This is a genomic window from Chryseobacterium camelliae, assembly GCF_002770595.1.
In the GTDB taxonomy this organism is placed as follows: Bacteria; Bacteroidota; Bacteroidia; order Flavobacteriales; family Weeksellaceae; genus Chryseobacterium; species Chryseobacterium camelliae.
Genome location: NZ_CP022986.1, coordinates 2,018,501 through 2,479,873 on the forward strand (window position 1 = coordinate 2,018,501; position 461,373 = coordinate 2,479,873).

At 40.6% G+C, this 461,373-nt stretch carries 420 protein-coding genes, 12 tRNA genes, 3 rRNA genes, 1 other RNA gene and 1 pseudogene (1 of these 437 running past the window's edge); 215 read left to right on the forward strand and 222 right to left on the reverse strand.

Going from position 1 to position 461,373, the window contains the following annotated elements:
• Positions 1–64 precede the first annotated feature (64 nt).
• Positions 65–1,066: a recombinase RecA gene (gene recA / locus CGB83_RS09180; protein WP_100075530.1), complete on the forward strand. Its 1,002-nt coding sequence runs from the start codon at positions 65–67 to the stop codon at positions 1,064–1,066.
• A 95-nt stretch (positions 1,067–1,161) separates the two neighbouring features.
• On the opposite strand, the gene CGB83_RS20305 is transcribed toward recA, so the two are convergent.
• Entirely contained in the window at positions 1,162–1,308 is a 147-nt protein-coding gene (locus CGB83_RS20305) for a hypothetical protein (RefSeq protein ID WP_172954696.1), read from the reverse strand.
• 104 nt (positions 1,309–1,412) lie between these two features.
• Here CGB83_RS20305 and CGB83_RS09185 point away from each other — a divergent pair, with 104 nt between their 5' ends.
• The gene (locus tag CGB83_RS09185) at positions 1,413–1,709 is read left to right on the forward strand and encodes an MGMT family protein (RefSeq protein WP_100075531.1); all 297 of its coding nucleotides are present in this window, start codon (positions 1,413–1,415) and stop codon (positions 1,707–1,709) included.
• Between the two features lie 3 nt (positions 1,710–1,712).
• Here CGB83_RS09185 and CGB83_RS09190 read toward each other — a convergent pair whose 3' ends face one another.
• Positions 1,713–2,090, reverse strand: a complete 378-nt coding sequence (locus tag CGB83_RS09190; protein ID WP_100075532.1) for a helix-turn-helix domain-containing protein — start codon at positions 2,088–2,090, stop codon at positions 1,713–1,715.
• A 278-nt stretch (positions 2,091–2,368) separates the two neighbouring features.
• Between CGB83_RS09190 and CGB83_RS09195 the strand changes: the two genes are divergently transcribed.
• Entirely contained in the window at positions 2,369–3,154 is a 786-nt protein-coding gene (locus tag CGB83_RS09195; RefSeq protein ID WP_100075533.1) for a GLPGLI family protein, read from the forward strand.
• Between the two features lie 154 nt (positions 3,155–3,308).
• Positions 3,309–3,482 (forward strand): hypothetical protein, encoded by a 174-nt coding sequence (locus CGB83_RS20150; protein ID WP_157761382.1) that lies wholly within the window; start codon positions 3,309–3,311, stop codon positions 3,480–3,482.
• A gap of 213 nt (positions 3,483–3,695) precedes the next feature.
• On the opposite strand, the gene htpG is transcribed toward CGB83_RS20150, so the two are convergent.
• The 5 genes from htpG to CGB83_RS09220 all read right to left on the reverse strand — a co-directional run bounded on the left by htpG (position 3,696) and on the right by CGB83_RS09220 (position 8,976).
• A complete protein-coding gene (htpG, locus tag CGB83_RS09200; RefSeq protein WP_100075534.1) occupies positions 3,696–5,588 on the reverse strand; it encodes a molecular chaperone HtpG in 1,893 nt (630 codons plus the stop codon).
• Between the two features lie 238 nt (positions 5,589–5,826).
• Complete coding sequence (locus CGB83_RS09205; protein ID WP_100075535.1) at positions 5,827–6,798, reverse strand: deoxyhypusine synthase family protein; 972 nt, start codon at positions 6,796–6,798, stop codon at positions 5,827–5,829.
• Positions 6,799–6,824: 26 nt separating this feature from the next.
• Positions 6,825–7,496, reverse strand: a complete 672-nt coding sequence (locus CGB83_RS09210) for an autotransporter domain-containing protein (RefSeq protein WP_100075536.1) — start codon at positions 7,494–7,496, stop codon at positions 6,825–6,827.
• 40 nt (positions 7,497–7,536) lie between these two features.
• On the reverse strand, positions 7,537–7,929 hold the full coding sequence (arfB, locus tag CGB83_RS09215) for an alternative ribosome rescue aminoacyl-tRNA hydrolase ArfB (protein ID WP_100075537.1): 393 nt from the start codon (positions 7,927–7,929) through the stop codon (positions 7,537–7,539).
• Positions 7,930–7,950: 21 nt separating this feature from the next.
• A complete protein-coding gene (locus CGB83_RS09220) occupies positions 7,951–8,976 on the reverse strand; it encodes an AMP-binding protein (protein WP_100075538.1) in 1,026 nt (341 codons plus the stop codon).
• 104 nt (positions 8,977–9,080) lie between these two features.
• Here CGB83_RS09220 and CGB83_RS09225 point away from each other — a divergent pair.
• A tRNA-Gln gene (locus CGB83_RS09225) sits at positions 9,081–9,151 on the forward strand.
• Positions 9,152–9,243: 92 nt separating this feature from the next.
• Here the strand turns inward: CGB83_RS09225 and CGB83_RS09230 are convergent.
• From CGB83_RS09230 to CGB83_RS09265, 9 genes and pseudogenes are all read right to left on the reverse strand, one after another.
• The gene (locus CGB83_RS09230) at positions 9,244–10,050 is read right to left on the reverse strand and encodes an ISAon1 family transposase (protein WP_172954665.1); all 807 of its coding nucleotides are present in this window, start codon (positions 10,048–10,050) and stop codon (positions 9,244–9,246) included.
• Complete coding sequence (locus CGB83_RS20740; RefSeq protein WP_418219570.1) at positions 9,947–10,567, reverse strand: ISAon1 family transposase N-terminal region protein; 621 nt, start codon at positions 10,565–10,567, stop codon at positions 9,947–9,949. The genes CGB83_RS09230 and CGB83_RS20740 overlap by 104 nt, the downstream gene beginning before the upstream one ends.
• A gap of 347 nt (positions 10,568–10,914) precedes the next feature.
• Positions 10,915–11,745: a hypothetical protein gene (locus CGB83_RS09240; RefSeq protein WP_100075540.1), complete on the reverse strand. Its 831-nt coding sequence runs from the start codon at positions 11,743–11,745 to the stop codon at positions 10,915–10,917.
• 181 nt (positions 11,746–11,926) lie between these two features.
• Positions 11,927–12,217, reverse strand: coding sequence for a hypothetical protein (locus CGB83_RS09245; RefSeq protein ID WP_100075541.1), 291 nt, complete (start codon positions 12,215–12,217; stop codon positions 11,927–11,929).
• A 38-nt stretch (positions 12,218–12,255) separates the two neighbouring features.
• On the reverse strand, positions 12,256–12,489 hold the full coding sequence (locus CGB83_RS09250; RefSeq protein ID WP_100075542.1) for a hypothetical protein: 234 nt from the start codon (positions 12,487–12,489) through the stop codon (positions 12,256–12,258).
• Between the two features lie 52 nt (positions 12,490–12,541).
• Complete coding sequence (locus CGB83_RS20520; protein ID WP_335621881.1) at positions 12,542–12,826, reverse strand: recombinase family protein; 285 nt, start codon at positions 12,824–12,826, stop codon at positions 12,542–12,544.
• A gap of 58 nt (positions 12,827–12,884) precedes the next feature.
• Positions 12,885–13,079, reverse strand: a pseudogene (locus CGB83_RS20750) (recombinase family protein); the annotation flags it as partial.
• Positions 13,080–13,251: 172 nt separating this feature from the next.
• Entirely contained in the window at positions 13,252–13,719 is a 468-nt protein-coding gene (locus tag CGB83_RS09260; RefSeq protein WP_157761383.1) for a hypothetical protein, read from the reverse strand.
• Between the two features lie 483 nt (positions 13,720–14,202).
• Positions 14,203–14,685 (reverse strand): hypothetical protein, encoded by a 483-nt coding sequence (locus tag CGB83_RS09265; RefSeq protein WP_100075544.1) that lies wholly within the window; start codon positions 14,683–14,685, stop codon positions 14,203–14,205.
• A gap of 448 nt (positions 14,686–15,133) precedes the next feature.
• Between CGB83_RS09265 and CGB83_RS09270 the strand changes: the two genes are divergently transcribed.
• Positions 15,134–16,336: a GAF domain-containing sensor histidine kinase gene (locus CGB83_RS09270; RefSeq protein WP_100075545.1), complete on the forward strand. Its 1,203-nt coding sequence runs from the start codon at positions 15,134–15,136 to the stop codon at positions 16,334–16,336.
• 24 nt (positions 16,337–16,360) lie between these two features.
• On the opposite strand, the gene CGB83_RS09275 is transcribed toward CGB83_RS09270, so the two are convergent.
• Complete coding sequence (locus CGB83_RS09275; protein WP_100075546.1) at positions 16,361–16,657, reverse strand: helix-turn-helix domain-containing protein; 297 nt, start codon at positions 16,655–16,657, stop codon at positions 16,361–16,363.
• Positions 16,658–16,836: 179 nt separating this feature from the next.
• Between CGB83_RS09275 and ccoN the strand changes: the two genes are divergently transcribed.
• From ccoN to CGB83_RS09300, 5 genes are all read left to right on the forward strand, one after another.
• Complete coding sequence (gene ccoN / locus CGB83_RS09280) at positions 16,837–19,116, forward strand: cytochrome-c oxidase, cbb3-type subunit I (RefSeq protein ID WP_100075547.1); 2,280 nt, start codon at positions 16,837–16,839, stop codon at positions 19,114–19,116.
• Positions 19,117–19,136: 20 nt separating this feature from the next.
• Complete coding sequence (locus tag CGB83_RS09285; RefSeq protein WP_100075548.1) at positions 19,137–20,024, forward strand: cbb3-type cytochrome c oxidase N-terminal domain-containing protein; 888 nt, start codon at positions 19,137–19,139, stop codon at positions 20,022–20,024.
• Between the two features lie 287 nt (positions 20,025–20,311).
• The gene (locus CGB83_RS09290; RefSeq protein ID WP_100075549.1) at positions 20,312–25,342 is read left to right on the forward strand and encodes a translocation/assembly module TamB domain-containing protein; all 5,031 of its coding nucleotides are present in this window, start codon (positions 20,312–20,314) and stop codon (positions 25,340–25,342) included.
• Positions 25,343–27,670: a translocation and assembly module lipoprotein TamL gene (gene tamL, locus CGB83_RS09295; RefSeq protein ID WP_100075550.1), complete on the forward strand. Its 2,328-nt coding sequence runs from the start codon at positions 25,343–25,345 to the stop codon at positions 27,668–27,670. It abuts the gene before it with no gap.
• A 1-nt stretch (position 27,671) separates the two neighbouring features.
• Positions 27,672–28,601, forward strand: coding sequence for a YihY/virulence factor BrkB family protein (locus CGB83_RS09300; protein ID WP_100075551.1), 930 nt, complete (start codon positions 27,672–27,674; stop codon positions 28,599–28,601).
• Positions 28,602–28,638: 37 nt separating this feature from the next.
• Here the strand turns inward: CGB83_RS09300 and argS are convergent, their stop codons facing one another.
• From argS to CGB83_RS09315, 3 genes are all read right to left on the reverse strand, one after another.
• Positions 28,639–30,408, reverse strand: coding sequence for an arginine--tRNA ligase (gene argS, locus CGB83_RS09305; protein WP_100075552.1), 1,770 nt, complete (start codon positions 30,406–30,408; stop codon positions 28,639–28,641).
• Positions 30,409–30,529: 121 nt separating this feature from the next.
• Positions 30,530–31,984 carry a SusD/RagB family nutrient-binding outer membrane lipoprotein gene (locus tag CGB83_RS09310; RefSeq protein WP_100075553.1) on the reverse strand — a complete coding sequence of 485 codons (1,455 nt, stop codon included), beginning with the start codon at positions 31,982–31,984 and terminating at the stop codon, positions 30,530–30,532.
• A 10-nt stretch (positions 31,985–31,994) separates the two neighbouring features.
• Entirely contained in the window at positions 31,995–35,030 is a 3,036-nt protein-coding gene (locus tag CGB83_RS09315; protein WP_100075554.1) for a SusC/RagA family TonB-linked outer membrane protein, read from the reverse strand.
• Between the two features lie 124 nt (positions 35,031–35,154).
• Between CGB83_RS09315 and CGB83_RS09320 the strand changes: the two genes are divergently transcribed.
• Complete coding sequence (locus tag CGB83_RS09320; RefSeq protein WP_100075555.1) at positions 35,155–35,739, forward strand: ribonuclease HII; 585 nt, start codon at positions 35,155–35,157, stop codon at positions 35,737–35,739.
• A gap of 115 nt (positions 35,740–35,854) precedes the next feature.
• On the opposite strand, the gene yidC is transcribed toward CGB83_RS09320, so the two are convergent.
• Both yidC and CGB83_RS09330 read right to left on the reverse strand, forming a co-directional pair.
• A complete protein-coding gene (gene yidC / locus CGB83_RS09325) occupies positions 35,855–37,654 on the reverse strand; it encodes a membrane protein insertase YidC (protein ID WP_100075556.1) in 1,800 nt (599 codons plus the stop codon).
• Positions 37,655–37,926: 272 nt separating this feature from the next.
• Positions 37,927–39,540 carry a CTP synthase gene (locus CGB83_RS09330; RefSeq protein ID WP_100075557.1) on the reverse strand — a complete coding sequence of 538 codons (1,614 nt, stop codon included), beginning with the start codon at positions 39,538–39,540 and terminating at the stop codon, positions 37,927–37,929.
• Between the two features lie 362 nt (positions 39,541–39,902).
• Here CGB83_RS09330 and CGB83_RS09335 point away from each other — a divergent pair, with 362 nt between their 5' ends.
• A complete protein-coding gene (locus CGB83_RS09335) occupies positions 39,903–40,808 on the forward strand; it encodes a phosphatase PAP2 family protein (protein WP_157761384.1) in 906 nt (301 codons plus the stop codon).
• Between the two features lie 53 nt (positions 40,809–40,861).
• On the opposite strand, the gene CGB83_RS09340 is transcribed toward CGB83_RS09335, so the two are convergent.
• Complete coding sequence (locus tag CGB83_RS09340; RefSeq protein WP_100075559.1) at positions 40,862–41,431, reverse strand: YceI family protein; 570 nt, start codon at positions 41,429–41,431, stop codon at positions 40,862–40,864.
• Between the two features lie 194 nt (positions 41,432–41,625).
• Here CGB83_RS09340 and radA point away from each other — a divergent pair, with 194 nt between their 5' ends.
• From radA to CGB83_RS09360, 4 genes are read left to right on the forward strand one after another with little or no spacing between them, the layout of a single operon-like run.
• On the forward strand, positions 41,626–42,975 hold the full coding sequence (gene radA / locus CGB83_RS09345) for a DNA repair protein RadA (RefSeq protein WP_100075560.1): 1,350 nt from the start codon (positions 41,626–41,628) through the stop codon (positions 42,973–42,975).
• Positions 42,976–42,995: 20 nt separating this feature from the next.
• Complete coding sequence (locus tag CGB83_RS09350; protein ID WP_100075561.1) at positions 42,996–43,664, forward strand: class I SAM-dependent methyltransferase; 669 nt, start codon at positions 42,996–42,998, stop codon at positions 43,662–43,664.
• A complete protein-coding gene (locus tag CGB83_RS09355) occupies positions 43,661–44,368 on the forward strand; it encodes a VanW family protein (RefSeq protein WP_100075562.1) in 708 nt (235 codons plus the stop codon). Before CGB83_RS09350 ends, CGB83_RS09355 begins: the two co-directional genes overlap by 4 nt.
• Positions 44,365–44,958 (forward strand): acyl carrier protein phosphodiesterase, encoded by a 594-nt coding sequence (locus CGB83_RS09360; protein WP_100075563.1) that lies wholly within the window; start codon positions 44,365–44,367, stop codon positions 44,956–44,958. The genes CGB83_RS09355 and CGB83_RS09360 overlap by 4 nt, the downstream gene beginning before the upstream one ends.
• Position 44,959: 1 nt before the next feature.
• Here the strand turns inward: CGB83_RS09360 and CGB83_RS09365 are convergent, their stop codons facing one another.
• The 3 genes from CGB83_RS09365 to CGB83_RS09375 are packed head-to-tail and all read right to left on the reverse strand — an operon-like array spanning position 44,960 to position 45,986.
• Complete coding sequence (locus tag CGB83_RS09365; protein WP_100075564.1) at positions 44,960–45,460, reverse strand: DUF6702 family protein; 501 nt, start codon at positions 45,458–45,460, stop codon at positions 44,960–44,962.
• Complete coding sequence (locus CGB83_RS09370) at positions 45,457–45,759, reverse strand: hypothetical protein (RefSeq protein ID WP_100075565.1); 303 nt, start codon at positions 45,757–45,759, stop codon at positions 45,457–45,459. The genes CGB83_RS09365 and CGB83_RS09370 overlap by 4 nt, the downstream gene beginning before the upstream one ends.
• Positions 45,735–45,986, reverse strand: coding sequence for a hypothetical protein (locus CGB83_RS09375; protein WP_100075566.1), 252 nt, complete (start codon positions 45,984–45,986; stop codon positions 45,735–45,737). Before CGB83_RS09375 ends, CGB83_RS09370 begins: the two co-directional genes overlap by 25 nt.
• 67 nt (positions 45,987–46,053) lie before the next feature.
• On the opposite strand from CGB83_RS09375, the gene CGB83_RS09380 reads away from it, so the two are divergent.
• Together CGB83_RS09380 and CGB83_RS09385 are read left to right on the forward strand one after the other, a co-directional pair.
• Positions 46,054–46,632: a HupE/UreJ family protein gene (locus CGB83_RS09380; RefSeq protein WP_100075567.1), complete on the forward strand. Its 579-nt coding sequence runs from the start codon at positions 46,054–46,056 to the stop codon at positions 46,630–46,632.
• A 67-nt stretch (positions 46,633–46,699) separates the two neighbouring features.
• A complete protein-coding gene (locus CGB83_RS09385; protein WP_100075568.1) occupies positions 46,700–49,084 on the forward strand; it encodes a M1 family metallopeptidase in 2,385 nt (794 codons plus the stop codon).
• A gap of 36 nt (positions 49,085–49,120) precedes the next feature.
• On the opposite strand, the gene CGB83_RS09390 is transcribed toward CGB83_RS09385, so the two are convergent.
• Positions 49,121–49,675 (reverse strand): hypothetical protein, encoded by a 555-nt coding sequence (locus CGB83_RS09390; RefSeq protein WP_100075569.1) that lies wholly within the window; start codon positions 49,673–49,675, stop codon positions 49,121–49,123.
• 211 nt (positions 49,676–49,886) lie between these two features.
• On the opposite strand from CGB83_RS09390, the gene groES reads away from it, so the two are divergent.
• The 11 genes from groES to CGB83_RS20755 all read left to right on the forward strand — a co-directional run bounded on the left by groES (position 49,887) and on the right by CGB83_RS20755 (position 57,549).
• Positions 49,887–50,165, forward strand: coding sequence for a co-chaperone GroES (groES, locus tag CGB83_RS09395; RefSeq protein ID WP_100075570.1), 279 nt, complete (start codon positions 49,887–49,889; stop codon positions 50,163–50,165).
• Positions 50,166–50,267: 102 nt separating this feature from the next.
• The gene (gene groL / locus CGB83_RS09400) at positions 50,268–51,893 is read left to right on the forward strand and encodes a chaperonin GroEL (protein ID WP_100075571.1); all 1,626 of its coding nucleotides are present in this window, start codon (positions 50,268–50,270) and stop codon (positions 51,891–51,893) included.
• A gap of 107 nt (positions 51,894–52,000) precedes the next feature.
• Positions 52,001–52,312 (forward strand): putative quinol monooxygenase, encoded by a 312-nt coding sequence (locus CGB83_RS09405; RefSeq protein WP_100075572.1) that lies wholly within the window; start codon positions 52,001–52,003, stop codon positions 52,310–52,312.
• A 311-nt stretch (positions 52,313–52,623) separates the two neighbouring features.
• Complete coding sequence (locus CGB83_RS09410; protein WP_100075573.1) at positions 52,624–53,256, forward strand: DUF6610 family protein; 633 nt, start codon at positions 52,624–52,626, stop codon at positions 53,254–53,256.
• Positions 53,246–53,863: a hypothetical protein gene (locus CGB83_RS09415; protein ID WP_157761385.1), complete on the forward strand. Its 618-nt coding sequence runs from the start codon at positions 53,246–53,248 to the stop codon at positions 53,861–53,863. The genes CGB83_RS09410 and CGB83_RS09415 overlap by 11 nt, the downstream gene beginning before the upstream one ends.
• Positions 53,864–54,184: 321 nt before the next feature.
• On the forward strand, positions 54,185–54,865 hold the full coding sequence (locus tag CGB83_RS09420) for a hypothetical protein (protein ID WP_100075575.1): 681 nt from the start codon (positions 54,185–54,187) through the stop codon (positions 54,863–54,865).
• A gap of 291 nt (positions 54,866–55,156) precedes the next feature.
• A complete protein-coding gene (locus tag CGB83_RS09425; protein WP_100075576.1) occupies positions 55,157–55,555 on the forward strand; it encodes a helix-turn-helix domain-containing protein in 399 nt (132 codons plus the stop codon).
• 143 nt (positions 55,556–55,698) lie between these two features.
• Positions 55,699–56,310, forward strand: a complete 612-nt coding sequence (locus CGB83_RS09430; protein WP_100075577.1) for a hypothetical protein — start codon at positions 55,699–55,701, stop codon at positions 56,308–56,310.
• A gap of 238 nt (positions 56,311–56,548) precedes the next feature.
• Positions 56,549–56,758: a hypothetical protein gene (locus CGB83_RS09435; protein ID WP_100075578.1), complete on the forward strand. Its 210-nt coding sequence runs from the start codon at positions 56,549–56,551 to the stop codon at positions 56,756–56,758.
• A 172-nt stretch (positions 56,759–56,930) separates the two neighbouring features.
• Positions 56,931–57,092 (forward strand): hypothetical protein, encoded by a 162-nt coding sequence (locus CGB83_RS20155; protein ID WP_157761386.1) that lies wholly within the window; start codon positions 56,931–56,933, stop codon positions 57,090–57,092.
• A gap of 67 nt (positions 57,093–57,159) precedes the next feature.
• A complete protein-coding gene (locus tag CGB83_RS20755) occupies positions 57,160–57,549 on the forward strand; it encodes a DUF4411 family protein (RefSeq protein ID WP_100077556.1) in 390 nt (129 codons plus the stop codon).
• A gap of 578 nt (positions 57,550–58,127) precedes the next feature.
• Here the strand turns inward: CGB83_RS20755 and CGB83_RS09455 are convergent.
• The 3 genes from CGB83_RS09455 to CGB83_RS09465 form a co-directional block, all read right to left on the reverse strand.
• Positions 58,128–58,490 (reverse strand): DUF1905 domain-containing protein, encoded by a 363-nt coding sequence (locus CGB83_RS09455; RefSeq protein WP_228420149.1) that lies wholly within the window; start codon positions 58,488–58,490, stop codon positions 58,128–58,130.
• A 68-nt stretch (positions 58,491–58,558) separates the two neighbouring features.
• A complete protein-coding gene (locus tag CGB83_RS09460; RefSeq protein ID WP_100075580.1) occupies positions 58,559–59,188 on the reverse strand; it encodes a hypothetical protein in 630 nt (209 codons plus the stop codon).
• Positions 59,189–59,257: 69 nt separating this feature from the next.
• Positions 59,258–59,962, reverse strand: a complete 705-nt coding sequence (locus tag CGB83_RS09465) for a helix-turn-helix transcriptional regulator (protein ID WP_100075581.1) — start codon at positions 59,960–59,962, stop codon at positions 59,258–59,260.
• A 769-nt stretch (positions 59,963–60,731) separates the two neighbouring features.
• Here CGB83_RS09465 and CGB83_RS09470 point away from each other — a divergent pair.
• Together CGB83_RS09470 and CGB83_RS09475 are read left to right on the forward strand one after the other, a co-directional pair.
• Positions 60,732–61,121, forward strand: a complete 390-nt coding sequence (locus CGB83_RS09470) for a hypothetical protein (RefSeq protein WP_228420151.1) — start codon at positions 60,732–60,734, stop codon at positions 61,119–61,121.
• Between the two features lie 30 nt (positions 61,122–61,151).
• Positions 61,152–61,811 (forward strand): DUF2461 domain-containing protein, encoded by a 660-nt coding sequence (locus tag CGB83_RS09475; RefSeq protein WP_100075583.1) that lies wholly within the window; start codon positions 61,152–61,154, stop codon positions 61,809–61,811.
• Between the two features lie 314 nt (positions 61,812–62,125).
• Here the strand turns inward: CGB83_RS09475 and CGB83_RS09480 are convergent, their stop codons facing one another.
• Complete coding sequence (locus CGB83_RS09480) at positions 62,126–63,148, reverse strand: NAD-dependent epimerase/dehydratase family protein (RefSeq protein ID WP_100077557.1); 1,023 nt, start codon at positions 63,146–63,148, stop codon at positions 62,126–62,128.
• Positions 63,149–63,207: 59 nt separating this feature from the next.
• Positions 63,208–63,789, reverse strand: coding sequence for a Crp/Fnr family transcriptional regulator (locus CGB83_RS09485; protein ID WP_228420153.1), 582 nt, complete (start codon positions 63,787–63,789; stop codon positions 63,208–63,210).
• A gap of 301 nt (positions 63,790–64,090) precedes the next feature.
• Here CGB83_RS09485 and CGB83_RS09490 point away from each other — a divergent pair, with 301 nt between their 5' ends.
• The 4 genes from CGB83_RS09490 (at position 64,091) to CGB83_RS09505 (ending at position 66,568) form a co-directional block, all read left to right on the forward strand.
• Complete coding sequence (locus CGB83_RS09490) at positions 64,091–64,819, forward strand: enolase (protein ID WP_100075584.1); 729 nt, start codon at positions 64,091–64,093, stop codon at positions 64,817–64,819.
• A 108-nt stretch (positions 64,820–64,927) separates the two neighbouring features.
• Positions 64,928–65,485, forward strand: a complete 558-nt coding sequence (locus CGB83_RS09495; RefSeq protein WP_100075585.1) for a cysteine hydrolase family protein — start codon at positions 64,928–64,930, stop codon at positions 65,483–65,485.
• 120 nt (positions 65,486–65,605) lie between these two features.
• Entirely contained in the window at positions 65,606–65,968 is a 363-nt protein-coding gene (locus CGB83_RS09500) for a DUF4180 domain-containing protein (protein WP_100075586.1), read from the forward strand.
• Between the two features lie 123 nt (positions 65,969–66,091).
• Positions 66,092–66,568, forward strand: coding sequence for a GNAT family N-acetyltransferase (locus tag CGB83_RS09505; RefSeq protein ID WP_100075587.1), 477 nt, complete (start codon positions 66,092–66,094; stop codon positions 66,566–66,568).
• Between the two features lie 159 nt (positions 66,569–66,727).
• Here the strand turns inward: CGB83_RS09505 and CGB83_RS09510 are convergent, their stop codons facing one another.
• Positions 66,728–67,021, reverse strand: a complete 294-nt coding sequence (locus tag CGB83_RS09510) for a transcriptional regulator (protein WP_335621875.1) — start codon at positions 67,019–67,021, stop codon at positions 66,728–66,730.
• 119 nt (positions 67,022–67,140) lie between these two features.
• On the opposite strand from CGB83_RS09510, the gene CGB83_RS20160 reads away from it, so the two are divergent.
• From CGB83_RS20160 to CGB83_RS09600, 19 genes are all read left to right on the forward strand, one after another.
• Positions 67,141–67,293 carry a hypothetical protein gene (locus CGB83_RS20160; RefSeq protein WP_157761387.1) on the forward strand — a complete coding sequence of 51 codons (153 nt, stop codon included), beginning with the start codon at positions 67,141–67,143 and terminating at the stop codon, positions 67,291–67,293.
• A gap of 167 nt (positions 67,294–67,460) precedes the next feature.
• Positions 67,461–67,874: a DUF6157 family protein gene (locus tag CGB83_RS09515; protein WP_100075588.1), complete on the forward strand. Its 414-nt coding sequence runs from the start codon at positions 67,461–67,463 to the stop codon at positions 67,872–67,874.
• A gap of 241 nt (positions 67,875–68,115) precedes the next feature.
• Entirely contained in the window at positions 68,116–68,664 is a 549-nt protein-coding gene (locus tag CGB83_RS09520; protein WP_100075589.1) for a hypothetical protein, read from the forward strand.
• A 57-nt stretch (positions 68,665–68,721) separates the two neighbouring features.
• Positions 68,722–69,309, forward strand: a complete 588-nt coding sequence (locus tag CGB83_RS09525) for a hypothetical protein (protein WP_100075590.1) — start codon at positions 68,722–68,724, stop codon at positions 69,307–69,309.
• A 176-nt stretch (positions 69,310–69,485) separates the two neighbouring features.
• Positions 69,486–70,106 (forward strand): hypothetical protein, encoded by a 621-nt coding sequence (locus CGB83_RS09530; RefSeq protein ID WP_157761388.1) that lies wholly within the window; start codon positions 69,486–69,488, stop codon positions 70,104–70,106.
• A 195-nt stretch (positions 70,107–70,301) separates the two neighbouring features.
• Positions 70,302–71,570, forward strand: coding sequence for a hypothetical protein (locus CGB83_RS09535; protein WP_100075592.1), 1,269 nt, complete (start codon positions 70,302–70,304; stop codon positions 71,568–71,570).
• A 114-nt stretch (positions 71,571–71,684) separates the two neighbouring features.
• Positions 71,685–72,392, forward strand: coding sequence for a hypothetical protein (locus tag CGB83_RS09540; RefSeq protein WP_100075593.1), 708 nt, complete (start codon positions 71,685–71,687; stop codon positions 72,390–72,392).
• 74 nt (positions 72,393–72,466) lie between these two features.
• Positions 72,467–72,928, forward strand: coding sequence for a pyridoxamine 5'-phosphate oxidase family protein (locus CGB83_RS09545; protein ID WP_100077559.1), 462 nt, complete (start codon positions 72,467–72,469; stop codon positions 72,926–72,928).
• Between the two features lie 271 nt (positions 72,929–73,199).
• Positions 73,200–73,721, forward strand: coding sequence for a hypothetical protein (locus CGB83_RS09550; protein WP_100075594.1), 522 nt, complete (start codon positions 73,200–73,202; stop codon positions 73,719–73,721).
• Positions 73,722–73,993: 272 nt separating this feature from the next.
• The gene (locus tag CGB83_RS20165) at positions 73,994–74,839 is read left to right on the forward strand and encodes a protein kinase family protein (RefSeq protein ID WP_157761389.1); all 846 of its coding nucleotides are present in this window, start codon (positions 73,994–73,996) and stop codon (positions 74,837–74,839) included.
• 11 nt (positions 74,840–74,850) lie between these two features.
• Positions 74,851–75,423 carry a hypothetical protein gene (locus CGB83_RS09560; protein ID WP_157761390.1) on the forward strand — a complete coding sequence of 191 codons (573 nt, stop codon included), beginning with the start codon at positions 74,851–74,853 and terminating at the stop codon, positions 75,421–75,423.
• 227 nt (positions 75,424–75,650) lie between these two features.
• Positions 75,651–76,304 (forward strand): suppressor of fused domain protein, encoded by a 654-nt coding sequence (locus CGB83_RS09565; protein WP_100075596.1) that lies wholly within the window; start codon positions 75,651–75,653, stop codon positions 76,302–76,304.
• A 194-nt stretch (positions 76,305–76,498) separates the two neighbouring features.
• Positions 76,499–77,185 carry an aspartate/glutamate racemase family protein gene (locus CGB83_RS09570; protein WP_100075597.1) on the forward strand — a complete coding sequence of 229 codons (687 nt, stop codon included), beginning with the start codon at positions 76,499–76,501 and terminating at the stop codon, positions 77,183–77,185.
• A gap of 35 nt (positions 77,186–77,220) precedes the next feature.
• Positions 77,221–77,541: a DUF2834 domain-containing protein gene (locus CGB83_RS09575; RefSeq protein WP_100075598.1), complete on the forward strand. Its 321-nt coding sequence runs from the start codon at positions 77,221–77,223 to the stop codon at positions 77,539–77,541.
• A 69-nt stretch (positions 77,542–77,610) separates the two neighbouring features.
• Positions 77,611–78,246 carry a LysE family translocator gene (locus tag CGB83_RS09580; protein ID WP_100075599.1) on the forward strand — a complete coding sequence of 212 codons (636 nt, stop codon included), beginning with the start codon at positions 77,611–77,613 and terminating at the stop codon, positions 78,244–78,246.
• A gap of 187 nt (positions 78,247–78,433) precedes the next feature.
• On the forward strand, positions 78,434–78,835 hold the full coding sequence (locus CGB83_RS09585) for a DUF1761 domain-containing protein (RefSeq protein WP_100075600.1): 402 nt from the start codon (positions 78,434–78,436) through the stop codon (positions 78,833–78,835).
• A 334-nt stretch (positions 78,836–79,169) separates the two neighbouring features.
• A complete protein-coding gene (locus CGB83_RS09590) occupies positions 79,170–79,520 on the forward strand; it encodes a TfoX/Sxy family protein (protein WP_100075601.1) in 351 nt (116 codons plus the stop codon).
• Positions 79,521–79,559: 39 nt separating this feature from the next.
• A complete protein-coding gene (locus tag CGB83_RS09595) occupies positions 79,560–80,165 on the forward strand; it encodes an SMI1/KNR4 family protein (RefSeq protein ID WP_100075602.1) in 606 nt (201 codons plus the stop codon).
• Between the two features lie 133 nt (positions 80,166–80,298).
• Complete coding sequence (locus tag CGB83_RS09600) at positions 80,299–80,658, forward strand: hypothetical protein (protein WP_100075603.1); 360 nt, start codon at positions 80,299–80,301, stop codon at positions 80,656–80,658.
• An 18-nt stretch (positions 80,659–80,676) separates the two neighbouring features.
• Here the strand turns inward: CGB83_RS09600 and CGB83_RS09605 are convergent, their stop codons facing one another.
• On the reverse strand, positions 80,677–81,426 hold the full coding sequence (locus CGB83_RS09605) for an NUDIX hydrolase (RefSeq protein WP_100075604.1): 750 nt from the start codon (positions 81,424–81,426) through the stop codon (positions 80,677–80,679).
• A gap of 546 nt (positions 81,427–81,972) precedes the next feature.
• Between CGB83_RS09605 and CGB83_RS09610 the strand changes: the two genes are divergently transcribed.
• The 7 genes from CGB83_RS09610 (at position 81,973) to CGB83_RS09640 (ending at position 93,175) form a co-directional block, all read left to right on the forward strand.
• Complete coding sequence (locus CGB83_RS09610; RefSeq protein WP_100077560.1) at positions 81,973–84,237, forward strand: TonB-dependent receptor; 2,265 nt, start codon at positions 81,973–81,975, stop codon at positions 84,235–84,237.
• Between the two features lie 11 nt (positions 84,238–84,248).
• Positions 84,249–86,549 (forward strand): glycoside hydrolase family 3 protein, encoded by a 2,301-nt coding sequence (locus tag CGB83_RS09615; RefSeq protein ID WP_100075605.1) that lies wholly within the window; start codon positions 84,249–84,251, stop codon positions 86,547–86,549.
• Between the two features lie 82 nt (positions 86,550–86,631).
• The gene (locus CGB83_RS09620) at positions 86,632–87,510 is read left to right on the forward strand and encodes an alpha/beta hydrolase (protein ID WP_100075606.1); all 879 of its coding nucleotides are present in this window, start codon (positions 86,632–86,634) and stop codon (positions 87,508–87,510) included.
• A 21-nt stretch (positions 87,511–87,531) separates the two neighbouring features.
• A complete protein-coding gene (locus CGB83_RS09625; protein WP_100075607.1) occupies positions 87,532–89,988 on the forward strand; it encodes a glycoside hydrolase family 3 C-terminal domain-containing protein in 2,457 nt (818 codons plus the stop codon).
• 175 nt (positions 89,989–90,163) lie between these two features.
• Positions 90,164–90,763, forward strand: a complete 600-nt coding sequence (locus CGB83_RS09630) for a hypothetical protein (protein ID WP_100075608.1) — start codon at positions 90,164–90,166, stop codon at positions 90,761–90,763.
• Positions 90,764–90,867: 104 nt separating this feature from the next.
• Positions 90,868–91,992, forward strand: a complete 1,125-nt coding sequence (locus CGB83_RS09635) for a TlpA disulfide reductase family protein (RefSeq protein WP_100075609.1) — start codon at positions 90,868–90,870, stop codon at positions 91,990–91,992.
• A 433-nt stretch (positions 91,993–92,425) separates the two neighbouring features.
• Positions 92,426–93,175, forward strand: coding sequence for a DUF3575 domain-containing protein (locus CGB83_RS09640; RefSeq protein ID WP_100075610.1), 750 nt, complete (start codon positions 92,426–92,428; stop codon positions 93,173–93,175).
• Between the two features lie 59 nt (positions 93,176–93,234).
• Here the strand turns inward: CGB83_RS09640 and CGB83_RS09645 are convergent, their stop codons facing one another.
• Positions 93,235–93,447 (reverse strand): hypothetical protein, encoded by a 213-nt coding sequence (locus CGB83_RS09645; RefSeq protein WP_100075611.1) that lies wholly within the window; start codon positions 93,445–93,447, stop codon positions 93,235–93,237.
• A 256-nt stretch (positions 93,448–93,703) separates the two neighbouring features.
• Here CGB83_RS09645 and CGB83_RS09650 point away from each other — a divergent pair, with 256 nt between their 5' ends.
• A complete protein-coding gene (locus CGB83_RS09650; protein WP_100075612.1) occupies positions 93,704–94,051 on the forward strand; it encodes an FEKKY domain-containing protein in 348 nt (115 codons plus the stop codon).
• Here the strand turns inward: CGB83_RS09650 and CGB83_RS09655 are convergent.
• Complete coding sequence (locus CGB83_RS09655; RefSeq protein ID WP_100075613.1) at positions 94,046–95,806, reverse strand: ABC transporter ATP-binding protein; 1,761 nt, start codon at positions 95,804–95,806, stop codon at positions 94,046–94,048. The genes CGB83_RS09650 and CGB83_RS09655 overlap by 6 nt on opposite strands.
• Positions 95,807–96,047: 241 nt before the next feature.
• Between CGB83_RS09655 and CGB83_RS09660 the strand changes: the two genes are divergently transcribed.
• The 6 genes from CGB83_RS09660 (at position 96,048) to CGB83_RS09685 (ending at position 100,284) form a co-directional block, all read left to right on the forward strand.
• A complete protein-coding gene (locus CGB83_RS09660) occupies positions 96,048–97,334 on the forward strand; it encodes a hypothetical protein (RefSeq protein ID WP_157761391.1) in 1,287 nt (428 codons plus the stop codon).
• 23 nt (positions 97,335–97,357) lie between these two features.
• Positions 97,358–97,930, forward strand: a complete 573-nt coding sequence (locus CGB83_RS09665) for a hypothetical protein (protein WP_100075615.1) — start codon at positions 97,358–97,360, stop codon at positions 97,928–97,930.
• A complete protein-coding gene (locus tag CGB83_RS09670; RefSeq protein WP_100075616.1) occupies positions 97,927–98,499 on the forward strand; it encodes a hypothetical protein in 573 nt (190 codons plus the stop codon). The genes CGB83_RS09665 and CGB83_RS09670 overlap by 4 nt, the downstream gene beginning before the upstream one ends.
• Positions 98,500–98,621: 122 nt before the next feature.
• The gene (locus tag CGB83_RS09675) at positions 98,622–99,065 is read left to right on the forward strand and encodes a hypothetical protein (RefSeq protein ID WP_157761392.1); all 444 of its coding nucleotides are present in this window, start codon (positions 98,622–98,624) and stop codon (positions 99,063–99,065) included.
• A 26-nt stretch (positions 99,066–99,091) separates the two neighbouring features.
• Positions 99,092–99,673: a DUF6705 family protein gene (locus CGB83_RS09680; protein WP_157761393.1), complete on the forward strand. Its 582-nt coding sequence runs from the start codon at positions 99,092–99,094 to the stop codon at positions 99,671–99,673.
• Positions 99,670–100,284, forward strand: a complete 615-nt coding sequence (locus CGB83_RS09685) for a DUF6705 family protein (RefSeq protein ID WP_100075619.1) — start codon at positions 99,670–99,672, stop codon at positions 100,282–100,284. The genes CGB83_RS09680 and CGB83_RS09685 overlap by 4 nt, the downstream gene beginning before the upstream one ends.
• Before the next feature lie 124 nt (positions 100,285–100,408).
• Here CGB83_RS09685 and CGB83_RS09690 read toward each other — a convergent pair whose 3' ends face one another.
• Together CGB83_RS09690 and truA are read right to left on the reverse strand one after the other, a co-directional pair.
• Positions 100,409–100,747, reverse strand: coding sequence for a hypothetical protein (locus tag CGB83_RS09690; protein ID WP_100075620.1), 339 nt, complete (start codon positions 100,745–100,747; stop codon positions 100,409–100,411).
• A gap of 46 nt (positions 100,748–100,793) precedes the next feature.
• Positions 100,794–101,564: a tRNA pseudouridine(38-40) synthase TruA gene (truA, locus tag CGB83_RS09695; protein WP_100075621.1), complete on the reverse strand. Its 771-nt coding sequence runs from the start codon at positions 101,562–101,564 to the stop codon at positions 100,794–100,796.
• Positions 101,565–101,632: 68 nt separating this feature from the next.
• Here truA and lpxK point away from each other — a divergent pair, with 68 nt between their 5' ends.
• From lpxK to CGB83_RS09725, 6 genes are all read left to right on the forward strand, one after another.
• A complete protein-coding gene (gene lpxK, locus CGB83_RS09700; protein WP_100075622.1) occupies positions 101,633–102,658 on the forward strand; it encodes a tetraacyldisaccharide 4'-kinase in 1,026 nt (341 codons plus the stop codon).
• Positions 102,642–103,457 (forward strand): purine-nucleoside phosphorylase, encoded by an 816-nt coding sequence (locus CGB83_RS09705; protein ID WP_100075623.1) that lies wholly within the window; start codon positions 102,642–102,644, stop codon positions 103,455–103,457. Before lpxK ends, CGB83_RS09705 begins: the two co-directional genes overlap by 17 nt.
• Before the next feature lie 90 nt (positions 103,458–103,547).
• The gene (locus CGB83_RS09710; RefSeq protein ID WP_100075624.1) at positions 103,548–104,063 is read left to right on the forward strand and encodes a TlpA family protein disulfide reductase; all 516 of its coding nucleotides are present in this window, start codon (positions 103,548–103,550) and stop codon (positions 104,061–104,063) included.
• A gap of 77 nt (positions 104,064–104,140) precedes the next feature.
• On the forward strand, positions 104,141–104,596 hold the full coding sequence (locus CGB83_RS09715) for a GNAT family N-acetyltransferase (RefSeq protein WP_100075625.1): 456 nt from the start codon (positions 104,141–104,143) through the stop codon (positions 104,594–104,596).
• A gap of 75 nt (positions 104,597–104,671) precedes the next feature.
• The gene (dinB, locus tag CGB83_RS09720; protein WP_100075626.1) at positions 104,672–105,769 is read left to right on the forward strand and encodes a DNA polymerase IV; all 1,098 of its coding nucleotides are present in this window, start codon (positions 104,672–104,674) and stop codon (positions 105,767–105,769) included.
• 44 nt (positions 105,770–105,813) lie between these two features.
• The gene (locus CGB83_RS09725) at positions 105,814–107,286 is read left to right on the forward strand and encodes an alpha-amylase (protein ID WP_100077561.1); all 1,473 of its coding nucleotides are present in this window, start codon (positions 105,814–105,816) and stop codon (positions 107,284–107,286) included.
• Positions 107,287–107,414: 128 nt separating this feature from the next.
• Here the strand turns inward: CGB83_RS09725 and CGB83_RS09730 are convergent, their stop codons facing one another.
• Positions 107,415–108,752, reverse strand: a complete 1,338-nt coding sequence (locus CGB83_RS09730; RefSeq protein ID WP_100075627.1) for a carboxylesterase family protein — start codon at positions 108,750–108,752, stop codon at positions 107,415–107,417.
• 48 nt (positions 108,753–108,800) lie between these two features.
• The gene (locus tag CGB83_RS09735; protein ID WP_100075628.1) at positions 108,801–109,709 is read right to left on the reverse strand and encodes a helix-turn-helix domain-containing protein; all 909 of its coding nucleotides are present in this window, start codon (positions 109,707–109,709) and stop codon (positions 108,801–108,803) included.
• Positions 109,710–109,995: 286 nt separating this feature from the next.
• Here CGB83_RS09735 and CGB83_RS09740 point away from each other — a divergent pair, with 286 nt between their 5' ends.
• Positions 109,996–111,057 carry an NAD(P)-dependent alcohol dehydrogenase gene (locus CGB83_RS09740; protein ID WP_100075629.1) on the forward strand — a complete coding sequence of 354 codons (1,062 nt, stop codon included), beginning with the start codon at positions 109,996–109,998 and terminating at the stop codon, positions 111,055–111,057.
• Between the two features lie 36 nt (positions 111,058–111,093).
• On the opposite strand, the gene CGB83_RS09745 is transcribed toward CGB83_RS09740, so the two are convergent.
• A complete protein-coding gene (locus tag CGB83_RS09745) occupies positions 111,094–111,453 on the reverse strand; it encodes a winged helix-turn-helix transcriptional regulator (RefSeq protein ID WP_100077562.1) in 360 nt (119 codons plus the stop codon).
• An 81-nt stretch (positions 111,454–111,534) separates the two neighbouring features.
• Between CGB83_RS09745 and CGB83_RS09750 the strand changes: the two genes are divergently transcribed.
• Positions 111,535–112,416 carry an NAD(P)H-binding protein gene (locus tag CGB83_RS09750; RefSeq protein ID WP_100075630.1) on the forward strand — a complete coding sequence of 294 codons (882 nt, stop codon included), beginning with the start codon at positions 111,535–111,537 and terminating at the stop codon, positions 112,414–112,416.
• A gap of 101 nt (positions 112,417–112,517) precedes the next feature.
• On the opposite strand, the gene CGB83_RS09755 is transcribed toward CGB83_RS09750, so the two are convergent.
• From CGB83_RS09755 to tuf, 23 genes are all read right to left on the reverse strand, one after another.
• Positions 112,518–113,792 (reverse strand): alkaline phosphatase family protein, encoded by a 1,275-nt coding sequence (locus CGB83_RS09755; RefSeq protein ID WP_100075631.1) that lies wholly within the window; start codon positions 113,790–113,792, stop codon positions 112,518–112,520.
• Positions 113,793–113,952: 160 nt separating this feature from the next.
• A complete protein-coding gene (locus CGB83_RS09760) occupies positions 113,953–114,726 on the reverse strand; it encodes a T9SS type A sorting domain-containing protein (RefSeq protein ID WP_100075632.1) in 774 nt (257 codons plus the stop codon).
• A 3-nt stretch (positions 114,727–114,729) separates the two neighbouring features.
• Positions 114,730–115,251 carry an ankyrin repeat domain-containing protein gene (locus CGB83_RS09765; RefSeq protein WP_100075633.1) on the reverse strand — a complete coding sequence of 174 codons (522 nt, stop codon included), beginning with the start codon at positions 115,249–115,251 and terminating at the stop codon, positions 114,730–114,732.
• A complete protein-coding gene (locus CGB83_RS09770; protein ID WP_100075634.1) occupies positions 115,248–115,793 on the reverse strand; it encodes a YceI family protein in 546 nt (181 codons plus the stop codon). The genes CGB83_RS09765 and CGB83_RS09770 overlap by 4 nt, the downstream gene beginning before the upstream one ends.
• A gap of 11 nt (positions 115,794–115,804) precedes the next feature.
• Entirely contained in the window at positions 115,805–116,146 is a 342-nt protein-coding gene (locus CGB83_RS09775; protein WP_100075635.1) for a hypothetical protein, read from the reverse strand.
• A gap of 1 nt (position 116,147) precedes the next feature.
• The gene (locus CGB83_RS09780; RefSeq protein ID WP_100075636.1) at positions 116,148–116,990 is read right to left on the reverse strand and encodes a DUF5777 family beta-barrel protein; all 843 of its coding nucleotides are present in this window, start codon (positions 116,988–116,990) and stop codon (positions 116,148–116,150) included.
• Positions 116,991–117,104: 114 nt separating this feature from the next.
• Entirely contained in the window at positions 117,105–117,758 is a 654-nt protein-coding gene (locus CGB83_RS09785) for a Crp/Fnr family transcriptional regulator (protein ID WP_100075637.1), read from the reverse strand.
• Between the two features lie 211 nt (positions 117,759–117,969).
• Entirely contained in the window at positions 117,970–118,278 is a 309-nt protein-coding gene (locus CGB83_RS09790) for a DUF3467 domain-containing protein (RefSeq protein ID WP_034685220.1), read from the reverse strand.
• A gap of 106 nt (positions 118,279–118,384) precedes the next feature.
• Complete coding sequence (rpoC, locus tag CGB83_RS09795) at positions 118,385–122,650, reverse strand: DNA-directed RNA polymerase subunit beta' (RefSeq protein ID WP_100075638.1); 4,266 nt, start codon at positions 122,648–122,650, stop codon at positions 118,385–118,387.
• A gap of 84 nt (positions 122,651–122,734) precedes the next feature.
• On the reverse strand, positions 122,735–126,556 hold the full coding sequence (rpoB, locus tag CGB83_RS09800; RefSeq protein WP_100075639.1) for a DNA-directed RNA polymerase subunit beta: 3,822 nt from the start codon (positions 126,554–126,556) through the stop codon (positions 122,735–122,737).
• Positions 126,557–127,015: 459 nt separating this feature from the next.
• Positions 127,016–128,605 (reverse strand): T9SS type A sorting domain-containing protein, encoded by a 1,590-nt coding sequence (locus tag CGB83_RS09805; protein WP_157761394.1) that lies wholly within the window; start codon positions 128,603–128,605, stop codon positions 127,016–127,018.
• A 42-nt stretch (positions 128,606–128,647) separates the two neighbouring features.
• Entirely contained in the window at positions 128,648–129,610 is a 963-nt protein-coding gene (locus CGB83_RS09810) for a hypothetical protein (protein WP_157761395.1), read from the reverse strand.
• A 33-nt stretch (positions 129,611–129,643) separates the two neighbouring features.
• Positions 129,644–130,804 carry a hypothetical protein gene (locus CGB83_RS09815; RefSeq protein WP_157761396.1) on the reverse strand — a complete coding sequence of 387 codons (1,161 nt, stop codon included), beginning with the start codon at positions 130,802–130,804 and terminating at the stop codon, positions 129,644–129,646.
• A 901-nt stretch (positions 130,805–131,705) separates the two neighbouring features.
• Positions 131,706–132,347 carry a hypothetical protein gene (locus tag CGB83_RS09825; RefSeq protein ID WP_157761397.1) on the reverse strand — a complete coding sequence of 214 codons (642 nt, stop codon included), beginning with the start codon at positions 132,345–132,347 and terminating at the stop codon, positions 131,706–131,708.
• Between the two features lie 145 nt (positions 132,348–132,492).
• On the reverse strand, positions 132,493–132,861 hold the full coding sequence (rplL, locus tag CGB83_RS09830) for a 50S ribosomal protein L7/L12 (protein ID WP_100075645.1): 369 nt from the start codon (positions 132,859–132,861) through the stop codon (positions 132,493–132,495).
• A gap of 47 nt (positions 132,862–132,908) precedes the next feature.
• Positions 132,909–133,493, reverse strand: a complete 585-nt coding sequence (rplJ, locus tag CGB83_RS09835; protein WP_100075646.1) for a 50S ribosomal protein L10 — start codon at positions 133,491–133,493, stop codon at positions 132,909–132,911.
• An 18-nt stretch (positions 133,494–133,511) separates the two neighbouring features.
• Entirely contained in the window at positions 133,512–134,204 is a 693-nt protein-coding gene (gene rplA / locus CGB83_RS09840) for a 50S ribosomal protein L1 (RefSeq protein WP_100075647.1), read from the reverse strand.
• 11 nt (positions 134,205–134,215) lie between these two features.
• A complete protein-coding gene (gene rplK, locus CGB83_RS09845) occupies positions 134,216–134,662 on the reverse strand; it encodes a 50S ribosomal protein L11 (RefSeq protein ID WP_100075648.1) in 447 nt (148 codons plus the stop codon).
• Between the two features lie 128 nt (positions 134,663–134,790).
• The gene (locus tag CGB83_RS09850; RefSeq protein WP_100075649.1) at positions 134,791–136,032 is read right to left on the reverse strand and encodes a glycosyltransferase family 39 protein; all 1,242 of its coding nucleotides are present in this window, start codon (positions 136,030–136,032) and stop codon (positions 134,791–134,793) included.
• Positions 136,033–136,110: 78 nt separating this feature from the next.
• Positions 136,111–136,653, reverse strand: a complete 543-nt coding sequence (gene nusG / locus CGB83_RS09855; protein WP_100075650.1) for a transcription termination/antitermination protein NusG — start codon at positions 136,651–136,653, stop codon at positions 136,111–136,113.
• 22 nt (positions 136,654–136,675) lie between these two features.
• The gene (gene secE / locus CGB83_RS09860; protein WP_002976410.1) at positions 136,676–136,882 is read right to left on the reverse strand and encodes a preprotein translocase subunit SecE; all 207 of its coding nucleotides are present in this window, start codon (positions 136,880–136,882) and stop codon (positions 136,676–136,678) included.
• 12 nt (positions 136,883–136,894) lie between these two features.
• A tRNA-Trp gene (locus CGB83_RS09865) sits at positions 136,895–136,965 on the reverse strand.
• 52 nt (positions 136,966–137,017) lie between these two features.
• Complete coding sequence (gene tuf, locus CGB83_RS09870) at positions 137,018–138,205, reverse strand: elongation factor Tu (RefSeq protein WP_027380911.1); 1,188 nt, start codon at positions 138,203–138,205, stop codon at positions 137,018–137,020.
• 229 nt (positions 138,206–138,434) lie between these two features.
• On the opposite strand from tuf, the gene CGB83_RS09875 reads away from it, so the two are divergent.
• Positions 138,435–139,946, forward strand: coding sequence for a DUF4394 domain-containing protein (locus CGB83_RS09875; RefSeq protein ID WP_100075651.1), 1,512 nt, complete (start codon positions 138,435–138,437; stop codon positions 139,944–139,946).
• An 84-nt stretch (positions 139,947–140,030) separates the two neighbouring features.
• On the opposite strand, the gene CGB83_RS09880 is transcribed toward CGB83_RS09875, so the two are convergent.
• The 5 genes from CGB83_RS09880 to CGB83_RS09900 form a co-directional block, all read right to left on the reverse strand.
• Entirely contained in the window at positions 140,031–143,129 is a 3,099-nt protein-coding gene (locus CGB83_RS09880) for an efflux RND transporter permease subunit (protein ID WP_100075652.1), read from the reverse strand.
• A gap of 45 nt (positions 143,130–143,174) precedes the next feature.
• On the reverse strand, positions 143,175–144,260 hold the full coding sequence (locus tag CGB83_RS09885; RefSeq protein WP_100075653.1) for an efflux RND transporter periplasmic adaptor subunit: 1,086 nt from the start codon (positions 144,258–144,260) through the stop codon (positions 143,175–143,177).
• 1 nt (position 144,261) lies between these two features.
• A complete protein-coding gene (locus CGB83_RS09890; protein ID WP_100075654.1) occupies positions 144,262–145,503 on the reverse strand; it encodes a TolC family protein in 1,242 nt (413 codons plus the stop codon).
• A 253-nt stretch (positions 145,504–145,756) separates the two neighbouring features.
• Positions 145,757–147,121, reverse strand: a complete 1,365-nt coding sequence (locus CGB83_RS09895) for a HAMP domain-containing sensor histidine kinase (RefSeq protein WP_100075655.1) — start codon at positions 147,119–147,121, stop codon at positions 145,757–145,759.
• Positions 147,122–147,802, reverse strand: coding sequence for a response regulator transcription factor (locus CGB83_RS09900; RefSeq protein ID WP_100075656.1), 681 nt, complete (start codon positions 147,800–147,802; stop codon positions 147,122–147,124). It abuts the gene before it with no gap.
• Between the two features lie 427 nt (positions 147,803–148,229).
• Here CGB83_RS09900 and CGB83_RS09905 point away from each other — a divergent pair, with 427 nt between their 5' ends.
• Both CGB83_RS09905 and CGB83_RS09910 read left to right on the forward strand, forming a co-directional pair.
• Entirely contained in the window at positions 148,230–148,715 is a 486-nt protein-coding gene (locus CGB83_RS09905) for an OsmC family protein (protein ID WP_100077563.1), read from the forward strand.
• Positions 148,716–148,735: 20 nt separating this feature from the next.
• On the forward strand, positions 148,736–149,521 hold the full coding sequence (locus CGB83_RS09910; RefSeq protein WP_100075657.1) for a GLPGLI family protein: 786 nt from the start codon (positions 148,736–148,738) through the stop codon (positions 149,519–149,521).
• A 56-nt stretch (positions 149,522–149,577) separates the two neighbouring features.
• Here CGB83_RS09910 and CGB83_RS09915 read toward each other — a convergent pair.
• The 10 genes from CGB83_RS09915 to rpsU form a co-directional block, all read right to left on the reverse strand.
• Positions 149,578–149,649, reverse strand: a tRNA-Thr gene (locus CGB83_RS09915).
• Between the two features lie 41 nt (positions 149,650–149,690).
• A tRNA-Gly gene (locus CGB83_RS09920) sits at positions 149,691–149,763 on the reverse strand.
• Positions 149,764–149,849: 86 nt separating this feature from the next.
• A tRNA-Tyr gene (locus CGB83_RS09925) sits at positions 149,850–149,930 on the reverse strand.
• Positions 149,931–149,948: 18 nt separating this feature from the next.
• Positions 149,949–150,022, reverse strand: a tRNA-Thr gene (locus CGB83_RS09930).
• An 85-nt stretch (positions 150,023–150,107) separates the two neighbouring features.
• A tRNA-Gly gene (locus CGB83_RS09935) sits at positions 150,108–150,180 on the reverse strand.
• An 86-nt stretch (positions 150,181–150,266) separates the two neighbouring features.
• Positions 150,267–150,347: transfer RNA gene (locus CGB83_RS09940), tRNA-Tyr, on the reverse strand.
• A gap of 18 nt (positions 150,348–150,365) precedes the next feature.
• A tRNA-Thr gene (locus CGB83_RS09945) sits at positions 150,366–150,439 on the reverse strand.
• Positions 150,440–150,545: 106 nt separating this feature from the next.
• On the reverse strand, positions 150,546–150,836 hold the full coding sequence (locus tag CGB83_RS09950; RefSeq protein ID WP_100075658.1) for an HPF/RaiA family ribosome-associated protein: 291 nt from the start codon (positions 150,834–150,836) through the stop codon (positions 150,546–150,548).
• Complete coding sequence (locus CGB83_RS09955; protein ID WP_100077564.1) at positions 150,833–151,720, reverse strand: tyrosine-type recombinase/integrase; 888 nt, start codon at positions 151,718–151,720, stop codon at positions 150,833–150,835. Before CGB83_RS09955 ends, CGB83_RS09950 begins: the two co-directional genes overlap by 4 nt.
• A gap of 82 nt (positions 151,721–151,802) precedes the next feature.
• Entirely contained in the window at positions 151,803–152,000 is a 198-nt protein-coding gene (gene rpsU / locus CGB83_RS09960; RefSeq protein WP_100075659.1) for a 30S ribosomal protein S21, read from the reverse strand.
• A 283-nt stretch (positions 152,001–152,283) separates the two neighbouring features.
• Here rpsU and ssrA point away from each other — a divergent pair.
• The 8 genes from ssrA (at position 152,284) to CGB83_RS10000 (ending at position 160,602) form a co-directional block, all read left to right on the forward strand.
• Positions 152,284–152,685: a transfer-messenger RNA gene (gene ssrA, locus CGB83_RS09965) on the forward strand.
• Between the two features lie 233 nt (positions 152,686–152,918).
• Complete coding sequence (locus CGB83_RS09970; RefSeq protein ID WP_100075660.1) at positions 152,919–153,731, forward strand: AraC family transcriptional regulator; 813 nt, start codon at positions 152,919–152,921, stop codon at positions 153,729–153,731.
• 70 nt (positions 153,732–153,801) lie between these two features.
• On the forward strand, positions 153,802–154,671 hold the full coding sequence (locus tag CGB83_RS09975) for an SDR family oxidoreductase (RefSeq protein WP_100075661.1): 870 nt from the start codon (positions 153,802–153,804) through the stop codon (positions 154,669–154,671).
• A 266-nt stretch (positions 154,672–154,937) separates the two neighbouring features.
• The gene (locus tag CGB83_RS09980) at positions 154,938–156,974 is read left to right on the forward strand and encodes a hypothetical protein (RefSeq protein WP_100075662.1); all 2,037 of its coding nucleotides are present in this window, start codon (positions 154,938–154,940) and stop codon (positions 156,972–156,974) included.
• 14 nt (positions 156,975–156,988) lie between these two features.
• The gene (locus CGB83_RS09985; RefSeq protein WP_100075663.1) at positions 156,989–157,456 is read left to right on the forward strand and encodes a hypothetical protein; all 468 of its coding nucleotides are present in this window, start codon (positions 156,989–156,991) and stop codon (positions 157,454–157,456) included.
• Between the two features lie 423 nt (positions 157,457–157,879).
• A complete protein-coding gene (locus CGB83_RS09990; RefSeq protein WP_100075664.1) occupies positions 157,880–158,701 on the forward strand; it encodes a GLPGLI family protein in 822 nt (273 codons plus the stop codon).
• Positions 158,702–159,130: 429 nt separating this feature from the next.
• The gene (locus CGB83_RS09995; protein ID WP_100075665.1) at positions 159,131–159,682 is read left to right on the forward strand and encodes a DUF6932 family protein; all 552 of its coding nucleotides are present in this window, start codon (positions 159,131–159,133) and stop codon (positions 159,680–159,682) included.
• Positions 159,682–160,602 carry a hypothetical protein gene (locus CGB83_RS10000; RefSeq protein ID WP_100075666.1) on the forward strand — a complete coding sequence of 307 codons (921 nt, stop codon included), beginning with the start codon at positions 159,682–159,684 and terminating at the stop codon, positions 160,600–160,602. The genes CGB83_RS09995 and CGB83_RS10000 overlap by 1 nt, the downstream gene beginning before the upstream one ends.
• A 121-nt stretch (positions 160,603–160,723) precedes the next feature.
• Here CGB83_RS10000 and CGB83_RS10005 read toward each other — a convergent pair whose 3' ends face one another.
• Both CGB83_RS10005 and CGB83_RS10010 read right to left on the reverse strand, forming a co-directional pair.
• Entirely contained in the window at positions 160,724–161,476 is a 753-nt protein-coding gene (locus CGB83_RS10005) for an NYN domain-containing protein (RefSeq protein WP_100075667.1), read from the reverse strand.
• A 472-nt stretch (positions 161,477–161,948) separates the two neighbouring features.
• Positions 161,949–162,335: a hypothetical protein gene (locus tag CGB83_RS10010; protein WP_100075668.1), complete on the reverse strand. Its 387-nt coding sequence runs from the start codon at positions 162,333–162,335 to the stop codon at positions 161,949–161,951.
• Between the two features lie 666 nt (positions 162,336–163,001).
• Between CGB83_RS10010 and CGB83_RS10020 the strand changes: the two genes are divergently transcribed.
• Positions 163,002–165,884: a KAP family P-loop NTPase fold protein gene (locus CGB83_RS10020; RefSeq protein ID WP_100075670.1), complete on the forward strand. Its 2,883-nt coding sequence runs from the start codon at positions 163,002–163,004 to the stop codon at positions 165,882–165,884.
• Positions 165,885–165,907: 23 nt separating this feature from the next.
• Here the strand turns inward: CGB83_RS10020 and CGB83_RS10025 are convergent, their stop codons facing one another.
• Together CGB83_RS10025 and CGB83_RS10030 are read right to left on the reverse strand one after the other, a co-directional pair.
• A complete protein-coding gene (locus CGB83_RS10025) occupies positions 165,908–166,339 on the reverse strand; it encodes a hypothetical protein (RefSeq protein WP_100075671.1) in 432 nt (143 codons plus the stop codon).
• 176 nt (positions 166,340–166,515) lie between these two features.
• Entirely contained in the window at positions 166,516–166,929 is a 414-nt protein-coding gene (locus CGB83_RS10030) for a helix-turn-helix domain-containing protein (protein ID WP_100075672.1), read from the reverse strand.
• Between the two features lie 137 nt (positions 166,930–167,066).
• Between CGB83_RS10030 and CGB83_RS10035 the strand changes: the two genes are divergently transcribed.
• Positions 167,067–168,650 carry a hypothetical protein gene (locus CGB83_RS10035; protein WP_100075673.1) on the forward strand — a complete coding sequence of 528 codons (1,584 nt, stop codon included), beginning with the start codon at positions 167,067–167,069 and terminating at the stop codon, positions 168,648–168,650.
• 66 nt (positions 168,651–168,716) lie between these two features.
• Here the strand turns inward: CGB83_RS10035 and CGB83_RS10040 are convergent, their stop codons facing one another.
• From CGB83_RS10040 to CGB83_RS10055, 4 genes are all read right to left on the reverse strand, one after another.
• The gene (locus CGB83_RS10040; RefSeq protein ID WP_100075674.1) at positions 168,717–169,484 is read right to left on the reverse strand and encodes a LytR/AlgR family response regulator transcription factor; all 768 of its coding nucleotides are present in this window, start codon (positions 169,482–169,484) and stop codon (positions 168,717–168,719) included.
• Complete coding sequence (locus tag CGB83_RS10045; protein WP_100075675.1) at positions 169,481–170,512, reverse strand: sensor histidine kinase; 1,032 nt, start codon at positions 170,510–170,512, stop codon at positions 169,481–169,483. Before CGB83_RS10045 ends, CGB83_RS10040 begins: the two co-directional genes overlap by 4 nt.
• A 63-nt stretch (positions 170,513–170,575) precedes the next feature.
• The gene (locus CGB83_RS10050) at positions 170,576–171,319 is read right to left on the reverse strand and encodes a hypothetical protein (protein WP_100075676.1); all 744 of its coding nucleotides are present in this window, start codon (positions 171,317–171,319) and stop codon (positions 170,576–170,578) included.
• 158 nt (positions 171,320–171,477) lie between these two features.
• Entirely contained in the window at positions 171,478–171,978 is a 501-nt protein-coding gene (locus CGB83_RS10055; protein ID WP_100075677.1) for a thermonuclease family protein, read from the reverse strand.
• Between the two features lie 367 nt (positions 171,979–172,345).
• Between CGB83_RS10055 and CGB83_RS10060 the strand changes: the two genes are divergently transcribed.
• From CGB83_RS10060 to pyk, 5 genes are read left to right on the forward strand one after another with little or no spacing between them, the layout of a single operon-like run.
• Entirely contained in the window at positions 172,346–172,585 is a 240-nt protein-coding gene (locus CGB83_RS10060) for an acyl carrier protein (protein WP_100075678.1), read from the forward strand.
• A gap of 33 nt (positions 172,586–172,618) precedes the next feature.
• Complete coding sequence (gene fabF, locus CGB83_RS10065; protein WP_100075679.1) at positions 172,619–173,863, forward strand: beta-ketoacyl-ACP synthase II; 1,245 nt, start codon at positions 172,619–172,621, stop codon at positions 173,861–173,863.
• Between the two features lie 9 nt (positions 173,864–173,872).
• Positions 173,873–174,637: a ribonuclease III gene (gene rnc, locus CGB83_RS10070; protein ID WP_100075680.1), complete on the forward strand. Its 765-nt coding sequence runs from the start codon at positions 173,873–173,875 to the stop codon at positions 174,635–174,637.
• Entirely contained in the window at positions 174,615–175,088 is a 474-nt protein-coding gene (locus tag CGB83_RS10075) for an IPExxxVDY family protein (protein WP_100075681.1), read from the forward strand. The genes rnc and CGB83_RS10075 overlap by 23 nt, the downstream gene beginning before the upstream one ends.
• On the forward strand, positions 175,081–176,526 hold the full coding sequence (gene pyk, locus CGB83_RS10080) for a pyruvate kinase (protein WP_100075682.1): 1,446 nt from the start codon (positions 175,081–175,083) through the stop codon (positions 176,524–176,526). Before CGB83_RS10075 ends, pyk begins: the two co-directional genes overlap by 8 nt.
• 77 nt (positions 176,527–176,603) lie before the next feature.
• Here the strand turns inward: pyk and CGB83_RS10085 are convergent, their stop codons facing one another.
• The 3 genes from CGB83_RS10085 to hutI all read right to left on the reverse strand — a co-directional run bounded on the left by CGB83_RS10085 (position 176,604) and on the right by hutI (position 180,284).
• Positions 176,604–177,896 carry an aldehyde dehydrogenase family protein gene (locus CGB83_RS10085; protein ID WP_100077565.1) on the reverse strand — a complete coding sequence of 431 codons (1,293 nt, stop codon included), beginning with the start codon at positions 177,894–177,896 and terminating at the stop codon, positions 176,604–176,606.
• A gap of 72 nt (positions 177,897–177,968) precedes the next feature.
• Positions 177,969–178,883: a formimidoylglutamase gene (gene hutG / locus CGB83_RS10090; protein ID WP_100075683.1), complete on the reverse strand. Its 915-nt coding sequence runs from the start codon at positions 178,881–178,883 to the stop codon at positions 177,969–177,971.
• 171 nt (positions 178,884–179,054) lie between these two features.
• Entirely contained in the window at positions 179,055–180,284 is a 1,230-nt protein-coding gene (gene hutI, locus CGB83_RS10095; RefSeq protein WP_100075684.1) for an imidazolonepropionase, read from the reverse strand.
• A 219-nt stretch (positions 180,285–180,503) separates the two neighbouring features.
• Between hutI and ruvB the strand changes: the two genes are divergently transcribed.
• From ruvB to coaE, 4 genes are read left to right on the forward strand one after another with little or no spacing between them, the layout of a single operon-like run.
• Complete coding sequence (gene ruvB, locus CGB83_RS10100) at positions 180,504–181,526, forward strand: Holliday junction branch migration DNA helicase RuvB (protein ID WP_100075685.1); 1,023 nt, start codon at positions 180,504–180,506, stop codon at positions 181,524–181,526.
• Positions 181,527–181,564: 38 nt separating this feature from the next.
• The gene (locus CGB83_RS10105) at positions 181,565–182,176 is read left to right on the forward strand and encodes an FMN-binding negative transcriptional regulator (RefSeq protein WP_100075686.1); all 612 of its coding nucleotides are present in this window, start codon (positions 181,565–181,567) and stop codon (positions 182,174–182,176) included.
• A 19-nt stretch (positions 182,177–182,195) separates the two neighbouring features.
• Complete coding sequence (locus CGB83_RS10110) at positions 182,196–183,062, forward strand: MBL fold metallo-hydrolase (RefSeq protein ID WP_100075687.1); 867 nt, start codon at positions 182,196–182,198, stop codon at positions 183,060–183,062.
• A gap of 8 nt (positions 183,063–183,070) precedes the next feature.
• Positions 183,071–183,700, forward strand: a complete 630-nt coding sequence (gene coaE / locus CGB83_RS10115; protein WP_100075688.1) for a dephospho-CoA kinase — start codon at positions 183,071–183,073, stop codon at positions 183,698–183,700.
• A gap of 89 nt (positions 183,701–183,789) precedes the next feature.
• On the opposite strand, the gene CGB83_RS10120 is transcribed toward coaE, so the two are convergent.
• From CGB83_RS10120 to CGB83_RS10170, 11 genes are all read right to left on the reverse strand, one after another.
• Positions 183,790–190,239: a GEVED domain-containing protein gene (locus CGB83_RS10120; protein ID WP_100075689.1), complete on the reverse strand. Its 6,450-nt coding sequence runs from the start codon at positions 190,237–190,239 to the stop codon at positions 183,790–183,792.
• A 162-nt stretch (positions 190,240–190,401) separates the two neighbouring features.
• Entirely contained in the window at positions 190,402–193,380 is a 2,979-nt protein-coding gene (locus CGB83_RS10125) for a reprolysin-like metallopeptidase (protein ID WP_100075690.1), read from the reverse strand.
• A 296-nt stretch (positions 193,381–193,676) separates the two neighbouring features.
• Entirely contained in the window at positions 193,677–194,348 is a 672-nt protein-coding gene (locus CGB83_RS10130; protein ID WP_100075691.1) for a DUF6048 family protein, read from the reverse strand.
• On the reverse strand, positions 194,314–194,790 hold the full coding sequence (locus CGB83_RS10135) for a DUF6452 family protein (protein ID WP_100075692.1): 477 nt from the start codon (positions 194,788–194,790) through the stop codon (positions 194,314–194,316). The genes CGB83_RS10130 and CGB83_RS10135 overlap by 35 nt, the downstream gene beginning before the upstream one ends.
• Positions 194,791–194,820: 30 nt before the next feature.
• On the reverse strand, positions 194,821–196,233 hold the full coding sequence (rlmD, locus tag CGB83_RS10140; protein WP_100077566.1) for a 23S rRNA (uracil(1939)-C(5))-methyltransferase RlmD: 1,413 nt from the start codon (positions 196,231–196,233) through the stop codon (positions 194,821–194,823).
• A 101-nt stretch (positions 196,234–196,334) separates the two neighbouring features.
• Complete coding sequence (locus tag CGB83_RS10145; protein ID WP_172954697.1) at positions 196,335–197,870, reverse strand: TlpA family protein disulfide reductase; 1,536 nt, start codon at positions 197,868–197,870, stop codon at positions 196,335–196,337.
• A gap of 136 nt (positions 197,871–198,006) precedes the next feature.
• The gene (locus tag CGB83_RS10150; protein ID WP_100075693.1) at positions 198,007–198,774 is read right to left on the reverse strand and encodes a succinate dehydrogenase/fumarate reductase iron-sulfur subunit; all 768 of its coding nucleotides are present in this window, start codon (positions 198,772–198,774) and stop codon (positions 198,007–198,009) included.
• A 24-nt stretch (positions 198,775–198,798) separates the two neighbouring features.
• A complete protein-coding gene (locus CGB83_RS10155) occupies positions 198,799–200,811 on the reverse strand; it encodes a fumarate reductase/succinate dehydrogenase flavoprotein subunit (protein WP_100075694.1) in 2,013 nt (670 codons plus the stop codon).
• A 15-nt stretch (positions 200,812–200,826) separates the two neighbouring features.
• Positions 200,827–201,489 carry a succinate dehydrogenase cytochrome b subunit gene (locus CGB83_RS10160; RefSeq protein WP_100075695.1) on the reverse strand — a complete coding sequence of 221 codons (663 nt, stop codon included), beginning with the start codon at positions 201,487–201,489 and terminating at the stop codon, positions 200,827–200,829.
• Between the two features lie 143 nt (positions 201,490–201,632).
• Positions 201,633–203,351: a ComEC/Rec2 family competence protein gene (locus CGB83_RS10165; protein ID WP_228419898.1), complete on the reverse strand. Its 1,719-nt coding sequence runs from the start codon at positions 203,349–203,351 to the stop codon at positions 201,633–201,635.
• On the reverse strand, positions 203,308–203,733 hold the full coding sequence (locus tag CGB83_RS10170) for a helix-turn-helix domain-containing protein (protein ID WP_100075697.1): 426 nt from the start codon (positions 203,731–203,733) through the stop codon (positions 203,308–203,310). The genes CGB83_RS10165 and CGB83_RS10170 overlap by 44 nt, the downstream gene beginning before the upstream one ends.
• A gap of 280 nt (positions 203,734–204,013) precedes the next feature.
• Between CGB83_RS10170 and CGB83_RS10175 the strand changes: the two genes are divergently transcribed.
• From CGB83_RS10175 to CGB83_RS10200, 6 genes are all read left to right on the forward strand, one after another.
• Entirely contained in the window at positions 204,014–205,264 is a 1,251-nt protein-coding gene (locus CGB83_RS10175) for a site-specific integrase (RefSeq protein ID WP_066436467.1), read from the forward strand.
• Between the two features lie 577 nt (positions 205,265–205,841).
• On the forward strand, positions 205,842–206,915 hold the full coding sequence (locus tag CGB83_RS10180; protein WP_066436458.1) for a DUF932 domain-containing protein: 1,074 nt from the start codon (positions 205,842–205,844) through the stop codon (positions 206,913–206,915).
• A gap of 51 nt (positions 206,916–206,966) precedes the next feature.
• A complete protein-coding gene (locus CGB83_RS10185) occupies positions 206,967–207,374 on the forward strand; it encodes a hypothetical protein (RefSeq protein ID WP_066436456.1) in 408 nt (135 codons plus the stop codon).
• A 2-nt stretch (positions 207,375–207,376) separates the two neighbouring features.
• Positions 207,377–207,871, forward strand: a complete 495-nt coding sequence (locus CGB83_RS10190) for a DUF1281 family ferredoxin-like fold protein (protein ID WP_066436455.1) — start codon at positions 207,377–207,379, stop codon at positions 207,869–207,871.
• A 4-nt stretch (positions 207,872–207,875) separates the two neighbouring features.
• Positions 207,876–208,307: a hypothetical protein gene (locus tag CGB83_RS10195; RefSeq protein WP_066436453.1), complete on the forward strand. Its 432-nt coding sequence runs from the start codon at positions 207,876–207,878 to the stop codon at positions 208,305–208,307.
• 23 nt (positions 208,308–208,330) lie between these two features.
• Positions 208,331–208,663: a penicillin-binding protein gene (locus CGB83_RS10200; RefSeq protein ID WP_066436448.1), complete on the forward strand. Its 333-nt coding sequence runs from the start codon at positions 208,331–208,333 to the stop codon at positions 208,661–208,663.
• 240 nt (positions 208,664–208,903) lie between these two features.
• Here the strand turns inward: CGB83_RS10200 and CGB83_RS10205 are convergent, their stop codons facing one another.
• The 20 genes from CGB83_RS10205 to CGB83_RS10300 form a co-directional block, all read right to left on the reverse strand.
• Positions 208,904–209,353, reverse strand: a complete 450-nt coding sequence (locus CGB83_RS10205; RefSeq protein ID WP_066436445.1) for a response regulator — start codon at positions 209,351–209,353, stop codon at positions 208,904–208,906.
• Positions 209,335–209,622 carry a hypothetical protein gene (locus CGB83_RS10210; RefSeq protein ID WP_091520313.1) on the reverse strand — a complete coding sequence of 96 codons (288 nt, stop codon included), beginning with the start codon at positions 209,620–209,622 and terminating at the stop codon, positions 209,335–209,337. The genes CGB83_RS10205 and CGB83_RS10210 overlap by 19 nt, the downstream gene beginning before the upstream one ends.
• Positions 209,623–209,900: 278 nt before the next feature.
• Positions 209,901–210,146, reverse strand: coding sequence for a helix-turn-helix domain-containing protein (locus CGB83_RS10215; protein ID WP_430807834.1), 246 nt, complete (start codon positions 210,144–210,146; stop codon positions 209,901–209,903).
• Between the two features lie 22 nt (positions 210,147–210,168).
• Positions 210,169–210,480: a helix-turn-helix domain-containing protein gene (locus CGB83_RS10220; protein ID WP_066436440.1), complete on the reverse strand. Its 312-nt coding sequence runs from the start codon at positions 210,478–210,480 to the stop codon at positions 210,169–210,171.
• A gap of 158 nt (positions 210,481–210,638) precedes the next feature.
• Complete coding sequence (locus CGB83_RS10225; protein WP_013632606.1) at positions 210,639–211,433, reverse strand: cation efflux transmembrane domain-containing protein; 795 nt, start codon at positions 211,431–211,433, stop codon at positions 210,639–210,641.
• A gap of 4 nt (positions 211,434–211,437) precedes the next feature.
• Entirely contained in the window at positions 211,438–213,609 is a 2,172-nt protein-coding gene (locus CGB83_RS10230; RefSeq protein ID WP_100075698.1) for a TonB-dependent receptor, read from the reverse strand.
• 88 nt (positions 213,610–213,697) lie between these two features.
• Positions 213,698–214,012, reverse strand: a complete 315-nt coding sequence (locus tag CGB83_RS10235; protein ID WP_013632608.1) for a hypothetical protein — start codon at positions 214,010–214,012, stop codon at positions 213,698–213,700.
• 70 nt (positions 214,013–214,082) lie between these two features.
• The gene (locus CGB83_RS10240; protein WP_066436434.1) at positions 214,083–214,355 is read right to left on the reverse strand and encodes a molybdenum ABC transporter permease; all 273 of its coding nucleotides are present in this window, start codon (positions 214,353–214,355) and stop codon (positions 214,083–214,085) included.
• Positions 214,356–214,614: 259 nt separating this feature from the next.
• Positions 214,615–215,064 carry a DUF3872 domain-containing protein gene (locus tag CGB83_RS10245; protein WP_013632610.1) on the reverse strand — a complete coding sequence of 150 codons (450 nt, stop codon included), beginning with the start codon at positions 215,062–215,064 and terminating at the stop codon, positions 214,615–214,617.
• Positions 215,065–215,076: 12 nt separating this feature from the next.
• Entirely contained in the window at positions 215,077–215,637 is a 561-nt protein-coding gene (locus CGB83_RS10250; RefSeq protein WP_013632611.1) for a conjugal transfer protein TraO, read from the reverse strand.
• A 20-nt stretch (positions 215,638–215,657) separates the two neighbouring features.
• Positions 215,658–216,551, reverse strand: a complete 894-nt coding sequence (traN, locus tag CGB83_RS10255; protein ID WP_066436433.1) for a conjugative transposon protein TraN — start codon at positions 216,549–216,551, stop codon at positions 215,658–215,660.
• Between the two features lie 24 nt (positions 216,552–216,575).
• Positions 216,576–217,916, reverse strand: coding sequence for a conjugative transposon protein TraM (traM, locus tag CGB83_RS10260; RefSeq protein ID WP_013632613.1), 1,341 nt, complete (start codon positions 217,914–217,916; stop codon positions 216,576–216,578).
• The gene (locus CGB83_RS10265; RefSeq protein ID WP_013632614.1) at positions 217,903–218,187 is read right to left on the reverse strand and encodes a hypothetical protein; all 285 of its coding nucleotides are present in this window, start codon (positions 218,185–218,187) and stop codon (positions 217,903–217,905) included. Before CGB83_RS10265 ends, traM begins: the two co-directional genes overlap by 14 nt.
• Before the next feature lie 18 nt (positions 218,188–218,205).
• A complete protein-coding gene (locus CGB83_RS10270; protein WP_013632615.1) occupies positions 218,206–218,634 on the reverse strand; it encodes a hypothetical protein in 429 nt (142 codons plus the stop codon).
• Between the two features lie 12 nt (positions 218,635–218,646).
• Positions 218,647–219,270, reverse strand: a complete 624-nt coding sequence (traK, locus tag CGB83_RS10275) for a conjugative transposon protein TraK (RefSeq protein WP_013632616.1) — start codon at positions 219,268–219,270, stop codon at positions 218,647–218,649.
• Between the two features lie 19 nt (positions 219,271–219,289).
• A complete protein-coding gene (traJ, locus tag CGB83_RS10280) occupies positions 219,290–220,285 on the reverse strand; it encodes a conjugative transposon protein TraJ (RefSeq protein WP_100075699.1) in 996 nt (331 codons plus the stop codon).
• Positions 220,286–220,288: 3 nt separating this feature from the next.
• Positions 220,289–220,921, reverse strand: a complete 633-nt coding sequence (locus CGB83_RS10285) for a DUF4141 domain-containing protein (protein ID WP_047098910.1) — start codon at positions 220,919–220,921, stop codon at positions 220,289–220,291.
• Between the two features lie 28 nt (positions 220,922–220,949).
• Complete coding sequence (locus CGB83_RS10290; protein ID WP_100075700.1) at positions 220,950–223,454, reverse strand: TraG family conjugative transposon ATPase; 2,505 nt, start codon at positions 223,452–223,454, stop codon at positions 220,950–220,952.
• Complete coding sequence (locus tag CGB83_RS10295) at positions 223,451–223,783, reverse strand: DUF4133 domain-containing protein (RefSeq protein WP_100075701.1); 333 nt, start codon at positions 223,781–223,783, stop codon at positions 223,451–223,453. Before CGB83_RS10295 ends, CGB83_RS10290 begins: the two co-directional genes overlap by 4 nt.
• Positions 223,784–223,794: 11 nt before the next feature.
• Positions 223,795–224,100, reverse strand: a complete 306-nt coding sequence (locus CGB83_RS10300) for a DUF4134 domain-containing protein (RefSeq protein ID WP_089874082.1) — start codon at positions 224,098–224,100, stop codon at positions 223,795–223,797.
• A gap of 205 nt (positions 224,101–224,305) precedes the next feature.
• Between CGB83_RS10300 and CGB83_RS10305 the strand changes: the two genes are divergently transcribed.
• The 3 genes from CGB83_RS10305 to CGB83_RS10315 are packed head-to-tail and all read left to right on the forward strand — an operon-like array spanning position 224,306 to position 228,619.
• Positions 224,306–224,590, forward strand: coding sequence for a helix-turn-helix domain-containing protein (locus CGB83_RS10305; protein ID WP_066437859.1), 285 nt, complete (start codon positions 224,306–224,308; stop codon positions 224,588–224,590).
• Positions 224,591–224,624: 34 nt separating this feature from the next.
• A complete protein-coding gene (locus CGB83_RS10310; RefSeq protein ID WP_100075702.1) occupies positions 224,625–226,706 on the forward strand; it encodes an ATP-dependent endonuclease in 2,082 nt (693 codons plus the stop codon).
• Positions 226,688–228,619, forward strand: a complete 1,932-nt coding sequence (locus CGB83_RS10315) for a UvrD-helicase domain-containing protein (RefSeq protein WP_100075703.1) — start codon at positions 226,688–226,690, stop codon at positions 228,617–228,619. Before CGB83_RS10310 ends, CGB83_RS10315 begins: the two co-directional genes overlap by 19 nt.
• Positions 228,620–228,644: 25 nt before the next feature.
• Here the strand turns inward: CGB83_RS10315 and CGB83_RS10320 are convergent, their stop codons facing one another.
• From CGB83_RS10320 to CGB83_RS10335, 4 genes are read right to left on the reverse strand one after another with little or no spacing between them, the layout of a single operon-like run.
• Positions 228,645–229,280, reverse strand: coding sequence for a conjugal transfer protein TraD (locus CGB83_RS10320; RefSeq protein WP_100075704.1), 636 nt, complete (start codon positions 229,278–229,280; stop codon positions 228,645–228,647).
• Between the two features lie 11 nt (positions 229,281–229,291).
• Positions 229,292–229,741, reverse strand: a complete 450-nt coding sequence (locus CGB83_RS10325; protein WP_100075705.1) for a DUF3408 domain-containing protein — start codon at positions 229,739–229,741, stop codon at positions 229,292–229,294.
• 4 nt (positions 229,742–229,745) lie between these two features.
• A complete protein-coding gene (locus tag CGB83_RS10330; protein ID WP_100075706.1) occupies positions 229,746–230,513 on the reverse strand; it encodes a ParA family protein in 768 nt (255 codons plus the stop codon).
• A 4-nt stretch (positions 230,514–230,517) separates the two neighbouring features.
• Entirely contained in the window at positions 230,518–230,799 is a 282-nt protein-coding gene (locus tag CGB83_RS10335) for a hypothetical protein (protein WP_100075707.1), read from the reverse strand.
• Between the two features lie 478 nt (positions 230,800–231,277).
• Between CGB83_RS10335 and mobA the strand changes: the two genes are divergently transcribed.
• From mobA to CGB83_RS10405, 14 genes are all read left to right on the forward strand, one after another.
• On the forward strand, positions 231,278–231,709 hold the full coding sequence (gene mobA, locus CGB83_RS10340; protein ID WP_002978470.1) for a conjugal transfer protein MobA: 432 nt from the start codon (positions 231,278–231,280) through the stop codon (positions 231,707–231,709).
• Between the two features lie 8 nt (positions 231,710–231,717).
• Positions 231,718–233,076, forward strand: coding sequence for a conjugal transfer protein MobB (gene mobB, locus CGB83_RS10345; protein ID WP_228419901.1), 1,359 nt, complete (start codon positions 231,718–231,720; stop codon positions 233,074–233,076).
• A 49-nt stretch (positions 233,077–233,125) separates the two neighbouring features.
• Positions 233,126–233,500, forward strand: coding sequence for an ArsR/SmtB family transcription factor (locus CGB83_RS10350; protein WP_002978466.1), 375 nt, complete (start codon positions 233,126–233,128; stop codon positions 233,498–233,500).
• On the forward strand, positions 233,497–234,090 hold the full coding sequence (merTP, locus tag CGB83_RS10355; protein ID WP_002978464.1) for a mercuric transport protein MerTP: 594 nt from the start codon (positions 233,497–233,499) through the stop codon (positions 234,088–234,090). The genes CGB83_RS10350 and merTP overlap by 4 nt, the downstream gene beginning before the upstream one ends.
• Before the next feature lie 6 nt (positions 234,091–234,096).
• Positions 234,097–234,303 carry a GDCCVxC domain-containing (seleno)protein gene (locus CGB83_RS20450; RefSeq protein ID WP_002996045.1) on the forward strand — a complete coding sequence of 69 codons (207 nt, stop codon included), beginning with the start codon at positions 234,097–234,099 and terminating at the stop codon, positions 234,301–234,303.
• Between the two features lie 197 nt (positions 234,304–234,500).
• Positions 234,501–236,501: a conjugal transfer protein MobC gene (mobC, locus tag CGB83_RS10365; protein WP_002978460.1), complete on the forward strand. Its 2,001-nt coding sequence runs from the start codon at positions 234,501–234,503 to the stop codon at positions 236,499–236,501.
• Positions 236,502–236,700: 199 nt separating this feature from the next.
• On the forward strand, positions 236,701–237,333 hold the full coding sequence (locus CGB83_RS10370) for a TetR/AcrR family transcriptional regulator (RefSeq protein ID WP_100075708.1): 633 nt from the start codon (positions 236,701–236,703) through the stop codon (positions 237,331–237,333).
• 51 nt (positions 237,334–237,384) lie between these two features.
• Positions 237,385–238,668, forward strand: a complete 1,284-nt coding sequence (locus CGB83_RS10375) for a TolC family protein (RefSeq protein WP_002978454.1) — start codon at positions 237,385–237,387, stop codon at positions 238,666–238,668.
• Positions 238,669–238,690: 22 nt separating this feature from the next.
• Complete coding sequence (locus CGB83_RS10380) at positions 238,691–239,593, forward strand: HlyD family secretion protein (RefSeq protein ID WP_002978452.1); 903 nt, start codon at positions 238,691–238,693, stop codon at positions 239,591–239,593.
• Positions 239,594–239,595: 2 nt separating this feature from the next.
• Positions 239,596–240,510 (forward strand): ABC transporter ATP-binding protein, encoded by a 915-nt coding sequence (locus CGB83_RS10385; RefSeq protein ID WP_002978450.1) that lies wholly within the window; start codon positions 239,596–239,598, stop codon positions 240,508–240,510.
• Position 240,511: 1 nt separating this feature from the next.
• Positions 240,512–241,258 (forward strand): ABC transporter ATP-binding protein, encoded by a 747-nt coding sequence (locus tag CGB83_RS10390; RefSeq protein ID WP_002978447.1) that lies wholly within the window; start codon positions 240,512–240,514, stop codon positions 241,256–241,258.
• A 2-nt stretch (positions 241,259–241,260) separates the two neighbouring features.
• Positions 241,261–242,367, forward strand: a complete 1,107-nt coding sequence (locus CGB83_RS10395) for an ABC transporter permease (RefSeq protein ID WP_002978445.1) — start codon at positions 241,261–241,263, stop codon at positions 242,365–242,367.
• Positions 242,364–243,485, forward strand: a complete 1,122-nt coding sequence (locus CGB83_RS10400; protein ID WP_002978443.1) for an ABC transporter permease — start codon at positions 242,364–242,366, stop codon at positions 243,483–243,485. The genes CGB83_RS10395 and CGB83_RS10400 overlap by 4 nt, the downstream gene beginning before the upstream one ends.
• A 99-nt stretch (positions 243,486–243,584) precedes the next feature.
• On the forward strand, positions 243,585–244,406 hold the full coding sequence (locus tag CGB83_RS10405; RefSeq protein ID WP_002978441.1) for an RteC domain-containing protein: 822 nt from the start codon (positions 243,585–243,587) through the stop codon (positions 244,404–244,406).
• Positions 244,407–244,413: 7 nt separating this feature from the next.
• On the opposite strand, the gene CGB83_RS10410 is transcribed toward CGB83_RS10405, so the two are convergent.
• Positions 244,414–249,855 (reverse strand): N-6 DNA methylase, encoded by a 5,442-nt coding sequence (locus CGB83_RS10410; protein WP_100075709.1) that lies wholly within the window; start codon positions 249,853–249,855, stop codon positions 244,414–244,416.
• Positions 249,842–250,279, reverse strand: a complete 438-nt coding sequence (locus tag CGB83_RS10415; protein WP_002978435.1) for a DUF1896 domain-containing protein — start codon at positions 250,277–250,279, stop codon at positions 249,842–249,844. Before CGB83_RS10415 ends, CGB83_RS10410 begins: the two co-directional genes overlap by 14 nt.
• Positions 250,280–250,441: 162 nt before the next feature.
• Here CGB83_RS10415 and CGB83_RS10420 point away from each other — a divergent pair, with 162 nt between their 5' ends.
• The 9 genes from CGB83_RS10420 to CGB83_RS10460 all read left to right on the forward strand — a co-directional run bounded on the left by CGB83_RS10420 (position 250,442) and on the right by CGB83_RS10460 (position 259,351).
• Positions 250,442–251,005: a helix-turn-helix domain-containing protein gene (locus CGB83_RS10420; RefSeq protein ID WP_002978432.1), complete on the forward strand. Its 564-nt coding sequence runs from the start codon at positions 250,442–250,444 to the stop codon at positions 251,003–251,005.
• An 84-nt stretch (positions 251,006–251,089) separates the two neighbouring features.
• Positions 251,090–253,504 carry a heavy metal translocating P-type ATPase gene (locus tag CGB83_RS10425; RefSeq protein WP_100075710.1) on the forward strand — a complete coding sequence of 805 codons (2,415 nt, stop codon included), beginning with the start codon at positions 251,090–251,092 and terminating at the stop codon, positions 253,502–253,504.
• Between the two features lie 100 nt (positions 253,505–253,604).
• Positions 253,605–253,826 carry a heavy-metal-associated domain-containing protein gene (locus tag CGB83_RS10430; RefSeq protein WP_100075711.1) on the forward strand — a complete coding sequence of 74 codons (222 nt, stop codon included), beginning with the start codon at positions 253,605–253,607 and terminating at the stop codon, positions 253,824–253,826.
• 257 nt (positions 253,827–254,083) lie between these two features.
• The gene (locus CGB83_RS10435; protein ID WP_100075712.1) at positions 254,084–254,266 is read left to right on the forward strand and encodes a hypothetical protein; all 183 of its coding nucleotides are present in this window, start codon (positions 254,084–254,086) and stop codon (positions 254,264–254,266) included.
• A gap of 225 nt (positions 254,267–254,491) precedes the next feature.
• Positions 254,492–255,376 carry a DUF3347 domain-containing protein gene (locus CGB83_RS10440; RefSeq protein ID WP_100077568.1) on the forward strand — a complete coding sequence of 295 codons (885 nt, stop codon included), beginning with the start codon at positions 254,492–254,494 and terminating at the stop codon, positions 255,374–255,376.
• Between the two features lie 8 nt (positions 255,377–255,384).
• The gene (locus tag CGB83_RS10445; RefSeq protein ID WP_100075713.1) at positions 255,385–255,906 is read left to right on the forward strand and encodes a DUF305 domain-containing protein; all 522 of its coding nucleotides are present in this window, start codon (positions 255,385–255,387) and stop codon (positions 255,904–255,906) included.
• A gap of 39 nt (positions 255,907–255,945) precedes the next feature.
• Positions 255,946–256,608: a DUF3347 domain-containing protein gene (locus CGB83_RS10450; RefSeq protein WP_100075714.1), complete on the forward strand. Its 663-nt coding sequence runs from the start codon at positions 255,946–255,948 to the stop codon at positions 256,606–256,608.
• A 1-nt stretch (position 256,609) separates the two neighbouring features.
• Positions 256,610–257,059, forward strand: a complete 450-nt coding sequence (locus CGB83_RS10455) for a heme-binding domain-containing protein (protein ID WP_013632651.1) — start codon at positions 256,610–256,612, stop codon at positions 257,057–257,059.
• A 21-nt stretch (positions 257,060–257,080) separates the two neighbouring features.
• Entirely contained in the window at positions 257,081–259,351 is a 2,271-nt protein-coding gene (locus CGB83_RS10460; protein ID WP_013632652.1) for a multicopper oxidase family protein, read from the forward strand.
• Between the two features lie 43 nt (positions 259,352–259,394).
• On the opposite strand, the gene CGB83_RS10465 is transcribed toward CGB83_RS10460, so the two are convergent.
• From CGB83_RS10465 to CGB83_RS10490, 6 genes are all read right to left on the reverse strand, one after another.
• Positions 259,395–260,273: an ORF6N domain-containing protein gene (locus CGB83_RS10465; protein ID WP_100075715.1), complete on the reverse strand. Its 879-nt coding sequence runs from the start codon at positions 260,271–260,273 to the stop codon at positions 259,395–259,397.
• Positions 260,263–262,356, reverse strand: coding sequence for a type IA DNA topoisomerase (locus CGB83_RS10470; RefSeq protein ID WP_013632654.1), 2,094 nt, complete (start codon positions 262,354–262,356; stop codon positions 260,263–260,265). The genes CGB83_RS10465 and CGB83_RS10470 overlap by 11 nt, the downstream gene beginning before the upstream one ends.
• Positions 262,357–262,362: 6 nt before the next feature.
• A complete protein-coding gene (locus CGB83_RS10475; protein ID WP_013632655.1) occupies positions 262,363–263,823 on the reverse strand; it encodes a DUF3945 domain-containing protein in 1,461 nt (486 codons plus the stop codon).
• A gap of 85 nt (positions 263,824–263,908) precedes the next feature.
• On the reverse strand, positions 263,909–264,217 hold the full coding sequence (locus tag CGB83_RS10480) for a helix-turn-helix domain-containing protein (RefSeq protein ID WP_002978404.1): 309 nt from the start codon (positions 264,215–264,217) through the stop codon (positions 263,909–263,911).
• 12 nt (positions 264,218–264,229) lie between these two features.
• Positions 264,230–264,583 (reverse strand): helix-turn-helix domain-containing protein, encoded by a 354-nt coding sequence (locus tag CGB83_RS10485; protein WP_013632656.1) that lies wholly within the window; start codon positions 264,581–264,583, stop codon positions 264,230–264,232.
• A gap of 250 nt (positions 264,584–264,833) precedes the next feature.
• Entirely contained in the window at positions 264,834–265,679 is an 846-nt protein-coding gene (locus CGB83_RS10490; RefSeq protein WP_066434899.1) for an RteC domain-containing protein, read from the reverse strand.
• A 449-nt stretch (positions 265,680–266,128) separates the two neighbouring features.
• Here CGB83_RS10490 and CGB83_RS10495 point away from each other — a divergent pair, with 449 nt between their 5' ends.
• The 5 genes from CGB83_RS10495 to CGB83_RS10515 are packed head-to-tail and all read left to right on the forward strand — an operon-like array spanning position 266,129 to position 269,755.
• Complete coding sequence (locus CGB83_RS10495; RefSeq protein ID WP_157761398.1) at positions 266,129–267,430, forward strand: hypothetical protein; 1,302 nt, start codon at positions 266,129–266,131, stop codon at positions 267,428–267,430.
• 18 nt (positions 267,431–267,448) lie between these two features.
• Complete coding sequence (locus CGB83_RS10500; protein WP_100075717.1) at positions 267,449–267,997, forward strand: DUF6705 family protein; 549 nt, start codon at positions 267,449–267,451, stop codon at positions 267,995–267,997.
• A 33-nt stretch (positions 267,998–268,030) separates the two neighbouring features.
• A complete protein-coding gene (locus CGB83_RS10505) occupies positions 268,031–268,579 on the forward strand; it encodes a DUF6705 family protein (RefSeq protein ID WP_335621882.1) in 549 nt (182 codons plus the stop codon).
• Positions 268,580–268,612: 33 nt separating this feature from the next.
• Positions 268,613–269,161 (forward strand): DUF6705 family protein, encoded by a 549-nt coding sequence (locus CGB83_RS10510; RefSeq protein ID WP_157761400.1) that lies wholly within the window; start codon positions 268,613–268,615, stop codon positions 269,159–269,161.
• Positions 269,162–269,191: 30 nt separating this feature from the next.
• On the forward strand, positions 269,192–269,755 hold the full coding sequence (locus tag CGB83_RS10515; RefSeq protein ID WP_157761401.1) for a DUF6705 family protein: 564 nt from the start codon (positions 269,192–269,194) through the stop codon (positions 269,753–269,755).
• 37 nt (positions 269,756–269,792) lie between these two features.
• Here CGB83_RS10515 and lpxB read toward each other — a convergent pair whose 3' ends face one another.
• Complete coding sequence (gene lpxB, locus CGB83_RS10520) at positions 269,793–270,899, reverse strand: lipid-A-disaccharide synthase (protein ID WP_100075721.1); 1,107 nt, start codon at positions 270,897–270,899, stop codon at positions 269,793–269,795.
• 77 nt (positions 270,900–270,976) lie between these two features.
• Here lpxB and CGB83_RS10525 point away from each other — a divergent pair, with 77 nt between their 5' ends.
• Both CGB83_RS10525 and CGB83_RS10530 read left to right on the forward strand, forming a co-directional pair.
• Complete coding sequence (locus tag CGB83_RS10525; RefSeq protein ID WP_100075722.1) at positions 270,977–271,486, forward strand: DUF2480 family protein; 510 nt, start codon at positions 270,977–270,979, stop codon at positions 271,484–271,486.
• 88 nt (positions 271,487–271,574) lie between these two features.
• A complete protein-coding gene (locus CGB83_RS10530; protein WP_100075723.1) occupies positions 271,575–272,237 on the forward strand; it encodes a DUF937 domain-containing protein in 663 nt (220 codons plus the stop codon).
• Positions 272,238–272,294: 57 nt separating this feature from the next.
• On the opposite strand, the gene CGB83_RS10535 is transcribed toward CGB83_RS10530, so the two are convergent.
• On the reverse strand, positions 272,295–272,414 hold the full coding sequence (locus tag CGB83_RS10535; RefSeq protein WP_100075724.1) for a 30S ribosomal protein THX: 120 nt from the start codon (positions 272,412–272,414) through the stop codon (positions 272,295–272,297).
• Between the two features lie 288 nt (positions 272,415–272,702).
• Here CGB83_RS10535 and aspS point away from each other — a divergent pair, with 288 nt between their 5' ends.
• From aspS to ligD, 5 genes are all read left to right on the forward strand, one after another.
• Positions 272,703–274,457 carry an aspartate--tRNA ligase gene (aspS, locus tag CGB83_RS10540; protein WP_100075725.1) on the forward strand — a complete coding sequence of 585 codons (1,755 nt, stop codon included), beginning with the start codon at positions 272,703–272,705 and terminating at the stop codon, positions 274,455–274,457.
• A 91-nt stretch (positions 274,458–274,548) separates the two neighbouring features.
• The gene (locus CGB83_RS10545; RefSeq protein WP_100075726.1) at positions 274,549–275,091 is read left to right on the forward strand and encodes a hypothetical protein; all 543 of its coding nucleotides are present in this window, start codon (positions 274,549–274,551) and stop codon (positions 275,089–275,091) included.
• 72 nt (positions 275,092–275,163) lie between these two features.
• The gene (gene ku, locus CGB83_RS10550) at positions 275,164–275,949 is read left to right on the forward strand and encodes a non-homologous end joining protein Ku (protein WP_100075727.1); all 786 of its coding nucleotides are present in this window, start codon (positions 275,164–275,166) and stop codon (positions 275,947–275,949) included.
• Positions 275,949–276,551 (forward strand): DNA polymerase ligase N-terminal domain-containing protein, encoded by a 603-nt coding sequence (locus CGB83_RS10555; protein ID WP_100075728.1) that lies wholly within the window; start codon positions 275,949–275,951, stop codon positions 276,549–276,551. Before ku ends, CGB83_RS10555 begins: the two co-directional genes overlap by 1 nt.
• 71 nt (positions 276,552–276,622) lie before the next feature.
• On the forward strand, positions 276,623–278,497 hold the full coding sequence (gene ligD / locus CGB83_RS10560; RefSeq protein WP_100075729.1) for a DNA ligase D: 1,875 nt from the start codon (positions 276,623–276,625) through the stop codon (positions 278,495–278,497).
• A 54-nt stretch (positions 278,498–278,551) separates the two neighbouring features.
• On the opposite strand, the gene CGB83_RS10565 is transcribed toward ligD, so the two are convergent.
• The 5 genes from CGB83_RS10565 to CGB83_RS10585 form a co-directional block, all read right to left on the reverse strand.
• Positions 278,552–279,415 carry a DUF6236 family protein gene (locus tag CGB83_RS10565; protein WP_100075730.1) on the reverse strand — a complete coding sequence of 288 codons (864 nt, stop codon included), beginning with the start codon at positions 279,413–279,415 and terminating at the stop codon, positions 278,552–278,554.
• Between the two features lie 62 nt (positions 279,416–279,477).
• A complete protein-coding gene (locus CGB83_RS10570; RefSeq protein ID WP_100075731.1) occupies positions 279,478–280,209 on the reverse strand; it encodes an SDR family NAD(P)-dependent oxidoreductase in 732 nt (243 codons plus the stop codon).
• A 185-nt stretch (positions 280,210–280,394) separates the two neighbouring features.
• Positions 280,395–280,766 carry a preprotein translocase subunit YajC gene (gene yajC, locus CGB83_RS10575; RefSeq protein ID WP_100075732.1) on the reverse strand — a complete coding sequence of 124 codons (372 nt, stop codon included), beginning with the start codon at positions 280,764–280,766 and terminating at the stop codon, positions 280,395–280,397.
• 4 nt (positions 280,767–280,770) lie between these two features.
• Positions 280,771–281,292: a DUF1573 domain-containing protein gene (locus CGB83_RS10580; RefSeq protein ID WP_100075733.1), complete on the reverse strand. Its 522-nt coding sequence runs from the start codon at positions 281,290–281,292 to the stop codon at positions 280,771–280,773.
• Positions 281,293–281,301: 9 nt separating this feature from the next.
• A complete protein-coding gene (locus tag CGB83_RS10585) occupies positions 281,302–282,207 on the reverse strand; it encodes a transcription antitermination protein NusB (RefSeq protein ID WP_100075734.1) in 906 nt (301 codons plus the stop codon).
• A 90-nt stretch (positions 282,208–282,297) separates the two neighbouring features.
• Here CGB83_RS10585 and CGB83_RS10590 point away from each other — a divergent pair, with 90 nt between their 5' ends.
• Positions 282,298–283,959 (forward strand): ABC transporter ATP-binding protein, encoded by a 1,662-nt coding sequence (locus tag CGB83_RS10590; RefSeq protein WP_100075735.1) that lies wholly within the window; start codon positions 282,298–282,300, stop codon positions 283,957–283,959.
• A gap of 99 nt (positions 283,960–284,058) precedes the next feature.
• Complete coding sequence (locus tag CGB83_RS10595) at positions 284,059–284,394, forward strand: DUF3276 family protein (RefSeq protein ID WP_100075736.1); 336 nt, start codon at positions 284,059–284,061, stop codon at positions 284,392–284,394.
• A 71-nt stretch (positions 284,395–284,465) separates the two neighbouring features.
• On the opposite strand, the gene CGB83_RS10600 is transcribed toward CGB83_RS10595, so the two are convergent.
• The 13 genes from CGB83_RS10600 to CGB83_RS10660 all read right to left on the reverse strand — a co-directional run bounded on the left by CGB83_RS10600 (position 284,466) and on the right by CGB83_RS10660 (position 297,176).
• Positions 284,466–285,533, reverse strand: a complete 1,068-nt coding sequence (locus CGB83_RS10600; protein ID WP_100075737.1) for an Rpo12/RPC10 RNA polymerase subunit family protein — start codon at positions 285,531–285,533, stop codon at positions 284,466–284,468.
• A gap of 5 nt (positions 285,534–285,538) precedes the next feature.
• On the reverse strand, positions 285,539–286,525 hold the full coding sequence (locus tag CGB83_RS10605; protein WP_100075738.1) for an SPFH domain-containing protein: 987 nt from the start codon (positions 286,523–286,525) through the stop codon (positions 285,539–285,541).
• Positions 286,526–286,696: 171 nt separating this feature from the next.
• Positions 286,697–286,772, reverse strand: a tRNA-His gene (locus CGB83_RS10610).
• Between the two features lie 35 nt (positions 286,773–286,807).
• Entirely contained in the window at positions 286,808–287,527 is a 720-nt protein-coding gene (bshB1, locus tag CGB83_RS10615; RefSeq protein WP_100075739.1) for a bacillithiol biosynthesis deacetylase BshB1, read from the reverse strand.
• A 75-nt stretch (positions 287,528–287,602) separates the two neighbouring features.
• Complete coding sequence (locus CGB83_RS10620; protein WP_100075740.1) at positions 287,603–289,258, reverse strand: tetratricopeptide repeat protein; 1,656 nt, start codon at positions 289,256–289,258, stop codon at positions 287,603–287,605.
• An 87-nt stretch (positions 289,259–289,345) separates the two neighbouring features.
• The gene (locus CGB83_RS10625; RefSeq protein WP_100075741.1) at positions 289,346–290,218 is read right to left on the reverse strand and encodes a PstS family phosphate ABC transporter substrate-binding protein; all 873 of its coding nucleotides are present in this window, start codon (positions 290,216–290,218) and stop codon (positions 289,346–289,348) included.
• On the reverse strand, positions 290,208–290,402 hold the full coding sequence (locus CGB83_RS10630) for a DUF308 domain-containing protein (RefSeq protein ID WP_100077569.1): 195 nt from the start codon (positions 290,400–290,402) through the stop codon (positions 290,208–290,210). Before CGB83_RS10630 ends, CGB83_RS10625 begins: the two co-directional genes overlap by 11 nt.
• Before the next feature lie 84 nt (positions 290,403–290,486).
• Complete coding sequence (locus CGB83_RS10635) at positions 290,487–291,329, reverse strand: energy transducer TonB (protein ID WP_100075742.1); 843 nt, start codon at positions 291,327–291,329, stop codon at positions 290,487–290,489.
• A 24-nt stretch (positions 291,330–291,353) separates the two neighbouring features.
• Positions 291,354–291,923 (reverse strand): ExbD/TolR family protein, encoded by a 570-nt coding sequence (locus CGB83_RS10640; RefSeq protein WP_100075743.1) that lies wholly within the window; start codon positions 291,921–291,923, stop codon positions 291,354–291,356.
• 12 nt (positions 291,924–291,935) lie between these two features.
• The gene (locus CGB83_RS10645) at positions 291,936–292,544 is read right to left on the reverse strand and encodes an ExbD/TolR family protein (RefSeq protein ID WP_100075744.1); all 609 of its coding nucleotides are present in this window, start codon (positions 292,542–292,544) and stop codon (positions 291,936–291,938) included.
• 67 nt (positions 292,545–292,611) lie between these two features.
• Positions 292,612–293,475 (reverse strand): MotA/TolQ/ExbB proton channel family protein, encoded by an 864-nt coding sequence (locus tag CGB83_RS10650; RefSeq protein WP_100075745.1) that lies wholly within the window; start codon positions 293,473–293,475, stop codon positions 292,612–292,614.
• Between the two features lie 240 nt (positions 293,476–293,715).
• Entirely contained in the window at positions 293,716–296,529 is a 2,814-nt protein-coding gene (leuS, locus tag CGB83_RS10655; protein ID WP_100075746.1) for a leucine--tRNA ligase, read from the reverse strand.
• A gap of 173 nt (positions 296,530–296,702) precedes the next feature.
• Positions 296,703–297,176, reverse strand: a complete 474-nt coding sequence (locus CGB83_RS10660; protein WP_100075747.1) for a lipocalin family protein — start codon at positions 297,174–297,176, stop codon at positions 296,703–296,705.
• 200 nt (positions 297,177–297,376) lie between these two features.
• On the opposite strand from CGB83_RS10660, the gene CGB83_RS10665 reads away from it, so the two are divergent.
• From CGB83_RS10665 to CGB83_RS10675, 3 genes are read left to right on the forward strand one after another with little or no spacing between them, the layout of a single operon-like run.
• A complete protein-coding gene (locus tag CGB83_RS10665; RefSeq protein ID WP_100075748.1) occupies positions 297,377–298,354 on the forward strand; it encodes an acyltransferase family protein in 978 nt (325 codons plus the stop codon).
• 40 nt (positions 298,355–298,394) lie between these two features.
• The gene (locus CGB83_RS10670) at positions 298,395–299,150 is read left to right on the forward strand and encodes a glycosyltransferase family 2 protein (protein ID WP_100075749.1); all 756 of its coding nucleotides are present in this window, start codon (positions 298,395–298,397) and stop codon (positions 299,148–299,150) included.
• A complete protein-coding gene (locus tag CGB83_RS10675; protein WP_100075750.1) occupies positions 299,150–299,776 on the forward strand; it encodes a deoxyuridine 5'-triphosphate nucleotidohydrolase in 627 nt (208 codons plus the stop codon). The genes CGB83_RS10670 and CGB83_RS10675 overlap by 1 nt, the downstream gene beginning before the upstream one ends.
• Here CGB83_RS10675 and CGB83_RS10680 read toward each other — a convergent pair.
• The 5 genes from CGB83_RS10680 to CGB83_RS10700 all read right to left on the reverse strand — a co-directional run bounded on the left by CGB83_RS10680 (position 299,768) and on the right by CGB83_RS10700 (position 304,269).
• Positions 299,768–301,000, reverse strand: a complete 1,233-nt coding sequence (locus tag CGB83_RS10680; RefSeq protein ID WP_100075751.1) for a 3-deoxy-D-manno-octulosonic acid transferase — start codon at positions 300,998–301,000, stop codon at positions 299,768–299,770. The genes CGB83_RS10675 and CGB83_RS10680 overlap by 9 nt on opposite strands.
• A 112-nt stretch (positions 301,001–301,112) precedes the next feature.
• A complete protein-coding gene (locus CGB83_RS10685; protein ID WP_100075752.1) occupies positions 301,113–301,571 on the reverse strand; it encodes a DUF1648 domain-containing protein in 459 nt (152 codons plus the stop codon).
• Positions 301,572–301,574: 3 nt separating this feature from the next.
• Entirely contained in the window at positions 301,575–302,291 is a 717-nt protein-coding gene (locus CGB83_RS10690) for a C40 family peptidase (protein WP_100075753.1), read from the reverse strand.
• A 91-nt stretch (positions 302,292–302,382) separates the two neighbouring features.
• Positions 302,383–303,030, reverse strand: a complete 648-nt coding sequence (locus tag CGB83_RS10695) for an O-methyltransferase (RefSeq protein WP_100075754.1) — start codon at positions 303,028–303,030, stop codon at positions 302,383–302,385.
• 405 nt (positions 303,031–303,435) lie between these two features.
• Complete coding sequence (locus CGB83_RS10700; protein ID WP_100075755.1) at positions 303,436–304,269, reverse strand: OmpA family protein; 834 nt, start codon at positions 304,267–304,269, stop codon at positions 303,436–303,438.
• A gap of 60 nt (positions 304,270–304,329) precedes the next feature.
• Between CGB83_RS10700 and tilS the strand changes: the two genes are divergently transcribed.
• The 6 genes from tilS to CGB83_RS10730 all read left to right on the forward strand — a co-directional run bounded on the left by tilS (position 304,330) and on the right by CGB83_RS10730 (position 310,627).
• Positions 304,330–305,685, forward strand: a complete 1,356-nt coding sequence (gene tilS / locus CGB83_RS10705) for a tRNA lysidine(34) synthetase TilS (RefSeq protein WP_228419903.1) — start codon at positions 304,330–304,332, stop codon at positions 305,683–305,685.
• Entirely contained in the window at positions 305,675–307,744 is a 2,070-nt protein-coding gene (locus CGB83_RS10710; protein WP_100075756.1) for a protein-disulfide reductase DsbD family protein, read from the forward strand. Before tilS ends, CGB83_RS10710 begins: the two co-directional genes overlap by 11 nt.
• Positions 307,745–307,942: 198 nt before the next feature.
• Complete coding sequence (locus tag CGB83_RS10715) at positions 307,943–308,467, forward strand: biopolymer transporter ExbD (RefSeq protein ID WP_100075757.1); 525 nt, start codon at positions 307,943–307,945, stop codon at positions 308,465–308,467.
• A 63-nt stretch (positions 308,468–308,530) separates the two neighbouring features.
• Positions 308,531–309,034: a hypothetical protein gene (locus CGB83_RS10720; protein WP_100075758.1), complete on the forward strand. Its 504-nt coding sequence runs from the start codon at positions 308,531–308,533 to the stop codon at positions 309,032–309,034.
• Positions 309,035–309,043: 9 nt separating this feature from the next.
• Positions 309,044–309,826, forward strand: a complete 783-nt coding sequence (locus CGB83_RS10725) for an alpha/beta fold hydrolase (protein WP_100075759.1) — start codon at positions 309,044–309,046, stop codon at positions 309,824–309,826.
• Between the two features lie 9 nt (positions 309,827–309,835).
• Positions 309,836–310,627 carry a patatin-like phospholipase family protein gene (locus CGB83_RS10730; RefSeq protein ID WP_100075760.1) on the forward strand — a complete coding sequence of 264 codons (792 nt, stop codon included), beginning with the start codon at positions 309,836–309,838 and terminating at the stop codon, positions 310,625–310,627.
• Between the two features lie 160 nt (positions 310,628–310,787).
• On the opposite strand, the gene CGB83_RS10735 is transcribed toward CGB83_RS10730, so the two are convergent.
• The gene (locus CGB83_RS10735; protein WP_100075761.1) at positions 310,788–311,792 is read right to left on the reverse strand and encodes a DHH family phosphoesterase; all 1,005 of its coding nucleotides are present in this window, start codon (positions 311,790–311,792) and stop codon (positions 310,788–310,790) included.
• A 233-nt stretch (positions 311,793–312,025) separates the two neighbouring features.
• On the opposite strand from CGB83_RS10735, the gene rpmH reads away from it, so the two are divergent.
• Positions 312,026–312,184, forward strand: coding sequence for a 50S ribosomal protein L34 (gene rpmH, locus CGB83_RS10740; protein ID WP_002976260.1), 159 nt, complete (start codon positions 312,026–312,028; stop codon positions 312,182–312,184).
• Positions 312,185–312,334: 150 nt separating this feature from the next.
• On the forward strand, positions 312,335–313,045 hold the full coding sequence (locus CGB83_RS10745) for a cell division ATP-binding protein FtsE (RefSeq protein ID WP_100075762.1): 711 nt from the start codon (positions 312,335–312,337) through the stop codon (positions 313,043–313,045).
• 52 nt (positions 313,046–313,097) lie between these two features.
• Here CGB83_RS10745 and CGB83_RS10750 read toward each other — a convergent pair whose 3' ends face one another.
• The 3 genes from CGB83_RS10750 to CGB83_RS10760 are packed head-to-tail and all read right to left on the reverse strand — an operon-like array spanning position 313,098 to position 315,835.
• The gene (locus CGB83_RS10750) at positions 313,098–313,796 is read right to left on the reverse strand and encodes a tRNA1(Val) (adenine(37)-N6)-methyltransferase (protein WP_100075763.1); all 699 of its coding nucleotides are present in this window, start codon (positions 313,794–313,796) and stop codon (positions 313,098–313,100) included.
• Position 313,797: 1 nt separating this feature from the next.
• Positions 313,798–315,252, reverse strand: a complete 1,455-nt coding sequence (locus CGB83_RS10755) for a sensor histidine kinase (protein ID WP_100075764.1) — start codon at positions 315,250–315,252, stop codon at positions 313,798–313,800.
• Entirely contained in the window at positions 315,239–315,835 is a 597-nt protein-coding gene (locus CGB83_RS10760) for a riboflavin synthase (RefSeq protein ID WP_100075765.1), read from the reverse strand. Before CGB83_RS10760 ends, CGB83_RS10755 begins: the two co-directional genes overlap by 14 nt.
• A 46-nt stretch (positions 315,836–315,881) precedes the next feature.
• Here CGB83_RS10760 and pdxA point away from each other — a divergent pair, with 46 nt between their 5' ends.
• The 14 genes from pdxA (at position 315,882) to CGB83_RS10830 (ending at position 328,616) form a co-directional block, all read left to right on the forward strand.
• Positions 315,882–316,973: a 4-hydroxythreonine-4-phosphate dehydrogenase PdxA gene (gene pdxA / locus CGB83_RS10765; RefSeq protein ID WP_100075766.1), complete on the forward strand. Its 1,092-nt coding sequence runs from the start codon at positions 315,882–315,884 to the stop codon at positions 316,971–316,973.
• A gap of 86 nt (positions 316,974–317,059) precedes the next feature.
• Positions 317,060–317,590: a YceD family protein gene (locus tag CGB83_RS10770; RefSeq protein WP_100075767.1), complete on the forward strand. Its 531-nt coding sequence runs from the start codon at positions 317,060–317,062 to the stop codon at positions 317,588–317,590.
• 64 nt (positions 317,591–317,654) lie between these two features.
• On the forward strand, positions 317,655–317,858 hold the full coding sequence (rpmF, locus tag CGB83_RS10775) for a 50S ribosomal protein L32 (protein WP_100075768.1): 204 nt from the start codon (positions 317,655–317,657) through the stop codon (positions 317,856–317,858).
• Between the two features lie 126 nt (positions 317,859–317,984).
• Complete coding sequence (accB, locus tag CGB83_RS10780) at positions 317,985–318,464, forward strand: acetyl-CoA carboxylase biotin carboxyl carrier protein (protein WP_100075769.1); 480 nt, start codon at positions 317,985–317,987, stop codon at positions 318,462–318,464.
• Positions 318,465–318,555: 91 nt separating this feature from the next.
• Positions 318,556–319,911 (forward strand): acetyl-CoA carboxylase biotin carboxylase subunit, encoded by a 1,356-nt coding sequence (gene accC / locus CGB83_RS10785; protein WP_100075770.1) that lies wholly within the window; start codon positions 318,556–318,558, stop codon positions 319,909–319,911.
• A gap of 233 nt (positions 319,912–320,144) precedes the next feature.
• Positions 320,145–321,050: an MAC/perforin domain-containing protein gene (locus tag CGB83_RS10790; RefSeq protein WP_157761402.1), complete on the forward strand. Its 906-nt coding sequence runs from the start codon at positions 320,145–320,147 to the stop codon at positions 321,048–321,050.
• A gap of 257 nt (positions 321,051–321,307) precedes the next feature.
• On the forward strand, positions 321,308–322,558 hold the full coding sequence (gene rocD / locus CGB83_RS10795) for an ornithine--oxo-acid transaminase (RefSeq protein ID WP_100075772.1): 1,251 nt from the start codon (positions 321,308–321,310) through the stop codon (positions 322,556–322,558).
• Complete coding sequence (locus CGB83_RS10800; RefSeq protein WP_100075773.1) at positions 322,558–323,337, forward strand: glycosyltransferase family 2 protein; 780 nt, start codon at positions 322,558–322,560, stop codon at positions 323,335–323,337. The genes rocD and CGB83_RS10800 overlap by 1 nt, the downstream gene beginning before the upstream one ends.
• Positions 323,334–324,098 (forward strand): polysaccharide deacetylase family protein, encoded by a 765-nt coding sequence (locus CGB83_RS10805; RefSeq protein ID WP_100075774.1) that lies wholly within the window; start codon positions 323,334–323,336, stop codon positions 324,096–324,098. Before CGB83_RS10800 ends, CGB83_RS10805 begins: the two co-directional genes overlap by 4 nt.
• 40 nt (positions 324,099–324,138) lie before the next feature.
• Entirely contained in the window at positions 324,139–324,891 is a 753-nt protein-coding gene (locus CGB83_RS10810; protein ID WP_100075775.1) for a glycosyltransferase family 2 protein, read from the forward strand.
• The gene (locus CGB83_RS10815) at positions 324,891–325,874 is read left to right on the forward strand and encodes a WaaS/CpsH family glycosyltransferase (RefSeq protein WP_100075776.1); all 984 of its coding nucleotides are present in this window, start codon (positions 324,891–324,893) and stop codon (positions 325,872–325,874) included. The genes CGB83_RS10810 and CGB83_RS10815 overlap by 1 nt, the downstream gene beginning before the upstream one ends.
• On the forward strand, positions 325,871–326,803 hold the full coding sequence (locus tag CGB83_RS10820) for a glycosyltransferase family 2 protein (protein WP_100075777.1): 933 nt from the start codon (positions 325,871–325,873) through the stop codon (positions 326,801–326,803). The genes CGB83_RS10815 and CGB83_RS10820 overlap by 4 nt, the downstream gene beginning before the upstream one ends.
• Entirely contained in the window at positions 326,800–327,783 is a 984-nt protein-coding gene (locus CGB83_RS10825) for a WaaS/CpsH family glycosyltransferase (protein WP_100075778.1), read from the forward strand. Before CGB83_RS10820 ends, CGB83_RS10825 begins: the two co-directional genes overlap by 4 nt.
• Positions 327,780–328,616: a glycosyltransferase family 2 protein gene (locus CGB83_RS10830; RefSeq protein WP_100075779.1), complete on the forward strand. Its 837-nt coding sequence runs from the start codon at positions 327,780–327,782 to the stop codon at positions 328,614–328,616. The genes CGB83_RS10825 and CGB83_RS10830 overlap by 4 nt, the downstream gene beginning before the upstream one ends.
• On the opposite strand, the gene CGB83_RS10835 is transcribed toward CGB83_RS10830, so the two are convergent.
• Entirely contained in the window at positions 328,604–330,688 is a 2,085-nt protein-coding gene (locus CGB83_RS10835) for a glycosyltransferase (protein ID WP_100075780.1), read from the reverse strand. The two genes, CGB83_RS10830 and CGB83_RS10835, sit on opposite strands and share 13 nt — an antisense overlap.
• A gap of 63 nt (positions 330,689–330,751) precedes the next feature.
• On the opposite strand from CGB83_RS10835, the gene CGB83_RS10840 reads away from it, so the two are divergent.
• On the forward strand, positions 330,752–331,645 hold the full coding sequence (locus CGB83_RS10840; RefSeq protein ID WP_100075781.1) for a hypothetical protein: 894 nt from the start codon (positions 330,752–330,754) through the stop codon (positions 331,643–331,645).
• A gap of 144 nt (positions 331,646–331,789) precedes the next feature.
• Here CGB83_RS10840 and CGB83_RS10845 read toward each other — a convergent pair whose 3' ends face one another.
• Genes CGB83_RS10845 through CGB83_RS10855 form a run of 3 tightly spaced genes read right to left on the reverse strand, consistent with a single transcriptional unit; the run spans position 331,790 to position 332,958 of the window.
• A complete protein-coding gene (locus tag CGB83_RS10845; protein ID WP_100075782.1) occupies positions 331,790–332,227 on the reverse strand; it encodes a hypothetical protein in 438 nt (145 codons plus the stop codon).
• A complete protein-coding gene (locus CGB83_RS10850; RefSeq protein ID WP_100075783.1) occupies positions 332,224–332,601 on the reverse strand; it encodes a hypothetical protein in 378 nt (125 codons plus the stop codon). The genes CGB83_RS10845 and CGB83_RS10850 overlap by 4 nt, the downstream gene beginning before the upstream one ends.
• Before the next feature lie 15 nt (positions 332,602–332,616).
• Positions 332,617–332,958 (reverse strand): phosphomannose isomerase type II C-terminal cupin domain, encoded by a 342-nt coding sequence (locus CGB83_RS10855; RefSeq protein ID WP_172954736.1) that lies wholly within the window; start codon positions 332,956–332,958, stop codon positions 332,617–332,619.
• A 226-nt stretch (positions 332,959–333,184) separates the two neighbouring features.
• On the opposite strand from CGB83_RS10855, the gene CGB83_RS10860 reads away from it, so the two are divergent.
• From CGB83_RS10860 to CGB83_RS10870, 3 genes are all read left to right on the forward strand, one after another.
• Entirely contained in the window at positions 333,185–333,787 is a 603-nt protein-coding gene (locus CGB83_RS10860) for a hypothetical protein (protein ID WP_100075785.1), read from the forward strand.
• Positions 333,788–333,901: 114 nt separating this feature from the next.
• Positions 333,902–335,410, forward strand: coding sequence for a glutamate--tRNA ligase (gene gltX / locus CGB83_RS10865; protein WP_100075786.1), 1,509 nt, complete (start codon positions 333,902–333,904; stop codon positions 335,408–335,410).
• A gap of 142 nt (positions 335,411–335,552) precedes the next feature.
• On the forward strand, positions 335,553–336,509 hold the full coding sequence (locus CGB83_RS10870) for an acetyl-CoA carboxylase carboxyltransferase subunit alpha (RefSeq protein WP_100075787.1): 957 nt from the start codon (positions 335,553–335,555) through the stop codon (positions 336,507–336,509).
• Positions 336,510–336,584: 75 nt separating this feature from the next.
• Here the strand turns inward: CGB83_RS10870 and CGB83_RS10875 are convergent, their stop codons facing one another.
• Positions 336,585–337,295 (reverse strand): DUF6759 domain-containing protein, encoded by a 711-nt coding sequence (locus tag CGB83_RS10875; RefSeq protein ID WP_100075788.1) that lies wholly within the window; start codon positions 337,293–337,295, stop codon positions 336,585–336,587.
• A gap of 144 nt (positions 337,296–337,439) precedes the next feature.
• On the opposite strand from CGB83_RS10875, the gene tsf reads away from it, so the two are divergent.
• The 9 genes from tsf (at position 337,440) to CGB83_RS10920 (ending at position 352,471) form a co-directional block, all read left to right on the forward strand.
• Positions 337,440–338,267 carry a translation elongation factor Ts gene (tsf, locus tag CGB83_RS10880; RefSeq protein WP_100075789.1) on the forward strand — a complete coding sequence of 276 codons (828 nt, stop codon included), beginning with the start codon at positions 337,440–337,442 and terminating at the stop codon, positions 338,265–338,267.
• A 186-nt stretch (positions 338,268–338,453) separates the two neighbouring features.
• Positions 338,454–341,798: a T9SS type B sorting domain-containing protein gene (locus CGB83_RS10885; RefSeq protein ID WP_100075790.1), complete on the forward strand. Its 3,345-nt coding sequence runs from the start codon at positions 338,454–338,456 to the stop codon at positions 341,796–341,798.
• A 77-nt stretch (positions 341,799–341,875) separates the two neighbouring features.
• Entirely contained in the window at positions 341,876–344,950 is a 3,075-nt protein-coding gene (locus CGB83_RS10890; protein WP_100075791.1) for a T9SS type B sorting domain-containing protein, read from the forward strand.
• 312 nt (positions 344,951–345,262) lie between these two features.
• Entirely contained in the window at positions 345,263–348,661 is a 3,399-nt protein-coding gene (locus CGB83_RS10895; protein ID WP_100075792.1) for a T9SS type B sorting domain-containing protein, read from the forward strand.
• A 156-nt stretch (positions 348,662–348,817) separates the two neighbouring features.
• Positions 348,818–349,612 carry a hypothetical protein gene (locus CGB83_RS10900; protein WP_100075793.1) on the forward strand — a complete coding sequence of 265 codons (795 nt, stop codon included), beginning with the start codon at positions 348,818–348,820 and terminating at the stop codon, positions 349,610–349,612.
• A 180-nt stretch (positions 349,613–349,792) separates the two neighbouring features.
• Positions 349,793–350,572 (forward strand): DUF6759 domain-containing protein, encoded by a 780-nt coding sequence (locus CGB83_RS10905; protein WP_100075794.1) that lies wholly within the window; start codon positions 349,793–349,795, stop codon positions 350,570–350,572.
• 67 nt (positions 350,573–350,639) lie between these two features.
• The gene (trmB, locus tag CGB83_RS10910; RefSeq protein WP_100075795.1) at positions 350,640–351,317 is read left to right on the forward strand and encodes a tRNA (guanosine(46)-N7)-methyltransferase TrmB; all 678 of its coding nucleotides are present in this window, start codon (positions 350,640–350,642) and stop codon (positions 351,315–351,317) included.
• A gap of 14 nt (positions 351,318–351,331) precedes the next feature.
• On the forward strand, positions 351,332–351,976 hold the full coding sequence (locus CGB83_RS10915; protein WP_100075796.1) for a DUF6759 domain-containing protein: 645 nt from the start codon (positions 351,332–351,334) through the stop codon (positions 351,974–351,976).
• Between the two features lie 30 nt (positions 351,977–352,006).
• A complete protein-coding gene (locus CGB83_RS10920) occupies positions 352,007–352,471 on the forward strand; it encodes a DUF6759 domain-containing protein (protein ID WP_100075797.1) in 465 nt (154 codons plus the stop codon).
• A gap of 133 nt (positions 352,472–352,604) precedes the next feature.
• On the opposite strand, the gene rpsB is transcribed toward CGB83_RS10920, so the two are convergent.
• The 4 genes from rpsB to CGB83_RS10940 all read right to left on the reverse strand — a co-directional run bounded on the left by rpsB (position 352,605) and on the right by CGB83_RS10940 (position 354,973).
• The gene (rpsB, locus tag CGB83_RS10925; RefSeq protein WP_100075798.1) at positions 352,605–353,366 is read right to left on the reverse strand and encodes a 30S ribosomal protein S2; all 762 of its coding nucleotides are present in this window, start codon (positions 353,364–353,366) and stop codon (positions 352,605–352,607) included.
• A 202-nt stretch (positions 353,367–353,568) separates the two neighbouring features.
• Positions 353,569–353,955, reverse strand: a complete 387-nt coding sequence (gene rpsI / locus CGB83_RS10930) for a 30S ribosomal protein S9 (protein ID WP_072883409.1) — start codon at positions 353,953–353,955, stop codon at positions 353,569–353,571.
• A gap of 5 nt (positions 353,956–353,960) precedes the next feature.
• Entirely contained in the window at positions 353,961–354,416 is a 456-nt protein-coding gene (gene rplM, locus CGB83_RS10935; protein ID WP_100075799.1) for a 50S ribosomal protein L13, read from the reverse strand.
• A 224-nt stretch (positions 354,417–354,640) separates the two neighbouring features.
• Positions 354,641–354,973 carry a hypothetical protein gene (locus CGB83_RS10940; RefSeq protein WP_100075800.1) on the reverse strand — a complete coding sequence of 111 codons (333 nt, stop codon included), beginning with the start codon at positions 354,971–354,973 and terminating at the stop codon, positions 354,641–354,643.
• Between the two features lie 252 nt (positions 354,974–355,225).
• On the opposite strand from CGB83_RS10940, the gene CGB83_RS10945 reads away from it, so the two are divergent.
• From CGB83_RS10945 to ruvC, 5 genes are all read left to right on the forward strand, one after another.
• Complete coding sequence (locus CGB83_RS10945) at positions 355,226–358,573, forward strand: methylmalonyl-CoA mutase family protein (protein ID WP_100075801.1); 3,348 nt, start codon at positions 355,226–355,228, stop codon at positions 358,571–358,573.
• Positions 358,574–358,728: 155 nt separating this feature from the next.
• Positions 358,729–359,784, forward strand: a complete 1,056-nt coding sequence (locus tag CGB83_RS10950; protein WP_100075802.1) for a hypothetical protein — start codon at positions 358,729–358,731, stop codon at positions 359,782–359,784.
• 17 nt (positions 359,785–359,801) lie between these two features.
• Positions 359,802–360,545: a Dph6-related ATP pyrophosphatase gene (locus tag CGB83_RS10955; protein WP_100075803.1), complete on the forward strand. Its 744-nt coding sequence runs from the start codon at positions 359,802–359,804 to the stop codon at positions 360,543–360,545.
• Positions 360,546–360,632: 87 nt separating this feature from the next.
• A complete protein-coding gene (locus CGB83_RS10960; protein WP_100075804.1) occupies positions 360,633–361,778 on the forward strand; it encodes a serine hydrolase domain-containing protein in 1,146 nt (381 codons plus the stop codon).
• A 97-nt stretch (positions 361,779–361,875) separates the two neighbouring features.
• Positions 361,876–362,430 (forward strand): crossover junction endodeoxyribonuclease RuvC, encoded by a 555-nt coding sequence (gene ruvC, locus CGB83_RS10965; RefSeq protein ID WP_100075805.1) that lies wholly within the window; start codon positions 361,876–361,878, stop codon positions 362,428–362,430.
• Positions 362,431–362,447: 17 nt separating this feature from the next.
• Here the strand turns inward: ruvC and CGB83_RS10970 are convergent, their stop codons facing one another.
• From CGB83_RS10970 to CGB83_RS11025, 13 genes are all read right to left on the reverse strand, one after another.
• Positions 362,448–362,861 carry a hypothetical protein gene (locus CGB83_RS10970; RefSeq protein ID WP_100075806.1) on the reverse strand — a complete coding sequence of 138 codons (414 nt, stop codon included), beginning with the start codon at positions 362,859–362,861 and terminating at the stop codon, positions 362,448–362,450.
• 74 nt (positions 362,862–362,935) lie between these two features.
• Positions 362,936–363,271, reverse strand: a complete 336-nt coding sequence (locus tag CGB83_RS10975; protein WP_100075807.1) for a hypothetical protein — start codon at positions 363,269–363,271, stop codon at positions 362,936–362,938.
• Between the two features lie 183 nt (positions 363,272–363,454).
• Positions 363,455–363,835: a hypothetical protein gene (locus tag CGB83_RS10980; protein ID WP_100075808.1), complete on the reverse strand. Its 381-nt coding sequence runs from the start codon at positions 363,833–363,835 to the stop codon at positions 363,455–363,457.
• A complete protein-coding gene (locus CGB83_RS10985; RefSeq protein WP_157761404.1) occupies positions 363,792–364,502 on the reverse strand; it encodes a DUF2931 family protein in 711 nt (236 codons plus the stop codon). Before CGB83_RS10985 ends, CGB83_RS10980 begins: the two co-directional genes overlap by 44 nt.
• Before the next feature lie 13 nt (positions 364,503–364,515).
• Positions 364,516–364,764, reverse strand: a complete 249-nt coding sequence (locus CGB83_RS20170; protein ID WP_157761405.1) for a hypothetical protein — start codon at positions 364,762–364,764, stop codon at positions 364,516–364,518.
• A 122-nt stretch (positions 364,765–364,886) separates the two neighbouring features.
• The gene (locus tag CGB83_RS10990; protein WP_100075810.1) at positions 364,887–365,570 is read right to left on the reverse strand and encodes a hypothetical protein; all 684 of its coding nucleotides are present in this window, start codon (positions 365,568–365,570) and stop codon (positions 364,887–364,889) included.
• Between the two features lie 61 nt (positions 365,571–365,631).
• Positions 365,632–365,826 carry a hypothetical protein gene (locus tag CGB83_RS20315; protein WP_100075811.1) on the reverse strand — a complete coding sequence of 65 codons (195 nt, stop codon included), beginning with the start codon at positions 365,824–365,826 and terminating at the stop codon, positions 365,632–365,634.
• Positions 365,827–366,018: 192 nt separating this feature from the next.
• Entirely contained in the window at positions 366,019–366,963 is a 945-nt protein-coding gene (locus tag CGB83_RS11000) for a DUF2931 family protein (protein ID WP_100075812.1), read from the reverse strand.
• 158 nt (positions 366,964–367,121) lie between these two features.
• The gene (locus CGB83_RS11005) at positions 367,122–367,532 is read right to left on the reverse strand and encodes a hypothetical protein (RefSeq protein WP_100075813.1); all 411 of its coding nucleotides are present in this window, start codon (positions 367,530–367,532) and stop codon (positions 367,122–367,124) included.
• A 78-nt stretch (positions 367,533–367,610) separates the two neighbouring features.
• The gene (locus tag CGB83_RS11010; RefSeq protein ID WP_100075814.1) at positions 367,611–368,675 is read right to left on the reverse strand and encodes a DUF2931 family protein; all 1,065 of its coding nucleotides are present in this window, start codon (positions 368,673–368,675) and stop codon (positions 367,611–367,613) included.
• A gap of 291 nt (positions 368,676–368,966) precedes the next feature.
• Positions 368,967–369,599 carry a hypothetical protein gene (locus CGB83_RS11015; protein WP_100075815.1) on the reverse strand — a complete coding sequence of 211 codons (633 nt, stop codon included), beginning with the start codon at positions 369,597–369,599 and terminating at the stop codon, positions 368,967–368,969.
• A 24-nt stretch (positions 369,600–369,623) separates the two neighbouring features.
• On the reverse strand, positions 369,624–371,306 hold the full coding sequence (locus CGB83_RS11020) for a hypothetical protein (protein ID WP_100075816.1): 1,683 nt from the start codon (positions 371,304–371,306) through the stop codon (positions 369,624–369,626).
• A gap of 69 nt (positions 371,307–371,375) precedes the next feature.
• Positions 371,376–375,122 carry a hypothetical protein gene (locus CGB83_RS11025; protein ID WP_157761406.1) on the reverse strand — a complete coding sequence of 1,249 codons (3,747 nt, stop codon included), beginning with the start codon at positions 375,120–375,122 and terminating at the stop codon, positions 371,376–371,378.
• 449 nt (positions 375,123–375,571) lie between these two features.
• On the opposite strand from CGB83_RS11025, the gene CGB83_RS11030 reads away from it, so the two are divergent.
• On the forward strand, positions 375,572–376,642 hold the full coding sequence (locus tag CGB83_RS11030) for a DUF4407 domain-containing protein (protein ID WP_100075818.1): 1,071 nt from the start codon (positions 375,572–375,574) through the stop codon (positions 376,640–376,642).
• A 95-nt stretch (positions 376,643–376,737) separates the two neighbouring features.
• On the opposite strand, the gene CGB83_RS11035 is transcribed toward CGB83_RS11030, so the two are convergent.
• From CGB83_RS11035 to CGB83_RS11070, 8 genes are all read right to left on the reverse strand, one after another.
• Complete coding sequence (locus CGB83_RS11035) at positions 376,738–378,612, reverse strand: zinc-dependent metalloprotease (RefSeq protein WP_100075819.1); 1,875 nt, start codon at positions 378,610–378,612, stop codon at positions 376,738–376,740.
• 251 nt (positions 378,613–378,863) lie between these two features.
• Positions 378,864–380,744, reverse strand: coding sequence for a zinc-dependent metalloprotease (locus CGB83_RS11040; RefSeq protein ID WP_100075820.1), 1,881 nt, complete (start codon positions 380,742–380,744; stop codon positions 378,864–378,866).
• Positions 380,745–381,096: 352 nt separating this feature from the next.
• The gene (gene guaB / locus CGB83_RS11045; protein WP_100075821.1) at positions 381,097–382,557 is read right to left on the reverse strand and encodes an IMP dehydrogenase; all 1,461 of its coding nucleotides are present in this window, start codon (positions 382,555–382,557) and stop codon (positions 381,097–381,099) included.
• Between the two features lie 156 nt (positions 382,558–382,713).
• The gene (locus tag CGB83_RS11050; protein ID WP_100075822.1) at positions 382,714–383,424 is read right to left on the reverse strand and encodes a hypothetical protein; all 711 of its coding nucleotides are present in this window, start codon (positions 383,422–383,424) and stop codon (positions 382,714–382,716) included.
• Positions 383,425–383,453: 29 nt separating this feature from the next.
• Positions 383,454–383,954 (reverse strand): DUF4252 domain-containing protein, encoded by a 501-nt coding sequence (locus CGB83_RS11055; RefSeq protein WP_100075823.1) that lies wholly within the window; start codon positions 383,952–383,954, stop codon positions 383,454–383,456.
• Between the two features lie 10 nt (positions 383,955–383,964).
• Positions 383,965–385,236, reverse strand: coding sequence for a DUF4252 domain-containing protein (locus CGB83_RS11060; protein WP_100075824.1), 1,272 nt, complete (start codon positions 385,234–385,236; stop codon positions 383,965–383,967).
• 64 nt (positions 385,237–385,300) lie between these two features.
• Positions 385,301–385,972, reverse strand: a complete 672-nt coding sequence (locus tag CGB83_RS11065) for a hypothetical protein (RefSeq protein ID WP_100075825.1) — start codon at positions 385,970–385,972, stop codon at positions 385,301–385,303.
• The gene (locus CGB83_RS11070) at positions 385,947–386,456 is read right to left on the reverse strand and encodes an RNA polymerase sigma factor (RefSeq protein WP_100075826.1); all 510 of its coding nucleotides are present in this window, start codon (positions 386,454–386,456) and stop codon (positions 385,947–385,949) included. Before CGB83_RS11070 ends, CGB83_RS11065 begins: the two co-directional genes overlap by 26 nt.
• A 429-nt stretch (positions 386,457–386,885) precedes the next feature.
• Between CGB83_RS11070 and CGB83_RS11075 the strand changes: the two genes are divergently transcribed.
• From CGB83_RS11075 to CGB83_RS11105, 7 genes are all read left to right on the forward strand, one after another.
• Positions 386,886–388,811: a type VI secretion system Vgr family protein gene (locus tag CGB83_RS11075; protein WP_100075827.1), complete on the forward strand. Its 1,926-nt coding sequence runs from the start codon at positions 386,886–386,888 to the stop codon at positions 388,809–388,811.
• Between the two features lie 51 nt (positions 388,812–388,862).
• Positions 388,863–389,792: a DUF3289 family protein gene (locus tag CGB83_RS11080; protein WP_100075828.1), complete on the forward strand. Its 930-nt coding sequence runs from the start codon at positions 388,863–388,865 to the stop codon at positions 389,790–389,792.
• Positions 389,793–389,795: 3 nt separating this feature from the next.
• Positions 389,796–390,242, forward strand: a complete 447-nt coding sequence (locus CGB83_RS11085) for a hypothetical protein (RefSeq protein WP_100075829.1) — start codon at positions 389,796–389,798, stop codon at positions 390,240–390,242.
• Between the two features lie 12 nt (positions 390,243–390,254).
• Entirely contained in the window at positions 390,255–391,430 is a 1,176-nt protein-coding gene (locus CGB83_RS11090; RefSeq protein ID WP_100075830.1) for a hypothetical protein, read from the forward strand.
• Between the two features lie 251 nt (positions 391,431–391,681).
• Complete coding sequence (locus tag CGB83_RS11095; protein ID WP_100075831.1) at positions 391,682–392,485, forward strand: hypothetical protein; 804 nt, start codon at positions 391,682–391,684, stop codon at positions 392,483–392,485.
• A gap of 4 nt (positions 392,486–392,489) precedes the next feature.
• Positions 392,490–396,713, forward strand: a complete 4,224-nt coding sequence (locus tag CGB83_RS11100) for a glycoside hydrolase family protein (protein WP_100075832.1) — start codon at positions 392,490–392,492, stop codon at positions 396,711–396,713.
• Positions 396,697–397,665 (forward strand): hypothetical protein, encoded by a 969-nt coding sequence (locus CGB83_RS11105; RefSeq protein WP_157761407.1) that lies wholly within the window; start codon positions 396,697–396,699, stop codon positions 397,663–397,665. The genes CGB83_RS11100 and CGB83_RS11105 overlap by 17 nt, the downstream gene beginning before the upstream one ends.
• Positions 397,666–397,822: 157 nt before the next feature.
• Here the strand turns inward: CGB83_RS11105 and CGB83_RS11110 are convergent, their stop codons facing one another.
• A complete protein-coding gene (locus CGB83_RS11110; protein ID WP_228419905.1) occupies positions 397,823–398,194 on the reverse strand; it encodes a helix-turn-helix domain-containing protein in 372 nt (123 codons plus the stop codon).
• Positions 398,195–398,328: 134 nt separating this feature from the next.
• Here CGB83_RS11110 and CGB83_RS11115 point away from each other — a divergent pair, with 134 nt between their 5' ends.
• The 6 genes from CGB83_RS11115 (at position 398,329) to CGB83_RS11140 (ending at position 403,869) form a co-directional block, all read left to right on the forward strand.
• On the forward strand, positions 398,329–399,660 hold the full coding sequence (locus tag CGB83_RS11115) for a hypothetical protein (RefSeq protein ID WP_157761408.1): 1,332 nt from the start codon (positions 398,329–398,331) through the stop codon (positions 399,658–399,660).
• 9 nt (positions 399,661–399,669) lie between these two features.
• Positions 399,670–400,290: a DUF6705 family protein gene (locus CGB83_RS11120; protein ID WP_100075836.1), complete on the forward strand. Its 621-nt coding sequence runs from the start codon at positions 399,670–399,672 to the stop codon at positions 400,288–400,290.
• A 350-nt stretch (positions 400,291–400,640) separates the two neighbouring features.
• On the forward strand, positions 400,641–401,762 hold the full coding sequence (locus CGB83_RS11125; RefSeq protein WP_100075837.1) for a hypothetical protein: 1,122 nt from the start codon (positions 400,641–400,643) through the stop codon (positions 401,760–401,762).
• Between the two features lie 53 nt (positions 401,763–401,815).
• A complete protein-coding gene (locus CGB83_RS11130; protein WP_100075838.1) occupies positions 401,816–402,073 on the forward strand; it encodes a hypothetical protein in 258 nt (85 codons plus the stop codon).
• 210 nt (positions 402,074–402,283) lie between these two features.
• Positions 402,284–402,646 (forward strand): hypothetical protein, encoded by a 363-nt coding sequence (locus CGB83_RS11135; RefSeq protein ID WP_157761409.1) that lies wholly within the window; start codon positions 402,284–402,286, stop codon positions 402,644–402,646.
• 551 nt (positions 402,647–403,197) lie between these two features.
• Positions 403,198–403,869, forward strand: a complete 672-nt coding sequence (locus CGB83_RS11140) for a hypothetical protein (RefSeq protein WP_100075840.1) — start codon at positions 403,198–403,200, stop codon at positions 403,867–403,869.
• A gap of 45 nt (positions 403,870–403,914) precedes the next feature.
• Here CGB83_RS11140 and CGB83_RS11145 read toward each other — a convergent pair whose 3' ends face one another.
• Positions 403,915–405,075, reverse strand: coding sequence for a GlmU family protein (locus tag CGB83_RS11145; RefSeq protein WP_100075841.1), 1,161 nt, complete (start codon positions 405,073–405,075; stop codon positions 403,915–403,917).
• A gap of 209 nt (positions 405,076–405,284) precedes the next feature.
• Positions 405,285–405,536 (reverse strand): type B 50S ribosomal protein L31, encoded by a 252-nt coding sequence (locus CGB83_RS11150; protein ID WP_002976190.1) that lies wholly within the window; start codon positions 405,534–405,536, stop codon positions 405,285–405,287.
• A 192-nt stretch (positions 405,537–405,728) separates the two neighbouring features.
• Between CGB83_RS11150 and CGB83_RS11155 the strand changes: the two genes are divergently transcribed.
• The 3 genes from CGB83_RS11155 (at position 405,729) to CGB83_RS11165 (ending at position 408,801) form a co-directional block, all read left to right on the forward strand.
• Complete coding sequence (locus CGB83_RS11155; RefSeq protein WP_100075842.1) at positions 405,729–407,138, forward strand: hypothetical protein; 1,410 nt, start codon at positions 405,729–405,731, stop codon at positions 407,136–407,138.
• Positions 407,138–407,464, forward strand: coding sequence for a nucleotide pyrophosphohydrolase (locus CGB83_RS11160; protein WP_100075843.1), 327 nt, complete (start codon positions 407,138–407,140; stop codon positions 407,462–407,464). Before CGB83_RS11155 ends, CGB83_RS11160 begins: the two co-directional genes overlap by 1 nt.
• Positions 407,465–407,580: 116 nt before the next feature.
• Positions 407,581–408,801, forward strand: a complete 1,221-nt coding sequence (locus CGB83_RS11165; RefSeq protein ID WP_100075844.1) for a 3-phosphoshikimate 1-carboxyvinyltransferase — start codon at positions 407,581–407,583, stop codon at positions 408,799–408,801.
• 80 nt (positions 408,802–408,881) lie between these two features.
• Here the strand turns inward: CGB83_RS11165 and CGB83_RS11170 are convergent, their stop codons facing one another.
• The 3 genes from CGB83_RS11170 to CGB83_RS11180 all read right to left on the reverse strand — a co-directional run bounded on the left by CGB83_RS11170 (position 408,882) and on the right by CGB83_RS11180 (position 415,198).
• A complete protein-coding gene (locus CGB83_RS11170; protein WP_100075845.1) occupies positions 408,882–410,711 on the reverse strand; it encodes an alkaline phosphatase in 1,830 nt (609 codons plus the stop codon).
• A 64-nt stretch (positions 410,712–410,775) separates the two neighbouring features.
• Positions 410,776–412,284 carry a RagB/SusD family nutrient uptake outer membrane protein gene (locus CGB83_RS11175; protein ID WP_100075846.1) on the reverse strand — a complete coding sequence of 503 codons (1,509 nt, stop codon included), beginning with the start codon at positions 412,282–412,284 and terminating at the stop codon, positions 410,776–410,778.
• Positions 412,285–412,309: 25 nt separating this feature from the next.
• A complete protein-coding gene (locus tag CGB83_RS11180; protein WP_100075847.1) occupies positions 412,310–415,198 on the reverse strand; it encodes a SusC/RagA family TonB-linked outer membrane protein in 2,889 nt (962 codons plus the stop codon).
• Between the two features lie 389 nt (positions 415,199–415,587).
• On the opposite strand from CGB83_RS11180, the gene CGB83_RS11185 reads away from it, so the two are divergent.
• From CGB83_RS11185 to CGB83_RS11195, 3 genes are all read left to right on the forward strand, one after another.
• Positions 415,588–416,376 (forward strand): SDR family oxidoreductase, encoded by a 789-nt coding sequence (locus tag CGB83_RS11185; RefSeq protein ID WP_100075848.1) that lies wholly within the window; start codon positions 415,588–415,590, stop codon positions 416,374–416,376.
• Between the two features lie 122 nt (positions 416,377–416,498).
• The gene (locus CGB83_RS11190; protein WP_228419907.1) at positions 416,499–418,082 is read left to right on the forward strand and encodes a BamA/TamA family outer membrane protein; all 1,584 of its coding nucleotides are present in this window, start codon (positions 416,499–416,501) and stop codon (positions 418,080–418,082) included.
• A gap of 142 nt (positions 418,083–418,224) precedes the next feature.
• Positions 418,225–420,570, forward strand: a complete 2,346-nt coding sequence (locus CGB83_RS11195; RefSeq protein ID WP_100075850.1) for a phosphocholine-specific phospholipase C — start codon at positions 418,225–418,227, stop codon at positions 420,568–420,570.
• A 1,011-nt stretch (positions 420,571–421,581) separates the two neighbouring features.
• Here CGB83_RS11195 and rrf read toward each other — a convergent pair.
• From rrf to CGB83_RS11315, 24 genes are all read right to left on the reverse strand, one after another.
• Positions 421,582–421,690 (reverse strand): 5S ribosomal RNA (gene rrf / locus CGB83_RS11200).
• 188 nt (positions 421,691–421,878) lie between these two features.
• Positions 421,879–424,634, reverse strand: a 23S ribosomal RNA gene (locus CGB83_RS11205).
• Positions 424,635–424,840: 206 nt separating this feature from the next.
• A tRNA-Ala gene (locus tag CGB83_RS11210) sits at positions 424,841–424,914 on the reverse strand.
• Positions 424,915–425,017: 103 nt separating this feature from the next.
• Positions 425,018–425,091, reverse strand: a tRNA-Ile gene (locus tag CGB83_RS11215).
• Positions 425,092–425,307: 216 nt separating this feature from the next.
• Positions 425,308–426,824: ribosomal RNA gene (locus CGB83_RS11220) — 16S ribosomal RNA — on the reverse strand.
• Together the 16S, 23S and 5S rRNA genes with 2 tRNA genes alongside form the textbook arrangement of a ribosomal RNA operon.
• Before the next feature lie 1,068 nt (positions 426,825–427,892).
• Positions 427,893–428,576, reverse strand: a complete 684-nt coding sequence (locus CGB83_RS11225; protein ID WP_100075851.1) for a hypothetical protein — start codon at positions 428,574–428,576, stop codon at positions 427,893–427,895.
• The gene (gene rfbD / locus CGB83_RS11230) at positions 428,573–429,448 is read right to left on the reverse strand and encodes a dTDP-4-dehydrorhamnose reductase (protein WP_100075852.1); all 876 of its coding nucleotides are present in this window, start codon (positions 429,446–429,448) and stop codon (positions 428,573–428,575) included. The genes CGB83_RS11225 and rfbD overlap by 4 nt, the downstream gene beginning before the upstream one ends.
• The gene (locus CGB83_RS11235; RefSeq protein WP_100075853.1) at positions 429,445–429,930 is read right to left on the reverse strand and encodes an acyl-CoA thioesterase; all 486 of its coding nucleotides are present in this window, start codon (positions 429,928–429,930) and stop codon (positions 429,445–429,447) included. Before CGB83_RS11235 ends, rfbD begins: the two co-directional genes overlap by 4 nt.
• A 70-nt stretch (positions 429,931–430,000) precedes the next feature.
• The gene (locus CGB83_RS11240; RefSeq protein WP_100075854.1) at positions 430,001–430,504 is read right to left on the reverse strand and encodes an OmpH/Skp family outer membrane protein; all 504 of its coding nucleotides are present in this window, start codon (positions 430,502–430,504) and stop codon (positions 430,001–430,003) included.
• A 67-nt stretch (positions 430,505–430,571) separates the two neighbouring features.
• On the reverse strand, positions 430,572–431,120 hold the full coding sequence (locus tag CGB83_RS11245; protein ID WP_100077571.1) for an OmpH/Skp family outer membrane protein: 549 nt from the start codon (positions 431,118–431,120) through the stop codon (positions 430,572–430,574).
• A 5-nt stretch (positions 431,121–431,125) separates the two neighbouring features.
• Positions 431,126–433,666, reverse strand: a complete 2,541-nt coding sequence (gene bamA, locus CGB83_RS11250; protein ID WP_100075855.1) for an outer membrane protein assembly factor BamA — start codon at positions 433,664–433,666, stop codon at positions 431,126–431,128.
• 27 nt (positions 433,667–433,693) lie between these two features.
• Positions 433,694–434,443, reverse strand: a complete 750-nt coding sequence (gene uppS / locus CGB83_RS11255) for a polyprenyl diphosphate synthase (protein ID WP_100075856.1) — start codon at positions 434,441–434,443, stop codon at positions 433,694–433,696.
• Positions 434,444–434,447: 4 nt separating this feature from the next.
• Positions 434,448–435,344: a type IX secretion system protein PorG gene (gene porG / locus CGB83_RS11260; RefSeq protein WP_100075857.1), complete on the reverse strand. Its 897-nt coding sequence runs from the start codon at positions 435,342–435,344 to the stop codon at positions 434,448–434,450.
• A 213-nt stretch (positions 435,345–435,557) separates the two neighbouring features.
• Complete coding sequence (locus tag CGB83_RS11265; protein WP_100075858.1) at positions 435,558–438,050, reverse strand: exopolysaccharide transport family protein; 2,493 nt, start codon at positions 438,048–438,050, stop codon at positions 435,558–435,560.
• 2 nt (positions 438,051–438,052) lie between these two features.
• On the reverse strand, positions 438,053–438,913 hold the full coding sequence (locus tag CGB83_RS11270; RefSeq protein WP_100075859.1) for a polysaccharide biosynthesis/export family protein: 861 nt from the start codon (positions 438,911–438,913) through the stop codon (positions 438,053–438,055).
• 33 nt (positions 438,914–438,946) lie between these two features.
• Entirely contained in the window at positions 438,947–440,071 is a 1,125-nt protein-coding gene (locus CGB83_RS11275) for a glycosyltransferase family 4 protein (RefSeq protein WP_100075860.1), read from the reverse strand.
• A gap of 63 nt (positions 440,072–440,134) precedes the next feature.
• A complete protein-coding gene (locus CGB83_RS11280) occupies positions 440,135–441,133 on the reverse strand; it encodes a glycosyltransferase family 2 protein (protein WP_100075861.1) in 999 nt (332 codons plus the stop codon).
• A 2-nt stretch (positions 441,134–441,135) separates the two neighbouring features.
• A complete protein-coding gene (locus CGB83_RS11285) occupies positions 441,136–442,206 on the reverse strand; it encodes a formimidoylglutamase (RefSeq protein ID WP_100075862.1) in 1,071 nt (356 codons plus the stop codon).
• A gap of 122 nt (positions 442,207–442,328) precedes the next feature.
• Complete coding sequence (topA, locus tag CGB83_RS11290) at positions 442,329–444,890, reverse strand: type I DNA topoisomerase (RefSeq protein WP_100075863.1); 2,562 nt, start codon at positions 444,888–444,890, stop codon at positions 442,329–442,331.
• Positions 444,891–444,940: 50 nt separating this feature from the next.
• Entirely contained in the window at positions 444,941–446,089 is a 1,149-nt protein-coding gene (locus CGB83_RS11295) for a hypothetical protein (RefSeq protein ID WP_100075864.1), read from the reverse strand.
• Between the two features lie 149 nt (positions 446,090–446,238).
• Positions 446,239–449,754 carry a T9SS type A sorting domain-containing protein gene (locus tag CGB83_RS11300; protein WP_100075865.1) on the reverse strand — a complete coding sequence of 1,172 codons (3,516 nt, stop codon included), beginning with the start codon at positions 449,752–449,754 and terminating at the stop codon, positions 446,239–446,241.
• A gap of 433 nt (positions 449,755–450,187) precedes the next feature.
• Positions 450,188–451,234 (reverse strand): acyltransferase family protein, encoded by a 1,047-nt coding sequence (locus tag CGB83_RS11305; RefSeq protein ID WP_100075866.1) that lies wholly within the window; start codon positions 451,232–451,234, stop codon positions 450,188–450,190.
• Between the two features lie 11 nt (positions 451,235–451,245).
• Positions 451,246–452,385: an EpsG family protein gene (locus CGB83_RS11310; protein ID WP_100075867.1), complete on the reverse strand. Its 1,140-nt coding sequence runs from the start codon at positions 452,383–452,385 to the stop codon at positions 451,246–451,248.
• The gene (locus CGB83_RS11315; protein WP_100075868.1) at positions 452,382–453,383 is read right to left on the reverse strand and encodes a hypothetical protein; all 1,002 of its coding nucleotides are present in this window, start codon (positions 453,381–453,383) and stop codon (positions 452,382–452,384) included. Before CGB83_RS11315 ends, CGB83_RS11310 begins: the two co-directional genes overlap by 4 nt.
• 169 nt (positions 453,384–453,552) lie before the next feature.
• Here CGB83_RS11315 and CGB83_RS11320 point away from each other — a divergent pair, with 169 nt between their 5' ends.
• From CGB83_RS11320 to darH, 7 genes are all read left to right on the forward strand, one after another.
• Positions 453,553–457,227 (forward strand): MMPL family transporter, encoded by a 3,675-nt coding sequence (locus CGB83_RS11320; RefSeq protein ID WP_228419909.1) that lies wholly within the window; start codon positions 453,553–453,555, stop codon positions 457,225–457,227.
• Between the two features lie 43 nt (positions 457,228–457,270).
• On the forward strand, positions 457,271–458,182 hold the full coding sequence (locus tag CGB83_RS11325) for a hypothetical protein (RefSeq protein ID WP_100075870.1): 912 nt from the start codon (positions 457,271–457,273) through the stop codon (positions 458,180–458,182).
• 1 nt (position 458,183) lies between these two features.
• Complete coding sequence (gene darB / locus CGB83_RS11330) at positions 458,184–459,323, forward strand: dialkylresorcinol biosynthesis protein DarB (RefSeq protein ID WP_100075871.1); 1,140 nt, start codon at positions 458,184–458,186, stop codon at positions 459,321–459,323.
• A complete protein-coding gene (locus CGB83_RS11335; RefSeq protein ID WP_100075872.1) occupies positions 459,323–459,754 on the forward strand; it encodes a hotdog family protein in 432 nt (143 codons plus the stop codon). Before darB ends, CGB83_RS11335 begins: the two co-directional genes overlap by 1 nt.
• Positions 459,755–459,762: 8 nt before the next feature.
• A complete protein-coding gene (locus CGB83_RS11340) occupies positions 459,763–460,203 on the forward strand; it encodes a hotdog family protein (protein WP_100075873.1) in 441 nt (146 codons plus the stop codon).
• 8 nt (positions 460,204–460,211) lie between these two features.
• Complete coding sequence (gene DarG / locus CGB83_RS11345; RefSeq protein ID WP_100075874.1) at positions 460,212–460,616, forward strand: flexirubin biosynthesis protein DarG; 405 nt, start codon at positions 460,212–460,214, stop codon at positions 460,614–460,616.
• Positions 460,617–460,697: 81 nt separating this feature from the next.
• Positions 460,698–461,373, forward strand: the 5' portion of a protein-coding gene (gene darH, locus CGB83_RS11350) for a BtrH-related acyltransferase DarH (protein ID WP_100075875.1). It continues 320 nt past the right edge of the window; 676 of the gene's 996 nt are visible here — the first part of the coding sequence; the start codon lies at positions 460,698–460,700; its stop codon lies beyond the right edge, outside the window.

Consider the following 461,373-nt stretch of genomic DNA (forward strand, 5'->3'; position numbering starts at 1 on the left):
AGTAAATATTACTAGTTTTTGACGCTAAATTTTCGTAAATTTGATACAGTATTTAAGATAACAAATGAGCAATATAGACGATAAGAAAAAAGCACTTGCGCTAGTGCTTGACAAACTTGACAAAACGTACGGAAAGGGGACTGTAATGACCCTGGGAGACGACGCTGTGGATACTACCATTGAAGTTATCCCTTCCGGATCTTTAGGATTAGACATCGCTTTAGGCGTTGGCGGATACCCCAGAGGAAGAATCATTGAAATTTACGGACCCGAATCTTCCGGTAAAACAACTCTGACGCTGCACGCCATTGCTGAAGCACAGAAGGCAGGCGGAATTGCAGCTTTTATTGATGCTGAGCACGCTTTCGACAGAGGGTATGCAGGGAAGCTGGGGATTGACCTTGAAAACCTGATTATTTCACAGCCGGACAACGGTGAGCAGGCGCTGGAAATTGCGGATAACCTGATCCGTTCCGGTGCTATTGACATCGTGGTTATCGACTCGGTAGCCGCTCTTACGCCAAAAGCTGAGATTGAAGGTGAAATGGGTGACTCCAAAATGGGTCTTCATGCAAGGCTGATGTCTCAGGCATTGAGAAAACTGACGGCAACCATTTCAAAAACAAAATGTACCGTTATCTTCATCAACCAGCTGAGAGAGAAAATCGGGGTGATGTTCGGGAATCCTGAAACCACTACCGGGGGTAATGCTTTGAAATTCTATGCTTCTGTAAGGGTAGACATCAGAAAAGCCAGTGCCCCGATTAAAAACGGTGATGAGGCTATAGGAAGCCGGGTGAAGGTTAAAATTGTTAAAAACAAGGTGGCTCCTCCTTTCAAACAGGCTGAATTCGACATTATGTACGGAGAAGGTGTTTCAAAAACCGGAGAAATCCTTGATCAGGCAGTAGAACAGGGAATCGTGAAGAAAAGCGGTTCATGGTTCAGCTATGAAGAAACTAAATTAGGCCAGGGGCGTGATGCCGTAAAAGATGTGTTGAAAGACAATCCGGAACTTTCGGAAGAACTGGAAAATAAAATCAAAGAAGAACTGAAAAACAAGTAACTGTTTTCAGGATCAGATAGAGAGACAGCTTCAGGGCTGTCTTTTTGTTTTTGATATGGTGGTTATCCGGCTCTTCCTGCTTTTATAGCCGTTAGTTAATCCATAGAATTAACCAGTACAAAATACCGGTAAGCCAGAATAGCTTTCTGTGCTTTGGTTAAAGTATTAGGGTCTTTGCCGCTTAGTTTGGGCAATACCGCTTTATTTACTTTATTCAGGAATTTAAAAAATGATTTTTTCATAACTTTATCTTTTGGTAAGGCATCCTAGTTTACGAAATACTGTCTTACACAGAGTTCAAAAATAATGCAAACCGATTAGAATAACAGCTTAAAACACCGTACCTATGGATGATATTTTCAAAAAGCAGGTCTATGAACTGGTCAGGATGATCCCGAAAGGCCGCGTTTCTACCTATGGAGCCATAGCTAAAGCCGTAGGATATCCCAACCATTCCAGGCATGTGGGAAAAGCAATGGGCGGCTGCCCTAAAGATGTACCCGCACACAGAGTCATTTCCGCTTCAGGCGTCCTGTCTGTGCCGGAATTTCAGTCCAGGCTTGAAGCAGAGGGAATTACCGTGCAGAATTTAAGAATTAAAAATTTTAAAACCCTGTTCTGGGATCCTCTGAAGGAACTTTAAGGGCTATTTCTTTTTCAGTTCCTGCACCTCTTCATTAAGCCGGTCTATCTCTTTTTTCAACAGTCCAATGTACTCCTGAAGATTCTGAATAACGGATGTGGAAATGCTGTTGAACTGCGTCATCACTCCTGTAGAAACAGCATTGTCATTGAATACGGGATGTTCGTTATTAACGATGACTTTAGGTTCATCCTCCTCGTAAATCTCATCTACCGATACATTGAGAAATTTTGCAATTTTCTCCCATTCATCCTTAATGATTCTCACATCTCCGCTCTCCTTTCTGCTGTAATTGGATACATCAGTGGCAATGGCATCTGCAACATCCTTTTGCGTGTATCCCTTTCTTTTCCTTAATAAACGTAGCTTTTCCTTTTGCATGATAAAGTTTTTAAAAACAATAAAAGTACAATTTGTACATCTATTGCACAACAAATTTACAACAAATCTGCAATCAATATTCTTGTCTCAAGCTGTTCATATTGATAAGTTTGTTCTATTAACCATTTAATGATTCAGATGATGAGAAAATTATTTTCAGCAGCTTCCCGGAGCGGCAGGATCCACAAGAACATTTCATTTCACAACTTCATCCGGAAAAGTTATGTCCCGGATGATCCGCACTTTCAATCATACGCTTTTCATTTCTTCTTACCAGAATGAAACAATGCCTCCTTCTTTCAGCATCGGTGATTATTACATCCTTTATGAAATCCCAGGGATTCAATGTGCTGTACGAAGCAGATTATAAGATGGTTTACAAAGATCAGAAAGCAAACCCGACATCCCAGGAAGATACATTTGCCTTACTGATCAATATCAAAGCGTCTTATTATAAAAACATGAAGAAATATGTGGAGGACTCATTGAAGTATGAGGAGAAGATCCATGAGAAGACGGACTTCAGGGAAGGGCTACGGTTCATCACCGATTTCCCGGAATATATCGGCACCACATCAGGCAAGCTTTATGTAACACTGCCTATAGGCAATAAACCGTTTGCCTATGAAGAAACCAACAGCCTTAAATGGCAAATCGTTAATGAGCATCAATCTTTAAACGGATACCGCTGCCAAAAAGCGGTTACAAAAAAATACGTCAGAACCTGGATTGCCTGGTTTACCAGAGATATTCCCTTTCCGTTCGGGCCGTATAAATTCAATAAGCTTCCGGGCCTGATCGTAGAAGTATATGACGAAAATAAAGACTATATATTTTCCCTGTATAACTTCAGGAAGAGGACATACTTCTGTAAATCGGCAAATATGTCACCTCATGCATCAGCTGTGTATAAAAATAAGGTGTTCGATTATCAAAGAAAAGAAATTGCAGATCCGAATAATTACAATAAGCTGATTACGGATCCTGAAACGTTAAGTTATGTTTTGAAAAAAGCCCGGGAAAGAGCCCAAAATTATAATCCTATAGAATTAAGCATAGATTAATCAGTCACTTGGAATTTTTTATATTGATGAAATAATGTAAAAACGATGAAATATTTTTTTATTATTATCCTGTTGTTCTCCCTTCTGCAACTGCAGTAAAAAATCCTCACAACCCGTTGTCGATTACAGTACGGATTATGAACAAAACCGCTGTATGCTTGATCTTGACCATGCTGCAAGGAAACAGCAGACCTTAGTTGTACTGGACGGAAAGGTTTCTGATTTGGTGGACCTGGAACGCCTGACAGCTCAGAATAAGATCAAGAGTTTTAAAGTGATTAAAGACAGTACGGAAATAAAAAAGTTAAACTATTTTACGCCAAGGTAAAAACAGTCATTATTGCCGTTAAAAAGTGACAGAGAGGCTGTCCATCAGCCTCTTTTTATATTTTTTAGATTGATATTCAGCTGACGTTATATAATATCAAAGAAGCTGGAATCATCAGCATAATTAAAAAGTAAGTGTGGAGGTTTGTTTAACCATGAAGGGGAATTGATGTGTTAAAAGTTTCGGCGAGGCCTGTGGCCTCGCCGAAACGCTTTATTGGGTGATCTGCTGATAACTTCTCTGGATGAAGTCGGTCAGATCTTTTCCTTTCAGTAAGTTCTGTGAAAGTTTGGCCAGATCAAGCGCATGGCGGATCAGGCTTTCTTTAGCTTCTCCTGATTCAGCCTTCAAAATCTGACCGGCAAAATCGCTGTTGGCATTCACCACCAGGTTATACATCTCCGGGAATCCTCCCATACCGAACATTCCGCCTCCGCCGGTGGCCTGCATATCTTTCATTCTTCTCATGAATTCAGGCTGGGTAATGGTAAACGGAGCGTCTGTGCTGTCAAGATCTTCAAGCTGGACCGTGAACTTCGCATCTTTAATCGCCTCTTCCACTTCCTTCTTCAGGGATTCCTTTTCCGTATTGTTAAGCTTGGCAATTACAGGTTCATCTTTCTTAATAAGGTTATTGATATGATCGGCATCTACCCGTGCAAAAGAAACATTTTCCTTTGATCCTTCAAGCTTCTGGATCACATGGGGAACAATTGGAGAATCCAGAAGGAGGACTTCATATCCTTTATCTCTGGCAGACTGGATGTAGCTGTGCTGTTCATCGGCATTCGTAGCATAGAGGATAACCAGTTTTCCGTCTTTATCGGTCTGTAAAGGCTTGATCTTCTCTTCCAGTTCATTCCAGAGGAAATACTTGCCATCGGTTGTAGGGTATAAAGTAAATTTATCTGCTTTCTCAGCAAACTTTTCCTCTGTTACGATCCCATATTCGATAACCACTTTGATATCATTCCATTTTTTCTCGTAATCTTCACGGTTTTCATTGATCAGGGAGGCCATTTTATCCCCTACTTTTTTTGTGATATAGGAAGAGATTTTCTTCACGGCCCCATCAGCCTGTAAATAAGAACGGGAAACGTTCAACGGAATATCCGGAGAGTCTATAACCCCGCGCAGGAGCATCAGGAAGTCAGGGACAATTCCTTTTACCTCATCGGTAACGAACACCTGGTTCTGGTACAGCTGGATCTTATCCTTTTCAATATTTAAATTGTTGTTCAGTTTAGGGAAAAACAGGATCCCGGTAAGGTTGAAAGGGTAATCAACATTTAAGTGGATGTGGAAGAGAGGCTCTTCAAACTGCATCGGATACAGTTCGTGGTAGAACTTCATGTAATCCTCATTCATAAGTTCGCTTGGGGCAATCGTCCAGGCCGGAGTGGGATTATTGATGATGTTATCCACTTCTTCGGTTTCTGCTACGGCATCTTCAGGAGCATCTTCCGGTAAAGGCAATGTATGGGTTTTGGTTCCGAACTTAATCGGAACAGGCATGAACTTGTTGTATTTCAACAGCAGTTCACGGATTTTGTTCTCCTCCAGGAATTCTGTGGAATCTTCAGCAATATGAAGGATAATTTCTGTTCCCCGGTCTGTTTTTTCTGTGGTTTCTTCAAGGGTGAATTCCGGGCTTCCGTCACAGATCCATCGTACTGCCGGTTCGTCCTTGTATGATTTCGTTAAGATCTCAACCTTCTCAGCCACCATGAAAGCAGAATAGAATCCAAGACCGAAGTGGCCGATAATTCCTGAATCTTTAGCCGTATCCTTATATTTTTCGAGGAATTCTTCTGCTCCGGAAAAAGCTACCTGATTGATGTATTTTTCAACTTCTTCACCGGTCATCCCGATTCCCTGGTCGATGATCCGAAGGGTCTTCTGTTCTTTATCAACTTTTACTTCGATCTTCGGGTTTCCATATTCTACCTTCGCTTCACCGATACCGGTTAAGTGTTTCAGTTTTAAAGTAGCATCTGTAGCATTCGAAATAAGTTCTCTCAGGAAAATCTCATGATCACTGTACAGAAACTTTTTGATTAGTGGAAAAATGTTTTCCACCGACACATTAATATTTCCCTTAGTCATAATAATTTTTGTTTTTAATTTTCTATATGGTCACAAAAAAAATACCGATCCGGATAAAGTGACATATTGACATTACTGCCTGTATAATATAAAAAATAAGATGTAAAATGTATGGTGATTGTTTGCCAATATGAGCAGTGTATCACCACGAATTAACCGGTCTGCCCTCAAATAATCAGAAGTAAAAAAAACGCTTCAAAAAAAATTGAAGCGTCTTATATTACATCGAATGATCGATTTAGTTTTCCAGGATATACGAGAACATCAGCGGTGCACAGATGGTGGCATCACTTTCAACGATAAATTTCGGTGTGGTGATATCCAGTTTACCCCAGGTAATTTTCTCATTAGGAACAGCTCCGGAATATGATCCGTAAGATGTCGTAGAATCTGAGATCTGGCAGAAATAAGACCAGAACGGAATGTCATGCATCTCCATATCCTGATACAGCATCGGTACCACACAGATTGGGAAATCCCCTGCAATACCTCCTCCGATCTGGAAGAAACCTACTCCTTTTCCTGCTGAATTCTTAGTATACCAATCGGCCAGGTAGGTCATGTATTCGATTCCTGATTTCATCGTTGACGGTTGAAGCTCACCTTTGATGCAGTATGAAGCGAAGATATTCCCCATCGTGGAATCCTCCCATCCAGGAACTACAATCGGAAGGTTTTTCTCAGCTGCAGCAATCATCCAGGAGTTTTCTCTCGGGATTTCATAATACTGCTCCAAAACTCCCGAAAGGATCATTTTGTACATGTATTCATGCGGGAAATAGCGTTCTCCTTTGGTCTCAGCATCTTTCCAGATTTCCACGATATGTTTCTGCAGCCTTCTGAATGCCTCTTCTTCAGGAATACAGGTATCGGTAACCCTGTTCAGGCCTCTTTCCAGAAGATCCCATTCTTCCTGCGGCGTCAGGTCCCGGTAATGAGGTACTCTTTCATAGTGGGAATGCGCCACCAGGTTCATCAGGTCTTCTTCCAGGTTGGCTCCTGTACAGGAAATGAAATCCACTTTTCCCTGACGGATCATCTCTGCGAATATTTTCCCCAATTCTGCTGTAGACATGGCTCCGGCAAGGGTAACCATCATTTTCCCCCCGTCTTTAAGGTGGGCAACATAGCCTTTGGAAGCATCCACCAATGCTGCTGCATTGAAGTGCAGGTAATATTTTTCTATAAATTCGGTAATCGGTTTGCTCATTGTTTTGATTTTTGCAAAGATAAAACTTAAAAACGGAATGTAGCCGCTGCACTCAGAGAAACTCGGTGTAAACCTTCCCTTTCTTTCTCCCCGAATTCATAAGAGACCCCGTTAACAGTCATCTTCTTCAGGGTTCCTGCTGTTAACCCGAGTTTAGGGCCGATCAGGAAGTTTTTGTGGATCATATACTGGTATCCTATCCCGGCATCCACTCCGAGATTATTCCCTTTTCCTTTGGCATTGACCGGCGTATTATTAGCGGTAGTTTTCGTGGTGTAGGTAATGACACCCAACGCCAGGTCAACAAACAATTTATGCCTAGAAGGCTCATTATAATTGGAAACAAAAATAGACGGTCCGAAGAAGGTAATCTTATCCTTGGTAGTAACAGGAATAGAATACAGGGTTCCGTTATTATCAGAAGCTGTCATAAACCCGCTGCTGGAAGCACTGAAATCGGAATACTTTACCCCTATAGCAATATTGGCACTTCCCTTAGGATGATAATATGCTGCAACATCAAAATTGACTCCATGTTTCAGGCCTTTTACATATTCTTTTTCATCCCTGGTCAATCCGGAAGCCGTTTCCGCAGTTCTCCAGGCATATCCTACCGAAGGGATAATGGAAAATTTCTGTTGTGCAAAGGCAAGGAAGGAAAGGGAAAAAATCCCTAATGTTATCAGTTTTTTTATCATGCTCAAATTTTCCGGCAAAAATAACTTTTTTACAGGAATATCAAAATTTAAAACGCCGGTTTTCTTTCTTGTCAGAGAGCTTCTTTTTGGTATCCAGTCTCTTTTGCTTCTGGCCTTTGGACGGTTTTGTAGCCCATCTTTTCTTAGGAATAACAAGCGCTTTGTCCACTAACTCTATGATTTTTTCTATCGCTTTATTTTTATTCATCAGCTGGGTCCTGCTTTCAGATACGGTAAGGAACAGCATTCCTTCTGCATTGATCCGGTTTTTGAGCTTATCCGAAATCAAAGCTTTTTGAGCATCATTGAAAAACAGGGATCCGGAAACATTCCACAATACGGTAACGGAAGTTTCCACCTTATTGACATTCTGGCCACCGGCACCACTGCTGCGTGACGTTTTAAACTGAAGCTCCCGTGAAAAATCTCTCATACCATTCATATAATTTGAAATCTATTGATGTTTCTTTTCCTGACTGATTTTCTCTTTGAGTTGTATCCGGCTGACTTTCCCGTTTGGAGTACGTGGAATCTCACTGACGAATAGTACTTCTTTAGGATGGTGGAAGTTTTTTTTAAAAGGAATGCTTTTAATCCTTTCCCGGATTTCATCCGAATCATCACTTTCTATCACCAGTATCAATTTCTGACCCAAACGTTCATCTTCCAGCCCTAAGAATACCGCTTCAGCAGGAATTTCTTTTTTCACCAAAGCTTCCAGCTGTTCAGGAAATATTTTCGCACCACCTGAATTAATCACATGATCAGCCCTTCCCAGGAACCTGAATTGCTTTGCGTTGATAATTTCCACGAGATCGTTGGTCTGCAAAACCTCTTCATTCAGCTCCGGAGCATAGATCTTAAGGCATCCCCTGCTATCTGTAGAAATGGAAATATGATCAAAAGCCGTAAAATAATCCTCGCTTACCGGAGCAAGCTGCTTTAAGGCAATATGAGAAAGGGTTTCGGACATGCCATAGGTTTCATAGATACGGTTTTCAGAACCGGCTATTTTCTGCTTCAGGCTTTCTGAAACTGCTGCTCCGCCTATAATGAGATTCCTGATCAACGGCAGCTTATCCAAAGAATGCTCCACCTGTAAAGTTGTCATGGCACAGAAGTCAATTGTATAGTTCAGGTTTTCCAGAGGCTTTACCGACGGTTCGGAAATGAAAAGCTCAAGATGCCTTATTATGGACCTTACCAGCATCATTTTTCCGGAAATATATTCTACCGGAAGGCATAGCAAAGCCATGTCTCCTTCTTTCAGTCCCAGAAAATCACAGGTCATCTGTGCAGAATTCATCATCCGTTTTTTTTCAATCCCGAAAATTTTGGGCGTGCCGGTTGATCCTGAAGTCTGCACCTCTACTGTACCCGAATCCGAAAACCAATCTTCTAAAAATTTTTCGATTTTTTTTTCAAATTCAGCTCCTGCACCTAAATTATTAATTCTGAGATTATTGAATTTACTTACCATATTCTTCCGTCATAAAAAGTGAAGTAAATTTAAAAAAAAGTTTGCGAACCCCTTGCATGTAAAGAAAAAAGCTGTAAATTTGCACCACTGAAACAAACAAACACAGACCCATGGTGTAGCGGTAACACTACTGATTTTGGTTCAGTCATCTGGGGTTCGAATCCCTGTGGGTCTACCGAGAGGCAAATCTTTGAGATTTGTCTCTTTTTTTGTTTTTGGGGGTCAATACTTTGGGACAATTAGGGGATCAAGTACAAAAGTTGGGGACTATGCAAAAAGTTTAGTCAATCTGAATAAGAAGAAAGTTCGGTCTTTCACTCCACGGAGCTGCAATCTGAAGTTTTTGATTTTGGCATTAAAAGATTCTGCCGAGGCGTTAGTACTTCTTCTGTCGAAAAAATTTAAGATATCGCTGTAATGATTCATTATTGTTTTCCTTAAAACTGAGAATGATTTAAAACCTGATGTTTCAACATCCCTGAACCAATGCGCTAACTTTGTCATCGCAATAGATTTAGGAATATTCTGATTATAAATCTTTCGTAGTCCATCCGACAGCCTATAAGCCTTCTTTAAATCGGGATATTCGGTAAATAAAATTTCAGCCCTCTGAATTTGAGAAGGCGTCCACTTTTCTCTGCTTTTGTAGAGTAAATACCGGCTTCCTGCCAGAAGCTGTTTGCGGGTATCCCCGTTTTCAAACGTTTCTATCTCAATAGGCTCCTTTTTTTTCTTTGCTTCATCGAGCAGTCTATTTTCCAGCTCTATAGCTTCCCAACGATAGTTGATCCTTAATTCCTGAAGGGCTTCAGTGGCGAGCTTCTGAACATGGAACCGGTCTATGACTTTAATAGCATCAGGAAAACAGCGTTTGGCAATGAGTTTCATAGACCCGGCCATATCAAGGGTAATTTCCTTTACATTTTTGCGAAGCTTCCTGCCTATTTTCAGAAGCTGCTCAATGACCGTCTCACTCTGTGTACCTTTGATAATGGCAATGATACTGCCTTTCCTGCCTTTTGCTGTTTTGGAAGTAAGAACGGTGTAATTCTCCCTGGGAAAGAGCAACTTCATCCAGAGATAGAGAACAGGAGCAGTTTTCAGGATAAAGAATCCAATCTTCTGCGTGTGGTTTTTGAGGCCAGTTTTTAAAACCGCCTAATGATTTTTTGTATTGTCTGCGGAATGTTTTTCCTGGTACACCATACAACTCACCGGTGGTTTCTAAGGGAAGGGCTTTAGTATCGGCTGATATTTTTAAGAACTCCGCAAAGTCATTTGTCATGCGGGTTCCAACGGCAATGAGATTCCAGTCTCTCTGTAGGATCCTGCCAGATTTTGTATCGGTCCATCTTCTGCGCCTGATTTGAAGTTTTACAGGTTTTCCACGAAGTGGAAAGTCATTAACCATGATTTCTTCATGAAAACCTTTGGATTGCAGATGTAGAGAGGAAAACTCTTTGGGAACAGTATTTTTTTCCTCAAAATAAAGATGAAGCAATCCTTCTTTTTCTTCAAAATGCGTAATATCAAAGTATTCAACCAGGTATTCCGGTAAAAGTAATTTTAATAGTTCTTTCTCAGATGACATTTTGTAAAATTACAATTATTAATTTTTCTCCCCAACTTTTGAAACTGATCCGTGATTTTTCCAGACCATTAAAATACATAACTATTAAGCCGATAAGTGGGAGAGAGCTGTCACGATATTCCTCCGCCTTTTCCTCGTCATCTATTTCATGATACAGATGTTGTTCAAATATTTTCTTTTTTAGCTTCATAGTATTTATAGATATTCAACAAATATAAATTCTTGCTACGCAATCTATTAGCGCATCTTATCTTTTTTTGAGATTTTAGCGTCAATTATTTTTTTTATTTTTTTATACTATCCTTAAACCCTGCATTTTGCCAAACCGATGTTAGCCGTAGCTACTATTAATCTTCATCAAATTCCTCTCGTTCCATTCTCAAATATCTTTGTCCAGCTAAAAACGCTTGTTCAGCAGCAACTTTTTCGAGTAATGAATCTTTGCTTTTAAATTTAAATAATTCAGTAACTATTCCCTTATTATTGTATTTGATTGGAATCTTATCAAATATCAATTGTAAAAACACTTCTTTATTTCTAGTTATTGTAAACAAATAATCATCATTACTAACCGTCCTTGATGTATCGTATTCATTTACTGAATTATTGTTTGCATGAATTAGCTTTTCAAGTTTATCTAGTAGGAAGTTATCTATAAACAAATTATTTCCTGATATCCCAGCTTTAGAGCCAGAAGATTCCATTATGTAAGCTTTTGAAAACGCAGTATTCATCTGAAACTCTGCTGGATGGTACGATATGGTGAAATTAGTTGCAACATCTACTGTTGAACCTATGAATTCGTAATTATATCTTTGACCATAGGTAATAATTCCTCTAGCTCCTGGAAACCCTATTCTTACATCTCTTATATTAATTCCTTCAAATTCACTAATTAAATCATCTAATGATATAACTAATTTATCAATAAAATTATTTTTTTGCGTATTAATATCGTGATTATATATAACTCCATCATTTAGAGTAAAGGTCACAGTACTATGGGATCCTGCAAATTTATTGACAAGAGTTAAATCTAGTAGTTTGACTCTTTCTAACTGCTTTTTGCAATTATCATTATCTAAATTCCAGTTGCTTTCTACAAAAGGTTGTCCATAGCCTAAAAGATCGTACCAAGCACAAATACAATCTTTAATGTCAAAGTCTTTATCCTGCATCGTGTTCTAATAATTACCGCTAACTTGTAGATACCTGCTATATAAGGGCATCTCTTCACCCAAATTCGACTGGATATATTATAAAAGATAAGCGTTTGTCTTTTTTATTGAATAATACCTAACATAGATAATTAATCTAATCGTTTTTAAGATTAAAAATTTAAGTTCTTAACTACAATTATTATCTAGCTATACTCATATTACCAATTTCTTTTAATTTTACTTTAATTTCTTCAATACCTGCCTTAAATTTTGATTCTATAAACTTTTCCCGATTAATTACTCTATCTAAAATAACTTCATATTGCTCTTGTTGATAATAAGATAGGTTGTCAATTTCATCAAAGTCAATTTTATTGGGATTTATATAACAGGTTAAAGTTTCATCTTTGCATTGAATATTCATAACACTTCCCAAAACAATTTTTATTTGATCAATTGGTTGAAAATTTGTAAAATCAGGATTTTTCATTATAACTATATTTTATTGATATCATTTGTAAGATTAGCTTATAGTGTTGATTGTTCAAAATCAAGTTTGAATTCTATCTTACTTTCTTTATTTTTGCCGAACACAGCTTCGCAAATTAATTCTGGAAAATCGGAAGTCCAAAATCCAAAAGTGATTTTTTCTCCTTCTGCAATATCAAGTGTTTTGACAATTTTTTCAGCCTCTTTTTGACTTAAGATTTGAAGGTCTTCGAAAGAGTCAGTAGTTTTTCCGATTGAAATATTATTACTCATTATAATTTTGTTTTAGTGTTTTATGTTATTAGAATTTTTAATGCTTTTTAGATTATTTACTTCTTACAATTTTATAAAATGTCGATTTACTGCCAATATTGAAAGCTTTCATAATTTCCTCTACCGGAACTTCTTTAGTATTATATGAAGCTTTAACCAAAGGTGCAATTTTTTGAAACTTTTCTGTTAACCCTTGTTTTCTTCCTCCGACTTTTCCTCTTGCTCGTGCAGATTTCAAACCGGCATTTGTTCGCTCTATCAAAACATTTCTTTCGTGTTCTGCTAAAACACAAAATATTTGAAAAATGAGCTTACCACTTGCAGAACTGGTATCAATATTTCAGACAAAGATTTGAAATGGATTCCTTTTTCGCTCAATTCGTTTAGAAGTTGAATTAACCAATTGTACTTCTTCCAAGCCTATCCAATCTCCAAACAACCAAAGTATCATCTTTTCGAATAAATTCTAAAAGTTTAGTAAGATTCGGCTTTTCTGATTTTACACCGCTAATTTTATCTTCAAATATTTTTGAAATTCCTACTTTCTTTAAAGCTTCAATTTGTAACTCTAAATTTTGTTCATTGGTGCTTACTCTTGCATATCATACTTCCATAATTACACTTTACTCATCCATCACAAATGTAGTGTAATTTGTTTTCGTGTACAATGTAATGTACTAAAATGAAAAAGAAAAAGTCTTGATTATTAAAACCAAGACCTGTACATTAATTTGAACGTTTAAATAAAAATGTAATTATTTTTTATGAATAAATAAAATCTTCTCCCGATTGTGTTAGTCTTAAATCAGAATTACCTTCAACAGTTAAATAGCCATCTGTTTGAAGTGAATTTATTGCATCAACAAGCCTTACATTTTCAATAGGATTAAGATTCATGAAATTGTTAAAAGCTCTCATTAAAACATGTCCTGTTCTAGAATTTCTAATATAGAATAGATCCAAAACTTTTCTTTTTAGTTGATCGATTGTTAAACTATCTGCGTACAATGAATTAAATCCTCTATCCGTTAATCTTAAACAAGCAATACCAGTAGTACCATCTTCATAAGTAATAAATCCACTGTCAATAAGGTTTTTAAGAGAATCATTAAATTCTTCAAGTTGAATATGATTAAACTTTAAAGTATACTGACGAATAACATTCATAGGAACAATTTCACCTTGTTTAAGATTTTTTTGTTCAAATAAATTCATAATTTTTTCTTGCATAATTTTTATTTTTAAAATTAGATTTATAAAATCAATTAATTGACCAAAAGAAAAATAAGACATATTGGCAGTGAATATACATATCATTAACTTACCGAATTATTTGTGCAATATTAAAACGTGAAATAATCTTTAATATAGGCTTATTAGTAGTAGGAAAAATTTATTTACATTACGAATTTAATTGTACCAACATTTTCAAATCAGCAATTAATTGTTTCGACATTCGTTCTCTATTGACTACCGAGAGGCAAATCTTTTAGATTTGTCTCTTTTTTGTTTTGGAGGTACCAATGCTTTAGGGCAATTAGGATAAAAAATTTAAAGCCGACTCCACAAATGCTGAACCCGGAATCAGGCAGGATAAAATAAGGATCTGTTTATCGGCAGTCAAATAGGTATGTCAAAATCCATTTATTTAAAAACAAAATGGAGAACAATAATGTCCTCCATTTCAAATCCGATATAATAGTCATTAGTGCTTTAAAAATCATAATCTTTTGTAAAATCAGCCCCATTCCCGGATAAGGTTTTATTAGTCTCATTCACTACCACCTCACCGTTCACTTCTGCTTTGAAACTGAACTTTAAATCTGAGTTGAAATTGATCACCTGGATTCCGGAGGTGGCCATCTTAAATGGCGTTACCGATTCTATCACATACGTTGTTGTTCCGCCGGTAAAATCATTGTCGCCAAGAGAAACTCCGGCTTCATTGTTTTTTGTTACCCCGTTTACCTTCCAGAATGTTTTCTGATTGGTGTCATAGCTCGCACCTACAATGACGAAAGAAATATAGTCCGCATCATCGATGGCAGAATTGACGCTGATGGTGAACTTGTAGTTTTTGTTCCCATCCGCCGGTGTTGCCTGGTCATCATCACTGCTGCATGAACTGATGGAAATGCATCCAAAGATCAGCAGTAAAATGATGGTGAAGTTTTTAATACTTAGGTAATTTTTCATGTGAATTTATTTTAGTGTTGTTGTAATTTCCCTGATCGAATTTCTTCTTTTACTAAAAAACAATTTCAGTTACTCTGAAAATTTGTAGTGAAGCTGCTGAATTCTTGCTTACTCTTCTCCTTGTAACAGGAAAAAAGATGCTGTACGAATGGTTTCTGTAAGCAGCAAAATTTTCAAGCAAGCTATTCACAGGCTAACATCCAACAAAATTATCCTGAAAATAATTGCCGGTCAATCCACAAAAAACAGTGTTTTTTTCTACTGGGAAATGGGTAGATTGTGGTATGGCTTACAATATTCCTCAGCTGAAATTACCTGGTTACAGAATGCTTGAAATAAATAAAATTTAAAGTAATTATTTCACAAACTATTCTCTCAACTCCATTTCCCATTTAAGATTAAATTATATATCTTTGGGTAAGCAATACAAATGATACACTAAAGGACCATGAACAGATATTCCTTTCCTGATAACCTCATCCCTGCCAACGACGGATCAAGGCTGTCTAAATTAAAGCAATATGATGTTGTTGATACGCTTTCGGAGCCGGAATTCGATACGATTTCCAGCATGGCTGCGGAAATTTTTCAGGCTCCCGGTGCTTTTGTGAATTTTGTGGATGCGGAAAAGGTTTTTTTCAAGTCTAATCTGAGTACATTTCCTACCAATCAGGTGCATAGAAACGACAGCCTGTGTTCACTTACCATTCTCGAAGATGATATTACGGTATTTTATGATACGCATGCGTTCAATGAACTCAGTCAAAATCCTTATGTTCATACAGAGGGCGGCATCCGCTTCTATGCCGGGGCTCCTATAAAAACACCGGAAGGACATAATATAGGTACGGTCTGTGTAATCGACGATCAGCCCAGGAATGCCATCACTGAAATTCAGGCCTCCCTGCTCAAGAAGCTGGCTTCCCTGGCTCTGGAAAAGCTTGAATCCAGGCGGATGAAAAGACAGATGTCTCAGATTGTTGATGACCACCTGCACCAGGTCACCCATGACCTGCTGAATCCTCTTACATCGATCATGATCTCTGCCCAGCTAATCCAGAAAAAAGCAGGTGATAATGAGATGCTTCAAAAAGTTGGTAACAGCATTCTGGAAAGGGCCGATTTTATACAGAAAAGCATCAGCAACCTCCTGAGTGATGCTTCCCTGAATGAAGGAGAAGAGCAGCTGGCCAAAGAATCAGTTAAAATTAAGGACCTGACAGACCATCTCTACCGCGACTTTAAAATGATCCTGGAACACAAGCAGCAGGTTCTACATATAAATGGAGTGACAGATGCGCTACTGCATATCGACCGCAAACGGATCCATAATGTTCTGGCTAATCTTGTGAGCAACGCATCCAAGTATTCACCTTTGGGATCTGTTATTCATCTCCGTTATTCGGAATTGGAAAAAACAGCGCTTTTCGAAATCTGTGATGAAGGAGCAGGGATTGCCCCGGAAGAATTTGACAAGCTGTTCAGGAAATTCTCCCGCCTGTCTTCCAGGCCTACCGGAAACGAACGCTCCCACGGATTCGGTCTGTACACCGTAAAAGTACTTACAGAAATGCATGGCGGAAAAGTATGGGCGGAAAGTGAAGGTGTAGGAAAGGGAACTGTCTTTTTTGTAGAGTTGCCCAAATACTGATTATCAGCAATTTTACAATATCATTTATTCCAGGTATTCTTTTGGAACCGGAATATTATTCTGTTTCATATAGTCAATCAGATCATTGTATTTATCCTCATAATCGCCTACTCCGCACTGATCTGAAATGCTGCAGATATCAGACGGCCTGATCTCAAGTATTTTTGAGATTTTTGTCAGGATCTCCAGGTTGATCTTTACCTTTCCATTTTCTATATCTGAGTAGGCCTTCTGGGAAATCCCCATTTCAAAAGCCATGTATTCCTGCGTAAAATCCTTACTCCGGCGTACTTTCCTGATATTTTGACTGCATATTTTCATCGCAACTGTTTTAGTAGTTTTCAGTATAGTTTAGAAGAATACCTACTAGACTCCGACAAAGTTATTAAATACCTTTGGCAAAACATTATACACCTACATGATATTTAAATTTCTTTCTCATTTACGGGTTTACAATTGAATCGGAAAGGAATATGATCTCAGTCAACACATTTGCAATTATGGATACGCAAAAATTTAATTATGACAATGCTATTGTCAGGGCATTCCTGTATGCCACTATTGTATTCGGTCTCATAGGCTTCTTACTGGGACTTACAGCTGCTTTAATGCTGTTTTACCCTGAATTACCTGAGTTTTTATTCGGAACCGATGATGTTACCATCCAAAGCCTGAGGAGCGGCAACATCCAGGGACTGATCAATACACAGGGCGCTATGGGATTCGGAAGGATCAGGATGCTGCATACCAGTGCCGTTATCTTCGCTTTTGTGTGCAACTCATTCTTCTGCGGAGCCTATTACAGCCTCCAGAGATTGCTGAAAACCAGAATGTACAGCGATACATTGTCCTGGCTGCATTTCTGGTCATGGCAGATCATGATCATCTCCGTGGTGATTACTTTCCTGATGGGAATCAACACCTCAAAAGAATATGCCGAACATGAGTGGCCGATTGATATTTTAATTGCATTCTCATGGATCATTTTCGGGATCAATATGTTCGGGACCATTGCCAAAAGAAGGGTACGACATCTTTATGTAGCCATCTGGTTCTTTATTGCCACATGGATTGCGGTAGCTATGCTGCATATCTTCAATAACCTGGAGGTTCCGCTTTCTTTTACCAGCTGGAAATCCTATTCGGCTTACGCCGGAGTAAAAGATGCGCTGGTACAGTGGTGGTATGGCCATAATGCGGTGGCTTTCGTACTGACAACCCCTGTTTTAGGCCTGATGTATTACTTCCTTCCTAAAGCAGCGAACCGTCCGGTGTTTTCCTATAAACTCTCCATCATCCACTTCTGGTCCCTTATTTTTGTGTACCTGTGGGCCGGTCCGCACCATCTTCAGTATACTGCGCTTCCGGGATGGGCACAGGCACTGGGAACAGGATTCTCTATTATGCTGATCGCTCCGTCATGGGGAGGAATGCTGAACGGCCTCCTAACTTTAAGAGGAGCATGGGACAAAGTGAGGGAAAATCCAATCCTTAAATTTTTTGTAGTGGCAGTAACCTGCTATGGAATGGCCACCTTCGAAGGGCCGCTCCTCGCAACAAAATCACTGAATAAAATCGGGCATTATACCGACTGGGTGATCGGTCACGTACACGTAGGTGCCCTCGGCTGGAACGGTTTTATGGCCTTCGGGATTGTATATTATCTTGTACCGATCCTGTGGAGAACACCTCTCTGGTCCAAAAAACTGGCTAACTGGCATTTCTGGCTGGGAACCTTAGGAATTATTTTCTACGCCGTACCAATGTACATTTCAGGATTCACCCAGGGATTGATGTGGAAACAGTTCAATCCGGACGGAACCTTAGTCTGGAAAAACTGGCTGGATACAGTAACAGCAATCATTCCTTATTTCAAGATGAGGTTTGCAGGCGGAATTTTCTATCTGACAGGTGCCGTACTGATGACCGTTAATGTATTCAAAACCGTAAGCGCCGGATCATTCCAGAAAAACGTCCCTGCTGAAGCACCAGCATTAGCCAGGGTGGGAAGTGGAAGAAAAGAGGGCGAAGGCACACATCTCTGGCTTGAAAGAACGCCTACCCTGCTTTCCGTTCTGGCATTTGCCGTCATTGCCATCGGAGGTCTGGTGGAAATTGTACCCACACTGACCGTGAAAAGCAATCTCCCTACTATTTCAGCAGTAAAACCTTATTCACCGCTGGAGCTGGAAGGAAGAGACCTGTATGTCCGAGAAGGATGTAATTCATGCCACTCACAGATGATCCGGCCATTCCGGGATGAAGTGCTGCGCTTCAACGGTAAAAACGGGCAGTATTCCAAAGCGGGAGAATTTATCTACGACAGGCCGTTCCTCTGGGGATCCAAAAGAACCGGGCCCGACCTTCAGAGAGAAGGCGGCAGAAATCCTGACTCATGGCACTTCAAGCATATGTACAACCCAAGGATTACCTCAGCAGGGTCTATTATGCCACGTTTCCCCTGGTTGATCAGCAATGAGCTGGACCGCTCACAGATGACTGATAAGATGAAGCTCATGAAAAATGCTTTCGATGTGCCTTATACCAAGGCCCAGATCGATTCATCCAATCAGTGGGCAGACCATCAGGCTCAGGCTATCGTCAAGAGAATTTATGCCGAAGCGAATGATGTGAAAACGCAGATGGAAAAAGAAAAGATCACCAGAGGAACCGCATTTGTACCTCTTGAAAAAAGGGAAATTACCGCAATGATCGCTTACCTGCAACGATTGGGTACCGATATCAAAACCACAGACATCAAAACTGCAAGCATCGAGTAATTAATAAAACCTGAATGACAATGAAACCAAGAACACCCATTTCTGTATATATTGCCGTAACGATCGTACTCAGCATCATGGTCTTCGGTATGTTCAGTCCGGACGGAAGCTATCTGACCTCTGCATTTTTCTGGGGCCTGCTGCTGATCGCCACTATTCTGCTGCTCATCATGAATTCGATAGGTGACCTGATTGAGAACGAAAATTTCAGCAGGCTTTCCGAAGAAGAAAAGCAGGCTTATCTTGAGCAGAAGAAAATCCCTTATTACCAGAAGTTGTTGAACTCAGCATTCAAAAAGCAATCCCAGTCTGAAGAAAAGGATATTCTCATCGATCATGGATTCGACGGGATTACGGAGCTTGACAATTCGCTTCCAAAGTGGTGGACAGGCTTATTCTGGTTCGGTTGTGTATTCTGTGTAGTCTACATGGCAGCATATATCTTTACAGATTATGCCCATCAGGAAAAGGAATATGATCAGGAAGCCAAAACCATGCTTGCTTCCATTGCAGAATTTGAAAAAACAGCTCCGCCGGTGAATCTGGAAACCGCTAAATACAGCGCTGATAACATTGCAGAAGGTGAACAGCTTTTTAAAACCAATTGTGCAACCTGCCACGGAGAAGGAGGAATCGGAGGGATCGGTCCTAATCTTACAGATACCCACTGGATTAATGTTAAGCAAAAAAGCCTGTTTAAAAATGTCATCTGGATGCTGGAAAACGGCTCCCCTAATAATCCCGCGATGAGGCCTTTTGTTAAAGAGGGAACCATTACCGGCCGGGATGGTGAAAAAATTGCCGCTTACGTTTACCACATCAACCAGGAAAAATCCCCGGTTACTCAAGCTCAGGGTGGCGCTGCCCCTCAGGGTGAAACGGTAGAATGGGAAAACGGCAACGAATAATATTTAAAACTAATAACCAACCGTATAAATCATGCCATGCCCCCTTTTGCTATAACTAACATTTGAATTTTCATTTTTGCTAACCTTTTCACTTGACATGCCTGAAAGGGGGCTATTATTAACTTAAACCCAGTGCCTTGATTGTCTTCATCAACTATTCACTTGACAGCAACTCAACTAAAAATTCCATAACGGACCGTCAAGGCAGGGTTTTTGTATTCCAAACGGGTGCCACAACAGATAATTTTCTTCATCAGGATGATTATCTTTGTTAAAACCCAATCACTTTGAAACTGAAAATTAACAAGAGAAAAATTCTTAAGGGTATTGCGATATTCTTTATCTCATTATTGGTGATCATTACCCTGCTGGTTTTGAGCCTCCGGCTTCCTGCTGTCCAGAACTACGTGAAAGATAAGCTTGTGGTTTATCTTGAAAAGAAAATCAAAACCAAAGTAAGCCTGAAAAGGGTCTACATAGGCTTTCCCAACAGCCTGATCATGGAAGACCTCTATCTTAAAGGCCAGGAAATCGACACCCTGCTGGCTGTAAAAAAGCTCGACGTAGGGCTCCACATGCTTAAACTGATCGATTCCAAAGCAGATATTACTTCAGTGGATATGGAAGGCGTCCGCGCCAATGTGGTGAGGAAACCGGACGGAAAGTTCAATTTCGATTATATCATCAATGCATTTGCTACCAGCGATAAACAGGAAAGCTCTTCCAAACCTTTTATTATTTCCCTGGATAAAATCAGGCTGAAAGATATCGGCATTACTTTTAATGACCAGCAATCCAGGAATGACATCCAAGTATATTTCAATTCTTTCGACACCCAGGTGAGGACTTTTGACCTGAGTAAAAATAATTATGCTGTTAATGATATCAATTTAGACGGATTAAAGCTTAAGCTGAAACAGGACCTGATAGAAGAGGTTTCCAAAAAAGTGGAGAAAAAAGTAGATTCCCTGGAGCAGAAAAGCCCGATGAAAATTGGCTTAAGAGGAATCAAACTGACTAATTTCAATATTGATTACGGCGATGACAATACCAAGACTTTTGCCAAGGTTATTTTTAAGGAATTAAGTACACGCATCAACAGCCTTGACCTGGAAAATAATGCTTACAACATAGGCAACCTGTTTTTATCCGGTGCTGACATCAATGCCAATCTTTATCTCCCGGCTCAGGATGCCAATCCGAAGGATACCAAGAAACAGGATAAAAATTCAGCTCCCGCACAGAAAGCCATGCAGCTCCTTCTAGGAAAACTGGTGCTGAATGATGTAAAAGTAGCTTACCATAATACGGCAATAGCTCCTACAAGGCAGGGAATGGACTTTAACCACCTTAATTTCTCCAGAATGAACGTGGAAGTCCGCAATTTCAAAATGCAGGACAATACTTTTGCCGGATCGGTAAACTCGGCGGAAATACAGGAAGCAAGAGGACTTAACATCCAGAAATTCAATACCGATTTTGTTTATGGCGAAAAGCAGGCGTACCTGAAGGACCTTTATCTCCAGACGCCTAAAACGCTGTTAAGGGATGAGGTAGTCCTGAACTACAACTCTATCCAGCAGCTCAGCTCCAATCCGGGAGCAGTGCAGGTCAATGCCAACATCAGGGATTCAAAAATCGGTTTTTCGGATATCCTGAACCTGGTTCCTACGCTCAGGAATACCGCTCCTTTTAACAAATATCCTAATGCTGTTCTTAATGTTAACGTCAATGCCAAAGGCAGTGTGAATGACCTGGCCATTCAGGACCTGAAACTTTCAGGGCTGGATCAGCTGAGGGTGGCAGCTTCAGGAAGGATCAGGAATGCCATGAATCCTGAAAACCTGTATTATGACCTTAAAATCGGTGAACTCTCAACCACCGGCAGGACCGTTTTTAACCTGGTGCCTAAAGGAACGATTCCTTCCAATATCTCTCTTCCGTCCCATTTCAGTATTAAAGGAAATGCAAAAGGAACGACCAAGATGGTGAACACGAACCTGAACTTATATTCTACCCTCGGTAATGCTTCCGTTACGGCTGATGTTGACATGAGAAGGAAAAACAGGGAATTATATAACGTAAAGGCTAATTTACAGGGCCTTCAGATCGGAAAAATCATTCAGAATAAAGATATCGGAGCCATCAGTGCTCAGATTTATGCGAAAGGCGAAAGCTTTGACTTTAAAAATGCAAGGGCTGATCTTAAGGGCCATGTGGCTTCTGCCGTTTATAAAGGATACCGTTACCAGAATATGGATCTGACCGGAAAAATCAACCGGGGGAATTATAACATCATCCTTAATTCCAAGGATCCGAATGCCAATATGCAGTTAACAGCCAGCGGATTGTATAATGATAAAAACCAGACGGTAAAAGTAAACGGGAACATCAACAAACTGGATATCAATAAGCTGGGTTTTTATGCTCAACCGATGATCCTGGCCGGGAAAATAGACGGTGACTTTACAGATCTTAATCCTGACCGTCTTAACGGGGTTTTAAATCTGAAAGATTTTGCATTTTCAGACACCAAAGAAGTATATCCTATTCAGGAGGTCAATCTTAGAGCGAAATCTACCACGGATTCCACCCAAATCCTGTTCAACTCGCAGGTTGCAGACGTGGAACTCACCGGAAAGTATAAGCTGACACAGATTTTCGGAGCATTAAGCCAGACGATCAATCAGTATTATCAGTTCCAGAAGCCCGGTAAAACCCAGAAGATCGATGGCGGACAGTTTTTTACGTTCAATGCTAAAATCAAAAATGATGACTTGATCCGCAAGTTTGTCCCGGACCTGAAAAACTTTGAAACCATTGTACTGACCGGAAATTACAATGCAGATTCACAAAAAATTGAAGTGGATGGGAAGATTCCGCAGTTGCTGTATGGGGAGAATGCTATTACAGATGCATCATTAAGAGTAACCAATGAAAACCAGGCATTGCAGTATATGATGAATGTCGGCAGTCTGAAAAGCTCAAGCTTTGCCCTGAATAAGGTGAACATCAATGGCGATGTAGCCAATAATACCATCAATTACAATATCACCACTAAGGATGCTAAAGATGTTACCCAGTTCCTGATTGCAGGTAATGCCAGATCGTTGAATGATGTCACTGAGATCTCCCTTAACCCTGATGGTCTGAAATTGAATTATACGGACTGGACCGTAGCAGAAAATAATAGGATACAGATCAGCAATAAAGGGATACTGGCAGATAATTTCAGGCTTTCCAATGCGGGAAGCGAAATCCTTCTGCAGTCTGAAAACAGCTCACCGGGAAGCCCGCTGAATGTTTCCTTAAAAGATTTTAAAATCGAAACGATCACAGAACTCATTAAGAAAGATACACTTTTAGCACGTGGAAATATTAATGGTACTGCCCAGCTAAGGAACCTTACGAAGGATATGACATTCACTTCAGACCTTAATATTTCAGACCTGATCGTGTATGAAAATCCTGTCGGGAACCTTGCCGTAAAGGTCAACAGCACTTCGGCCAAACTGCTGAATGCCGATATTGCCCTTAGTGGCAATAACAATGATGTAAGGATTACGGGAGATTATAATACCGCTGCAAGCTCTTTTGACCTGAATATGGCTATTAACCAGCTTCAGATGCGAAGTGTCCAGGGCTTCTCCATGAACGCGATTACGAATACGGAAGGATACCTGTCAGGAAACCTTAAAATCACGGGCAGCACAAGCCAGCCGAAGATTTTAGGTACCGTAAAGATGAACAATGTCGGCCTTGAAATTGCCAAAACCGGCAGTGATTTCAGAAACATCAGCGACGAAATCAATTTTACAAACCGGGGCATTGAACTGAATGATTTTAAAATCAATGATAAAGATGGTAACTCACTGGTTATCGATGGACAGGTACTTACCCAGACTTACAGGGATTTTGCCTTCAATCTGGATGTAAATGCCAAAGACTTTAAAGTGGTGAATTCAGAAAAATCCAATGATGCGATGATGTACGGAATCCTGGCGATTGATGCCGGCCTCCATGTACGGGGAAATCTGGACCTGCCAAAAGTAGATGGAAGGCTTGCCGTTGCAGACAATACGGATTTCACCTTTGTTCTTCCGCAGTCTACTCCTTCTCTACAGGAAAGAGACGGTATTGTGGAATTCATTGACCAGGATCAGGTAGTCCTTAACAAAACCATTAAAGCGGATTCTATTGATACCCAAAGCAGGATCAAAGGAATGGATGTCAATGTAAATATTGAAGTCAGCAAAGAAGCCAAGGTATCGCTTATTATCGATAAGGCCAATGGTGACTTCGTGAAGCTCCAGGGAGAGGCTGAACTGACCGGAGGGGTTGATCCTTCAGGTAAAACTACCCTGGTCGGTGTCTATGAAGTGGAAAAAGGAAGCTATGAGCTTTCGGTAAGTTTACTAAAACGTAAATTCGACATCCAGAAAGGAAGTACCATTACCTGGACGGGGGAACCTACGGCAGCTAATCTTGATATTACCGCAGTCTATAAAACCGAGACCGCACCGCTTGATCTAGTCGAGCAGCAGATCAGCGGACTGGCTCCGGGAGAAATCAATCAGTACAAGCAGAGGATTCCTTTCAACACACTTCTTCAGATGAAAGGCGAACTTCTGAAACCTGTGATTACATTTGACATTACTACCGATGATAAAAACAATGCTGTCGCTTCCTCTGTGGTGGAAACCGTAGAAGCAAAACTGGCTCAGCTGAGAACGGAAGAATCCGAAATGAACAAACAGGTATTTGCTTTATTACTCCTGAACCGTTTCATCGGAGAAAACCCGTTTGAGAACAGTGCCGGCCTCAGTACAGAAGCTATGGCAAGGCAGAGTGTGAGCAAAATCCTTTCTCAGCAGCTGAATAATTTAGCTTCCGGACTCATCAAAGGTGTAGACCTGAACTTTGACCTGGAGTCTTCTGAAGATTATACCACCGGCCAAAAGAATACCCGTACCGACCTAAATGTAGGCATCAGCAAAAGGTTGCTGAATGACCGCCTTAAAGTTTCGGTAGGAAGTAATTTCGGAGTGGAAGGCGAAGCACGACAGAATGAAAGCACCACCAATATCGCCGGAGACGTAACAGTGGATTACAGCCTCTCAAGAGATGGCAGGTATATGCTGAGAGCCTACCGTAAAAATGAATACCAGGTAGCGCTCCAGGGTCAGATCATAGAAACGGGTGTAGGATTTGTGATCACCCTGGATTATGACCAGTTCAAGGATATTTTTAAAAAGTCCAGGAACAGAAAGGAAAAAGTAAAAGAGAATAAAAACAACCAAGCCGTAGAATTTAAATAAATGAAAAACAGATTCAATAGATATCTTACCTATGCTTTAGCCTCAGGAATTACTTCTGCTGCAGTCTCCTGCAGCAACACCAAGTACCTCAAAGAGGGACAGATGCTGTATACAGGAGCTGAAGTTAAAATAGAAAACGATACGCTTCCGAAAAAAGAAAAGAATGCCCTGAAATCTGAGCTGGAAAGCAACCTGACGCCCAAGCCCAATTCATCTTTCCTGGGATTGCGTCCGAGACTGTTTTTTTATAATATTACCAAAGAACCGAAAAAGGAAAAAGGCTTGCGGTACTGGCTGAAATACAAGGTTGGTGAAAAACCGGTTCTCCTCAGCGATGTAGACCGCGAATTCAACCGGGACATCATTGAAAACTATTCAGAAAACCAGGGATACTTTAATGCTGCGGCTACTTATGATACAGTCTCCAAGAACAGGAAGGCAGAGGTAATTTACACGCTGAGACCGGGAGCAAGGTACCTGATCAGCAATGTCAAATTCCAGCAGGATTCTACAGTGATCAACCAGGAAATCCAAAAGCTGACGGGCAGGACGTTGTTGAAAACCGGCAATCCGTTTGACCTGGATGTCATCAAATCTGAGCGCCAGAGAATAGACGATGGCTTAAAAGAAAGAGGGTTTTATTATTTCCATCCGGATAATATTATTGTTCAGGCAGACAGTACCGTGAGCAAAAACCATAAAGTGGAACTGAATGTGAAGCTCAAGGATAACACCCCGGATCTGGCTACACAACAGTTCAGCATTGATAAGGTAATCGTATTCCCTAACTACAATATCCTCGATGTAAAAAACGGGAAATATTCTATTCCGGTGGATAAAGATTCTCTTTCCAAATATGCCTATGAAGATATTTACGTGATTGATCCGCAGCATAAGTTCAAACCGAAAATTTTTGACCGGGCTTTATATTTCAAAACCGGGGACTTATACAACCGGACAGATCACAATCTTACGCTTAACAGGCTGATCAGTCTGGGGGTATTCAAATTTGTGAAAAATGAATTTGTGGTTTCAGATTCACTCCGGCATCGTTTCGATGCTTACTACCTTCTGACGCCACGCGAACTCCAGTCGCTGCGCCTGGAAGCTCTCGGAAGAACGAATTCGGCCAACTATGCAGGAAGCGAACTGAACCTCAACTGGACGCACCGTAATTTTTTCCGTGGGGCGGAACAGTTTAAAGCAGCTGTTTACGGAGCTTTTGACGTACAGGTGGGCGGACCGAAAGATGCGAACAATATTTTCCGTGCCGGTGCGAATGCACAGCTTTCAATTCCTAGGATCGTGGCACCGTTCCGATTCAATTCTTCCAGTGCCTTCGTGCCGAGAACCAATATTACGTTAGGATATGAATTCCAGAACCGGACACAATTGTATACCCTGAATACATTCAATGCATCTTTTGGCTATGTCTGGAAGGAAAATGCGCGAAAGGAACATGACCTGAAGATCATTGATGTCACCTATGTTTCTCCGGCCAATATTACCCCAAAATTCCAGGAGCAGGCCAGCCAGAATCCCTATCTGCAAAGGGTAGTTGATAAGCAGCTGATCTTCGGGCCTACTTATAGCTATACGTATACCAATACGATGCTGCCGAAAACCAATACCATTTATTATAAAGGAATGGTAGATTTAGCAGGAAACCTTACCGGACTATTGAGCGGAGCCAATGCCAAGGAGGGGAAGCAGAAAACAATTTTTGATGTTCCTTTCAGCCAGTATGCGAAAATGGAACATGATTTCAGGTTTTACCATAAGTTTGCAGAGAAAACGTCTTTCGCATCGAGGATTATAGCAGGTATTGCCTATCCTTACGGGAACTCTGTGCAGATTCCGTATTCAAGGCAGTTTTTTGTGGGAGGAAGCAACAGTATCCGGGCATTCCGTGCTAGAACACTCGGGCCGGGAAGTTATGATCCGAGGACACAGAAGGATACATTTTTCTTTGATCAGTCGGGTGATATTAAACTGGAAATGAATGCGGAATACAGGGCTAACCTTTACAAGTTTTTAAATGTAGCGGTCTTTGCCGATGCCGGAAACATCTGGCTGGTTAATGCTGACGAACAAAGACCGGGAGGCCAGTTTTCCAAAGAATTCCTGAGCGAAGTGGCTGTAGGTGCCGGGGTAGGTCTCCGACTGGACTTCTCTATTTTAGTCCTGAGGCTTGATCTTGCCATGCCGTTAAGGGTGCCTTATTATGAAAAAGGTGATCGCTGGACTTTCAACAGGATCGACTTCGGAAATTCTGACTGGAGAAAAGATAACTTAATTTTAAACATTGCTATCGGATATCCGTTCTAATATGAAAAACAACCTTACATTTTTCTGGGATGTATTAAAAGAGACCTTTAAGGAATGGAATAAGTCCTCGGCATCCAAAGATTCGGCAAGCCTTGCTTACTACGCCATTTTTTCTATTCCGGGCCTTCTGATCATCATCATCTGGATTGCCGGAAACTTTTTTGGTGAAGAAGCGATACGCGGCGAAATCAGCAGCCAGATCAGCGGGATTATGGGCGCCGATGTAGCCACGAGCATTCAGGATATGATTGCCGGGGCGCTGATTGACAAAGAAAATATTTTTATGAAAATTGTAGGAATCGGCTCGTTGGTATTCGGTTCCACTACCCTATTCTTCCAGCTGCAGCATTCCCTGAATACCCTTTGGGATGTAGAATCTGCGCCTAAAAAAGCGTTCGTGAAATTCCTTATCGACCGTGCAAACTCATTAGGAATGATCCTGGTTTTAGGGTTCCTCCTGATGACTACCATGATCTTATCTTCACTGATCAGCCTTTTGAATAACTGGATTACCAGCTATTTCGGATACGAAACATATATGTTGGTAGAGGTGATTAATTTCGCGGTTGGCCTTGCGGTGGTCATGTTGCTGTTTGCGCTCATGTTCAAAGTGCTTCCTGATGTCAGGATCCGCTGGAGATCGGTATGGAAAGGGGCATTTCTGACTGCAGTCCTGTTTACCTTGGGAAAATTCCTGCTGAGCCTGTATTTCGGGCAGTTTAAACCGACTTCAGCATTTGGTGCCGCCGGTACGATCATCCTGATTATGATGTGGATCAATTATTCCTGTATGCTGATCTTTTTTGGGGCAGAGTTTACCAAGATCTATACCCTGAAAAAAGGCTATCCGATCATTCCGTCCAAACATGCGAAGTGGAGTGAAGCGAAGCTGTATGAAGAAAGCATGAAAGATAAGACCGCTCAAGAATAAAAGCAAAGCCTCCTGAATTCCAGGAAGCTTTGATAATTTACATTCTGTTTACGGTTTCAATTCCCAGCAGTCGAAGTGCTTTTTTGATCACCTTAGCGGTAAGGTCAGATAGGCTTAACCTGAAGTTTTTCAGCTGCTCATCTTCAAGCTTCAGGATGATATTGCTCTGGTAGAATGAATTGTATGCTTTCACCAGTTCATATACATAATTAGCGATCTGAGCCGGGCTTAATGATTCGGCAGCTTTTTCCACGACAGGCTTGTAGTTAGCCAGAAGCATGATCAGTTCTTTTTCAGACTCATTCAATTCAACATGAGTATAATCCTTTACTTCTGCATAACCCGCATCTGCTTTGGCCAGCAGGGACTGAATACGTGCATACGTATACTGGATGAAAGGACCTGTATTTCCGTTAAATTCAATACTTTCTTCAGGATTGAAAAGCATTTTTTTCTTAGGGTCTACTTTCAGCATAAAATATTTTAATGCTCCTATACCTACTGTTTCATAAGAAGCTTCACGAGCTTCTTCCGAAAGGCCTTCCAGCTTTCCTAATTCAATAGCTTTTGCCTTGGCAGTTTCATACATTTCCTGCATCAAATCATCGGCATCCACTACAGTACCTTCACGGGATTTCATTTTACCGTTCGGGAGCTCCACCATTCCATAAGAAAGGTGATACAGATGATCTGCCCATTCATATCCCAGCTTTTTCAAGATTTTAAATAAAACCTGGAAATGGTAATCCTGCTCGTTTCCTACGGTATAGATCAGTTTCTGGATATTGTTCTGCTTGAAACGCTCTACAGCGGTACCAAGATCCTGCGTCATATAAACTGAGGTTCCGTCTGAACGCAGCAGGAGTTTCTGGTCCAGTCCTTCGTCGGTCAGGTCACACCATACCGAACCGTCTTCTTTCCGGTACAGCACGCCTTTATCAAGTCCCTGCTGAATAAGGTCTTTTCCAAGAATATAGGTATTGCTTTCGTACTGAACCTGGTCAAATTCAACACCGAGTCTTTTGTAGGTTTCATTGAATCCTGCATAGACCCATGCATTCATTTCTTTCCATAGGTTCCTTACGTTTTCGTCTCCGTTTTCCCAATCCAGCAACATGGCCTGAGCTTCTTTAATAAGCGGTGCTTCCTTTTTTGCCTGCTCTTCCGTCATTCCATCCTGCATCAATCCGGAAATCTGCTGCTTATATTGCTTGTCGAACTCTACATAATAGTTCCCGACAAATTTATCCCCTTTCGTATGGGTAGCTTCAGGAGTAGATCCGTTTCCGAATTTTTCCCAGGCCAGCATCGATTTACAGATATGGATCCCCCGGTCATTAATGATCTGGGTCCTGATCACATCATATCCGGCTTCCCTAAGGATCTGAGATACGGAGAAGCCTAAAAGATTATTCCGGATATGCCCTAAGTGAAGCGGTTTATTGGTATTCGGAGATGAATATTCGATCATTACCGTCGCATTTTTCGGCTCTACAGCATCGATACCTTCCGATACTGACTTTAGATTACCAAGGAAGAACTGGTTCCTGATCTTGATATTTAAAAATCCTTTAACCACATTAAAGTTTTCCAAAAGATCAGTCTGAGTAGTCAGGGCCTCCCCAAGTTCCACCGCAATACTTTCCGGATTTTTTTTCAGCTGCTTTACCAGCGGAAAGGTCACAATTGTAAAATCGCCTTCAAATTCGGTCTTATTTTCCTGAACTTCCAGGTTGATGTCCTTCAACTGATACATATTGAGGATCACCTCTGAAAGCTTTTCGCCTACGATATTTTTGATGTTCATTATTGATATGCATTTTTATTCAGGCAGATCCTCCTGAATAGGTATAAAATCAGGTACAAATATACGGAAATAAAAAAACCGCCCGGAGGCGGTATTTAATATAAATGTTAAAAGAGTGTTACTAAAGTTTGTCCCAAAAGATCTTAGTTGTGAGCAGGTCTCCACCTATTGCTGAAGCAGCTGCATTAACATTTGCCCCGTTAGTCTGATATTCACTTGCAGGATAGGTCATACGTACGGGAACACTGGATATTGTTGCAGCACTTGCCGGTTGAAGAGCCGGGTAATCTAGCCTTCGCCAGAAATTCCATGAGGTAAGAGGTTGATTATACATGGCTACCCATGCCTGCTGACCAACAGACTGCTTCCAGTTTGAAGCATTATAAGGATGAGTTACAATATATGCCGCCGCATCTGCAGTTGCGCCCCAGTCTGTAAAAGATGAAGTAATGGCATTAGCGTAATTTACAGCTGCACTTCCTCCTATGCCCCATCGTGCACTTGCTTCTGTAAGATAAAATGCAACTTCAGTATAATTCATAATGATTCCTGGGGTAGTAGCTGTATATGCGAAATTACCCGGTGCAGAAAAGTTGGCAAAAGATGCAGGTTGGCCGATTGCCTGACCAATATAGTTCCCTGTATTACCAACAGGTTTAAAATACCGTGATATTCTAGCATCATTATTCGCATTCATATAATCCACTAATGTTTTTCCTCCTACAAAATCATTTCTATTACTCGCTTTTACGTTTTCATAAATTGGATTCCAGTTGGGTGAGCCTGATAAATATTGAATTTTACAATCATTTGCGGAGGAAGTCATTACTCCATTACTGATAGCAGTAGCGGAAGTTTGCTGTGCTAATGACGGATTAGAATCCGCAAGTGCAATTCCTAACTTTAGAAGAAGAGAATTACCGAATGTTTTCCATCCTGATAAACTTCCTGAATAAAATTTGTCCGCAGAAGAGAAATCATCTGAAGCAGAGTTCAATCCTCCGTTCAGATCAATATTTGCTATATCCTGTTGTAACCTTGTTATCAAATTAGCATAAACCCCTGCTCCGTCATCATAGGCCGGCGCAACATTGTTTCCAAGCTGATTAGCCTGCGAATATGGGATATTGCCGAAAGTATCTACTAAAATCTGATAAGTATACACCTGCATAATGTCGATTATCGCTAATTGATTCTGTTTAATTTTAGGCCAGGTATTTACTTCAGAAGGCACTGGTTGATAAGCATTTATCAATTCCTTGGCTTTTACTAAACTGTTTAAAACATTAACGTAATTATCTACATATATCTGATTCGATACGTTTCTGTTAGTAAAATTATAATTACTTTCTTCAACATAGGTTGTTTCCTGCCAATATTGCATGGTCAATCGAAAATTATTTTCATTAACACTGCATGTATTTACATAATCACTTAATTCTTTTTGAGCATTGGTTACTAATGTGGAAGGAATAGTTGTATAGGCCGAGTGTGGATCCAGATTGATATCATCCGATGCACAACTGGTAAATAATGTCAACGTCCCTAACAATATCGGTATTATGATTTTTTTCATTTCTTACTGTTTAAAAATTAACTTTTACATTAAATGAGAAGTTCCTTGTTGTAGGCATAACCCCTGACTGATATCCTTGTAAATTTCCCGACGATAATCCTGCTTCAGGATCAGCATACGGCAAGTTTTTATGGATAATCCAAAGATTACTTCCTATCAGACTAAATGACATTCCCTGAATAAATTTAGAACCCAAAGCTTCTTTTGATAAGTTATAGGTAATAGAAGCTTCTCTCAGCTTAATATAACTTGCATCATAGACAAATGCAGCTGCCGGAGGGTCTGTATTTAATACCTGGCTGGACCATGATTTATCTAACCGAACATTATTGGTTATATATTGTCCGGGATTGTTAGGATCCGGGATAACTCCCTGCTGAATAATCCCGCCACCGTTTGCCAAAGTATTTCTGATTGGATTACCTAAATCATTCAAGCCCACTGAATCAGCATATATACCCGTTCCGTAGCCATAAGATTGATCTAAAGAAAACACTTTCCCTCCTTTCTTCATATCAATTAAGAAACTCAGAGAGAGATTTTTATACGTCACTGTATTTCTTAATCCTCCGAACCACTGAGCCTGATAACTGCCCAGATTGTTATTCGTTGTTGTTGTTTTCATGTAAGCACCCGTATTCGGATCAATTACTTTTTGTCCATCCGGAGCATAAATAAAATCAGAGCCATAAATTGTTCCGTACAATCCGCCTAAAGGAGCATTCAATGTAACACCTCCTTGAGAAGTATTGGTTTGTAAGGCTAAATTATCTACTCCATTTTTAAGTGCTGTAATAGTAGTCTTAGGATTTGACCAGTTGGCTACTAAATTCCAAGAAAAACTTTGAGATTTAATAGGAGTCAATCGTAATGACAGTTCAAATGCCTCAGTTCTCAAGTTACCAATATTCTGTTTCTGTAATGTAGTACCGGAAGCATAAGACACAAGTACATTTGAAATCAGATTTTCTGAATCATTTTTATACCATGTAGCATCAAAACCAATCCTGTTTTTTAAAAATGAAGTTTCGATACCAAATTCCATACTTTTCAATTTCTCAGCTACCAGATCTGGATTTTTTAAAACTCCGTTAAATTGATACACAGGTTGCGACCCAAACGGAGAGCCCGCCAAATAAGTATCTATTAGCTGATTAGCATCCGTATCATTTCCTACAACAGCGTAATTGGCACGAGCTTTGGCAAAACTTAACCATGGCGCCTTGATTAAATTTGAGAATACAACACTACCGGAAACGGACGGGTACCAATACACATTATTGCCCTTTGACAAAGCTGTACTTTGATCCCTTCTTATTGTTCCTTCCAGGTAATAGGTATTTTTATACCCTAGGCTAGCCTGGGCAAATAGTCCGATAATCTGTTTACTTACATCAGTAGTTTGATTAAGCGGTCTTTCTTTAGAGTTTGATATGTCAAAATAATTGGGAACACTTAGCCCACCTACTGTAGAATGAATATCCGAGTATGCAGTATTATAACGGATATTGGTACCAAGTACACCATTCAAGTTTAAATCCTCAGTAAGATCCTTTTTGTACGTTCCAATAAAATCATAATTCCTTTCAGACAATCTGTAATTACCGATCTGATAGCCTGAAGGCTGAGGTGTATTTGGATTAAGACCAAAGATATTAGGAACAGAACCATTAGCCTTTCTTTCCTCGGTAGTCATACTATAGCTATCATTACTTAACCGGAGTAAGAAATTCAATTCTTTTGAAACATCATAGCTTAAAGAAACGTTCCCACTGAATCTATCTCTGCTATCATTTTGATAATTTTGATAGCGCTGGAAATAAATATTATCCCAGTATTGCGGTGCAAGATCTGTAGGACTGGTGATATTCCATGTATAATTCTGGTGGGAGATATTATAAAACTCTTCTTGTTGCTTAACATCTACATTTGTAGGCCACCATTGTCTGAAACCGGTGAGTATATTACCATTATATCCGGTATCATTCCGACCCTTGGTTTTCTGAGTAATATAGTTGGCATACAAGGATGCTGTTAGCTTTTCTGTTATTTTATAAGATGCATTACCCCCAAAATTATTTTTCACCAATGAGCTATTCGGCATTATATCCGTGGCATCCTGATTCGTGTAATTAATTCTATAAGTAGCTGTATTATCTCCTCCACTCAGGGATACACTATTCGTAAAGTTGGAACCGTTTTTGAAAAATGAAATAGGCCCGTTCTTAGCCATGGTCCAAGGAGTTGCTTTACCAAAGTTCGGAGAACCTGGTATAAATGCATCATATTGATACACCAATAAGTTTGGATCATATTTTGGTCCGTAAGAAGCATCGCTTCCAAAGCCTGCTGCCAGGTCACCATTATAACTTCCCCACTCATCTTCTCCTACATATCCCTGACCATATTCTGTCTGATATTTTGGAAATGTTGTCCTGTCAATAGAAGAAATCGTAACTGAACTTGAATATTCAACCCCTATTCCTTTTTGGTTCTTTTTGCCTTTTTTAGTAGTAATGATAATCGCACCATTGGCAGCACGGGAACCATACAAAGCAGCTGCCGCAGCCCCTTTGAGCACATTTATGGTCTCTATATCATTTGGATTAATGTCAGATGCCGCGTTACCATAATCGATTCCGTAACGACCGGTAGCCTGACTTGATGTATTGATATTATTATTAATGATAGGAACACCATCAACAACAAACAAAGGCTGATTGCTTCCTGAAAAAGATTTAAACCCTCTCAGCACGACATTAATAGAACCTCCGAAATTCGTACTTTGCTTAACATCCAGACCAGCAACCTGTCCGGATAAATTGTTTAGAAAATTTGGTGTCGGATTTTTGTTGACATCCTCTCCTTTTACTTCTTGGGTAGCATACCCCAATGATTTCTTTTCTCTTTTAATACCCAATGCGGTAACTACAACCCCTTCGATCTCCTGAGTTCTCACTGTATCAGATCTCTTTTCCTGAGCATTGGATACAGCTAGGGATGAAGATAGTACTAGAGTAAGTATACCTACAGTTATTTTCTTCATATCAGATTAAATTTTGTTAACACAAATTTGTAAAACTTTTCTTAATAAATCACAACAAAAAGCTATTCCTTTCATAGTATTTCAAATATTCATAAATTTGTACTCGGAAATCAGGAACAAAATTATGGAATTGTTAAAAAAATGGACGGATTGTTATATTGAAGCGGGTTGCGATGAGGTGGGAAGAGGTTGTCTGAGTGGTCCTGTGGTTGCAGCGGCCGTCATTATAGATGATACCTTCGAACAAAATCTCATTAATGATTCTAAAAAATTAAATTTTAAAACCCGGCAGGAGCTTGATATGTATATCAAGGAAAATGTGAAATGCTATGCCATTGCAGAATTACCTCCCGAATTCATAGATCAGCATAATATATTGAATGCCAGTATACATGCAATGCATAATGCTTTAGATAAGCTGACTATTAAACCTGAATTTATTCTGGTTGACGGAAACCGTTTCCATCCTTATAATTATATTCCCCATCTGTGCATTGTACAGGGAGACTCAAAGATGCTGTCTATTGCCGCCGCTTCTATCCTGGCTAAAAATTACAGGGATAAATTAATGATCAATCTGCATGAAGAGCATCCCGAGTACGGATGGGATACAAATTTCGGATATGCAACCAAAAAACATCAGGAAGCCCTGATCAAGCATGGTCCCACGAAGTACCACAGACAATCTTTCCGATTGAAGTACGATTAATGATCAGGCAGAGGTAAGCTATACGATTTCAAATATTGCCTGTTGAAATTTAGACTGATTCTAAATAAAAAAGAGAAGTAATAATTTACTTCTCTTTTTTTATTTTATAGTGTTTTTATCTCTTCTTTCCTCTTTGCTGTTCAGCAGTTTTCTGTTGCTCCTGAGCCTTTTCCATCATCTCTCTCATCCTTCGCTGGAACTTACCTTCAGTCTTAGGCTTCTCTTTGTTGGCCTGAATTTGTGCATGAATTTTCTTTTCATCAAGAATCCAGTATTTGATCACCAGGATAATCAGGATGTTAATCGCGTTGGATACGAAATAATACCATGAAAGACCTGATGCCGATGTATTCAGGAAAAACAGGAATGTTACCGGGAAAATATACATCAGCACTTTCATATTCGGCATACCCTCCTGCTGAGGCTGCTGTATATTACCGGAGGTCATGATTGTGTAAATCAGAATCACGATGGTACAGGCAATAGCAAAAATGCTCAGGTGATCTCCCAGGAACGGAACTTTAAACGGCAACTTAATCAGGTCATCATAAGCCGTAAGATCTTTGGCGAACCAGAATCCTTTCCCTCTCAGGTCGATAAAATTCGGGAAGAATCGGAAGAGTGCGTAGAAGATCGGGATCTGTACCAGCGCCGGAAGACATCCCGCCATCTGGTTCACTCCTGCCTTACGGTACACTTCCATAGTAGCCTGTTGCTTCTTCATCGGGTCTGCATCCTTCAGTTTAGCATTTACCTCATCAATTTCCGGACGGATCACACGCATCATGGCACTTAGTTTATGCTGCTTGTACATGATGGGTGAAAGGATCAGCTTCACTAAAATAGTCAGAACAAAGATCGCCCATCCCGCAGTTAAGCCCCATGATGAGATAAAATTATAGATCGGGATAAAGAATCCTCTGTTCATCCATCCGATGAAGGACCATCCTAACGGTAAGATCTCATCAAAGTTTTTATCGTATGATTTCAGTAAAGGCAAATCCAGCGGCATGAAATACCAGGTAAAATCCTGGTTCAGCTCACTGCCGGTCATCTGAACAAAACCTTCATAATTCAGTTTTTTCAGATATTCGCCTTCTTCAATGTTTTCCTGATTCCCTTTGCTTTGAGTAAATCCGTTTTTAGCTTCAATCACAGAAGCAAAGAACTGTTGCTTCACTCCGATCCAGTTCAGTGTTTCTTTTTCTTCATCCATCGTAGTCCTTCCGTCATAATCATAATCCTTATAATTGTTGAAGGCATACGAGAATTCTGAATGCGACTGTTCCTGGGCCCGTCCTTTTTCAAGGTTCCTTACGCTGTAATCCCAGATAAAATCTGCTTTATTGTCTGAAGTGACTTTAGCCAGCCCCTGGGTCCTTACTTTAAAATCAAGCGTATACTTTTCAAGCAGGGTATAAACAAACTGGATCACTGCACCATTGTAGTTGGCAGTCATCGTTACGGCATTTCCATTTACAGAAGGAGTAAAAACCAGGTCTTTGGTATTGATTACCTTTCCTGTCTTATCCTTGAACTGAAAGCCGTAATTGGAGTTATTCTTTGTGATCAGATACAGCGGAAGGTCTGCATTATCTGTTTTATGATCATAGGCTTTGTACTTGGCCAGTTCTACTTTAGACACCTGCCCGCCCAGACTTGAAAATTCAATTTTCAGTTCATTATTACCAAGGCTGGCAGTCTGGATCGCACCCGGCGTTACATTAGGGTTGATGTTACTGGCCTGAGTAGGTTTTACAGCATTTTTTACCTGCTCGGTTTTCTGTTGCTGAGCCTTTGCCTGTTCTTCCTTAGACTGTTTATTCTGAAAATAAAACATAAATCCGAAGAGTACGACACATAACACCGCAAAACTGATCATTTGACTTTTATCAAGTCCGTTGTTCTGTTGCATTTTATTTTAATTAAAATTTTTAAATGTATTCCTTTTATTTAACCACTCATCCACGACACTTAAAGATGTAAAGCTTTTCAGGTTCAATGCGTTCGTTTCTTTTGCGGTTGTAATCTTTCAATTTAAAATGTACATCAAAAGATATACGATTTAGAGTCGACAAAAATACAGTTTTTTTATCAAAACTCTATGCTATAATGCATTACTATATAATAAACTCAGGCTGACAATAATCAGTCTGAGTTTATGGTATGACGTATTGCAGTCTGCAATTACTTTACTTCTTTTCCGCAGGCCTTGATGAAGGCTCTGAACAGAGGATGCGGTGTGGCCACCGTACTCTTGTATTCCGGATGGTATTGTACTCCGATGTAGAAAGGATGCTCTGACATTTCCAGCGCTTCCACCAGTCCGGTTTCAGGATTGGTTCCCGTTGCATGGAATCCGTTCATCTCAAACTCACCGATATAATCACTGTTGAATTCGTATCTGTGACGGTGTCTTTCCGTAATATTCTTGCTTCCGTACACATCATGCAATGCAGAACCGTTTTTCAAAGCACATTTCCACGCCCCCAGACGCATGGTCCCACCTTTATCGACTACATTTTTCTGTTCTTCCATTAATGAAATCACAGGATGCTCGGTAGACGTATCGAACTCCATAGAGTTAGCCTTGGAATATCCCAACACATTTCTGGCGAACTCAATCGTCATAATCTGCATCCCCAGACAGATTCCCAACATAGGAACTTTATGTTCACGGGCGTACTGTGCGGTAAGCACTTTTCCTTCAATACCGCGGTCTCCGAATCCGGGTGCAATCAGGATCCCGTTAACCCCGGCTAATGTATTTTTAATATTTTCTTCGGTAATATCCCCACTGTATACCCATCGGATCTTTACTTCGGTTTCCAGATCAGCTCCGGCATGCTTGAATGCTTCAGCAATGGAAATATAAGAATCCTGAAGGGAAACATATTTTCCTACAAGGGCAATTTCAATTGATTTTTTAGGATTCTGGAATTTTTTAAGGAAGCTTTTCCAGTCTTTAAGATCGGCCTCTTTATCGCTTTTCAGGTCCAGCTCTTTTAAAACCACATCATCAAAGTTCTGCTTCTGCAGGTACATCGGCACTTCATAAATGGTTTCAAGATCCTTGCATTCTATTACATTATCGAGTGAAACATTACAGAACTGTGCCAGTTTGGCTCTCTGGTCTTTCGGGATCTTATGTTCTGTTCTGCATACCAGGACATCGGCCATAATTCCGCTTTCCATCAGCTGGCGTACAGAGTGCTGTGAAGGTTTTGTCTTCAGCTCACCGCTTGATGCCAGGTAAGGCAACAGGGTAAGGTGGATCACCATGGAGTTCTTTTCTCCCAGTTCCCACTTCAGCTGGCGTACCGTTTCAATATATGGCAGAGATTCAATATCGCCTACCGTACCACCGATTTCGGTAATGATGATATCGTAGTTTTGTTTGGAAAGGATTTTAATCCTGCGCTTAATTTCGTTGGTGATATGAGGAATTACCTGTACCGTTTTTCCCAGGAAGTCTCCTTTTCTTTCCTTTTCAATAACAGTCTGGTAAATTTTCCCTGTGGTAACGTTGTTGTTTTGAGAAGTAGGAGCGTCCAGGTAACGCTCATAATGACCTAAATCCAGATCCGTTTCCGCACCATCTTCGGTTACATAGCATTCTCCGTGTTCATAAGGATTGAGGGTTCCCGGGTCGATATTGATATAAGGATCAAGCTTTTGAATCGTTACGTTGAAACCGCGTGATTTTAGCAGAAGCCCCAGAGAAGCAGAGACGATTCCTTTCCCCAAAGATGAAGTTACACCTCCTGTCACAAAGATGTACTTTGTATTCTTTTTACTCATTAGATTAGGTTTGTGCAAAGTTATGGGAAAAAGAAATACAAAGCAATTTTTTAGATTTATCAATTTAAGAAATAGCAGACTATTTCTGGGATTTAACGATTTTTTTTATCTATATTTGATCTTACCGAAACGCAAAAAACCCAGCAGGAATAATGATTTCTGTATGTACCACAAGCCAAAATCACAACAAGTGTCCAGCCTTGTACCGGTACTTGAGTACAGAAAATAAATTCATGGCCCGTCTATTTACAGTCTGCCCTATTCCATCTGCTGAGTCCTGAAGCCTTTTGAAATTTTACACATATGCTCCTTTAGTATAGTAAACAAAAAATCATTTTAACTGACATAAAATCATTTCCAAGGTGATTGAAGAACAAAAAACAACTATTTCCCCTTCAAAGATAAAACGCATGGTGAAATCAGGATCAGGTATTTCCTGTTCGTTGTTAGATATCCTGACGTTAAAAAAGAGAATGACTGAAAAACAGTTGAAGATACGGCAGCAGGCATATGCATTAACGCTCTGTACGGTTGTATTCATGGTGGTTTACAATTTTTGCACCTGGTATGCTTCTTCTTTGGATCACATACCATCATTCACCTTTGATTTCGAAAAGTCAATTCCATTTGTGCCCTGGTCTATTATTCCTTATATGGCAGGCGGTCTTTTTTTCTGCCTGGTATTCTTTTCATGTAAGGATAAATATCAATTAAAGATATTAACATGGAGAATGCTTTTTGTCATTATTACGGCAGGAATATTTTTCATCACGATTCCTTTACGGTTCTCATTTCCTAAGCCTGAAGTTTCCCATGCGCTTTTAAGGATGCCTTTTTCATTTTTAAAAACATTTGATTCGCCTTTTAACCAATCGCCGTCGCTCCACATTGCCTTTGCCTTTATATTCTGGTCGGTATTTAAAGACCTGTCCAAATGGCGGATTTTCCTGATGATCTGGCTGATCCTTCTGGGAATTTCAACACTTACCACTTATCAGCATCATATGATGGATATTTTAACCGGAGCCATTCTTGCACACCTCAGCTTTATTATCATTCCTTACCGCAGGCATGATCCCACGTACCGGAACCTCCGGACCGCCAATGCTTATTTTCTGGCTGGGCTGATCTTTACCTTGGCGGCGTTGCTGTGTCATAAATATGTTGGAACTGAAGGACTAATCCTTCTCTTACCTGCATTGGTGATGATAATTGCGGGTTACTGTTACCAGAAAAAAATGAATCAGGAAACCCCGGTAGCATCATAAAAAAGGCTTTCAAAAATGAAAACCTTTCCCTAAACTAAATTGTTTTATGAAAACTATTGTCTGATTAATTCAAAATAAAGATTGACATCAACATCTTTGGCTACGCCCGCTCCGGTAGGATCATATTTGATATTATAATCCAGACGGTTTACTTTAAATGCAGCCTGGAAGCCCATCACCTCTTTTCCCTGCTGGTTTTTGGTGATCCCTCCGAATGTTACCGGAACACTGACTTCCTTCACAACATCTTTAATCTTCAGTTTCCCTTTTAACACATAAGAATTATTTTTTCCTTTGGTAAGAGAAGTAGATTCAAAAGTCATCTGCGGATATTTTTCAGCATCAAAGAAATCGGCGCTTTTCAGATGCTTATCCCTCATTTCAACATTGGTGTTGATTGAATTCACATCTACCATGAAAGACATGGAAGCACCGTCAAGACCGTTTGCTTTAGCCGTAACCTTCCCGTCGAACTTATCAAATCTCCCCTGCACAAAGCTGATGCCCATATGCTTGATATTGAAATTTACTGAAGAATGCATCGGATCTACCTGCCATACAGTCTGGGCAAAGCTTACCACGCTTAAAAAGGCAAATACAAAAGTTAAAAATACTTTTTTCATTGTACTATTTTTTAAAATTAATTTTAAAGCAAAAGTAATCCCGTTAATACAAAAGGATATTGATCTATGATATGATTTTATTTTTATTGCATTTAAAGAACTGTTGCATCACACCAACCATCATAAAACAATAATGTCTGAAAATTAACTAAAATCCGAAACAAAAATTCAAAAAAAATTTTGAACTTCGCAGTATGGCAAAATTAAGAACAGCATATTTCTGTCAGAACTGTGGTGCACAGTACTCTCAGTGGATGGGACAGTGTAAAAGCTGCGGAGAATGGAATACTTTGGTGGAAGAAGTTGTTGAGAAACCGTCTAACAGGAACCTTCCTTCTGCCAGATCCAAACAACACGTCATCAATATCATTGAGGTAGAAACCAGCGAAGAACCCCGTATTAAAACGCCTTCCGAGGAACTCAACAGGGTTTTGGGCGGAGGAATTGTCCTTGGATCGGTGACCCTCATAGGCGGTGAGCCGGGAATCGGAAAGTCTACCCTGCTGCTGCAGCTGGCCCTGAAGATGAAGAAAAAAATCTTCTATGTTTCCGGTGAGGAAAGCGCTTCACAGATTAAGATGAGAGCCGACAGGTTAACGGAAATCCAGAATCCGAACTGTTTCCTGTTTACAGAAACCTCACTGGAAAAAATACTTCAGGAAGCAAAAAAGCTGGATCCTGACTTTATCATCATTGATTCCATACAGACTTTGCAGTCACAGCTGATCGAAAGTTCACCCGGTACCGTATCGCAGATCAGGGAGTGCTCCAATGAGATTATTAAATATGCCAAAGAAAACAATACGCCGGTATTCCTGGTGGGGCATATCACCAAAGACGGACAGATTGCAGGACCGAAAGTACTGGAACATATGGTAGACGTCGTATTGAATTTCGATGGCGACCGTAACCACCTTTTCAGGTTGTTAAGGGCTAATAAAAACCGTTTCGGTTCTACAGCCGAGATCGGGATCTACGAAATGGTTTCCCAGGGACTGAAAGAAATCAAAAATCCGTCTGAGATCCTGATCACCAAAAAATCCGAGGAACTTTCCGGAAATTCGGTGGCGGTAACTTTGGAGGGAAACCGGCCGATGCTGCTGGAAATCCAGGCCTTGGTCAGTACTGCTGTCTATGGAACACCTCAACGGAGCTCTACCGGCTTCGATTCAAAAAGGCTGAACATGCTTCTCGCTGTCCTGGAAAAAAGAGCAGGTTTCCAGCTGGGAGCCAAGGATGTCTTCCTGAATATTACCGGAGGCATAAAGACGGATGATCCGGCACTGGATCTGGCAGTTGTTGCCTCTATCCTGTCTTCCAATGAGGACATTGCAGTATCTGAGCATTACTGTTTTGCCGGAGAAATTGGGCTGAGTGGGGAAATCCGGCCTATTGCACAGGCCGAACAGAGGATTACCGAAGCCGAAAAATTAGGCTATGAGAAAATTTTTATTTCCAATTTAAATAAACTGCCAAAGAAGAAATTCGGGATTAAAATTGAAGAAGTGAGCAAGATTGAAGATTTTCATGAAAGATTATTTTAACGAAAACACAAGATTCAACGATGAGAACAGATATTCTCAAATATTACAACAATCTCGCTGTAACCTATGACAAAAACCGTTTCGGAAATTCCTATGGAAAATATATTGATCAGCAGGAAAAGTCTTTTCTGAACTATTTTTTTTATGATAAAAACTATTCAACAGTTTTAGATTTAGGCTGCGGGACCGGAAGATTATTGAATTTTGCGACTCACGGTACAGATTTCAGTGAAGAAATGTTGCATATTGCACGGCAGAAGTATCCTCATAAAAAATTGGAAAAAGGAGAAATTTCAAAAATTCCTTTTATTGATGAATTTGACTGTATTTTCTGCTTTCACGTCATTATGCACCAAAACAAAAAGGAAACAGAAGCTTTTTTAGATGAATGCTATTCGAAATTAAATAAAAAAGGAACTCTAATTTTCGACTATCCGACGAAAAGACGGCGAAAAGTTGTTTCTCCACAGGAAGATTGGCATGCTGGAAACCGTTTTACACCAAAAGAAATTTCTAAATTATCTGAAAAAGGATGGAAAATAAAAAACACGATTGGAATTTTACTGTTTCCAATTCACAGAATTCCTAAAGGTTTAAGAAAACATTTTCTGCCTCTGGATATTTTATTGTGTAAAACGTTCCTGAAAAACTGGGCTTCTTACCAAATTGTTATTCTGGAAAAGATATGAGACAGCAATTAAGAAAATGGCTCCCCCATCATTGGAAAATGCAGTTGAAATTATTGCAAAGACATTTTGATGAAAGCAAAACCCAATATTCTTATTCTAAAAATTACAGCCCGGATAAAATTGGAAAATATGAAATTCAACTTCACCAAATCATTCAAAAAAGTGAATTTCATGAAAATAAAGTTCATAACTTAAAAATTGTTGGAGAAAAAATTAACAATCTGATTATTAATTCTAATGAAGTTTTTTCTTTCTGGAAGTTGGTTGGAAAACCCAATAAAAAGAATGGATTTAAAGAAGGAAGAAATTTAATTAAAACTCAAATTTCGAGTGATTTCGGTGGTGGGATCTGCCAGTTTTCCTCGATTTTATATTTTATGGCCCTGCAATCCGGTCTGAGAATTCTTGAAAGATTTCCGCATTCAATGGACATTTATAAAGAACATGAACGTTTTACACCATTAGGTTCAGATTGCACTGTTGTTTATGGCTATAAAGATCTGCAGATTCAAAATCCGTATTCGTTTCCCGTTCAGCTGAAGTGTTCCGTAGGTGATGAAAGACTTTCCCTTAATCTTATTTCTCCAAATGAACTTGAGTTAAACACCATCGATTTCAGAAAGTCCGAAACCGAAAAAGGAGTTTGGGTAGAGACATTCAGCAATAATAAATTTTTGTTTAAAAATTTTTATATTCGTTTATGAATTACCTGGCTCATTCCTTTCTCACATTTACCGACGGACAGATCGTCGGGCAATTCCTGGCTGACTTCATCCGGAACCGGGACCGGTTTTCTTTTCCGAAAGGAATCCAGGACGGGATCACTTTACACCGCGCCATCGATACGTTTACAGACTCCCATCCCGCTGTTCACGAAGCGAAAAAAGTCTTTGCGCCTTTGGTAAGATTGTATGCCGGAGCTTTTGTGGATGTTTCGATGGATTATTTTGTGGCGAATGATTTAAATTTAAATTCTTTAGAAGGCTGGAAAAAGCATTCGGTAAAAGTGTATTGTGTTCTGAATGAACATCATGAATACCTTCCGGAAAATTTCACGAGAATGCTGGAAAAAATGGAAGAAGGCGACTGGCTGTACAACTACCGCTATGAAAAAAATATCGGCTACAGCATGCGGAATGTTCTTAATAAAGCTAAATATTTACATACGGATATTCCTGTTCATGAAGCTTTTCTGAAAAATAAGAATTTACTTCAGGAATGTTATGACGATTTTTTTCCTGATCTTATGGAGCACGCCAAAGGAATCAATGCCCTGCTGCAGCTGGAAAACTGATTCAGAATTGCTGAAAAAGATACCGGTTCGGATAGGTCAGCTTTTCGCTTTTCCGCTCTCCGTTCACGATGATATGGACAATATTGATCTGGTCATCAAATAAATTATACAGGAAACTTACCGCCGCTTCTACTTTTTTGGGAGCCTCGATTTTTTGGGATTCAAGATAGATGTTGACCGACTCATGATCTTCCTCGTAACCAACATAGTTCACGTTCAGTAATTTATTATTGGCTTTCAGTTTAAAATATTCGGAAGCGTAATTTTTCAGGGCTTCATTCAGCCTGGCTTTATAAGCCGGATCATTAAAATGAAGCGCATTACCGTATTTTTTATTCAGACCGTTTTCCAGGTCATCCAGGAAAAAACGGCCGGTTACTTCAAAAGTCTTTGATTTCTGATTGTAATTGATTTCTACCGAACCGACATGATAAGGGTGCTTGCTTCCGGTAAAAGAGAAAAATACCAATAAAACAGAAAAAAATAAAAGGGCTTTTTTCATGCTAATAAATCAATAATTTTTTGCGGGTCCTGCCTCATGTCGAAAAAGAGAAGGACTCTAATAGTATGAGGATTTTCCATTCTGAAAAACATCCGCACATGCTTTTTACCGATGAGTGCGGAACGGATATCTCTGGAATATATTGGATAACGTTTGAAGTGCCCTTCTTTTAAAACAGCTGAAACACGCTTTATATCATGGAGAAATGCTACAATTTCTTTATTACTCCAAGTCGTTTCAAGAAATTCGATTTCTTCACGTAAAGTTTGTTTAGCTATTTTTGAGAGTTCAACCTGCATATCTGATCATCTACATATTTGAAAAACTCTTCTTCAGAAATCATGTCCTTTTCTTCCAGGCGGTCTGCATAATCAGCCAGCCGTTCAATAAACCATTTCGGCGTACCGTCTTCATAAAACTCTTCATCCTCTTGTACGGAAACAGATTTCACGCCCTTCAGTTTTTCCAGAAGCTCTTTGATGAATGGGAAATCTTCTGCATTTTCAAGTTCTATATTCACTGTCATGACGATGTATTTTCAACAAAGTTAAAATAAATTTTGTATCATCGCATTTCCAAAAAATCATTTAACAATGCAGGACTTTTTATTTTACCTGAACCTGGGCTGGGAACATATCATTTCACTGGACGCCCTTGATCATCAGCTTTTTGTACTGGCCTTAATTGCCGTGTATTCCTTCAATGACCTGAAAAAAATCCTGATCCTAGTAACGGCGTTTACCATTGGGCATTCCATTACCCTGGCATTGAGCACATTTGATATCGTACGGATCAACTCAGCCTGGGTAGAATTTTTAATTCCTTTGACGATTGTCATCACTTCCCTGGACAACATCCTGATGAAGAATAAAAAACAGACGCTGATGAAGGCTAATTACTATCTGGCGCTGATCTTCGGCCTAATTCACGGGATGGGCTTTGCCAATACAGCGCGAGTGATGATCGCTAAAAGCCAGAGCATTGCCGTTCCGTTGTTAGGATTCAATATAGGGCTTGAACTGGGGCAGATCGCTATTGTTTTCGGCATTCTGATTCTGCTGTTCATCCTGATTAAAATATTTAAGGTCAACCAGAAAGACTGGGTACTTTTTGTTTCTTCAGGAGTATTTGCCTTATCGCTGAAGATGGCATTGGAAAGAATTCCATTCTAACGCTGAAACATTTCCGATTTTTCAATTACTTATTATTATATTTGACAATCCTTAAACAATTTTGGTCATGAAGTTAACGATTACCGTACTTTCCGTACTGGTCGGTGCCGGTGTAACCGCTCAGAATATTCAGAATAATCCCGGCAGCAACCATGGAAATAAATTCGAGCAGCTGGGAACCATCCTCCCTACGCCGAATATGTACCGTACGGCATCCGGGGCACCGGGACACGGCTACTGGCAGAACAGGGCCGACTATGATATCTCAGCCTATCTGGACGAAGACAAGAGGAATTTAAAGGGATCTGAAACGATTACCTACTACAATAATTCTCCGGACGACCTGGATTATATCTGGCTTCAGCTGGATGAAAACCAGCAGTCAACCGTAAAAAAAGCAGATTTCCCCTACCCTTCTACCCTGCCGAAGGCGGCCAATGACCAGCAGCTCAGAGCAACGGAACTTCCGGTAAAAGATAACGGCTACGGCGTGAACCTTGAAAAAGTGACCGATGCATCCGGTAACCCGCTGAAATACACGGTCAACCAGACCATGATGCGCATAGACCTGCCGAAAGTCCTTAAAAAAGGAGAAAAGCTGGTTTTTAAAATCGACTGGAACTATAACATCCCCAACAGAATAAAAATGGGCGGCCGCGGAGGCTATGAAAATTTTGCCGAAGACGGGAACGACCTGTATACCATGACACAATGGTATCCGAGGATGTGTGTCTACAGTGATTTCCACGGATGGCAGAACCACCAGTTTACCGGAAGAGGCGAATTTGCCCTGGTTTTCGGGAACTTTAAAGTTTCCATGAATGTTCCGGCAGACCACGTGGTAGGCGGTACCGGGGAATGTAAAAACTACAGCCAGGTCTTAACGGCCGATCAGCTGGCCAGGTATAATAAATCGAAGACTTCTAACGAGCCTGTGGAGATTGTAACGCTGGATGAAGCGAAAAAGGCGGAGAAAAACCATTCCAGGCAGAGAAAAACCTGGAGCTTTGAAGCCAATGACGTAAGGGATTTCGCCTGGACATCTTCAAGGAAATTCGTTTGGGACGGAATGGGTGTTACCATTCCTGAAAATAACAATAAAGTAATGGCAATGAGCTTCTATCCTAAGGAAGCGTATGCATTGTACAGGAAATTTTCCACCAAGGCAGTAGCCCATACCATCAAAACCTATTCAGAATTTACGATTCCGTATCCTTATCCGGTAGCCCAGTCGGTGGAAGCCGCCAACGGAATGGAGTACCCGATGATCTGCTTCAACTACGGAAGGACAGAAAAAGACGGTACCTATTCGGAAGGGATCAAAAACGGAATGCTGGGTGTAGTGATCCATGAAGTAGGACACAATTTCTTCCCGATGATCATCAACTCAGACGAAAGGCAGTGGTCGTGGATGGATGAAGGACTGAATACTTTTGTGGAGTACCTTACCGAAGAACGCTGGGACAACAAATTCCCGTCCAAAAGAGGACCGGCATGGACCATTGTGGATTATATGAAGCTTCCTAAAGATCAACTGGAGCCGATCATGAGCAATTCTGAAAACATCATCCAGTTCGGGCCGAATGCCTATTCAAAACCTGCCACGGGACTGAATATTCTCCGTGAAACCATTATGGGAAGGGAGCTGTTTGATAAAGCATTTAAAACCTATTCCAAAAGATGGGCGTTCAGGCATCCTGAACCCGCAGACTTTTTCAGGACCATGGAAGATGCGAGCGGCGAAGACCTCGACTGGTTCTGGAGGGGCTGGTTCTACGGCACGGATCCTGTAGACATCGCCATTGACAAAGTGACGGTTGCCACTCCGGACTTCGATACACCTCCAAAGGAAAGCAAAGAAGTAAAATATAAAACCGATAAGCCGTTGCAGAATGATTTTGAGGACATCTCAAAGATCAGGAACAAACAGGATAAGAACATCACGTTCTATGCAGATACGGATAAGCAGGTACAGGATTTCTACTACCGCTATGACAGAGGACAGGAGAAAGTAGACGCCAATAAAGAATATGCCCTTAAAATGGATGGCAGCAAAGCCCTGGACAGCAAGGACAAAGAAAAATTCAAAAATATGACGGCGTATCAGATTGATTTCGTCAACAAAGGCGGGCTTGTGATGCCGATTATCCTTGAATTTACTTTTGAAGACGGGACGAAGCTGTATGACAAATCTTCCGCACAGATCTGGAGGCTGAATGAGCAGAAAACTTCCAAGACCTACTATTTCGAGAAAAAACTGAAATCCATCCAGCTGGACCCGATGAGGGAGACAGCAGATATCGATACTTCCAACAACTTCTGGAGCAATGACGGCACCTCCGGTGAAACCACCAAATTCCAACTGTTCAAGCAGAAGCAGGAAGGCGGATCTGCCAGGGGCGCTTCCAGCGGGAAAGTAAACCCGATGCAGGCGGCAGGAAAGAAAAACTAAAAAAAAACGGCTAATATCAATTAGCCGTTTTTTGTTTTATAAGATCGAGAATGTAGCAATGATGGTACTTTTCTCATCCAGTGAATTAGGGTTGGTTACCGTAATCCCGTATTCACCCGGAGGCTTATCCTTTAACGTGATCAGATAGGAATTCTGCCCATATTTCTTCCCGCTGAAGTTAAGGTAATGCAGCTTGTTCGTTTTCATGGTTCCGAAGGTATTGACAGAAGCCATTTCCGCCCTTCTGAATTTTTTGTTGGAATCGAATTCAAAGATTTTGATGATAGCCATCGGATCGGTGTTGTTGTCTACTGCACGTACGATGAACTGGATGTCATCACCCGGCCTTACTTTGGTAGAAGAACAGCATCCGTCAATCTGAAGCTTGGATTTGACACTCCCGAAACCGGTGATCACCATTCCTGCATTCATGGCAGAACGCGTCTGCGTAGTATGCTTTTCAAGCAATATGGTAGACTGATCAGGTTTCAGCAATAAACATTCACCAATAAATTCCGGTTCCTGTGCCGTCTGCGAATACATGCTGATGCTGCACAGACTCATTGCAGCCAATAATAGAGTTTTTCTCATTTAATTCAGTTTTTTATAATGATTCTGCAAAAATATAATTTAATCCGAAATACAAACCATATTTTAATATAATTATTTTAATCTGAACCATAAAAATTAGTCTGCCAAATTTTCACACCGGCAATGAAAATCCTGCCAAATTTTTCTTTTGGGGAGCTTGGCATATATTTAGAGAAGTACAGGATAGAATAATTAAAAAATTAAATATATTATGTCAGTAAACTTCAAACCATTAGCAGACAGAGTTCTTGTAGAGCCTATCGCTGCAGAAACAAAGACCGCTTCAGGGATTATTATTCCGGACACCGCAAAAGAAAAACCACAAGAGGGTACTGTAGTGGCAGTAGGCCCGGGTAAGAAAGATGAGCCAACAACGGTTCAGGTAGGTGACAAAGTACTTTACGGAAAATATTCCGGTTCTGAATTGAAACTGGACGGGAAGGATTATTTAATTGTAAAGGAATCGGATCTGTTAGGAGTAATCGGATAATTTGTAAAAAGTAAAATGTATTCATGTAAAATGATTTCATGAGTACAGGGTACAAAGTACATGAATACAAATAAAATTAAAGTACATTAATACAATACTAAAATGGCAAAAGAAATAAAATTCGATATCGAGTCGAGAGACGCTTTAAAAAGAGGGGTTGATGCATTGGCTAATGCAGTGAAAGTAACCTTAGGTCCAAAAGGAAGAAATGTAGTGATCGAAAAATCTTTCGGGGCACCACACGTAACCAAAGACGGTGTTTCTGTAGCGAAAGAGATCGAACTGGAAGATAAAGTAGAAAACATGGGTGCTCAGATGGTGAAGGAAGTAGCTTCCAAAACCAATGACATCGCAGGAGACGGTACCACTACCGCTACGGTTCTGGCACAGGCAATCGTAAGAGAAGGCCTTAAGAACGTTGCTGCCGGTGCTAACCCGATGGATCTTAAGAGAGGGATCGACAAAGCGGTAACCGCTGTTGTGGCTAACCTGAAAGAGCAGTCTAAAGAAGTTGGAGATTCTACGGAGATGGTGAAGCAGGTAGCTTCCGTTTCTGCCAACAACGACGAAACCATCGGTTCCCTGATCGCTGAAGCATTCGGGAAAGTAGGTAAAGAAGGGGTTATCACGGTAGAAGAAGCCAAAGGGATCGATACAACGGTAGACGTTGTGGAAGGAATGCAGTTTGACAGAGGATACCAGTCTCCGTATTTCGTAACCAACCCTGAGAAAATGGTGGCCGAACTGGAAAACCCATACATCCTTTTGGTGGAGAAGAAAATCTCTTCCATGAAAGAATTGCTTCCTGTACTTGAGCCGATCGCTCAGGGAGGTAAATCTTTACTGATCATCTCTGAAGAGGTTGAAGGTGAAGCTTTAGCTACTTTAGTGGTGAACAAATTAAGAGGTTCCCTTAAAATTGCTGCGGTAAAAGCACCTGGATTCGGGGACAGAAGAAAAGCGATGCTGGAAGATATCGCAATCCTAACCGGCGGACAGGTAATTTCCGAAGAGCAGGGCTTCACGATGGAGAACATCTCCCTGGATATGCTGGGAACTGCTGAGAAAGTAACCATTGATAAAGACAATACAACCGTAGTGAACGGTGGCGGTGAAGAGAGCAAGATCAAAGGAAGAGTAAACCAGATCAAAGCGCAGATGGAAACCACCACTTCAGACTACGACAGAGAAAAGCTTCAGGAAAGACTGGCTAAATTAGCCGGAGGTGTTGCCGTTCTTTACGTAGGAGCTGCTTCCGAAGTGGAAATGAAAGAGAAAAAAGACCGTGTAGATGATGCCCTGAACGCGACAAGAGCTGCCGTTGAAGAAGGTATCGTAGCCGGAGGAGGTGTTGCTTTGGTAAGAGCTATCAACGCTTTAAGTGATCTTCAAGGCATCAATGCAGATGAAACTACCGGTATTAAAATCGTAAAAAGAGCGATCGAAGAGCCGTTAAGACAAATCGTTGCCAACGCCGGAGGTGAAGGTTCCGTAATCGTTGCGAAAGTAGCAGAAGGACAAGGTGACTTCGGGTACAACGCCAAAACTGACGAGTATGTCAACATGCTTGAAGCAGGAATCATCGACCCTACGAAAGTAACGAGAGTAGCCCTTGAAAATGCTGCTTCCGTATCTGGTATGTTGTTGACCACTGAATGTGTAATCACTGAAGTGAAAAAAGACGAACCAGCTATGCCAATGGGTGGCGGAATGCCAGGAATGATGTAGCCTTAACCGATACAGATAAATCAAAACCGCTCTATTTATAGGGCGGTTTTTTGTTTCTTAATAATATCCTATAAATAGATATATTTGTAAAAACGATTACAGCAACTATGGAAAACAAATATTTACTTCATGGGAAACTCACTGCAAAAGCAGGGCACCAAAAGGAACTTGCTGACATTTTAAGACAGGCATCCCAACTGGTATCAACAGCTAAAGGCTGTACACTGTATGCCGTTAGCCATGATCAAGAGGATGAAAATGCTGTTTATGTGACAGAAATCTGGGACAGTAAAGATGACCATGACAACTCCCTGAAAGTTGAAGGCGTCAGAGAACTTATTATGAAAGCCATGCCGATATTGGATGGACCACCAACGAAAGGACAGGAACTGGAGATTTTAGGAGGTGTGGGGATGTAAGACATTCAGTGACCGAGACAGTTTAATATACTGACCACTATGCTTTGTATGTCGGTTTTTATTTTGTATTATTTTTTTTATATTTGATAAAACTAAATAAACCATGAAAAATATCAATTAACTTCTTTTTATCGCTAATTCTTAAGCTTAAATCCAAAGATCTAACAAATAGATGAATTGTATTTTCTTTTTTTAAAGTAATTATTTTATTTCTATGGCTATTTGCATCTAGTTAAAATTGTATTTTAAATTATAATAACTGTATAAAGCCGTAAAGAGTTAATTGCATTTTTATTCACTATAATTAATATATGGTAGATAAAATTACTACACACAGTAAAACAGTATTGGATATTGCGCTTATTCACGATTGGCTCATTGGTGCTAAGTATACAAATTTACGAAATGTTGCAACTTTTGAAAAAGTTCATTTTATAGATATTGACTGGAAAAATTACAATTTCGAGAAACATTTAAATGCTGTAAAAAAATTAAGACCTAAATATACCGTTGCGAAAGATTGGGAGATAGCCGGAGATTTAGAAAACCTGTTAAAACAAGCTAATATACTTTCAAAGTATTCTGATAATGTGATTATTGTTCCGAAAGTAGATTCACTAAAAGAAAAAATGTTTAATTTAATACCCGAAGAATTTATGCTCGGTTACAGTGTCCCAACAAAATATGGAGGTACAACGATTGAACCAGAATATTTTAATGGACGGCGAGTTCATTTATTAGGAGGGCGACCAGAAAAACAGCGTGAATTGGCAAAAGTTTTAAACGTCAAAAGTATAGATGGTAATAGATTTACCCTAGATGCTGGTTTTGGAGATTATTTTGATGGAATTAAATTTAAGCCACATCCAATTGGAGGATATAAATTATGCTTAGAAGACTCAATTAAAAATATTAATGAAATTTGGGAATGTTATGGACGATAGAAAAGAATTTTTGACTAAGATATATGATCAAATGTTTAATGACATTGATAGACATCATAAAATAGTTTGGCAAACAATTGGGGTATTAGTAGGTGCTTTTGCAGTATTAGCATTAATTGAAAAACATGTAATTTCAATTGATATTGCTACTGGATTAATAATTTTATTAGCTTGTTGGGTGATCGGACATGTATATGATTCTAATTATTGGTACAATCGAAATCTTGTGATAATTGCGAATATTGAAAGGCAGTTTTTGCTTGCCAGCGACTTAAAAGAAATTCATTATTATTTTGGAAAACATAGAAACAAAAACTCTATACAAACGTCACTCAAAATACAAATGTATTTTTGCTTGTCGGTAATTTCGATATTTATTGTATATCACTTCTCTGAAAGCATTTATCCTGGATTTGAACTAGAACTTAATAAAGATAATTTTTGTCCTCAAAAAATAATTCCTTACTTCGCATTAATAATTGGTATAATATTTATCATTTGGATTAGATATAAAAGAATTAAAAATTATGATGAATTTTTAAAAAATTCACCTGGAATTACTGTTGATACTACTGGAATAACATTCGGTAATGGACATCCTATTTAATATATAGCTACAATAAATATTAGTCAGTAAAAAAATTATCTCATCTATTTCTGAGATAGAAATTGCTAAGTTCAACTCTCTATCTTTATAAATGTTCTAGCTATTTTAAAATTAAATAATTATTGTGGATGAATTTTTAAACTATTAGTTAATTCTCCATGCTCGCCCCCCGCTGGCGCGAGCGTCACGCTCGTGCCTCCATACTTGCATGAGTCTTTCACCATAACAGAAAAACTATTCGTGGAAAGCACGAGCGAGACGCTCGCACTAGCAAAGGGGTCAGTTTTCTATAATGGTAACTTCAAATTAAATATATATAATATGAACTACAAAATTATTTGGATTATAGTTGGGATTGTATCAATCCTTTTACTAATAATACTGGGTTTTTACATTGGAAATTTCCACAAAAGAAATTTATCTGATAGCCCTGAAGAATGGGGACAATTTGGCGATTATTTAGGAGGTACGCTTAATACTACAATTTCCATTTTGAATTTATTTTTATTGGCTTATCTAACAATAAAAATTGCAAAAATAGAAGAAGACAGAACGAGCAATACCTCAAAAGATTCTGTAAAGCCTCTAGGTCTTTTTTCTTTTAATATATCAAATGATTTTTTTAAAATTGAATTACATAATGTTGGTTTAGGACCATTAATACTAAAAGAGTTCAAAATCTTTGACAAAGAAAAACATTATAAAGATTTTAAAGAATTACTTGATAGTATACCTTTACAACATTATAGACCAAAATATTCTTTTACTAAAAGTACAAGCAATGGAACAATTATAAGAAAAGACGATTTTTTAAATATCATAGATATGCAGCTAGATAATGATGAAGCAGGAGTAGAGTATTCAAAAAAAGTTGAAAGTTTAAAAATAATTAAGAGTAAACTTGCTTCATGTGAAATAAAAATAATTTATGCAGATTTATTTGGAAATATTATAAATGAGGAAATAGAAAAGCTAGATTTTATTAATATAGATTGTAACTAAATTATAAATAATCTGACACCGCTGACGAAAGCATTCCCTCGCTGGCGCGAGCGTCACGCTCGTGCCTCCATACGCATGAGTCTTCCCCCCCCGCTGGCGCGAGCTTCCAAGCTCGTGTCCTCATATTGGCACTAAAATTTTACGCGTAAAGCACGAGCGAGACGCTCGCGCTAGCAAAAGGATGAAGATGTTAATAAAAATAACCAAACCTTCCAGAATAATTTACCCACCCGCTCCGCTTCCAATCCGCAAAACTTTTACCTATATTTGTTTTTGTTAAAACACACAAATATGCAGGACAAGAAAATACATCAGGGCAGGAACATCAAGCGGTTCCGGGAAATGCTGGGCATCAAGCAGGAAGCACTGGCTTTAGATCTCAATTGCAGCCAGCAAAAGATATCCATTCTTGAGCAAAAAGAGACTGTCGAAAAGGATATGCTGGAAAAAATCGCCGGCCTTCTGAATGTTCCGGTAGAAGCCATTGAAAATATGGAGGAAGAGCAAGCCATCAGTATTATTTCCAGTACATTTAACAACAGTTCCCTTACAGGTGTTGTAAATAACACAACCCATCCGGTTGATGCACTTCTTCAGTTACATGAAGAGAAAATTGCCCTGTACGAAAGAATGCTGAAAGAGAAAGACGAAATGATGGCGAAGCTGGAGCAATACTTGCAGAAACCGTGATCCGGATTTTCCTGGCGGTGCTTTCGGGTATTCTTCTGTTCAGCTGTTCTAAAACTAATACGTTGACGCGAGCGTTACACCCCCTTATTTTCGACAGAATATTTTTTACAGTATTATTGAAAAGTTAGCTAAAATCAATACCTATGATCGATCTGGATCGTGTTCAGCAAATCATCGAAAAAGAAATAAGTCCGGATTTTAAAATCTCCAGATATTTTGACACCGAAGATATGGTAATTTATTTTTGGAAGCACAAAGAATATACTCCTGATGATGAAAGAGGACGAATTATTGGGTCCGGACCTGTAGTTTATGATAAGAAGACAAAAGAGTATCGGGTAATGGGTTCCAGGGAATGGTTCAGTGAAGAAATCCGTAGGCTTTTCGAAACTGAGGAAGGAAAAGAACGTATGCATGAACTTGACTATCTGATGAGCCTGTTCGAAAACGGTGAAGAAAATCCGGATTATACCCATTCACTGATCGAAAAAATCAAAGCTAGAATCCTTCGCAGACAATATGTAAATTCTGAAGACGTAGATTTTCTGTCTATCCTTACCGGAGCCAGAAGAATAGATAAGGAATTTAATTTAATTGGCAAACCGCAATGGAAATTTGAAGAACATATTGTCGTGGTCTCAGATAATCCTGTTGCGCAGAAAAAATTAATGAAGATCTGGAAAGAAATTGATTTTGAATATAAATTATTGTCTGAAAATGAATTGCTGTTATTTCGGAAAAAATCAATCTCATAATCAGTTTTGAGAAAGAATTCCCCCGCTAGCGCGAGCTTCCAGCTCGTGCTCACACAAAACTTCCAATTACTCATAAAGAGAAAACCTTTTCAACACTTTAAGTTATAAAAGAAAGTATTATGATTTTTTGATAATCAAGAGCTGGAAGCTCGCTGCATTGTAGGGGAATTATAAAAGCATAAATTCATTCCGAAAAACATACTATACAAAAGGCAACTCTGCTAAACAAAAAAGACAAATGAAAACCCCAACTATATTTTTTTTCATTTTTATCACGTGTGTTTTAAACGCTCAAAGTCTGAAAATTAAAAATCTAAAAATTGTTGATTATGAAATTCAGCAAAATGGAACTGTTGAAATTTCAACTCATACAATAATTGATGAAAAAGGGGACTTAATTGTTTATTCAGATAGTTGGGATGGAAAAATTTCTTTCATTATAAATTAACGCAAGAAGAAGTTGAAAAATTAAACGTACTTGCGGAAAAAGATTTAGAGTCTTTTGTAAAACAAAAAAAATTAAACAAGAATCAGGGTTTTGCAGGCAACAGAAAGTTTATCACTTTTAATTACAAAGGAAAAAAGAAAAGTCTGTGCTTTATAGAACCTTTTATGAGTTTATGAGTGTTTTAAAAGTATTGAATAAAAAAATTTATCAACATGATTCCAGTGCAAAAATCACATCGCTTTCAACTGATTTCGGGAAAACTGAAAAGGAAATAATTGAAAGGGACAAAATCGACAATTATTTACCAGAAAAAGCAGTAATAAGAGCCTATTAAACAAATTTCTCCCCGCTGGCGTGATCGTCACGATCGTGTCACTTATTAGTATAAGTCTTTTGTCACAATAGAAAAACTATGGGTAAAGCACGAGCGAGACGCTCGTGCTAACAAAGGGGAACTTTGTGAAACAAATAATCCCGACCAGCTATCTGTTTGGTGTGAAAATGAATTAGATGATCATTTCTTCGCAGGCTCTACCTCTTGTGTAGATATTTATGCAAAAATCGCAATTTGGATACATTTAAGTACTTACTTTCTACAATCAGCCAAAGATGAATTTTTAACTACCGATTTAGCTGACCCCTGGTTAATCGCGTATGCTAAAAAACATGATTTAACAATAGTTACTCATGAAATTAGTCAACCACAAAGGAAAAATAGAATAAAAATACCTGAGCCTCGTATTCATTTTGGAGTAAGATACTTATCCCTATTGAAATGTTTAGAGAAATAGGGGAAAGCTTCTAAAATAATACTACTGCTATTTCGGCAATACTTTCAACCTATTCTATTATCTGATAGAAATGATATTATTGAAATGTAAGTTAGTACTTCTGCACTATCTCCGTCGTAATATTTTTTCCATGAACGGTAAAATCAGGTTTTTAGGTCTCATTTTGAGTTCAGTACTCTATATGTCCATATTTCTAACCAAGTATTTTCAATGGGCTTCCGGCATTTTTCCTTTGGAAAGGATTTTACGATAGGTCGTGGTTTCAATGGAAATACCAACCATATCTTCCGGAATTTCTTCCAATGAATTTCAATAATAGTGGTATATGTTCCAGTGAAATTAGTTTCTAAATCGGTGTAAAACGCATAAATTTCATCACTGGTTTTATTTGGGATTTACTCTGAATTTCGTCTTCCCAGAATTTTTGCCATCATGTTTCAATATCCTTGGCAGATTGCCCGTTCGTATTGATTGTTCTTATTGAAATTCCAATGATGTGTGTTGTATTGATGATTATATTCTTCATATATTATTATTTATCTTTTTGACTAATTTTTTTATTGTTTTTACAATTCTACCTATTTTGATTTTATCGGTTGTAGCCGTATAAATCCATCTATAATGTTCTTTTTCTCTCCGTCAGAATAAGATAAAAAAGTTTCATAGGCATTAGGCACATCCAATAGACAGAGCTTTAATTCTTCGGGTATATCCGTTGGAAAATTGTCCTCATACAATGTGATATGAACAGAATTTCCAACTTCTTTTTTTATTTTCTTTCGTATTTCTGCCTTTATTGGAAGAAAAAGAAGACCACTTCCCATTGATTGCAAATTATAGGCTTTGATTTCAAATCCATCAATGATTCCACTAATGCGAACCCAGCCAAAAGGCGTATGCTTACTTTGTTTAATCTCGGGGGGATTCGGATAAAAGTCCAACCACCCTTACCTTTAAATTTTTCCAGAATACAACATTTATCAATTAGGGCTGTTTGATCTTCCCTTTTTTAAGCGATTATATACCAAAAGTCAAGATTCATCGTATCCTTTTTTGCTAAATTCATTAGTTTCATGCAAAAAGCATTATTAAAATATCCCATACAAATTTGCTTGGTCTGTGCCAGTGTTCTGCCAAATGTTATTTCCGAAAAAACATTAGACTCCACTTGCCCGATGAAATGAGCTCTTGTATTGTCAGATTGTTTTAGATAATTGTGTTCAATATCTTCCGAAATATTTAGTAATTTTTTCTCGTCATTGATGTCAATGAGTGAGAATGTTCCTTTCTCAATACACGAAAAATCACTTGGGATTACAAATTTCTCTTTCTGAATAGTATGATATTCAATGCTTACAGAAGGCATCTCTATCAGTTCAAAGAAGTTTTGTACATCTGGATGTTGACCAAAATGATTTGCTAGTTCTTTTAGATCCAGCATCGTTTCGCTAAACAATACATTAGCGTATTCATTATCATAATTACGAACCAGACAATGAAAAATCAATCCATTTTTGGATGCTATAGCTTTCTCAAATTTAAGTGCAGCATACAACAGTTCGTCATCTGTAACACTTTCCTTTTTTCTAAATCGTGTAAACTCCATTGCCTTTGCCTCTTTACTGCTTATTCTAATCATTTTTTACTTATTAAATTAATACTGGAGCAAATGTACAATGGAGTTGTGACAGCTGTATGGCAAGGGTAGTTAACATTTTTTTTGAGCCATTTCGATATACTCTTCAAAGGTAATTTTATGGGGCACAAAAGTTTCATTTTGAACAAAAAGGCTCTCAATACGCTCCAGTCTAAAAGCCCTGTAATCATTTCTCAATCTGCACAATGCAATCAGCAGCCAGTTTTCTTGTGTTGTATAAATAGCAAAAGGCTCAATTATTCTTTCTGTTGTCTGATTATTATCTGGCGCGTAATATCTTATTTTAACAAGTTTAAAATTTGTTAATGCCAATTGTAGAACTGATAAGTTGTTACTTGTTCGATTACTTTCCCAATTTTGTCCCGACAGAATTCTTTCAGAAAGCAAATTCGCCTTTTCTTTAGTGTTGTTCCGTAAAACAGATTTTATTTTATTTACTGCATCGGTATAATCCTTTACAAAAGAGGCATCTTTATTTTTTAAAATCAATTGTTCGGCAGTAATAAGTGCATTGGCTTCATTTTCAGAAAACATTACTGGGGGAATTCGATAACCATCCATTAGTGTATATCCTTTTCCTTCTTCGGTTAAGATGGGTACACCGGCTTGCTCTAACGCTTTAATATCCCTATAGATTGTTCGTTTACTGATTGAAAATTTTTGAGCCAATTCATTAGCAGTCAAAAGTCGTTTTGTCTGTAATTGAGTCAATATTGCAGTTAATCGGGAAAGTCGCTTTATATCATTTTCATTCATTAGAAACTATTTATTAACCTTTGTTAACTTCTTTATACGAGATGTTGTGCTTCGTGAAAAAGTAATTTTGGTTATTACTAAATTTTATATAAGAAGATTAATATAGCCAAAAGTGGCTAGTAAAAAATTGTTTAGAAGAAACGAGAGTGGTGCAGTAAGGATTTTGTAATGTCGTTTACTGCACTTGCTTTCACCTCATTATCTTATAACGCATTACTTCAAATTTAGTAAAAAATGAGTTAAGTAGTAAGACACTTATAATTTTACAAATATGTTATAGCAAATAAAAATTGAAAAGATACCATTCTTACTTAAGGTAATTCTTATCCTATAAAGAAGAAATTTAGTCTATCCTATTAAATATCTCAATTCTGGGTCATTCTCAATTCGGCAAATTTCGCTTGAAATAATCATGGAACATCAAGTTTGATTTACCGATAATTTTCATCAATCTCTTTACTCATTGTGTCATCCCCGCTAGCGCAAGCTTCCAGCTCGTGCTCACACAAAACTTCCACTTAATCATCAAGAGAAAACAGTTTCAACACTTTAAGTAAGGAAAGTACTGTAATCTTTTACTCGCTACGAGCCGGAAACTCGAGGTTAGCGTAGGGAGCATTTCTCCCTAACCGATTGCAGATTTATCATTTGCAAAATCCTCATTATATTATTAATATTGTAAAAATGAAATGAACTATTGATGATTAAACTATATCCTTTAGTAGTTACAATCTTATTATTTTTCCTTGGTTGCACAAAAAAAGATGATATGAAATACAATGTAGGCCAGGAATGGAAATATAAAACCAGACAGGGAGAAGAAAACTCGACCCTGAAAATTTTGAAGATTGAAGAATATCCAACCATCGGAAAAGTGGTTCATATTTCGTTGAGCGGATTAAAGATGAAAAATCCTCAGCACCCAACAGGTATTGCCGATAAAATAAGCCATCTTCCGATTACTGAAGAAGCGTTGGATAAAAGTATCATCAGCATTAAAAATGACACCCGCCAAATGCCCGACTCCACTGAAATGGATGGTTATTCTTACTGGAAAAAAGAGTTTGATAAAGGAAATGCCGGCGTGTTTTCCATTTCCGTTTCCGAAATTGTAAACTCAATAGAAAAATCAATTGTTTCAGGAGACTATACCAAGTAGATTAATCCTAAATTTGCTAAAAACCCTAAGATGAAAAAAGCCTTTGAATTCCTGAAGCAGCTTGAGAAAAACAACACCCGCGAATGGTTTGCCGCCCACAAAGCGGAATATGAGGCGATAGTAAAAGAAAACAAAGCCCTTTTCAATCAGATCCATGCCGGACTTCAGCAATATGACCAGGTACCGGGAATCCATATGTACAGGATTTACCGGGATGTCCGTTTTTCAAAGGATCAGACGCCGTACAAAACGCATTTCGGAGTTGGGTATTCCCGCTTAAAACCGATGCTGAGAGGTGGTTATTACATTCATCTTGAGTCTGGAAACAGTTTCGTGGGTGGCGGATTCTGGGGACCGGATGCCAAAGACCTGCTCCGCATCCGCAAAGAATTTGAAATCAGCACCGCTGAAATTGAAAAGATCACTTCGGATCAAACCTTCATCAATTATTTTAAAGAAATTAAAGGCGATGCAGTGAAAACCGCCCCGAGAGGTTTCGATAAAAACCATCCGGCCATCGACCTGATCAGGAAAAAGCAGTATGTCATTATGCGGCTATTGACCGATCAGGAAGTTTTTTCTGCCGGTTTCCCGAAAGAAGCAGTGCTCACCTTACTGGCCATGCGCCCTTTTTTCGATTATATGAGCGAAGTGCTTACGACGGATCTGAATGGGGCGTCTTTGATTTAAATACAAATGGTGAATTTGGCAAGCGTACCTGCTCTTCCCCCGCCAGCGCGAGTTTCCAGCTCGTGTCCACACAAAACTTTCCCTTAGCGTGCGAGAGAGAGAGAAAACAGTTTCAACACTTTAAGTCGTAAAGGAGGCATTATATTTTAATAGCTACGAGCGTGACGCTCGCGGCAGCGTGGGCTAATTTTCTTGGAACTTTTTTCCTTAAATAAGTTTAAAATAACTTCTATCATAACAAAGGGCAGCATCAAATCAATACAGCCCTTATTTTGAATAACTTAACATACAATATGGATAATCATAAATTTATTTCAAAGCTCTTTTACCAATAATGCTTTATTTTTCATCAAATAATCTAAAGCTTCTTTTACTGCCTTTTCAGGACTTTTAGGATTAAAGCCCAGTTCATTCCTAGATTTAGAAATATCAAAATCCTGCTGCAATCCGGAAAACATAGCAATATCCTTTCTTGTTAATACAGGAGCTTTTCCACGTGCTTTCGCTGAAAACTCCATAATTCCTGCAATAAGATTCAGTATAAATTTCGGAACAGAATTGGGAATTTTCAGATTCAGTTCAGGATATAATTTTTTTGCCAAAATCGTTGTATCAGTTATGGTCATACATTTTTCATTCGCCAAAATATACCTTTCTCCAGAACAGCCTTTCTGAGCTGCGAGATAACAACCTTCCGCGACATCTTTTACATCAATCCAGTTGAGTGTAATTTTTGTATCAACAGGAATCTCTTTATTCAAAATTAATTTTAAAACTCCGTAAGATACGTTCAGCGGAAGAGAAGCTCTACTCCCTATCATCGCAGATGGCATAACGGAAACAAGCTCTATTCCGAGTTTTTGGGCTAATTCAAAAGCTAATTTCTCACCATCGTTTTTAGAATTATAGTACATATTGCGGCGATCCGGATTGTATCCGTAACTTTCTTTTGTCGGAAGCTTTGTATAATCCAAAGCAGCAATCGAACTCACATACACGATTCGCTTCACTCCTGCTTCAGCAGCTGCTTCAATCGTATTTCGGGTTCCTTCTAAATTGACCTCATAAATTTCTTTTTCAGGATCTTTTGCCCACAGTTTGAAAGATGCTCCGACGGCATAAAAAGTTTCAACACCTTGTAAAGCTTTTACAAAAGAAGCTTTGTCCGTAATATCTGCCTGGACAACTTCACAATCCAATCCTTCGAAAGGCTTTTTGTTATTGACATTTCTTACTGTTGCTCTTACAGGAATCCCTTTTTGCAGTAAAAACCTCACCAAATTATTTCCTAAATGTCCGTTCGCGCCCGAAACTAGACTTAATTTTTCTTGTATCATTTTCATTACATTTATGATACAAAGTTCAATTTCCTGATTCCTGAATCACTTGACTTTTGTTAGTTAATCAATTTCCTACGGATTCGGCTGAGACTTTCAGGCTTCATTCCAAGGAAAGAAGCAATATATTGAATGGGTACATTCTGAATAATTCCGGGGTAATTCTTTATTAGTTTCAAATAACGCTGTTCCGCATTTAACGTTGATAATTCTTTTGAACGATTTTCGTTATAATTGATCGATTGATGAAAAACAGAGATACTGAAATCTTTCATTGAAGGACTTTCCTCAGTCAGTTTATTCAAATTTTCTTTGGTAATTCTCAACAGTTCACAATCCGTAATACATTCAACATTTTCATCAGATTTAGTCTGATTGATAAAATTAAAATAAGAAGTAAAAAATCCAGGGGGGCAATTAATATGAGTTGTCACTTCATTTCCGTTTTCATCAAAATGAAACAATCTTAAATATCCCGAAATAATATAATACAAATACCTTGGAACATTTCCTTCCTCTTCAATCACTGTATTTTTTGAATATTCAACAGGTTCAAAATATTCTTTGATCAATTCAATTTCGGCAGAATTAAAATGGTAAGAAGCCTGAATATATTGTAAAAGTTTGTCGTGCATCTGCATAGACCTTCATATATTTATACAAATTTACCTCAAAATAATAAAATTCAAGAAGAAAACAATATTGTAAATTTTTACAATCAGTCAATGTCAAAAGCTTCTATAAACTAAGAAAATGCAAAAATTCCAGATATAGGAATATTGTAATCTTTCCTGAAAACCGGAACATTTAAGCGTGGAGAGAATTTGGCAAGCGTACCCACTCTTGCCGCCACTGAAAAGGAAGATAAAAGCATTCAAAATACCATCATTTCCTTATCTTTACTTTCATTCAAACGCAAATCATCGTATAAAAACCGTATCTATGGAAAACAATCAGAACAACTTTTACGAAGAAGACATCAGGGAATTAAAGGAGGGATTAACGCCTTTTCCTGAAAATATATTTGTAGCAGACCAAGCCTGGCTAAACAATTATGTATTGCCTTTAATATCGGTTGATTTGGGCATACTATGGCCGGATTTAAAAGGAACCGTCCTACACCTGCTCAACCCTACTGAACCTTACGAGGGAGTGATGGGTGAGAACACCGCAGATTTCCATACGGAATTCTGTACGGAAAACTGGATGGCCTTCCGTCTTACGGAGGATAACAGGTATGATTTCTTAGGGAAGGAAGAATATTTCCTGTCTGCTCCGAAACATCAGGATGACATTGATCCTGACTTTACAGAACACATCAATACGATCCGGGACAATTACCAGAGGACAAAGGCCAGATTTAAAATGAAGGGCCAGCTGTTACCGTGGCAGGAGGACAATCCGCAAAGCTTTCTAGACAGGTTAGGCGGAGAATTATGGGAAGGCAACTGGACATTCATGGCGCCTGTTCCGCCCGCCTTTGAAATGAATGTGGATGACTCTGGTGAAGACCTGCCCAATGATGGGATTTCAATGACCTATCAGGGTAAAGAATTCCGGTATGTGGGTGAAGTATCCGGATACAACTACTGCGGAAAAGGAGCCGATGCTATCCTGCTGTTCTATGAACCGGAAAGCCGTATGGTGTTATTTACCTACGACTGGACGTAAAAATTAATACCATCCGAATGTTATTGGAAGAGTCAGTATCAGGTAGATTCGCTATAAAACCCATAACCAAATCAAGCAGGAATTAAATTAATAATAAACGACAATAAAATGGACACCGCTTTAATCATCATTGATATCCAAAACGATTATTTTCAGAACGGGAAAGCAGAACTGGTACATCCTGAAAAAGCCAGCGCTAATGCTAAATTGCTGCTGGAACAGTTCAGAAAGAAAAATTTGCCTGTCGTCCATATTCAGCATATTGCCAGCCGGCCCGATGCAACATTCTTTATTTCCGGTACAAAAGGGGCAGAAATCCACCATGATGTACAGCCCACAGATCAGGAAAAAATTATCATCAAAAATTATCCGAACAGTTTCAGGGATACCCATCTTCTGGAATACCTGAACTCAAAAAACATCACCGATTTGGTTATCTGCGGCATGCAGACCCATATGTGTGTAGATGCAACAACAAGAGCGGCAAAAGATTTTGGATTTAACTGTACTGTTATCGGCGATGCCTGTGCAACAAAAGACCTTGCTGTAAACGGAGCTACCGTACAGGCAGATGATGTGCAGACCGCATTTTTATCGGCCCTGAGTTATTTTTATTCAACCGTAATGAATGCAGAGGAATATTTCAAACAAGAAATGGCTGTTTAATCAAATACAGGTTACAGGAAACTCAGATATTTGTCCTGCTTATGCCACAATACTATGGTGCTGTATTTTATTATTTAATAATATAACAAACGAGCAAGATATAAGAATAAAATAATCAAAATGAAAATCGAAACCTACCCTATCAATAACCTTAAGATTGCTGAAATTGTAACGAACAAGGTTGTTTTGAGTACTCCCGAAGAAGGATTGGACCTGTTAGGAAACCTTTATTATCAGGGCTTTGATGGCATAATGATCTGTGAACAGAATATCACCCCCGCTTTTTTTGATCTGAAGACTACCATAGCAGGAGAAATCCTTCAGAAATTCGCACAATACCGGATGCCGCTGATCATTATCGGTGATTTTTCTGCATTCAGCAGCAAGAGCTTACAGGACTTCATATACGAAAGCAATACAGGCAGGCAGGTTAACTTCCTTTCCTCCCGATCGGAAGCCATACAAGCCTTTTCGCGGCTATGAAGGCGAAGAATTCGAGTTGATCACGTGTCACTAAAACGATCCAATACCAACCGTCCTGTTTACAGGCCGGTTTTTTGTTATCTTTATATTTGAATGATATCAACCACACTAAAAATATAATCAATGAAAATAACAGATAACAGCTTTATATTTAAACAGCTGGGCAAGAAAGATGAATTGCCTTATGAACTGCTGCTTCTTGCAGACCCGTCAAAGAAGATGATTGATCAGTACATCCGGAAATCGGATGTGTTTACCGCCCTGTACCAGGAAGAAACCATAGGGGTTGTCGCATTGTTCCCGCTCACGAAAAATACGGGAGAAATTAAAAATGTTGCGGTAAAAACTGAATTTCAAAGACACGGAATCGGGACTTTCCTCATTGAAAATGCGATCCAGGCCGCCCAAAGCAACGGGATGAAGAGTGTGATCATCGGGACAGCCAATTCCAGCATCGGCCAGCTACTCCTCTACCAGAAATTAGGTTTTGAAATGACGGAGGTGAAAAAGAATTTCTTCCTGGAAAATTATGCCGAAACTATTTTCGAGAACGGCCTTCAGGCGAAGCATATGGTGGTGATGGAGAGGTTGCTGAAGTGAAAGATGGTCTGCTGAGCCAAACGATAGGATTAAACAGGTATGTGAATAGAAGCAGCAATAATATTAACTGTTATCATCTTAACCATAAAAAACAGAGCTTCCAAACCGGAAACTCTGTTTTTATATAACGATTAAAAATTACCTTAAAAGTATCTCCTGCTATCCTTTTCCGGATTCTTTCTTCAAAGCCTCATTCTGCTCTTTCAGCAAAGCGATGTAATCATTTAGATTGGCTAAAACATGTTCCGGGATATTGCAGTAGTAATTGTAATTACCGGATTGGTTATATGAACCATCATTAAAAGTAAGATTATCATTATTTTGAACGGCGTTGGTACGTCTTTCCTCTTTGATATCTTCTACGGAAACATCCAGCGCCTTGGCCAGTTTTTCCCATTCGTCGTCAAAGATCCGTACATCACCGCTTTCTTTTACGGCTGTAGTTGGAGACATCGGTAGCGATGATCTTAGACATATAATCCTGAGTGTAGCCTCTTTGTTTTCTTAGATTTCTTAGCTTTTCCATAACGTTGCTGCTGTGTTTTACTACAAATATAAGAAAATGAAGGAATATGCAGCACGCTTCCGCAGTCGTCCGAATATCTCCTGCAAACGGCGTGAAATCTCCGGAGGGCAACGCTGATTTCAAACAGACTGCAGGAATCCTCAGCAGGCCTTATTTGGTTTCAGACCAACCGGTTAAGATCATCGGAGGCTTCCGTTGATGATAAACAATGGTGTTTGCAGTCTTCGCAGCCCTTCTTCAACCGATCCATCCGGATTTAATACTGGTTTTTCAAAAATAAAGTATATTTACTCCTGCATTGTATTAGTCTGACCGATTCCCAATGGAAGCAAAATGTCAACTATACAACCCTAAAAACGATATAACATGAAAAAAATCCATTCAACAAATTATTTCGACACTTTTATTGAAGTGGCAGAAGATACCCAACGGGACAGCGGTACAAAGCCACCGGCAAAAGACAGGAAGACCATCGCCGAAATGCAGTACGATTATATTGCCGCACATCCTTACCTATATACCTCAGACGATGTTTTATTCCGCGTCTTTGCAGACAGGCAAAACCTGACCAAAGCAGAGCAGGAAGAAGCCAGGAAAGAGTTCTTTTCCAAAGGCCAGCCCTGCTTCAGGGTTTCCCCACTCACCAAAATGTATGGTTTCGGGATCCACTGCAACAGCGAAGGTAAAATTGCCCTGTACGGAATGGAAACGGAAGACTACCAGAAATTTGTGGCCGATCCAAAAGTTAAAAAGGTTAAGGCTATGAAATCTGGGAAATAATTACATACGACTAATAGTAATATTATAATTGACAATAATAGAATGACAATTGGGTCATAAAAGCTGAAATAAAGAAAAATAGCTTATAGCCTATTATACTGCTTAATTAACACTAAAAATCAATAATCTATAACATATTAACTATAATTCATCACAAAAATAATTAATAAATTATATCACTAAGTGTTGTATTTTTAATTTTATATATATAAATTGCAAGTTCAATTCTAATATTATAACAATGAAAAACAAATTTCTACATGCTTCAATGGCATTGTGCTTAGCCTTTTTAACAAGTTGTTCTGGTGCGGCAGATACAGAAGACTTATCTGCTTCAACTAGTATTGCTTCAGTAAAAAATTCCACAAACAGCAAGATTGCTGAAGATATTGAAGAATACGGTGGTATTGGCAGTGGGTCCGTAACTACAGTATGGACTATCGGACGTAAATCTAGAGAATGCGGCGGTATAGGTATCTGCAAACTAACAAAGGTAAAAGTAAAGATTGAATCAATAGAGGCAACAGTTTACGGCAACAGGATGTTTGCTGCAGGTGTTAAGGTAGTAGATCCCAATCGTTTCATTTTACAGGTAGATGAAGAAAATATGCTGGATATCGTTAAGGAATTTGGTGGCAAACATCTGACACTAGAAGAAGATCTAACAATTAGTGCAGAAAGCGCAGAAGAACTAGGTTTATCCGAAAACTTTATCATTAAAAAAGGAATATATGATTTCTTACAGAATGAATCCAATGGATTTTATGAAGTTAAGATTGTAAATAACTAAAAAAAACATTCAATCTTTATAGGTAAATTGCTTACCTATAAAGATTGATTATATATTATGAAGTTCTATATACACCTGCTATTTTTTTTACTATTCAGCTTTTGGGGGTCTGCCCAGAAAAAAATACAGATTAATTTTGCTTTGCAGGATGAGGCTTCACTCAAAACATACCTGTCGTCTAAAAAAACAGATTTCAGTGATGCAGACCTGTATATCCTCAAAGATTTTAAAAGCTTTGCGTATTTCAACAACAACGATAAACTTCAAGTTCCGGAGATCCTGTTCTTTAATAATCAAGGGTATCTGGTAAAAAACAGGTTTAATAATAATGAATGTACGGAAGTAATTTCGGACATAGAAAAAGTCAACCGATATAAATCAGACAAAAAAGTAACCCTGCAAGACTGGTTGCAATTTATAAGCCCGTTAAAAAATCCACAGCCTGGCATAGACCATAATAAAATTACCGTAGTGATCAACTGGGCTATTTTTACTGACCAGTATAACGAACAATCTTTTGAATGGTATAAAAAAATCAGGGCATTATCCTTATCCACAAAAATCAATTGCATCCTTCTAAATCTGGATGTGCAGCAAAAATGGAACCTGACAGAAAAACAAAAAGCAGCGCTTCATATTGAATAATTTTACTATCTCGTCTGTAGGCTAAAGAATTTACTTTCGTAAGATGCTCCTGGCATCAGTAAACTTTCACATTTTGTGTATTGTATTTTTTTATCTCCAGATTACTTCTATGATTTGTCTCCGTGAGAGATCAGCCAACATCTTGTTGAGCCATAATCCTCTCCACACTGATTCCTATGAAAACTCTCATTCTTGTATTATTCCCATTGCTCTTGTCCGCACAGGAAAAAAACGAATGGTCAACGACCATGAGGGCCGCTATGAGCGATATTAAAGAGCATAATTTCGAAGGTGCGATAAAAAACTTAGACCTGTCTCTGGAAATGGTTCCCAATAATTGGAGCGCATTGTATTTTAAAGGCTACTCCGAGATCATTTTAGGCAGAACGGAGGAAGGATGCAGTACCCTGATTAATGCCATTTATTACGGCGGAAACAATGAAACAAAAAAGGTTTACGCTGAAAAATGTATTGAATATGATCCTCAATTGAATCCGGAACAATTTAAATCCGGGAAATTTACGCTTCAGGTGTTAGGAAGCCCATCTGTATACCATTTTGAAAGGAAAAATGGGATGCAATATGAAAGTGAGGCTGGCAAGGTATATAGTGGAGCGATCAAATGGTTCGCAAACGGCGATTACACCATCATTCCTACAGAAGAAACCAAAAAGCTGATGACCGAAAATCCCAAGTTCCTGACCCGCATCCTGAAAATTTCCGGAAACGAATATTTATATGAAAAAATAGAAGAAGAAAAACAGGTTCAGTTCGGAATCATAAAAAAGATTGACTAGATAAAGCTTCCGGCACGCATGAGCGTTCTGCTCATACTGCGGGTAAAGACATGATCCGCATGAAATCACATTCAGGATACTATTTCAGACCTGAGGATGTTGCGTTTATCCAGGAACGGTAATTACACAAAAGTGGTATTGAATTAAAACAGCAGATTACTCAATTTTGAAGTAATCAATTTTAAAACAAACGCCATGAAAACATTTTTACTGATCCTTATCTTCGGACTGATCTCCCAAACCTCCCGCGCCCAGGTCACCGCAGCTGCAGCACTGATTGCATTAAACGAGATTGATGCAAAAGTCACCGGTCAGTTACAGACCATTGATAACCTGGCCACCAATGCCATCGGCAATACCGGCAACATGGTTTTATCCGTTTCGGCAAGGCTGAGAAAAGACATTAATGAAACGATCGGCAATACCGACCAGGTATTGAGGGAAAACCAGCTCCTGCTCTATAACCAGCTCCTCAATATGTCCTCCGATTTCAGCAAAGTGGTGGAAGGGAGGATGAGAGAAGCAGACATGATAACCACAAAGCTTACTGAAACCATTGATAATTTTATCGTGGTAAAAAAGGAGCCACGGATCTACCGGTATGACACCCAGACTTTCATTAAGCAGTATACCGGTTCTTACCTGTTTAAGATAAAAGGCAAAAACTTTGACCAGTCAGACCAGGTTTTCATCACCATTAACAACAAGCAGATCAAACCTGTACAATCTGCCTATGACGAAGTGGTTTTCAGAATCGATTCCTCAGACATTGCGCTGACCTCACCCCAGGACCATTATGCAGACGCACGGATTAATTTCCTGTGGAAGAAAGGGCTGTTTCGAAAGCAGATGCACACAAAGATCCCTTTCCTCATTCCGGTCATTCCGCTGAACATAGGAAAAGTTACCGTATTCTATGACCAGGCGCTTCCGGAAAGAAAATATGCTGAACCCATTTCATACAGCTGCAGTTGCAGGACGGGCGGTCCGGGATGGTCAGGAGGAAGGAGGCGCAGTACTACGGCATTCAATATCATTCCTACCGGCGGGCGTTTGTTTGACCCTAACAGCATTGAGGTGGTCTCATGGACCCAAAGGCATGGAGGCGGGTATAATTTCGACCACAAAACGGAACAGCAGATCAGAGGCTATATCAACTGCAGTTCAGAATCCAGGCCTTTTGGAGCCGGCGGTTCATCATCGCTTACATTCAGGTATAAGGAATATGAAACTATTTATCCGGTCCATAAAAAACAGACGGATGTTAAAGCAATCACTTCCATCAACCCGATTATTTTCGATCTTCCGGAATCCGTTGATAACAAAAGGCCGAGTATAAGCTATGCCGTTGTAAAAACCTATGATCAAAAAGAATTCATCCTTACGCCTTCAAATCCCAATAAATTCTTTGAGTTAAGAATGAACCCTGTTACTGACGATGTCATCATCAACTGGAAAAATTAACTTCCGTAACCTCAACTGATAAACGCCCTGTCTCGCAGGGCATTTTTCATGCATGAATTTTACTTATATTTGTTTTGTAATCAGCACTACTGTGCAAGGTAAAACATCCGCACAATGATGATGCCCAATGATAAAACGTATATCCAGGCCAGGCAGATCATGCTGGAAAAAGAGAATATAAAACCTGAATTTGCTCCGCTTGCGCAGTGGATAGACCAAACTTATGGTGTAAAAACCGTTGATATTTTCTACGAACTTCCGGATAGCGGAAAACCGAGAATCCAGGTGTGCCTGGAATTGGAGGAAGACATGGAAAAATTCCTTACCCACAGCATATCCTATTTTGATACTTCAAAGCAGGAAGCGATTGCACAAAAATTCAAGGCTGTCATAGAGCAGCAGGGACTTTCTGAGAAAACCGGCTTCTTTTCAGGATTATGGGGCAAGCCTAAGAGCAATACCTATAGTACAGATCATGTCTTTGTCACATATAATGCTTTTGAACCTGCGGCAAAATATGAAGCAGCCTCTAAAATCTCCCGGCAGCAGATAGAGGAATTCATGGCATCCCTTCATCATAAAGACCTCTGGACGATATCCATAGAATTTTTTGTACCGGTATTTTTTGTATTCACTTACAGCCAGGCAGAAGAATATAACCGGTCAGAAACCAAATCCATATGGGAAGAAGAATTCTTTAATTTTATCCACCCGTTTGATGAATTCGGTTACTTTACAAAAGAAAACACCCGGATTATCATTGACAGCAAAGAGGATTTTGATAATAATTACAGCAGTAACTGGTATTATTACTATAAATAGAAACCGGCAATTAAATGGTTGTATGTAAACAGTTGCGGGCCCGCTTCAGATTAAACAAAAATAAGAAATACACAATGATTACAGAAGAAATTAAAGATTACATCCGCCGGAGCGTGTTATGCTGGCTTGCCACCTCTAATGAAAACAATGAGCCCAATGTGTCACCAAAAGAAATGTTCACCTACTATGGCGACACCACTCTATTGGTTGCCCATATTGCATCTCCCAATACTGTTGAGAATATTAAGGTCAATCCCAATGTCTGTATAAGCTTCATCGATGTATTTGTACAGAAAGGATATAAAATAAAAGGGATTGCGAGAATAATTGAGAAAACCGACAGCACTTATCAGGAAAAACTCAAAGTACTGACTGATCTGTTTTCCGACCGGTTCCCGATCCGATCCATCATCGAAATTGAGATCAAAAAGATTGATACCATTGCTGCGCCCAGCTATTACCTGCATCCGGAAACCACAGAAGAAAGCCAGGTGGAAAGTGCTATGAAAACATACCAGGTAAAGGCGATCGGTTAAAGTTATCATGTATGCACTTACATCTTTAGTACTGGATCGGAATTAAAACCTTAACAATATTTTCTTTTTTAAAGCTGTTTAATATTACAAAAGCATTAAAAATCAAAACCTAGATCAAAAATTAATTTTAAAGGAAATCTATAAAAAATATGTATGTGAGATTCCTTTACAATATCAGGAAGAAATAAAGAAAATAATTAATGAGTAACGCTAATCATAAGATTAATGTAACATCAGAATCATCTGATTATCCTAATAGAATTACATTACTATGCAGGAAATAAAAATCACCAATCAGAACCTCAATCGGGAAGCCCTTTTCTATGCACTCGAATCAGCCGGCATCCAAACCAATGCTTATGCTGATCTTATTTTTAATCATCCTAGCTATACTTATACTGATGCTGAAAAGGAGATATCGATCGTTGAATTAACATTACATGATCTGGGCCTGAAAAACGGAGGAAATTTTAAACAGACTGAAGAAGCCATACAATTAAGCGGTTACAACTGTTGTCCTCTGGAAATCGCTCCGTATATCAGGATGCATTACCGTTCACAAAAACCGGCAAGACCCAAAACGGAAAACGGGCACCCGCCGGATTCCATCCTCATTTTCTCAAAACCGCTGGCTGACAGCAGTGAATTCCCGAAAGGATTTTACCTGCGTAACATAGAGGGCATACTCTGGCTAAGGGCTTATATTGCCTCAGATGACTATTTATGGGAACCTGATACGCAGCTGATTGTCAGAAAAACTGTAATAGAAAAAAATATTCCAGTATTACGATAGTAATATTAAGCCTTTTCAGAAAGTTCCTTTAATTTTCCGCTTTCTTATTTACATTTTCCGGCTGTTGAAAATTATTCCAGGCATTAGAGCTGGGTCTTTAAAAGAAACCATTCAGGCATCAATCCTGTTTCCTTGAATGATGACAACATATTTGCCCCAAAAATATTAAACATTCACATATTTACTATTTTTTTATTGAATTCGTGAAAAATACACTTGTTTATATGAAAAATATTATTTACTTTTAGGTACTAACTTTTTAAAACAACACCATGAAAACAATGTTAAAATCGATTTTAACTGTGGCTTTACTATGGAGCGCAGTAAGCTGCAACACCAATGAAATGAGCGACATCAATTCATCGGCTCAAACCCAAACTTCAAACTCCGGGAATTTTGCTGCCAAAGCTTCAGATAATCCGGAAAACCCACTGAATAACTGGGAGGAATGCGGCAAGAAACACAATGTCATTTTAACCTACGTCATCACCTACCAGAAAACCTTAGACAATTCCGGATTGACCAATTCAGAAATTGCTGATAAGTGCATCATGGCCAGCAATAATTATTTTAATCAGAAATACGCCCAGGATTACAATAATACCCAATCCCCGTTCACCGTGGCTAAAATCCGAAGCATCCTGAATGACGGAGACAATAAATTCAGCAATGTTATCCAGGGTATGAATGCTTCCGATAAAGTGAAAGCGAAAACATCTGAACTGGTCAATATGATGTATAACTTGGCATCTACCGATAAAAACACGGAATATGCAGAAGTAAAAGCCAGGATCGTGGATTTTGAAGCCGGCATCATGAACGATGCCAGCCTGAGCCAGGCGGAAAAAGACCAGCTGCTGCAAACTACTTCTATAGCACGCTATTCTTCTTACTTATGGTCCAATACCATAGATCATTCAGACTCTGTATCTTCTGTTACCGGCAAAAAGAAATGGTGGAAATGGGTGGTTGTGGCTGTTTGTGATTTCGCCGGTGGTGCCGCAGGTACAGCAGCAGGCGGCGGAGTCCTCTCTGTAGCAGGAGCAATTGCCGGTGCGGCAGGAGCAAGTTCAGGAGGAGCAGCCCTGGTAGACTGGATCAGCCCGGATGCCCCATAAAAATTTGTCTTATGAAAATCCTAACCTTAAGTTTACTTTTTCTAATGAACCTGGCCGCGGCACAGAAAGGAGCACAGGCCCTGTTATACAGGAATCTTGCAGGAGCAGGGGCACACGCCACTACGATCAGGAATGCAAGGATGAATATTTCCTTTAACGAACCATTTACCGGTTTTGTGAAGTATAACGATTCAGATATCACCTCCGGTCTTATCCGCATCAGTAATTCCTATATTACTGCGGATAACATGAGGATTGACCTGTATGACAAAAAACTTACGGAAGTCAACCTGAAAAACGGAAATCAAACCGTACGCTGGGAACGGGTGGATTATGACCATACCCTGAAAAAATTGGTGCTTGACAGCTTAGGATTGAAACTGTATAATGAGGATCTTACTAATGAAGACAAAAGAAAATCCAGCCATTACCTGATGTCCTATAACGGAAAGTACCAAAAGCTGAAAATCAGGGAGAACAGCAGTCCGGAAAGCATAGGACAGGCCATGTCTCAACTGGGAATAAATGATAAAGGATATATCAATTTTGTTACTTCTTTTATCCTCAACAGGAAAGAATTATAGATTGCTTTATAATATCAATGGTATTTTAGTCATAGAATACCGCAAAAAGGGAGGCTATAACAAGCCTCCTTTTTGTTTGGTTTATTTTCGGGAACTGAATCCTATCAATCCATTAGGGTGATACTCAAAATCTGTTATTCAAAAACAGATCTGTTCCGATTTCTTAATTCGCTTTTGTCCCCGGATATTGGAATTTTCGTAACTTGAATTCACCAAATCCAAAAGAGATGAATACAGAAGAATATAAGGAACGCTTTAACGAAGAAGATGCCGTAGGCTGGGAATGCATTGACCGGGAACTGCTTAAAATTTATCCCGATCAGCAGCCGCTTCATTTTGTTCCGGAACTCCATTATATCGCGGGCGGAAATGACCCGCTTGACGGCATCAGTGTTTATAAAAGCCGGAAACAGGCCGATCATTTCCATTTTGTGACGTATGGATTTTCCGAGTTGTATTATCATGAAAAAGCCGCAGGAGGAGCATTCAGCAAATTCGGTTTCGAGCTGACCTTCAGGCTTGCCATGGAACATAAAGACGACAATATAGCCTGGGCCTGCAACCTCCTGCAGAATCTCGCGCGCTATGTTTTCAAATCAGGGAAATGGTTTGAAGAGTACCATCTCATTCCGGCTAACGGCCCGATCCGGATCGGTTATGATACCGATATCACGGCACTTTCGTTTGTCCTTGATCCTGAACTGGGAAAGATTGATACTCCGCATGGGGAAGTTTCTTTTCTCCAGATTTTTGGGCTTACCACCAGCGAATACCACCAGCTGGAACAGGATCCCAGGCCATCAGAAACAGAAAAATTACTGGATACCCTCAGGCAGACCAATCCACTGATGATTACTGATCTTAAACGACGGTCAGATTAAAAAATATTGTATTTATTAGCAAATGTTATCCACAATCCAACCATGTTAAAGAAATGATAAAGAAAGGTAACGCCTAACTTTTTTTTGTACTTTTGGATATCTGTTAGATGTTTTGATAACGGCCAGGCAATAGTCACCTTTCTGCTCTGAACCTGTTAAAAAATCATCGGAAAACATTAAAAACACAAGAGACTATGAAAAAAGTAGGTCTGATCGGCGGGTTAAGCTGGGTCTCTACCTTAGATTACTACACATTCATCAATAAAGGCGTTAATGCTCAACTCGGAGGACTGAACTTTGCTGAAATCCTTATCTATTCCCTGAACTTCGGAGAAATCCAGTCTGCCACCTGGCCCCAATCCTTCCATCTTTTGCTTGGGGCTTGCGAAAGCATGAAAAAAGCAGGTGCCGAAGCCATTGCATTATGTGCCAATACGGCCCATCTCTTTGCTGACCGCCTGGAAGATGAAGTCGGGCTGCCGGTTATCCACATCGTGTCGGAAACGGCAAAGGCCATTCAGAAAACAGGACTTAAGAAAGTAGGGCTTCTGGGTACTAAATTCGTGATGGAAATGGATTTTTATAAACACAAGCTTGAAGAATACGGTCTTGAAGTACTGGTGCCTGAAGATCAGGAAACGAGGGATTATATCCAGTACACGGTAAAAGAAGAATTAGGAGCCGGCCTTGTGAAACCCGAAACCAAACAGGAATATCTTAACATTGTTGCAGACCTGGAAAAGAAAGGAGCAGAATGCCTGATTCTGGGATGCACGGAAATCCCGATGCTCTTAGGCCAGGAAGATTTTGAACTGCCGGTTTTCGACAGCACGAAAATTCATTCGGAAGCAATTGTAGATTATATCCTGTCATCTAAATAACAGAGACCTGAATTAATCATATACCATGTAGCACCATGAAATACTTGTATTTACTGCTTTTTATGTTAGGAACTGTGTTGCCGCTGTCCCAGTTTTTCCCGTTTGTAATACAATACGGACTCAATATTAATCTTTTTTTCAGCCAGCTGTTCGCCAACAGAATATCATCATTTTTTGCCATGGATGTGTTGGTTTCAGCGGTGGTAATGATTATTTTCATAGCTTATGAGTCCAAGAGGCTGAATATTAAAAACACCTGGATCTGTTATGCAGGGCTTCTGATTGCCGGTGTATCCTGCGCTTTACCGCTATTTCTCTATATGAGAGAAAAAAGAATTTACGATTCCAGGACCTGATCCCTGTAAAATAGCATACGATACCCGGAAGAATGATTGAAACCGAATTTAAAACATAAATAAAACACTATGATCCCATTTCACGAACTTTTGTTTTTTGCTTTGGCAGCTCTGGTCCTGGTCATCAGTCCCGGACCTAACATGATTTACCTGATTTCCCGTACCATCACTCAGGGAAGAAGAGCAGGCTTAACCTCACTGGCAGGTGTAATCTGCGGGTTTATGTTCCATATTGTCATGGTCTCTTTTGGCCTTACAGCGGTATTGTTTGCAATCCCGTATGCTTATTTGGTACTGAAGACCTTAGGAACATGCTACCTGCTTTATCTGGCCTATCAGGCTGTAAAGCCCAACAGCAAAAATATTTTCGATGTAGATAAAAACATGAAGATTGACGGGCCTAAAAAACTATTTTCTGTAGGGTTTCTGACTAATGTACTCAATCCTAAAGTAGCTGTATTCTACCTTTCATTCTTCCCGCAATTCATCAAACCTGAATACGGCTCCGTCTTTACTCAGAGCCTCGAACTTGGCATTACGCAGGTCTTTGTAAGCTTCAGTATTAATTTCATCATTGTGCTTACTGCCGCAAAAGCGGCATTGTTCTTTGCTAAAAATCCACTCTGGATCCGTATTCAGAAATGGTTCATGGCCAGTGTCCTGACTTTTTTAGCCCTCAAAATGGCCATTTCAAAGGCAAAATAAAAGAGAAACCTGTACATACAGATGTATCAGCAAAGAAACGAATACATTTATTTTATACTATCAAACTTTATTATACGACGAATTATCTTTTAAAAATAATCTGTCAATGTAAAACAACTTTAGTATATTTGCATCTTAATTATATCTCACTGATATAAAATCATTTAACACAATAAACACAAATACAATGGAAATTTATTTTAACTGGCTGGCAGTTCTGGCAGCAACACTCGCAGGCACGGCTGTTGCAGCCCTATGGTACACCAAACTGGTAGGCAGAGCCTGGAGTATCATAACCGGGATTACTACCCAGAGCAACAACAAAACATTTATCCTGTTATTGATCTCTAATTTCATTACCGCTGCCGGACTGAATTTTATCGTCGGCATCAGCAAAACCTATTATCACGGAAACACGGTCCAGGCCTGTTTAACAGCCGGATTCATCACATGGGTCGCCTTTTCTGCAGCCACTCTGGTACAGCATAATGCTTTTGAACAGAAGCCTTCGGAATTAACACTTATCAATACGCTTTATCAACTCGCACTGTATATGATCATGGCCATGGTCATTGGTATCATAGCTTAAAAAATCGGGATTCTGTTGATGTAAGGATTCGCATCCGTAAAAACGGTCTTCACAGTGGCAGATATGGAGCGGTGACCAGAAGCCTTACCGTCTGTGCGTGGACCTGACCGGGTGTTATTGAAAAACAATCGCGGGAGAAACCTTTAGGATATGCTTCCAGACCATCTGACAGCAGTAGATAAAACTGAGAAATAATGATAAAATTTGTTAAAGTTCCGGGATGACGGATGACATTTATTTATCTGTAATTATAGGTTTTGTACCTTAGTTCTGAACAGAGGATATCAAAACAGTCAAAAAACAACTGTTCATTACAACCATAAAACATAATTGTATGGCCTTTGATGAATCACTTGCCGACAGGATCAGGGAAGCCTTGGTCAACCAAAAAAACGTCACCGAAAAAAGCATGTTTCAGGGGTTATGTTTTATGGTTGATGATAAAATGTGTGTGTGCATAAGGGATCTTGAACTGATGTGCCGCATCGCTCCCGAACAGGCTGAAGCTGAACTTGAAAAAAGAAACTGCCGGCCGATGATCCATAACGGGAAAACCATCAAAGGATATATTTTCGTTGACGAAGAAGGGTATAAAAATCCTAAAGACTTTAAACGGCTGATTGACCTCTGCCTGGATTTTAACAAAGTTGCCAAAGCGTCAAAGAAGAAGAAAAAGAAAGGTTGACGTTACTGAAATCATTCATTTAAATTTAAAAACACACCTATGAACCCTGTAGCAGAGCACTACATCGCAGGCCTTAAACGGGCTTATTTTGATTACCAACAAGGGGAATCCTGGGAACATTTTGAAAAGATCAGACAGAGCCTTTCAGATACTAATACTCAGGAGCTCAAAAGAATATATCCCGGTATCCCTGATGCACTGATCAGCCTTCTGGAGTATGTTGATGGCACGTACCGGAGGGAATATGCCGGTGAGAGAATATCATTTTATTTCCTGGGTTCAGACGTTGAGGAATATCCTTATTACCTGTTGCCTTCAGATAAAATTATTGAAAGCCGTAACCTGGCAGTTAAGTTCTATGCCGGTTATATCAACCGGGAATATGATGAAGTTGAAATAGACAACAGGATCACTGACCGCGCAGATGCACTCAACTGGCTGCATTTTTCAGACTGCATGAATGGCGGCGGGAGCTCACAGCTGTTCATCGATTTCAGCCCATCTGAAAAAGGGACTTATGGCCAGATCGTACGGTTCCTGCATGATCCGGATGAGTTCAGCGTGATAGCAGACAGTTTTGAAGCATATCTGAAAATGCTGATGGATAAAGGTTACGATTTCATCCATGACTATGACTTTGAATAACAGCAGCATTAGATATCTTTGTTGTACACCTTCATAAACCTCTTATATCTGCGAAAAAACAATAATAGATCATCATTCCGGAAAGGCTTTAACTGATTTGCAATGGATTTGGTGAATAAATAATTTTGTCCTTATGAAAAACATTCGTCCTATTATTCCTGACAAATACCGGGATCCTGTTTATAAGTCTGTAGGAAATGATATTTTTGAAAATACTGAAGAACATATTTTTGCCTGTACCTTACATTTCGATCTGGAAGAAGGGGAAGATTCCCAGTACCCGCTGGAAGATGTGCTGGAAGAATTTTGCCTCTATATTTCCGATTTTTTCAATAAGGACTTTTTAAATCATTCCGGCAGTATGGTTGTTGAGCTGGCCGGTGAGCATCATGACCTGCTGAAAGCAGTACAGACCATCACCGGAAAAAGGGTTTACAATACTGAATACCAAGGTAAGGACGGAAGGATCTATGTAAAACTGGTCATAGAATGATGATGATGCAGAATATGATTACCAGTTGTTCAGTCCGTTTTCCAGGGCTTTCAGATAGTTTTCTTCATTGAAAGAATACAGATCCGGGGCTTTGTGGGCCCCCCCTCTCCTGCTTTCATCCAGTTTTGTCAGGATCCCCATATTTTTTATTTTCCTGTAGAAATTCCCTCTGTTCAGTGTCCTGCCCAGAATGACTTCGTACAGCTTCTGAAGCTCGGAAAGGGTAAATTTCTCTGGCAGCAGATTATAGCCTATCGGCTTGTAAGAAATTTTTTCACGGAGTGTTAACAGGGCTTTATCTATAATGTCACGATGGTCCATAGCCAGTTCAATATCGGGAAGCTGGCTCAGGTATACCCACTCACAGGTTTCGCTCAATTCATCGGCGACCAAATTGAAACGGTCCGGATTATATAATGCATAATACCCGATCGTTACAAATCTCTGCTTATTAAAAAGGGTTTCATCAAAATCCTCAAAATAAAATTCACTCCTGTTTTTCTTGCCGAAAACACCGAACTGCTCCAGGTATACATCGGTAACCCCTACCCTGTTTTTAAGGATTCTCGCAACAGCATCCTCCAGGTCTTCATCTTTCTGCACGTATCCTCCGGGTAAAAACCACTGCTTCCGATAATTCATTTTCAGCAACAGTACCTTCAGTTCATTCTGATCAAAACCGAAAATGACCGGGTCGGCAGACAAATGGGGAAGAAATTTCTGTTTTGCTTCTTCGGATCGTTGTAAAATCAGGTCTCTTGAATCCATTCTCTATTGATGCTATTATGAATGACAAATTTAACAATAATATAGTTGCGTTGTTCAAAGTATGCGCCATGATATCTATTTCGGGAATTTTTTTCAGTCTACAATATGATTGTTTCCATAAGAAACAATGGAAAAAGAATGTAAATTAATCATTTTAATACACTGACAAGCAATATTTTACGCCAAATATTAAATTTTATTAACATTTTTTTTGGTAATCCCGGTGAAAGAATGTAGTATTGTAATGTTTCATAGTGAAGCAATGATAAAATGATTTTGATCCTTAAAAAAGTTCAAGATTTCTGTTAAAAAAGCAAGAATAAGTTAATGATCCTTTCATTTAACTGATGAATATAAAATTGTACACAGAAGCTCTTAAAAAAAAGCTCTTGTATGCCACCGGTATCGTGCTGATGAAGAAACTGCTTTGGAAATAACCTGACTGGTGCTGAATAATAATACTTAATGCTCATCCCGTATGTATTGGATGCAGGTAAAGTCATGTCAAAAAAAGAAATTAAAAATGAAAATACACAAGTCAAACCCATGAAAAAACTGAGCGTACAATTTTCAGTACTGGCACTGATGCTTTCATTCGGAACCGTATCTGGACAGCAGACCGACAGCCTGGCAATAAAAAAAGCAGTAAAGGCGGCTACAAAAAATGAAGAAGGGATCAAAACGGTTACCTCATCATCCAAAGAAGACAACAACAGGAATGTGATGCTGAATGCAGCCAATAATACAAGTCCGAGAGATGTGAATATCGGCCTTCCCTCTACCGTAGGAGGAATTACCATTCTGGAGAATGACCTTCCCGTAGTCTATTTCTTCTGGCCGGAACTGCCTAATAAAACCTGGCGCCAAAGCGTAGGCCTTGAAAAGACAGGCCTTTTAAAAATGGACCAGCTGGCCAATACCATGGGCGACCTTGGTTTTGCCGTGAACTCCTACTCCCAAACAGGCACTAAAGACCTTAAAATAAAAGGTAAACTTACGACCAGTACTTTCGGATGGCTTCAGGGTGATGCCAATGTTTCAGGGCCAATATCAAAAGATAAAAGCTGGACCTATACTGCTGGAGCCCTGGTTAATTATGATCCCAGCACCTTTAAGCTCGGATTTGCAAGAAATGTGGATGAAACTAAAATTTTCAGGGTCGGAGTTACCAAATACTTTAAAGAAGACAAAGGTAAAATTTCATTATTGTATAAATATTCCGATTCCTACAGTGTAGGCAATTATGCAGTTTTCCAATATGGTGAAAACGGAAAAGTAACGGAGCTTGACAACTTCAGGATCGGCAGGGATTCCTATGTCGTTCGAGACGGCAGGATCAAGATGAAAGACATCCTTTCCGGACAAAACTACTGGGCATCCATGAGCGGTGATGATAACAGGTCACAGGCCCATACCTTCAATATATTCGGAAATTACAAGCTTAACAATGGCTGGGATTTCAAATTTTCTACCCTGGCCCACTTTGGAAAGGTGAAAATGTCCACGATCATCCCTATAAGCATATTCAACGCAGATGCATCTGCAGGCTACAGGCTGGCCTCCAACGGGCAGCCGTATTCAGGAGCTGTAGGAACTCAATTGGCTATGCACACCCCGGAAACCCCTACCACCAATATTGCAGGACGGTTTTCTGTAGACAAGCAAATCGGTAACCACCACGTAACCATCGGATTATTAGAACAGTACTACCACGTAAATAAATATACTTCCAACCGGTCTTTCTTTTTCCAGACCGTGGAAGCGCAGCCGCAAAGGCTGATCGGGACGTCCACGGACGCAGACGGATTCTATAATTACAATATCGGAGGTGAATACCACAGCGGAACGGAGAATAAGCTTTCATTATACGCTACCGATGAATGGAAAGTTACCGATAACCTTAACCTTAGCTACGGGCTCCACCTGAGAAACCATCTGATTGACGGCGAATTTTCCATGACGCCAAGGACGCCTGGCTTTGTATTTGGGGCCAATGATTTCCAGAGCATCAAAACCAACTGGCTGCAGGTGGCAGGAAGCTTAAATGCAACCTACAACATCAGCAAGAATTTCGGTGTCCTGGCCAACTTCCTGTATACAGAAGAAAACAGGAGGCTGGAAAGCTATTCCCAGGCATTCAACCCCAATACCAATAAAATCAAAAGCCCGCTGGGTGCTGTCGGGGTATTCTGGAATACAGATTATATCCAGCTGATTTCCCAGGCCACCATCCTGAAAAGGAACAACAACCTCAACCGGTACAACCTGGTCAATCCTGCCAATACCACCCAATCGCAGAACGTAACGGTGTATTATGACATCCAGACCATAGGCTGGACTACGGATTTCGTGCTGAAGCCATTCAAAGGATTCAACCTGCATTACCTGATCACGTTCCAGAATCCGGTATACAAAAACTTTACTTTCAATGCTTTTGGCAAAGATTATAATTATAATGATAACAATGTATTAGGGGTAGCTAAAGTCCTTATGGAAATAGATCCAAGCTACACCGTGGATAAGTGGAGGTTCTGGGCCAGCTTCAGGTATTTTTCAAAACAGTATGCCAACCTGACCAATGCGCTGTATTTTGCGCCAAGATGGGAAACTTTCGGAGGCGTAAGCTACACTGTTAATAAAAACATCAACATAGGTGCTACCGTTATCAACTTCCTGAACCAGAGAGGAGCCAGCGGAACCATCAACGGTGCTGAGCTGATCACTGATGCAAGTCCGTACTATGGGAAGCTGCTCACCGGAACCTATATCATGCCTCTCACAGGCCAACTGTCTGTAAGCTTTAATTTCTAGCCTTTAATCCAATGAAAAAATCAGTTTTAAAAATATCTGCATTATTCCTGGGGGTCACCGTTTTTGCCCAGAATATCCAGAATGTATCCAATTCTGATGGCCCTGTTTTGGGCTATTCAGCAGAATCCGGACTTAAAATCCTCACGGTAAACGGAAAAAAATTCAAAGATTTAAATAAAAACGGAAAGCTGGACCGGTACGAAGACTGGCGCCTGACTGCTGAAGAAAGGGCCAAAGACCTTGCTTCTAAAATGTCGGTTGAACAGATTGCAGGATTGATGCTGTACAGCGGGCATCAATCGGTTCCGGCTCCGGCGGATGGGTTCCGGGCGGGAAAATATAATGGGAAGCTGTATAAAGAGAGCGGTGCAAATGCATGGGACCTTACCGACCAGCAGAAAAACTTCCTTAAGGAAGACCATCTTCGCCATGTGCTCGTGACTACCGTAGAATCTCCTGAAGTAGCCGCGCGCTGGAGCAATACTTTACAGGCTTACGTGGAAGGACTGGGGTTAGGAATCCCTGCCAATAACAGTACTGATCCCAGGCATTCGGCTACCGTTACGGCAGAGTTCAACGAAGGTGCCGGCGGACAGATTTCCCTATGGCCGGACGGACTGGCCATGGGAGCCACATTTGATCCTGAGCTGGTCAGGAAATTCGGGAGTATTGCCGCCCAGGAATACAGGGCATTAGGAATTTCAACCGCCCTTTCTCCACAGGTTGACCTGGGTACGGAACCCCGATGGTACAGGATCGCCTATGTGTTCAGCGAAAGCCCTGAACTGACTACAGATATGGCGCGGGCGTATATAGACGGATTCCAGACTACGCCGGGAAAAGGGAATTCCAAAAACGGGTGGGGAAATAAAAGCGTCAACGCCATGGTAAAACACTGGCCCGGAGGAGGACCGGAAGAAGGCGGCCGCGATGCCCACTGGGCCATGGGCAAATATGCCGTGTATCCAGGAAATAATTTCCAGGCCCATCTTAAACCATTCACAGAAGGTGCATTTAAGCTGAACGGAGGAACCGGCGAAGCATCGGCAGTGATGCCTTATTATACGATCAGCTATAATCAGGACCAGAAAAACAAGGAAAATGTAGGCAACGGATTCAGCAAATACATCATCATCGACCTGCTCCGCGGGAAATACGGTTATGACGGTGTGGTATGTACAGACTGGCTGATTACAGCCGACGAGCCTAAAACTCCGGGCCTGTTTGCCGGGAAACCCTGGGGTGTTGAAAAAATGTCTGTGGCCGAGCGGCATTACAAAGTCCTGGAAGCCGGTGTAGACCAGTTCGGGGGGAATAATGACAAAGGTCCTGTTCTGGAAGCGTATCGGATGGGTGTAAAAGAGCACGGCGAGAAATATATGCGCAGCCGTTTTGAACAGTCGGCAGTCCGCCTTTTGAAAAATTTCTTCAGGACCGGTTTGTTTGAAAATCCTTACGTAAACGTAGAAGAAACCAAAAAGACCGTTGGGAACCCAGAATTTATGAAAGCAGGTTACGAGGCACAGGTGAAATCCATTGTCATGCTGAAAAACAAAGGCAGCATCCTTCCTGTAAGGGAAAGAAAAACCGTTTACGTTCCTAAAAGATATTCTCCTGCCACATTCAACTGGTGGGGAATATATACGGCTCCATCCCTGGATTATCCGGTAGACATAGAAAAGATAAAAACACATTTCAATATAACAGATGATCCTGCCAAAGCCGACTTCGCATTGGTCTTTGTGAAAAGCCCGCACAGCGAGGAAGGCGGTTACAGCGACATCGATGCAGCAGAAGGCGGGAACGGGTATCTCCCGATCTCGCTGCAGTATCAGACTTACCAGGCAGTAGAAGCACGTACCAAAAGTATGGCCGCCGGGGATCCGGTGGTAGCTCCTGCTGTGAAGGACCGGACATTTAAAAACAAAACATCTACGGCAGCCAATTTCACAGACCTGCAGACCATTGAAAATACCTACAGGGCTATGAATGGCAAGCCTGTAGTGGTTTCGGTAACGGCATCAAAGCCTATGGCTTTCAACGAATTTGAAAAACATGCCGATGCTATTCTGGTAAACTTCAATGTTTCCAACCAGGCAGTGGTAGACATCGTGTCAGGAAAATATGAACCTTCCGGCCTGCTTCCGCTCCAGATGCCTGCTGACATGAAAACAGTTGAACAACAGAAAGAAGACGTACCGTATGATATGGAAACCCATCTGGATTCAGAAGGTCACCATTATGATTTCGGATATGGGATGAACTGGTCCGGTGTCATCCGGGATGCCCGAACGGCAAAATACAGAAAATAAAAATGAACGATACTATACCACTATTAAGTATTGAATATTGATCAATAACCATTAATAATTAACATTGTTAATATGTAATCACATGAGAAAATTAATCATAACAGGCTTATTCCTGATGGCAGCCGGCAGTATTGATGCCCAGAAAACCATTCCACTTTACCAGGGCAAAGCTCCCGGCACCGAAAGCTGGACCCAAAAAGAAGCCCAGCAGTTTTCGGACCTCTTCAAAACAGAAGTGGTGTACAATGTCGCACAACCCTCCATGCTCGTTTTTGAAGCAGATAAGGCGAAGGCGAACGGAACCGTGATTATTATTGCTCCCGGAGGCGGATTTCAGAGCCTTTCCATCAACCGTGAAGGGGTCGACCTGGCTAAAAAGCTGGCTGCAAAAGGCATTACTGCAATTGTTTTAAAATACAGGCTCCTGGAAACCAAATCCAATGACCCTGCCCGCGAAATGATGGACAACCTCAAAAGCAGGACTTCATTCGATGAGCGGACAGCACCCATTAAAATGATGGCCGGAGAAGATATCAGGACTGCTATTGCGTATGTCCGGACGCATGCAAAAGAAATGAACATCAAACCGGACCGTCTAGGCGTCATCGGTTTTTCTGCCGGTTCAACCGTCATTCTGGAAAGCGTGCTCCACAGCAAAGATGCATCTACGGTACCGAATTTTGCAGCCTCCATTTACGGAGGTCCTTCAGAAGATCTGCTCAAAGCTGAAATTCCTAAATCTCCGCTCCCCCTATTCATCTGTGCAGCCAGTGACGACCAGCTGAAGCTGGCTCCCAAATCTATCCTGCTGTATAACAAATGGACCGAAGCAGGACAGCCGGCCGAACTTCATCTCTATGAAAAAGGCGGCCATGGATTCGGTATGGGAAAACAGAACCTGCCGGTAGACCACTGGTCTGACGTTTACATGGAATGGCTTGCATTCCACCAGTATTTATAAAACCAATACAAAATAATACCTATGGACAAGAATACATTGACGCTGACCGGTATTTCCCGGAAAGCAAAATATTCGGGATTGTTCCTTGCTCTGCTGGCTGCTTCAACTTATGCAAAAGCACAAAACACCTATCCGATAATAAAAGCAGGCGGTAAAAGCTTTAAGGATTTTAATAAAAACGGGAAGCTTGACACCTGGGAGGACACACGGCTCCCCAAAGACCAGAGAATCAATGCCATCATACAACAGATGACCAATGCTGAAAAAGCGGATTTGCTGATCGGCACAGGCATGCCCGGAATCGAAGTGCTTACCGGGCCTGTAGGCGACTCTAAACAGGGGGCGGTTCCCGGCGCAGCCGGTGGAACCGCTTCCCTGGACCGTTTCGGAATTCCTCCGACAGTGGTCGCAGACGGACCTGCCGGACTGAGAATATCCCCTACCCGTAAAGACGATTCAAAAACCTATTATGCAACCGCATTTCCTGTAGGTACGGCTCTAGCTTCCACCTGGAACACAGCTTTGCTGGAAGAGGTGGGAAAAGCAATGGGTAATGAAGTGAAGGAATACGGAGTAGACGTACTTTTGGCTCCTGCCCTCAACATCCACAGAAACCCGCTCAACGGACGGAATTTTGAATATTACTCAGAAGACCCCCTTATTTCAGGTAAAACAGCAGCGGCTATCGTGAATGGCATCCAGTCACAGGGTGTCGGGACTTCTATCAAGCATTTTGCTGCTAACAATGAAGAAACCAACCGTCTGAAGATCAACGTACATGTTTCCGAACGCGCCATGCGTGAACTGTACCTGAAGGGCTTTGAAATTGCGGTCAAAGAATCCCAGCCGTGGACGGTAATGTCATCCTATAATAAAGTAAACGGGGTTTATACTTCAGACAGCAAAGACCTGCTTACCCAGGTACTGAGGAAAGAATGGGGATTCAAAGGCATTGTGATGACGGACTGGTTCGGAGGGTTTCCCGGATTTGAGTCTATCCGGAGCGGCGGAATCTCCGATGTCATTGCCCAGATGAATGCCGGCAACGACCTGCTGATGCCAGGGATTCCGGCTCAGAAAAAGGCATTGCTTTCCGCCCTGGATTCCGGAAAGGTGTCTCAGGAAACGGCCAACATCAATGTAAAAAGAATCCTGGAATATATATTCCACACCCCTACTTTTACCGGTTACCGGTACAGCAACCAGCCGGATCTGGATCGGCATGCTGAAGTAACGAGGAATGCCGCATCAGAAGGCATGGTCCTGCTTAAAAATGAAAGCAATACCCTTCCTTTCAGCGATAAGCAGAAAGAAGTTTCCCTGTTCGGGGTAACTTCATACGCATGGATTACAGGAGGAACCGGAAGCGGAAGCGTTAACAACAAGCATACAGTTTCCCTGCTGGAAGGGCTGAAAGCAGCAGGCTACCGGCTAGATAAGGAACTGGCAGACCTTTACACGCCCCATGCTGATCGGGAAGTAGCAGCAGAAAAGGACCGGAGGAAAGCCAAAGGAATCCTGGCCCTGCCGGAAAGGCTTCCCGAAATGAAGATGGATGATGCCTTTATCGCTAAAAAAGCGGAAACATCAGCAATAGCTTTCGTTACCCTGGGAAGAAATTCGGGCGAAGGCGGTGACCGTAAAGTGGATAATGATTTCAATCTTGCCTCTGAAGAGCTTGAAATGCTGGACAAAATCTCAAAAGTATTTCATGCGAGAGGCAAAAAGGTAGTGGTCATCCTGAACACCGGCGGTGTTATTGAAACCGCTTCCTGGAAAGACAAAGCCGATGCCATCCTGCTGGCATGGCAGCCGGGACAGGAAGGCGGGCATTCTGTAGCAGACGTCCTTTCCGGAAAAGTCAACCCATCCGGAAAACTGACCATGACATTCCCGGTAAACTATACGGATACGCCTTCGGCCAAGAATTTCCCGGGCATCCCTGCAGACAATCCTAAAGAGGTTACGTACGAAGAAGGCATCTATGTAGGATACCGTTATTTTAATACGTTTCACGTAAAGCCATCATATGAATTCGGATACGGAAAATCCTATACGGATTTCGACTATCAAAATATTAAAGTCAGTCCAATATCCGGCTCATCTTTTACAGTAAGCCTCGACGTAAAGAATACGGGAACAACCAGCGGAAAGGAAGTGGTCCAGCTGTATGTATCAGCGCCGCACCATCTGGCGGACAAACCGAAATCTGAACTGAAAGCCTATGCCAAAACAAAGCTGCTGAAACCCGGAGAAACCGAGACGGTTACCCTGACGCTTTCCCCGAAAGACCTTGCTTCATTCATTACCGCAAAAAGTGCATGGATCGCTGAAGCAGGACCCTATACCGTATCAGCCGGCGCCTCATCACTGGATATCAGACAGTCTGCAAATTTCCAGCTCCCTGAGGAAATTACCGTTGAAAAAGTGCAGCATGTGCTTCCGGAAGACCAGCCGTTCAAAGAGCTGAAACCATAAACATCCGGACTTAACACACACCATATCTTCTCTACATATACGCAGTTATCTTTTTTATGTAGTTTGATCCCGTCCTGTTTTCAGGGGCGGGATTTTTCAGCAAAATCAGATCTTAATGATTTATAAAAAACTGTAAATTAGCTTAATGCATTTATAATAAATAACAATAATTAACATGAAATTTTTAAAGTATACAGCACTTTTTGTACTTCTTACAGGGTCAGCCTATAGCTTATATTTTTATATTACGGTTTACTCGAAGCTTACCCCCGCTGATATTGACCCTGATATAAAAAATGAAAAGATATTTAAGATCATGGATTTCCAGAAGGAGCTTATAAACGGAACAGAGAAGTACGATTCTGTTGCCCGGAAAAAAAGTTCTTCAGTTTTGTTCTATGCAGGTAAAAAGCCTACAACCAAGGATGAACTTTTCATAGCTGGCTTTAATAACTGCAGAGCCATATCACTAAAAGGAAAAATTAACATCTCCATAGGTTACAATTCAGGATACAGCGGTGGAGGATATAAAATTGATTATTTATATGGCAGATATGAGATACAGCCTTATTCATTTACAGATGTTGTCCCTGACAACAGAAAAGAATCTGATTATAAGATTTTAAGGCAGAACCTTACCTTGGATAAAAGATATTATCGTGTAGGAGACAGCCTGTATGGGAAAATTGACTTTGCTATGCAATTTAATAATGCCGGAGAAAAACCAACCGTATACGGAAACGGATATTTCAGGACCAGGGTTGATGCTTATTAGCAGCCAATGCTTTGCACATGGCAAAAGTTATCTTTCACAGATAGAATCAAAAATCAAAGCTGTATAGAGTATATTGTCTATATTTGTTAATATATAACAATCCAGTGAAAAATACAGCCCTATTTTTGATCATCATGCTCAGCCATGGCATTTTTGCTCAGAACAGCCAGTTTAAAATTGAACTATATGCCCCGGGATATGAAAAAGATTCTCTTTTTATCAGCCCTCCCATGAGCGGTGGCAATACGCAAAAAATCTATGGCTTCACCGCAGATAGCGGGCCATCTATTACGGTTATGAAAGATTTTAATACCATCATCGTAAAGAAAAACCGCAACTTTACAATATCCGGTGAAATTCCTTATCCGCAGCCGATTGCCATTTCATATTATGATGCTAAAATAAATGGCGGCTATTCCACCCAGCCTCTTTTTCTGGAAAAAGGAACCATCAATGTTGAAGTAAAAAGAGCTGCAGATAATAATATGGATTATATCCTGCATTCCGGGAGCCCTGCAAATACAGAATATAAAGCCATGAAAGCGCAGCTGAAAACCTATGATGACAAGCTGAAACCCTTCCAGGAGAATGATCCAAAAGATATTGAAGCCAAACAGGCATTCCTCCAGAAATACATCAGCAAAAATCCGGGTTCGTATGTCGCTTTCTGGGAGATTGTCAGTGATTTCTCACAATACAGCTTCAATACATCTTATTTAAAAAGCCTTGCCCTGTTTTCACCTGAAGTACAAAAAACATTCAGCTATAAGGAATTTAAAAAGATGATGAATACGGAAAACTCTACCAACGTAGGAGGAAAATTCCCTGAAATCATCTTTAATGAGAAAGAAAAACTTTCCGCCAGGGATTTCTCCGGATCTTCATTGACACTTATTGATTACTGGTCCACTACCTGTAAGCCATGCATCCAGGATCTTCCCAAGCTCGTTACCCTGTATACTAAATACAAATCGCAAGGGGTTAACTTTATCAGTGTAACCGATGAAAAGGATCCGAAAAGGATTGAAACAGCCAATCATATTTTGGAAAAGAACCAGGTCACCTGGAAGAATTATTTTGATATCCTGAAAGAGTTTCCGAAAAAGTTGAATGCAGCAGGCTACCCTTTGCAGATCCTGGTAGACAGCAACGGAACTATCATCGCCCGGGAAATGGGTGCTTTGGATACCATAGAAACTAAAATGCAAAATTATCTTAGCAAACAGTAGAGCAATTTTCAGAAATAAAATACAGGTTGAAAAAAAGAATTCAAACTCAGAACCTGGGCAAATAATATACCCTGATCCTTCCCGCAATATAGTTGAGATCACAGGGAATACCAGACTCTATTATTTACGGCCAGAACGGAAAAATCCTGGGAACATCAACAGTATATCCGGGGAGAATTGATGTTTCAGAACATTTTTTCTGCCAATTATTGTATTGAGCTTAGCACGAAATATTGAAAGAATTGTATAAGTTGATTAAATAATAAGCTTGTTTATATACATGACATCCGTTCAGAAAACTGAACGGATTTTTTATTTTTAAATGCATATTAACTATTTTTAATGTAATCATTACATTTATAATGTTAAAAATTAATAATATTGCCCACTTTTTGTATTCAGGTAAATATCTTAAACCACTAAATCCGTAATCATGAAAAAATACTTGATTTTTTTACCATTTTTATTTTCAACAGCCTCAGCACAGGAAACCGGTACAGATGCTCCTGAAAAGATGAATATCGTTAAGACGAACCTCACCGGTTATGTATTCCGGAATATTAACCTGACATACGAAAGATCATTCAAACGCTGGTTTTCCGTGAATATGGGATTCGGGGCTGTACCTGAAGGAAAAGTACCCTTTATCAATTCTTTCCTGAGTGATGAGGATGAAAAAAGATTCCAGAACCTTGAAATAAAATCATTCAATTTCACCATAGAACCTCGTTTCTATCTCGGCCACGGCTATGGCAAAGGCTTTTATGCCGCTCCCTATTACCGTTACTCAAAAGTAACATCCAATACATTTGATTTTTACTATGATTATAACGGGCCGAATGGTATTTCTTACCAGATTCCGCTTAAGGGCTTTGGAAGTGTGAACGGAAACAGCGGCGGGGTGATGGTCGGTGTACAATTCCTGCTGACCAGGAAACAGAACCTGGTTCTGGACCTGTGGATTGCAGGCGCACACTACGGTGCGGGAAAAGGAGATTTTACAATGACCAGCGATTATATCCTGACTCCTGAAATGCAGGCACAGCTGAAACGCGAGATTGAAGACCTGGATATTCCATATGTCAATTATTCTGTGGAAACGAATGAGCGTGGAGCAAGGGTTATTGTGGATGGTCCATGGATCGGATTCAGGAGTGGCCTTTCACTGGGATATAGATTTTAGAATGTAAAAATTCATAACGGATCATAGTTTCGGCGCAGGTTCCCTGCGCCGAAACTATTTTACCGGTAAGCCAACCTGAACTTTTCGAGGATATGATCAAGATTATGACGTTGAACATAGACGCTCTTTACGTCTTCGTAACGGGGAGATTTATAAAAGACTTCATAAAAATCCATGCTGCCGTTGCCTACTTTTTTTATGTTTTGGACTTCAATATTGAGTTTTTTCAGTTCTGCTTTAAAATCCTGGAATTCGTCATGTATATTATTCATCGATGTGGTTTTATTTAGGGTTATCACTGTATAAGTAAGAAAATCACAAATATTAAATAAATGTAGTGATTTTTTGATTATTACTGATATAATTAACCTAACATATCGTCAAAATATTTTGAGCGCTATCCGTAATCTATCTAGCCTATGCCACAGGTTAAAAATTTTCACTCAATGATGCATGCGGACAGCACATTTTCACTGTTGTAAGATTTAACCTCAGCCCGTATTACCCATCATAAGAATAAATAAACGTATGAAAATAAAACAAACGGCATTGGTCACTCTGCTAGTAGTATCCGGTACGATCGCTGCCCAGCAGAATGACACAAAAATCATCATTAAAGATAAGAAAGGACGAACCGTTGAAACCACAGCCCGTCAGCAGAATATGCCACACTTCATCCAGTTCGGCATTATGTCGCACTCCCATGATCAGTTCAGGGAAAAATATAAGGTGGACGTAGCCTATGAAAACTGTGTCATCAGTCCTTTACGATCACAGCAGGCCAAGGAAAACAATGAGGCCGTAGCCGCATTGCTTACAAAACAGTATGGTGAAAGCTGGAAAAAAGACCTGGGGATTATTCCATATGGATTATAATGTATCCTGGTCTGCTTCTGCCTCTACCTCATGCCTGAGCTGAGCTTTGTATAAGGTGGCGTAATACCCGTTTTTATCCAGGAGTTCCAGATGTTTCCCCTCCTCTACAATCTTACCGTGCTCCATAACGATGATCTTATCCGCTTTCTCAATGGTGGAAAGCCTGTGTGCGATGATAATGGAAGTCCGGTCTTTGGTCAGCTTTTCCGTCGCGCGCTGGATCAGCTTTTCGCTTTCATGGTCGATGGAGGAAGTGGCCTCATCCAGGATAAGGATTTTAGGATCGGAAAGATAAGCTCTCAGGAATGACAATAACTGGCGCTGGCCTAATGATATGGAAGATCCCCTTTCGCTTACGACATAATCGTATCCTCCGGGAAGCTGTTCGATAAACTGGTCTACCTCAATCTGCCTGGCGCCGGCTTTGATCTTTTCCAGGGTAATCGTATCATCACCGAAGGCAAGGTTCTCAAAAATACTGCCGTGGAACAGGAAAACATCCTGTAAAACCACTCCGATATGGCTCCTGAGATTATACAGCTCATAATCTTTCAGGTTGACGTCATCAATAAGGATATTCCCGGAATTGATATCATATAACCGGGTAATCAGGCTGATGATGGTAGATTTCCCGGCGCCGGTAGCTCCTACAATGGCTACTGTTTCTCCCGGATTCACTTTAAAATCTATGCCTTTCAGCACTTCCTGCTTTTCATCATAAGCAAAATGGACGTTGCTGAATTCTATTTTACCTTCAAAATGATCCTTAACCACGGTTCCGGTATTCGGCATCGAGTTGTCTTCATCCATTAATCCCAATACCCGTTCGGCGCCCACGATGCCACGCTGGATATTGTTGAAACGGTCGGCAATCTGTCGTAAGGGACGGATCAGCATCGAAATATACTGGATAAAGGCAATAACAACACCGGCACTGATGGTAATATATCCCCCATAAAATAGGATGAACCCTATAAAAAGCGAAGAAATCAACTCTACTACCGGAAAGAACAGAGAGAAAATAAATACGGTTCTCAGCAATGCTGCTTTCAGCGTAATATTGATCTCGTCAAATTTTTTGAATTCAGCTTCCTGCCTGTTGAATACCTGGATGATCGGCATTCCGGCCAGCCTTTCCTGTACAAAAGAATTCTGGGTAGCCGTCCATGTCCTCTCATCCCCGAAAGCTTTCTTCAGCCTTTTCTGGAAAAACCTGGTGATGACAACCATCAAAGGCAGGATGGCTAAAGTAATATAGCTCAGGTGCACATTGGTGCTGAACATCATGACGAGTACAAACACAATCCTCAGGATATCCCCGAATACCATCAGGAATCCGTCCGTATATACGGTGGCAATGGTTTCCACATCACCTACCGCCCGGGTTACCAGCTGTCCGATAGGGGTTTTATCAAAAAAGGAAGTCCTGAAATAGATCAGTTTGGCGTACAGCCGTTCCCGGATGTCCCGGATAACGTTCTGGGAGATGAAATTGGAAAAATACACCAGGAAAAAGTTCAGGATCGTTTCCGCAAACACCAATCCTACCAGAATGTAGATGTGCTGCATCATCAGTCCTTTATCTCTGAGCCTGGTAATGTCATTGTCCACCACTTCCATCGTAAGGTACGGCCGGTAAGTGGAAACCACAGACAATATGATCGAAATAATGAGGGTAAGGATGAACCACGAACGGAACTTCATTCCGATAAAGAAGAGCCTCCTGATGATTCCTCCGGTATCTTGTTTTTTCATTGTACGAATTGAAGAAAGAATTACATAAAATCCTATGCAAAAATAAGACTTTAAAAATTGACAGGCTTTACAACCTGGTGAATTCGTAATGAAAATTTATGATCACTGTTATTTACCATATCTTTTGATAGCCGGCTTTTATTTAATCAGGAACTATTTCTACAGTTTTCCGAAAAAAATATTAAACATGTTTTTATATGACAAAAATTATTACATTTAATAAATTAAAAAACTAATGCTTATGATGAGAAAATTAATTTCTTGGCTGGCCTTTACGATGGTCTTCTGCCTCCTGCCGCTTTCCTGTGTCCATGATGAGATCTATACTCCTTCCGATCCGGCGTCTAAGGAATACCATTCCAAAAGCCTCTGGAAAGAAGATGAGAAGTATATTAAAAATGTCATGAAAATCTACTCAGAACACCATGAAGAAATAAAGAAGGGAGCCGGTGAACCGATGTGGGATTATGCAATGACCATGGACCGCTTTGATGAAAGCTTCCTGATGGTTCCGGTAGCGGAGTATGGAAAAGTTGTTGCGGTACTGAATGTGCCAAGGAAAGGACAGAGGGTTTATTTTACCTATACCCAGGTACAGAATGATATTGAATTCTTTCAGAACCTGATGTCCTCCAGGCTCAAAAGGGCAGAGACGACTCTTGTGGATAATACAGCGGGAAAGTTAGTCTGTACAACCAAGACCATTTCAATGTTTTACCCGGATAATGAAAGTGATCCTGATGGTCCCGGGCACTGGGAATCGCATCATGTGACAGAATGCAAGAGCCAGCAGCTGGAGAGCTGTGTCGGTGAAGTGCTTCCTGACGGGACATGCCTTGGAGGAGGCGGGAATGATCCGGGCTATCCCTACCCCGGAGGAGGAGGCGAAGATCCGCAGCCGGAACCGGAAGATCCTTGCCAGAAGACAAAAAGCATATTAACCAATCCACAGGTCAAGGCGAGCATTGATGACCTGAAAACGAAATCTACCGGGACCCTGGAAAATGCTTATAAATTTAAAGCTGACGGAACCCCATCGAATCTGATCGTCGGTAATGCCCATACCGTGAATTTCGGGGATAAAACAGGATATCAGGGCGGTTACCATAACCATACGACAGGAATTCCGATGCTTGCCCCTGCCGATATTGAACAGCTGTTACAGTTTGCCCTGGCACAAGGCAATTATGGAAACTCTTCCGCAGCTTATGTGGGGATGGTTGCTCCTAATGATGTCCATTATATCATTCAGTTCAATGGAAATTATGATGATGCTCTGGTGACTTTTTCACAACAGGATTTAGATGAGTTTAAAATTAAATATCAAGAAATTAATGAAATTATGCTGTTGGATTCCCAATACTCTATAGATCATATAAAATTAAATACTAATGGAATTGAAATCTTATTTTTTGATATTTTGAAAAAAATGGGACTATATGGAAAAGTTAATCTGCAAAGAATTGATAAAAGTGGAGTTATAAAAAACATTAATTTAGATCAAAATAATCAATCTAATTTCAACTGATTGTTAATTTAACTTATAATAAAATGAAAAATATACTAACATTAATTTCAGTAATATTTTTAGTATCATGTAATGCTCAGGAATATCCTTTAACAACGGATTTTAGAAATATTCCAAATTATTCCTATTTAAAGGATATGAATAATGAATTAGGAGATTATAGTGGAAATTATCAAGGGCAATATAATGGAAATCAAATTAGTTTATTTATAACAAAAGAACAGCATAAATTGATAGACAGAGGAGATCAAAAATTTTATAGAGATGTAGTATCTATAAGATTTATTATCAGGAACCCTTCTCAAATTATTTTGCAAGACACACAACATATGAACTTTCAATCTAATCAAATACAGCATACGATATACAGCACTTTTGTTAATCCATATCATAACTTGCTTATGTTATCTTATGGAGGAACTAACTGCGGCGTGGGTTGGGGAAGTATACGTTTGAAAAAAATTAATAACACACAACTATCCTGGGAATATATTCCAAACAGCACAATTATTGACAGCAGCAAATGTCCGCCAGGGACTGATACTACGATCTATCTTCCTGAAACGAAAGATTTAATTTTCACAAAACAACAATGAAAAGTTTAATACTATTTCTGATTACATGTACTGCGTTTATTTGCAAAGCCCAGCAAGTATATCCGTTAAATACAGACTTTACAACGATTCCGAATTATTCTTATTTAAAGGATATCAATAATGAGCTTGACCAACTGGTCGGAAATTATAAAGCTGATTTTGAAGGCAGGCAAATCAGTTTATTTATAACTAAACAGCCTAAGAAGTTCATACACTTGGGAAATAGAAAATTTTATCAGGATATCCTTTCAATAAGATATCAAATAACGAATTCCTCAGGAGCAATATTGCAGGATACACAGAATATGAATTTTCAATCCGATCAACATGAACATACAATTTATAGCACAATCACCAGACCAACGTTAAATATTATTTCATTTATCTATGGAGGTACCAACTGCGGTGTTGGCTGGGGAGATATTTATTTAAAAAAACTTAATTCCACACAGATCTCCTGGGAATATATTCCTGACAGTACCATCATCGACAGCAGCAAATGTCCGCCAGGAACTGACACTACGATTTATCTTCCGGAAACGAAAGATTTGATTTTTACAAAGCAATAATGATCAGTTTACAGAAAATATTGTTATCCGGTTGTATAATAAGCTTAATTACTTGTAAAGCCCAAGAGTATCCTCTTAATACAGATTTCAGAAACATTCCGAATTATTCCTATTTAAAGGATATGAATAATGAATTGGATGCTTATACAGGCACATATAATACCTTTTTCAATGGAAACATAATAACTCTTTTTATTACAAAAGAAGCACATAAATTAATTGAATACACAAATCAAAAATTTTACAGAGATGTAGTATCAATAAAATTTATTGTGAAAGATTCTAATGGAATAGTTCTACAAAATAGCCAATCGGAAGACAGTCAAAAAAATGCTATTTATAGCATGAGAATAAATCCTTATTATAACATATTGACTATAAATTACAAAGGCACTAATTGTGGCGTAGGAAATGGTTTTATTTATTTAAAAAAGCTTAATTCCACACAGATCTCTTGGGAATATATTCCCGACAGTACCATCATCGACAGCAGCAAATGTCCGCCAGGGACTGATACGACGATCTATCTTCCGGAAACGAAAGATTTAATTTTCACAAAACAATGATCAGATGTCTGATGCAATATTTTAAAATGGTGAAGCTAAAAATAATGGACTTAAAAATGATATTACTTTTACATGTGTTTTTAACAGCATGTTCATGTAGATCACAAGTACTGCCAATAAACACATCTTTGAAAGATATTCCAGCAAATGCCTATGTTAAGGATCTCAATAATGAATTCGCATCTTATGTTGGAATGTATACGACCACCTATCAAGGCAATAATATCACCTTATATATTACTAAGGTTGAAAATAAATTAGAAAAAAGTTCACAAAAGAATTATTATCTGGATGTGTTGGATATTAAATACATTGTTAAAAATGCATCCGGAAATATTCTTCAAGATACTCAAAATAACAATCTTCCCAAAATACATCTATACAGCATAGGTATAAGGCCGTATGAAAATTCTATTCATTTTTTTTATAGCGGTACGAATTGCAGAGCCGGCTGGGGAAAGGTTATTTTAAAAAAAATTAATGCGACAGAAATTTCTTGGGAATATATTCCAAACAGCACCATTATTGACAGTGCTCAATGTCCGCCAGCAACAGATACTACGATTTATCTTCCGGAAACGAAAGATCTGATCTTCACAAAGCAATGAATAAGCCTGATGTAATATTAAAAAAATTGATGGATATAAAAATAACAACATTAAAGAAAACATCACTTCTGATCTATATGGTCTGCATCTCGTCCTGCCAGGCACAAAATCTGCCTTTGTCTACGGCTTTATCAAATATTCCTAAAAATGCTCATGTAAAAGATTTAAACAATGAGCTGACACCATACATTGGTACTTATAAGGCAACTTTCAATGGGAATGAAATAATTTTATTTATTTCTAAAGAAGATGACAAACATATGCATTATGGAAACCAAGAGTTCTATCGAGATGCTTTAGTAATGAAATATATAGTTACAAACTCTACTGGAACTATTTTGCAGGATACAAAAAATAGTAATTCTTCTATTAATTTAGTCAGCACAAAGATTAAATCAGACGAAAATTCTGTAATATTTATTTACAGTGGTACCAAATGCGGTGTTGGCTGGGGAGATATTTATTTAAAAAAACTTAATTCCACACAGATCTCCTGGGAATATATTCCTGACAGTACCATTATTGACAGCGCTAAATGTCCGCCAGGAACTGATATTACAATCTATCTTCCGGAAACGAAAGATCTGATTTTCACAAAGCAACAGAACTAAGATATGGTGTAAAACACTTTAATGATTACCTGGAAATGAGCAATATTTTGGTTGTAAATTTAACTTCATTGGAGACCATTCACTGGTACAAACAGATAAGGTCCCAAGCCACTTCTGCATCCCATCATTCCTTCTTCCCTATTTCCTTTATCTCCAGGGCAGGCTTCTTCAGGTTTTCTTTTGTAAACCGGTCTTCCAGAATTTTGTAGAAACCCCAGACTGCAATAACAGACAGAATCCAGCTGACCAGATTGATCCCTGAAAAGCCCATATAGTTATTGTCATCAAGGGCTTCAGGATCTGTAATGCCTTTGTACATCCCGTAAGAAAATCCGAAAACCAGCTGTGTTCCCAGGTACACGCCTAAAGCCAGAAGGCCGTAATGCCATTTTGTTTTCCCGAATCGTTCAGCAAGGCCCGCATAGTACCGGTAAGCGGCAATCAGAATAAATAATCCTATCATCGTATTAGTTTTTGTATTCAATAAAATTTTATCATGTCATGTTTAATCAAAACTCATATCCGACATCCACCAGGTACAAGCCATGGCCGGGAGCCGAAGTTCCGGCTGCATTCCGGTTTTTATCTTCGATGATCCTGCGAAGATCATCAGATGGAATCTTTCCTGCGCCTATTTCCGCCATGGTTCCTACGATCGCCCGCACCATATTGCGCAGGAAACGGTTGGCAGAGACGGTAAATTTCAGTTCACTGCCGTTCTGCTCCCATTCGGCCTTGTAAATTTTGCAGATGTTGGTTTTATTATCCGTCTTCAGCTTGGCAAAGCTGGTGAAATCTTCGTATTCAAACAGGATCTTGCAGGCTTCATTCATGGGAATGATGTCCAGCGGCCTTTTCCAGTGCTGCCAGGCGGATTCCTGGGTGAAAGGGTTTTTCTCCAGGGAGATATAATATTCATATGTGCGGTAAGTAGCGTCAAAGCGTGCGTGGAAATCATCCTTTACCGGAAAAATCCTGTGTACGGCTATATCGGGCGGAAGAAAGCTGTTCAGCCGGTGCGGGAGATTCGCGTCAATTTCTTTTTGGGTATCGAAATGGGCAAATATCTTTCTGGCGTGGACACCGGTATCCGTACGTCCGGCTCCGGTGGTTTTAATGTCTTCCCTGATAATGGTGGACAGTGCTTTTTCCATCTCTTCCTGCACGGAAACAGCGTCCGGCTGGATCTGATAACCGAAATAATTTTTGCCGTTGTATGAAAATTCTATGAAGTACCTCAATGTCGTCTGAATAAGTGGACAAAAATACTTTAATTTCATGAATTATTACAGAAAACTACACGCAATAGTGAAGCAGATCCTGTTAAAATCATTATTTTTGTAAGCGTATGAAAAGATGGTATCTGTATCCTTTTTCCCTTGGTTATCATTTCGTAACCGGTTTCCGGAACACCCTGTATGACCTTGGGCTTTTTAAGTCGACAAAGTTCAAAACACCGATCATTAATGTCGGTAACCTTTCTGTGGGTGGCAGCGGAAAATCCCCTATGGTGATGTACCTTGCGCAGTACCTGTCTAAGCACTACCGCACAGGGGTCCTTTCCCGCGGCTACGGAAGACTGTCGAAAGGATATGGCGTGACCAATTATGAAAGCAACTACAAAACCGTGGGCGATGAAGCCATGCAGTTGTTTGAACGCTTTAAAAACCGTTTTGTGATTGCCGTTTGTGAGGACCGGGTTCCCGGAGCCCAGAAAGTGATTTCAGATATGGACCTGGACGTGCTTATTCTTGATGATGCCCTCCAGCACAGGGCAATAAAGCCCGGCTTTACCATACTGATGACAGATTTCAATGATCCGTATTTCAGGGACCACCTGCTTCCTGCCGGTGACCTCAGGGAATCCAGGAAAGGGGCTAAAAGAGCGGATATTATTATGGTCAGCAAATGTCCAGACGAGCTTACTGAGGAAACGAAACAGTATTATGTTTCACGGATCAGGCCGGAGCGCAGCCAGAAAGTCTTCTTTTCTTCCATCGGATATGATGAGAATGTCTACGGAAAAGAAAAAATGCTTCCGGATAACAACCTCAATTACTATGATATCCTGCTGATTACAGGAATTGCCAATCCAAAGCCTTTGCTGCAGCACCTTGCCAAATTCTCACAGCGGGTCAAGCATCTGAAATTCCGTGACCATCATAATTTTTCTGATGACGACATCAAAAAAATCATTGCCGAATATAAGAAACTAGGAGAATATAAACTGATCCTGACAACGGAAAAAGATTATGTACGCCTGAAAACATTCGATTACTTAAGGGATCTCGTATATTACTGGCCCATCAATGTCATTATCGACCGTAAAGAAGAGTTCAACCAAATGATCCTTGATTATGTTAGAAAAAATTAAGAAAACATCTGAATTCATCAGGAATATCATTCAGGAAACCCCTGATTTTGCCATTGTCCTGGGTTCCGGACTGGGAAAACTACAGGATGAAATAGAGCCGATCCATACTCTTGAATACCAGGATATCCCGGATTTCCCACAGACTACGGTTGCCGGGCACAGCGGAAAACTGATCTATGGAATGCTTGAAGGCAAAAAGGTACTGATGATGAGCGGACGTTTCCACTATTATGAAGGGCACTCCATGGAAACAGTGGTATTCCCGATCAGGGTATTCCATTTGCTGGGTATTAAAAAACTGATCCTTTCCAATGCATCAGGCGGCGTGAATAAGGATTATCAGATCGGTGATATTGCCATTGTAAAGGACCACATCAATATGATGCCTGAGCATCCGCTCCGCGGCAGCAACATCGATGCTTTCGGACCGCGGTTTGTCGATATGAGCGAACCGTACAGCAGAAGCATGATTGCGGCAGCTGAACAGGTAGCCCGGGAACATAATATCCATATCCACCAAGGGGTATACGTTGCCCTGCAGGGACCTACTTTTGAGACACCGGCAGAGTACGGGATGATTAAAGCCATCGGAGGCGATATGGTAGGAATGAGCACTGTACCTGAAGTGATCGTTGCCCGCCACATGAATATGGAAGTATTCTGTATTTCCGTGATTACAGACCTGGGAGGACCGGATATTGCCTATGCAGTATCGCATGAAGAAGTCCTTAATGCCGCTAACAAAGCTATGCCGGATGTTATTTCCCTGGTCAAAGGACTGCTGAAGAGCATCAGCTGATCATTTATAGAAATTTTCAATCTTTTAAATTTTCCCTGAACACTTTTAAATTGCTATTCATTATTTAGATTTGTACAAAATTTTAGTGAAATGAAAAAGCTGTTGCTGTTATTAATGATGGGTATATTTGGATTGGGCTGTTCACAACAGGCTCCGAAAGTTCTTAAAACGGGATTTTCAAAGGAGGCTTTACAGCAGAAACTGCAAGATGAGGATGGAAAAATCATTACGGTCCAGCAAATCCTGGATCAGCATAAAGGAAAGGTTGTCGTGCTTGATTTCTGGGCCGGATGGTGCAGGGATTGTCTGAAAGCCTTGCCTAAAGCCGAGGAACTGGAAAAAAACAACCCTGATGTTGATTTTGTATTCCTTTCTCTTGAACGCTCTAAAGAAGGTTTTGATAAAAACCTGGAACGATTCCATATGAAGGACAAGGCCAATTACTGGTTTGCTTCCGGATGGAAAAATGACTTCAATAATTATGTAGACCTGAACTGGATCCCAAGGTATATGGTGATTGACCAAAAATCCGGTATCGCCAAATATTATGCGATATCCCCTGAAGATCCGGACATCCAGTCAACCATAGACAGGCTGTCAAAATAAGGAATTGATATCTCAGACAGTCACTTTATAAATTATTGCACTTATTGTATATCTGATAACTTTTAATCTATTATCTTATGATCACCAGAGAAGCTACCTTAAAGGACTTAGATATTCTCCTTGAATTCGAACAGGGTATAATTGCCGCAGAAAGGCCTTTTGACAGTACGTTAAAAGAAGGCGAGATTCATTATTATGACCTGAGAAGCCTTATCCAGTCTCCTAACGCTGCCGTAATAGTAGTGGAAGATCAGGGCCAGGTAATCGGCTCCGGATATGCCCTGATCAGAAAGGCGGAGAAAGATTATAATCAGTTCACAGAATATGTATACCTGGGATTTATGTATGTACAACCGGACTCCAGAGGAAAAGGAATCAATAAAATGATTACCGATGCCCTGATTTCATGGTCAGAATCTAAAAACATTCCAGAAATCCGGCTGGATGTATATGCTCAGAATGAGCCTGCGCTGAAAGCATATGAAAAGGCAGGATTCGAACCCTTACTGGTCACCATGCGTTTAAAACCTTGAAACGAATCATCTTTTGGCTGGGCAATACTTTGCCCATCACCATCTGAAGTAATAAATGATCCATATCTTTGTGATATGGATTTTCCTTTTCAGATACGCAAAATCATTCATGTGGATATGGATGCGTTCTATGCATCCGTAGAACAGCATGATGACCCATCGCTGAAAGGGAAAGCCATTGCCGTTGGCGGACAGCACCGCGGTGTAGTGGCTGCAGCCAGTTATGAGGCCAGGAAATACGGCGTCCGCTCTGCCATGCCCAGCAAAACCGCGATGGAAAAATGTCCGCATCTCATCTTTGTCCCTCCCCGCTTTCCGCGTTACAAAGAAATTTCGGCCAAGATCAGGGAGATATTTCACGAATATACGGACCTTGTGGAGCCGCTATCCCTGGACGAAGCGTACCTGGATGTCACTGAAAATAAAAAGGGAATGGAATCGGCCAACGAAATTGCCCGGGATATCCGCCGCAGGATTTTCGAGGAAACCGGCCTTACCGCTTCTGCCGGGGTATCCGTCAATAAATTCCTGGCGAAAGTTGCCTCAGACATCAACAAACCCAACGGGCAGAAAACGATTCACCCGGACCGTATTGAAAGCTTCCTGGAAGAGCTTCCGGTAGAAAAATTCTACGGTGTAGGGAAAGTTACCGCCAATAAAATGTTCACCATGGGCATCTTCAAAGGCAAAGACCTGAAGAAAAAAACACTGGAGGAGCTCACCCGGCTCTTCGGAAAGTCCGGATCGTATTATTACCATGTGGTACGCGGAATCCATAACTCTGAAGTAAAGCCCCACCGCATCCAGAAAAGTGTGGCTGTGGAGCGTACCTTTTCAGAAGACCTGATGGATGACCAGCAGATCAATGAAAAACTGGAAAGCCTGAGCCAGGAACTCCACCAGAGGCTTCAGAAAAACAATATTCTTGGACGCTCCCTCACCCTGAAGATCAAGTACAAGGATTTTTCATTGTTTACCCGCAGCATCACCCAGGAAGAATACTTCAGTTCACCGTCACAATATCTTGAAACCGGAAAAAAACTCTGGGAGCTACGCCCGTTTGACAAACCTGTACGGCTATTAGGCCTTTCAGTTTCTCAGCTGAATACCGAAGAGAAGAAACAGGTTTCGGTTCAACTAAAACTCCCGTTTAAGGAATTCGAAAAGGATTAATGGAATTTTTTCACTATCTTGTAGTAACCAAATTTCAAGAATTTATGAATCAAACGATGATCCAATATTTCCACTGGTATACAGAACAGGGTGGAAAACTGTGGAAACAGGCACAAGAAGAAGCACAACATTTAGCAGAACTGGGAATTACCTCCGTGTGGTTTCCACCGGCATACAAAGGCGCAAGCGGCGGGTACTCTATCGGATACGATACGTATGACCTCTTTGATCTGGGAGAATTTGACCAGAAAGATACCGTGCCTACCAAATACGGAACCAAGGATGAATACCTGGCCGCCATTAAAACACTGAAGGAACACAATATCCAGATCATTGTGGATATCGTGCTCAACCATAAAGGGGGCGGAGACGAACTGGAAACTTTTCCTGTCGTTAAGGTCGATGAGAATGACCGGGATAAAATTATCTCGGATGAATTTGAAATACAATCGTATACAAAATTTACCTTTCCGGGAAGAAATAAAAAATACTCTGATTTTGAATGGAACTTTACCTGTTTTAGCGGTGTAGACTATGCAGAAGGCATGGAGTCGCATATTTATAAGATCAAATCCGAATACGGGGACACCTGGGAAGAAATGATCGGAGATGAAAAAGGAAATTACGACTACCTCATGTTCAATGATATTGAGCACAGGAATCCCCACGTACGCGAAGAGCTTAATTATTGGGCAAAATGGTATTTTGAGCAGACTGATTTTGACGGGGTCCGTCTGGATGCCGTAAAACATATCTCCTATGATTTTTATAAGGAATGGCTGACTTTACTGCGGTCCAATTCCGGCAAAAATATTTTTGCAGTAGGTGAATACTGGGCTCCCGGGCGCCTGCCGCTGCTCCGCAAATACATTGAGGCCACCGAAGGATGCATGAGCCTCTTCGACAGCTCGCTGCACCATAATCTACATAATGCCTCCGTTGAAGGCAATACCTATGACCTCAGGCGGATTTTTGATGAAACGCTGACCAAAGAAGATCCCCTGCACTCCGTTACCCTGGTAGACAACCATGATACGCAGCCGTTACAGGACCTGGAAGCTCCGGTGGAAGAATGGTTCAAGCCTCTGGCCTACGCACTGATCTTGCTGAGGCAGGACGGATACCCATGCGTTTTCTATCCTGATCTTTATGGTGCCCATTATGTAGATAAAGACAAAGAAGGCAACGACCAGGAAATATTCCTGAATAAAGTGGATGGTATTGAGGAAATGCTTAAAGTACGGAAAGACAATGCCTATGGTGAACAAAGGGATTATTTTGAAGATGCCAACTGCTTAGGCTGGGTACGAGAAGGCGATGATGAACATTCTGGCTGTGCCGTAGTGCTGAGCAATAAAGACGCCTATGAAAAACCTATGGAAATGGGTGAACGGTATATCGGGCAGACTTTTTATGATGTCTTGGGAAGGACGGAAGATAAAGTAACGATTGATGAAAACGGCTGGGGAACATTTCCTGTTCCGGCAGGAAACGTCAGCGTCTGGATTGCTGAATAAATAAAATTACATATTCATTCATACGGTTACTCCGCAGAAGTCTGATGTTGCTGTGCTTTAACAGGTTCAACTATAAAAGATTTCTACGGAGTGATTTTTTTATTCTTACCTGTAATTTCCGGATAACCTCAGGCTCCGGGCGGAACTTTGTGTAGTTCCAGGATTTCAGGCCGCTCAGAGTCATTGCTGATACGTCCGGTGCGGGCAAATTCAGCCCACAAGGCCCGGAGTTTCCTTCCATTCTCCCGGATGTGTTCCCAGGGAATATCTTTCAGTAATTCAGAATGCTTCCAAGCCTCCCGGTTTTCAAAAATCAGCGGCAGGTCAACACAGTGCGATGCTCCGACTGGATTATTTTTAATTTTTGAATGAATCCTGAACGTATATATATTTCCTCCGCCCTGTGCATAATTTTCTGCGAATATACGGGCAGGCTTTTCATAAATGGATACTGTAGTGCTCCGGACAATCCTGTCGAGGATGCGCTCCGGAAGATAAGTATAGATTCCTTTTTCAGCGGTTTTAACATAGAATGATGTTTCATCATGATTGGAACCGATCAGTACATCATATTGACGGGCATTTTTTCTCCACATGGCAAGGCTGTCTTTTTCTGCGCATAGAGGAGCATAGCCGTATTGCAGGCAGAACGGCATGGCGGATTTAAGTCCGTACCGTAATGTAGAAGGCAGGAATTTCGTGTATTGCTCCGTCATTTTCAGTACTTCTTTTTCGTCCTTAAGAAATGCGGTATTTCTGAAAAATTCAGCAGACATCTTTTGCCTTTTGTGCCTGAACCCTAAAGGGGCACTGTGAATAATCACCCTCCTGAAAAGATTTTCAGTACCTTCGGAAATCATCAGGTGCGCGACCGCATCACCGCCTGAAGACTGTCCGAAAAGACTGATGTTTCCCGGATCACCACCAAAAAAAGATATATACTTCCTGATCCATTTCAGAGCTTCAATCATATCAAACAGGCCTAAGTTCGCCGGACGGCTTTCATCACCGCCAAGAAACCCGAACAGGCCCAAACGGTAAGAAACGGAGACGACGATGACGTCCTGCTCTTTCACCCAGGCAGCAGGATCGGAAGTAGGCAGATCTCCGCATCCTATTTCATAGGAACCTCCGTGAATCCATACGATTACCGGTAGACTCTCATTTCCTGAAAAGGCTTCAGGACGGGTAACCGTCAAAAACTGGGGTGATTCATCAACCTCAAACTTTTCCGGATCTGTGCTGCCGATCAGCCTTTCCAGCAGCGGGCTGATGTTTTGGGGACAGACAGGCGTTTTATCCGGAACTGATTCTGTTTCTGTATACTGTAACGGAACAGGCATTTTAAACCGTTCTGAACGGGCATACCGGATGCTTGCCGCTCTGATAATCCCGTTTTCCTTCAGGGCAGGTATCTTTCCGAATGGCGTATCGAATGTATGGAGGCTGACTGTCTGATTCTTCACTGTATTCTGCTCTTCCTATAAAGATAGGATAATTATGGAAATCAGGTTTTATAGATGGTGCAAAACTTTATACTGGCTGGGTGAAATACCGACTTTACTTTTGAACAGCCTTGTAAAATGCTGCGGATACCTGAAACCGAGGCCGTAAGAAATTTCGCTGATCGGCTTTTGCGTATCTGCCATCTGTTCCTGGGCAATACTGATCAGTGTATTATGGATGTATTCCTGGGCTGAAATTCCGAGTTCCTTTTTGATAAGGTCTCCGAAATAGTTGGCAGACAGGTGAAGCTTCCCGGCAAAATAGCTTACCATAGGAAATCCGATGCTTTTGGGTTTATCCGATTTCAGGTAATCCACCAGAAGGGTTTCGAATTTTCCTATAACTCCCTGGTTGACATGGTCGCGGGTGGCAAACTGCCGGTCGTAAAAGCGCATGCAGTAGTTAAGGAAAAGTTCGATATTGCTCACTATTAAAGCCTTGCTGTGCTTGTCAATGGACTGTTCCAGCTCAAGTTTGATATTCCTGAAGCATTCGAGTACCACCTGCCGTTCTTTTTCCGAGAGGTGAAGGGCTTCATGGACATCATAAGAGAAAAAATTATATTCGCCGATGTTTTTCCCAAGATGCGTACCTTTGATCAGGTCAGGATGAAAGATCAGCGCATAACCGGCCGGCTGAATCGGGCTTCCGTCATTAACAAGCCCATAGACCTGCCCGGGCGCTATAAATACCAATGTCCCTTCCTGATAATCATAGCTGTGTTTTCCGTAATGCAGATCCCCACAAACGACATCTTTAAGAAATACCGTGTAAAACCCATAGGTTCTCCTGTACTGGCTTACCGGACCACATTTTGAAAAATCGACGATACTTACCAGCGGATGAAGCGTTTCATGCCGCATCAGTGCATTGTACTCCGAAACACTGCTGATCACCTCAACTTCCTGACTGTTCATATGCTTTGCTTTATTGCTGATCAAAAATACGATTTCATTTGCAGACAGGATACCAACGGTAAAACTGGTACATTATTCTGTAATCTGTATAAGTCATTTTCACTGAAAAGTATTGATTTTTGTAAGTATCTAAAAGTATTAAAATTTTACTTAAAGAAAATCATTTAACAGCAGAAGTTTCTTTTAATGAATCGGTTAGGTATATATTTTGAATACTCATGATCTTAACCTTAAATCATCAGATTTCTCTGAATAGTGTACAACATAACTAAATATAAAAAATTACATGGATACATTTACTGTAAAAGCGTATGGTGCAGAATCCACCACTGCAGACCTGAAGGAAATGAACATTGACAGAAGAACGGTGACGGCCAGCGATATCGAAATTGAAATCCTGTACTGCGGGGTTTGCCATTCGGATCTCCATACTGTGCGGAATGACTGGGGAGGCTCACAATATCCGGTAGTTCCCGGCCATGAAATCGTAGGAAGGGTAACTGCAGTAGGCAGCGAAGTGTCCAAGCTCAAAGTAGGCGATCTTGCAGCAGTAGGATGCATGGTAGATTCATGCAGAACCTGCGACAGCTGTAAGCAGGACCTGGAGCAATATTGCATCAACGGTTTTACCGGAACGTATAACGGAAAGGACAAACATCTTGGCGGACATACATTTGGGGGATATTCTCAAAAAGTGGTGGTAGACGAGCATTTCGTACTGAAAGTTCCTGAAAACCTGGATCTTGCCGCGGTAGCACCACTGCTTTGCGCAGGAATCACCACATGGTCACCGTTAAGGCACTGGAATGCAGGTCCGGATTCGAAGGTTGCTGTAGTAGGATTAGGCGGACTGGGACATATGGCGATCAAATTAGCAAAAGGGCTGGGTGCGGAAGTGACTCTTTTTTCAAGGACACTGGGAAAGTCTGAGGATGCCAAAAGGCTTGGCGCAGACCATATCGTGATTTCCACCCATGAGGAAGACATGAAATCCGTAGCCGGAAAATTTGACCTGATCATTGATACGGTTCCTTATGAACATGATGTCAACCCTTATATGCAGACGCTGACCCTGAACGGTACTTTAGTCCTGGTGGGCTTTGTAGGACAGTTTGAGGAGGTCAAGCCGAGCTCTGTACCCATGATCTTCCAGCGTCGTTCCATTGCAGGATCACTGATCGGCGGCATTGCGGAAACTCAGGAATTGCTTGATTTCTGTGGTGAGCACAATATTGTTTCCGATATTGAAATCATCAAAATGCAGGATATTAATACCGCTTACGAAAGAATGCTGAAAAGCGACGTCAAATACCGTTTTGTCATTGACATGCAGTCCCTTCAGAATTAATACAGAATGCTCTTCACCCGAAGGGCATTTTTTATTTTACTGAAGATTTTTCATGTCCTCATAAGCCCAGTCGACCATCGCATCGATAACGGGAGACAGCTTTTTGCCGGCTTCACTCAGTTCACAGGTTACATGGGGCGGCACCACAGGCCTTGCCGTCCTGATAATCAGCCCATCAGCTTCTAACTGCTTCAGGTGCTGGATCAGCATTTTTTCGGTGACCTTAGGAATGGCTTTTTTAAGTTCACTATACCTCTTCTCCCCTGTGGAAAGCTGGAACAGAATAATCGGCTTCCAGAATCCGGATATCTTTTCCATGACATACATCACCGGGCATTGGTCAAGCATATCTTTCCTGTTTTCCTGAATGGTGGAATTTTCTTTAATGGCTGTCATATCATACATACTTTAGGGTAAGTACTTGTAAAAAAGTAAGTACAAATATACCTTTGTTTTCAGAAACAAAACCTATTTATTATGAAAATTATTGTTACAGGTTCTTTAGGCAATGTAGCCAGGCCGTTAGTACAGCAACTGGTATCGGAAGGTCATGAACTTACCGTGATCAGCAGCCATGCAGACAGAAAACCTGAAATAGAAAACCTGGGAGCCAGGGCCGCCATAGGATCTATCTCAGATGTACCCTTTCTTACAGAAACGTTTAGAGGAGCAGACTCTGCCTTCCTGATGACCCCGCCTATGCTGGGCACGCAAAACATTATTGAAAACACCATTAACACAGGAAAAAGCTACGCGGAAGCGATTTCAGCGGCTCATGTTCCGCGTATCGTCATGCTCAGCAGTGTAGGTGCGGATTCACCGGTAGAGAATGGTCCTATTGCCGGTCTTCACCATATCGAAAATACCTACCGGGAGCTGAATGCATCGGCTGCTTTTCTACGGGCCGGTTACTTTTACATCAATTTGTTCAATGATATTCCCATGATTAAAAATGCCGGAATTATAGGCGGAAATTATCCTGCGGACGTTAAGATTCCGTTGGTACACCCCACTGATATTGCTAAAGCTGCGGCTGAAGAACTGGTGCGGAATTCACCGGATAAAGCGGTTCGGTATATAGTCAGCGATTACCGTGAAGCCGGCGATTTTGCTACGGTACTGGGATCATCAATCGGCACTCCTTCACTGCCCTGGATTGAATTTACGGACAAAGAAGCTTTTGACGGAATGCTCCAGGCAGGACTTCCGGAGGAAATGGCCAAGCTGTATGAAGAAATGGGAAGAGGGATCAGAAACGGTGTGGTACAGAAGGATTTTATTCAATATGGTGCGCCAGTAAGCGGTGGAATCAGGCTGGAAGATTTTGCACGGGAATTTGCAGAAAGGTTTAATAAATAATAAAGGAAGAGTTTCGGCGCGCCTCTGGCGCGCCGAAACTCTATTATCCATCCTGCTTAAATTAGCAATCAATACTATCACTAATTGAAATGACACAAGAATTATTTCAGTGTTTTCCGCAACACCTTAATGTTCCCGTCAACCGGCTGGCTGATGTTCAGGTTTAAAAGTTCCGCTACCAGCGGATAGACATTCACATTGCTGAATTCCTTTACTGTCATTCCCTGTTTAAATTCCGGTCCCCATGCGAAAAATGTCGCTTTCATTTCAGGGGTTGTCTTCGGATCATACCCGTGTTTTCCCACTGTTGTTGTCCTGCCTTTTTCCAGGAAGATCTCAGGAGATTTAGGAAGGAGCAGGATCTGCCCGATCCGGTGATAGCGGTCATCTCTTTCAGCAAAATGGAGGTACCGAGGAAGTTTTTTATCCAGGTAGACTTCGTAATTATCTGTTTTTGCAGCTTTCAGAGCCTTGTAAACGGATTTCACCTCTGCCGGATTTTTGACGTGTACGCTCAGCAGGACTTCTGAGTTATAGTAATCAAACCTTGCCTTATCCATCAGCATCCCCGGGATTTCCAGCGGGTGTTCTGCATTGACTCCAATCATACCGTGGTCTGAGACAAAGACGAAATTGACATTCTTCAATCCGGTCTCCCGTACTTTTTGCACCAGGCTTCCAACTGCCTTATCAACCAGTTGCACCGCATCTTCCGTTTGCTTTGAATCCGGACCGTAATGGTGGCCTGCTGCATCCACCTCAGGAAAATACAGGGAAATAAAATGCGGCCTCCGGTCATCCGGCAGTTTTAGCCAGCTGATCACTTTATCCACTTTTTCCTGTGGACTGAACTTTTCGTGGTAAGGATAATAGTACGTCGGCCTTGTCCCGCCTGCGTCACTTGCAGAACCTACCCACATCATGGAAGCTGACAGCACTCCCTGCTTCTCAGCCAGGCCCCATAAAGGAATCCCGCCGTACCAGCTGCCGTCTTCAGCATTTTTCCTGTTGCTCTTGGCATAAGGCTCTCTTCTGGTATAATCATAGAAATAATTATCGATCAATCCGTGGTGGGCAGGGTAAAGCCCTGTCATCAGGCTCCAGTGATTGGGAAAGGTAATGCTGGGATATCCCGGGATCATTGCCTCTGCCTTAATCCCCTGTGAGGAAAGCTTCAGAAGGTTTTCTGCCTGGTATTTCCGGGCATAATCATACCGGAAACCGTCTGCGGAGATCATGATTACATAAGGCTTTGCCTCTGCCACAGCAGTATTGTGCCTGCCGGCAACTACGATCTGGGCTGTATCCACTTCCCCTTTCTGTGCCCATAGGCTTACAGACAGCATCAGCATAAAAAGCAGCATTCCTTTCTTCATACTATAAATTTATGCAAAGGTAAAGACTGTGCGCTGCAAACCGAAACAGCCGGGATTAAAAAAACATTAAATGCCTGATTATCTTCATATAAAAAAGCTGATTCAGCTATGAATCAGCTTTGATATAAAAGTACGCTGCAAAAAACAGCTTCTCGTACTGTTATTCTTTGATTAATTTCTCATAAGCTTTGGTTCCGTCTTTCAGCTGTAATTCCAGGTAATAAGTCCCTGCACTCAGATCCGCAATAGTAAGCTCGCTGGACTTCAGTTCAACGGATTTCAATTTTCTTCCCGTTGTTTCATAAATATCCACAGATTTTATTTTATCTGCATTTTTAAAGTTCACTGTTTCTCTGGCAGGATTCGGATATAATGCAATCGCTTTGTTTTCCGTTGCGATATCATTGGTTCCAAGAACGGAATTCCTCGTTAAAACAGCATAGCCTCTGGATGAATGGTAATTATTCTGCAGCGTTAGGCTTGGTCCTACGGCATAAAAGATATTGATGGAACTGTTGGAATTGGTAAAAGCCGTATCACCGGAACCCCCGGCCAGGGATCTTGTGGCCACAATAGTTCTCACCCCGCCGGTAGTGGTATTGGATGTGATTGTCCAGTCCTGGGATGGATCTGCATTAGGCGTTGCCCCTATACCTGCGAAGGTGTAATCCAGGTTGGAATTTGTGGTGGAATTTGAGTTATAGATAAATCCGTCAACTCCTGAAACCATTCCTCCACTGTTTCCTGTACCTCCGAAACCAAGTCCCAGATACCCTGTTGCAGTTCCGGTAAGGGTTAAGGTAACGTTGGTGGAAGAAGTAACCATCTTCACGGTCATACCGGAAGACCCGAGCGTTACGGTTCCGGTAGAAAAAGATTGCGCACTTAACGATGTAGCCGCAGCAATCGATAAAGCCAGTAAAAGTTTTTTCATAATTTAATTTTTTAAAAGATTAATAATGTCCTGATTGTTGGTCTGGAGCGCATACTCAAAAGGCGTCATTCCCATTTCATCTTTGATGGTTTTATCCGCCTTATGCTGAAGTAGCAGCTCCACGAGTTCTTTATTGCCGAATTTTACCGCCCAAAATAGCGGCGTGGCCCCTGTGGCATCAGCAATATTAGGGTCTGCATTTTTATTGAGGATATACTGTACCAGTTCTTTGTTGTATTTTACCGACATCCCTGATAGGGCTGTCCCCTCTTTGCTTTTATAATTAACGTCTTTCACGTTGTCAATCAAAAAATTAGCCACATCAACATTGCCCCTGTAACAGGCCAGGATCAAGGGCGAAAAGCCGCTTTCATTAGGCTGGTTAATGATGTCAGGATTTTTTTTCATCAGTGCTTTCACCTCAGCCACGGTACCGCTCCTGGCCACATCATAAACAGACTTTTCCTGGGCAGAAACAAACGTAAGCGTGATCAAAACAAAAAATGCCGCTAGTATCTTTTTCATTGTTTTACCAGGGTATAATTATACTGCACATTTACATTTTCAGCAATCTTCTTGGTGACCATCTTCGGGATGGTTACATTATAATCCGCAGGCCTGGCAACAAATCCGCCCTGGACAAAGATCTTACCGTCTTTGGCGGATACAGTTGCCGTAGAAGTTACCGGGCGTTCAACCCCGTGAAAATTCATTTTACCCTGAATGGTATATTTCTGAGGGGAAGCAGTCAGCCTTGACTTATCAAAATTCATGATCTTTCCGGTAAAGACGGATTTAGGATACTTCCCGGTTTCAGCATAGTTTTCATTGAAATGCTCTTCCATCAGTTTCGTTTTGAAGTGGAAGTTTTTCACCATGGACACGGAAGCGATATCCCCTGTATCCGCATTGAGGATGACCACATTGGTATTATCCTGTGCGAAGATGTCTTCAAACATCGGTACTGAGGCTTCAAAGGTTACCTTTCCTGATTTAGAGCTGTATTTCTGTGCTGATACAACACCCGAGAACAGTACCACACTGCCTATTAAAATTAGCTTTTTCATATTTTATTCTGTTAGTTTTCTAAAAGTCCGTCCGCCTTCCATTTCATGAACATATTGATCTGTGCGGCAGACAGGGAACCTCCCTGAGGCATTTTCAGCGGATCGCCGGTCGGTCGCTGGATGCGGTTCAGGATCACTTCAATATTATTTTTTGCCTGTGCATAGGTAGCCAGCGGAAATGAGCTGGCCGCCGAATGGCAGGATATGCAGTTGCTCTCTATGATCGGCTTGATATCGGCATTATACCGGATTACAGCAGTAATAGGGGTATTGTCCGAAATTTCTTCATAAGTCCTGCTTTCACATGAAGTAAGAAAGGCCAGAACCGGCAGTATATATATAAACTTTTTCATGCTAAAAAACTCTGTAAAGGTTAAACCCGAAAAAAATATGCCCTTTCCCCCAGTTGCCGGTGGCATTGGACAGGTATCCTATATCGGAATTGAGCTGTGAATTGGTCAGCAGCAGCTGGAAAACGTGTCCTCCGGTTTCAATATCCATTCCCAGGGATAAGGGATTCTTGTAAAAACTGTGTGAGTCGAAATTCACGAAGTATTCCGCATTGATAGATACCCTTTTGGAAATTTTATACCGTCCGCCAAGACCTGTAAGGAACTGGTTGTTGTTTTCTATGGACGGATCGTAAAGGTTTTTGTGAACATAGGAAGGGCTGAGCTGCAGAGAGAAGTTATCATTGAACCTTCTTGAAATCAAAGCCTGGGTAAGATAGGAAGAACGGTCGCTGAAACGGAGGTGAGGATACCTGTCCTTATTCATGTCCGTATTGACGGCCCATACGTTATACCCTACAACATCCACAGGAAAATGTTCGTTTTGTCTGGCCACCTGGTATTTTACCGCTCCTTCAAATGTTTTCATATTGGTCTCGCGTGACAGGCTGACAGAAATACGGTCTGTAATCCCATAGATGGCTCCTAATTTCGTAGAAGCATCATCAAGGCCGAAAAAGTTTTTAAACCCGGTACTCAGGTCTCCGAAACGGTGGGCTACTACAATATACCATTCATTTTTAGCCGTAAGTTTTGTAGATTGTCCCGTGACGATCTGCAACCCTTTGAATGCGGGCTGTGATGTATCCTGACGGGTAGCAGCGGTGTCGATATCCTTAAGCAAATCTTCCTGTGAAAAGGCAAATGTTGAAGCGAATACCGACAAAAATAAGAACACTTTTGTCATACAAATCAAATAAATTTTGTAGGACAAACTTAGAAAGATAAAGGTTCAGAATTGTGTGATAAAAGTCACCGGGCAAATAGTTTTTATCAATAAACGCTATATACAGGAGAGTTTCTACTGGATCAGGCTTATTCCGTCATTCACCGGTACCTTGATGCCTGCTTTGGTCTGAAGAATTTCACCTTCATTTTCAATTTTCTTCAGCACCCTGCTCACCACTTCCCTCGAAGTTCCAAGGTTACTGGCAATTTCGCGGTGAGTCAATTTTACGGGGTTATTTCCGGTGAGCGAAATCTGCTGGCGGATATAATTGAGCACTCGTTTATCCAGCCTGTGGAATACGGCATCATTGACCATGTTCATCACGTCGGAAAACCTTTTGTCATATTCATGGTAGAATACACGGTTGATTTCAGGAAAACGGATCAGCCATTCGTGGATAACGGAAACGGGGATGAGCATAATCTCAGAATCTTCTTCGGCTACAGCATATACGCGGCTGACGTAGTCCGTAAAGATGGATGTGAAAGTCATCATACAGCTGTCACTGTTCCTGATATAATAATAGACCAGTTCCCGGCCGTCATTAAGAGTGAAAACCCTCACTGAGCCTTTAATGAGAAAAGGAATGAATTTATTCTTCTGCCCTTCTCTTACTATTTCTGTTTTCGCTTTAACATTAACGATTACAGCATGCTGATCAATCTCCTTTAAGAATTCAGCACCCATAAAGCCGAATTTATTAAGAATAAATTTATTATTCATCATATCCTTTATCAATCTACCGGCAAAGATATGGAATTGTATAATCGATAGGCTATTTTTTTAATCTATTAAAATTATTCATCTTTAAAAAAATAAAGATTAAAGTTTTTCATATTATTTTTTGACATTTGAAACTGCTCAGTATCATAGTCATTCATCCTAAAATAAAATACCCCGGCAAAACCAGGGTATTCCTATGTATGTATGGGAAATCTTAAGCTTGTACGTTGTTACCTCCCAATACGAAAGGCTCAACTTCTTTGATTTCTCCGAATTGCTGCTCGTAGTTAGCGATGTTCTGCTGAAGAGCGCTTAATACTCTTTTAGCGTGAAGCGGAGCAAGGATCACTCTTGATCTTACTTTCGCCTGCTGAACCCCCGGCATTAACTGGATGAAGTCTACAACGAATTCAGACGGAGAGTGGTTTACCAATGCTAAGTTAGCATAGATTCCAGCTGCTACCATTTCGTTCAGTTCAATGTTAATGTTCCCGTCCTGTGGGTTTTGATTTTGATTGTCCATGTCTTTTTTAAATTTTTTTAGATGTTAGATTTTAGAAGTCAGATTAAAAACTTCGATTGCAAATGTACAATTCTAATTTTTAAGTCTGACTTCCAATTTCTATATTTTAGTTAATATCTTCGAATTCTTTTCTGGAGCCTACGATGACGTTCTGGTATTCCTTAAGACCTGTACCTGCAGGGATTCTGTGCCCTACAATTACATTTTCCTTAAGACCGTTCAGTTCATCTACCTTACCGGCAACCGCTGCTTCGTTAAGCACTTTTGTGGTTTCCTGGAAGGATGCTGCAGACATGAAAGACTTCGTCTGAAGTGCTGCTCTCGTGATCCCCTGTAATACAGGTGTCGCCGTAGCAGGCAAAGCTTCTCTTACTTCAACCAAAGCCTGGTCTTCACGCTTCAGTTTCGAGTTTTCGTCTCTCAGTTCTCTTGCCGTGATCATCTGACCCGGCTTGAATACTTTGGAGTCTCCTGCCTCTACTACGACCTTCAGTCCGAATACCCTGTTATTTTCTTCCAGGAAGTCGTATTTATGCTCAAGGGCTCCTTCAAGGAACTGGGTGTCTCCACCGTCAACGATCGATACTTTGGTCATCATCTGTCTTACGATGATTTCAAAGTGCTTGTCGTCAATTTTTACCCCCTGAAGACGGTATACTTCCTGAATTTCATTCACCAGGTATTCCTGAACCGCTGTAGGGCCTTTGATTCTTAAGATATCATCCGGAGTAATGGATCCGTCAGAAAGTGGTGAACCAGCTCTCACGAAGTCATTCTCCTGAACCAGGATCTGGTTGGAAAGTTTTACCAGGTAAATCTTTCTTTCCCCTGTTTTGGCCTCAACGATCAATTCACGGTTACCTCTCTTGATTTTACCGTACGATACTACCCCGTCGATTTCAGTAACCACTGCCGGATTGGAAGGGTTTCTTGCTTCGAACAATTCGGTAACTCTTGGAAGACCCCCTGTAATATCCCCTGCTTTTGCAGATTTTCTAGGGATCTTGATCAGGATTTTTCCTGCTTTGATCTTCTCACCGTCATTAACCATCAAGTGGGCACCTACCGGTAAGTTGTATGATTTCTGCTCCACTCCTTTAGAATCTACTACTCTTAAGGTAGGAACGGCTTTCTTATTTCTGGATTCAGAAATAACTTTCTCTTCGAAACCGGTTTGTTCATCGATTTCCAGCTGGAAGGAAATACCCTGGATGATGTCCTCGTATTCTACCTTACCGGATGTCTCTGCAATGATTACCGCGTTATACGGATCCCACTTACAGATTACATCTCCCTTCTTCACTTTATCACCCGGCTTCACTGCCAATACGGAACCGTAAGGAACGTTGGCTACCATTAATGGAGTTCTTGCTTCGTTATCCGCAACCAACCTGAATTCTGTTGAACGCGATACCACTACCTCAGCAGTGTTTCCGTTTTCATCTTCAGAAGTAATGGTCCTTACTTCATCCATTTCAACGATACCGTCTCTTCTGGCTATGATGGATGGGTTCTCAGATACGTTTCCTGCAGTACCCCCCTGGTGGAAGGTTCTCAGCGTAAGCTGTGTACCCGGTTCCCCGATGGATTGTGCAGCAATTACTCCTACCGCTTCACCCATATGGATCATTTTACCTGTGGCCAGGTTTCTACCGTAACATTTTGCACAGATTCCTTTTTTCGCTTCACAGGTTAATGGAGAACGTACTTCAACGGCTTCCAGACCTGCTTCCTCGATTCTTTTCGCAACCGCTTCAATGATTACCTGATCTGCTTCAGCAATCAGCTCGTCAGTTTCAGGGTCATAGATGTTGTGAAGGGATACCCTACCTAAAATTCTTTCAGAGATTTTCTCAACGATCTCGTCATTCTTTTTAAGAGCGGTAACTTCTGTTCCTCTTAGCGTACCACAGTCGTTATCGGTAACGATAACATCCTGTGCAACATCTACCAGCCTTCTCGTCAGGTAACCGGCATCCGCCGTCTTAAGAGCGGTATCCGCAAGACCTTTACGAGCACCGTGGGTGGAGATGAAGTACTCAAGGATCGAAAGACCTTCTTTAAAGTTTGCTACAATCGGGTTCTCGATGATCTCTGCTCCGGTAGATCCGGCTTTCTGCGGTTTTGCCATCAATCCCCTCATTCCGGATAACTGACGGATCTGTTCTTTTGAACCCCTCGCCCCGGAATCAAGCATCATATACACTGAGTTGAATCCACCCTGATCGGATTTCATCCTGCTCATGATCATTTCAGTCAATCCGGCGTTGGTGTTCGTCCAAACGTCGATTACCTGGTTGTAACGTTCCGTATCGGTGATAAGACCCATGTTATAGTTGGCTCTGATCTCATCCACATTCTCTACCGCCTGGGCAATCATCTGCTTTTTCTCTACCGGTACCACAATATCACCCAGTGAGAAGGAAAGACCTCCTTTGAATGCATTGGAATACCCAAGGTTCTTCATATCATCCAGGAACTTCACTGTAGTAGGGAAGTCTGTATCTGCAAGGATTTTACCGATAACGTTTCTTAATGACTTCTTGGTAAGAAGCTCATTGATATAGCCTACTTTCTTAGGTACAATCTGGTTGAACAGGATTCTACCAACAGAAGTTTCAATTAATCTTGTTACGAGTTCTCCGTCTTCTTTAACCGGCAGTCGGCATCTTACCTTAGCATTTAAAGATACTCTTCCTTCTGCATAAGCGATTTCCGCTTCTTCCGGAGAATAGAATGCAAGGCCTTCACCTTTTACTTTGTAATCATCCGTAGAGCTGGCTTCTTTGGTCATGAAATAAAGACCAAGAACCATGTCCTGAGAAGGTACCGTAATTGGGGAACCGTTCGCCGGGTTAAGGATGTTCTGAGAACCTAACATCAGTAACTGTGCTTCAAGGATCGCTTCAGGGCCCAGTGGTAAGTGTACCGCCATCTGGTCACCATCGAAATCCGCGTTGAATGCCGTGGTTACCAACGGGTGAAGCTGGATCGCTTTCCCTTCGATCATTTTAGGCTGGAATGCCTGGATCCCCAGTCTGTGAAGTGTAGGTGCCCTGTTCAGAAGAACCGGGTGGCCTTTCATCACATTTTCAAGGATATCATATACTACAGGCTCTTTCCTGTCGATGATTCTCTTAGCTGATTTTACGGTTTTTACAATTCCTCTTTCAATCAGTTTTCTGATGATGAACGGTTTGTACAGTTCCGCTGCCATGTCTTTAGGGATACCGCATTCGTGCAGCTGTAAGTTTGGACCTACAACAATTACCGAACGCGCAGAGTAGTCTACCCTTTTTCCTAACAAGTTCTGACGGAAACGTCCCTGCTTACCTTTTAATGAATCCGAAAGGGATTTCAGCGGTCTGTTGGATTCAGATTTTACAGCAGAAGATTTTCTGGTGTTATCGAATAATGAATCTACAGATTCCTGAAGCATACGCTTCTCGTTTCTCAGGATTACTTCCGGAGCTTTGATCTCTAACAGTCTCTTAAGACGGTTATTCCTGATAATCACCCTTCTGTAAAGGTCATTAAGGTCAGAAGTTGCGAAACGTCCTCCATCCAAAGGAACCAATGGTCTCAGTTCCGGCGGGATTACAGGAAGCACACGCATGATCATCCACTCAGGCTTATTGATCATTCTTGTATTGGCACCTCTCAATGCTTCTACAACGTTCAGTCTTTTTAATGCTTCAGTCCTTCTTTGTTTTGAACCTTCGTTGTGTGCTTTGTGCCTTAAATCGAAAGACAGGGCATCAAGATCGATTCTTTTCAAAAGGTCTTCCACAGCTTCAGCACCCATTCTGGCGATGAATTTGTTCGGATCTGAATCATCAAGATACTGGTTTTCTACCGGAAGGGTTTCCATGATATCCAGGTACTCTTCTTCAGTAAGGAATTCCATGTCCTCAAAATCAGAACCGTCCAGTTTTTTAGCAATACCCTGCTGGATCACCACATATCTTTCGTAGTAGATGATCATATCCAGCTTTTTGGAAGGCAATCCTAAAAGGTACCCGATCTTGTTCGGTAAAGAACGGAAATACCAGATGTGTGCGATAGGAACGACAAGGTTGATGTGCCCGATCCTTTCTCTTCTTACCTTTTTCTCAGTAACTTCCACTCCACAACGGTCACAAACGATCCCTTTGTAACGGATCCTCTTGTATTTACCACAGGCACACTCATAATCCTTTACAGGACCGAAGATTTTTTCACAGAATAACCCGTCTCTTTCAGGCTTGTGCGTTCTGTAGTTTATGGTTTCAGGTTTTAAAACCTCCCCTCTCGATTCCTGAAGAATGGATTCGGGTGAGGCCAAACCGATTGAAATTTTATTAAATCTACTTGATTTATTTTTATTTGACATTTGTTAGATTTTAAATTTTAGATTTTAGATTTTAGATTAGTTTCCGAATGTTTCCATTCAGCATTTATAATTTAAAATTTAAAATTATTCCTCTAGTCTTACGTCTAATCCAAGACCTTGTAACTCGTGGAGCAATACGTTGAAGGATTCCGGAATACCTGGTTCAGGCATTGCTTCCCCTTTTGCGATCGCTTCGTAAGTTTTGGCTCTTCCAATTACGTCATCCGACTTCACGGTAAGGATTTCCCTAAGGATGTTGGACGCACCGAATGCTTCAAGGGCCCAAACCTCCATCTCTCCGAATCTCTGACCTCCGAACTGTGCCTTACCTCCTAACGGCTGCTGCGTAATCAATGAATACGGACCGATAGAACGTGCGTGCATCTTATCATCAACCATGTGACCCAGCTTCAGCATATAGATAATCCCTACGGTAGCTGCCTGAGTAAACCTCTCTCCGGTACCTCCGTCATACAGATACGTATGTCCGAACTGAGGAAGACCTGCCTTTTCAGTATATTCAGTAATCTGATCAAGCGTTGCCCCGTCAAAGATCGGCGTTGCAAACTTCATTCCCAGCTTCTGACCTGCCCATCCTAAAACGGTTTCGTAGATCTGTCCGATGTTCATACGGGAAGGTACCCCAAGCGGGTTCAGTACGATGTCTACCGGTGTTCCGTCTTCCAGGAACGGCATATCTTCTTCACGAACGATTCTTGAAACGATACCTTTGTTACCGTGACGTCCTGCCATTTTATCCCCAACATTCAGTTTACGTTTCTTAGCGATGTAAACTTTAGCCAGCTTCATGATTCCTGCAGGTAACTCATCCCCGATGGAAATCGCGAACTTCTCACGGTTTTTAACTCCCTGAATGTCGTTAAACTTAATTTTATAGTTGTGGATCAGCTGTTTGATCAATTCGTTTTTATCCGCATCAACCGTCCAGTCTGAACCGCTTACATTGACGTAATCTTCAACTGAAGTCAGTAACTTGTGTGTGAATTTCACTCCTTTACCGATGATCTCCTCATCAAGGTCATTTTTCACACCCTGAGAAGTTTTACCGCTTACCAGCGTATTTAATTTTTCAATTAACGTGTTTCTCAGATCATCAAACTTAGCTTTGTAGGTATTTTCAATTTCTTCAAGCTTCAGTTTTTCTTCAGTTCTCTTCTTTTTATCTTTGATATTTCTGGAGAACAGCTTTTTATTGATCACCACCCCTCTCAGTGAAGAGTCAGCTTTCAATGAAGCATCTTTCACGTCACCGGCTTTGTCACCGAAGATCGCTCTAAGAAGTTTTTCTTCAGGAGTCGGGTCAGATTCCCCTTTCGGAGTGATCTTACCGATCATGATGTCTCCAGGCTTCACTTCAGCACCGATTCTGATCATACCGTTCTCATCAAGATCTTTGGTTGCTTCTTCGGAAACGTTAGGAATATCCGCAGTCAGTTCTTCCATACCTAATTTGGTATCACGAACCTCAAGAGAATATTCATCTACGTGGATGGAAGTAAACCAGTCTTCACGAACAACTTTTTCGTTGATTACGATCGCATCCTCGAAGTTGTATCCTTTCCAAGGCATGAACGCAACCACAAGGTTTCTACCCAGGGCCAGCTCTCCTTTTTCAGTAGCATACCCGTCGCAAAGCACCTGTCCTTTTTCTACCACATCACCTACTCTAACGTTTGGTCTCAGGGTAATGGTAGTACTCTGGTTGGTTTTTCTGAACTTGGTCAGGTTATATGTTTTGGTAGCAGATTCGAACTGTACTAAATCCTCATCTTCGCTTCTTTCATATTTAATCGTGATCTTATCGGCATCCACATACTCTACGGTACCGGTACCTTCAGCATTGATCAGGATTCTTGAATCCCTTGCCACCTGCTGCTCAAGCCCTGTACCTACGATCGGAGCCTGTGGCTTCAATAACGGAACGGCCTGACGCATCATGTTGGATCCCATCAATGCACGGTTCGCATCATCATGTTCCAGGAACGGAATCAATGAAGCGGAAATACCGGAGATCTGGTTCGGTGCTACGTCGATAAGGTCAACCTGGCTAGGCTCTACTACCGGATAGTCACCATCCAGCCTTGCAATGATCCTGTCTGTTTCGAATTCACCGTTATCGCTCAGCTCAACGTTTGCCTGAGCAATTACTTTCTCTTCTTCGTCCTCTGCATTCAGATAGATTGGATCAGAATTAAGATCGATTTTGCTGTTTTCTACTTTCCTGTATGGAGTTTCGATGAAACCAAGTCTGTTGATTTTTGCATAAATCCCTAATGAAGAGATCAAACCGATGTTTGGTCCTTCCGGAGTTTCAATCGGACAAATTCTTCCATAGTGGGTATGGTGAACGTCACGTACCTCGAAACCTGCTCTTTCTCTTGATAAACCACCAGGTCCCAGTGCAGAAAGTCTACGCTTGTGCGTGATTTCTGAAAGCGGATTGGTTTGGTCCATGAACTGAGAAAGCTGGTTGGTCCCAAAGAACGAGTTGATCACCGATGTTAATGTCTTCGCATTAACAAGATCCAGCGGAGTAAAGATTTCGTTATCTCTAACGTTCATTCTTTCCTTGATGGTTCTTGCAATTCTTGAAAGACCTACACCAAACTGTCCTGCCAATTGCTCACCTACAGTCTTAATTCTCCTGTTGGATAAGTGGTCAATATCATCAACGTCAGTTTTTGAATTTACCAGCTCGATCAGGTGTCTTACAATTGCGATGATATCTTCTTTGGTAAGAACTTCAGTCGTTGTAGGAATGTTCAGACTTAATTTTTTATTCAGTCGGTAACGTCCTACTTCCCCTAATGAGTATCTCTGCTCGGAGAAGAATAATTTCTCAATGATTCCTCTTGCCGTTTCCTCATCTGGCGGATCTGCATTTCTTAACTGACGGTAGATATATTCTACCGCTTCTTTTTCAGAGTTGGTAGGGTCTTTCTGTAATGTATTCTGGATAATAGAGAATTCATTGCTGTTTTCTTTGTGAATCAGGATTGACTTCACACCGGCATCCAGGATCAGGTCAAGATGTTCTTTTTCAAGAATAGTTTCCCTGTCTAAGATGATTTCGTTTCTTTCGATAGAAACCACCTCCCCTGTATCTTCGTCTACAAAGTCTTCGAACCATGTGTTCAGTACTCTCGCAGCCAATGTTCTTCCTTCTACTTTTTTCAGGGCAGCTTTAGAAACTTTCACTTCTTCAGCAAGGTCGAAGATCTGAAGGATATCCTTATCAGATTCATAACCGATCGCTCTTAGTAAAGTAGTTAAAGGTAATTTTTTCTTACGGTCGATATACGCGTACATTACGCTGTTGATATCGGTAGTGAATTCCATCCAAGATCCTTTAAAAGGAATGATTCTTGAATAGTATAATTTGGTTCCGTTAGCGTGGTAGGTCTGTCCGAAGAATACACCAGGTGAACGGTGTAACTGCGTAACGATAACCCTCTCAGCACCATTGATGATGAAAGAACCACTAGGCGTCATGTAAGGAACCGGTCCTAAATATACATCCTGCACCACGGTCTGAAAATCTTCGTGCTCAGGGTCTGTACAATATAATTTAAGTCTTGCTTTCAAAGGCACTGAATATGTCAGTCCTCTTTCCACACATTCGTCGATGGAATATCGTGGTGAATCTACCAGGTAATCCAGGAACTCCAGTACAAACTGGTTTCTGGAATCTGTAATAGGGAAGTTTTCCTGAAAAGTCTTGTAAAGACCTTCACTTCTCCTGTCTTCAGGAAGGGTATCCAGCTGGAAAAACTCTTTAAAAGACTCGATCTGGATGTCCAGGAAGTCCGGAGTGATAATTTTTCCTTTCGCTGATGAGAAATTGATTCTCGGATTTCCCTGAGTTGTTGTTTTTGTTTTACTCATAAAACTTTTAAGAAAGGGTTAAAAAATATTTTGATTCATTAAAAAATATCAGAAAAGAACGGAAAGCAAGGTTCAAGCAATTAAGGCAAAAGTGTTTTTGGCGCTCACAGAAAACCTTAGGCTGTTTACTTTGCATCGGTTCTTTCTAACTGCAACACTGGTATATCTTTTCACAGCGTAATGCAAAATATTTTTATTACTTTTGAAGCTGTAATATCCTGCAACCATAAATACGAAAGCCCTTCCATCTTAATGAAAGAGTCTGGGTGTTAGTATTTTAAAGGTTTACAATCAATTATTCGCGCCAAAAGAGTTAGCAAAGATACAAAATATTTTCAGGATACACAAACAAAGTACTTCAATATAAAGAAGTTAAAGTTAGTTAATGACCAAATACGACAAAAGCCATCCTTTCCGGATGGCTTTTGCATATCAATTATACATACTGAATATATGGTCTTATTTCACCAGCACTTTATAGGATTTTACGGCTGATCGGGTTTCTACCTTAATGATATAAAGTCCCGCAGGCAAAGCATTGGCAATTTCCACATTGCCTTTGAACTGGCCGCTCTTAATCAGCTGCCCCTGAGCGGAGAACACACTATATGTTCCTTGCTGCTGAGATCTTATGGTAAGGCTTTCACCGGATCTTACCGGGTTAGGGTAAATCTTAATATCATCAGCTGCTGCAGTGACACCTGCATCCAGAGCTTTGGATGTCTTCATCTGGGCATTTTTAGCCTGTACTGCATAAGGAGACAGCGGAGAATCCGGTGCACCTCTCTGTACAAGATCTGTATCTACCACAGCCTGGATGCCATCTTTATCCTGATCATTGATCCTGGAAATAAATCCGCCGCCAAGATCATCGAGATCACTCTTACCGATTGCATACAGATCATAATCTGAACCGTTGGAAGTAAGATCCAGGAAGTCCGGCTTATCGTCTCCATCTGTATTTTTAATCGGATACTTCATTATGCCTGAATCCGGAGATGTTTCCAGGATATCAGCAATACCGTTTTGACCTACGGCTACATTAGCATCAATAACACCATTACGGTCTGCATCGATCTGATCGATAACCGAAACAGGAATGCCTGCTTCAAACAGATCCAGTATACCGTCATTATCGGAATCCAGGTCACGGTAGTTCGGAACGGAATCGCCAAGCACAGGAACCAGCAAAATATCTCCTTCCGCATCATCATCTTCATATTTTCCATTTGCGTCCGCATCCTCTATTGAATCCGGAATACCATCGTTATCGGAATCCAGGTCGCAGGCATCTACAATTCCGTCTCCATCGGTATCCAGAACCGGAGACTTGTCACTGACCACTGTACAGCCTTCAGCACAATCCGGGATACCATTTCCGTTGTTATCAATGCTGTCATTGCCGTTCGGGCACTGATCAAAGCAGTTCGGAACACCGTCATTGTCATCATCCCGGCTCGCAAAAGCATTGTAGATATTGTAACTCTGAGGAATACGCAGTGCACTTCCACTCTTAAACGTAATCTTCATCCTGTTAAAAGGCTTGGTTGACTTCCCGCCTACATAAAACTTATTGGAATCTACAGTAAAGAAGTTTCCGCTGAAAAGGCTTCCGGCACCGGTAAAGGTTTCCGTCACGGTATTGCCGTTGTAAAAAGTCACCGTAATATTTTCTAAAACACTGATCCCGATCAGGTTCCCTGCTTTTTCAAGCGTGAATCCGGCATACGTATTGGCAGGCAGCATGGTGCTGGTACTCACGGTAGCATATGCGGAGAAAATACTGAACAGGGAGGCTGCCGGCACAGTAGCCGTTGCATAATTGGACGGGTTATTGTCCACAATAGCTTCCGGGTTGGTCAGTTTCGCTACGATAATTCCTAAAAAGCCAGGTCCTGATGTCCAGTTGTTCCCGGTCACAATATTTCCTGTAATAGCGGAACCACTGGTCTGGATCTTATCATTACATTCGCAGGTTACAGGCTCTTCAAAGGCATAATATACTTTCAGCGCCCCAAAATTGACACCGGCCGTCTGGGTTATTTTCAAACGCACTTCATTAAACGGCTTGGTCGTGGTAACCGTCACTTTCTACTTACCTGTACCGAAACCAAGAACTTTGATATTAATCAGTCCTCCGCCATCTAACAGGGTTTTTGAATCCTGAAGCTGGCCGTACAGATAGGTTTCAATGGTAATATTTTTCAGGAACTCGGCGCTGACCAATTTTCCTTCATCATCAGGTGAGATTACAAATCCTGCCCTGTTCCCGGCAGGATACACCTGATTTTTATCCAGCACCCCAATAGAATACGATCCCAATACTCCTGCAGGAAGCACAATAGATCCATAAGAATTCTTGTCACCGTCACCAATTCTTTCCCTGTTCTGCACGGATGAAAGCGGAGCAATAAAACTGCTGCTTGCGGAAATGTTTCCGTCTACCCCGCTACCGGCAATGATATCATCACAGATCCCGTTATTATCCACAGGAACCTTGGCAGGATCAAATGCAAAGGCATAATACACGTTGAGCGCACTGAACAGTGACAGCACATTGGTCTGATACAGCCTTACTTCATTGAAGTCTTTCGTTGTCTTAAAATGCAGGAAAACCCGGTTTTTACTTCCGCCGAAAGCAGGTACGGAAAGCAGGGTACCGCTGGTAGTGCTTTCCTGGACGACTCCGTTTTTATACGTGCTAATCCTTAAGGAACTCAAAAGGTCAAGCGTGAAAAAACTGGTTCCCAGATCCACATTGAAGCCGGTAATATATCCCGCAGGATAAACTGTATTGTTATTTTTAACGGAAATCCCGTTTCCGCTGACAACGGATATAAAGTTTCCTAAGTTAACATTGTTATTAAGGTCTGCATCAACGACTGCGTTCATGTTCCCGTTATAACATGCTAAACAAATCCCTGAGTTATTGACAGGTTTTGCTTCTACTCCCAATCCACGGATGGGCTCATACCCTTGCTGTGAAAATACTGTTGCCGACATCAGGAATGCCATGAGCATTGCCGAGAGTCTCTCAAATAATTTTTTTGTCATTGTGTTGTATTTTTATTTAAAATTGTGTTTGAATTAAAGCGTCTGCCAGGCGAAAGCACCGGCTCCGGTCTGTTTGCAGCCTACGAAACTTCCCGTATTTCCTGACAGTTCATAAATAATGGTTCCTGCATTGGATGCATCACAGGTTGGTCTTGTACTGGCTTTGATAAGGATGGCTTTGCTCACTTCAAGATCAGCAAAATTATTTGCGCTGGGAACCATATTCACCCCTACATCGGTAATGAAACTCCCTACAGCACCCTGGCCGGAAAAAACATGTGCTGTATTTCCATATACGGACTGGCTTGCAGATGCCTGTGCAGAAAACCCTAATGCCAGTGCATAACTGCCGCTGGCTGTAGCATTGGCCCCAAACGCTACTGTATTGGTGGTTGCGGTATTTCCGCTCCCCACAATAATCCCGCCGCTGTTGGTATTTGCATTTCCGAACGTGATCCCCGATGAATTGACAAGATCATTCCCGTTTCCGAAGATCAGGGTAGTGGCACCGGTAGCAGTATTGCTGTTCCCGATTACTTTGGCACCGTTGGCTACCGTATTTTTCATGCCGATGGCTACTCCAGGAAAATTAGCTGCCTGTGCAGACACGGTATTATCCCTTCCTAAAGCAATATTGGAAGAAGTGGTATTCCCAAGAACGTTATTGGATCCCCAGGTAAAAGAGGCATACGGTCCGGAGGTATTCGCATTCCCCCCCTGGAAATTCCCGTTGGAATCCAGGATCCCTTTCACATTTTTTTTGGTAGCGAGAATGAGTTTCTGGTCATCTGCCGTACCCAGGTAATTCCCGGATGTAATGTCTGTTCCCAGTGTAGCTGCGGCAGGAGAAGTCCCTGTATTTCCAGTGGTATGCCAGTCTGCCCCGAACTGCGACCACTTGGAACCGTCAAAATAGTAGTAGCCTGCGGATAAAACACCGGCAGTCTGGCCGCCGGGATTGCTGTCTGCTGCCGTTACATATACGATAGCCCCGGTCTGCGAACCGGTATAGGTTTTCTGCCTCAGTTGGTCACCTGAAAGCCTCGGGGCAATAACCCCATCTAACTTTGTTGTTACGGACGGAAAGCCTACCACATCAAGGGTAGCCTGAGGATCCGATGTATTGATGCCCACTTGTGCGCACGCCCAGATACTCAAAGACAATGCAGCAATTGTAAATAATTTGTTTTTCATTTCTAATGATATTTGTTGTTTTTATATTCATTCCAAGCCACGCATTGAACCTGTTCTTCCTTTTTTGGGAAAAACAGTAGTAAGACGTTAATGTTAGGTGGTAGAAATAAAGGTGGTATTACCTGGGACCAGTGAGGGGCCGGTTCCGGGTTTCAGGTATTGCAATTATACCCAAACAGGCAAAGCTGAAAGCTGTGGCAATGGCAACTTCAGAAAAGCCCTGTGATTAAAATATCCGGTTGTTTCAGATGGACATTCAGCATACAAAGGCATTGCAGAAGATTCCGGACCATGATCAGAGGAAAATTCCAGATGCATGTTTATACCTGAATGATCAGCATTGCTGTAAAAAAAAGGATATGACAGTTCCTGGTTAACATGGTTCCGGATATCAGTAAAGACATACCGTGATACTGAAAACAGGCTGTACGTGTTCCGGCTTTTTGGGTGCGAAATGCCAGGCCGTACAGAACAGGAAAATAATGGATTAACCCATTGAAACAATGGTAAGGGATTCAGACGTGTACTTCCTGTATTCAGCGCAGTAAGCATTCCTATTGGACAGAACGCAATATGGCTGTAGGAAAGAAAATAGTTTCTTTTCAATGTGTGTGTTTTTGTAATGACAAATATAGTAAATTTTCAATAAAAAAAATATTTTAACAATATTTTTTTACAAAATCATTTATTAAAAAATAAAATAATCAATAAACAATAGCTAAAAATATCAACTCAATAAAAATAATAAATTATTAATTATTATTTCGTATAGATATTTATTTATACTTATTTATAAAAATTAAGATTATTATTTTACCTACCACAAAAAAGAAGTATTATTCTTTTATTCAGTACTTTATGCCATGCCGATATCAGTAGTCATATAACAAATTTTAATGTTTCACTGACAATCGGGCTTTTTTTCATTGTAGAAGAACCGGACCTGATCCGTAGGTGAGTCCCAGTCTGGAATATGATGCCGGAAACTGTCACGAAAGGATTGATCAACTGAATTGTTAGCGGAAGCCTGGATAAGGATCGGACCATTTTCCTGCAGGGCTCCGGCGGACCTGTCGGAAGGCATAACCAATGCAATATGCCCGGGCTTGTGCCTGTCCGGGTTCTGGGCACAGGCCACGACGATATATCCCTGATCAGCCATCTTCTGAGCTTCATACAGTACGTTATGTTCTATGAGATGCCATCCGGCACTTCCTGCATCCTTTGAATTCAGCCAGCTGTACTGTGCATTGGCCAGCAGTTCCTGGCGGTGTTCAGGCGGCCTGAGAATGTAAATTCCCAGCCGTTCACAGGCTGCCGCTACAAATGCGCTACAGTGGGTCCGGATTCCTGAAACAGCATCCGGATCATCCGGTACGCCGGTCTGCCAGTCGATATGCTGTCCGGACAGCCATTTATGAAGGACATCCATGTTCAGATAAAAAGACTTCAGCTTTTGTCCGCAGGAAGATACATGCAAACTATCCTGTGCGTACAGCAGTCCTGCAATAAGGAACATCGTTAGTAACAAACTTTTTCTCATGAATGGTATGAATACTGGTAAGATGGGAGATCCGTACATAAGTTAAGCGTCAAATCGCTTTCATTGCATATTTACCTGCTTACGGTTCTATACAAAAAGAGCTGCCCTGAATCAGGGCAGCTCTTATATGTATCAAGTGAATGAATTATTTCAATTCTACTTCAGCACCAGCTTCTTCAAGTTGCTTCTTAAGAGCTTCAGCTTCGTCTTTAGAGATTCCTTGCTTGATAGCAGCAGGAGCTCCGTCTACGATATCTTTAGCTTCTTTAAGACCAGCACCAGTTAAATCTTTTACCAATTTAACGATAGCTAATTTAGAAGCACCTGCAGACTTAAGAATTACGTCGAATTCAGTCTTTTCTTCAGCAGCTTCACCAGCACCAGGACCAGCCATTACTACTGCAGCAGCAGCAGGCTCAATTCCGTACTCATCCTTAAGGATAGCAGCTAATTCGTTTACGTCTTTTACAGTTAGGTTTACTAGCGTTTCAGCTAAATTTTTTAAATCTGACATTGTTGTAATGTTTGTTGTTGATTATTTATTTAATTTCTTGAGTGTCATTATTCAGCAGCAGGAGTTTCTCCTTCTGCAGCAGCTTCCGGAGCTTCGGTAGCTGGGGCTTCTTCCTGAGCAGGAGCCGCTTCTTCAGCGTTTGCTTCTGCAGATTCAGATTTGTTTTGAAGAGCAGAAACCACTCTCTGGATTGGAGACTGAAGTAATCCGATGATTTCACCGATCATTTCTTCTCTTGACTTGATGTTGGCAAGTGCCGTTAGGTTTTCGTCACCAACATAGAAAGTTTCCTGAAGGTAAGCAGCCTTAAGAGCTGGCTTTTCTTCTTTCTTTCTGAATCCCTGGATTAGTTTTGCAGGAGCGTTTGCCGTCTCGGAAATCATCAAAGCTGAGTTTCCTTTGAAAGCTTCAAACATTTCAGAGTAATCTACTCCTTCCATTTGCTCCATAGCCTTCTGTAAAAGGGTATTTTTAACCACTTTTACTTTGATATTCTGCTTGAAAGCCTGTCTTCTGAAGTCTGATGCCTTAGCAGCATTCAATCCTTCAAGGTCTGCAACATATACTACTTTAGCATCCTGAAGCAAATCTTTGATCTCTTGTATCGCTACAACTTTTTGGTCTTTTGTCATTGTCTTAAGGATTTAGTATTAGTTAACAGATTTAGTATCGATTGCAATACCAGGACTCATGGTAGAAGACAAATAGATGCTCTTTACATAAGTACCTTTAGCGGCAGTCGGCTTCATTTTGATCAGTGTAGAGATTAATTCCTGAGCATTTTCCTTGATTTTGGCAGCATCGAAAGATACTTTACCGATACCAGCGTGGATAATACCGTATTTGTCTACTTTAAAATCAATTTTACCAGCTTTAACTTCCGTTACTGCTTTACCGATTTCCATGGTAACGGTACCCGATTTAGGGTTCGGCATAAGACCTCTTGGTCCTAATACTCTACCTAATGGTCCCAGTTTACCCATTACAGCCGGCATAGTAACGATAACGTCAACATCTGTCCAGCCTTCTTTTATTTTCTGTAAGTATTCGTCTAAACCTACGTAATCTGCCCCTGCTTCTTTCGCTTCAGCTTCTTTATCCGGAGTTACCAATGCCAATACTTTAACATCTTTACCGGTACCGTGAGGAAGGGATACTACACCTCTTACCATCTGGTTAGCTTTTCTCGGGTCTACCCCAAGTCGTACCGCGATATCTACAGAAGCATCAAACTTTGCCGTGTTCACCTCTTTTACAAGAGCAGAACCTTCTTCAAGGTTATAGATTCTTCCTTTTTCTACTTTGCTTAAAGCTTCCTTTTGTTTTTTAGTCAATTTTGCCATTTCTCTAAGTTTTAAGCGTTAAAAGTTGGTTTAGTTCCTGTTACTCTTAATCCCATCGATCTGGCAGTACCTGCAACCATAGAAACGGCAGAATCCATTGTGAAGCAGTTAAGGTCAGTCATTTTATCTTCAGCGATTTTCTTCACCTGTTCCCAAGATACAGAACCTACTTTGTTTCTGTTCGGTTCACCGGATCCTCCTTTGATCTTAGCTGCATCCATTAACTGAATTGCTGCAGGTGGGGTTTTAATTACGAATTCAAAAGATTTGTCCTCGTATACTGTAATTACTACAGGTAAAACCTGACCTGGCTTGTCCTGGGTTCTTCCGTTAAATTGCTTACAAAACTCCATGATGTTCACACCTGCAGAACCCAATGCTGGACCTACTGGTGGAGAAGGGTTAGCTGCGCCACCTTTCACCTGAAGCTTTACCATTTTAAAGACTTTTTTAGCCATTGTTTGTTTTTTAAATTTGAATAATGAATGAATTTGGAAGCATTATTATTCAGCAGGTTATCCATTCTCACATTAGATAAGCCTGCTTTTCGGATTGCAAAAGTATAAAATATTTTTCAATTAGCAAATTAATCAGCTGATTTTATTTGTGTTGACTTTAAAAAATACGAACCCATCCATAAAGCAATGACAGAAGTCTGGACCCATTCAAAGTCCAGCTTGAACCTGATGTTTGCCGCATGGCCGATGAGATACGGAAAGGTAAACCCGGCAAAGACCAGTATAAGCAGAAAAAAAAGCATTCTGTTTCTACGGAAGAAATATACCAGGCTGATCAGCAATGCGATATTGAGGATCATGACATACAGTTTCCTGCCTATCACAACGGACAGGCTGTTATCGTCAAAGTATTTTTTAGGGACAAACCACAGGCTGATGATATTATTTACTGCTTTTTTAACCGGTGCCCAATGATCTTTCCGGATAATCTTTTCTACCTCACTCCTGTAAATACCTTCATCTTCAAACTCATTGTGCTGACTGATCCGGGCAAAAGTTTCTTTTTTATGCTGTTCCGAAACGAAGCTGTAGTCTAATATCTGGTAATCCGGAATATAGCCAAGGTACATGTTCTGCCATACCGGTGATTTGCTGAGTATCACTGTATCAAAAGTGATGTAATTCCGGATGACCCAGGGAGCATAACACAGCGCTGACAGTGAAACCACAACCATAATCTTCGGAAGGGATATTTTACGGCTGACTAAAAGAACCACCCCCAGCAATGCCATAACAGGAACAGCTACAACCTGGGTTAATGCTACGATGGCGGTCAGCATTGAAAATATAATAAGGCCTCTGTTGGAAACACCTTTTCTCCAGATGACAGAATATATATATATCCAACCGATGAAAAGCGGCAGGAAGATATTGGTCGCTTCCATGATATTGGAATAGTAGAAATATGACGGTGAAAAAATAAAAAAATAAGCAGCCATAAATCCCGCTTCTTTTGATCTGAAATTCTGAAAGATCCCGATGAGCAGCACAGGAATCAGGAAATAAAAAAGATGTTGCGTGATGATGATCCAGACTGTTGCGGGACCTGTCCCGAAGACCTTTATATAAGCGCTCAGGAAAAGAGGATATACGGGAAGCTTGTAGGCAGAACTGCCAAACCTCATATCCATGGCATACTTTCCATAAGCAGCGATGTTTTCAGCGATGGACCAGTCTTCAAAATGCTCCGCCTTAAAACCGGACTTTGCTGAGAAGACAACCTTCAGGATAAAAATCATCACATTACAGACAAGGAAAAATTTCCATTCCAGGATTTTTTTTATGAATGGTCTTACTGAAGTGCTTTTCATAGGCAAATGTGCATGGGTGGATACAAAAATAAAAAAAGGCAGACAAAAGTCTACCTTACTATATGGAGTGTTTTTTTACTATACTTTTTCTACCTGCATGTAGCTGAGTTCCATTGGTGTTTTTCTTCCGAAAATCAATACTGAAACTTCAATTTTCTTTTTGTCTTCAAGAATTTTCTCAACCGTACCGTTGAATCCGTTGAACGGACCGTCGATTACTTTTACATTCTCTCCGACTACGTAAGGAATTTCCACATCGCTGGCAAATTCGGAAAGTTCGTCCATTCTTCCCAGCATCCTGTTCACTTCAGATTTTCTCATCGGAACCGGATCCCCTCCTTTGGTTAAACTTAAGAAAGAAATAACACCCGGAATATTTTTAATGATGTGAGGAATCTCTCCCATAAGGTCAGCTTCCACCATGAGGTATCCAGGATAATAAGGTCTCTCTTTAGGAACTTTTTTACCGTTTCTTAACTGAATTACCTTTTCCATAGGAATAACCACCTGAGTAACGTACTGCTCAAAGCCTAAACGCTTGATTTCCGCCTCAATGTAGTTTTTCACTTTATTTTCCTGTCCGCTGATGGCTTTCAGCACATACCATTTCAATTCGCTCATTATGGGAAAATACTTTTGTTTTTTAGTTGAACAAGTTAATTAGCATTCCTATGATGTTGCTGATTGCTTTAGAAAACAATTCATCAACTCCAAAGGTAAACAATGCCAGAATAACGGTTGCAATAGTCACTACAATAGTAGAAGACTGCAGGTCAGCCCATTTTGGCCATTCAACTTTATGTCTGAATTCGTTATAAGAACCTTTTAAAAAATCGACAAATGAACTCATAATTATTATTTGCACGGGCACAAGGATTCGAACCCTGATCAACGGTTTTGGAGACCGGTATCCTACCATTGGACGATGCCCGTAGATATAAAGCTTCCGCAATTCCTTACGAAAGCTTTATTATTTTTAAGATGATTAATCTAAGATTTCAGTAACCTGACCAGCACCTACTGTTCTACCACCTTCTCTGATCGCGAATCTAAGACCGTCGTTAAGAGCGATTGGTTGTAACAATTCTACAGTGATTGTTAAGTTATCACCAGGCATTACCATTTCTACACCTTCTGGTAAGAAGATCTCACCTGTAACGTCAGTAGTTCTTACGTAGAACTGAGGACGGTATTTGTTGTGGAATGGAGTGTGACGTCCACCTTCTTCTTTAGAAAGGATATAAACCTCAGCTTTGAATTTTTTGTGTGGCTTCACAGAATCTTTCTTAGCGATAACCATACCTCTCTTGATGTCAGTTTTTTCAATACCTCTCAACAATAGACCTACGTTGTCACCAGCTTCACCTCTGTCTAGGATTTTTCTGAACATCTCAACCCCTGTAATTGTAGAAGTTAATTTCTCATCACCCATACCAACGATATCTACCGGATCACCAGTGTTGATAACACCAGCCTCGATTCTACCTGTTGCTACAGTACCTCTACCTGTAATAGAGAATACGTCTTCAATTGGCATCAAGAATGGCTTATCCTGATCTCTTACAGGCTGCTCGATCCAAGTATCAACTGCATCCATCAATTCTTCAACAGTCTTAACCCACTTCTCATCTCCGTTAAGAGCACCAAGAGCAGATCCCTGGATTACTGGAGAGTTATCTCCGTCATATTCGTAAGTAGATAATAAATCTCTAAGTTCTAATTCAACAAGCTCTAAAAGCTCAGCATCATCCACCATATCCACTTTGTTCATGAAAACAACGATTCTTGGTACGTTTACCTGACGGCAAAGAAGGATGTGCTCTCTTGTTTGAGGCATTGGTCCATCAGTTGCAGCACATACTAGGATAGCTCCATCCATCTGAGCAGCACCAGTAACCATGTTTTTTACATAGTCGGCGTGACCTGGACAGTCAACGTGAGCATAGTGTCTGTTTTCAGTTTCGTATTCGATGTGAGCTGTATTAATTGTGATACCTCTTTCTTTTTCTTCTGGAGCAGAGTCAATAGCGGAGAAGTCTTTTTTCTCAGCAAGACCTTTGTTTGCTAATACACTACTGATTGCAGCAGTAAGAGTAGTTTTACCATGGTCAACGTGACCAATAGTACCAATGTTCAAGTGTGGTTTGTTACGATTAAACGTTTCCTTTGCCATGATTTAAAATTATTTATTTATTGTTTATTCAAATTTTCGGTGTGCAAATATAATGAATTTTTAAATACCAAAACCTTTTTAGTGAAAAAATGTTTCAATATTCAAATCCAAAGAAGCACAAACCTGATATTTCAATGTATTGAAGTGCAAATTTACACAATTTTCCCAATTGAAAAAATCTGACCCGTGTTTTTTCTCGTATATCCTTTAAACCCATTAATATAATCGTATGAAAAAACTATCCTACTTCGGTACCATGCTTCTGGCCTCTTTGACTCTGCTATCCTGTAATGATAATGAAGAGGGTACCAATTCACCGGCCTCAAATCCGGGACCTGATCTTATGGTATACGGGATTACCGCCAATAATGAACTGGTTTCCTTCAATGCATCAAACCCGTCCAGCTTTTCTTCCAAAAATACCATTACCGGGATCGGGTCCGGAGAGAAACTGATGAGTGTGGATTTCAGGCCTGCTACAGGAGAACTGTATGCGGTTTCCAATGCGAGTAAGATCTATATCATCAATACCGCTTCGTTTTCGGCAAGAGCCGTGAGCAGTACGGCTTTCAGCCCGGCTGTTTCAGGAAGCATTGTCTCTATTGATTTCAACCCGACGGTTGACCGTATCCGCCTGGTGAGCAATACAGGACAAAACCTTCGGATTAACCCTGAAACCGGTGTTACGGCTGCCACAGACAGCAATATTAACGGATCAGGAATGCCTTCCGTTACCGGTATTGCCTATACCAACAGCAAATCCGGGGCTTCTTCAACAATTTTATATGATATTGATGCGGCATCAGGAAAACTGTTCAAACAGGATCCGCCCAATAACGGAACCTTAGTGGAAGTAGGCAGCCTTGGCTTCACATTCTCAGGACAGGCCGCTTTTGATATCAACCCCGGCAATACCGCTGCTCTGATGGCAGTACAGGCCGGTAATCAGAATATACTGTATACGCTCGACCTTACTTCCGGAAAAGCCTCGAATATCGGGACGCTGCCACAAACGGTCATAGACCTGGCGATCCCTACAGATCCGGTAGCGTATGCCGTAGACAATTCCAACAACCTCCAGATATTTAACCCTAACAATCCTATGCCGGTATCCAAATCCATGACAGGAATGCAGAGCGGCGAAAGTATCGTAGGCATCGATTTCAGGCCTGCGAACGGACAGTTGTATGCGATGGGCAGCTCAAGCAGGATGTATACGGTTAATCTGGGTACGGGAACACTGACTGCCGTAGGATCTTCTGCATTCAGCACGCAGCTTTCCGGAACGGATTTCGGATTTGATTTTAACCCTACCGTAGACAGGATCCGTGTGGTGAGCAACACCGGACAGAATTTAAGGCTGAACCCCAATGACGGAACCATTTCAGCGGTCGACCTGACCATCAATCCGGGAACGCCGGCAGTAAGCGCTGCTGCCTATACCAATAATATAGCAGGGGCTACCGCCACTACCCTCTTCGTGATTGATCACAATACCGATAAACTGTACCAGCAGACTCCTCCCAACAATGGTGTCCTGGTAGAAACCGGTCCACTGGGCATCAATATCAGCAGTGCCAACGGTTTTGATATCGGAAGCATGAGCCAGAAAGCCTACCTGATGGCCACGGTAAACGGTGCCACAAAAATTTACACGGTGAATACGACTACAGGTGCTGCTACAGCAGTATCCGATTACCCTAATTCCGTAAAAGCATTTACCATAGGGCTCGGATTTTAAAGATAAATTTATGTTTTTCTCCTCTAACGAAGAATCCCGGGAACATTACGTTTCCGGGATTCTGTTTATAAAATGAAAGAATAATCAGAGTTGTTGGGATTTTTTGGTCCTGTTAAAGATCCAGAAAATAATCGGGAAGATGAGCAAAGTAAGCACTGTTGCCGTAATCAGCCCTCCGATGATCACAATGGCCAGCGGTTTCTGGGATTCTGAACCGATTCCCGTAGACAATGCTGCCGGCATCAGTCCTATGGAAGCCATCAGGGCGGTCATGATCACAGGTCTGGTCCTGGATTTCACCCCGTTCAGGATGGCCTGGTCCAGATGCAGTCCGTTCTTGACATTCTGATGGAATTCCGTAATCAGGATAACGCCGTTCTGGATACAGATTCCCAGTAAGGCAATCATTCCTACCCCGGCAGAAATCCCGAAGTTGATTCCGGTTACATGCAGGGCAATGATTCCCCCGATCAGCGCAAACGGAACATTCGCCAGCACCAGAAGGGAGTCTTTCATGTTCCCGAACAGGATGAACAGCAGGAAGAAGATTCCCAGGATACTGATGGGCACTACCTGGGTCAGTCTTTTTGAGGCTCTCTGCTGATTTTCAAACTGGCCGGTCCAGCCGACAGAATACCCATCCGGAAGCTCAATTTTTGAGACCGCTTTCTGTGCATCGGCAATAGTGCTTCCCAGATCACGGTCACGGATGGAAAACTTGATCCCGATATACCGTTTGATATCATCCCGGTAAATGAAAGCGGCCCCGTTGTCCTTAACAATCGTGCTGATCTCTTTCAAAGGAATTTTAGACCCGTCCTGTGTAGGAACCATTAATGCCGCGATATCGTTTTCATCTTTCCTGTATTCCTTTTCATACCGGAGGCGGATCGGGAATTTTCTTTCCCCGTCAAACATTTCTGATGCTGTTTTCCCTCCGAATGCCATTTCAAGAACCGACTGTGCATCATCCGGCATGACTCCGTAAGCCGCCATCTTATCCCTGTCCAGCACCACACTTACTTCAGGCTGCCCGATATTTTTGATGATCCCGGCATCCTTCACCCCGTTGATATCTTTTATCTGCTTCAGAACCTCTTCCGCCAGGCGGTCCAGAGTCTGAAGGTTGTCTCCGTAGATCTTGATCCCGTTTTCTGCCTTGAAACCGGCTACGGCTTCAGCCACGTTATCGGAAATCGGCTGGGAATAATTGAACGTGATTCCCTGATAGGACCTCAGCTTTTTATCAATTTCTTCAATCAGCTGCTCATAAGTAATGTGGCGTTTCCATTCTTCCTTAGGTTTAAGGTTGACCGCGAACTGTACAAACCCGAATCCATTGGGGTCGGTACCGTCATTACTTCTTCCCGTCTGTGCCAGTACATCCGTCACTTCAGGGAAACTCCTGATATCCTTTTTCAGGAGGTCGGCAGTTTTCAGGGACTCTTTCAGCGAGGAGCTCATCGGCATTTCTGCGGTGATCCAGAGTGAACCTTCATTCAGCTGCGGTAAGAACTCAGTCCCCAAGAATTTCCCGGAAAATAAGGTTACCGCCAGGAATGACAGGGCAACGATAAGGCTTAATTTTTTATGCTTAAAAGTATAGTTGAATCCTTTGAGCACGATCCTGTCCCAGAAATTTACAAACGGATTGTTCTTTTCCCGTACGTTTTTGTTTAAAAGGATATGTGAAAGGACCGGCACTAGCGTAAGGGTAAAGATCAGGGCTCCCGTTAAAGCAAACCCTAAAGTAAACGCCAATGGTGAGAACATCTTGCCTTCTACTTTCTGGAATGAGAAAATCGGGATCAGGGATGTAATGATGATCAGCTTTGAAAAGAAAATGGCTTTTCCCAATCCGGTCCCGGTCTGTTTGATCCATCCGGCTTTTGCCATCTTATTGAATTTTTCATTTCCGTATTTGTGGGCTTTGTGGTCGAGCATCACAAAAAGCCCTTCCACCATGACGACGGCACCATCGATGATAATTCCGAAATCCACCGCACCTAAAGAAAGCAGATTGGCGCTCATCCCAGCCATCTTCAGGCAGAGGAATGCAAAGAGCAGCGACAACGGAATGATGATGGAAACAATAAGCGTCGTCCTCCAATCGGCCATAAAGATCAGCACGATAACCGTTACCAGCACGATGCCTTCAATCAGGTTGTGCATGACGGTATGGGTTGTGAAGTCCATCAGGTTATCGCGGTCATAGAACGTGACCATCTTCACATCTTTCGGCAGGATTTTTTCGTTGAGTTCCTTGATCTTCGCTTTTACTCCAACCAGTACTTCACGGGGGTTTTCTCCCTTTCTCATCACAACGATCCCTTCTACGGTATCTTCCTGATTGTTCAGTCCGGCCTGCCCTACCCGTGGCATGGAGCTTTCGTGAACATCAGCAACATTTTTCACCAGGACCGGGTTCCCGCTGTCATTCTGTATGGTGATATTGCCGATATCGGCTACGGATTTCACCAGTCCGATTCCACGCACCACATAAGCCTGGCCGTTTTTCTCAATCACATCGCCACCCACATTCAGATTGCTTTTCGTAACGGCATCGTATACCTGTAATGGGGTCAGGTTATATTTATCCAGCGCTCTCGGATCGATGCTCAGCTCAAAGACTTTATCCTGTCCTCCGAAAACATTGATATCGGCTACGCCCGGAACGCCCCTCAGGGCTCGGTCGATCACCCAGTTCTGCAAAGTCAGCAGTTCGCGGGAATCTTTGGTTTTGCTCTGCAGGGTATAACGGAAGATCTCACCGGTCGGTCCGTAAGGCGGCTGAACTTCGGGGTCTACTTCATCGGGAAGGTTAACAGTCCTCAGCTGATTATTCACCTGGTTCCTGGCAAAGGTATCATCCACACCGTCATCAAACAGGATTTTGACAATGGATAAACCGAACATGGTGGTACTCCTTACGCTGGTTTTCTTCTGGACCGGGCTCATGGCAAGCTCAATGGGCGTGGTTACGAAACGTTCCACCTCTTCTGCGCTTCTCCCGTTCCATTGGGTAATGATCACGATCTGGGTATTGGTAACATCCGGGAAAGCTTCAATAGGCATATTTTTAAAGCTGATAAAGCCTGAAACCGCTAAGATGGCCACCCAGATGAATGTGAATGCTTTATTCTTCAGTGAAAAAGCAATGATATTTTTGATGAATTTATTCATGACGGATTGAATTTACGACTCCGGAAAATCTTGATAACATTTGATTTAGCTGTTCAGCGAACGATAGATCAGAAGCTGGTTGTCGGTAACTACCTGTTCTCCTTCAGACAGGCCGTCTGAAACATAGGTGACGTCGCCTACCTGTTTCAGCACCTTTATTTCCTTTACTTTCACTTCTGTCCTGGATTTAAAGGTGACAACGAAATTCCTGTTATCATCAAAGATGACCGCTTTGGAAGGAATGGCCAGTGCCATATTGTTTTCCGAGGTGGATACCTTGATGGTCGCCTTGCTTTCCGGGATCAGCAACCCGTTGGCATTGTCGAGCACAACCCTTGCCTGCATGGCATTGGTCTGAGGATCGATGATCTTAAAGATTTTATCTATTTTGCCATAGAATATTTTATCGGGATACGAAAGTGTGGAAACCTCCGCTTTCATTCCGAGGCTTATTTTGTCAATATCAGATTCATTCACATTCATGATCGCCCAAACATTCGTGGTATTGGCCACATCAAAAATATTATCGCTGCGATCGCTTCTCAGCTGCATATCTTTGTTGATGTTCTTCTGGACGATGTATCCGCTGATGGGCGCCACCACACTGTAGATATTTCCTTTTTTCACATTGTAGACCGTACTTACCGCAGCTGCTCTCTGCAGCTGGTCCTGGGCTTTCTGCAACTGGCTTTTAGCTTCAAGGACATCCCGTTCCGTATTCAGCTTGCCTTCGTACATTTCCTTGGCTACCCTGAGATTGTTCTGGGCTACTACCAGGTCGGTTTTGGCATCGCTCACATCTTTCTGCACCTCAGCCAGCTCCGTACTTCTGATGGTAGCCAGTACCTGCCCTTTCCGTACATAATCCCCCAGCTCCACATTCACGCTCAGCACATTACCGCCTACCAGAGGATAAACATCGATATAGCTGTTTTTATCTGCCGATATTTTTCCGTAAAAGTTGTAGTCGTCTTCTATGTATTTTTTCTCTGCCTTTGCCAGGGCAATGGATTTCAGCATGGTATTGCTCAGCTCAAAGCCTTTTTTAGCATGAGGCTTCTGCTCTGCCTCCTTTTTTGAGCATGAGGCCAGTGACAGGGCAATCCATAAAAGGGTAATATATGTTTTCATGTTAATAGAAGATTTTCGTTTGTACTAATTCATTAAGTTTTTCGGCAGACTGTATCAGATTATTTTTCATATCGTACACCTGAAGCACGGCATCCCTGTAGCTGTCCATAAAATCGGTAAATTCAATTAGGCTTACATTGCCGCTCCTGAAATTTTTAAGCATGCCCTGGTACACTAATTCAAGATTATCAAGGTCTGTAGACTGGATTCCCGTGAGTTGCTCATACTGGTTTTTCCATATCTGATAGGCCGACTGTACTTTTGTTTCAAGGCTCAGCTTCTGGAAATCCGCATTCTTCTGATTCTGCTGAATGGCATAACCGGCTTTTTCCACATTGCCACGGTTGCTTTTCCACAGCGGAAGCGGGATGCCGATCAGCAGGTTGACCTCATTTTTGAAGGTTTCTCCGTTCTGGTCCCATCCTGCCCCTACATTAACATCGGGAACATTCAGGGATTTTTGCCACTGGGAGTACAATTTGCTGTTATCAATCAGTTTCAGGTAATACTGGTAATCGGCATTGTTTTCCAGCGCTTTTTTCTTCAGTTCTTCCGTATCGCCGAAAGGCTGGGCAGAAAGCAGGTCTTTGGCCTCAGTCTCAGAAAGGCTGGGATCAATATCATCGGTAATCCCGGTTAATATTTTCAGGTCTTCCTCAAATTCAAGGATATTTTTATTGATCTCCACTTTGTCACTGTTCAGCTGGATGACAATGCTCTGAAGGCGGACCTGATCTTTCAGCGAAACATTTCCCTTAGCGGTCTGAACCCTGTAGGCACTCAGCAGGTCGTTCATATATCCGAGCTGCTTATTGACATTGTCCAGTTTCAGTTTTTCGTAGTAGAGGTTGAAGTAGGTGGTTCTGAGCTGGGTCCTGAGATCTACCATTAGCTGGGTAAACTGGAGCTGGGCCAGTTCTTTGTTGGATTTGGCAAAAGCGATTTCATTTTTTTTCTTGCCGCCCATATAAATCAGCTGGGTTACCTGGGCTCCTTTCGCATGACCGGCATCAAAAAGTTTTTTGCCTTGCGGATTGTAGGCATTGATCTGTCCGCTGAGCTGAGGAAGATCCCAGATTTTAGCCTGCAAGATATCTGCATCCGCCATATTGATGTTGTACTGCTCGGCAAGAAGCTGAAGGTTATTTTTCTGGAAAGCTTCTTCACAGTCTGCCAGAGACATCTGCTGTTGGGCCGCCATCAGCGAGGAGACGATAAGCAACAGCCCTGCTATTCTGTTCATTCTTTCAATTTTATATTACAAAAATGGTTTTACGCTCTTAAAAACAACTTAAATCATCATTAAAAAAAAATTAAATCTCATGGATATATCTGCTTTTAAAGCGCATTCACAGAGATTATATTTGCTTTTAACTTATAATCAAAAACTCAGAATTTTGTTATTGCAGTTGGGAAGACAGGACTTCTTCTATAGCCGGCAGCATGATACTGTAATCACAGCAATACACCCGGAAGCATGTTTCAGCAACCGGGACTCATATATTGAATGTGATCCGGAATGTATTGGTATGTTCATCCGGGGCCAGGTAGCCGATATGGGCACCGTGGTATTCAATAATCCTTTTTACAATGCGCAGTCCCAGGCCGGAGCCGGAAGTATTCTGGGCATTGTTACCTCTGGTAAAGGCTTCAAAAAGCTTCTGCTGTTCTGTTTCCGGAATGGTGGTTCCATGGGATATCACATCTATGGTGATGGAAGATTCCGTTTCAGTCAGCATCACATTCACCTCCATATGATCGGAATAGATCGCCGCATTTTTAAACAGGTTGATGAACACAATATCCAGCAGCGACTGTATACCGCTTACGGTAAACTGGGCTTGTTCGGAAGTGTCCTCAGAAATGAGGAAATCCATTTTCAGGTCAGGATAGCTTTTCTCTATGGTTTCGAAAGATTCGAAGATCACCTCGTCAATCCGCACCTCTTCATACAGACTCTGGATATTTTCCTTGTCAAATTTTGTCAGCAGCAAAAGAGAATTGGTAAGGTCGGACAGCTGGTAGACATCCTGCTGGATCTGTTTCAGCGAAGAAATGGTTTCAGGGCTGTGATTTCCAAGCTTGATCATATTTTCAAGCTGAAAAGCCATCCTCGTAATGGGCGTCCGGATCTCGTGGGAAGCACTGGCCGTAAAATCTCTCTGCGACTGGAACACATCATTCAGCCGGGCAATCATGGTATTGAAAGAATTGGCCAGGACACTGATCTCATCATTGGATTCTTTTACCGGGATCTGGGTGGTCAGTTTGTGGGCAGTAACCTCAGAAATTTCCTGGTTCAGTTCTTCCAGGGGCCTGAGGAACTGCTCCAAAAGATAATAGCTGAAAAGGCCGATAAGCAGTGTGCTCATAACATAGGCTGTAATAAGCAGGTATTTCAGATACAGGAGCTTTGAATTGCCATTGGAGTCATAGGCACTCGTAAGGATGTAATAATTTTCTCCTTTGATGTTCCGCAGGGCTGCATAAATTTCCGGCACCGAATTTTCGTCATAGACGATTTTCTTTTCATCCAGCTGCTGGAGCAGCCCGTCGTCCCAGGATACATTCTGGTCCTTAATGGTACTGTAGATCAGCTCTTTTTTGCTGTTGAATATGAGGATGGTTTCATTAAGGAGGATATTATCGGAATTTTCATTAAAGAAAAGCGGCGCTTCCTCCTCAAAATCTTTGGACCTGGAAATGAAATGGGAGGTAAATTCGAGGCGCTGCCTGAACCGCTCCTTGAATTCTTCCTTCCTGAAGTCGTTAAAAGACATATAGATCACTACCATCACGATACCGAAGAGCAGTGAAAAGGCGATGCTGAGGTTGAGGGCCAGTTTTCGTTTTAAAGACATCTATAAAGGGCTTAGGTAATACCCGAAACCCGAACGGGTATGGATCAGTTTTACTTTAAAGTCCTTGTCAATCTTTTTCCGCAGGAAGTTGATGTATACCTCTACCGTATTGGTGTTGGTATTGAAATTATGTTCCCATACATGCTCGGTGATCTGCTGCTTGGAAACAGTTCTTCCCTGGGCTTCCGCAAGATAGACGAGCAGCTGGAATTCTTTCAGGGTGAGGTTGATCTCGTGGCCGCTGCGGTATACTTTCTGTTCGGTCTTATTGATGATCAGGTCATCGATCCGGATGATTTCCTGGTCCGAATTTTCAGAAGGTGCCTTACGTCTCAGCAGGGAGTTGATCCGCAACAGCAGTTCTTCAAACTGGAAAGGTTTTACGAGGTAATCATCGGCAAGCCTGTTGAAGGCATCTTTTTTATCGGAAATATCCCCGTAGGCCGAAATAATCAGGATGGGTGTATTCTTATCGAAAGAACGGATGGTCTGGCATACTTCCAGGCCGTTGATCTTGGGAACGTTGATATCCAGCAGGTACAGGTCATAACTGCTGTCTTTGATCTGATTCAGAAACGTTTCACCGTCATAGACTCTATGACAGCTGAAATGATTGGATTCTAAAAATTTACACAATTCCGCAGAGAGGATCAGGTCATCTTCCAGTAAAAGAATGTTCATCAAATTTTATTTTCCACTAAATTAAATAAAATTTCGTGATATCTACCACACCGGGGAAATATGAGGACGAATATAATTTTATTTTAAGGTGGTCCGGGATGAAGCTGGTCCCAAAACCATTCAGTGAGCCTTGACCTGTTATTTTTGCTCATATTGTGCCGGTTTAAGGAATGCTATAACATACTCAGGACTGATTATTTTAATTCTTCCAAAGAATTTTCCTGAAACCCTGTCCTTATATCAATCATTATCATGAATACTTTTAAGCATGATTAGAAAGTTTCGGCAAATACGGTTATCCATCACCTGGCTTGTCCTTTTTTTTGTAACATTGTTTAAGGATGAAACCTGCTTGCTAAAAAGTCGATTCTAAATCCGGAAATGGGAAGTAAGACTGATGATCACTACAATTAAAAGCATATACGAAATGAAAAAAACACATCATTACAGGAACAAAATCATATGGACCGGAAATACCAGGTCATCCACTAAAAATTACCGTTCATATGAAAGGACCTACACCATCTCTGTTGAAGGTAAAGCTGACCTTAACGGGTCTTCAGATCCTGCATTTTTAGGAAACCCCAAGCTCCACAATCCAGAAGATCTTTTATTAGCCTCCGTTTCTTCATGCCATCTCTTATGGTACCTGCACCTGTGTTCCGTTCATCATATATTGGTAGAGGAATATACTGATTATGCGGAAGGGGTCATGGAAGAGCAGGAAAATGGCAGTGGCCGTTTTACGGATATTATATTGAAACCTAAAATCAGAGTGGCACAGCAGGATATGGTAGAAAAAGCCCTGGAACTTCATCATATGGCGGGTGAATACTGTTTTATTGCCAATTCCCTTAACTTCAAAGTACGGCATGAGCCTGAGATTACCTTTGGAACTGCCAGCGATCTTTAAGATGATAAAAAATTATTGATATGAAAAAAATAATCTCAGCCCTGCTTTTATCAGCCTTCTGCTATGCATCAGCTCAATCTAAGCAGATCCATATACAGTATACCTTTGTCAGGTCACCTGTTGCGGTACTGAATGAAAACCTGTACATCAAAAACAATGAAGTAATTTCGATACAGGACTCCGTATTCACCAAACCTGTGCAGGAAAACTCAGAATGGATATCTGAAGTCCAGGTCAAGGCTCCCGGTTCAGGAAAGCCTCAGAAACGCTATTATATTTCAGACCTGAAGGAGGGTGGAACAAAACATTTCTTTTTCACTTCTTCCCCTTATTCATTGAAAGACCAAACCAATTATTTCATTCATGACGAAGTCCCCAAACCCGTATGGAATATTGATGAGAAAACTACCAGGAAGATATTGGGTTATACATGCATCAAAGCAACCACTGTATTCAGAGGGGCTAACATTACGGCATACTTTACCCGGGAACTTTCTTATCCGGCCGGTCCTTTCAAATTTTTCGGGTTACCGGGATTAATTTTAGATGTCAGGGAAGATGGGCTCCCGTATATGATATGGAAGGCAACGGCTGTTGATCCGGATGATACAACAAACATTAACTTCAAACCGGAATTCAGGGATGATCCTAAAATCACCATGCAAGAATTTGTCCGTAAGAATGATGAGCTTTCAAGCCAATTCAAGAGTGAGATCCTGAAAAACCTTCCGGCAGGCGCAAAGATGGAAAGCAGTAAGAAAAGGGTTCAGCTGGAGAAGGTCTTTGAATGGGAAAATCCAAAATAACAGATGACAGGCAGGGTTGCATAAAAAAATCCCGGGAAAATCCGGGATTTTTTTTGAGCCAACTACGGGACTTGAACCCGTGACCTCTTCCTTACCAAGGAAGCACTCTACCGCTGAGCTAAGTCGGCCTGAACCAAAAAAATCACACTGTGAGCGTGATTTTTATGTGAGCGGAAGACGGGGGTCGAACCCGCGACATTCAGCTTGGAAGGCTGACGCTCTACCAACTGAGCTACTTCCGCAATTCTGTTTCCAAAATTATTGGTAACGCTGTGCAAACTTAGGAAAATCCTGTGAAATCTGCAACACTTTTTTCTAATATAAAATGTGGGGAGAGCAGGATTCGAACCTACGAAGCCGAAGCAACTGAGTTACAGTCAGTCCCATTTAGCCACTCTGGAATCTCCCCAGATATTTTATATTAATGAGCCTCCAGAGGGATTCGAACCCACGACCCCGAGATTACAAATCACGTGCTCTGGCCAACTGAGCTATGGAGGCAAATTAAAAGACTGAAGCTTGTGGGAAATGCTACCCGAAGCGGATCAGTAGTTAAAAAAAAATCACGCCCTCTGGTGTGATTTTGAGCGGAAGACGGGGGTCGAACCCGCGACATTCAGCTTGGAAGGCTGACGCTCTACCAACTGAGCTACTTCCGCAATTCTGTTTCCAAAATTATTGGTAACGCTGTGCAAACTTAGGAAAATCCTGTGAAATCTGCAACATTTTTTTCTAATATAAAATGTGGGGAGAGCAGGATTCGAACCTACGAAGCCGAAGCAACTGAGTTACAGTCAGTCCCATTTAGCCACTCTGGAATCTCCCCAGATATTTTATATTAATGAGCCTCCAGAGGGATTCGAACCCACGACCCCGAGATTACAAATCACGTGCTCTGGCCAACTGAGCTATGGAGGCAAATTAAAAAGAATTCAAAAGATCGCTGTTCCTTTTTGCGAGTGCAAATATAGAACGGATTTTTTGAATTCTCAAATTTTTCAGGGCTTTTTTTTGAGTTTTTTATCTAAGCCATTTCTTTTTTCTTGATTAGTAGCTTTTTAGCAGCATCTACACAAAGATCCAGGCTTTCTTCAAATGTGGTGCTGGTCTTTTTTACCACGATATCCTCTCCCGGAACCGCCAGGATCACTTCGGCAGTTTTGTTGGCCCTGTCCGAGGTATTTTCTACTTTAAGAAACACTTTGCATTCATGGATCTTGTCATAGAATGTTTCCAGTTTCGTTACTTTTTTGTCGATGTGCGTTTCCAGTGGTTCGTGAGGAGTTAAACCAATTGATTGTACGGTGATCTTCATAATTCATCTTTTTTAGACGCTCTTGGATGAGCCTTATTAAACACTTTTTTCAATTGTTCGATATTGGCATTCGTATAGACCTGCGTGCTTGCAAGGCTGGAATGTCCCAATATGTTCTTTACTTTAGAAATTTCCGCCCCGTTGTCTAGCACATGGGTTGCAAAACTGTGCCTGAGGATATGAGGGCTTTTTTTCTGCTTGGATGTTATCAGACTAAGGTACTTATTAACCACCAGATAAACAAATTTTTCGGTGAGTTTTTTCCCCTTGCCGTTGACGAAGAAACAGGAAGCATACTCTTCCTGCGGCTGCCGTACCAAGAGATATTTTCTAAGCAGGGAGGCAAGCGATTCAGATATGGGAACCATCCTTTGTTTATTTCCTTTTCCCAGGATCTTCATCATGCATCCATCCAGGTCAACATGCTCAAATATCAGGCCACAAAGCTCGGCTTTCCGCATACCGGTCTGGTATAAGACTTCGATGATGCATTGGTCTAGTATATCGTATCCGCCTTCTGAAATCCGGTTTCCGAGCGTAACCATCTCTTCTTCAGAAATGGGGATCTGCTTTTCAGGGTAAAACTTAAGGGAAGCAATGCCTTCAGCCGGCGAAACGGTGATCTCCCCTATTTTGAGGAGGAAAAGATAGAAACTCCGCAAAGAGGAAAGTTTCCTGTTGATGCTTCTTTTGGAAATGTCTTTTTCGCTGAGCTCAACGATGAAGTTCCGGATGACTTTCTTGTTGACGGCTTTAAGGTCTTCCGAAGACTCGGTTTCCAGGCAGAAACGGGAAAAGTCTTCCAGGTCTTTTTTATAGCTTGTAATCGTATGGGGAGAATACCTTTTTTCCAACTGCAGGTATTCTAAAAATTTATCCAGCATCATCATGATATCAAAACAAAAAATTCACTCCTCAAATATAGTATTTAAGAAGTGAATTGATATGTGTTTAAGAAAATTTTTCTTAAGCCTGCTCCTCTTTGCTAAGCTCTCTTTGTTTGTGAGCCGCCTTTAATCTGGCTTGTCTCAAAGTTACAGAAGGTTTAACAAATTGCTGTCTTGCTCTTAGCTGACGAACAGTTCCGGTTTTGTCAAATTTTCTTTTATATTTCTTTAATGCTCTATCGATGGATTCACCATCTTTTACAGGAATTATTAACATAGTTTACATCTCATTTTGGACTGCAAAAATAATGCTTTTTTATATCATGGCCAAATTATGTGAAAGAAAAAACACATTCTGTTGTAGGCAACTTAATGCATATAAGGTAAAAAAACCTTTTGATAAAGCTATTTCAGAACAATATATCCTTTATAAAAATGTTGAATATAAGTTTTACATTATCACACCTATTTAAATGCTTCCGATCGTCTATTCTAAAAGCCATCATCCATATGAACGCTATTTAAACAAAATTCCGTATCTTTGTAATCACTTTATTCATGGGGTTGACTGGTTTCGACAGCAAGGTCAATGGGTAAGTAAGCATGCAGAGAACCGTAGCGCGATCTCTATAATCCCTTGCTACAAAATTTTAACTGGCAACGAAGAGTTCGCTCTTGCAGCTTAATATCGAAGTATAGTAGATCAAGCGTTTTCCCGAAGATTTCAGTAGGGAAGCAAGATGTCCCACAAAAGCCCTGTTCTGCGGCGTTTGATTCTGGGATATAGGAATGCAGGAATAAGGCTTTAGATGCTTCGGCTAAAGCTCGAAAACCTTAGAAGATAAGCTGGAAGTTGGGTGTCTGCTCTCTGCCTCCAGTCGAAAACCAATAGCAGAATAAGCATGTAGAAATCTTATGTATTGCTTGTTTGGACGAGGGTTCGAATCCCTCCAACTCCACTAAAAAAAAGAGAAAATGTAATTTGCATTTTCTCTTTTTGTTTCTGAGATTACTCTCTTACCGCGAGCATCTCGCTCGTAACCAAATCAAGAAACTACTGCGGTATTAACCTTCCGGATACTTACTAAAAAACAACACACATCACACCCTCAAAATCACTACTTTTACATTTTAATCAAACTTAAATTCCCGCTAAATCAGGATTTTGTACACACCTGAAATAAAACCCCGTAAAATGCTTAACCCAAGGGATCAACATATACAACCGATAGCAGGGCTTCAGCCTTACATCCGTCATTTCGGAATGCTGGAGGATGATATTCCGTGCGGTGAAACAAAGGCTTTTAAAATAATTGCTGACGGTTGTCCGGGACTAATTTTCCAGGAAAATACCAATAGTTTTTTAGATAACAACGGAAATAAGCTGCCACAGCTTTTTATACACGGTTTAACATCATCCAACTCGCAAAAAACAGCCACAGGAAAATACCGTAATATAGGTGTTTACTTCCAGCCGACTGCCATAAAAGCCATTTTCGGCATTGATGCCCATGAACTGACAGATCGTTATCTTGATTTAAATGAGGTTATTAAAAATGACCTGGCGGACCAGCTTTTAAATGAGGATGAAACGGATAAGAGAATTGCCATCCTGTCTGACTTTCTTTTCCGTCAAATTGAAAAGAATAAATATCCTGAAAACAGGAAGTCTTCGTATGCCGTTGCCAAAATAAATACGGATAACGATGATGGACTAGCTGCAATCCAGTCAGATTTAAACCTGTCGGAACGTTCTTTGGAAAGGATTTTTAAAACGGATATCGGTATTTCACCCAAATTATTTTTCCGGATCTGCCGCTTTCAGGCTGCTCTTGACGGTGTTCGTAGCCGGACATTCAATTCTTTGACGGAAATTGCTTACCAGCATTCCTACGCAGACCAGTCTCATTTCATTCGTGAGTTCAGGGAATTTACAGGTGCTACGCCAAAACAGTTTTTAGCCTGCGCAAATGAGCAGGAACTCAATTTCCCGGAATGGAAACTTTAGCCTGTCGGTTTTGTTCTATTTTCCGTTTTTCCAGCCCGATACCTTTGGCCCTGTCATTAAAGATTAAAAAATGCAGAACAAGAAAATTACCGTATTCGGTGCCACAGGAAAAATAGGTTCGGAACTGATGGCCCTTTTATCAGCGGCAGGCATTGAAACCATTGCCGTAAGCCGTAACCCCGACAAAGCCATCCGGCTGCCTTGTGTACAATGGGTACAGGCAGATATGTCTTCCCGGGAAAGCCTGCACAAAACCATGGAAAATACCGACTCCGTCTTCCTTTTGTCGGGTCACAGTCCGGGTTTTTTGGAAGAACAATCCAACGTCATTTCCGTGGCCCGGGAGCTGGGCGTAAAGCATATCATAAAGCTGTCGTCAGCAGCGGCAGACAAAGATTCTCCCTTTTTAATTGCAAGGGTACACGGCGAAGTAGAAGAAATACTCAGGAATGTGGGTATTGCCCATACACTTCTCCGCCCAACAGGGATGATGCAGAACTGGCTGGGAGAACTGGCACATTCCGTGAAAACGGAAGGTAAAATCTATGACGCTACCGGCGAGGGTAAGCGTGCGTATGTGGATATCCGGGATATTGCGGAAGTAGCGTTCCGTATACTCTTGCAGCCGGAGCCGCATGCCGGCCATTCCTATTTTTTAACAGGTGGAACAGCGGTTAATTACGGTGAAGTAGCAGAAACCATCAGCCGCATAACCAACCAAAACGTTTCCTTTGTTTCCCTGAGCATAGAAGAGCTCCGGCAGCGGATGCAGCAACAAGGCAAACCTGAGTGGATCATCAATACCTTGCTGGCTTATACCCAATTGCAACGGGACGGCAAAACGGCAGCAGTAAGCACAGATGTGGAAACCGTGTTGCATCAACCCGCCCGGACCATAAACGACTTTTTCAGGGATTATAAAAATGCCTTTCTGAAATAAATGGCATTGTTCAGGCGAGGGTTTGAATCCCACTACTCCACTGAACAAAAAGAGAAAATGCAGTTTGCATTTTCTCTTTTTGTTTTCTCTGTTATGACTTAGCATATTTATTATAGAATGTATTGATATGCAATGATTAATTATTGATTATATGAGTTATCAAATTAATTTAAAATAAAATTATAATACGTCAACCTTTGACGTTACTGGAATTTAGTTTTGTTTTTAGGAATATTTAAAAAGAATATTAATAATAAATAAAACTTATGAAACAATTTGATGATGAATGGAGCGATGGCCTCTCGGAGTTCAAAGTCGTTTCCATAGATGATTTAAACAATGGAATATTAGGGAAAGGAATAGACCCTTTTGAAGGGATAAGAACCAATAAAACATTTGATGAAATCTCCAATGAATATGCATTAAGTACACCTTTTGGAAAAAAGAGCACCTTTTATAAACCTACTCCGGAAGACTATGATGCATTATCTAAAGATTTTTATATCGGCGGGATCAACTATGAACTTCTTGCAAAAGATTTAAAAGAAAAGTTAGGACTAATAAATAACTTCTTGTTTGAGCCAGAAAAGTATTTATTGGAAGATAAAACCATTTATGCTGGCTCATCTTCATTTGGCACTCCTGTATTCAGTAGGATTAAAAATAACAAACCCTTTGTATATAAAAAGAATGATACAGAAATACAGGCTATTTTCGATTTATCCAAACTGAATACCAGAAAGAATGTATTGAGTAACTTTTACAATTTTGGGATTTATTTTGACAACTACAAAGTAATATATAATCTTAACTTTATCTATAAAGACGGAGAAGATAAAAAATTTCAAGATACAGAAACTAAACAAACATCTAATCCTGCCGACTTTAAGTTAAATGATGAATATATAGCTATTAAATTATTTACATCAAACGTTGACACATTTGTAGAGTTTTTAAGAATTGTTAAAGGAAATTCTAATGCAGAGTCAGTAAAAAAATCGATAATTAGATATTATCAATATTTCTTTGCAACCGCCAAAGGCAATCCTGATATTATTGACGGTTTATATGAAAATATTCCTGATTTTGTTTTAGAAACTCTTACCGATGAAATGCTTTGGAAAGATTTTGTTTCTCTTTCTGAAAAAGCTATTGATACATCTGATACTAATGAAAACCGTTCAGTCATTAATCTGCTGAAAGGTGTAAAAAATGCAAATTGGTGGTTCAATCAAATTAACCATAATCCTAACTCTGTCCGCAAAGTTTTTGAAAAAGTCAGCAATAGATATATTGAAGAATTAATAGTAGCTTTTTCAAGAATTGGTTTAAAAAACTGGACGAATAAAGAACTTGAGCAGGCTTGGAAATTTGATCTTGACTATGAAAAATATAAACCTTCTGATGGAGTTAATGATCCATATATAAGATATACTGGTTTTGCTTATTATTTAGAAAAAGAGAGAAAATATAAAATAGGTACTGCTCTATTTGGATATGATGATGCTTCTATCATAATGCCATATAATGAGAAAGAAATTGGCCCACATGAGCTACAATTGCCATTTGTTCCAATGAAACTAGTTTTAAATGAAGGAGAGGTTACCTATATCCCATGCTTTGTTGCCGAATATTTTACTAATAACAAAATAGACGAAGAATTTTGGATAATTCTTAATAACATTGCTTCAGGGCTGCTACCAGAAGTAGGAGCTGGAATTGCAAGAGGTACAGCTATTTTATCAAGGATTTTAAGTGGTAGAAAAATAAAAACTGTAGAAGAACTCATAGAATTCTTAGGAAAAGTAGATCAGAATGTAATGGCAGAAGATTTGGAGAAAGTAGGAATACAAGCACTTTTCAGAGGAACAACAAGAAGTGTAAATGGAGAACTCTTTACAGGAAATATTAATTCAATAGAATATGGAGCTTCAACTTCTACAGACCCGATTAGAGCAGTGATCTTCGGGATAGAATCCTCATCTAAGCCAGGAACAAAAGGAGTTTTGCAGGTGTATGTACCAAACGATTTAAAAGGTTTAAATTTACAATCAGCAAATCAGTACAGATTTGATTTAGAATTGGAAGTCATTGTCAACACTTCACCAGAAAACTTATCTAATTTTGCTATTAAAGAAGTTGCTATTGAAAATGCAAGGAAATTATTAAATGAATTGTATGGATTAGATATTCCTGCTAAAATCACCAAAGATGGATTTCCAAATAGTTTATTTTTGTTAGAAAACACAAAAAAATTAACCCCAAAAGAAGCATTAGAATTTTATAAAAAAGCGATTAAATAAAAACTTAAATTAATATGGCAGCAATTACAAATAATTTATACGACAATATTCGTGAAGATTTTATTAATAAATATCCATTCCTTGCATTTCATAGAATGTATTCTAACAATGATATTTCTAAATATGAATTAAATCCTATAGATAGAAATTCTTCTATATATGTGGAGAATTACAGCAATGATAATGATATAATTTTAGGAACAAAATACAATGTTATTTATAACAGAAAAGAACCTAAAAATTATCAAAAAATAGATTGTGAAATAGATTTTGTCTCATTAAAAAAGAATGATAATATAGGAATTATCCCAAAAGGTTATGGAGGATGTATTCGTTTGAAATTTAAGGATCAAGTTCCAGATATGACAAAATTGTTAGTTCAAGATAAAAATGAGAATTACAATGATACTAATAATGATATTTTATACTTAACCACTCAAGAAGTAATGAATAAAATATTAGAAGAATTGCAAAAAGTATAAATTACTCAAATATAAAAAAGGCTGTCTTAAAGACAGTCTATTTTTATTTCTTAAAGCAGCAGTTAACATCCTATTTAATTTTGAGATATAACAAGTATTAGGTTAATATTGTTTTTCTGTTTTTAAGGCTAGGTCATTTACACTAATAGGTTTCCCCTGCTGGCGCGAGCATCTCGCTAGTGCCAAAATAAAAGCTAACGCTTTTGAGCATCTTTCATTGATTTGGATACCTACTATTATATCTAATAAATATGAGCGTGACGTGCCCTCAGCGAAGGAGGCACAATACAATAATCTACAAGACAATAGAAGATTGAACACCCAAAATAGAATCTATAAAAATGCAGCTAAACTCTAACTGAACTTTTTATCTGTATTGTGAATAAAATTAATTAAGTTTATCATCAATATATACATTCAAAGATGATTAGAAATATAAAAAACCATTTGCTTTTATTTGTGATGATATCGTGCCATCTTTTAGGGCAAAAATCAAGCTTTATATATGAGTTAAAATACAAGCCCCATACTGACAGCATAAGACTTGATACCATTACGTATTATCTGGATAGAGATAAAGACGTATCATTGTTTCGTTCTGCAATGTTCCGGAAATCAGATTCATTAGCGGTTAAAAGAGGATACCCTAATGGGTTTGATACTGAATTTAATAATAAGCAACTGTATGTGAAAAAGGACGCCAAAGAAAATACTGTTTTAAAGTATGTTTTCATTCCTATAGCCTATTCAACCTTTGCTATAAAAATAAATGAAAAGCTTGAATGGAAAATATTACCGGAAAAACAAACAATTGGAAAATATCTTTGTCAAAAGGCAGAAGGATCTTATGGCGGAAGGATCTGGAATGCATGGTTCACCTCCGAAGTTCCAATTTCCGATGGGCCATATATTTTTAATGGCTTACCTGGATTAATCATAAAAATAACAGATGATCAGGGAGATTATGATTTTGAATTGGTACAAATCAAAGATTTCAAATGGAAAGAATTATATCCGGCAAAATATCAGAAGTTGATTTCTTGGGAGGATTTCCAGAAAATACAGACCGATTTTTATAACAATCCTTTATCTACGCTTAAAAAAGGAGATATTTTAAATGAGGATGCTTCCGGAAATCTTTCCGAAGCAAACCACAGAGATGTAAAAGAGTCTATCAGAAAAAATATTAGGAGTAAAAATAATCCCATAGAGTTAAATTATAAAGTAGATTTTAAAACCAATTAATAATATAATCTGTAATCTATTTTTATTGATTTTGAAATCCCCCTGCTGGCGCGAGCATCATGCTCGTGCCAAAAATAAAGGCTAACGCTTTTGAGCATCTTTCATTTATTTGGACACCTATTATTAGATCAGATAAATATGAGCGTAAAATAATGTGCACGAGCGTGACGCTCGCGCCAGCGAGGGTTGGACAAGGGTTCAAACCTCCAACTCCACTTTAATGAAATTTTTTAAAATCTAAAATTCTTTATATCAAAATATAGAAGGTTTTTTAATGGTTAATTTCATTGTAACATCTCATTAAATATCATGTTGTGATAACAACCAGATATTATATTTTGTCATAAATACTTTGGTCATAATTATTCATTATGTAATTATAAGGATTATCTCTATATTTGATAAAAACAAATAACCTTAAAATCAGTTATGCCAATTCCTAATTTTGATCATAATAATGTAATACCACCACATTTGGGAGATCCGTCAAACAGAAGCGATGTTTCTCCTTTTGAGTGTACAACACTTGAATTATGTCAAAAATTCAGTACTTCAAGAAAAAGAATTGAGATTTTACAAAAATTTTTAGACTTTCGAAATAGGACCATTAATAGTGGTGTTAAGGTTGGCTTTCAATGGTTAGATGGAAGTTTTTTAGAAAACATTGAAGAATCTGAAGGTCGAAATCCAAATGATTTAGACGTAATTACCTTTTATGGTGGACTAACACTGACTGATCAATTTATGGCAAAGAAGTATTTTCCAGAATTCTTCAGCCCTAAGATGGCAAGAGATAAATTCTTAGTTGATCATTATGCCATCGACTTTAGTTTTGATCCTGACGTTACTATAGAACAGACAAGATACTGGTTACAGTTGTTTACTCACAAGAGGAATGGAATTTGGAAGGGAATGTTAAAAGTCCCTTTAAATAGTTTGAAAGATGATGAAAATGCATTAAACTACTTAAAGTCACTCTGATGAGCTTACATAATAGAATTCAATTTTTAAAGACGCAGATAATCGACTTAAACCGATTATTAGAAAAAGTTGGTGATCATCCATTGATGTCTGAAGGGCTAAGAGAAAGAATAGAAATGATAGAGGAAGAACTAAAATTGATTCCATTAGAATCATTTGAACCATCTCTCCAATTTCTCTTTAGTGGTGATGCCGTTTTAGGATCACAAGGTATTAAATCTACTTTTTTAAGTAAGATAATGCCACCACTCGAAGGTTTGGTAAAGACTCAGTTAGCATATAATAAATATGGAAAAGTTGGAAGACGTGGAAGAGCAAGGAAAAGTTCTAATGCCGAATTATTCTTAACTGCTTTACCAAAAGGGTCTTTTGGGATTGAACTATCAAGATTAGATTTTGATGAGGAAGACTTGTATGATATGGTAGATACTTCTGAAGCTATGAAAGATGTAATAATTTTGATTGCAAATACTACCGAGAGTGACCAATTGTTTGAAAATACAATCGAAACAACTCCAAAAAGGAATCTCAATAATCTTAAAAGATTTTTACAAGAAGTTTCAAATGAAAGATCTATTCTAAAGATGGATAGTGGAAATTTACATATTGAATTATCAAAGGAAAAAATCGATAAGGCAGCAAGTAGAGTATCTTTTGCACTTAAAGAAGATAATGAAATTTTTATTACCGGTACTTTTCGTGGTGTACTTTTAGATTCGAATAGATTCGATATTCTTGATGATGAGGGACAACAAATTTCAGGATCAATAAGTCATGACCTAGATGAAGAACAATTGATTGAATATGATACAAAATTTTTAAATAAATATTGTACAATTCATTTGCGAGTTTATAAGACGAAATTCAAAACATTTAGCGAAAGAATCGATTATGAATTGTTAGAGATTACGGCGATTTAAATTAGCAGAACCTTTAATTTCTTTTATTCTATATTTAGTTTAGGTTAATACTTAATCTGACAGTTATGAATAAATTAAATAACTGTCAGATTAAGTATTAACTAATTCAAATAAATAGTTTTTATTTTAAAGGTCTATATGCAATTATTTGGACGGTTCCTTTGCCTGGATATTTTTTCATTTCAAAAGTTTTATTCATTCTTTCCAGAATCTCAGGTAGCTTAGTTGCATTATAAGTTCTTGGGTCGAAATCAGGTTTTAACCTTTTAATATAAGTTCCTGTTGAGGAAATATTAGCCCACCCATCATCATCTTTGTACAAATCCCAAGCTGTAGTAAGTAGGTCTTTTAATTCCTCGCTATCATCTACTTTTATTTTCGTTTTATGTGCTTCTTTGGGAACTACAGCAATTGTTTCCTCTAATTTTTGTATGCCAATATTTTCAACGAAAATAAAATCATCACAAGCATTCCTGAATGAAATTGGTGTTTTCTTTTCTCCTACACCAATAACAAATATTTCTGATTCACGTAAACGGGATGCTAATTTGGTGAAATCACTATCACTTGAAACAAGAACAAAAGCATCATACTTATTCGTATATAGTAGATCCATAGTATCAATAATCATTGATGCATCTGTTGAATTTTTTCCTACGGTATAAGCAAATTGCTGCATAGGTTGAATCGCGAGTTCATTAAGTATTGTTTTCCAGTTTTTTAGAGTTTCGTGAGACCAATCACCATATGCACGCTTAACAACAATATGTCCGTGAGCTGAAATTTCTGAGATTATATCGCTTAATTTTGAATATTGAGCATTATCTGCATCTATCATTATAGCAATTTTTTTTAAGTTGTCTAAATCTTTCATTTTGTACTTCTTTCAATTCGTAGTATAGTTATTTTTCAGTAGACATCTAAATTACGATTAGATTCTTTATCCACACCTTTGGCGTATATCCATCATCTTTAACATGTCATATTTAAGTATGATAATTTTACAATACTACACAAAAAATCACTATTCTGATTAAGTATTTATACCTATTAAGTTGATTTTGACAATTATATTATTTAGAGATTATGTATATAATAATCCATACTCATACAATCTCTTGCTGAAAAGCAATAGAAACATTCTAGGAATTACATTGTTTCATATATGTGAAAATATTATAATAAAGATGTAAAGAAGAGTTTGTTGAATTAGCAATAAATAGTCCTAAAAAATCGATACAGATTTATTAAAAAAAAAATAATTAATTAGATACTTGCAAAAATGTTTTTGCAGGTGTTGCAGATTAAATATTAATTCACTTTTTCAAATGGAACTATTGATTAAATTAAGATTTAGCGATAATACTTATATGCTCATTTGAGTAGGTAAGATTGACTAATGTTAGATTATCCTCAACAAATTTTATTCCTTTATCAGTTAATTTTCCAGATCTAATAGGGGCTTTCAACCACTCAGCTTCTTTTTTAAAAGAATAATCTGAAATTAGATAAGAAGGTTTATTTACTATTGCAAAATCCCTCCCAAAGCTATCTTTAATAAAAAAGTGATTATCTTCCATTTTAATATTTCCAGCTATATTCTCCTTGCTAATAATACAAGCTTTAAAAGTTTCAGGTTCATCAATCCATTCTAAGAATATAATGGGATGCTGGTTTTTTTTGGCATTCCAGAAAATATCACCCTTTGTAAATTTTAGTTTTTGTATTTGCATGATTATTTAATTTATAAGTTGAATATAATACAAATTTAGATATCGATCTAATTATAGTTAAAAAATCAATAAAGAACCGGATATTACTGTTTACTAATTAATTATATTGCATATATATTCAAACTAATTATACAATGAATAAAATGAAAAAAATAGCTTATATTTAATTGATTATGATAAAACGGAGAAGTTTACCTAAACAGAGAAGTTCCCCCGTCTGCTGGCGCGAGCGTCTCGCTCGTGCCAAAATAAAAGCTAACGCCTTTGAGCATCTTTCATTGATTTGGATACCTATTATTATATCTAATAAATATAAGCGTGAAATAATGTGCACGAGCGTGACGCTCGCACCAGCGAGGGGGATTATTCTGATTATGAAATTCTATCAAAAGAAATTGAAAATCATATTAAAACTCTATAATAAAAACTGACAGGCAATATTTAAATTTAAAAAAAGAAAAAAAATTAGTGGCAGAGACCTGCTTATATATAGTGAATGCATTTTTCAACAAATTCAATCTAATGTCATAAAAAGTGCATTTATTGAAGGAACTATAAATGTAGAACCTGAGATAAAAAGTTTGTGCTTAATGCTTCAAGGTTTTGCCAATAGGTAAAGCATCACAAAGTTTTCTAAGAATTGTTTAATATAGAAAAGATAAAAAAATGACTAATAATCCTAAGTTACAAGATAGAGCTATACAGTGTTATAATAGAGTAGAAAAAAAAATTGAATTTCTTTTTGAAGGATTTACTAACCTGATTAAGCTTTGCAGTAACAATGTGATAAATTGGTTTAAATCAAATTCAAAACTATTATTTTTATGGTTTATTCTAATTATTGCGGGATTAATTTTTCAGGATAAAATAACTAATCTCATTTTTAAATATTCATTTTTAGGGGAAAAAGAAGTTGGCAATATTTGGTTTAATCCTATTTTTTATATTCTAACTATTTTTATAATATTAAGATTCTTCTGGTTGATAATCATCAATTATAGACTGTCAAAATATTTTTATTTTTGGGTTTTAGGTATTGCTGTAGTTTATTTTATTGCGTTTAGAAATGACTTCCTTTTAATAAATTATAATGATAGCATATTTTATGTTGATATAATTTTACTAACATTTTTCTTAACATTTCTCTTATTTATAAGAAATTTCTTTGGCGATTTTCAGTTCTATTATAGAACAAAAAATAAGATTAATCAATGGTTAAATGTAACTAAAATTATTTCGGATAACATATTTTTAGAAGATACTCCAAAAGATGGGAAAGAAAATAATGAACTTGATTCAGTTGCTAATGAATTAATTAGTACTATAAAGGACTTCAAGCCAAATCAAGCATTTATAATTGCAATCAATGCTAAATGGGGATATGGAAAAACAAGTTTTCTTAAAAGATTAGAATATAAGCTAGGCTATGAAAATAAACAGATAATTCCGCCAATTATTTTTTGGTTTAATACTTGGCAACATCAAGATGAAAAAACAATAATAAATAATTTTTTTGGACAATTAAAAAAAGAATTATCAGCATTTGATGGAAATGCAGAACTTGTTATTAATAAATACGTAGGGAAATTATTTACTATATTATATCAAAAGCAAGTAAGATTATTAAAAACATTCACAGATGATTTAATAGGAGACAATGCAAGTATTGAAGATTATTATAATAAGATTGAAAATATCTTATCAAAATTAAATCGCCAAATCGTCGTATTTGTAGATGATTTGGATAGGCTTAATAAATCAGAAATTCTTGAAACTATTAGAATTTTGAGAAATGTTGCCAATTTCAAAAATATAATTTTTATATGTGGTGTAGATAAGCAATATATTATTCAGAAGGGAGAATTAGAAAGTAATTATTTAGATAAAATTTTTAACATTGAAATTAGTTTACCTAAAATAAATGAAACAGGTTTGTTCATTTATTTTAAAGATTTAATTAGAAATACTGATTTAGTTAAATTAAATACTTCACCTCAATTACCTCAAAATATAAGTATTAATGAAAGAGTAATAGAAGCATTAGAAACGATCCTCTATTCTGACGATGGTAATATTTTAAATACTTCTGAATTCTGGTTTCAAAACGAAATTAACCTGACAGATAAAGCCACAGAAGATTCTCTACCAGTTCAAATACCTTTATTAACATCAATATTTTTTAATTCTCGCAGAGATGTAAAACGGTTTTTTAATTATTTAGTAGCTAATTTTAGAATTTTAAGAAATGTTGAAAATATTGAATTGTATGATTATATTCTTTTCCATTTGTTGTTATTTAAATATGATTGGATGAGAATTAATTTTGAAGATAGAAATATAAATTATTGGCTAGATGGGAACGTAGTGCTAAAGTTTAAGGAGAAATCTTTAGAAAAATTAAATAACTTAAATAATACCACTGATAAAATAGATGAAAATACTATTTATACTATCCTATTAAAATTGTTCCCAGATAGTAAAGACAATTATCTAGTTAGTGGGAAAGGAATAAGGCAAAAGCGTTATTTTCCAATTTATATAAATAACAATATATTTAATGATTCTTTTTCATATTCTGACTTGTTAAAAGCCCATAAAGACAATAAACTTAAAAACTTGATAGAAGAAAAAATCAAAAATACTCCAGAGGAAACTTATTTACTGAATGATGTCAAAGCATTTATCTTAAAAGAAGAGAATTTACAATCAGAGCAAGAATATATACAAGCAATCAGATTAATAAATACAGATTATTTTCAAGACATTTCTGAAATGGAAATGTTAGCTTTCGTAAATTATGGAGAAGATAAGTTTAATGATAAATTTGAAGAAATTGCTAATAAAGAAATATTTATAGATATAAAAAATAATTTTGGAGAATTATTACTCAAATTAAACTTTCATTATTCTACAGAGCCTAAAGAATATCATATAGCCCATTTAGGTGGAATTGACAATTTTAATGAGTTTTTTAGAAATAGAATCAAAGAAAATAAAGATAATAAAGATAATAATACTAAAAAAGCAAATGAGTTAAAATTCATTGACCATAATTACACTAAGGATAAATTGATAGAACTTATAGGCGAGTATCTTAAAGAAAAAGTTTCGTTAACTGATGTAAATGGCAAGATTGTATGGTGTGTAGAGAAGTATTTTACCTATTTTCATTTTAGGTATTATTATAATGAAATTACAGAAAAATTAATTAATTATTTAAAAATAAATTTTAAGACTATTTTTTTAACTGGCGAGCCACAATACCTTGTTTCTATTATTGATCTTAGGTATTTTGCATCAATTTTTATAGATTCTGATGAGGAAAAAAGAAAAGTAGATAATCAAGTTGAAGAAATAATGAAAAAAGGAAGTTTCAGTGCTGATGATTTAAAAATCAATGATTTTATAAAAGTTGGATTAAATAATTTTTTAAAGTTTTTTGAATCTATTGATAATATTGATTCAGAAAGCAATTTTTCAGAAGATGAATTACGAAAATATATTGAATTCACGGATTTATTAAGAAAACGTATCGAGCCTTTCACGTAGCTGTAATAGTCACAATCCATTTTCTAATTATTCAATTTTCTATAACAATTTTCCCCTTCATAATACCCGAAACAAAGAAAAATATCATTTCCATTTCGCTCAAAGCTGCTTGTATATGTCATATCAATATCTTCAACATCTTCAGGAAACATCTTTAAATCTTTATCAAGGTTCAGATAAAAATCATCAAATTTTATTGAATTAGCATTGAGCTTATATTTTGATTCATAGTCGAGTAATTTTTTACCTGTTTTGTCATAAATAACTCTTTTATAAGAACCGTTTGTTTCTATTGTAATCGTATCGTATGTGTTTTTATATGAATCAGGTACATATTTTCCATAAACCTTTTCAGGATCGATCTGGCATGAAAAGTTTAGATACAGCAATATCAGGTAATAAAATAACCTTAAACTACGGAGTTGTATTTTTGGCTTTCTGCCTTTTTTTGTCATTTTTATGGTGTATTTTAGGATCAGATTGGTCAGAACCCTTATTTTAACCTCAGAACCTATTCTGTAAAGAAGCAGCTCTTAAGATTCAAGATCAGTCATTAAGAAAAATATCAATCACCATCTAATCAAAATAAAAGCTGCCCAAAAAGACAGCCTTCAATTATAAAATTTCACTTTCAATCTTTAATCACCTTCCTCACCAGCTCCTCAATCACCCTACTCTTCTCCTTCTCCGTTTCCAGCAGCCGCTCATACAGCTTCTTATTTTCTTCATAAACATCTATCAACTTATCAATAGGATTTATCGAACATTGGTAATTGTTATTGTTTGAGCTGTGTTCATTAAAAGTATTGGAAATGATATTGAAAACGGCATCATCCGAAAAATTCTTCAGCGCTTCCAACGGGATTTCCAGGGCTTTGGCGATGGGTTCCAGTTTGTGGTCTTCCAGTTCTTCGGCATTTTCCAGCAGGGATACTTTCTGCTGGCTGACGCCCAAAATTTCGGCCAGGGTTTCCTGCTTCATGCCGCGCATTTCCCGGATTCTTGCGATGTTTCTCCCGATATGTTTCTTTGCTGTAGCTGTCATAGGTTGAGATTTGAAATCAAAGATATACATTATACGAGATTCTGCCAAGACTATATTTTACATTCTGTTATAGTTCGGTACATCAAACCTTGGTTGGCTACGTTGATTTTTCGGCTCAATTTGCAGTAAAAATCAAGATGATGAACACACAGATCCTTATTCCAGAACGCCATCCGCATTCTGAAAAGCTGTCGGAACTCCTGGCTTCTTTTGCCGGCAGAACCGCCGTGCAGCATGTATTCCTGAGCTATTCGCAGACCGCTCAGAAGCACCTTCTGATCATCCACCTCAGCAGCTCTCACCTTCCGGACGGAGTGTACCGGGGCAAATGGATCCGCAAAGCACTGCACCAATGCAAAACCCACGTCATCCTGCTGGCAGGACTGGATGTCAGAAAGCACCTCAGGCTCGGAAGCCTGTTTACCCTCCGGCATTGCAATGCCTCCACCCTGATCCATACTGCGGAAGGCCATGAATTCTCAGCGCCGGAACCTGGCAGGCAATTGAAAAAGTTCAGGCAGTTCAGGGAAGCGTATTACCACACCCACGACCTGCTCAGCACAGAAATCAGTAAAGCAGACAACAGCCATTCCTTGGCGATGGCTTATCATCTGTATACCAGCCTTTTCCAGCATCACCTGTTCTACCTGGAATTCCTCCATCTGGGCACGTATTTCTATCAGGACAGCCTGGATCAGCGGTTCCTCAGGCTGGAGCCACTCCTCCCACAGATCAGGAGTCTGATGCTGAAAAAGACCGGCACCACATATTTTATTACCGATGCGCTCCTCAGCGTTGCCAAAGCAGACCGGCAGCAGGATCCTATGTGCCTGAAAGACGAATTCAAGGAAGCTATTGCCGAAACAGAGCGCCAACTCTACAGCCTGGTTACAACAACATTCCGGGAAATGAAAAAGGCATTCAAGCATCGGTCCATAACACCGCAGATCCTGACTGAGAACAAAGCTGTTTCGCCTTACGAACCGGTGATCAGTATCCTGACCCGCCATTTCTGCATCGAAGAAATTTTCCTGTTCCATAAGGAAGAAGTTCATGCTGCCGGACAAAAGACCCAAGTGCTATACCTGCTGCTGATCAGCAAAAAGATCAGCAACCAGGACCTGTTTGAGATCATGCAGATTGTTGCTCAGAAGACCGGCGGAACCTATGCGGTTGTTCCCATTGCTCATTCAGCAGCGTGGATCCAGGACTCCCTTTGGGAATGCCAGTCGTTTTTCCGCACCATCATGATTCCGGAAAAGGCAATCTATACCGCAGAAATCCCTTCCGTTATCCACTGGCATACCGGAGAACAGGACGCAGGTTTGGATATCGACCTTGACTACCATCATTTTTGCGGGCTCCATAAAAAATACCGTTTGGTGCGTTCTGTGGAAAGACCGGATTCTCATCAAGGAACCGGACTGATCTTAAGCGGCATTTTCTACCGCGCCTGTTCGGTATTCATTTATGCCACGCTCCATTACCGACCGAACAGGGTCAACATCCGCATCCTCTGGAAACTCTGCGAATACACCGAACCCAAAATAAAAACCTTGGGTTACCTCATCGAAAAGCTGCCGTTCGATTTCTTTAGCTTCCTCAATCCCTCCGAAAACCTACACAGAGATGCCTATCTCCTGAATGAGGACATCCTTGAGATCATAGATGAGCTGGTGCAGGCCTTTGCGGAACTGCTGGAGGAACGTTGTAAAAAGTAAAGCCTTTCTGGTTCCGGAGAACAGATTTTATACCTGGAGATTTTGTTGATGAAAGAACCTTAGGTTTCACTGCTCCACCCATTCCCGGAATGCAGCCGTTGTGTTCTGGCTGGTTTTAAGATGGTTTTCAGATCCTGTCAGCTGTAGGGCCAGGATATTTTTATTGTAGCGCTGTATTTTTTCCACATAGATTTTATGAACGATTTCACTCCGGTTGATCCGGAAAAAATCTGCCGGGTTCAGCTGTTCTTCGATCTCCTTTAAGGTGGAGGCGGACAGCAGGTGCTTCTTACCTGTTTTATCATGGGCAAAAACAATTCCCTCATCAGCTTCAAAGTAGGTAACCTGCCCGGTTTCCAGGAAATACGTCCCCTGAGTACTGCTGATCGCGAAACGCTTTTTATACTGCTGCCCGGATAAATTCTGCCTGATCAGGTGGGCCAGGTCATCTATGGCTGTTTTTTGTTTTGGCGGTGATTGCGTCAGCAGAATATATTTATCCCAGGCTTTCCGGAAACGTTCCTGGGAAAACGGTTTCAGGAGATAGGCAATCCCGTTGCTGTCGAAGGCCTCCATCCAGAAATGGTCATACGCCGTGGTGAAGATAACAGGACAGGACACAGGAACTTCGGCATAGATTTCAAAAGCATTCCCGTCCAGCAGTTCGATGTCTGAAAAGATAAGGTCAGGCTGGTGGTTGTCCAGGAATGCAATGGCAGATTGCACCGTATCGAGCTCTGCGATCACTTCAGTAGCGAGGCCTAATCCGTCAATAAATCGTTTCAGCTTTTTCCTGGCCGGTATTTCGTCTTCTATGATGAGTATCTTGATCATGGCTTTTGTGAATGGATAATAGGAATATGTATAGAAAATAGGTTATCTGAACTGTTGATTTCAACAGGTTTCTGAATCAAAATCCGGTACTGTTCGTCCAGGTTTTTAAGCGCCAGTCCGGATACGGCTTTGGCATTCCTTTTCAGGTTTATATTGTTTGAAACTAAAATATACTCGTTAATCTCTATGGCAATCACCACAGGATTTTCTTCCGTTCCCAGGTTATGCTGGACGGCATTTTCGATCAGGAGCTGCAACGTCAAAGGAACTATATACCCATTGCTGTTATCCATGTTAAAAGTAAGCTGATAGGCATCTCCGTAACGGTACCGGATCAGGCTGAAATACTGACGGGCAAAATCAGCTTCTTCATCAATGGTGACCAGTTCCTTTTCCGAAACCTTCAGGACATACCGATACATATCGGCAAATTCATTCAGGAAACCGGAGGCAAGTTCTTTATCTTCTTCAATCAGCTGGTCCAGGACGTTGAGGTTGTTGAACAGGAAATGCGGGTTGAGCTGGTTTTTGAGCTGGCTGATTTTGCTTTTCGCCAGTACTTCATTGTAGATGAGCAGTTTCCGGTATTGTTCCTTATTATGCCGGTAGTAATAATAGGCCAGGAAAAATCCGCCGTAGATGATCCCGTCCAGGAAATCGGAAAACAGCGCGTAGGTAAATGCCTGCCGGTTGAAATTGCGTTCCACCGTATCGAAGGCAAAGGCAATCACCAATCCTATCACCTTCATGGATACCATATATGTTACTAATGATGTCCCGAATATTTTCAGCAGAACTTTTCTGCCCAGCACACCGGAACCGTTCCATTTCCCGATGAAATACAGCATGACCCAGAACAGGAGGCCTGCATTCAGCAGTGTCATAAGCGCCGCTTCGGGTGTAAAAATATAGGCGTTGATTTCCTGCCAGACCATCATGCGCGTATAGATGGACTGTACATAAGCAAAGGTCAGGATAAACAACAGGAAGTACCTGTTCCGATACGCTTTTTGTATGATACTTTTCATCGGTTTTCAGGATCATAAGGTACAAAATAGCCTGTGGATTCACAGGCCTGTTGTTGATGTTTTTTATTTCTTTTCAGGAAACGATGCCATGACTTTCCCGTTGTCATCGTAAAAATCCAGTTTTGCCTGGTTGTTTTTATCCACGTAGAACATAGCTTTCGGTAATCCTTTGTCATCAAAGAGGAACAGTCCGTTATTCAGGCTTCTCGTTTTTCCCAGCACTACGCGGGGAACGCCGCCCATCATGCCCTTTGCTTCATATTCCTTAAACTTCCGTTTTGCCGCTTCAGGATCTTTTTTACCGATCTCCTTCAGTTCATTAATGATTTCCGAAGTTTTTTCCTGTGATTCCTTAGCCGGACGGTCATTGAAAGCCAGCGTAGAGCCGACAAACCTCTGGTCTCCTTTACCGACATCCTGCGTCAGCAGCTGCATCACCTGGTCGCCATCGTACTGATCATACGTCAGCGAAAGCCCGGATTCGTGGCCGTTCTTATTCTTTTTCCCATCGTAAATAAAACCTCCGCATTCTATGCCATCTTCATTAAAGAACAGCATGCCCGAACGTTTTTTCCGGTCTTCATTAACGGCGAGCCCGTTGATTTTATTCTTTCCATTCGGAAAGCGGCCTACGTTGGTCAGGATCATTTTTACGGTACCATCATTTTCTACGATATTGATCCGTTCCACGTCAATTTCACCGAATTTCTGATTCCCGCTTGTTTTAAATGCCGATGCGAAAATAAAGATCATCCCGCAGGCACTAGCCGCTGCAAAAGTCCTTAAGAATACCAATTCTCTGTTCATTTCTCTTGATTTAAAAGATTAATGAAGCAAAAGTATGATCCTGCTTATCATTAAAGAACAGCAAAACATTCAGCTCAGGAATAAAACCGGTGAACGCAGGAAAAATGAAATTAAAAAACATCATAATCCGTACTCAATTCCTCAACTTACAGTCTTATTTATTTCTTGGCCTTATCCGCTGCATTTGATTTCTTCGTTTTCTTTGCCTTCCTGAACTCCCATGGCGACACCGCATTCTTATCAGCCCAAAGGCCCAGCTTTTTCTGCTTTGCCTCATCCTGGAGCTTCTGGAGTTCCGTATTTTTGGAAGCCTTGAAATACCACCAGCCGAACCCAGCCCTGACAATTTCCCGGGACAGGTATTTATCCTGGTCATAAAAAATACCCGCGACTCCTCTTCCGTACCGGTCATTCCCTACTTTGTAAAAGGTAACCGTTTTCCCGAAAACCTGGCCGGCCGTAAACTGCCTGGCCGCTTTCCCAAAGGCCTGGCTGTCTTCGGGACAATCCACCTCGGCCAGTCGCAACGTCTGCTGGGTATTGTCGGAGAGCAGGACGACCACGGTATCCCCGTCCTTGATTTTTATTACTTTTCCACGGGCCTGGGAGCATACCAGAACGGATATCAAAAGGGCAACGGCAGAGAGCATTGTTTTCATCAGCATCAATTATACATTCAGGATTATTTTAGCCTACACAATCCGGAAGCCAGGAATGCCGGTAAAGGCGCCGTGACTCCGGGATTTTGAGCCTGCAAAGATACAGTATTTGGGTTGGCGGCATCACTTCAGCCTGTAAAATTATGCACAAACACAGCCCGATATATCCATCTGGTAAACTTATTGCTTTGGTAAGAGAACATTAAACAACATTTCAGGTGCCGAAATATAAACCTCTGAAAACGAAAAAACTAAATCCAATCTCTACGAAAGTACCATACTAACACCACAAAAAAGAGCAAAAAAATGTTTTATCGTAAAGAATTTTATATATTTGCACCATCTAACAATTAAAAAAATATTTACTATGTCAGACATTGCATCAAGAGTAAAAGCTATCATCGCTGATAAGCTTGACGTTGAAGAAAAAGAAGTAACTCCTGAAGCTAGCTTCACCAATGATTTAGGAGCTGATTCATTAGATACAGTTGAATTGATCATGGAATTCGAAAAAGAATTCAACATCCAAATCCCTGATGATCAGGCTGAAAAAATTACTACTGTAGGACATGCTATTGCTTACATTGAGGAAGTAGTAAATAAATAATATTCTTCAACAAGAACATTTTAAAAAAAGTTTATGGAATTAAAAAGAGTAGTTGTAACCGGTTTTGGCGCACTAACACCGATTGGAAATAATGCGAAGGATTACTGGGAAAATCTTGTGAAAGGTGAGAGCGGTGCAGCTCCGATTACTCTTTTTGATGCCACAAACTTTAAAACGAAATTTGCCTGCGAGGTAAAAGGTTTCGATCCTCTGAACTATTTCGACAAGAAAGAAGCGAAGAAGATGGACCGTAACACGCAGTTCGGAATGGTAGCCGCCAGGGAAGCCGTAAAGCATTCAAGGATTATTGAAGACCAGGTAGACAAGAACAGGGTCGGCGTAATCTGGGGTTCAGGAATCGGCGGACTGGAAACATTTGAAAATGAAGTATTAGGCTGGGCGAATACGGACATCCCGAGATTCAACCCGTTCTTCATCCCTAAAATGATTGCGGACATTACTCCCGGACACATCTCCATTGAATACGGATTTCACGGGCCCAACTACACAACAGTTTCTGCCTGTGCATCATCAGCCAACGCCTTAATCGATTCCAAGATGCTTATCCAGCTGGGTAAAGCAGATGTTATTGTATGCGGAGGCTCCGAAGCTGCCGTTACGGCGAGCGGTGTAGGCGGTTTCAATGCAATGATGGCACTATCTACAAGAAATGACGATCCTACAACAGCTTCAAGGCCTTTCGACAAAGACAGAGACGGATTTGTATTAGGAGAAGGAGCAGGATGCATCATCCTTGAAGAGTATGAGCACGCCGTAAAACGCGGTGCTACGATTTATGCGGAATTGACCGGCGGAGGTATGAGTGCAGATGCACACCACATGACCGCACCGCATCCTGAAGGATTAGGCGCTTACCTGGTGATGAAAAACTGTCTGGAAGACGCGGGATTAACTACTGATGAAGTAGACCATATCAACATGCATGGTACCTCTACTCCATTAGGAGACATCGCAGAATCCAGTGCTATTTCAAGACTTTTGGGAGAGCATGCCTATGATATTCAGATCAATTCCACCAAGTCCATGACCGGGCACTTATTGGGTGCTGCAGGCGTGATTGAGGCTATTGCTGCGTTAGGAACTATTATTCATGGTGTTGTTCCTCCTACCATCAATCATTTCACTGATGATGAAAATATTGACAGCAGGCTGAACTTTACTTTCAACCACGCTGTACAGAAGGATGTAAAAGTAGCCATGAGCAATACATTCGGATTCGGCGGGCACAATGCCTGCGTTCTGTTTAAGAAAATCTAAATCTACTGAATGGAGTTACAGAAATACTTTTCTAAATTCCTTCTCAAACAAAGAAAAAAGCAATTAACGGAGAGAGATTATTTCCTCAGTACCGAACTTACAAAAATGTTGGGGGCCGAGGTACAGAATATCGCGCTCTACCGGGAAGCCTTTTCTTTGAAAAGCTCGTCTAAAAACCAGGACGGCAGCAATTATGAGCGCCTTGAATTCCTGGGCGACTCGGTTTTGGGGGCTGTGATCTCATGCCACCTGTTTCATACGTATCCTCAGGCTAATGAAGGATACCTTACCCAGATGAAGTCCAAGATTGTCAACAGGAAAAACCTGAACAAGCTCGGAGAAGACCTGAAACTTACAGACTTTTTGCAGAAGCAGAACTCTGTAGCGTTAGGGGAAAATATCTGCGGGAACCTTTTTGAAGCACTGGTAGGAGCAGTCTACCTGGACTTCCAGTACGAAACCTGTAAAAAGATTATCCTCGAAAGGCTCCTCACGCCTTCCGAAATCAACAAGCTGGAAAATAAAATCGTCAGCTACAAAGGTTTGCTGCTGGAATGGAGCCAGAAGAAAAAGCTGAATATAAAATATGAAACCTGCGAAGAAATACAGGTAAACAAAGCGACGGTGTTTCGCTGCCACGTCTGGCTCGGGGATGAGAAAATTGCCAATGCAACGGAAACATCCAAAAAGAAGGCGGAGGAGAAAGCAGCACAGAGGGCATTTTATATTTTAAACAAAAAAGAAAATATACTTGGAAATTCAAAAACTATATGATGTAGACGATACGGAATTTGAAAATATTGCCATAGGATTGGTAAGATTAGTCAAACATATCCCTGATCATGAGTTTTTTTATAAGGTAAACCTGAACAACGACCTCGTTTTTTCCAGAAAGCAAGACATCCTATTCCACGGTACACACTATGATTATTTTTTTCCAAGGTTCCAGGCCTATCACAAGCACAGCCGCACCTGCTTTACTTTTATTTCCAACCGGTCTTCAGAAAGCAGACAGAAAAAACTACAGACCGAGCTCTTTTCAGACGAAGACAACATTAAATTTTTATTAAATAATCAGGTCGATGTGGAATATATTCTGCATAGTTCGGAACAATTTCCTGATTTTTCCTTAATTTTGCTCCCTGAAAATCTTGTGTTTCCGATTCAAGATTATACATTAGGTTCCAGTGAGGAACTGTATCAAATTATCCAGTATTATGAATAAGTATTTAAAGAAAACAAAAATTATTGCGACACTTGGGCCGGCTTCATCATCAAGAGAAGTCATGTTAGGATTAATGAAGGCAGGTGTTGATATTTTCAGAATAAATTTTTCACATGCAGATTACGACCTGGTTCGAAGCAATATAGACATCATCAGAGATCTTAACAGAGAGTACGGATTTTCTGTAGGGATCCTGGGAGACCTTCAGGGTCCTAAACTGAGAGTAGGTGTAGTAAAGGAAGGTTCATACCTGAACCCGGGAGATATCCTTACCTTCACCAATGAGAAAATAGAAGGGGACTCTACCAAAGTGTATATGACATACCAACAATTCCCTCAGGACGTACAGGTAGGTGAAAGAATCCTTATCGACGACGGGAAACTGGTACTGGAAGTAACCGAAACCAACATGATTGATACGGTAAAGGCCAAGACCATCCAGGGAGGACCGTTAAGCTCTAAAAAAGGGGTTAACCTTCCGAACACTAATGTTTCGCTTCCTGCACTGACAGACAAAGACATTCAGGATGCCAACTTCATGCTGGATATGGAAGTAGATTGGATCGCTCTTTCTTTCGTGCGTCATGCCCAGGATATCATCGACCTTAAAGAACTGATCTCCAAGCACCCGAACGGAATATTCAAGACTCCGATCATTGCCAAAATTGAAAAGCCGGAAGGCGTAAAAAATATCGACGAAATCTTACTGGAGTGCGACGGACTGATGGTTGCCCGTGGAGATTTAGGAGTGGAGGTTCCGATGGAAGAAGTTCCTGCCATCCAGAAAACACTGGTGGAAAAAGCAAGGTTTTATTCCAAGCCGGTGATCATTGCCACCCAGATGATGGAAACCATGATCAACAGCTTAACGCCTACCAGAGCGGAAGTAAATGACGTAGCCAACTCCGTACTGGATGGTGCCGATGCGGTAATGCTTTCCGGTGAGACTTCTGTAGGAAGATATCCGGTACAGGTTGTGGAAAACATGGCAAAAATCGTTAAGAACATTGAAATGACGCATTTTTACCAGCATAAGAATGAACCGATTGAAAAGGACTTCAACTGCATCGACGAAAGGTTCATTACGAACAGGGTATGCCTTGCTGCGGTAAGAATTGCCAAGACGACGAATGTTTCTGCCATCGTTACCTTAACGAGTTCAGGATATACGGCATTCCAGCTTTCAGCACACCGGCCGAATTCCCATATCATCGTATACAGCGGTAACAAAAAGGTCATCACCATGCTGAACCTTCTTTGGGGCGTTCACGCCTATTATTACGACATGAAGAAATCTACCGATGAAACCATTATCCAGGTGAATATGCTGACGCATAATTACGGATATATCGAAAGTGGTGACTTCGTGATCAACATCAATGCTACGCCATCGTATGAAGGAGGTAAAACCAATACCCTTCGTTTAACGACAGTATAGTATCGGGCTAAAAAGTAAAAGCTTTATCAATAGAAAACTCCGGAAATTTCCGGAGTTTTGTTGTTTTATGGTATCGATCAGTTGCCTACTATGGTCCTTGGCGTGACAAACTCACGTAAAGCCAGCAAAGAAAGCTCCGTTCCGTATCCGGAGGACTTGGTGCCGCCGAAAGGGAAACGCGGGTCGGAGCTGGTCATTCTGTTGATATTAACGGTACCGGCTTCCAGGTTCTCAATGAATAATCTCTGGCGTTCCTGGTCTTTTGTCCATACCGAATTGGAAAGCCCGAAAGGAATGTCATTGGCAATCTTAACTGCTTCTTCGTCATTCCGGGCGGTCAGTACCATACCTAAAGGCCCGAAAAGCTCCTCTTTCAAAATAGGATTTCCCGGATTGACCCGGATCAGTCCCGGGTTAAAGGCATTCTCGGATACCCTTTCCAGAGGCAGGATGATTTCCGCTCCGTTTTCCAGGGCTTTGTTGAATTGCTTTTCCAGATCATCCGCAAGGTCTGCCCTCGCCATACCGGAAATTTTAGTTTCCTTATCCATGGGGTCTCCCGGAACAAACTTCTTATACTCCTCAATAAACTTCGGCAGGAATTCTTCCTCGATTTTTTCCTCGATGATAAAACGTTTGGCAGCCACACATGTCTGTCCGCAGTTCTGTAACCTGGCCTGTGCGCCTACTTTAGCTGCTTCGTCAAGATCAGCATCGCTCAATACGATAAAGGCATCGCTTCCGCCCAGCTCCAGCAAAGATTTTTTAATGTTCTGCCCTGCAATGGAAGCAACCTCCCCACCCGCTTTTTCACTTCCGGTAAGGCTGACTCCATGGATGGCTTTATGTTCGAGAATTTCTTTGACTTCCCCGTGCCCTACCTCAAGGTTCTGGAAAATCCCTTCGGGAAAACCTGCTTCCAGGAATACCTGCTCAATGGCATTGCCACTGCCAAAGCAGATCGATGCATGTTTCAGCACTACGGTATTGCCGGCAAGAATGGCGGGAACCGCAAACCTGAGTACCTGCCAGAAAGGAAAATTCCACGGCATTACACCCAAGATCACCCCTTTAGGCACATACTGAATCTCGGAATAGTGGAATTCGGAATCTACTTTCTCAGGTTTCAGGATGTTTTCAGCTTCGGCATAATAGTTCATCATCAGAACACATTTCTCTACTTCTGCTACCGACTGTGCAATCGGTTTATTCATTTCAGTAGTAATGATTTTCCCGAACTTTTCAGCATCGGCGAACAGCAAGGCTGCTGCCTTAGCGATCAGTTTCTGTCTTTCTTCAAAAGGCACTCTTTTCCATTCGTTGAAGGCCAGATCCGCTTTGAGGATTTTATTTTCAATCAATTGATCCATAATATACATTTTGTTTCAGAATGAAACAGGTTAATCTTTAATTTAAATTCCCATCTATATTCCGGGGAATTGTTATACCATCAGCCATTCGTTTACCAGTGAGGCTGCCAGGCGGGCTGTCCGGTCCTGGATATCATACAGAGGATTTACTTCTGCTACGTCCAGTGCCACAAGTTTTTCCTGCTTCAGGATATGCCTGTAAAAATGCATGAAGGCAGCATCCGTAAAAATGCCATTATAAGCAGAGGCCGAAACCCCGGGAGCAATAGAAGCATTGAAAACATCCATGCAAATGGTAAGATAGACCACATCCACAGATTCAAACAGGTCATTGATGCGCTGGTATACCGATGGAAGGTTTTCAAAAAACAGTTCGTCAGCCAGGATATACTTCATACCGTACTGATGTGCGGTATCAAACAATTTCAAAGTATTGGAATTCCGCTGGATGCCAATATGCAGTGAATGAATGTTGCCTTCCTGTGCTACCTGCCAGAATCCGGTACCGGAACTCGCTCCTGTACCCTGTTCAGGCATACGGTTGTCAAAATGGGCATCGATGTTGATGATTCCCACTTTCTGTTCGGGAAAAGCCGTTTTAACACCCAGATAATGACCATACATCACTTCATGACCACCTCCCAGAACAAGGGAACGGGCACCTTTAAGCAGTACTTTGGATACTTTTTTAGCCAGATCAGCCTGAGCCTGTTCCAGGTTTCCGCCTTCACAGCTCATATTGCCGAAATCCAGCAGGGAGAAATCCGGAAGGATTACCGGGAAGTTGGACATATTTTTTCTGATGATGTCTGGAGCATCCTTAGCTCCTACTCTGCCTTTATTGCGTTGGACACCTTCGTCAACGGCAAAGCCATGCAATACGAAGTCGCCTTTTGAGACTGCATCATAATCAGTTTCCTGCCTTACCCTTTGAAATATCCTGTGATGAAGAAGCTCTTCACCGTCTAATCTGCCTTGCCAAATCATTGTCTTTTATTTTGATCAGTAATCCATACTTTGGAGACCTTCTGTTGCCGGCCCGTCTTGGTATTGTTTTATTTTGATATGATTGAAGCGAATATAATTCCAAACCTCTTTTAAAAGTTTAAAAAATCCGATGAAATGAAAGTAAGCCCCGACCGGCTACTGTTTTATCGGCTATCTTTTCGATTCATTTCCGCTGATGTATACTTTTTCAGGCTTTAAACTCCCCTGGTAGTACAGGACATTCTGAAAATTACCGGTAGCAAAAGTGATAAAATCCGCCTTCATGCCTTCTACCAGTCTTCCTCTGTCTTTCAGTCCCAGTGCATATGCTGACCTAAAGGTTATTCCGGCAAGCACTTCTGCGGTAGTAAGCTTTTCATACGTTGCCAGGATCGATGCCTGTGCGATCAGGTTGCCCATAGGAGCAGACCCCGGGTTCCAGTCGCTGGCAATCGCCAGGATGGCACCAGCATCGAGCAGCTTCCGGGCCGGAGTGAACTTTTCACCAAGGCCGAGGCTTGCGCCAGGCAATGCTGTAGCGACCGTATCTGACTGTGCGAGATACGCAATGTCCTCCTCAATCGTTGCTTCCAGGTGGTCTGCTGATTTTGCACCAACTTCCACGGCTATCCTTGAACTTCCGGGAGTAAACTGATCGGCATGAACGGTGATTTCAAAACCTAATGCTTTAGTTTTGAGCAGGAACTCCCTGCTTTCCTCAGGCTGGAATGCTGATTTTTCAATGAAAATATCCACACGATCGGCCAGGTTTTCCTTTTTTACCTCAGGGAGGATTTCCGTGAGGATATAATTCAGATATTCTTCATTGCTGCCGTTGTAATCCCTCGGTTTCAGATGGGCGGAAAGACAGGTCGGTACCAGAGTAGCTTCGGTTTTCTGCTGTGCTTTTTTAATGATCCGCAACATCTTCAGCTCATTGTCTTTATCAAGGCCGTAACCGCTTTTAATTTCGATGGTGGTAATGCCCAATGATACCAGGAATTCTATTCTTTGCATCAGGGTATCCATAAGCATATCTTCGGATGCTTCCCTGGTATGCTGCACGGAACTCCAGATTCCCCCGCCGATTTCAGCGATTTCAAGATAGCTTTTCCCGGCATTCCGCATCGCAAAATCATTTGCCCGGTTACCCCCGAAACAGATATGGGTATGGGAATCCGTGAAGGCAGGTAAAGCTACTTGTTCTCCTTCGATTTTTTCGGTTTCAATATCAGGATTTTCTGATTGCAGCGCATCGAATTTTCCGGTTTTCAGAATTTTGCCGTTCTCGACCAGAATGCCTCCATCGGTAATGATATCAAGCTGCTCATCGGACAGGTTCCCTCTCAGGGGCAGGTTCGCCAGGGTCAGTATCTGTTTAAAAGGTCCTATTAATTTCATAGAATACATTATACTAAGCTAAAGCAGGTATGAGAAACCCGGGTTTAGGATTTCATCATCATGCTTCGCCATTTCACTCTCAAAAATACTCAAAATAATCGGAACAACTGAATGAATGGCTGACATGGCGCTAATCCCTGAAAGTCAGCCGAAGTGTGCAGGAAGTTTTGCTGAAGCTCGCCTAAATTTCCTATCTTTGAAGTAAATGAAAATGAATTAATGCCAGATTTTTTACATCCGGATAAAGATAATTTTTCCCGCGAAGAACTTTTGCAGGAAGAGCAGATCCGTCCCCAGAGTTTCAAAGATTTTGCAGGGCAGCGGAAAACTTTGGAGAACCTTGAAGTATTTGTTACCGCTGCCAAGAAAAGAGGTGGTGCGCTGGACCATGTGCTATTGCACGGCCCTCCCGGACTGGGAAAAACCACTCTGGCAAACATTATTGCCAATGAGCTTGGCGTTAACTGTAAAATTACCTCAGGGCCTGTGCTGGATAAACCCGGCAGCCTTGCAGGACTGCTGACGAACCTGGAAGAAAACGACGTCCTGTTTATCGATGAGATCCACCGGCTCTCACCGGTTGTAGAGGAATACCTGTATTCCGCGATGGAAGATTATAAGATCGACATCATGCTGGAAACCGGTCCTAATGCCAGAAGTGTCCAGATCGGCCTGAACCCTTTTACCCTGGTAGGTGCAACCACCAGAAGCGGCATGCTGACGAAGCCTATGCTGGCAAGATTCGGCATCCAGAGCAGGCTGGAATATTACAGCATTGAGCTTTTATCCATGATTATCCAACGGAGCTCAAGGGTATTGGGTGTAAAGATTTATGAAGATGCTGCGATTGAAATTGCCCGCAGGAGCCGCGGGACACCAAGGATTGCGAATGCGCTGTTAAGAAGGGTACGCGACTTTGCCGAAATCAAAGGCAATGGGGAAATTGAAATCAACATCACCAAATATGCGTTGAATTCCCTGAATGTGGATGAATTTGGCCTTGATGAAATGGATAATAAAATCATGCGGGTGATGATTGAAAACTTTAAAGGAAAACCGGTAGGGATTTCTGCCCTAGCGACCTCCATTGGTGAAAACCCTGAAACGCTTGAGGAAGTCTATGAGCCGTTCCTGATCCAGGAAGGATTCATCATTCGGACTCCTAGAGGAAGAGAAGTAACCGAAAAGGCCTACCATCATCTGAACATTTCAAAGCCCAGAAATCCGGGAGAATTGTTTTAACACGGAAGACGACAGAATCCTGAAGATTACCATAGCCTATGTTTATCCCTAAATTATATAAGAGCGAAGACCAGCAGCTGATGAAAGAGATCATCAGCGAAAATGCCTTTGCCCTGCTCATTTCATCCGCAGACAAGATCCGGGCGACCCATTCTATGATGATCCTGAATGAAGATGATCCTGAAAATCTGTACATAGAAACCCACATCTCTAAAGCAAATCCACAGGCCAAGGTACTCAACAATGGTTCAGAAGTCCTGTGTGACTTCTTAGGAACCCACACCTATATTTCCAGCAGCTGGTATGACCATATGAATGTTTCCACCTGGAATTATGAGGCGGTTCAGATTTACGGAACCATTGAGCTGATGACACAGGAAGAGCTGTACAGCCATCTGGAAAAGCTTACCTTTAAATATGAAAAAGCCCAAAAGTGCCCGGTACTGGTAAACGATATGGGAAAAGATTTTGTGGAGAAGGAAATGAAGGGAGCATTCGGCATCAAAATAATCCCAACGGAAATATTCATCAAACAGAAACTCTCACAGAACAGAAAGGAAAATGACTATCTGAATATCATCCGTGAGCTTGAAAAAGGTGACAGCAACGCAAAGGCTATTGCGGAAAAGATGCAACAACTGAATACATGAACCTAAATATAAATATGATATGAAACTATATCCGATACAATGCGGAAAATTTAAGCTGGATGGCGGTGCCATGTTTGGGGTCGTCCCCAAGAGCTTATGGGAGAAAACAAATCCGGCAGACGAAAGGAACCTTATTGAACTCGGTACCCGGTCCCTGCTCATCGAGGACGGTAAAAAACTGATCCTGGTAGACTGCGGACTGGGAGATAAGCAGGATGAAAAGTTCTTCAGCCACTACTCATTATGGGGCGATGATAAACTCGACAAGAATCTTAAAAAGTATGGCTTCGTGCGTGAGGATATCACCGATGTTTTCCTTACCCACCTGCACTTCGACCACTGTGGCGGAGCAATTGAATGGAACGATGACAGAACGGGTTACCGGCCTGCTTTCAAGAATGCCCATTTCTGGACCAACGAAAACCACTGGCAATGGGCAACCGAGCCTAACGCAAGGGAAATGGCAAGCTTCCTGAAAGAGAACATCATCCCGATACAGGAAAGCGGACAGCTGAATTTCCTGCCGCTTCCTAAAAATGGAAACTTCGGATTTGCACCGGACCTTAAAATGGATGTTATCTTTGTTGACGGGCATACGGAAAAGCAGATGCTTCCGGTACTCCAGTACCAGGAAAAAACTATTGTTTTTGCCGCAGACCTTATTCCTACCGCCGGCCATATCAACCAGGTATATGTAATGGGCTATGATACCAGGCCGCTTTTAACTTTAGAAGAGAAAGGCAAATTCCTGAAACAGTGCATCGATAATGAATACCTGCTGTTTTTCGAGCATGATGCCCATCATGAACTGGCCAGCCTTACCATGACCGAAAAGGGTGTAAGGCTTCATGAAACCTACAGCTTTAACGAAGTATTCGGATATTAATTTTAATTATGGAAGAATTACAATCAGAAACCCAGCAGGCAGAGCCGGAACCGTCGCGAAAGATTATCGGACTTACCGGAGGTATCGGTTCAGGTAAGACCACCGTTGCCCGCTTCATCGAAGAATTCGGATTTCCGGTCTATTATTCGGATGACAGGGCCAAGTCTATCGTGAATGACAATGAAGCTTTAAAATCTGAGATCCGGGCCCTTCTCGGTGACCATGCTTACGACAGCAACGGACAGTACGACAGGAAATTTGTTGCTGAAAAAGTGTTCAGCAATGCAGAACTCCTCCATCGGCTGAATGAGATCATCCATCCTGCCGTAAGACTGGATTTTGAAGACTGGATTAAAAGACAATCGAAATACCTCATCTTTAAAGAAACGGCCTTACTGTTTGAGCTGAAGCTGAACCAGCAGTGCGACCGTTCCTTACTGGTGACCGCAGAGGACAATATCAGGATTAAACGGGTGATGGACCGGGATGGAAAGACCTACCGGGAAATCCAGGCCATTATGGAGAAGCAGATGCCCGAAAAAGAGAAGATCAAGCTGGCTGACTGTATCATTTATAATAACTCAGATTTAGAGGACCTGAAGGAACAGACGGAACGCATCGTTTTCGATATTGAATAAAAAACAAAGCCTCGTCAGAAAATGTCTGACGAGGCTTTTTTATGCAAAAAAATAAGCTCTCATTTCTGAGAGCTTATCTTATTTTGAAATTATTCTTTGATGAATTTTTTCTGTGCGGTAGTACCGTTATCATCGATGTCGATGACGTATACCCCGTTGATCAGTTTACTTACATCAATCTTGTTGTTCAGAATGATTCCGTTGGAGATCAGCTGTCCGGCAGCGCTATAAATCTTATAATTCGCCTTTTTGCTGATGTTCTTCACATTCAGGATTGAGCTTACCGGGTTAGGGTAAATCATAATCTGAGTCTGATCCAGCGGATTCGGTACAGGAAGCTTGGAAATCCTTACAGTATAATCTTCTACTTCTCCTGTAGCAAAGCTGGTACAGTTTACCGGGATTCCGTCTTTCTGCATCGCCACTCTCATTACTACATATTTGTAATCTGTAAGACTGATGAATGCATCTGCAGGCACGGTAAAGGTTCCGCTTACCGTAGCATCGGCATTAGGACCTGAAACAAGGATTCTTTCATTGATATCGAAATATCCGTTCCTGTTGAAATCGATCCATACTGCCACCCCTGCTTTAGCACCTCCTGCAAGGTTCTTATCAATTGAAATCTGGTTGTTTGCAGAACCCTGGATCAATTCTATGAACTTGGTCGGCACTCCTGTATAATCGGTATAATTGGATGCTGCTGATGCATTTTCCATCTGGTTTTTACCGTTAGGAGTTACGGTAACTTTGGAGATGTAGGCTCCGGTAGAACCTGAAGACGACATCTGGCAATAGATCACCGTAGGTGTGGTAAAGAAGTATGGAGGTGTGTAGGTTCCAGGAGTTCCTGAACATACATTGGCCACCTGCATTTCATATTGTGTCAATTCCGTTAATCCCTGGATGGTATAGGTATTGGTAACTACCGGTACGGTAGTCCAGCTCGGGATACCCACTTTTCTATATCTCAGGATATACGTTGCTCCCGGGAACGGATCCCAAACCACTGTAGCCGTTGTAGGCGTAAGGTTCGTGATAGTTAATCCCGGAGGCGGTAATTCACAGGTTCTTTCGGTAGTGAATACTTTAGGATTCGAATATGGGTTTACAGTAGTTTCTCCGTTACATTTGTTGGCCACCTGAACTTCATAAGTAGTATATGGCGACAGGTTAGTCAGTGTATATGTGTTACCCGGTGTTGTAGGAATGGTGGTTACATCAATCCACTGGGTACTTCCCACTACTCTGTATCTCAATACATAGCTTGAGCTTGCTGCGACCGGCGCCCATGTCACTACTGCTGTAGTTGCCGTAACGTTACTGATGGTAACATTCGGAGGTGTAGGGTCGCAACGTGTGGTAAACGTCTTGATTGCTGTAGGTGTCCCTGCTGTATTGCTGCATACTGCAGAGATCTGTACATCATATGTTGTCGCCGGAGTAAGTCCTGTAATGTTTAACGGGATATTTCCGATCAGCGTAGATGCATATACGTTAGTCCAAGCTGTTGTTCCGGACACCCTGTACTGAACCAGGTAAGTTATATTATTGGTTGCTCCCGTCCATGTAACCGTAGCGGTATTGTGGGTAACCGTAAAGGTTGGTGCTCCAGGTGTTGCAGTACTACAAGGCCTTAATCTAACCGTGTAATCCTCAACTTCACCATTGGTGGCCACCTGACACATTACCGGTGCACTTGAACGCTTAAGCACCACTCTCATGGTAGTCGTAAGCGGACCGTTGTATGCGGTTGCCGGTACATTGAACAATGCCGTTACCGGAGTTGTCGTACTGGATGCAGATGCCATAATTTGCTCTGAAGCTTCAAAAATACCGTTTCTGTTGAAATCGATCCATGCAGAAACTGCATCACTCTGTGTAGCACCGGACCATCCTTTAGCTACAGAAAGTTTGTTCCCTGTGGAACCGATATCCAGTGTTACCAGTGTACTTGGTGTAGTATAACTGATATAGTTGGTCTGTACTGATGTATTCGTCATTGCCGGGATACCCAGGTTGACAGGAGTAACCGTTACGTTGGAAATGAAATCCGTAGTTCCGGTACCGGTCATATTACAATACGTGATCGGTGTTGTCGTGAATGGCAGAGATGATGACCATGTTCCCTGAGTACCGCCGCAGATCGTAGCTACCTGTACCTCATAAGCAGTCTGCTCATTAAGGCCTGTAATGTTGTAGCTGTTACCGTTGATTGGTGCCGGAGAGACATTCCATGCTCCTACCGGGTTGGTCGTTCTCCATCTTACCAGGTACGTAGCACCGGTAGAGGAAATCCATGATACGGTAGCTGTAGTCGCTGCAATATTACTCATCACGATTCCTGTTGGAGGAGCCGTAGTACAAGGCTGGATATCCACAAACTTCACCTGATAGTCTTCAACCTCACCATTGCTGGTAAGCGGTGAACAGGCATCAGTAGGCGTCAGGTAATATACGATAACGCGCATCTTCACTTTGTTACCTCCTGTATAAGCATTGGCAGGCACATTGAATGTAGCTGTAACCGGTGTTGTAGAAGAATAACCGAGGTTCATGATTCTTTCACCGCCAGCAGTGGTTGATGGATTATTATTGAATACTCCGTCACCGTTAAAGTCTATCCATGCATACGTAGAATACGTACCGGACAGGATGGTTCTTCCTACAGATAAAGTATTGTTGGTAGAGTTACGTGCTAATGTAATGGTTTTCGTTACATCATTGGAATAATCCGTATAAGTACTTGGCCCGGAATTATTGGACATTGCCGGAGTATTGGTTCCTGATACGGTTATATTATTGATATAAGCATCGGTAACTGTTGCTGTACCGGAATTACAATAGGTAGAGGCCGGTGTAGTAAAGTTTACTGAAGTTGACCAGGCTCCCGTCGTACCGCTACAAATAGTTGCCACCTGTACTTCATACGTGGTCTGGGCATTCAGGTTAACGATTGTATAAGGATTGGTGGCAGGACTGATCGTTGTCCATGCTCCTGTTCCTGTTCTGTATCTTAAAGTATACGTTGCTCCTGTTGCACTTAACCAAGAAACATTTGCTGATGCAGCTGTAACGTTAGATACTGTAATTGGCGATGGCGCCGCAGAAGTACAAGGCTGCAGATCGACGATCTTAACAGCGTAGTCCTCTATTTCACCATTGGTAATATTTACACAAGGATCATTGATGGTGCTGGTTGAAACAATCACTCTCATTCTCAGGGTTAGCGGACCATTATAAGAGGTTGCCGGAACTGTGAATGTATTGGTAATCGGTGTGGTTGTATTCGCCGTAGACGAAAGCACTCTTTCCGATGTCTCGAAAATACCGTTTCTGTTAAAGTCAATCCACGCTCCTACAGCTAATGAAGATGTGGTAGTGGTTAACCATGATTTGCTTACTGAAATGGTATTGTTTGTTGAGCTGCGTACCAGGGTAACCAGGTTATTGGCATTCGCAGAATAGTTCGTGTAAGAGTTTGCCCCTGTCGTATTACTCATAACATATGAGTTGGTTGGGGTTATCATTACATTGGAAATATATCCGTTGCTGTTATTGCCTGATGTGATGGTACAGTAATTTACTGCCGGAGTGGTAAACTGCGTTGGTGTAGTATAGGTTCCGGTAGTACCTGAACATATATAAGCTACTCTAACTTCATACTGAGTCTGCTCAGTAAGGTTATTAATGGTATAAGAGTTTACTGTCAAAGGAACATTGGTCCATGCAGTAGCGCCTACTTGTCTGTACTGTAATATATAAGTTGCATTGGCAGCAGGATCCCACATTACATACGCTGATGTAGAGGTAATATTAGTTACCGTAAGATTTAATGGGGCGTTTGTTGAACATGCAATCGGTTGTACCAGCTTCACGGCATAGTCCTCAACTTCTCCGTATGTAAAGCTTGTACACATTACAGGCGAGTCGCTGAACTGCAGTACCACTCTCATTTTTGTCGTAGCAGGCCCGTTATACGCACCGGCAGGGACTGAGAATGTTGCGGTAACTGGTGTTGTTGTACTGGCAGCAGAGTTCATCACCTGCTCTGAAGCTTCAAAAGTACCATTTCTGTTAAAGTCAATCCACACACCTACTGCTTCACTATAATTTGTTCCTGTCCAGAATTTGGAAACGGAAACCGTATTGTTAGCAGAACCGATCACAAGATTAACCAATGCACTCGGCGTGTTTGAATAATCTGTATAAGTACTTCCCTGAGAAGTGTTGCTCATTACTGCAGCACCGTTTGGAGTCACTGTTACATTGGAAATATACTCATCGGTAAAATTGCTGGACTGCATTGTACAGTACGTTAAACCTAATGTAGTAAATGTAGTGGAGGCAGAGAAGTTCCCTGTAGTTCCTGAACATACATTAGCAACCTGTACTTCGTATTGAACTCCGTCTGTAAGGCTGGTCAGTATAACAGAGTTTGTCGTTGCCGTTACCTGAGTCCATGTCGTACTTCCTGTCGGACGGTAACGTATGATGTAAGTAGCTCCGGCAGCAGCAGACCATGTCACTGTTGCCTGGGTCTGGGTAATTGCAGATACTGTAACTCCTGTAGGTGCAGCACTTGTACAGACAGCTAAAGCGGCTACTGTTGCATTACCTATGGCATAGAATACATTATTGATTGCACTTACTCTGATCTTAACGGTTGCTCCTACTGTAAGGGCACCAAATGTTAAGGTTTCATTTCCGTCATTGGCTGTGGAAGCTGACAGAACATTCCAGGTAAGTCCGTTATCAGTGGTGTAATCTATTTTAACGTTAGCAGCATTATAAGGTGCTGCGCTGGTATTCACAATATCCCAGGTTACATTGGTTGCGCCGTTATTGTATACGGTAGCAGTAGTAACTTTAAAAGGACCGTCATTGCCTACCACAATCTGCTGATTGGCAAACTGCGTCTGCTGCTGGCTAGCAATCGGGCTGTTATCACGCACCGTTATTCTGAAGTTCGTGGTTCTTGCTACGGTAGAAACAGATTCCCATCCGTTGTTAGAATTGTTTAAAACTCCGGCCAGTACAGAAGATAACTTAGGGAAATATCTTGTAGGACTTGTTGAAGGGGCAATGGATCTGAAAGTTGCACCGGTAGCAGTCGTTCCAAGGTTATTCTTATTAATGGTTACACTTGCATTATCCATTTCTTCCCACGTATACGTCATAGGATCATTTTCCGCATCGGTTGCCGAGGCGGTTAATACAAATGCAGTTCCTTTAGGAATAGTATAGGTAGGTAAAGCAGCAATTACCGGAGGGTTGTTGTTAACTGCCGTTTCAACATCACACGTTTTACTGTTGAGGTTGGTCTGAACCTGAGCGATACTGGCTGCATGGAAATAAGGATCTGAGTGAGGCTGAACATCTGTGTTCGGACCGGTAATCCCCGCATATCCCATGATCGTTGAGCCGGATCCCGGTTCAACATTTACCCCTGTACCTTCAAGGTTATTGGAGAACGTATGGTTAGCTCCCAGCTGGTGGCCCATTTCATGAGCTACATAATCAATATCAAAATTATCACCCTGCGGAATTCCATCGGCAGGAGAAGTGTATCCCGAACCCTTTTGTGTAGCCGTACTACTGGCAGGGTCTATACATACACATCCGATACATCCTGCATTACCCCCTCCTCCGGAAGCACCGAATAAATGCCCGATATCATAATTGGCATTTCCGACATTTGCGGTAAGGGTCTGCTGAAGCTGTACATTCCAGTTGTTCATCTGAGCAGCTGGAGAATACGGATCGGAATTCGGGTCTGTATAAATAACACCCGGGAAGTTTTGTAAATTCAGGTGTAAAGCGAAATCTTTTTCGAAAACACCATTACATCTGGTAAGGGTAGCATTGATTGCCGTTAATGCTCCTGCAACCGTTCCGCCGAAATACTGGGTATATTCACCGGTTACCGACATCGCAAGACGCATGGTCCTGTATTTTTTATCGGACGATTTTGCAAAATCAGTAGTCTGGTTTGCAAATGACTTTCCATTCTGATACAGCTTAGCTATTTCTTTTTTGGAAAGCGCATTTTCATTCATAGAACAAAGGAAGCCTTCTTTGCTTTTATCAGTTTTCGGATGCACACCGTAAACTGTTTTGTCTTTGTCTACCGGCTCGATAAATTCATATCTCCCGTCCTTAATAATCATCGCCTGGAAGTCATTCGGAGCGAGACTGAATCTCAGGTATTTGCTTGGATCATCAATCCCGGCACCTACGTAGGACCCCAATTGATACTGGTCTGCCAGTTCCTTTACGACAACCGGAAAGCTGTACACGGCAAACTTTTCTATTTTCCCATCTAAAGTTGGCAACGATATCGTCACCGCCTTAGCATTTCTGCCGGTCAGCTGTGCGTTTGCCAATTGAGATTTTAATAAGGAAATGTCCAAAGAGTAATAGCCCCTGATGTCGGAGTTCCCTCTTATTTTTTCTCCCCTGAATGTCGTCGGACTCCATTGTGCACTGGTAATCGCAAACAGAAAGAGGAAAAAGAAAGAAGTAAAAATTTTCTTCATAACTTTCTCAATATTATATTAATCGTACAAATCTAATCATTTTTTATTAATATCACATGAGTTCAAGTATTTTTTTTATATAAAACTAATGATAACGTATTTTCCATTCAAAATAAAAAATCCCCGGTTGAAAGCCGGGGATCAGTTACCTTGATGAAGGATTTATTTTTTAATGAACTTAGATTTGAAAAGATCCTTGTCCTTATCTTGAATTGAAATTATGTATCCGCCTTTAATCAGCTCAGCAACATTAATTTTTCCTCCATTAATGGTTCCTTGTTGGATGAGTTGTCCTGTAGCACTATATATTTTAAAGGTAGCCTTATCTGAAACCTTAGTAACATTGAGTACATCAGAAGCAGGGTTAGGATAAATGTTGATTCCATTATTTACACTTACTTCAGATGTTGCAAGCGTACTGGCTATAACTACATTATAATCTTCAGCCTCACCATAACCGATTGCACCACAACCTGCATATGTTGCACCTAGAGATCCGCCAACCTGAGACAACCCTCCATAGAATAAGATAACCCTCATTCTTAAAGGCTGATTGGTAATAGTTGTAGAAGGTATCGTAAATGTCCCAGTAATTGGTCCTGTAGGAAGATTTACCGGATAATTAAATATTCTTTCTGAAGCCTCAAATACACCGTTTTTATTGTAATCAATGAAAACAGCAGCAGTATCATAGTCAGCATTTGTTATAGTCATTGAGAATGTATACGTGCTATTTGCAGTAAGATTTGGTTGAAGTGCAGTATTGCCTGTATAATCCGAATAGGCAGATGGCCCGGATGAATTGGTCATCAACACTGTTCCAGTATTGCTGGTCAAAGTTACATTAGAGATATATTCATATTGTGGTGCACTGTTGGTAACAGCAACTGTACAATATGTAGGGTTAAGCGTTGAGAAAATAGTACTTGCTGAAAAAGATCCCTGAGTTCCACAAACCGAAGCTACCTGTACTTCATATGATGCATTAGAAATAATATTGGTGAGATTTACAGTTGTGGCAGTTGAGGTGGTTTGCTGCCATGTGGTATCCGAAGTTCTCTTATATCGGATAACATAAGAAGTTGCTCCGCTCACAGGCGCCCAGTTTACAGTTCCTCCGGTGTTGGTTATATTATCAACATACACTCCGGTAACTGCATTTCCGCAACCTACCTGAGTGGTTACCATTACTTTTTTTACCGCATAAAATACATTTCCGATGGAGGAAACTCTTACTACTACAAATTGTCCGTTTAACGAAGCCGGCATGTTAATGCTTTCTGTTCCGTCGTTGGCAGTAGTGGCAGTAATGGTCGTCCAGTTCACGCCATTATCTGTTGAATAATCAAGTTTAACATTAGCGGAATTGTAAGGTGCGGCACTGGTATTGGCTACATCCCATGTTAAGGTACTGCTTGCGTTCGAATATAAATAGTTACCTGAGCTTATTCTGAACGGCCCATCCCCGCCAACGGTAATATTCTGCTCTGCAAACTGAGTCTGCTGCTGTGTGGATGTAGCATTGTTATCTCTTACAGTAACAGCAAACTTCATATTTCTAGCGACCTGAGGAACAGACTCCCAGGTATTCAGGGAATTATTCAAAACACCTGCTATAACAGAAGATAATTTAGGAAAATACCTCATTGGGCTGGTTGTTGGCGCTATAGACCTGAATGCAGCTCCATATGTTGTGGTCCCAATATTATTTTTATTGATGGTCTGTGCAGCGGTAAGGCCACTGTCCACTTGTTCCCATGTATAGGTAAGCGGGTCATTCTCGGCATCTGTGGCAGAAGCCGTTAATACAAATGCGGTTCCTTTGGGAATTGTATATGATGGCAATGCTGCAATTACAGGAGGATTATTTGTTATAGTTGTTTCAACATCACAGCTCTTAACATTCAGGTTATTCTGAACCTGGCTGATGCTTGCCTTATGAAAATAGGCATCAGAATTTGCCTGGACATCTGTATTCGCTCCGGTAATACCAGCATACCCCATAATGGTAGATCCTGAGCCTGGTTCAACATTAACCCCAGACCCTTCAATTGCATGAGAAAATGTGTGATTTGCTCCTAACTGATGGCCCAGTTCATGGGCAACATAATCAATATCAAAGGTATCTCCCTGAGGGATTGCATTTGCAGGAGAAGTATAGCCTGATCCTTTACCCTTGGGTACTGCTGTAGAAGGGTTTATACAAACACATCCAATGCATCCTGCATTTCCTCCGCCTCCGGAAGCGCCAAATAAATGTCCAATGTCATAGTTGGCATTTCCAACCAAACTTGTCAGTGTATTCTGCAATTCCAGGTTCCACGCTCCTGCAGCTCCTGTATCTGCATCAGAATATGGGTCTGAAGCAGCGTCCGTAAATATGATATTAGCATAATTCTGCAAATTCAGGTGCAGTGCAAAATCTTTCTCGAAAACACCATTTACTCTTGTCATTGTGGCGTTAATCGCTGCTAAAGCACCTGCAACGGTACCTCCGTGAAAAGTCGTATATTCTCCGGTAACAGACATAACCAGGCGCATGGTCCTGTACTTCTTATCAGACATCTTGGAAAAGTCGGTCGGCTGGTTACTGAAAGACTGGCCCTTTTGAAGAAGCTCTTCTATCTGTTCTTTGGCAGCAGGACTTTCATCTGTACTACAGATAAAGCTTTTTCCACCGGTAGGTTTTGATTTAGCATGAACTTCGTAAATTGTTTTGTCAGCATTAGACGGTTCAATAAATTCATATTCACCTCCCCTGATGATCATAGACTGAAGATTATTTGGCGATACTGAAAATCGCAAAAACTTTGCAGGGTCATCGATACCGACTCCTACATAAGATCCCAGGTGATATTGATCTGCCAGTTCTTTAACTACAACAGGAAAACTGTAGACTGCAAAACGCTCCATTTTCCCTCGCATCGTTGGCAACGAGATTTCAACAGCTTTTGCATTGGGCCCGGTTTCCTGAGCACGCTCAAGTTGCGACCTAATCATATTCAGATCCAACTTGTAATAAACATTGTTTGCAAGAGAAACCTCTGAGGTGTTCCTCTTAGCCGCAGCTGCAGGCGTCCACTGAGCAAGCGCACTACTGCCTATGAGGCTACACAATAAACCAGTAATAAGTTTTTTCATTTAAATTTTTATGAATTATTTATGAATTGTTTTATAACTTCAAATATAAATATTTATGATTTGTTATCAAGAATAAAATCAGACATATTATGTTAAACTTTAAATTATGTTTAAGATTATAACAAATATATTTGATCCGCATCAAACAATTATAATAAATAATAGCTAAAAATCATTACGTTTCATGAAGTGATAAAAAAAGGATTTTCCTCAGAAAACCAGAATGTGTTAATATGAAAAAAGCTTATTAAACCGGAAAACGGATATCAGATTTGATCTACAGTTAAGATTAATCTTTAAAACTTATACGCAATATTCCAGGCAAACCCCATGGTAAATTTGGAGGAGCTTTTCCCGAAACCCGGGACAATCATCGGCTGGATATCATCCTGTTTGGTCGTATAGGCCAGGTATTTAGGCTGAAGGTTTACGTCAATATAAAAATTGGATTCAAAAAGCTGTACGCGGCCGCCTAAAACGCCTTCCAGCCAAAATGAGGACTGGGTTGAAGAAGGGAAAGCTACAGAAGAATTACTCCCTCCAAATCCTCTTACCGGTACGGCCATATATTCCTGGGTATAGAAAGACCCGGCGAGTTTTCCTCCGGCATAAAATCCGTTGAAGGGATTCTCACTATCCTTGGCCAGCATGTAAAATGCACCCAACTTAACGAACGGTCCACTGGCTTTACCGTCATAGCTGTTTTTATTATAGACATTGGATTCAAACCCGGCTTCAGCAACGGCATGGATGTCTCCCTTCACTCGTGATGAAATAAATCCCTGATATACTTTCCGGTCTGAAAAGAAAGAAACGCCGGCATTCAGAAGATCAAAGCCCACCATGAAATTCGGTTCATACTTCCATTTTGCCTTTTCTGTTTTCACAGTATCGGTCTGTTTATTTTGCGACAGGCAAAATAAACTCAGGGTACTAAAAAAGAAGGTAAAGATTAGTTTTGTCTTCATTCTCTATAAAATTTTGACCGGCTTCAAGCTTCACTACCGGATTGGTATTGGTTAATTGTGCGTCCAGGTTTTCGTAGTTCTTTTTGATTCCGCAGCCGGGCGATACATAAGTGGATTTGGTCGTATAACTCACCCTTACTTTGGATTCTGCCCCTTTATCCGATAACCTGAAATAGACATCTGTATACGGAGCATCATCAACCCTCAGAGGAATCAGCCGGGAATTGATATTAGTCTGTTTTCCCAGCTGTACTTTACCCGATCCGTAATCAACTGCCACATACAGCGAATCCAGTGTTCTTGGCAGACCTGTACTTTCTCTTTTAAAGGATACTTTCATTCTTGGGGTACCCTCCCCGCTTTCACAGATATCATCATCCCCTCCACAGGAAAAAACCAGGCCGAGGATAAGGGTCAACAGAAAAATTTTAAGGTATTTCATAGGTATAGGATGGGTTCAAATTTACATCTGTTATTTTTTGATCAGCAAAGCAATATTCTCCACATGATGGGTTTGCGGGAACATGTCTACCGGTAAAATCTTTACTACGGTATATTGTTCTTTCATCAGGGCAAGATCCCTTGCCTGCGTTGCGGAATTACAGCTTACATAAACCACTTTATCCGGCGAAAGCTTTAATATCTGCTCTACCACCTTCTGATGCATACCGTCTCTCGGCGGATCGGTAATCAGGACATCTGCTTTCGGGTGGGTAGCAAGGAATTCATCATTGAAAACATCCTTCATATCTCCGCAATAGAATGTACAGTTGGTAAGGCCATTCAGTTCTGCATGCTCAACGGCTGCATCAATCGCTTCCTGCACGGATTCTATTCCGATCACCTGCTTGGCTTTTCTGGCAACATACTGGGCAATGGTTCCGGTACCGGTGTAAAGGTCATAGACCACTTCATCACCTTTCAGGTCTGCAAACTCCAATGTTTTACGGTAGAGTTCCAGAGCCTGTTTGTAATTGGTCTGAAAGAAAGATTTCGGGCCAATCTTAAACCTGAGACCATCCATCTCTTCCATTAAGAAACCTTCTCCGTGATAGATATGGATATCAAGATCGTAAATGGAATCATTCGGTTTTGGATTGATGGCATACACTAATGTTTTGATCTGAGGGAAAGTTTCCAGCAGGAATTCAAAAAGCTTTTCCCTGTTTTCCTTTTCTTCCCTGTACAGTTGGAAAAGCACCATCCATTCCCCGGCAGAGCTCTGCCTCATCATCAGGGTGCGCAGAAAGCCTTCATGGTTCCTTACATCGAAGAAATCCAGTCCGTTATTGCTGGCATATTCCCTTACAGCCAATCGGATCGTATTGGAAGGATCTTCCTGAAGAAAACACTCTTTCAGGTCCAGGATTTTGCTCCACATCCCGGGGATATGAAAACCAAGCGCATCCCTGCTGCCGAAATTCTCTTCAGAACTGATCTCATACTGGGTAAGCCATCTCGCATTGGAAAAGGAGAATTCCATTTTATTCCTGTAGTAATATTCTTCTGCAGAACCGAGAATAGGAACGGTTTCAAAATCATCGATCCCCCCGATTCTCTTGATATTGTTATATACTTCCTCCTGCTTGAAGTCCAGCTGCTTTTCATAGCTCATGTTCTGCCATTTGCAGCCTCCGCAAACGCCAAAGTGAATGCATTTGGGATCTACCCTGTAAGGCGATTTTTCCAGGATATCCACAGCTTCAGCTTCATAATATTTGGACTTTGATTTTTTCACCCTTGCATTAACCACATCTCCCGGGATTGCGCCGGATACCAATACGGTTTTCCCGTCCTCCGTCTTTCCGATGGCTACTCCTTTTGCTCCTGCATTTAAAAGCTTTATATTTTCGAGGATAATATTCCTGTTTTTCTTCTTTTTCATTCTGATATTTATAACGATGAAACCTCCCGGCTTCGCATTGCAAAAATACAATAAAAAAAACCTTATCCGTAGACAAGGTTTTTAATCTGTTTCTAAATTGATTATTTTGTCTGGGCAGGCTGAGGATTGGCCTGTTGCGGAGCTGCCTGCTGAACTGCGCCGTTATTTCCTACCTGCAGCTGTACTCTCGGGTCTACCCTCGGCGCACTCAGTCCGGTAAGTTTATCCAATAGGGTTACCAGCTCCTGCTCACCTAAGTTTACATAAGGTTTGCTGGCAATCTTACCGTCTTTGTCTACAATAACAAATGATGGCAACCTGAATCCGTAAATACCGTATTTTTTAGCGATGTCTGAATTCAGTCCGCCTTCAGCATAGACATTGACACCATTGATCCCTTTCAACAGAGCATTGCTGGTCTTTACAAACTGGTCTTTGCTGTCATCCATATTCACGAATACGAAATTCATTTTAGATTTGTAAAAATTAACAACCTCTTTCAGTACAGGTACTGTCCCTTCCGCAATATACGGGTTCCATGAAGCATAGAACATCATTAGGTACGGCTTTCCTTTGTTTTCAGAAAGGCTGTATGTTTTTCCGTCCTGTTTTACCAGTGAAGCATCAGGAGCAGCCTCTCCAACCTTAAGCCCCTTCATCGCTAACTGAAGTCTGCTCAGGTCCTGCTTAAGTCCTGAATCTTTAATCTCTTCATCAATGATCTTTCTTACTTTGGCCAGTGACTTATCGGTAAGCATCGGATTCTGAAGATCCGACTGTGTCATCACGAAGGCAAGAAGGTAATCTTTGGTTGCCTGTGGAATATCTTTTTTGTCCTTCAAAAACTGGCTGAACAGTTCAGAAGTCGTAACATCCGTTTTACCTTTGGCTTTAGCTTCAGCATATTTCTGGAAGTCCGGGCTCATTTTAGTCAGGAGATAGCTTCTGTATGCCGGGCTTTCCTTAATCATGTCGTCTTTGTTGGCCTGAAGTTTATCTTCATAATCCGTGAATGCCTTGGTCACTTTGAAAGAAGGATTACCCATCTGCTTATGGCTCATTTCATATTGTGTCATAATGGTAAGCAAAGTACTGGCAATATCATTTTTCTTCCATTCAACCACGCCGTTATCAGGATTGAATTTCTTCACATTCTCATCAATATTTTTATTGATATCTGATTCCACCTTCTGGATGCCTTTCAGGAAGGTTTTCTCATCCTTCATCATCAGGTCATTCATATTGATGGTCTGGGCATAGGTTCCCAGGTATTTCTGGGTCGCGGTAAAAAAATCATTATTTTTTTTAGCATCCCCTGTCACTACAAATTCGGTAGGGAAAGTCATTCCGTTACCTGAAATATCAAGTGTTTCTCCTCCTTTGAGGTAAATTACATTTTGCTTGCCTCCGTAGGAAATTACATACATTCCGCTTTTAGGCGCTTCAAAACTTCCCGAGAAGTTCCCGCTCTTATCCACTCCCATATTTACTGCAGGCAGCATGGAAATATTGGTAGGATCTATGAATTCAATTCTCTCCAATGGAGATCCGCCGGTAATCTTTCCTTTTACTTCAACTTTTTTAGAGCAAGACATCACAAACACTGCGATGATAAACAATAAAAGATATTTTTTCATTTCAATTTTATAATTACGCAAAAATAAGTTTTTCAATATACTCAATACAACTAAAAAATGCTTTTATGAAAGATTTAACTAAAAAAATCGCCATCCTTTAAGGAGACGATTTTCTGTTGTATTGAAAAGATTAATACTATCCTTTATCAATGAAGGCAGCCATATACTCCCGGTTCATTCTGGCGATGTTATCCAGGGAAATTCCTTTAGGACATTCAACCTCGCAGGCTCCGGTATTGGAACAGTTTCCGAATCCTTCCTCATCCATGGCTTTCACCATGTTAAGAACCCTTCTCTTGGCTTCTACCCTACCCTGAGGAAGCAGTGCCAGATGGGAAACCTTAGCACCCACAAATAACATTGCAGATCCGTTTTTACAAGACGCCACACAGGCTCCGCATGAAATACACGCCGCAGCATCCATTGCTTTGTCCGCATCATCTTTAGGAACCGGAATAGCATTCGCATCCAGCGTATTTCCTGAGGTATTCACGGAAACGAAACCTCCTGCAGCCATCACCCGGTCAAAGGCGCTTCTGTCTACAATAAGGTCTTTGATTACCGGGAAAGCAGCGCTTCTCCATGGCTCAATAACGATGGTTTCACCGTCTTTGAACATTCTCATGTGAAGCTGGCAGGTAGTAATTCCCGTATCCGGGCCATGCGCTCTACCATTGATGTACAGGGAGCACATTCCGCAGATCCCCTCACGGCAGTCGTGGTCAAAAGCTACCGGCTCTTTTCCTTCGTTAATTAAATTTTCGTTCAGGATGTCCAGCATTTCCAGAAAAGAGGAATCTGTGGAAACATCCGATATTTTGTAGGTCTCAAACTGACCTTTAGATTTATTATTTTTTTGTCTCCAAATTTTCAGCGTAAGATGTAAGCCTTTTTTTGAACTCATAATGATATATTTATAGGTTGGAGATTATTTGTAACTTCTTGTTTTAACCTCGATGTTTTCGTAGATCAGCTCCTCTTTGTGCATTACTTCCTGGTTGATGTCTTTCCCCTGATATTCCCAGGCTGCAACATACTTGTAATTCACATCGTCTCTTTCTGCTTCTCCGTCCGGTGTGGAATGGTCCTCACGGAAGTGACCTCCGCAGGATTCATTCCTCTTCAGTGCATCGATAGCCATTAACTGGCCCAGCTCCAGGAAGTCGGCTACTCTGAACGCTTTCTCCAGCTCAGTATTCATACCTTCTTTATCTCCCGTAACTCTTACGTTCTTCCAGAAGTCGTTTCTTACTTCTTCAATTTCCCTGATGGCTTCTTGAAGCCCTTCAGGAGTTCTTCCCATTCCAACTTTGTTCCACATGATATGTCCCAGTCTCTTATGGAAATGGTCTACTGAATGCGTTCCTTTATTATCGATAAAGAAATCCACTTTCTCTTTTATTTCTTTTTCAGCCTGCTCAAAAGGCGCGCTGTTGGTAGGAATAGCTCCTGTTCTGATATCCGCAGACAGATAATCTGCAATAGTATACGGAAGAACGAAATATCCGTCTGCCAGTCCCTGCATCAGTGCAGATGCTCCCAGCCTGTTGGCTCCGTGATCCGAGAAATTGGCTTCACCGATAACGAAACATCCCGGGATGGTAGACTGAAGGTTGTAATCCACCCAAACTCCTCCCATGGTATAGTGAACCGCAGGATAAATCTTCATTGGGGTTTTGTACGGATCATCGGCTGTGATTTTCTCATACATCTGGAACAGGTTTCCGTATTTTTCTTCTACCCATGCCTTACCAAGATCATAGATCTGCTGGTCTGCAGGATTATGGATATGTTTTTCAATGGCAGCCTCCTTACCTTTCTTCATGATCTCTGTAGAGAAATCCAGGTATACCCCTTCTTTGGTATCATTGTTTTCAATTCCGAAGCCGGCATCACATCTTTCCTTGGCTGCTCTTGAAGCTACGTCCCTAGGAACCAGGTTACCGAAAGCAGGATATCTTCTTTCCAGATAGTAATCCCTGTCATCTTCTTTGATGTTTTCCGCTCTTAATTTGCCTTCTCTGATGGCAATGGCATCTTCCAGCTTCTTAGGCACCCAGATCCTTCCGGAGTTCCTCAATGACTCGGACATCAGGGTCAGCTTGGATTGCTGAGTACCGTGTACCGGAATACAGGTAGGGTGAATCTGTACATAACAAGGGTTCGCAAAATAAGCGCCCTTCTTATGGATTTTCCAGGCTGCGGAAACGTTGGATCCCATGGCATTCGTAGAAAGGAAATATACGTTACCGTATCCTCCTGAAGCAATCACCACAGCGTGGGCAGAATGTCTCTCAAGTTCTCCGGTTACCAGGTTTCTTGCAATAATCCCCCTGGCCTTACCGTCTACGATAACAAGTTCCATCATTTCATGACGGTTGTACATTTTGATCCTTCCTTTACCGATCTGGCGGCTCATGGCGGAATAAGCTCCCAACAAAAGCTGCTGTCCGGTCTGTCCTTTCGCATAGAAAGTTCTTTTTACCTGAACCCCACCAAATGAACGGTTATCGAGCTGACCTCCGTATTCTCTTCCGAAAGGAACACCCTGTGCCACGCACTGGTCGATAATATTTGCAGAAACCTCAGCAAGCCTGTAAACATTCGCTTCCCTGGCCCTGTAGTCACCACCTTTAATGGTATCGTAAAATAACCGGTAGGTAGAGTCACCGTCACCCTGATAGTTTTTGGCAGCATTGATACCTCCCTGAGCAGCAATAGAGTGCGCTCTTCTAGGAGAGTCCTGATAGCAGAATGCTTTCACATTATAGCCCTGCTCAGCCAGTGTAGCTGCTGCAGAACCTCCTGCCAGACCTGTACCCACAACAATAATATCAATTTTGTCTCTGTTGTTTGGGGCAACAAGGTTCATATGGTCTTTATGATTTTTCCATTTATCCTTTAAAGGACCTGCTGGAATTTTTGAATCTAACTTACTCATATTAGTATATTGATATTATTGAGTTATAAAATGATAAATTGCGATAAAAATAAATCCTAACGGAATAAGGATAGAATACCAGATGCTTACCCTTCTCAGCATCGGCATGTACTTCGGATGTCTCGCTCCAAGGGACTGGAAAGAAGACTGGAACCCGTGAGACAAGTGAAGCCCTAAAAGCACAAATGAAATCACATATAAAACTACTCTCCACACATCCGCAAATTTTGCATGAAGATCTCCCCAGAATCTGGACTCCTCAATCGGAAGACCGTTCACATACTTGTAATTCATTTCGTGAAACCAGAAATCATACATGTGCAGTACCAGGAATGCAAGGATAACCGCTCCGGAAAGGATCATGTTACGGGAAGACCATGATGAGTTATCAGATCCCCTGTTCATTGCATAATTGATAGGACGTGCTTTTTTATTTTTGATTTCCAGAACAAATCCCATTACAAAATGGTAAATCACAGCAAAGATCAGTACCGGCTGCATTATAAACTGGATAAGAGGATTATATCCCATGAACTGCGAAGCATTGTTGTAAGCCGTTTCACCGAAAACCGATAAAAGGTTGACTGCAAGGTGCATTACCAAAAAGATCAGCAAAAAAATAGCTGACAATGCCATAGCATACTTTCTACCTATTGTAGAACTCGTTAAACCTGCCATATAAGTTTAAATTTGAATTTCCACAAAATTAAGAAATGTTAATAACATCAAGAAGTGAGAAATCTCACAATTACCCAGTTTGTAATCTTTCTAAATAAGACCTAAAGTCTTCTGAATAAAGGGAAAACAAAAAAAATAAAATCCTAATTCAGAGGATAGATTTTACCTTTATAAGTGACTTGCTCTGCATCGGCAGGAAAAACTTTCACCACCACTTCATCGAGCCTTCTTGATGCGGTATAAGGATGGATGATATATCTCATGATATGTTCCTTATCTGATCCTTCTTTGATCCAGAAACAGGCTTTCGCTCCGTGCTTTACAGAAAATACTGTATTCTTATACAATCTGTGGACAAGAACCTCCTTACGCCGGTTCTCTGCAATGTTAAAAACAGTTCTGATCATCAGAAAAATAATGATTACGGTAATCATTCTGGCAGCATTCCTGTAATCAGGCTTAAGTACTGCATATCTCAACTGATACACTATAATGAAAAGCAGCAGCATTTCGATCAGGTTTAATGGAATGTCCTCAAGGAAAACATCTTTAAAGCCGGCAAACCAGTGAATGGTCCGGAGCAGCCAGCGGATTACAGTATCATAAATAACATTTAGAAAAGTAAAATCAAAACCCAGTGCTATGATTCCCGTCATGACAAATGAGAAAATAATAATTACCTCTGAAAACGGGACGATGACAAAATTAGCAATGATGGAGATGAAAGAAAACTGGTGAAAATAATAGAGCACAAGCGGCAGTGTGGCCAGCTGGGCGGCAATGGAAATAGAAACCGTATTGAATATAATCTTCTTGATGAAATGATCCTGCTTCGGGAAATACTGCAAGATCGGCCTGTTCAGCCAGAAAATCCCCAGAACCGCGGCAAAAGTAAGCTGAAAACCTACATCAAAAAGCTGTTGGGTATCTGTTATCAGGATGATAAAGGCAGATAAGGAAAGGGAATGCAGCAGATCCGGCTTCCGCTGCAACAGGACGTATATATAGTAGATGCTCAGCATAATGCAGGAGCGTACCACAGAATTCCCGAATCCTATAAAGGCAGCAAATATCCATATGAACACCAGGCTCAGCACAATCGCGTACTTCCTGAAAGAAGCCGGCACATAACGTGTCAGGATAATGTACACCACACCGAAAATGACGACGATATGAGTTCCTGAAATAGCGAGGAAATGCATCAGGCCGGACCGGTTGAAATCCTGAGCGGTAACGGCATCCGTTTCCGTACGGTCTGCCAGGATAATCCCTTTTAAAAATTCCCGGGTTGTTTTCGACAATCCTGCACGGTCGATCTTTTGCAGGACCTCAAGCCTTTTCTGTTGGATGGATTCTGTAAGACTTATATCTTTGCGCACCGCAGAAGATATCTCATCACGGATATAACATTGATACCTGATATTTTTCCGATTCAGGTAGCGGGCGTAATCAAACTGGAAATCTGATTTTGGCGATTCAGGCCTGCTGATGTATCCGCGGGCCTGGTAATAGTGGTTAAAGTCCAGCTCTTCATGATTTTTAGGAATATACAGCACGGCATTGAAAACTTTTGTTCCGGATTGCCCCTCAATCTCATACTTTCTATTTTTCCCGGTTGAATTAAGCTTTTTCGTAATCCTGAACACCACATTCGAGTGAGCGTTCAACCGGAAATCACCTTCAGAAAAAGCATGGATAAAATGTGCCGTAATCCCCGCTCCGAAGAATAACATACCCAATACATACGGCCTTAGCTTATGCAATACGTACAATGTTAAAAACTGAGCTGTAAATGCCAGAATACATACGCCTGCAATACTATAGACTACAGCATCTGATAAGGAGAATCTGTCCTGGAACAAGATGCCCAGGATGAAGCAGGTTCTCAATAAGCCTCGTCTGGGCTTCCATCAATTTTGTAAGCTGCTCCTGATTTTTCAAAATACTCTCTGTGATTTCTTTCGATTGAATATTAAAGATGGGATTATACTGATTTACAGCAGCAACGGCATGATCGCTAAATTCATTATTAGTCATGATATTATTTGAAGCATCATTCAACAAATCATTGATATCCACTTCAAGCTCTTTAGCCATCTTATTTAAAAGCATGGAATTTGGAATGGTCTTGTCCGATTCGATATTTGAGATCGTCCCCTGGGTCACGTCCAGGCGCAGCGCGAGGTCATCCTGCGACCAGTGTTTGGCTTCCCTGTATTTCCTCACTTTCGTCCCTAAACTCATGATATTAAAATTTTAATCAAAAAAGATTAGTAAAAAGCAAAAATAAGCAAAACGGTTAAAACCATTGCTATACAAGGCTTTATAAAAATAGTAGTCTTAGTTCGGAAGTCGGTGTCTGATAGGTTTTGGGCTTAAAATGACAAGGTTAGGTTACTAATTCGTTACCGATTGATAAAGGTAACTATATAGCTTAACCGATTATATTTCAGTCTTTTGCACCTCTTTTTACATTCCCTTGTAACTCAATGTAATTTAATTTTAAACGTTAAACATTTGAGTTATGGAACAGACAAAAAAATCGACGTTCAAACTGCTTTTCTACCTAAAAAAGAACGAATTGAAAAAGAACGGTAATGCTCCGATTATGGCACGTATTACCATTGACGGAACCCCTAAAACTTTCGGAACAAAGTTAGAAATTGACCCCAATAATTGGGATTTAAAACACGGAAGAGTTCAGGGCAAGAGTGCGCAGGCATTAAGTATCAATAAAAAACTGGATAATATACGTGGGCGTATCGACAAGATTTATGAAGATATGTTGAAGCACGAGGGCTTTGCAACCGCCCAAAAAGTAAAGCTATCGTTTTTGGGTGTTGGCGTAATGGATGATGCAATACTTAAAGTCTTCAACGACCAAAATGAGGATTTTAAAAAATTGGTCGAAAAGGAAGAACGCTCACAAAGCACCTACAACAAGTATATCACAGTTTACAATCATCTTACCACGTTTATAAAGGAACGCTATCATCGTGACGATATGGCTTTTCGGGAATTGACTTCCGATTTTATCCGGGAGTTTGATTTTTACCTCCGGTATGATTTGCAGTCCTCCCACAATACAGTTTGGGTGTACACGATGCCTGTATTAGCCCTTGTGGAACTGGCTATTAAAAAAGGCTTGATACGTGATAATCCTTTTCAGGATTACGAAATCAATATGGAAGAAACCGACCGGGGCTATATCCTTAAAGAAGATGTTGAAAAGCTGATGATGTGCGTACCATCGCACCAACGGTATGAACTTGTAAAAGACCTGTTTATTTTCAGTTGCTTTACAGGACTTGCTTATGCGGATATTAAGAAACTGACAAGGAACAACATTCAATCATTCTTTGACGGTCATCAGTGGATTATCAGCAGGAGAAAGAAATCAGATATTGCTTCAAATGTTCGGTTAATGGAAATCCCTAAACGTATCATTGAGAAATATCAGGGTACGACAAGGAATGAATTTATCTTTCCGGTTCCGACCAATGCAACCTGCAATACTCACATAGGCAAACTGGTTGAAAAGGCAGAAATCATTACGGAGCAAAAAGTAACTTTTCACACGGCAAGGCATACTTTCGGAACAATGTTTTTGACCGAGGGCGTACCGCTTGAAAGTCTTAGCAAAATGATGGGGCATAAAAATATTTCCACCACACAGATTTACGCTAAAATCACAAGCCAAAAAATCAGTAAGGATATGGATTTAGTTACCCCTAAATTCAAGGCAATGGAAGAAGCGTTTATGATGGCAATCTAATCAGCTTTTATCTAATCTCAATGAGCAGAACTTAACGGTTCTGCTTTTTTTATGCCTATCTTTTTGTGTAGGTAAAGCACATTTATTTTCCTCTACGCAATCCAACGCTGTAAAAGAGCTTATTACCTACTTCAGAAATAGAAAATTGAAAAACGAAACCCTTATCTAACGCTCCCTGCTATTCCATTTTTCAAATCCCTATTACAGGCTATCATAGCCTGGTCATTAATGCCATAAAAATTTAGAACAGAAAATTTCCACAATCAACCGGTAAAAAGGCAGCTAAGTTATAGCGGGCAGCCACCTCACACGCCCAACCAAAAGACTACGGCATAATGGCAAGGCAAAATGCTGGCTTCGCCGAATTGCTGTGTGTTGCCTTGCCACCCTCCGGGACTTATTCCGTTTCCTTTCGGTTTTACGCTGTTGCCCGCTTGGATTATCTGCTTTCTTTTTTCCGGTTTTTCTTTTGGAAAAATTTATGCGAAGCGAAGCGGAGCAAACCACAACGGGAAGCGGGAAACGAGAAAAGCGAGTGAGTAAATAACATTTTTTCAAACATCAAAATTTTAGCATTATGGCACACAACATCAATTTCAACGAGCAAACAGGACGTCATTCATTCTTTAGCGTTCAACAAAAAGCGTGGCACGGTTTGGGGCAAATCGTAGAGCAATACCCAACAAGCGAGGAAGCAATAGTACACGCAGGTTTAGATTACGAGGTTATCAAATCCCCACTGTTTACACAGGGCAGAACAATGAGCATAGGCGAAAACGGAGAACTGATTGAAGCCAATGACATCTTAGTACCTAACAGTTTCGCCACCCTCCGCACCGACACCAATACACCGTTGGGTGTAGTAGGCAAAGACTACCATATTGTACAAAACCGTGAGGCGTTCAATTTCTTTGATGCTATTGTAGGCGGAGGCGAGGGAATATTGTACGAAACCGCAGGAGCATTGGGTAACGGGGAGCGTATTTTTATTACTGCCAAGCTGCCCGACTATATCCGTGTAGGTAACGGCGACGATGTTACAGAAAAGTACATCTTCTTAACCACAAGCCACGACGGTAGTGGAAGTATTACCGCAGCGTTTACACCTATCCGTATCGTATGTCAAAACACCCTGAACGCATCATTGCGGAGTATGACCAATGTAGTGCGTATCAAACACACGTCAGGAGCAAAACAACGCCTCGAAAATGCTCACAAGGTTATGGGGCTTGCCAACACACTAAGCACGCAGTTAGAGAACATCTTTAACGATTGGGCTAAAGTAAGGGTAACAGACCGAGAAGTAAGAAAGCTAATCCAGTTGGCACTTTGCCCGAACAAAGAAACGCTTAACCTGCTCAAAAAAGGTGCGGAAGATGAAGTTTCCACCGTGTTTAAAAACACCGTAGATGATGCCTTTGAATACGCTATGATAAGCGACACCCAACAAATGGCAACTACCAAAGGCACATTATTCGGGGCTTACAATGCTGTTACAGGTTACTTTCAGAATGTACGCAATTACAGGGATGGCGAAGCCAAACTACAATCTATTGTAATGGGCGGTACAGCACAGCTAAAGACACAAAAAGCCTTTGAACTGTGTACAGACTTTGCCTATTCAGGAGCAGAGATTTTCAACTTCAATTAATCATCAAAGGCGACTGCCTGCAAAGGTGGTCGCCTACTAAAAACAAAAGATATGAAAGCATTAGATAAAATGGACAACCTCGATAAAGCGGGCTTGTTGTGCAAATTGTTTCCCGCAGAACTGGAGAACCTGCAAAACGCTATAAAAACGCAATGCGACTACTTCCTGCAAAATGAAACCGCCTTTCGTGAGGGTTGGTATCAAAAGGGATTTTTTACCGCTGAATTTTGGTACAGGCTTGTGCAGAATGCACAAAAAGGCATAGACAAGAATGAACCACTTTGGAAACGCCCGAACTGGTTTACAGACCATTTTTTTGACGGACACAATTCAATTTTCGCTATCCACTGCCTGATTGAATATACAGAGGATGCACAATGCGACCCGCAATTAAAACAGGCGATACACCTGCTTTTCGGGAACGACAAATTTTTACAGATAACCTTAAACGATAAATAATTATGGCTAATTGGTGCAACAACTGGGTTGTTTTTGAGGGAACAGCCGAAGCAATAGAGCAGATAACACAGCTATTCAAATCAATGGCTGAACAGGAACAGAAAGACAACTGCGGGCATTTACCCCATTTCGTACAGGACACGCACGGAGATTATTTCTACAATATCAGTCAGGACAATGAAAGTGCGGGTGTATTCCAGTATGAAACAAAATGGTCGCCAAATACGGATGCCGTTAAGCAGATAGCCGAACATTTCAAAGTGAATTTCACACAGGACTATGAGGAATTAGGATGCTTAGTATATGGTCAGGCAATATTTGAAGAAGGAATACTAACGGATACCTGTTTAGATAGCCAGGACTTTGACAGCTATGAATTAGACGAGGAAACGGACACCTACCATTTTGAGGGAACAGAGTACGACAGCGAATGGGAAATACTCGACACTTTGTTAGAGCGTAAAAGCGAAAATCAATTAAACACCATTAAAATTTAGAACGATGAAACTATCAGATAAAGCGACAGCACATATTTTGGTTAAAGCCAACAGCGAATGGGATAATTGCGAGTTTGCAATTATCCACCTATCCGAAGAATGGAAAACAGAACAGGCAAAACGGCTTGCATTAGTTAAGCCGTTAGAGGGCAATCACTATTTCTGCTCAATGAATTACTATGATACAGCAGTAGATTTTTATAGGACAGGCGAAAACGACAACCCGAATATTGAAGAATTGCTAAACGGTAATGAATGGATATTTGTGGAGCTTGACGAGCAAGAGCAGGAAACGTTTACCGTACCTGAAAACCGACTGGACTGTTACAGGCTTGTATTAAGGGCAAACGGTACAGGCTACTATACAGCATACGGGAAGCATACGAGCGAAGAATTTTGGACGGAAGAATTTTTATTAACCCAATTAATTGCTTAATCAGAAAAATCAAATTTCAAATTATGACACGTTCAAATCTTCACATCAAATTGAGTAACGGTAAATCCCTTGTATGCGTTGCCGACAGCAGCAGCGCACCCGAACAGGGCTATATCGTTGAAAGGCTTTTTTTGCCCTTGTTATCCCTTGATAACAGCGAGCAAGAACTCTTAATGCTTAAAGAGTATTGCACGATGGATGAAAGGCGGATAAACGCATATTACCGCTATTTAATAGACCTTACCACTAAAGAAGTTAAGTTTTTTGAAGAGCATTACAGTTATACCAATGACACTTTCAGGAAAGGAAAGGATATAACGGAAAGATACTACGAGTATTTAAAAACGATTAACTAATACAAGCCGCCTGACCCGAAAAGTCGGGCGGCAAAAAGACAGATCCTCCCGATGGTCGGGCAGTCTTTTTGCTTTAAATTGGTGCAATCCCCTTTAGCAAAATGCACCCTTACAAATCCTTTTCATTTTACCAAACAGGTTGCAGCGTTATTGCGTGGGATATTCGTTATCCCATAATTAGATTAGAGTGATTACTTTCTTTCGTGAGTTCAGCGGAAAAGAAAGTAACAAAGAAACCTGCTATTGCGGAAACTGTTTGTAATATTCTTTTGCTACTTCAGCTACACCTGCACTGAAATAACGCCCTCCGTCGTTTAGTACCGTGATGGCTTTTTTGAGTTCTTCGGGGTCTGCGCCTTTCAGGATATACCCTTTTGCCCCGCTATTAAGCATTTTAACCACATCCTGCACATCATCGTTAATACTAAAAGCCAAGATTTTGGTTTGCGGATATTTTTCAAGCAATGCTTTAGCAGTTTCAAAACCATTCATTACAGGCATATTTATATCAACAACCATTATATCGGGAATAACTTCAATTTGCTCCATTTTTTTCAGTGCTAATTTGCCGTTTTCCGCTTCAAATACGATTTCAAAATTATCGTCGTCCCGTATAAAATCGCAGATACCTTTCCTAAGTAAGTCGTGGTCGTCTATCATTCCTATCTTAATTATTTTTTCTTTACCCATTTTCTTCTTTTGATAAAATTGAAAAATCCGTATTTAGACTTAGATAAATCAGATGTTCTGTCAACGTGAGGTAAGCCATTATTAACCGTAATGTCCCTGACCTTAAAATGATTAAGCCATTCTTTAAAGTGTGCTATTTCGTGAGGCTTGAAACGAACAATTTCCCCGTTTTTAAGAGATACGATAAAAACATCAATGCAGAGAGTGAATGCAGATAGATGGGATGCAGGATAGTCAAATTCGGGGTAAAAAATATGCTCATTCTCCATAGCCTTAATGTTTTAGGTTGTGGATGCCTGGCACAAAAAAAGAGCGCAGGCAACTACACTTACCGCACATTGAGGCACTGGTATGCCCGACAACGAATAAGCGAGCGCCCACGCCTTTTGACGTGAGCGTTCTTACTTATCTGTCCCGTTGTCTAAAAATTACCAGTTTTCAATGTGGGACTTAAAGCAAAAACACTTTAAGTATTTTCTATATTTTCGACAACAAAGATACTAAACTCGTGCCTTTTTGACTGCATATAGTACAAAAAAGATTACAGTCAAACTGTTTTTTGTGAAATATAATTCTGTTCAAGTATTGTCAGAATATCGCTTTCCTTATAAATAATCTTACCGCCTATCTGTATATACGGCAGGATATTGTCATCACGGTATTGCTGTAAAGTTCGTTTGCTGATATGGAGCAGCTTACACACATCTTCGCCCGACAGGTATATTTCCCCGTTCATTACAGGACGGTAATTTTTCAATATACTTTCGATACGGGTTCTTAGCAGCGTTATCATTTCCTGATGGGCAATGATTTCGTCATTCTCGAATAAATCCATTTTCAACGGTATTGTACGGCTGTCCGGCTTCGAGCAAAGCCTGTACATCCGAGCGTTTATAATAATTCTTACGGTTCAGTCGGGAATAGGGCAATAGTCCTTTGTCCTTATACGTCTGCAAAGTCCGCTTGGTAATGTTCATCATCAGACACACTTCCTGGTTATCGAGCCATTTTTCTTCTTTGAAAATTGGCGTGTATTTTTTCGTAGCATTTTCGGTCAGTTCCAAAAGTGCTTTCAGCTCATTTTTCATTCCCTCCAGTACGGACTTTTGTATTGTGATTACTTCCATAGTTTGCTCAATTTTGCTGTGGAAGTCGAATTTATAAAGGCTTATTGCAGCGTTGGAGAATGTTGCAGGATTTGGCTTTGAAAGGCAGCGTTTGGCGTTAGTAGTAAGATTTGGTACAAAAAAAGCCCCGAATTTCGGGGCTATGATTTGCTGCTATTTTATTTTGCCAACTTCAGTATTCTATATGCACCTCTTGCCACAATCACGAATACAATTGCCCCAATAATCAAATCCGGATAACTCGAATTGAGCCAATTGACCAATAATCCCGCAATGATAACACCCGAATTGATTATAACATCGTTGGAAGTGAAAATCATCGAAGCCTGCATATGGGCTTCTTTGCTTTTGTTCTTTTGTAATAGATAAAGACAAAGTACGTTTGCAATCAACGCCAAAACAGAAACAACAATCATTGTTTTGAAATCAGGCATCGCTTCTATTCCGATAAAACGTCTGATAACTTCAACAAAACCGATAACGGCTAACAGAATTTGAAAGTAACCTGCAAATTTGGCGATATTGTTTTTTCTTGCAATCGTACCCCCAACAGCAAACAATGCCAAAGCGTAAACAATACTGTCTGCAAGCATATCCAAGCTGTCTGCTATCAATCCCATTGAATTGGAAAAAATACCGAACAACATTTCCAATCCAAAGAAAACGAAATTGATAATCAGTACAGTCCAAAGTAGTTTCCGTTGGTCATTGCTTGTATCTGTTTCAAGAACTGCATTGCTTTCTTCAGTTGAAATCAATGACGTATTCAGGTTTAATGTTTCCAAAGCCGAAAAAATCGGCTCTGGTTTTCCACTATGGTAAACATTTAGTTTTCTACTGGGAATATCAAATTCCAATGACTTTACCATATCGAAATCCTGCAATTTCATACGGATTAATTGCTCCTCACTTGGGCAATCCATTTTAGTTATATTGAATATGGTTTTATTCATCTTCTTAAAGTCTAAATTTTATTCCGCCATTAATGACAAATCCGTCCAATGGTGCATAAATGTCTTTAAATATAGGATTACTAATTGTACCTGTATAAATGTTGCCAAAACGTGTCTGCCTTGTATCAAGGAAATTTTCAAAATTGACATATAACGAAAACCTTTCCCAAATCTTTTCAGCCATAAATCCACAAGTCCAATAGTCTTTTCCTGTTGTTCCATCGTTCAGCTTTTGCGGGCTGAAATAGTAGGCTTCTAAACCAACTTTCCATTTGTCTTCGATTTCATACATTAAAACCGAGTTAATACGGTGTTTTGGGGTTAACGGGCTTTCGGTAGTTGTTGCATTTTGGTGTAACTGTGCATCTGTATAAGTGTACCCTAAAAATAATTTCACATCATCGTAACCGATTTTGATATTGGTTTCTGTTCCTTTTGTATGGATGTAACCAGTAGAGTTTACAAATTGATAGAGATTAGCTGATGGATTTTCAAGTAATAGAGGATTATTCAAATAGGTATAAAAGAATAATTGATTGATACTGAATGACCAACCATCGCCAATATTAGTGCGGTAATTTATATCTGCATTTCCACCATAACTTTTTTCCAGTTTATTGGTTTTATTGTTAATTGGCATTACGTTTTGATATTGTAAGCGTTCGCTTTCTTCGGTAAAGATAGTGGGTGTTTTATATCCAAATCCGCCGCCAATCCTTGATGTTAATCCGTTTGCAATATGGAATAGCGCCGATACTCTTGGCAAGAATACAGCCCCATAATCTATAACATAATCCGTTCTTAAACCTGCTTCCAATTGAAGCCAATCCGTAGCTTTAAAATTATTTTGGACGAAAGCCCCAAATGTGGTTTGGCTATAATCTCTTAACGGAAATACTGTAATCTGCTTTTCTTTAAAATTGTCCGTCCAAATATTAACGCCTGTTACCCATTCTGACTTTTCTTTGCTGTAAGTATAATTAGCTTCCGTAAAAGTGGCTGTTTGCGTTCCCTCAAACTCGTAAGTGGGAATAGCCGTATTGCGTTTAAAATAACTTACACTGTTTTTGATTTGAAAAGAACTGTTTTCATTAATTAAATGGTCAAAAACAAATTGTGTGGAATAGCGTTGTGTTTTGTTTTCTTCAAAATATTGATGCGTATTATCCCCTTTGCCCTTGATGTAAAGTATATCGCCGCCCAAACGGTTCTCTATGGTTGTATTGATGCCAAAATTCAGTTTCGTTTTATCATTGAAGTAAACAAATAATTTAGGGTTCAATACGAAGCGTTCAAACTTTGGAATGGCGGAAAAACCAATTTTTGCAGGGTCATAAGCTCCGTTTCTGTTGTGCGAAGCGAAAATAGTTGTTCCAATTTTATTGAATTTTTGCCCATAAAAACCATTAATGTCTAAACCTCTCCCTGATGTTCCGTTGATATGAAAGCGTAAATCTCTTTCATCAGTTGGCGTTTTGGAAATCAAGTTGACTAATCCTGCTATTGCTCCACCTCCGTAAAGTGTAGAAGTTGAGCCTTTGATAACTTCAACCTGCTTTAAATCAAGTGGCGGAATTTGTAATAAGCCCAAACCACTTGAAGCTCCCGAATAAATCGGAAAACCGTCTTTAAGGATTTGTGTATATCGTCCGTCAAGTCCCTGAATACGGATACTCGCATTGGCACTTGTGGGCGACGTAGTTTGTACGTGAATACCTGTACTTTCTGCCAAAAGCATACGAATATCTCCCGGTTTCATATTCCCTTTTTCTCCCAACTCCTCACTTCCAATAAACTCAATACGTGTAGGAATATTTTGTATGCTTCTTGTACTTCGGGTAGATGTAATTACAACACCCTCTAATTCCTCTGAATTTTCTTTGAGCAGAATTTCAATAACATTGGTATCCTTTAGTGGAAATTCTATTTTTTCAATAAACTCTTCAAAGCCTACGTAGTTAAAATGTATCTCCTGTATTCCATCAGGAATATTCGATAATATAATCTGTCCTTTTTCGTTCGAGGTTCCTCCAATTGAGGTGCCTTTTATAGATGTTGTTACACCAATCAAGGGTTCTTTTGTTTCACTGTTTTTTACAACAATGTTTAATGTATTTTGTGCATATACACAAAGGTTGAGTGCCATAAAAAATGACACAATGAGTATTTTTTTCATTGTAAAAATGATACTTAATGTATATAAATAAGCTATGACGATGCAAAGACATCGCTTTTTAATTAATTTGTGCTGAAAGCATTATACATTAAGCAAGTTGCGGGGGACGCCAAATGGAAAATGGAAAATCAGAAACAGGTGGGGTCAGCATATTTCCTAACTTCCGTTGCGGTTCTTTTACTGAATGGACAATAGAGAAATGAAAAGTAGTTAAAACAAATCCTGTACAGGTGTTGCAACTAAAAAAAGGCGAGCAACATCCCTTATTACAATCTTGGTCATCCTGTCCGTTTTGTCCTTGTTCGGTAGTATGCTTCTGCATACATTTATCCTCAATAAAAGTCGGTACTGCTGATAAAAGCAATACATAGGCGGCTAATATTAAAGATATAAACTTCACCATACAAAGTTAAATAAAAATTAATTGCGTTAGCTCACAAATCTTGTGGAGGTAGTTAAAGCGAATAGTTTTTTTATCGAGATTGTTCGGTTTTTACTTCAGGCTGCTGTTTTTCCTTTTTCTCACGGGAATAAACCCACAGTGACAACAGACCGAAAATAATCAGTGCGTAAGCTATCCATTTACCAACCCTTTCAATCAATTTAATGAAAACCGAACTTTCATAAGATGAGAAACCCTCTGCTCCCATAGGGCTGCGCCTGTAAAACTTCCTGCGGTTAATCCAGTAACGAAGTCCCAAGCCTGCAACCAAAAATATGATACCTATAACCAATGATGCGACCATAACAAAAACACTTTATTTCCACTGTTTGAATTTACGAAAAATATTTGTTTCAGCCTGTAAACGATGTGAATTAAATGCGAAAGAGGCTTACCCCAAAAGGCAAGCCTCTTTCATTGTTTATGGAAATAAAACCTTACTCAACACTGAAATAGATTACAAGGATAAGAAATTATTTCTTTTGAAATACACTGCCCGGCTGAAAATTAAAAACGGCTTACCAATCAGATAAGCCGTTTTTTTTTGAATTGAAATACTGCTCTTAATCGCTGCTGTTAAACTGAAAAGTTATCTGCTTTTCATTCCCGAAGCTGTCCGAAATCCAAACGTCAAAAGACTGTGAAACGGCAGACGTTGAAGTGTAGTACAGCCTGAACTGCTCCGTTGGTAATTGGTACAGGTCATTGGGCTGATACGGCGGTTCGTTGTAGTATTGCAATGTTCCCTGCCCGTCAAATTGAAAGTAACGGAGGAAATACTGCGTATTGCTGTAATTGCCTGTACGCTGTATGGTAATGCGTATTTCTACGGTCTGCCCGTTTGCAACATCTTTAGGCACTGGCATTACATTGACCTCGAAAGGAAAATTGTTCTGTATTTCGAGGTCATCATCTTTGCTGCAAGATACCAACGTAACCGAAGCTGTGAGGATTGTCAGGAATACATATAGTGGCAGTAGCCCCGTTCTGAATTTATTGAATATTGCTATCATCGTTTTTACGTTTTAAAAGTTAAACCTTAATCCCACACCTGCTGACGGTCGGAACTGTTGTAAATCCGTACCCCAAAGGATTTTTGTACGCCCTTGCAGGACTAATACAAAACGGTCTGACAGGTACGTTTCAAAAGTGAGGCGACCGCCTGCACCGTAGATAAAATTATCTTCGCTCAATATCTTCGCACCGTCGTACAACATTGTTTCGCCCCGGTTGATGGTTTCGTAACCGACCACACCTGTTACGGCGAAATTCAGCGTGATGTTCTTACGGGCATCGCCCAACAAAAAGAAGCTGTAACCGCCCTCTGCGGAATAGGTTTCCTGCGGTATGCGGAGGTCTTTATACCCGTGGTACTGGTGGGTATATTCCAACGCCCAAAGCTGATAGTTACCATTCTTACCGTTTACCGTCATTGCTGCGCTGATGTAGTAATCATTGCCAATCTTATCATCGGACAATACACCTGCACTTATTTCCAATCCTTTCTGCTTCGGCAGCATTCTTTGCGCCTGTGCAGCCGTGATGCCTATCAGGACAAACAGCACGGTATAGATATACTTTTTCATATTCTTGCTTTAAAGGGTTATTAAAATTTCAGGTGCATATCGTCAATCAAACGGGCTTTGATTAAATCGGAATTTTCGACGTGCAATGTTTGATGCCTGCCACCGTTTTTCTCGAAAATCTCAATCAGCAGTACCTTATCATCGGCAATGGTAAACTGGTCTAACAGGAACACATTTTGTTCGGTCGATTTTCCGGAAATACCGTCCAATGGCTTGTAAGTTCTCAAAGGAGTTAAAGGGCGTTCCTGGACTACGGTGCGTTTAGCTACCTTTTTATCCACTACTTTGAAATTGATGAAATCAATCTCGAAAGGAACATTGGCACGGTTTCTCAATTCAGTATGGAAATAGTATTTGCCGTTATGTATGTAAATCCCTTTTAGGATAAACTGAATGCCGAAACTCTTAGCACCGATATGCTTTACAATGCGTTTGTCTTTCTTGTAAATGGTTTCCAAAAGCAAGCCTGCCAGTGACGGCGAATTGTTGCCCAGTTCTTCAAAAAGCACATCGTTACCTTTGGCTTTATCCACCGCTTTTTGCATCGTGAGCAGGTCATAGCTCATTGCCTCCGGGTAGGAACTGTAATACACGTTGAAACTATAAAAACGTCCGTCATTCGTAATAACGGAAAAATTCGTTTCCGGCTCAAAGTCCCTTACAGATGCTTTTACACGCAACACGTTTTCCGCATCTTCGGCTTTCCCTGCAATAAGGTATTCGCTGCCCAAATCCACGTAACGAATGGCAGTCGGGAAAATCAGGTGCGAGGTTTTATCGTAGGTAACTTCCATACGGTACGGCTCTATCTTGCCCAATGCAAGTGGTGTTCTGATGCTGTCCTGTGCATTAGATTGTGCAGCAAAGCCGAGTATAAGGGCAATAGCCCAAAAGGTTTTTAAATGATTTTTCATTGTTTTATTTATTTGAGTTCAACATTATTTTTTAGATACAAGAAAGACCTGATAGCCTGCTTTGAGTGCAACCTTTGGCGTTCTTACTTTCTTAGCGAAATAGCCCGAAATACCTTGCACTGCACTTTTACTTAGGTCAGAAGTAATTTGCTGTCCAGGAGTAGAACTCATACTGAAGCTCGAACCTGTGGCATTGCCCATATTGGCTACAATGTCCGTAACCGCATTTCTTTCAGGCGAATACGGAACATATAAACCTTGCTGTCCGTCCAAATCATAAATAGTAATATCTACCGGGATGATATTGCCCTCCAGTTCTACCGAAGTAACTTTTAATTGTAACCTGCCATTCTGAAATTTGGCATTAGCCGTTACAATTGTTCCTTTGGGGATGGTACGTTGCGGGGTTTTGGCAGGCTCTAACAGGCGTAAACGCACACCCGTTTCGCCAACTACCGTTTGGGCTTCGTGTACACAGGCTTTGATACTGTTTTTAGGCTGTACCACCTCTTCAGTAGAACCTGCGGTATAGAACCCCCTGTTTTTTGTTTGGCTCCAATCGGCTGCAAAGGCACTGTCCGACGGTTCACGGTACAAGGCTGATACAATGTTCTTTCTTGTTGGTGTGAACGATACAAATTGCTCTTTTTGGTTAGCACCCGCAGCAGCAGGAGTTGCACCGATGGCAGGAGCAGCGTTTCCGGTATTGGCATTTTGGGGAAGATACTTTGCTGCCATTTCATAGGATTTCTCCATTAATTTGAGTTGGTCGTCAACGGTGGCCACAGGTGGCACATCTTTTTCCGACAACTTTGCTTTCAGTTCGTCCACTTGCTTACGGAGTTCCATTGTTTCAGCATTGTCATTATTATAAAATGAACCCAGTGTGCTTTGTGCATTACGGTAGCTGTTCAATGCAGAATTTCCGTTTCGTCCCGAATTTCTGCCACCACCGCCAAAGCCGTTGCTTTCTTCATCTTCTTCAGGTAAGTTTTCTTCATTGTCAGCAGATGCACTGTCTTCAGTATTCCAATAATCAGAAAGCGTGGTTAGCGCATTCCGCTTTTCCTGCTCTTTGCGTTCGAGCATTTCCTGCTCATACGCCTTGCTTTTATCATCGGGCATCCCTGCTCCGGTAGCCTGCGGTACAGCATCGTTCAACCCGATATTTTCAACCGCTTTTTTATCTTTCGACGGTTTAAATATGAGGTACATACAGCCGAGAAATACCACGCCCATCAAAAGGAATATGATTGGCTTTTTGAGCTTATCCTTATTGCTCTTTTTATTATCCGGCAGATTTGATGCTCCGTTTTGGTCTTCTCCCTCAACGAGAAAGCTGACCCTTTTTTCATTTTCTTTCATAAATCTGATTTTTTAAAATTGTTGATACACTATCCTGCAACCTTGCAGGATTTTTACTTTTAAGGACAGGGTTCTCGATATGCTCTATGACCATACCGTTACCGGACTTTGAGGTATCGTACATCACTTTGCCAATGACCGCTACGGTAAGCAGCAGATAACCCACAAAGAAGTACAGCGTATATCGGTGCTGTTTGCGCAAGGGCAACGCCCGCCAACGTTCGTCCAACTTGTCAAAGTATCTGTCCATATTTGCTCTTAATTTTTTCATAGCCTTACTATTTCTGTGTTACAGCTTGAAACGCTTAGGACTTTTACCCGCCTGTTGCTTCGGCGCATCGTTAACCAGTGCGACCGCTTCCGTTAATTTGGGTGCGGACATTACGGACAGGTTTGCCAGTTCCGTTTTTTTGAGTAATTGCCCAAAGCCGTCTTTCTTGGCTATTTCCATTCGGCTAAGAGAGAATTTTCCATTCAGGTATTTTACCCACATATTGCATTCTACACAGGGCTTGTCATCGCCCGACCATTGTAGGTAGCCTGTCAGCAGTAAGTCCTGCTTAGGCAAACTGTCTGCACCTTTTTGGCAGCTTTCGAGGTATTCGCTGATGCTGTCTTTCAGCTTTCCGGCATACGCTCCCTGCGTATGGAAATACCCGTTATATCCTTTGTCGGTAAGGATTTTTGCGAACGTGCTTAAATCTGATAATGCTTCCATAAGATTGTTTTTTTAGCGTTCGATGACCTCTATATCCTTATTTTCCACGACTGCAAATTTTTCAATATTGAAGCCCTGCGGATTATTGTCGGAACGAACGGAGTTGACGAGATAGCAGGAAGTAATCAGGTTACGCCTGGTTACGTTGCTTGACCGGATAATGAACTGTTTGGCATAAGTACGCACTGCATAAGGGTAGTTGTCGAAATTGCACAAGACACTATCCACCTCGATGCGTTGCTGCACGTTCCCCGAAATGATACGGCTGTAATAGCCCTTTTCCGACAAGTCTTTGTAGTAATCAAAAGCACTTTTATCGGCAAGGTTGAATGCCCTGCTCATATTGCTTTCAATAGCGTTCTTGTCGGGCGCAAGCGTAAAGAACAGTTCGTGAAATCTCCTTACGTGTTCCCTTGCCTCAACCGGGCGGTTGATGCTCGCATCCTGCGATAAGGCAAGCATCAGGGATTTGCCGTTATCCAGTACATAGATTTTTTGGCGTTGTTCTTCTGCAAAGCGGTAGGAACGCCATACGGTGTAACCTACCACGCTAATGCAGAGAACCGCAAACACAATGGCATATAATCTTATCTGCCTAAAGCTGTTTTCGATATTTCTTAGCGTTTTAAATTCCATTTTTTAGAATGATTAATGATTATTTATTCATCAGTTTACCGCCGATGTTTCCAACTGTTGAACCTGCGCCTGCTCCGGCGATGTTTCCGGCTTTCATTGCTGTGGAGTTTACATTGCGGGTAAAGTTTCCTGCGCCTCCGGCTTGGATTACCCAACCTGTTACTGTCGGGATAGTGAAGTACCCGATGATGCCGATAATCATAAAGATGATGTACACGGTATTGCTTGTATCAGGTATATAGGTGGGGTCGGCAAGCATTGCTATATCCCTTTCTAAAATGAGGGATTGTATTCTTGCCAACATTGAGCTGAACAAATCCGAAACGGGAAGCCACAGGTAAACGCTGACGTACCTCGTGAGCCATTGCGTGAGCGTGGACTGAAAGCCATCCCATACGGAAATAGCAAAGGCTATTGGTCCGAGTATGGACAGGACTATCAGGAAAAACGTTCGTATGGTATCAATGACCAAAGCCGCCGCCTGAAAGAGTATTTCCAATAGATTGCGAAACCAATCTTTTAAGGCTTTCTCTATCTTGTAGGCTTGCCTGTCCATATACATACCCGCCATCGTACCAATGTCGGAGGGCGACCATCCCAGTTCGTCCAGTTTTTTATCAAACTCTTCGTCTGATACCATATAGGCGGTTTCGGGGTTCCTGACCATTGCCTCATATTCCAACTGGTCTTTCTGCTGTTGCAGCTTGTTGAGGTCAAGCACCTGGTCTTCGAGTATTTGGTGGGTTCCTACCACCACCGGGCTTAATACCGCATTTATGGTTCCCAGTACAATGGTTGGGAAGAACATAATACAAAGCCCCAAAGCAAACGGGCGCAGCAAAGGGAACATATCAATAGGTTCGGCACGGCTTAAAGCCTGCCAAACCTTTAATGCCACATAGAACAATGCTCCCAATCCCGCCAAACCCTTAGCAACTGCCGCCATATCGCCTGCAAGTGGCATCATATCATCATAAAGCGACCGCAGGAGTTCGTGAAGATTATCCCATTCCATAGTTTACCAGTATTTTTGGTTAGCAGTTCCGTAGAGTTCAAGCACTCTTTGGGCATCGTTTTTCTTTTTCGCTCTTAGGTAGCTTACAGAAATGTTTTTGTTGGTGTAGTAACGTACAAGGCTGTGGTAATCCTTTACCTCTTTGTACACACGGTCAATAACATCCATACGCTCTTTGTCATTGAGTGAAAGGTCTGTGGCGGTTATAATCTGCTTCAACTCTTTTAGCAGTTCGGTACTTTCATTAAGCAGTGCAGAATAACCGTTGCCGATAGCGACCAATTCCTGCGGTGTGAAATTTGGGTCGTTCATCATCTTGCCAAAATTCTGCACGTACATTTCGGACACATCCCCGACCAACAATACCGTTTGCTGCACCTTACGGGCATCTTTTACAAGGTTGTTGATGGCTTTCAGCTTGTCGTAGTATTCCTTGCCCTGCTCGTACACTTTCTTCACTTCGTTGAAGTTCTTTATCACGTTGCTTACGGTGGAAGAAGTCTGCACGATTTCGTTTGCAGAGTTGATAATGCCCGAAGCCAAATTAGCCGGGTCGGTTACAACCCACTGGGCTTTTGCTGACGGTGCTACGGCGAGCATCAGTGCCGTACACACCAGATACAATACTTTTTTCATTGTTTCTGAATTTTTAAATTGTTAATGACTATTGATTTGAATTGTCCCGCCTTTGCATTGCGATATGCTTAATGGCGAGTTCTACATTACCGTCCAGTTCGGAAGCCAATTGCATTACTTCCATTTTCTCGGTTTCTTCAGTCGTGTAAGCGAGGTATTCCTCCAAACTAACTTCGGTGGCATAGACTGCCGAGTGCGTACCACCTAAACCTATCCAAACTTCTTTGTAAAGTCGGCTTGCATCGTTGTTCATATTGATAGAAAGTACCTGTCCTTTCTCTTTGTCCGTAAGTCCCAACATCGCCTGTATGTCATCGAATTTGTTCATATACTTTCGTTGGTCAAGCAGGATTTTACAATCGGAGTTGTTGATGATGCTTTCTTTCACAATGGGCGATTGGATAATATCATCGACCTCTTGCGTTACGACAATCGCTTCCCCAAAAAATTTGCGGACAGTCTTAAACAAATACTTGATGTATTCTGCCATTCCCTCTTTGGCAATCGCTTTCCAAGCCTCCTCAATCAGAATGAGTTTGCGAATACCTTTCAGCCTCCGCATCTTGTTGATGAAAACCTCCATAATGATGATTGTGACTATGGGAAAGAGGATTTTGTGGTCTTTGATGGCATCAATTTCAAACACTATGAAGCGTTTGGATAGCAGGTCTAATTGCTTATCGGAGTTCAACAAATAATCATACTCACCGCCCTTGTAGTAAGGTTCGAGTACGTTGAGAAAATTGGCAATGTCAAAGTCTTTTTCTCTTACCTGTTTTTCTTCGAGTACCTTACGGTAATCGCCCTGCACATACTCATAAAAGCCGTTGAAAGATGGATAAATAGCATCCGTTTTGATACGCTCGATATAACCGCTTACTGCATTGGAAAGGGCAACTTCTTCCGAACGGGTTGGCGGCTCATCATCACGTTTCCATAAAGTCAGTATCAAAGTCTTGATACTTTCCCTTTTCTCAATGTCGAACACGCCATCATCGGTATAGAAAGGGTTAAAGGCAATCGGGTTATCTTCGGTATAAGTGAAGTAAACACCGTCTTCGCCTTTGGTCTTTCCTTTGATGAGTTCGCATAAGCCCTGATAAGAGTTACCCGTATCTACCAACAGTACGTGTGCGCCCTGTTCGTAATACTGCCGTACCATATGGTTAGTGAAGAATGATTTACCACTGCCGGAGGGACCAAGTATGAACTTGTTCCGGTTCGTGATGATCCCACGCTTCATAGGCAGGTCGGAAATATCCAAATGGATAGGTTTTCCTGTAAGCCTGTCAGCCATCTTGATACCGAACGGCGAGGGCGAATTGTGGTAGTTGGTTTCTTCCGTAAAGAAGCACAATGCAGGCTCAATGAACGTGTAAAAACTTTCTTCGCTCGGAAAGTCGCCTGCATTGCCCGGCATTCCTGCCCAGTACAAGGTAGCCACATCCGTAGTGTTGTGCCGGGGTTTACACTCCATCAGTGCCAATGCACTACCGCAATCGTTCTTTAGCTGTTTCAGTTCCGCAGGGTCTTCCGACCACGCCATAATGTTGAAGTGCGCACGGATGGAGGACAGCCCGAAGCTGTGGGCTTCGTTCAGGTACTTTTCTATCCACTCTTTGTTGATTTGATTGGCACGGCTGTACCTTGCCAGTGAGTGCATATTCCGTGCGGACTTCTCGAACTTTTGAAGGTTGTCTTCGCTGTTATCCAAAAAAATGTACTGGTTGTAGATGTGGTTGCAGCTTAACAGCAAACCCACAGGTGCAGCGAATGACAGGCGACAGTCGCTACGGTCGGTTGATAGCTTTTCAAAACGGGTATCTGCTGATACTGTTCCGGGCAGGTCGTCCGTATCGGAAAGCGTGTGCAGGCTTAACCTTTTGTTGCCGATGCGTACCTCTTCGTTTCCAAGTGCGATGTCCTGCATTGGTGTTCCGGCTCCCCTCGATAGCGTGAGGTACTGCTCCAGTAATCCCTGTGTATCTTCCGTACCGATGATTTCATCTTCGGTCAGGCATTTCAGGCTTACAAAACCGCTATCGTTCACGATACGCTCAAATTGGGCGACCGCCTCCATAAAGCGATGTATCGTTTCCTTGTTCCTGATTTCCTTTTGTATCAGTGTGCCTTTGCAAAGCGAACTGAAGTTGCTTTGCATCCGCATTCTTTCCTTAGTGGTCTTCGTCAAGAACAGGTAACAATAATGGTTCAGGAACGGTCGCTCATTGAAATGGCGTTGATAAGACTTTGATAAAAAACTTTGGTCTTCTATTGACAGATCGGGCGCATAGCTTTCCTTGATGTACCAATCCTGTTTGTGAATGACCGTAAAATCAGGCAGGGTTTTAATCGCTTTGTGCCAGGCGGAATGTATCGCTTCATATTCCGCAGAAGCTACCGTGAACAGTTCCGGCAGGCGCACTTCAAAGCAGGCGGTAATGTCCGCATCTTTGGAAAGGATGCAGTTGTTCTCTACTGCCAACAACGGAAATTTGTTTTCCAGTGTGGTGGTCTTTGCTACATTTCTCATACGGCATTCTGTTTAGGTGTGAATTTTAAATAGCGGTGTACAGGCTTGCGGCAGATGATGTAGCGGGGATGCCTTTTATTGGCTGCAATTTTCATCAGCCCGTGTTCACCGTACTTGCGGTTCAGCGAAAAGGTCTGCCATACAATGAGCGAAGCACCGCCTGCTCCGAGGAACAGGCAGATGTAAGAGTTTACGCCTGCCATATACAGTATCATCACGAAAATGAGCGTACCGAGCAAGCCACCCGCAAAAATGAACAGGTATTGTGCTTTCAGCCCCTTAAATTCCACTGTCCTCCCAATGCCTTTGTTGATATTGTAATTACTCATAAGGCAAAGGATTAAAGGAAGAATGAACGCAGGATGGTAGCGGCAACGATCAGGAATATACAGGCCCCGAACCACGAAGCTGCCGTTTTCGAGGTATCGGGATCGCCGGAACTGAATTTGTTGTACACCTTAACGCCCCCTATTAACCCAACTACCGCACCGATGGCGTAGATTAATTGCGTTGCGGGGTCGAAATAAGAGGTTACCATTTGGGTAGCTTCGTTGATGCCCGCCGAGCCGTTTCCCTGTGCGAAGACACCAATTCCTGACAGCATTGCCACGGCTGCCAGCAAAACTTTTTTTCTTTGTTTTTCCATAATTGAAACACATTAATTTGTTACTGTTTATCCCGCACCTTGCGAGCTTTCGGGACAAATGTCTTATGGAAAAAGAGGCGTTATAAGAAAGTGGCAGTCAGAGGAAGTGTTTGGCTGTGAGTGGCTTTATAGAAAGTCTAAAACCATATTTATTAAACTATTTTGTTTAAATTTGACATATTTAGACAAGTCTTAAAAAAGCAAAATGGCATTTGGAAAACACATAAAAAGACTAAGAGAAAGTAAAGGCTTATTCTTACGGGAAGTTGGGGCTGCATTGGAACTGGATAGTGCTTTTATTAGTAAGGTCGAAAATGAAGAAAGACCATTGCCAAGAAAACATATTGAAAAGCTTGCAGACTTTTTGAATACCCCAGTTGATGGGCTATTGATTTTATGGTTTTCAGATAAAATAATTGAATTGCTACAAAATGAGCCTGTAGCCGAACAAGTTTTAAAAATATCGAGGAAAAGATTAAAAAAAGAGTAGAATAAAAACTAATCAAATACTATAACCAGTCATTATGAAGATAAAAAAAATTGAAGTTGAAAATTTTCGATTATTGAAGACTTTCTCAATAGACCTTGAAAATGAACTTTCTCTTGTTATCGGGAAAAATAATACAGGAAAGACTTCTATTTTGTCAGTTCTTGATAAATTTATAAATGAGAAAAGTAAATTTTCTTATGATGATTTCAATATTGATTTTAAAAATGAATTAGAAGTTTTAATCAAGTCGGCTGATGTTCCTGAAGAATTTCCACCCAAAGGTATTAGACTGAAAATTTATATTGAATATAACGATACCGATGACTTATCTAATGTCAGTAGAGTATTAATGGATTTAGACCCTGACAATAACAATATTGTTTTAGGTTTTGAATACACGGTAATTTATGATGACTTTTTAAGAATAAAAGCTGATTATGCAGGCTTCGTCGCCAGTGAAAATGCTAAGAATGCTAAGAAGAATGAATATAAGCAAAGGGAATTAAAAGATTTTTTAAAGCAAAATTTAGAAGCTTATTTTAAAATTCATAAATTCTCTTTTGAATATAATACGGCTACAAACAAGATTACCGAAACTAACCCAATTGACCTTATTAGTGAGAACATTAATTTAAAAGATATCATCAGCTTCAAATACATTAGTGCAAGAAGAGATGTGACAAATAAAGAAAAGGAAAACACGCTCTCAAAACAAACTTCAAGCCTTTATAAAAAGAAAGAAGATAGTAGCGATAAGACGCAGGCTACAGAAGATTTTAAAGACCAGCTTTCAGAAACCGACAGTACATTAAGCGATATCTATAAAGACTTATTTAAAGACGTAATAAAAAAGGTTCAGGATTTTGGTGGCGTTAAGTTGAATGACACTGATATCGCAATTATTTCAACACTGCAACACCGAGAATTGCTTGAAGGAAACACTACTGTGGTGTACACTCACGATGACCACAGATTGCCGGAGCATTACAATGGTTTAGGCTATATGAACCTAATAAGTATGATTTTTGAAATTGAAATTTTAGTACAAGATTTCAAGAGAGATAAAGACAAAAAGCCAGCAGATATTAATTTACTTATTATAGAAGAACCGGAAGCACATACCCATCCCCAGATGCAGTATGTCTTTATAAAAAATATAAAGAAACTGCTTGGAGAGGGTATCAAAAGAGATGATGGAATAGAAAGACCGTTACAGTATATAATCACAACGCATTCATCACATATTGTTGCAGATAGCGATTTCGATGATATAAAATACTTAAAAACAATAACAAAGAATGACGTAACCGCTAAAAATCTGAAGGATTTAAGAGCCCAATATGATGCCGACCCAAAACAATATCAATTCCTAAAACAATATCTAACAATTAGCAGAGCGGAAATCTTTTTTGCCGATAAGGCTATACTTATTGAAGGAGATACCGAAAGAATTTTGATACCAACTTTTATGAGAAAGGTTGATTTGGAAGAAGCAGCACGTTTACAAGCAGCAGGTAATGCAGATACATTTTTGCCTCTTCTGTCACAAAATATATCAACTATCGAAGTTGGGGCATACTCACAAATCTTTGAAAAGTTTATTGACTTCCTGGGTATAAAGTCACTGATATTAACAGATATTGACGCTATAAAGGTAACAGGTCAAAATGCAAAAGGGCAAGACGAATGGGGAGCCTGCCCAGTAAATGAAGGGACTAAAACGAGTAATTCGGCAATTAATCATTTTTTGTCGGCTGTAACTTGGAATGATTTAAAAAATTTACCGGTTGGAAATAGAACAATTGTTGTAGGAAGTTCCACAATTTGTATATGTTACCAACAGGAAGAAAATACTTATCACGCAAGAAGTTTTGAAGATGCTTTTATACATCTGAATAGAACATTTGTAAAAGAAAATAAAGATACTTTCCAAGGGATAAAAAATGCTGCTGATTTTGATGATGATGCGAAAAGCCCTTATGTTTTAGCAGCGAATTGTGTTAAGAAGAAAACACATTTCGCTTTAGACATATTATATCATAGTGATGAAACATTTAGCAATTGGAATATTCCGGATTACATTAAAAATGGTTTGTTATGGTTGAAGGAAGATTAAATTTAGAACCGGAAGTACAGGAAATTTTTCAATCTATTGATAATGGCAGGAACTTTTTATTAAGCGGAGGTGCAGGAAGTGGAAAAACCTATTCCTTAGTAAATGTAATTCGACAGGCAATAGCTGAAAACCCGACGGCTAAGGTTGCTTGTATGACTTATACTAATGCAGCAGTCAAAGAAATTGAGGAAAGAGTAAACCACAAAAACCTTAATGTATCTACGATACACGATTTCTTATGGGATAGTATTAAACACTTTCAAAAAGAGCTTAAAGAAGCACTTGTTTCCTTAGCGAACAATGAGGAAGTAATCAAAATTTCTATTGAAGAAGTCAATCCCGTTCCGGATAATTATTATGCAGTTTTGCCTGATGGTGTACAGTACAAAGAGTTTGTTAGAATACGTGAAGGAATAATATCTCACGATGAATTGCTTATAGTAGCAAACTATCTTTTTGAAAAATATCCCAAACTTAGCAGTATTGTAAAAGATAAATACAAGTTCATTTTCATAGATGAGTACCAAGATACAAGCAAAGCTGTCGTAGAAACTTTTCTTATACATTTTAAGAAAAGTGAAAGAAAGAATATCATAGGTTTCTTTGGGGATGCAATGCAATCAATTTATGAAGATGGCATTGGCAACCTAAACGATTATAAAGGAGATGAACCCGAAAAAGTAAATGAAATTCCAAAGAAGCAAAATAGAAGAAATCCCCAATCTGTAATCAATTTGGCGAACAAACTTCGTACTGATGGTATAATTCAAGAACCATCCGCCGACCCGAAAGCTCCTAATATGGCTAATGGTGCAATAAAGCAAGGTACTGTTTTGTTTTTGCATTCCACTGATGGAGATGTCAATAAGGTTGAAGAATTTTTAGCCGCGAATTATGGCTGGGATTTTAATAATTCAAAGGAAACTAAGGAACTTAATCTCACTCACAATTTAATAGCAGGCAAAGCAGGTTTTAGAACCTTGATGGATATTTATGATAAAGACCACATATTAAGTTTTAGAGATAGAATTAAGAAATATATTAAAGATAACAATGTTGCAACTGACTTTTCAGAAAATACATTTGGAGAAGTAATTGAAGCATTACAGCAAGGAAAAAGTGGTAGAGAGTTAAACGCAGTGCGTCCTACAAACACAATGCAGGTTTTTATTGATGGTAATGCGGAATTATATAATTATGCTAAAGCAATAAAATATACTGAATTTTCCAAAATGTATATTGACAAAGACCAATTACTTGATGATAAAAAGCAAGACAAAGATGATGAAAACAAGAAAGGTTCAAAAAGAGATAATCTTGTAAAACACTTATTTAAAATTCAGAATAATATTTCTCTGTATCAAAATAAAAAGTACAATGAGTTTTTAAGAGCTACAGATTATCATTTTAAAATAACAAGTATCGCAAGTAAAAAAGCCTTAAAAGAAAATATTGAAAGCCTTGTGAATGTTGGAGATAATACAATCGAACAAGTCATTAATGATGCTAACGAAAAGAGAATTTATTTAATTGATGATAAGCTGATTGCTTTTAAAGAGAACAAGGAGTATTTGTATAATCGAGTGAAGGATGTTAAGTTTAGTGAATTTCAAAAGCTATATGAATACCTTGAAGGACAAACACCATTTTCAACACAGCACAAAACCAAAGGAACAGAATTTGATAATGTTTTAGTTATTCTTGATAACGGAGGTTGGAACAATTATAATTTCGGTAATCTCTTTTTAGAAACAGGTTCAGCAACTGTATTAGACAGAACACAAAAGATATTTTATGTCTGTTGCACAAGGGCTAAAGAAAATTTAGCAGTCTTCTTTCACAATCCTGATGCAGATGTAATAGCGAAAGCCAAAGTTTGGTTTGGAGAAGAAAATGTAATTGATATTGGTTAAACTTATTCATAAGAACATTGAGGAGCTATACAAACTCCCCAATGTCAAAATCACCCAAATCACTTTTCCGCAAGGTGGAAGAACCGTCGTCGCTTTCAGATGAAAGTGTGCTATCCAAAAGCTCGGCAATTTTTCGGGAAGCACCCTCAATGGAATTTTCCAGTAAGCTGAATAATTCGGTTCCCTGTAATTTCTGAACTATGGCTACCGCTGTTTCCTTTTGAGCCTGTTCCAAATTCTCTTTTTGGAGCAATGCGCCTACGGAGCTTAGTTCGTCGTAGGTAACCCCTTGGGCAAAACCGTTATCGCCACCGGATATTCCGTACCTGTTCCATTCTTCTTCCTCTTCTTCCAAATCAGGCATATTGCTGAAAACTTCGTCCAGTTCTTCCTGCGGAATTTGAATGCTGACGTTTTCGTTTTCGTCGTATTCGATGTCTAAATTATCAGGGTTTATCTCCGGTTCCGTTATTTGGCTTTCATTGGCAGTGTTTGGCAGGGAATGGCTTCTTACTCGCTTGGGCTGCCCCATAATATCGGGCAGGTTCGGGTTAACTTTTTCCTGTGTGGGCTTTTGCTCCGACCTTTTATGAATGACAATCTTATCCTGCAAAAGCAGGACAATGACTATCAGCAGGCAAATCACAATTACTATTTCCATAATCTGATGCTTTAAAAAATGGGTTTAAACTTTTCGTTGAAATCATCGGTAATGGCTTTTTCAAACATTTCAAAATGATGCTCCAGTATGTTATCAAGATAGGCATACAAGGGTATGGCATCTTTACCAATGACCTGTACAATGCGGGATAGGCGTTCGTGGTATTCCTGCCGGATATAAATGCTTTTATCGCCCCGCTTTGTCATCGAGTGGGTTTTCAAAAAGTGTTCGCCGTAGCTTCCGTCAAGGTTTTTCTTGGTGCGGTTCCTTTCCCGTTGTGCGGGTTTGCTTTGTGATAATTCTTCCTGCTGCACCTCGTCTTTTACAGCTTCCTTTACCTGCTCTTCGGCAGGTTCAGGCGGTAGCTGCAAACCATCCTTTTTAATACCATCCACCATCAGGTTCATCATCATTTCCTCGTTAATGTCCGGCGTTACTTTTCTTTTATTGTCTTTTTCCATAGCACTACAATTGAATGATGTTTAAAAATTCGCTGATGAACAGGTCTAACTGACAGGCTTTCATCAAACGCTCATCAGGTGGCATTACCGTAGAACGGAAAACCGTTTTGCTGTCCGCTTCGCTTTCCTTGCGAAAACGGGTGCTGTTCTTGATTTGACTTTGCATCAGGCTTAATCCCAGTTGCCCGATAAGCTGATTGTACACGTCATATAAGGGTGTGCTTTCCCTGCCGTCCACCTGGTTCCAAAACAGGTTAATGGTTTGTATGGAAGTTTCGCCCTTTTTCATAATCACATCCTGTAAAAGCTGCGTGAAGATGAGTGTACTTTCCATTACCACACGGTCTGCCGTAATGGGCGTAAAAATGTGGTGCATTCCCGCCAATGCTTTCAGGATGCCGGGCGTGTTCACGGTTCCGGGCAGGTCGAAGAACAGCACATCAAGCGGAACGGGAGAAGTGTTTACAAATTCGTGCGCCGCATCGAGTACGCTGTCCGCTTTGTGCTGCATAATGGGATAGGCTTTTTTGTTGATGGTGGTAAACTGCTTATACGCCAGTTTTTTCAAAGCCTCATTTTCCATTACCATTGCCAAATCACGGGTTTTCATTTTCATCAGGCTGTGCTGCGGAAAATCCGCATCAAATACGGCTACGTTGTAGCCCAACCGATAGTGCATCGTACTGGCGACAAGCGTAGTAAATGTGCTTTTGCCAACACCGCCTTTTTGAGAAGAAAAGGCAACGAACAGAGGTTTCTTTTTTGTGTCCATATTTTTAAAATTTAAAGTTTACATCTTCCAGTTTTCTGGCTTGCAGGCTATCAGCCGTGCAGTCCTGATTTCGTGCTGTCTTTCTTGCAGTATAGCCATCAGGCTTGCCTGCGGGAATTACTGATTGCCTGATTTCCTGCGGTACAGCAGCAATGCCTTCATTCAGGCATCTTATCAGGCAGGATTTCGGTCTTTCATTCGTTCCGTCCGCCATTCCATCCATCGGGCAGGCGTGATATGCTGATAGCACGCTTTCCGTCATTCCTGCGCTCTTGCTTTCTTGCATTCCTGCAATCTTGCAATCTTGCAGGCAGGATAACCCGCTATCTTGAATGTGTGTCGTCTGCTCGTCCTGAAGTACTGGCTGTCTGCCTGCCTGCCAACATTCAGGGGCAAAGAACTCATCAAAATCATTCGGTTGTATAGAGGTGGCAGTGTTTGGCGTTCAGAGGTTGCATTTGGCACAGTGGCACAGTGCAACGCTATCGTAAACAGGGCTTTACTTTGTATTGTGATTTTTATTAACGGATTTATGCAAAAGTCTTTTGACATATCAGGGGGTAACGGGAACGGCATCGAGCCGTTTTTCCTTGTTACATTCAATCCGTCCCGCAGGGCGGATTTTTGTGTTCACCGGAACACGGCAAGTTGTGTTTTGAGCATCTCGGAATGATTTCCGATGCTCAAAACAACTTGCCCTTTGCAGGGGGCAGAAAACACCTTCCGAAGTCAGGGTTTTGTATGGATTTTAAAATGGATTAGTGATGAACGATAACAACAAAAAGCAATTGAAAAAGACCGGACGCCGCCCCAAAGAAGACCCGGCGACAATACGGTACACCATTTCCTTTAACGAGCAGGAACACGCCCGTTTTCTTGCCCTGTTTGATAAATCAGGTATGCAGGTAAAGGCGCACTTTATAACGTCCTGCATCTTTAACAAGACCATAAAGACCATTCAGATTGACAAGGGAACGGTTGATTTTTATATGCGGCTGACCTCTTTTCATAGCCAGTTCCGTTCCATAGGTGTAAACTATAACCAAATTGTAAAGCTGCTGTACAAGAATTTTTCCGAGAAAAAAGCCGCAGCGTTTCTGTACAAACTGGAAAAGCAGACGGCTGAAATGGCAATGCTATGTCAGAAAATCATCCAAATAAGCGAGGAATTTGAAGCCAAACACCTGAAAAAATAGCGGTAGAAATGATAGCAAAAATCGGAAGAAGCGCAAATTTATACGGAGCATTGGCGTACAATCAGCTTAAAGTAGAGAATGAAAACGGGCAGATTTTGTTTGCCAATAAGATGATTGAAACCGCAAGCGGTCATTATTCCGTGGCACAATTAGCCCAGTCTTTTGCCCCTTACCTGATAGCGAACCGCAATACCGAGAAACATACGTTGCATATTTCGCTTAATCCTGACCCGAACGACAAGGTAAGCGATGATAAGTTTAGGGAAATGGCAGAACAGTATATGCGGGAAATGGGTTACGGCGAACAGCCTTTTGTGGTATTCAAACACACGGATATTGACCGCAGCCATATACACATTGTATCGGTTTGCGTGGACGAGCAGGGCAAAAAGATTTCGGACAAATTCGAGAAAATGCGGTCTATGAATGTGTGCCGTGAACTGGAAAGACAACACGGCTTGATACCCGCAACCGATAAAGAACACAAGCAGAACGACAAGATTTTCCGTCCGGTAGATTATCGGGCAGGCGATGTGAAAAGCCAAATCGCTTGGGTTGTCCGCCACCTACCGAATTATTATAAGTTTCAGACTTTGGGCGAATACAATGCCTTGCTTTCCCTGTTTAATGTTACCACCGAAAAAGTGGAGGGCGAATTGCAGGGAAAAATGCGGCAAGGCTTATTATATATTCCTTTAAACGAGAAAGGCGAAAGAGCCGGGCATCCGTTCAAGGCTTCGTTGTTTGGTAAAAATGCAGGGCTTCCGGCTTTGGAACTGCATTTTGCAAAATGCAAAGAGGATTTAAAAGACCACCCAAGTAAGCAGACCCTAAAAGCTGCAATTTCTATTGCTCTGAAATCCACAAATGATGAGCAGGCTTTTAAAAAGCAGTTGAGTGAACAGGGCATTAATGTAGTGGTCCGCCGGAACGATACAGGTCGTATTTATGGTATCACTTTCATAGACCACAATTCAAAGGCGGTTTGGAACGGTTCACGCTTAGCAAAGGAACTTTCTGCCAATACCTTTAATGATTATTGGAACAATAATATCAAACCGGAGATTAAAGAACCTGTCGTACAACTTCCAAAAACATCCACATCAAATGATGCAGATCTTCCTGCGGAAGAACCTCATCATTTGTTCGACTTCCTGAATACTACTGAAAAACACGAAGACGGTTTGATTGAGGCATTTGGCGGTTTGTTACCCGAAGCACAGGGCGATGATTACGAGGAACAGGATTTTGCTAACAAAATGAAGAAGAAAAAAAAAGAAGACTGTAAGAGGTCAGATTTTGGAATTAAAAATCTGTTTTTAAAAAGATTTATTGAGCTGTCACTTTATAATTCTGAAAGAATTTGAGTTGTATTTAAGTAATTGCTTAAATAAACAAATTGACTATCTTTGTGCTATGGACAATAATTCTTGCATACGACAACAAGCAGACATTAAACAAATAAACCGCTGTAAAGACCGAGTTTCAGAACTCAACGGTTCTTTTGACTATTTATCGAACGGACTTGAATTAGCGGGAAACAATGTAAGACTGAAAATACTCTTTCTACTTTATGAAGAAAAACGACTTTGTGTTTGTGATATAAGTGATATTCTTGGTATGACAATTTCAGCGGTTTCACAACACTTGCGGAAACTCAAAGACAGAAAACTTATTGAAACCGAACGAGAAGCTCAAACTATTTTTCACTCACTGACTAAAGAGTATGAAAAAATGCTGAAACCATTTTTCAAAATACTTGACGAAAACAAAATATTAGAAACAATATGAAAACTGACAAAAAATTAATTGGTGCAGGACTTTTGACTACAATTGCAGCTTCTCTTTGTTGCATCACACCAGTATTGGCTCTTATTGCAGGAACAAGCGGTCTTGCTTCCACTTTTTCTTGGCTTGAACCTTTTCGACCCTATTTTATCGGGTTGACAATTTTGGTTCTTGGTTTTGCTTGGTATCAAAAGTTGAAACCCAAAAAGCAGATAGATTGCAATTGTGAGACAGAAGAAAAACCAAAATTCATTCAGTCAAAAATGTTTTTAGGAATTGTAACAGCATTTGCAATCGTAATGCTTGCCTTTCCATACTACTCAAGCATTTTCTACCCAAAGACAGAAAAGCAAATTATAGCGGTGGACAAATCCAATATTCAAAAAGTAGAATTTACGATTAGCGGAATGACTTGTGCAAGTTGTGGCGAACACGTAAATCACGAAGTAAATAAATTGACAGGAATAATAAGTTCAAACGCCTCATACGAAAAAGGAAACGCAATCGTGGAATTTGACAACTCAAAAACGAATATTTCTGAGGTCGAAAAAGCAATTAACTCAACAGGATATTCTGTAACCGACAAAAAATAAAACCAAATGGAAATCATATTGCAATCAACAATTACTTGCCCCAACTGCGGACACAAGAAAGAAGAAACAATGCCGACAGACGCTTGCCAATATTTCTACGAATGTGAAAAATGCAAACAAGTTCTTAAACCAAAACAAGGAGACTGTTGTGTTTATTGTAGTTACGGAAGTGTTCCTTGTCCACCAATTCAGCAGGACAAAAAATGTTGCTGACGGACAGAAAACAGAAGAGCAACTAAAAGTATTTTTTATTTGGATGCTTCATAAATGTTACGATACAAAAGGATCATAGAAGCTACAACTCTTATCACTTCGCCAAACACTGCCACGTACCGCCATTGACTGCCACATTCTTATAGCCGCTGTGTAGAGCCTTTAAATTCACGCCCGAACATTAAAACTAAAAAAGAATGCAGGGAGAAGACGATTTAAGAGGTTTAGCCAAAATAATGGCTTTTATGCGGGCAGTCAGTATTCTTTTGGTGCTGATGCACCTTTATTGGTTCTGCTACGGGTTCTTTTTAGAACGTGGTTGGACGTTGGAAATAATCAACAAGATATTAGGCAATTTCGACCGGACGGCGGGCTTGTTTTCACATACCCTTTATACCAAGGCGTTCGCTTTGGTTTTGCTTGCTTTGAGTTGTTTGGGAACGAAAGGCGTAAAGAATGAGAAGATAACCTGGGCTAAAATCTACGTGGCTTTGGGCGTTGGTTTTGTGCTGTTCTTTCTGAACACGCCGTTGTTAAAGCTATCTCCGGTAATAGGCACATTTCTGTATATCCTTACTATCTCGTTAGGTTATATTGCTTTGCTGATGGCGGGCGTATGGATGAGCCGCTTGCTTCGTACCAACTTAATGGACGATGTTTTCAACAACGAGAACGAGAGCTTTCAACAGGAAACAAAGCTGATGGAAAATGAATATTCCGTTAACCTGCCCACCAAATTTTACTACAAAGGCAAATGGAACAACGGTTGGATAAACATTGTAAATCCTTTCAGGGCATCAATCGTGTTGGGTACTCCGGGTTCCGGTAAATCTTATGCCATCGTAAACAACTACATCAAGCAGCAGATTGAGAAAGGCTTTAGTATGTATATATATGATTTTAAATTTGACGACCTTTCCACCATTGCCTACAATCATTTATTGAAGCATCGGGATAAGTACAAAGTTCAACCAAAATTCTATGTGATAAATTTCGATGACCCACGCAAGAGCCATAGGTGCAATCCACTCAATCCCGATTTTATGACAGACATTTCCGACGCTTACGAAGCGGCTTACACCATAATGCTGAACCTCAACCGTAGCTGGATACAGAAGCAAGGGGATTTTTTCGTGGAAAGCCCAATTATCCTATTGGCTGCCATTATTTGGTATCTGAAAATCTATGAGGATGGTAAGTATTGTACATTCCCGCACGCCATTGAATTGCTGAATAAAAAGTATTCGGACGTATTTACCATTCTGACCTCATATTCCGATTTGGAAAACTATCTTTCTCCGTTTATGGATGCCTGGCAAGGTGGCGCACAAGACCAATTGCAGGGACAGATTGCATCGGCAAAAATCCCTTTGTCAAGAATGATTAGCCCGCAGTTGTATTGGGTTATGACTGGCGATGACTTTACGCTCGACATCAATAACCCAAAAGAGCCTAAAATTTTGTGCGTGGGTAATAATCCCGACCGCCAAAATATCTACTCCGCAGCATTGGGTTTGTACAATTCCCGTATTGTTAAGCTCATCAACAAAAAAGGGCAATTAAAGAGTTCAGTAATCATAGATGAGCTGCCCACAATTTATTTTAGGGGACTGGATAATCTTATCGCAACAGCGAGAAGTAATAAGGTGGCTGTATGTTTGGGCTTTCAAGACTTTTCGCAATTAACGAGGGATTACGGCGACAAAGAAAGTAAGGTAATACAGAATACCGTCGGCAATATATTCAGTGGTCAGGTGGTTGGAGAAACGGCAAAAAGCCTTTCGGAACGCTTCGGAAAAGTATTGCAGAAACGCCAGAGTATGACCATTAACCGCAACGATAAATCTACCTCAATTTCCACACAATTAGACAGCCTTATTCCGGCTTCCAAAATTTCAACTTTGACACAGGGTATGTTCGTAGGTTCTGTATCGGATAACTTTGATGAGCGCATCGAGCAAAAGATTTTCCACGCTGAAATCGTGGTGGATAATGACAAGGTAGCAGCAGAAACCAAAGCCTATAAGCAAATACCGCAAATCCTTTCTTTCGTAAACGAGCAGGGCGAGGATAAAATGAAACAGCAGATTGAAAGCAACTACCGTCAGATAAAACAAGACATTGTACAGATTATCGAAATGGAATTGGAGCGTATCAAAAATGACCCGGATTTGCAACATTTGGTGCAGCAAGAATAAGAGCGTTTTAGGATATATCCATCAAAAACAGGGCTGTACTTTTTACAGCCCTGTTTTTTTGTACAGCACTATTACTAACCTTCTCGTTATCAAGTTTCAAGAATAATTTCGAAAACTAAATTTAATCAAATGATTAAAATATTTGGATAAATCAAGAATAAGTTTTTACATTTGTCACTGAAAAGAATTTTAATGTAAAATGGCTAAAAGTAAAGAAGTAAAGAAGTTAGACACTTCTACTGAAGAAAAGATAAAGAACGCTGCTCGTATCGTATTCCATAAAAAAGGGTTTGCGGCAACACGTACAAGGGACATTGCAGAGGAAGCAGACATTAACCTTGCTTTGCTCAATTATTATTTCCGCAGTAAAGAAAAGTTGTTTGATATTATAATGCTTGAAACCGTAACGGGTTTTATGCACACTATGGCAACGATATTGAATGACGAGAAAACCTCTTTAGAAAAGAAAGTAGAATTGGTTGCTTCCCATTATATAGACTTTATTACCCAAGAGCCGAATATCCCCATTTTTATGTTGAACGAAATCCGTAACAATTCGGGCGGTCTGTTAGAAAAATTACCAATCAAACAAATAGTAATGAGTTATGCATTTGTCAAACAACATCAGGAAGCTGTTGCAAAAGGAAAAATTACCGAACCAAACCCATTGCATTTTTTGATGAATTTATTGAGCTTGGTTGTTTTTCCTTTTATCGGACAACCATTGTTACAGGGAATAAGCGGGTTGGATGAAACACAGTTTAACAAGCTGATGCAGGAGCGTAAAAGATTGATACCTGTTTGGATAAAAGCGATGATGAAAGCGAAATAAATTTTTTTGTCCATAAGTTAATCAAATGATTGAAACTAAAAATTAAATAAAATGATTAAAGTAATTCATAAACAAAAATCAAAATGGCTGATAGGCTTATTGCTGATGTGCAGCCATTGGGCAATGGCACAACAAAACAATTCATTGACCCTTGACCACTGCCTTGAAATGGCAAAACAGAATTATCCTTTGATAAAGCAGTACACGCTGATAGAAAAGACAAAGGAATATTCTATTGCCAACGCTCAAAAAGGGGTTTTACCTCAATTCAATATAGCAGGACAGGCAACCTATCAATCGGCTGTTACCCAAGTCCCGATTTCATTGCCCAATGTGGATATTCCTACAATGAGCAAAGACCAATACAGGTTATATGGCGAGGTATCGCAGTCCATTACCGACCTGTTTACCGTTAAAGACCAAAAGGAATATATCAATGCCAATTCGGAAATAGAAACACAAAAAACAGAAGTGGAACTATACAAGCTAAGGGAACGCATCAACAACCTTTATTTCGGAATATTATTGATTGATGCCCAAATCCAGCAGACCGAACTACTTAAAAAGGATATTAAAAGCGGCATCGAAAAAACCAATGTAGCCATTGCCAACGGCGTAGCATTGAAAAGCACAGCCGACAACCTGAAAGCCGAGTTGCTGAAAGCAGACCAGCGCACCATTGAACTGAAAGCCACACGCAAAGGCTATGCCGATATGCTGGCTTTGTTCATCGGCAAGTCGATTGATGAAAATACCGTTCTTGAAAAACCACATAGGCAAATGCTTACACCCACAATCAACCGCCCCGAACTGAAACTTTACGACTTACAGAAAAAATCCTTTGACGTACAGGAAAAGCTGATTACCGCTAAAAACCTGCCTCGTTTGAGTGCATTTTTTCAAGGCGGTTTTGGCAGACCTGGTTTGAATATGCTGGATAATGATTTTCAAGGTTACTATATCGGTGGTTTACGGTTGAGTTGGAACATTACAGGTTTCTATACTTATAAGAACGAAAAGAAAATGCTTGCTAACAATCAAAGTTTGATAGACATACAACGAGAAACTTTTTTGTTCAATACCAACCTCACATTGAAACAGCAAAACGCTGATATAACCAAAATGCAGGATTTGATTGAAACCGATAAGAGCATTGTTATACTTCGTGAAAGCGTAAAGAACACCACACAAAATCAACTTACTTATGGTACGGCAACCACAAACGATTACCTCATTGCGGTAAATGCCGAAGACCAGGCGAAGCAAAGTTTGATTTTACACGAAATACAGCTTTTAATGACAGAGTACAACGCTCAAACAACAGCAGGAAATTAGTAACAATAAAAAAAGTAGAACAATGTATAAAATAAAAACAATCGCATTGATAGCAAGCATCGCAACAGTGCTTACTGCTTGCAACAATAACAAAGTTTCATTTGATGCTTCGGGAAGTTTTGAGGCAGAAGAAACCATTATTTCATCGGAAGCCACAGGCACAATCAAGCAGTTCAGCATCGAAGAGGGGCAAACATTGGAAGCAGGACAAACCATTGGCTACATAGACAGCTTGCAGTTGTATCTGAAGAAAAAGCAGTTGGAAGCACAGGTTACAGCCATTTTGGGGAAAAAGCCCAATATACCTGTTCAGCTATCTGCCTTGCAGGAACAGCTTAGAACGGCTGAAAGAGAAAGGACAAGAGTTGCTAATTTGGTAAAAGGCGATGCAGCCACACCCAAACAGTTAGATGACATCAACGCACAGATTGAAGTATTGAAAAAACAAATCGAAGCACAAAAATCAACGTTGAGCATTTCAAGCGAGGGCTTAGGCAAAGACGTTGTGCCATTGCAGGTGCAGATTGAGCAACTGAACGACCAGCTTGCAAAATGCTATATCATAAATCCCGCAAGTGGAACGGTACTTTCCAAATATGCCGAAGCCAACGAAATGACGTCAGCGGGAAAACCGCTTTACAAAATCGCCAATTTATCCAACATTATTTTGAGGGTTTACATCACAGGCGACCAACTACCACAGGCAAAATTGAACCAAACAGTAAAAGTGCTTACCGATGACGGCAAAGGCGGTTACAAAGAAACCGCAGGTACAATCATTTGGATAAACGACAAAGCGGAGTTTACACCCAAAACCATTCAGACCAAAGACGAAAGGGCAAATATGGTATATGCCGTGAAGATAAAAGTTAAAAATGACGGTTTATACAAAGTAGGTATGTATGGCGAAATAAAATTCCAATAGCAATGGCAGACGTTGTATTAAATAACATTGTAAAGACCTACAATAAAGGCGAAGTAAAGGCAGTAAACGATGTTTCTTTTGAGGTAAACAAGGGCGAATTGTTTGGCTTGATTGGAGCAGACGGAGCAGGAAAAACAAGCATTTTCCGCATACTTACTACGCTATTGCTTCCCGATAGCGGTACGGCTTCCGTAAATGGTTTTGACGTAGTAAAAGACTATAAAGCCATTCGCAAAAATGTAGGTTATATGCCCGGCAAATTTTCATTGTATCAAGATTTATCAGTAGAGGAAAACCTCAACTTTTTTGCAACCGTATTCAATACCACCGTTGCGGAAAATTACGATTTGGTAAAGGATATTTATGTACAGTTAGAGCCGTTTAAAAATCGAAGAGCAGGAAAATTGTCTGGTGGTATGAAGCAGAAACTGGCTTTGTGTTGTGCTTTAATTCATCGCCCAACAGTATTGTTTTTAGACGAGCCGACCACAGGCGTAGATGTAGTTTCAAGAAAAGAATTTTGGGAAATGCTGAAAGGCTTAAAACAGCAGGGCATTACCATTTTGGTTTCAACCCCTTATATGGACGAAGCCACGCTTTGCGAACGCATCGCATTGATACAAAACGGCAGCATAATGTCTATTGATACGCCCGATACTATCATCAAACAGTTTCCCGACAAGTTGTTTGCAGTAAAGGCAAACGATATGGGTAAACTCTTGAATGCTTTGCGAAACAACACACAGATAAAAAGTTGTTTTTCATTTGGCGACTTTCATCACATCACGTTTCAAAATGATAATGAGCGTTCACAAAATGAACTGATACAAACCTTGCAGGAAGCCGATTTTCAAGACATTGAACTCAAACACATCACACCAAGCATTGAAGATTGCTTTATAAATCTGATGAACTGATATGACAAACGAAGTAGTAATAAAAACAGAGAAATTAACCAAGCGTTTTGGCGATTTCATCGCTACAAACGAAGTTACGTTTGAAGTGTACGAAGGGGAAATTTTCGGTTTCTTAGGTGCAAACGGTGCAGGAAAAACAACCGCAATGAAAATGCTTTGCGGGCTTTCCAAACCCTCATCGGGCAATGCTACCATTGCAGGTTTTGACATTTACAAGCAGACCGAAGAAATTAAAAAGAACATCGGTTATATGAGCCAAAAATTTTCATTGTACGAAGATTTAACGGTAATAGAAAATATTCAATTCTTTGGCGGTATTTATGGTTTATCCGATAAGCAACTAAACGCAAAAAGCAATGAACTGATTGAAACATTGGGATTGCAGAGCGAAGCAAAAAAATTAGTGGCTTCTTTGCCTTTGGGTTGGAAACAGAAATTAGCGTTTTCAGTTGCCGTAATACACGAACCTAAAATTGTGTTTTTAGATGAACCCACAGGAGGCGTTGACCCTGTAACAAGACGGCAGTTTTGGGATTTGATTTATTCGGCAGCCGATAGAGGTATTACCATTTTCGTAACTACCCACTATATGGACGAAGCCGAATACTGCAACCGTATTTCTATGATGGTGGACGGAGTAATAAAAGCATTGGACACACCTGCCAATTTAAAACAACAATATTCAGCCGCTTCAATGGACGATGTATTTTATAAGTTGGCAAGAGGAGCAAAACGAAAATCAGATTAAAGATGAAACAGTTTTTATCATTTGTAAGAAAAGAATTTTATCACGTATTCCGTGATAGCAAAACGCTGTTAATGCTATTCGGCTTGCCTATAGTGCAGATTGTGCTGTTTGGTTTTGCACTCACAAACGAAATCAAAAATTCCAAAATAGTTATTTGCGATTATGCAAAAGATGAAGCCACACAACAAATCATCAACAAGATAGAAGCAAGCAGGAATTTTGAAATTCAGAAAGCATTAATGAGCCACAAACAGATTGAAGAAGCCTTTAAGGAAGGAAACACAAAATTGGCAATTATTTTTCCTACCAATTTCAATAAAGACTTATTGCACTTAAATCAGGCACAAGTTCAGATTATTGCCGATGCTTCCGACCCCAACACTGCCAACACATTAACTAATTACGCAACCAATATCATTATGGATTATCAGCAGGAGTTGATGAAAAACAATGCAATGCCATTCCGTATAGTTCCCGAACTGCGGATGTTGTACAATCCCGAATTGAAAGGAGCAACCAACTTTGTGCCAGGCGTAATGGCATTGGTGCTAATGCTGATTTGTGTGATGATGACTTCCGTTTCCATAGTTCGGGAAAAAGAAACAGGCACAATGGAAGTGCTGTTAGTTTCACCTTTCAATCCCTTTTTGGTTATCATTTCAAAAGCCATTCCGTATTTGTTTTTGTCGTTAATCAATCTTACGATAATTCTTGTATTAAGCATTACGCTTTTGGATATGCCTATAAATGGCAGCGTTTTACTACTATTCGCAACAAGCACCTTGTTGATTATTTGTGCTTTGTCTTTGGGCTTATTGATTTCAAACGTAACACAGTCGCAGCAAGCAGCAATGCTTATTTCAATGATGGGTATGTTAGTACCTACAATGTTATTTACAGGCTTTATGTTCCCTATCGAAAATATGCCTGTTCCGTTGCAGGTCATTTGTAACCTCATTCCTTCAAAATGGTATTACACCATTGTAAAATCAATAATGATAAAAGGGCTTGGATTTAGTGCTATATGGAAAGAAATATTGGTGCTTTTCGGAATGACTTGTTTTTTATTGGTAGTGAGCTTCAAAAAATTTAAAACCCGATTGGTATGAGAACGCTAAAATTTTTATTGCAAAAAGAGTTCAAACAAATCTTTCGTAATAAAGCGTTGTTACCGTTGATTTTTGTTGTGCCGATAGTTCAGTTGCTCATACTTCCGTTGGCAGCCGATTACGAAGTAAAGAACATCAACATTTCAATCGTTGACCACGACCATTCTACTTATTCGCAACAACTGATTTCAAAAATTACCGCTTCGGGATATTTCCAATTGGCAGATTACGGAAACTCATTTCAAAGTGCATTTAATCAGATTGAAAAAGATAAATCCGATTTGATTTTGGAAATACCGCAGGGATTTGAAAAGAACTTAGTTCGTGAAAATGAGCAAAAATTATTTATTGCTGTTAATGCAATCAATGGTGTAAAAGCAGGTTTGGGCGGTGCTTATCTCGCACAGATTATTTCGGCATACAATAATGATATTCGCTTGCAATGGGTACAACCCGATAAGTATAATACTGCACCTGTTATTACCGTTGCTTCATCAAATTGGTTCAATCCATTTATGAACTATCGTTTTTTTATGGTTCCGGGCATTTTGGTTGTGTTGGTAACAATGGTAGGGGCTTATATGTGTGCATTGAACATTGTAAAAGAAAAAGAAGTCGGCACTATTGAACAAATCAACGTTACACCGATTAAGAAATATCAGTTTGTATTAGGCAAGCTCATTCCGTTTTGGGCAATCGGAATGTTAATTTTTAGTATCGGCTTGTTCATTGTAGCACGTTTTGTTTACGGCATTGTTCCTGTCGGAAGTTTGCTTTTGTTGTATGGTTATTTGTCAATTTATCTGATTGCTTTATTGGGTTTGGGATTACTCATTTCCACATTTGCCGAAACACAACAGCAGGCAATGTCGGTAGCCTTTTTCTTCATTATGATTTTTATGCTGATGAGTGGCTTGTTCACTCCGCTTGACGGAATGCCTCAATGGGCTTACATCATAGCAAAGAGTATTCCTGTAACTTATTTTATTGAGGTAGTACGAATGATAATTTTGAAAGGAAGCGGTTTTTCCGACATCAAATATCATTTTATTATTATGATTGGATTTGCTGTTTTATTGAACGGCTTGGCGATTTGGAATTATAAAAAGACGAGTTAGATGTAATGCTGATTTTCCTATTCAACAAATAGGAAAATGCCTAAATATTATGATTTAGGCATTTTTTTAATAACCGGAACATCATCCAATGTAAATTAAATGGACAAATTCTATAATGAAATATTACATAAATTAGAAACTGCAATTCAGGAACTGGAGATTGAAACCGACTGCCCGATAAAAAGAATAGAAGCGGTTATAGAGCTTATCATTCAAAGCCTTGCCGATTTAAAGGAATTTGTATTGAAGCACGACTTTAAAAATATGGAAGAGGAAATCCATTTTTTCAAGTATCAGAAACCTGTTATTGTTTCAAAGCTCATTTACTACAATTCCATCTATAAAATAGAAACGAGAAGACCGTATGGAAACAAGCGCACCAAGAAATATTTTACCAAAGAACTAAAAAAGCTAAAAAGGTTCTTTGAGAATAACCTTGATTTTTACAAGTATTACCGCAGTAACAATTCTTTCGTTGACGAGAAGTTTTTTGTACGTGGGAAGCACGATATAAGGTTATGGTTGGACACTTTTTATTTCGAGGCAGACCACCGCTTTTCTACTTCGCACGATTATAAGGTTGCCAAGATAATTGCCAATGACCTGATACAAGTTTATTTGGAAGACAGGCTGAATAACATCAATGTGAAAAAGGGTTCGGACAATTCATTGAAATGGACAGCAAGCAAAACAGCACTTACAGAATTGATTTATGCACTGTACTCCCACGGTGTATTTAACAATGGGAATGCAGACATAAAATTGATAGCTAAAACTTTTGAAGATGCCTTCAATATTGAATTAGGCGATTTTTACCACACATTTATGGAACTGAAAGCCCGTAAGATAAACCGGACGAAATTCCTTGACAGCCTGTGTGAAGCACTGATAAAGAAAATGGACGAACAGGACGAAAAGTAAACGACCATTACAATACGCCACGCGACAGATGAACACCTTTCGTCCGTATAATACTTTCCTGAACCTTTGGAGCTTCTTTCTGCTTTTCTACCTGCTCCGGGACTGCTTCCCCTTGCTTAACAGGTTCTATTGAAAGCTGTATCTTCCTTTCTACGGCTGCCAGTTCCGTTTTAAGTTCACTCAATCGACTTTCTTTAGACCACGTACCGTTAACCACTTCCTGAAGTATAGGTAGGTCTTTCTGTATTTCAGCGATTTTTTCCTGTTCCTGTTTTACAAAGCCCGGCAGCTTTTCCAAAGCCCTTAAAAAATTCATTGTGGCAGTTTCAGGGTCCTTTGCCATCAGACCGTTATTGTAGGTGTATTTGATATTTCCCTCGCCCTGTACCAAAAAGCGGTTTACCCGAATATCCGAACCCTCTTTTTCCGACATTTCTGTTTTGACCAACAGCGTAAAACCATACAAGCTGCCTATCTCTTCATACTGACCTGCGGTGCGGGCTTTGTCCGCAATCTCGTTCAGCTTCGCACCGATTTGTTTCGGATTTGCATTGGGCGGCAAACCATCCAACAGCACAGGGTTTTCGATTGTACCGTCCGAACGCTTTTGGAGGCGTTGCTGTAAGTTTTCCCAGTCTGTACTCATCCGGTTCAAACGGGATTGAGTGCTTTGCAGCATTTCCGTATAATCCTGCACCTTAAACTTAGCACTGGATTTTGAACGGTTGAAAGCCTGCTTTTCGCTTTCCAGTCCGGCAATTTGTTTTTCCAGTTTGGCTTTATCCAACAGGTCTGTATTTCCTGACAGGATTGCCACGTATTCTGAAAAGTTCATTCCCGATTTTTCGTCCATACTTCCCTCGTCAATCGTTCTTTTGGTCAGATTGTTGGTCTTTAACTGGTCGATGAAAAGCTGCTTGTTGTACAGCAGGTTGAACTTGTAACTATCCAACGATTTTTCAACGGCATAGATAATCACATCCACTTTATTATCGGCGAAGAATTTGGCAATCTCGTTGCCTTTCCGAATTGCCCGCCCGTCCCTTTGGGCAAGGTCAGACGGTCGCCACGGCGTATCTAAATGATGAACGGCAACGGCTCTTTTCTGTGCGTTAACGCCAGTTCCGAGCATACTCGTAGAACCGAACAGCACACGGATTTTGCCCTCGTTCATCCCGTTGATAAGTTCCCTACGTTGCTTATCATTTTTTGCTTCCTGAATAAACCTTACTTCGTGCGCAGGTATGCCGTGGTCTTCCACGAGCTTGCGTTTGATTTCGGAGTACACATTCCATTCGCCCGGCTTATAAGTTCCCAAATCAGAGAAAACGAACTGCGTTCCTTTCTGTGCGTTGAACTGGTTGTAATACTTGGCGATATTTGCCGCACAATGCGAAGCCTTGTTGTCGGGGTGGTCGTCGTAAATACCGCTTACCATACGCATATCGAGCGACATTTTACGGGCATAGTCCGTAGCAATGAGCATCTTTGCTTTTTCTTCGCTTTGCGATAGTGGTAATCTTCCGAGCAATGTTGCATCGCCTGTTTTGGCAAATTGCATCAGGCTTTGAATAAAGGCTTCTTGGTCGGGCGTTGGCGGTATGTTATAAAGGATTTCGTTTTTGTTCGGTCGGTCAATACCAATATCCTTTGCCGTTCTGTAATCCGTGATTTCAGAATAGAACTGCGCCAGTTCCGGCACTTTGATAAAGTAGCGGAAACGCTCTTTTGCGACAATATTGTTAGCTACCGAAAATTCATAATCGGTCGTTTTCCTTGCATAGATAGCTGCCCACGCATCAAAAGAATGAATGCCCTGTTTTTCCAATGCACGGGGACGCAGATATTTGAACAGTAGGTACAGCTCCGTTAATGAATTGCTGATGGTCGTACCCGAAAGAAAGGTTGCGCCCATATCCGCATTGGTACGCTCCTGAATGGTGCGGATTGCAAAAAGCAGGTTCAGTGCCTTTTGGCTGCCGTCCACGTTACCCAATCCGGCAACCCGTGTATGACGGGTGTTGAACATCAGGTTTTTGAATTGGTGGCTTTCGTCCACAAACAAATGGTCTATGCCCATCATCTTAAAGTCCACAATATCATCTTTGCGGTTTTCAATATCGTGTTGCAGCGTTTTCAGCTTTACTTCAAGATTTTCTTTTCGTTTGATTACCCCGGCGAGCATTCCCCTTGTCACTTCCTTGCCTTGCGATTTCAGGGCATCGAGGTTGCGCTCTACGCTGTCTAATTCTATTTCGAGGATTTCCTTTTGTATTTCGGGCGATTGAGGTATCATTCCGAACTGGTCGTGCGTGAGTATCACACAATCCCAATCGTTGTTTTTAATATCCCCGAAAATGCGCAGGCGTTTTTTAGGCGTAAAATCATCAATACCTGGATAAAGGATTTTTGCGTGTGGATAGGCTTTTCGGTAGTCTTCAGCAATAGCAGGTATATTGGCTTTCAGTCCGATTATCATCGGTTTATGGGCTAATCCCAAACGCTTCATTTCCTGCGCTGCGGTACACATTATCAGCGTTTTTCCTGCGCCTACTTCGTGGTCGCAGATAGCACCGTTGTTCAGTTTTATCATCCAAACCGTGTCCTTTTGGCTTGAATACAGGTCTTCAATGCCTGCACCCTTGCGGTCTAATCCCGGAAATTCCTGATGGCTTCCGTCATAGTTCGGGCGAACGAAACAGTTAAAGGTGTCGTTGTACTGGTCGGTCAGCCTGTTTTTAAACTCATCGTTCTGTGCGTGTAGCCAGTCGGTAAAAGCGGTACGGATTTCATCAATCTTGGTGTTCGCCATTTGTATGGCTTCCATATCCCGTACTTTGACCTCTTGGTCGCCAACCATCACTTTTTTGGTTATATCAGGCGTAGTATTGACAAGGGCGTGTTTGAGCAGGGCAATACCGTCAAATGTTCGGCTTTCCGCTTTGACAGCATATTTTTCCCAAATGTGCATATTGCCCCGATGACATTTCACAGAAAAGTCGTCGGAGCTTTCGGAATAATGAACCAATACATCCGCATCGAACAGGTGCGAAGCGAAACGGGCATAAATTCCGGTAGGTATCCACCGTTCGCCGAGATTAAAATCCAACTCCTCAAATTCAATCCGTTTTGGTCGGGCTTCCTCTAAAGCGGTAAGGCTTTCTTTGGCTTCGGTATCATCAGGATTGTTTTCAAGATAGGCTCTTACTTCATCGGCTTTCTCAACTACGTTGCCTGCAATCCACCGTTCGGCTATTTCGTATTCCTGTTGTAGCGGATTGTAGAACAACCGCCCGTGTAAGGCTTCTTTCAGGGTATCGGCAGGCAGGCTGCTGATTTCGGACATAAAGTCCAAATCCACGTTGCCGTATTTATTCAGCGAGGCGGCTAATGCCTCTTCGGGATTATCGGTTGCTAACGTGGTCGTAGAGAAACTAACAGGACGGCTGAATATATCCGCTTTATGGATTATGCCGCCAATGATACGCTCCAGATAAGGAATTTCTTTACCTGCGCTGTCTGTCTTTATCAGCTTGGCATTGTCGGCAGCATTGAGATTACCGTATTTTTTGACAAAGCCATCGTACAGGAGGTTCAGGGTTTCCCGTTCTGCCTTGTGTTCGGTCTGCTTTTCAGCTTCTTTTTGGTACAGGTTGATATAACTGTCCCTTACAGCTATGTAGGCTTCGGCTCTTGCTTTCTGTGCCGATGGTAATTGCAATGGATGAAAGATTGCTTTTGCATCTTCCTTTTCTACTTCTTGCAGATAACCTACCCAACCGTTATCCACCACAAGACAATCGTTACGATGGAATGATTGCAGTTCGCCACTATACGGGGCAGGTTCAGGAATAGCATTAATATTGATAGCGGTAATGGCTGTCTTATCAGACTGGCCATTTCCGTTTATTTGTGAAAACAGGTCGCTGATAGCTTCCTGTTTTTTGCCGTTAACCTGGTCGGTTCCGTTAATATCACCATTGGATTTTAGCGGTGTATAGGGCTGCTGCCTTGCACTGCTGAACAGGTCGGGCTGACGACCTATTGTACCTCTTCTTTTTTTAGTGCTTTGCCTTTTGGCTTGGGTAGTTCTTTTAGGTGGAGCAAGAACCATTACAGGTTCTCCCGCACTTTCAAACAAGTCAAAAATGCTTAGTTGCTTTAATTCCTGCGGGCTTTCCTGACGGACTACCGGAGTAGGTACAGGTTGCGGCTTTTGCTGAATGATTACAGGGTCTATGACCGGAGGTGTAACTTTTGGTTCAATAGGAATTTGTATAACAGGCTCGTCGTTCTGTTCGCCTTTGTATAAACTCAAATTCAGATGCTTTCCAAAATCTTCGGAAAGCATTTGCTTCAAATCTTTGGCAATGCCCTCAACACCGTCTTTATGCGTATAGATTAAGGCAGGTTGCCCGTATGGGTCGGTATCTAATTTTTGGTCGGTATGGATAATTCTTGTACTGTCCTGAAAGAGCGCATTGCCAGGCGTATTGTATTCAGATGGCTTGCTTTGGCAAAACAGATCTTCCCTGTCGGTCAGATTTTCTTTTGCCGTATTTTTTTGCAGGATAATCAGGTCGCTGCCGACTTCCGTACCTGCATATTCGGTAAACAGGTTGTTAGGCAATCTTACAACCGAAACCAAATTATTATCCTGCATCAACGCCCTGCGTATGGGTTCGTTCTTAGGGCTGTTCAGAATGCCCTGTGAAGTGATGTAAGCCAACAAACCGCCCTCACGGAGCATATCAGCACCTTTCAGAAAAAAGTAATTGTGTATGCTTCGGGCAGCTTGTTCCTTTGCGCTGTTTCTACTGCGTGAATAAGAAAGGTCAAATACGGAAGTATCGCCAAAAGGGATATTACTGGCGATTACATCATAGGTGTTTTGTTCCCTTTCGGGGATTTCCTCAAAGCCGTTTATACGGATATTGATTTCGGGGTAAAGCTGCTTTAAAATCTTGCCTGTAAGCAAGTCCTTTTCATAAGCGGTAACACTGGCTTTCTGATTTTCCGAAAAGGATTGGATGAATGAACCGATACCTGCGGAGGGTTCGAGGAATTTATCAATGTGCAGACCATTATCCCGCAAGGCAGATGAAATGGCATCTATAACTTTTGGTGGGGTATAAAAAGCCGTCAGTACGGAACTTTTCATACTATCCACATACTTGCGGTATTGCTTATCGTCTTCGGAATTTTCTTTGAGTAGTTGGTGGAGTTCCTGCGTGAGTGGAAAAAGGTCGTGTTCTGTTTTTCTCCAATGATTGATGTCTATTTCGTTTTCTACGGGGTTCAGAACGAATTTAAGACCGCCAAATCCGCTGTATCGCATCATTAGCAGTCTTTCGCCTACGGTGGCTTGCCGTTTCTCCTTTTCCAGTTTAAAAACAATTCGCAGGGCATCAATATTCTGTTGGAGATGGAACCGCTTACTGAAGCCCATTTTCCTCAATCCATATTGAGATGGTTCCGGTCAGTTCGGTATAGAGTACATCAAACTCATTTCCGTTGGCGAAATCATCGGTTAATTCATATCCTGCGAAAACAGGCTCACAAACGGGGAACATTTTAAGGGCGAACGGTCGCAGCTCCTCGTCTGCCATTATGGCATCAAACTCATTGCATACCACTTTGAAAACCGTGTTGAACTTGGAGAAGTGCAAGCCCTCAAAAAGTATGTAGTTGGCTATTTCGTCGCATTGCTCAATGGCGTTTCCCGAACGGAAAGCACCCTCATAAGCATTGGCAGCCCACGAAGACCGTTGGTCAATAAATTTTTGGTCGTGCGCCTTTTCAGGAAAGCTGCTGTTTAATAATTCTTGCAGTCGTAATCTGAAATACGACAGGTCTTTTTGCTGTACATCCATACTTATTTTGTTTAGAATTTTACTTAAATCCTAAAATTATAGCAGTACATAAGCCCCTTTGCAGAAGTGGCAGGGTTTGGCTTTGAAAGGCGGGATTTGGCGTAGAATGGTATGATGCCAAAGATTAATTTGTACCTTTGTTAAGGTCGTAAAAAGGTATATATGAGTACACTCTTTATTAAAAATATGGTTTGCAACCGCTGTATTATGGTGGTGCAAAATGAATTGGATAAGTTAGGTCTGAACGTAAAAAAAATCAAACTTGGAGAGGTAGTATTGGATAAAGAGATTACATCCGAAGAAAAAAATAATGTAGATAAGGTTTTAATTCCATTAGGCTTTGAACTTATTGACGATAAAAAAAGCCGCATAATTGAAAAGATAAAAAATATAATTATTGACCTTGTGCATCATCAGGACAACCACGCCAAAACCAATCTTTCGGATGTGCTAAGTAGTCAACTGCACCACGATTATAATTATTTATCTAATCTCTTTTCGGAGGTAGAGGGTACTACCATTGAAAAATACTTTATTGCCCAAAAAGTAGAAAAGGTAAAAGAGCTATTGGTATATGATGAGCTTTCTTTGAGTGAAATTGCCTTTCGTTTAAACTATTCGAGTGTGTCCTACCTAAGCAACCAGTTCAAAAAAGTTACAGGGCTGACACCGAGCTATTTCAAACAGATAAAAGAAGATAAAAGGAAGCCATTGGATAGTTTGTAAATCTTACACATAAATTCCAAAATTTCACAATAGCACCCACCCATATAATAGCCAATTTTGTACTGTTAATTAAATCAGGCAAATATGGCAACGAATAATAAAGAAACTATTTATCTTCCCTTAGAAGATGTAGAAAGCGAACATTGTGCGTTAATCGTTGAAAAAGGATTGGCACAGGTCAAAGGCATCGAAACCCACAAAGTAGAGCTAAACAACCGCAGGGCAGCTATCACGGTAGATAACAGCGCAGCGATAGGCGCAGCGGTAAAAGCAATCAAAGATTTAGGTTACGGCGTTTCTACTGTAAAACATACATTCCCTGTATTGGGAATGACCTGCGCATCCTGTGCAGGCAGTGTAGAAAGTATTGTAAAGCATCAGGAGGGCGTTATAGAAGCATCCGTAAACTTTGCTACGGGAAATCTTACCGTGGAATACCTACTCAATATGACCGATGCCACCAAACTGCAAAAGGCGATACAGTCCATAGGTTACGATTTACTGGTAGAAGAAGAAAATAAGCAGCAGGAAACATTAGAAGCTATCCACGCTGAAAAGTTCCAAAAGCTAAAGACTAAAACCGTATGGGCTATTGCGCTGTCATTGCCTGTTGTATTGATAGCAATGTTCTTTATGGATATGCCCTATGCAACCCCTATAATGTGGCTGTTCTCTACTCCTGTTGTATTGTGGTTAGGCAGGGATTTTTTCATCAATGCCTGGAAGCAGACAAAACATCGTTCAGCCAATATGGATACACTGGTAGCATTGAGTACAGGTATCGCTTATCTGTTCAGCGTATTCAATATGTTGTTTGCAGATTTTTGGCATCAGAGAGGACTACACGCCCACGTATATTTTGAAGCAGCAGCCGTAATTGTCGCATTTATCCTGTTAGGGAAACTATTGGAAGAAAAAGCCAAAGGCAATACCTCTTCAGCCATTAAAAAACTGATGGGCTTACAACCCAAGACCGTTATTGTTATACAAGCGAATGGAACCGAAAAACAAACCGCTATTGAAGAGGTAAACGCAGGCGATGTTATTCTTGTAAAGCCGGGCGAAAAGATTGCGGTGGACGGTATGGTTACTTCGGGCAGTTCCTACGTTGATGAAAGTATGTTGAGTGGCGAGCCTGTACCTGTACAGAAAAAAGAAAACGAAAAAGTATTTGCGGGAACGATTAACCAAAAAGGAAGTTTCCAATTCAAAGCGGTTAAAGTCGGAAGGGAAACAATGCTTGCCCATATCATCAAAATGGTTCAGGATGCGCAAGGCAGTAAAGCACCAGTACAAAAGTTGGTAGATAAGATTGCAGGAATTTTTGTTCCCGTTGTGATAGGGATTGCTATTCTCACATTTATCCTATGGTTTATTTTAGGCGGCAACAATGGCATAGTTCAGGGATTGTTAGCGGCTGTTACGGTATTGGTTATTGCCTGCCCTTGTGCTTTGGGATTGGCTACGCCTACCGCTATAATGGTTGGCGTTGGCAAAGGTGCTGAAAACGGTATTCTGATAAAGGATGCCGAAAGTTTGGAATTAGCCAAAAAAGTTGATGCCATTATTTTAGATAAAACAGGAACGATAACAGAGGGTAGACCAGAGGTAACAGGTATCGAATGGCTAAACAATGATGATGCAACGAAAGATATTTTATTAAGCATCGAAAAGCAATCCGAACACCCATTGGCAGAAGCGGTAGTGAAACATTTAGACGGTGTACAAACCACTACTTTATCACTGTTCGATAGTATTACAGGAAAAGGTGCAAAAGCCAATCACAACAACGAAACCTATTTTGTAGGCAATAAAAAGCTATTGGCAGAAAACAACATTACCATTGCGGAGCAACTGCAAAAGCAAGCGGATGAATGGGGAAAACAATCCAAAACAGTTATTTGGTTTGCCGACAGCAAACAGGCACTTTCCGTTATCGCCATTTCCGATAAAATCAAAGAAACATCCGTAGAAGCCATCCGGCAAATGCAGGATATGGGTATAGAATTGTATATGCTCACCGGCGATAATGAAGCCACTGCAAAAGCCATTGCACAGCAAACCGGAATTGGGCATTACAAGGCAGAAGTATTGCCACAGCACAAGGCCGATTTTGTAAAAGAGTTGCAAAGCAAAGGCAAAGTTGTAGCAATGGTTGGGGACGGCATCAATGACAGTACGGCTTTGGCAACAGCCGACGTGAGCATTGCAATGGGCAAAGGTTCGGACATTGCAATGGACGTTGCCAAAATGACCATCATTTCATCGGACCTTACCAAAATACCACAGGCAATAAAACTTTCAAAACAAACCGTAGACACCATCAAGCAAAACTTGTTCTGGGCGTTTATCTATAATCTAATCGGTATTCCCATTGCCGCAGGTATTTTATATCCGATAAACGGTTTCCTGCTAAACCCGATGATTGCAGGTGCGGCAATGGCATTGAGCAGCGTGAGCGTGGTAACTAACAGCCTGCGGTTGAAGTGGAAAAAGTAAAACATTAAATATCACAAATCAAATAAGAAATTCCACAATAATACAGAACGGTATAGTGCTGAAATTTGTGGTATCAAACAACAATCAAAATTTTAAGACGATGGAAAATAAAGAATATCAATTTAAGACGAACATTAATTGCGGGGGATGTGTGGCAAAAGTAACCCCGTTCCTGAATGAAGCCGAAGGCGTTTGCCATTGGGAGGTGGACACTACGAACAATGACAAAGTGCTGACCGTAAAATCCAAAGGAATTACCGAAGAACAGGTAATTGAAACAGTGCAAAAGGCAGGATTTAAAATAGAACCTTTGAACGTTTAAAGCAATGAATTTAAATGCCCTTTTCAAACCTGGTCTTTCATCTGATGAGGTTTTTGAAAAGGGCATTCTACCTCTATAAAATAGCAAAAAGAATACAGTTTTGACAGGTATTCTTAGTAAAATATCAAAAAATCGGAGAAATCCATCAAAAAAAAATAATCTTATTTGTAACTTTGCTGTGTTGAAAAATTTGAGAATACATATTGGCATTATAACATTAATCTGTTTGGGGTTCTTTTTAATCCCCACTCAGAGCTATGCTTGTTCAAAAAAATCAACAAGGACAGAGCAGGCTTCCTGCGAAAAAGAGCATTCCAAAAAATCAGAGCATAAAAGCAGTTGCAAGGATAAGTCCTGCAAAAAATGCAAGGATGGTCACGACTGCGGGGGCAATTGTAAGCACAGCTCTTGCAGATGCGGTGCTTCAACCACTTCTCTAAATTTACCAATCGTAATCGAATTAAAAGCAAAAAATCTATTTGCAGCAGCCAAAAAGCAAAAATTCGGTTTCAAACAAGCCTATTATTCTTCGGGCTTTTTCTCCATTTGGCTACCGCCTAAAATAAGCTAAAGCTATTGCTTGACAGCCACAGGTATGTCTTGTCGAAAACTAAATGCAGTTTTCGCAACCCCTCGTATATCTAATTAAATTAAAAATTTTCAAAATGAAATCATTATCAAAAATAATGATGGTAATCGCCGTATTACTATCATCAATAAACAGTTTCGCACAAATCAAGAATGCGAAAACAGAAACCGTAAAAATTTACGGCAATTGCGGTATGTGCGAAGCTACCATCGAAAAAGCGGGCAACGTGAATAAGGTAGCCAATGTGGAATGGAATAAAGACACTAAAATGGCTACGCTCACTTATGACAGCAGTAAGACCAATCAGGATGAAATACTGAAACGTATCGCTTTGGCAGGTTACGACAGCGAAAAATTCTTAGCACCGGACGACGTATATGCAAAGCTGCCCGGATGTTGCCAGTACAGTAGGGAATTAAAGCCAGTCGCAAAACCTAATGATGCGGGTATGGATATGAAAAACGGACACGCCAACCATAACCATAACGAAATGGCTGCAACGAATACTGCCGATGCACAAAATGCACCACAACTGAAAGCCGTTTTCGATACTTATTTTTCAGTGAAAGATGCTTTGGTAAAAACCGATGCAGGTACGTCATCCGCAAAAGCTACTGAATTGGTAAAAGCCATCAAAGCGGTAGAAATGACAAAACTTTCTACTGACGAACATACAGTTTGGATGAAGGTAATGAAAGACCTGACAGCAAATGCCGAAAAGATTGCCGCCTCCAAAGATGTTGCAAAACAAAGGGAAACATTCGCTTTGCTTTCTAAGAATATGTATGAATTAGCTAAGGTATCGAAACAGGAAACACCTGTTTACTATCAACACTGCCCAATGTACAATAATGGCAAAGGTGCAAATTGGTTAAGCAAGGAAGAAGCGGTCAAAAATCCATATTACGGTTCTCAAATGCTTACCTGCGGTAGTGTACAGCAAACCATTAATAATAAATAAATCAGGTTATGGAAAATATAGAGAACAAACACGATATGCAGCACCATACGGCAAATGAAGCGCATAATGCCAAACATTCTTTGGCAATGTACAAACGGTTTGCCATAATGGCTGTTGCGATGTTCGCAGCAATGTATTTCCTGATGTATGCTATGATTGACAGATTGGATAATCTTATCCCGAACATCAATAATTTGTATATGACCCTGCTGATGGTTTCGGCAATGTTGGTCATTGAATTATGGATAATGAAAGGAATGTACCAAAACAAAAAAATAAACTGGTCAATCATTGCATTTTCCCTTGCAATTGGCATCTTCTCCTGGTTTGGCATCAGGGAGCAGATAAATGTGGGCGACAAAGAATTTGTAAAAGGAATGATACCGCACCACGCAGCAGCAGTACTGATGTCTGAAAAAGCAACGCTAACCGACCCCGAACTGATAGCATTGCAAAAGAACATACTTGAAACACAGGCAAAGGAAATCGAATTTATGAAGCGAAAGCTGAAAGAATTTGAAAACAAGTAAACCACAAAAATTTCTTTAATAACATTAAATAGAATTAAAATGAAAAATATATTTTTCTTCATCATCGCACTGGCAACGGTTGCAACAATAACAGTTTCCTGCAATCAGTCTTCCAGTAAAAACAGCGACAAAACAGCCAATGATAGTACAGTGGTGTCTGACGCTCAAAATGTGCCATCATCAACACAAAATGATACGGCAACTTCTACTGCTCCAGTTGATACATTAGCTAAAGCTGCAGAAAAATCAGATGTAAAAAAGCAGGCGCAAAACTTCTCTATTGCACCCATAATTACCGATTATCTGTCATTAAAAAACGCCCTTGCTTCAGACAATGACAAAGCTGCTGCCAATGCAGGCAAACAGTTGTTCATTACCTTGAAAAATGTAGATATGAAAACCATACCTGCAAACAAACATAAGGAGTATATGGATATTGCAGAAAATGCAAAAGAAAACGCAGAGCATATTGGCGACAATGCCGGAAAGATAGACCACCAAAGAGAGCATTTAGCATCATTAAGCAAAGATGTTTCCGACCTTATAGCATTGTTCGGAACTACCCAAAAATTGTATCAAGATTATTGCCCGATGTACAATGATGGCAAAGGTGCTATTTGGATTAGTGAAGCAAAGACAATCAAAAATCCTTACTATGGTAGTAAGATGCTTACCTGCGGTTCTGTAAAAAAAGAATTTTAGAATGAAGAAAGTATTAAAGATAATTTTAGCAACAGTGCTGTTTATTTTTATTGCAATCCAATTTTATCAGCCTGCCCTTAATGTAGATAAAGGGCAGGTTTACACAACCGATTTTACACAAGTCTATAAAATGCCTATTGAAATAAAAGCGATGTTTCAAACGTCTTGCTACGATTGTCATAGCAACAATACCAATTATGTTTGGTACGACTATGTACAGCCTGCAAGAACATTGGTAGGAACCCATATCAAAAATGCAAAAGAAGATTTGAATTTCAATGAATGGGGTACATACTCAAATAGAAAGCAGGAAAGATTACTAAACTCAATTAAAGAACAAATAGAAACGAAGCAAATGCCTCTGTCCTCATATACACTGATGCACAAAAATGCAAAATTGAATAATGAGCAAATCAAAACATTAATCAATTGGCTAAAAGAACAGGAATGAGTTTCAAAAAAAAATATCAAAATGAATATACCCATAAATAGTAAAATAAGGTTGCTGCAAGCAGTATTTATACTGTTATGTTCGCAATCCCTATTTGCACAGAAAGTAGTGCATTACGACTTGTATGTAAAAGATACGCTTGTCAACTATGCAGGAAAAACAAAAAGAGCCATTGCCGTAAATGGGCAAATACCTATGCCCACGCTCACATTTACAGAGGGCGACACTGCCGAGATTGTAGTGCATAACCAGTTAAAAGAAAGTACATCACTGCATTGGCACGGCGTATTTTTGCCCAACAAAGAGGACGGTGTGCCCTGGCTTACACAAAAGCCTATTGAAGCCGGAGCAACATACACCTATCGTTTTCCAATTATCCAACACGGAACGCACTGGTATCATTCCCATTCAGGTTTGCAGGAACAGATTGGAATGTATGGCAGTTTTGTAATGAAAAAGCGGGATGACGACAAAACCTTTAGAAAGGGCATTGATGATTTGCCTACCGTACCCATTATTTTAAGCGAATGGACAAATTATAACCCCAACAACATTAACCGAATGTTGCACAACGCCAATGATTGGGCAGCTATCAAAAAAGGTGCAACACAATCTTATGCAGAAGCTATTAGAGAAGGGCATTTCAAAACCAAATTAACCAACGAATGGAAACGTATGTTGGCAATGGACGTAAGCGATGTGTATTATGACAAAATATTAATTAACGGAAATCATACTACCGATTTAAAAACCGTTGACGGCAAAATACTAAAAGCAGGTGATAAAGTAAGGTTAAGAGTTTCAAATGGTGGCGCATCCTCTTACTTTTGGTTACGGTATGCCGGAGGTAAAATTACCGTAGTAGCCAATGATGGTAACGATGTAGAACCTGTTGAAGTAGATAGGTTAATTATAGGAGTTTCTGAAACATACGATGTCGTTGTAACAATCCCCGAAGAAGGTGTTTCTTATGAATTTTTAGCCACTACTGAAGACCGAACACAATCAGCCAGTTATTTTTTAGGTAATGGTATCAAACAATTAATTTCCCCACTGCCCAAATTAAAATATTTTGAAGGGATGAAGATGATGAACGATATGATGAAGATGAATGGTGATTTGGACGATATGGGAATGAAAATGAGCCTGAACCAAATGGATATGAACGTGGTAATGTATCCCGAAATTACAGGAGAAGCCAATCAAAAGCAAGACCATAGCCAACACAATATGAATATGGATAACGACCCCAATCGTTACAATGCAAATGCTTTAGGAGAAATTAAAACCCTAAACTATGCAATGTTGCAATCGCCCTACAATACTTCACTTCCCAAAGATGCACCCGTAAAAGAACTAAAATTTACACTTACCGGAAATATGAACCGCTATGTGTGGAGTATGGATAACAAAATTCTTTCAGAAGTTGATAAAATTCCTGTAAAGAAAGGAGAAATTTTACGCATCACCATTTACAATAACTCAATGATGCGACACCCAATGCACCTGCACGGTTTCGACTTTAGAGTAATTAATAGAAAAGGCGAAAAATCACCACTGAAAAATGTGTTAGATATAATGCCAATGGAAACAGATACCATTGAATTTTTGGCAAACGAAGAAGGAGATTGGTTTTTCCATTGCCATATCCTATATCATATGATGTCGGGGATGAACAGGGTTTTTGCTGTGGATGACTATAAAAATCCAAACTTACCCAACAAGAAACAAGCATACAATAAATTACAGAGAGAGAGCAATATGCCACATTTTATGGCACAGAACGATTTTGCAACCAATGGTAATGATGGCGAGGCAATGTTTCAAAATGCAAGATGGAGTTTAGGCACAGAATGGCGTTTAGGTTACAATGATATGCACGGTTACGAAGTAGAAACACATTTAGGAAGATACATCGGAAAAATGCAGTGGTTTATGCCATTTATAGGCTTTGACTGGCGTTACCGTAAAATGGGAATAGATGAACACGAAACCAATTTATTCGGGCAGAAAAACGAAAAAGATACACGTAGAGCCTTTAGTTTAGGTTTTATGTACACCTTGCCAATGTTAGTCAATTTTCAGGCAGAAGTATATCACGATGGTATCGTTCGCCTGTCTTTAATGCGAGAAGATATACCAATTTCAAAAAGATTAAGAGCTGGTTTTATGGTCAATACCGATATGGAATATATGGCAGACTTGAAGTATATCATCAATAAGAATATAGGTATTCGTACACACTATGATAGTGATATGGGCTTGGGTATAGGGCTGTCACTAAATTATTAAGGATTATGCACCATTCCCCTCCGAAATATCGGAGGGGATTTTTTTACTTGTTTAAAATCTGCAAAACTCTACCAAGTTCAATATCCATTCTTGAAAAGGCAAACCAATTTTTGCCCAGGTCTTTGAGCGATGCCCCGATATGGTAGAGTTCTGAATGGTCAATAATCAAAAAACGGTCGTGGGCATCAGAAAACACTTCAATTTCTATCGGAGGATATTGGCTATTGTAGCGTTGTAAGTCTAACCGTAACTGATTGCTGATACTTTTGGTAAGGATTGTAGCGGTTACATTAGTCTTACGCTTACCCAACAAGGTAAGCACCGTATCATCCACATAATTATCAAGCAGGATAACAGAGCTTTTGGCACTACGGATAATATCGGAAACAAAGGCGTAGGCATCAAAAATCTGCCCGTTGTAGAAAATGCCTTTTTCGCTGTGCAGCTTGTCGCTTTCCAAAGCCTTAAAAATCTCTTCAAATTTTTGGTCGGCTTCCAGTTGCTTTAACTCGATATTGTCCAAACGATGAAACAAAGAAGCGTTGCTGATGAGCATACGCCGCATTTCTACAAAGGCTTCCATTATTTCCACACTCATTTTAACGGCTATATCAGAACGAAGTATGGCAGATGCCATTGCAACGCCTTGTTCCGTAAAAGCATAGGGCAAATAACGTCTGCCGCCGTAATTTAAACTTGAGGTTCCAATTTGGAACCTCAAGTTTTCAACTTCCTCTTCGGTCAGTTGAAAGCAGAATGATACAGGAAAACGCTTAATATTTCTTTTAACAGCTTTGTTCAGGTTCTTTGTTTCTACCTGATATAAGGCAGCGAGGTCGCTATCCAACATTACCTGTTTGCCCCGGATAGTATAAATCAGGTTCCTGATTTCTTTGGGTACGATTGACGGTTTATTTTCCATTGCGTTTACTGCTTTTGTTTTTTTCAAACTCAAAGGAACTTTCAGCGTTTTCTTTCAGAATGATGTAAGCATCGAATTTCTTTCCGGCTTTGCTTGTCATTCCTTTGATAAGAGAGGTTTTGCCTTTATTGACAAGGTTTGTTACATTTTCGATACTGATTTGTACACCGCAGACGGTGCGGAACTGTACCCAGTTACAAGCCTCATCAGGGCATTTCACAATCTTGTCACGGATAATAAGCTGCTGACTTTTGCATTTCGGGCAGGTTAGTTTGGGTTGGTTGGTGCTTGCAATAGAGGTTTGTAGCAATTCATCGGTAATAGATTTGGCATAGGTTTCCATTTCCTTTTGGAATGTTCCGGCATCCGCTTCGTTATTTTCTATTTTCTGTAACGCCAATTCCCATTCGGCAGTCATTGCCACGTCTGCAATTTTCCGGTCTTTTACAAGCCCGTACACCTGCAATCCTTTTTCCGTAGGGATTAAAGAACGTTTATCCCGTTGGATATAATTACGGGTAAACAGGGTTTCGATAATGGCGGCTCTTGTTGCAGGAGTACCGATGCCGATATTTTTGAGGGCTTTGCGTTCTTCTTCGTTCTCAATTTCTTTCCCTGCGGTTTCCATAGCCGACAAAAGCCCGGCTTCGGTGTAAAGCACTGGTGGTTTGGTCTGCTTTTCCAAAACTGCGGCTTCCTTTATGGCAAGTTCGTCGCCTTTATGCAGTTCAGGTAATTCCTGCACTGGCTCTTCGCCGTCATCGGTAAAACTTCCTTTTATGGAACGCCAACCCGCTTCCTGAATTTTACAGCCTTTTGCCGTAAAGTCGTAATGCAATACCTGTAATGATACATCGGTTATTTCTTTGACACAGGCTTGCGATATGGCTTCAAGCAAGCGAAGCGCAATCATATTGTAAATCTTGTTTTCGTCTGCATTAAGTACGGACGGCACTTTGTCCGTAATCAACAAACCGTGATGGTCCGTTACACGGAGGTCATTCACGATACGTTTGTTGAACCGTCCCCATTTGATTTTGGTAAGGGCTTGCTTGCAATCCTCACGATTTTGCAATGCCCGCACGAGGTTTGGAATTTCTGCCCACATATCTTCAGGGATGTATTTGCTCCCGGTACGTGGGTACGTGATAAACTTCTTTTCGTACAGGCTTTGCGCAATATTGAGCGTTGCTTCAGCAGATAATTTCAGCCTTTTGTTGGCTTCCTTTTGTAAGCCTGTCAGGTCGAAAAGCAAGGGCGGTTGTTCTGTAACGCTTTTGGTTTCTACTGATGTAAAGGTTGCCGTTGCGCCACGCTGAATAGCTTTAAGGGTATCATCAGCAAGTTGCTTTTCGTCCCATTTGGTTGCGGAAATACTTTTGAAATCAACCTGGGCTTTGTTGTGCGTTAATTGTATCTGCCAGTATTTCTTTACCGTGAAATTCTTATTGTCGAGGTAACGTTTGCATATCAAAGCCAGTGTGGGCGTTTGCACTCTTCCAAGCGAATAGATACCATTGCCTGCGGCAATGCTCAATGCCTGTGTAGCATTGATGCCTACAAGCCAGTCGGCACGGCTTCTGCCTTGCGCTGCCTGATACAGTCCGTCAAATGCTGCCCCGTCTTTTAGGTTGTTGAAGCCTTGCTTTATTGCCTTTTCGGTAAGCGAACTTATCCAAAGGCGTTCAAAAGGTTTGTTGCATTTCAGGTATTCATAAATGTACCTGAAAATGAGTTCGCCCTCACGACCTGCATCGGTAGCAACGATGATGCTGTTGCTTTGCTTAAAAAGCTGCTCAATGACTTTCAGTTGCTTTAATGCGCCAGTATCGGCGGTGTACCCTTTGTCTTTTTTGACCTTGCGGACGGTCAATAAAAACGGGTTGGGCAATATCGGCAGGGATGCTTTATCAAATCCCGAAATGCCGTAATCTTCGGGCATTCCCAGTCCTATTAAATGACCGAATGCCCACGTAACAAAATAGCCGTTACCTGTCAGGTAGCCATCCTTTTTATCGGATGCTCCCACAAGTCCGGCTATTTCCCTTGCTACGCTTGGTTTTTCTGCAATGATTGTTTTCATACTGTATTACATTTTTCTGCCTTTGGATTTTTCAGGCTTGTTATCCTGTTGCTCCTGCTGCTTCTCGTTTTTCGGTCTTTGCTGCCCGGACTTCAAAGGCTCTTGGACGTTCTTGGTCGCTTCGTTGGTTTTACCCTCCGAATTGACGGCAGTTTGTGTTTTATGAGTTTCGGCAGGTTCTACCCGTGCTTTGTACTGACCGGGAAACTCAAAATTGGTCTTTCCGGTATCTTTGTCGAACGTGATATAACCCTTATACGGTTGGTCTTTTTTGTCTTTCAGTTCAACGTATATGGTTTGTCCGGCTTTGAACTTGTTGTACTGCTCATCATCCAGTTCTTTGCCCCTGAAAGTTCTTGGAGCTTCTTGCGGTTGGCTTTGCTGATTGCTTTGTTGGGTATTCTGTTGGTTCGTTTGCGCCTGCTGATTGTTGTTGCTTCTGTCAAACAGGAACTCAACATACCGTTTGTCCGCATTGAATTGTACAGTTGCCGAAAACTCCGTTCCTTTCGAGGAAATCATACCCTCTAAATAGAGCGGTTTGCCCTCCATCAGCGTTTGTTTTTGTTCGTCATTCAGCTTTACGCCCTTAATTTCATCGGGAATTTTTATAAACTCCGTGCGCAGTGCAACCACGTCATTGGTCAGCCTGTCAATACTTATAATGGACGGCATCAGGTCGCCTGTTTTGGAGTTTACCAAATTGACGACACGCCCCATATTACCCGTTTCGAGCAGGTTTTTCTTGTCTTCGTCCGTAAACTTGTGACCGAAAAATTCAAAGTGGAGGTTAGGTTCTCTTTTGATACCGTGTATTGCCACGATAACATTGCCGTCTTCCGCTTGCTGTAAAGACAGGCGGGCATCCGTGCGGAGGATAGAGCCCCCGAGGTTGATACCTATCGGTAAAAGCTCATTGGTTTTATAACCTCGTAACAAAGGGTCGAGCAGGTTCCTTTTTTCAAGATACTCTTTGCTCAATCCGAGGTTTTTCATTGTGTCCCAATCAATCTGCTCCGGCTTGTAGCGATATTCGCTTGTTTCCGTTGTTGTTTGTGCTGTTGCCATATTATTTTGATTTTCTTGTTTTTTATCGGGTTGGGGTTCTGCTTTCACTTCGTGTTCTTTCAGCACTTTTTCGCCCTGTGGAGTGGGCTTATCTACGTGCTTTTGTAATTCCTCTGCTTTTTCAGCAGCAACCGAGGCAGGCACTTTGAAGAAAGTAAAGTTTGTAGGGTTCTTTAACTGGCTGAAAAAATTGGAAAAGAAGTTGGAAAAGAAATCACCGCTTTTATCCACACGCATAAACTGGTTTTGATTTTTCTTCGTGGGGTCAACGGTTTCCATTTTCCCGTTTTCGTCTATACTCTTTACTGCCTGGATTTTCATTTTCTCTTTATCCAGTACGAGTAAGATGTCCGAAAGCTGTTCGGGCATTTCCTGTTTATTAGTTGTTTCTTCGCTCATAATCTGAAAATTTCAAAATTTCACGATCGAATGTAAAGGAAGCCTTCACTGATTTGCTTTATGTGGCACTCAAAGGCAGCGTTTGTCACTTATTGGCATCCAGTTTAGGTAACGGAGGGTTAAAACTTTCCCTGATGAACTGATGCACATCGGATAGCTTGTAATACAGTTTTCCGCTAATGGTATAATAAGGGAGCTTACCTATGGAGCGATACCGTTGCAGGGAACGGTTACTGATTTTCAGCATTTGCAATAAATCCTGATTATCCAGTAACTCTTCGCCGTCTATGCTGTTGCGCTTCTTTTGTAAATCGTCTATGTGGTTGCCAAGAATGTCCAGCCTGTCCATTATGCGTTCCATCCACGCCACAAATTCCATTTTGTCGATATTCATACGGGTACGCTTTTAATGATTACCTGATTTCAGCTTTCTGCCTTTCTCGATATAGCTTTTGCCTTTCGCCATAAGCTGCTCCACATATTCATCGGTCGTCTGCACGGCGTTAGCGTTGAGCATTTCCTTGATAGCACCAATCGTATAGTAATACTGCCCGTACATTTTTGAAAAAGCTATCTGCCCGTTGGTGCGCATACGCCACAACGTTTTTTCGCTGATGTGGAGATACTGGCAGACTTCGTGGTTGTTGAGCCATAAGCTATCGTAGCTTGTATCTTCCAGTTTGAGGATATATTCGCTAATGGCTTTCAACCGTTCGTTGAGGTGCTTCCACACTTCTTCGTCAACTGTTATAATGTTCATTGCACTATTGTTTAATATTCACAGTACAAAATTCAGAAGTGTGGCAGTGTTTGTCTGCCAATGCGTACCCATTGGTTTGGCACTTTTTTTCAAATTTTTTGCAATGAGAAAAACCCTTGTTTAATAAGGGTTTTAGCGTGTTTCGGTTATTTTGTAGTAGCCTTTTGCCCATATATGCCAATTGGCATATATGGGCAAAGAAAAAGCAGTACATTTTGTGTACTGCTTTCAAACACCCGTGCTGATGTTGCTAAAGGTCTTTATCCATATACTCTTCGAGGGAAATTTTGAGCTGGTCTAAAAACGCTGTCCGGGAGCCTGCCCTTGTTTTCATTCGGTGGAAAGAATGATGTATATCGTTTAAGGGAGTTCGGAATAAGATTTGAAAAATCAATGCTAATTTTCTGATACCTATTTTACCGTATGCAATAGATTTGGAAGCATACAGGGCGTAAATCAATTCAATAAGCGCATTTTGTGAATTAGTCCACGAAATGTCTTTGTGTGTATCTCCGTTCATTAAAATGGTATCGGGATTTTTTTCGGGGTTAATTTTAGTAAGCATATAGGTGTAAAGTAATTCATTCGCTATAATGTGGGCTATTTTGTTATCAAAGTATGTGGAGAAACTTAGGTCGATTTCAAACACGCCACTCTTTAACCCATCGTGGTAATTGATTTGTCCGAGCCTGAAATAAATATGGTCACGGTCTGTTCTGTCAGCACGGTAGTATCTGTAAAAATCCTCATTGCAAATGCTTTCTTTATATTCTGATTTGAGGGCTTTTAATTGGTTCTCATAATAGCTTTGATGTATTTTGCCATTGCTGACAGGGCAGGTAGTTTCTATACGGAATACTTTGTTATAGTAAATGAGCTTCCCTAATATTTGCGGTTTAATATTCTTGAAAAAGTCAATCTCACGGTGTTCGTCTTTAAACCCATCTTGTAAGACGTTGGTCTTTATGGTACACAACATCTCCTTTAGGAATAAAGTCATTTGGTAAGCCTCATCCGCAGTTTGCATCATTTGAGAAGATAACTTGTCTTCTTGATGTCTAATTTCTGATAATATTTTACTCAACACGATTTCCATAGCATAGTCTTTTAGAGGGCATCACTACTTGTTTCGGAGTTGCGACTGTTGTTGTTATGCCAAAATTTGGAATTAATATTGAAACCAATCTCACAGTTTCCCCCATATTGGGAAAGATTTTTTTAAGGAAGTATATAAATTGAAAAGGTAAAAACAAAAAAAAAGGGATAAGTACAATAAGACTATACCCTTTATTTATTAAATTTGCTTCAATGATTTACAAGGTAATCAGATGAAAACGAGTGCAGTAAGCACCATTACTAAATCGTTACCGATAGCACTTCCGGTTCTTGTAAACTACTCTTTATTAGCCACTTTGGGCTATATTAATCTTTTTTGTCAAAAATATTAAAATATTAATGATATCCGGAAAAAAAATATTTTAGCTTTGAAACCATCACGCTGAAGTGATAATTTTTATATCTTTAACCTACTAAAAACCAAAACTTATGATGAGAAAATTAATTTCTTGGCTGGCCTTTACGATGGCCTTCTGCCTTGTACTGCTTTCCTGTGTCCATGATGAGATCTATACTCCTTCCGATCCGGCGTCTAAGGAATACCATTCCAAAAGCCTGTGGAAAGAAGATGAGAAGTATATTAAAAATGTCATAAAGGTCTACTCAGAACACCATGAAGAAATAAAGAAGGGAGCCGGTGAACCGATATGGGATTATGCAATGACCATGGACCGCTTTGATGAAAGCTTCCTGATGGTTCCGGTAGCTGAAAATGGAAAAGTTGTTGCGGTACTGAATGTGCCGAGGAAAGGACAGAAGGTTTATTTTACCTATACCCAGGTACAGAATGATATGGAATTCTTTCAGAACCTGATGTCCTCCAGGCTCAAAAGGGCAGGGACGACTCTTGTGGATAATACAGCGGGAAAGTTAGTCTGTACAACCAAGACCATTTCAATGTTTTACCCGGATAATGAAAGTGATCCTGATGGTCCCGGGCATTGGGAATCGCATCATGTGACGGAATGTAAGAGCCAGCAGCTGGAGAGCTGTGTGGGTGAAGTGCTTCCTGACGGGACATGCCTGGGAGGAGGCGGGAATGATCCGGGCTATCCTTATCCCGGAGGAGGAGGCGAAGATCCGCAGCCGGAGCCTGAACAACCGGAAGATCCCTGTGAGAAAATGAAAGCCCAGAACCAGAACCAGGGTTTTAAAGACAAAGTAGCCGCATTGGATAAGGATGAGGTTTTTAAGGAAGATAAGGAAAAAGGCTATTCCGCAGCCTACGGCACTGTACCTTACGAATCTTTGGCCAACAGCAGTAACGGAAATGTAAGATTTCCGGAAGGAAATAAATATTTCGGGTATATGCATACCCATCTTAACATGGAGGGGGTTGTAAAGATTTTTTCGCCGTATGATGTGGCCACGTTTTTAACCAGCTGCGTCGCAAATGCCAAGCTGAAAGGCAATATGACTGATGCCTATGCCATGGTGATAACTTCAGAAGGAAATTATATCCTGAAATATTCGGGAGATGGTAATTTTGCTGTTACGGTAGGTCAACTTGAAAGTTGGAAAAGTTGGTATGAGAAAGAATATACTAAATTGATAGATAAAAATTTATTAACCCAATCTAACGTAGAGAAAATCTTTACTCAGTTCTTACAAGAAGAAGTAAATATTAATGGTCTTGAAGTATACAAGTCTGAAAAAAACACAGGTACTTCAAGTAAGTTACAATATAATGGTACTGATAACCCTGTTCAATCAATTCCTTGTCCTCAATAATCAATTAAACAATTTGTTATGAAAAATATACTTTTATTAATATTATTTGTTATTACAATTTCCTGTAAAGCTCAAATTTATCCTTTAAGGACTGAAGCAAATATTCCAGAAAATGCTTATGAAAAAGATACGAATGATGAACTTCCTGACTATGTAGGAACCTGGAAAGGAACCTGGGATAATAAGACCATTTTTATTTATTTTAAAAAGTTGACTAATCAGTATGATGATGTATTTAAATATTATAGAGATTATCTGATTGCAAAATTTAAAGTTTTAGACTCAAGTGGAAATGTCTTATTTGATAATACAAATTTAACAGATGATAAAGCAAAAATTTTCGGAAGCGGCTTTCGGAAACTAGATAATAAATATTCTTTAATTTATATTGATTCAGATTTATGTAGCACTTCTGGAAATATAAGAATAAACTTTACAGATTCTACCAAAACAAAACTGAACTGGCAGTATTTTTATCGCAACGAGATTATAACATCGGATTGCCCTTATTACAATACAAGTATCCCACAGCCGTTGCCTAAAGAAATTATTTTAACTAAACAATAATGTGAAGCCCCTGAAATGGGGCTTTATCTGATGATGAAAAATGTACTTTTATTTATACTATTTACTGTTACAATTTCTTGTACAGCACAAACCTATCCATTGAGAACATTTACAGATATTCCTGAAAATGCTTATCTAAAAGATACAAATAATGAACTTCCTGCTTATGAAGGAACCTGGAAAGGGACCTGGGATAATAAGACCATTTTTATTTATTTTAAAAAAATAAATAAAAAATATAATGAAAATTTAAAATATTACAAAGATCTTTTAATAGCAAGATTCAAAGTTCTTGATTCTAACGGAAACATCTTATTTGATAATACAAATTTAACAGATGATAAAGCAAAAATATGGGGAGGAAAATTTAAAAAAGTAGATGATAAATATTCTTTAATCTATATTGATCCGGATCTATGCAGTACTTCTGGTAGTATTTACATAAATTTCACAGATTCTACCAAAACAAAATTGGACTGGAAATACTTTTACACTAATGAGATCATAACATCGGATTGCCCATATTACAATACAGGCATTCCACAACCGCTGCCTAAAGAAATTATTTTAACTAAACAATAATGTGAAGCCCCGAAAATGGGGCTTTATCTGATAATGAAAAATATATTTTTATTTTTACTATTTACTGTTACAATTTCTTGTACAGCACAAACCTATCCATTGAGAACATTTACAGATATCCCTGAAAATGCTTATTTAAAGGATACTAACAATGAACTGCCTTTCTATGAAGGAACCTGGAAAGGAACTTGGGATAATAAAACGATTTTTATTAATTTCAAAAAAATTACAAATAAATATGATGATGTTCTAAAAAAATATAGAGATTATCTGATTGCAAAATTCAAAGTTTTAGATACCAATGGAAACATACTATTTGATAATACAAATCTAGCGGATGATAAAGCAAAAATATGGGGAGGTAAATTTATAAAAGATGATAATAGATATGCTTTATATTATAATGATTCAGATTTGTGCAATACTTCAGGCACTATAACTATTAATTTTTTAGATTCTACCAAAACAAAGCTGGAATGGAAATACTTTTATCGCAATGAGATCATAACATCGGATTGCCCTTATTACAATACAAGTATCCCACAGCCGTTGCCTAAAGAAATTATTTTAACTAAACAATAATGTGAAGCCCCGAAAATGGGGCTTTATCTGATGATGAAAAATATATTTTTATTTATATCCATTCACTTGATACTCTTAAGTTGTGCTCAGGTATACTCTCTGAACACCAATACTGATGTACCAACCGATGCTTATATTAAGGATCTTAATAACGAACTTATTCCTTATGAGGGAACGTGGAAGGGAACTTGGGACAATAAAACACTGTTTATTTATTTCAAAAGAATAAAGAAATATATGGATCATAAAGAAAACAATCCTTATTACAAAGATGTCTTAGTTGGAAAATTTAAAGTTATAAATTCCAATAATCAGATTTTATTTGATAATACTAATCTAGCCGACAACGATGCTAAGATTGAAGGAACTCGTTTTTTTTCTATGCCATATAAGAAATATTCTTTATTTTATTTGGATCCAGATATTTGTAATTCTACTGGCGATATCTTAATAAAGTTTTTAAATAATACTTCAACACAATTAGACTGGAAGTTTTCAGATACAACCGATATTATTGATTCTTCATGTCAATATTATAATGCCAATCCATTTCCCCAGCCGTTGCCTAAAGAAATTATTTTAACTAAACAATAACGTGAGCCCCGAAAATGGGGCTTTATTATTGGAATATTTATACAACACTCACAATCACTTCCGCCGCTTTCTCACTTGCCCCTTTTCCGCCAAGCTTTTCCCTCAGCAGTTCATAATCCTTCAGCATAACAGATCTTTTATCTCCGGAAATGATCTGGCTCAGTTCATTAATAAGGTTTGGGGTATTCAGCTCATCCTGAATCAGCTCCTTAACGACTTCCCGGTCCATAATCAGGTTGACCAGGGAAATATATTTGATGTTTTTCACCAGCCGCTTGGCAATGGCGTAGGAAATTTTGCTTCCGCGGTAGCAGACTACTTCAGGAACATTTAAGAGTGCTGTTTCCAGGGTAGCGGTTCCGGAGGTCACCAAAGCTGCTTTGGAGCACCTCAACAGGTCATAGGTTTTGTTGGAAACAAAATGCACACGATCATCCACGTATTTCTCATAGAATTCTTTAGGCAGACTGGGTGCACCGGCAATGACAAACTGATAGTCCTTAAAATGCGGACGTACCGAAAGCATAAGCTCCAGCATTTTTTCCACTTCCTGTTTCCGGGAACCCGGCAGAAGGGCGATAATGTCCTGATCCGTCAGACCGTTCTCTTTTTTAAAGGTCCCCGGATCTATAGGTTCCAGATTGGATATGGCATCCAGCAGCGGGTGGCCCACAAAATGGGAATGAACGCCGTGCTTCTTATAAAAATCTTCCTCAAAAGGAAGGATGACCAGCATCTCATCCACATATTTCTTAATGATCTCTACCCTGCTCTCCTTCCAGGCCCAGAGTTGCGGCGAAATATAGTACACCACTTTAATGCCGAGCCCTTTGGCGAATTTAGCAATCCGCAGGTTGAATCCCGGATAATCGACCAGGATCAGCACATCAGGTCGGTAATTCCGGATATCCTGTTTGCAGAACCTGATATTATTCAGGATCGTCCTGATATTTTTAGCAACTTCCAGGAAGCCCATAAAGGCAAGGTCCCGGTAATGTTTCACCGGTGTGCCTCCTGTGAGGCTCATCAGGTCACCGCCCCAGAACCTGAACTCAGCATCCTGGTCCTTCTGCTTCAGGGCTTTCATGAGATTGCTGCCGTGAAGGTCTCCCGAGGCCTCTCCTGCTATGATATAATACTTCATTTCTATGGTAAGGATAGAGACAAATTAGGATTTCGTAAGATCTTAATTTGTAAATTTGTTCAAAGATAATAATAAAAATGGCAGAAGATTTTGAAATCCGGAATAAGGTTGCAGAAAGCGGTCTGATTAACTTTGATCTTACTGATCTCGTCCCCAGAGGGGCACGTAAAGGCATAGACCTTAAAGATTTTCTTTTTATGGAGATGATCCTCAAAGAAAAAGATTTCCGCGAAAAGGTAGTGGCTTTGGATGCAGAAGAATACCGTGACGCCTATGTGTATATATACAATTCAGCAGATGCCATTGTTCCGCTCTGGGCCTATTTCCTGATTACGGCGAAACTGTCGCCGGTAACCCGGAAAGTGGTCTTTGGGAACCGTGAAGACCTGGAAGTGATTTTGATGCACAATGCCGTTCAGAACTATGATTTCAGTGAAATGAGGGGGAAACGGGTACTGGTTAAGGGCTGTTCAGACAAAGAAATTCCAGAAAATGCATATATAGAGCTGGTAGAACAGTTACAGCCGATCGTTAAATCGCTGATGTTCGGTGAGGCATGTTCTAATGTTCCCATCCTTAAGAATTAATGCTGTCCGGAAAAATTTTCTACCGGTTGAGATTGAGGAATAATTTTTGGTATTGATGATGTACTAACCAGTAAAATAAACACAAACTATGGGCTTAATCGATCTACTTACAGGAAATACCGGCACTCAGGTGGCCGACCAGGCAGAAAACAAATTCGGGATCAACAGGAATCAGGTGCTTGCATTGCTTGCTGTAGCAGCTCCTCTGATTATTTCTTACCTCAGAAAAAAATCCGAAGACAATAAAGAAGCAGAAGCACTCAATAATGCTCTGGACAAGGACCATGATGGCAGTATCCTGGATGATCCTTCCCAACTGGAAACACGGCAGTCAGAAGGCGGTTCTATCCTCAACCATATCTTCGGAAATGATAAGCAGAATGTTGAAAACCAGCTTTCGCAAAATACGGGAATCTCCATTGATAAGATCGGTCCTGTACTGGCTATGCTTGCTCCTGTAATTATGGGATATATCGGAAAGGAAAAGCAACAGAATAATGTAGGATCAGGAGGATTAGGTGATTTGCTGGGCGGCATTTTAGGAAACGCTTCAAACCAGGCTCAGTCTCATCAGTCCAGTCCTTTGAATGATATTCTCGGAAAAGTGCTGGGCGGAGGCAACAATTCCTCTTCGGGCAATCCGTTGAACGACATACTGGGGAATATCCTCGGGAATAACGGAGACCAGAAAAAACAGCAGGGTGAAGGCGGACTGGGGGATATCCTGGAAAGCTTCCTGGGCGGAAAATAATTTAATTTTGTTACATAGAAAAAGGCCGGAGAAACAAATTCTCCGGCCTTTTTATTCTTAGTTTTTCGCTTTTTCTTCTGTTGCGACCACTGATTTTGAAGCTTTTCTTGGTCTTCTTTTCCCATAGCTTCCATTGTTGATTTTTCCTCTCTTGGATTTTTTATCTCCTTTTCCCATAATGGCAAATATTTATTTGGTGAAGCACTAAATTAGAAAAAACTGCGCAAAAATAAAAGCCGAGGCTTAAAATTTTGGTAAAAATGGTATTGACCAACCTATTTGGTGATCTTAAAGTCACCAATGAATAAATAGTGTCATAGTAAATGAAGTCAATACGATTCAACTTTTAAATCAAATGCAGAAAAAGTTTTTATTTCAAAAACCTTCAAAAATCCTATCTTTGCACTCTAAAATCAGCTATAAGAATCTGATATCTGACGTTTAATATCTAACATCTAAAAACCAATGTTTCGATCGCACACCAACGGAGAACTGTCTCTAAAAAATCTTAATGAAACCGTTACACTTTCAGGATGGGTACAGACCATCCGTGATAAAGGATTTATGATTTGGATCGATCTCCGAGACCGGTACGGGATTACACAGTTGGTTTTTGACCAGGAACGCTCTTCAGCGCAGCTGATGGAAGAAGCCAAAAAGCTGGGCCGTGAATTCGTGATCCAGGTGAAAGGGAAAATAATCGAAAGGGTAAGTAAAAACCCTAATATTCCTACCGGGGAAATTGAAATTTTAGTGGAAGAATTAACCATCCTGAATGAATCCCAGCTTCCCCCGTTTACCATTGAAGATGAAACGGACGGCGGAGAAGAACTCAGAATGAAATACCGTTACCTCGATATCAGGAGGAATCCGGTAAAGGATAAGCTTATTTTCCGTCACAAAATGGCCCAGAAGGTAAGAAATTACCTTTCAGACAATGGCTTCATCGAAGTGGAAACTCCGGTGCTCATCAAATCTACTCCGGAGGGGGCAAGGGATTTTGTGGTGCCGAGCAGGATGAATCCGGGACAGTTTTATGCCCTTCCGCAATCTCCGCAGACCTTCAAGCAGCTGCTGATGGTGGGCGGAATGGATAAATATTTCCAGATCGTAAAATGTTTCCGTGATGAGGATTTAAGGGCGGACAGGCAGCCGGAATTCACCCAGATCGACTGTGAAATGGCATTCGTGGAACAGGAAGATGTTATGAATGTCTTTGAAGGCATGACGAAAACCTTACTGAAAGACATTACCGGACAGGAATTCGGGGGGTTCCCGAGAATGACTTTTGCCGATGCGATGCAGACTTACGGTAACGATAAACCGGACATCCGTTTCGGGATGAAGTTCGTGGAGCTGAATGACCTGGTCAAAGGAAAAGATTTTAAAATATTTGATGATGCGGAACTGGTAGTCGGGATCAATGTGGAAGGCTGTGCAGAGTATACCAGAAAGCAGATCGACGAGCTGGTGGACTGGGTAAAACGCCCGCAGATTGGAGCGTCCGGAATGGTGTGGGTAAAATTCCAGAATGACGGAGTGAAGACCTCATCAGTCAATAAATTCTACAATGAAGAAGATTTAGCAGCAATCACCGAAAAGTTCGGGGCGAAGGAAGGCGATTTGATGCTGATCCTTTCCGGAAACGAAAATAAAGTGAGAACACAGCTCTCTGCCTTAAGGATGGAACTCGGAAACCGTCTCGGACTGAGAAAAGGGAATGAATTCGCCCCGCTTTGGGTCGTAGACTTCCCGTTGCTTGAATTTGATGAGGAGAGCGGACGTTACCATGCCATGCACCACCCGTTCACATCTCCGAAGCCGGAAGACATCCATTTATTGGAAACAGATCCGGGGAAAGCGAGAGCCAATGCGTATGATATGGTCCTGAACGGAAATGAAATCGGCGGAGGATCCATCAGGATTTTTGATAAGGATTTGCAGTCCAGAATGTTTGATCTGCTAGGCTTCACCAAAGAAGAAGCGGAAGCCCAGTTCGGATTCCTTATGAACGCCTTCAAATACGGTGCGCCGCCTCATGGTGGGCTGGCTTTCGGGTTTGACCGCCTGGTTGCTATTCTTGACGGAAATGAAGTGATCAGGGATTATATCGCATTCCCTAAAAACAATTCCGGAAGGGATGTCATGATTGATGCACCGGCTTCCATCGCCGATGAACAGTTGGATGAGCTTGAACTGAAACTGGATTTAAAAGCATAAATTTGAGCGGAGATTTTTCTCCGCTTTTTTATTCTGCTATCTTATTTATTTCATTACCAAAAAAAGCACAGCACTTTGCTGCCCACGCCCTATGACCGAAGAAATCGTAACCTGCACTGCCCTGAGTTCCCCGGAATCATTGTCGCGGATATATCAATATGAATTCAAAAGGATCTGGAAAAATAATCTGCTTAAGAATAAGAAAAACATGCTTTGGGGAATTGTATTCCTGGCTTTAGGATCTTTTTTACTGTTTTACCGGCAACCTTTCGGATACTTTTTTATCGGCAGTGGATTAATGTACCTGGTGATGTTTTTCAATTACGTTGCGCAGTATGGAAAAGCCAAAAGAAAAGCTGAAACTGTAGAAAAGAAACAGGCTGAAAAGCTACGGCAATATCCAAAGCCTATGTTTTGGGAATTGACACCAACCCATTTCAAATTTTCAGATCATAGAATTGAGTTGAAAGTAGCCTGGAAAGAAATCAGCTATTGCTTGTTAGATAATGTATACCTGTATATCACCATTGAATCATTGATGCATGTGGTGATCAGTAAGGAAAATACTGATGATGAACATTTTGATCAGACCATTGCGTATCTCCAACATCATGCCCGCTTTCAACAGATTTAATTAGGTACCACATCATTTTTATAATGCCCTGCACGGCACAATCATTGTACTTTATGCCTCAAATACAGTACAATGAGAGCAATCTGGAACGGTGCCATCGGTTTTGGCCTAGTGAATATTCCTGTAAAGATCTACTCGGCAACGGAAACGACCAAGCTGGATCTTGATATGCTGGATAAGTCTGATTATTCCAACATCCGTTTCAAACGGGTGAATGAATCCACAGGAAAAGAAGTGAAGTGGGAAAACATTGTGAAAGGATACCGCATCGATGATCAATACATCATTCTGGATGAAGATGACTATGAAGCGGCCAGTCCGGAAAAATCAAAGATCCTTTCCATTGACCAGTTTGTAAAGGAAGACGAGGTGGACAGCATCTATTTTGAAACTCCATACTACCTTGAACCCCAGAAAAACGGTGAAAGTGCTTACAGGCTTCTGTTGAAAGCGCTTCAGCAGACCGAAATGGTCGGCATAGGCACTTTTGTCCTCCGTGAAAGTGAAACCATCGGTATGATCCGGCCCTATAACAATGATATTTTACTGCTGAACCGGCTACGGTTTGATCAGGAAATCAGGGATTATTCCGACCTGAAAATCCCGGCTAAAAAAGCGGCTAAAGGCGCTGAGCTTAAAATGGCGGTCAGCCTTATCGAACAGCTTTCCCAGGAGTTTGATCCGGCTATGTATAAAGACACCTATTCTGATGAACTGATGAAGATCATTAATCAGAAAGCAAAAGGGAAAAGCATCAAGGCGAAAAAGATCCAGCCTGCCGAAGACGGAAAAGTAGTTGACCTGATGGCCCAACTGAAAGCAAGCTTACAGAATTCCAAATCTAAAAATGCATCCTGATGGCTCTTAAAGATTATCACAACAAACGAAAATTCGACGAAACGAGTGAACCGGAAGGTGCCGTAAAGAAAAGCGGAAACAAGTTGATTTTTGTAATTCAGCGCCACGCTGCGTCACGCCTTCACTATGATTTCAGGCTGGAAATGGACGGTGTCCTTAAAAGCTGGGCAGTTCCTAAAGGACCTTCACTGGATCCTAAAGACAAACGACTGGCGATGATGGTGGAAGACCACCCGTATGATTACAAGGACTTTGAGGGAAACATTCCGGAAGGAAACTATGGGGCCGGACAGGTAGAAGTATGGGACAGCGGGACTTATGAGCCTTTGGATGACACCAGCAAGCTATCAGATGAAAAAGAACTGTTGAAAGAGCTTAAAGCAGGATCATTGAAATTCATCCTTCACGGCAAAAAGCTTAGAGGTGAATTTGCTTTGGTAAAAATGAAAAATTCAGAAGGCAATGCCTGGCTTCTGATCAAGCATAAAGACGAATTCGCAGAAAGCGGTTACGATGCAGAGGAACATACGTCTTCAAAATCGCTTGTCACCGAATTCCTGGAGGAAAAAAAAAGCCCAAAAACCGGCAAAAAGAAAACATAGCACACCCTAAAGCCTTCCATGATCCCAGCGGATTAAGCGAAGAGAAAAAGCTTGCTTCCTTTATCCATCCCATGCTCGCAAAACTTCATGACGAGCCTTTCGATCATAAAGACTGGATCTTCGAAATCAAATGGGACGGGTACAGAGCTGTTGCCGATCTGAGTAAAGATGAACCTCAGTTCTACTCCCGCAACGGGATTTCATTCCTGTCCAAATTTAAAAAAGTAGCCAGAGATTTCAGCAGGCAGGAGCATCAGATGATCCTGGATGGCGAAATAGTAGCTTACGACGGCCAAGGACGGCCAAATTTCCAGTTGTTGCAGCAGATTGGGGATAATCCCGACCTTGCACTGGTCTATCAGGTTTTCGATCTTTTATGGCTGAATGGGCATTCTACTGAAAACCTTCCTCTGATCCAAAGAAAAGAACTGCTGAAAGAAGCACTGAAAGAAACGGATGTGATCCGTTATTGCGACCATGTGGAAGAAAAAGGGATCAGCTTTTTCAAGGAAATGCAGAAATTACAGCTGGAAGGCATGATCGCTAAAAAATCCAACAGCGTGTATGTGGAAAATAATAGGACTACCGACTGGCTTAAAGTGAAATTTTCCAATACGGATGAAACGATCATCTGCGGATTTACAGAGCCTAAAGGATCCAGAAAGGGATTCGGTGCCCTGATTCTTGGAAAATATATCCATGACGAATTGGTGTACTGTGGCCATACGGGAACAGGCTTCAACCATGAAACGCTGCTGGAGATCCGTAACAGGCTGGAAAAGATCGTTGTTAAGAAATCGCCGTTTGAAGACACCCCTAAAACCAATTCACCGGTAACCTGGGTAAAGCCGGAACTGGTCTGCGAAATTAAATACTCTGAAATTACCAATGACGGTATTTTCCGTCATCCGGTTTTTGTAACGATCCGTGAGGATAAGGAACCGGAAGAAATCAAGGGTACTCCCCGATCCATCACTGAAAAACCTGAAGATATGAAACCTAAAACTACGGCAGCAAAAAAGACCAAAGCTCCTGAAAATGAAACTGAAATCACCCTGAACCGCCATAAAGTAAAACTGACCAACCAGGATAAGATCTATTTCCCTGAAGATGACATCAGCAAAGGCGAAGTGGTTGATTATTACCAGTCGGTCGCAGAATATATTTTGCCGCATCTGAAAAACCGTCCCCTTTCGCTCAACCGTTTTCCAAACGGCATTGAAAAGCAGGGCTTCTATCAGAAGGACGCGAGTGACAATATTCCGGAATGGATCAAAACTACCGAAGTATTCTCCGATTCTACGGATAAATATATTGATTATATCATCTGCAATGATAAAGCTACCCTCGCCTACCTGAATAATTTAGGCTGTATTGATATGAATCCATGGAACAGCTCACTCCCCGACCTGGAGCATCCTGATTACCTGGTGCTGGATCTGGACCCTTCAAAGAACAATACATTTGATAATGTCATTGAGACTGCATTGCAGGTTCATGAAGTATTGGAGGCAGTCAAAGTAAAAGGCTACTGCAAAACTTCGGGCAGCACCGGCATCCACATTTATGTTCCTATGGGAGGCGAATATGACTTCGACCAGGTAAAAGACTTTGCCCACATTTTAATGAAGAAGGTTAACGAAAAACTTCCAAAACTGACCACACTGGAAAGAAGCCTGCAAAAGCGCAGCAGCAATAAAATCTATCTGGATTACCTTCAGAACCGGCAGGGCCAGACGCTCGCCAGTGTGTACAGCATTAGGCCAAAAGAAGGTGCTTCGGTTTCCATGCCGCTGGAATGGAATGAACTGAAACCCGGATTGAAACCTACAGATTTTACCATTCATAATGCCCTGGAGAGAATCAAGAAAAAAGGAGATTTGTTTAAACCTGTTTTAGGAAAAGGGATTGATATGATGGCAGCATTGGAATTATTAGGAAATTAAGCAAAACCTAAGGGAATAATTAATTAACTTTGTATTCAGTAAATGTAAAATTACTTAGATTATATTTTCCTTACTAGCATTTGCAATATATGATAATTTTAATTTTTCGTTACTAGCTTCAAGACTCGTTGTTTTATTTGCCTTAATACTAACCATTGAAATCAAACCAGAAATAACTGACATAAATGGAAAAGTGAAGCCTTGTGTAAAATCAAGTATTGAGCCTGCTGCAATTGCAGTTAAAAAATCTTTTCCATTAATATTTATTTCTGTTGTCAGATCATATTTTTGTGTCTTAGCAAAATTCTCTGTTGATATTTTTTCGATATCTTGTAGGGCTTTAATAAATTCTGATTTGGATATTTTATATTGTAAATCAATATCCGGAGATTTCAAAATTTCCAAGTATAAATGATCAATACTTTGATGTAACTTTTCAAATTCATCTTTTCTTTTATTTTTGAATTCCAATAAAATTTCAGAATTGACACCTTCTATTGGAACAGGAAGACAATTTAATAATCCAACCTTCAAGGATGCATATTTTTTTTGAAAGTCTTTTGCAATAATTACTTCCTCACCAATTTGATGTATTGTCCAATCAGTATCTTTTTCTTCCAACAATAATTTATTTGCTATAATTCCTTGAGATACTACAAAGGGATCGTAAGAACCATTTTCAACATTTGTTGACCAACTATTAAATCTAACAATTGGTCTTTCAAGTATTCCTAATTTAATAAGATATTCTTCATTTGGAATTGCTTGATGAATAATATTATTTGTTGGCATTACAATTCTATCCCAATATAATATGTAATAATTTAGATCTGCTGTTGACAAATTTCCGGATATTGAAATAGTACTTGAATTAATTCTCTTTGTCTTACCAGTATTAGTAATAATTCCACGTTTCATTGTTTATTTTCTATGTTTATTGAAATAAAGATACTAATTAGTTTATTAAGTTAATCAATAATTTAAGGCAGTTTCGCTACCAGACTTTCCGGCAATATTTTCAGGATCAAATAAATGATCTTCCATTTAAAATTGGGGACAATCGTAAAAGAGTTTCCGGCATTCACAATAGATCCTGCCACATAATCCGGCTCCATGATCAGTGATTCGTTCAGCTGCAGGCCTGCATTGATTTTGGTCCTGATATACCCGATCACCAGAGCATTGACCATAATATTCCGGGAAGCCAGCTCCTGTCGTAATCCGGCCAGGTAAGTGGTGAAAGCCGCTTTGGTACTTCCGTAGACAAAATTGCTTTTCCTTCCCCGGACACCCGAAAGCGAAGATAAGCCGATGATCCGCTCCAGGTTTTTGTTTTCCTGATCCATGGCAATGATATTCAGTATGGAAACTGCACCCATATAATTAACCATCATCATCTGTCTGGCTCCGGCAAAATCCTTCAAGGCAGTTTCATTATCCACCAGGAATCCGGCCGCATACACCACAATATGGGGTTTGGCAGGAAGCGCGTCATATAAGCTCTGATGGGCATCGAAATTCACTGCATCGAAACTGAGTACCGTAACTTTAGGACTCAGGTTATTCTCCCGGACAAAATTTTCTAAGGAACTGATGTTTCTGGAAGCAGCCATAACAGAAAACCCTTTCTGAACATACTGCTTCATGCATTGTTTGGCTACATCTGAATTGGCGCCGAGAATGAGAACGGTTTTGGCTTTATTGTGTTCCATCCGGTAAAGATATTTTATTTTAGAGGTTTACCGCAAATTTTTAATGTGGCTGCGAAATAAATGGCATTTTAACGGCTGTACAAGCACAGATCGATGTAGTGAGCACCAGTTCAGTGGTCATAAAAATTTCGGCGGGGTGAGCAAAGCTCACCCCGCCGAAACGAAATATTTTAAACAGTAAGAAATTACTTCTTATCCGCTTCAATTTCTTTTTTCTCTGCCGCTTTTTCCGCAGCTTTGGCTTTCTCTCCGAAACGGGCTTCCGTAAACTCCCTGGAAACAGCCGCTTTCTCGAATTTCAGTTTTCCTGATAAAGTTTCGATCACAAAACCGTCATCCTGAACCTGGGCAATCCTTCCGTGAAGACCGGAGGTAAGCACCACTCTGGCGCCAACTTTAAGGGTTTCCTGGAAGTTTTTCTCCTGCTTCTGCTTTTTCATCTGAGGCCTGATCATCAGGAAATAGAACCCTACGAACATCGCTCCCATCATGATCAGCATCATCGGAGAGCTCCCTCCTGCAGCAGGTGCCTGTAAAAATATGGATAATATATTCATTGTATTATGGTTGAATGTTAGCTGTGAACGTTAGTTTTACCGGCGCTTTTTCCACATTGGCAAAAACGTCTGCATATTTATTCACATTACCGTCGAAATTGGAAGAATCGAAATGCAAAGTGATTTTTCCTTTTTTACCCGGCATAATCGGTTCTTTGGTAAAGTCAGGAACCGTACATCCGCATCCCGGTTTTACTTCAGAAATAACCAGCGGATTGCTTCCGGTATTGGTCACTTCATATACATGCTCTACCTTGTCTCCTTTTTTGATTTTTCCGAAATCGAAATTACTTTCAGATAATGCAATCGTTGTTAAAGGCTGATTGGATGATTGTGCAGCGGCAGGTGTTTCACCGGAAACTGCCGGTGTCTGAGCCATGGCTGAATCACCAGGAGCAGCAGTCATTGTATTGGCAGAATCCGTAACGGCAGTTTCAGTACCTGCAGTTTCTTTCTGCTCTTTCTTACAAGAAACTAAACCAAAGCCTATGATAGATAAGGCGATTAATGATAACGTCTTTTTCATATAATTAATTTATATTCTGTTTTTATCTTTACAATATTTATCCAGGATTCCATTGATGAATATGTTGGACCGTTCCGTAGCAAATACTTTGGCAATCTCAATATATTCATTGATAATGACTCTTGAAGGTGTGAAAGGAAAGTTGTCCAGTTCCGAAATGGCTGTAGACAGGATTACTTTATCCATCAGGGCAACCCTTTCAAGATCCCAGTTTTCAAGCCTTTCGGAGAGTTTCTTTTCATTGTTCTCCCAGTTGTTCAGGGTATCCCTCAAAAGTTTGGCTGCAAAAGTCTTATCATCCTCATCTTTGATCATCTTGATCAGGGTCCTGCTCTCTTCATCTTCTTTCATAAAACCGATGGTTTTCTGAACCATGGAATTGGAGATGTGGATGTCATCGGACCATGAAAGTTCTTTATCCTCGATATAATCATGAAAATCATCATTCTCGGCAATATACCTCAGAAAAAGTTTTCCGATGAATTTCTGATCTGCCTCAAAAGAATACCCTTCTTCCTGCATAAAATCCTGATACCTCTTCCCGGCAGTGATTCTCTGGAATGTTCTTACCAGGAGGTCATCATGAAGGTCCCATTTCAGTTGTTTGTGCTGGCCTGTGAAGAAAAGACGTTCAGGATTTTCCTCCAGCTTGATCAGAATCTGATTGTTAATGAATTTCTGATTCGGGTTGATATCAGAATCGGTTTTAAGAAATTTGTTTTTACCGATCTCAATCTGATTTTCTGCCAATTCTTTCAAAGAAACCAGAAAATTGAGCTGATAGATGTAGAGGTAATAGATTTTTTCTATTCCGGAGAACATGTTTTTCTCTAAAACATCAAACTTAATAGGATTCTGGTAGTATGAGTACACACTCTCTACCACTTTTTCACGGATTTGTCGTCTTCCTAACATTCAAAGAGCTTTTATATGGCGGCAAAGATACAAAATTTAAAATTCACGGATTCGTAGTCTGCTCCTATTTTTGTAATTTTGTGATTCTGTATGAAAGCACTAAAAACCTTAAATCCCTATTTCTGGAAACATAAATTATTATTGTTTTGGGGATTGTTGTTCATCTTCGCCAGTAATTTTTTCAACATTTATAAAGTCCAGTTTGTCGGTAAATCCGTGGATGAACTTACGAAAAGCGGCAACCTCGGCTTTAACCGGCAGGTACTGATCTATGTAGCCATTATTGTAGGATGTTCCCTTCTTACAGGATTTTTCACCTTTATGATGCGGCAGACCATCATAGTGGCCTCCAGGAGAATTGAATACGATCTTAAAAATAAAATCTACCGGCATTACCAGGAACTGTCTCTAACGGATTACAAGCAGACCACCATCGGTGACCTGATGAACCGTTTGAGTGAAGATGTGGTTGCTGTAAGGATGTATCTGGGGCCAGGCGTGATGTATGTCGTCAACCTTGTCATCCTTCTGATCATTACGAGCATTTATATGCTGAAAACAGATGTGTCAATGACCGTATGGACCCTGCTTCCTCTACCCATCCTTTCCTTTATTATATTTAAGGTAAGCTCGATCATCAATAAGAAATCGAAGATCATGCAGAAAAGCCAGTCGGCGATTTCCACTTTTGTCCAGGACAGTTTTTCGGGCATTCGGGTGGTTAAGTTCTTTGCCCGCGAAAAATATATTGAAAAGAACTACGGCATTAAGGTTACCGATTATCAGAATAAAGCCCTGGACCTGGCTAAAACCGAAGCCTATTTTTTCACGATCATCCTTTTTGTGATCGGGCTGCTGAATGTGGTAATTATTCTGATTGGCGGACAGAAATATATCAGCGGATACCTGAGTGTGGGTAAGATTGCAGATTTTTTTATGTACATCAATATCCTGATCTGGCCATTCTCAATGGTAGGATGGGTGACCTCCGTGAACCAGAGGGCGGAAGCTTCCATGCAGAGAATCAATGAATTCATGGATAAGAAAACCGAAATCATCAACACCAACTTTGACGAATACACCATTAAAGGAGATATTGAATTCAGAAATGTATCCTATGTGTATCCGAATACGGGCATCAAAGCGCTGGATAACCTCAGTTTCAAAGTAAAAGCCGGAGAATCCCTCGCCATTATGGGTAAGACGGGAAGCGGAAAATCCACGATTGCCTTATTGTTATGCCGCCTTATTGACCCTACTTCCGGGGAGATACTCATCGACGGGAAAAACCTTAAGGAACATAACCTGGACAACTACAGGAAATTCATCGGATACATCCCGCAGGAAAGCTACCTGTTCTCGGATTCCATAGAACATAATATAGGATTTGCCATTGACCATCCTTCCCATGAACGCGTTGTGGAATATGCCAAAATTGCAGATGTCCATAAAAACATCATCGGTTTCAAGGAACAGTATAAAACGATGGTAGGAGAACGGGGCGTGATGCTTTCCGGTGGACAGAAACAGAGGATCTGTATTGCACGTGCCCTGATCAAGGACCCGAATATCATCATATTTGACGATTCCCTATCTGCACTGGACACGGAAACAGAACACAATATCCTGGAAAATATCGAAGCTAAAATACAGAACGCCACTTCTATAATCATCACGCACAGAGAGTCTAGCGCCCAGAAAGCGCACCAGATCATTAATCTCACCGAAATTAACAATTCTGTAACATCGTAGTCATTTCATTTTCAATTGTTAAATAAATCATAAAAAAAATTTTGTGATTAAAAGAAAACTTATATATTTGTTCTTAACAAGATTAAAAATTATCTAACAATGAGTGAATACAAGGAACGCCACGAAAATGAAATTTTCACGAAGGTGTTAAAAGCAGGAAGAAGAACTTATTTCTTTGATGTGCGCGAGACGAAAGCGGGAGATTATTATCTTACGATTACCGAAAGTAAAAAGAATTTCGGAGACAATGGAGAAGCTACATTTGAAAAGCACAAAATTTATCTTTATAAAGAGGATTTCAAAAGTTTCCAGGAAATGTTTAATGAATCCACAGATTTCATCATTAACGAAAAAGGAGAGGATGTAATTTCAGAAAAGCATGACAAAGACTTCAAGAGCAGATCATATACAATAGATTCTGACGAAGAAGTTTAAATCATACCAATATCTAAAAACACAAGCATCTGAAGAAAGATGCTTTTTTTATGCCCGCCGCCCTTTCTTTATTAAAGAGCGAGAATAAGCAACACAATAAGGGCAATCACAATAATGACCGCAATGGTTATTTTAGTTACAGATAACGGCTTTTTTCCGTGGATCTTTCCGGTCTGTCCGTTGACGATATAAAAATACGGTTTCCCTTTGAACAGGTACTGGCAATGCCATACGGGAAGCAGCATATGTTTGAACGTCTCTTTACTATACTGCGTCTCAATAGATAAATTCCTGAACGTATCCTCACTAAGCAATTCCTTACACGCATGCTCAATCCTGCCATCAATATACTGACGAAACAGGTTGTAGGAACGGGTCATATCTTCATCATAGGCTTTGGCACTCCAGCCTAATAAATACTCCTGCTGGTATGGTTTCAGGCTGTTCAGGTGGAAAGGATAGATTTCCCGGATGATTTCCTGATCGAACTCTTTTGACCCCGATATCAGCACATCATCAAAGAAATGGCTGAAATGCCCTGACCGGTAGGTCCAGTCGGTACGGCGTTCCTGCGTTACCTGGCTTTTCCCCTGGGAATCTGTATAGGTCACATCCACATAATAATACCTGCCGGAGTCTCCCGACCATTCGCTTTCCGTGTGTGAATCAAAGGTCCAGAAAGGAACATAATATCCCCGCATGGCATCATTGAGCGCCATTTTCTTTAAATCCGAATCATTCCAGAATCCTTTGCCGATCCATGCCTGAAAAGCATTCAATGCTTCCTCTTTTGATATTTCGAAAGGTACTACCGAAGCCGGAACAACAGGTTTTGTGCGGTAGGCTTCGGTATTGATGACATTATTACCGCAATACTGGCATTCGAAAAATGCAATATCCTGCGTGCTGATATTATCTTTTCCACATTTAGAACACCGGTAAGTCATGGATTGCAGTTCATTAACCGGCAAATGGGACGCCTGAAAATATTCGCTGATCTGATATTCTTCAATAACTTCAGCTCCAGAAGCAATAGGAATCTGTGTATTGCAGTGCAGGCATCTCAGGTTCTGGCTTTCAGAATCGAAGTTCAGCTCCGAATTGCAGTTGGGACAGGGATACTCTATGGTGTGGGCCATATGATCTATAGTTGTTTCAGGATCTCCTGTTTTTTAAGGGTAAATTCTTCTTCTGTAAGGATACCCTGTGACTTCAGTTCGCCAAGCTGCTTTAACACATCCATCAGTTCCGTCTTGCTTTTTGAAGTGGTATTCTCTGTATTCTGCGCAGACTGGTTCATGAAATTAGTCATCAGCACGCCGGCTCCCATGCCCATTGTATTACCTGCGTTATCGTTTTCTGAAATGTTCTCCAGGGAAATCCCGGCCTGCATCTTGTTGAAATCATCAAGGCTGCCTTTCAGGACATTCATCTGTGTTTTCTTATCCAGAATCCGCTCCACTTCTTCAGGCAGCGAAACGCTTTCTATAAAAAACTTTTCAAGGCTGATCCCGTAAGTGGCAAATTCCTGACGGAAAACAGGAAGCAGCGCATCACCCAGTTCAGAAAAATGCATGGACAGGTCCAGCACCGTAATCTTAGCTTCAGCAAAGCCTTCCGCCATTTTGCTGGCAATGATATTTTTAAGGGTTTCTTCAATCTGGCTGATCTTAACGTAAGGATTGGTTCCGGCAAACTCTGTAATCAGCTTTTTCGGATCAATGATCTTAATGGCAAAATTGCCGAAGGACCTTAAGCGTACCTGCCCCAGTTCCGCATCCCGCATGATGATCGGCGAAGATGTCCCCCACTTCAGATTGGTGAACTGCCGGGTGTTGACAAAGTAAATATCTACTTTAAACGGAGAATTGAATAAATATTTCCATGACTTTAATGTGGTGGTGATCGGCATATTATTCGTGGAAAGGGTATGAAGGCCCGGATAATAAGTATCCCCAAACTCCCCTTCATTCATCAGCACAGCAACCTGGCTTTCACGTACGGTGAGCTTTGCTCCATTCTTTATGTCATTTCCTTTATCCTGGAATTTCCATATCAGGATATCGTTGCTGTTATCTACCCATTCGATAACTTCGATGAATTCATTCGTTATAAAATCAAATATTCCCATTGGTAAAATATTAGTTTAAAGATGGTGTTCAGAAACAAATATAAAAGAAAAATCCATGCGTTGGAAAATCTTTTCACCTGAATTTGATATTTTCCTGATTTAGAAATATTTCATGTCAGAAAGGGGCTGAAATGAAAAAATCCCATCATTGCTGACAGGATTTTAAAATCTGGGTGAATGATGGGTCTCGAACCCACGACCTTCGGAACCACAATCCGACGCTCTAACCAACTGAGCTACAATCACCGTTTTGTGGTTGCAAATATAGGAATAATTTTTAAACTACAAAACAATTCCGTCAAAATTTTTCAGTGCCACTAACTTTTCAGTGGTAAACCCCTCTGCATAGGTGACTCCGGAAAGCCTGCCGAGGTCCTGTGCACGATACGTAAGGCTTTCAAGGAAATCTTTTGTGGCGATAGGTGTTACCGGTTCTTTAGAGTCAGGATCATAAAACTGGGTTTTAAATGCCATACAGGCTTCAATTTTCTTATCCAGATGCTCAGAGATGTCGATGACAAATTCAGGCGTGATATTTTTCCATTGGATGTAATGAAAAATATGCTTTGGCCTCCACACTTCCTGGTTTTCCCCCTGATCAACGGTCTCAATCTTCATTAAGCCGGCTAAAAAGCACGCATCCGATACTAATTTCGCCGCTTTTGCATGATCCGGGTGTCTGTCATCAATAGCATTGGCCAGGACGATTTCCGGGCGGTATCTGCGAATCATTTTTACGATCATCATCTGGTATTCCTCGGAGTTGACAAGAAAGCCGTCCTTCATTCCAAGGTTTTCTCTGGCAGAGACGCCTAATATTGCTGCTGATCGTGTAGCTTCTTCTTTTCTGGTCTGGTCAGTTCCCCGGGTTCCAAGTTCCCCTTTGGTAAGATCTACAATTGCGCAGGTCTTCCCTTCTGAGATTAATTTGGCAATCGTTCCGCCGCATCCCAGCTCTACATCATCCGGATGTGCCCCGAAAGCTAATATATCTGTTTTCATAGAGTCAAAGGTACGCCTTAAACTAAAAACTTCCCAAACATTGCGATTGGGAAGTTCTGTTGTATATGATTTAAATTATTTATTGATTTCTGCATTCAGCTTCACTGCATCCTGGTAAGCAGGATCCAACTGTATTGATTTTGCTACATATTCTTTTGCTTTAGCCGCATTTGAATCTTTCTCCATATAAGCCACGGCAAAATAGGCATAGGCCAGCGTCTGCTTATTGGCTTCCTGATCTGCAGGTTTAACGGTGCTGATGAATTTTTCATAGGCAGCCTTTGCAGCATCATTATTACCAGACTGCTGATAAGAGTATCCTAAGCTGTAGTAACCGGGAGCCCAGTCAGGAAGAAGGGCATTCATTTTCTGCCATGTCTGGATCGCTCCGTTCCAGTTTTTAGCATCCTGGTATGCTGTTGCCAGTTTAAACAGAGAATCTGTATCCTGAGCATTGGCAGCCACTTTCTGCTTCAATCCTTCAATGGTAGGATTGGTAGGCCCTGCATCAACAGTAGCCTGAGAGGCTGCTCCTCCCCCTGAGATTTTAGCCAGCTCCATGTCCCACTTCATTGTTTCATCTTTTGCAGCTTTAGCAATAGCAATCTTCTGCTGTGCCTCAGTAGTTAAAGCTGTTTTCTTAGCGGCATCGGTTTCCGTCTTAGCAAGTCCTGCAGCGATTAATCCCTGAAGACCCTGGTCAGCCGGCTGGATCCTTGATTTTTCAGCTTTTGACACGAAATTATCCATATTCTGTTTCGCTTCGGCATACTTACCTTCAGCATACAGCTGATAAGCTCTTAATTTAAATTTGATCGGATCATCAATCTTATCAAAAATCTTATCTAAGATCGCTTTTGAATTGGTATAATCCTCATTGGTAAAATACAACTTGGCAATTTCCAACTGAGTATACGGATCTTCATCAGCATACTTGGTATAGTTGATCAGATCCTGAGTAGCTTTTGCATTTTCCTGGTATCGGATATCATACGCTGCCATTGCTTTGTAGGCAGGGGCATAAGTAGGATCCGTTGCAATGGCTTTCTCAATGCTGGTTTTAGCCTGCTGCCATTGTTGTGCAGCCATCCATAGGGTACCGATTCTGGTATATACGGACGCTTTATTTTTTGCTAATGGCAAAGCTTTATCGTATGCAGTCATCGCATCACCAGGAATTTTCTTTAAGCGGTAAGCGTCACCTAATGTATAATAGTAGTACGCAGGAACATCTTTCTTAGCTCTTTCAATTGCTTTATTCAGGTACTGGATCGCTAAATCCGGTGAGTTATTTTTATCAAAAAGAGTTAAGGCTTCAGCGGCTCTGAAAAGCACTTCAGCATCCTTTTCTCTTGAGTCGGTAACAATTTTCTGTATCTCTGCAACAGCAGCTTTATCGCCTTTTCCCAGTTTCACAGCAGCCAATCCTATTTTATTCAGGTAGCTTTTGCTGTCTGCGGCAAGTCCTTTGTTGAAACTTTCAGTGGCTTTGGCATAATCCGGCTCAGACTGTCTCAGGTATGTATTCCCAAGATAGAAATAATTCTCGGCCGTTGGTGCCTTGGCAACCATATCAGTAAAATTAGTTTTCGCCTGGGCAAATTTATCACTGTCTATACTGTTAATACCGTCCTGTAATGTTTGCGCAGAAGCAAAACCGGTAAAAAATACTACGGCTGCTCCTAAAGCAATCTTTTTTACATTCATACTCATATTCATTATATCTTTCATTTTATATTTTTCTAAACGACTATTTATTCACAATTTTCAGACCAAAATACTGTAATTATTCGGAGTACAGTTATACTTTAATATTTTTTAACGCATCTGCACTTCTCTCCTGTAGAGATTGTAAGGCTGAAGCCCTTCCTTCTGTACAATCATCTGACCCAGTTGGGTACATGAATACCTGATGAACCCGTTAGCAATATTGAAGTTTCCTTCATTGGTCAGGAAATACAATACTCTTGTAAAAGGATATTTCATTTTCCGGAGTCCTTCAGAATCGGGCAGATAGGAAGCTTTACCATTTTGAACAGGAAGAATTTTCACTTTATCCCTTAATTCTTCAGACAGCTTATCATAAGGTCTACTGAAGGTATTAAGGCCGATCACACCTATTTTATCCGGATATTTACTCAGTTCTTCTATGATATTCTGATTTCCAGGAATAACTGAAAACTGCAGCTCTTTCGGTTGCCTTTTCAGTTTCTGAGCGACAAAATTCAAGTTGCTTGAATTGGTTCCGTCAAAAATAAATGGTTTGCTTTCAGACATCATTCCGTTTTTGATTTCCTCCATAGAGATACTCTGTCTGGAAGATTCTTTAGGAACGATAAAAATAACAGCATCTGCTGCAAACCTTGCAGGCAGGAACTTCAGTTCTACATGCTCCTCATAGGTCTTGATTTCTTTCGGGGTCAGGTCTCTGGACATGACTGCAACCCGCGCTTTATCATTCAGCAGGTCTATGAAGCCTAGGTCTTCTTTTTTGGTAACCACCTTAATCTTAGCATCGGGATAACTGATCATATATCCGTCTGCAAGGGCTTCCGTAACACTTTTGAAAGACTCATCCGTAAGAATGGTCATTTCTCCTTTGTAATACGATGGTGATTTTTCTTCTTTCTTACAGTTCAGCAGTACAAAACTGCACAATACTATGGATAGGACTTTAAAACTATTCTTCATCTTTTGATTTCTTGATTCTTGTAACAGCCCGGAAAATTCTGAAAATTCCGTAAATAATCAGCAGCCCTCCCAAAGGGTAGGCAACGGTAGGGTCTAAGATAGTGAAGAAGAATTTGTAGACCATGACTACAATCCCGAGAACGATATAAAATATTCCTGTTACCAGGGACAACCAGTTGAACATCATGTAACAAAAATACCAAAAAAAATAAAAAGAGAAGCATATGCTTCTCTTTTTTAAACTTTATTTAAAGATAGATAATATGAATTACCCTTCAAAATTCATGGATACGGGGAATCTAAATCTATAACGTACTGCCTGACCGTTGATTTTAGCCGGAGCCCATTTGTTTTTAATAGATTTGATCGTTCTTACCGCTTCAGCATTGAAGTCTGAATTTTTTCCGGAAGCTTTAACGTCAGTAATACTTCCATCTCTTTCAACAACGAAAGTAATTTCAGTTTTAACGGCACCTTCATCACCACTCATTGCAGAACCATCGAAACTATTCTGAAATTTATTTCGAAAAGCATTGATTCCTCCAGGGAATTCAGCTGTCTGCTCTACCTCCGTATATACCTGAGTATCGCTTACCTGAGGTTTCACTTCCGCAGTGGAAGTTCTTGTACCTGTGGATGGCGGCGGTGGCGGTGGTGTATAAGCCGGAGCTTTTACCCCTTCCTGATTCACAAGACCCGTTGTCGTTTCCAACTGCTTGGAAATCGGCGGCGGAGGTGTTTCAAGCTTTGGAGCTTTTACCGGCTCCGGAACCACGTTCTGGATAATTTCAATTTTCTCCTCTTCCTTTGGTGGCGGAGGTGGTGGTGGTTCTTCTTCTTTCGGCTGTTCGATAATCTTATCTTCCTGGATAACCTCTACAAGGTCAGCTTTAACCTCCTGTTTTTCAGGTGCATTAAGCCTTTGAATGGTAAGATAAATAAAAGGAGACAAAGCCGCAACGAGAAATAATGCAGTCCCGATGATGAAAGATTTCGTCAGTAATTTAGGATACTGACTTCTCAGGTCATAGGCACCATACTCCTTGTTTCTATTTTCAAATACAATTTCATCTAAAGTAAGATTGGAATTGTATACATTTTCATCTGCCATAGATTTACAATTTAATGGATTAAATTACTTTGTAGCAGCTGCTGCAGCTCCTGTGTTACCCACTTTCTTGTCGTAAATAGCTTTTTCCCAAGGCTTAAGATCAGTCACACCGTACTGTTCGCTTTTGGTAATGGCCATTTCATCAAGAATATCTACAAAGTTCTTATATACGGCATCGTCAGTCGGCTTGATAATAACGGTAAATTTCGTTTTATCAGCTGCATTGGCTTTTGCCTGCTCAATCACTTTTCTGATTCCGTCTCTGTCGAAGGTAGTTTCATTAAGGTTCTGATCCGTCAAGGAAGTATTATCCTGCTGGTGCCAGAAAATCCTGTTGTCCTTACCTAACAATAAAGAGATGGAATTTGAAAGTTTAATTTCTGTCGGGGGTGGTTTTTTGGTTTCATCTTTCGGTTTTGCCGGAAGACCTAAATCCATTACATTCGGTTTAGAGAATGTCGTTGTAAACATAAAGAAGGTAATCAATAGAAAACCCAAGTCCACCATCGGAGTCATATCGACTCTGGTACTCTGTTTCTTGGAACGTACCTTGCCGCCTTTGGCGCCTTTTTCCTGTACTTGTACTTCTGCCATTTCTAAACGATATTATTCATTAGGTTTACCTTCTTGTGATGTAATCAACCAAAATTTAAGAAAATCGATGTCTCTTAAACCCTCAAATAAGCTTTTTACTTTTGGATACTGTGTCGTTACGTCTCCTTTGATTGCTAACTTGTAATCCGGATTAACGCTCAGACTCTGCTGTACCCAATCTACTAACTGCTTATTTGTACTATCCATAGGAATCCCAGTAGGACTCTTGAAATTTTTCTGCTCCTCATCTGACAAATCGAGATAGCTCTTCAGCTGGCTCATAGGAACCCCAATCGCCTGTACTTTCTGGAATGCAGCTTTTTCATTGTTGTCAAAAGTAAGTCCGTATTTCTGACCCATTTTGTCTAAAAGCTGTAGTCTTTCTGATGCATTCTCTACCGGTTGGAAATAGAATTTCCCGTCTGGTGTAGCGTTAATGGTCATCAAACTGGCATCTGGAAGTATTTTCTCTGATATTGAAGATGGCGGTTTAATCTGCTCCACGTCAGGCTTTTTAAACTGAGTGGTCAGGATAAAGAATGTAAGCAGCAGGAACGCAACGTCACACATTGCCGTCATATCCGTCACTACTCCATGTCTTTTAGGTTTGACTCTCGCCATTATTATTTATGATTTTTTAATTAAACTTCTTTTGATGATTGGATGGATTACCAATCTCGGCCGGTTCTTAGTTGAACTCAGCGAAAGACTGCTGGATGCTCATAGCGATCTCATCGATCTTATAAGTTAATCCGTCAATTTTAGAAGTAAAGAAGTTGTAAAGAATGATTGCGATTGCTGAAGTACCAATACCTAAAGCCGTGTTGATCAATGCTTCGGAGATACCTGTAGAAAGTGCAGCAGCATCCGGAGTACCACCTCCTGAACCTAACGCGAAGAATGCCTTGATCATCCCGATTACGGTTCCTAAAAGCGCTACTAATGTTGCAACAGTACCTAATGTAGAAAGGATCATCATGTTTTTCTCCAACATTGGCATTTCAAGAGTAGTAGCCTCTTCAATCGCTTTGTTAAGCGCTACCATCTTCTGCTCTTTGTTTAATGTAGTATCGTGAGAAAGGGCCTTGTACGTCGTAAGACCTTCTTTCACAACGTTACCTACAGATCCTTGCTGTCTGTCGCACTCTTCCAAAGCTTCGTCAACTCTGTTCTGGTTCAACAGGCTTCTTACCTGGATCACGAAATTGTCTAAGTTTCCTTTTCCGGCAGCTTTGCTAAGCACGAAATATCTTTCAAAAGAGAACACGATTACAGTGATCATAAATGTAATCAGGATCGGTACAATTACCCCTCCTTTGTAGATAATTCCTAAAAACGATTCTGGGTGAATGTCCTTCCCCTCAACACTTGAAAAAGCTACAGAGCCACCTCCCAGTTTATCTGCATCCTTGAAATTTCCTGGATTACCAAGAACGAATAAATAAATAGCAACTCCTATTAAAAACAGAATAGGAATAATTACAGCTGGGTTTAAACCTCCCGCTTTTCTAGCAACTACTTGCTCATCATTTTTTGAAACATTCATTTCCATATTTAACTAAATTATATTGTTTTAAAATTTTACAAGATGTAAATTAAAGGCAAAATTAATTAAAATGCAAGAGTCTTAAATAAACATTTTACTTTTTTTTGACAAAGAAATTTCAATACGATTCCGATATTTCAATTATCATGTCTATTTTTAACAATATTTTCTGATTTTCAAAAATACATTAAAAAATCAGAAAATTTAAGACCACATTTTTTTTAAATCACCAATATTAATTTTTATTTAAATTACTATATTAACGATCCGGTGATGCACTACAATGATCTTTTTAGGGGTTTTCCCCTCCAGGATCTGCTGCATTTTTTCATCCTGAATCACCATTTCCTCCACTTCTTTCACCGATAGCTGGGCAGATAACGGCAATTTGAATTTCATTTTCCCGTTAACGCTTACCGGATATTCGATTTCGTCCTCTACCAGATAGTCTTCATTCAGCACCGGGAATTGTTCAAACTCGATGGAAGTACCGTGTCCCAGCAGGCTCCAGAGCTCTTCACAGATGTGCGGCGCATATGGAGAAATGATAACGGACAACGGTTCTAAAATATTGCGTTTATTGCATTTTATTTTTTGAAGCTCATTAACCGCAATCATAAAGGACGATACCGAAGTATTGAATGAAAAATGTTCGATATCATACACCACCTTTTTTATCAGGGTATGCAGGACTTTATATTCCGCTTTTGTCGGAGCCTCATCGGACACTTCAAAAACTTCGCCATTAAAATATAAATTCCAGAATTTTTTCAGAAAACCGTACACTCCGCTTAGTCCTTGTGTATTCCATGGCTTGGATTGTTCCAAAGGTCCCAGGAACATTTCATACAGTCTCAGTCCGTCTGCCCCGTATTCCTGGCAGATATCATCCGGATTCACTACATTATATTTGGATTTGGACATTTTCTCTACTTCGCGGCCAGTGATGTATTTTCCGTCTTCCAGGATAAATTCCGCATTGGCAAAGTCAGGCCTCCAGGTTTTGAATGCTTCAGTATCCAGTTCATCCGATGCTCCCTTTAATAAGGATACATCTACGTGGATCTGCTGGGTCTTATACTCTTTTGCTAAATTTTTGGAAACATATTGGTTCGTCCCTTCAATCCTGTACACAAAAGCACTCATCCCGAGAATCATCCCCTGGTTGATCAGCTTCCGGAAAGGTTCGTCATGGCTGATATATCCCCTGTCTTTTAAGAACATGTTCCAGAAACGGGAATACAGCAGGTGGCCTGTAGCATGCTCGCTCCCTCCGATATACAGGTCTACCTGTCCCCAGTAGTCAGCCAGTTCCTTTTTAACGAAAACTTCAGCATCGTGCGGGTCCATATACCGTAGGAAATACCATGAGCTTCCTGCCCAGCCCGGCATGGTGGATAATTCCAGCGGGAAAACCGTCTCTTCATCAATAAGGTCCGTAGAGACTACTTTCTGGTTCACCTCATTCCACGCAAACATTTTTGCGTTACCCAAAGGCGGATCACCATCTTCCGTAGGAAGGTATTTCTCCACTTCCGGAAGTTCAAGAGGCAATGCAGAGGCCGGTAATGTGTACGGCATTCCATCCTTATAATATACAGGAACCGGTTCACCCCAATATCTTTGCCTTGAGAAAATGGCATCCCTCTGGCGGTAATTGGTTGTTCCGTTTCCGATAGCTTTTTTCTCAATCGCAGTAATGATGACGGCTTTGGCTTCCTGATAGCTCAATCCGTTTAAGAAATCAGAGTTTACACAAACGGAATCCTTAGAATCGAAGGCATTTTCCTGGATGTCTTCATCCGTCTCCACAACCTTTCTGATTTCCAGGTTGAATTTCTTAGCAAACCTGTGGTCACGCTCATCATGAGCCGGTACTGCCATTACGGCTCCTGTTCCGTAGCCCATTAAAACGTAGTCTGAAATATAGACCGGCATTGCCTTGCCGCTGAACGGATTTACAGCATATGCTCCTGTAAAGGCGCCGCTCACGTTTTTCACATCAGACATCCTGTCTCTTTCCGTTTTCTTGGATGTTTCCTCTATATAATGATCGACTTCCGACTTTTGCTCGGGAGTAGTAATGGTATCCACTAAAGGATGTTCGGGAGCCAGCACCATAAATGTCGCCCCGAAAATCGTATCCGGCCTTGTCGTGAACACTTCAATCGTTTCGTTATGGCTTTCCACATTGAATTTCACCTGGGCACCCTGTGATTTTCCGATCCAGTATTCCTGGGCATCTTTCAGCGGCTGCGGCCAATCGAGAGTATCCAGTCCCTGCAACAGCCTTTCTGAATAAGCAGAAATCCGCATGCTCCACTGCATCATCTTTTTCTGGTACACTGGATATCCGCCTCTTTCAGATTTTCCGTCTTTCACCTCATCATTGGCCAGGACTGTTCCCAGTGCAGGGCACCAGTTGACCGTGGTTTCCGCTCTATAGGCCAGACGGTAATTAAGCAGGATATCTTCTTTATCTATTTCAGAGGCCGCATTCCATTCCTCTGCAGTGAATTCAAGTACGTCATTTTGCTGGGCATCCAGTCCCTGGGTACCTTTTGCGGCAAAATGTTGTATCAGCGTATCGATTGATTCTGCCTTATCCGCAGTTTTATTGTACCATGAGTGGAACAGCTGGATGAAAATCCACTGGGTCCATTTATAATAGGAAGGGTCCGAAGTTCGCACTTCCCTGCTCCAGTCAAAAGAAAAACCGATCTTTCTCAGCTGTTCTTCATAGCGCGTAATATTCTGCTCTGTAGTCACAGCCGGATGCTGCCCGGTCTGGATCGCATACTGTTCAGCAGGCAGTCCGAAACTGTCATACCCTACCGGATGAAGCACATTGAATCCCTGATGCCTTTTGTACCGCGCATAAATATCCGAAGCAATATACCCGAGCGGGTGCCCTACATGCAGCCCTGCACCGGATGGATATGGGAACATGTCGAGAACATAAAATTTAGGTTTTTCGGGAGTATCGGAAGTTTTATAGGTTTGGTTTTCTTCCCAGTATTTCTGCCACTTTTTTTCTATCTGCTGATGATCGTAAAACACTTGTTGTAGATATTAGATGTTAGCCCTGAAGTCAGATATCAAATTATGAAATCAGGATGCACAAAAATAATAATTTTAAAAGAAATCAAAATTTAATTTTAAATTAAATCCATATGAAAACAAAAATCCCATCCGGGGATGAGATTGTAATAGGTATCATATCACCTTGCGCCTTACTGAGGGATTCTCTTCAGGGTATAGGTTACGGATTTATATTCGGTAGGATCTGTAGTATCTTCAAAAGCAATGTTCAGTGTAGTATCATTAAGAGTAACCACTTTGCCTTTGTCCGGTGCTACAATTCCCTGGTATTTCATTTCAACGGCTTTGCTGCTTTTGTCATACGTATACGTAAAATTACGGTCGAAAGTAGCCTGGCACTGGCCTGGTGTAGCACTGTCTCCATTATCGGTCCTTTTCCCTGTATTCCCTTCTTTAAATACCCATCTGGATGTTTTCTGACAGGTCGTATCAAAAGAAATCCCGTCTGAAACAGGAGTACCTGAAACAGGAACAACGGTTACCACTTGTTTTACAGGCTGCCATGTGCCTACAATCGGATATTCCATGGGAGTGTTGTCATCATCGTTACATCCGGTAGCTACAAATAATGACAGACCTGCAAATAGTAATGCTAATTTCTTCATGTATCAAATTTTTCAAGCGCTAAAATTATGATTTTTTTGATTGAATTAATAATATTTTATCAAAATTTATTCATCAGCAGTTTATTTCTGATTATTTGCCGGTTATGAATCATAATATAGCCGGTCTTTAATAAATATTGAAGCCAGCAAGCGGCCCATCTTGTCTTAAAAAAGTTATTTTTGCAGAGAAATAAATACAAATGCAAGATATAACGAAAAATAATTTTGACTTTATCCGTGTTCTCCTCGCGTTTATTGTCTTCTTAGGCCACCTGGGAACGCTGAGCGCCTCAAAGGAGCTCGCTTTTCTTGAAAACAGCCCGGTTGAGATTGCCGTTTTTGCCTTCTTTATCGTCAGCGGATTTCTTATTGCCCGAAGCTATGAGAGAACGTCCACCCTCTCACGGTATGCCAAAAAAAGATTCAACAGGATTGTGCCTGCCTATCTGCTTGTCGTCTTTCTATGTGCTATTCTGCTGAGTATGGTGAGCACCTATTCCTTCACCGCATATTTCACCAACCCTCAGGTCTATAAATATGTATTGTGGAATTCCCTGTTCATGAATTTTATGGCTCCTTACCTTCCTGGCGTATTCGGCAATGGCGCCGTCAACGGGGCTTTGTGGACGCTTAAAATTGAGATGTGCTTTTATATTGCGGTCCCGCTGATGTTTTTGTTATTCGGGAAAAATAATAAATACAGGAACATCAGTCTCACTGTATTGTATTTCCTTTCCCTGGTATACCTTAATTATTTCCGTCTCACCGGACATGCAGAGCTGTCCAGGCAGATCCCCGGTTCTTTATGCTACTTTATTGGGGGAATGCTTATTTATTTCAACTTTGATACGTTCATAAAAAACAAAAATGTCCTTTTTATCATTGCCATGGTTACGGTATGGATCGACCTGATCTTCAACATCAGGCTTTTCTCCCCTATTATGATCAGTATAATCGTCCTTTATATTGCTTATTCGTTCCGTTTCCTGAACAATTTCGGGAAATACGGGGATTTTACGTACGGAATTTATATCTTTCATTTTCCTATCATCAGGACATTCACCACGCTAGGCCTTTTTGAACACTATAACCCTTTCCTGATGAGCCTTGTCTGCATGCTGCTGGTGATTGCGGTAGGAATTGCATCCTGGCACCTGTATGAAAAAAGATTTTTATAATTTTACAGCATTGCCCTAACACTGATTACGAACTTTATACATGAAAGAACTCGTCTCCATTATTACTCCCTGCTATAATTCTGCGGAATTTATAGAAGAGACCATCCAGTCTGTTCTCAGCCAGACCTATGAAAACTGGGAGTGGATCATTACAGACGATCTTTCCGGTGATAACACGGTTGAAATCCTGAGGGAATACAATGACCCCAGAATTAAAGTTCACATTCTCGAGCGCAATGGAGGAGCCGGAAATGCACGCAATAAAAGCCTTGAAAGAGCTCAGGGAAGATATATTGCATTCCTGGACTCAGATGATTACTGGTACCCCGACTACCTCGAAACGATGGTCAGTACCATGAAGGGTAAACACAAAGAGCTGGTATACTGTAATTATTCCAGATGCAATGAACAGCTCCAGCCTGTACTGAAGGACTTCGTTGCCGACATTCCCGTTACCTTTAAAAACCTGCTGAAAACCTGCCGGCTGGCACCGGTTTCTACTATGTATGATACCCGAAGAGTCGGAAAATTCTTTTTCCCGATCAAAAGCAAGCGTGAAGACCATGTGATGTGGCTCAATCTCCTGAAAGAAATCCCTGAAGGATATCCGGTACAGAAAACCCTGGCCAAATACAGGATGCGGGAAAACAGCGTGTCACGCAAAAAGAAAAATATCATTAAAGACCAATACCTGGTATACAAGGATTTCATGGGGTTCTCCACTTTGAAATCATTATATTACACAGCCAACTGGGCTGCCAACGGATTTATGAAATATTCTAAATTTTTTAACTGATGGAATATTCTAAAGAATTCAAAGCTGCTTTAAGCGCATTTTCCAGCATCGAAAAAGACCGCCTCATTTTCAGGCTCCTGAAAAAAGACAGGCTGCTGTCCAAAAAACTCTACTTTGAGCTGATAGATCCTGAAACTACGGATGACAAACGCGACGCCATGGAAGAAATTGTTCAGGAAAAGGTACAGCTGGCTTCCGGATACATCCGGAATTATAAATATTTCCTGAGCATCATCCGAAAAATCAGTGCTGAAATTACGGAACATGTGAAAATTACTACCGATAAATTCGGGGAAGTTTCGCTTAACCTGCTGCTGGTAAATAAGGTTCTGGATTATAGTGAAGACCTTAACAGCCAAAGGTTTGATGCGGTGTATAAACTTCATCTGTACCTCATCAATAAAATATTCCGGGCATTGATTTTAATACAAAAGCTGGATGAAGATTACTGGATGGAAATTGATATGCTGCTGACGGAGACTGAAAGCAAAATCCACAGCATACCTTACCTTGAAAAACTCTGCATCAACAACGGGCTGGACTTCAACTGGCTTAAGGCAGATCAGATTCCGGATCATATGGACCTTGTTGTAAAGGACATCAGAAACCAGGGTTTCCTAAAGTAATATTTTCTGGATGATTTGCCGGGTAGCATCCGGCTTGCCGTCAATAAATTGTTTAGCACTCCCCGCCATTGCATCAAGCGCGTCTTCATTATTGATCAGGAACATTACAAAATCGGCGGCCTGGCCTTCCTTCTCAAATGCCTTTCCGCCTTCCGCAGCAATAAGGTCATCCGCTTCCGGATTCTTCTTATAATGGTTTCCGAACAGTACCGGGACCCCGAATGTGGCTGCCTCAAGGATATTGTGGAGGCCTGCATCATGGAAACCTCCTCCTACAACCGCAATATCCGCATAAGAATACAGCCTGGACAACAGGCCGATACTGTCGATAATAAGTACCCTCGATGAAAAGCCGGCGGATTGTGAGCCATCAATCATACTGTATACAACGGCTTCGGGAAAGATCTGCTTCAGATGCGGCACTCTTTTCAGGTCATGCGGAGCCAGGATGATTTTAGCATACGGATTACCCTCAAGCACCTCTTCCGCTATTTTTTCCTCCGCCTGCCATGAGCTTCCGAAAACCACCGCTTTATCATTCCCGATAAATTCCTTGATATGTTCAACATGATTATCACGGTCCCTCAGCTGCTTTACCCGGTCGAAACGGGTATCTCCCGTCACAGAGGACCTGTTGAGTCCGATACTTTTAGCCAGCGCCCACGAAAGTTCGGTCTGATGAAAAAACCAATCGATATTTTTCCGGAGCTGCGCCACCATCCATTTGCCATATGAGGTAAAGAAAGACTGTCCTTCATAAAACAGTGCCGAAATTACATACACCCTGGCGTTCTGACGTTTCAGCTCTTCCAGGAGATGGTACCAGTAATCATATTTTACGGTGAAAAACAGATCGGTCCGGAATTGTGCTGTAAATTCCCTGACAAGACTTTTTTTATCAAACGGAAGGTAACAGATGACGTCTGCGATATGCTTTTTCTTCACAACATTTTCATATCCTGACGGGGAAAAAAAGGTAACCAGTATTTTATGCCCCGGCAACTGCTGTTTCAGCTGCTCAAGGACAGGAAGCCCCTGCTCATATTCCCCCAGGCTTGAAGCATGCATCCAGATGACCTGATCAGACTTCCTGAACGCTGATGTTACTTTCTGTAAAGATTCTTTCCTGCCTTGAACGCCTTTTTTAGTTTTTTCATTAAAAAGCGAGAACACCTTCATTCCGAAGATGAGCAGATGGATGAATAGGTTGTATAATAGTGCCATTAAAAATGATTGATGGTTCAGTTACTGTCTATTTGTGGTGACTGATTCTTTGAGAAACAATCCGGTGTTTAAGGATCTTATATCGTATTACTATCTGACAATACTCTTAAAATTAAACAGGCTTCGTTTTTCTCATCATCACCAATAACCAAATGCAGATCGTAATCAATAGAATCCCCAATAAAACTTCTGTCATATGGCTAAGTGCACTGAGCTTCCCCCGGGATATTAAAATGGTTTCAACAATAGTATCGCAAAACAGCAACATTAAAGGAAGCAATATGGAGCATGAAAACAGTTTCAGCTTTTCCTTATTACGGAAACGCTCAGGAATGTTAAGCATCGGAGAATCCGGATCCCTTGAAATCCCGGCTAACATAAGAAACATCAGTGTAGCGATGGAAGGCAAAAACCAGATGATCTTTTTAGGGCTTTCCCCGTCTGCGGTACCATTGAATACAAAGTGAGCAGGGATCATATCAGGCAGCGCCGAATAGTTTACTGCCGTGAAAATCCAGATAAAAGCAAGCATTACAATATTAATTGCTAATAAAATACTGGATATTTTCATAGGCTACAATACGTTTTTAATGACCCTCAGCTTATGTGTATGCTTGTTTAATTCTTTATTGAAGATTCCTGTAGAATCCAGTGTATCGATTCTTACTTTTCCGGATGCATGGATGATTTTCTGGTTTTCCAGCATGATGCCCACATGGATAATCTTCCCTTCCGCATTTTCAAAAAAGGCAAGGTCTCCCGGCTGGCTTTCTTCCACAAAAGTAAGCGATTCCCCGACTTCTACCTGCTGGGAAGTATCTCTGGGCAATTTAACCTCATGGATTTTATAGACCAGCTGCGTAAAGCCGGAACAGTCAACGGCAAAAAAGCTTTTCCCGCCCCACAGATAAGGCACATTGATGAATTCCCGTGCCGTTAAGGCAATACTTTCACGAAGATCATGGCTCCTCCGGGAAGCTACCGCAGGAAATTCCACTTCGGAACCCATTGAAAGAAGGGTCTTACCGTCTTTCATCATTACCGAGGCAAAATCTTCCGTAATAAGGGTGACCTTTCTTCTGGCCAATTCCTCATCCCGTACCGGACGGATCTGCTTCGTATCCATCCATCCTTCATACCCGTCATAATGCATCCTGATCCTGGTCCAGTTTTTATTCACCTCAAGAATATCCGCGCTTTCCCCGAACAGGATCTCTGTGACGATTTCTGCTTTATCCGAGTTTTCCGCACGCACCGGTGCTACCGTAACCATACAAATTCCTTTATCCATCTTTTACATTTAGAGATTAAGAGATTTAGAAATTCAGAGATCAGAATTGTATTTTATTAATTCCGATACCTCAGGATTTTTTAATCTAAATTTATTTCCTTCTCAGAAAATTGACCCCGTCCCGCAAAGGTAAAATAAGATTTTCAAAATCATCGTCTTTTGCAATCAAATCATTAAGCTCCCTGATGACCTGGGTTGCTTTCTGCTTCGGCTGATCTTCGAGCACTTTCCCGTACCAGAGTACATTGTCGAACAGAACCACAGAACCGGATTTTAACCGGTGCTTAATAAGCCTGAAATACTCCGCATAGTTTTCTTTATCTGCATCAATGAAGACAAGATCAAAGACCTGATTTGTTTCTTTTAGGAATTCTTTGGCATCCTCAAGCCTGAAATCAATGCGGTCTGCATATTCGCTTTCTGAGAAATATTTACGCGGAAGATAAGCAAGGTCTTCATTGATATCCAAAGTAGTAATTGTTCCGTCTTTGGACAGACCGGCAGCCAGGCATAAGGTAGCGTACCCCGTAAAGGTCCCGATTTCCAATACGTTCACAGGATTAAGCATTTGGGAAATAATGGTCAGGAGCCTTCCCTGCTGATAGCCGGAAATCATATGCGGCTGGGTGGTTTTATGATAGGTCTCGCGTCGTAGCCTTCTCAGGATTTCGGGTTCCGAAGAAGCATGGGTTTCGAGGTACCGGTCCATTTCCGGATTTTTCTCTTCAAAAAAGCTCATGTTAATTTATTCTTTGAACAGTCAAATGTACTTAAAAAATAGCAGGAAGGCATAGAGTTCATCTATCATAGCGACAAAAAAAGGCCACTTTTTGGAAAAAACCGGGAAAACCCGGAGGCAAAATACCGTGAAAACCCGGATGTTTTTGCATTGAGCAATGATATACCTTTGCAAAAGAACAACGGGTAAAAACAATTAGAGGAACATCATGAAGGGGAAAAAAACAAAATTAACTAAGAATCAAAACAAGCATTGCCCTCGGGCAATGCTGTTTCTGTAAGAAAAGAACCGACCGAAATATCTTATTCATTTTTGCAACAAATCATTTCTATTTCATAGAACGATTTGATCAAAAAATAAATCCCGAAGCAATTCGGGATTTATTTATATAAGGATAAACTGTATTTATTTCTTAGGCGTAATATCCATCAGCTTCATGAATTCATCCAGCTTAGGCATGATGATGATTTCTGTTCTTCTGTTTTCCGCTCTTCCCGTAACGCTCATGTTCGTCGCTTTAGGATTGTATTCTGAACGTCCGCCGGCAGTAATTCTTGAAGGATCAACCCCGAACTGGCTCTGTAAAATCTTGGCAACCGATGTAGCTCTTAAAGCAGAAAGGTCCCAGTTGTCTTTAGGCAGGTTAGCAGAGCTTAATGCTGCATTATCCGTGTTCCCTTCAATTAGTACGGAATATTTATCGTAATCATTGATTACCTTGGCTACTTTTCCTAGTACCTCCATGGCTGCAGGCATTACATTGTAATCTCCGGTTTTATACAGCATCTTGTCTGAAAGGGAAATCATTACCACTCCTTTCAGCACTTTCACCTGTACATCCTGATCTGAAACATTATCAAGGGATCTTTTCAGTTTGTTTGACAGGGCAAGGTTCAGGCTGTCATTTTTAGCATTGGTGGAGATCAGCTGTTTGATATACGAGTTGGAGGCATTGATCTCTCCCACAAGTTTGTCAATATTGGCTGAACTTTTACCCGTATTCGAAAGACAGGCATCCAGAGAGGATTTCAAAGCATCGTGCTGGCTTTTCAGCAAATTGTTTTCCCCGGTTAAAGCGGAATTCTGTGCTTTAAGGTCCTGAATTTCCCGTTGTCTTTCACCCACATTTTCAATACACTGCTTGTAATTGCTGCTCAAAGCATCATACTGCTTTTTACTGATACAAGATGTCATTCCCAACACCATTGCAGAAGCTGCTAAAATTTTAAAAATCTTCATAAATAATCTTTTTAGACGAACCAAAGTTATGGAAATTCATTTTAATTATAAGAATTATCTTTGCAGAAAGAAATCAGCAGTTTCATGTTGGAAAAGGGGAATTTTGTACAGCAGCTGGGAAATCTGGTCGCATCACCATCAGAGCACACCTACCTTCTGGCGGTAAGTGGCGGGGCAGATTCCATGGTTTTGGCACACCTGTTTAAACTCACGGGGCAGAGGTTTGAGATCGCTCATATCAACTACAGGCTCCGCGGGGAAGATTCGGACCTGGATCAGAAAGTGGTGCAGGATTTCTGTTCCCGGTCCAACATCCGAATGCATCTCTATACCGTTACAGAAAAGGACCGGAAACCTGAACATTCCGTTCAGCTTTGGGCCAGGGAAATCCGGTATCGTTTTTTCCGGGAAATACAGGACCGGCACCAACTTGAATTCCTGGTTACCGCCCATCACCTGAATGACCAGCTGGAAACATTCATCATCAATCTTTCCAAAGCAGCCGGAATCAGGGGACTCAGCGGCATTCCTGCTTCGGCTAACGGCATCATAAGACCTTTACTTCCCTTTTCAAAAGAAGAGATTTATAGGTTTGCCCGGATCAACGGCATCGAATACAGGGAAGACCGGTCCAATGCTAAAAATGATTATCTGAGAAACAGTATCAGGAATGAAATAGTTCCGAAACTGATGACAACGCATGATGATTTCCTTGGAAATTTCAGGAAAAGCATTTCTTACCTGAACCAGGCTAAGGATTTTGTGGATGAACAGATCACAGCGATAGAAAATCTGATCTCTGTTTTTAACCAAGACTGTAAAATACTATCCAAGGAACAGCTCAGCCGGCAAAGTGATTTCGTAAAATTTGAAATCCTGAAAAAATACGGCTTTACGGCTGAAGAAGAAATACCTAAAATTTTCACTGCTGAAAACGGAAGCATTTTCTTTTCAAAAGAGTATCGGCTTACCGTATACAGGGATGAACTGACCTTTACATCGAATTATGAAAAACAGGATCAGAGAAATGAGACGGTTATCCTGACTGAAAATTTTGACTTTTCTGAAAACCGGATGGCGATTAATCTCGAAGATAATATAAATACCAACAGGGAAACGGATATTTCCTTTGAATGGGATTTTGACGCAGAAAAACTGACGTTTCCCCTGAAGCTGAGAAGGCAGCAGGCCGGTGATGAATTTTACCCATCAGCATTTTCCGGTAAAAAGAAAGTCTCCAAGTTTTTTAGGGACGAAAAATTATCTATTTTAGCGAGGCAAAAAATATGGATCCTGGCCGATGGCAACAATACCGTACTCGGGGTTGTTCCTTTAAGACAGGACAGGCGATATGAAGGTGATGGGAATACCGTTAAGATTCTCAAAATTTTTAACAAGAGACAACATGAAATTTAAAAACTGGTTTTTATTAATCCTCTTATTCTTAGCTACCGGGATTAATGCACAGATAAAAAATCCTGTAAAATTCAAACTCACGGTCAACGACTTAGGCAATAACCAATACGAAGCGGTCCTGAATGCTACCATTGAAAACGGCTGGCATATTTATTCCAAAGACCTTCCGGAAGATACCGGAATCCCTACGGAATATAAGGTTTCCGGAAAAAATATCGAACTGGTAGGAAAGTTTACGGAGACCGGAAAAAAGCATGAAGAGTTTTCCGAGGCTTTTGGTGGTACGATTGTCTATTACTCCAACGCTGCCGGGTTTAAACAGAAGTTTAAACTTAAAGATGCTGCCAAGCCCGGAGAAGTAGTGGCTGAAATTATGTATCAGACCTGTGACGACCGAGTATGCCTTGCGCCGAATACGCTTGAGTTCAATCAGAAAGTAACACCTAAAGGAGCTGTGGAGGAAACCGCTGTTGCAGAAACAGCACCGGAAACAAAAGATTCTGTTGCAACCACTGAAACCGTTACGGAAAATCCTTCAAAGACGGCTATTACCGTTACGGAAAGTTCAGCACTCGATCCGAAACAGCTGAAAATACAGTCTATCGATATCAAAAATCCACTGACAGACTGCGGTACAGGATCTTCGAAAATCAATGAAAATTACTGGACATACCTTTTATTAGGATTCATCGGCGGGCTGATCGCACTGCTTACGCCATGCGTTTTCCCGATGATCCCTCTTACAGTTTCCTTTTTTACGAAAGGGAATAAAAATAAGGCTAAGGGCAAGCGTGATGCGCTGATCTATGGGTTCTTCATCCTGTTGATCTTTGTATTGCTCAGCGTACCTTTCCACCTGATTGACGGTATTGCAGGGAATGTTTTCAATGAAATCTCCACCAACGTGTGGCTGAATATCGCATTCTTCATCATCTTTATTTTCTTTGCAGGAAGTTTCTTCGGATACTATGATATAACGCTGCCAAGCTCTATTGCCAACAAATCGTCCAAGGCAGAAGAAGCCGGTGGGATCATCGGGATTTTCTTTATGGCTTTAACGCTTGTGATTGTCTCATTCTCCTGTACCGGGCCTATCCTGGGAAGCCTATTAGGAAGCGCAATTACCGGTTCGGCTAATGTACCGATGCTGCTTACTTTTGCACTGGCAGGTTTCGGATTGGCATGGGCAGTGATTTTCGGGCTTCTGGCTTTATTCCCTCAAGCTTTACAGAGCCTTCCGAAATCCGGCGGCTGGATGAATACAGTAAAAGTAGTGTTAGGTTTTGTGGAACTGGCTCTTGCCCTGAAATTCCTTTCTAAAGCAGACCTTGTCTCCAAAACGTTCTTTATTAAGAGAGAGCTTTTCATCGCCATCTGGATTGTGATTGCCATAGGACTGGTGATTTACCTGTTCGGGCTGATCCGGTTTCCGCATGATGATAAAAAACCTAAGATTTCACTGACCAGAAAAATAACAGGACTGCTCGGGATCGGTTTTGTGATCTACCTGATCCAGGGAATGATTCCTGCTGAACGTCCGAAACTGCAGTTGCTGAGCGGAATTTTACCCCCGTTGAATGTCAGCTATTTCCATGATGAAAAAGACGGCATCCTGGGCATGCACCCGGAACACGATTTCTTTACGGCAATTGACCTCGCTAAAAAAGAAGGCAAGCCTATCCTGATCGACTTTACCGGCTATGGCTGTGAAAACTGCCGTAAAATGGAGGAATTTGTATGGAGCGAACCGGATATCCTGCCGATCCTCCAGAATGATGTAGTCCTCGCTTCTTTGTATGTGGATGATAAAGAAGAGCTTCCGGAAAATCAGAAGACCAAGATTGATCTTGGCGACGGGCAAATGAAAAAAGTAAAGACTATAGGAGACCGATGGAGCCTCTTCCAGACGGCTAATTTCAACAACAATTCGCAGCCGCATTATGTACTGCTTACGCCGGACGGAAAAGTAATCAATACTCCGGTTTCAGGATACATGGAAAAAGATAAGTTCAAAAAATTCCTGGAATGCGGTGTGAGCTACTTCAAGAAAAATAAATAATCCTGTTTTAAAGATTATACATGGCCCTGTCTGAATGACAGGGCATTTTTTTATTGTGATGTTCCGGATACACAAAATGAATTTATACACAAACTACCAATTACTTATTTTAGGTATGGATTTTGTATTTTAAAAACAAAATAAATGTCATTTATCTATCGTTTATCAATAAACGTTTAACATTTAAAAATACAAACTATGGCTGAAATTATTGCACAAGAGAAACAGGGCGGCAAACAGAGAAAAAAACTCATCAGAGTGGATATGACGCCTATGGTGGACCTGGGCTTCTTGCTGATTACCTTTTTTATGTTCACCACCAACTTTACCAAACCAAACGTCATGGACTTGGGATTGCCAGCAAAAGATCCGGATTCCCATCTTAAGAACCTTCCTGTGATCAAGGATCTGAACCAGGTTACCTTTATTTTAGGCAAAGACAATAAAGTTTTTTACCATCAGAGCAATAAGAATGACCTGAATACAACGAATCTTAAAGAAACTGATTTTAACGGGATCCATATTTCAAAGATTATCTCAGAAGCGTATGACCAGGCCCCTAACAAAGATATTTTCACTATTATCATCAAACCTACCGATGATGCCAGTTACAAAAACTTTGTAGATATGCTGGATAATATCGCTATTTCCAAGAAAGACCGGTATGGCGTTACAGACATTAAACCCTGGGAAAAGAAAGTTTACGAAGACTTAACAAAATAACCACTGAGAGCATTTTTAAAGATGCTCTTTTTTGTTTACTTTTGAGAAAGATATTTTATACTGATGAAAAAGATTTTACCTGCATTGGCTATTACAGCACTGGTCATTTCATGTTCTAAAAAAGAGACAAAGCCTGGCTCCCAGGAGAAAGACAGCATACAGATTGTTGATTCCATTAACAAGGCAAGAACGAAGATCAATGACAGCATCCGCTCACAAAACCGGTTCAGGGATTTCAGCGGAAGCCACAAGTTTACCCATAATCTGATCAAGACGCCTGGTTCCGTGAACTTCAGCAAAATCAGCGGAGAGGCAGATCATTACGATGTTTCCGGAACCATCACATCCGGTAAAAATAAAGTGACCATCAAAGGTTTCATGGCCGTTGTTTCAGATAATCACATGAATTTTACGGGAGAAATATCCCAGAACATCAGTGAAGACGGAAAGGCTTACACCAGGAAAGGCACCAAAACGTTTTCATCCAAAGACGGCGGTAAAACCTACAGGCTTCAGGATATGGTGAATGGTTCGGGATTTGTTGATTATATTGATATTCATTTTTAAAATAAAGATATGCTGAATTTTGAAAGGAAAGGAAACGGAATAGAGGTATTGGTCCTCCTCCACGGATTCATGGAAAACCTCTCAGTATGGAAAGATATGGAGCCTTACCTGTCTGAAGATTTCTCACTTTTAAAAATAGACCTTCCGGGCCACGGGCAGTCGGATATCCTTGCGGATACCCATACAATGGAAATGATGGCAGAAGAGGTGAAAAACGTGGTGGATCAGCACCATCTGGAAAAAATTCATCTTCTGGGGCATTCTATGGGAGGCTATGTTTCCCTTGCCTTTGCAGAACGATATCCGGAGAACTTAAAAAGCCTGACGCTTTTCTTCTCCAGCTACCTGGCTGATGATGATGAAAAGAAAGAACAGCGCATCAAGAGCTACCGCATCATTAAAGATGCATTCAGTCATTATGCAAAAGCAGGAATCCCGAATTTATTCAATCCCAACGAAAAGGACATCCTGGAAGGCAAAATAGAAACAGCCTTGGAAACAGCCTTATCTACGAATCCTCTCGGCGCTTTAGCCTGTGTAAAAGGCATGGTGGAAAGGACGGATAAGAAGCACATTATGGATTCTCTCGAATCTAAGATTTTAGTTTTGGCCGGCAAGCACGACCAGGCTGTAAAAACAGAAGCTGTTATCAAAGGCCTGCCGGACCGTACCAATATCAAATCCTATGTCGTAGACTGCGGGCACAACGGCCATTGGGAAAAGCCTGCAATATGCGCGCAGATCATCAATACAGAGCTGCTCCATAACCTGCCCAAAAAACTGGTCCTCTAATAGCAGTGCATGGGTTTGTTTTCCTTTAAAAAAAAGAAACCGGTCATCGGACTTACGCTTTCCGGTGGCGGAATGCGGGGAATTGCCCATATTGCAGTGCTTAAGGCGCTGGAAGAATACAACCTCAGGCCGGATATCATCTCCGGGACCAGCGCAGGCTCTCTGATTGCAGCCTTTTATGCATTTGGAAAAACGCCTGACGAGATGCTTGACATCGTAAGGAAGACCACTTTTTTCTCCCGTTCCTATTTAAGGCTTTCAAAAAACGGGATTTTCAGTTCCAATTTTATTCTTAAACTTCTGACCGAACATTTTCCGGAAGACAATTTCAGCATTTTGAAAATGCCGGTATACGTTGCTGCCACAGAAATGACTCATGGTATTGTAGATTTCTTTTCAGAAGGTGAGCTGTTTGCCCCGCTATTAGCTTCTTCCAGCGTTCCGTTTGTCCTGCCTCCCGTAAGGATGGGTACAAAGATTTATGTAGACGGCGGCGTCCTGGATAACCTTCCAATAGAGCCGATCATGGATCAATGTGATTTCCTGATCGCATCCCACGTTAATTCGATCACCTATGATGAACTGAGCAACATGAGCCTCATGAAAGAGTTCGACAGGATTTTACACCTGGCTATTGCCAAATCTGTCTATTCAAAAGTGAAGCACTGCGATATTTTCCTGGATCCTCCCAAAATGACACAATTCAGCCTGTTCAATAAAAAATTTATTGATGTCATGTGCGAGGAAGTCTATGCATATACCTGTAATGAACTTGAGGAGAAGGGGTATAAAAGAGTCTGAGGGTTTGAGAGATGGAGGGTTTGAGTGTAATAGGAATTGAATGTTTTAAGTTTTACATGAACATAATTCGGATTGCCGGAATAACCTGATGAGCAAATTATTACGGATACGATATTATTTATTCGACTGATTAGATTATCAGGCCTTTAGCCTTTTCTCTTTACATGTTCTCTTCCTCGATCATTTTTTTGAAGGTTTCAATCGTTCCGTGTAACGATTCATATGATTTTCCTCCGGCAGCATTGATATGCCCTCCGCCACTAAAATATTTGCGGGAAAACTGATTCACATCCACATCATCCTTACTTCTGAACGAGATCTTAATGAAATCATCATACAAGTCCTCCATAAAAAATGCGGCCATCTTTACGCCCAGAATGCTGAGCCCGTAATTTACAAAGCCTTCCGTATCCCCTTTTTGGAAACCGTACTCCTGTAATTCTTTTCGGGTAAGGTACAACACGGCAACTTTACCTTCATGTACCACTTCTATCCTACCGAGAATAAGCGCGAGCAGATGAAGCCTGGAAACCGTATTCGTATCCCAGGTATTAGAGGTAATCATGGCAGGGTCTGCGCCTTTCTCAATGAGGTTGGCAATGATCCGGTGGGTCGTGGCACTTGTGGAACGGAAACGGAACCCGCCCGTATCGGTCATGATTCCTGTATAGAGGCATTCTGCAATATTGTGGTTCACCAGTTTTTCATCATCCATTGCTTCGATGAAATGGTAGACCATCTGGCAGGTAGCAGGAATGACCGTATCTGAATAAACAAAATCAAATGATTCCGGCTGCTGATGGTGGTCAATCAGGATTTTCTTTCCCTTTGCATTAACAAGCCAGTCTCCTAATAATCCGATCCTGGAGGGTGAATTGAAATCCAAGCAGAAAATAACATCTGCAGACTGGATGATTTCAAAGGCTACCTTTCTTTTATATTCGGCAATAATTGCTTTTTTAGCTTCCGGCATCCATTTCAGAAATTTGGGAAAATCATTCGGGACCACCACATCGGCTTCTATTCCTTTCTGCCTTAAATAATGTTTGAGCCCTAAACTTGAACCTATAGCATCCCCATCCGGGTTGTAATGGGTAAGAATAACGACTTTGTTTTCCGGAATAAGTAAGGTATTGATTTCTAAAAGTTCTGCGGGGGTAAACATAGGATGTTTATTTCATTAAATTTGAGTTTCCAAAGATAGAGCTTTTCAACCAACCGTAAATATTATTTTTACACATTAAGAACGAAGCGCATGGCAAAATATGGATACCGGCACATCGCAATAGTGACTGAAATAATTTCAAAAAAAAATAATTAAAATTTGTAGCTTCTAAAAAATTATATATCTTTGCAACCTGAAAATTAAACAGATAATTACGATTTAAACATAAAGTAATGAGTAAAAGAACATTCCAGCCATCAGAAAGAAAGAGAAGAAACAAACACGGTTTCAGAGAAAGAATGTCTACGCCAAATGGAAGAAGAGTTTTGGCTGCGAGAAGAGCTAAAGGCAGAAAGAGATTAACTGTAAGTGCTGCACGCGCTAAGAGATAATTTCAACATTATCATATACAAATCATGCTTGAAAAGAAGTTTTTCAGGCATTTTTTGTTGTTAAAATTTACTAAAATTAACGTCTTTTACGTTTCTTTTTTTTATTTTTAGACTCTGAAATCTTTTAGAAAAGCCTTATACCACTGAGCTATGCCACATACACATATTTCCGGAGAGAACATTATACAGCTGCAGCATGCTAAAATTGCGCAGAAAAACTTTACTGTTCTTTCTGATGTTAACCTTAACATCAAAAAAGGAAGGTTCTGTTACCTGATCGGTAAGACCGGTTCCGGAAAAAGTTCCCTTCTGAAAACATTATACGGGCATATTCCCCTGGTAGCAGGGCACGGATCAGTCGTAGGTTTCGACCTTGCGAAACTGAGAACTTCAGATATCCCCAACCTCAGAAGGAAACTGGGCATCGTGTTCCAGGATTTCCAGCTGCTTTCTGACAGAACAGTGGAAAAGAACCTGAGATTTGTCCTGGAGGCTACCGGATGGAACGATAAAGTAAAAATAGAAGACCGTATCAACGAGGTTCTGGGCAGCGTAAACATGAAGAGCAAAAAGCATAAAATGCCTCATGAACTGTCCGGAGGAGAACAGCAGCGTGTTGCTATCGCAAGGGCTCTGCTGAACCATCCTGACCTCATCCTTGCCGATGAGCCAACCGGAAACCTGGACCCGGAAACTTCCAATGAGATTATGACCCTTCTGAAACAGGTTGCAATGGAAAACGGAGCTGCCGTTATCATGGCTACCCATGATTACCATATGATCCAGAATTTCCCGGGAGAAGCCATCCGTTGTGAAGACGGAAAGGTATTCGTACTGAATACGGCAGAATTATTTGAATAATTTAATTTAAGAGTCAATAAGCTTGACAGATCAGCAATGCCGGATTGTGATTTCAGGCTTTTTTGAATACATGAAAATCTTTGGTAAGTTCAAGATATTGGTCCGAGTATTGTCTCGGACTTTTTTCTATGGTGAAATCAAGTTTCGTTAAAGGTCTTTCTTTAAGAGAAAATTCCAGGATCAGTCTTTTAGGTTTCGATTGCTGAATCCCCCTTATTTCCACTCTCCTGTTCATAAACAACCCCGACTGTTCAGCAACAGCAGTAAAGCTCTCTCCCGCCTCATAAGGAATGATCACGGAAAAAATCCCTTCTCCAGTAAGCAGTGCTACCGACCTGGAGATCAGCTGCAGGAAATTCAGCTCTACAGTCTGTCGGGCAATTTTATCCTTGGATGAATCTGAAGCCTCAAAGTAAGGCGGATTGGATACAATAAGATCAAATTTGCGATCAGTTTCGAATTGCTTAAAGTCCTGATGTATATTCGTAAGCCTTGAACGGAACGGTGAATGCTCAAAATTATTCCTGGTAAGCAGAGCTGCTTCTTCATTGATATCAATACCCAGAAACTGAGCGGATGGGTTTCTCTGAGCCAGCATCAGGGAAATCAGTCCGGTACCGGTGCCGACTTCCAGGACATTCCTTGCCTGCTCTATCTGTGCCAACGCACCCAGCAGGACTCCGTCGGTTCCTACCCTAAATACTTTTTCAGACTGCTGTATATCGAAATTTTTAAAACGGAATGCTTTCATCCTACATATTTACCGGGAGCGTAATGGTAAAAGTAGATCCCTTTCCTACTTCAGATTTCACGGAGATCTCCCCTTTGTAATCTTCCACCATTTTCCTGACCATAGCTAACCCCAGTCCCATGCCGCTGTTTTTTGAAGTGAAATTAGGTTCAAATATCCGCTCGTACATATTTTCAGGTATGCCAATTCCGTTATCCTGTACGGATATCATAACCCTCCTCTGGTGCTGCTCTATATCCACGTTGATGATCAGCTTCCGGTCATCGCTTTTTGCCTGCCTGGCATTGGTTACCAGATTGGTAATGATCCTGGAAAGGTAAATCCTGTCCATATTGATCATGATATTGCTTTTATTGGCATGAAGAAAAACATTATCATCGCTGAATACCCTGAGAATATCTTCCAGTTCAGCATTGACATTGATTACTTCATTATTTTTTTCCGGCAGTTTGGCAAATTCTGAAAACGCAGAAGCAACCGTAGCGATAAGATCGATCTGATCTACCATGGTCTTGCTCATCTGTTTTACTTTATCTGTGATGTTAGGATCTTCAGGATTGAATTTCCTTTCAAAATTCTGGATGGTCAGCTTCATTGGGGTCAAAGGATTTTTAACCTCATGGGCTACCTGCTTGGCCATTTCCCTCCATGCTTCTTCAGAGGCTTTGAAACGCAGCCGTTCCTTCTGATCCTGGATCTGGAGGATCATCCGGTTGTAAGCCCTGGCCAGGGCATTGAGCTCATCATTTTTATAATACCGGATCGGATGCATCTCATTTTCAAATAAGGTGATTCTGGTAATCATATCAGAAAATTTCGTAATATTTTTGGCGAGGCCGTTAGAGGTTACCCAGCTGACCCAGATACTGAAGAGGATAAGAAAAATATCTACAAAAAGGATGTATTTAACATAGTCATGGACAATATTCATGTATGCGGATTCATCATGGTACAGCGGAATATAAATAATGGCAATCGGCTGGAGTTCATTATTCTTAAGGATAAGATAACTGGATGTAAGGCTTACATCCTTTACACGGTCGTACCCTTTGATATCCACCCGGGCATCCGTACTTAGTACCTTATTGACAATATTGACCGGGATTTTCTGCTGGACAACCATACTTTTTTCCTTATTGGAAAGGATATAATTCCCCCGCAAATCATAAACGATAATATCATGCTGATTGATATCTGCAATTTCGTAAATCTTATTTCCCAAAACCTGCGGCAGGTCTTTGGTTTCTATCAGGGAGCGGCTTACCGCATAATCCAGATACCGCATAACGGCATTGGTCTTCTCCTGCATATCCGTCTTGCTCTGTTTCAGAGAATTATCCCTCAAAACAAAGTAAAGAACCAATGAAGTGGCAACAACACATAACAGACATACCAGAAGAAAACCGAAAAATACACGGTTTCTTAAGCTATATCCTTTGTATTTACTGATTGCCATTTTGTTTTTTTATTATCGTAGCAATATACTTACCAATCACATCGAATTCCAGATTAACTTTGTCATCTATCTGCAAATGTTTCATATTGGTAAATTCCCAGGTGTAAGGAATGATTGCTACTGAAAAACGGGAATTTTCACTCTTGGCTACCGTAAGACTGATACCGTTTAAGGTGATAGAGCCCTGTGGAACGGTAACAAAATCATCAGCTTCATACGAAATCGTAATAAAGTAGCTGCCGTCCTTATTTTCTATGCTCACTACTTTTCCTGTTGTGTCCACATGCCCCTGGACGATATGTCCGTCAAGCCTGCCGCCCATCTTCACGCATCGCTCAAGATTGACTTCCGTACCGATATTCCATTGGGAGAGACTGGTCTTTTCCAGGGTTTCATTAATCGCTGTTACCACATATTGGTTATCCTGTATATCTACTACCGTTAGGCAGCACCCGTTATGGCCAAGGCTCTGGTCTATTTTTAATTCCTGCGTAAAAGGGCATGTCAGTGTGAAATCAATGTTGCCTCCTCTTGTTTCCATCTTCTCAATTACACCAACTGCTTCAATAATTCCTGTGAACATATTATTTTTTGCTAAATTTGTAGTTTAATCTTCAAAGATAATCAAAATGAGTCCAAAAAACCATAAGGTAAGGGTAGGAATTTCAATAGGTGACTTCAACGGCATCGGTCCGGAAATCATCATGAAATCACTGAAAGAGAAAACGATTACGGACTTTTTTACGCCGGTAATTTTTGGCTCGGGAAAATTGTTTACCTATCAGAAAAACATATTCAAGCTCAACCTGAACTTCAACTATATCAATGAGGTATCACAGGCTCAGGATGGTAAGCTCAACATGGTGAATCTGGTCAAGGATAATGTGAATGTTGAACTGGGAACTCCTACTGAAGAATCCACACAGCTGGCGATCCTGTCTCTGGAATCTGCTACCGAAGCTTTAATGAAAGGGGAAATTGATGTTCTGGTAACGGCACCGATCAACAAGGACGAAATGATGAAAGCGGGTTTCAAACACGCAGGACACACAGGATATTTTGAAGAAAAGTTCAATAAAAAAGGTTTGATGTTCCTGGTGACTGAAGATCTTAAAGTGGCGGTCTCCACCCATCATATTCCTATTGCACAGGTGGCAGAAAATATTTCCAAGGAGAAGATTAAAAAGCAGCTCAGGATGCTTAACCAGACACTGATAGAAGATTTCTGCATCCAGAAGCCGAAAATCGCAGTCCTTGGGCTTAATCCGCACTCGGGAGACGGAGGGATCATCGGTAACGAGGAAATAGAGATCATAGCACCGGCGATTAAGGAGGTATCAGATAATGGACTTATGGCATTCGGACCTTTTCCGGCTGACAGCTTTTTCCAGCCTAATAAATACCGGAGCTTTGATGCTGTACTGGCCATGTATCATGACCAGGGCCTGGCTCCTTTTAAAACACTGGCTTATGAAGAGGGTGTCAATTATACTGCGGCCCTTCCTTTTATCAGGACTTCCCCGGATCACGGTGTGGCCTATGATATTGCCGGAAAAAATATAGCGGACGAGCAAAGTTTCACGGAAGCTATTTTTACTGCCGTGAAAATATTCAAGAACAGAAGTGAATATAATGACCTCAGATCAAACAGACTCCAGCCCAGAAAAATGGTGGTGGATAATGGAGTTGACGAGGATCTTCCGGATGATTACAATGCCTAAAGGTCAAATATTTAGCTTTAAAATAATTTGTTAATCATTTTTATTTGTTATTATAAAAAAATTGCATATTTTTGCACACTCATTTTATGAACAAGTTAAGAAACTATGAGGTAAGCTTTTCCGGACTTAAAAACGGAAAACACGAGTTCAAGTTTGAGATAGATAAAACGTTCTTTCAATTATTTGACACCGAGCAGGAATTTACAAATCCCAGAATTACGGCAGATATCCTATTGGATAAGCATACGACTTTTCTGGAATTTGAAATCAGAATACATGGGCTGATCGAACTGGTTTGTGACATTACCAATGAAAATTTTGATCATCCTATTGAGAACCGTATTAAGGTATTGGTGAAATTCGGAGAGGAATATGATGACAGCGAAGAAGACGTAATCACCATTCCTGCGGGAGACCATGCATTTAATGCAGCACAGCTTATTTATGAAAATGTAATGCTGTCTGTTCCGATGAAGAAGATTTCCCCTGCTGTCAAAGATGAAGACCTTGAGCTTCTTGATCAGTTCAGTCCTAAAGACATAGAGGAAAGTGAAGATCAGGAGCATGAAAGCGACCCGAGATGGGATGCTCTGAGAAAATTAAAAGATAAAAATTAAAAATAATTTGAATATGATGAGATGATGAATCTCATCGCTCATCAATTAAAAAAGTTATTACACAATGGCACATCCAAAGAGAAGACAGTCGTCAACAAGAAGAGATAAGAGAAGAACTCACTATAAGGCTGTAGTTCCTCAATTAGCTAAAGATGCAACTACCGGTGAACTTCACCTGTACCACAGAGCACACTGGCATGAAGGAAAATTATACTACAGAGGTAAAGTAGTATTGGAAAAAGCAGTTGAGACTACTGAAGAAAACTAAGAAGTCTTTTCCTACGGAAAACTTCATTTTAATACAAAAACCGCTCAATTTTAATAAAATTAAGCGGTTTTTTGTTGTTTTTTACGTTTTTTTGGTATCTTTGGCCCAAAATCAAATATTAAATTTATGGATATTAAAGACATACAAAACCTGATCAAGTTTGTCTCTAAAGCTGAGGTTTCTGAAGTAAAATACAAAACCAAGGATTTCGAAATTACCATTAAGACCCCACTGGCCGGCAGCGAAGTATCGTATGCACAGCCTGCGGTTTACCATACCGCTCCACAACCAGCTGCTGCTCCTGCCCCATCTCAGGCTGCCGTACCGGTTGCTGAAAAGCAGGAAGCCGCTTCTGATGACAGTAAATATGTAACCATCAAATCACCAATGATCGGGACTTTCTACAGAAAGCCTTCTCCGGACAAAGATGTTTTCATCAATGTTGGAGATGAAGTTTCTAACGGTAAAGTGGTATGTGTGATTGAAGCCATGAAACTTTTCAACCAGATCGAATCTGAAGTAAGCGGTAAAATTGTTAAAATTTTAGTGGATGACGCTACTCCGGTAGAGTACGACCAGCCATTATTCTTAGTTGATCCATCTTAAGGAATTTTAGATTAAAGATTATAAATTTTAGATGATGCTGTCATTTAAAATAATTTAAAGTTCAAAATTTATAATTTAAAATTTCAGAAAGATGTTCAAAAAAATATTGATCGCCAATCGCGGCGAAATTGCAATGCGTATCCTGCGTACATGCAAGGAAATGGGAATCAAAACGGTTGCGGTATATTCTACTGCTGACAAGGACAGCCTTCATGTGAGATTTGCTGACGAAGCGGTCTGCATCGGTCCTGCCATGAGTAAGGATTCCTACCTTAAAATCCCTAATATTATTGCAGCAGCGGAAATTACTAATGCTGACGCCATCCATCCCGGCTACGGATTTTTATCTGAAAATGCCAATTTCTCAAGAATCTGCCAGAAGAACGGAATCAAATTCATTGGTGCAACTCCTGAACAGATTGAAAAAATGGGTGATAAGGCCAACGCCAAGGCGACCATGAAAGCAGCCGGAGTGCCTTGTGTACCGGGTTCAGACGGACTGATCGAATCTTATGAAATGGCAGCCAAAACAGCCGAAGAAATCGGTTATCCGGTAATGATCAAAGCCACTGCAGGTGGTGGCGGGAAAGGGATGAGAGCGGTATGGAAAGCTGAGGACCTGAAAGACCACTGGGATTCTGCAATCCAGGAAGCTGTAGCAGCTTTCGGGAACGGCGGAATGTACATGGAAAAGCTGATCGAAGAGCCTAGGCATATCGAAATCCAGGTTGCAGGAGATCAGTTCGGTAAAGCATGTCACCTTTCTGAAAGAGACTGTTCCGTACAGAGAAGAAACCAGAAACTGACTGAAGAAACCCCATCTCCGTTCATGACCGACGAGCTTCGTGAACAAATGGGTGACGCTGCTGTAAAAGCTGCTGAATTTATCGGTTACGAAGGTGTGGGAACTATTGAATTCCTGGTAGACAAGCACAGGAACTTCTACTTTATGGAAATGAATACCAGAATCCAGGTAGAACACCCGATCACTGAGCAGGTAATTGATTATGACCTGATCAGGGAGCAAATCCTTCTGGCTGCCGGAACACCTATCTCCGGGATTAACCATTACCCAAAACTGCATTCTATCGAATGCAGGATCAACGCAGAAGATCCTTATATGGATTTCAGGCCGTCTCCGGGTAAAATTACCGGGCTAAATATCCCTGGCGGACACGGAGTACGCGTAGATACGCATGTATATTCAGGATATACCATTCCTTCTAACTATGACTCTATGATCGCGAAACTGATCACCACTGCACAGACGCGTGAAGAAGCCATTGCTAAAATGAGAAGGGCATTGGAAGAGTTTTATATTGAAGGTGTGAAAACTACCATTCCTTTCCACAGACAGCTGATGGATAACGAGGATTACCTTGCCGGAAACTATACGACAAAATTCATGGAAGATTTTGTAATGGACAGAAAATATGATCACCACTAAGATCATACTATCATAAACTTATCAGCCGCCTCCTTCCGGAGGCGGTTTTTTTGTACATGATTTTTATCAATCCATGATATTTCTCAATTATTTGATTTATATTTGTTTGAGAAAGATATATTATGAAGAGATCCCTACTGATCGGTATATACAGCGTATTAACAGCGTTACTTATATCCTGCTCATCAGAAGAGCTAGAACAGAGTCAAAATACAGAAAGTCCTGCTGATTTTATGGAACATACCAAGCTTCCCGTTACTGAAAATTCAAAACAGTTCGGAACTTATAACGCGCTTGGGTATGGTTATAATGTTACAGGGGAATACGGAAATGTAAATGCCATTGGCCTGCAGGTAATCGATACCGATAAATTTAACGCAGAATACAGAAATATTGATGAGGAACAGGTATCATCTGCAGAATATAAGGAACAGTATGGGAAGGATGCGGCAGCCTATTCAACGGTACTGTCCGGAAAAGTTGCTGCTACGCAGTCGCTGAGAATGTTCGGCAAGACAATTTATTCAGCTTTTGGTACGGCCTTACTGAGTGACCAGACTTTTAATCCGGAATATATCTATGGCAGCCGTAACGCTACTATAAGACTCAGCAGATATCGTTTTTTTGCAACGGCAAGCGAACTTAGCCATTATGTTACTCCCGGCTTCTTACAGGACATCCAGACTAAAACCCCTGAACAGATTGTCAGTGAATACGGAACCCATATTACAACTGACATTTACATCGGAGCCAAAATTGATATCCTTTTCCAGGCAAAGACTACCAACCCTGACCGCGAACGTGCTGCAAGTATCGGTATAAAAACAGGATTTGAACCCAATAGCATCGATGCCCGGGATGCAGCAAAAAATTATGATAAAAAAGTCTATTACAGAACCAGAGGTGGTGACATTTCTGAGGCAATGGCAGGCATATACAGTTTCAGCGGTAAAGCTCCGACTATTGAAATTGGCAAATGGCAAAGTACGTGTACAAGGAAAAATGCTGTCCTGGTAGATTTTGGGGATCATGGCCTGGTCATTATCTATGATCTGGTAAAAGACCCGCAAAAGAAAGCATTATTAAAAGCTTATGTAGATGACTATCTGAATAAAAACCAGGTAATCCTGAAATCGTAAGGGTAAAACAATATACAAGTTGCTTCAATACAATGACCGTTTCCTATGAAACGGTTTTTATATTAATTATAATTTAATACTTCAAAAAAAATGTGAAGTAAAGATATTATACCTCCATATAGAATATACGTAAGCAATAATTTCTGATAGTCTTTTGTTTTAAGATTAAAAATTCTTATATCGGTCCATCGGCAGTATCTTATTCCGGTAAAAGGATTTCATTTATAATACTTACATTTGCCGAAAACCAAAACGATATGTCAACAGCAGAAACTGTAAAGAATTCACAGTATTTTATTGATCTTGAAGATCAGCACGGAGCGCACAACTACCACCCTCTTCCTGTAGTTTTAGACCGCGGGGAAGGTGTGTTTGTATGGGATGTGGAAGGCAAAAAATATTATGACTTTCTTTCAGCATATTCTGCCGTCAACCAGGGTCACTCTCACCCTAAGATTGTTGATGCCTTAGTTAAACAGGCCCAGAAACTGGCCCTGACTTCAAGAGCATTCTACAATTCAAAACTGGGAGAATATGAACAGAAGATTACTTCACTTTTCGGTTTTGATAAAGTGCTGCCTATGAATTCCGGCGCTGAAGCGGTGGAAACAGCAGTGAAACTGGCCAGAAAATGGAGTTATGAAATAAAGGGAATTGCAGAAAACTCAGCAAAGATCATCGTCTGTGAGAATAATTTTCATGGGAGAACGACCACCATCGTGTCATTTTCCAATGACCCGGATGCCAATCAGAATTACGGGCCTTTCACCCCGGGATTCATCAAAATCCCTTACAACGACCTTTCAGCACTGGAAGAAGCACTGAAACAGGATGCGGGACATATTGCCGCTTTCCTTGTGGAACCAATCCAGGGAGAGGCGGGCGTGTATGTACCGGATGAAAACTACCTGAAGAAAGCTTCTGAATTGTGTAAGCAATACAATGTCCTTTTTATCGCTGATGAAGTACAGACAGGAATTGCCCGTACGGGAAAACTGATTGCCTGCCATCACGAAAACGTGCAGCCGGATATTCTCATTTTGGGAAAGGCACTTTCCGGAGGAATGTATCCCGTATCAGCCGTTTTAGCGGACGATCATATCATGAATGTAATTAAACCCGGCCAGCACGGATCTACTTTCGGCGGAAACCCGGTGGCCTGTGCAGTGGCCATGGCTGCTCTGGACGTAGTTTCTGAAGAACGCCTTTCTGAACGCGCAGAAGAACTGGGAAAAACGTTCCGTTCCGAAATTGATAAACTGATTGAAAAAACGGATCTGATCACCAAGGTAAGAGGAAAAGGGCTCCTGAATGCCATTCTGATCAATGATACTCCCGACAGCTCCACGGCATGGAACATCTGTCTGAAGCTTAAGGAAAACGGATTACTGGCCAAGCCTACCCACGGCAATATTATCAGGCTGGCTCCACCTTTGGTAATTACTGAAGAACAGCTCATGGATTGTGTTTCGATCATAGAAAAAACCATTTCTGAATTCAAGCGGTAATGTCCCTTTCTTTAGCCGTTATCACTTATAATGAAGAAGACAACATTATAAGGCTTTTAGATTCGGTTTCAGATATGGTTGATGAGATTGTGGTTGTAGACAGCTACTCTTCCGACTGCACCAAAGAGCTGTGTCTGAAACACCCTAAGGTAAAATTCTCTGAAAAAAAATTCAACGGGTATGGTGAACAGAAAAACCATGCCCTTGACCTCTGTACCATGGAATGGGTGTTGTTCCTGGATGCAGACGAGGTTCCTGATGAGGCTTTAAAACATTCCGTTAAAGCTATTATCCATAATAGCAAAAACGAATCTGAAATTTATTACGCGAAGTTCACTAATCATTTAGGGATCTACACCCTCAAATTTGGCGGCTGGGGCAATGTCTTCCGTGAAAGGCTGTTCAAAAGATGCAGTGCCCGCTACTCTGACGATAAAGTTCACGAATTCCTCACCTACAAAGGCAAGGCCGGAATACTGACGGGAAAGATCAATCATTATACCTATAAAAGTATTCATCACCATATCGTAAAAATCAATAAATACTCTGATATGATGGCTGAAAAGATGTATGACCGGGGAAAAAGAATTACCCAGTTTAAAGTGATATTCAGCCCTGTGTTTGAGTTTACGAAAGTATTTATATTCAAACTGGGAATTCTGGATGGCTTTGGCGGATTCTATGTGGCTAAAACCATGTCATACTATACTTTTCTGAAATACAGTAAGCTGCGTGAAAAAATCAGGCAGGATGAAATCCGAAAAAGCCTTAAAACATGATGATTTTCTGCATTATTATAGCGGTTGTTGGTATTTTTATCATCGTGCATTTCAGGCTGTATCTTTTTTTGAGCCCAAAAGACAGGCTTATCATTCTGATGTACCACCAGATCGGGAATCAGCCGGACGACCTGACGGTAACTCCGGAGAACCTGGAAAAGCAGTTCAGTTATCTCCGGAGAAAAAACTATACCTCAAAATTTTTCAAAGAAATTGGGCGGCCTTCAGAAAGAAATATAATCATCACCTTTGATGACGGTTACCTGGACAACTTTGAATACCTGCCCGGACTGCTGGAAAAATATCATCTGAAGGCTACATTGTTCATTTCAACAAAGTTCATTCAGGAAGGTTATAAACAATATGCAATGATGAGTTTTGAAGACCTGCGCAGTCTGCATAAAGATTATTTCGAGATCGGCCTTCACAGCCATGCCCATGAGAATTTCAGGAATATCACCGGTAACTGTATAAAACAGGATCTCAGGACGAATATGGATATTCTGGAAAAGGAAAATATTCCCTATACCCGGGTTTTAGCTTATCCTTATGGAAAATATCCTAAGGAAAAGGATAAACAGCATCAATTATTCAGTCTTTTAACAGACCTGGGCATACAGTTTGCCGTACGAATAGGAAACAAAATAAATAGTTTCCCTTCAGATCCTCCTTATACTTTATGCAGGATTGACATTAAGGGAGGAGACTCGATGATAAAGTTCAAATTAAAACTTATCTTTGGAAAATTAAAACTATTTTAGGTAAATATCCGTTATAGGATAAAGTTATGATCCAAATGATATGATGAAGATAAGTGGCTTAATCATAACATATAATGAAGAAAAAAACATAAAAGAGGTACTGGAATGTTTTGATTTCTGCAATGAGATTATTGTGGTGGATTCATTCAGCACAGATAAAACCGTTGAAATTGCGGGGCGGTTTCCGAACGTAAAGATTATTCAGCATCAGTTTGAAGACTTTACCAAGCAGAGGAATATTGCCGTGGACGCGGCCCAAAATGACTGGGTTTTGTTTCTGGATGGTGATGAAAGGATCACTCCGAAACTGAAAAAAGAGATTATCCGGGAAATGAATGCATCAAAACCGAAAGATGCCTATTATTTTTACCGTAAATTCTTTTTTGAGGGCAAGCCAATCCATTATTCCGGCACGCAGTCTGATAAAAACTTCAGGTTGTTCAGAAAGTCCAGGGCACGGTATATTTCCGGAAAAAAGGTCCATGAAACCCTCGAAGTTAGCGGATCTGTCGGTACACTGAAGCACAAGCTGCTGCATTATTCCGTAACAGATTATGAGTCGTACAGACAAAAAATGATTCATTACGGAATGCTGAAAGGAAAAGAGCTGGCTTTAAAAGGAAAGAGATTCAATATGGTTATACAGTATGCGAAAACAATATTTAGATTTTTCAAAGCATACATTTTAAGACTGGGCATTCTTGACGGGAAGGCGGGGTACCAACTTTGCTATCTTCAGTCACTAAGCGTTTTTGAAACCTATGAGTCTTTAAGAAAAGAACAAAATAATTGATGAGGATTAGTGTAATTAGCTATGATTTCTGGGACTATGACCAGTACATTGTTGAAGCATTGTGCCGTAAAGGTATTGACGCGCATCACATCAAAATCACATCGGTTACACATTCCGGTTTCGAGGAAAGGGTCATCAATGCCATCAGCAAAACCTTCCTGAAAAAGAACCTGAAAAAGGAAAAAAGGAAACAATACGTTCTTGATTCCTTAGAGAAATTGGGTCATCAGGATCAGATCTTGGTCCTGAATCCGGATACTTTCGACCTGCCGACCCTGAAAAAGATCCGGGAAAGCACCGATGTGATGATTACTTACCTGTATGATAATCTTGACCGTGTTCCGGTAGAGTGCGAAAAGCTGAATCTTTTTGACACCATATTTTCCTTTGATGATTCCGATATTGAAAAATACGGGTTCAGGAAACTGACGAATTACATCTACCTTCCTTTTATGCCAAAGGAACAACAGAATCCTCAGATGGATCTTTTCTATATCACTTCCTATGACAACAGAAGAGTGGCACTGATTAAAAGGCTGGCCAAAAAGCTGATGGAAATGAGAATGAAATTCCAGATTATGATTATCGGAAAAAAGTCGTGGAAACACCAGCTGAAGAATATACTGGTGAAAATCCCCGAGAATGTTTTTCTGGTTTTCAGCCTCAAAAAGGTATCCCACAAGCAGCTTCCCCATTATTATATGAATTCAAAAATTCTGCTGGATCTGATGCGTGAAGGGCAATATGGGCTCAGTTTCAGAGTCTTTGAGGCCATGGCACTTGAAAAAAAAATAATTACCGATAACGGGTCCATTAAAAATTATGACTTTTACAATCCTAACAATATCCTGGTCCTGAACGAGGATATCAGCAATATCAATGCTTCTTTTTTTGAAACGCCTTATGAAAAGGTACCGGAGGATATTTACAATGCCTATACTCTCGATCATTGGGTAACTAAAGTTTTCAAACTATCCACATGAAAATTTCTGTAGCCCTTTGCACCTATAACGGGGAACGTTTTCTGAATGCCCAGATCGACTCAATTCTGGATCAGCATCTTGCTGTAGACGAAATTATCATATGCGATGACGGATCTGCCGACGGGACATTGGACATACTGAATTCTTATCAACAGAAATATCCTGATCTTTTCAGAATTCACAGCAATCCGAACAACCTTAAAAGTGTAAAAAATTTTGAGAAAGCGATTGCTCTCTGCAGTAATGATATCATATTCCTGAGTGACCAGGATGACATCTGGGAGAAGAATAAAACAGAAACCTGCATCAGTTATTTCCATGCTCACCCATCAATAATGGTCATCTGTTCAAACGGATACCTGATTGATGAAAAAGGGACTGTCCAAGAACAGTATTATACCCTTTGGGACATCCCTGCCCTATTAGACAATAAGAACATCGATTATTACCACATGCTGGCAACGGTGGGTAATATTGCTACCGGAGCATCCATGGCTGTCAGGAAATCTTTTGTTAGAGAGATTATTCCATTCCCTCAAATTGAAAACCTGCATCACGACGAATGGATCGCAATAGCAGCAGCAGAACAGCAGAATTTCGCTTTTCTCAGTGAGAAACTTTTCCGCTACAGGCTTCATGCTGATCAGCAGGTTGGAGGCGTTTGTTTTCCGAAAAATGCTTCTGAAAGAGAAAAGCTGCATCATAAATTTGATCCCGATTATCCGGTTAGGTCTTTCAGGGACCTCAAAGTAACAATAAGGACACTGAATGATAAACAAAAAAGGCTTGAAGACTTTCTGAAGACTCAGAATAATCAGATAGTAAAACGATGGCTTAAGCTTATAGAATCTGAAAAGGCAGTATTCTTTAAGAAGATGGAAAAGGAACATCCTTTGTACTCCCTGTTTTTTAAATATGTATACCGATGAAAAAGATTCTTATCATTATGCATGATTATGCAGGAATACCTGATCTGATGAAAAAGAATCTGACGTATTCAGGGTTCGATGATGTAGACTTTATGTTCTATTCTGAAGAAAAGTTTAAGTACAGAAACCTTTCTCAAAAGATCAATAATTTTTACAGGAAGATTATTTACAAGGATAAAAAGTATAAAGAAAATCTGCGCTTGCAATTTATAGAGGATACGCTGATCAAAAAGGCAGAGCATATGCCACAATATGACCTTATCCTGATGCTGAATACAGATTTATTCCCTGACCGCTTTCTGGAAATCATCAGAACCAAAACGGCACAACTGATCGGCAACCATTGGGACGGTTTAGGAAGGACGCCCCAGATCTATTCCAAAATAAAATTTTTCGACCGCTTTTTTGTATTTGACCAGGATGACGTTGACGAAAAGAAGAATATCTTCTTCCTGACCAATTTCTTTTTTGATTTCGACACTGATCTTCATGCTCAATCAGAAGGAGCACAACAGGATGTATTCTATATAGGGACTTACGTACCGGAAAGATACGGTCTTTTAAAAAATATTTCTGACATATTCTCCATGCAGGGTATTTCTCAGAAGATGATGTTATTCAGCTGGGATAAAAAGGATCCTGATGAAAACATCACATTTACAGATCAATTTATCTCCTATCAGGATAATATGAACTATGTAAAGCAATCTAAAGCCTTACTGGACCTGAAGCTTAAAGACCATAACGGTTTGTCTTTCCGATTTTTTGAAGGCTTAAAGTATGACAGGAAACTGATCACAGATAATCCGGCTGTTAAAAGCTATGATTTTTATGACAGAGAGAACATCTTTATCATTCATGAAGATCCTGAGGCTACCCTTAAAGACTTTATCCAGGCTCCGTATAAGGCCATACCTGAGGGCATTAAAAACAAATACAGCTTTACCCGCTGGTTCAACACCCTTACCTCATCAAGATGAACGAGAAGATTTCCATTATTATCCCCTATTATAACGGAGAAAAATACATCCGGGAAACCCTGGAATCCGTTTACAGGCAAACGCATCAGGATTTTGAAGTCATCATAGTCAATGACGGATCGGATCAAAATGTTTTAGAGGCCAGCATACAAAATATGCTGCACCCTAATCTGAAAGTGATCCATCAGGAAAACCAGGGACAATCTGCAGCCAGAAATAATGGTGCGAAACTGGCTACCGGAAAATACATCCTTTTCCTGGACTGTGACGATCTTATTGACGAGACCTTTTTAGCAAAGACTTACACCATCCTGCAACAAAAGTCTGAGGTAAGGATCTGCTATTCCAGAGGAAAGTTTTTTGAAAAAACAGATAAAGAATGGGTATTGCGGCCATTCAACACATATGACTTCCTTATTGAAAACAGCATTCCGATCACTGCCCTGATCTATAAAGAGGATTTTGAAAATGCAGGCGGGTTTGATGTACGGCTTAATTATTATGAGGACTGGGATTTCTGGATTACACTTATAAAAAACGGTGCTGGAACCTATAAGATCGATGAGTTTTTATTTTTTTACAGGATAAGGACCGGTTCTGATTCACTGACCAATATAAGCTCGGACAATCGGCTGAGGTTATCTGATAATTTCTTTGAAATCTATAAAAAACATTATGCTTTTTATCAGGAGAACGGACTCGATTTCCATACGATCATGAGCCTCATCCGTGAAAATAAGAAATACAAAGCCAAATATTACAATGAATGGTACAGGAAGATGATGTACAGACTATTCAAACCTAAAAAATTCAACCGGATTTATAAAAGTTGATCTTCGTTCTCAAACCCTAAATAGTTCAACATTTTCCCTATATTGTCTTCCTGTGCCTGCACGGAAAACTTTGCCAATGGCAGCCTGCTGTTGGCATGCAGTATATTCCAAAGGCTTTCATTGTTGTACAGGTCCAGGATTTTTGCCGCAAAATTTTCTGGTGTTTCATCTGAGATCAGGGCCGTTTTTCCATCCTCCAGGCTCATTCCCTCTGCTCCTATTCCCGTCGTAATTACCGGCAGCATATATTCCAGTGCCTGACCGATTTTCCCTTTGACACCTGCTCCATACCGTAAGGGAGCAACAAAGACCCTTGAATGTTCAAACCAATGGTCAACATGTTCCTGGTACCCTAAGATCTGAAATCTTTCCGTATGGTACCGTTCCTTGAGATCGGTAGGAAAATCAGGACCAAGGATGTACAGGCTAATAGAAGGGTCCTCTTTCCATACCAACGGCATAATATGATCTTGAAGTAATTTTACAGCATCTATATTAGGCAGGTGATTATATCCTCCTATAAAAAGAAGCCCGTTTCGCTCAGAAAATGCAGCGGGTTTCAGATCCATGGGTTGATGGATATTGCTTACCGTAAAAATTTTCTGTATTTCTACACCATGATCGGAAACAGTTTTTTTTTCTTCATCACTGATGGAAATAACCGCATCTGCACTGTTCATAGCAACATATTCCTTATCCTTAAAAAATGCAATTTGCTTTTCCCTGTCTTTCGTTACTTCAATATAATTATTTTCACGTTCCATTCTGAGATAATGGAGATCAACCATATCATAAACGATCTTTTTTCCTGCTATCCTGTTTTTGATGATATCATACCAGTAATCAAAGCCCACAGGCCGGAAAATCCAGATAACGTCCACGTAGGCCAAAGCATCCAGTACCTGGTCTTTAACTTTTACAATTTTATTCCTTTCATCCACATAATCCATGCATATCTCTACTCCGGCATTCTGAAAAAAAGAAATGTAATCAGCATCTTTTTCCTCATCATAATATTTAACAGCCAGTATAATATGATGCCCGTTTTTTTGCAGGATTTTCACGATTTCCATAAACCTTCTGGATCCCGAATCCTGATCAGGCTTAGGCATATTTTCTTCCAGGAAAAGAAAATTTGGTTTCCTGAAATGAGCATTATAATTAATTTTTTCGCCCGACAGAAACATCTGGTTCCTAAAATAATGATCCCATCTGCGGCGAAACGTCTCACGGTTCTTTTCCAGTAAAAGTTCTTTTCCGGAATTCTTTTTTCCGGTATAGGATATATTTTCAAAATGAATGATTTCTGATAGAGGCTGATAATAAATATCCAGGTTCTGCTCATATTTCAATCTCTGGCAAAGATCTGTTTCCTCATAGTATGCCGGCAGGAAAGCCTCATCCAGAAGATTGAGGTTCCCCTCAATATCCAGCCTGTTAAATAACAGGCTACAGCCTGAGCAGTAATCTACTTTTCGCAGGAAATTATATTTCGGAGCATCAATCGCCTCCCTGCGTCCGATATTGATAATCTCAGAATCTTTAAAAATAAGGCATCCTGCTTCCTGCAGGGTATTATCTGAAAATATCAGTTTAGATCCTACAGCACCAACACTGGCCCTGGTTTTAAAAACACTGATAAGACTTGAAAGGTATTTCTTCTGAACTTCCACATCATTGTTCAGCAGGTAAATATATTTTCCTTTTGCGTGCCGGATCCCTTTATTGACACTCCTCAGAAAACCGAGGTTTTCAGGGTTGTCAATAATGACAATACCGGGAATTTTACGTAAATGATCTAATGTATCATCAGTACTTTTATCATTAATGATGATGATTTCCTTTGAGATATGGGTGTCATACTGATCAAGGGTATAAAGACAGTTTAATGTATACCGGATCTGATTATAAACCGGGATAATAATGGAAACTTCAGGACGTTCATTCTCTGCAAAACTAAATTGATAGTTTTTGAAAAAGCCAGTATCAAAATGATTAATGCTGATCTTTCTTTTATTCCTGATAAAATTACGGTCCTTGATTTTATTTTTAAAAAATCTTTTAATTCCCATTTTTAATTTATTATTTTGCCTTTATCTTTTCAAGGGAACGAAATTACGTATTTATTGCAAGTTATGAGATGCAAACAAGACATTATTAAGGTTGGTTACCTTTTATCCTATGATTATAAATATATTTTCAATTCCTTACGGCAGGTATATGAGTATTCAGATAAAATTTATATCTGTTACGATCAGGATGGCAAAACCTGGGCAGGAAATGATTGTACCATCCCGGAAGAGGTTTTTGATACCATTAAAGAATTAGATTCCCAAAATAAAATCATTTTTTACAGCGATCGTTTTTACTTAGAAGGAAAAACGGCCATAGAACTTGATACAAGACAAAGGAATATGCTTGCCGAGAAAATGGGAAAAGGAGGATGGCATTTGCAGATAGACAGCGATGAATACCCTGTACATTTTGAAAAGCTTGTTTCTTTCCTTAAAAAGCATCAGTACCTGCTGAAGAATCCTCATAAAACGCCAGTGAATTTTTTTGTCAGCTTTGTCACTTTATTTAAGCAGACCCCGGACGGCTTTTTCGTTATTTCCCCCTATACTGAGGCATGCTTCCTTATTACCAATGTACCCAGGTATGTTAATGCAAGGCTTCCTGAAAACCCTTATTATTTAAGATTGAATTTCAATATCATTCATCAGTCCTGGGCAAGAAGCAAGGATGAAATATACCAGAAGATCCATAATTGGGGACATAATAACGACTTTGATATTGATGAATTCTTCAATAAATGGAATAATCTGAATGCAGAAAACTATGGGGATTTTAAGGATTTTCATCCTTTAGCGCCTGATCACTGGAAAGAACTACAGTTTATAAAGGCTGAGAATACTGAAGAATTCATAACAAACTTTGAAGTAAGTTATCCGCAAACTGAAATAAGGATTCCTTTAAAGCTAAAGAAGAGGATAAAATTGTACCTGAAATCCTTATTTTATTTGAATTGATAAAAACCTGCTCAAATTTCCTCATCACTGTTTCAGGGTTGAAATGTTCAGAATAACAGTCCCAATTCACGTCCGGATTTCGCTTAAACGTATGTAGTATCTGTAACAGGTCTTTTTCATTATGGTACAGTATCGCCTTACGGCCTAAAATCTCCAGATGTGCTTTCTCGTCAGAGCCTGACCATGTAATGATGGGTTTATTTTTATTGAGAACTCACCTATGGCAATACCAAAACTTTCACCCTGAATTCTTGTATGAAGATATGCATCTGAAGTATTTATAAATTTCACTTTCCTCTCAATATCTGCTGTAGGAGGAAGAAACATAATATTCCTGTACGGTCTGAAGATATTTCTTTGCACAAAATCATTGGTACCCATAAAAATAAAATACAGATTTTTATTCTTCCGGGCTGATTTTTTGACTGCATTTTTCACGAATTCTATGTCAAAAGTTTCCGAACCTCCGTATCTTGCGAAAACAACCGCTTCTTTTGGAATACCTAATTCATCCCGCAGATCACCGGTTACTTCCGGAAGGCTGACCATATGAGGAACAAAGGGCAGCCGGCCACCGCTCATCGTTTCAGACAGCCATTCTGAAACGTAAGCATAGACAGACCATACGGTTCGTTATATTTGAAAACAACATGAATAACCGTTTTTATAAGGTCTACAGGTGCATCGGGCTCTTTCTCGCCTGATTTTATGGCATAGTAAATATCTGCATTTGATTTTTTTATGAAATCATCGCGGTCCGAGATATCTGAATATCCATAAATCTTAAACCTTCCTGCAAATCTGGCAACTGCTTCCGCAATATTATTTGGGCTATTCTTTGGATAGAGGATGAGTGATTCGTTATGTAAGATTTCCTCATTATAATAGGCATCATCAAAGATAGCATTGGATGTCCCTCTATAGCACAGCTGATTTTCGTGGAAAATAATTCTCATCAAAAGAGATTGAAATTATTTCCTGTCATATTCATCTTCCACCCTGACGATATCATCTTCACCGAAATATGTCCCTGTCTGCACCTCTATAAAAACAACGGGCTGATCAGAAAGGTTCATCATACGGTGTTTGGCACCCAGAGGAATAAATATGCTTTCGCCATATCCCAGATTGATTTCCTTGCCTTCAAGAACTACCGTAGCATTCCCCTCAATAACGGTCCATTGTTCCTGTCTCTTATGATGGTATTGATACGATAATTTCTGACCCGGGTTTACTTCAATCCTTTTCAGTTTATAATTCGGCTCATCAGCCAATACATAATATTTGCCCCAGGGCCTTTCTCCGATTTCCAGCATAACCTGTATTTTGTAATTGTACAAAAGTATAAATAAGATTACAGATATTTAACATCTATGCTGATTTTAAACGAAGAATAACGCTTTAAATTTTAAGCTGCTGATTTACGGGCATACTAGCTCCTATCCTAATATTTGTTTTAAAAATAACCTATTATGAAATTAAAATCACAAATTAGTGATTAATAAATTAATTCATACCTTTACCGAATAATAAAATTTTATGAAAAAACTTTTAACAATTTCTACGCTAGCAGTAGTAGGATTAGCGCTAACAGCATGTTCACAAGATGATGATATAGCAAATCCAACACCTACCGTACTATCAGCAAAAAGCAAAGACGGTCAGGAAAAAATTTCATTTGTAAAGACAGAAGTTATCGCAGAGAGCGGCAGGGCTTCATCTTTGAGTGCAGGACAGTCATTAGTTCTTAATGCCGGTAATGCTCATGTGCATCTTGACGTTCAGTATGATGGAAATCTTGTATTGTATGCAAGCCCTATACAATGGTTTGGTCCTACTCCGAATCCGGCAAAATGGGCATCTGACACTTCAACCAATTATCCTGTTCAGCCTTTCCTTACCGCTCAAACAGATGGAAACCTGGTATTGTATAAAAGTGCACCATACGTTGCCGCTAATGCAGTATGGGCTACCAATACAGATTCGGGTAATGTTTCAGATCCTAAATTTAAGATCCAGGTGATTAAAAAGACCAATTCATTGAATTCGTCATCACCTAAATATTATGCTACATTCATTCTTGAAGGAAACAACAGTGAAAGGCATGAAATTACAGTAAGTGAAATAACGAATATCTACTAAGGAATACTGAATCAGTATTTACCGATACCTAAGGCTGTTCTAGAAATAGAATAGCCTCTTTTATTATACAGCAATTCATTTCCTTTACCTAAATTTGCAGAAATTTAAATTGAAATGGAGAAAGTAAGAGTACGTTTTGCTCCAAGTCCTACGGGGCCATTGCATTTGGGAGGCGTAAGAACCGCATTATATGACTATCTTTTTGCTAAAAATCAGGGGGGTGAATTCGTATTGAGAATTGAAGATACCGATACTGCAAGATATGTGGAAGGAGCGGAAGATTATATTGAGGAAGCGCTGGAATGGTGTGGCATCATTCCTGATGAAAGTCCCAAGAAAGGAGGAAAATTCGCACCTTACAGACAATCTGAAAGAAGGGATATCTATGACCGTTATACGGAGCAGATCCTGAAAACGGACTATGCCTACCTGGCTTTTGATACCCCTGAAGAGCTGGACGCTATCCGCGCAGAATTTGAAGCCAACGGTGATGTCTTTTCTTATGACAATAAAACCAGGAACCGTTTGAAAAACAGCATTGCGCTTTCTGAAGAGGAAGTTCAGCAGCTACTGGATAATAAGACGCCCTATGTGGTACGGTTCAGGATGCCCGTGGACAGGACGCTTAACCTGGAAGATATTATCAGAGGGAATTTCTCAGTGAATACCGATACACTGGATGATAAGGTACTCGTGAAAAATGACGGGATGCCAACCTACCACTTCGCCAATATCATCGATGACCATGAAATGGAAATCACCCATGTGATCCGCGGTGAAGAATGGCTTCCTTCACTGGGGCTGCATACGTTATTATACGAAGCTATGGGATGGACTGCACCGAAATTTGCCCACCTCTCCCTGATCCTGAAACCGGAAGGAAAAGGGAAATTAAGCAAAAGGGATGGCGATAAGTTCGGATTCCCTGTATTCCCGCTGGACTTCAAAGATCCTGCAACGGGAACGGTTTCCAAAGGATACAGGGAAAACGGATATTTTCCTGAAGCATTCATCAATATGGTCGCTTTATTGGGCTGGTCCCCGGCGGATGACAAGGAAATCCTGTCCATGGAGGAAATGACCAGAGAATTTGACCTGTATAAGGTTCATAAAGCGGGAGCGCGTTTCAGCAAGGAAAAATCGGAATGGTTCAACCATCAGTATATGCAGGTGAAAACGGATGAAGAACTGCTTGGAATCCTAAAAACATCAGTTTCTGACCTTGCAGGAGCACCGGATGAGAAACTTCTGAAAGTGATCCGCCTCATGAAAGAAAGGGCTACGTTCCCGAAAGATATTTATGAGAATGGAAAATTCTTCTTTGAAGCACCGACTTCCTATGATGAAAAAGCACTTAAGAAAGCCTGGAATGATGAGACCTCTTCTGTTTTAAGCGAACTTACGGAAAGACTTGAACACTCAGAATTCAGTGCAGAAGCTGTAAAACACAGCATCCATGAATTTGCGGAAAGCAAAGGACTGGGAATGGGCAAAGTGATGATGCCGCTCCGCCTTGCACTGGTGGGTGAACTGAAGGGACCGGATGTTCCGGATATCCTGGAAATCATCGGGAGAGAAGAAAGTTTAGCCAGAATCAAAACGGCTGTTGAGCAATTAAAATAATCAAACCTGACCTGAGCGCCATAAAAGGATTATATCCTTTTATATTAAGAAAATTATACAGGCTAAAGACCTGTAAAGATTATTTTTAAGCGGTCAGTTTCATAATTTTTCATAAATTTGAAAGATTTAATTTACTTCAAGAATGGAATATTTAAGTTTCGAACTGCCTATTAAAGAATTGATGGATCAATACCAGACCTGTTCTTTGGTAGGAGAAGAAAGTGGTGTTGATGTAAAATTAGCATGTAGCCAAATAGAGGATAAAATCATAGAAAAGAAAAAAGAAATCTATGGTAACCTCACACCTTGGCAGAGAGTACAGTTATCCCGCCATCCGGATCGCCCGTATACTTTGGATTATATCAATGGTATCACCGATAAAGGCAGTTTCCTGGAACTTCACGGAGACCGTAATTTTGCCGATGACCCTGCGATGATCGGAGGACTGGCCACATTGGACGGTCAGAAGGTAATGATTATCGGAACCCAGAAAGGGAGAACAACCAAAGAAAGGCAGCACAGGAGATTCGGGATGCCGAATCCTGAAGGATACAGAAAAGCATTGCGACTGATGAAACTTGCTGAGAAATTCAATATTCCTGTCGTAACTTTAGTAGACACTCCGGGAGCTTATCCGGGACTTGAAGCAGAGGAAAGAGGCCAGGGAGAAGCGATTGCCAGGAACATTTTTGAAATGGTACAGCTAAAGACACCTATCTTTACCTACGTCATTGGAGAAGGTGCCAGCGGCGGGGCATTGGGAATTGGTGTAGGAAATAAAGTTTACATGCTTGAAAACACCTGGTATACCGTGATTGCACCGGAAAGCTGTTCTTCCATCTTATGGAGAAACTGGGATCATAAGGAAGATGCAGCTAATGCACTGAACCTTACTCCGGCTGATGCATTGAGGGAGAAATTCATTGACGGTATCATTCCTGAACCTTTGGGAGGTGCCCATTATGATCCGGAAACAACATACTTAAATCTGAAAAATTCCATTCTGCAGAACATTAAAGCTTTTTCAAAGTTTACCGGGCAGGAACTGGAAACACAGAGACAGGAGAAATTTATTGCCATGGGGCAATTTAAAGGATAAAATCGAAAAAGGTTAAGAATGTTCTTCTTAACCTTTTTCTTTACCAATTATTTATACACGAATTCTTTTCAGTTTCTAATCCCTTAAGTTGAGTTCGATCTCAATATCCTTGTTGATTTTTTTCAGGGATGAATATTTGGCGTCACATACCATGGTAGTGAGGATATACTCCCCTTTTTCCACCAAAAGGTAGTTTTGTCCGTTGGCCGGAACTTCCAGGTTGTAATATTTTTTTAACCCGCTGATCTTTACGATCAGATTACACTTAGACCTGTTTTTTATGTTGATATATGCTTCCTTATCCATCGGATCATTATTAAACAGGTGCGTCAGCATGGAAGCTGTCTTTTTATCTTTCTCACTGGGCCCTGCCTTTTTTGAGGTGTTCCCCATGGCTGCATAATTGACGGTCCGCGCTGTATTAGAGGACGCACCAGCTGTATTGGAGGCTAATGTTTTAGAATTATTCAGCTCATTATTGCTGGTGATTTTTGCGATTTCATTTTTGCTGAGCGGTTTAATGACCGGCTTGGCTTCAGGGGAATTATCTGCTGTAATGATCGCGATCAGCTTTCTTTTAAAATAATCGGTCTTGGCATGACCCGGATTTTGTTTCAGGAATCCGGCAATGATTCTTGCTTCCTTGGTATTTTCAGCATCGCTTTCCGTATAAATGATGGCGGTTTCTTTTTCAACGATGGCTTTGGATTTTGCTGCTCTTTTCTTTTTCTGTGAAAACCCCAGTGTAAACAGGCACATTAATATAAGGAGAAGGATTTTTTTCATGAATGGAATATAAAATATTATTAAATAATCAAATAACGCAAAAAGTCCTTTTTTAGTTTATCATTAAAATCATTATCTTTGCACAGCTCTAAAAGTAGGCTAAAAAATCTATAATAAATTTACAACAAAAAAATAACAGATATTATGTCTTATACACCAGCTGCTGCAGACGTAGCAAAATTGAGAAACACGACAGGTGCAGGGATGATGGACTGCAAAAAAGCTTTAGTAGAAGCTGAAGGAGACTTCGAAAAAGCAATCGAAATCCTAAGAAAAAAAGGTCAGAAAGTGGCTGCTAACAGAGCGGACAGAGAATCTACCGAAGGAGCGGTAATCGCAAGAGTAAATGAGGACAGCACTTTAGGAGCGATCATTTCTCTTAACTGCGAAACTGATTTCGTTGCTAAGAATGAAGCATTCATTGAACTGGCGTATGAATTGGCTGAAATGGCGATCTTCGCGGCTTCTAAAGAGGAGCTTTTAGCAACAGATTTCCACGGGATTACAGTAGCTGATAAATTGGTGGAGCAAACCGGCGTTATCGGTGAAAAAATCGAAATCGGTGCTTTCGAAAGAATCGAAGGGCCTTTCCTGGGAGCTTACATCCACGCAGGAAATAAAATTGCTGCCATCACTTCCCTTTCTGCTAAAGTAGATGGTGCTGATGAGGTAGCTAAAGCAGTTTCTATGCAGGTAGCTGCAATGAATCCTATCGCTCTTGACGAGAACGCAGTTTCACAGTCTACGATCGACAAAGAACTGGAAATCGAAAGACATAAACTTACTGAGGAAGGTAAGCCTGCAAACATCATCGATAACATCCTTAAAGGTAAAATGCAGAGATTCTACAAAGACAACACTCTGGTACACCAGGATTTCATCAAAGACGGCAGCATGTCTGTTGCTGACTATGTAAAATCTGCTAACGGAGATTTAAAAGTAACAGGATTTGTAAGAGTAAGCTTGTCTTAATCTTCCCTGAATAATAAAAATGATCCCGGTGAATGTTTCACCGGGATTTTTTTGTCCCTGTCAAACCTGATTCAATATTAAAATAATATTAAATATTCAATAAATCAGCATAATATTTAATATATCACAATACCTTTCACAAAATTTTAGAGATTAATACTTACATTTGCAGCCCTATTTTAGAGTATGAAAAAAATTCTATCTATTATTTTTGCCATTTTTTGCCTCTCTGCTCATGCACAAATGGATACCGAACACTGGTTTGCACCTATGGCGGCCAAATCCGGAACAGCCGGACTGCAAAGCTTCCTGTATCTGTCTACGAATGAAACCACCCCATTTCCGGTGCAGATTTACAATAACAATACTCTTTACAGTACGGTACAGGTAAGCAAAGGGAACCCGGTACAGGTAAGTATTCCTGCTTATTTTTTGCTGGCAACCAATCCGGGAGATCTGTTTACGCCCACCTCTATGGGAATGTATGTAAAAGGATCCAAGAAGTTTTTTGCCAACTACCGCTTTTCAGTGACCAACCACGCTGAAATCATTACTTCAAAGGGGCTGGCCGGGCTTGGGAAAAAGTTCTATGCTGCCATGGCACCCAATACAGGATCAGAATATTATGTCAATTCCACTATCGGAGTGACGGCAACTGAAGATAACACTTCCGTAGTGGTTTCAGGATATAATCCCAATGTCCTGTTTTCAGACGGGAGTTCCACCCCAACGAAGACGTTTACGTTAAACAAAGGGCAGTCATATATTATGGATGTCGTAAGCAATGACTCTTTTTATAATCTCGCCGGCCTGATAGGCGCTAAAATCGAGTCTGACAAACCTATTTCCGTAACCAACGGAAACTTCAACGGGATTTATACCAACCAGAATTTTACCAATAATGACATCTTGATGGATCAGGCCGTGCCTGTTGAAAGGCTCGGGAAAGATTTTGTAATGGTAAAAGGCAACGGGTCTGTTACTTCAGGAATGGAAACCGCCGTCATTGTTGCTACGGAAAACAATACCCAACTGGCATTTAACGGCAATGCTTCGACCATCAACCTGAATGCCGGACAGTACTATATGGTTCCAAGCGGCAATTACATCCCTCAGGGAAACGGTAATTACAACATGAATATTTCGGCCTCAAAAAATATTTATGTTTATCAATTGCTTGCCGGTGTATCTACAGGCAACGAATATCCTACCGGCGGCATGAACTTTATCCCGCCGCTCAGCTGCTTTATGCCTAATAAAATTGATGAAATAGGTTTTATCAACAAAATCGGGACAGCCACATTCAACACAAAGCTGAATATTATCACCCAGACCGGTGCAACGGTAACCCTGAACGGCAATCCGATAGCCGCCGCTAACGGACCGTATGCCGTAACAGGAAACCCGAACTGGGTTACTTATTCTGTTCCCAATATATCCGGAAATATTACGGTAAATTCCACTAAATCGGTAACTGCCGGAATTGCCGCGGGAAGCGGAGCAGTAGGATACGGCGGATATTTTGCTGGATTTTCCTCAGTTCCTGCCATTACCAAAACCGGTGACTGCTATGCAGGTATTCTTCTGCAGGTAGACAATACCTATGACGGTTACCAGTGGTACCTTAACGGGAATCCCATTCCGGGAGCCACTTCATTCTCTATTAATCCTGAACTGTACGGAGCAGGTACCTATACATGCCTTGTGACCAAGAACAACTGTGAATCCAGGATGACGAATCCTTATAGTTATACAGTATGCCCTCCCATTACGACAACAACGTATACGATCGGTTCATGCGGCAATAAAGTTATCTCACCGGCTTTCACCGGTTCTGTCCAGACCATTACTCCCGCGAATACAGCCATTATTTCTGCACCTGCCTCAGGAACAGCTGTAGTAAATCCTGTCAACGGACAAATTACTTATACACCTAACCCGGGGCTGACTTCAGATACAACTGACAGCTTTATTTATTATATACAGGGTAACGGAAATCCTTTTGATTTTGAGTATTACAAAATCATCATTAATGTAGATGTACTGCAGATCAACACAGGACTGTCGATGACTTCATGTTCGGCATCCAACGGTAATGGCACTTTCGATCTGACATCCTTAACCACCTCCCCTGATCAGGGTACCGTTACTACTTATTTTACCAATTCCAACCTTACAGGACCTATTGCGGCGCCTACGGCTTACAGCGGTCCTTCCGGGAGCATATATGCCAATGTAACATCCCAATACGGCTGCTCGAAAATGGCCCCGATTTCCCTTACGGCCAATCAGGGACCCAATGTGAACACTTCAGGTTTCAACGGTGTACTCTGTGATGATAATTTTGACGGGATCATCAGTGTTGATTTTGCTGCGGTTACGCCACAGATCGTTACCAATTCAGGTAATTTCACCGTCAGATATTACCTGAGCCAGACTGATGCCAATGCCGGCAATAATAACACCTTACCGGTGAACTGGACCTTTACCGGCAACACAACGGTTTATGTACGCGCAGACAGCAGCAATAACTGTCCTCCTGCTTTCGGGCAGATCAGCTTCAGCATGGGCAACAAGGTATCCCTGCTCACCAATACCATTACAACTGATGTGTGTGACAATGACCTGAACGGCTCTGAAAATATCAACCTCAACGATTATAAGAATTTAATCACTGCTAACCCTGCCGCAACTCTGACATTCTATTCCACGCTTGCAAATGCCCAGACAGGAACCAATGCAGTACCAGCCTTACAGGTTATCACTACTGCTTCTACTTTTTATATCAGGATAACGAGTACTTCTGAGTGTCCTAATACAGCAGCCATCACCATCAGCCTTAAAACGCCTAAAAAATCAGCCAAACTCCGGGATATAGTGGTATGTACCAATGAACAGGCAATACTGGATGCAGGAACCGGATTCACTTCCTATACATGGAGTACCGGTGCAACGACTCAGACTGTTACTGTAGGGGCAGGAAGCTATTATGTTGATCTAGGCTTTAACGGATGTGTATACCGGCAGCAGGTTACTGTAACAACGGCGCAGGCTCCGTCCATTACCAGAATTGACGTTTCAGGATTTAATGCGACCATATCTGTTTCCGGAGGGACTCCGCCGTACAGATATTCACTGAACGGCATAGATTATCAGGCTTCTAATGTATTGACCGGCTTATCACGGGGACTCCACACAGTGTATGTTTTAGGATCAGACGGATGCTCGCCGGTTACCAGGGAATTTCTGGTACTGAATTTAGTCAATGCCATTACTCCGAACGGAGACGGGATTAATGATGTTCTGAATTATTCGGATTTAAGAATCAAGCAGAGTGTATCCATTGAGGTAGCGGACCGTTATGGTGCCCCTGTCTACAAATCTTCAGACAGGAATTACGTATGGGATGGTAAATCTGGAGGAAGACCTTTGTCCACCGGGACCTATTGGTATATCCTGAAATGGATAGAGCCGGACACCAAATTGCCGGTTTCATATTCAGGCTGGATATTAATTAAAAATCGCGAATAATTTAATTTTTATTAACATATAATTAAAAATATTTCAAATATTATTTTAATTTTGTAGAAATCCTAATATTTCATTTCATGAAAAGATTTCTACTCAGCCTTATATTGATCTGTTTAGCCTTGCCTTTATTCGGGCAAAGGGATACAGAACACTGGATAGCTCCTTATTATGATTCATCGGGTGGATACACCAATGCTTTATATTTATCCACGGACTCCACTGTACCGGTAGAAGTAAAGATTTACAGCAATAATAATCAGATTGCTGCAGTAACCATCAGCAAGGGCAGCCCTGCAACATATACGGTTAATAACAATCTTATTCTCGCGTCCTCTTCTGCCGATGGACTTAGTGTCATAAATAAAGGGCTTTATCTTAACGCAGATAAACCTTTCTATTGCAGCCTGAGACTTGGACAGTTCTCACACGGAGAAATTATCACCAGTAAAGGTAAAGCAGGTATCGGCAAAGAATTCTATGTTGCGACCAGCCCAAATACCAGCACAAGTTCATTATACAACTTTACCGCCGGCGTTCTGGCAACAGAAGATAACACTTCCGTTACGGTAACGTGGAATAATTCCGGAGTAACTTTTTTCGGGGGTTCTCCGGGAGGAAATACCCAGACCTTTACACTGAATAAAGGACAGTCTTACCTGTTAGCAGGGTCTGGTACAGCGAGTGCCAATCTATCCGGATTCATGGGTGCTAAAATCGTAGCCACAAAGCCTGTATCGCTCACCAACGGAAGCTGCAACGGTAATTTCGGATTAGGTTCTTCAGGAGGGTCTGATGCAGTACTCGATCAGTCGGTACCTGTAGAACGCCTTGGGAATACTTTTGCCATGGTTAAAACCAAATCTACCGCACCCAGTGAAAATATGGAAGGAGGAATCATCATTGCTACAGAAGACAATACCCAGATATTCCTTAACGGATCCACTACTCCTATCACAACCATTAATGCAGGCCAGTTCTACAGGATTAACGAAACAAATTATATCACGCAGCCCGGACCGGGAACACATGCGAACATGTTTATTTCCACATCCCATAACGTGTACCTGTACCAGCTGGTTGCTGTAGGCACCAGTAATGCTACCTGCGGCTTCAACTATATTCCGCCCCTGAACTGTTTCTTACCGAGAAAAATTGATGAAATCGGAAAGATCAATGAAATGCCGGGTGTAACCAGCGCGATCAGCCTGAAACTGAATATCCTTACGGAAGCCGGTGCCTCGGTCCTGGTTAACGGGAATCCGCCAAGTGCTGCGGAAGGTCCTTATCCTTTAACCGGAAATACCCAATGGCAGACTTATGCCATCGAAGGAATCAGCGGAAATGTAACCATTACCTCCACCAAAGCTGTAACAGCAGGAATTAACGGAGGATACAGTACCGCGGGTTACGGAGGCTATTTTGCCGGATTCTCTTCCATTCCTGTTATTGCCAAGAAAAACGGAGAATGTATTCCGGGTATTACGCTGGAAGTGGATGACAGCTATGAAACCTATCAGTGGTTCCTGAACGGTGTTCCTATCAGCGGTGCCACCAATAATACTTATGCTCCTACTGTAGCAGGAAACTATACGGTGAAGGTAACCATGGGAACCTGCCCTCCTGTTACCACACCTATATACAAAGTATTTGCCTGTCTTAAGCAAACCACAACTTCTCTGAACGCATGTGCCACCAAGGTGATCAATCCGGCATTCTCTTATACTACAACACAGACTCCTGTTCCAGGAACCGTAACCATTATTACTTATCCTACTCATGGAACGGCTTCTATCAATACTGCAACCGGTGCTATCACCTACATCCCACAGGCCGGGTATTTAGGCGCTGATCAGATTGTATACAAATTCTGCGGTAACGCATCCGAATTCATAGAATGTGAGCAGGTGACCTTGAATCTGAATGTAGTCCCTTTTACCGTAACTGATGCAACAGTAAAAGCCTGTCAGTATAATGGAAATGCCTACTTTGACCTTACAGCAGCAGCGGTTACAACCTATACTCCAGTAACTAAAAAGTTTTATAAGACTCTCAATGATGTTACTGCATCCGTTGAAATCAACAATCCGGATAATTACTTTTCGGCAGAAGGCTCTGTTTATGTAAAAGTAACTACGAATGAAGGTTGTACCGGCATTGCCAAGATCACTCTTGCATTCCTGCCTGCACCTGTAGTATATGAAGCGACCCTGAATGAGTGTTTTGTGGAAAATAATGAAAACATGGCGGTATTCAATTTAACCACAGCCAATGTTACTGCAGAAACTCCTGTAACTAAAATGTTTTATCCGACATTCACTGACGCAAGCAACGGAACCAATGTTATCCTGAACAACTTTAACAGCTACCTGTCTACAGATGGCGTAGTCTATGCAAGGGTTTTCAATGCCAACGGATGTTATTCTATTGCGAAGATCAACCTTCATGTCATTCCTCCTAAAAGATCTCCTCTACTGGTAGACCAGTACATCTGTATTGATGACAGGACGACTATAGATGCAGGACCGGGTTACCAGTCGTATCAGTGGAGTACAGGAGCTACTACACAGTCCATTCAGGGAGTTCCTGTAGGGACCTATTGGGTTATCCTCAAAGATAACGGATGTTCCGTTAAACAGGTTGTCAATATCAAAAAAGCAGAGGATCCGGTGATCAAGGAAATCGAGATTGCCAACAATACGGCTACTGTAATAGTAACAGGCGGAAAAGCACCGTATAAATATTCCGTAGACAATATGACTACATGGCAGGAATCCAATGTTTTCACCGGGCTTAGCAGAGGGCAACATACGTTCCACGTTAAAGATGCTTACGACTGTACCACTCCGATTTCTGTGGAAATCACGGTACCTAACCTCATCAATGTCATTACTCCGAACGGAGATAACAAAAATGATTATATCGATTACAGCGAGCTTGGCTATAAAGAAAACCTTTCTTTTGTGATCTATGACCGTTACGGCAACAAAATATTTACAGGAGACCGGTTTAACAATTATACCTGGGATGGGAAGCATTTCGGGAAGAAAATTTCAACCGGAACCTACTGGTACCATATCAACTGGATTGAACCGAATAAGCAGAAGACGCCGGTAAAATATACCGGATGGATCATGGTGAAAAACATAGAATAATCCCATAACAATAAACCACGATTGGCATAATCGTGGTTTTTTATTATCAGCAGGTAAATAGCCATTATTAAATACTAAGCGCCATAAAAAACAATAGCATTCCGCCGTTCCTCTCATACCTGTCCATAAAACTACTGACCAATAACAGGTAATTAGGCTGGGATAAACATATATGGAAATCAAAGTAAGAAACAGCGATAAAATATATTTCTCCTATTTTCGAAAACCACTGTTTTTAAATGGTGGTTTTTTATTATTTTTCAATCAATTAAGAGTTTTTATTATTAAATTTGTGTCAAAAGCAGTTACTGAATGAAGAAAATTCTATCTTTTATATTCCTGGTTTTTATTTTCGCCTGTACTTTTGCGCAGCTGGACAGAGAACACTGGTTTGCACCCATGATAGACAGGACCACAGCAAATAATCCTTATCAGAAATTATATTTATCCACCAACAGGACAACACCGTTTCCGGTAAATATTTATAATAACAATACACTTATCGGCACAGTCATAATCAGCAAAAATAATCCGCAGAAATTTGATGTACTGAGAAGTTATATCATTACGACTTTACAGACGGACTTATTCACTCCAACAACAAAGGGATTATACCTCAAAGCAGAGTTCCCTTTTTATGCCAATCTCCGCTTTTCTGTTACGAACCATGCTGAAATCATAACCTCTAAAGGGATTCCTTCTACCGGTAAAAATTTTTATGTCGCGAGTGCACCCATCAGCGTCAGTAACCAGATCCTGAATTTTATGACCAGCGTGCTGGCAACCGAAGACAATACCACGGTAACCATAACCGGCTATAAAAATACCGTTCAGTTTTCCAATGGTACAACCGGAGCAACCAATCCCACGCTTACTTTTACTTTGAATAAAGGCCAGTCTTATATTATAGATGGCATCGGTAATATTGCAGGCAATTTTAACGGCTTTATCGGAGCGCATATTACTTCCACCAAGCCGGTCAATATCACCAACGGAAACTTTAATGGCCAGTATGCAGGAAATTTCCAGACCAATTCAGATATCCTGATGGACCAGTCGGTTCCTGTGGAAAGACTGGGAAATGAATTTGCCCTGGTAAAAGGAAACGGGAGTATAGGCTCCAATATGGAAGGTGCCATTATTATTGCTACAGAAGATAATACCCAAATATTCGTTAATAACGAAACTGCTGCTCTGGCTACTTTAAATACCGGCCAATATTTCGTTGTCCCGGATTCAAAATACCAGCTCCATGGCAGCAGCCATTATAACCTGTACATCAGGACCTCCAAAAATGCTTATGTATACCAGATCCTGGCAGGGGATTCTAATCCTACCAATGAAGTGGCCACCGGCGGATTTAATTTTATTCCGGCGCTTAACTGTTACCTTCCCAAGAAGATTGACGAATTGGGGCTGATCAATGAAAATTTTGTTTATTCCATCAATAATCCTTCCGGCGTCCTGAATATTCCAACAAAGCTGAACCTGATTACCGAAAGAGGAGCTGTAGTTACCGTAAACGGTGCTGTTCCGCCAGCCTCTACCGGGCCCTATGACATGACCGGGACCAACAATTGGGTTACCTATGGAATCCCCAATGTGACAGGTACACTGACGATTGCTTCCACAAAAGCAATTACAGCGGGCATTACGGCAGGAACGGATGCGGTAGGCTATGGCGGTTTTTTTGCCGGGTTCCCTACTCAGCCGGTTATCCTGAAATCCGGCGGGGATTGTGTTCCGGGAATTGTTCTTACAGCAGATCCCGTTATCTATGATACATATCAGTGGTATGTCAATAACACCCTGATACCGGGTGCAACCTCATCTTCCTATACCCCTACCCAATCCGGATATTACACCTGTTCGGTAACCATGGGAAGCTGTGCCCCGCTGGTCACTGAAAAATTCAAAGTATTAAACTGTACCAAACAGAGCACCGCTATTTATGATGTCTGTACTTCCAAAACCATAACCCCGGCGTTCAGCAGCTCAACACAGGCTCCGGTTCCTTCCACAGTTGCCATAACAACAGCTCCGACATCGGGGACTGCCACCGTAAATCCAACTACAGGAGTTATTACCTACACCGTAAATAACCCGGGAACCATCGGCACAGATACCTTCACCTACACTTTCTGCGGGAATAATATTGACTTTCCGGATTGTGAAACGGTTACTGTGAATATCAATATTCAGGTGCTTACCGTAACCAATGCTTCACTATCTGCCTGTACGGTAAACGGCCAGGGAACATTTAACCTGACTACAGCTACTGTTACGTCCGGCTCCGGGACTACCATTACCTACTACCCTACATTAACCGATGCACAGAACGAAAATCCTGCAGCCCTGATCACCAATCCCACAGCATATACAGCTGCAAACGGAACGATTGTATATGCAGTCGTAAAAAATAACCTGGGCTGTAAAAATATTGCCCAGATTACCCTGAACCTGTTTCCTCTCGCCGTAGTAACTGAAAATTATACAGGAGCATTCTGTGATGACAATCTTGACGGAACGGTGATCGTAACATTATCAGATATCACCGCTATTGTCCTGAACAATCCTTCATACTTCACAAATGTCAGGTATTATGCTAATCTCAGCGATGCTACAGCAGGAAATAACAATATTCTCCCCAATACCTGGAACTATACGGCAGCGACTACGATTTACATCCGTGTAGATTCTCCAGACGGATGTGCCCCTGTCATTAAACCGCTGAACTTTACCATCGGATCCAAGATTCCTTTACAAAAAACCTCTCTGTCCGTAAGCGTCTGCGATGATGATCTGGATGGCATAAAGCAGGTCAGCCTTTCGTCCTACATCAGCGAGTTCACTACAGACCCGGCAGTTACAGTGACCTATCACGGAAGCCTTCAGGATGCCCAGAATGATGTGAACCCATTGAATAATCCGATCAATCTCACAGGATCCCAGACAATATATGTAAGATTTGAGAAAAACGGGGTCTGCCCGAATATTGCCTCTATACATGTTACCATTAAAATTCCTAAAAAATCTGATCTTCTGACTGACCAGGTAATCTGCCCGAAAGCAAAGACCAACCTGGATGCCGGCCCTAATTTTGAAAGTTACACCTGGAGCACAGGAGCTACTTCACAATCCATTACCAATGTTCCTGCCGGAAACTACTGGGTAGACCTTACGTATCAGGGATGCGTATACCGGCAACATGTAACAGTTACCGAATCTCAGCTTCCGCTAATCACTTCTATAGAAATCAACGGCCAGGTGGTAACGGTAGGTGCAAGCGGCGGAAATCCTCCGTATGAATATTCACTGGACGGAATTACATGGCAGAGCTCCAATGTTTTCAATAATGTACCGAGAGGAAACCATACATTGTATGTAAGAGATTCCAAGCGCTGCCAGGATGTGACCCGGACCTTCGTGATCATTAACCTGATCAATACCATTACACCTAACGGAGACGGTACTAATGACGATATAGACTATTCAGCCCTGATGACGAATAAAAACCTTGAATTCAGGATCTTTGACCGCTACGGAGCTGAAGTTTTCAGGGGAGCGCCTTCCAACCGGTATACCTGGGACGGAAATATGGGCGGAAGGCCTGTAAGTACCGCTACATACTGGTATTTTATCAGCTGGACAGAGTTTGGAGGCGCCACTACTGTAAAATACAGCAGCTGGCTTCTGGTGAAACACAGATAAGCCTTATTGGTCGGGAATTTGCATCAAACCTGTACTAGCATAAATTCTCATAACATACATTAACATTTCTCTGAAAAGTTTAATATAATTTTAACCGTAATCAGGGTTTTTTCAAAGTATGATTTGACGGATTTCTGTGTAATTTTGCCACATTATATGAACAAGTGTATCACCCTATTGCTGCTGGTTTTTCTGATCAAAATCAATGCACAACAATTTTCCGGAGAAGTTTTTCTGAAGGACAATTCTGTATTCTATCTGAACCAGGTATATGTAACCAATCTTAACACCCAGAAAACTGTTCTGACGAATTATAATGGGAATTTTACCTTACAGGCTGCTCCCGGGGATATCATCCGTTTCACTTCCATTGTTACAGAAAGAAAAGATATAAAACTGTCTCCTCAGATGCTGGATCAGAGAAATCTGATCGAGCTGAAAATTGCCTATCATGACATTCAGGAAGTAGTCATCAGCAGGTTTAAACCTACCGGCAATCTCAGATATGATGTGAACGCACTGAAAAAAGAAGATAAAGGACTGGCCATTAAAAAAGTCATCGGGCTGCCGGAACCCAAAGGAGATGGTACGCCTCCACAACTGCCGGTGGCAGGGCTTAGGGATGGCGGCCTTACCTTCAGTCTGGAGAGCATCTATGATATTCTTTCAGGGGAAAGGAAGAAAAAACAGCGGTACATGGCTTATGAAAGGATGAACAGTTCGGTGACACAAATTAAAAATTATCTGGGCAAGGATTATTTTGTTAAGTTCAAGATACCGGAAAACCTTATTGATAATTTCCTGCAGTTTGTTTACACCTCGGAAAATATCGAACCGTATATCTCTGCAGGAAATTTTGAAGCTGTGAAAATTCCTATTGAAAAGTATGTGCCGATCTATCAGAGAAGGCTGAAAAACTCGCATCTTCAGGAAGTCATTACCAAACCATAATTTTTCCCACTTATGGGATTGATATTCTGATCGTTAATTTACCTTTCATTTGTTTGGTATAAAGATTATTTTTTTAAATTTGTTTCAACCGAATAGATTTAAAACTGTAATTGTTACTCTTGCTATTTTAAACTAAGGTCAAAAACACAAAGCTTTTTCATCTCTTAAAATTTGACCTGAATGAAAAAATTTATTTTAATTTTCAGCACAATACTATGTGCCGGTCTGTCTGCCCAGAAAAAGGGCAAAGACTACAGTGATATTCTGAAAAGTAAAAATATCTACGAAATCAATGCCTTTCTCAGGGATGCCCACCCTGATGATCCGCGCAGATCCGTCCTCAAGCCCCGGGTGATGGAAATGATGAAGGAGTACATCAAAGATGCCCTTCCCGGCGACCAGAAAGTCAAACAGATGCAGGAATGGCTGGCCATGCTGAAAAGGAGGCCGTCTACAAAAATTACTTTTGATGAGATGAATGCCATCATCCGGCAGAAGCAGATCGCCAAATACAAAGCTGAACTGGCAGCCAAACAGCCTACTGTAGCCTATACACCCAGCAATCCCAATAATGCCATTGTGACCGGCGCGGCAGCCACCGTTGCGGAAGCTATCCCTGATGCGGAAGCTGAAGAATTCAATATGCTAATGAGCGTTTCTCCGGTGGAACATAAAAATAAAACGGTTAAAATACTGAATTCCCTGTTCGACAATGACCCGATGAGTAAAGAGTGTATCGTTCTGATAGAAAATAAATCAGACTGCAATATTATTATGAGGCTGGAAAGTATCGGCACCATCAAATACAGACTTCCTATTCCTGCACGCAGCGATAATTCCATAGTAGTGCAAAAAGGTGACTATCTGTTTACCAGTATCGTATGCGGCTCTCAATATGCCTCACAGAAAACCATTCAGAAACCTGTTATGGTATCCCTCGGTATGTCGGCCTCCAAATGATCCTTGCACATTCCTGCTGACCATATATGCATAAATTTTAGTACTTTTGCAGGGTTTTTATAATATCATGGGAAAGAATAAATTAGCACGGTTTGCCGAAAACAAAATATTACCGAATGTCATCCAGCCTACACGGGAAGATGCTCTACAGGGATTTGACCTGAAGGGTAAATGGAGAACTGATTTTTTTAAGAATGACAATCCTATCGTCCTTGAACTGGGATGTGGGAAAGGAGAATATTCCGTGGGTTTGGCCAAAACCTTCCCTGAAAAGAATTTTATCGGTATAGATATTAAGGGGGCGAGGTTCTGGTTCGGAGCTAAAGAAGCAGTAGAAAACAATATGACCAATGTTGCATTTTTAAGGACGCAGATTGAGCTTGTAGATTATTTCTTCGCAGAAAACGAAGTGGATGAAATCTGGATTACATTCCCGGATCCACAGATCAAGTACAAACGTACCAAACACAGGCTTACGCACCCGGACTTTTTAGCACGGTACAAGAAATTCCTCAAACCTGGTGGAATCATCCACCTGAAGACAGACTCCGAATTCCTTCACGGTTATACGCTGGGATACCTGCAGGGCGCCGGGCATGAGATCATCACCGCTCACCATGATATTTACGGGGCTCCGGAATATGATCCGAACACAGAACACCTGAGAAACATCAGGACTTACTACGAAGAACTTTTCTCTGCCAAAGGCAAAACCATAACTTACATAAAATTCAGGATCCACTAATGAAATAACATTTGATGAAAACTATAATTTTAGTAGTCCTTATTTCTTTCCTGACAGCCTGTTCCCCTACCAAAACCAGAAAAGAAAGCGAGGATATTCTTACAACAACAGACATCAGCAGGATTGAAAAATACCTGGCATCCACCTATCCCGACGATCCCCGAAGAAGCGTCCTGAAGCCTAAACTCATTGCTTTAAAGAATGCAGCATGGACCAAAGGCAGTAAAGATGCCAAGCCTATGGAAGCCAGGCCGGTGATGTATGAAATCCCCGGCAATGCCATCAAGAATTCCGGTTCTGCGGAAGCAGAAGAGTTTAAACGCCTGATTGCATCAACCGGAGAAGGTCATACCGCTAAGACGCTTAAACTTCTCAATACTCTTTTTGATCAGGACATAAGCACTAAAGAAGTCATTATCCTGTTCAGGAACCAGTCGGACTGCAATATGATTTTAAGAATTCAGGGAAAGGATTTTTATAACCTGGCTGTTCCTGCAAAGGGTGATAATTTCATGGTCATCAATAAGGGAAATTATAAGCTTACCAGCAATGTATGCGATGTAGCATACTCTTCCAACAAAAATATTACGTCAAGCCTGTTCATTACCATCCAGAATCCCACACCATCTGCCAGCGGCTCTGCTGATATAAGAAAGTAAAAGCTTACATTTACCTGATAAAACAGGTTTATGAAAAAACATTTTAACCTTTGGCTTTGTGTAACTGCTGCTATGCTGATGTATAATTGTGGCAGCAATACCGCCCCGGTACGGACATATCCGGTAAGGAAACCGGTCACCAGGCCTTCTGCCAACGGAAGCAGCAACTCGCCTGCAGCACAAACGGAAAGGGAGTACCAGAACCTGAGCAAAACCTATAAGCCTGAAACAGCAGCTGTGCTCACAGATCTCCTTAATGATTCACCCAGCAGTACAACCGCATCTTTTACGGTTGAGAATAAATCCCGGTGCAATATGGTGCTGACCATCAGCGGAAACAATTACTTCAGGAAAGTTCCGATCGGTGCCGGAAAAATAGGAGCCGTTATCGTCCCTAAAAACCAGACCTATAATCTTTCAGGGATGGTCTGTGATGCTGTCTATCAGAAAACAAAAATGATTACAGGTTCATCCCACATTACAGTATCAAACTAAACCTATATACCGTGCTGATCCAGTGAAATATAGGCTGATGACATTATAAACACGGCTGATCTGCTATGAATGAACATAAAAAAACCGCTGAATTTTCATTCAGCGGTTTTAATATTTTAAAGAAAATCTTTACTTATTCAGCATCAAAGTCAGCATCTTTATCAGCAGATACTACTTCTCCTTCTTCTTTAGATTTTTCTTTATCAGCTTTTCTCTGAGACTGACCTTCTTTGATAGAATCTGAAACAATGTTTAAGATCATATCGATAGATTTTGAAGCATCATCGTTTCCTGGGATAACGAAATCAACTTTTCTTGGGTCAGAGTTTGTATCAACAATACCGAAAACAGGAATCCCTAATTTCTTAGCTTCTGTTACAGCGATATGTTCTCTCATGATATCTACTACAAAGATCGCAGAAGGAAGTCTCACCATGTCAGCGATAGAACCTAAGTTCTTCTCTAGGTTAGCTCTTTGTCTGTCTACCTGTAATCTTTCTTTTTTAGATAAAGTTTCGAACGTACCGTCTTTTTTCATTTTGTCGATAGAGTTCATCTTTTTAACAGCCTTTCTGATGGTAACGAAGTTCGTTAACATACCACCTGGCCATCTTTCTGTAATATAAGGCATATTAAGTTCAGAAGCGTGTTTTGCCACCACTTCTTTCGCCTGCTTTTTAGTAGCTACGAAAAGAACTTTTTTACCTGCAGAAGTTAATTTTTCTAAAGCGCTGCAAGCTTCATCCAATTTAACAGCTGTTTTATGTAAATCTACGATGTGAATACCATTTTTCTCCATGAAAATGTATGGAGCCATATTTGGGTTCCACTTTCTGGTCATGTGACCAAAGTGTACACCAGCCTCTAAAAGGTCTTTTACATTTGCTTTTGCCATGTCTTTGTTTTTTGTTAGTTTACTTTCCGTCTTTTAAACAATCAACAACTTCTTTAGATGGGAGAAGCGTTTGGATGCTAAACGTAACGGGCAATTGTTGCTTTAAGCTTCAGGCATTAAGCCGTAGGCTTTGAGCGAATTAAAAATTTTAATAAGTTTTTCAAAAAGCTTATTGCATATTGCTTTAAGCTTATCGCAATTCTTAACGTTTTGAGAATTGGAATCTCTTTCTCGCTTTTTTCTGACCTGGCTTCTTTCTTTCCACCATTCTAGCGTCTCTTGTAAGTAAACCAGCTGGCTTCAATGCTAATCTGAACTCAGCGTTGATTTCGCATAAAGCTCTTGAAATCCCTAATCTGATTGCTTCTGCCTGTCCTGTATTTCCACCACCGAATACATTTACGGTAACGTCATACTGACCAACAGTTTCAGAAAGGATAAATGGTTGGTTTAATTTGTAAACCATTACATCTGTAGAGAAGTATTCTTTAGCATCTTTACCGTTTACCGTAATGTTACCAGTTCCTGGCTTTACGTAAACTCTTGCTACAGAAGTTTTTCTTCTTCCGATTTTGTGAACTGTAGACATATTAATTATTTAAATTCGTTAACATTAATGGTTTTAGGCTGTTGAGCTTCATGTTTGTGCTCAGTCCCTTCATATAAGTAAAGGTTCTTCAGTAAAGCAGCTCCTAATCTGTTTTTAGGCAACATACCTTTTACAGATTTTTCAAGTACTTTTAAAGAATCTTTCTTTTGAAGTTCAGCCGCAGTCATAGACTTCTGTCCTCCAGGATATCCTGTATGCCAGATGTAAGTCTTGTCGTCCCACTTATTTCCGGAAAGGGTAACTTTCCCAGCGTTCAAAACGATAACGTTATCACCACAATCTACGTGAGGTGTAAAGTTTGTTTTGTGCTTACCTCTCAAAATCTTTGCAACCGTAGAAGCTAGTCTTCCTAACGGCTGTCCTTCAGCGTCTACCACAACCCATTCTTTATTCGCAGTAGCTTTGTTCGCTGAAACAGTTTTGTAACTTAATGTATTCACACGTTTTAGTTAAAGATTAAACATAATTTCCCCCTAAAAGGGTGTGCAAAGGTATGAATTATTTTTGTAACCAAAAAACTTATTTTATCTGTTGGCTGAGATAAGATGATATTTCGGCAGTCTTCAGGAAATATAAGTCTGCAGTTAAGTAGTATGCCATTCACAAGAAATTGTCCCTTTGATCTTATCGTTGTGCTTCATTAACAACATACAATAGTTAAGCCTTAGTTTCTAAGCGATTTGTTGCCCCTGAAACTGGCGATAAGATAATAGGCCACGAATACGGTAGAAAATTTCAGGATGGAAGGAATGGCCAGCTCAAGACTGAAGATAAGTGTGCCGATGAGTACCAGGACGGCCATAGCTGCGAAAGATAGTCCGAGTTTCTGGGGAAGGGTAAAAGCAGGGGTATCGAGATAATAAGCGATTCCCCAGGCAAAGCCAAAGGACAGTGCATAAAAAATATCCAGCTTAATATCCTCTGAACTGTAAAAGAAATAATTGATTAAAAAACTGATCACAGTTCCTATAGCAAAATACAATAACGCCTTTTTCATACCTATTGAATAGGATGCAAAAATAGATAAATTAATTCGAGAACAAATACCTGGAACAGATGGACCATGATATTAAAACGGATTTCATCTATGGTGTATTTCAGGTTTCTGTTTCTAACAAGTGTTTGTTAATGGGTGATCTATCCTAACTTATTATTTAATCAACCCATTATAAAACAATCTGTTAAATCCAAAACCGGGGTTGTTATTTTATTGTTATATTTGAGAATTCAGAAAATTTCTAGATTTTTTATGGAAACCCAAAAATATACTCCAAACAATAAAGTAAGAATTGTAACGGCTGCCTCGTTATTCGACGGCCATGATGCCGCGATTAATATTATGCGCCGCGTGATCCAGGGAACAGGCTGCGAAGTGATTCACCTCGGGCACGATAAATCTGCTGAGGAAGTAGTGAACACCGCCATACAGGAAGATGCCAATGCGATTGCCCTGACGTCCTATCAGGGAGGGCACAATGAATATTTCAAATACATCTACGACCTTTTAAGAGAGAAGAATTCACCGCAGATCAAGATTTTCGGCGGCGGTGGCGGAGTGATCCTTCCTGAAGAGATAAAAGAGCTGATGGATTACGGCATCGACAGGATTTATTCCCCGGATGACGGCCGTGAGCTGGGCCTGCAGGGAATGATCGACGATTTGGTCAACAGGTCAGATTTTGCCACCGGTAAGGAAGTAACAGCAGAAGACCTGAATTCCATCAGCTTTGAAAATCCAACGAGCATTGCTAAAATCATTTCAGCTGTAGAGAACTTCTCTGACGAAAAACCGGAACTGGTTAAAGCCATCGATGAGCAATCAAAAGATCTGAATATCCCGATCATCGGGATTACCGGCACCGGAGGTGCCGGAAAGTCTTCTTTGACGGATGAACTGGTACGACGTTTCCTACGCTCCAATACCGATAAAAAAATTGCCATTATTTCCATAGACCCTTCCAAAAAGAAAACAGGAGGTGCACTCTTAGGAGACCGGATCCGTATGAATGCAATCAACGACCCGAGGGTCTATATGCGTTCTATGGCCACCAGGGAAAACAACGTTTCCGTTTCCCCATTCATTCAGTCTGCTTTAAATGTCCTGAAACTGGCCCATCCGGATGTCATCATCCTGGAAACTTCAGGTATCGGACAATCGGGTTCGGAAGTTTCTGATTTTGCGGATGTTTCCATGTATGTCATGACCCCTGAATACGGAGCCTCTACCCAGCTCGAAAAAATCGACATGCTGGATTACGCAGATCTGGTCGCTTTGAATAAATCTGATAAAAGGGGGGCATTGGATGCCCTCCAGGCCGTAAGAAAACAGTTCCAGAGGAACCACCTGCTTTGGGAACAGCCATTGGATGAAATGCCGGTTTATGCGACCAAAGCTTCTCAGTTCAATGACCATGGAACAACGGAACTGTACAACAGGTTGGTTTCCAAAATCAATGATAAATTCAATGACTTGAACCTGAAAGCTTTTGCAGAGCAGGAAATCACGGAAGAAGTAACGATCATCCCACCGAAAAGGGTTCGTTATCTGTCTGAAATTGTAGAAAACAACAGGCAGTATGACGCTGCCGTTGAAAAGCAGGCGGAACTGGCCAGAACCATGTACCACATTGAAGGGGTAAAGAAAATCATATCCAATGAGGCTTTAGATGCTGAATACCAAAAGGCTGAAAAGGAACTCCAGCAGGAGAACATCGATTTCCTGAAGACCTGGGATGATACGAAAAAGGCTTTTCATGAGGAATTTTACTCTTATTATGTAAGAGGAAAAGAAATTAAAGTGGAAACCTCAACAGAATCCCTGTCACATCTTAGGATCCCTAAAATTGCCTTGCCGAAATACAATGACTGGGGCGATCTGATCAAATGGAAAGGTCAGGAAAACCTTCCGGGAGGATTTCCGTACACGGCAGGAATTTATCCGTTCAAAAGAACCGGAGAAGACCCGACCCGGATGTTTGCCGGGGAAGGCGGCCCTGAAAGAACCAACAGGAGATTCCATTATGTTTCTGCTGAAATGCCGGCCAAACGTCTTTCCACAGCATTCGATTCGGTAACTTTATATGGGCAGGACCCTGCCCTTCCGCCGGATATTTACGGTAAAATCGGAAATGCGGGAGTTTCCATTGCTACATTGGATGATGCGAAAAAGCTGTATTCCGGCTTCGACCTGGTGAATGCCCTGACTTCGGTCTCAATGACCATTAACGGTCCTGCCCCAATGTTGCTGGCGTTTTTCATGAACGCAGCCATCGATCAAAACGTAGAAAAATATATTGCAGAAAACGGACTCGAGTCCAAAGTTGAAGATGTTTTAAGAGCGAAATTCGACGATAAAGGATTGGCAAGGCCGAAATACAACGGGGAGCTTCCTCCTTCCAATAACGGTTTGGGGTTACAACTTTTAGGAATTACCGGAGATGAGATCATCCCGGCAGAAGCATATGCTGAAATCAAAGCCAAGACCATTGCTACGGTCCGCGGTACCGTTCAGGCAGATATTTTAAAGGAAGACCAGGCTCAGAATACCTGTATTTTCTCCACTGAATTTGCCCTGAGACTGATGGGTGACGTTCAGGAATATTTCATCAAAGAAAAAGTACGGAACTTCTACTCCGTTTCCATTTCGGGATATCACATTGCAGAAGCGGGCGCTAATCCGGTTTCCCAGCTGGCCTTTACCCTGGCCAACGGGTTTACTTATGTGGAATACTATCTTTCCAGAGGCATGGACATCAATGACTTTGCTCCTAACCTATCTTTCTTCTTCTCTAACGGAATCGATCCTGAATATTCTGTGATCGGCCGTGTAGCCAGAAGGATCTGGGCCAAAGCCATGAAGCTGAAGTATGGTGCCGATGAAAGAAGCCAGATGCTGAAATACCATATCCAGACTTCGGGACGTTCGCTTCACGCCCAGGAAATTGATTTCAACGATATCAGGACTACTTTGCAAGCTTTATATGCGATCTACGACAACTGTAATTCACTGCATACGAATGCCTATGACGAAGCTATCACGACACCTACGGAACAGTCTGTGAGAAGAGCCATGGCCATCCAGCTGATCATCAATAAAGAACTGGGGCTGGCCAAAAATGAAAACCCGCTTCAGGGATCATTCATCATTGAAGAATTAACAGACCTTGTTGAAGAAGCCGTATATGCCGAATTCGACCGTATTACGGAAAGAGGCGGCGTCCTGGGTGCCATGGAAACCATGTACCAGCGTTCCAAGATCCAGGAAGAATCCATGCATTACGAATGGCTGAAGCATACCGGAGAATATCCGATCATCGGGGTGAATACATTCTTAGGAAAAGACGGTTCACCTACGGTCCGCCCGGGAGAAGTGATCCGCTCCACCGAAGAAGAGAAGCAGTCACAGATCGAATCGCTTCACAACTTCCAGAATGCCAATTCCGGAAAATCTGAAGAGGCACTGAAAAGCCTTCAGTATGCCGCCATCAATCAGCAGAACCTGTTCGAAGTGATGATGGATGCTGTAAAATACTGTTCATTAGGTCAGATTACCAATGCGCTGTTTGAAGTGGGTGGTAAGTACAGGAGGAATATGTAATAGCCGGACAGGCTGATTTAAAAACAAACCTTCAAGGTTTTCAAAACCTTGAAGGTTTAAATAAACACTTTTATATTAAATACAGCACATAGCCATAAAAATATAAATCCTATTTTTATGTATATAAAAACCGCTAATCATTAAACTCAGCCAATATGAAGTATTCCTTAAAAAACATCCTGCTTTTCTGCAGTATGATCACCACAACTTTTTTTAATGCCCAGAAAAAAACCGAGGATTTTTCCATCAGCCTTCCTGACCAGAAACCTGAAAAAAGTTATTACAAAACCCTTCGGCTGATTGATGCCCGGACCGATACCACTTCATTGGGAATTGTTCAGAAAGGGGCATTTAATACCAAAGCAAAAGTAGTCCCTGCAACACCGCTTTCCGGACAGTTCCAGAATTTACTGAATCATCTGGACAACGGAACCGCCGAAGACGGAACAACTGTCATGTATTTAAAACAGCTGTATTTCGCAGAACTTACCGGAGCATTCAGCGAGCATGGTTACTGCTATTTTCAGGCCTACCTGTTTGCAAAAAATGATGACGGCACTTATTCATACCTGGACAAAATAGATTCTGTTATCGATCATTCCTCTATGGATGTCACCAAAGCCACCATGAAAAAGGGCAGCGATATGGTAAGCAACTTTATCAGCCGCAATATTTCAAAGAAAGCAGCATCAACGGATCAGTATTCTTTTGCCGATCTCAAAAACTTCGATAACATAGAAAAGCAGAAATTAAACCTGTACAGCGCTTCTGAACTTCAGGACGGGATCTACCCTGATTATGCTTCTTTCAGAGATCAGAAGCCAACGAAGCAACTTACCAATGTAAAATTTTACGGCAAATCGCCTAAGATCATCAAAATCTACGAGGCAGAAGAAGGAAAGGAAAAAGAAATCAGGAAAAATAATATTTATGCGATCGTATACAAAGGCAATCCTTATCTGCATCTTTCCATAGAAGACGCCTTTACGCCCGCAGAAAAAAAGGACGGAGATTTTTACTTTACCGGAAAAATAAAATCTACAGCGAAGACAGGAGATGTTGTACTGGCATCCGCATTTTTCGGAATTATCGGCGGTTTGATTGCTTCAGGCCCTTCTTCAACACTGTTCGAACAGAAACTGGATTATATGAACGGAGGTTTCATACCGCTCAGAGAAGTCAGTAATAAAAGGACTGCTCCCCAGCCATAAGTTTGAAAAAAGTTCACATGAAACCTAAAGCCGTTTTCAACTGGAGCAGCGGAAAAGATTCTGCCCTCGCTTTATACAAAACACTACAGGAAGACCGGTTGGAAATTTCTGCCCTGCTCACCAGCATCAACAAAGAATTCGGGCGGGTTTCCATGCACGGACTTCCGGTCTCCCTGCTGGAACGGCAGGCTGAAAGCTTAGCCTTTCCACTCATTAAAATGGAGCTCCCCAAAGAGCCATCCATGGAAGAATACCGGGATATTATGGATACCACCATGAACGAAATACGGAATATGGGAGTCACCCATTCGGTATTCGGGGATATTTTCCTGAAAGACCTCAGGAAATACCGGGAAAACCAGCTGCAGGCTGTAGGAATGCAGGCTGTTTTTCCACTCTGGAAACAGGACACAACCAGTCTGATCCAGGAATTTCTTGCGTTAGGCTTTAAAACCATTGTGACCTGTGTCAACGAAACCTATCTGGATCCGGGTTTTGCAGGAAGGATCATTGATCAGGATTTCCTGAAAGACCTCCCTGACCATGTTGATCCATGCGGAGAAAACGGAGAATTCCACACCTTTACTTTTGACGGCCCCATTTTTAAGAATCCTGTAGCATTTGATATAGGAGAAAGTGTCAGAAAAACCTATCCTAAACCAAAAGCTCATGAAGACGAAGAAGCCGGTGAATATGTTTTCTGGTTCTGTGATCTGATACAAAGTGATCCGGATAGTTTAGCTGATCTGAAATCTAAATGATGAGAAAAGCAGCTGGATAAAATGTTATAAAAGTCATTAACCATGTCTTTAAGGCATGCATCTTGCTGAAAGATCGAAAACACAACAATGAATAAAAGGTTATCCTTCTTTACCGCATGTATTATTCTGCTGAGCATTTTTATAGGTTGCCAACAGGAAACGAAAGCTGTCAACACTTATGATGCTGATAGAAAGCTCTTAATCGACAGTACGGTTACGGCCTTTGAAAAAAAACTCCTGAAAAACCAGATCGATTCTGTTTTTAAGCAGCATCAGTTTAACGGAAGTGTTGCCATTTTTAAAGATTCCGTTGAGCTTTACCGGAAGAATCAGGGCTTTTCGGATTTCAAACATAAAATAAAGATCGATGACGAGACCATTTTTGCCATAGGATCGGTCAGCAAGCAGTTTACGGCTGTCTTGATCCTGCTTCAGGCAGAGCAGGGCAAACTTAATGTCGAGGATAAGGTTTCAAAATATTTAACCGCTTTTCAAAATAAAGAATATGAAAATATCACCATTCATCAGCTTTTAAACCATACGTCCGGCCTGAATACCATGGGCGGGAAACTTCATTTCAAAAGCGGCGCCGGATTCCTGTACTCCAATGACGGATTTAATGCCCTGGGAAAAGTGGTGGAAAAGGTGACCGGAAACTCATATGACGAAAATATTTCCGGACTGTTTCAAAAAGCAGGCATGAGCCATTCTTCTACCGGAAGTTCATATAAAGATCTGGACGGAAACTTTGCCGGCGCCTATCTGGGTAACGGAAAAGTCGTTGAAAAAATACATCCTATGCCGGAACGGTTGGGCAGCAGAGAGATCGGTATTCCTGCGGGTGGCGTCCTGTCTACTGCTGATGATCTCCATCGTTGGAACAATGCTTTATATAGCGGGAAAATCCTCCGTCCCGAAACTCTGAAAATGTTAGTGGCTCAAAGTGCAGAAAGGCACCATGCTATTTTCGGGAAGATGGGTTATGGGTATGGAATTATGACCAATCCCGGTAAACCCGTTGCTTACTTTCACAGCGGTTATGTCAAAGGATCCCCTTCTTTAAACATTTTTTATCCCGGAACAAAAACTTCCGTCATCATCCTGTCAAACATTGCAGATGAAGGAAAGGGGAAAGGATTTACGTTCAGGCCTCATGTAGAAATTAAGAACATTACAGACGCTGTAGAAAACGCCATTTCGGAAATGAGCAACCATCAGCAGAGTCAAATGTAAATTTTCAAATTAATATTTAATCACTCATTATAAGCAAGATAGAAGGATAAGATAAAGAATGCTTTCAGCACAAAATCAGATATGCTATCTTTGACCGGTGATTACAGAAAAAATAATTTTAGGAATTGACCCGGGAACCACAGTGATGGGTTTCGGACTGATTTCAGTAAAAAAAGGCGTGATGGAAATGGTATCCATTCATGAACTGTTGCTGAAAAAATACCCTAACCACGAAACGAAACTGAAATATATTTTTGATAAAACCCTGGCCCTTATCGATGAATTCCATCCGGATGAAGTAGCACTGGAAGCTCCGTTCTTCGGAAAGAATGTCCAGAGTATGCTGAAACTTGGCCGTGCCCAGGGAGTCGCTATGGCCGCAAGTTTATACCGAAACATCCCGATTACGGAATATTCCCCAAAAAAAATCAAAATGGCTATTACGGGTAATGGAAATGCCAGCAAGGAACAGGTGGCAGGCATGCTTCAGAATCTTCTGAAGCTAAAAGAATTCCCAACCAAATACCTGGATGCCTCTGACGGACTGGCCGTAGCCGTGTGCCATCATTTTAACTCCGGAACCATTGCAGATACGAAATCCTATACAGGATGGGAAAGTTTCTTAAAACAGAATCCGGACCGCCTTAAATAGCCGTCCGGATTCAGGATTTATTTTTCCTTACCTTTATACTCCTCCGGACTGACCGTAAAATCAGTTAGAGGCTTGCCGTTTTTATCGTAGTAAGAGTATTTGAAGGTTACCCCATAGTCTTTCAGGTCCTGCATATCGGCAGAAGTTTTCAAGCTGTTCAAAGCACTGGTTTTAGCTTCCTGCTTGAAATCCCCGATCTCCTCAGGCGTTACCTGTTCTTTGGTATCTTCGGTAAGCGTGTAATTGTATTTCAGTGTCTTACTTCCCGTCGTAACACTGTCGAAACGGATTCCGTCACTCAGCACCTGGGGTGTAAGCTTATTCATATTGGCCGCCGCTTCTTTCAGTTCATCATCAATGGCTTTTTCCTTAGTACAAGAGGTTAAGGCCAACACCAGGCAGGCTGCCGAAACCCGGATTAAATTTTTCATACGCTGATTTTTGTGGATTGATGATTAAAGATAAGAAAAATTTTACGGATGGAAATGGAGCAGAAGTATAACAATTAGCCAGTATGCTTCCTGTCTAATTTTACAATCAAAATTAATATTGAAATAATGCCAGCATATATAATAGGAGGACTAGGGATATACATTTCAGGATTCTTTAAAGCCATAGAACCTGTACAGTAAAAAGTACCCACAACTAAGAATACAGAAATAAAAGCCAATATTACTTTATTTCTTGTCCACAATTTAATGAGTAAACCTAAAATCAACATTGCCGGGATTGAATATACTAAACCCATGCAAGTGATAAAAAGGACAGCCTGCCAAAATTCTTCTTTAAATAAAATTGTCCCATTATTTACAATACCATTGATACCATAATCATTGACCATAAGAAAAAGAAATGCTGATATGCTATTTGTGAGAATCCATATTTTCAATAAGAAAAAAAAGATGGCATTACCTGAAATAAGATTTAATTTTAGATTTTTATCTATTGCTTCTGACAGGAGAATATAATATGCTAAAATAAATCAAATCTATAATATCCGGACTGTAAGACCGTTATTTATTAATTAAGGAATAAAATATTCTATTTCTTCAGCATAAGCATAGTCACCAAAATCCTGATTCTCTTTAGATGAGATTTCTCCTTTGAATCTTAAAAGCTTGATGACTTTATCTTTTGTTTTTAAATAAACAACAGCATGCTGTTTATCATTTTCCAACTCGATAATGAAATTACTATAGGCAAGTTTCTCATTCGCCTGATAAGTTTCATCAAATAATCTTTTTAATGTTTTAGGCATTACTATGTTGGTATCATAATATTTACCTGATAACCTGTCTTGCCATGATACTGATATATGCACAGGAATTTTTCCTATAAAACCTCCATTAACATCATTAATGTCATCTGATAAATTTTCCGAATAAAACGAGGTATAACCATCCATCTGAAGAAACAACATTGCTTCTATCAAGCTTAGCATCTTTATTTTTTGATACAAATTTCATATCATAATAATATTCTCTTTCATTATTTGCCCAAGCCTCGGATGGTATTCCGTGATGTTGCCAGTATGTATAATATTTACCCCAATTCTTAAAGTTTTTTAACTTATATTGAGTATTAGCAGTACTATCATATTGCCTTTTTAATTGTGCTTTTAAAAGTTCTACTTTGTTGAAATCCCCATTTACTTCTAACCAAATTCTTATCCAGCCTTTAGGCGCCATTCCTACAATTAACTGAAAATTAGAGTTATCTAATTTTTCCGTATTATCTACTTTGTGTTTAATGTGAGAGCGCTCATTAAAAAGAGAAAAAATTTTCTCTTTAGGTAATTGCAGTACACCTTCGTAAATAAAATTATTTTCTCCGCTAGAATAATGTATATATACATTTTCAGGTAATACTTTATATTTATCTCCTGTTATAAAATTTCCTGCAGTATCTCCCCAACCAGGATCTATTCCTGTTAGCACACTTGCCATCGCGCCTCCTGGATTAAACTTTACAAGTATATTGCTCGCAGGATAAAATTTTGGAGCAGAAATTCCTGCAGACCAATTGTAATGGTCTGCAGGAATTTCTTTTTTAGTCTCTTTACTACAACTCACAATCAGAAAGACACTAATGAGAGTTAATTTTATCCTGTTTAGATAATTTAGGTGTATAGAATAAACGTTTGTAAGGTTGTATTGCACGTTCATTTTCATTTTCATTGAATTGAGGTTCATTAGCATACAGCATTCCGATATGATCAAGCCCATCATAGATTGTACTGCTTAAATATTTATCCAGTTGATCTTTTGCTAATCTTCCCATATAACTTGCTGATAAATGTACAAATTTCGATACTATAGCCTTTAATTCCTTCAATCATCAAAATATTGTCTTTACCGAGCATATTTATCAGTTATAAGATTTGGGTAAACTTGTTTTTATACTTTGATGCCTCTTTTGAAAAAACCGCAACTGGGAAAGTTGCGGTTTAAAATCTATTATTTATTTGGAGAAGGCGGCGGAGTATACACTTTTCCCTTACAGTTTTCATCCGGTAAAATGTCTTTTTTAAACATTTTCAAAATCAGATTTTCTTTTTCCATCGACCAATCTATATAATTCCATTCATCAGTAGAGAAATTATATCTATTCAAACCATTATCCGGAAACGCCATATATTTTTCAAATTTTCCATTCTTCTGAAATAAGAAAATTATTTTAGGATATTCAAACTGAATACAGTCACAACCAATATCTTCATTAAAGCTAGTTACTGCTCCAAAAGAATTCAAATAATAATGATTAAATAAAATATCAGAAAGTCTATCTCTTTCGGCTTTTGAAAGTAGCCGTTTTACATTGTGATATTTTTCATCTATGTAGTTTCTAGGTTCATTGACATTTTTTACATAAACAGGATTTACAGCATAAATTGAATCATACTTATTGAATGGATAAAGTTTCATCCTATCGCTAAATGGGATATTAAATATTCTTTTCAATTTTGGATTAACCCCAGCTCTAGGCAATGGAGGTGGATCATTTTGCTTTATCCAATTCTGTTCTGTTTGAAACTTATTACAATCTTTGATACAATAAGAACTTCTTAAATCCTGTAAAGTTTTCTCTTGTGAAAAATATGCATATGGAATGAGCAAAAGAATTAAAACTATATTTTTCATGATGTACTTCTCATAAATATATAACTTTTTAAAAAATGAGCTTTTAATTTCAATTCATTTATTATTTAATTATTTCTCCATCTTCATAAATAACAGTTTGGCCATCTTCATTCCATATTCCATCTTTTTCATGATTTTTATTAAAATTGCCATACCCGATACCATAATTTAATTTAGGTTTCACAGGAATTGCTTTAAAATAAAAAATCTCCTTGTTGTATTTAAATCGTTTTTGAATATATCTACCCACCGGCATATTGTTTTTATATCTGCAATAAAAGATTGTATCTTTTTCATCTATTATTATAAATGGGCCATTAAATCCCCCCCCTTTTTAATGTATACTCAACTCCTATATTTGGATACAAATATTTACCCATTTTTTTATCAATAATATTTTTCTTAATTTCCTTCTCGATTTTTAATGCTAAATTCCCTTATTTACTAATTAAGGAATAAAACATTCTATTTCTTCAGCATAAGCATAGTCGCCAAAATCCTGCTTATCTTTAGATGAGATTTTTCCTTTGAATCTTAAAAGCTTGATGACTTTATCTTTTGTTTGTAAATAAACAACAGCATGCTGTTTATCATTTTCCAACTCGATAATGAAATTACTATAGGCAAGTTTGTCATTCGCCTGATAAGTTTTATCAAATAATCTTTTTAATGTTTTAGGCATTACTATGTTAATATCATAATATGTTCCAGTGGATTTATCCTGCCATGAAACTGATAAATGTACCGGAATCTTACCTTTGGAACCATTATTACTAACGTCATTAATATCTTCTGATAGTTTTTCGGTGTAAAATGAAGAATACCACCCATCTGCTGAAACAACGTAACTCCTGTCTAATTTTGCATCCTTATTTTGTGTCACAAATTTTATATCATAATAATATTCCTTTTCATTATTAGCCCAAGCTTCATAGGGAATACCATGATGTTGCCAGTAGGTATAATATTTACCCCAATTTTCAACATTTTTAGTTTTATACTGTTCATCGGCCATATTATCATACTGTCCTTTTAATTTTGCTTTTCCCACTTCAATCTGTTTATCAACTGTAGTAAACCATATTCTTACCCATCCTCCCGGAGCCATCCCAACCACTAAGTGAGCAAAATTGACATCATTGATCTTATATTTTCTGAACAAATCGAGAATTTCTTTTTGCGGAAGATTTACTTTACCTTCATAAGTATAGTTCTCTGCAGCACTGCTATAATGTATAAAAACATCTTTTGGGATTTCTTTATATTTATCTCCTGAAACTACACCCCCATATTCATTTCCCCAGCCACTATCAAAATTAGTAATGCTCCCCTGCCCAGCATTACCAAAATTTACTTTTACATCTCCTATAAGGTAAAATCTGGGAGCCGAGATACCCGGCTCCCATTAATATTTTGTTTTCTGACATGAAGATAATACACTAAGGATGAGTATCAAATACAGCCAATTTAGGGCTATACGATTGCCTTTCATAAGGTGGATCCTTAAATTCTTTTTCATCTTTAAAGTGAGGTACGTTTGCATAGGCGAAATTATAATCCTATAAAAATTCTAACACTAGCATAAATAATAGGAGGACTGGGGATATACATTTCAGGATTCTTTAAAGCCATAGAACCTGTACAGTAAAAAGTACCTGCAACTAAGAATACAGAAATAAAAGCCAATATCACTTTATTCCTTGTCCACAATTTAATGAGTAAACCTAAAATCAACATTGCCGGGATTGAATATACTAAACCCATGCAAGTGATAAAAAGGACAGCCTGCCAAAATTCTTCTTTAAATAAAATTGTCCCATTATTTACAATACCATTGATACCATAATCATTGACCATAAGAAAAAGAAATGCTGATATGCTATTTGTGAGAATCCATATTTTCAATAAGAAAAAAAAGATGGCATTACCTGAAATAAGATTTAATTTTAAATTTTTATCCATTGCTTCTGACAGGAGAATATAATATGCTAAAATAAATCAAATCTATAATATCCGGACTGTAAGACCGTTATTTATTAATTAAGGAATAAAATATTCTATTTCTTCAGCATAAGCATAGTCACCAAAATCCTGATTCTCTTTAGATGAGATTTCTCCTTTGAATCTTAAAAGCTTGATGATTTTATCTTTTGTCTTTAAATAAACAACAACATGCTGTTTATCATTTTCCAACTCGATAATGAAATTACTATACGCTAGTTTCTCATTCGCCTGATAAGTCTCATCAAATAATCTTTTTAATGTTTTAGGCATTACTATATTAGTATCATAATATGTTCCAGTGGATTTATCCTGCCATGAAACCGATAAATGTACCGGAATTTTACCTTTGGAGCCATTATTACTAACATCATTAATATCTTCTGATAGTTTTTCGGTGTAAAATGAAGAATACCACCCATCTGCTGAAACAACGTAACTCCTGTCTAATTTTGCATTTTTATTTTGTGTCACAAATTTTATATCATAATAATATTCCTTTTCGTTGTTAGCCCATGCTTCATAAGGAATACCATGATGTTGCCAGTAGGTATAATAACTTCCCCATGTTTCAAAATCTTTTGTTTTTAATCCAAGTCCAACTTTATCATTTTTGTATCCTTTTAACTGGGCTTTTGCTACTTCAATCTGTTTACCAATTGTCTTAAACCAAACCCGTATCCAACCTCCTGGTGCCATACCCACAACCAAATGAGCGAAATTATCATCATTAATATTATATTTTCTAAACAAGTCTAGTATTTTCTTTTGATCAAGAAAAACCTTTCCTTTAAAATCTTTTGAATCAACGACACTATAATAATCTATGTATACATCTTTTGGAATTTCTTTGCATTTACTTCCTGAAACTACACCTCCATATTCTTTACCCCAGCCACTATCAAATGCGATATTACTACCATTTCCAGCATTACCAAAACTTATTTTTCCTCCAATAGGATAATACTTGGGAGCCGAAATACCAGGCTCCCATTGATATTTTGTTTTCTGACATGAAGACATTAATACGCTAAGGACGAGTATCAAAGACAGCCAATTTAGGACTATACGATTGCCTTTCATAAGGTTGATCTTTAAATTCATTTTTATCTTTAAATGTCTGCTTTTAACTGTTCAGAGGAAATAATAATAAATATATTGATATCTTCTATCATGATTATATGTTCATTTTTAAAAATGATAGATACATGAATGAAGAAAATACATGAGCCTGCGTCAATGATCGGCAGGCTCTAGATCTTATTTCTTCATCTAAAGATGTACTCCGCTTCCTTATCAAGAAATTTAAAATAAGTTAAAACAAAAAGAAGGATCAAATTTAAAGTAATTTCCTCCTTCAAAAAATAAAATTGATATAAGTTAATATAAAATACATTAATAATTTATTCTTGCACAATTCAATTTATTCCAGTTCGATTGATTTAATTTATAAACACATGTTTCTAAATTATATTTTGAAGAACTCTTTAGTATTGAATAATTACTGAAAAAAACTGGTATGGAAAGACTAAGGGACGAAAATACTTTATTTCGATCAAAATTTTTCAAAAATTTATAATATTCTTTTTTCTTCTTGGTATCACTAATATTTTTACCATCATAAAAGATAATAAAATGACTAGCTCCTACACTATTTATGATTTCTCTTTTCTTACCCTCCTCTAATGTATTGGAAATAAAAACAATACATTCTAATGGAATATTCTTCTCAGATACAATAGGCTTTCCATTTTCGCATATTATTGCCTTTTTTAATGATAATTTTTCCCAGTTAAAAAAGGATGTTGATTGTTGATTAAACATTTTTCTGTATACTCCTATTTCTCCTTTTGAAAGTATGCTTTCCCAGCCTTCATCCAGATCGTCAACTGATAGTGATTTTGGTTTTTTTTCTAAAAAATAATAATCATCTCCATAAAAATTATTTATGAAATTTTCAATCTTATTCTTATCTTGGGAGAAACTTAAAATTGGTATAATATATAATAATAATGTAAAATATTTCATGATTTTTTAAGCAAAAAAACTAAATTATAATTTAGCAAACAAATTTTCACAATCATTTTTCAATTCTTTTACGTTAAGTGAACCTACTAAATCATCATACCTTTTGTTTGCATTTGAAATTCTTGTTCCATAATAAGCTTTCATAGCATCCCATTGTTTTCTTATAAAAACATATGGTTTTGGAATGAAGACTTTTGTATCTTCGATAATTGAAGTATAGTAATCCATTACATTTTCAAGCGTAATGCCTTCATTTTGAATTTTTGCATTATTATTACCTTCAAATATATGATTAACGCCTAAACCATGGGCTAACTCATGAGCATAAGTACTATATGAATCCACACCATAAATAAGGCTGAATTTAGAAACCAGTATTTTTAATCTGTGACTATTTATCAGATTAGCTTCAAAAGCTTCGGTCCATCTCCAACTTCCGTTATTGTCCTGGTAAATTTTAAAAGTAATATCCTCTAATAGATAAAATGGTATATACGTTTCAAAATAAATTCTTTTTAATTCAACAATTAAATCGTCCTTCGTAAAATTGTTACCCAGTTTACTTTTAAATTTATCATATATAGTAACTACATCATTAGAATTTTTTAATTTATTTTCTATTTCTATCTGGTGAAGTTTTTTTATTTGATTATCAAGTTTTGCCTCCGAATTATCATCTTTGGTAGCCCATATTTTATCTCTTTTAAAAACTGTAGCTAAGTCTCCTTTATTTTTTAAATCAACCTCTTCAATAAAATTAGATAAGTTAAACTTCACTTCTTGCTGATTAGTGGTAGTATTGAGTTCTGTATATATTTCCTCCATCTTTAAAACTTCCACATTTGTATTAGGAATTGAGACGCTAACACTACTCTGTCCCATTGTTTTATTATTTAAAAAATTAGATAAAGCATTTATATCAAAAGTATGATTTTCGGGATATTTTTGGGTACCATTTGAAAAAATCTTAACTTTTATAAATTTAAGCGGAACAGTTATTTTTTGGTTAGGAGAAAAATTACATTGTCCCACTAAAATTTCTTTTCCTTCAGTATCTGTATAATAACATATCAATCCAATATGATCATCATATTCTTTCATTGCCTTAATAGTAATCTCTCCATTAAATATTTCATTATTTGACAAGACAATATCTTTTCCCATTATAATTTTCAGATTTTCTTCTGTATAATCTTCAAATTTTAATGAACTATTCCTAACAGGCAGTTTTTGCTCATTTAGTCGAACGAATTTAAAAGTTATTTTATCTATTGTATAGCTGTCTCTCAATCTTTCAAGAAAACCTTTAATTTGTAATTTAACTTCTTTATCTTTTAAAATACAAGCTGATGAAATATAATAATTTTCATCTCCTACGTCTTTCATTTTAAACTCATTCCTATCTAAGAATTTTGTTTTAATTTTTGTTTTAATTTCGCTATTAATAAAATACGATTCTTTAATTTCTCTTGCAGGATACATTTTAGGAACATATGTGTCAAAACCAAAACTTCCGTCATACTGCTCATCATACTTTATTTTTTTATTTTCTATTTTAGGAAGATCACCAGTTGACTGGTTTCTAGATCTAAAAAACAAAACAAATATATTTGGATATGTATTTACTGTTTTCCTTGTCCCATACACATCAATATCCGAAACTCCAATATCTGCAAGATTTCTTATTCCTATATTTCCTGTTTTCATATTTGTAAATTGTAATTAATGATTAAAAAGAAAGTGGTAGCTAAGCCACCACTTTCGAAAACCTACATATTAAATAGGTTTTATAATGGTGCTTGGTAATGTCGTAGCGGCAGTACTATGCGACAACTGCGCACTCTTATCCAAAGTGAAACTTGTTTCGAATTCCAGTTCTTTTGGATTCTCACAGTTCTTCGGATCGTCTTCAGGGAAGATCGGAAGCGGTTGCTTCACCGGTAATCCTGTAGAAGATTCCTGAAGGATGGTCAATGTAGTCGGCATTCTGGTGATCCAGTATTTACCCTGAGGTTCTCCGGTAGGTTTTCTCATCTCGTCCACGATACTCATGTACATCGGGTCTCCGATCACCGGAACTTCTCCTCCGTTCCAGATCAGTCCGGTTTCCATGAACAACTGTACAGCAGCTTCAAAACCTGGCTTCACGGTTACGATAATCCTGGCCATACCTGCCTGCAAGAAACTTCTGAACAATGGGTCCATACTTTCCGTCAGGTAGAATTCCTGCCAGCTCTTACGGTTGGCCCAGTAGTAAGGATAGAACGTATAGTCCATGATCTCCCATTCAAAAGCCTGTTCCATGAATTTCGCCAGTGCCGTATATTTGTCCAGCTCTTCACCCAGGTACACCTGGAAATTGTCCATTCTGGTCGTATCGGCTGTTGCATTAGTGGTTTCCCTGCCTAATGTGTTTGAATCCAGGTAATTTTGTAACAGGTACGCAATACAGTTATGCTTCAGCGTATCGTGTTCCATGTAGCGGTAGAAATTCCCCTGTCTTTCCTTTGCTGCTGCTTCTTTTTCTTTTTGTTCAGCATCCAGCTTTGCCTGCTCTTCCTGGAATTTAGCATAAGCATCTTCGTAGGCTTTGATAATGGCATTAAAGCTCTCTGTCTTCCATTTATTGATGTAGTCTTCACTCAGCTCACAGTTAACCGTTGCTTTTACATTATAATGCCTTACGTTGTGCCCTTTAACCTGGAAAGAAACTGTTCCTGTAATATTCAGTCCGGATGAATACCTGTCAAAAATAACATCTCCACGGGTATTATCCCCAACAAAACCTCCTTTCAGATCAGAACAGGTTACTTCGGAATACCGTGATCCTGATAGTCCTCCACCTCTGTTTCGGCTTGAATCACAACGGAAGCTCGCATTTTTTGCGGCATAATTATCCGGGATCACGAAACTTGTATAATCTACTCCGAAATCATCATTGGTTTGAGGAACGCTCGCCGCATTATGAATGATTTGTTTGGTTGCAGGTAAGAATGCTTCCAGTTGTACTCCATAGATGCCCGCCCAGTGCTGGATTTGCGGGACTGTAGCAGATTTAGGGTCAGCCATTGTCCAAGGTTCCGGTGCCCTCCGCGGATCTACCGGTGCCGTAAGCACCTGGGCTTTCGCTACGGTAAGTGCCAGACGGTGTAATCTGGAAGGTTCAGGAACCATAAATTCAAACATGGTCCGCATACCGTAATTATAGATCTGGTTTTTATACTTAATGTCGATCCATCGGTACACTCCGGTAATGTGTTTTGGGGCTGCATTTAAAGAATCCGTAGTAGCAGTTATCTTCCCTCTGTTATCATATTCATGTACATTGGTCTCGGTGTATTCTTTGATGATTTTCTGCACTCTTTCCTCTGAAATTTTAGTCAGGACCCTTTCCATAGCCCTTTCCGTAATTTCCTGAGATTTCATCATCGCCTGTCTGGTACTGTCATGCTGTGCGGTATTATTGGCATAATCAGCTCCAATCTCAAACTTTACGGCCTTATCATTACCATAGCTGAATCTTGTATATGCTGTAATACTTTGCTGTTTATCAATTTCTTTGGCAACTTCCGTCTGCATGTCCGTTCTGGAAGTTTTGGTGGTATCGGAAACTTTCTCGGTTTCCTGAGATTTCGATGTAGTATCCGTAATTTCGGAGTACTCTCTTGATACGGAAGATTTATGCCTCAATTCGCTGGCCATAACGTTTTCCACATTGGAAACTTCCCCGGGAACATACGCATGGACACTCTGCACCACTTTGAGGTAATCTGCCACTCCAAGTCTCTTGATCCCGAAGTTTTTACGCTTTTGAATGGTAACCGGTTCAGCATTCGCCGCAGGTTTTAATGTCAGCATTCCGGTACGCAGGATATCTTCTTTAGGATACATCTGGCCAAGATCTGCATACGCTTCTCTTCCGTTTTCAAAGATAATTTCTATCCTGAAAGCCAGGCTGCTCCTGAATTTGTTGATTACGCTTGCGGGTATGGTAATCTTGTTATCAACGACCGGGATATCATTATAATATTCGACAAATGATCCCGCCGTATCCGTCGTAGCGATAATTTTAACGCTGGTCACATTCCATGAAACATCTTCCACTTCAAAAGAGAAATCCACAAATCCTCTGCTTCCGAAAAGACTGGCATTGTTATGTGCCCAAAAACTGTAGGCCATCGGTGTTCTTGCTCTTGCATTATTGACAGGGACAGAAGCGCCACCTACGTTAACATACTGCTGCTCCGGTAAGACAGAGTTATCCAGTGCTGTTTGTATTGAATCGGAAATATGTGTATTCACCGCATTCATGGCATCTGCGTAGGTCGCTACATCACTATCCAGGACCAGGCTTTGGGCGCCGATTCTCATTGTATCGTCAGAAACGATCTGGGCTTTTGATATTTCTGCCGATTCAAAAACCAATTCCCCGTCAGATTCGGCGAAAAGTTCCAGGAAAAGGTCATATGATTCCGGTGTAAGCTGCCTTTGTAAATCCGACAGATTAATTTCTTTCTTATCAGTAAATTGAAACGGCTCTACGACATACCTTAAAAGGCCTTCATACAACTTATCTTTTTCTTCTTCAGTCATTTCAGGCCTGATCTGATCTTCTACTTCCTGCAGCCTCCTTTTGTATTCTTCCAAACGGCCTCCGTTTTCTGCCATATAAGCGGCATATGCCTCCTGATAAGCCTGATGGCTGGATTTATAATATTTCTTCTGAGCTTTTCCGAGTTCTGAATTCAGTTTTTCCAAGGCAGCTTTTCTCTGAACAGCCTTGCTAACCACTCCGTTGGCTCTGGCTTCCGATTCAAGTCTCTGAACTGTTCTGGCGGATAAGCCCGATAATAATTCCGGAACCAGGATTTCAGTGCCTACTGAGCCTCTGGAGGCAACACTGGTAGCTGCTACTCCATCTTCTTCTACAAAAAGCGATTGAGGAAGGACAATCTTAGCTTCTTTCGCTTTTTCCATTGGCTTTTCACCATTGATTTTAATCATTTCATCAGAAGAAATATCAAGAGTATTGGCAAAGGCAAGATGAAGCGCCATTAAAATATGACTGATGGCTTCTTTTACATAGAAATCACGCTGGGTAACAATCTGGAAAATATAATTGTCCCAAAGTGTTTTGAAAATTTTAATTCCGTCAGCAGTGAGCTCCTTATTGGAATCGATGAGATTTGCGTAATAATTCTTGATATACATCCAATCATTGTCGCTCAAAGCTTCCTGTTTCGATATTTTGCGTCCCGCAATGAGAAGCTGCCCGAAAACCCCTTCTTCAATCGCTTTTTCCGTTTCGAATCCAGCTGTGCTGAAGCTGGCGGCAGTCCGCTGCATGGCACTTAGTTTTAAGGTCCTGGCACCTCTGGCACTTACAGCCGTATCGAAATCACCTGTTGCTCCCTTGGGCCTGTGAATAAATCCAAGGTTTCTTTTTTTTGTCTCGGTCAGCTGTGGATTTCTTAAACTGACAAATCTGAAAAGCGTCTGCGACGCGTTGTTTACTGGTTCCATACTATTGTTTGATGTGTTGATAATGCCTTTCCCAATAACAGACTCCCCTACAGTAAATGCTGTATATGTTGTATTATTTGCTGACATTGTGTAAATTTGTTTTGATAATTTTGAGGTTAAGATTTGAAAGGCTTTTTCAGCAAGCCCATTCAGGTTTTAGCCTTATTTTTTTAGGTGGTTTCCGGCGAAGATATCCACCTTATATTTTGATGTCGAGCTTCATTGTCTGTATTTTTCTGAAGCAAATATCAGGGCGCACAACGACAAAACTTGACGTATAAAAATAAATCTTAAAAAAATTCACCCTCTTTAGAATTCCGGGGTTTTTAATGCTGTCATCAGCCTGTTTCTGCTATGATTGATGAGAGCTATCCCATACTTGGTAAAACATAATACTATCTTTTGCATTGGTATTATTTTTTGTATTACCTTTGCTGTAAATTTCAGTTATGAAAAACAGCCAACAAACTATAAATCAACCCAGTCATTCTATTAACTGGTTTCAGAAGTTCCTGATGATCTGCTCAGGAGGAAACATCCATATCCTGCGGAAAACCCCCAGTGAATGGAATAAATTTGCCGGTATCGGCGGCATTGTCCTGTTTACCGCAGTATTCGCAACCCTCTCTGCAGGCTATGCCATGTATACTGTCTTCGACCATATCTGGGCGGCTATTGGGTTCGGTATCTTATGGGGACTGATGATCTTTAACCTGGACCGCTATATCGTTTCTTCCATCAAAAAAACAGGAACCTGGTGGAACCAGATCCTCATGGCTATACCGAGGTTAATACTGGCTACTTTTTTAGGAATTATCATTTCCAAACCTTTGGAGCTTAAAATTTTTGAAAAAGAGGTTAATAAACAATTAAATACCATTATTCAGAGAAACAAGAAACAGCTTCAGGGAGAAATGAACGGAAGGATCCTTCAGCAGAGCGGACCTTTCGAGACCGAGAAAAAGCAGATTTCGGATAAGATTGCCCAATACCAGAAATCATACGATTCTGCTTCTGTGGAACTTGAAAAGGAAATTTTAGGAAAGCAGTCCGGATTGACCAGCGGTAAAGAAGGTTTCGGACCCAATGCCAAAAGGAAACAGGAGCTGAAAGAACAGCGACGTCAGGACCTTGAAAATTACCAGAAACAGGCAGCCCCCCGAATGGCCTACCTGGATAAGGAAATCTCAAAAGTGTATACTAACCTGGAAACAGAAAGAAAATCTACAGAAACTTTTGAAGATAAGTTCAACGGATTTGCCGCAAGGCTGCAGGCTTTGGATGAACTGGGAAAGAACTCTGCCATCATAGGACTCGCCGCCACTTTTATTATGGGGCTTTTCATCTGCCTGGAAATATCTCCCGTTCTGGTTAAGCTGATTTCCCATATAGGACCCTATGATTACCTGCTGGAAAAAACCGAGAACGATTTCCGCCTCTACGCTAAGGAGAAAATTGAAAAAGGCAATGCGCTTACGGATTACCGGATTGATGATTTTAAGGATCAACTGAGTAAATGATCTTTCTTTAACCGGAAGATCAATTTAAAAAAGTTTACAAACAGCAAAAGCCTCCCTTTCAGGAGGCCTTTGTTATATAATTAAGCGTGCTTAATTTATTTAATGATCAGTTTGGAACTCTTGCTTTCTTTGCCGTCTGAAATCTGAAGCATATATACTCCTTTTTCAAGATGGTGGTTAATTCTCAGCGTTCCGGTTCCTTCTTTAGACAAAGATGGTTTTTCAATTAACCTTCCTGACATATCAGATACGGTAACCATAAGATTTTTAGCATTTTTAGTCTTAATGTACAGTTTCTCTCCGGCTGTGCTTGGATTAGGATAGATCACCCAATTGTCTGTATCTGCTTTCACATCGTTAGTTGCAAGGTTAGAGACTAAGGTTACTGAATAATCTTCTATTTGTCCGGATCCCAGTTGCCCACAAGGAGAATAGGAATTTGGGTTATTCATATCAGCCAAAACCCTCATACGGAGAGGAGTATTCATTACAGCCGTTGAGGGGGGAGTAAAGTTCGCAGTGAAGGTTCCAAAACCTCCTGCGCCTGCTGCCACATTATTTCCAGATGCAACTAATTCTGAAGTTTCAAATGTTCCATTGTTATTGTAGTCGATCCATACTCTGATAGACTGATTTGCAGAGGTTACCTTTAAAAACTCCACAGTAATGGTCTGTTGTTGATTTACCGTTAAAGAAGTATGCGCATTAGCTAAGCATCCATTTAAAGTATAATCCACATAATACTTTGGATGAATCTGCGAATATCCCTGTGATTCATTATTGATCTGTCCTAACTTAACCAAAGTGGGGCCAGCAAGGAAATTTCCAGCCGCAGACATTCCTGTAGGATTACAGGTTGATGCAACAGGCAGAATTGAAGGGGCTGCTGTACTTGGTAAAGCAGTTGCTCCCTTTGAAGTTGTTAAGCTTCCTCTGAAGATCATAAAATAGTTATCTATACTTTCTCCTTGTCCTGCTGTAAATTTTTGTGCAACAGAATTAGAATAATTCATCATATTGTACTGTACTCCTTGATAATTAAGCCAACTACAAGGATTAATTTCAGAATTTGTAGGTACCGGCCAAAGCGTATACCCACTGCCCGAGTATTCTGTGTCGCAGATACCATCATCATCATCCTCACAAACTCCGGTCGTTGGCGGACAATAATCCAAATCACCAGGAACGGCCGCATAATTACCTCCATCAAAAGTATGGTATAATCCCATCGCATGACCGAATTCATGGGCAAAAGTGGTATCATGAGCATTAGTTACTACCCCGGATTTCATAAATGACTCATAATTTGCATCTAAATTATTGGGGAAAGCAGCAAATCCCATCAGTCCAGAGTTTGGAGAAGGACTTCCATCAAAAGTACTAATTACATATATATTGAAATATGATGCTTCGGGCCAGTGTGGAGCCAATCCTTTAATAGCAGTCCTACTTGCCCCGTTGTTTGTCTGGTATGCCATTCCATAAGTATTATAACCACTTAATGAATTACCATTATATCTTATAATTCCTGTTGTAGCATTACAATTTGGATCCCTTTTAGCAAGGACAAGTTTTATAGGGAAGACTGCAGAAGTTCCAAAATCTGCTGGTACACCGTTAGCTGGCCATGCATAAGTTCCAGCATACATTTGATTAGCACGGTCAAGCCAGGCTTGAATCTGGGCATCAGACTTATTATATGTACTTCCAATAGCAGCACCATTTGGATAGACTACGTGAACAACAACAGGAATTTCATATACTCCATTAACGAGTTTGGCAGAAGCTGCAGAAGGATTGCTGGCCTTTTCTGCTTTAATATTTTTAACAATTTTCTCAAATGCTTCTCTCATTCCAGGATTTTGCCTGTCCTGTTCCTCAATAGTCTGGTCAAAACCACATATCTTATGCTGCTGAGCCGTTAATGACAGAGAGAATAAAAGTGCTCCATAAATAATTGTTCTTTTCATTAATCAAAATTTTAAAGTTCCCAAATTTACATATTTATTATAAAAAACAGTAATTTTTATGTTTTTATTATATTATAGCAATAATGCACTCTATTTTAATAGCTATTATCAACAAGATCTTTCATTTAAAATGAATAAAAACACTTCAACATATAATTTAAAGCGGAGATGCATAAACTGTTTCAAGATACATAATTACTTAACGATAAACCGCCTCTTGGAATGAGGCGGTTTTAAATAAATATCAAATTTTATTTAATAATCAATCTGGAACTCTTGCTTTCTTTACCGTCTGAAACCTGAAGCATATATACTCCTTTCTCAAGATGGTGGTTAATTCTCAGTGTTCCGGTTCCTTCTTCAGACAACGATGGCTTTTCGATCAACCTTCCTGACATATCTGATACGGTAACCATAAGATTTTTAGCATTTTTGGTCTTAAGGTACAGTTTCTCACCGGCTGTGCTTGGATTAGGATAGACCACCCAATTGTCTGTATCTGCTTTTACTTCGTTAGTTGCAAGATTAGAAACTAAGGTTACCGAATAATCTTCTATCTGACCATACCCCAACTGCCCGCATGCAGCAAAAGAACTCGGGCTCAGAATATCAGATAACACACGCATTCTAAGCGGGGTATTCATAACTGCAGTGGCAGGCGGGGTAAATGTAGCTGTAAAATTACCGTAACCACTGGCTGATGCAGCTACATCAGTACCGGATGCTACCAGTTCAGATGATTCAAAACTGCCATTATTGTTATAATCAATCCAGACTCTAATGGAGGGATCTACATCTATTGCATTGATAAATCCTACTTCAACTGTTTGTGGCTGGTTTACAGTTAATGTAGTATGGGAGTTTGTAAGACAAGCTTTTGTGGTATAATCTATATAATACTCAGGTGCACCGGCCCATGAGGCGGCTGATTCATTATTGATCTGGCCCAATTTTACAGAAGTGGGACCTACCAGGAAGGCTCCGGCAGCACTTGAATTGGCAATACCTGTAGGAATACATGCAGCAACAGGTAATGTATTAATTGACGTTGCAGGAAGAGCCGTAGCTCCTTTAGATGTCGTAAGGCTGCTTCTGATCAGCATGAAAAAATCTTTAATCCTTTGTCCCTGCCCTTGTGTAAATTTCTGAGCAACAGAATTAGTATAGTTCATCGTATTGTATTGTACTCCCTGATAGTTTGTACCGGTACAAGTATTAATCTGGGAGTTGGTAGGAACCGGCCAAAGCGTATAGCCGCTTCCCGCTCTTTCCGTATCGCATATCCCGTCATCATCGTCTTCACATGTTCCGGTAGTTGGCGGGCAATAATCAGGATCTCCGGGCTGTGCCTCATAATTCCCTCCCTGAAAAGTATGGTACAACCCCATTGCATGTCCGAATTCGTGTGCAAAAGTAGTATCATGGTCGTTGGTAACAACGCCTGATTTCATAAATGATTCATAATAAGGATCTGCAGTATTCGGAAATGCCGCAAAACCCATCAAACCTGAGTTTGGGCTTGCAAACCCATCAAACATACTGATGACATAAATATTGAAGTAAGATGTTTCAGGCCAGTGAGGAGCAAGACTTTTGATCGCATTCATAGAAGCCCCATTAGCCGTCTGGTAAGCCATTCCGGAACCATCATATCCTGTTAGAGAACCTCCGTTATACCTTACAATACCTGTAGTCGCATTACAGTTCGGATCTCTCTTGGCCAACACCAGCTTCACAGGAAGAACCGCGGAGGTCCCAAAATCTGCCGGCACAGCATTAGCAGGCCATGCATAAGTTCCGGCATACATCTGATTGGTACGATCAAGCCATGCCTGGATCTGCGCATCTGACTTGTTATATGTACTCCCAATTGCTGCTCCGTTAGGATGAATTACATGGACAACCACAGGAATTTCATATACGCCATTGACTGATTTGCCGAAAGCCGGAGCAGTACCTGTCTTCTGATGACTCTGAATATTCCGGATAATCTTATCAAAGGCTTGTCTTAATCCTGGATTATTCCTGTCCTGTTCTTTAATCGTCTGATCGAAACCACACAGTCTTTGCTGCTGCTGAGCCGTTAATGTCAAGGAGAATAAAAATGCTCCATAAATAATTGTTCTTTTCATTATTAGATATTATTATAAAATTGATGTATTCAGCTTATCATTCTTGAAATACTGATTAGGTCTGCATTTTTAACCGGCAGATCTTAAAAAATAATTCAGATGTTAAAACTTTATATCTATTTCTATAACTAAAGACAGCAAAAGTTCAATAATGGTTACAAAAAAATATTTTTTTTGAAAAACAATACAAATATTGACCGTGATAAAATCAATTGAAAAAACAACTTAATATGTATAACTTCTTAAATCCAGAAGTGAAAAATTTAAAGCATCAAATATTTTGGCAATAGTCAGAAAGTAAAAAAGCTGTATGGTTGTACCATACAGCTTGATATATTATTTGCTTTACATATTACAAGGAATAATTCGGGGCTTCCTGAGTAATGATTACATCATGCGGATGCGACTCTTTCAGTCCGCTTCCTGTAATCATCACCATTTTGGTATCTTTCTGCAATGCTTCAACATCTTTGGCTCCGCAATACCCCATTCCGGCTCTGAGTCCGCCTGTCAGCTGGAAAATAACGTCTTCCAGTTTTCCTTTGCTCGGTACACGACCTTCAATGCCTTCCGGAACGAATTTCTTGGCTTCACTCTGGAAATACCTTTCTTTTCCGCCTCTTTTCATGGCTGAAAGGCTTCCCATACCCTGGTAGGTTTTGAATTTCCTGCCCTGGAAAATGATTTCTTCACCCGGTGCTTCATCTGTACCGGCTAAAAGAGAGCCCAGCATTACTGCTCCTGCACCGCTTGCAATTGCTTTTACGATATCTCCTGAAAGTTTGATTCCACCATCGGCAATTACCGTTACATTTTTAGACCGTGCGTATTCGTATACATTATAAATGGCAGACAGCTGAGGCACACCAACTCCGGCGACCACCCTTGTCGTACAGATAGATCCAGGTCCAACCCCTACTTTAAGGACATTGGCTCCGGCCTTAATCAGGTCTTCAGCAGCTTCAGCCGTCACAATATTTCCTCCTACGATATCCAGGTCAGGATATGCTTTCCTGATTTCAGAAATTTTATCCAGTACACCTTTTGAATGCCCGTGTGCAGAATCAATCCCGATGATGTCCACTCCGGCTTTCACCAAAGCTTCGATTCTTTCAAGGGTATCTTCACCTACTCCAACACCGGCTCCTACAATAAGGCGTCCGTTCTGGTCTTTATTGGCATTCGGGTATTCAAGCTGATTGTCGATATCTTTAATGGTAATCAATCCCACTAATTTATTGGAAGCATCCACAATCGGAAGTTTTTCCACTCTGTTCTTAAGAAGGATTTCCTTTGCTTTCTCCAGGTTGGTATTTTTATCGGAAGTGATCAGGTTATCCTTAGTCATGATGTCTTCTACCTTCATGTCAAGGTTTTCCTGGTATTTTACATCCCTGTTGGTAATAATACCGATCAGGATATTGTCTGGATCCACTACCGGTAATCCGGAAATTTTATATTTTGCCATCAGTTCTCTGGCTTCTCCCAGAGTATGATCTTTGGAAAGCGTAACAGGATCTGAGATCATTCCGTTTTCGGAACGCTTTACCCGGTTTACCTGTGCTGCCTGTTCAGCGATGGTCATATTTTTATGGATGAAACCCAATCCTCCCACTCTTGCCAGAGCAATGGCCAGCTCAGCTTCCGTTACGGTGTCCATGGCAGCGGAAACAATCGGAACATTGAGGGTGATTTTGTCGGTAAGTCTTGATTTTAATGAAACCTGATTAGGTAAAACTTCTGAATAAGCAGGGACTAGAAGAACGTCATCGAAAGTGATGGCTGTCTCTACAATTTTGTTATGAATAGACATCTTTACTTTCTTGCAAAATTAAGGTATTTTGCCGACATACGAAAATGCAATTTGATAGTTTAAATAAAACTTAATAATCAATCATTTAAATCAAAAAACCATCCGTAAAGAATGGTTTCAACAAAATAATTATATGCTTAAAATAGGGCTTACGAGTTACAAATCGCTTTTTACAATGTTTCCTTTCGCGTCCAGTGACTCTATATGGGTAGCATTATTTTTATCAACATAAATCCTGAGACGTACTTTTCCATTACTGTCCCGGAGAAAAAGTCCCACTTCCCCATCAGAGGTTTTACCGGCAAAAAAACGCTCACGCCCCAATTTTCCGTCTTCATTCAATTGAGCAAACGCCTTTTTATACAGTACCGGATCATTAAGCTTCTTTAATGAGTCATCAACTTTTATAAGCCTTTCCAAAGTGAAATCATCCGGCCGGTCCCAGAGTTTCAGTCCGTAAACCCTTCCCTTTTCCTTCCCTGCCGCTTCGGAATACTGCAGTTGCATGATCTGATCCGTATTCCTCTGGTCTACAGAATACACCATTCCGGATCCTTTTGCATCACCATCATACACCAGTCCGCCGCATTCGTCCCCTTTGGAATTGAAGAAAATCATTCCTGCTTCTCTTTCCCTCGGCTTCATCATCTTATGGTTAACCATTCCGGGATGCTGTCTTTCCTTATTGCTGATGACCATTTTCAGCGTTCCGTCCTTTTCCACAATATTGATTCTTTCAACATTAATTTCTTTAAAATGCTGTCCGGATTTATCCCTGAAAGCCAGAAAAATGAATATGGTGCACAATATCGTAAGTACCGCAGAGTATATTTTCAGCATGCGTACTTCTGTAAGTAATCTTTCCATAACCCATGTAATTTTGGTTAAATGTAAGATTATTTGTCAGAAGCCGAATTGATCATTCTTGAAATATCATTGGCTGTAAAATTCCCTCTAACATCAACAAATACAAGATCTTTATCTGAATTGACGGTAATCAGCATATTCTTTATAGCATCGCCTTTCTGCTTTACCCTGATGTTGACATTATCGCCGTCATGTTTGATCGTTGCCCAATCTTCATAATGATTGTTGTTCAGGTAACCTGCGAAATCCTTCAGCATTCTCCGGTCTCCGTTTTCCACAGTCATTACTCTTATTTTTGATATTTTCTTCACCATCCGCCACAGCTCTTCGTCATCACCGTCTTCCTTCAATGCTTTTTTAATGTAGGGCTTGGCCAGGAACATCGGAACATTGATGCTAACAAACTTAGCTTCTTTGAAATCGTAACCGGAATCATTAAAGAATGCCATATTGGGTTTTTCCGAAATCATGCAGGACTGGAGCATCCAGAGAGCAAGTATGGCAAGAACTGTATTTTTAAAAATATTCATAAGCTGGGTATTAGTCGATTGATTTTAAACTTCCGCCGGACATTTTGCTGATATCAGACCTGATCTCAGGATTTCCTTTATATCGTATTGACCCTCCCGAAGATGCTTTTACCTTAAGGCTACGGGTGGCAAAGACACCGAGGCTGGCTCCCGAGGTAGATTCCGCTTCCACATCTTCTATTCTGAGCCCTTCAGCTTTACATACTGCACCGCTGCTGATATCAAGGCTTCCTGAACGCGCCTCTCCACTTAAAGAAGTACTGGAGCCACTGGAACCTTTTACCGTGATGGTTCCTGCTTTAATGTCAGCCTTTATATCTGAACCGGAAGACGTTTCCACCCGGGCTGTACCTGAAATATTGAAGTTTCCTTTGATCAGAGATCCTGAAGAGCTGTCAAGAGAAAGAGTATTTTCTTCAATCGTATTCAGAGTGGCAAAGCTGGCTCCTGAGGAGGCTTTAATGTCATTCAGCCTTGGAGAGGATACATTAACGCTGATATTCTTAAACTTCAGGTTCTTCACGCCTTTATTATCGATATAAACTTTAAGGATACTGCCCTCAACCTTCGTAATGATATACTGAAGCTTATCTGCATCTGCGATTACCTTTACGCTGGTCTGTTCGTCCTGCTTAAACACTACATTCACTCCCGTGCTCACCTGAATCCCGCTGAACTGCTGTACATTCCTGACCTCACCATTAAGGTAAGAAGTTGTATCACCGGAAGAAGAGCTGGTTTTTGTACTGGTTTTCGTACCGGTATTGGTTTCACTGGAATTGATGATCTTATTGATATCATCCATAGATAGTTTTCCATCCAGCTTGATCAGGATGTTTTCTCCTCCTCCGCTGTCAATGCTTAAAAGAAGATCATCCATAATACCATTTTTAGCTTCTGAAGAAAGGAATTTAATTTTGCTTCCGGAACTTTTCACCGCCATGATTTCATCATACTTCAGGTTAGTCAGGTATGAAGCTATATCCTTGTTCAGTTGAGATAAATTTGCCAGGTTATTTTTCCCTTTTCCGTCTCCGGCACCTTCCGTGATCAGGATTTTCAGTCCGTTGATTTTGGAGAGCAGCGGTTTAATCTGGTCCAGCTGTGAATCATCAATATTGAGGCTGCTCAGCATGCCAAACATAGGTTTCGCGATTTTAATCGTGGTTACCCCTTCCACTTCCTGATATTTATCAAAAAGTTTGTCAAATTTATCTTCCTGCCCATACACGTTGAAAAAGTGTGAAAAGGCTAATGCGAATATTATCAGTAATTTTTTCATGAGTCAATTTTATTTATGAGTAAGTATGCCCTGATCAGGTTGCATCATCTTAATTTATTTAAGTTTAGTAATTATCATCCACGACCTTCGGCTGCACCAGTTTTTCACTGACGTGGTTAGCAAATACCTGGAATGAATATTTGGTTACGTTAATGGCTTCTTCCACATTTTCAATGCGCTTGCCGTTAACAATGACGTAATTGTCTTTATAGCCTGTAGAATCTTTTGCCGGAGTATAAGTGGCATTATGTACAAATTTCGGCTTCTTTTCTTTTTTAAGCCTGCCCCTTTTGGAAAGGATCTCATCCATTACATCATTCTCCGCAATAGTGTTTTCCTGAAATACAGAATCTTTTTTAGATCCTGAAACGGAATCGCTGACAGCATTTACCGCTACCTGTTCCTGATGTTCATTGTTTTCTTCGATGAATGCATTTTTCTGCTGTCTGATCTGGTGTTCCACCAGTTTTGCCCGGTCCTCAATATCCGCCTGCTGAAGATAGTTAATCACAAACCCGGTTCCCGCCAGCAAAACTACTGCCGCTGCCATCCAGAACCATTTCGGAAACGAAGGTTTCATTTTGGTCCCGATTGGAATTATCGGAGTAGCTTTCTTGTCATCCTTAGGCATTCCTTCCGCTTTTTCCAGGAAATCATTGAAATCCCAGTCCATTTTTTCTTCCCTGATACTTTGGAAGATTTCATTGTATTTATCTTGAAATTGGTCTTTGCTCATAGCTCATCAGTTGTGAGATTTGTTCTTTTACTTTTTGTCTTGCCCGCATGAGATTTACTCTTACGGCATTTTCTTCCATATCGAGGATTTCAGAAATCTCAGAAACCTCGTATTCCTCTACATCCTTCAGGTGGATCACCATTTTCTGCTTTTCCGGAAGCTGGTTGATATACCCTATGATCTGTTCCTTCAGGTTATTCACATCCATACTGTACAGTTCTGACCGGTGCAGTTGGAGGTCTGCAAAGCCCTGCCTTACTTCATGGTGTTTCAGCCGGTTCAGGCATTCGTTGCGGACAGCTTTAAGAGCGTAGGATTTCAGGTTCCCGAACTGTCCCAGCTCATCCTTTTTCTGCCAGAATTTAATCATGAGGTCCTGTACCACATCTTCTGCCTCATCGCTGCTCATGACGAATCTTTTCGCAAAACGATACATGTCGTTTTTGAGAATAAATACCGTAGTCTTGAAAATTTCCTGGGTCATGAGTTTTGCTTCTATAGGTAAGACAATTGGAATCCGTTATATATTACACCGAATGATCACTTTTTTTTAAAATCTCTCTCCGGCTCTGTGATGCCTTTGTTTTATGAGGATCATAGTCGTACTTCTACTACAATTTTTAAAATTCCGGGACAATTTTTATTGCATCTCATTGAATTGAATTATTTTTAATTTCATATTTTTTCTGAACTGCAGATCAGGATGAAGAGAGAGATCGTCAAAATTAAATAAAATGTTTAATCCGGCTTATGAACAGTTTTGTTTCTGCAGAAAATTTTCTGGGCTATGGTTGATCAAGCATAAACCGGAAACTGAATTCAGGGACGAAACAATATTCAGATTTAAAAATATCAAAAGTGTGGTTCTTTTTAGCTCCGTGCTTAAAGAAAGTTAAAATAAAACCAGAAACCAATGAAAAAAAGCAAAACCAATGCAGACAGGATCGCAGAAAACCACTTTGCAGGCATTCAGCGCATTGTTAATCTTGAGATCATCATTGAGGGGAAAGTTATCAGAAACTTCAGGCATTTCCGGCTGCAGCAAAGCATCAGAAGGCATCACCATTTCGAACTGACCTTAGATCACGATACCCTGGGCAGCGGCCAGGACCATAATCTTGAAAATGCACAGCAGTTCTTAGGGAAGCGTTTAACCGTAGTTTTTAAATATAAGGACGTTGAACGTGACGGCCCGGAAAGAACTTTTGTCGGCTGTATCACCCAGGTTGCCTTCAGCCAGGAAAAAGCAAGCCTGGGAAGCATTATCCTGAAGGGGAACAGTCCAACTATACTTATGGATGCAGCCCGCCATACCCAGAGTTTCGGTGGTAAACAGCCCGTTAATACATCTACTATTGCCGACCATATTATAAAGGAAACTCTCGGATCCGGCAAATACGATTATAAAATCGATACAAAGAATAAAAGCTACATCAATTACAGTGCGCAATATAAGGAAACACACTATAACTATCTTGCTAGGCTGGCTGAAACCTACGGAGAACAGTTTTACTATGATGGCGAGATCCTTCACTTCGGGCAGCTGCCTCCGGGCGAGCAGCCTATAAAGCTTATTTACGGCAGCAATGTGAGCGATATTTCCGTAGAGCTGAATGCTGTGCATACCAAACCGGAATTTTTCGGGTACAACAGCAGTAAGCATGAAAAATCAGTGAGTACCACAGCCAGCATCAAGCATCTGGGGCAACTGGCTGCTAAAGCATACGACCTGAACGACAATATTTATACCGCCAGATCCCTGACGCCATCGCCTGTCAATGCAAATATGTCTTTAAATATTGACGATGCACAGAAAAGTGCCGCAGGAAGCGCGGCAGTAGAGGTGTTTACGGTTTCGGCAAATACAACAGTACCTTTCCTTTACCCCGGCTGTATTGCAGATATTGCGATGAGGAAACCGAACACCAATCAGACCTCTTATTTTACCAAGGTGATGATCACGGAAGTGGAGCATGAAGTCAATACCCGGGGATATTACACCGGATCATTTAAGGCAATTGCAGAAGGCACCGGATATATCCCGGCGCCTGAGTTTGAATATCCCAGTGCAGAGCCTCAGATTGCGACGGTAATATCCAATACAGACCCTCTTAACCAGGGAAGAATTCAGGTGCAGTTTGACTGGCAGCTGAATGATACCACCCATTTTATACGGATGATGAGCCCTGATGCCGGCGGAACCGATGCGGTTACCCAGAACAGGGGTTTTGTGGCCGTTCCTGAAGTGGGCGATCAGGTCATGGTAGGTTTTGAATATCACCATCCGGATTTCCCTTTTGCTATGGGAGGAATGTTCCATGGGCAGGTAGCGCTGGGCGGAGGAGTCAATAACCATATCAAATCTATCCAGACCCGCAGCGGGAATAAAATTATTTTTAATGACGAGCAAGGCAGCATCTATATTGAGGATCCCAGTGGCAACACCTATTTTATGGACGGCAAAGGAAATATTTCCGTCAATGCCCCTAACAACATGACTTTTACCGCAGGAAACAACATCATGATGACAGCCGGGAAAGACATCACATCTATTGCAGGAAACAGCATGTTTGCCACTGCCAACGTCAATATCGTATCGAATGCGGGCGTGAATATGATCGATACAGCAGGAAGAGACCTTATGCAGACTGCGACAGGAAATATCCACGAATCCTCCGACATGAGAAGCGAAATTTCAGAAAACGAGCGGAACATCCAGGCTAAGAAGAGTGATTCCTACGCTGAAAAAGTAACGGTGGTAAGCACAAAAGAGAATATGATCCTGCAAAGTGAAAAAACTGTAAAATCCCAAAGCGGGGAACAGGGAAATTCTCATTAACAGGATGAACATTATAAAAAGGTTAAGCAGTAGTCATTAAAAATTACCCATATGGCCATTCTGAAAAAAGCAAGTAATATCAATATACAGGTTGCCAATAATTACACTTCTTTGAGCAAAGTCTCCCATGAAGAATCGGGATCGGTAATTATTGAAGCCACAAAACAGAACCTGGAGCTTTCCAGCCAGAAAAGGGCGATACTGCAGGGGTTCGGAAAAGACGGAAAGGGAGAGGAAGGCTGTAGTGAAGGCGTAGTTAAAGTAAGCAAGAAGCTGATTGGCAAGGCCAAAAGGGATCCAGGATTCAATTTTGACGGGACAAAAGCAGAGGATATGTACTTTGCAGACAGCCCGGCCTCATCCGCATCCATTAAAAATGACCCCGTTTTTAAGAAGAATGATGCCACATTAGAAGCCTATCTGGATCAGCTGATGAGATCATTATCTATCGGAAGCATGGAAACCGTTGCACTGGAAATGGCTGACCGCTTTAAGAAGGGTACCGGAGGGACTTATAAAAGTGAAGTCCTTAATAAGGAAATAGCCAATAACGCTGCATTTGTTACCTACCATAATAAATTTCTGGCGGAACTGAAGAAAGAGCTGAAGAAAAATAATTACGACCCGGCTAAAATGAGTATGATTTCGATGAGCCTGTTGAATTTTTCTTCTTTCTGGGATAAGGTTTCAGGACTTGGGATTACCGTACACCAAGTATGGAGCGCCAAAGCAGAAATCATTGATTATTCCTATAACAGATGCACTAAGGTCTGGAACGGAAAGCTAAAATATACCTTTTATGACCATTTCGGTCTGGACTGGGATGATATCGTAAAACACGGAGAAGACAGGATTCCTCAATACCATACCGGGGATTTCTTTAAAGCGTGGTATATTTTGCAGCATTACAGATCAGCAAAACCATTTATCACCGAAATGGAAAGAAACGTCGTTATTGGCGGTAATTCTGACAACGACTAACTTATGAAAAATCTAATCATTTTATTTACATTATTCGTGGCATGTATTCAGAACAAGTCGGAAGACTTCAGGTTAGCAGCTTTAAATCCCGTCACATACGAGTTTAAAGCCGGAGAGCATAAAAATAGGATTGACTATTTTTATGCAGAAGGTCATTTTTCATATACCCCATCGGATTATGAAAAGCTCAAACAGAAAATCAATGAAAAAACAGCGTCTGTAGATCTGAAAAGCTATCAGCTGTATTCCGTTTATATTTACAAAGAAACGGATGTGGTCAACCGGAAGTATACAGGCGGGAAAACAGGACTGGACGGCCACAATAATGACCTTATCGCTTATATCAGATATAACCAGGGTACAATGGATATTTTTTACATTACCGAAAAAGGAAATGTTATTTATGACATGCTTTCCGGTAAGGAAGAGCGGTTTGAATTCGATCAGTAAAAATAAAGAACAATGGGAGGACCGGGCGTCATATTCGACAGGAAAACACCTATTCAGAGAAACGGAATAGAGCCTACGCAGGTGAAAAGCATCAAGCTTATCTCCGATCTGGATGACGGAGCAGCCAATGATGGAAAAAGGACCATAAAGGAAAAAAGCGGGCTTGTTTTCGGGAAGACCTATACTTTTAAGGTAGAATCTTATACCAACGAAGAGCCCAAGGATGTAAACCTGATCAAATGGGCAGTAAGCTATACGGATAAAGAAACAGGGGTATTTTATAAGAATGTGCTGAAAGATGAGTTTACAGGAGATGAAATCAGCATTACATTTAACGATCACAATGGCTGCGGTAATGATTTAAATATCATCGCCTATATCAATGATGCAGAACATGAAGGAAAACTGACTCTTTTCAAGCATTACAGGTTCAGGTATTTTGACCGTGTTGTTTTATTGAATGAATTAAATAAAAGGAAAACAGAACCCTGGCTTATCAATCAGGACAGTACGAATACCTGTGGTCCCAGCGCCATCATGTACTCCTTTGCTAAAAAGGACAGTGAAAATTATGCTAAATTCATATCGGATCTTCATGGAAAAGGTTATGCCCAATTTAATGACTATAAAATTGACATCAGTAGTGATGGAGATTTAAAAGACATTGCAGATACCAATCCAAAAACAAAGACCAATTTCCCCGTTAATATGGCCTATTGTGACTGGATTCCAAACATATGCATTACAGATCAGGAAAATACCGTTTTTGATTATGAAGGAGATACCAAGGAGGATTTTTCCGCTATTACCCTTCCGTCCCGTCTGGAAAAGTTGGCCAAATCCCTGCTGGGCTATACCGATGTTGTTAACAATACCAATCTTTATTTTAATAAAACAGGATGGATGTGGGGAGCCACACTGGAGGATGTGGCAGAGCTCATAACAGCAAAAAATGAAGGTTATGAAGTATTTCTGCTGGTCAGCATCAATTTACTTTACAGTAAAGCTTCTGACTCTATGTTTTCAACCGCTGAGCATTGGATTGTGCTGGAATCGATACAGCATGGGGAAGCAGGCTTTGTAAAATTTAACGTGTATACCTGGGGAAGAAATCCGGCCCTTAAAACATATAATGTCAGTTATGATGTGTTCAGAACCAATTACTACGGATTTGTAAAAGCTAAATAATATGAAAATAAACTTAATATCTTTATTGATAAGCATTATTTCAATGGTATTGCTGGCTGTTTTAATCTACCAGATTGTCAGTTATGTTTCACCACCGGTAACTGTTGACGGGCATCGGTACATGCCGACAAGCAATATTTTAAAATCTGTATTTTTCAGTTTTTTGTTTTCTGTTGTCATTTTTTTTATCTCCAGAAAAATTTTAAAAAAGAACACCTGATCACTTTCAGTAATATATAAGCTAAACAGATATGACCTCATCAGCTTCTGACATATTCCCTACGTCTACTTACCTGGTTAAGGATCAGTGCACGGTAAAAATCGGCGCAGAGCAGCATGATGGAAATCTCTCATACACCCTTTATGTAAAGCAGGGAGAGAAAAATCCTGAGGAAATCGTTATCGACAGGACCAATATAAAGGTCAATAATCAGGACATAGACACCAAATTCCTCAGCGTAGCCAACCAATATATGGAAGCCCTGTTCCCGTTGGTCTGTATCATAGAAAAATACAGGTTAGTCATTCAGAATACGGATGAAATCAGAAAACGGATCCAAAAGACAGATATGGATATTCACGACCTGTACAGCGGGGAAGGGATAGACCACATCCAGACCCGATTTTTTGCGGCCATTCAGACAGATGAAAAGCTGATTCAGTTCATCAGTCAGCTTCATTGTATGAGGGTGCTGGAATACAGCCTGCAGAAATTCAACCCTGAAACCACCTATGGAACTTTATGGCAAGTCATCCCTGTAGGAACCACTGAATGGAAAGGCGAGATCAGATACAGAAAAGACCATAATATATTGTCTTTTGAACCGAAAATCAACAATGCCCAGGACATTATGGATGATATCATCCGATATATCCACAGACATGAGTATAACGTCAGCTTTGATGAAGAAACACTCCCGCTGTATGCAGATTTCCAGAACAATATCCAGTACACCGGGGAAACAGGCAGAATCAGAAAAGCAGAAAACAGGGTCTGTATAGAAGCCGGGGAAAAATTTTATTATCAACACACCATCATCATCGAAACAAAATAAGAATATGTCAGCACCAATCCCATATACTGTCCAGAGCGGAGAGACGCTGCAGGACATTGCCAAGAAGCTGGGTATCAAAGACTGGACAAAGCTTAAGGATTATCATAATGCCCATTCCGGAACTAAGGTGGGCAACACTCCGTATACAGGGTTTTCTTTAATGACCCCCGCTCCTGATGAAGTGTACCAGCTCAACGGTGAAACACCTCCTCCGGATCCGGCACAGGAACAAAAATCGGCGCAGCAGAAACAGGAAGAGGAAAAGAAAAAAGAGGAGGAAAAAAAGAAGAGCGAACAGGCTGCCAAAAGTGAGCATGACGGAAAATATTTTGTTGTGCACAATGCAAAATGTGTCTGTGATAAAGCTGAAAACCCTAAACAGACCGCCAACCTCCAGGTAACGACCCATTCGATCATTGTGCTTAATGATGAACAAGGGAAACTGGCCGCCACCGATGAGGATAAAACATTTATCCCTGCCGCTGCCACTTTTGGAAAATGCACCCTGAAACCTTCAGCCGGCGGATACCTTCCCTGTACTGTAGCTCCTGCCCCAAAATGGAATAAAACCTATGAAAGCACGCAGGTAATGGGAAAGAATACGCTGACCGAGATATCTGAATTACCGTGTATGACGGGAGGTAAAATCACCATTTTCAACCACGGCCAGACCGATTCGGTAAGCAATGCCCATGCAGACAATACCAATCCGGCAGAACTTGCCATGGTGAACCCTGCTGTAGACCAGCCGAAGAGAAAAGAAGACTACCCTTCCGTAACATCCATCACGTTAACCGCTATAGAAAACAGGACCGATTTCAAGCCAATAGATTCAAAAAGCAAATCCGGCGCGATACACCTCCGCAAAGATGAAGAAGCCTCCTTTAAAGCCAATCTGAAAAGCGGCAACCGGCAATTCACTTCATGGATGGTATACAGCGACCATCAGGGTAAAAAGGAAAACAGGATACTGCTTAAAGAACATATCGGCACTGAATTTTCGCAAAGCTTTGAAGGGCTAGGGAAATTCAGGATTGAAGGATATGGAAAACCCAAAACTCCGGAATTTGAACAGGGAAAATATGACAAATGTGATCCGACATGTTCCATCGACGTTGAGGTTGTTGAGAACACCCTTCTTGAACTGGAATGTACCTCCGCAGATTTCACGACACGTATCGACGCTTCCAAAAACAGGAAGTTCAGGAAAGGCGTCCCATCGGTTTTCAAAGCCAAGTTCTTCATCCCGGATCTTACGGAAGAAGAGAAATCCAGGCTCAGTTTATCCGTACTGGACGCAACAGAAAATACAATTACAGAAGGAGTGCAAACCAACGGGGAAAGCTTGACCTTTACGCCTCAGAACAGCAAAGCAAAATATACCGTCCTCGCAAGGTACACCAATGAACAGGGTGAAGTCATCGAGAAAAAGATATCCGGAGAGACAGAAAGCAATGCCGTACTGGGAATCAGCCACGGTGCCGAGATCGTCAGGCCGGGAACAGACATGTCTTTCAGTGTTTCAAAAATGAAATATAAATTCGGGGAGGACCATTCCCCTTATGGACTTACCGCTGATGAATCTGCTGAAGTTAAATGGAACCTGAACGGCGTACTCCTGGGAACCGGGAAAAATATAACAATACCCGGATCCAGACTGATGGCTCCGGGAAAATATGTTGTGGAAGCCTACAGCATTACAGCCAATGCAGGGAGCAAAAAAGAAGATGATGACTGGCGTTTTGAAGTGAAACAGAATGTGGTCACTGAAATCAAAGCAGGCAAAAAAGCAAGGACCGGATCGGAAATTCCTTTTGAGATCGGTAAAACGCTGCTTAATGGTTACGATCCCGCCAAAGACGGACCTATCGTATGGAAAATTACAGGTCCGGCTTCCGGAACGGGAAGCGGGCAAAAATTCAATTATACCTTCAGGCTGCCTGGTGAATACACCATTGATTGCCTGATGGGCGGACGGGCTTCTGCCACACCGCTGAAACTTAAAGTAACCCAACCGAAGATTTTAGTGGAAACCTCCAAATGGATTGATAATGACGGCAGCAGCGGGAACATGATCAAAGAAGCGGGGTACGGGCAGGAAATCAGTGCTTTCGTAAAATTCGAGGGGCTGCAGGGTGAAGATATGACCCTGCAGATTTATGATAATGACAGCAACGGGGTCAACCTGGTGCATTCTGCCGATGGAAAGCTGCCGGAAGGCAGCAACGGTACGTTCTGGCCTTTAACGCTGGATAACAGTATCAGGCTTAAGATTGAAGCCAAAGGAATTACAAAAGACGGCAAACTGCATTTCATGCTGGTTCCGAAAGATCCGGGCCTGCAAATCCTCAATGGAGATAAGCCTTTAGGGGAATATTTAACCGTTTCCGGTATTCCAAAGATTGTTGACGGCTATTTCTGTGATGCCGGAGACACGGAAAAACTATACAACTCCCCTATTGACAAGCCTTTATACTTTAAAGTCTATGCCATTAATATGGTGGATAAAAAGGTGGAAGTCCATTTTATGACACAGTCTGATCCGTATTTCGGATTTGCATGGAGTGCCAAAACGTGGAAAGACTGGAAGGATGTGAAGGAAAAGTTTTCAAAGGAGAATTTCTTCCATAAAGCGGAAGGTACCATCAATAAGAAAGGAGAACTGATTGTAAAAGTAGACCCGTCGAAACTCGGGAAGCCTAAAAACTATTTCAAGATCGCTGCCGTTGTCAAAACGACAGAAGGCGAAGGAAAAGAAGCTAAGGAAATAGCCGCTTATATGGAGAAAACGGACCTTGCGATCCTCTATGCTACCGCCAAGCTTCCTGATATGGTGGAGAACAAAGGAGCGGTGAAAGTAGGCAGGGAACGGCTGAGCAACATTTTAAACTGCGAAGGGAAGTTCTGTATTAAAAAAGGAAGTCCTAAAAGTGAGCTGATCCGGGAAATCAATATCCGCCTGGCCGGATTCGGCGGTAATGTGCCGACGGATGAATTTACGGACCGAACAGAGAAAATGGTCAAGCAGTTCCAGCGGGACTATATGAAAGTGCCGGAAACCGGAAAAGTCTGCGGCAATGTTTTAAAAGCCATTGATGAATTCCAGCAGAAATACCCGATAAATTTTGAGGAGATCAAATGCAAATGCGGTTCCTGCTCAGGATTCGGAAAAGAAAGAAGCAGTGATGAGTACCAGAAAACAACCATCCAGGAAAAACACAGGAAATATGAATACCCGGGAATCCACAGAAGTCTGATCTGTGCATACAGGGCCTCCCTGTTCTATGTAGAAAAAGATAAAGGGCTGGGATTCAAAACAAAATGGATCGAATCCGGTTACCGGTGCCATGACCACCCGATCTACATCAGGGACAGGACGACCAATCACTGCGGAAAAGCCATAGACATTCATTACAACCTGCTGAGCTCGGGAGAGAGAACCAGGAGCAATGCGGATATGAATAAAATACGGAAAGAGATCTTTATGAAATATACCGGGGCCAAGCAGGACTGGAATGCCGGCAAAGATATTTTTTACCTGGAATCTTTTGCCACCACATGGGTGCATTTTGATGTCAGGGAGTTTTCCCAGGCCTACCTGACCAAAAATTATTTCGTAAAAAGCAATGAGGAGCTTAACGGCAAAAGTATCGTACAGCTTGCAGATGAACTGGGCTTTAAAGATACCTGCAGCTGCAGCGGCCAGTTTGCCACTCCTGCTCCGAATAAGAATTCTGAAGGGAATACGGAACGTGTGGATCCTAAAACGCTTAAAGCCAGTGACCAGCTGGTTGCCTTTATCAAAGACTGGGAAAAGCTGATGAAAAATCCTTATAATGACAAGCATGATTATTGCACGATCGGGTATGGCCACCTGATCAAAAAGAAGAAGTGTGAAGACATTACCATCCCTGCAGAGTTTAAAAACGGGATCACAGAGGAGGAAGCCACCAGATTATTCAAAGAAGACCTGGTGGAATTTGAAAAGGCTGTTCAGAGAGATGTGACGGTTAAACTGTATCAGCGGGAATTCGATGCACTGGTTGACCTGTTATTCAATTGCGGCGCTTATTTCCTAAGTGCTAATAAAGCGCCTAAGCTGTATAAAAACCTGCTGGATGAAAAATATGAAGAGGCGGCTAAAGAATTTCTGGATATAGAAAATAAAACCAGGAGAAAGCAGAACTATGAAATGTTTATCAACGGAAATTATGATTCGACACATTAAGTTATTTTTGATTGTAACAGCGGTTTCTTTTGCAGGCCTGAACTGCAGGAAAAAAGAGCCGGAAGCAGTTAACAGGATTTCCGGAACTGAAAAAAGCGACAGCATCCGGAAGCATAATAATAACCTTGAGCATTACGCAAGATGGAAATATGCACCGAATAAAAAAAGCCGGGATTATCAGGAATACACGTTATATATAAGCAAGGATTCCATGAAGGTTTTTAATGGTGATACCGAAGTCTGTTCCGGAGAAATCGTACAGGAAAAAAACACCTATGCCGGATATTTTAAAAGTGCGGCAACAGGTAAACAGATCAGAGCGCAGCTGAAAAAAGACTTTTCCATTGCAGGAACGGACAACCTTCTGGTCATCCTGAATGCGGACGGGGATATTGCAAAAAAGGGCTGTCAGTTTCCGTTCAATGAGGTATTTATTGCAGACGGGTATTTGTTCTTTTACAAAGACGGCTACCATGCCTTTATATCTGACCACAGCTCAGAAAAGACTGCCGGAGATCCGGACCGGATTACCTTTTCCGAATTACCACTGCCCTATCAGAAAAAGATCGATTACAAAAATGCACAATACCGTCTGCTCCCTGTAAAAGGGACTTCCGGGCTTTCAGAATTTTCCTGCGGAGAACCTGAAATGCGCTATATTCCTCTCGAAAAAACAAAAAAAGCAGAACTCATCCTGGTTCCTATGGATTGCGGCGATGCCCCTTACCGCTATTACCTGCTGTCTGTTGTTAACCATCAGGTGGTCTCAAATGTTTACGTGGAAGGAGAACTGTATGAACCTGAAAATTTGGACAACCCGGAAATTACCCGCTTCAGCATCAGCAAAGAATCTGTACTAACGGTGGAAACGACCAATAAGGATTTTTCAGGTAAAAACACGGAGAAAAGCTATATTATTGATAAACGGGGCCGGATTATTGAGTATCATTGACATGCCCCACCCGGGCTGAGCAACCGTTGAAATATGTATACCGTCTTTTTCTTTCTAAAAATATATGGGTGAAAATCCGGGCTACCGCAGTTGGTGCCCATATGTAAGAAAAGCACAATAAGACTTCACCAACTATATAACCCCAGCCTCAGCAACCCTATTCTTTGCCTAGCAATTGCCTGAGGAATGCAATCTCCTCATCTTTATCCTTAAGCCGCTGCTCGTACTGTTCTATCAGCTTTTCCGGATTCTGATTTTGATAAATGAAACCATTATTTCCACCATGAACATTATCATAATTAAATGATAGTCCATCACCGCTCAGGAAATCCAGCACACTGACTTCCAGCGTCTTTGCAATATCTTCCACCTGATGAAAATCCGGTTTGGTTTTGTCGTTTTCAAAATTGGAATAGGTCTTTTGGGAAACCCGGAGCACTTCTGCCAGGTATTCCTGCGTAAAGTTTTTATTGATCCTCGCTTTTTTCAGTTTTTCTCCCAGCGTCATAGCACAATTTATTTTTATCAAAAGTACATATTTTTTTCTTTCAGAAAAAGGCTACGGAAATCAGTAATTTTTTACTGTATTTTCTCAGATTGTTTTTCACACCTTTGTATAGTAAGAAAAATTATTTATATTTAACCTATTAAAAACTAATGCTTATGATGCGAAAATTAATTTCGTGGCTGTCTTTCATGATGGCGTTCTGCCTTGTCCTGCTTTCCTGTGTCCATGATGAGATCTATACTTCTTCCGATCCGGCGTCTAAGGAATACCATTCCAAGAGCCTCTGGAAAGAAGATGAGAAGTATATTAAAAATGTCATGAAAATCTACTCAGAACATTATGAAGAAATAAAGAAGGGAGCCGGTGAACCGATGTGGGATTATGCAATGACCATGGACCGGTTTTATGAAAGCTTCCTGATGGTTCCGGTGGCTGAGCATGGAAAAGTTGTTGCGGTACTGAATGTGCCGAGGAAAGGACAGAGGGTTTATTTTACCTATACCCAGGTACAGAATGATATGGCATTTTTCCAGAACCTGATGTCCTCAAGGCTCAAAAGGGCAGAGACGACCCTAATGGATAATACAGCGGGAAAGTTAGTCTGTACAACCAAGACCATTTCAATGTTTTACCCGGATAATGAAAGTGATCCTGATGGCCCAGGACATTGGGAATCGCATCATGTGACGGAATGCAAGAGCCAGCAGCTGGAGAGCTGTGTCGGTGAAGTGCTTCCTGACGGTACATGCCTTGGAGGAGGCGGGAATGATCCGGGCTATCCCTACCCCGGAGGAGGAGGCGAAGATCCGCAGCCGGAACCTTATGATCCTTGTGAGAAAGGAAAAGATTTGTTAAAACCTTCAAAAGGAAATATTAAAACTCTTATTACCAATGGCATGTATTCTTATATTAATAACAGTAGCACTGGAGAAGCCGGAATATATTTAAAGAAAGACAATTTAGGGAATATTACGTCAGAGGTAGCTCCATATACAGCAGGTGCAGCATTACCGATTAAAACCGGAGGTAAATATTTTAGTGCTATACATACTCACCCAACTGATGCATACCCGATGTTCTCATGGACTGATATTTATGCATTATATAAATTAGAAATACAGTCAGCACAATATAATGAAGGATATTCTAGTTTATTATTAGTCTGTCAGGATGATAATGGAGTGAAACAAACTTATGTTATTATGTTTGAAAATATAGGCTCTTATATGGAGGATGTCTTTAATAACCCAGAGAATATAGGATGTAGCCATCAAGAAATTAAGGATAGAATGGACCTTATATTAGAAGATAAATACAAAAAAGAAGCAGATAAAAGTGTTCCTAATTATGAAAGCGCTTTTCTACAAGTAACTTTTGGAACTAACGTAGGACTTTATAAAGCAAATGCAGATTTATCAGGATTTAGTAAATTAGAAATACAATCCAATATAGCTGATTCTATCGTAATACCAATCAATTGTAATTAAAATAAAATCATGAAAAAAACATCCATTATATTAATCTTATTAATATCACTTACTCTAAAAGGTCAAACAATAATTGATATTAATGATTCCACCTATTCTAATTGGAGTAACAATGACTATAATTACTACAAAAAAGATATGCATAATCTATTAGATATATTTCAAGGCACATATATATATACGAATGGTAACACAAGTTTTAAGATTATTCTAAAGAAAATGATTAAACAACCCGAAGGTTTACACTATGAAGATATGATTATTGGAGAATACCAATATGTAGAGAATGGAACAGAAAAAATTAATACTCTATCAAATCTTGACATTAGTTATTCTAATCAGTTTTTAAAACATGGTATTGCAGGAAATGGAATTATAGCTAATATTTATAACAGATTATGGAAATGCCCTCAATGTAATCCTAATGAAAAGAGATTAATTTTGAGAATTAGAGATAAGTCAACCGACAGGTATGCAAATATGATATTACGAAGGACAACAATTGATAATAAGGAAGTATTGCAAGTTAAAATTAACAATATAAACGGTGTGACTTATGACGTAGAGCATGAAAGCCCTCCTGCAAATTTTTCTTTACCAATCGGAGAATTTACAATGAAAAAACTATAAGATGAAATTTAGTTGATTTTTCAATCATGAAAAGATCTTTACAAATGGACCAGGCAAATAGAATATTACTAAAAAAAACAATTAATTCTTGCCTGTATCATAAAGTATAAATTCTATTATGATATGATGAAAAACAAATCAAAATTTAAAACTCCTGCCCTGAAAACTTGGATCATATGCAGGATACTCCTAACGGAAAACTCTGCGAAAAATGCTCCAAGTGCGTGATTGATTTTACAGATAAATCAGATCAACAGGTACAGAAGATTATATGAGGTGCTTCAAAGAGGTAAGATTCTTAAGAATGTAAGATCATAGGCTAATATTGTTTTCAATAAAAAAATACATTTATGAAAAAAAATTATACAATTATATTCATACTATTTTTGACCTCTTTTTACTATTCCCAAAACGTTCCCAAAGACTCCTTGTATGGAAATATTAGGAAAATCAGAGAAAAAGTTTTGTTCCTCACTAAAAAAGAAAACCCTCAATTGCTTTACTATGACGATTATGGCCATTCAGGATTCATGGGACCTGAGTCTACTAAAGTCCGCTTTTTTGATACTTGGTTCTCATCAGAAATTTGTTATTACATCAATAATGAAAGATATTTTAATAAAGACAGAAAAATCACACATGATATCTGGTACGGAAAGAATGATAGTATAAGGAAATCTTACCAATTTGTATATGATGATACAAACAGACTGATCAGAAAGATTGATTCTTCCTTGGGAATAGAAACCCATTATTATTCTAATTACGGAGATGAAAATATTATCAGTGAAAATTTGAAATATCATTTATTTTCCCATACTTATAAAAAATACAGGGATGGAAAACTTATACTCTCTAAAAACTTCGATAATAATGGGACGGCGTATGAGCATAAATATGCATATAATTTGAATGGTAAATTATCTTACAGGATATATAAAAATCCAAACACTTGGAAAAAGATTGATAAAAGAAGTTTTTCATATGGTATACAGGATTCTATTGGAAAAATTTATAAAGATATTATTAACTTTTATGATGATAGAAACAGAATTATAGAATCGTGCAGTTATGATTTATATGAAGATGAAAAACATGAAAATCCCGTTATTACAACTAGAATACAATATATTTACCTAGGAAATAATTTGATCACAAAAATCCAAAAATATAAAGAAGGGCCTGCCAGTTATTATAACTACAGATATGATGATATAGATCGGCTTAAAGAAAAATATTGTTGTAGCAAGAATATTGATGAGGCAAAATTAATTTATAAATATCACTATCAAAGGGATGGTAAAATAGACAGACTGGAATATACCGAAGAAGATTTTCCCACTAAAAAAATGAAAACTTATAAAGTCTTATTTTCCTATCGATATGATATAAACAAGAACTGGATTGAAATCATTAAAAATGTAAACGGAAAAGATCTTTACAAATGGACCAGGGAGATAGATTATTACTAAAAATTTTAATTAATTTTTTGCCCGTATCAATAAAGTATAAATTCTAGTATGACATGATGAAAAAACAAATCAGAATTCAAACTCCCTGCCCTGAGAACTGGGATCATATGCAGGATACTCCTGATGGCAAATTCTGCGAAAAATGCTCCAGATGCGTGGTTGATTTTACAGATAAAACAGATGAGCAGGTAGAGAAGATTCTAGGAGATGCTGGAGGACGAGAAATATGCGGCATGATTTCCACGTGGTCATTATCTATGGCAGCAGCAGGAATTGTTCTTATTACCAATCTTACATTCGTACAGGCTTAAACTAAAAGTAATGCCGGAGTTAATATTGAACAAAAGATAGATCGTATTACAAAAGTTTCGGGTAAGCTTACTTTTAAAAGGACTAAAAAGGAGATAGTAGATGCTGAGGTATTCTTTATCTGTAAATCGAAATACATTAAAACAAAAACGGATAAAGACGGAAATTTCGTTTTAAACATTCCGAATGATTTGATCAGGAGAAAAAATGTTTTGTACTTTAGTTTTAACCTATTAAATGATGAAACCTATAAAAATTTAGACAGAGCACCTTCCAATCTGATGAATGGTGATATTTATGAAAATACTTCTGTTATTTTTACCAGAAAGGAACAAATTAATGAAAGGGAATTTCAGATAGATTCACAGCATGCCTATGTGGGAGGCATTGCTGTTATGGAAGAAAGGCCACCTGATTACTATTATTTTGATGGAAAAAGCATTAGCGAAAACAGGTTTGAAAAGTTTAAAAAAGGAAACCCGGATTATCAGTTTTTCATTTTCAATGGTAAAGAGGCTGAAGTAATAACAGGAAAAAGCTACCTGGAAACGGTACAGTTACTATTTTCAAAGTAAAAGTTTAGACCTATTATTATCCCAAATACGATGAAAAAACAGTTTAAAATTCAAGATCCTTGTCCTTAAAACTGAACCATATGCAGGATGCTCATGATGGAAAATTCTGCGAAAAGTGCTCCAAATGCGTGGTTGATTTTACAGATAAACAGATCAGCAGGTAAAGAACATTATATGAGAGGCTGGGGGAAAAGAAATATGTGGCAGGATTTCTACAAGGCCCCTGTCTATTGTGGCTGCAGGAATTATTCTTATAACTCGCCTAAATCTTGTACAGACCCAGACTAAAAGTCATCACGGAATTCTTACAGAAGCGGCATCATACCATATGGCGAAAATTTCGGGTAGACTAGTTTTCGGAAAAATCCAGCGGCCGATTCCGAATGCAGATGCTTTTCATTTTTGAGAGTAAAGAAGCTGAGATTGTAGCAAAAAAAGTGATTTGGGAATCCTGCAATTGTTATTTTTAAAATAAATAAGTCAAAGATATAAGAAATATCAAACTATTATAAATAATATTATTACATTTGACTGGTAAAAAAAATATAAACATGAGAAAAACATTTTTCACTATCCTGTCACTTATTTCTTTCAGCTTATTGTATTGCCAGAATGTTATACGTGTAAATGAGGCCAACAACGACATTTATTACAAGATAAATTCCAAAGGAGCAGGAAGACAACTGAACTATGATGAAATTTCCGGCAGCCCTTATCTGACGAAGGATTTCAGCTTAGCAAAAGTTGGGGATAATTATGAGAAAGCACCTGTACGCTATAACAGTTACAGGGATGATATAGAATTCCAGAAAGATGGGAAAACCCTGGTTCTCCCGAAAGAAGCCCAACTTTCCAGAATAGAAATTTTTTCTCCTAAACAGACACTGGTCTTATTAGAAACTCATGATGATCTGGATGGGTATTTTTTTGAACTTGTCAACGGAAAAAACTCACTGTATAAAAAAGTAAAAACTAAATTTATTGATGTTGTTCCTGCTGCCAATTCATTTACTACAGAAAAACCTGCTAATTTCAGGACACAGGAACCTGTATATTATATTAAAACTGAAAAAGGCTTTATTAAAAAACCTAAGAACGTGAGCGACATAACAGATCAGCTTGCGGATAAAAAAAGTGCTATAGAGAGTTTTGTTAAATCAAATAAAATAAAATTCAGTAAAGAAGAAGACTTAATAAAATTGGTTAATTTCCTGAATCAATAAATTAGGCAGGCCTCTAAAAGCAGAGGCCTGTCCTTTTTATACGGATCAATATGCATCAAAAATATGCTTGAAAATCGCTTTGTCTTCTTCTGTTAAAGCAACCTTTCTCCTGGCCATGGCACGTTCTGCCACTTCGTAGGCTTTATCCAGCTTGAAGCGTTCGTCTTCCTTCCTTCCGCCCCAGGAAAAATTCTCTACCAGGTTCGGCGGGAAGCCTTCCCGGAAGATATTGGAGGCTACCCCAACTACGGTTCCGGTATTCAGCTGGGTATTGATGGCCGTTTTGGAATGGTCGCCCATGATCAGGCCTGCAAACTGCAGTCCTGTATCTTCAAATGCTTTGGTACGATAATTCCAGAGCCTTACGTGGCTGTAGTTATTTTTCAGGTTGGAGGAATTGGTATCGGCGCCGAAGTTGCACCACTCCCCGATCACGGAATTCCCGATGAATCCGTCGTGGCCTTTGCTGGTATATCCGAAAATAATGATGTTGCTCACTTCACCGCCTACTTTGCAATGCGGACCAATGGTGGTGGCGCCATAAATCTTAGCTCCCAGGTTGAACTTGGATCCTTCACCCAGGGAAATCGGACCACGGAGATGGCAGCCTTCCATGACTTCTGCATTTTTCCCGATATAGATTTTTCCGGTTTTCGTATTCAGGGTTGAAAATTCGATTTCCGCACCTTCTTCAATAAACAGGTCTTTCTTATCCCCTAAAAATCCATTGGTTGGTGACAGTTCCTGTGAAGTCCTGCCGTTGGTCAGCAGCTCGAAATCAAAATCAATCGCCTGTTTGTTGTAGGTGAACAGGTCCGAAGGTTTTTTGAAAAAGATGAGGTCATCTTTAATATCCGTCATCTTTTCAATCTGATGCAGTGAAAAACCTTCCATATTGATTCTTGCGGCAATCAGTTCATCTTCGTATACCAGAGCTTCTCCCTGCTTCAGGTCTTTAATCTGGCGGATCACTGTTTCCGTCGGCAAAAAATTGGTGACCAGGAAAAGGCTTTCCTTTTTCTCCGGCTCCGGAAATTTCTTCTGAAGGTAAGCCTCCGTAAAATAAGAGGCCTCTGCGTTACCAAGGATTTTCTGCCACCTTTCGGCAAACGTGAGGATCCCGCAGCGCATGGCTGCTACCGGACGGGTGAAAGTCAGCGGAAGAAAATCTTCCCAGTATTGAGCATCTGAAAATACCAATTGCATATGATCGAAATTAGAAGTTGATAGTACGTGTTTTAAGCCACGAAGGAAGATGAGGTTTGACTCTCCGTGCTGGCTGCTGTTCTTCCTTCTTTGCGGCTGACACAAAAATACGAATCCTGTCGTTAATTTCCTGCCGGGATAGCCAATTATCCGGAAACAAAAAAGTCTCCCGGAATCCGGAAGACTTTTTATATGGTAACATCAAAAAATTACTTAGCGAATTTTTTGTATTTGTTCATGAACTTGTCTACTCTACCTGCGGTATCTACCAACTTCACTTTTCCGGTGTAGAATGGGTGAGAAGTAGAAGAGATTTCCATTTTGATCAATGGGTACTCCTGTCCTTCGTATTCAATGGTATCTTTTGTTTCTGCAGTAGATTTGCAAAGAAACACCTCGTCGTTACTCATATCTTTGAAAACAACAAGTCTATAATTTTCTGGGTGAATTCCGTTTTTCATAATACAATTTTTAAAATCTTTGAAAAAATTAAATTTTGCTTTCGAAATAGTAATGGATATTTCTCTGCTAATTTTAGGTTGCAAAAGTACAACATTTTTTTAAATATCCAAACGGACTATTCAATAATTTTTTCTTAATAAGAAATTTAAAGTATTTTCGTTACATTTGAAATCTGTTTAAACATAATTTCAATGAAATTCAAACTATTACTGGCTTTTTCTTTCTGGATGCTTGTTATGGCGGTATCCTGTAATAAGGATGACATTAATTTTGACACCCCTTCTCAGGCGCTCAGATTTTCCAGGGATACGGTATTCTGCGATACGGTCTATCATCAGGTACGCTCCGAAACATATGCCGTAAAGGTCTATAATAATGAAGACAAAGATGTGCTGATCCCAAGAATCAACCTTGAAAAAGGAGCTACTTCCCTCTATAAGATCAATGTGGACGGAAAATCCGGATACGATTTCAAAAACGTTCCGTTAAGAAAAAAAGACAGCCTGTATATTTTTGTTGAAATTGCTCCCGAAGCTTCCGGCCCGCAGGCAATCGCTGATGACAGGATCTTATTTGACAGTCCCGGAGGACAACAGCATGTAACATTGTTCTCGGTAGTCCAGGATGCAGAATTTTTCATCCAGACGCCAAACAATTCCAATACCATCAGCGGAAATACGACCTGGACCAATAATAAAGCGAAAATCATTTATGGTGACCTGACCATAGGGCCAAACGTAACATTAGATATCCAGGCCGGAACCAAAGTATACTTCCATAAAAACAGCGGGATGAAGGTCTCCTCAGGTGCCACCCTGAACATTAACGGCGCCCTGAATAATGAAGTAATCCTCCGCGGCGACCGCAATGATACCTATTATGATACCATCCCTAAAAACTGGAATTCGATCCGGATGCAGGCCAACTCTAACCTCAACATGAATTTTGCAAGGCTTTTCGGAGGAACCAACGGTATTGATATGAGACAGGCAAATGCCAACATCAGCAATTCCTTTATCCATACCTTCCAGGATTACGGGTTGTATGCTGTTGCCTCTACCGTAAATGCGAGAAACCTGGTGATGAACAATTGCGGGGAATCCTGCATCGGTATCTTCAAGGGCGGAAATCACAGTTATACCCACGCCACTATTGCCAATTATTCCGGAACCATGGGGTCACGCAACAGGAACGGCATTTTTGCCGGCAATGAGTGGAAAAATGATGCGGGACAAACGGAACAGGGTGCTTTGCAGCAATTGAATATCAGGAATTGCATCGTCTATTCCGACCGTGATAATGCCGTGAATTTCGAACCGACCATGGGACAGCAGTTCAACTTTCTGATCCAGAATTCCCTCCTGAAATATTCAGGCACATCAGAAGCCGGCTTTACGTTTGACACCAATCCGAATGTTGTACAGAGCCTTAAAAACCAGGATCCGCTGTTCATCAATTATTTCATTGCCCACCAGAATCTGCGGGTACGACAGAATTCACCTGCACGCGGAAAAGGAAATGTTTCTGTAGCCGCAACCGTACCACTTGATATCGTGAATGCATCCAGAACCTCAAACCCGACGCTCGGAGCATATCAATAATGGAAATTACCCATCTGCAGCAACAGGTAGACGAATGGATCAAAACCATCGGTGTACGGTATTTCAATGAGCTGACCAATATGGCCATGCTTACGGAAGAGGTAGGCGAAGTAGCCCGGATTATTGCCCGGAGATACGGCGAACAGAGCGAAAAGGAAAGTGATAAAAACAAAGATCTGGGCGAAGAACTGGCCGATGTCCTGTTTGTAACGTTGTGCCTGGCTAACCAGACCGGGGTCAATCTCCAGGAGGCATTTGATAAGAAAATGAAGATAAAAACCGATCGCGATAAAGATCGGCATCAGAATAATGAGAAGTTAAGATAGATATCAGACATCAGATAAAAGATAATAGATAAAAGATGTGGGTTAATCACCTAAAGTGTACTGAGACGTCTGACATCTGATATCTGACATCTATGAGTCTTTTAAAAAAAACAACAATGAAGTTAGGAAAATCAGAACTGAAAGAAAATACGGTTATACAGATCAGCGGTTCGAAAAGTATTTCGAATCGTTTGTTGATTCTGGAAAGCCTGTTCAGCAACATCCGGATTGGAAACCTCTCCAATTCCCAGGACACCCAATTGCTCAAAAAAGCATTATCTGAAAACACAGAAACAGTAGACATCCATCACGCGGGGACCGCCATGCGCTTCCTGACGTCGTATTATTCGATTATGGATGGGAAAACAACCGTGCTTACCGGATCACAACGCATGAAGGAACGGCCCATCGGATACCTGGTGAATGCACTAAGGGATCTCGGTGCTGAAATCGAATACCTTGAAAACGAAGGTTTCCCGCCTTTAAAAATTACCGGGAAAAAGATCGTTAAAACATCCGTGGAGGTTCCTGCCCACATTTCAAGCCAGTTCATTACGTCTCTCCTGCTGATCGCAGGAAAACTGGACAACGGACTGGAAATACACCTTACAGGTGAGATAACCTCAAGGTCATACATTGAAATGACCCTGGATATCCTGACGAAAGCCGGCATTCAGAACAGCTTTACTGGAAACACGATTAAAGTAGAGCCATTTGCAGGAGATCAGTCAGCAGCAATAGCCTATGAAGTGGAAAGCGACTGGAGCTCTGCCTCTTATTTCTATTCCTTTGCCGCTTTAGGAAGAAAAACCATTCAACTGAAAAGTTTTTACCGGGAATCTACCCAGGGAGACTCGGCAATTGCAGCAATTTATAAGGAATTCTTCGGAATCAACACCACGTTCACGGAAGAGGAACATAAGATCACGCTCGAGCCTGTACAGGAATTCACGTTCCCGGAAAAGATCGTTCTGGATATGAACAATTGTCCGGACATCGCACAGACGCTTTGTGTGACCGCGGCAGCACTGCAAATCCCGTTTGAAATCTCAGGACTTGGAACACTGAGGGTCAAGGAAACCGACCGCCTTTCAGCACTGTATAATGAACTGGAAAAACTGGGCGCCAAAACTGAAATTACAGACGCTACCATTGCATCCCTGAGTTTCAATGAGCCTCAGGAAGATATTTCCATCAGGACGTACCAGGATCACAGGATGGCCATGAGCTTTGCCCCTTTCTGCCTGATGCAGGAATTGAACATCGAAGACGAAGAAGTTGTGGAAAAATCATACCCGGCATTCTGGAATGATCTCAACAGCCTTCTGACGGAATGATCTGTTATGTATAAGCTAAATAATACAAAGGCTACCCTTATCCGGTAGCCTTTGGCATTAGAATTAATACGTATAATTATTTATTTCTGAATTCCGTATGCGGACAGGATCTTGTGAAAGATCTCCGCGTTTTCAAAGAGTCCAGTAAATTCGCCTGAATTCGGTCCATAGGCAAATACGCTTGCAGGAATTGCGGTGTGGTCATTGGTGCTGAAGTTCCCGAGCACCCAGCCTTCTTGCAGGCTTCCGTCCAGCAGGGTAAGTCCGCCGGTTTCATGATCTCCCAAGACAATCACCAGGGTTTCCTTATTCTCATCCGAAAATTTCATGGCTTTCCCAACTACGGCATCAAAGTCCAGCAGCTCAGTAACCAGCTGTTCTATATTGTTGCTGTGGCCGCCTCCATCAGTCTGGGAAGCTTCCACCATCATAAAAAAACCTTTATCATTGGATTTCAGATTGTTTAAAGTAAGGTCAAAAGCATCCGACAGCCAGTTTCCTCTTCCGTTGGTTATCCTCTGGGACGCCATCGGATCTATAACGACGGTACGGTTGCTGATTTTTCCCGCTGATTTCAGGTCGCGGTACACATCAATCTTTGCTTCTTTGAATTTCTGTTCTGTTTCCGGTGTCAGTCCGCTGGTCGGTCCCCCGATCAGGATTTTTGTTTTGGAAGCAATAAAATCTTTCAGGATGGATGCTGAACTGTTCCTGTTATCGGAATGAGCGTAGAAATCTGCCGGGGTGGCATCAGTCACGTCGCCGGTAGAAATTAATCCCGACACCATTCCTTGACCGGCAATAATATCCGGGATCTGGACTAATGCTTTTCCTGAAGCACCCACCCCTACAAATGTATTTTTTGTCTTTATTCCGGTTGCAAATGCTGTGGAACCGGGAGCCGAATCCGTGATATATGCATTATAGGAATTGGTTTTGGACAGTCCGGTGGCCTTCATATTGAAGACATTGAGCTTTCCTTTATTAGCCGTAAAGGCGGCGTAGTACTGAGGTAAAGAAGTACCGTCCGGGATCAGGAGGATAACATTCTTTACTTTCTTCCGGATTCCGTCTGTGGCATATGTAGGGGTGTACGGTATATAGTCTTTTGTGTTTTTGTAGAAATTTTTCGGAATTGAATTCATGAATTTCTTAAGGTCAGGGATATGGTCCGTATTGATATAGTCCACACCCATATCGATCAGGTTTACCCATGCATTGGTAAAATCGGGAGCTCCGTAAAAACGGACCGGCTTTTGTGAAGCATGTGCTTTTTCAACCACTTTTGTAATCCGCTCTTTTTCTTCATCCCTCGGAATGCCTTTACCGCTCCATTTCACCAGATCTGTAAATGAAGCACTGAACATCCCCACCCTTTTCAGCTGGTCTGAAGTATAGGCCTGATTGAGGTCTCCATCAAAATAAAGGTATTCCGGGTAGTTTTTAAAGTACTCCGGCTTTGGCCGGTCCCCTGTAATGACTATTTTAATTTCAGGATTCCCGGTAATTTCCGGATATTTTTTTAATATGCTGACCAGTGCTGCAAGGCTTGCCTCATAATCCTGTTTGATATCAATCAGGAGCTGAAGCTTTTTTTTCTGTCCGTCCGGAAAAATATCTCCTTTGTTCAGCTTGATCTGCTTTGAAATATTATCCAGGTAAAGCTTTTCCAGGGTCCTGTCCGGGTTAAGATCTTTCTCCGTATGGGCCACCCACAACTGGTTTTTTACCAGGAAAACATCGGTTTCTATGGAACCGAAATGGGCATAATAAGCTTCCCAGAACGGGACATCCTGCATATAATCATTGTGCGAATGCGCATTGGCTACGCTATAGTTTAAGTAATTCTGCGCCTGAGCCTGAGCGCAGAATGCGACAGCTACTGCTGCCCAAATTTTCAATATTTTCATTATACCTTTTAAAAAAACACATCATCGCAGAATCCTGTGATGATGTGGATTATACTATTATTATTTACCAGCCTTCATTTTGTTTGATCACCCCCTTGCTGTTGACGATTTCCACCTGTGGAACCGCCCATACATTATGTACTGAAGGGTTGAAATTCCTGGCTGCCCATACAATCTGTCCGTTGATGCCATGCAGAGGTGTTGCATAATTGGCCTGTGCATCTCCCCAACGCACCAGGTCCCTGTGACGGTCTGCCCATTCTCCGGCAAGCTCGCAGCGTCTTTCATGTTTCAGGTCAGCTAATGTACATCCTGTTTTCGGTGCTAAACCTGCACGTACCCTGATCCTGTTGATCTCCTGATCGGCATTCTGGCCCATCATCAGCATAGCTTCCGCTTTAATCAGGATTACCTCAGCATATCGCATGATCGGAACGGCAAGGTCCGTGCACGGATAATCACCGTTGGCACTTACGTGGCCGCTGTTCAAAGGATATTTAAAGGCATCCATATATTTGTTGAACTGGTAACCGGTAAGGGAGTTGCTGGAAGCATAAGTCCTTTCAGTCCCGTTAAATGTAAACTTATCCCCGATTTTCAGGATGGTAGCGCTTCTTCTTAAATCTCCTGTTTCATATTCGTCATACAACTCTTTGGTAGGCTGAAAATATCCCCAGCCATTGTATTGTCCCCAACCTTTGTTTTCAAGCATTACACCGGGAAGGATACTTCCTATGGAATTGAATTTAGGCGTACTCGGTACAGACCATATGTATTCTGAGCTGTAATTATTTTCTGCTTTGAAAACGTCGGTATAATTCGTAAGGAGATTCCTGTTCCCTTTGGTAATGACCTCATTGGCCCAATACGCTGCATTCTGCCAGTCTTTCATAAACAGATAAACCTTCGCCAGCAACGCCCATGCGGCCACTTTATGCGGCCTTCCGTAATCCTTCGCAGGAAGCTGCTCCTGAAAAGGTAAAAGCTCTGCAGCTTTTTTCAGGTCCTGAACAATGTAGTTGTAATTTTCCATTACATTGGCAGCTCTTGGGATCGGATTAGGATCCGGGTCTTTGGTCCGGTCTACAATGGGTACACCGGCTTTGTCATTCCCGTAATTGTAGGCCAGCTCAAAATACATCCGGCTGCTCATGAACAGTGCTTCACCGAGGTATTTATTTTTTACTGCTGCTGATGCCTGGATGTTATCCACATTCCTGATGACGCGGTTAGCCACACCAATTACGGTATACCTTTTATTCCACTGGGTTTCCAGGTCACCGGCCGCGATGTAATTGCTGCTGAAGTTTTTGGCATTATCCGGTTCGCTTTTTGCTCTTCCCGTTACCATATCATCGCTGGCATTAATGAACCAGAAAAGCCCTCTTCCATAAAATTCGCTGTCGGCAAGCGGCCTGTACATGGCATTGGCTCCCGTTATCAGGTCATTCTCAGTTTTCCAGAAACTGGCTTCGGTAGGCGTTCCCTCCGGCTGAACATCCAGTTCTCCCGTACATGACAACAACATGACAGAGATTCCGGACACTAAACATATTTTGTTGAAAAGTTTCATTGTTTTTGATTTTTAATGATTAAAATTATAATCCGACCTCCAGTCCGAAGATGAAGGCACGTGCCTGCGGGTATCTGCCGGTATCCACTCCGTAAGAATTCATGCCCACTTCAGGGTCAAAGCCTGTATATTTGGTAATGGTCAGCAGGTTGTTTGTAGTCACATAAATCCTTAGCTTACTGACATCCAGCTTACGGTACAGCTCTATCGGCAATGAATACCCGATGGTGAGGTTTTTCAGCCTCAGATACGATCCGTCTTCTACATAGAAATCAGACACTTTGGAATAGTTGCCGCTCGGGTCTCCCTGTACCAGCCTTGGGATATTGGTATCGGTGTTCTGCGGGGTCCATGCATTCAGGATATCCCTGTCCATATTATAATTCTGTCCTGTACCGCCCGGATTCAGGGAAATAAATTTAAGCCCGTTGAAGATTTTATTTCCATACACACCCTGTACAAAAAGGTTGAGGTCAAAATTCTTCCAGGTCATATTGTATGACAATCCGTAAGAGAATTTCGGGTACGGACTTCCGAGATTTACGAAATCACTGTTGTTCAGCGTTCCCGTATTCCCTTCTTTCTTAAGGAATTTGATATCCCCCGGTTTGGCATTGGGCTGGATGAGGTTCCCGTTTGCATCTTTGTAATTATTGATCTCCTCCTGAGACTGGAAAATCCCGCCCGTTCTATAACCATAAAACGAATACAGAGGATCACCAACTTTTACACGCGTTGGTTTCAGCACGCCCCTCACTCCATTATCATTGATGAAAATCTCATCCACTCCCGCCAGTTGCTTCACCGTATTTTTTAGTTGGCTGAATACAACTCCAATGGAATAGGTGAAATCACCGGTTTTTTTACTGTTATAATTGATTCCCAGTTCGTATCCTTTATCCTGGAAAAGTCCGGCATTAATGTACTGATTACTGTATGTAGCCGTACTTGGTAGGCTTACATTGAAGATCTGGTCTTTGGAATTTTTAATGAAGTAATCGAACTGCAAGGAAAGACTGTTATGGAAAAATGACGCATCCATCCCGAAGTCGGTCTGCTCAGATTTCCCCCATTTCAGGTCCGGATTGGGACGTGTTGTAGCGTAATAAGCGATATTCTGGGAAGGGTCCTGTCCGAAAATCACATTGTTGTACCTTGTCATCAGCGGATTGACCGCTTGGGAAGAAATTCCCCCTAGGTTACCTAAAATACCATAACTTCCCCTGAACTTCAGGTTGGAAAGCCAGGCTATATCTTTCATAAAGTTTTCTTTAGAAGGCACCCATGCTCCTGAAACTGCATAATAATTGGCAAACCTGTTTTGTGGTGCTACCAGGGAAGAGCCGTCCCTTCTTCCTAATACGCTAACGATATACTTACCGGCATAATCATAGTTGACCCTTGCCAGATAGGATACCAATGCCTGTCTGAATCTATAGCTTGATACCTCCCTGTTGGTATCAGCGGCATTCTGCAGGTACTGGAATGTTTCTGCTTCACTTCTGAAGTCATACGATTTGGCTATGAAGCCGTCATCAACAGTTTTCTGGAAGGTAAATCCGGCCAGGAAATCAAAATTATGCCTTCCCGGAGAAAACTTATAGGTCAAGAGCTGCTCAGCCAGTGACGTAGAAGAATTGTTGGACTGGTATTCCAGGCTGTTCATATCAAATATCTTCCCTACTTCCGGAACCCTGGCTGTAAAGGTCTTCATATCTCCGATCTTAAAAGTCTGCGAGAAGTTGGACCGGTACTTTAGATCCTTTGCCAGAGTAATTTCTGCATAAGGATTGATCAGGATTTCGTGGGTAGGATTCCTGATACTGATCCTTTTAAGGTAGGCAACCGGGTTAATGACATCTCCATAACCTCCGGCCACATCAACCGGCAATCCCGAAAAGGCTCCTGAAGAGGTATATACAGGAACATTCGGAGGATAATACATGGCCGCTACAATGGCTCCGGTATATCCGTTCCTGGTATCGGCTGTATTTCCGTCGGAATAATTGTAGTACATATTTTCCCCGATGGTCAGCCAGTCTTTCACTTTATGCTCGGAATTGACCCTGAAGTTGTATCTTTTGGACTGTGTATTCAATAAGATCCCTTCCAGGTTCCGGTGATTCATCCCAACGAAATACCTCGACTTTTCATTGCCTCCGCTTACATTCATATTGTACTCCTGGATGGCTCCTGTCCGGAAGATTTCCTTCATCCAGTCGGTCCGGGTAATTCTTCCGTCCGGATACAGGTTTGGATTAAAAGCTATGGGGAGATTGTTCAGCTTGCCGGCATTTTCATACGCCTTGTACATCACATCCTGGAATTCGGCTGCATTAAGGGTTTCTTTTATTTTCCAGGCCTGGTTCAGGCCGTATTTAACATCAAAGTCTACTGTAAGATTACCTTTCCTGCCTTTCTTGGTCGTGATGAGTATGACCCCTCCAGATGATCTAGCGCCGTAAATGGCTGCAGAAGCATCTTTAAGGACTGATATATCCTGGATATCGTTCGGGTTAATGGATGGGGTACCGTTAAAAACAACACCATCCACTACATACAACGGGGTTTCTCCGTTAATTCCTCCCAGACCCCGGATATTTACCTTAGGGGTTCCGTTAGGGTCACCTCCTTCATTCACCACGGTAACACCGGCAGCTTTTCCCTGCAGGGCTTCGCCCACTCCGGATAATGACCTGGAAGTAATTTTATCCAGTGAAGCTTCAGTTACGGCTCCTGAAACCTTTGTCTTTTTCTGGGTTCCGTATCCTACAACAACCACCTCGTCCAGAGACTTTTCTTTTAAGCTGTCTTTTTTCTGAGCGAGGAATAACGGTGAAGCCGACAGAGCACCAATGAGCAATACCCGTCCCGTAAGATAACCTACTGAGACCGGGATCTTAAATACATTCATAAAATCCTTGATTTAACTTGATGCAAAATTAGACCAGCCTTGCCAACCGGATCATTACGGTTTCGTTGTGCTTTTGTTAAGAAATTTTATCTCTATAAAAATAGTATTGTATGGGTTGAAGAATTAAGATGCTTTGCATCAGCAATGTAGATATCAAGATAAGTATTCTGTCTATACCTGATCTGTTTTTAAGTTTAAATTTGTTTTAAATTTATTACCCAACCGGGAAAATAGACTAAAATAATCTCATTTCACTGTCCGCTTTTAAGAATGAATACATGAGAGAGTTCATTTTCTTTTTTTACATTTGCTGAAATCATTTTCCGGGGAATACAGCAGTAGAAAACTGTCCGGAAAAAACAGAAAACAATTAAAATTCCAACTATTCCATGACCATCATCATTACAGGAACCTCTTCAGGGATCGGTTTCGCTTTAGCAGAATATTTCGGTAAAAAAGGCCATAAAGTTTATGGCCTGAGCAGAAAGCATACTGAAAGCAATTATTTCAGCTGTATCCCGACGGATGTGACAGATCCTGATGCGGTGCAAAACGCCATTGCGGAGGTTCTGAAAACCGAAACGAGGATCGATGTTCTGATCAACAATGCAGGCATGGGAATGGTAGGCTCCGTGGAAGATTCTGCCAAAGAAGATATTTTGAAGCTATTCAACCTCAACTTAATAGGGGCAGTACAGATGATGAGTGCGGTGATGCCGAATATGAGGGCGCACAAATCCGGAAAGATCATCAATGTTTCCAGTATCGGAAGTGAAATGGGACTGCCGTTCCGTGGATTCTATTCAGCTTCAAAATCGGCTCTGGACAAAGTTACGGAGGCTATGCGTTATGAGGTATATCCATGGAATATCCATGTTTGTTCGCTGCATCTGGGAGACATCAAAACCAATATTGCAGAAAACCGTGTGCGGACCCAAGTATCCGAACCTTACCAATCTGTTTTTGATAAGGTGTATGCTTTAATGAACTCGCATGTCGGCGATGGCACAGAGCCGCATGAAGTTGCAGAATACATCGACAGGCTTTTGAACAAGGACAAATGGAAAGCCCACTATTACTTCGGAAAGTTCGGACAGAAGATCGGGGTCCCGCTGAAATGGATCCTTCCGCAGGGGACTTACGAAAATCTGATGAAGAAATATAATAAACTGGATTAGTTTCAGTTATTACATCAGTCCAATACTTGTCTTAACCATCAGCACACAGCTAATCAGAATCCGCTTTAAGATCTTTAACCCATAATGTTGTCCACCAAGGCTTGAAATTTTTCCTGAACATATTGTGTATCATTCTATGCGTCTTTGTACAGGCGCAGAAGAAACAATACTGGCTTACGGACAGTGAGACCCATGTAAAAAAGAAGGTAAAGGATTCTGTATCAGCAGTGAAATTCCTGGATTCACTTTCCCAGAACAGCTATTTTTTTACGCAGCTGAAAGAAGTAAAAATAAAGGGCGATAGTACAGAGATCATTTATGATAAAGGGAAAAATTTTAATGAAACCTATGTAACCCTTTCGGATTCAATCGTTCAGAGGTTTCCCTCGACCAAAGATTTTTTCACCAAAAACCTGGATTCTACCAAAAAAAGCATCAATAAAAAATATATTGATGACGGATTTGCGTTCAGCAGGATAAAATCCAAATACAAAGGCCAGAAAAACGGCTATCCCCTGATAGAACTGGATATCAGCAAGAACAATAAAAGGACGATTGACGGTTTTGTCGTAAAAGGCTACGAAAGGGTACCGAAAAGGTTCATTAAAAATCTTGAAAAGGATTTCAAAGGAAAGACTTACGATGATAGAAACCTGGTCTCTATCAATAAAAATTTCCAGAACCATCCTTTTGTTTCGCTGGAAAGACCTCCGCAAACCTTATTTACAAAAGATTCCACACAGATTTACCTCTTTATGGAGAAAAAGAAGACGAATACCTTTGACGGGGTAATCGGATTCGGGAATGATAAAACTGAAAAATTTACGCTGAACGGTACGCTGAACGTGAATTTCAGGAATATGTTTAACGGCTTTGAAACCATTAACCTGTACTGGCAGCGAAACCCGGATAAAGGACAGACTTTTGATCTGCAGACGGATATTCCTTATCTATTCAAATCAAATGTAGGGCTGAATATGAAGGTGAATATTTTCAGGCAGGATTCCACATTTGCCAATGTAAAAGCGTTGCCGGCATTGTACTACCACATCAACAACCGCAACAGGATCGGGCTCAGAGGGACTTTTGAGACATCCAGTATTATCGATACGCTATACGTCCAGGGAAAAGATTATAACAAAAGAGGGCTTGGGATCTGGTTTGAGATGACCGAACCATCCGATGTAGACCTTTTCCTGTATAAAACACGGCTGAACGGCGGATATGACTATCTGACTACTACCTATACCAAAGACAATATCAATGCCCACCAGAACCAATTCTATTTTTTCGGCGAGCATAATTACCATATTTCCGGGAACCATTACCTGAATATAAAAGCGGAAGGCGCCATGATGGATTCCAAGATAGAATTCTCCACCAATGAATTGTACCGTTTCGGAGGCTGGAATTCCATGCGGGGCTTTAATGAGAATTCCCTTGCAGCCGATTTCTATTATTACGGCGGACTGGAATACCGGTACCTGATAGGCAATCAGGCATTTTTTGACTTTTTTGGCCAATACGGGCAGCTTAATAATAAATCCCTGAACCTGAAGCCTAAGCTTTACAGCGTAGGGCTGGGATTCAATTTCTTTATCCCGATCGGGCTAATGAGCTTTCAGCTTTCCAACGGTAATGAATTCGGAAATCCTTTTAAATTCAATGACATCAAAATTCACTGGGGAATATTGAGCCGGTTTTAGATTGCTTCATTACGTTTATGTAAAATATATCTTCTGTACCAGCAACACCGAAGTACAGATCAGATTAATTTTTAACATTAGGATAAAATAAAAAAGCGGAAAACCTGTTAACTTGCAATTTCTTTCAACTGAATACTGAGGAATGAACAGAAGAGAATTTTTAGAAAAATCAGGCATTTTAATGGCCGGACTGGGAAGTTCGGGAGTCTTACACCCTGCCATACTGAAGGCACTCACCATTGAGCCTGCCGCCCGGTCAACATTCTATGATGCAGAACATATTGTGATCCTTATGCAGGAAAACCGTTCTTTTGACCACGCTTTCGGCACCCTGAAAGGGGTACGGGGATTTCTTGACCGGAGAGCATTTAAAAAACAGGACGGACATTCCGTTTTCTTTCAGAGAGCCGATACCGGAAAGTACGCTGCTCCTGCCCGTCTGAATTTAAGGGATACAAAATCTACCTGGATGAGCTCGCTTCCTCATTCCTGGAATAATCAGCAGCAAGCTTTTAATAAGGGGAAATATGATCAGTGGCTTCAGGCAAAAGCATCAGGAAATCAAGAATACCAGAATATTCCGTTAACATTAGGATACTATAACCGTGAAGACCTCCCATTCTACTACCAGCTGGCAGATGCCTTTACGATCTTTGACCAGTACTTCTGTTCTTCTCTGACAGGCACTACGCCGAACCGGCTTTTCCACTGGTCCGGAACATTGCGTGAACAGAGGAACGGTAAAGTAAAGCCTAATGTATACAATGAAAATATTGATTACGATAAAGATCATCAGGCCAAATGGAAAAGTTTTCCCGAAATTTTAGAGGAACAGGAGATTCCGTGGAAAATTTACCAGAATGAGATCAGCCTTCCGAAAGGGATGTCCGGTGAACAGGAAGCCTGGCTGAGCAATTTTACGGATAATCCCCTTGAATGGTTTTCCCGGTTCAACGTAAAGTTTTCCAAAGGATATTACCAGAATATTCCAAATATCATCGCTTCCCTGAAGAAAGAGGCTGAGAACAATCCTGAACAGCAGGAAAAGTTTAATGCAATGATCAGAGAACTGGAAGAAGATAAAATCAAGTACCATCCGGACCGTTATACCAGACTTTCACAGGCTGAAAGAAATCTTCATGAAAAGGCTTTTACTATTAATTCCGGTGATCCGGATTACTGGAATCTGGAAAAAGGAAAAGATAAGGATGGAAACCCGCTGGTTGTTCCTAAAGGAGATGTGCTGTACCAGTTCCGGAAGGATGTTGAAAACAAAAAGCTTCCTCTGGTTTCATGGCTTATTGCGCCTGAGCATTTTTCTGACCATCCCGGTTCTCCCTGGTACGGAGCCTGGTATATTTCTGAAGTGCTGAACATCCTGACTCAAGATCCTGAAACCTGGAAAAAAACGATCTTCTTGATCAATTATGATGAGAATGACGGCTATTTTGATCATGTATTGCCTTTTGCACCTCCGGTAAATCCCAGCCAGCCTGTTGACATGAACGGTCCGGAAGGGGTGGAATATGTCAACGGGATACAGGAATACAGATCAACATCCAATTTAAAAGATCATGAAAAGATAGATGGTACAGTCGGATTAGGCTACAGGGTTCCGATGATCATTGCCTCACCCTGGACGAAGGGCGGATTTGTAAATTCTGAAGTTTCTGATCATACTTCCGTACTTCAGTTCCTGGAGACCTTTATTCAGAAAAAATTCAATAAAAACGTAAGTGTAGATCATATCAGTAACTGGAGGCGGGCTATATGCGGGGATCTAACTTCTGCATTCAGTCCTTCTGATATAAAGGTTCCTCCAATGCAATACCTGGATCAGAAAGCCTATGCCCAAACCATCAATTCTGCCCGCAATAAACCTGTCCCGGATCTGAAATGGTATCACGAGCACGAATTAAACAATTCCCTGCTGGACATTCAGGAGCGAGGCATAAAGCCTTCCCATGCCCTTCCCTATAATTATCTTGTCAATCTGGAGGACGGAGCTATCAAAATGACCAATTTAAAAGAACGGGCAGTTCCCCTGATCATTTACGACAGAAAGCGCCTTGAAGCTGATGATTTTTACTTTTCCTATGCACTGTATTCCGGACAGGAATTAATACATTCTGTTGATGCTGGAAAATATGATTATGAAGTCTTTGGTCCTAATGGTTTCTACCGGCTGTTTAAAGGGGAAAGCAGACCGGAGATTAAAGCCTCACTGATTTATCATCCTTCTGAAAATAAAGTGCAGTTCATCATAAACAAAGTAGATAAAGATGTTCAGGAGATTGTCATAGACGATCTTTATGAAAAAAGCAGTCGCATTGTTTCTCTACAGAAAGATGAAAATAACATCGCATTTAGCCTTCATAAAACCAAAGGATGGTATGATCTGAGGATCAGTTCCGGAAGTACCGTCTGGCATTTTGCGGGACGCCTAGAAACCGGAAAACCATCGGTTTCGGACCCTCATTGGCAATAATATCATGTACAACATATTTCCTAAATCATGCACTCCTCTTTTATTTCCTGCTCATCAGATCTTCCATGTACGGCAGCTTCCCATGCAGACCTAAAGGTTACCAATACCAAAGCAACTGCTGTTACGTATATGATTTCAAATAATTGAATTCCGTAAAAGACCATGAATTACCAGGAAAGAAGGCATCTATTGTCTTTCTTCCTATCCTATTGATTTTATCACTACTTATTCAGGAATATAGCTCGGAAAGTTATTTTTTATCTATTGAAAGTACTACAGCTGGGTTACATGATGTCCGGTATCAGTTCGCTTCATCTCATCAATAAAGAATATATGTTCAATTTTGGTCTTGTATCGGCAGCTGTGCTGAAACTGTTATTAAAGAATACCAGGTCAGCATTACCCAGGTACGATCTAAGGATACAAATAAAAAGAAGACAGGCAGCATTATACTAGAGACATCAAATGGTGAGCAGGTATATAGAAAAGTAGTTATGCTAGGAGAAAATTTTCATTTCACGTATTTCAGGCCCAGCGAATGGAATATCAAGGTATACCGAAGCAGTTTGCACAAGCGCTGCAAAATAACATCTGAAGAATTTAAACTGAATCTGAAAACATCGACTCTATCCGTCTATCCTCTATTCATCTATCAATTGGTTCGGCTTCTAGGTACTTTAATGCTTTGTCTTTGATCCGATATCTAATGTCTGATATCTGGTGTCTTGATTCTTGATTCTTAATTCCTGGCTCTGTTATCTATCTTCTATCCGTCTATCCTCTATTTATCTATCTGTCTCTTATCTGTTAGGCTAGTTTCCAGGTACTTTATTGTTTTGTGTTTGATCCGATATCTAATATCTGATATCTGATATCTGGTGTCTGATGTCTGACATCTTGCCTCTTGATTCCTGGTTCTTGATTCTTGACTCTTGGTTCTTGATTCTTGTCTCTTCTCTGACTTCAGGGCATAAAAAAACCTCACACATTGCTGTATGAGGTTTATAAAAAAACTGGCGGCGACCTACTCTCCCGCTTGTCGCAGTACCATCGGCGCTGGTGGGCTTAACTTCTGTGTTCGGAATGGGAACAGGTGAGCCCCACCGCTAAAACCACCCTAAATAAGGTATATAATGTAGAATGTACTGTTGTATTGATGTAAAACGTATTCATGATTTTCATTAATACTTTTTACAAGGGTACATGTTACATATTTTATCGGTAAATTTCATCACAAAGGCAAAACCAGTAGCGCACTTATAAGGCTTGGCTTACAGCATACTGCTTTAAGCTTACTGCAACCTTATAGGCTATAAATCTACGGGTAATTAGTACTACTCGGCTATGCTGTTACCAACTTTACACCTGTAGCCTATCAACGTGGTCATCTCCCACGACCCTTAAAAGATGTCTCATCTTGAGGCGAGTTTCACACTTATATGCTTTCAGTGTTTATCTCTTCCAAACGTAGCTACTCAGCGGTGCACCTGGCGGTACAACTGATACACCAGAGGTTTGTTCAATTCGGTCCTCTCGTACTAGAATCAAGCCCTCTCAAACATCTAACGCCCGCAATAGATAGAGACCGAACTGTCTCACGACGTTCTGAACCCAGCTCGCGTGCCACTTTAATGGGCGAACAGCCCAACCCTTGGGACCTTCTCCAGCCCCAGGATGTGACGAGCCGACATCGAGGTGCCGAACCTCCCCGTCGATGTGAGCTCTTGGGGGAGACTAGCCTGTTATCCCCGGAGTACCTTTTATCCTATGAGCGATGGCCCTTCCATACGGAACCACCGGATCACTATGTCCTGCTTTCGCACCTGATCGACTTGTAGGTCTCACAGTCAAGCACCCTTATGCCATTACACTCTACGCACGGTTACCAAGCGTGCTGAGGGTACCTTTGAAAGCCTCCGTTACTCTTTTGGAGGCGACCACCCCAGTCAAACTACCCACCACGCAATGTCCTTCTAAAAGAAGTTAGGCTCCAAGTAAGTAAAGGGTGGTATTTCAACGTTGGCTCCACCGACACTAGCGTGCCAGCTTCAAAGCCTCCCACCTATCCTACACATTACTTACTCAAAGTCAATACGAAGTTATAGTAAAGGTTCACAGGGTCTTTTCGTCCCATTGCGGGTAATCGGCATCTTCACCGATACTACAATTTCACCGAGCTCGTGGCTGAGACAGTGCCCAGATCGTTACACCATTCGTGCAGGTCGGAACTTACCCGACAAGGAATTTCGCTACCTTAGGACCGTTATAGTTACGGCCGCCGTTTACTGGGGCTTCAGTCAAACGCTTCGCTTACGCTAACGCCCTTCCTTAACCTTCCAGCACCGGGCAGGTGTCAGACCCTATACAGCATCTTTCGATTTAGCAGAGTCCTGTGTTTTTGATAAACAGTCGCCTGGGCCTCTTCACTGCGGCCAGCATTGCTGCTGGCGTCTCTTCTTCCGAAGTTACGAGACTATTTTGCCTAGTTCCTTAGCCACGACTCACTCGAGCACCTTAGGATTCTCTCCTCGACCACCTGTGTCGGTTTTGGTACGGGTTGCTTCACTTCGGCTTTTCTTGGATCCAAGTTCACTACAGCAGCTTCGCCCGAAGGCTAGGCCTTGACTATTCCGTCAGTCTCCAGTAGCTACATTGAACCGTCCCCTTTTTAGTGTGAGCAAGTATGGGAATATTAACCCATTGTCCATCCACTACCCCTTTCGGGTTCGCGTTAGGTCCCGACTAACCCTCAGCTGATTAGCATGGCTGAGGAAACCTTAGTCTTTCGGTGAGGGGGTTTCTCGCCCCCTTTATCGTTACTTATGCCTACATTTTCTTTTCTATAAGCTCCACCAAGCCTCACGACTCAGCTTCTACGCCGATAGAATGCTCTCCTACCGATTAATTTAATTAATCCCATAGCTTCGGTAATATGCTTATGCCCGATTATTATCCATGCCGGACCGCTCGACTAGTGAGCTGTTACGCACTCTTTAAATGAATGGCTGCTTCCAAGCCAACATCCTAGCTGTCAATGCAGTCCAACCGCGTTGTTTCAACTTAGCATATATTTAGGGACCTTAGCTGTTGGTCTGGGTTCTTTCCCTTTCGGACATGGACCTTAGCACCCATGCCCTCACTGCCGACCATCATTTATTAGCATTCGGAGTTTGTCAGGAATTGGTAGGCGATGAAACCCCCGCATCCAATCAGTAGCTCTACCTCTAATAAACTATATATCGACGCTGCACCTAAATGCATTTCGGAGAGTACGAGCTATCTCCCAGTTTGATTGGCCTTTCACCCCTACCCACAGGTCATCCGAAGACTTTTCAACGTCAACCGGTTCGGTCCTCCACTCTGTGTTACCAGAGCTTCAACCTGCCCATGGGTAGATCACAAGGTTTCGCGTCTAATCCTACTAACTATGCGCCCTATTCAGACTCGCTTTCGCTCCGGCTCCGGACCTTAAGTCCTTAACCTCGCTAGTAAAATTAACTCGTAGGCTCATTATGCAAAAGGCACGCCGTCACACCATATCAGTGCTCCGACCGCTTGTAGGCGTACGGTTTCAGGTTCTATTTCACCCTTCTATTCGAAGTGCTTTTCACCTTTCCTTCACAGTACTTGTTCACTATCGGTCTTTCAGGAGTATTTAGCCTTGGAGGATGGTCCCCCCATATTCAGACAGGATTTCACGTGTCCCGCCATACTCATTTATCATCTATATATACCTTTCGATTACCGGGCTATCACCGTCTATGGCCGCACTTTCCAGTACGTTCTTCTAAATATATAAAGACTTTTGGGCTAATCCGCTTTCGCTCGCCACTACTTACGGAATCTCTTCGATTTCTTTTCCTCCGGGTACTTAGATGTTTCAGTTCTCCGGGTTTGCTCTCTAATAAATTAGAGTGACATGTCTTCAACATGCCGGGTTGCCCCATTCGGACATCTCGGGATCAATTCGTGTGTGCCAATCCCCCGAGCTTTTCGCAGCTTACCACGTCCTTCTTCGCCTCTGAAAGCCTAGGCATCCGCCATACGCCCTTAACGATTTCTTTCCTATTTTTAGGTTACTCAAGCACTTATAAGTGCTCGGTTTTCTCTTTGTGATGTCTTTACCGTTAATGTCAATGATCTTATTTGCTTGTACTTAAGTAACCAAGTAATATGTATTAATGACGGCTCCGTCATTATGTAGAATACACATATCCTTTTATTACCCTCATACATCATACTTCTGTACCGTAGTACTCCGTACAATATGTGGAGAATAAGGGAGTCGAACCCTTGACCTCCTGCGTGCAAGGCAGGCGCTCTAGCCAGCTGAGCTAATTCCCCCTCTAGTTAAGATTAAAAAATTTAGAGATTTTGAGATTAAGAGATCTGCTCGCGCTAATTTCTTAATTCCTTAATTTCTCAATATCTTAATCCCTTCAATTAGTAGTCTCGGGCAGGCTCGAACTGCCGACCTCTACATTATCAGTGTAGCGCTCTAACCAGCTGAGCTACGAGACTTCATGTAATTTTAAATTTTAAATTTTGAATTTTAAATTAATTTTCAAATCTAAAATCTATCATTTATAATCTAAAATCTCTTCCTCCCTTTTACTAATTTCTAGTGGGTTTGTATTTTTAATATAAATCAACCAATAAAAAAACTAAAGCTTTACTTTAAGTAAGTCCAACGTATCTTGCGATACTAATTTTGTTTATCGTCTATAAGACGCTCTAAAATGAGATGTTCCAGCCGCACCTTCCGGTACGGCTACCTTGTTACGACTTAGCCCTAGTTACCTGTTTTACCCTAGGCAGCTCCTTTTACGGTCACCGACTTCAGGTACCCCAGACTTCCATGGCTTGACGGGCGGTGTGTACAAGGCCCGGGAACGTATTCACCGCGCCATGGCTGATGCGCGATTACTAGCGATTCCAGCTTCATAGAGTCGAGTTGCAGACTCCAATCCGAACTGAGACAGGCTTTCGAGATTCGCATCACATCGCTGTGTAGCTGCCCTCTGTACCTGCCATTGTATTACGTGTGTGGCCCAAGGCGTAAGGGCCGTGATGATTTGACGTCATCCCCACCTTCCTCTCTACTTGCGTAGGCAGTCTTACTAGAGTCCTCAACTTAATGGTAGCAACTAGTAACAGGGGTTGCGCTCGTTGCAGGACTTAACCTAACACCTCACGGCACGAGCTGACGACAACCATGCAGCACCTTGAAAATTGCCCGAAGGAAGGTCTATTTCTAAACCGATCAATTCCCATTTAAGCCTTGGTAAGGTTCCTCGCGTATCATCGAATTAAACCACATAATCCACCGCTTGTGCGGGCCCCCGTCAATTCCTTTGAGTTTCATTCTTGCGAACGTACTCCCCAGGTGGCTAACTTATCACTTTCGCTTAGTCTCTGAATCCGAAAACCCAAAAACGAGTTAGCATCGTTTACGGCGTGGACTACCAGGGTATCTAATCCTGTTCGCTCCCCACGCTTTCGTCCATCAGCGTCAGTTAAGACATAGTGACCTGCCTTCGCAATTGGTGTTCTAAGTAATATCTATGCATTTCACCGCTACACTACTTATTCCAGCCACTTCTACCTTACTCAAGACATGCAGTATCAATGGCAGTTTCACAGTTAAGCTGTGAGATTTCACCACTGACTTACACATCCGCCTACGGACCCTTTAAACCCAATAAATCCGGATAACGCTTGCACCCTCCGTATTACCGCGGCTGCTGGCACGGAGTTAGCCGGTGCTTATTCGTACAGTACCTTCAGCTATTTACACGTAAATAGGTTTATCCCTGTACAAAAGAAGTTTACAACCCATAGGGCCGTCGTCCTTCACGCGGGATGGCTGGATCAGGCGCTAACCCATTGTCCAATATTCCTCACTGCTGCCTCCCGTAGGAGTCTGGTCCGTGTCTCAGTACCAGTGTGGGGGATCACCCTCTCAGGCCCCCTAAAGATCATCGACTTGGTGAGCCGTTACCTCACCAACTATCTAATCTTGCGCGTGCCCATCTCTATCCACCGGAGTTTTCAATATCAAATGATGCCATTTAATATATTATGGAGTATTAATCTTCCTTTCGAAAGGCTATCCCCCTGATAAAGGCAGGTTGCACACGTGTTCCGCACCCGTACGCCGCTCTCAAGATCCCGAAAGATCTCTACCGCTCAGCTTGCATGTGTTAGGCCTCCCGCTAGCGTTCATCCTGAGCCAGGATCAAACTCTCCATTGTATGTTTGTCTTGGCTCACTCAAAGTTTTTTAACGCTTTAGTTTTTCCTTACTTGGTTGTTATATTGTATGTCAATGATCTTTTTTCTTTCGCTTCCTACAAAACTACTTTCTCTCTGTCAGTGTTTCGCTTCGTATTTGCGAGTGCAAAAGTAAAACTTTATTTTGATTTGACCAAATGTTTCTGAAAGAAATTTTAAAGTTTTTTTTTCTTAACCTTAACCCTCTCTAAACCCTTAGGTCATCTACTCCTGCGCTCCCGTTGTTTGGGATTGCAAAGATACAAAACTTTTTAACTCCCACAACTTTTTTTTCAAAAAGTTTTTCAGCAATCAATCCGATTTCATCGTATCTCTAAAGTAACTCTCTTAAAATTATACCGCTTATCTAAAAGCCCTTCTGCGCTTACTGATATACTCTCGTTTTCAGTGGGGCAAAGATAGAACCTTCAACCCACAACTTCCAAATTTATTTAACATAAAGTTCATATTAATTTTACTTTGTGGGGAAAATGGTACGGTAGGGCCCTGTAATAACAGCACTTACGAGAACAGCTGTACTTATCCACAGGGATCAGGGCATAAGTAATAGGTAATGGGTAATGGGTAATGGGTAATGGGTAATGGGTAATGGGTAATGGGTAATGGAAGATAAATGATCATTGATGAATGATGATTGATTAATGATAAATAATAGGCACTCATTCATAAGCTTCCAGGCATGAGACCCGTTTACGTTGAGTTACAAGCTGATATTTACCATTGGATAATATTCAACAGTAATATTCGTATCTCATAAATATAGAAGATTTATATTATAATAAAGGACAAATAATGCTTGTAATGCAAAAGATATTGAGCTGACAATTAAAAAGAGCATGCCATTATCCTGTTAAGAGTTTTCAGATCTTAACTTATTAGCTCTACATCTCCCCAACTCCGTTTCAAGATATTTGCTTGAGAATTATTCTGAAGGGTGCTCCTATAAAAAGCCTGCCTTTATTATTGCAAGGCAGGCTTATATTCAATTAAGCACTCATATTATATTGAAGGGCTGATATAAATGATAAATCAGTTTAATTTTACCTGATCATAGATTACACTTAAAAATTCGGCAAAGGATTTTTCAAGGCCGATGATGTCACCGGATTTAAGGTTTAATCCCCCTACCCCCGAATGATCTGCTTTTACTTTTGCAGATGATACCTGGAAATACATGTTCTGATCTCCAGACTTCGGCTGTACTTTTATGGAAGATCCCAGAAGCTTTTTGGTAGAGATCGAATATACCTGATTGGGAACTATCTGAAGCTTAAGATATGATCTTGGTATTATTGTATAGTCCTTATCATTGACCGCTATCTTCTGATCTTTATCTGCTGAAGCAAATAAATACAGGTAACCCGCCTGATCTGATATTTTATCTTTTGAAATATAATACAGCCCCAGCTTATAATTAGCCGGATTAAAAGGTTCGGTTTTGCCATCTATCGTTTCAAAAGGTTTCCATGCAAAAGCATTCGCTCCGATTTCTTTCGCCTTTTTATAAATCATAGAAAAAATACCGGCATCATCACGGGAATATCCCTGAACTTCTATTTCTCCTAGATATTCAGCGTCTGAGGAACCATTATTTAAACTATAGAAAAACTTATCCTTATTGTCGCTGGTTTTTTCAACTTTCGTAAGATAGACTTTCTGTGCAGATACAACCTGAGCGAGGCAAAACAGAACTACCAGTAAGTAATTTCTCATGATACAGGTTTGTTTTCCATTAAAATAGTAATACATTCTTCAAGGCTATTTTCCCAATATTTAGGTTCGATAGCGTAGGTTTCTTCTATCTTATCCAGACACATCGTACTTCTCGCAGGCCTTTTTGCAGGAGTTGGATACTGATCAGTCGTGAGAGGGTTTAATTGTACTGAAGAACCTGAGAGCTCAGCAATTTTGCGGGCAAACTCAAACCAGGTTGTCTCCGGGTAATTGGAAAAGTGGAAAATCCCATATGTCTTCTGAGGATTTTCAATGATCATCATAATAGCTTCTGCCAGGTCGTTGGCATTTGTAGGCTGCCCGAACTGGTCTGACACGATTCCAAGTTCGTCTTTCTGGGCAAAGAGGTTCATCATGGTTTTCACGAAATTCTTATTGAACTCCGAATACAGCCAGGAAGTCCTGATAATGATGGTCTGAGGGTTATTTTCCAATGCCAGCTCCTCTCCTTCTCTTTTTGACACACCGTATACGCCGGTAGGATTTGTAAAATCATCTTCCGAGTAACATAGATTGGTTTCCCCGTCAAATACATAATCCGTAGAGACATGGATGAATACCGTTTTATTTTCTGCACATGCCTGTGCCAGGGATGCCACACCGTACGCGTTCACTGCAAAAGCTTTTTCACTCTCCTTCTCTGCCAGATCTACTGCGGTGTAAGCAGAAGCATTAATACAGTAATCGGGTTTATGGTTGTAAAAAAAATCGCTGATCTGATCTTCATTGGTGATATCCAATGTCTGGGAATCTGTGAAAATAAATTCATATTTATTCTCAAAGTCGGGCGCAATTTTACGCAAGCAATTGCCTAACTGGCCGTTCCCTCCTATAACTGCTATTTTCTTCATGAATTTCTGGCGTTTTGTGATCTTAAAAATTTAACTCGTGACTGAAAGTCTTTCTGATCTAAATCTACATAGAATTTATGGAATGTCTCTTTAATTTCTTCAGGATGAACTTCAGACTTCCTTGCTTTGACGTTAAAATAGATAACCGTTACCCATAGAACCGCATGAATGGTTTTTTCATCCAGGCTTTTCATCAGAATTTCCACCTTGGCGGTACGGTCCTGAATTTCTATGGTTTTGCTGCTGATGACCACCTGTGTATTATACCGTACTTCTTTCAGATACGCAATTTCATTCTGTATGGCAATCCAGGTACAACCGGTCTTCTGGGTATATTCTTCGTAGGTAAAACCGTAAAATGTCTCTACATGATCTTCCCGGGCATTAAACATATAGTCCAGGTATTTTACATTATTCAAATGTCCTATCGGATCGCAGTCGCTGAACCTGACTTTTACGGTAGTTGATACTTCTTTTTCCATGCGGCAAAATTAAAAAAACCACCTCTAATAAAGAGATGGTTTGCTTTATAATATTTGTTAATTTCTGTAATTATTGAATTCCTAATTCTTTTTTTACAGCTGCAGTAGCATCCGGACCGTTTTTGTAAACGAAAGCTGATGAATTTGCATCCATGATATAGTCATATCCGCTTGCTTTGGCTACTTTGCTTACTGCATCGTTAAGTTTTTTCTCGATTGGTTCGTAAGCCGCATCCTGCTTAGCTACAAAGTCTTTCTGTGCCTTGTCGTTCATCTGCTGAATTTCTTCACCCAGCTTCTTCATCTCAGCTTCTCTTGCTGCATTCTCATCTGCTGTTTTTTTAGGTGCTTCAGTCTGGTATTGCTGGAATTTAGTTTGGGCAGCGTCTGCTTTTTTCTTAATTTCTGCCTGCTTGGCATCAAGGAAAGTTTTCAGGTCAGCATCTGCTTTTTTCTTTTCAGGCATTACATTAAGAACACCTATAACGTCTAAAGTAGCAATTTTTTGAGCTTTTGCCATACCTACCGATACAACCATCATTACTGCTGCAAATAATACACTTAATTTTTTCATAACTGGTAAAATAAATAATTTAATTTGTTTTTAGATTTAAAAATGCGGTAAAAGTTAATTCTAGCTTTTACTTTTTGTTATTAGTTTTTTCTTTTTTCTCTGTACCCTTTAACAGGACATCCAGAACTTTGTCTGTGTAGTCAAACCTTTTCTGAAGGAAAATAACATTCACGTTATTGCTTTTATCCAGGACAATCCCTAAGCCATTCTTTTCAGACATGGTTTTGATGGCATTCCAGATCTGGTCCTGGAAAGGCTGAACAAGATTGGTCCTGAGCTTGGTAATTTCTCCCGTAGCTCCGAAACGCAGGCTGGTAGTTGTCTTGATGTTTTTTTCAAGATCCGTCACTTCCTTCTCCCTCAGCTTAAGCTGATCTCCTACCAGCAATACTTTTTCGTTTTCAAAGGCAGACCTTTTCTTCTCGTACTCTGACTGTAAACTCTGAAGCTCATTCTGCCAGGTATCAATCTGTGCATTCAGCCTTGCTTCTGCTTCTTTATACTGAGGCATCATGCCTAAGATGTATTCGGTATCCACCACACCAATTTTCTGGGCGTTGCCTAATCCGAAAAGCAAAAGTAAAGCGAACGTGAAAAGTATCTTTAGGTTTTTCATATCTTTTATAATGACTGGTTCATCAAGAAATGGGTCTTCCATCCTGAAGGTTCTGTTCCAAGAACTGTTTTATCAAATCCATACGCGAAGTCAAATCCGATAAGACCGAAGGCTCCCATGTAAACTCTAACCCCTACCCCGACTGATCTTTTGAGCTGGAAAGGATTATAGTTGCCCCATGAATTCCATACGTTACCTCCTTCTGCGAAAGTAAGAGCATAAATTTTAGCCGTCTGGTTCAGTGATATCGGGTATCTTAATTCTAACGTAAATCTGTTATAAATAGTACCTCCTCCTTTCTGTGTAATATCATCTACGGTACCTCCATACGTGGAAGCATTTTCATAACCTCTCAAAGGAATCAGTTCTCTACCGTCAAATCTTCCTCCGAACAATCCTGTTCCCCCTACATAGAACCTTTCAAACGGAGGAGCTCCCAATTCTTTATTGTAGCCATCCATAAAGCCCATTTCGGCAGAAGACCTCAATACCAGCTTCCCTACGATTTCATTGTAGACATCCGCTTTGAACTTGATCTTGTAAAACTCCATCCACTTGTACTTGTCTGTCGGAGTCATGGTTGCATAATTCTTATTGCTGAACAATGAATAAGGAGGCGTCAGTTTTGCGGAAAGCTCTATATTGGAACCCGTAGTCGGGAATATAGGGTCAATCCCGGCAGAATTCCTCGTTAATCCAAGGTTGAGACTTAAGTTATTGGCGTTACCGTAATATTCTGTCGTATTACCGAATTCAAACGGATAGTTGCTGAAATTATACTTCTGATACTGAAGCCCTGTGTATAGGAAGAAATAATCATCCGGCCACCTGAGCTGCTTGTTTAATCCTACGGATGCAGAAAAGATATTCAGCTTTTGTGCATTACCAGCACCGTCTGAATATTTTACCCTTGAATTATTGATGCTTACAGAAAGGGCTGTTGGTTTTGTTCCGAAAACCCAAGGTTCAGTAAATGAAACCCCATAATTCTGGAAGTATTGTCCTGCCTGTGCCTGGATGGATAAAGTCTGCCCGTCTCCCTGAGGAACCGGTTTGAAGTCTTTAAATTTCAGGAAGTTTCTCAAAGAGAAATTGTTAAAGGTAAGCCCTAAAGTTCCGATAAAGCTGTTTCCACCATAACCGGCCTGTAACTGTACCTGTGAAGATCCTTTTTCTACAAGCTTCCAGTTGATGTTTACCGTATTATCTTGCTGATTGGGATCAATATCCTGCCCTATCTGCTGTGGATCAAAGAAAGACATTCCGGCAAGATCAAAGTAAGTTCTTTTGATATCACTTTTTGCAAAGAGATTTCCCGGTTTCGTTCTCAGTGCACGCAGAATAACGTGGTCATGGGTAGTTGTGTTACCCTGCCAGGTGACTTTATTCCAGGTTGCTTTTTCTCCTTCATTGATACGGATTTCAAGGTTTACAGCATCTCCGTTGACAGATTTTTCCACCGGAATTACATTGGAAAACAGGTACCCGTTATTCATGTACATTGACTTAATATCAGAGTCATCTTCTTTTCCTCCGTCTTCCCCAACTTTTTTATTGAATCCTACCGCATCGTAAATATCCCCTTTTTTATATCCCAGCATTCTCTGGAGATAATCGGTAGGATATACGGTATTACCGGTAAAGGTGATGTCACCAATGTAATATTTCTTACCCTCGTTAAGCTTTACATTGATTTCGTAATTGTTTCTTTTATTCCTCCATACGGAATCAGAAACGATGGTTGCGTCCCTGTATCCTAATGAATTATAATAGTTGATCAGGTTTTGCTTGTCCTCCTGATATTTTTCTTCGATAAATTTAGACGGCTTCAGAATACCGCCGATGCCGAATCTCTTCTGTTTGGTCTCCTTGAAACCCTTCTTTCTGAGTTTTGCATCCGTTACGCTGTTGTTGCCCTCAAATTCGATATGATCGATTTTGACTTTTTTACCCTTTTCAACGTTGATCGTCCAGTCTACCAGAGACGGATCATTGGCATTTACTTTATCCTGAATGGTAATCTTGGCATCTGCAAACCCTTTCTTAACATATTCTTTAGGAATATTGGTCTTAAGGCTTGAAACAAGATTCTGGGTTATCTTCGTTCCAGGCTTAAGGTTATTATCTTTGGCAAGCTTTTCGTTCTTGGATTTCCCGATCCCTTTACCTGTAAATTTCACTTCCCCAAGTTCTTTAAGATCCTGAAGATGAAATCTCAGTACTACAGTTTCTCCTTCAACACTCTGTACGTATACTTCAACTTCCGAAAAAGACTGTGTATCCCAGAGTTTTTTGATGGCATTACTGATTTTCTGTCCCGGAATATCTACACTTTCACCTTTTGAAAGGCCTGTAAATCTCAGGATCTGAGCCGGTGTGTATTTTTTCACCCCATCTACCACGATGTCTTTCAACGTGTATGTGCCTGTCTGGCTGTCTGCATGTACAGGATTATTGTTCACCTGTGTGCTGTCCTGCGGAGTTACCTGTCCATAAAAATGTGCAGAAGCAACAAACATAATGATGGGTAATAGTCTAAACTTCATTTTATCGTAGTCTTTCTTTTCTTAATGTTACTGAATCTTTATTTGTTCACCGGTCATGCCGTATCTTCTTTCCTTATTCTGATAATCAACAATACACTGGAAGAAGATATCTTTTGTAAAATCCGGCCATAGAACATTTAAAAACTGCAGTTCTGCATAGGCGATCTGCCAAAGGAGGAAGTTGCTTATTCTCACTTCACCACTGGTTCTTATCAATAAGTCAACTGGGGGGAAATCTTTTGTATAAAGATAATTTTCGAATAATTTTTCATCAATACTTTCAACATCCACTTTGCCTTCCTTTACATCGGCGCTTATGTTTTTTACGGCATTCAGTATTTCTTTCTGGGAGCCATAACTTATGGCCAATACCAAATTGCCTTTTGTGTTTTCTTTTGTAAGTTCTGTAACCCGAAGCAATTGGTCTTTGACCAAAGGTGGCAATTTATCAAGATCACCAATCACATGCATTCTTAATCCTTTACTGAAAATTTCATCGGCCTCCAGAAGCAATGTCTCTGTAAGCAGATTCATTAAAGTGCTTACTTCATTGCTCGGACGGTTCCAGTTTTCTGATGAAAAAGTATAAAGGGTAAGATAAGGAATGTTTACCTCATTACATGCATTGATGGCATTCCTTACGGCATCAATGGCATTCTTATGACCAAAAGTCCTCTCTTCACCACGCGATTTTGCCCATCTTCCGTTACCATCCATAATAATGGCAACATGTTTCGGTAAATTCTCAGAATCTATTTTATCTTTAATCAACGACATATCACTAATCACAATAACATGGAGGTCTTCCAAAGGAATAGGTAAGTCCGAGGCTTACGGTATTCATCCAGTCCCTGGATTCCTGATCTCCAATATTTCTATCTCCTATAAATTTAGCCTCTCTTTCTTTGGATACCACGTAATAAGCTCCCGACTGCAATAAAGACCCACCGGTTGAAGGGTTCAGGATATCTCCGTTATAGGTAGACACCACATCTTTTCTCAGTACTTTGCTGTAATCCAGCTGGTCTGTAAATGCATATCTGAACATTGCTTCTGCAAAGATAGCCCAGTTATGATTGAACTTATACTTGAGGCCTACACCAAAAGGCACATGCATTACCGTTTTCTTCACTGTGGAATATACGGGAGTGGTGGTAAAGTCCAGTTCATTGATCGGCGCCTGGGCAACTCCGTCTGCATCTCTTCTGTAATCATTAACCAGGGTAGCCTTAGGAGCATCAAACACCAGCCCTCCTACCCCGGCAAAAATATAAGGGCTTACCAAGCCTCTTTCCTGCTCATTGTTAACCGGGAAAAAATTGTATTCAAACATCAAGCTAGCTTCATATACATTGTTCTTCCCGAAAGAATTTCTTGCTCTTCTGTAATCCTCTTTTGCCGCCTTATCACTGAACTGCACCTGATTGTATCCAAGATCTAATCTGACAGTCTGATAAGGATTAAAATTAAAACGATATAATAACCCTCCGTAAAACGGAACTCCCCAATCTGAGGTTCTGCTTAAATCCAACGGCTTTTGTAAAATATAATTTGTCCTTCCTACATCTCCCACCAGGTTACTCATACCCAGACGAACTCCCAATTCGTTTCTTTGTGCTTTTACGCTTACCACAGTCCCCAGGGCGGCAAGGAAGCTAAACAATAGTTTTTTATTCATAAAAGAATATGGATTTATGGTTATATTCAATTTTAATTTTTGCAAATATAAAACATTTTTATATTAATGATTATCTTAATGTTTAGTTAAAAATAAACAAAAAAATATAATTTGTTATAAAGTAAACGGCAAACTGCTGAATTTATTCTTTTTTCATCAGATTCATCAATTTCAATACGCAATAAACCCCCATCACATGAGGGTTTAACGCATTTACTTTCTAAATATTGTCTTTACTTTATTTCTAATTCTGATGAGGAGCGGCTCTTTATAATTTTTGTCTTCATCAAAATAACCATAACCATAACCGTAACCATACCCGTAGCCGTAGCCGTAACCATACCCTTGTTTTGTATTATAATCGTTATATACAATACCCAAATGCTTCACTTCCCCTTCGTGGTACTTTTCCGTAATCATCTTCAGCATATACTTCTCGGTATATTCATGGCGCACAACATATATATTGGCATCCGAATACTTCATCAGCTCAAATGAATCGGCAACCAGACCTACCGGAGGAGAATCTATAACAATAAAATCATATCTCTTTTTAAGCTCTTCAATGAACTTCACGTTTCTTTCGCTCATCAGGAGCTCAGAAGGATTAGGCGGTATCGGTCCTGAAGTAGCAACATCCAGGTTGGCCACTCTGGTTTTGTTGATGATCTGGTCGATCGTTACCTCACCGGTCAGATAATTGGAAATCCCGTATTGATTATCAATTTTAAAATCTCCGAAGATTTTCGGTTTCCTGAGGTCCATTCCTAATAAAATGGTTTTCTTATCACTTAATCCAAGCACCGAAGCAAGGTTGATCGAGATATATGTTTTCCCTTCACCACCGATGGATGAAGTAATCAGTACTACTTTGCTCTGGTTATTTTCACCCGACAGGAACCTCATATTGGCCCTGATCCCCCTGAAGGCCTCGGAGACAGATGATTTCGGCTGTTCCAGAACGGTCAGCATGTTGTCATTGTTATTATTACCTATCACACCCAGAAGAGGAATCCGAGTTGCATTAAGCATCTCTTTAATATTCCTGATCTTATTATCAAGCACTTCACCGGCAGCAATAAGGAACAAAGGAAGGAGCAATAACCCTCCTATGATCACCATCTTGGTTCCTTTAATATTGGGTGCAATCGGAAGCTGGCCTACGTTCTTCGCAGGGTCGATTACAGTGATATCGGACTGATTGGTAGCCAGCTTCATCTGGGTTTCATTCTGTCTTCCCAATAAACTGTTGTACGTAGCCTCAATCATGTTGTATCCTCTTTCCGCATCAAGGTATTTCCTCTGCTTTTCAGGATAAGATGTCATATTAGCATTGGCTTCGGCTACTTTCTCGTTGATTTTGTTGATTTCGGAATTATATCTATTGTAATAATTGCCTAACATTCCTGAGGATCCCGTTTTAGCCTCCCTGATCTGCCTGTTAATCTCAAGCATCGGCTCGGAACCGGGTGTATAAATGGTCGAGAGTTCCCTTCTTTTCTCATATAATGCTTTAAGCTCAGCCACTGTGGCCCCGAACATTCCATCTTCAAACCCCGCAGCATTCGTGCTGATCATGTTATTGAAATTCTGAGACTCTATTGTATTCCTTATTCTGTTCAGTGAATTGAGCTTACTTACCAAATCCGCTTTCTTTGCTTCGAGATCTTTGATTTCTGTCAGCGTTTTTTCATCCCTGTCCTTAATATCGTAGAGCTGCTCACTGGTTTTAAGATAGTTAAGATAGTTTGCACTGGAATCAAGTTTTTTCCTGATATTATCTAAGTTATCTTTAAGATAGATTTCGGTATTCTTGTCTACCGTCATTCTGTCTGCCAGCCTTTTTTTCTGCAGCTGCCCTACTGATTTGTTAAGGAAATTAACCGTGCTGTTAAGATTATATCCTGTTTTGGTAATAATCATAATGGTATTAATCTCTTTATCAAACTCAACTCCTATGGTAGAAACAATATCATTCACCATCTGATTGACGGTCGAAAGATTTACAATGATATTCGTAAGCCTGATTTTTGGTTCCAGGGTATTTTTAACCAGCCTGAACTTTAAGTTTGGAGAAGTATACCATTCACCTACTTTTATAACTTTATTCTGAGGCCTTGCGTAAGGCTGCACATTCTGGAATCCTTCATACTGATAATTGTAAAGATTGGTGGTTTCTCCTTCTTCCGGCAGAACAACTTCATAAGTCCCGTTAGATTTGGGGATTAGCGTAATAGGATAATTAACCTGCTGCAGATGTGTTCTGTCTATCTCTAAAAACACGGGGGAATCATCTTTGTCCAGGTAAGTAGACTTGATCATTCCTTTCGTAGAATAATTAACGAACAGATCCAGTTCCTTGACCAGGAATTCATTATGGGATCTGGACAGAAGCATCTTTTTGAGATACACTCCATCCTGATTTCCTCCCTGTCCCCATATAAAATTGATGGACTGATTGGGTGTAAAATAGCTTGCCGTATTATTGGAAACGCTTAATGATAAATTAGAGGCATAGATGTTCTGTGCATAATACTTCCCATAAACCCAGGAAATCACGTATCCTGCCAGGAACATCATTAAAAACCAGTACCAGTTTCTCAGAAGCCTCCTGATGAAATGCTCAGCATCAAATAAAGCAAAATTGCCGTATTTCTCTTTCTGAGCATCATTTCGTTCTACTTTGGAATTCTTTTCCGGAATCATGGTTATAGGTTTTTAAGAAGTAGATAAATAGATAATGCCGTAGTAATTACTGAAACGCCTGTTGTCAAGGTCTGTATCGGATCCTTTCCGAATCCGTTCAGGCTTTTCGCCCTTGTATTGAGGTAGATTTCATCTCCATTCTGTACATAATAGTAAGGGGAATTCATCAAGTCCTCACGGGTAAGGTCAATCTGAGCAATTTTGATCCCTTCAGGCAGCTTTCTGTGAATAACGATATTTTTCCTGTCAACGGTACGGTTCAGTCCGCCATTCATAGCCAGGGCTTCTGTAATGGTAAGGGTATTTTTATGGGCTACCTTTTCTCCTGAAACTCCTATGGTTTCAATATCTCCTAAAATATAATAGGTAATCCCGTTGGTATTCAGCCTTACCTCAGATTTTCCCTGCTGGAAGTTTTCGTTTACTTTTTCCTGAATCTCTTTGGCAACTTCATCTATTGTCCTTCCTTCTGCTTTAATGTAGCCGATACCAAAAACGTTAATATCCCCGTTAGATTCTACTTTAAGGCCATTGAAATAGAAATTAATGTTTCCTCCCATTCCTGAGCCAGAGGCACTCATAGCACCTCCAACAGCATTATTGACTCCGGCACCTCCGGATCCCCCTGAGGTGTTCAGGGAAGAATAAAACTGGGCTGCATCCCCCTTGGGAGTGGTTATGATATTAAGGTTCAGAATATCATTTTTAGTAATTCTGTAAATCGGAATATTGTAAGGAACAAGGCCTTCTTCATTAATAACAAGGCTTTCGTTAGGCTGCAGATATCTTACTTCTTTCGTAGTAATACAGGAAGTAAGCATACATGAAACCAGGAGTAGGAACAAATACTTATAATTTTTCATTATTTTTTTTCAATTGTTTGCAAAAATAAAAATTTAATTATTACTTTTTGTACTTCTTGCATTATAAATAAAATCCGGTATATAAGCCCCGAGAAAACCAAGAAATAAGATGATCAGCAAAAGCAGATTGATGTTGATGTGCCTCAGGTAATAGGCTAAAGTAACAATAAAAAGGTAATAAACGATAATATAAAAACTGGATCTCCGGTGCGTAAGATTCAGTCTTAAAAGTTTGTGATGGATATGGTTTTTATCAGCATCAAAAGGTGATTTCCCATTGACGAGCCTCACAATAATCACATTGAGCGTATCTACAATAGGCAGAATGAGAATAGCCACTGCCACTACAGGAGCAGACTGCAAATGGTATCTCGGTACATTGGGGAGCGCCTTATCGATAAAAATATCTATGAAGCATATGGAAGTGAATGCCAGAAGGAATCCCAGCAGCATAGATCCTGTATCTCCCATGAATATCTTGCTGGTCCTGTAATTAGACAAATTGTAATACAGGAATGCCAGTACAGCACCAATAATAATTACGGAAAAAACAACCAGCGGATAATTGTACTCTCCCAACCGGTAATAACTGATTCCGAAAAGAGCACTGCATATGACCGAATACCCTCCGGCCAGCCCGTCAATACCATCAATCAGATTAAAAGCGTTGATCAATACAATGAATGTGATAATGCTGAACAGCACACTTACAAAGTAGGTCAGTTCATAAACACCCAATATGCCAAAAAGGCTTCTGATACGGATATCGGACCCAATGACGATCAATGCTGAAACTACAATCTGCGCGACCAGTTTCTTATAGGCCCTCATGACCACAATATCATCCATGACACCGATATAGAGCAGAATGATAAGCGAAGCAAACAAAAACTTATACAGGTCAAAAAGCTCATAGGCAAAGATTGATGTACATATTCCGATAGAATAAAAAATAGCAATACCGCCCAAGTTGGGAATTTTCCGCAAATGTGAACTTCTCAGTCCCGGCTCATCCATAAGATTCTTTCTTTTGGAAATCTTGATAATGGTAGGTATGGAAAAATAGGCGATAAGAAACGAAAAAAGAAAGCCCAACCCTACCTTTATATAAAAAAGGGGAATGCCTGACTGTAATAAGAGCAATTCAAAATTCTTCATTTTTTTTCTGTTCAAAAATACCGTTCTGTTTCTGAGAGGGAGTCATGAGTGAAACAGTAGTACTTAAATTTGTGTTATTAACTTTCTTATCAATGTCTTCTGCCCGGCAAAAAACAACAGATAAAAAATCTTTTTTTTCAAGGGCAAAGATAACAGATAATTTTTATCAAATCGCTTATACTTTAATATATCTTTCATTCTAAGATGCCGATCCTGCATGAAACGGGATAATGCAGCATCCATTGTACGGAATACATCTTCATCTTTTACAAAGGCCAGATAGGCAAGGAATGAATATACTCCCTCGAAAATCTGGAAGTTTTTTAATGCTGTATGTTTTTCTGCAAAAGGCGAATTTCTGAAGACCTGCTCTACGTCTTCCACTGCCCGAAATATATCAAGTCCTCGCTCGGTATGCGTTTTTGTAATGGAGTCTGATCTTTCCAGGTAATTATAAAAAAACGTCTGGGTTTGTGCCAGGATATGGCATTCCAGCAGCAGTTGCGGGATCAGCTGGATGTCTTCAAAATGCGCAGATTTTTTGAATCTTTTTTGCTGAAAGAGTTCTTTCTTAAACAGCTTGTTGCAGGCAAAATAACTCAGGTCAGAAAAAACAGAAAAATGCTCTACCAGATTGATTTTTTCAGGCATATTGGGAACTTGTCTCAGCTCCTGGACTACTTTGCCCTGCTCATTAACTTTCCGGATATTGCAGATCACCATCCCGGCATCATGCTTTTGAGCCAGTTGCAGCATTTCCTGAAACATTGTTTCCTCCACATAATCATCACTGTCCACAAAACCGATATAGTCTCCCGTAACCCTGTCAAGGCCATAGTTCCTGGCATCGCTCAGGCCGCCGTTATCTTTATTAAATGCTTTTATCTTTCCCTGATACTGGTCGGCATAATGCTGAATAACAGCTGCGGAACGGTCTGTGCTTCCGTCATTAACCACCAGGATTTCCAGATCCCCCAGCGTCTGACTGACCAGGGAGTCCAGGCATTTTGCCAGGTAGCCTTCCACATTGTAAACAGGAACAATAACGGAAACCTTAGCCATACCTATGCTTTCGTCAGCCTTGAATTCAGCCAGCCTTTTTTAGCTTCGTCAAAATCTCTCCTGGAACAAGGAATGCAGTTCCTAATATCGTCATCATCCCCGAAATACCACAGGTTGCTGAAGGTATCCCGTTTAAAAGCATACTGCCGGTCATTGATAAGCACATAAAATATCTCATACTGCCTTTCTTTAGGATGTGACCTCTGGATATTGATCCCTTCAATAAGGTACCAGAGCATCTGAGCCGCAAGCTGCTGGTTCAATATGCTGTCTGAATAAATATTATAATTGAAAATCCCTACAGACTGTAAATTTTCACTGAGCCCGATCTCCTTCATATAAGCACAGATTTCCCTTCTGTTCAGTCCGTTTACCTGGGGATGCAGGGAAAACGGTTCACCGAAGCTTTCAACTGCGTCACAGTTTACGGTTACCAGGTCTGCCCTCCTGAAGAATGGCTCAGTTTTCTCAGTAGAATTCATCATTTCCGCCAGACGTATAATATCGAATTCCACCTCTTTGATCAGCCGCACGGAATCTGCTTCGTTGAGATGCTTCTGATAGGCAAGATGATGGTAATTTCTGATTGAAAAATCTTTCGTGCTGAAAATTTTACCTAAAAAGGTGTATTCATCCATGGCTTCATCCTGCCGGAATGAGATAATATTACTGATCTGCGTATAGTTGATATTCTTACGGTAGATATTCAGGGCAGAAAACAAAGAATAGGAAAAATCATTGGAGCCTCCGATAACAACCGGAATGGCCCTCTGCTGATGACAGGCCGAAAGCACTTCCTGAATGATATAATGGGAGTCCTGAACGGATTTCCCGGAGATCAGATCCCCGAGGTCCACCACCGGAACTTCAAAATCCAGCTGCGAAAGCTTATAAAATTCTTTTCTTATACCAGTAAAGTCCTGTATTCCCGCCTCGCCGCCCGCACCTCTACAATCCGAAACAAACAGAAGCACAATACTGTCTTCTTTAATTTGCCTGGTGATACGGCTTCCAATCTGCCAGCTTTCCGTCTTAAAATTCCTCGGTGAAAGGATAAAATCTTCAAAATTCATAAGTTAAACTGAACATCAATCTGAGAACTGTTCATGGCGCAAACTTACAAAAAACCATTGTATCAGTAGCTTTCCTGAATAAAAAAAGCCACTGGCATTAAAAGCAGTGGCTTTATACAATATTATTTTTTCTTGGCTGCGGCGGGCTTTTTTGCTGCTGCAGGCTTTTTAGCTGTTGTTTTCTTGGCTGCCGGTTTTTTCTTTTCGGCAAAAGCATTTTTATCCTGATCCGTGATCCACTTTTTAACCTCTTCCAGAGAAACCGATTTCAGTTCTTCCGCTTCGTATTTGGTATCATCTTTTTTCTTCGGGATCTTAAACATTGCCTTGCCGAATTTAACAAACGGCCCCCATCTCCCATTTTCTATGGATATTTTTTCCTTTTCCCACTGCTGGATGTAACGGTTGGCTTCTTTCTCCAGCTTCGCTTCAATTAATTCATTGATATCATTCTGGGAAAGATTATCGAAGTTATACCGCTTAGGAACATTGATAAAAATATCTTTGTACTTAATGAACGGGCCGAACCTTCCGGCACCCTTGGTTACCGGTTCTCCTTTGTAGGAAGCAATCGGAGCATCGGCTTTTTTCTTTTCGTTGATAATTTCTTCTGCACGGTTCTGGTCCACAGATAAAGGATCCTCGCCTTTAGGTATGCTGATGAATGTCTCGCCCCACTTTACGTATGGACCGAAACGTCCGACACCTACGGATACATTCTGCCCTTCAAAATCATTCAGGTCAAAAGGAAGCCTGAACAGTTCCAAAGCTTCTTGCAGGGTAATGGTAGCAATATTCTGTCCGGACATCAGAGAGGCAAAAACCGGTTTCTCTTCATCTTCCGTTTCCCCGATCTGAATCATAGGACCGAATCTACCGATTCTTGCATGCACATTTTTACCGGTTTTAGGATCTGTTCCTAAAAGCCTGTCACCGGTAGCACGGTCTGCATTTTCCTCCACATCTTCAATCCTGGGATGAAATTTAGAATAGAAATTGGTCATCATTTCTTTCCACTTCTGATCGCCGTTGGCAATTTCATCGAAACTTTCCTCAACTCTTGCCGTGAATCCATAATCCAGGATTTCCCTGAAGTTATCGGTAAGGAAATCATTCACCACTTCCCCGATATCTGTAGGGACAAACTTATTTTTATCACCGCCGAACTTTTCTTCCAGGACCACTTTTTTGATCTTGTCTTTGGTAAGCGACATTTTAACAACTTCACGGGTTTGAGGTTCAATTTCGCGCTTATCCACATAAGCGCGGTTCTGGATGGTCTGGATGGTTGGCGCATACGTTGAAGGACGACCGATTCCCAGCTCCTCAAGCTTTTTCACTAAACCGGCTTCCGTGTACCTTGCGCTGGGCCTCGTGAATTTTTCAGTTGCTGTAATAGTCCTGTACTTCAGTACTTCCCCTACTTTTACTTTCGGAAGGAGTTTCTCATTGCTCTCGTCATCTTCGTCCTCTGTTTTCACAATGCCGTAAGCTTTCAGGAAACCATCGAAAATAATCACCTCGCCCTGAGCTTCAAAATGCTGGGGAAGCTTGGGGTTTCCTATTTCTATAACCGTCTTCTCTATTTTGGCATTGGCCATCTGCGAAGCCAGTGTTCTCCTGTATATCAGCTGGTATAGCTTATTCAATTGGGAATCACCGATGCTTTTCACACTGAAATCAGTAGGACGGATTGCTTCGTGAGCTTCCTGTGCGGATGCGGATTTTGTCGTGTATTTTCTGGGAGCAGAATATTCTGCACCATATTCTGAGGTAATCTGCTTTTTAGCTCCTTCAATAGCTTCCTGGGAAAGATTGACGGAGTCTGTTCTCATATAAGTAATGTGTCCCTCTTCATAAAGAGTCTGTGCAAGACGCATGGTAGTGGTTACATTATACCCCAGTCTGGAAGACGCTTCCTGCTGCAATGTAGATGTTGTAAACGGAGCGGAAGCTGAACGGGTCCCCGGGCGGGTCTCTACATTCAGGACTTTGAATTCGGTATCTTTTGCCAGTTCAAGAAAATGTTCGGCATCTGTTTCTTTTTCAAAATCTTTTTTAAGCTTTGCCGCAATTTCCTGTTCAGCAGTATTCAGGAATATTCCGTCCAGCTTGAAACTTGCTTTCGGGACAAATTCCCTGATTTCTTTTTCTCTCTCTACAATAAGCCTTACCGCTACGGACTGCACCCTTCCGGCAGAAAGTCCCGGTTTTACTTTTTTCCAGAGTACAGGAGACATTTCAAAACCTACAATACGGTCCAGCACCCTTCTGGCCTGCTGGGCATTTACTAAGTTCTGGTCAATATCCCTTGGGTTTTCTATGGCTTTAAGAATGGCATTTTTAGTGATTTCGTGAAAAACAATCCTCTTTCTGTTTTCCGGCTTTAGTTTAAGTTCATCAGCCAGGTGCCACGCGATGGCCTCTCCTTCGCGGTCCTCATCGGAAGCAAGCCAAACCATATTGGCTTTTTTCACGGCAGCCTTCAGTTCGGTTACCAGTTTCTTTTTGTCGGCGGAAACTTCGTAATCCGGACTAAATGTTGCCAGGTCAATCCCCATTCCTTTTTTAGGAAGATCACGGATGTGCCCAAAGCTGGACTTCACCTCAAAATCCTTTCCTAAATACTTCTGAATAGTTTTTGCCTTTGCAGGAGACTCTACGATCACTAAATTTTTCGACATTCTAAAAATTTTTGCAAAAGTAAACCTTTTTTATTATATCCTTTTGACAATCACATTTTATTTAACAGTTCAACAGGAGCCAAAAAGATTCTGTACAGCAAACCTTCCCAAGTAAAACCTTTACCCGACATCTCAACCCTGTACAGTAAGGAGACTACAATAATACCGAGCGTAATATAAAATGTACTGTTGAGACTAACAGGCTGATAATCCCATACAGACTGCCCGTTTTGCAAAGACATACCAAAGAGTATAATCATCAGCATCATATGGATGTACATCCACCGGCCCCAGTCGATAGCGAGGTAAAAAAGAGGCAGTGAAAATAAGAATGCACCTATGAGTAATATAGACAAAAGCTTTCTGCCTGTTAGAAATTTTAAATAATAGCCTATGTGAAAAACGCTGATGATAAAACTGATTCCATAGAGAACATATTCTTTTAAGTGCTGGATGATATATTCCCTTTCGTTGATGTTCCAGTAAAATATCCCATAAACCGGATGAACTCCTCGTTCACTCAATATTTGAAGGGATTGCCCTTCGTTAACATTCTTTCCAAACATGAAAATTGCGATCGCGGGAATACCGACTGCAAGAAAATATTTGATGTATCTCCCGTATTCCAGTTTTCCTGTCTTTACATACAGAGCAATGGCAAAGTAAGGAACAAAGAAAACAGTGACTTCATGCAGCAATGTACTGATGATTAAAAAGAAACAGAACAAATATTCCTTTTTTTTTGAAAGCTTCTGATGATCCAGAAGATAAACGAAAACCGTAAAAATAAGGAAGACTATAAACTCCTTTTTCCCTACGTATGTTACCGTGTTCAGAAGTCCTACAAATCCTATGGAAGACAACAGCAGTGAAAGGTATAGCAGATCAGTGCGCTTATACCGGATCAGCTTGGCATAATACCAGAAGAAAGAACTTATGATGCTTAACTGAAAAAAATAAACCAGGTAGTTCAGCCGCAGTCCTGTGATATCCTGGAGCATAAAGAAAAAACTCCCGGAAAGCCCCCTTCTTTTGAATCCTCCGTCCTGGTAGTTGATCAGCCAGTCCGCCAGGATATACCCATCATCTTTCAGATTATATACCAGTGTAAATATCAGAGTGTAAACTGCCGTAACAGCGATCAGTAAGTAAATAAATATTTTGATATTGAAACGGGAAACAATTTTTTCAAACCTCATAGATGTTCAGTTGAGTTCTACATAAAAAAGAGAGATAAAACGGCTCTTTTGTCATTTTTCATCATTTTCAGCCATGCCAAAAATATAAAATTCCAAATTGGTAAGCACTATTTTATCCCTCTTTTATAGGTCCAATATCAAAGGGTTAGCTATTCTTTAATAATCTTTACAATTTCTTTTGAGTTATTGATCCTTAGAAGATAAGCGCCTGAAATCAGGGATGAAAGATCTGTCTGCATATGATCAAACTTTCCTGATTTCACCAGTTGACCGGACATATTATATACCTGATAATAATATCCCTGATCAGAAGGAGCTTTGATATACAGAATGTTTTTAACAGGGTTCGGGAAGAAAGAAATTTTATCTTCCTTAACCAGATCACTGACTTCATTCCTGCTGAGCGCCCCGGCTTGTTTCGTTACCGGCAATGAGGTAATTTGCAATCTCGGAATTACGCCTTCTTCATTTCCTGATGCATCATACTTGACTTTTACACATCGGCAGCTCATTCCGAAATAAGGATCATTATTATCATGGAATGCCACCATACGGTTGGCACTGGAAGCCGCATCAAAAAGCAGATTTATCGGCCTTCCGATATAGCTGGAATTCAGCGCTGCTGTCCATACGGCCGGATATTGAAAATTAATGAAGTTAAACGTCCCTGTAGGGCTCTGGTTAGTCATCACACTTCTCACACCTCTGGATCCTGAATTGGGATAGTTCCCTATTTTATAGGAAGAGTCGTTAAATGTATACCCAATGGTTGATGTGGTGCTTGGGTTCCTGACCCTTACTCCCAGATAATCATTCGCAATACTGTACGTGGTAGATACATTTTTATCTTTTCTATAAAAGGGAGTAAGCCCGAAATCCTGGTTGGACACAAAAGCCACTCCTGTTAAGTCAGGAATCCGCCAGCCTTCCGGACATGGATCAAACGGAGATTTCCTGCCGCCTCTTCCCCAACGGTCATACGCAAGGTTCGGCTCGTTGGATAACCAGTCGGTGCCGTTGGTATAGGCAGGAGTTGTAGAATTGTAAGGAGCAAAAGTGCTTGGAATCATATAAATCAGTGGATTCCTCACAGAGTATGAAAGTACTTTTGAAATTTTATCAGAAACTTTATCCGCGGTGCTTACATTGGCGTTGGAAGCATTGGTATAGGTATTATAAGGGACAATATAGTTTCCTGAAAGGTCATTATACGTACCTGCTGCAAGCGTGCTGTAGGCAACGGTACCATTGGCCGCAACATTCCCCAGAAATACATTGTAAGAAGCCCGGTTATCTGCAAACTGGAATGTCGGCAAAGGATCTTTTCTTCCCCATTGATAATGTAATCCGGTAGAAGCCCTGATTTTTGCAAGCTCTGCTGTAGTTGGAGTAAGCGGATTGGCTACAACCGGGAACGCATCAGTTGCCCCCAGGTTCCTGTCCATAAATTCTGTCTGGAAAACATTATCGGCTTTGTTGACATAATTGACATAATTGGTAACAGAAGTCATAGGAAGTTCCGTTGTATAATTGTACGAGCCTACCGGAGTATCAGTTACCCAGATATGCCAGCTCCAGTAGACCGGATTTGCAATGCTTCCGTTATGAAGGGTGACTACAGCATTTCCGCTTTGGTTGGGATTAATGGTAACTGATATCCTGGAAGCTGAAAGGCCGGATAAGGAGCCTGGCGATGGATTGATCATGGATACACCTCCAATCAGACCTGTATTGGTAGTCCAGAGCACATTAGCTTTTAAATTATTAAAATTTGCTGTACTTAATATATCCTTGTTATTCAATAGCTGGCTTTGAACGGCAAATGCTTTACTTACAGGAATATTAATGGTGAATGCAGCCGTATTTTTTACTGCCTGGTATGTATTGGGATTATTAAGCCCTTCCAGATATTCTGTCTCAGGGCTGAGATATTCTGTAGGAAAGTCATAGTTATCTATCGTGTACAGCGGATCTTTTATACACCGGCAGCCATTGGCATCAGAGGTTGCCGCCGTAGCGGTCGGAAAATACCAGTACCTGCCCTTCACAGAAGGAAAACCGGCGTCCGGGGTATCCGGTTGATATTTATCCGGGATTACGAACAGTGCCCTTGCAGAAACAGCCGGGCTTGCATCAAAATGCTTAACCATTGTGGATGTCCATAAAGCAACCTGGTGCTGGTCCGTATACTGGCCCTGATGAGCTGAAATGGAAATACCGCCTGTTCCGGGAAAAATCCCCATATTGTTCCCGCCGACGTTGGATAGATCGATTCCGAAATTAGGGTAAATCCGGAATCCTGTCATGAATGCAGGTGTACCGGAATCTGTCGGTTTTATGATATGATAGTTGTTGCCTTCAAATGCATTTCTGCCCATATTCGTCCGCACTCCGAAAGGAGAAAAATCAATCCTTACATCATCGGTGTAACCGGGAGATGCCAGGTTGGCAACCAATGCTGACGGAAGCCTCCAGCCATTGGGACACGGGTCATAGGATGATTTGTTCCTGTAAGGCTGTGCATTAGAATCATTATTATAATCATCATTGATCACACCCATAGAGTTATCAGACCAAAGATTCAGTTGTGTGAGCTGATTCGCCTTTACTGACGGAGAAGTCCCAAACCAGTTGACGGGTAAATTCGCATTATTATTATAATAAGCCGGCCCGGAATTATCATTTTTGTTTACATAAATAAGGCTTACAGGATTCTTTATGGCAAGCCTGATGTTATTGGTTACAGTTGCATTGGATAACGGAACGAACTTTCTGAGGTTGTCAAAATTAGTGGCATTGGTAAAGTTCTTGGCTACCCGGTGTCTTATCCTGCCAATGGTCCCCGTAACTTCGTAAAAATCATTTCCGCGGTGTACCAATGGTGGGATAGGGTCCTTTCTTCCCCACTGGTAAAGAAGCCCGGCATTGCGATTCCAGTCCCCTCCTGTAATGGTGCCGCTGAGTGCCCCCAGGTTCCTGTCCATCCATCCCCATTCAGAATCAGGGATTGTTTCAACAGTTCCGTCATCCCTCTGCCTTTTTACATTAACATAGCTTTTATATTTGGATCCGTTGGATGGATCATCAGTCACCCAGATATGCCAGGACCAGAAGATTTCACCGTTAACGCGGAAAGCAATTACAGCATTTCCTTTTTTCGATTTATTAACCGGGACTTTAATTTTTGCATTTATGCCTGAATCGATTACTTCCAGTGCATATCCTCCTGCAGATTTTATCAGTCCTGGGGTATCTTCCCATAATACATCTGCTGTGATCTTACCCGCAGGAATGTCTGATCCGCCAATATACTGATCATTTTTCCACATGATATAAGCTTTACGCACGGGAATATATAACCCGCTGCTGCTCTGGGAAGGATCAAACAGGTAACTGTTCGGGGCCTTTGTCCAGTCTTTGGCTCCATATTGCTTATCACTTCCACTATAAGAATTTTGAACATTGTTCAAGCCAGTCGATTTTCTCTCTATACCAGTCTGTTTTGAATTTTTCTTTAATGAGGGATTAATGAGCGAATCGCTCTTTGAATATAACTTCTTAACACTTTCTGATTCCATAACCACCCTGGTTTCCAGGTGATTTCTGGAATACATGACTGCTGAAACCAGACAGCATGCAACCGCCAATTTTAATGATCTTTCCATATCCTTTGTTTTAAACTATCTAACACTATACAACACATGAACCCGTATCTACAACAGATTATTTATTTTACAAATAACATATACGCCATTTTTTAAGTTGTAGATTGATATACCCAAATAATAAACAACAAAATGACATTATAGATACGTTTATAACAAAAATATATTATAATATGATAGATTCATCAATTATTCAGCCATTTTAATAAAAATAAATATTAATAAATCATAAACAGCAATACAAAAGCAACAAATAAACGCATATACGTATAATATACATAAATAATACAGTCTGATAATGTGGAAATTAATGTTTAAAACAACACTTAAAAATGCTGTTGATTATGTTCCTAAAGCGCAATAATCATGAGAAAATTCAGGTTTAATTAATAGGACATGATTGAAAATGTAAGAATTTCTTCAGGCTACTGTGCTATATGATCTTTTTCAACAGACGTTGGAAAGCCGGCTCAAGAAATCTGGCTACAGTATAAGCCAGGATCCCTATAAAAATAAAAGAAAGAGCAGGAAGAAGAAGATAAGGAATCTGCGGGATATGCCGGTGGAGTTTAATCATGGAAGCGATCAGCATATTTTCATGAAGCAGATATAAAGGGTAACTGATGAAGCCTACCAGCCTGAAAAAACGGCTCTCAAACAGAACGCCAAACGGAGCCCAGAATAAAGCACCCAGAAATACCAGAATAACGCTTATAAGATAGATATATAAAACAGGATCATGAAATTTATAGGCGTAAAACACAGAACACACCAAGCTGATAATCAACAGATAAAGATATCTTTTATCATGGTCCCTATAATAGATATAAGTTAAGGCCCCTGCCACAAACCATCCGAAATGAATGAATGACCCGATATAGATTTTCATTGCTGCATTTTCCGCCAATAGCTGATGGACAATAAGGATCTGCAGAAGAGCAGCGGATACATACAATATAAAAATCCCTGCCAGTGCAGTATTCCTGTTGAATATAAAATATAAGGCGCCGAAAATCACATAGAACTTCACCTCCACATAGAGTGACCAGAACGACAGTTCCAGAACGGGAAAATCCGTGCTGAAGATCCGCTCAAGAATGCTGTTGTTAATAAAAGTAATACCGGGCAGCAGCGATTTCAGCTCAGGAATACCAAAAGGCCTTTCATAAAAGAAGCCGGCTGTAAGATAGATGATCAGGCTGCAGATAAGCATCCCCGGGAAAAGCCTGAGCCATCTGTTTTTTATAAAAATCCGGAAACCCGGTGTTTTTTCAACAGACATCAAAATAACAAATCCTGAGATCAGGAAGAACAGCTGTACACCCAGGCTGCCATATTTGAACAGAAGATTGCCTGCATATAACTTTCCGAAAGGATAGTAGGCATCCCATATATAATAGCCATGAAACAGGAATACAAGTAAGATAGCCAGTCCCCTCAAGCCATCAAGCACCTCTATTCTCTTTTTTTTATCCGGCATGATGAAAAAAATTAAGGAAGAAGGTGGTTATGGTAAAGGTCATAGGTAAATCTTCCGGACCGTATATTTTTGAAACTGGAGAAAACAATAAAGTTGAACACAATCAGTGCAATGATAAAAGTATGGATCAGTGCTTTTTTCTGGGCAGATACTACATACATCGCATTCGGAATCAGGATATAGGCAAACACAATGAATGCCCCTGCAAGGCGGGAGGAGAAAATAGGGTTATTCCTGAAGATGAAATAGGCACAGATCCCAATAACCGCATAATTGCGGTGGTATTCATAGTAAGGGTACCTCTGTACCATTTTGGTATCGAATGCAAAAAGAAAAAACGTAAGGATTGCCATCATCACTTCCGGAATCCCGATCCCCCCGTTAATCCTTTCGGCACTTTCGTCTATATAACCGTTAAAACCTACCGCAAGCGCATTGTCCCCGGCAAAGTTTCCCAGGAACTCACCGAATGATCGGTAGACTTCAAAAGGAGAAAGGAATACGGATGTGATAATCAGGATAAACATCCATGCTTTATTCAGCGGAATGCGTGCTACCCAGTACATCGGTAAGAAAAGGTAGCAGACATTGTGGATCCCTCCGGCTATATAAATACAGAGAAGGTAAGCCCAGAGTTTCCGCTCTTTGATATACCGCAAAGCAAAATACACGATGAATGACCCTAAATTCTGGCGGATCTGCCCGGATTCCCCCACGAAAAAGCCCGGGATAAACAGCAGGGCCAGAAAGGTAAAAGGATAAAACGTATTGTCTTCAATATATTTGAACTTAAAGAAAATCGCAAGAGCGGCTACCACAAGGGTTAGGATAAAAAACGGGGCATTGAATATATTGAGCAATACCTTATTGATAAGCACAAACAGCCACTCCAGCTCCATAGGCTGCGGAGTTTTAAGGTGCAGTGCGGCAAAGAGGATGGTAATATAATCTTTGGTATCCGAGTAAACATAAATCCCCCTGTAACTCCCGAAGTCTGGCCCAACTCCATCACGAAGCCCCGCAATAATGATCAGGTAGGCGCCCAAATAGTACAGCCATTTCCTCTCCACCTGATGTCCGTATACCTCCTGAAAGCTGAAGATAAGCATGTATATAAGAGCGATAATAAAATACGGATGCAGTAAACTCATTTAGGGCAATATTTTTTAAACTGATATGAGGCGATAATGATTCCCGTAAGCACCAGCGGAATGAAAAGCCTGGTTTCCCAGAACAGGCCCACCAGGGCAATCATGGCAAGGTATGGAGTGGAGAATAAAAAGTATTTCCTGATCACCGATTTTCCCGCTTCATCGGCTATCTTATACCCGAAATATATGCTGATGATGCCGAAGAGCAGCCCGGCAAGATTATACGGGCTGGTAAAATTCTTAAGCAGGTATATTCCTTCAAAGAAAGAAGCCTGCTGTGGAATGGCCATCCTTAAACCGACATATGGTATGACAAAAGCCATAACCAGCAGCAAAAGCTCTTTTATATGATTATAATTACCTTTTTTAAGCAGCTGTAGGTCTACAGTTATGGCTGCAAAAAATGCAATATTCAGACAGGCCGTTTCCCTGACCAGGGTAGATACAAAGATGATCAATGCCAGGACAATAAGATCGCGTGACTGACTGCTTTTAAAATATTTCAGACTGAAAAACATGCCCCACAGATAAAAAAAGACAGCAATAGAATCGCAATTGGTCGGCACATACTGTACAATAACCAGAAAGAAGATACAGATAAGATGGATAAGCCGTCTAACTGTTAAGCCAGCCAACAGATCAGTAGGCTCAAGTTTCAGAATGCGGTCCAGAATCCATGAGGAAAGCATGAAAAATGTAGCATTGATCAGAAAAATGCTGTGGTAAAAAAGAGTTCCGCTTTTAAGCAAAAAAGACTTTACAAAAGAAGGAAAAGTACTGACCAGACCAGTAAAGGCTTCCGTAACATGCACGCTCAGGTAATTAGGAATGACCCTGTAGGCATACACTGATGAAAACATAAAGTCAGGCGCTTTTTCCATGGATTTAAGCCTTACATACGAGGACTCGAAACCATAGTAAGAGATCATAAAAAGCAACAGAGGAAAAATTATGATCCATAACCATCCTTCTCTTTTTTCATCAAGTTTTGTAAACATATCAAATACAAGTTCCTTTCCTTATAATAGACTGTCTGTTTTTAAAATGCTTATGATTGGGAACTTTTGCAAAAGTATAAGTTTTTTTCATTTCACCAGAATATTTTGTTGATTTTCAGACAAAACTTATCCGGCCAAATGCTTTGAACTAATACTTAAAAAATTAAATTTGCAGACTTATTCCCACACCATGCACCGTTTTTTTATTTTTTTGTATTATCTGATTTCCAGACACAGGATACTGTCCGGAGCTGTGGCTTTATGTATTGCCGCCATATGCATCTTTTTTGCTTCCAGGATTACTTTTGAAGAGGACATCAACCAGATCATCCCTAAAAACGAAAAATCGGACCTTACTGCTAAGGTACTGAAACAGCTTAACTTCTCAGATAAGATCATTGTCATTATTGAAAGCACCTCTAAAGAGAACAGCTTCCAGCTTTCTGAAACGGCAGATACATTCCTCCAGGATATTCAGCCTTTAAAAAAGTACATTGCAACCGTCCAGGGGAAGGTCAATGACGATGAAATTTCAAATACGTTTGATTTTGTCCGGGAGCACCTCCCGCTTTTCCTTAACGAACAGGATTATAAGGAAATCGGGGAAAAGCTCCAGAAAGATAGTATTGATAAGAAGGTGGAAAGTAATTATGTGTCACTGGTATCCCCTGCCAGCCTGGTCACCAAAGAATTCATCAAAAAAGATCCACTGGGCATTACCTTTCTGGGCGTAAAAAAACTGAACGCACTCAACCTCAGCCAGGATTTCAGGCTTGAAAACAATTATATCGTCTCCCGCGACGGCAGGCACCTCCTCCTCTTTATAGACCCTGCCCACAAAAGCAGCGACACCAAAGATAATGAAGCATTCATTAATGCGTTGAATGACATAAAAAACAAACTCAATGTACAGTTCAAAGGAAAAACGGAACTGAGCTACTTCGGATCTCCGGTGATTGCCGTAGCCAATGCACAGCAGATCAAGAAAGATATCAGGAATACAGTAATCATCTCCATGACGGTCCTGCTGGTCCTGCTGATCTACTATTTCCGGAACTTTTTCACACCGGTAATCGTTTTTCTACCCACCATTTTTTCTGTGTTGCTGGCTTTGTTGGCCCTTTATTTCATCAAGGATAAGCTTTCTGCCATTTCATTGAGTGTAGGTGCTATCCTGATCGGTATTACGATAGATTATGCGCTTCATATCCTCACGCATTACAAGCACAATCATAACATAGAAGAGTTATACAAAGAAATCACGCAGCCTATCATCCTGAGCAGCGCCACGACCGCCGTATCATTCCTCTGCCTTGTTTTCGTCCGTTCCGAAGCCCTGAAAGACCTTGGCCTTTTTGCTTCCCTCACCGTGATCTTCTCTTCTGTTACAGCCCTCATTATTGTACCGCAGCTGTACCATCCCAAAAAGGAGAAACAATCCCTTAACACCAACTTCATCGACAGAATCGGTTCTTATCCATATGAAAAAAACAAGCCTCTTATTATCGGCTGCACGGTTATCATCATCGCCTGCCTCTTCGGGTTCAGGCATGTAGGGTTCAATGAGGATATCGGTGACCTGAACTATATTCCCAAAGAACTGAAGCTGAGCGAAGCCAAACTCCAGAAACTGTCCGATATCACTTCAAAATCCATCTATACCATTTCCTACGGAGACTCTGAGGATGAAGCGTTGTCTAAAAATACCCGGCTGAACAGCTTTCTGGAACGAGAAAAGCAGGAGGGCAAGATTTTAAATTACAGCTCGATAGGCAATGTCGTCCTTTCCCGGAAAGACCAGCAGCAAAAGTTCGAAGAATGGAACAGCTTCTGGGCCGGAAATAAAAAAAATAAGGCTCTGGAAGACCTAAAACGCGCCGGTGCTCAGTTCGGATTCAACAGTTCCGCTTTCAACAACTTTAATGATATGCTGGATAAAAACTATGCTACCTTAAGCCTTCAGGATTATGAAAAGGTAAAAGCTTTACAGGTCACTGAATTCCTGAGTAAGGATAAAAATTTCTTTACCGTTTCCAATATTGTCAAAGTCGATGAAAACCACCGGGAAGCATTCATAAAAGATGCAGAAAAAAACCATCAGGCGCTTGCCATTGACCGCCAGCAGATGAATGAAAATTTCCTGGGGCTGCTGAAACGGGATTTCAACACCCTGATCAATTACTCATTACTGGCTATTGTCCTGACCATCATAGTCTTTTTCAGGAATTTTGAACTTACTGTGCTTACCATGGTTCCGATTGTTTTAACCGGGATCGTAACAGCAGGGATTCTTTATTTTCTGGGTCTTGAACTTAACATTTTCAGCACCGTAGTATGCACCCTCGTTTTTGGTGTAGGGGATGATTTCAGCATCTTCCTGACGCAGGCCATGCAGAAAGAGCACACCACCGGAAAAAATGAGCTTCCTACTTACAGGGTATCCATTATTCTGGCGGTATTCACGACCATTCTTTCCATTGGCTCCCTTATTTTTGCCAGGCATCCGGCGCTGCATTCCCTGGCCCTGGTAGCATTGATCGGAATGTTCTCCGTCATCATCATTACCTCAACGCTATATCCTTTCTGGTTCAGGTTCTTTATTACGAACAGGGCTAAAAAAGGACTATCCCCGATCACATTCAGGCTGATGGTCAATTCCACGCTTTCCTTCCTGTATTACGGACTGGGCGGATTGTTTTTCTCTTTTATCGGAAGCTTCTTTGTAAAAAAATCAAAAGGAAAGACATTAAACCTTATCAAAGTTTTTTCTGCCCGGTTTTTAACTTCTGTCCTGTTTACGAATCCATGGGTAAGGAAGAAGCTCATTAAAAATACGGATGAAGATTTCAGCAGACCGGCAGTCATCATTGCCAACCATACCTCTTTTCTGGATATCCTTGCAGTAGCCATGGTAACCCACAAAATGGTATTTCTGGTTAATGATTGGGTATATAATTCGCCGGTATTCGGGAAAATCGTTAAAGCATTGGGATTCTATCCTGTTTCCCAGGGGATAGAAAACGGTATTAATCCGCTCAGGGAGAAGGTGAGCCAGGGCTATTCCCTGATGGTCTTCCCTGAAGGTGAACGCTCTTATACCAATGATATCAAACGGTTCCATAAAGGAGCATTTTACCTGGCTGAGCAATTCGGGCTGGACATTGTCCCGGTGTATATCCATGGTAATTCCGAAGTATTGCCGAAAGGGGATTTTATTATTTATGACGGAAGCATTACCATTAAAGTAGGCGAAAGAATCAGTAATGATGACCCAACTTTCGGCAGCCACTATTCCGAAAGGACCAAAAGGATCAATGCCTACTTCAGAACACAGTTTGCTGCGTTGAGAAATGAGCTGGAAGATGAAAATTATTTCAGGAGCAAATTATTCCTGAGCTATCTGTATAAGGAAAATGAAGTGGTAAAAGCGGTAAAGCAGGATTTCAATACCTATAAGAAGGATTATTACGCGCTTAACCGGTATATTCCCGCTGATGCTAACATCCTGCATATGGCAGATGATTTCGGACAGAAAGATCTCCTGCTGACATTGTACCAGGCAGGAAGAACGGTATTCACGCTGATTGCCGATGAAGAAAAAAGAGCGGTGGCGAAACAGAATTATCTGGTCAAAAGAAGGAAGATCCACTATATCGGCCATATTTCAGAAGTCAAAAAGAATGTTGGTATACTTTTGGTTTCTGATAAGCGCTTTAATATAGAAACAATGCCGGAGCTCCCGGAAAAAATCATAACACTGGACAGTGAAAGCCAGGGTATTAAAGATGCAGGGTACCGTTTAGAATTTGAGTCAGGAATAATTAAAATTTACATAAAACAGTAAATACAACTGAAAAGCATATTTTTGTACTAATTAAAGAAATATAATGAAGAAAAATATACTCGTCATCTATTATTCACAGACCGGGCAACTGGAGGATATTGTAAAAAATATTGCCAGACCTTTTGAGAATAGAGATGAATACCAGGTAACGTATTATAATATCCGCCTGAAAAAGGACTTTCCGTTTCCGTGGCCGGGTGACGTTTTCTTCAATACTTTTCCGGAATCTTACCTGCAAATCCCCAGTGAAATCTACCCTCCGGAAGACGAGGTCCTGAATACCCGTTTTGATCTTATCCTCTTCGGATATCAGGTCTGGTATCTTACACCATCCATTCCAATCATCTCTTTCCTGAAAAGCCCTTATGCAGCAGGCATCCTGAAGGACACGCCGGTGGTGACCATTTCCGGGACCAGAAACATGTGGATGCTTTCCCAGGAAAAACTGAAGGTATACCTTAGGGATCTTAAAGCTAAGCTGGTAGGAAATATTGCCCTGGTAGACCGGCATGATAATTACACCAGCGTACTGACGATTCTCCGGTGGCTTACGACAGGAAAAAAAGAAAAATCAGGAATGCTTCCGGCTGCCGGAATTTCAGATGAAGAAATCGCCGGTTCTGTAAAATACGGTGAAATTATCGAGAAACATTTCAGCACCAATGAGCTCGAAACCCTGCAGCCCGACCTGGTGAAAAACGGTGCCGTGGAAATCCGCCCGTTCCTGGTGCGGGTAGAAAAAGTAGGCAATAAAATTTTCACCGTATGGTCTAATCTGATTATCAGGAAAAAGGAAAAACGACCATTGCTCATTAAATTCTTTAAAGTATATTTGATGGCTGCGATATGGATCATTTCTCCCATTGTGCTGGTGTTTCACATACTTTTAGCTCCGCTTCTGAGCTCAAAAAGAAGAAAACAAAAGGAATATTTACAAGGAATTAATTTAAAATAAAATGTACGACGTATTTATAACAAAAGCTTCAACATACTTACCGAATGAACCTGTTTCTAACGAAGAGATGGAAACGTATCTGGGCTTGGTGAATGAGAAACCGTCCAAAGCAAGAGCTTTGATTTTAAGAAACAATAAAATTAAAACCAGATATTACGCATTGGATAAAAACGGGAAGCCTACCCATACCAATGCACAGATTACGGCAAAAGCTGTTGAGGGACTTTTCGATGAAAAGTTCACCAGACAGGATATGGAACTGCTGTCATGCGGAACAACCTCTGCAGACCAGATCCAGCCTTCCCATGCGTCTATGGTGCATGGTGAATTAGGTCTGAATAAATCTATTGAGATCAACACATCCATGGGACTTTGCAATTCCGGGATGAACGCCCTCAACTACGGATTCCTTTCCGTAAAGGCAGGTGTTAAACAGAATGCAGTATGTGTAGGATCTGAAAGATTTTCATCATGGATGACGGCGGATAAATTCAACCATGAAGCAGAAAACCTGAAACTCCTGGAAGAAAGGCCTATCATCGCTTTTAAAAGAGAGTTCCTCAGATGGATGCTTTCCGACGGAGCCGGAGCCTTCCTGCTGGAAAATAAACCGCGTGAAAATGAAGTTTCCCTAAGAATAGAGTTCATCGATTTTTACTCCTACGCCCATGAGATTGAAGCCTGTATGTATGCAGGATGCGAAAAGCAGGAAGACGGAAGCCTTAAATCATGGGCAGACTACCCTTCTGATGAATGGCTGAAACAGTCTATTTTCGCCCTGAAACAGGATACGAAACTTTTAGATGAATACATCCTGGTGAAAGGAGCGGAAAGCCTGCGTGCTTCTTTCGATAAGCATCAGCTGGATCCGGACAGCATCGATCATGTTCTCGCCCACATTTCTTCAGGCTACTTCAAGGAAGGCCTGAAAGAAGAATTTGCCAAAAAAGGAATGGATTTCCCATGGGAAAAATGGTATTATAACCTTTCTGAAGTTGGAAACATCGGGGCAGGGTCTATTTTTATCGCCCTTGAACAACTGATGAATTCAGGAACGCTTAAAAAAGGGGAAAGAGTATTGCTTTGCATTCCGGAAAGCGGAAGGTTTGCCTATTCATGTGCCCTGTTAACAGTTTGCTAATGGGAAAAACGCTGCCGTCTGACAACCCTGCTTTTGTGGAAAGCCTGATCCCGCAAAGGGCCCCCTTTGTTATGGTTGATGAGCTTTCAGAATATTCTGAGACCCATCTGATCTCCGGATTCACTGTCAAAGAAGAAAATATCTTTGTACAGGACGGGATTTTCCAGGCATCCGGACTGGTTGAACATCAGGCCCAGAGTGTTGCGCTGCATACCGGATACAAATATTACCTGTTGGGAAAAGAAGCGCCGACAGGATACATAGGAGCCATCAAATCTTTTGAAGCGGAATCACTGCCCAAAGCAGGTGACCGCCTGGTAACGGAAGTGACCATCCTGAGCGAGGTTATGGGAGTAACCCTGGTTAATGCCGTAACCCGGCTCAATAATGAGATTATTGCCAGCGCTCAGATGAAAACTGTTGTAAAATAATTGTACCCATGGAAATCAAGGAAGAAAACATCATTAACATCCACCATTATCTGCCGCATCGTGAGCCTATGCTGATGGCAGATTATATCCTGGAACTGACCAAAGAAAAAGTGGTGACTTCCTTTGAGATTCTTGAAAGCAATATTTTCGTCCATAATAACCATCTGGCGGAGGCCGGACTCATCGAAAATGCAGCACAGACCTGTTCCTCTATTCTCGGGCAGAGCTTTTTTAAGTCTGACACTGAGATTAAAGTAATCGGTTTCATCACCAGCATTAAAAAAATCGAGGTATTCGGGTTGCCGAAAGTGGGTGATACCATTATCTCCAGGGCTTCGCTGATTTCCCAGTTTGAGAACATCTGCCATATTTTCTGTGAGACATTCAGAGAAGACGAATTATTGGTCAGGACAGAGATTAACTTATTTATCCAGGAAATACAACACTAATTAGACCCATGAAAAAACAAGACCTTCCTCAGGATGAAAGCAACCTGAAATCGGCAAACATGACCGAAGTTTTGTATGTTACTGATGAAAATGACCAGTATACTACTGCGAACAGCATCGGCTGGGAGGCGAAAAAACTTGCGCTGGAAGAATCCATGGAACTTATTCATGAAAGGATAGAAGAAGCAAAACAGAATGTAGCCCTGAATAAAGTAAGCCCGGTGATCTACTTTATGGAACTGAATAAAATGGATCTCAGCGTTCTCGCTGCTTACGTAGGCATGTGGCAATGGCGCGTGAAAAGGCATACCAAACCTAGAATATTTAAAACATTAAGCGATACCATACTGAAAAAGTATGCCGATGCCTTCGGGATTTCGGTAGAAGAATTAAAAAACTTCGACGGTAAATAACAGGCCGGACAGCAATACCAACTGTTCAATTAAAGAAATGAAACATAATCATCCGGCTTACACAAACCCAACAAGATACGAATGAAACTGAACTTCGAACACCATCAGACCGCTCATTGCGAAAACGGTGTCGCCTCCAACCTACTGCTTAATAAAGGCTTGCACCTCAGCGAACCTATGATCTTCGGAATCGGATCCGGGCTGTTCTTTGTCTACCTCCCGTTCCTGAAAGTGAACTTCGCTCCCGGGTTCAGCTACCGTCCTATGCCCGGTGCCATCTTTACCAAAGCAGCCAGGCGATTGGGAATCAAAATTAAAAGACAAAAATTTTCAAATCCGGAAGATGCCCGGAAAGCCCTTGAAAAAAACCTGGAGAACAATATTCCTACCGGGCTTCAGGTGGGAGTATTTAACCTCACGTACTTTCCCGAGGAATATAAGTTTCATTTCAATGCCCACAACCTTGTGGTGTATGGGAAGGAAGACGGACGTTTCCTGATCAGCGATCCGGTTATGGACTATGTAACTTCGCTTTCTGAAGCAGAACTGGAAAAAGTACGGTATGCCAAGGGAGCCCTTCCGCCGAAAGGCCATATGTATTTCCCGACGTTCATTCCAGAAAAGGTCGATCTGGAAAAGGCGATCATCAAAGGTATCAAGGATACCTGTAAGAATATGCTGGCCCCTGTTCCCATCATCGGAGTTAAAGCCATGCGGTGGGTAGCCAGAAGCATCCCGAAGTGGGCAGAAAAAAAAG

What these genes read in the sequence shown, in the direction of transcription:
- ku (WP_100075727.1), top strand. Translation starts at nt 275,164, where the DNA reads ATGAGAGCAATCTGGAACGGTGCCATCGGTTTTGGCCTAGTGAATATT.
- lpxK (WP_100075622.1), top strand. Translation starts at nt 101,633, where the DNA reads ATGAAAAGATGGTATCTGTATCCTTTTTCCCTTGGTTATCATTTCGTA.
- CGB83_RS11015 (WP_100075815.1), bottom strand. Translation starts at nt 369,599, where the DNA reads ATGAAATATTTTACATTATTATTATATATTATACCAATTTTAAGTTTC.
- darB (WP_100075871.1), top strand. Translation starts at nt 458,184, where the DNA reads ATGTACGACGTATTTATAACAAAAGCTTCAACATACTTACCGAATGAA.
- groES (WP_100075570.1), top strand. Translation starts at nt 49,887, where the DNA reads ATGTCAGTAAACTTCAAACCATTAGCAGACAGAGTTCTTGTAGAGCCT.
- CGB83_RS09270 (WP_100075545.1), top strand. Translation starts at nt 15,134, where the DNA reads ATGAACAGATATTCCTTTCCTGATAACCTCATCCCTGCCAACGACGGA.
- CGB83_RS10225 (WP_013632606.1), bottom strand. Translation starts at nt 211,433, where the DNA reads ATGAATAAAACCATATTCAATATAACTAAAATGGATTGCCCAAGTGAG.
- CGB83_RS11195 (WP_100075850.1), top strand. Translation starts at nt 418,225, where the DNA reads ATGAACAGAAGAGAATTTTTAGAAAAATCAGGCATTTTAATGGCCGGA.
- dinB (WP_100075626.1), top strand. Translation starts at nt 104,672, where the DNA reads ATGGATTTTCCTTTTCAGATACGCAAAATCATTCATGTGGATATGGAT.
- CGB83_RS09580 (WP_100075599.1), top strand. Translation starts at nt 77,611, where the DNA reads ATGATCCCATTTCACGAACTTTTGTTTTTTGCTTTGGCAGCTCTGGTC.
- CGB83_RS09735 (WP_100075628.1), bottom strand. Translation starts at nt 109,709, where the DNA reads ATGAACAGTCAGGAAGTTGAGGTGATCAGCAGTGTTTCGGAGTACAAT.
- CGB83_RS10370 (WP_100075708.1), top strand. Translation starts at nt 236,701, where the DNA reads ATGGCTAAAAGTAAAGAAGTAAAGAAGTTAGACACTTCTACTGAAGAA.
- CGB83_RS10945 (WP_100075801.1), top strand. Translation starts at nt 355,226, where the DNA reads ATGGAAACCCAAAAATATACTCCAAACAATAAAGTAAGAATTGTAACG.
- CGB83_RS10230 (WP_100075698.1), bottom strand. Translation starts at nt 213,609, where the DNA reads ATGAAAAAAATACTCATTGTGTCATTTTTTATGGCACTCAACCTTTGT.
- CGB83_RS10745 (WP_100075762.1), top strand. Translation starts at nt 312,335, where the DNA reads ATGCCACATACACATATTTCCGGAGAGAACATTATACAGCTGCAGCAT.
- CGB83_RS09195 (WP_100075533.1), top strand. Translation starts at nt 2,369, where the DNA reads ATGAAACAATGCCTCCTTCTTTCAGCATCGGTGATTATTACATCCTTT.
- CGB83_RS10900 (WP_100075793.1), top strand. Translation starts at nt 348,818, where the DNA reads ATGAACAAGTGTATCACCCTATTGCTGCTGGTTTTTCTGATCAAAATC.
- CGB83_RS10860 (WP_100075785.1), top strand. Translation starts at nt 333,185, where the DNA reads ATGAAAAAACTTTTAACAATTTCTACGCTAGCAGTAGTAGGATTAGCG.
- CGB83_RS10535 (WP_100075724.1), bottom strand. Translation starts at nt 272,414, where the DNA reads ATGGGAAAAGGAGATAAAAAATCCAAGAGAGGAAAAATCAACAATGGA.
- CGB83_RS09760 (WP_100075632.1), bottom strand. Translation starts at nt 114,726, where the DNA reads ATGAAAAAACTTTTACTGGCTTTATCGATTGCTGCGGCTACATCGTTA.
- mobB (WP_228419901.1), top strand. Translation starts at nt 231,718, where the DNA reads ATGATAGCAAAAATCGGAAGAAGCGCAAATTTATACGGAGCATTGGCG.
- CGB83_RS09330 (WP_100075557.1), bottom strand. Translation starts at nt 39,540, where the DNA reads ATGAGTAAAAAGAATACAAAGTACATCTTTGTGACAGGAGGTGTAACT.
- CGB83_RS10725 (WP_100075759.1), top strand. Translation starts at nt 309,044, where the DNA reads ATGCTGAATTTTGAAAGGAAAGGAAACGGAATAGAGGTATTGGTCCTC.
- CGB83_RS10895 (WP_100075792.1), top strand. Translation starts at nt 345,263, where the DNA reads ATGAAGAAAATTCTATCTTTTATATTCCTGGTTTTTATTTTCGCCTGT.
- CGB83_RS09285 (WP_100075548.1), top strand. Translation starts at nt 19,137, where the DNA reads ATGAAACCAAGAACACCCATTTCTGTATATATTGCCGTAACGATCGTA.
- CGB83_RS10480 (WP_002978404.1), bottom strand. Translation starts at nt 264,217, where the DNA reads ATGAATATCGACAAAATGGAATTTGTGGCGTGGATGGAACGCATAATG.
- CGB83_RS10385 (WP_002978450.1), top strand. Translation starts at nt 239,596, where the DNA reads ATGGCAGACGTTGTATTAAATAACATTGTAAAGACCTACAATAAAGGC.
- CGB83_RS11185 (WP_100075848.1), top strand. Translation starts at nt 415,588, where the DNA reads ATGACCATCATCATTACAGGAACCTCTTCAGGGATCGGTTTCGCTTTA.
- CGB83_RS09650 (WP_100075612.1), top strand. Translation starts at nt 93,704, where the DNA reads ATGAAAATAAAACAAACGGCATTGGTCACTCTGCTAGTAGTATCCGGT.
- CGB83_RS09740 (WP_100075629.1), top strand. Translation starts at nt 109,996, where the DNA reads ATGGATACATTTACTGTAAAAGCGTATGGTGCAGAATCCACCACTGCA.
- CGB83_RS10205 (WP_066436445.1), bottom strand. Translation starts at nt 209,353, where the DNA reads ATGGGTAAAGAAAAAATAATTAAGATAGGAATGATAGACGACCACGAC.
- CGB83_RS09815 (WP_157761396.1), bottom strand. Translation starts at nt 130,804, where the DNA reads ATGAAAAACAAATTATTTACAATTGCTGCATTGTCTTTGAGTATCTGG.
- CGB83_RS10025 (WP_100075671.1), bottom strand. Translation starts at nt 166,339, where the DNA reads ATGACAAAAAAAGGCAGAAAGCCAAAAATACAACTCCGTAGTTTAAGG.
- CGB83_RS09715 (WP_100075625.1), top strand. Translation starts at nt 104,141, where the DNA reads ATGATCACCAGAGAAGCTACCTTAAAGGACTTAGATATTCTCCTTGAA.
- hutG (WP_100075683.1), bottom strand. Translation starts at nt 178,883, where the DNA reads ATGATTTGGCAAGGCAGATTAGACGGTGAAGAGCTTCTTCATCACAGG.
- CGB83_RS11335 (WP_100075872.1), top strand. Translation starts at nt 459,323, where the DNA reads ATGGGAAAAACGCTGCCGTCTGACAACCCTGCTTTTGTGGAAAGCCTG.
- CGB83_RS10200 (WP_066436448.1), top strand. Translation starts at nt 208,331, where the DNA reads ATGACACGTTCAAATCTTCACATCAAATTGAGTAACGGTAAATCCCTT.
- CGB83_RS10235 (WP_013632608.1), bottom strand. Translation starts at nt 214,012, where the DNA reads ATGGTGAAGTTTATATCTTTAATATTAGCCGCCTATGTATTGCTTTTA.
- CGB83_RS10350 (WP_002978466.1), top strand. Translation starts at nt 233,126, where the DNA reads ATGGACAATAATTCTTGCATACGACAACAAGCAGACATTAAACAAATA.
- CGB83_RS09955 (WP_100077564.1), bottom strand. Translation starts at nt 151,720, where the DNA reads ATGCTGGATAAATTTTTAGAATACCTGCAGTTGGAAAAAAGGTATTCT.
- CGB83_RS10175 (WP_066436467.1), top strand. Translation starts at nt 204,014, where the DNA reads ATGGAACAGACAAAAAAATCGACGTTCAAACTGCTTTTCTACCTAAAA.
- CGB83_RS11240 (WP_100075854.1), bottom strand. Translation starts at nt 430,504, where the DNA reads ATGAAAAAATTAAGTGTATTATTTGCAGCAGTAATGATGGTTGTATCG.
- CGB83_RS11325 (WP_100075870.1), top strand. Translation starts at nt 457,271, where the DNA reads ATGAAGAAAAATATACTCGTCATCTATTATTCACAGACCGGGCAACTG.
- CGB83_RS10975 (WP_100075807.1), bottom strand. Translation starts at nt 363,271, where the DNA reads ATGGTCAATGATTATGGTATCAATGGTATTGTAAATAATGGGACAATT.
- CGB83_RS10515 (WP_157761401.1), top strand. Translation starts at nt 269,192, where the DNA reads ATGATGAAAAATATATTTTTATTTATATCCATTCACTTGATACTCTTA.
- rpsI (WP_072883409.1), bottom strand. Translation starts at nt 353,955, where the DNA reads ATGTCTACAGTTCACAAAATCGGAAGAAGAAAAACTTCTGTAGCAAGA.
- CGB83_RS10545 (WP_100075726.1), top strand. Translation starts at nt 274,549, where the DNA reads ATGACCGAAGAAATCGTAACCTGCACTGCCCTGAGTTCCCCGGAATCA.
- CGB83_RS10650 (WP_100075745.1), bottom strand. Translation starts at nt 293,475, where the DNA reads ATGGAAATGAATGTTTCAAAAAATGATGAGCAAGTAGTTGCTAGAAAA.
- CGB83_RS11280 (WP_100075861.1), bottom strand. Translation starts at nt 441,133, where the DNA reads ATGGCTAAGGTTTCCGTTATTGTTCCTGTTTACAATGTGGAAGGCTAC.
- CGB83_RS10675 (WP_100075750.1), top strand. Translation starts at nt 299,150, where the DNA reads ATGGAATATTCTAAAGAATTCAAAGCTGCTTTAAGCGCATTTTCCAGC.
- argS (WP_100075552.1), bottom strand. Translation starts at nt 30,408, where the DNA reads ATGAACATCAAAAATATCGTAGGCGAAAAGCTTTCAGAGGTGATCCTC.
- CGB83_RS11095 (WP_100075831.1), top strand. Translation starts at nt 391,682, where the DNA reads ATGACCTCATCAGCTTCTGACATATTCCCTACGTCTACTTACCTGGTT.
- CGB83_RS10485 (WP_013632656.1), bottom strand. Translation starts at nt 264,583, where the DNA reads ATGAACATTATAACAGTTGACGAAGAAGTGTGGAAGCACCTCAACGAA.
- CGB83_RS09725 (WP_100077561.1), top strand. Translation starts at nt 105,814, where the DNA reads ATGAATCAAACGATGATCCAATATTTCCACTGGTATACAGAACAGGGT.
- htpG (WP_100075534.1), bottom strand. Translation starts at nt 5,588, where the DNA reads ATGACTAAGGGAAATATTAATGTGTCGGTGGAAAACATTTTTCCACTA.
- CGB83_RS10590 (WP_100075735.1), top strand. Translation starts at nt 282,298, where the DNA reads ATGAAAGCACTAAAAACCTTAAATCCCTATTTCTGGAAACATAAATTA.
- CGB83_RS10005 (WP_100075667.1), bottom strand. Translation starts at nt 161,476, where the DNA reads ATGAAAGATTTAGACAACTTAAAAAAAATTGCTATAATGATAGATGCA.
- CGB83_RS10990 (WP_100075810.1), bottom strand. Translation starts at nt 365,570, where the DNA reads ATGAAAAATATAGTTTTAATTCTTTTGCTCATTCCATATGCATATTTT.
- CGB83_RS09205 (WP_100075535.1), bottom strand. Translation starts at nt 6,798, where the DNA reads ATGAGCAAACCGATTACCGAATTTATAGAAAAATATTACCTGCACTTC.
- CGB83_RS10770 (WP_100075767.1), top strand. Translation starts at nt 317,060, where the DNA reads ATGAACAAGTTAAGAAACTATGAGGTAAGCTTTTCCGGACTTAAAAAC.
- CGB83_RS10680 (WP_100075751.1), bottom strand. Translation starts at nt 301,000, where the DNA reads ATGGCACTATTATACAACCTATTCATCCATCTGCTCATCTTCGGAATG.
- CGB83_RS11025 (WP_157761406.1), bottom strand. Translation starts at nt 375,122, where the DNA reads ATGGAACCAGTAAACAACGCGTCGCAGACGCTTTTCAGATTTGTCAGT.
- CGB83_RS10700 (WP_100075755.1), bottom strand. Translation starts at nt 304,269, where the DNA reads ATGAAGATTTTTAAAATTTTAGCAGCTTCTGCAATGGTGTTGGGAATG.
- CGB83_RS11065 (WP_100075825.1), bottom strand. Translation starts at nt 385,972, where the DNA reads ATGAGCAAAGACCAATTTCAAGATAAATACAATGAAATCTTCCAAAGT.
- CGB83_RS10735 (WP_100075761.1), bottom strand. Translation starts at nt 311,792, where the DNA reads ATGTTTACCCCCGCAGAACTTTTAGAAATCAATACCTTACTTATTCCG.
- CGB83_RS10850 (WP_100075783.1), bottom strand. Translation starts at nt 332,601, where the DNA reads ATGAGAATTATTTTCCACGAAAATCAGCTGTGCTATAGAGGGACATCC.
- CGB83_RS10500 (WP_100075717.1), top strand. Translation starts at nt 267,449, where the DNA reads ATGAAAAATATACTTTTATTAATATTATTTGTTATTACAATTTCCTGT.
- CGB83_RS09385 (WP_100075568.1), top strand. Translation starts at nt 46,700, where the DNA reads ATGAAGTTAACGATTACCGTACTTTCCGTACTGGTCGGTGCCGGTGTA.
- CGB83_RS10690 (WP_100075753.1), bottom strand. Translation starts at nt 302,291, where the DNA reads ATGGATAAAGGAATTTGTATGGTTACGGTAGCACCGGTGCGTGCGGAA.
- CGB83_RS11040 (WP_100075820.1), bottom strand. Translation starts at nt 380,744, where the DNA reads ATGAAAAGAACAATTATTTATGGAGCATTTTTATTCTCCTTGACATTA.
- CGB83_RS10435 (WP_100075712.1), top strand. Translation starts at nt 254,084, where the DNA reads ATGCTTGTTCAAAAAAATCAACAAGGACAGAGCAGGCTTCCTGCGAAA.
- CGB83_RS11265 (WP_100075858.1), bottom strand. Translation starts at nt 438,050, where the DNA reads ATGATTCCGGAAAAGAATTCCAAAGTAGAACGAAATGATGCTCAGAAA.
- CGB83_RS09575 (WP_100075598.1), top strand. Translation starts at nt 77,221, where the DNA reads ATGAAATACTTGTATTTACTGCTTTTTATGTTAGGAACTGTGTTGCCG.
- CGB83_RS10130 (WP_100075691.1), bottom strand. Translation starts at nt 194,348, where the DNA reads ATGAAGACAAAACTAATCTTTACCTTCTTTTTTAGTACCCTGAGTTTA.
- CGB83_RS09655 (WP_100075613.1), bottom strand. Translation starts at nt 95,806, where the DNA reads ATGAAAAAACAAGATACCGGAGGAATCATCAGGAGGCTCTTCTTTATC.
- CGB83_RS11180 (WP_100075847.1), bottom strand. Translation starts at nt 415,198, where the DNA reads ATGAATGTATTTAAGATCCCGGTCTCAGTAGGTTATCTTACGGGACGG.
- CGB83_RS09765 (WP_100075633.1), bottom strand. Translation starts at nt 115,251, where the DNA reads ATGAAAAAGATACTAGCGGCATTTTTTGTTTTGATCACGCTTACGTTT.
- CGB83_RS10155 (WP_100075694.1), bottom strand. Translation starts at nt 200,811, where the DNA reads ATGAGTAAGTTAGATTCAAAAATTCCAGCAGGTCCTTTAAAGGATAAA.
- CGB83_RS10510 (WP_157761400.1), top strand. Translation starts at nt 268,613, where the DNA reads ATGAAAAATATATTTTTATTTTTACTATTTACTGTTACAATTTCTTGT.
- CGB83_RS09975 (WP_100075661.1), top strand. Translation starts at nt 153,802, where the DNA reads ATGCAGAACAAGAAAATTACCGTATTCGGTGCCACAGGAAAAATAGGT.
- CGB83_RS09990 (WP_100075664.1), top strand. Translation starts at nt 157,880, where the DNA reads ATGATTAGAAATATAAAAAACCATTTGCTTTTATTTGTGATGATATCG.
- CGB83_RS11175 (WP_100075846.1), bottom strand. Translation starts at nt 412,284, where the DNA reads ATGAAACTTTTCAACAAAATATGTTTAGTGTCCGGAATCTCTGTCATG.
- CGB83_RS09390 (WP_100075569.1), bottom strand. Translation starts at nt 49,675, where the DNA reads ATGAGAAAAACTCTATTATTGGCTGCAATGAGTCTGTGCAGCATCAGC.
- recA (WP_100075530.1), top strand. Translation starts at nt 65, where the DNA reads ATGAGCAATATAGACGATAAGAAAAAAGCACTTGCGCTAGTGCTTGAC.
- CGB83_RS11275 (WP_100075860.1), bottom strand. Translation starts at nt 440,071, where the DNA reads ATGAAGAATTTTGAATTGCTCTTATTACAGTCAGGCATTCCCCTTTTT.
- CGB83_RS09260 (WP_157761383.1), bottom strand. Translation starts at nt 13,719, where the DNA reads ATGCAAGAAAAAATTATGAATTTATTTGAACAAAAAAATCTTAAACAA.
- CGB83_RS09875 (WP_100075651.1), top strand. Translation starts at nt 138,435, where the DNA reads ATGAAAAAACTATCCTACTTCGGTACCATGCTTCTGGCCTCTTTGACT.
- CGB83_RS10185 (WP_066436456.1), top strand. Translation starts at nt 206,967, where the DNA reads ATGAAAGCATTAGATAAAATGGACAACCTCGATAAAGCGGGCTTGTTG.
- CGB83_RS09530 (WP_157761388.1), top strand. Translation starts at nt 69,486, where the DNA reads ATGAAAACTCTCATTCTTGTATTATTCCCATTGCTCTTGTCCGCACAG.
- CGB83_RS10980 (WP_100075808.1), bottom strand. Translation starts at nt 363,835, where the DNA reads ATGGATGGTTATACCTCGTTTTATTCGGAAAATTTATCAGATGACATT.
- CGB83_RS10685 (WP_100075752.1), bottom strand. Translation starts at nt 301,571, where the DNA reads ATGAAAATATCCAGTATTTTATTAGCAATTAATATTGTAATGCTTGCT.
- CGB83_RS09425 (WP_100075576.1), top strand. Translation starts at nt 55,157, where the DNA reads ATGCAGGACAAGAAAATACATCAGGGCAGGAACATCAAGCGGTTCCGG.
- CGB83_RS10730 (WP_100075760.1), top strand. Translation starts at nt 309,836, where the DNA reads ATGGGTTTGTTTTCCTTTAAAAAAAAGAAACCGGTCATCGGACTTACG.
- CGB83_RS10010 (WP_100075668.1), bottom strand. Translation starts at nt 162,335, where the DNA reads ATGCAAATACAAAAACTAAAATTTACAAAGGGTGATATTTTCTGGAAT.
- CGB83_RS10390 (WP_002978447.1), top strand. Translation starts at nt 240,512, where the DNA reads ATGACAAACGAAGTAGTAATAAAAACAGAGAAATTAACCAAGCGTTTT.
- CGB83_RS10405 (WP_002978441.1), top strand. Translation starts at nt 243,585, where the DNA reads ATGGACAAATTCTATAATGAAATATTACATAAATTAGAAACTGCAATT.
- CGB83_RS09560 (WP_157761390.1), top strand. Translation starts at nt 74,851, where the DNA reads ATGAAAATCCTAACCTTAAGTTTACTTTTTCTAATGAACCTGGCCGCG.
- CGB83_RS09315 (WP_100075554.1), bottom strand. Translation starts at nt 35,030, where the DNA reads ATGAAGAAAATAACTGTAGGTATACTTACTCTAGTACTATCTTCATCC.
- trmB (WP_100075795.1), top strand. Translation starts at nt 350,640, where the DNA reads ATGGGAAAGAATAAATTAGCACGGTTTGCCGAAAACAAAATATTACCG.
- CGB83_RS10470 (WP_013632654.1), bottom strand. Translation starts at nt 262,356, where the DNA reads ATGAAAACAATCATTGCAGAAAAACCAAGCGTAGCAAGGGAAATAGCC.
- CGB83_RS09675 (WP_157761392.1), top strand. Translation starts at nt 98,622, where the DNA reads ATGAATAATGAATTGGATGCTTATACAGGCACATATAATACCTTTTTC.
- CGB83_RS09240 (WP_100075540.1), bottom strand. Translation starts at nt 11,745, where the DNA reads ATGCAGGATAAAGACTTTGACATTAAAGATTGTATTTGTGCTTGGTAC.
- CGB83_RS10380 (WP_002978452.1), top strand. Translation starts at nt 238,691, where the DNA reads ATGTATAAAATAAAAACAATCGCATTGATAGCAAGCATCGCAACAGTG.
- CGB83_RS10325 (WP_100075705.1), bottom strand. Translation starts at nt 229,741, where the DNA reads ATGGAAAAAGACAATAAAAGAAAAGTAACGCCGGACATTAACGAGGAA.
- CGB83_RS10420 (WP_002978432.1), top strand. Translation starts at nt 250,442, where the DNA reads ATGAGTACACTCTTTATTAAAAATATGGTTTGCAACCGCTGTATTATG.
- coaE (WP_100075688.1), top strand. Translation starts at nt 183,071, where the DNA reads ATGGAAGAATTACAATCAGAAACCCAGCAGGCAGAGCCGGAACCGTCG.
- rplA (WP_100075647.1), bottom strand. Translation starts at nt 134,204, where the DNA reads ATGGCAAAATTGACTAAAAAACAAAAGGAAGCTTTAAGCAAAGTAGAA.
- CGB83_RS10585 (WP_100075734.1), bottom strand. Translation starts at nt 282,207, where the DNA reads ATGTTAGGAAGACGACAAATCCGTGAAAAAGTGGTAGAGAGTGTGTAC.
- CGB83_RS09775 (WP_100075635.1), bottom strand. Translation starts at nt 116,146, where the DNA reads ATGAAAAAGTTTATATATATACTGCCGGTTCTGGCCTTTCTTACTTCA.
- CGB83_RS10825 (WP_100075778.1), top strand. Translation starts at nt 326,800, where the DNA reads ATGAAAAAGATTCTTATCATTATGCATGATTATGCAGGAATACCTGAT.
- CGB83_RS09745 (WP_100077562.1), bottom strand. Translation starts at nt 111,453, where the DNA reads ATGACAGCCATTAAAGAAAATTCCACCATTCAGGAAAACAGGAAAGAT.
- CGB83_RS09545 (WP_100077559.1), top strand. Translation starts at nt 72,467, where the DNA reads ATGATTACAGAAGAAATTAAAGATTACATCCGCCGGAGCGTGTTATGC.
- CGB83_RS10955 (WP_100075803.1), top strand. Translation starts at nt 359,802, where the DNA reads ATGAAACCTAAAGCCGTTTTCAACTGGAGCAGCGGAAAAGATTCTGCC.
- CGB83_RS10815 (WP_100075776.1), top strand. Translation starts at nt 324,891, where the DNA reads ATGAGGATTAGTGTAATTAGCTATGATTTCTGGGACTATGACCAGTAC.
- CGB83_RS10595 (WP_100075736.1), top strand. Translation starts at nt 284,059, where the DNA reads ATGAGTGAATACAAGGAACGCCACGAAAATGAAATTTTCACGAAGGTG.
- CGB83_RS10570 (WP_100075731.1), bottom strand. Translation starts at nt 280,209, where the DNA reads ATGGAACACAATAAAGCCAAAACCGTTCTCATTCTCGGCGCCAATTCA.
- CGB83_RS10330 (WP_100075706.1), bottom strand. Translation starts at nt 230,513, where the DNA reads ATGGACACAAAAAAGAAACCTCTGTTCGTTGCCTTTTCTTCTCAAAAA.
- CGB83_RS09825 (WP_157761397.1), bottom strand. Translation starts at nt 132,347, where the DNA reads ATGAGAAAAAGTTTGTTACTAACGATGTTCCTTATTGCAGGACTGCTG.
- CGB83_RS11245 (WP_100077571.1), bottom strand. Translation starts at nt 431,120, where the DNA reads ATGAAAAACCTAAAGATACTTTTCACGTTCGCTTTACTTTTGCTTTTC.
- CGB83_RS10440 (WP_100077568.1), top strand. Translation starts at nt 254,492, where the DNA reads ATGAAATCATTATCAAAAATAATGATGGTAATCGCCGTATTACTATCA.
- CGB83_RS11155 (WP_100075842.1), top strand. Translation starts at nt 405,729, where the DNA reads ATGAAATTCAAACTATTACTGGCTTTTTCTTTCTGGATGCTTGTTATG.
- pyk (WP_100075682.1), top strand. Translation starts at nt 175,081, where the DNA reads ATGAATAAGTATTTAAAGAAAACAAAAATTATTGCGACACTTGGGCCG.
- mobC (WP_002978460.1), top strand. Translation starts at nt 234,501, where the DNA reads ATGCAGGGAGAAGACGATTTAAGAGGTTTAGCCAAAATAATGGCTTTT.
- CGB83_RS11075 (WP_100075827.1), top strand. Translation starts at nt 386,886, where the DNA reads ATGAAAAAAAGCAAAACCAATGCAGACAGGATCGCAGAAAACCACTTT.
- CGB83_RS09970 (WP_100075660.1), top strand. Translation starts at nt 152,919, where the DNA reads ATGCTTAACCCAAGGGATCAACATATACAACCGATAGCAGGGCTTCAG.
- CGB83_RS11050 (WP_100075822.1), bottom strand. Translation starts at nt 383,424, where the DNA reads ATGGAAAGATTACTTACAGAAGTACGCATGCTGAAAATATACTCTGCG.
- CGB83_RS09705 (WP_100075623.1), top strand. Translation starts at nt 102,642, where the DNA reads ATGTTAGAAAAAATTAAGAAAACATCTGAATTCATCAGGAATATCATT.
- CGB83_RS11035 (WP_100075819.1), bottom strand. Translation starts at nt 378,612, where the DNA reads ATGAAAAGAACAATTATTTATGGAGCACTTTTATTCTCTCTGTCATTA.
- CGB83_RS09850 (WP_100075649.1), bottom strand. Translation starts at nt 136,032, where the DNA reads ATGAAAAGCACTTCAGTAAGACCATTCATAAAAAAAATCCTGGAATGG.
- CGB83_RS09185 (WP_100075531.1), top strand. Translation starts at nt 1,413, where the DNA reads ATGGATGATATTTTCAAAAAGCAGGTCTATGAACTGGTCAGGATGATC.
- CGB83_RS10905 (WP_100075794.1), top strand. Translation starts at nt 349,793, where the DNA reads ATGAAAAAATTTATTTTAATTTTCAGCACAATACTATGTGCCGGTCTG.
- CGB83_RS09605 (WP_100075604.1), bottom strand. Translation starts at nt 81,426, where the DNA reads ATGGATTCAAGAGACCTGATTTTACAACGATCCGAAGAAGCAAAACAG.
- yidC (WP_100075556.1), bottom strand. Translation starts at nt 37,654, where the DNA reads ATGCAACAGAACAACGGACTTGATAAAAGTCAAATGATCAGTTTTGCG.
- CGB83_RS09460 (WP_100075580.1), bottom strand. Translation starts at nt 59,188, where the DNA reads ATGATTAGAATAAGCAGTAAAGAGGCAAAGGCAATGGAGTTTACACGA.
- CGB83_RS10290 (WP_100075700.1), bottom strand. Translation starts at nt 223,454, where the DNA reads ATGAGAAATGTAGCAAAGACCACCACACTGGAAAACAAATTTCCGTTG.
- CGB83_RS10620 (WP_100075740.1), bottom strand. Translation starts at nt 289,258, where the DNA reads ATGAAAGATATAATGAATATGAGTATGAATGTAAAAAAGATTGCTTTA.
- CGB83_RS11340 (WP_100075873.1), top strand. Translation starts at nt 459,763, where the DNA reads ATGGAAATCAAGGAAGAAAACATCATTAACATCCACCATTATCTGCCG.
- CGB83_RS10715 (WP_100075757.1), top strand. Translation starts at nt 307,943, where the DNA reads ATGGCTGAAATTATTGCACAAGAGAAACAGGGCGGCAAACAGAGAAAA.
- CGB83_RS10310 (WP_100075702.1), top strand. Translation starts at nt 224,625, where the DNA reads ATGAAGATAAAAAAAATTGAAGTTGAAAATTTTCGATTATTGAAGACT.
- CGB83_RS10940 (WP_100075800.1), bottom strand. Translation starts at nt 354,973, where the DNA reads ATGAAAAAGGCGTTATTGTATTTTGCTATAGGAACTGTGATCAGTTTT.
- arfB (WP_100075537.1), bottom strand. Translation starts at nt 7,929, where the DNA reads ATGAGAGATTTTTCACGGGAGCTTCAGTTTAAAACGTCACGCAGCAGT.
- radA (WP_100075560.1), top strand. Translation starts at nt 41,626, where the DNA reads ATGGCAAAATTAAGAACAGCATATTTCTGTCAGAACTGTGGTGCACAG.
- CGB83_RS10020 (WP_100075670.1), top strand. Translation starts at nt 163,002, where the DNA reads ATGACTAATAATCCTAAGTTACAAGATAGAGCTATACAGTGTTATAAT.
- CGB83_RS09905 (WP_100077563.1), top strand. Translation starts at nt 148,230, where the DNA reads ATGAAAAAAACACATCATTACAGGAACAAAATCATATGGACCGGAAAT.
- CGB83_RS09625 (WP_100075607.1), top strand. Translation starts at nt 87,532, where the DNA reads ATGGACAAGAATACATTGACGCTGACCGGTATTTCCCGGAAAGCAAAA.
- CGB83_RS09350 (WP_100075561.1), top strand. Translation starts at nt 42,996, where the DNA reads ATGAGAACAGATATTCTCAAATATTACAACAATCTCGCTGTAACCTAT.
- CGB83_RS09565 (WP_100075596.1), top strand. Translation starts at nt 75,651, where the DNA reads ATGAATACAGAAGAATATAAGGAACGCTTTAACGAAGAAGATGCCGTA.
- CGB83_RS10830 (WP_100075779.1), top strand. Translation starts at nt 327,780, where the DNA reads ATGAACGAGAAGATTTCCATTATTATCCCCTATTATAACGGAGAAAAA.
- CGB83_RS10530 (WP_100075723.1), top strand. Translation starts at nt 271,575, where the DNA reads ATGGGCTTAATCGATCTACTTACAGGAAATACCGGCACTCAGGTGGCC.
- CGB83_RS09220 (WP_100075538.1), bottom strand. Translation starts at nt 8,976, where the DNA reads ATGGTAAGTAAATTCAATAATCTCAGAATTAATAATTTAGGTGCAGGA.
- merTP (WP_002978464.1), top strand. Translation starts at nt 233,497, where the DNA reads ATGAAAACTGACAAAAAATTAATTGGTGCAGGACTTTTGACTACAATT.
- DarG (WP_100075874.1), top strand. Translation starts at nt 460,212, where the DNA reads ATGAAAAAACAAGACCTTCCTCAGGATGAAAGCAACCTGAAATCGGCA.
- CGB83_RS10085 (WP_100077565.1), bottom strand. Translation starts at nt 177,896, where the DNA reads ATGGATCAATTGATTGAAAATAAAATCCTCAAAGCGGATCTGGCCTTC.
- CGB83_RS10670 (WP_100075749.1), top strand. Translation starts at nt 298,395, where the DNA reads ATGAAAGAACTCGTCTCCATTATTACTCCCTGCTATAATTCTGCGGAA.
- CGB83_RS11125 (WP_100075837.1), top strand. Translation starts at nt 400,641, where the DNA reads ATGAAAAAAAATTATACAATTATATTCATACTATTTTTGACCTCTTTT.
- CGB83_RS09615 (WP_100075605.1), top strand. Translation starts at nt 84,249, where the DNA reads ATGAAAAAATCAGTTTTAAAAATATCTGCATTATTCCTGGGGGTCACC.
- CGB83_RS10335 (WP_100075707.1), bottom strand. Translation starts at nt 230,799, where the DNA reads ATGCAAGAAAGCAAGAGCGCAGGAATGACGGAAAGCGTGCTATCAGCA.
- CGB83_RS11150 (WP_002976190.1), bottom strand. Translation starts at nt 405,536, where the DNA reads ATGAAAAACGGAATTCACCCAGAAAATTATAGACTTGTTGTTTTCAAA.
- traK (WP_013632616.1), bottom strand. Translation starts at nt 219,270, where the DNA reads ATGGAATTTAAAACGCTAAGAAATATCGAAAACAGCTTTAGGCAGATA.
- CGB83_RS11305 (WP_100075866.1), bottom strand. Translation starts at nt 451,234, where the DNA reads ATGCCGGATAAAAAAAAGAGAATAGAGGTGCTTGATGGCTTGAGGGGA.
- CGB83_RS10960 (WP_100075804.1), top strand. Translation starts at nt 360,633, where the DNA reads ATGAATAAAAGGTTATCCTTCTTTACCGCATGTATTATTCTGCTGAGC.
- CGB83_RS09785 (WP_100075637.1), bottom strand. Translation starts at nt 117,758, where the DNA reads ATGATGAATAATAAATTTATTCTTAATAAATTCGGCTTTATGGGTGCT.
- lpxB (WP_100075721.1), bottom strand. Translation starts at nt 270,899, where the DNA reads ATGAAGTATTATATCATAGCAGGAGAGGCCTCGGGAGACCTTCACGGC.
- uppS (WP_100075856.1), bottom strand. Translation starts at nt 434,443, where the DNA reads ATGTCGTTGATTAAAGATAAAATAGATTCTGAGAATTTACCGAAACAT.
- CGB83_RS09360 (WP_100075563.1), top strand. Translation starts at nt 44,365, where the DNA reads ATGAATTACCTGGCTCATTCCTTTCTCACATTTACCGACGGACAGATC.
- CGB83_RS11225 (WP_100075851.1), bottom strand. Translation starts at nt 428,576, where the DNA reads ATGAGAAATTACTTACTGGTAGTTCTGTTTTGCCTCGCTCAGGTTGTA.
- CGB83_RS09780 (WP_100075636.1), bottom strand. Translation starts at nt 116,990, where the DNA reads ATGACAAAAGTGTTCTTATTTTTGTCGGTATTCGCTTCAACATTTGCC.
- CGB83_RS11165 (WP_100075844.1), top strand. Translation starts at nt 407,581, where the DNA reads ATGAAGTTAGGAAAATCAGAACTGAAAGAAAATACGGTTATACAGATC.
- CGB83_RS10240 (WP_066436434.1), bottom strand. Translation starts at nt 214,355, where the DNA reads ATGGTCGCATCATTGGTTATAGGTATCATATTTTTGGTTGCAGGCTTG.
- CGB83_RS09690 (WP_100075620.1), bottom strand. Translation starts at nt 100,747, where the DNA reads ATGATAGGATTATTTATTCTGATTGCCGCTTACCGGTACTATGCGGGC.
- CGB83_RS10490 (WP_066434899.1), bottom strand. Translation starts at nt 265,679, where the DNA reads ATGGAAATCGTGTTGAGTAAAATATTATCAGAAATTAGACATCAAGAA.
- CGB83_RS09475 (WP_100075583.1), top strand. Translation starts at nt 61,152, where the DNA reads ATGAAAAAAGCCTTTGAATTCCTGAAGCAGCTTGAGAAAAACAACACC.
- CGB83_RS10050 (WP_100075676.1), bottom strand. Translation starts at nt 171,319, where the DNA reads ATGAACAGAGAATTGGTATTCTTAAGGACTTTTGCAGCGGCTAGTGCC.
- CGB83_RS09485 (WP_228420153.1), bottom strand. Translation starts at nt 63,789, where the DNA reads ATGCAGATGCACGACAAACTTTTACAATATATTCAGGCTTCTTACCAT.
- CGB83_RS10270 (WP_013632615.1), bottom strand. Translation starts at nt 218,634, where the DNA reads ATGGAAGCATTATCAGATTTAAGCACGTTCGCAAAAATCCTTACCGAC.
- CGB83_RS10410 (WP_100075709.1), bottom strand. Translation starts at nt 249,855, where the DNA reads ATGGGCTTCAGTAAGCGGTTCCATCTCCAACAGAATATTGATGCCCTG.
- CGB83_RS11145 (WP_100075841.1), bottom strand. Translation starts at nt 405,075, where the DNA reads ATGCAATTGGTATTTTCAGATGCTCAATACTGGGAAGATTTTCTTCCG.
- yajC (WP_100075732.1), bottom strand. Translation starts at nt 280,766, where the DNA reads ATGAATATATTATCCATATTTTTACAGGCACCTGCTGCAGGAGGGAGC.
- CGB83_RS10430 (WP_100075711.1), top strand. Translation starts at nt 253,605, where the DNA reads ATGGAAAATAAAGAATATCAATTTAAGACGAACATTAATTGCGGGGGA.
- CGB83_RS20155 (WP_157761386.1), top strand. Translation starts at nt 56,931, where the DNA reads ATGAGTGTTTTAAAAGTATTGAATAAAAAAATTTATCAACATGATTCC.
- truA (WP_100075621.1), bottom strand. Translation starts at nt 101,564, where the DNA reads ATGAAATTAAAGTATTTTTGTCCACTTATTCAGACGACATTGAGGTAC.
- CGB83_RS10665 (WP_100075748.1), top strand. Translation starts at nt 297,377, where the DNA reads ATGCAAGATATAACGAAAAATAATTTTGACTTTATCCGTGTTCTCCTC.
- CGB83_RS09620 (WP_100075606.1), top strand. Translation starts at nt 86,632, where the DNA reads ATGAGAAAATTAATCATAACAGGCTTATTCCTGATGGCAGCCGGCAGT.
- CGB83_RS10920 (WP_100075797.1), top strand. Translation starts at nt 352,007, where the DNA reads ATGAAAAAACATTTTAACCTTTGGCTTTGTGTAACTGCTGCTATGCTG.
- CGB83_RS10445 (WP_100075713.1), top strand. Translation starts at nt 255,385, where the DNA reads ATGGAAAATATAGAGAACAAACACGATATGCAGCACCATACGGCAAAT.
- CGB83_RS10710 (WP_100075756.1), top strand. Translation starts at nt 305,675, where the DNA reads ATGAAATTTAAAAACTGGTTTTTATTAATCCTCTTATTCTTAGCTACC.
- CGB83_RS09300 (WP_100075551.1), top strand. Translation starts at nt 27,672, where the DNA reads ATGAAAAACAACCTTACATTTTTCTGGGATGTATTAAAAGAGACCTTT.
- CGB83_RS11300 (WP_100075865.1), bottom strand. Translation starts at nt 449,754, where the DNA reads ATGGAAAGATCATTAAAATTGGCGGTTGCATGCTGTCTGGTTTCAGCA.
- CGB83_RS10810 (WP_100075775.1), top strand. Translation starts at nt 324,139, where the DNA reads ATGATGAAGATAAGTGGCTTAATCATAACATATAATGAAGAAAAAAAC.
- CGB83_RS10605 (WP_100075738.1), bottom strand. Translation starts at nt 286,525, where the DNA reads ATGGGAATATTTGATTTTATAACGAATGAATTCATCGAAGTTATCGAA.
- CGB83_RS11315 (WP_100075868.1), bottom strand. Translation starts at nt 453,383, where the DNA reads ATGTTTACAAAACTTGATGAAAAAAGAGAAGGATGGTTATGGATCATA.
- CGB83_RS09515 (WP_100075588.1), top strand. Translation starts at nt 67,461, where the DNA reads ATGAAAAAAATCCATTCAACAAATTATTTCGACACTTTTATTGAAGTG.
- CGB83_RS11055 (WP_100075823.1), bottom strand. Translation starts at nt 383,954, where the DNA reads ATGAATATTTTTAAAAATACAGTTCTTGCCATACTTGCTCTCTGGATG.
- CGB83_RS10450 (WP_100075714.1), top strand. Translation starts at nt 255,946, where the DNA reads ATGAAAAATATATTTTTCTTCATCATCGCACTGGCAACGGTTGCAACA.
- CGB83_RS09230 (WP_172954665.1), bottom strand. Translation starts at nt 10,050, where the DNA reads ATGAAGTTGCTCTTTCCCAGGGAGAATTACACCGTTCTTACTTCCAAA.
- CGB83_RS09470 (WP_228420151.1), top strand. Translation starts at nt 60,732, where the DNA reads ATGAAATACAATGTAGGCCAGGAATGGAAATATAAAACCAGACAGGGA.
- CGB83_RS10320 (WP_100075704.1), bottom strand. Translation starts at nt 229,280, where the DNA reads ATGGAAATAGTAATTGTGATTTGCCTGCTGATAGTCATTGTCCTGCTT.
- rfbD (WP_100075852.1), bottom strand. Translation starts at nt 429,448, where the DNA reads ATGAAGAAAATAGCAGTTATAGGAGGGAACGGCCAGTTAGGCAATTGC.
- CGB83_RS10465 (WP_100075715.1), bottom strand. Translation starts at nt 260,273, where the DNA reads ATGGAAAATAAACCGTCAATCGTACCCAAAGAAATCAGGAACCTGATT.
- rpmF (WP_100075768.1), top strand. Translation starts at nt 317,655, where the DNA reads ATGGCACATCCAAAGAGAAGACAGTCGTCAACAAGAAGAGATAAGAGA.
- CGB83_RS10305 (WP_066437859.1), top strand. Translation starts at nt 224,306, where the DNA reads ATGGCATTTGGAAAACACATAAAAAGACTAAGAGAAAGTAAAGGCTTA.
- CGB83_RS09365 (WP_100075564.1), bottom strand. Translation starts at nt 45,460, where the DNA reads ATGAAAAAAGCCCTTTTATTTTTTTCTGTTTTATTGGTATTTTTCTCT.
- tsf (WP_100075789.1), top strand. Translation starts at nt 337,440, where the DNA reads ATGTCTTATACACCAGCTGCTGCAGACGTAGCAAAATTGAGAAACACG.
- CGB83_RS10845 (WP_100075782.1), bottom strand. Translation starts at nt 332,227, where the DNA reads ATGAGCGGTGGCCGGCTGCCCTTTGTTCCTCATATGGTCAGCCTTCCG.
- gltX (WP_100075786.1), top strand. Translation starts at nt 333,902, where the DNA reads ATGGAGAAAGTAAGAGTACGTTTTGCTCCAAGTCCTACGGGGCCATTG.
- CGB83_RS10400 (WP_002978443.1), top strand. Translation starts at nt 242,364, where the DNA reads ATGAGAACGCTAAAATTTTTATTGCAAAAAGAGTTCAAACAAATCTTT.
- CGB83_RS09710 (WP_100075624.1), top strand. Translation starts at nt 103,548, where the DNA reads ATGAAAAAGCTGTTGCTGTTATTAATGATGGGTATATTTGGATTGGGC.
- CGB83_RS11120 (WP_100075836.1), top strand. Translation starts at nt 399,670, where the DNA reads ATGAAAAAAACATCCATTATATTAATCTTATTAATATCACTTACTCTA.
- CGB83_RS09670 (WP_100075616.1), top strand. Translation starts at nt 97,927, where the DNA reads ATGAAAAGTTTAATACTATTTCTGATTACATGTACTGCGTTTATTTGC.
- groL (WP_100075571.1), top strand. Translation starts at nt 50,268, where the DNA reads ATGGCAAAAGAAATAAAATTCGATATCGAGTCGAGAGACGCTTTAAAA.
- secE (WP_002976410.1), bottom strand. Translation starts at nt 136,882, where the DNA reads ATGAGTTCATTTGTCGATTTTTTAAAAGGTTCTTATAACGAATTCAGA.
- rpmH (WP_002976260.1), top strand. Translation starts at nt 312,026, where the DNA reads ATGAGTAAAAGAACATTCCAGCCATCAGAAAGAAAGAGAAGAAACAAA.
- CGB83_RS09275 (WP_100075546.1), bottom strand. Translation starts at nt 16,657, where the DNA reads ATGAAAATATGCAGTCAAAATATCAGGAAAGTACGCCGGAGTAAGGAT.
- CGB83_RS09310 (WP_100075553.1), bottom strand. Translation starts at nt 31,984, where the DNA reads ATGAAAAAAATCATAATACCGATATTGTTAGGGACGTTGACATTATTT.
- CGB83_RS09370 (WP_100075565.1), bottom strand. Translation starts at nt 45,759, where the DNA reads ATGCAGGTTGAACTCTCAAAAATAGCTAAACAAACTTTACGTGAAGAA.
- CGB83_RS11060 (WP_100075824.1), bottom strand. Translation starts at nt 385,236, where the DNA reads ATGAAAAAATTACTGATAATATTCGCATTAGCCTTTTCACACTTTTTC.
- CGB83_RS11285 (WP_100075862.1), bottom strand. Translation starts at nt 442,206, where the DNA reads ATGAATTTTGAAGATTTTATCCTTTCACCGAGGAATTTTAAGACGGAA.
- aspS (WP_100075725.1), top strand. Translation starts at nt 272,703, where the DNA reads ATGTTTCGATCGCACACCAACGGAGAACTGTCTCTAAAAAATCTTAAT.
- fabF (WP_100075679.1), top strand. Translation starts at nt 172,619, where the DNA reads ATGGAATTAAAAAGAGTAGTTGTAACCGGTTTTGGCGCACTAACACCG.
- CGB83_RS10950 (WP_100075802.1), top strand. Translation starts at nt 358,729, where the DNA reads ATGAAGTATTCCTTAAAAAACATCCTGCTTTTCTGCAGTATGATCACC.
- mobA (WP_002978470.1), top strand. Translation starts at nt 231,278, where the DNA reads ATGAACGATAACAACAAAAAGCAATTGAAAAAGACCGGACGCCGCCCC.
- CGB83_RS09340 (WP_100075559.1), bottom strand. Translation starts at nt 41,431, where the DNA reads ATGAAAAAAGTATTTTTAACTTTTGTATTTGCCTTTTTAAGCGTGGTA.
- CGB83_RS10555 (WP_100075728.1), top strand. Translation starts at nt 275,949, where the DNA reads ATGGCTCTTAAAGATTATCACAACAAACGAAAATTCGACGAAACGAGT.
- CGB83_RS09430 (WP_100075577.1), top strand. Translation starts at nt 55,699, where the DNA reads ATGATCGATCTGGATCGTGTTCAGCAAATCATCGAAAAAGAAATAAGT.
- CGB83_RS09210 (WP_100075536.1), bottom strand. Translation starts at nt 7,496, where the DNA reads ATGATAAAAAAACTGATAACATTAGGGATTTTTTCCCTTTCCTTCCTT.
- CGB83_RS20165 (WP_157761389.1), top strand. Translation starts at nt 73,994, where the DNA reads ATGAAAACAATGTTAAAATCGATTTTAACTGTGGCTTTACTATGGAGC.
- CGB83_RS10805 (WP_100075774.1), top strand. Translation starts at nt 323,334, where the DNA reads ATGATGATTTTCTGCATTATTATAGCGGTTGTTGGTATTTTTATCATC.
- CGB83_RS10525 (WP_100075722.1), top strand. Translation starts at nt 270,977, where the DNA reads ATGGCAGAAGATTTTGAAATCCGGAATAAGGTTGCAGAAAGCGGTCTG.
- CGB83_RS10055 (WP_100075677.1), bottom strand. Translation starts at nt 171,978, where the DNA reads ATGAAAACAATGCTCTCTGCCGTTGCCCTTTTGATATCCGTTCTGGTA.
- CGB83_RS11115 (WP_157761408.1), top strand. Translation starts at nt 398,329, where the DNA reads ATGATGCGAAAATTAATTTCGTGGCTGTCTTTCATGATGGCGTTCTGC.
- CGB83_RS10800 (WP_100075773.1), top strand. Translation starts at nt 322,558, where the DNA reads ATGTCCCTTTCTTTAGCCGTTATCACTTATAATGAAGAAGACAACATT.
- CGB83_RS10030 (WP_100075672.1), bottom strand. Translation starts at nt 166,929, where the DNA reads ATGACAGCTACAGCAAAGAAACATATCGGGAGAAACATCGCAAGAATC.
- CGB83_RS09355 (WP_100075562.1), top strand. Translation starts at nt 43,661, where the DNA reads ATGAGACAGCAATTAAGAAAATGGCTCCCCCATCATTGGAAAATGCAG.
- rpsB (WP_100075798.1), bottom strand. Translation starts at nt 353,366, where the DNA reads ATGGCAAAAGCAAATGTAAAAGACCTTTTAGAGGCTGGTGTACACTTT.
- CGB83_RS09645 (WP_100075611.1), bottom strand. Translation starts at nt 93,447, where the DNA reads ATGAATAATATACATGACGAATTCCAGGATTTTAAAGCAGAACTGAAA.
- CGB83_RS09405 (WP_100075572.1), top strand. Translation starts at nt 52,001, where the DNA reads ATGGAAAACAAATATTTACTTCATGGGAAACTCACTGCAAAAGCAGGG.
- CGB83_RS09320 (WP_100075555.1), top strand. Translation starts at nt 35,155, where the DNA reads ATGGAATTGTTAAAAAAATGGACGGATTGTTATATTGAAGCGGGTTGC.
- CGB83_RS10145 (WP_172954697.1), bottom strand. Translation starts at nt 197,870, where the DNA reads ATGAAAAAATATCTTTTATTGTTTATCATCGCAGTGTTTGTGATGTCT.
- CGB83_RS11170 (WP_100075845.1), bottom strand. Translation starts at nt 410,711, where the DNA reads ATGAAAATATTGAAAATTTGGGCAGCAGTAGCTGTCGCATTCTGCGCT.
- CGB83_RS10460 (WP_013632652.1), top strand. Translation starts at nt 257,081, where the DNA reads ATGAATATACCCATAAATAGTAAAATAAGGTTGCTGCAAGCAGTATTT.
- CGB83_RS11030 (WP_100075818.1), top strand. Translation starts at nt 375,572, where the DNA reads ATGAAAAACAGCCAACAAACTATAAATCAACCCAGTCATTCTATTAAC.
- CGB83_RS09380 (WP_100075567.1), top strand. Translation starts at nt 46,054, where the DNA reads ATGCAGGACTTTTTATTTTACCTGAACCTGGGCTGGGAACATATCATT.
- CGB83_RS09755 (WP_100075631.1), bottom strand. Translation starts at nt 113,792, where the DNA reads ATGAAGAAAGGAATGCTGCTTTTTATGCTGATGCTGTCTGTAAGCCTA.
- CGB83_RS09790 (WP_034685220.1), bottom strand. Translation starts at nt 118,278, where the DNA reads ATGGACAATCAAAATCAAAACCCACAGGACGGGAACATTAACATTGAA.
- CGB83_RS09880 (WP_100075652.1), bottom strand. Translation starts at nt 143,129, where the DNA reads ATGAATAAATTCATCAAAAATATCATTGCTTTTTCACTGAAGAATAAA.
- CGB83_RS10105 (WP_100075686.1), top strand. Translation starts at nt 181,565, where the DNA reads ATGTTTATCCCTAAATTATATAAGAGCGAAGACCAGCAGCTGATGAAA.
- rocD (WP_100075772.1), top strand. Translation starts at nt 321,308, where the DNA reads ATGTCAACAGCAGAAACTGTAAAGAATTCACAGTATTTTATTGATCTT.
- CGB83_RS10645 (WP_100075744.1), bottom strand. Translation starts at nt 292,544, where the DNA reads ATGGCGAGAGTCAAACCTAAAAGACATGGAGTAGTGACGGATATGACG.
- CGB83_RS10150 (WP_100075693.1), bottom strand. Translation starts at nt 198,774, where the DNA reads ATGAGTTCAAAAAAAGGCTTACATCTTACGCTGAAAATTTGGAGACAA.
- CGB83_RS20305 (WP_172954696.1), bottom strand. Translation starts at nt 1,308, where the DNA reads ATGAAAAAATCATTTTTTAAATTCCTGAATAAAGTAAATAAAGCGGTA.
- CGB83_RS11140 (WP_100075840.1), top strand. Translation starts at nt 403,198, where the DNA reads ATGAGAAAAACATTTTTCACTATCCTGTCACTTATTTCTTTCAGCTTA.
- CGB83_RS10250 (WP_013632611.1), bottom strand. Translation starts at nt 215,637, where the DNA reads ATGAAAAAGTATATCTATACCGTGCTGTTTGTCCTGATAGGCATCACG.
- traJ (WP_100075699.1), bottom strand. Translation starts at nt 220,285, where the DNA reads ATGGAATGGGATAATCTTCACGAACTCCTGCGGTCGCTTTATGATGAT.
- CGB83_RS10720 (WP_100075758.1), top strand. Translation starts at nt 308,531, where the DNA reads ATGAAAAAGATTTTACCTGCATTGGCTATTACAGCACTGGTCATTTCA.
- CGB83_RS10760 (WP_100075765.1), bottom strand. Translation starts at nt 315,835, where the DNA reads ATGTTCACAGGAATTATTGAAGCAGTTGGTGTAATTGAGAAGATGGAA.
- CGB83_RS20315 (WP_100075811.1), bottom strand. Translation starts at nt 365,826, where the DNA reads ATGCCGGTGGGTAGATATATTCAAAAACGATTTAAATACAACAAGGAG.
- CGB83_RS09590 (WP_100075601.1), top strand. Translation starts at nt 79,170, where the DNA reads ATGGCCTTTGATGAATCACTTGCCGACAGGATCAGGGAAGCCTTGGTC.
- traN (WP_066436433.1), bottom strand. Translation starts at nt 216,551, where the DNA reads ATGAAAAATCATTTAAAAACCTTTTGGGCTATTGCCCTTATACTCGGC.
- CGB83_RS09610 (WP_100077560.1), top strand. Translation starts at nt 81,973, where the DNA reads ATGAAAAAACTGAGCGTACAATTTTCAGTACTGGCACTGATGCTTTCA.
- accB (WP_100075769.1), top strand. Translation starts at nt 317,985, where the DNA reads ATGGATATTAAAGACATACAAAACCTGATCAAGTTTGTCTCTAAAGCT.
- CGB83_RS10125 (WP_100075690.1), bottom strand. Translation starts at nt 193,380, where the DNA reads ATGAAAAAACTTATTACTGGTTTATTGTGTAGCCTCATAGGCAGTAGT.
- ligD (WP_100075729.1), top strand. Translation starts at nt 276,623, where the DNA reads ATGCTCGCAAAACTTCATGACGAGCCTTTCGATCATAAAGACTGGATC.
- CGB83_RS11005 (WP_100075813.1), bottom strand. Translation starts at nt 367,532, where the DNA reads ATGGATAAAAATTTAAAATTAAATCTTATTTCAGGTAATGCCATCTTT.
- CGB83_RS09435 (WP_100075578.1), top strand. Translation starts at nt 56,549, where the DNA reads ATGAAAACCCCAACTATATTTTTTTTCATTTTTATCACGTGTGTTTTA.
- CGB83_RS09415 (WP_157761385.1), top strand. Translation starts at nt 53,246, where the DNA reads ATGGACGATAGAAAAGAATTTTTGACTAAGATATATGATCAAATGTTT.
- CGB83_RS09995 (WP_100075665.1), top strand. Translation starts at nt 159,131, where the DNA reads ATGCCAATTCCTAATTTTGATCATAATAATGTAATACCACCACATTTG.
- CGB83_RS10600 (WP_100075737.1), bottom strand. Translation starts at nt 285,533, where the DNA reads ATGGCCCACACCATAGAGTATCCCTGTCCCAACTGCAATTCGGAGCTG.
- CGB83_RS09495 (WP_100075585.1), top strand. Translation starts at nt 64,928, where the DNA reads ATGGACACCGCTTTAATCATCATTGATATCCAAAACGATTATTTTCAG.
- CGB83_RS09265 (WP_100075544.1), bottom strand. Translation starts at nt 14,685, where the DNA reads ATGAAAAATTACCTAAGTATTAAAAACTTCACCATCATTTTACTGCTG.
- tuf (WP_027380911.1), bottom strand. Translation starts at nt 138,205, where the DNA reads ATGGCAAAGGAAACGTTTAATCGTAACAAACCACACTTGAACATTGGT.
- porG (WP_100075857.1), bottom strand. Translation starts at nt 435,344, where the DNA reads ATGAATAAAAAACTATTGTTTAGCTTCCTTGCCGCCCTGGGGACTGTG.
- CGB83_RS20450 (WP_002996045.1), top strand. Translation starts at nt 234,097, where the DNA reads ATGGAAATCATATTGCAATCAACAATTACTTGCCCCAACTGCGGACAC.
- CGB83_RS10285 (WP_047098910.1), bottom strand. Translation starts at nt 220,921, where the DNA reads ATGAAAAAAGTATTGTATCTGGTGTGTACGGCACTGATGCTCGCCGTA.
- CGB83_RS10475 (WP_013632655.1), bottom strand. Translation starts at nt 263,823, where the DNA reads ATGAGCGAAGAAACAACTAATAAACAGGAAATGCCCGAACAGCTTTCG.
- CGB83_RS09375 (WP_100075566.1), bottom strand. Translation starts at nt 45,986, where the DNA reads ATGACAGTGAATATAGAACTTGAAAATGCAGAAGATTTCCCATTCATC.
- CGB83_RS11295 (WP_100075864.1), bottom strand. Translation starts at nt 446,089, where the DNA reads ATGAGGTTTGAAAAAATTGTTTCCCGTTTCAATATCAAAATATTTATT.
- rpoC (WP_100075638.1), bottom strand. Translation starts at nt 122,650, where the DNA reads ATGTCAAATAAAAATAAATCAAGTAGATTTAATAAAATTTCAATCGGT.
- CGB83_RS09570 (WP_100075597.1), top strand. Translation starts at nt 76,499, where the DNA reads ATGAAAAAAGTAGGTCTGATCGGCGGGTTAAGCTGGGTCTCTACCTTA.
- CGB83_RS10295 (WP_100075701.1), bottom strand. Translation starts at nt 223,783, where the DNA reads ATGAGTAATTACAATATCAACAAAGGCATTGGGAGGACAGTGGAATTT.
- CGB83_RS10890 (WP_100075791.1), top strand. Translation starts at nt 341,876, where the DNA reads ATGAAAAGATTTCTACTCAGCCTTATATTGATCTGTTTAGCCTTGCCT.
- rnc (WP_100075680.1), top strand. Translation starts at nt 173,873, where the DNA reads ATGGAGTTACAGAAATACTTTTCTAAATTCCTTCTCAAACAAAGAAAA.
- CGB83_RS10375 (WP_002978454.1), top strand. Translation starts at nt 237,385, where the DNA reads ATGATTAAAGTAATTCATAAACAAAAATCAAAATGGCTGATAGGCTTA.
- CGB83_RS10245 (WP_013632610.1), bottom strand. Translation starts at nt 215,064, where the DNA reads ATGATAGCAATATTCAATAAATTCAGAACGGGGCTACTGCCACTATAT.
- CGB83_RS10840 (WP_100075781.1), top strand. Translation starts at nt 330,752, where the DNA reads ATGAGATGCAAACAAGACATTATTAAGGTTGGTTACCTTTTATCCTAT.
- CGB83_RS10425 (WP_100075710.1), top strand. Translation starts at nt 251,090, where the DNA reads ATGGCAACGAATAATAAAGAAACTATTTATCTTCCCTTAGAAGATGTA.
- nusG (WP_100075650.1), bottom strand. Translation starts at nt 136,653, where the DNA reads ATGAGCGAATTGAAATGGTATGTGCTGAAAGCCATCAGCGGACAGGAA.
- CGB83_RS10220 (WP_066436440.1), bottom strand. Translation starts at nt 210,480, where the DNA reads ATGGAAGTAATCACAATACAAAAGTCCGTACTGGAGGGAATGAAAAAT.
- CGB83_RS10915 (WP_100075796.1), top strand. Translation starts at nt 351,332, where the DNA reads ATGAAAACTATAATTTTAGTAGTCCTTATTTCTTTCCTGACAGCCTGT.
- bamA (WP_100075855.1), bottom strand. Translation starts at nt 433,666, where the DNA reads ATGAAGTTTAGACTATTACCCATCATTATGTTTGTTGCTTCTGCACAT.
- rpoB (WP_100075639.1), bottom strand. Translation starts at nt 126,556, where the DNA reads ATGAGTAAAACAAAAACAACAACTCAGGGAAATCCGAGAATCAATTTC.
- CGB83_RS10045 (WP_100075675.1), bottom strand. Translation starts at nt 170,512, where the DNA reads ATGAAAAGTATCATACAAAAAGCGTATCGGAACAGGTACTTCCTGTTG.
- CGB83_RS09770 (WP_100075634.1), bottom strand. Translation starts at nt 115,793, where the DNA reads ATGAAAAAGCTAATTTTAATAGGCAGTGTGGTACTGTTCTCGGGTGTT.
- CGB83_RS10970 (WP_100075806.1), bottom strand. Translation starts at nt 362,861, where the DNA reads ATGAAAAATTTAATCCGGGTTTCGGCAGCCTGCCTGGTGTTGGCCTTA.
- CGB83_RS09600 (WP_100075603.1), top strand. Translation starts at nt 80,299, where the DNA reads ATGAAAAACATTCGTCCTATTATTCCTGACAAATACCGGGATCCTGTT.
- rpsU (WP_100075659.1), bottom strand. Translation starts at nt 152,000, where the DNA reads ATGTTAATAATTCCTGTAAAAGATGGTGAATCCATCGATAGAGCATTA.
- CGB83_RS10755 (WP_100075764.1), bottom strand. Translation starts at nt 315,252, where the DNA reads ATGGCAATCAGTAAATACAAAGGATATAGCTTAAGAAACCGTGTATTT.
- rlmD (WP_100077566.1), bottom strand. Translation starts at nt 196,233, where the DNA reads ATGAAAAAGAAGAAAAACAGGAATATTATCCTCGAAAATATAAAGCTT.
- CGB83_RS10035 (WP_100075673.1), top strand. Translation starts at nt 167,067, where the DNA reads ATGATGAACACACAGATCCTTATTCCAGAACGCCATCCGCATTCTGAA.
- CGB83_RS09245 (WP_100075541.1), bottom strand. Translation starts at nt 12,217, where the DNA reads ATGAAAAATCCTGATTTTACAAATTTTCAACCAATTGATCAAATAAAA.
- accC (WP_100075770.1), top strand. Translation starts at nt 318,556, where the DNA reads ATGTTCAAAAAAATATTGATCGCCAATCGCGGCGAAATTGCAATGCGT.
- CGB83_RS10180 (WP_066436458.1), top strand. Translation starts at nt 205,842, where the DNA reads ATGGCACACAACATCAATTTCAACGAGCAAACAGGACGTCATTCATTC.
- CGB83_RS09540 (WP_100075593.1), top strand. Translation starts at nt 71,685, where the DNA reads ATGATGATGCCCAATGATAAAACGTATATCCAGGCCAGGCAGATCATG.
- CGB83_RS10315 (WP_100075703.1), top strand. Translation starts at nt 226,688, where the DNA reads ATGGTTGAAGGAAGATTAAATTTAGAACCGGAAGTACAGGAAATTTTT.
- CGB83_RS09520 (WP_100075589.1), top strand. Translation starts at nt 68,116, where the DNA reads ATGAAAAACAAATTTCTACATGCTTCAATGGCATTGTGCTTAGCCTTT.
- rplJ (WP_100075646.1), bottom strand. Translation starts at nt 133,493, where the DNA reads ATGACAAAAGACCAAAAAGTTGTAGCGATACAAGAGATCAAAGATTTG.
- CGB83_RS11130 (WP_100075838.1), top strand. Translation starts at nt 401,816, where the DNA reads ATGATGAAAAAACAAATCAGAATTCAAACTCCCTGCCCTGAGAACTGG.
- CGB83_RS09885 (WP_100075653.1), bottom strand. Translation starts at nt 144,260, where the DNA reads ATGAAAACATATATTACCCTTTTATGGATTGCCCTGTCACTGGCCTCA.
- CGB83_RS09680 (WP_157761393.1), top strand. Translation starts at nt 99,092, where the DNA reads ATGGTGAAGCTAAAAATAATGGACTTAAAAATGATATTACTTTTACAT.
- pdxA (WP_100075766.1), top strand. Translation starts at nt 315,882, where the DNA reads ATGAGTCCAAAAAACCATAAGGTAAGGGTAGGAATTTCAATAGGTGAC.
- CGB83_RS11105 (WP_157761407.1), top strand. Translation starts at nt 396,697, where the DNA reads ATGATTCGACACATTAAGTTATTTTTGATTGTAACAGCGGTTTCTTTT.
- CGB83_RS10190 (WP_066436455.1), top strand. Translation starts at nt 207,377, where the DNA reads ATGGCTAATTGGTGCAACAACTGGGTTGTTTTTGAGGGAACAGCCGAA.
- CGB83_RS10110 (WP_100075687.1), top strand. Translation starts at nt 182,196, where the DNA reads ATGAAACTATATCCGATACAATGCGGAAAATTTAAGCTGGATGGCGGT.
- CGB83_RS09500 (WP_100075586.1), top strand. Translation starts at nt 65,606, where the DNA reads ATGAAAATCGAAACCTACCCTATCAATAACCTTAAGATTGCTGAAATT.
- CGB83_RS10630 (WP_100077569.1), bottom strand. Translation starts at nt 290,402, where the DNA reads ATGTTCAACTGGTTGTCCCTGGTAACAGGAATATTTTATATCGTTCTC.
- rplL (WP_100075645.1), bottom strand. Translation starts at nt 132,861, where the DNA reads ATGTCAGATTTAAAAAATTTAGCTGAAACGCTAGTAAACCTAACTGTA.
- CGB83_RS10885 (WP_100075790.1), top strand. Translation starts at nt 338,454, where the DNA reads ATGAAAAAAATTCTATCTATTATTTTTGCCATTTTTTGCCTCTCTGCT.
- CGB83_RS09190 (WP_100075532.1), bottom strand. Translation starts at nt 2,090, where the DNA reads ATGCAAAAGGAAAAGCTACGTTTATTAAGGAAAAGAAAGGGATACACG.
- CGB83_RS10625 (WP_100075741.1), bottom strand. Translation starts at nt 290,218, where the DNA reads ATGAAGAATAGTTTTAAAGTCCTATCCATAGTATTGTGCAGTTTTGTA.
- CGB83_RS11010 (WP_100075814.1), bottom strand. Translation starts at nt 368,675, where the DNA reads ATGAATTTAAAGATCAACCTTATGAAAGGCAATCGTATAGTCCTAAAT.
- CGB83_RS10170 (WP_100075697.1), bottom strand. Translation starts at nt 203,733, where the DNA reads ATGAGTTTAGGGACGAAAGTGAGGAAATACAGGGAAGCCAAACACTGG.
- CGB83_RS10040 (WP_100075674.1), bottom strand. Translation starts at nt 169,484, where the DNA reads ATGATCAAGATACTCATCATAGAAGACGAAATACCGGCCAGGAAAAAG.
- CGB83_RS11100 (WP_100075832.1), top strand. Translation starts at nt 392,490, where the DNA reads ATGTCAGCACCAATCCCATATACTGTCCAGAGCGGAGAGACGCTGCAG.
- topA (WP_100075863.1), bottom strand. Translation starts at nt 444,890, where the DNA reads ATGTCGAAAAATTTAGTGATCGTAGAGTCTCCTGCAAAGGCAAAAACT.
- CGB83_RS10565 (WP_100075730.1), bottom strand. Translation starts at nt 279,415, where the DNA reads ATGAAACGTGGAATTATTACTAATACTGGTAAGACAAAGAGAATTAAT.
- CGB83_RS09535 (WP_100075592.1), top strand. Translation starts at nt 70,302, where the DNA reads ATGAAAACATTTTTACTGATCCTTATCTTCGGACTGATCTCCCAAACC.
- CGB83_RS10790 (WP_157761402.1), top strand. Translation starts at nt 320,145, where the DNA reads ATGGAACATACCAAGCTTCCCGTTACTGAAAATTCAAAACAGTTCGGA.
- CGB83_RS10000 (WP_100075666.1), top strand. Translation starts at nt 159,682, where the DNA reads ATGAGCTTACATAATAGAATTCAATTTTTAAAGACGCAGATAATCGAC.
- CGB83_RS09410 (WP_100075573.1), top strand. Translation starts at nt 52,624, where the DNA reads ATGGTAGATAAAATTACTACACACAGTAAAACAGTATTGGATATTGCG.
- CGB83_RS09595 (WP_100075602.1), top strand. Translation starts at nt 79,560, where the DNA reads ATGAACCCTGTAGCAGAGCACTACATCGCAGGCCTTAAACGGGCTTAT.
- CGB83_RS10635 (WP_100075742.1), bottom strand. Translation starts at nt 291,329, where the DNA reads ATGGCAGATGAAAATGTATACAATTCCAATCTTACTTTAGATGAAATT.
- CGB83_RS11070 (WP_100075826.1), bottom strand. Translation starts at nt 386,456, where the DNA reads ATGACCCAGGAAATTTTCAAGACTACGGTATTTATTCTCAAAAACGAC.
- CGB83_RS20160 (WP_157761387.1), top strand. Translation starts at nt 67,141, where the DNA reads ATGCAGCACGCTTCCGCAGTCGTCCGAATATCTCCTGCAAACGGCGTG.
- CGB83_RS10135 (WP_100075692.1), bottom strand. Translation starts at nt 194,790, where the DNA reads ATGAAATACCTTAAAATTTTTCTGTTGACCCTTATCCTCGGCCTGGTT.
- hutI (WP_100075684.1), bottom strand. Translation starts at nt 180,284, where the DNA reads ATGAAATTAATAGGACCTTTTAAACAGATACTGACCCTGGCGAACCTG.
- CGB83_RS11080 (WP_100075828.1), top strand. Translation starts at nt 388,863, where the DNA reads ATGGCCATTCTGAAAAAAGCAAGTAATATCAATATACAGGTTGCCAAT.
- CGB83_RS09685 (WP_100075619.1), top strand. Translation starts at nt 99,670, where the DNA reads ATGAATAAGCCTGATGTAATATTAAAAAAATTGATGGATATAAAAATA.
- CGB83_RS11270 (WP_100075859.1), bottom strand. Translation starts at nt 438,913, where the DNA reads ATGAAAAATTATAAGTATTTGTTCCTACTCCTGGTTTCATGTATGCTT.
- CGB83_RS09420 (WP_100075575.1), top strand. Translation starts at nt 54,185, where the DNA reads ATGAACTACAAAATTATTTGGATTATAGTTGGGATTGTATCAATCCTT.
- CGB83_RS09550 (WP_100075594.1), top strand. Translation starts at nt 73,200, where the DNA reads ATGCAGGAAATAAAAATCACCAATCAGAACCTCAATCGGGAAGCCCTT.
- CGB83_RS10870 (WP_100075787.1), top strand. Translation starts at nt 335,553, where the DNA reads ATGGAATATTTAAGTTTCGAACTGCCTATTAAAGAATTGATGGATCAA.
- CGB83_RS10640 (WP_100075743.1), bottom strand. Translation starts at nt 291,923, where the DNA reads ATGGCAGAAGTACAAGTACAGGAAAAAGGCGCCAAAGGCGGCAAGGTA.
- rplK (WP_100075648.1), bottom strand. Translation starts at nt 134,662, where the DNA reads ATGGCTAAAAAAGTCTTTAAAATGGTAAAGCTTCAGGTGAAAGGTGGC.
- CGB83_RS09465 (WP_100075581.1), bottom strand. Translation starts at nt 59,962, where the DNA reads ATGAATGAAAATGATATAAAGCGACTTTCCCGATTAACTGCAATATTG.
- CGB83_RS20150 (WP_157761382.1), top strand. Translation starts at nt 3,309, where the DNA reads ATGCTTGATCTTGACCATGCTGCAAGGAAACAGCAGACCTTAGTTGTA.
- CGB83_RS09895 (WP_100075655.1), bottom strand. Translation starts at nt 147,121, where the DNA reads ATGTCTTTAAAACGAAAACTGGCCCTCAACCTCAGCATCGCCTTTTCA.
- CGB83_RS10395 (WP_002978445.1), top strand. Translation starts at nt 241,261, where the DNA reads ATGAAACAGTTTTTATCATTTGTAAGAAAAGAATTTTATCACGTATTC.
- CGB83_RS10265 (WP_013632614.1), bottom strand. Translation starts at nt 218,187, where the DNA reads ATGAAAAAATTAAGAGCAAATATGGACAGATACTTTGACAAGTTGGAC.
- CGB83_RS10060 (WP_100075678.1), top strand. Translation starts at nt 172,346, where the DNA reads ATGTCAGACATTGCATCAAGAGTAAAAGCTATCATCGCTGATAAGCTT.
- CGB83_RS09480 (WP_100077557.1), bottom strand. Translation starts at nt 63,148, where the DNA reads ATGATACAAGAAAAATTAAGTCTAGTTTCGGGCGCGAACGGACATTTA.
- CGB83_RS09810 (WP_157761395.1), bottom strand. Translation starts at nt 129,610, where the DNA reads ATGACAAAAAAATTATTTGAGAGACTCTCGGCAATGCTCATGGCATTC.
- CGB83_RS11160 (WP_100075843.1), top strand. Translation starts at nt 407,138, where the DNA reads ATGGAAATTACCCATCTGCAGCAACAGGTAGACGAATGGATCAAAACC.
- CGB83_RS10120 (WP_100075689.1), bottom strand. Translation starts at nt 190,239, where the DNA reads ATGAAGAAAATTTTTACTTCTTTCTTTTTCCTCTTTCTGTTTGCGATT.
- CGB83_RS09525 (WP_100075590.1), top strand. Translation starts at nt 68,722, where the DNA reads ATGAAGTTCTATATACACCTGCTATTTTTTTTACTATTCAGCTTTTGG.
- CGB83_RS10215 (WP_430807834.1), bottom strand. Translation starts at nt 210,146, where the DNA reads ATGATAACGCTGCTAAGAACCCGTATCGAAAGTATATTGAAAAATTAC.
- CGB83_RS10695 (WP_100075754.1), bottom strand. Translation starts at nt 303,030, where the DNA reads ATGAGCTTTTTTGAAGAGAAAAATCCGGAAATGGACCGGTACCTCGAA.
- CGB83_RS09505 (WP_100075587.1), top strand. Translation starts at nt 66,092, where the DNA reads ATGAAAATAACAGATAACAGCTTTATATTTAAACAGCTGGGCAAGAAA.
- ruvB (WP_100075685.1), top strand. Translation starts at nt 180,504, where the DNA reads ATGCCAGATTTTTTACATCCGGATAAAGATAATTTTTCCCGCGAAGAA.
- CGB83_RS09900 (WP_100075656.1), bottom strand. Translation starts at nt 147,802, where the DNA reads ATGAACATTCTTTTACTGGAAGATGACCTGATCCTCTCTGCGGAATTG.
- CGB83_RS09510 (WP_335621875.1), bottom strand. Translation starts at nt 67,021, where the DNA reads ATGTCTCCAACTACAGCCGTAAAAGAAAGCGGTGATGTACGGATCTTT.
- CGB83_RS09640 (WP_100075610.1), top strand. Translation starts at nt 92,426, where the DNA reads ATGAAAAAATACTTGATTTTTTTACCATTTTTATTTTCAACAGCCTCA.
- CGB83_RS10415 (WP_002978435.1), bottom strand. Translation starts at nt 250,279, where the DNA reads ATGGATGTACAGCAAAAAGACCTGTCGTATTTCAGATTACGACTGCAA.
- CGB83_RS09630 (WP_100075608.1), top strand. Translation starts at nt 90,164, where the DNA reads ATGAAATTTTTAAAGTATACAGCACTTTTTGTACTTCTTACAGGGTCA.
- CGB83_RS11235 (WP_100075853.1), bottom strand. Translation starts at nt 429,930, where the DNA reads ATGGAAAAAGAAGTATCAACTACCGTAAAAGTCAGGTTCAGCGACTGC.
- CGB83_RS11310 (WP_100075867.1), bottom strand. Translation starts at nt 452,385, where the DNA reads ATGAGTTTACTGCATCCGTATTTTATTATCGCTCTTATATACATGCTT.
- CGB83_RS09980 (WP_100075662.1), top strand. Translation starts at nt 154,938, where the DNA reads ATGAAACAATTTGATGATGAATGGAGCGATGGCCTCTCGGAGTTCAAA.
- CGB83_RS11085 (WP_100075829.1), top strand. Translation starts at nt 389,796, where the DNA reads ATGAAAAATCTAATCATTTTATTTACATTATTCGTGGCATGTATTCAG.
- CGB83_RS09665 (WP_100075615.1), top strand. Translation starts at nt 97,358, where the DNA reads ATGAAAAATATACTAACATTAATTTCAGTAATATTTTTAGTATCATGT.
- CGB83_RS10455 (WP_013632651.1), top strand. Translation starts at nt 256,610, where the DNA reads ATGAAGAAAGTATTAAAGATAATTTTAGCAACAGTGCTGTTTATTTTT.
- CGB83_RS10580 (WP_100075733.1), bottom strand. Translation starts at nt 281,292, where the DNA reads ATGAAAAAGACGTTATCATTAATCGCCTTATCTATCATAGGCTTTGGT.
- CGB83_RS10160 (WP_100075695.1), bottom strand. Translation starts at nt 201,489, where the DNA reads ATGGCAGGTTTAACGAGTTCTACAATAGGTAGAAAGTATGCTATGGCA.
- CGB83_RS10835 (WP_100075780.1), bottom strand. Translation starts at nt 330,688, where the DNA reads ATGGGAATTAAAAGATTTTTTAAAAATAAAATCAAGGACCGTAATTTT.
- CGB83_RS09250 (WP_100075542.1), bottom strand. Translation starts at nt 12,489, where the DNA reads ATGAGTAATAATATTTCAATCGGAAAAACTACTGACTCTTTCGAAGAC.
- CGB83_RS10495 (WP_157761398.1), top strand. Translation starts at nt 266,129, where the DNA reads ATGATGAGAAAATTAATTTCTTGGCTGGCCTTTACGATGGCCTTCTGC.
- CGB83_RS10660 (WP_100075747.1), bottom strand. Translation starts at nt 297,176, where the DNA reads ATGAAGAAATTAGCATTACTATTTGCAGGTCTGTCATTATTTGTAGCT.
- CGB83_RS11020 (WP_100075816.1), bottom strand. Translation starts at nt 371,306, where the DNA reads ATGAAAACAGGAAATATAGGAATAAGAAATCTTGCAGATATTGGAGTT.
- CGB83_RS10505 (WP_335621882.1), top strand. Translation starts at nt 268,031, where the DNA reads ATGAAAAATGTACTTTTATTTATACTATTTACTGTTACAATTTCTTGT.
- CGB83_RS10210 (WP_091520313.1), bottom strand. Translation starts at nt 209,622, where the DNA reads ATGGAGAATGAGCATATTTTTTACCCCGAATTTGACTATCCTGCATCC.
- CGB83_RS09910 (WP_100075657.1), top strand. Translation starts at nt 148,736, where the DNA reads ATGAAAAAAATAATCTCAGCCCTGCTTTTATCAGCCTTCTGCTATGCA.
- ccoN (WP_100075547.1), top strand. Translation starts at nt 16,837, where the DNA reads ATGGATACGCAAAAATTTAATTATGACAATGCTATTGTCAGGGCATTC.
- CGB83_RS09750 (WP_100075630.1), top strand. Translation starts at nt 111,535, where the DNA reads ATGAAAATTATTGTTACAGGTTCTTTAGGCAATGTAGCCAGGCCGTTA.
- CGB83_RS09660 (WP_157761391.1), top strand. Translation starts at nt 96,048, where the DNA reads ATGATGAGAAAATTAATTTCTTGGCTGGCCTTTACGATGGTCTTCTGC.
- bshB1 (WP_100075739.1), bottom strand. Translation starts at nt 287,527, where the DNA reads ATGAAAACAGATATATTAGCTTTCGGGGCACATCCGGATGATGTAGAG.
- CGB83_RS09585 (WP_100075600.1), top strand. Translation starts at nt 78,434, where the DNA reads ATGGAAATTTATTTTAACTGGCTGGCAGTTCTGGCAGCAACACTCGCA.
- traM (WP_013632613.1), bottom strand. Translation starts at nt 217,916, where the DNA reads ATGAAAGAAAATGAAAAAAGGGTCAGCTTTCTCGTTGAGGGAGAAGAC.
- guaB (WP_100075821.1), bottom strand. Translation starts at nt 382,557, where the DNA reads ATGTCTATTCATAACAAAATTGTAGAGACAGCCATCACTTTCGATGAC.
- CGB83_RS09490 (WP_100075584.1), top strand. Translation starts at nt 64,091, where the DNA reads ATGGAAAACAATCAGAACAACTTTTACGAAGAAGACATCAGGGAATTA.
- CGB83_RS10820 (WP_100075777.1), top strand. Translation starts at nt 325,871, where the DNA reads ATGAAAATTTCTGTAGCCCTTTGCACCTATAACGGGGAACGTTTTCTG.
- CGB83_RS20740 (WP_418219570.1), bottom strand. Translation starts at nt 10,567, where the DNA reads ATGTCATCTGAGAAAGAACTATTAAAATTACTTTTACCGGAATACCTG.
- CGB83_RS10300 (WP_089874082.1), bottom strand. Translation starts at nt 224,100, where the DNA reads ATGGAAAAACAAAGAAAAAAAGTTTTGCTGGCAGCCGTGGCAATGCTG.
- CGB83_RS10195 (WP_066436453.1), top strand. Translation starts at nt 207,876, where the DNA reads ATGAAACTATCAGATAAAGCGACAGCACATATTTTGGTTAAAGCCAAC.
- CGB83_RS10875 (WP_100075788.1), bottom strand. Translation starts at nt 337,295, where the DNA reads ATGAAAAAAATCCTTCTCCTTATATTAATGTGCCTGTTTACACTGGGG.
- CGB83_RS09985 (WP_100075663.1), top strand. Translation starts at nt 156,989, where the DNA reads ATGGCAGCAATTACAAATAATTTATACGACAATATTCGTGAAGATTTT.
- CGB83_RS10750 (WP_100075763.1), bottom strand. Translation starts at nt 313,796, where the DNA reads ATGAAAGCATTCCGTTTTAAAAATTTCGATATACAGCAGTCTGAAAAA.
- CGB83_RS11090 (WP_100075830.1), top strand. Translation starts at nt 390,255, where the DNA reads ATGGGAGGACCGGGCGTCATATTCGACAGGAAAACACCTATTCAGAGA.
- CGB83_RS09950 (WP_100075658.1), bottom strand. Translation starts at nt 150,836, where the DNA reads ATGAAGATCACCGTACAATCAATTGGTTTAACTCCTCACGAACCACTG.
- tamL (WP_100075550.1), top strand. Translation starts at nt 25,343, where the DNA reads ATGAAAAACAGATTCAATAGATATCTTACCTATGCTTTAGCCTCAGGA.
- CGB83_RS09890 (WP_100075654.1), bottom strand. Translation starts at nt 145,503, where the DNA reads ATGAACAGAATAGCAGGGCTGTTGCTTATCGTCTCCTCGCTGATGGCG.